This window comes from Chryseobacterium sediminis (genome assembly GCF_008386505.1).
GTDB lineage: Bacteria > Bacteroidota > Bacteroidia > Flavobacteriales > Weeksellaceae > Chryseobacterium > Chryseobacterium sediminis.
Genome location: NZ_VUNZ01000003.1, coordinates 1 through 461,373, shown reverse-complemented (window position 1 = coordinate 461,373; position 461,373 = coordinate 1). Strand labels below are relative to the sequence as shown.

Annotated in this window: 396 protein-coding genes, 3 tRNA genes and 1 riboswitch (1 of these 400 only partly in view); of the genes, 180 read left to right on the top strand and 219 right to left on the bottom strand. The window is 36.3% G+C overall.

Annotated elements, in window-relative coordinates:
• Nucleotides 1-2,672 carry the 5' portion of a protein translocase subunit SecD gene (gene secD / locus FW780_RS17355; RefSeq protein WP_149834924.1) on the bottom strand. It extends 238 nt beyond the left edge of the window, so only the first 2,672 of its 2,910 coding nucleotides appear in the window; its start codon is at nt 2,670-2,672; its stop codon lies beyond the left edge, outside the window.
• Between the two features lie 217 nt (nt 2,673-2,889).
• On the opposite strand from secD, the gene FW780_RS17350 reads away from it, so the two are divergent.
• Nucleotides 2,890-4,254 (top strand): PQQ-dependent sugar dehydrogenase, encoded by a 1,365-nt coding sequence (locus FW780_RS17350; RefSeq protein WP_149834923.1) that lies wholly within the window; start codon nt 2,890-2,892, stop codon nt 4,252-4,254.
• 219 nt (nt 4,255-4,473) lie between these two features.
• Here the strand turns inward: FW780_RS17350 and hemN are convergent, their stop codons facing one another.
• The 3 genes from hemN to FW780_RS17335 form a co-directional block, all read right to left on the bottom strand.
• Nucleotides 4,474-5,832, bottom strand: coding sequence for an oxygen-independent coproporphyrinogen III oxidase (hemN, locus tag FW780_RS17345; protein ID WP_149834922.1), 1,359 nt, complete (start codon nt 5,830-5,832; stop codon nt 4,474-4,476).
• 178 nt (nt 5,833-6,010) lie between these two features.
• Nucleotides 6,011-7,042 (bottom strand): WD40/YVTN/BNR-like repeat-containing protein, encoded by a 1,032-nt coding sequence (locus FW780_RS17340; RefSeq protein WP_149834921.1) that lies wholly within the window; start codon nt 7,040-7,042, stop codon nt 6,011-6,013.
• A gap of 48 nt (nt 7,043-7,090) precedes the next feature.
• Nucleotides 7,091-8,608 (bottom strand): amino acid permease, encoded by a 1,518-nt coding sequence (locus FW780_RS17335; RefSeq protein WP_149834920.1) that lies wholly within the window; start codon nt 8,606-8,608, stop codon nt 7,091-7,093.
• A gap of 164 nt (nt 8,609-8,772) precedes the next feature.
• On the opposite strand from FW780_RS17335, the gene pnuC reads away from it, so the two are divergent.
• The 6 genes from pnuC to FW780_RS17305 all read left to right on the top strand — a co-directional run bounded on the left by pnuC (nt 8,773) and on the right by FW780_RS17305 (nt 15,959).
• A complete protein-coding gene (gene pnuC, locus FW780_RS17330) occupies nt 8,773-9,444 on the top strand; it encodes a nicotinamide riboside transporter PnuC (protein WP_149834919.1) in 672 nt (223 codons plus the stop codon).
• Between the two features lie 4 nt (nt 9,445-9,448).
• Nucleotides 9,449-10,123: a hypothetical protein gene (locus FW780_RS17325; protein ID WP_149834918.1), complete on the top strand. Its 675-nt coding sequence runs from the start codon at nt 9,449-9,451 to the stop codon at nt 10,121-10,123.
• A 92-nt stretch (nt 10,124-10,215) separates the two neighbouring features.
• On the top strand, nt 10,216-10,983 hold the full coding sequence (gene dapF / locus FW780_RS17320; protein WP_149834917.1) for a diaminopimelate epimerase: 768 nt from the start codon (nt 10,216-10,218) through the stop codon (nt 10,981-10,983).
• A 31-nt stretch (nt 10,984-11,014) separates the two neighbouring features.
• A complete protein-coding gene (gene mltG, locus FW780_RS17315; RefSeq protein WP_149834916.1) occupies nt 11,015-12,040 on the top strand; it encodes an endolytic transglycosylase MltG in 1,026 nt (341 codons plus the stop codon).
• Nucleotides 12,041-12,170: 130 nt separating this feature from the next.
• Complete coding sequence (locus FW780_RS17310; protein ID WP_149834915.1) at nt 12,171-14,780, top strand: TonB-dependent receptor domain-containing protein; 2,610 nt, start codon at nt 12,171-12,173, stop codon at nt 14,778-14,780.
• Between the two features lie 186 nt (nt 14,781-14,966).
• Entirely contained in the window at nt 14,967-15,959 is a 993-nt protein-coding gene (locus FW780_RS17305) for an acyl-CoA thioester hydrolase/BAAT C-terminal domain-containing protein (protein WP_149834914.1), read from the top strand.
• Between the two features lie 135 nt (nt 15,960-16,094).
• Here the strand turns inward: FW780_RS17305 and FW780_RS17300 are convergent, their stop codons facing one another.
• The 3 genes from FW780_RS17300 to FW780_RS17285 all read right to left on the bottom strand — a co-directional run bounded on the left by FW780_RS17300 (nt 16,095) and on the right by FW780_RS17285 (nt 19,308).
• The gene (locus tag FW780_RS17300) at nt 16,095-16,547 is read right to left on the bottom strand and encodes an adenylyltransferase/cytidyltransferase family protein (protein WP_047376790.1); all 453 of its coding nucleotides are present in this window, start codon (nt 16,545-16,547) and stop codon (nt 16,095-16,097) included.
• A gap of 150 nt (nt 16,548-16,697) precedes the next feature.
• Nucleotides 16,698-17,720 (bottom strand): UDP-glucose 4-epimerase GalE, encoded by a 1,023-nt coding sequence (galE, locus tag FW780_RS17295; RefSeq protein ID WP_149834913.1) that lies wholly within the window; start codon nt 17,718-17,720, stop codon nt 16,698-16,700.
• Between the two features lie 463 nt (nt 17,721-18,183).
• Nucleotides 18,184-19,308: a DegT/DnrJ/EryC1/StrS family aminotransferase gene (locus tag FW780_RS17285; protein WP_149834911.1), complete on the bottom strand. Its 1,125-nt coding sequence runs from the start codon at nt 19,306-19,308 to the stop codon at nt 18,184-18,186.
• Nucleotides 19,309-19,396: 88 nt separating this feature from the next.
• Between FW780_RS17285 and FW780_RS17280 the strand changes: the two genes are divergently transcribed.
• The gene (locus tag FW780_RS17280) at nt 19,397-20,998 is read left to right on the top strand and encodes a S8/S53 family peptidase (protein WP_149834910.1); all 1,602 of its coding nucleotides are present in this window, start codon (nt 19,397-19,399) and stop codon (nt 20,996-20,998) included.
• Nucleotides 20,999-21,182: 184 nt separating this feature from the next.
• Here FW780_RS17280 and FW780_RS17275 read toward each other — a convergent pair whose 3' ends face one another.
• Nucleotides 21,183-23,717 carry a phosphoenolpyruvate carboxylase gene (locus tag FW780_RS17275; RefSeq protein ID WP_149834909.1) on the bottom strand — a complete coding sequence of 845 codons (2,535 nt, stop codon included), beginning with the start codon at nt 23,715-23,717 and terminating at the stop codon, nt 21,183-21,185.
• 110 nt (nt 23,718-23,827) lie between these two features.
• Between FW780_RS17275 and FW780_RS17270 the strand changes: the two genes are divergently transcribed.
• The 6 genes from FW780_RS17270 to FW780_RS17245 all read left to right on the top strand — a co-directional run bounded on the left by FW780_RS17270 (nt 23,828) and on the right by FW780_RS17245 (nt 28,883).
• Nucleotides 23,828-24,232 (top strand): hypothetical protein, encoded by a 405-nt coding sequence (locus FW780_RS17270; RefSeq protein WP_149834908.1) that lies wholly within the window; start codon nt 23,828-23,830, stop codon nt 24,230-24,232.
• A gap of 34 nt (nt 24,233-24,266) precedes the next feature.
• A complete protein-coding gene (locus FW780_RS17265) occupies nt 24,267-24,866 on the top strand; it encodes a hypothetical protein (RefSeq protein WP_241676931.1) in 600 nt (199 codons plus the stop codon).
• 384 nt (nt 24,867-25,250) lie between these two features.
• Nucleotides 25,251-26,414, top strand: coding sequence for an iron-containing alcohol dehydrogenase (locus tag FW780_RS17260; protein WP_149834907.1), 1,164 nt, complete (start codon nt 25,251-25,253; stop codon nt 26,412-26,414).
• A 299-nt stretch (nt 26,415-26,713) separates the two neighbouring features.
• Nucleotides 26,714-27,184, top strand: a complete 471-nt coding sequence (locus FW780_RS17255) for a lipocalin-like domain-containing protein (RefSeq protein WP_149834906.1) — start codon at nt 26,714-26,716, stop codon at nt 27,182-27,184.
• Between the two features lie 66 nt (nt 27,185-27,250).
• A complete protein-coding gene (locus FW780_RS17250; RefSeq protein ID WP_149834905.1) occupies nt 27,251-27,907 on the top strand; it encodes a GDSL-type esterase/lipase family protein in 657 nt (218 codons plus the stop codon).
• 10 nt (nt 27,908-27,917) lie between these two features.
• A complete protein-coding gene (locus FW780_RS17245) occupies nt 27,918-28,883 on the top strand; it encodes a tetratricopeptide repeat protein (protein WP_149834904.1) in 966 nt (321 codons plus the stop codon).
• 40 nt (nt 28,884-28,923) lie between these two features.
• Here the strand turns inward: FW780_RS17245 and FW780_RS17240 are convergent, their stop codons facing one another.
• The 3 genes from FW780_RS17240 to FW780_RS17230 form a co-directional block, all read right to left on the bottom strand.
• A complete protein-coding gene (locus FW780_RS17240; RefSeq protein WP_149834903.1) occupies nt 28,924-30,276 on the bottom strand; it encodes a DEAD/DEAH box helicase in 1,353 nt (450 codons plus the stop codon).
• 169 nt (nt 30,277-30,445) lie between these two features.
• Complete coding sequence (locus FW780_RS17235) at nt 30,446-30,955, bottom strand: hypothetical protein (RefSeq protein WP_241676930.1); 510 nt, start codon at nt 30,953-30,955, stop codon at nt 30,446-30,448.
• Nucleotides 30,956-31,039: 84 nt separating this feature from the next.
• On the bottom strand, nt 31,040-32,686 hold the full coding sequence (locus FW780_RS17230) for an ABC1 kinase family protein (protein WP_149834902.1): 1,647 nt from the start codon (nt 32,684-32,686) through the stop codon (nt 31,040-31,042).
• A gap of 210 nt (nt 32,687-32,896) precedes the next feature.
• On the opposite strand from FW780_RS17230, the gene FW780_RS22485 reads away from it, so the two are divergent.
• Nucleotides 32,897-33,061, top strand: a complete 165-nt coding sequence (locus FW780_RS22485) for a hypothetical protein (RefSeq protein WP_167510741.1) — start codon at nt 32,897-32,899, stop codon at nt 33,059-33,061.
• 62 nt (nt 33,062-33,123) lie between these two features.
• Here FW780_RS22485 and FW780_RS17225 read toward each other — a convergent pair whose 3' ends face one another.
• Nucleotides 33,124-34,632, bottom strand: a complete 1,509-nt coding sequence (locus FW780_RS17225; RefSeq protein WP_149834901.1) for a carbon-nitrogen hydrolase family protein — start codon at nt 34,630-34,632, stop codon at nt 33,124-33,126.
• A gap of 78 nt (nt 34,633-34,710) precedes the next feature.
• On the opposite strand from FW780_RS17225, the gene FW780_RS17220 reads away from it, so the two are divergent.
• Entirely contained in the window at nt 34,711-35,178 is a 468-nt protein-coding gene (locus tag FW780_RS17220; protein WP_149834900.1) for a hypothetical protein, read from the top strand.
• Between the two features lie 271 nt (nt 35,179-35,449).
• On the opposite strand, the gene guaA is transcribed toward FW780_RS17220, so the two are convergent.
• The 8 genes from guaA to FW780_RS17180 form a co-directional block, all read right to left on the bottom strand.
• Nucleotides 35,450-36,979 carry a glutamine-hydrolyzing GMP synthase gene (gene guaA / locus FW780_RS17215; RefSeq protein ID WP_149834899.1) on the bottom strand — a complete coding sequence of 510 codons (1,530 nt, stop codon included), beginning with the start codon at nt 36,977-36,979 and terminating at the stop codon, nt 35,450-35,452.
• 172 nt (nt 36,980-37,151) lie between these two features.
• Nucleotides 37,152-38,390 carry a phosphoribosylamine--glycine ligase gene (purD, locus tag FW780_RS17210; RefSeq protein WP_149834898.1) on the bottom strand — a complete coding sequence of 413 codons (1,239 nt, stop codon included), beginning with the start codon at nt 38,388-38,390 and terminating at the stop codon, nt 37,152-37,154.
• Nucleotides 38,391-38,478: 88 nt separating this feature from the next.
• Nucleotides 38,479-39,996 carry a bifunctional phosphoribosylaminoimidazolecarboxamide formyltransferase/IMP cyclohydrolase gene (gene purH, locus FW780_RS17205; protein WP_149834897.1) on the bottom strand — a complete coding sequence of 506 codons (1,518 nt, stop codon included), beginning with the start codon at nt 39,994-39,996 and terminating at the stop codon, nt 38,479-38,481.
• A 142-nt stretch (nt 39,997-40,138) separates the two neighbouring features.
• Nucleotides 40,139-40,702 (bottom strand): phosphoribosylglycinamide formyltransferase, encoded by a 564-nt coding sequence (gene purN / locus FW780_RS17200; protein WP_149834896.1) that lies wholly within the window; start codon nt 40,700-40,702, stop codon nt 40,139-40,141.
• 75 nt (nt 40,703-40,777) lie between these two features.
• Nucleotides 40,778-41,770 carry a phosphoribosylformylglycinamidine cyclo-ligase gene (gene purM / locus FW780_RS17195; RefSeq protein WP_149834895.1) on the bottom strand — a complete coding sequence of 331 codons (993 nt, stop codon included), beginning with the start codon at nt 41,768-41,770 and terminating at the stop codon, nt 40,778-40,780.
• 282 nt (nt 41,771-42,052) lie between these two features.
• The gene (locus FW780_RS17190) at nt 42,053-42,604 is read right to left on the bottom strand and encodes an NADPH-dependent FMN reductase (RefSeq protein WP_149834894.1); all 552 of its coding nucleotides are present in this window, start codon (nt 42,602-42,604) and stop codon (nt 42,053-42,055) included.
• Nucleotides 42,605-42,642: 38 nt separating this feature from the next.
• The gene (locus FW780_RS17185) at nt 42,643-43,371 is read right to left on the bottom strand and encodes a pirin family protein (protein ID WP_149834893.1); all 729 of its coding nucleotides are present in this window, start codon (nt 43,369-43,371) and stop codon (nt 42,643-42,645) included.
• Nucleotides 43,372-43,556: 185 nt separating this feature from the next.
• Nucleotides 43,557-43,910 (bottom strand): winged helix-turn-helix transcriptional regulator, encoded by a 354-nt coding sequence (locus FW780_RS17180; protein WP_149834892.1) that lies wholly within the window; start codon nt 43,908-43,910, stop codon nt 43,557-43,559.
• An 87-nt stretch (nt 43,911-43,997) separates the two neighbouring features.
• On the opposite strand from FW780_RS17180, the gene FW780_RS17175 reads away from it, so the two are divergent.
• Nucleotides 43,998-44,603 (top strand): FMN-dependent NADH-azoreductase, encoded by a 606-nt coding sequence (locus FW780_RS17175; RefSeq protein ID WP_167510740.1) that lies wholly within the window; start codon nt 43,998-44,000, stop codon nt 44,601-44,603.
• 95 nt (nt 44,604-44,698) lie between these two features.
• Here FW780_RS17175 and FW780_RS17170 read toward each other — a convergent pair whose 3' ends face one another.
• From FW780_RS17170 to FW780_RS17160, 3 genes are read right to left on the bottom strand one after another with little or no spacing between them, the layout of a single operon-like run.
• Nucleotides 44,699-46,117: an MFS transporter gene (locus FW780_RS17170; RefSeq protein ID WP_149834890.1), complete on the bottom strand. Its 1,419-nt coding sequence runs from the start codon at nt 46,115-46,117 to the stop codon at nt 44,699-44,701.
• The gene (locus FW780_RS17165) at nt 46,117-46,635 is read right to left on the bottom strand and encodes a nuclear transport factor 2 family protein (RefSeq protein ID WP_149834889.1); all 519 of its coding nucleotides are present in this window, start codon (nt 46,633-46,635) and stop codon (nt 46,117-46,119) included. Before FW780_RS17165 ends, FW780_RS17170 begins: the two co-directional genes overlap by 1 nt.
• A gap of 9 nt (nt 46,636-46,644) precedes the next feature.
• A complete protein-coding gene (locus tag FW780_RS17160) occupies nt 46,645-48,504 on the bottom strand; it encodes a glycoside hydrolase family 13 protein (protein WP_149834888.1) in 1,860 nt (619 codons plus the stop codon).
• Between the two features lie 202 nt (nt 48,505-48,706).
• On the opposite strand from FW780_RS17160, the gene FW780_RS17155 reads away from it, so the two are divergent.
• Entirely contained in the window at nt 48,707-49,705 is a 999-nt protein-coding gene (locus FW780_RS17155; protein ID WP_149834887.1) for a sterol desaturase family protein, read from the top strand.
• 64 nt (nt 49,706-49,769) lie between these two features.
• On the opposite strand, the gene FW780_RS17150 is transcribed toward FW780_RS17155, so the two are convergent.
• From FW780_RS17150 to FW780_RS17135, 4 genes are all read right to left on the bottom strand, one after another.
• The gene (locus tag FW780_RS17150) at nt 49,770-51,926 is read right to left on the bottom strand and encodes a glycoside hydrolase family 97 protein (protein WP_149834886.1); all 2,157 of its coding nucleotides are present in this window, start codon (nt 51,924-51,926) and stop codon (nt 49,770-49,772) included.
• A gap of 73 nt (nt 51,927-51,999) precedes the next feature.
• Nucleotides 52,000-53,115 (bottom strand): SusE domain-containing protein, encoded by a 1,116-nt coding sequence (locus tag FW780_RS17145; protein ID WP_149834885.1) that lies wholly within the window; start codon nt 53,113-53,115, stop codon nt 52,000-52,002.
• A gap of 18 nt (nt 53,116-53,133) precedes the next feature.
• Complete coding sequence (locus tag FW780_RS17140; RefSeq protein ID WP_149834884.1) at nt 53,134-54,714, bottom strand: RagB/SusD family nutrient uptake outer membrane protein; 1,581 nt, start codon at nt 54,712-54,714, stop codon at nt 53,134-53,136.
• A gap of 5 nt (nt 54,715-54,719) precedes the next feature.
• A complete protein-coding gene (locus tag FW780_RS17135; protein ID WP_149834883.1) occupies nt 54,720-57,488 on the bottom strand; it encodes a SusC/RagA family TonB-linked outer membrane protein in 2,769 nt (922 codons plus the stop codon).
• A gap of 336 nt (nt 57,489-57,824) precedes the next feature.
• Between FW780_RS17135 and metG the strand changes: the two genes are divergently transcribed.
• Nucleotides 57,825-59,861 carry a methionine--tRNA ligase gene (metG, locus tag FW780_RS17130; RefSeq protein ID WP_149834882.1) on the top strand — a complete coding sequence of 679 codons (2,037 nt, stop codon included), beginning with the start codon at nt 57,825-57,827 and terminating at the stop codon, nt 59,859-59,861.
• Nucleotides 59,862-60,106: 245 nt separating this feature from the next.
• Here the strand turns inward: metG and FW780_RS17125 are convergent, their stop codons facing one another.
• The 5 genes from FW780_RS17125 to FW780_RS17105 all read right to left on the bottom strand — a co-directional run bounded on the left by FW780_RS17125 (nt 60,107) and on the right by FW780_RS17105 (nt 66,085).
• Nucleotides 60,107-60,811, bottom strand: coding sequence for a class I SAM-dependent methyltransferase (locus FW780_RS17125; RefSeq protein ID WP_149834881.1), 705 nt, complete (start codon nt 60,809-60,811; stop codon nt 60,107-60,109).
• A 190-nt stretch (nt 60,812-61,001) separates the two neighbouring features.
• The gene (locus tag FW780_RS17120) at nt 61,002-62,594 is read right to left on the bottom strand and encodes an MFS transporter (RefSeq protein WP_149834880.1); all 1,593 of its coding nucleotides are present in this window, start codon (nt 62,592-62,594) and stop codon (nt 61,002-61,004) included.
• A 102-nt stretch (nt 62,595-62,696) separates the two neighbouring features.
• Entirely contained in the window at nt 62,697-63,815 is a 1,119-nt protein-coding gene (locus tag FW780_RS17115; protein ID WP_149834879.1) for an HlyD family secretion protein, read from the bottom strand.
• A 24-nt stretch (nt 63,816-63,839) separates the two neighbouring features.
• On the bottom strand, nt 63,840-65,150 hold the full coding sequence (locus FW780_RS17110; RefSeq protein ID WP_149834878.1) for a TolC family protein: 1,311 nt from the start codon (nt 65,148-65,150) through the stop codon (nt 63,840-63,842).
• Between the two features lie 89 nt (nt 65,151-65,239).
• Nucleotides 65,240-66,085: a helix-turn-helix domain-containing protein gene (locus tag FW780_RS17105; RefSeq protein ID WP_149834877.1), complete on the bottom strand. Its 846-nt coding sequence runs from the start codon at nt 66,083-66,085 to the stop codon at nt 65,240-65,242.
• 74 nt (nt 66,086-66,159) lie between these two features.
• On the opposite strand from FW780_RS17105, the gene FW780_RS17100 reads away from it, so the two are divergent.
• Nucleotides 66,160-66,633: an Mpo1 family 2-hydroxy fatty acid dioxygenase gene (locus FW780_RS17100; RefSeq protein WP_149834876.1), complete on the top strand. Its 474-nt coding sequence runs from the start codon at nt 66,160-66,162 to the stop codon at nt 66,631-66,633.
• Here FW780_RS17100 and FW780_RS17095 read toward each other — a convergent pair.
• Nucleotides 66,630-67,697, bottom strand: coding sequence for a DUF2891 domain-containing protein (locus tag FW780_RS17095; protein WP_149834875.1), 1,068 nt, complete (start codon nt 67,695-67,697; stop codon nt 66,630-66,632). The genes FW780_RS17100 and FW780_RS17095 overlap by 4 nt on opposite strands.
• A 170-nt stretch (nt 67,698-67,867) precedes the next feature.
• Between FW780_RS17095 and FW780_RS17090 the strand changes: the two genes are divergently transcribed.
• Entirely contained in the window at nt 67,868-68,749 is an 882-nt protein-coding gene (locus tag FW780_RS17090) for a DUF4349 domain-containing protein (protein WP_149834874.1), read from the top strand.
• Between the two features lie 189 nt (nt 68,750-68,938).
• On the opposite strand, the gene FW780_RS17085 is transcribed toward FW780_RS17090, so the two are convergent.
• From FW780_RS17085 to dnaA, 5 genes are all read right to left on the bottom strand, one after another.
• Nucleotides 68,939-70,741, bottom strand: coding sequence for a lytic polysaccharide monooxygenase (locus FW780_RS17085; protein WP_149834873.1), 1,803 nt, complete (start codon nt 70,739-70,741; stop codon nt 68,939-68,941).
• 487 nt (nt 70,742-71,228) lie between these two features.
• Nucleotides 71,229-71,927, bottom strand: a complete 699-nt coding sequence (locus tag FW780_RS17080; protein ID WP_149834872.1) for an SAM-dependent methyltransferase — start codon at nt 71,925-71,927, stop codon at nt 71,229-71,231.
• A gap of 4 nt (nt 71,928-71,931) precedes the next feature.
• Complete coding sequence (locus FW780_RS17075; protein WP_149834871.1) at nt 71,932-72,432, bottom strand: nuclear transport factor 2 family protein; 501 nt, start codon at nt 72,430-72,432, stop codon at nt 71,932-71,934.
• A 2-nt stretch (nt 72,433-72,434) separates the two neighbouring features.
• Nucleotides 72,435-72,887: a low molecular weight protein-tyrosine-phosphatase gene (locus FW780_RS17070; RefSeq protein WP_149834870.1), complete on the bottom strand. Its 453-nt coding sequence runs from the start codon at nt 72,885-72,887 to the stop codon at nt 72,435-72,437.
• A gap of 100 nt (nt 72,888-72,987) precedes the next feature.
• A complete protein-coding gene (gene dnaA, locus FW780_RS17065; RefSeq protein WP_047376841.1) occupies nt 72,988-74,442 on the bottom strand; it encodes a chromosomal replication initiator protein DnaA in 1,455 nt (484 codons plus the stop codon).
• Nucleotides 74,443-74,577: 135 nt separating this feature from the next.
• On the opposite strand from dnaA, the gene FW780_RS17060 reads away from it, so the two are divergent.
• The 5 genes from FW780_RS17060 to FW780_RS17040 all read left to right on the top strand — a co-directional run bounded on the left by FW780_RS17060 (nt 74,578) and on the right by FW780_RS17040 (nt 80,049).
• The gene (locus FW780_RS17060; RefSeq protein WP_149834869.1) at nt 74,578-75,000 is read left to right on the top strand and encodes an acyl-CoA thioesterase; all 423 of its coding nucleotides are present in this window, start codon (nt 74,578-74,580) and stop codon (nt 74,998-75,000) included.
• Between the two features lie 234 nt (nt 75,001-75,234).
• Complete coding sequence (pheA, locus tag FW780_RS17055; protein ID WP_149834868.1) at nt 75,235-76,083, top strand: prephenate dehydratase; 849 nt, start codon at nt 75,235-75,237, stop codon at nt 76,081-76,083.
• A 362-nt stretch (nt 76,084-76,445) separates the two neighbouring features.
• The gene (locus tag FW780_RS17050; RefSeq protein WP_149834867.1) at nt 76,446-77,153 is read left to right on the top strand and encodes a hypothetical protein; all 708 of its coding nucleotides are present in this window, start codon (nt 76,446-76,448) and stop codon (nt 77,151-77,153) included.
• A 111-nt stretch (nt 77,154-77,264) separates the two neighbouring features.
• Complete coding sequence (locus FW780_RS17045) at nt 77,265-79,496, top strand: DUF2339 domain-containing protein (protein ID WP_149834866.1); 2,232 nt, start codon at nt 77,265-77,267, stop codon at nt 79,494-79,496.
• A 115-nt stretch (nt 79,497-79,611) separates the two neighbouring features.
• Entirely contained in the window at nt 79,612-80,049 is a 438-nt protein-coding gene (locus tag FW780_RS17040) for a hypothetical protein (protein ID WP_149834865.1), read from the top strand.
• Nucleotides 80,050-80,090: 41 nt separating this feature from the next.
• On the opposite strand, the gene FW780_RS17035 is transcribed toward FW780_RS17040, so the two are convergent.
• A complete protein-coding gene (locus FW780_RS17035) occupies nt 80,091-81,368 on the bottom strand; it encodes a replication-associated recombination protein A (RefSeq protein WP_149834864.1) in 1,278 nt (425 codons plus the stop codon).
• Nucleotides 81,369-81,471: 103 nt separating this feature from the next.
• On the opposite strand from FW780_RS17035, the gene yidD reads away from it, so the two are divergent.
• Nucleotides 81,472-81,723 carry a membrane protein insertion efficiency factor YidD gene (gene yidD, locus FW780_RS17030; protein WP_047423501.1) on the top strand — a complete coding sequence of 84 codons (252 nt, stop codon included), beginning with the start codon at nt 81,472-81,474 and terminating at the stop codon, nt 81,721-81,723.
• 443 nt (nt 81,724-82,166) lie between these two features.
• Nucleotides 82,167-83,030 carry a prolipoprotein diacylglyceryl transferase gene (gene lgt, locus FW780_RS22660; protein WP_149835053.1) on the top strand — a complete coding sequence of 288 codons (864 nt, stop codon included), beginning with the start codon at nt 82,167-82,169 and terminating at the stop codon, nt 83,028-83,030.
• A gap of 120 nt (nt 83,031-83,150) precedes the next feature.
• On the opposite strand, the gene FW780_RS17020 is transcribed toward lgt (FW780_RS22660), so the two are convergent.
• Nucleotides 83,151-84,668, bottom strand: a complete 1,518-nt coding sequence (locus tag FW780_RS17020; protein ID WP_149834863.1) for an NAD(P)H-hydrate dehydratase — start codon at nt 84,666-84,668, stop codon at nt 83,151-83,153.
• Nucleotides 84,669-84,919: 251 nt separating this feature from the next.
• Here FW780_RS17020 and mscL point away from each other — a divergent pair, with 251 nt between their 5' ends.
• Nucleotides 84,920-85,297, top strand: coding sequence for a large conductance mechanosensitive channel protein MscL (mscL, locus tag FW780_RS17015; RefSeq protein WP_149834862.1), 378 nt, complete (start codon nt 84,920-84,922; stop codon nt 85,295-85,297).
• Between the two features lie 70 nt (nt 85,298-85,367).
• On the opposite strand, the gene FW780_RS17010 is transcribed toward mscL, so the two are convergent.
• Together FW780_RS17010 and FW780_RS17005 are read right to left on the bottom strand one after the other, a co-directional pair.
• Entirely contained in the window at nt 85,368-86,327 is a 960-nt protein-coding gene (locus FW780_RS17010) for a D-2-hydroxyacid dehydrogenase (RefSeq protein ID WP_149834861.1), read from the bottom strand.
• Nucleotides 86,328-86,414: 87 nt separating this feature from the next.
• Nucleotides 86,415-86,825: an LNS2 domain-containing protein gene (locus FW780_RS17005; protein ID WP_047376850.1), complete on the bottom strand. Its 411-nt coding sequence runs from the start codon at nt 86,823-86,825 to the stop codon at nt 86,415-86,417.
• Nucleotides 86,826-87,136: 311 nt separating this feature from the next.
• Between FW780_RS17005 and idi the strand changes: the two genes are divergently transcribed.
• From idi to gcvT, 3 genes are read left to right on the top strand one after another with little or no spacing between them, the layout of a single operon-like run.
• Nucleotides 87,137-87,646 carry an isopentenyl-diphosphate Delta-isomerase gene (gene idi, locus FW780_RS17000; RefSeq protein WP_149834860.1) on the top strand — a complete coding sequence of 170 codons (510 nt, stop codon included), beginning with the start codon at nt 87,137-87,139 and terminating at the stop codon, nt 87,644-87,646.
• Nucleotides 87,646-88,119: a hypothetical protein gene (locus tag FW780_RS16995; protein WP_149834859.1), complete on the top strand. Its 474-nt coding sequence runs from the start codon at nt 87,646-87,648 to the stop codon at nt 88,117-88,119. Before idi ends, FW780_RS16995 begins: the two co-directional genes overlap by 1 nt.
• 9 nt (nt 88,120-88,128) lie before the next feature.
• On the top strand, nt 88,129-89,205 hold the full coding sequence (gcvT, locus tag FW780_RS16990; protein WP_149834858.1) for a glycine cleavage system aminomethyltransferase GcvT: 1,077 nt from the start codon (nt 88,129-88,131) through the stop codon (nt 89,203-89,205).
• 58 nt (nt 89,206-89,263) lie between these two features.
• Here the strand turns inward: gcvT and FW780_RS16985 are convergent, their stop codons facing one another.
• Nucleotides 89,264-89,452 (bottom strand): hypothetical protein, encoded by a 189-nt coding sequence (locus FW780_RS16985; protein WP_149834857.1) that lies wholly within the window; start codon nt 89,450-89,452, stop codon nt 89,264-89,266.
• A gap of 141 nt (nt 89,453-89,593) precedes the next feature.
• Entirely contained in the window at nt 89,594-89,950 is a 357-nt protein-coding gene (locus FW780_RS16980; protein WP_149834856.1) for an arsenate reductase family protein, read from the bottom strand.
• 121 nt (nt 89,951-90,071) lie between these two features.
• Between FW780_RS16980 and FW780_RS16975 the strand changes: the two genes are divergently transcribed.
• The 5 genes from FW780_RS16975 (at nt 90,072) to FW780_RS16955 (ending at nt 95,131) form a co-directional block, all read left to right on the top strand.
• On the top strand, nt 90,072-90,539 hold the full coding sequence (locus FW780_RS16975) for an acyl-CoA thioesterase (protein WP_047423514.1): 468 nt from the start codon (nt 90,072-90,074) through the stop codon (nt 90,537-90,539).
• A 75-nt stretch (nt 90,540-90,614) separates the two neighbouring features.
• Complete coding sequence (locus FW780_RS16970; RefSeq protein ID WP_149834855.1) at nt 90,615-91,451, top strand: GLPGLI family protein; 837 nt, start codon at nt 90,615-90,617, stop codon at nt 91,449-91,451.
• Nucleotides 91,452-91,561: 110 nt separating this feature from the next.
• Nucleotides 91,562-91,629: riboswitch (Fluoride riboswitch) on the top strand.
• A 31-nt stretch (nt 91,630-91,660) separates the two neighbouring features.
• Nucleotides 91,661-92,968, top strand: a complete 1,308-nt coding sequence (locus FW780_RS16965) for a voltage-gated chloride channel family protein (protein WP_174774469.1) — start codon at nt 91,661-91,663, stop codon at nt 92,966-92,968.
• 174 nt (nt 92,969-93,142) lie between these two features.
• Nucleotides 93,143-94,018, top strand: a complete 876-nt coding sequence (locus FW780_RS16960) for a LysR family transcriptional regulator (RefSeq protein ID WP_149834854.1) — start codon at nt 93,143-93,145, stop codon at nt 94,016-94,018.
• A gap of 177 nt (nt 94,019-94,195) precedes the next feature.
• On the top strand, nt 94,196-95,131 hold the full coding sequence (locus FW780_RS16955; RefSeq protein WP_149834853.1) for a YeiH family protein: 936 nt from the start codon (nt 94,196-94,198) through the stop codon (nt 95,129-95,131).
• A gap of 438 nt (nt 95,132-95,569) precedes the next feature.
• Here FW780_RS16955 and FW780_RS16945 read toward each other — a convergent pair whose 3' ends face one another.
• From FW780_RS16945 to FW780_RS16915, 7 genes are all read right to left on the bottom strand, one after another.
• A complete protein-coding gene (locus tag FW780_RS16945) occupies nt 95,570-96,811 on the bottom strand; it encodes an MFS transporter (RefSeq protein WP_149834851.1) in 1,242 nt (413 codons plus the stop codon).
• A 73-nt stretch (nt 96,812-96,884) separates the two neighbouring features.
• Nucleotides 96,885-98,453, bottom strand: a complete 1,569-nt coding sequence (gene rny, locus FW780_RS16940) for a ribonuclease Y (RefSeq protein ID WP_149834850.1) — start codon at nt 98,451-98,453, stop codon at nt 96,885-96,887.
• A gap of 228 nt (nt 98,454-98,681) precedes the next feature.
• The gene (locus FW780_RS16935) at nt 98,682-98,969 is read right to left on the bottom strand and encodes a cell division protein ZapA (RefSeq protein WP_149834849.1); all 288 of its coding nucleotides are present in this window, start codon (nt 98,967-98,969) and stop codon (nt 98,682-98,684) included.
• Nucleotides 98,969-99,271, bottom strand: a complete 303-nt coding sequence (locus FW780_RS16930; RefSeq protein ID WP_047423523.1) for a hypothetical protein — start codon at nt 99,269-99,271, stop codon at nt 98,969-98,971. Before FW780_RS16930 ends, FW780_RS16935 begins: the two co-directional genes overlap by 1 nt.
• A gap of 139 nt (nt 99,272-99,410) precedes the next feature.
• Nucleotides 99,411-100,193 carry a type IX secretion/gliding motility protein PorT/SprT gene (porT, locus tag FW780_RS16925; protein ID WP_149834848.1) on the bottom strand — a complete coding sequence of 261 codons (783 nt, stop codon included), beginning with the start codon at nt 100,191-100,193 and terminating at the stop codon, nt 99,411-99,413.
• Nucleotides 100,194-100,196: 3 nt separating this feature from the next.
• Nucleotides 100,197-100,928 (bottom strand): bifunctional demethylmenaquinone methyltransferase/2-methoxy-6-polyprenyl-1,4-benzoquinol methylase UbiE, encoded by a 732-nt coding sequence (ubiE, locus tag FW780_RS16920; protein WP_149834847.1) that lies wholly within the window; start codon nt 100,926-100,928, stop codon nt 100,197-100,199.
• Nucleotides 100,929-100,931: 3 nt separating this feature from the next.
• A complete protein-coding gene (locus FW780_RS16915) occupies nt 100,932-101,501 on the bottom strand; it encodes a hypothetical protein (protein WP_149834846.1) in 570 nt (189 codons plus the stop codon).
• A gap of 101 nt (nt 101,502-101,602) precedes the next feature.
• Between FW780_RS16915 and FW780_RS16910 the strand changes: the two genes are divergently transcribed.
• Both FW780_RS16910 and FW780_RS16905 read left to right on the top strand, forming a co-directional pair.
• Nucleotides 101,603-102,670 (top strand): 3-oxoacyl-ACP synthase III family protein, encoded by a 1,068-nt coding sequence (locus FW780_RS16910; protein WP_149834845.1) that lies wholly within the window; start codon nt 101,603-101,605, stop codon nt 102,668-102,670.
• A 67-nt stretch (nt 102,671-102,737) separates the two neighbouring features.
• On the top strand, nt 102,738-103,943 hold the full coding sequence (locus FW780_RS16905) for a metallophosphoesterase (RefSeq protein WP_149834844.1): 1,206 nt from the start codon (nt 102,738-102,740) through the stop codon (nt 103,941-103,943).
• Between the two features lie 156 nt (nt 103,944-104,099).
• Here FW780_RS16905 and FW780_RS16900 read toward each other — a convergent pair whose 3' ends face one another.
• The 3 genes from FW780_RS16900 to FW780_RS16890 all read right to left on the bottom strand — a co-directional run bounded on the left by FW780_RS16900 (nt 104,100) and on the right by FW780_RS16890 (nt 108,857).
• A complete protein-coding gene (locus FW780_RS16900; RefSeq protein WP_149834843.1) occupies nt 104,100-104,852 on the bottom strand; it encodes a polysaccharide deacetylase family protein in 753 nt (250 codons plus the stop codon).
• A gap of 84 nt (nt 104,853-104,936) precedes the next feature.
• Nucleotides 104,937-105,902, bottom strand: a complete 966-nt coding sequence (locus tag FW780_RS16895) for an NAD-dependent epimerase/dehydratase family protein (protein ID WP_149834842.1) — start codon at nt 105,900-105,902, stop codon at nt 104,937-104,939.
• A gap of 99 nt (nt 105,903-106,001) precedes the next feature.
• Nucleotides 106,002-108,857, bottom strand: a complete 2,856-nt coding sequence (locus FW780_RS16890) for a TonB-dependent receptor plug domain-containing protein (RefSeq protein WP_149834841.1) — start codon at nt 108,855-108,857, stop codon at nt 106,002-106,004.
• Between the two features lie 241 nt (nt 108,858-109,098).
• Between FW780_RS16890 and ggt the strand changes: the two genes are divergently transcribed.
• Both ggt and FW780_RS16880 read left to right on the top strand, forming a co-directional pair.
• Nucleotides 109,099-110,787: a gamma-glutamyltransferase gene (gene ggt / locus FW780_RS16885; protein ID WP_149834840.1), complete on the top strand. Its 1,689-nt coding sequence runs from the start codon at nt 109,099-109,101 to the stop codon at nt 110,785-110,787.
• A gap of 182 nt (nt 110,788-110,969) precedes the next feature.
• Nucleotides 110,970-112,250 carry a dicarboxylate/amino acid:cation symporter gene (locus FW780_RS16880; protein WP_149834839.1) on the top strand — a complete coding sequence of 427 codons (1,281 nt, stop codon included), beginning with the start codon at nt 110,970-110,972 and terminating at the stop codon, nt 112,248-112,250.
• A 150-nt stretch (nt 112,251-112,400) separates the two neighbouring features.
• On the opposite strand, the gene FW780_RS16875 is transcribed toward FW780_RS16880, so the two are convergent.
• The 6 genes from FW780_RS16875 to gyrB all read right to left on the bottom strand — a co-directional run bounded on the left by FW780_RS16875 (nt 112,401) and on the right by gyrB (nt 120,870).
• A complete protein-coding gene (locus FW780_RS16875; protein WP_394353397.1) occupies nt 112,401-113,291 on the bottom strand; it encodes a diacylglycerol/lipid kinase family protein in 891 nt (296 codons plus the stop codon).
• Between the two features lie 4 nt (nt 113,292-113,295).
• On the bottom strand, nt 113,296-114,120 hold the full coding sequence (locus FW780_RS16870) for an RsiV family protein (protein WP_149834838.1): 825 nt from the start codon (nt 114,118-114,120) through the stop codon (nt 113,296-113,298).
• 101 nt (nt 114,121-114,221) lie between these two features.
• The gene (locus tag FW780_RS16865; protein ID WP_149834837.1) at nt 114,222-116,156 is read right to left on the bottom strand and encodes a DUF3857 domain-containing protein; all 1,935 of its coding nucleotides are present in this window, start codon (nt 116,154-116,156) and stop codon (nt 114,222-114,224) included.
• A gap of 2 nt (nt 116,157-116,158) precedes the next feature.
• Nucleotides 116,159-118,051: a DUF3857 domain-containing protein gene (locus FW780_RS16860; RefSeq protein ID WP_149834836.1), complete on the bottom strand. Its 1,893-nt coding sequence runs from the start codon at nt 118,049-118,051 to the stop codon at nt 116,159-116,161.
• A 379-nt stretch (nt 118,052-118,430) separates the two neighbouring features.
• Nucleotides 118,431-118,853, bottom strand: coding sequence for a DUF5684 domain-containing protein (locus FW780_RS16855; protein WP_149834835.1), 423 nt, complete (start codon nt 118,851-118,853; stop codon nt 118,431-118,433).
• Between the two features lie 82 nt (nt 118,854-118,935).
• Nucleotides 118,936-120,870 (bottom strand): DNA topoisomerase (ATP-hydrolyzing) subunit B, encoded by a 1,935-nt coding sequence (gyrB, locus tag FW780_RS16850; RefSeq protein WP_149834834.1) that lies wholly within the window; start codon nt 120,868-120,870, stop codon nt 118,936-118,938.
• 233 nt (nt 120,871-121,103) lie between these two features.
• On the opposite strand from gyrB, the gene FW780_RS16845 reads away from it, so the two are divergent.
• Genes FW780_RS16845 through FW780_RS16835 form a run of 3 tightly spaced genes read left to right on the top strand, consistent with a single transcriptional unit; the run spans nt 121,104 to nt 123,971 of the window.
• A complete protein-coding gene (locus FW780_RS16845) occupies nt 121,104-122,447 on the top strand; it encodes a cytochrome ubiquinol oxidase subunit I (RefSeq protein WP_149388010.1) in 1,344 nt (447 codons plus the stop codon).
• Nucleotides 122,444-123,448 carry a cytochrome d ubiquinol oxidase subunit II gene (locus FW780_RS16840; protein ID WP_149834833.1) on the top strand — a complete coding sequence of 335 codons (1,005 nt, stop codon included), beginning with the start codon at nt 122,444-122,446 and terminating at the stop codon, nt 123,446-123,448. Before FW780_RS16845 ends, FW780_RS16840 begins: the two co-directional genes overlap by 4 nt.
• Before the next feature lie 7 nt (nt 123,449-123,455).
• The gene (locus FW780_RS16835; protein WP_149834832.1) at nt 123,456-123,971 is read left to right on the top strand and encodes a ClbS/DfsB family four-helix bundle protein; all 516 of its coding nucleotides are present in this window, start codon (nt 123,456-123,458) and stop codon (nt 123,969-123,971) included.
• A gap of 36 nt (nt 123,972-124,007) precedes the next feature.
• On the opposite strand, the gene lysS is transcribed toward FW780_RS16835, so the two are convergent.
• The 4 genes from lysS to FW780_RS16815 all read right to left on the bottom strand — a co-directional run bounded on the left by lysS (nt 124,008) and on the right by FW780_RS16815 (nt 127,507).
• Nucleotides 124,008-125,705 (bottom strand): lysine--tRNA ligase, encoded by a 1,698-nt coding sequence (gene lysS / locus FW780_RS16830; RefSeq protein ID WP_047376881.1) that lies wholly within the window; start codon nt 125,703-125,705, stop codon nt 124,008-124,010.
• Nucleotides 125,706-125,981: 276 nt separating this feature from the next.
• A complete protein-coding gene (gene rlmF / locus FW780_RS16825) occupies nt 125,982-126,911 on the bottom strand; it encodes a 23S rRNA (adenine(1618)-N(6))-methyltransferase RlmF (protein WP_149834831.1) in 930 nt (309 codons plus the stop codon).
• 3 nt (nt 126,912-126,914) lie between these two features.
• Nucleotides 126,915-127,289 (bottom strand): c-type cytochrome, encoded by a 375-nt coding sequence (locus FW780_RS16820; protein WP_149834830.1) that lies wholly within the window; start codon nt 127,287-127,289, stop codon nt 126,915-126,917.
• The gene (locus FW780_RS16815) at nt 127,289-127,507 is read right to left on the bottom strand and encodes a hypothetical protein (RefSeq protein ID WP_149834829.1); all 219 of its coding nucleotides are present in this window, start codon (nt 127,505-127,507) and stop codon (nt 127,289-127,291) included. The genes FW780_RS16820 and FW780_RS16815 overlap by 1 nt, the downstream gene beginning before the upstream one ends.
• Nucleotides 127,508-127,698: 191 nt before the next feature.
• Between FW780_RS16815 and FW780_RS16810 the strand changes: the two genes are divergently transcribed.
• The 14 genes from FW780_RS16810 (at nt 127,699) to FW780_RS16745 (ending at nt 139,438) form a co-directional block, all read left to right on the top strand.
• On the top strand, nt 127,699-128,160 hold the full coding sequence (locus tag FW780_RS16810) for a cupin domain-containing protein (RefSeq protein WP_149834828.1): 462 nt from the start codon (nt 127,699-127,701) through the stop codon (nt 128,158-128,160).
• A gap of 188 nt (nt 128,161-128,348) precedes the next feature.
• Nucleotides 128,349-128,990 carry a hypothetical protein gene (locus FW780_RS16805; RefSeq protein ID WP_149834827.1) on the top strand — a complete coding sequence of 214 codons (642 nt, stop codon included), beginning with the start codon at nt 128,349-128,351 and terminating at the stop codon, nt 128,988-128,990.
• 245 nt (nt 128,991-129,235) lie between these two features.
• On the top strand, nt 129,236-130,660 hold the full coding sequence (locus tag FW780_RS16800; RefSeq protein ID WP_149834826.1) for an anthranilate synthase component I family protein: 1,425 nt from the start codon (nt 129,236-129,238) through the stop codon (nt 130,658-130,660).
• 47 nt (nt 130,661-130,707) lie between these two features.
• Nucleotides 130,708-131,310, top strand: coding sequence for an anthranilate synthase component II (locus FW780_RS16795; protein WP_149834825.1), 603 nt, complete (start codon nt 130,708-130,710; stop codon nt 131,308-131,310).
• A gap of 41 nt (nt 131,311-131,351) precedes the next feature.
• A complete protein-coding gene (gene trpD, locus FW780_RS16790; protein WP_149834824.1) occupies nt 131,352-132,338 on the top strand; it encodes an anthranilate phosphoribosyltransferase in 987 nt (328 codons plus the stop codon).
• Between the two features lie 57 nt (nt 132,339-132,395).
• Nucleotides 132,396-133,169, top strand: coding sequence for an indole-3-glycerol phosphate synthase TrpC (trpC, locus tag FW780_RS16785; protein ID WP_149834823.1), 774 nt, complete (start codon nt 132,396-132,398; stop codon nt 133,167-133,169).
• A 20-nt stretch (nt 133,170-133,189) separates the two neighbouring features.
• Entirely contained in the window at nt 133,190-133,870 is a 681-nt protein-coding gene (locus FW780_RS16780) for a phosphoribosylanthranilate isomerase (protein ID WP_149834822.1), read from the top strand.
• A gap of 25 nt (nt 133,871-133,895) precedes the next feature.
• Nucleotides 133,896-134,408: a hypothetical protein gene (locus FW780_RS16775; protein ID WP_149834821.1), complete on the top strand. Its 513-nt coding sequence runs from the start codon at nt 133,896-133,898 to the stop codon at nt 134,406-134,408.
• Nucleotides 134,405-134,950 (top strand): GNAT family N-acetyltransferase, encoded by a 546-nt coding sequence (locus FW780_RS16770; protein WP_149834820.1) that lies wholly within the window; start codon nt 134,405-134,407, stop codon nt 134,948-134,950. Before FW780_RS16775 ends, FW780_RS16770 begins: the two co-directional genes overlap by 4 nt.
• A gap of 4 nt (nt 134,951-134,954) precedes the next feature.
• Nucleotides 134,955-136,133: a tryptophan synthase subunit beta gene (gene trpB, locus FW780_RS16765; RefSeq protein ID WP_149834819.1), complete on the top strand. Its 1,179-nt coding sequence runs from the start codon at nt 134,955-134,957 to the stop codon at nt 136,131-136,133.
• 93 nt (nt 136,134-136,226) lie between these two features.
• Nucleotides 136,227-136,961, top strand: a complete 735-nt coding sequence (trpA, locus tag FW780_RS16760; protein WP_206669037.1) for a tryptophan synthase subunit alpha — start codon at nt 136,227-136,229, stop codon at nt 136,959-136,961.
• A gap of 31 nt (nt 136,962-136,992) precedes the next feature.
• Nucleotides 136,993-137,721: a lipoyl(octanoyl) transferase LipB gene (gene lipB / locus FW780_RS16755; protein ID WP_149834817.1), complete on the top strand. Its 729-nt coding sequence runs from the start codon at nt 136,993-136,995 to the stop codon at nt 137,719-137,721.
• 377 nt (nt 137,722-138,098) lie between these two features.
• Entirely contained in the window at nt 138,099-139,058 is a 960-nt protein-coding gene (locus FW780_RS16750) for a protein-glutamine glutaminase (protein ID WP_149834816.1), read from the top strand.
• A gap of 68 nt (nt 139,059-139,126) precedes the next feature.
• The gene (locus FW780_RS16745; RefSeq protein WP_149834815.1) at nt 139,127-139,438 is read left to right on the top strand and encodes a hypothetical protein; all 312 of its coding nucleotides are present in this window, start codon (nt 139,127-139,129) and stop codon (nt 139,436-139,438) included.
• Between the two features lie 28 nt (nt 139,439-139,466).
• Here the strand turns inward: FW780_RS16745 and FW780_RS16740 are convergent, their stop codons facing one another.
• On the bottom strand, nt 139,467-140,219 hold the full coding sequence (locus FW780_RS16740) for an SDR family oxidoreductase (protein ID WP_149834814.1): 753 nt from the start codon (nt 140,217-140,219) through the stop codon (nt 139,467-139,469).
• Between the two features lie 256 nt (nt 140,220-140,475).
• On the opposite strand from FW780_RS16740, the gene FW780_RS16735 reads away from it, so the two are divergent.
• From FW780_RS16735 to FW780_RS16720, 4 genes are all read left to right on the top strand, one after another.
• Nucleotides 140,476-141,108, top strand: a complete 633-nt coding sequence (locus FW780_RS16735; protein WP_047376899.1) for an NAD(P)H-dependent oxidoreductase — start codon at nt 140,476-140,478, stop codon at nt 141,106-141,108.
• A gap of 31 nt (nt 141,109-141,139) precedes the next feature.
• Nucleotides 141,140-141,574 carry a MarR family winged helix-turn-helix transcriptional regulator gene (locus FW780_RS16730; protein WP_149834813.1) on the top strand — a complete coding sequence of 145 codons (435 nt, stop codon included), beginning with the start codon at nt 141,140-141,142 and terminating at the stop codon, nt 141,572-141,574.
• Complete coding sequence (locus FW780_RS16725; protein ID WP_149834812.1) at nt 141,575-142,000, top strand: organic hydroperoxide resistance protein; 426 nt, start codon at nt 141,575-141,577, stop codon at nt 141,998-142,000.
• Nucleotides 142,001-142,168: 168 nt separating this feature from the next.
• On the top strand, nt 142,169-142,603 hold the full coding sequence (locus FW780_RS16720) for a hypothetical protein (protein ID WP_149834811.1): 435 nt from the start codon (nt 142,169-142,171) through the stop codon (nt 142,601-142,603).
• 38 nt (nt 142,604-142,641) lie between these two features.
• Here the strand turns inward: FW780_RS16720 and FW780_RS16715 are convergent, their stop codons facing one another.
• The 9 genes from FW780_RS16715 to FW780_RS16675 all read right to left on the bottom strand — a co-directional run bounded on the left by FW780_RS16715 (nt 142,642) and on the right by FW780_RS16675 (nt 152,094).
• Nucleotides 142,642-143,277 (bottom strand): peptide deformylase, encoded by a 636-nt coding sequence (locus FW780_RS16715; RefSeq protein WP_149834810.1) that lies wholly within the window; start codon nt 143,275-143,277, stop codon nt 142,642-142,644.
• Between the two features lie 141 nt (nt 143,278-143,418).
• Nucleotides 143,419-144,291: a ChaN family lipoprotein gene (locus tag FW780_RS16710; RefSeq protein ID WP_149834809.1), complete on the bottom strand. Its 873-nt coding sequence runs from the start codon at nt 144,289-144,291 to the stop codon at nt 143,419-143,421.
• 182 nt (nt 144,292-144,473) lie between these two features.
• Nucleotides 144,474-145,502, bottom strand: a complete 1,029-nt coding sequence (locus FW780_RS16705) for a hemin-degrading factor (protein WP_149834808.1) — start codon at nt 145,500-145,502, stop codon at nt 144,474-144,476.
• Nucleotides 145,503-145,506: 4 nt separating this feature from the next.
• Nucleotides 145,507-146,157 (bottom strand): class I SAM-dependent methyltransferase, encoded by a 651-nt coding sequence (locus tag FW780_RS16700; RefSeq protein ID WP_149834807.1) that lies wholly within the window; start codon nt 146,155-146,157, stop codon nt 145,507-145,509.
• 2 nt (nt 146,158-146,159) lie between these two features.
• On the bottom strand, nt 146,160-146,933 hold the full coding sequence (locus tag FW780_RS16695) for a heme ABC transporter ATP-binding protein (RefSeq protein WP_149834806.1): 774 nt from the start codon (nt 146,931-146,933) through the stop codon (nt 146,160-146,162).
• Entirely contained in the window at nt 146,933-147,973 is a 1,041-nt protein-coding gene (locus tag FW780_RS16690; RefSeq protein WP_149834805.1) for a FecCD family ABC transporter permease, read from the bottom strand. The genes FW780_RS16695 and FW780_RS16690 overlap by 1 nt, the downstream gene beginning before the upstream one ends.
• Nucleotides 147,957-148,835 carry a heme/hemin ABC transporter substrate-binding protein gene (locus FW780_RS16685; protein WP_149834804.1) on the bottom strand — a complete coding sequence of 293 codons (879 nt, stop codon included), beginning with the start codon at nt 148,833-148,835 and terminating at the stop codon, nt 147,957-147,959. Before FW780_RS16685 ends, FW780_RS16690 begins: the two co-directional genes overlap by 17 nt.
• Before the next feature lie 21 nt (nt 148,836-148,856).
• A complete protein-coding gene (locus FW780_RS16680) occupies nt 148,857-149,972 on the bottom strand; it encodes an HmuY family protein (RefSeq protein ID WP_149834803.1) in 1,116 nt (371 codons plus the stop codon).
• A gap of 16 nt (nt 149,973-149,988) precedes the next feature.
• A complete protein-coding gene (locus FW780_RS16675) occupies nt 149,989-152,094 on the bottom strand; it encodes a TonB-dependent receptor plug domain-containing protein (protein ID WP_149834802.1) in 2,106 nt (701 codons plus the stop codon).
• 95 nt (nt 152,095-152,189) lie between these two features.
• Here FW780_RS16675 and FW780_RS16670 point away from each other — a divergent pair, with 95 nt between their 5' ends.
• The gene (locus FW780_RS16670) at nt 152,190-152,996 is read left to right on the top strand and encodes a T9SS-dependent choice-of-anchor J family protein (protein ID WP_149834801.1); all 807 of its coding nucleotides are present in this window, start codon (nt 152,190-152,192) and stop codon (nt 152,994-152,996) included.
• 195 nt (nt 152,997-153,191) lie between these two features.
• Nucleotides 153,192-154,484, top strand: coding sequence for a T9SS type A sorting domain-containing protein (locus FW780_RS16665; protein WP_149834800.1), 1,293 nt, complete (start codon nt 153,192-153,194; stop codon nt 154,482-154,484).
• Between the two features lie 135 nt (nt 154,485-154,619).
• On the opposite strand, the gene FW780_RS16660 is transcribed toward FW780_RS16665, so the two are convergent.
• From FW780_RS16660 to FW780_RS16650, 4 genes are all read right to left on the bottom strand, one after another.
• Nucleotides 154,620-154,910, bottom strand: a complete 291-nt coding sequence (locus FW780_RS16660; RefSeq protein WP_047376912.1) for a putative quinol monooxygenase — start codon at nt 154,908-154,910, stop codon at nt 154,620-154,622.
• 88 nt (nt 154,911-154,998) lie between these two features.
• On the bottom strand, nt 154,999-155,886 hold the full coding sequence (locus FW780_RS16655; RefSeq protein WP_149834799.1) for a sulfite exporter TauE/SafE family protein: 888 nt from the start codon (nt 155,884-155,886) through the stop codon (nt 154,999-155,001).
• 1 nt (nt 155,887) lies between these two features.
• Nucleotides 155,888-156,079 (bottom strand): hypothetical protein, encoded by a 192-nt coding sequence (locus tag FW780_RS22480; protein WP_167510738.1) that lies wholly within the window; start codon nt 156,077-156,079, stop codon nt 155,888-155,890.
• 88 nt (nt 156,080-156,167) lie between these two features.
• Nucleotides 156,168-156,575: an RrF2 family transcriptional regulator gene (locus FW780_RS16650; RefSeq protein WP_047376986.1), complete on the bottom strand. Its 408-nt coding sequence runs from the start codon at nt 156,573-156,575 to the stop codon at nt 156,168-156,170.
• Between the two features lie 173 nt (nt 156,576-156,748).
• Here FW780_RS16650 and FW780_RS16645 point away from each other — a divergent pair, with 173 nt between their 5' ends.
• Both FW780_RS16645 and FW780_RS16640 read left to right on the top strand, forming a co-directional pair.
• Nucleotides 156,749-157,177, top strand: coding sequence for a DUF4268 domain-containing protein (locus FW780_RS16645; protein ID WP_149834798.1), 429 nt, complete (start codon nt 156,749-156,751; stop codon nt 157,175-157,177).
• A gap of 110 nt (nt 157,178-157,287) precedes the next feature.
• Nucleotides 157,288-157,926, top strand: a complete 639-nt coding sequence (locus tag FW780_RS16640) for a hypothetical protein (RefSeq protein ID WP_167510737.1) — start codon at nt 157,288-157,290, stop codon at nt 157,924-157,926.
• 246 nt (nt 157,927-158,172) lie between these two features.
• Here FW780_RS16640 and gldG read toward each other — a convergent pair whose 3' ends face one another.
• The 5 genes from gldG to kbl all read right to left on the bottom strand — a co-directional run bounded on the left by gldG (nt 158,173) and on the right by kbl (nt 163,300).
• The gene (gldG, locus tag FW780_RS16635) at nt 158,173-159,843 is read right to left on the bottom strand and encodes a gliding motility-associated ABC transporter substrate-binding protein GldG (protein WP_149834796.1); all 1,671 of its coding nucleotides are present in this window, start codon (nt 159,841-159,843) and stop codon (nt 158,173-158,175) included.
• Nucleotides 159,844-159,847: 4 nt separating this feature from the next.
• Nucleotides 159,848-160,576, bottom strand: a complete 729-nt coding sequence (locus FW780_RS16630; protein WP_149834795.1) for an ABC transporter permease — start codon at nt 160,574-160,576, stop codon at nt 159,848-159,850.
• Nucleotides 160,577-160,635: 59 nt separating this feature from the next.
• Complete coding sequence (locus FW780_RS16625) at nt 160,636-161,187, bottom strand: CopD family protein (protein ID WP_149834794.1); 552 nt, start codon at nt 161,185-161,187, stop codon at nt 160,636-160,638.
• Between the two features lie 93 nt (nt 161,188-161,280).
• Nucleotides 161,281-161,796: a hypothetical protein gene (locus FW780_RS16620; RefSeq protein ID WP_149834793.1), complete on the bottom strand. Its 516-nt coding sequence runs from the start codon at nt 161,794-161,796 to the stop codon at nt 161,281-161,283.
• A gap of 307 nt (nt 161,797-162,103) precedes the next feature.
• Nucleotides 162,104-163,300: a glycine C-acetyltransferase gene (kbl, locus tag FW780_RS16615; RefSeq protein ID WP_149834792.1), complete on the bottom strand. Its 1,197-nt coding sequence runs from the start codon at nt 163,298-163,300 to the stop codon at nt 162,104-162,106.
• A gap of 158 nt (nt 163,301-163,458) precedes the next feature.
• Here kbl and FW780_RS16610 point away from each other — a divergent pair, with 158 nt between their 5' ends.
• Entirely contained in the window at nt 163,459-164,337 is an 879-nt protein-coding gene (locus FW780_RS16610) for a cupin-like domain-containing protein (protein ID WP_149834791.1), read from the top strand.
• A gap of 64 nt (nt 164,338-164,401) precedes the next feature.
• On the opposite strand, the gene FW780_RS16605 is transcribed toward FW780_RS16610, so the two are convergent.
• The 8 genes from FW780_RS16605 to FW780_RS16570 all read right to left on the bottom strand — a co-directional run bounded on the left by FW780_RS16605 (nt 164,402) and on the right by FW780_RS16570 (nt 176,802).
• Nucleotides 164,402-166,330 (bottom strand): M1 family aminopeptidase, encoded by a 1,929-nt coding sequence (locus FW780_RS16605; RefSeq protein ID WP_149834790.1) that lies wholly within the window; start codon nt 166,328-166,330, stop codon nt 164,402-164,404.
• Between the two features lie 83 nt (nt 166,331-166,413).
• Nucleotides 166,414-167,883, bottom strand: coding sequence for a D-alanyl-D-alanine carboxypeptidase/D-alanyl-D-alanine endopeptidase (gene dacB, locus FW780_RS16600; protein ID WP_149834789.1), 1,470 nt, complete (start codon nt 167,881-167,883; stop codon nt 166,414-166,416).
• 161 nt (nt 167,884-168,044) lie between these two features.
• A complete protein-coding gene (priA, locus tag FW780_RS16595; RefSeq protein WP_149834788.1) occupies nt 168,045-170,492 on the bottom strand; it encodes a replication restart helicase PriA in 2,448 nt (815 codons plus the stop codon).
• Between the two features lie 272 nt (nt 170,493-170,764).
• Entirely contained in the window at nt 170,765-171,673 is a 909-nt protein-coding gene (locus tag FW780_RS16590; RefSeq protein ID WP_149834787.1) for an AEC family transporter, read from the bottom strand.
• A gap of 133 nt (nt 171,674-171,806) precedes the next feature.
• Entirely contained in the window at nt 171,807-174,272 is a 2,466-nt protein-coding gene (locus FW780_RS16585; protein WP_149834786.1) for a beta-mannosidase, read from the bottom strand.
• A 126-nt stretch (nt 174,273-174,398) separates the two neighbouring features.
• Complete coding sequence (locus FW780_RS16580) at nt 174,399-175,061, bottom strand: copper homeostasis protein CutC (RefSeq protein WP_149834785.1); 663 nt, start codon at nt 175,059-175,061, stop codon at nt 174,399-174,401.
• 18 nt (nt 175,062-175,079) lie between these two features.
• On the bottom strand, nt 175,080-175,634 hold the full coding sequence (locus FW780_RS16575; RefSeq protein WP_241676929.1) for a hypothetical protein: 555 nt from the start codon (nt 175,632-175,634) through the stop codon (nt 175,080-175,082).
• A 169-nt stretch (nt 175,635-175,803) separates the two neighbouring features.
• A complete protein-coding gene (locus FW780_RS16570; protein ID WP_149834783.1) occupies nt 175,804-176,802 on the bottom strand; it encodes an isoaspartyl peptidase/L-asparaginase family protein in 999 nt (332 codons plus the stop codon).
• A gap of 109 nt (nt 176,803-176,911) precedes the next feature.
• Here FW780_RS16570 and FW780_RS16565 point away from each other — a divergent pair, with 109 nt between their 5' ends.
• The 4 genes from FW780_RS16565 (at nt 176,912) to FW780_RS16550 (ending at nt 180,670) form a co-directional block, all read left to right on the top strand.
• Nucleotides 176,912-177,517: a Crp/Fnr family transcriptional regulator gene (locus tag FW780_RS16565; RefSeq protein ID WP_241676928.1), complete on the top strand. Its 606-nt coding sequence runs from the start codon at nt 176,912-176,914 to the stop codon at nt 177,515-177,517.
• Between the two features lie 221 nt (nt 177,518-177,738).
• Nucleotides 177,739-178,104: a DUF3302 domain-containing protein gene (locus FW780_RS16560; RefSeq protein ID WP_149834782.1), complete on the top strand. Its 366-nt coding sequence runs from the start codon at nt 177,739-177,741 to the stop codon at nt 178,102-178,104.
• A 6-nt stretch (nt 178,105-178,110) separates the two neighbouring features.
• On the top strand, nt 178,111-179,268 hold the full coding sequence (locus tag FW780_RS16555; RefSeq protein ID WP_149834781.1) for an HlyD family secretion protein: 1,158 nt from the start codon (nt 178,111-178,113) through the stop codon (nt 179,266-179,268).
• 1 nt (nt 179,269) lies between these two features.
• On the top strand, nt 179,270-180,670 hold the full coding sequence (locus tag FW780_RS16550) for a TolC family protein (protein ID WP_149834780.1): 1,401 nt from the start codon (nt 179,270-179,272) through the stop codon (nt 180,668-180,670).
• A gap of 50 nt (nt 180,671-180,720) precedes the next feature.
• Here FW780_RS16550 and FW780_RS16545 read toward each other — a convergent pair whose 3' ends face one another.
• The 6 genes from FW780_RS16545 to FW780_RS16520 form a co-directional block, all read right to left on the bottom strand.
• Nucleotides 180,721-181,209, bottom strand: coding sequence for a DUF6691 family protein (locus FW780_RS16545; RefSeq protein ID WP_149834779.1), 489 nt, complete (start codon nt 181,207-181,209; stop codon nt 180,721-180,723).
• Between the two features lie 27 nt (nt 181,210-181,236).
• On the bottom strand, nt 181,237-181,800 hold the full coding sequence (locus tag FW780_RS16540; RefSeq protein ID WP_149834778.1) for a YeeE/YedE family protein: 564 nt from the start codon (nt 181,798-181,800) through the stop codon (nt 181,237-181,239).
• A gap of 15 nt (nt 181,801-181,815) precedes the next feature.
• A complete protein-coding gene (locus FW780_RS16535; RefSeq protein ID WP_149834777.1) occupies nt 181,816-183,231 on the bottom strand; it encodes an MBL fold metallo-hydrolase in 1,416 nt (471 codons plus the stop codon).
• 84 nt (nt 183,232-183,315) lie between these two features.
• Entirely contained in the window at nt 183,316-184,110 is a 795-nt protein-coding gene (locus tag FW780_RS16530; RefSeq protein ID WP_149834776.1) for a sulfite exporter TauE/SafE family protein, read from the bottom strand.
• Between the two features lie 221 nt (nt 184,111-184,331).
• Nucleotides 184,332-184,973: a Crp/Fnr family transcriptional regulator gene (locus FW780_RS16525; RefSeq protein ID WP_149834775.1), complete on the bottom strand. Its 642-nt coding sequence runs from the start codon at nt 184,971-184,973 to the stop codon at nt 184,332-184,334.
• A gap of 18 nt (nt 184,974-184,991) precedes the next feature.
• The gene (locus tag FW780_RS16520) at nt 184,992-187,256 is read right to left on the bottom strand and encodes a glycoside hydrolase family 20 protein (RefSeq protein ID WP_149834774.1); all 2,265 of its coding nucleotides are present in this window, start codon (nt 187,254-187,256) and stop codon (nt 184,992-184,994) included.
• Nucleotides 187,257-187,475: 219 nt separating this feature from the next.
• On the opposite strand from FW780_RS16520, the gene FW780_RS16515 reads away from it, so the two are divergent.
• Nucleotides 187,476-188,288 carry a DUF4197 domain-containing protein gene (locus tag FW780_RS16515; RefSeq protein ID WP_149834773.1) on the top strand — a complete coding sequence of 271 codons (813 nt, stop codon included), beginning with the start codon at nt 187,476-187,478 and terminating at the stop codon, nt 188,286-188,288.
• A 644-nt stretch (nt 188,289-188,932) separates the two neighbouring features.
• Here FW780_RS16515 and FW780_RS16510 read toward each other — a convergent pair.
• Nucleotides 188,933-189,586, bottom strand: coding sequence for a CoA transferase subunit B (locus FW780_RS16510; protein ID WP_149834772.1), 654 nt, complete (start codon nt 189,584-189,586; stop codon nt 188,933-188,935).
• A gap of 122 nt (nt 189,587-189,708) precedes the next feature.
• Here FW780_RS16510 and FW780_RS16505 point away from each other — a divergent pair, with 122 nt between their 5' ends.
• Complete coding sequence (locus tag FW780_RS16505; RefSeq protein ID WP_149834771.1) at nt 189,709-191,511, top strand: ABC transporter ATP-binding protein; 1,803 nt, start codon at nt 189,709-189,711, stop codon at nt 191,509-191,511.
• A 51-nt stretch (nt 191,512-191,562) separates the two neighbouring features.
• Here the strand turns inward: FW780_RS16505 and FW780_RS16500 are convergent, their stop codons facing one another.
• Nucleotides 191,563-192,264, bottom strand: coding sequence for a CoA transferase subunit A (locus FW780_RS16500; protein WP_149834770.1), 702 nt, complete (start codon nt 192,262-192,264; stop codon nt 191,563-191,565).
• Nucleotides 192,265-192,647: 383 nt separating this feature from the next.
• On the opposite strand from FW780_RS16500, the gene FW780_RS16495 reads away from it, so the two are divergent.
• Entirely contained in the window at nt 192,648-194,177 is a 1,530-nt protein-coding gene (locus FW780_RS16495; RefSeq protein WP_149834769.1) for a toxin-antitoxin system YwqK family antitoxin, read from the top strand.
• A 183-nt stretch (nt 194,178-194,360) separates the two neighbouring features.
• Here the strand turns inward: FW780_RS16495 and FW780_RS16490 are convergent, their stop codons facing one another.
• The gene (locus FW780_RS16490) at nt 194,361-197,099 is read right to left on the bottom strand and encodes a fibronectin type III domain-containing protein (RefSeq protein WP_149834768.1); all 2,739 of its coding nucleotides are present in this window, start codon (nt 197,097-197,099) and stop codon (nt 194,361-194,363) included.
• Between the two features lie 295 nt (nt 197,100-197,394).
• Between FW780_RS16490 and rplS the strand changes: the two genes are divergently transcribed.
• Nucleotides 197,395-197,751: a 50S ribosomal protein L19 gene (rplS, locus tag FW780_RS16485; protein ID WP_047376947.1), complete on the top strand. Its 357-nt coding sequence runs from the start codon at nt 197,395-197,397 to the stop codon at nt 197,749-197,751.
• A gap of 72 nt (nt 197,752-197,823) precedes the next feature.
• On the opposite strand, the gene FW780_RS16480 is transcribed toward rplS, so the two are convergent.
• A complete protein-coding gene (locus FW780_RS16480) occupies nt 197,824-198,267 on the bottom strand; it encodes an SRPBCC family protein (protein ID WP_149834767.1) in 444 nt (147 codons plus the stop codon).
• A 164-nt stretch (nt 198,268-198,431) separates the two neighbouring features.
• On the bottom strand, nt 198,432-199,214 hold the full coding sequence (locus FW780_RS16475) for an AraC family transcriptional regulator (protein WP_149834766.1): 783 nt from the start codon (nt 199,212-199,214) through the stop codon (nt 198,432-198,434).
• 75 nt (nt 199,215-199,289) lie between these two features.
• Between FW780_RS16475 and FW780_RS16470 the strand changes: the two genes are divergently transcribed.
• On the top strand, nt 199,290-200,432 hold the full coding sequence (locus tag FW780_RS16470; RefSeq protein ID WP_149834765.1) for an MFS transporter: 1,143 nt from the start codon (nt 199,290-199,292) through the stop codon (nt 200,430-200,432).
• A gap of 71 nt (nt 200,433-200,503) precedes the next feature.
• Here FW780_RS16470 and FW780_RS16465 read toward each other — a convergent pair whose 3' ends face one another.
• The 4 genes from FW780_RS16465 to rpsA form a co-directional block, all read right to left on the bottom strand.
• Entirely contained in the window at nt 200,504-201,496 is a 993-nt protein-coding gene (locus FW780_RS16465) for an alpha/beta fold hydrolase (protein WP_149834764.1), read from the bottom strand.
• An 81-nt stretch (nt 201,497-201,577) separates the two neighbouring features.
• Nucleotides 201,578-202,564 carry an EamA family transporter gene (locus FW780_RS16460; RefSeq protein WP_149834763.1) on the bottom strand — a complete coding sequence of 329 codons (987 nt, stop codon included), beginning with the start codon at nt 202,562-202,564 and terminating at the stop codon, nt 201,578-201,580.
• Nucleotides 202,565-202,688: 124 nt separating this feature from the next.
• The gene (locus tag FW780_RS16455; protein WP_241676927.1) at nt 202,689-205,316 is read right to left on the bottom strand and encodes a T9SS-dependent M36 family metallopeptidase; all 2,628 of its coding nucleotides are present in this window, start codon (nt 205,314-205,316) and stop codon (nt 202,689-202,691) included.
• A gap of 376 nt (nt 205,317-205,692) precedes the next feature.
• Nucleotides 205,693-207,483 carry a 30S ribosomal protein S1 gene (gene rpsA, locus FW780_RS16450; protein ID WP_149834761.1) on the bottom strand — a complete coding sequence of 597 codons (1,791 nt, stop codon included), beginning with the start codon at nt 207,481-207,483 and terminating at the stop codon, nt 205,693-205,695.
• Nucleotides 207,484-207,830: 347 nt separating this feature from the next.
• On the opposite strand from rpsA, the gene FW780_RS16445 reads away from it, so the two are divergent.
• Nucleotides 207,831-209,138 carry a DEAD/DEAH box helicase gene (locus FW780_RS16445; RefSeq protein ID WP_149834760.1) on the top strand — a complete coding sequence of 436 codons (1,308 nt, stop codon included), beginning with the start codon at nt 207,831-207,833 and terminating at the stop codon, nt 209,136-209,138.
• A 106-nt stretch (nt 209,139-209,244) separates the two neighbouring features.
• Here FW780_RS16445 and FW780_RS16440 read toward each other — a convergent pair whose 3' ends face one another.
• Nucleotides 209,245-210,138, bottom strand: coding sequence for an SMP-30/gluconolactonase/LRE family protein (locus tag FW780_RS16440; protein ID WP_149834759.1), 894 nt, complete (start codon nt 210,136-210,138; stop codon nt 209,245-209,247).
• Between the two features lie 255 nt (nt 210,139-210,393).
• Between FW780_RS16440 and ccoG the strand changes: the two genes are divergently transcribed.
• Nucleotides 210,394-211,836: a cytochrome c oxidase accessory protein CcoG gene (gene ccoG / locus FW780_RS16435; RefSeq protein WP_149834758.1), complete on the top strand. Its 1,443-nt coding sequence runs from the start codon at nt 210,394-210,396 to the stop codon at nt 211,834-211,836.
• Nucleotides 211,837-212,050: 214 nt separating this feature from the next.
• On the opposite strand, the gene FW780_RS16430 is transcribed toward ccoG, so the two are convergent.
• On the bottom strand, nt 212,051-212,935 hold the full coding sequence (locus tag FW780_RS16430; RefSeq protein ID WP_241676926.1) for an AraC family transcriptional regulator: 885 nt from the start codon (nt 212,933-212,935) through the stop codon (nt 212,051-212,053).
• Between the two features lie 202 nt (nt 212,936-213,137).
• Here FW780_RS16430 and FW780_RS16425 point away from each other — a divergent pair, with 202 nt between their 5' ends.
• Together FW780_RS16425 and FW780_RS16420 are read left to right on the top strand one after the other, a co-directional pair.
• Entirely contained in the window at nt 213,138-213,482 is a 345-nt protein-coding gene (locus FW780_RS16425; RefSeq protein ID WP_149834757.1) for a MerR family transcriptional regulator, read from the top strand.
• 259 nt (nt 213,483-213,741) lie between these two features.
• A complete protein-coding gene (locus FW780_RS16420) occupies nt 213,742-215,004 on the top strand; it encodes a helix-hairpin-helix domain-containing protein (RefSeq protein WP_149834756.1) in 1,263 nt (420 codons plus the stop codon).
• An 83-nt stretch (nt 215,005-215,087) separates the two neighbouring features.
• On the opposite strand, the gene FW780_RS16415 is transcribed toward FW780_RS16420, so the two are convergent.
• The 7 genes from FW780_RS16415 to FW780_RS16385 form a co-directional block, all read right to left on the bottom strand.
• Nucleotides 215,088-216,308, bottom strand: coding sequence for a YncE family protein (locus FW780_RS16415; protein ID WP_149834755.1), 1,221 nt, complete (start codon nt 216,306-216,308; stop codon nt 215,088-215,090).
• Between the two features lie 170 nt (nt 216,309-216,478).
• Nucleotides 216,479-217,201 carry a 23S rRNA pseudouridine(2604) synthase RluF gene (gene rluF, locus FW780_RS16410; protein ID WP_149834754.1) on the bottom strand — a complete coding sequence of 241 codons (723 nt, stop codon included), beginning with the start codon at nt 217,199-217,201 and terminating at the stop codon, nt 216,479-216,481.
• Nucleotides 217,201-217,779, bottom strand: coding sequence for a hypothetical protein (locus FW780_RS16405; protein WP_149834753.1), 579 nt, complete (start codon nt 217,777-217,779; stop codon nt 217,201-217,203). Before FW780_RS16405 ends, rluF begins: the two co-directional genes overlap by 1 nt.
• Nucleotides 217,776-218,474 (bottom strand): tRNA pseudouridine(55) synthase TruB, encoded by a 699-nt coding sequence (truB, locus tag FW780_RS16400; protein WP_149834752.1) that lies wholly within the window; start codon nt 218,472-218,474, stop codon nt 217,776-217,778. Before truB ends, FW780_RS16405 begins: the two co-directional genes overlap by 4 nt.
• A gap of 24 nt (nt 218,475-218,498) precedes the next feature.
• Nucleotides 218,499-219,317: an undecaprenyl-diphosphate phosphatase gene (locus FW780_RS16395; protein ID WP_149834751.1), complete on the bottom strand. Its 819-nt coding sequence runs from the start codon at nt 219,315-219,317 to the stop codon at nt 218,499-218,501.
• A 96-nt stretch (nt 219,318-219,413) separates the two neighbouring features.
• Nucleotides 219,414-219,710: a DUF3098 domain-containing protein gene (locus FW780_RS16390; protein ID WP_047381407.1), complete on the bottom strand. Its 297-nt coding sequence runs from the start codon at nt 219,708-219,710 to the stop codon at nt 219,414-219,416.
• Between the two features lie 2 nt (nt 219,711-219,712).
• A complete protein-coding gene (locus FW780_RS16385; protein ID WP_047423638.1) occupies nt 219,713-220,612 on the bottom strand; it encodes a cell division protein FtsX in 900 nt (299 codons plus the stop codon).
• 91 nt (nt 220,613-220,703) lie between these two features.
• Here FW780_RS16385 and rsmA point away from each other — a divergent pair, with 91 nt between their 5' ends.
• Nucleotides 220,704-221,474, top strand: a complete 771-nt coding sequence (gene rsmA, locus FW780_RS16380) for a 16S rRNA (adenine(1518)-N(6)/adenine(1519)-N(6))-dimethyltransferase RsmA (protein WP_149834750.1) — start codon at nt 220,704-220,706, stop codon at nt 221,472-221,474.
• A gap of 131 nt (nt 221,475-221,605) precedes the next feature.
• Here rsmA and FW780_RS16375 read toward each other — a convergent pair whose 3' ends face one another.
• From FW780_RS16375 to FW780_RS16335, 9 genes are all read right to left on the bottom strand, one after another.
• A complete protein-coding gene (locus FW780_RS16375) occupies nt 221,606-223,963 on the bottom strand; it encodes a choice-of-anchor L domain-containing protein (RefSeq protein WP_149834749.1) in 2,358 nt (785 codons plus the stop codon).
• A 288-nt stretch (nt 223,964-224,251) separates the two neighbouring features.
• On the bottom strand, nt 224,252-227,836 hold the full coding sequence (locus FW780_RS16370) for a choice-of-anchor L domain-containing protein (RefSeq protein WP_149834748.1): 3,585 nt from the start codon (nt 227,834-227,836) through the stop codon (nt 224,252-224,254).
• 168 nt (nt 227,837-228,004) lie between these two features.
• The gene (locus FW780_RS16365) at nt 228,005-230,365 is read right to left on the bottom strand and encodes a choice-of-anchor L domain-containing protein (protein WP_149834747.1); all 2,361 of its coding nucleotides are present in this window, start codon (nt 230,363-230,365) and stop codon (nt 228,005-228,007) included.
• Between the two features lie 205 nt (nt 230,366-230,570).
• Nucleotides 230,571-231,125 carry a DUF1003 domain-containing protein gene (locus FW780_RS16360; protein WP_047423643.1) on the bottom strand — a complete coding sequence of 185 codons (555 nt, stop codon included), beginning with the start codon at nt 231,123-231,125 and terminating at the stop codon, nt 230,571-230,573.
• Between the two features lie 11 nt (nt 231,126-231,136).
• Nucleotides 231,137-231,907 (bottom strand): TIGR02757 family protein, encoded by a 771-nt coding sequence (locus tag FW780_RS16355; RefSeq protein WP_407643680.1) that lies wholly within the window; start codon nt 231,905-231,907, stop codon nt 231,137-231,139.
• A gap of 7 nt (nt 231,908-231,914) precedes the next feature.
• A complete protein-coding gene (locus FW780_RS16350; RefSeq protein ID WP_149834746.1) occupies nt 231,915-232,829 on the bottom strand; it encodes a ribonuclease Z in 915 nt (304 codons plus the stop codon).
• Nucleotides 232,830-232,897: 68 nt separating this feature from the next.
• Nucleotides 232,898-233,473, bottom strand: coding sequence for an RdgB/HAM1 family non-canonical purine NTP pyrophosphatase (rdgB, locus tag FW780_RS16345; RefSeq protein WP_228460024.1), 576 nt, complete (start codon nt 233,471-233,473; stop codon nt 232,898-232,900).
• A gap of 40 nt (nt 233,474-233,513) precedes the next feature.
• Nucleotides 233,514-234,344, bottom strand: a complete 831-nt coding sequence (locus FW780_RS16340) for a CPBP family intramembrane glutamic endopeptidase (protein ID WP_149834745.1) — start codon at nt 234,342-234,344, stop codon at nt 233,514-233,516.
• Nucleotides 234,345-234,584: 240 nt separating this feature from the next.
• Nucleotides 234,585-235,103 carry a hypothetical protein gene (locus tag FW780_RS16335; protein WP_149834744.1) on the bottom strand — a complete coding sequence of 173 codons (519 nt, stop codon included), beginning with the start codon at nt 235,101-235,103 and terminating at the stop codon, nt 234,585-234,587.
• A gap of 321 nt (nt 235,104-235,424) precedes the next feature.
• Between FW780_RS16335 and FW780_RS16330 the strand changes: the two genes are divergently transcribed.
• Nucleotides 235,425-237,020 (top strand): peptide chain release factor 3, encoded by a 1,596-nt coding sequence (locus tag FW780_RS16330; RefSeq protein WP_142719373.1) that lies wholly within the window; start codon nt 235,425-235,427, stop codon nt 237,018-237,020.
• Nucleotides 237,021-237,421: 401 nt separating this feature from the next.
• Entirely contained in the window at nt 237,422-238,366 is a 945-nt protein-coding gene (locus tag FW780_RS16325) for a DUF4349 domain-containing protein (protein ID WP_149834742.1), read from the top strand.
• A 263-nt stretch (nt 238,367-238,629) separates the two neighbouring features.
• Here the strand turns inward: FW780_RS16325 and FW780_RS16320 are convergent, their stop codons facing one another.
• Both FW780_RS16320 and FW780_RS16315 read right to left on the bottom strand, forming a co-directional pair.
• On the bottom strand, nt 238,630-238,995 hold the full coding sequence (locus tag FW780_RS16320) for a hypothetical protein (RefSeq protein ID WP_047377007.1): 366 nt from the start codon (nt 238,993-238,995) through the stop codon (nt 238,630-238,632).
• 22 nt (nt 238,996-239,017) lie between these two features.
• The gene (locus tag FW780_RS16315; RefSeq protein WP_047377008.1) at nt 239,018-240,157 is read right to left on the bottom strand and encodes an acyl-CoA dehydrogenase family protein; all 1,140 of its coding nucleotides are present in this window, start codon (nt 240,155-240,157) and stop codon (nt 239,018-239,020) included.
• A gap of 368 nt (nt 240,158-240,525) precedes the next feature.
• On the opposite strand from FW780_RS16315, the gene FW780_RS16310 reads away from it, so the two are divergent.
• Nucleotides 240,526-242,304: an AMP-dependent synthetase/ligase gene (locus tag FW780_RS16310; protein WP_149834739.1), complete on the top strand. Its 1,779-nt coding sequence runs from the start codon at nt 240,526-240,528 to the stop codon at nt 242,302-242,304.
• Between the two features lie 305 nt (nt 242,305-242,609).
• On the opposite strand, the gene FW780_RS16305 is transcribed toward FW780_RS16310, so the two are convergent.
• The 3 genes from FW780_RS16305 to FW780_RS16295 form a co-directional block, all read right to left on the bottom strand.
• The gene (locus tag FW780_RS16305; RefSeq protein WP_149834737.1) at nt 242,610-243,386 is read right to left on the bottom strand and encodes a zinc ribbon domain-containing protein; all 777 of its coding nucleotides are present in this window, start codon (nt 243,384-243,386) and stop codon (nt 242,610-242,612) included.
• Between the two features lie 2 nt (nt 243,387-243,388).
• On the bottom strand, nt 243,389-244,486 hold the full coding sequence (locus tag FW780_RS16300) for a Nif3-like dinuclear metal center hexameric protein (RefSeq protein ID WP_149834734.1): 1,098 nt from the start codon (nt 244,484-244,486) through the stop codon (nt 243,389-243,391).
• A gap of 128 nt (nt 244,487-244,614) precedes the next feature.
• A complete protein-coding gene (locus tag FW780_RS16295; RefSeq protein ID WP_241676925.1) occupies nt 244,615-245,463 on the bottom strand; it encodes a hypothetical protein in 849 nt (282 codons plus the stop codon).
• A gap of 249 nt (nt 245,464-245,712) precedes the next feature.
• Between FW780_RS16295 and FW780_RS16290 the strand changes: the two genes are divergently transcribed.
• Nucleotides 245,713-246,540, top strand: coding sequence for an ion transporter (locus tag FW780_RS16290; RefSeq protein ID WP_149834728.1), 828 nt, complete (start codon nt 245,713-245,715; stop codon nt 246,538-246,540).
• A gap of 43 nt (nt 246,541-246,583) precedes the next feature.
• Nucleotides 246,584-246,742 (top strand): hypothetical protein, encoded by a 159-nt coding sequence (locus FW780_RS22475; protein WP_156121462.1) that lies wholly within the window; start codon nt 246,584-246,586, stop codon nt 246,740-246,742.
• Between the two features lie 168 nt (nt 246,743-246,910).
• On the opposite strand, the gene FW780_RS16285 is transcribed toward FW780_RS22475, so the two are convergent.
• The 4 genes from FW780_RS16285 to dnaE all read right to left on the bottom strand — a co-directional run bounded on the left by FW780_RS16285 (nt 246,911) and on the right by dnaE (nt 260,863).
• Complete coding sequence (locus FW780_RS16285) at nt 246,911-249,235, bottom strand: GEVED domain-containing protein (RefSeq protein WP_149834725.1); 2,325 nt, start codon at nt 249,233-249,235, stop codon at nt 246,911-246,913.
• A 174-nt stretch (nt 249,236-249,409) separates the two neighbouring features.
• Nucleotides 249,410-252,187: a T9SS type A sorting domain-containing protein gene (locus FW780_RS16280; protein ID WP_149834722.1), complete on the bottom strand. Its 2,778-nt coding sequence runs from the start codon at nt 252,185-252,187 to the stop codon at nt 249,410-249,412.
• Between the two features lie 127 nt (nt 252,188-252,314).
• Complete coding sequence (locus FW780_RS16275; protein WP_149834719.1) at nt 252,315-255,860, bottom strand: T9SS type A sorting domain-containing protein; 3,546 nt, start codon at nt 255,858-255,860, stop codon at nt 252,315-252,317.
• A gap of 335 nt (nt 255,861-256,195) precedes the next feature.
• Nucleotides 256,196-260,863 carry a DNA polymerase III subunit alpha gene (gene dnaE, locus FW780_RS16270; RefSeq protein WP_149834716.1) on the bottom strand — a complete coding sequence of 1,556 codons (4,668 nt, stop codon included), beginning with the start codon at nt 260,861-260,863 and terminating at the stop codon, nt 256,196-256,198.
• A 253-nt stretch (nt 260,864-261,116) separates the two neighbouring features.
• Between dnaE and FW780_RS16265 the strand changes: the two genes are divergently transcribed.
• The 4 genes from FW780_RS16265 (at nt 261,117) to FW780_RS16250 (ending at nt 267,940) form a co-directional block, all read left to right on the top strand.
• Entirely contained in the window at nt 261,117-263,258 is a 2,142-nt protein-coding gene (locus FW780_RS16265) for a S8 family peptidase (protein ID WP_149834713.1), read from the top strand.
• 74 nt (nt 263,259-263,332) lie between these two features.
• Nucleotides 263,333-265,405: an alpha-ketoacid dehydrogenase subunit alpha/beta gene (locus FW780_RS16260; protein ID WP_149834710.1), complete on the top strand. Its 2,073-nt coding sequence runs from the start codon at nt 263,333-263,335 to the stop codon at nt 265,403-265,405.
• Nucleotides 265,406-265,610: 205 nt separating this feature from the next.
• On the top strand, nt 265,611-266,639 hold the full coding sequence (locus FW780_RS16255; protein ID WP_149834707.1) for a bestrophin family protein: 1,029 nt from the start codon (nt 265,611-265,613) through the stop codon (nt 266,637-266,639).
• Nucleotides 266,640-266,848: 209 nt separating this feature from the next.
• On the top strand, nt 266,849-267,940 hold the full coding sequence (locus FW780_RS16250) for a serine hydrolase domain-containing protein (protein WP_149834705.1): 1,092 nt from the start codon (nt 266,849-266,851) through the stop codon (nt 267,938-267,940).
• Between the two features lie 20 nt (nt 267,941-267,960).
• On the opposite strand, the gene FW780_RS16245 is transcribed toward FW780_RS16250, so the two are convergent.
• Nucleotides 267,961-268,419: an Lrp/AsnC family transcriptional regulator gene (locus tag FW780_RS16245; RefSeq protein ID WP_149834703.1), complete on the bottom strand. Its 459-nt coding sequence runs from the start codon at nt 268,417-268,419 to the stop codon at nt 267,961-267,963.
• Nucleotides 268,420-268,576: 157 nt separating this feature from the next.
• Between FW780_RS16245 and FW780_RS16240 the strand changes: the two genes are divergently transcribed.
• Nucleotides 268,577-269,806 (top strand): aminotransferase class I/II-fold pyridoxal phosphate-dependent enzyme, encoded by a 1,230-nt coding sequence (locus FW780_RS16240; RefSeq protein WP_149834701.1) that lies wholly within the window; start codon nt 268,577-268,579, stop codon nt 269,804-269,806.
• A 574-nt stretch (nt 269,807-270,380) separates the two neighbouring features.
• Here FW780_RS16240 and FW780_RS16235 read toward each other — a convergent pair.
• Nucleotides 270,381-271,385, bottom strand: coding sequence for a glycosyltransferase (locus FW780_RS16235; protein ID WP_149834699.1), 1,005 nt, complete (start codon nt 271,383-271,385; stop codon nt 270,381-270,383).
• 208 nt (nt 271,386-271,593) lie between these two features.
• Here FW780_RS16235 and FW780_RS16230 point away from each other — a divergent pair, with 208 nt between their 5' ends.
• A complete protein-coding gene (locus FW780_RS16230) occupies nt 271,594-272,607 on the top strand; it encodes an SDR family NAD(P)-dependent oxidoreductase (RefSeq protein WP_149834695.1) in 1,014 nt (337 codons plus the stop codon).
• 39 nt (nt 272,608-272,646) lie between these two features.
• A complete protein-coding gene (locus FW780_RS16225; RefSeq protein ID WP_149834693.1) occupies nt 272,647-273,453 on the top strand; it encodes a helix-turn-helix domain-containing protein in 807 nt (268 codons plus the stop codon).
• A gap of 388 nt (nt 273,454-273,841) precedes the next feature.
• Here the strand turns inward: FW780_RS16225 and FW780_RS16220 are convergent, their stop codons facing one another.
• Both FW780_RS16220 and FW780_RS16215 read right to left on the bottom strand, forming a co-directional pair.
• The gene (locus FW780_RS16220; RefSeq protein ID WP_149834690.1) at nt 273,842-274,264 is read right to left on the bottom strand and encodes a branched-chain amino acid ABC transporter substrate-binding protein; all 423 of its coding nucleotides are present in this window, start codon (nt 274,262-274,264) and stop codon (nt 273,842-273,844) included.
• Nucleotides 274,265-274,293: 29 nt separating this feature from the next.
• The gene (locus FW780_RS16215; RefSeq protein ID WP_149834686.1) at nt 274,294-275,460 is read right to left on the bottom strand and encodes a THUMP domain-containing class I SAM-dependent RNA methyltransferase; all 1,167 of its coding nucleotides are present in this window, start codon (nt 275,458-275,460) and stop codon (nt 274,294-274,296) included.
• A gap of 137 nt (nt 275,461-275,597) precedes the next feature.
• On the opposite strand from FW780_RS16215, the gene FW780_RS16210 reads away from it, so the two are divergent.
• Nucleotides 275,598-276,323, top strand: coding sequence for a class I SAM-dependent DNA methyltransferase (locus FW780_RS16210; RefSeq protein WP_149834683.1), 726 nt, complete (start codon nt 275,598-275,600; stop codon nt 276,321-276,323).
• 2 nt (nt 276,324-276,325) lie between these two features.
• Nucleotides 276,326-277,051: a ZIP family metal transporter gene (locus FW780_RS16205; RefSeq protein ID WP_149835047.1), complete on the top strand. Its 726-nt coding sequence runs from the start codon at nt 276,326-276,328 to the stop codon at nt 277,049-277,051.
• Nucleotides 277,052-277,109: 58 nt separating this feature from the next.
• Here the strand turns inward: FW780_RS16205 and FW780_RS16200 are convergent, their stop codons facing one another.
• Nucleotides 277,110-278,495, bottom strand: coding sequence for an OmpP1/FadL family transporter (locus FW780_RS16200; RefSeq protein WP_241676924.1), 1,386 nt, complete (start codon nt 278,493-278,495; stop codon nt 277,110-277,112).
• Nucleotides 278,496-278,548: 53 nt separating this feature from the next.
• Nucleotides 278,549-279,664: a prolyl-tRNA synthetase gene (locus FW780_RS16195; protein WP_149834677.1), complete on the bottom strand. Its 1,116-nt coding sequence runs from the start codon at nt 279,662-279,664 to the stop codon at nt 278,549-278,551.
• Between the two features lie 145 nt (nt 279,665-279,809).
• Between FW780_RS16195 and proS the strand changes: the two genes are divergently transcribed.
• The 5 genes from proS to dnaJ all read left to right on the top strand — a co-directional run bounded on the left by proS (nt 279,810) and on the right by dnaJ (nt 286,481).
• Nucleotides 279,810-281,285 carry a proline--tRNA ligase gene (gene proS / locus FW780_RS16190; RefSeq protein ID WP_149834674.1) on the top strand — a complete coding sequence of 492 codons (1,476 nt, stop codon included), beginning with the start codon at nt 279,810-279,812 and terminating at the stop codon, nt 281,283-281,285.
• 119 nt (nt 281,286-281,404) lie between these two features.
• A complete protein-coding gene (locus FW780_RS16185; RefSeq protein ID WP_149834671.1) occupies nt 281,405-282,733 on the top strand; it encodes an OmpA family protein in 1,329 nt (442 codons plus the stop codon).
• Between the two features lie 113 nt (nt 282,734-282,846).
• On the top strand, nt 282,847-284,181 hold the full coding sequence (locus FW780_RS16180; protein WP_149834668.1) for an Nramp family divalent metal transporter: 1,335 nt from the start codon (nt 282,847-282,849) through the stop codon (nt 284,179-284,181).
• 541 nt (nt 284,182-284,722) lie between these two features.
• Complete coding sequence (locus FW780_RS16175) at nt 284,723-285,262, top strand: nucleotide exchange factor GrpE (RefSeq protein ID WP_407643679.1); 540 nt, start codon at nt 284,723-284,725, stop codon at nt 285,260-285,262.
• Nucleotides 285,263-285,362: 100 nt separating this feature from the next.
• Nucleotides 285,363-286,481 (top strand): molecular chaperone DnaJ, encoded by a 1,119-nt coding sequence (gene dnaJ / locus FW780_RS16170; protein WP_149834663.1) that lies wholly within the window; start codon nt 285,363-285,365, stop codon nt 286,479-286,481.
• 147 nt (nt 286,482-286,628) lie between these two features.
• On the opposite strand, the gene FW780_RS16165 is transcribed toward dnaJ, so the two are convergent.
• The gene (locus FW780_RS16165; protein ID WP_149834660.1) at nt 286,629-287,513 is read right to left on the bottom strand and encodes a DUF808 family protein; all 885 of its coding nucleotides are present in this window, start codon (nt 287,511-287,513) and stop codon (nt 286,629-286,631) included.
• A gap of 155 nt (nt 287,514-287,668) precedes the next feature.
• Between FW780_RS16165 and FW780_RS16160 the strand changes: the two genes are divergently transcribed.
• The 3 genes from FW780_RS16160 to FW780_RS16150 are packed head-to-tail and all read left to right on the top strand — an operon-like array spanning nt 287,669 to nt 290,493.
• Nucleotides 287,669-288,145, top strand: coding sequence for a tetratricopeptide repeat protein (locus tag FW780_RS16160; protein ID WP_241676923.1), 477 nt, complete (start codon nt 287,669-287,671; stop codon nt 288,143-288,145).
• 27 nt (nt 288,146-288,172) lie between these two features.
• Nucleotides 288,173-289,570: a serine hydrolase gene (locus FW780_RS16155; protein ID WP_149834653.1), complete on the top strand. Its 1,398-nt coding sequence runs from the start codon at nt 288,173-288,175 to the stop codon at nt 289,568-289,570.
• 53 nt (nt 289,571-289,623) lie between these two features.
• Entirely contained in the window at nt 289,624-290,493 is an 870-nt protein-coding gene (locus FW780_RS16150) for an alpha/beta hydrolase (protein WP_149834650.1), read from the top strand.
• A 333-nt stretch (nt 290,494-290,826) separates the two neighbouring features.
• On the opposite strand, the gene FW780_RS16145 is transcribed toward FW780_RS16150, so the two are convergent.
• From FW780_RS16145 to FW780_RS16125, 5 genes are all read right to left on the bottom strand, one after another.
• A complete protein-coding gene (locus FW780_RS16145) occupies nt 290,827-291,525 on the bottom strand; it encodes a DedA family protein (RefSeq protein WP_149388142.1) in 699 nt (232 codons plus the stop codon).
• An 86-nt stretch (nt 291,526-291,611) separates the two neighbouring features.
• Nucleotides 291,612-292,724: a peptide chain release factor 2 gene (gene prfB, locus FW780_RS16140; protein WP_047423685.1), complete on the bottom strand. Its 1,113-nt coding sequence runs from the start codon at nt 292,722-292,724 to the stop codon at nt 291,612-291,614.
• Nucleotides 292,725-292,849: 125 nt separating this feature from the next.
• Entirely contained in the window at nt 292,850-293,155 is a 306-nt protein-coding gene (locus tag FW780_RS16135; protein WP_149834647.1) for a hypothetical protein, read from the bottom strand.
• Nucleotides 293,156-293,218: 63 nt separating this feature from the next.
• Nucleotides 293,219-294,325 (bottom strand): NAD(P)/FAD-dependent oxidoreductase, encoded by a 1,107-nt coding sequence (locus FW780_RS16130; protein WP_149834643.1) that lies wholly within the window; start codon nt 294,323-294,325, stop codon nt 293,219-293,221.
• Nucleotides 294,326-294,457: 132 nt separating this feature from the next.
• Nucleotides 294,458-295,813: an AAA family ATPase gene (locus FW780_RS16125; protein WP_149834641.1), complete on the bottom strand. Its 1,356-nt coding sequence runs from the start codon at nt 295,811-295,813 to the stop codon at nt 294,458-294,460.
• A gap of 116 nt (nt 295,814-295,929) precedes the next feature.
• Between FW780_RS16125 and FW780_RS16120 the strand changes: the two genes are divergently transcribed.
• Nucleotides 295,930-296,832, top strand: a complete 903-nt coding sequence (locus FW780_RS16120; protein ID WP_149834638.1) for an ABC transporter ATP-binding protein — start codon at nt 295,930-295,932, stop codon at nt 296,830-296,832.
• 2 nt (nt 296,833-296,834) lie between these two features.
• Nucleotides 296,835-297,680 (top strand): ABC transporter permease, encoded by an 846-nt coding sequence (locus tag FW780_RS16115; RefSeq protein ID WP_149834635.1) that lies wholly within the window; start codon nt 296,835-296,837, stop codon nt 297,678-297,680.
• 62 nt (nt 297,681-297,742) lie between these two features.
• Here FW780_RS16115 and msrB read toward each other — a convergent pair whose 3' ends face one another.
• The 5 genes from msrB to FW780_RS16090 form a co-directional block, all read right to left on the bottom strand.
• Complete coding sequence (gene msrB, locus FW780_RS16110; RefSeq protein WP_149834632.1) at nt 297,743-298,840, bottom strand: peptide-methionine (R)-S-oxide reductase MsrB; 1,098 nt, start codon at nt 298,838-298,840, stop codon at nt 297,743-297,745.
• A 17-nt stretch (nt 298,841-298,857) separates the two neighbouring features.
• Nucleotides 298,858-299,301: a DUF417 family protein gene (locus tag FW780_RS16105; protein ID WP_149834629.1), complete on the bottom strand. Its 444-nt coding sequence runs from the start codon at nt 299,299-299,301 to the stop codon at nt 298,858-298,860.
• Between the two features lie 80 nt (nt 299,302-299,381).
• A complete protein-coding gene (locus tag FW780_RS16100) occupies nt 299,382-299,651 on the bottom strand; it encodes a hypothetical protein (protein ID WP_149834626.1) in 270 nt (89 codons plus the stop codon).
• 3 nt (nt 299,652-299,654) lie between these two features.
• Nucleotides 299,655-300,209 (bottom strand): sigma-70 family RNA polymerase sigma factor, encoded by a 555-nt coding sequence (locus FW780_RS16095; RefSeq protein ID WP_149834623.1) that lies wholly within the window; start codon nt 300,207-300,209, stop codon nt 299,655-299,657.
• A 103-nt stretch (nt 300,210-300,312) separates the two neighbouring features.
• A complete protein-coding gene (locus tag FW780_RS16090; protein ID WP_149834620.1) occupies nt 300,313-301,227 on the bottom strand; it encodes a gliding motility protein GldB-related protein in 915 nt (304 codons plus the stop codon).
• Nucleotides 301,228-301,473: 246 nt separating this feature from the next.
• Between FW780_RS16090 and alaS the strand changes: the two genes are divergently transcribed.
• From alaS to FW780_RS16060, 6 genes are all read left to right on the top strand, one after another.
• Nucleotides 301,474-304,077, top strand: coding sequence for an alanine--tRNA ligase (gene alaS, locus FW780_RS16085; protein ID WP_149834617.1), 2,604 nt, complete (start codon nt 301,474-301,476; stop codon nt 304,075-304,077).
• 421 nt (nt 304,078-304,498) lie between these two features.
• Nucleotides 304,499-305,977: an alkaline phosphatase PhoX gene (locus FW780_RS16080; protein ID WP_149834615.1), complete on the top strand. Its 1,479-nt coding sequence runs from the start codon at nt 304,499-304,501 to the stop codon at nt 305,975-305,977.
• Nucleotides 305,978-306,043: 66 nt separating this feature from the next.
• A complete protein-coding gene (locus FW780_RS16075) occupies nt 306,044-307,858 on the top strand; it encodes a cytochrome-c peroxidase (protein WP_149834613.1) in 1,815 nt (604 codons plus the stop codon).
• Nucleotides 307,859-308,154: 296 nt separating this feature from the next.
• On the top strand, nt 308,155-310,482 hold the full coding sequence (locus tag FW780_RS16070; RefSeq protein ID WP_241676922.1) for a hypothetical protein: 2,328 nt from the start codon (nt 308,155-308,157) through the stop codon (nt 310,480-310,482).
• 75 nt (nt 310,483-310,557) lie between these two features.
• Nucleotides 310,558-310,794 (top strand): hypothetical protein, encoded by a 237-nt coding sequence (locus FW780_RS16065; protein ID WP_149834608.1) that lies wholly within the window; start codon nt 310,558-310,560, stop codon nt 310,792-310,794.
• A gap of 8 nt (nt 310,795-310,802) precedes the next feature.
• Nucleotides 310,803-312,272 carry a M20/M25/M40 family metallo-hydrolase gene (locus FW780_RS16060; RefSeq protein WP_149834605.1) on the top strand — a complete coding sequence of 490 codons (1,470 nt, stop codon included), beginning with the start codon at nt 310,803-310,805 and terminating at the stop codon, nt 312,270-312,272.
• A 347-nt stretch (nt 312,273-312,619) separates the two neighbouring features.
• Here FW780_RS16060 and ilvA read toward each other — a convergent pair whose 3' ends face one another.
• From ilvA to folP, 7 genes are all read right to left on the bottom strand, one after another.
• Nucleotides 312,620-313,882: a threonine ammonia-lyase gene (gene ilvA / locus FW780_RS16055; RefSeq protein ID WP_149834602.1), complete on the bottom strand. Its 1,263-nt coding sequence runs from the start codon at nt 313,880-313,882 to the stop codon at nt 312,620-312,622.
• Between the two features lie 11 nt (nt 313,883-313,893).
• Nucleotides 313,894-314,940, bottom strand: a complete 1,047-nt coding sequence (gene ilvC / locus FW780_RS16050) for a ketol-acid reductoisomerase (RefSeq protein WP_149834599.1) — start codon at nt 314,938-314,940, stop codon at nt 313,894-313,896.
• 47 nt (nt 314,941-314,987) lie between these two features.
• On the bottom strand, nt 314,988-315,269 hold the full coding sequence (locus FW780_RS16045; RefSeq protein ID WP_149834596.1) for an ACT domain-containing protein: 282 nt from the start codon (nt 315,267-315,269) through the stop codon (nt 314,988-314,990).
• A 10-nt stretch (nt 315,270-315,279) separates the two neighbouring features.
• Nucleotides 315,280-317,004: a biosynthetic-type acetolactate synthase large subunit gene (ilvB, locus tag FW780_RS16040; RefSeq protein WP_149834593.1), complete on the bottom strand. Its 1,725-nt coding sequence runs from the start codon at nt 317,002-317,004 to the stop codon at nt 315,280-315,282.
• Nucleotides 317,005-317,010: 6 nt separating this feature from the next.
• A complete protein-coding gene (gene ilvD / locus FW780_RS16035) occupies nt 317,011-318,693 on the bottom strand; it encodes a dihydroxy-acid dehydratase (protein WP_149834590.1) in 1,683 nt (560 codons plus the stop codon).
• A gap of 179 nt (nt 318,694-318,872) precedes the next feature.
• Entirely contained in the window at nt 318,873-319,745 is an 873-nt protein-coding gene (gene ilvE / locus FW780_RS16030; RefSeq protein ID WP_149834587.1) for a branched-chain-amino-acid transaminase, read from the bottom strand.
• A gap of 374 nt (nt 319,746-320,119) precedes the next feature.
• On the bottom strand, nt 320,120-320,986 hold the full coding sequence (folP, locus tag FW780_RS16025) for a dihydropteroate synthase (protein ID WP_149834584.1): 867 nt from the start codon (nt 320,984-320,986) through the stop codon (nt 320,120-320,122).
• Between the two features lie 272 nt (nt 320,987-321,258).
• Here folP and FW780_RS16020 point away from each other — a divergent pair, with 272 nt between their 5' ends.
• The 4 genes from FW780_RS16020 (at nt 321,259) to tpiA (ending at nt 324,227) form a co-directional block, all read left to right on the top strand.
• Nucleotides 321,259-321,825, top strand: a complete 567-nt coding sequence (locus tag FW780_RS16020; RefSeq protein WP_047377066.1) for a DUF1599 domain-containing protein — start codon at nt 321,259-321,261, stop codon at nt 321,823-321,825.
• Between the two features lies 1 nt (nt 321,826).
• The gene (locus FW780_RS16015) at nt 321,827-322,936 is read left to right on the top strand and encodes a BT_3928 family protein (RefSeq protein WP_149834581.1); all 1,110 of its coding nucleotides are present in this window, start codon (nt 321,827-321,829) and stop codon (nt 322,934-322,936) included.
• Nucleotides 322,937-323,080: 144 nt separating this feature from the next.
• Complete coding sequence (locus FW780_RS16010; RefSeq protein ID WP_142719433.1) at nt 323,081-323,428, top strand: TerB family tellurite resistance protein; 348 nt, start codon at nt 323,081-323,083, stop codon at nt 323,426-323,428.
• 40 nt (nt 323,429-323,468) lie between these two features.
• Complete coding sequence (gene tpiA, locus FW780_RS16005; protein ID WP_149834579.1) at nt 323,469-324,227, top strand: triose-phosphate isomerase; 759 nt, start codon at nt 323,469-323,471, stop codon at nt 324,225-324,227.
• 370 nt (nt 324,228-324,597) lie between these two features.
• On the opposite strand, the gene FW780_RS16000 is transcribed toward tpiA, so the two are convergent.
• The 4 genes from FW780_RS16000 to dnaG form a co-directional block, all read right to left on the bottom strand.
• Nucleotides 324,598-325,866 (bottom strand): esterase-like activity of phytase family protein, encoded by a 1,269-nt coding sequence (locus FW780_RS16000; protein ID WP_149834576.1) that lies wholly within the window; start codon nt 325,864-325,866, stop codon nt 324,598-324,600.
• 234 nt (nt 325,867-326,100) lie between these two features.
• The gene (locus FW780_RS15995; protein ID WP_149834573.1) at nt 326,101-326,484 is read right to left on the bottom strand and encodes a YciI family protein; all 384 of its coding nucleotides are present in this window, start codon (nt 326,482-326,484) and stop codon (nt 326,101-326,103) included.
• A gap of 80 nt (nt 326,485-326,564) precedes the next feature.
• Nucleotides 326,565-327,251 carry an ATP-dependent Clp endopeptidase proteolytic subunit ClpP gene (clpP, locus tag FW780_RS15990; RefSeq protein ID WP_034726592.1) on the bottom strand — a complete coding sequence of 229 codons (687 nt, stop codon included), beginning with the start codon at nt 327,249-327,251 and terminating at the stop codon, nt 326,565-326,567.
• Nucleotides 327,252-327,363: 112 nt separating this feature from the next.
• Nucleotides 327,364-329,349: a DNA primase gene (gene dnaG / locus FW780_RS15985; RefSeq protein ID WP_149834570.1), complete on the bottom strand. Its 1,986-nt coding sequence runs from the start codon at nt 329,347-329,349 to the stop codon at nt 327,364-327,366.
• Between the two features lie 149 nt (nt 329,350-329,498).
• Between dnaG and FW780_RS15980 the strand changes: the two genes are divergently transcribed.
• The 10 genes from FW780_RS15980 to FW780_RS22655 all read left to right on the top strand — a co-directional run bounded on the left by FW780_RS15980 (nt 329,499) and on the right by FW780_RS22655 (nt 337,659).
• Nucleotides 329,499-330,104: a transglycosylase domain-containing protein gene (locus FW780_RS15980; RefSeq protein WP_149834567.1), complete on the top strand. Its 606-nt coding sequence runs from the start codon at nt 329,499-329,501 to the stop codon at nt 330,102-330,104.
• 2 nt (nt 330,105-330,106) lie between these two features.
• On the top strand, nt 330,107-330,514 hold the full coding sequence (tsaE, locus tag FW780_RS15975) for a tRNA (adenosine(37)-N6)-threonylcarbamoyltransferase complex ATPase subunit type 1 TsaE (RefSeq protein WP_149834564.1): 408 nt from the start codon (nt 330,107-330,109) through the stop codon (nt 330,512-330,514).
• A gap of 68 nt (nt 330,515-330,582) precedes the next feature.
• Complete coding sequence (locus FW780_RS15970) at nt 330,583-331,773, top strand: alanine dehydrogenase (RefSeq protein ID WP_047381225.1); 1,191 nt, start codon at nt 330,583-330,585, stop codon at nt 331,771-331,773.
• The gene (locus tag FW780_RS15965; RefSeq protein ID WP_149834561.1) at nt 331,773-332,144 is read left to right on the top strand and encodes a DUF4258 domain-containing protein; all 372 of its coding nucleotides are present in this window, start codon (nt 331,773-331,775) and stop codon (nt 332,142-332,144) included. Before FW780_RS15970 ends, FW780_RS15965 begins: the two co-directional genes overlap by 1 nt.
• Before the next feature lie 14 nt (nt 332,145-332,158).
• A complete protein-coding gene (locus FW780_RS15960) occupies nt 332,159-332,932 on the top strand; it encodes a histidine kinase (RefSeq protein ID WP_149834558.1) in 774 nt (257 codons plus the stop codon).
• Nucleotides 332,907-333,617: a LytR/AlgR family response regulator transcription factor gene (locus FW780_RS15955; protein ID WP_149834554.1), complete on the top strand. Its 711-nt coding sequence runs from the start codon at nt 332,907-332,909 to the stop codon at nt 333,615-333,617. The genes FW780_RS15960 and FW780_RS15955 overlap by 26 nt, the downstream gene beginning before the upstream one ends.
• Before the next feature lie 110 nt (nt 333,618-333,727).
• Nucleotides 333,728-334,117, top strand: coding sequence for a hypothetical protein (locus tag FW780_RS15950; RefSeq protein WP_149834551.1), 390 nt, complete (start codon nt 333,728-333,730; stop codon nt 334,115-334,117).
• A 96-nt stretch (nt 334,118-334,213) separates the two neighbouring features.
• Nucleotides 334,214-336,502 carry a cation:proton antiporter gene (locus tag FW780_RS15945; protein ID WP_241676921.1) on the top strand — a complete coding sequence of 763 codons (2,289 nt, stop codon included), beginning with the start codon at nt 334,214-334,216 and terminating at the stop codon, nt 336,500-336,502.
• A gap of 102 nt (nt 336,503-336,604) precedes the next feature.
• Complete coding sequence (locus FW780_RS15940; protein ID WP_149834547.1) at nt 336,605-337,090, top strand: hypothetical protein; 486 nt, start codon at nt 336,605-336,607, stop codon at nt 337,088-337,090.
• A gap of 47 nt (nt 337,091-337,137) precedes the next feature.
• A complete protein-coding gene (locus FW780_RS22655) occupies nt 337,138-337,659 on the top strand; it encodes a hypothetical protein (protein ID WP_317131565.1) in 522 nt (173 codons plus the stop codon).
• 10 nt (nt 337,660-337,669) lie between these two features.
• Here FW780_RS22655 and FW780_RS15930 read toward each other — a convergent pair whose 3' ends face one another.
• Nucleotides 337,670-338,317 carry a hypothetical protein gene (locus FW780_RS15930; RefSeq protein WP_149834543.1) on the bottom strand — a complete coding sequence of 216 codons (648 nt, stop codon included), beginning with the start codon at nt 338,315-338,317 and terminating at the stop codon, nt 337,670-337,672.
• Between the two features lie 445 nt (nt 338,318-338,762).
• Here FW780_RS15930 and FW780_RS15925 point away from each other — a divergent pair, with 445 nt between their 5' ends.
• The 6 genes from FW780_RS15925 (at nt 338,763) to FW780_RS15900 (ending at nt 346,151) form a co-directional block, all read left to right on the top strand.
• Nucleotides 338,763-339,785: a LysM peptidoglycan-binding domain-containing protein gene (locus tag FW780_RS15925; protein WP_149834538.1), complete on the top strand. Its 1,023-nt coding sequence runs from the start codon at nt 338,763-338,765 to the stop codon at nt 339,783-339,785.
• Nucleotide 339,786: 1 nt separating this feature from the next.
• A complete protein-coding gene (locus tag FW780_RS22590) occupies nt 339,787-340,638 on the top strand; it encodes a DUF4280 and LysM peptidoglycan-binding domain-containing protein (RefSeq protein ID WP_174774468.1) in 852 nt (283 codons plus the stop codon).
• Nucleotides 340,639-340,641: 3 nt separating this feature from the next.
• Nucleotides 340,642-343,449, top strand: coding sequence for a lysozyme family protein (locus FW780_RS15915; RefSeq protein WP_149834535.1), 2,808 nt, complete (start codon nt 340,642-340,644; stop codon nt 343,447-343,449).
• 7 nt (nt 343,450-343,456) lie between these two features.
• Entirely contained in the window at nt 343,457-344,110 is a 654-nt protein-coding gene (locus FW780_RS15910) for a hypothetical protein (protein WP_149834532.1), read from the top strand.
• 21 nt (nt 344,111-344,131) lie between these two features.
• Entirely contained in the window at nt 344,132-344,884 is a 753-nt protein-coding gene (locus FW780_RS15905; protein ID WP_149834530.1) for a hypothetical protein, read from the top strand.
• Nucleotides 344,885-345,308: 424 nt separating this feature from the next.
• A complete protein-coding gene (locus FW780_RS15900) occupies nt 345,309-346,151 on the top strand; it encodes a prephenate dehydrogenase (protein WP_149834527.1) in 843 nt (280 codons plus the stop codon).
• 109 nt (nt 346,152-346,260) lie between these two features.
• Here the strand turns inward: FW780_RS15900 and FW780_RS15895 are convergent, their stop codons facing one another.
• The 7 genes from FW780_RS15895 to FW780_RS15865 form a co-directional block, all read right to left on the bottom strand.
• Entirely contained in the window at nt 346,261-347,679 is a 1,419-nt protein-coding gene (locus FW780_RS15895) for an L-serine ammonia-lyase (RefSeq protein WP_149834525.1), read from the bottom strand.
• Nucleotides 347,680-347,779: 100 nt separating this feature from the next.
• Entirely contained in the window at nt 347,780-349,123 is a 1,344-nt protein-coding gene (locus FW780_RS15890; protein WP_149834522.1) for an ammonium transporter, read from the bottom strand.
• 107 nt (nt 349,124-349,230) lie between these two features.
• Nucleotides 349,231-349,872, bottom strand: coding sequence for an alpha/beta hydrolase (locus FW780_RS15885; protein WP_149834519.1), 642 nt, complete (start codon nt 349,870-349,872; stop codon nt 349,231-349,233).
• Between the two features lie 123 nt (nt 349,873-349,995).
• Nucleotides 349,996-350,622: a YceI family protein gene (locus tag FW780_RS15880; protein WP_149834517.1), complete on the bottom strand. Its 627-nt coding sequence runs from the start codon at nt 350,620-350,622 to the stop codon at nt 349,996-349,998.
• A 78-nt stretch (nt 350,623-350,700) separates the two neighbouring features.
• Nucleotides 350,701-351,267: a YceI family protein gene (locus FW780_RS15875; protein ID WP_149834514.1), complete on the bottom strand. Its 567-nt coding sequence runs from the start codon at nt 351,265-351,267 to the stop codon at nt 350,701-350,703.
• A 143-nt stretch (nt 351,268-351,410) separates the two neighbouring features.
• Nucleotides 351,411-352,460: a glucokinase gene (locus FW780_RS15870; RefSeq protein ID WP_149834511.1), complete on the bottom strand. Its 1,050-nt coding sequence runs from the start codon at nt 352,458-352,460 to the stop codon at nt 351,411-351,413.
• A 116-nt stretch (nt 352,461-352,576) separates the two neighbouring features.
• On the bottom strand, nt 352,577-353,140 hold the full coding sequence (locus tag FW780_RS15865; protein ID WP_047377098.1) for a membrane protein: 564 nt from the start codon (nt 353,138-353,140) through the stop codon (nt 352,577-352,579).
• A gap of 308 nt (nt 353,141-353,448) precedes the next feature.
• Between FW780_RS15865 and FW780_RS15860 the strand changes: the two genes are divergently transcribed.
• Together FW780_RS15860 and FW780_RS15855 are read left to right on the top strand one after the other, a co-directional pair.
• Entirely contained in the window at nt 353,449-354,831 is a 1,383-nt protein-coding gene (locus tag FW780_RS15860) for a DUF1800 domain-containing protein (RefSeq protein WP_149834508.1), read from the top strand.
• Between the two features lie 209 nt (nt 354,832-355,040).
• On the top strand, nt 355,041-356,225 hold the full coding sequence (locus tag FW780_RS15855) for a DUF1501 domain-containing protein (protein ID WP_149834505.1): 1,185 nt from the start codon (nt 355,041-355,043) through the stop codon (nt 356,223-356,225).
• 383 nt (nt 356,226-356,608) lie between these two features.
• Here FW780_RS15855 and FW780_RS22470 read toward each other — a convergent pair whose 3' ends face one another.
• The 3 genes from FW780_RS22470 to FW780_RS15845 form a co-directional block, all read right to left on the bottom strand.
• The gene (locus FW780_RS22470) at nt 356,609-356,746 is read right to left on the bottom strand and encodes a hypothetical protein (RefSeq protein WP_164723343.1); all 138 of its coding nucleotides are present in this window, start codon (nt 356,744-356,746) and stop codon (nt 356,609-356,611) included.
• 69 nt (nt 356,747-356,815) lie between these two features.
• Entirely contained in the window at nt 356,816-357,829 is a 1,014-nt protein-coding gene (locus tag FW780_RS15850; RefSeq protein WP_149834502.1) for a helix-turn-helix transcriptional regulator, read from the bottom strand.
• A 69-nt stretch (nt 357,830-357,898) separates the two neighbouring features.
• Nucleotides 357,899-358,234: a HopJ type III effector protein gene (locus tag FW780_RS15845; protein ID WP_149834501.1), complete on the bottom strand. Its 336-nt coding sequence runs from the start codon at nt 358,232-358,234 to the stop codon at nt 357,899-357,901.
• 168 nt (nt 358,235-358,402) lie between these two features.
• Here FW780_RS15845 and FW780_RS15840 point away from each other — a divergent pair, with 168 nt between their 5' ends.
• The 3 genes from FW780_RS15840 to FW780_RS15830 all read left to right on the top strand — a co-directional run bounded on the left by FW780_RS15840 (nt 358,403) and on the right by FW780_RS15830 (nt 361,992).
• Nucleotides 358,403-359,785 carry an RtcB family protein gene (locus FW780_RS15840; protein WP_149834498.1) on the top strand — a complete coding sequence of 461 codons (1,383 nt, stop codon included), beginning with the start codon at nt 358,403-358,405 and terminating at the stop codon, nt 359,783-359,785.
• Between the two features lie 98 nt (nt 359,786-359,883).
• Nucleotides 359,884-359,994 (top strand) — tRNA-OTHER (locus FW780_RS15835).
• A 243-nt stretch (nt 359,995-360,237) separates the two neighbouring features.
• Nucleotides 360,238-361,992, top strand: coding sequence for a hypothetical protein (locus FW780_RS15830; protein WP_149834495.1), 1,755 nt, complete (start codon nt 360,238-360,240; stop codon nt 361,990-361,992).
• A 233-nt stretch (nt 361,993-362,225) separates the two neighbouring features.
• On the opposite strand, the gene FW780_RS15825 is transcribed toward FW780_RS15830, so the two are convergent.
• Genes FW780_RS15825 through cobT form a run of 3 tightly spaced genes read right to left on the bottom strand, consistent with a single transcriptional unit; the run spans nt 362,226 to nt 364,552 of the window.
• A complete protein-coding gene (locus FW780_RS15825; protein ID WP_149834492.1) occupies nt 362,226-362,780 on the bottom strand; it encodes a histidine phosphatase family protein in 555 nt (184 codons plus the stop codon).
• Nucleotides 362,765-363,547 (bottom strand): adenosylcobinamide-GDP ribazoletransferase, encoded by a 783-nt coding sequence (locus FW780_RS15820; protein WP_149834490.1) that lies wholly within the window; start codon nt 363,545-363,547, stop codon nt 362,765-362,767. Before FW780_RS15820 ends, FW780_RS15825 begins: the two co-directional genes overlap by 16 nt.
• Nucleotides 363,548-364,552: a nicotinate-nucleotide--dimethylbenzimidazole phosphoribosyltransferase gene (cobT, locus tag FW780_RS15815; protein WP_149834488.1), complete on the bottom strand. Its 1,005-nt coding sequence runs from the start codon at nt 364,550-364,552 to the stop codon at nt 363,548-363,550.
• A 233-nt stretch (nt 364,553-364,785) separates the two neighbouring features.
• Here cobT and FW780_RS15810 point away from each other — a divergent pair, with 233 nt between their 5' ends.
• The 5 genes from FW780_RS15810 (at nt 364,786) to FW780_RS15790 (ending at nt 368,894) form a co-directional block, all read left to right on the top strand.
• Complete coding sequence (locus tag FW780_RS15810) at nt 364,786-365,535, top strand: nucleotidyltransferase domain-containing protein (protein ID WP_149834486.1); 750 nt, start codon at nt 364,786-364,788, stop codon at nt 365,533-365,535.
• An 11-nt stretch (nt 365,536-365,546) separates the two neighbouring features.
• On the top strand, nt 365,547-366,191 hold the full coding sequence (locus FW780_RS15805) for a hypothetical protein (RefSeq protein WP_149834484.1): 645 nt from the start codon (nt 365,547-365,549) through the stop codon (nt 366,189-366,191).
• Entirely contained in the window at nt 366,188-366,919 is a 732-nt protein-coding gene (locus tag FW780_RS15800; protein WP_149834481.1) for an ATP-grasp domain-containing protein, read from the top strand. Before FW780_RS15805 ends, FW780_RS15800 begins: the two co-directional genes overlap by 4 nt.
• Before the next feature lie 92 nt (nt 366,920-367,011).
• Entirely contained in the window at nt 367,012-367,722 is a 711-nt protein-coding gene (locus FW780_RS15795) for a tunnelling fold family protein (RefSeq protein WP_149834479.1), read from the top strand.
• 65 nt (nt 367,723-367,787) lie between these two features.
• Nucleotides 367,788-368,894 carry a nucleotidyltransferase domain-containing protein gene (locus tag FW780_RS15790; protein WP_149834476.1) on the top strand — a complete coding sequence of 369 codons (1,107 nt, stop codon included), beginning with the start codon at nt 367,788-367,790 and terminating at the stop codon, nt 368,892-368,894.
• A 90-nt stretch (nt 368,895-368,984) separates the two neighbouring features.
• On the opposite strand, the gene FW780_RS15785 is transcribed toward FW780_RS15790, so the two are convergent.
• On the bottom strand, nt 368,985-369,326 hold the full coding sequence (locus FW780_RS15785) for a TfoX/Sxy family protein (RefSeq protein WP_149834473.1): 342 nt from the start codon (nt 369,324-369,326) through the stop codon (nt 368,985-368,987).
• Nucleotides 369,327-369,494: 168 nt separating this feature from the next.
• Here FW780_RS15785 and FW780_RS15780 point away from each other — a divergent pair, with 168 nt between their 5' ends.
• The 6 genes from FW780_RS15780 to FW780_RS15755 all read left to right on the top strand — a co-directional run bounded on the left by FW780_RS15780 (nt 369,495) and on the right by FW780_RS15755 (nt 377,465).
• Nucleotides 369,495-370,010, top strand: a complete 516-nt coding sequence (locus FW780_RS15780) for a DUF2975 domain-containing protein (protein WP_149834470.1) — start codon at nt 369,495-369,497, stop codon at nt 370,008-370,010.
• A gap of 1 nt (nt 370,011) precedes the next feature.
• A complete protein-coding gene (locus tag FW780_RS15775) occupies nt 370,012-370,215 on the top strand; it encodes a helix-turn-helix domain-containing protein (protein ID WP_002980904.1) in 204 nt (67 codons plus the stop codon).
• Between the two features lie 165 nt (nt 370,216-370,380).
• A complete protein-coding gene (locus FW780_RS15770) occupies nt 370,381-371,253 on the top strand; it encodes an ABC transporter ATP-binding protein (protein WP_149834467.1) in 873 nt (290 codons plus the stop codon).
• A 2-nt stretch (nt 371,254-371,255) separates the two neighbouring features.
• Nucleotides 371,256-374,480 carry a M1 family aminopeptidase gene (locus tag FW780_RS15765; RefSeq protein WP_149834465.1) on the top strand — a complete coding sequence of 1,075 codons (3,225 nt, stop codon included), beginning with the start codon at nt 371,256-371,258 and terminating at the stop codon, nt 374,478-374,480.
• Between the two features lie 119 nt (nt 374,481-374,599).
• The gene (locus tag FW780_RS15760; RefSeq protein WP_149834462.1) at nt 374,600-375,040 is read left to right on the top strand and encodes a MarR family winged helix-turn-helix transcriptional regulator; all 441 of its coding nucleotides are present in this window, start codon (nt 374,600-374,602) and stop codon (nt 375,038-375,040) included.
• Between the two features lie 7 nt (nt 375,041-375,047).
• Nucleotides 375,048-377,465, top strand: coding sequence for an outer membrane beta-barrel family protein (locus tag FW780_RS15755; protein WP_149834459.1), 2,418 nt, complete (start codon nt 375,048-375,050; stop codon nt 377,463-377,465).
• Between the two features lie 147 nt (nt 377,466-377,612).
• On the opposite strand, the gene FW780_RS15750 is transcribed toward FW780_RS15755, so the two are convergent.
• The gene (locus FW780_RS15750; protein WP_149834457.1) at nt 377,613-379,886 is read right to left on the bottom strand and encodes a polyribonucleotide nucleotidyltransferase; all 2,274 of its coding nucleotides are present in this window, start codon (nt 379,884-379,886) and stop codon (nt 377,613-377,615) included.
• A gap of 441 nt (nt 379,887-380,327) precedes the next feature.
• Between FW780_RS15750 and FW780_RS15745 the strand changes: the two genes are divergently transcribed.
• Complete coding sequence (locus tag FW780_RS15745; RefSeq protein ID WP_149834455.1) at nt 380,328-381,749, top strand: sugar MFS transporter; 1,422 nt, start codon at nt 380,328-380,330, stop codon at nt 381,747-381,749.
• A 119-nt stretch (nt 381,750-381,868) separates the two neighbouring features.
• A complete protein-coding gene (locus FW780_RS15740) occupies nt 381,869-382,228 on the top strand; it encodes a DUF4260 domain-containing protein (protein WP_149834451.1) in 360 nt (119 codons plus the stop codon).
• 85 nt (nt 382,229-382,313) lie between these two features.
• Here FW780_RS15740 and FW780_RS15735 read toward each other — a convergent pair whose 3' ends face one another.
• Together FW780_RS15735 and rpsO are read right to left on the bottom strand one after the other, a co-directional pair.
• Nucleotides 382,314-383,477, bottom strand: coding sequence for an acyloxyacyl hydrolase (locus FW780_RS15735; RefSeq protein WP_149834443.1), 1,164 nt, complete (start codon nt 383,475-383,477; stop codon nt 382,314-382,316).
• Nucleotides 383,478-383,828: 351 nt separating this feature from the next.
• Nucleotides 383,829-384,098, bottom strand: a complete 270-nt coding sequence (rpsO, locus tag FW780_RS15730) for a 30S ribosomal protein S15 (RefSeq protein ID WP_045494446.1) — start codon at nt 384,096-384,098, stop codon at nt 383,829-383,831.
• 173 nt (nt 384,099-384,271) lie between these two features.
• Between rpsO and FW780_RS15725 the strand changes: the two genes are divergently transcribed.
• From FW780_RS15725 to FW780_RS15710, 8 genes are all read left to right on the top strand, one after another.
• Nucleotides 384,272-384,820: a pyruvate decarboxylase gene (locus tag FW780_RS15725; protein ID WP_149834442.1), complete on the top strand. Its 549-nt coding sequence runs from the start codon at nt 384,272-384,274 to the stop codon at nt 384,818-384,820.
• Nucleotides 384,821-385,053: 233 nt separating this feature from the next.
• Nucleotides 385,054-385,209, top strand: coding sequence for a hypothetical protein (locus FW780_RS22465; RefSeq protein WP_167510734.1), 156 nt, complete (start codon nt 385,054-385,056; stop codon nt 385,207-385,209).
• Between the two features lie 161 nt (nt 385,210-385,370).
• Complete coding sequence (locus FW780_RS22460; RefSeq protein ID WP_167510733.1) at nt 385,371-385,511, top strand: bacteriocin-like protein; 141 nt, start codon at nt 385,371-385,373, stop codon at nt 385,509-385,511.
• A gap of 42 nt (nt 385,512-385,553) precedes the next feature.
• Entirely contained in the window at nt 385,554-385,700 is a 147-nt protein-coding gene (locus tag FW780_RS22455; RefSeq protein ID WP_167510732.1) for a bacteriocin-like protein, read from the top strand.
• Nucleotides 385,701-385,848: 148 nt separating this feature from the next.
• Nucleotides 385,849-385,998: a bacteriocin-like protein gene (locus tag FW780_RS22450; protein ID WP_167510731.1), complete on the top strand. Its 150-nt coding sequence runs from the start codon at nt 385,849-385,851 to the stop codon at nt 385,996-385,998.
• A 345-nt stretch (nt 385,999-386,343) separates the two neighbouring features.
• Nucleotides 386,344-387,666: a magnesium transporter gene (mgtE, locus tag FW780_RS15720; protein ID WP_149388215.1), complete on the top strand. Its 1,323-nt coding sequence runs from the start codon at nt 386,344-386,346 to the stop codon at nt 387,664-387,666.
• 26 nt (nt 387,667-387,692) lie between these two features.
• Nucleotides 387,693-388,433, top strand: a complete 741-nt coding sequence (locus tag FW780_RS15715) for an ABC transporter substrate-binding protein (RefSeq protein WP_149834441.1) — start codon at nt 387,693-387,695, stop codon at nt 388,431-388,433.
• 44 nt (nt 388,434-388,477) lie between these two features.
• Entirely contained in the window at nt 388,478-388,945 is a 468-nt protein-coding gene (locus tag FW780_RS15710; RefSeq protein WP_149834440.1) for a cupin domain-containing protein, read from the top strand.
• Nucleotides 388,946-388,994: 49 nt separating this feature from the next.
• On the opposite strand, the gene FW780_RS15705 is transcribed toward FW780_RS15710, so the two are convergent.
• On the bottom strand, nt 388,995-389,444 hold the full coding sequence (locus FW780_RS15705; protein WP_149834439.1) for a GAF domain-containing protein: 450 nt from the start codon (nt 389,442-389,444) through the stop codon (nt 388,995-388,997).
• A gap of 13 nt (nt 389,445-389,457) precedes the next feature.
• Nucleotides 389,458-390,885, bottom strand: coding sequence for a hypothetical protein (locus FW780_RS15700; protein ID WP_047377120.1), 1,428 nt, complete (start codon nt 390,883-390,885; stop codon nt 389,458-389,460).
• 54 nt (nt 390,886-390,939) lie between these two features.
• Between FW780_RS15700 and FW780_RS15695 the strand changes: the two genes are divergently transcribed.
• Nucleotides 390,940-391,707, top strand: coding sequence for an MBL fold metallo-hydrolase (locus tag FW780_RS15695; protein WP_149834438.1), 768 nt, complete (start codon nt 390,940-390,942; stop codon nt 391,705-391,707).
• 93 nt (nt 391,708-391,800) lie between these two features.
• Nucleotides 391,801-391,880: transfer RNA gene (locus tag FW780_RS15690), tRNA-Leu, on the top strand.
• A 77-nt stretch (nt 391,881-391,957) separates the two neighbouring features.
• Here the strand turns inward: FW780_RS15690 and FW780_RS15685 are convergent.
• Nucleotides 391,958-392,653 carry a VIT1/CCC1 transporter family protein gene (locus tag FW780_RS15685; protein WP_149834437.1) on the bottom strand — a complete coding sequence of 232 codons (696 nt, stop codon included), beginning with the start codon at nt 392,651-392,653 and terminating at the stop codon, nt 391,958-391,960.
• Nucleotides 392,654-392,871: 218 nt separating this feature from the next.
• On the opposite strand from FW780_RS15685, the gene lgt (FW780_RS15680) reads away from it, so the two are divergent.
• Nucleotides 392,872-393,708, top strand: coding sequence for a prolipoprotein diacylglyceryl transferase (gene lgt, locus FW780_RS15680; protein ID WP_149834436.1), 837 nt, complete (start codon nt 392,872-392,874; stop codon nt 393,706-393,708).
• Nucleotides 393,709-393,787: 79 nt separating this feature from the next.
• Here lgt (FW780_RS15680) and FW780_RS15675 read toward each other — a convergent pair whose 3' ends face one another.
• A complete protein-coding gene (locus FW780_RS15675; protein ID WP_149834435.1) occupies nt 393,788-394,543 on the bottom strand; it encodes an SDR family oxidoreductase in 756 nt (251 codons plus the stop codon).
• A 737-nt stretch (nt 394,544-395,280) separates the two neighbouring features.
• Between FW780_RS15675 and FW780_RS15670 the strand changes: the two genes are divergently transcribed.
• On the top strand, nt 395,281-395,703 hold the full coding sequence (locus FW780_RS15670) for a cold shock domain-containing protein (protein WP_149834434.1): 423 nt from the start codon (nt 395,281-395,283) through the stop codon (nt 395,701-395,703).
• A gap of 243 nt (nt 395,704-395,946) precedes the next feature.
• Here the strand turns inward: FW780_RS15670 and FW780_RS15665 are convergent, their stop codons facing one another.
• The 8 genes from FW780_RS15665 to queG form a co-directional block, all read right to left on the bottom strand.
• Entirely contained in the window at nt 395,947-397,398 is a 1,452-nt protein-coding gene (locus FW780_RS15665; RefSeq protein ID WP_149834433.1) for an efflux transporter outer membrane subunit, read from the bottom strand.
• Nucleotides 397,379-400,501, bottom strand: a complete 3,123-nt coding sequence (locus FW780_RS15660; RefSeq protein WP_149834432.1) for an efflux RND transporter permease subunit — start codon at nt 400,499-400,501, stop codon at nt 397,379-397,381. The genes FW780_RS15665 and FW780_RS15660 overlap by 20 nt, the downstream gene beginning before the upstream one ends.
• Before the next feature lie 28 nt (nt 400,502-400,529).
• A complete protein-coding gene (locus FW780_RS15655) occupies nt 400,530-401,618 on the bottom strand; it encodes an efflux RND transporter periplasmic adaptor subunit (RefSeq protein WP_149834431.1) in 1,089 nt (362 codons plus the stop codon).
• A 60-nt stretch (nt 401,619-401,678) separates the two neighbouring features.
• Entirely contained in the window at nt 401,679-402,011 is a 333-nt protein-coding gene (locus tag FW780_RS15650) for a hypothetical protein (protein ID WP_167510730.1), read from the bottom strand.
• A gap of 247 nt (nt 402,012-402,258) precedes the next feature.
• Entirely contained in the window at nt 402,259-402,711 is a 453-nt protein-coding gene (locus FW780_RS15645; RefSeq protein WP_149834429.1) for an SRPBCC family protein, read from the bottom strand.
• Between the two features lie 51 nt (nt 402,712-402,762).
• Nucleotides 402,763-403,410 (bottom strand): murein L,D-transpeptidase catalytic domain-containing protein, encoded by a 648-nt coding sequence (locus FW780_RS15640; protein WP_149834428.1) that lies wholly within the window; start codon nt 403,408-403,410, stop codon nt 402,763-402,765.
• A gap of 3 nt (nt 403,411-403,413) precedes the next feature.
• Nucleotides 403,414-404,097, bottom strand: a complete 684-nt coding sequence (locus FW780_RS15635) for a TIGR02117 family protein (protein ID WP_149834427.1) — start codon at nt 404,095-404,097, stop codon at nt 403,414-403,416.
• A gap of 358 nt (nt 404,098-404,455) precedes the next feature.
• On the bottom strand, nt 404,456-405,394 hold the full coding sequence (gene queG / locus FW780_RS15630; RefSeq protein WP_149835044.1) for a tRNA epoxyqueuosine(34) reductase QueG: 939 nt from the start codon (nt 405,392-405,394) through the stop codon (nt 404,456-404,458).
• Nucleotides 405,395-405,569: 175 nt separating this feature from the next.
• Between queG and FW780_RS15625 the strand changes: the two genes are divergently transcribed.
• Entirely contained in the window at nt 405,570-405,869 is a 300-nt protein-coding gene (locus FW780_RS15625) for a rhodanese-like domain-containing protein (protein WP_142724617.1), read from the top strand.
• 27 nt (nt 405,870-405,896) lie between these two features.
• Complete coding sequence (locus tag FW780_RS15620; protein WP_149834426.1) at nt 405,897-406,514, top strand: HD domain-containing protein; 618 nt, start codon at nt 405,897-405,899, stop codon at nt 406,512-406,514.
• A 97-nt stretch (nt 406,515-406,611) separates the two neighbouring features.
• On the opposite strand, the gene FW780_RS15615 is transcribed toward FW780_RS15620, so the two are convergent.
• The 9 genes from FW780_RS15615 to FW780_RS15575 all read right to left on the bottom strand — a co-directional run bounded on the left by FW780_RS15615 (nt 406,612) and on the right by FW780_RS15575 (nt 415,042).
• Nucleotides 406,612-407,382, bottom strand: a complete 771-nt coding sequence (locus FW780_RS15615) for an alpha/beta fold hydrolase (protein WP_149834425.1) — start codon at nt 407,380-407,382, stop codon at nt 406,612-406,614.
• Between the two features lie 15 nt (nt 407,383-407,397).
• Nucleotides 407,398-408,387, bottom strand: a complete 990-nt coding sequence (locus tag FW780_RS15610) for an NAD(P)H-dependent flavin oxidoreductase (protein ID WP_241676920.1) — start codon at nt 408,385-408,387, stop codon at nt 407,398-407,400.
• Between the two features lie 168 nt (nt 408,388-408,555).
• Entirely contained in the window at nt 408,556-409,923 is a 1,368-nt protein-coding gene (locus FW780_RS15605; RefSeq protein WP_149834424.1) for a peptidylprolyl isomerase, read from the bottom strand.
• A gap of 86 nt (nt 409,924-410,009) precedes the next feature.
• A complete protein-coding gene (locus tag FW780_RS15600) occupies nt 410,010-410,933 on the bottom strand; it encodes a PfkB family carbohydrate kinase (RefSeq protein WP_142718965.1) in 924 nt (307 codons plus the stop codon).
• 27 nt (nt 410,934-410,960) lie between these two features.
• The gene (gene gldD / locus FW780_RS15595) at nt 410,961-411,518 is read right to left on the bottom strand and encodes a gliding motility lipoprotein GldD (protein WP_149834423.1); all 558 of its coding nucleotides are present in this window, start codon (nt 411,516-411,518) and stop codon (nt 410,961-410,963) included.
• A 44-nt stretch (nt 411,519-411,562) separates the two neighbouring features.
• A complete protein-coding gene (gene mutY / locus FW780_RS15590; RefSeq protein WP_149834422.1) occupies nt 411,563-412,597 on the bottom strand; it encodes an A/G-specific adenine glycosylase in 1,035 nt (344 codons plus the stop codon).
• A gap of 76 nt (nt 412,598-412,673) precedes the next feature.
• The gene (locus FW780_RS15585; protein ID WP_228460014.1) at nt 412,674-413,135 is read right to left on the bottom strand and encodes a hypothetical protein; all 462 of its coding nucleotides are present in this window, start codon (nt 413,133-413,135) and stop codon (nt 412,674-412,676) included.
• A 78-nt stretch (nt 413,136-413,213) separates the two neighbouring features.
• Entirely contained in the window at nt 413,214-414,575 is a 1,362-nt protein-coding gene (locus FW780_RS15580; protein ID WP_121487008.1) for a DUF5458 family protein, read from the bottom strand.
• A 20-nt stretch (nt 414,576-414,595) separates the two neighbouring features.
• Complete coding sequence (locus FW780_RS15575; RefSeq protein ID WP_223600537.1) at nt 414,596-415,042, bottom strand: type VI secretion system contractile sheath small subunit; 447 nt, start codon at nt 415,040-415,042, stop codon at nt 414,596-414,598.
• 411 nt (nt 415,043-415,453) lie between these two features.
• On the opposite strand from FW780_RS15575, the gene FW780_RS15570 reads away from it, so the two are divergent.
• On the top strand, nt 415,454-416,500 hold the full coding sequence (locus tag FW780_RS15570; RefSeq protein ID WP_149834419.1) for a hypothetical protein: 1,047 nt from the start codon (nt 415,454-415,456) through the stop codon (nt 416,498-416,500).
• A 67-nt stretch (nt 416,501-416,567) separates the two neighbouring features.
• Here the strand turns inward: FW780_RS15570 and FW780_RS15565 are convergent, their stop codons facing one another.
• The 4 genes from FW780_RS15565 to FW780_RS15550 all read right to left on the bottom strand — a co-directional run bounded on the left by FW780_RS15565 (nt 416,568) and on the right by FW780_RS15550 (nt 425,969).
• Entirely contained in the window at nt 416,568-418,664 is a 2,097-nt protein-coding gene (locus FW780_RS15565) for a M13 family metallopeptidase (protein WP_149834418.1), read from the bottom strand.
• Between the two features lie 327 nt (nt 418,665-418,991).
• Complete coding sequence (locus tag FW780_RS15560) at nt 418,992-421,049, bottom strand: M13 family metallopeptidase (RefSeq protein ID WP_149834417.1); 2,058 nt, start codon at nt 421,047-421,049, stop codon at nt 418,992-418,994.
• A gap of 183 nt (nt 421,050-421,232) precedes the next feature.
• Nucleotides 421,233-424,631 carry a polysaccharide deacetylase family protein gene (locus FW780_RS15555; protein ID WP_149834416.1) on the bottom strand — a complete coding sequence of 1,133 codons (3,399 nt, stop codon included), beginning with the start codon at nt 424,629-424,631 and terminating at the stop codon, nt 421,233-421,235.
• An 87-nt stretch (nt 424,632-424,718) separates the two neighbouring features.
• A complete protein-coding gene (locus FW780_RS15550; RefSeq protein WP_149834415.1) occupies nt 424,719-425,969 on the bottom strand; it encodes a CinA family nicotinamide mononucleotide deamidase-related protein in 1,251 nt (416 codons plus the stop codon).
• 115 nt (nt 425,970-426,084) lie between these two features.
• Here FW780_RS15550 and FW780_RS15545 point away from each other — a divergent pair, with 115 nt between their 5' ends.
• A complete protein-coding gene (locus FW780_RS15545; RefSeq protein WP_149834414.1) occupies nt 426,085-426,558 on the top strand; it encodes a DUF7832 domain-containing protein in 474 nt (157 codons plus the stop codon).
• Between the two features lie 44 nt (nt 426,559-426,602).
• Here FW780_RS15545 and FW780_RS15540 read toward each other — a convergent pair whose 3' ends face one another.
• The 5 genes from FW780_RS15540 to FW780_RS15520 form a co-directional block, all read right to left on the bottom strand.
• Nucleotides 426,603-427,145, bottom strand: coding sequence for a lipocalin family protein (locus FW780_RS15540; protein WP_149834413.1), 543 nt, complete (start codon nt 427,143-427,145; stop codon nt 426,603-426,605).
• A gap of 75 nt (nt 427,146-427,220) precedes the next feature.
• Nucleotides 427,221-427,955: a LytR/AlgR family response regulator transcription factor gene (locus FW780_RS15535; protein WP_149834412.1), complete on the bottom strand. Its 735-nt coding sequence runs from the start codon at nt 427,953-427,955 to the stop codon at nt 427,221-427,223.
• A gap of 81 nt (nt 427,956-428,036) precedes the next feature.
• Nucleotides 428,037-428,453, bottom strand: coding sequence for a DUF6326 family protein (locus FW780_RS15530; RefSeq protein WP_149834411.1), 417 nt, complete (start codon nt 428,451-428,453; stop codon nt 428,037-428,039).
• A 21-nt stretch (nt 428,454-428,474) separates the two neighbouring features.
• A complete protein-coding gene (locus FW780_RS15525) occupies nt 428,475-429,161 on the bottom strand; it encodes a DUF4386 domain-containing protein (RefSeq protein WP_149834410.1) in 687 nt (228 codons plus the stop codon).
• 171 nt (nt 429,162-429,332) lie between these two features.
• On the bottom strand, nt 429,333-431,126 hold the full coding sequence (locus FW780_RS15520) for a tetratricopeptide repeat-containing sensor histidine kinase (protein WP_149834409.1): 1,794 nt from the start codon (nt 431,124-431,126) through the stop codon (nt 429,333-429,335).
• 307 nt (nt 431,127-431,433) lie between these two features.
• Here FW780_RS15520 and FW780_RS15515 point away from each other — a divergent pair, with 307 nt between their 5' ends.
• On the top strand, nt 431,434-432,114 hold the full coding sequence (locus tag FW780_RS15515) for an SIMPL domain-containing protein (protein WP_149834408.1): 681 nt from the start codon (nt 431,434-431,436) through the stop codon (nt 432,112-432,114).
• A 198-nt stretch (nt 432,115-432,312) separates the two neighbouring features.
• The gene (locus tag FW780_RS15510; protein WP_149834407.1) at nt 432,313-433,503 is read left to right on the top strand and encodes a vWA domain-containing protein; all 1,191 of its coding nucleotides are present in this window, start codon (nt 432,313-432,315) and stop codon (nt 433,501-433,503) included.
• 232 nt (nt 433,504-433,735) lie between these two features.
• On the opposite strand, the gene FW780_RS15505 is transcribed toward FW780_RS15510, so the two are convergent.
• Nucleotides 433,736-434,941 carry an NAD(P)/FAD-dependent oxidoreductase gene (locus FW780_RS15505; protein WP_149834406.1) on the bottom strand — a complete coding sequence of 402 codons (1,206 nt, stop codon included), beginning with the start codon at nt 434,939-434,941 and terminating at the stop codon, nt 433,736-433,738.
• 115 nt (nt 434,942-435,056) lie between these two features.
• Here FW780_RS15505 and FW780_RS15500 point away from each other — a divergent pair, with 115 nt between their 5' ends.
• Entirely contained in the window at nt 435,057-435,437 is a 381-nt protein-coding gene (locus tag FW780_RS15500) for a SpoIIAA family protein (protein WP_047377160.1), read from the top strand.
• 90 nt (nt 435,438-435,527) lie between these two features.
• Here FW780_RS15500 and FW780_RS15495 read toward each other — a convergent pair whose 3' ends face one another.
• The gene (locus tag FW780_RS15495) at nt 435,528-436,730 is read right to left on the bottom strand and encodes an MFS transporter (RefSeq protein WP_149834405.1); all 1,203 of its coding nucleotides are present in this window, start codon (nt 436,728-436,730) and stop codon (nt 435,528-435,530) included.
• A gap of 183 nt (nt 436,731-436,913) precedes the next feature.
• Between FW780_RS15495 and FW780_RS15490 the strand changes: the two genes are divergently transcribed.
• A complete protein-coding gene (locus FW780_RS15490; protein ID WP_149834404.1) occupies nt 436,914-437,813 on the top strand; it encodes an AraC family transcriptional regulator in 900 nt (299 codons plus the stop codon).
• Between the two features lie 200 nt (nt 437,814-438,013).
• Here FW780_RS15490 and lipA read toward each other — a convergent pair whose 3' ends face one another.
• On the bottom strand, nt 438,014-438,880 hold the full coding sequence (gene lipA, locus FW780_RS15485; RefSeq protein WP_002981042.1) for a lipoyl synthase: 867 nt from the start codon (nt 438,878-438,880) through the stop codon (nt 438,014-438,016).
• A gap of 116 nt (nt 438,881-438,996) precedes the next feature.
• Between lipA and FW780_RS15480 the strand changes: the two genes are divergently transcribed.
• A complete protein-coding gene (locus FW780_RS15480) occupies nt 438,997-439,629 on the top strand; it encodes a hypothetical protein (protein WP_149834403.1) in 633 nt (210 codons plus the stop codon).
• Between the two features lie 172 nt (nt 439,630-439,801).
• Here FW780_RS15480 and FW780_RS15475 read toward each other — a convergent pair whose 3' ends face one another.
• Nucleotides 439,802-440,362, bottom strand: a complete 561-nt coding sequence (locus FW780_RS15475; RefSeq protein WP_047420407.1) for an RNA polymerase sigma factor — start codon at nt 440,360-440,362, stop codon at nt 439,802-439,804.
• A gap of 186 nt (nt 440,363-440,548) precedes the next feature.
• Here FW780_RS15475 and tyrS point away from each other — a divergent pair, with 186 nt between their 5' ends.
• Nucleotides 440,549-441,844, top strand: coding sequence for a tyrosine--tRNA ligase (tyrS, locus tag FW780_RS15470; RefSeq protein ID WP_149834402.1), 1,296 nt, complete (start codon nt 440,549-440,551; stop codon nt 441,842-441,844).
• Nucleotides 441,845-441,919: 75 nt separating this feature from the next.
• On the opposite strand, the gene FW780_RS15465 is transcribed toward tyrS, so the two are convergent.
• Nucleotides 441,920-442,336 (bottom strand): hypothetical protein, encoded by a 417-nt coding sequence (locus FW780_RS15465; protein WP_149834401.1) that lies wholly within the window; start codon nt 442,334-442,336, stop codon nt 441,920-441,922.
• 200 nt (nt 442,337-442,536) lie between these two features.
• On the opposite strand from FW780_RS15465, the gene FW780_RS15460 reads away from it, so the two are divergent.
• A complete protein-coding gene (locus FW780_RS15460; protein WP_149834400.1) occupies nt 442,537-444,510 on the top strand; it encodes a tetratricopeptide repeat-containing sensor histidine kinase in 1,974 nt (657 codons plus the stop codon).
• Complete coding sequence (locus FW780_RS15455; RefSeq protein WP_149834399.1) at nt 444,500-445,138, top strand: response regulator; 639 nt, start codon at nt 444,500-444,502, stop codon at nt 445,136-445,138. Before FW780_RS15460 ends, FW780_RS15455 begins: the two co-directional genes overlap by 11 nt.
• Nucleotides 445,139-445,183: 45 nt before the next feature.
• On the opposite strand, the gene FW780_RS15450 is transcribed toward FW780_RS15455, so the two are convergent.
• Nucleotides 445,184-445,615, bottom strand: coding sequence for a hypothetical protein (locus tag FW780_RS15450; RefSeq protein ID WP_228460013.1), 432 nt, complete (start codon nt 445,613-445,615; stop codon nt 445,184-445,186).
• A 246-nt stretch (nt 445,616-445,861) separates the two neighbouring features.
• Here FW780_RS15450 and FW780_RS15445 point away from each other — a divergent pair, with 246 nt between their 5' ends.
• From FW780_RS15445 to FW780_RS15435, 3 genes are all read left to right on the top strand, one after another.
• Entirely contained in the window at nt 445,862-446,500 is a 639-nt protein-coding gene (locus tag FW780_RS15445) for an alpha/beta hydrolase (protein ID WP_149834397.1), read from the top strand.
• Between the two features lie 122 nt (nt 446,501-446,622).
• The gene (locus tag FW780_RS15440; protein ID WP_149834396.1) at nt 446,623-447,942 is read left to right on the top strand and encodes a PDZ domain-containing protein; all 1,320 of its coding nucleotides are present in this window, start codon (nt 446,623-446,625) and stop codon (nt 447,940-447,942) included.
• Between the two features lie 4 nt (nt 447,943-447,946).
• Nucleotides 447,947-448,474, top strand: coding sequence for a hypothetical protein (locus FW780_RS15435; RefSeq protein WP_149834395.1), 528 nt, complete (start codon nt 447,947-447,949; stop codon nt 448,472-448,474).
• Here the strand turns inward: FW780_RS15435 and FW780_RS15430 are convergent.
• The gene (locus FW780_RS15430; RefSeq protein WP_174774467.1) at nt 448,467-449,510 is read right to left on the bottom strand and encodes a L,D-transpeptidase; all 1,044 of its coding nucleotides are present in this window, start codon (nt 449,508-449,510) and stop codon (nt 448,467-448,469) included. The two genes, FW780_RS15435 and FW780_RS15430, sit on opposite strands and share 8 nt — an antisense overlap.
• Before the next feature lie 242 nt (nt 449,511-449,752).
• Nucleotides 449,753-450,040 (bottom strand): hypothetical protein, encoded by a 288-nt coding sequence (locus FW780_RS15425; protein ID WP_149834394.1) that lies wholly within the window; start codon nt 450,038-450,040, stop codon nt 449,753-449,755.
• Between the two features lie 237 nt (nt 450,041-450,277).
• Here FW780_RS15425 and FW780_RS15420 point away from each other — a divergent pair, with 237 nt between their 5' ends.
• From FW780_RS15420 to FW780_RS15410, 3 genes are all read left to right on the top strand, one after another.
• Nucleotides 450,278-451,327 (top strand): AraC family transcriptional regulator, encoded by a 1,050-nt coding sequence (locus FW780_RS15420; RefSeq protein ID WP_149834393.1) that lies wholly within the window; start codon nt 450,278-450,280, stop codon nt 451,325-451,327.
• A gap of 135 nt (nt 451,328-451,462) precedes the next feature.
• Entirely contained in the window at nt 451,463-454,309 is a 2,847-nt protein-coding gene (locus FW780_RS15415; protein ID WP_149834392.1) for a TonB-dependent receptor, read from the top strand.
• A gap of 19 nt (nt 454,310-454,328) precedes the next feature.
• On the top strand, nt 454,329-455,510 hold the full coding sequence (locus tag FW780_RS15410) for a phosphatidylinositol-specific phospholipase C domain-containing protein (protein WP_149834391.1): 1,182 nt from the start codon (nt 454,329-454,331) through the stop codon (nt 455,508-455,510).
• A gap of 78 nt (nt 455,511-455,588) precedes the next feature.
• Here the strand turns inward: FW780_RS15410 and FW780_RS15405 are convergent, their stop codons facing one another.
• Nucleotides 455,589-455,915 carry a winged helix-turn-helix transcriptional regulator gene (locus FW780_RS15405; RefSeq protein WP_149834390.1) on the bottom strand — a complete coding sequence of 109 codons (327 nt, stop codon included), beginning with the start codon at nt 455,913-455,915 and terminating at the stop codon, nt 455,589-455,591.
• Nucleotides 455,916-456,515: 600 nt separating this feature from the next.
• Here FW780_RS15405 and FW780_RS15400 point away from each other — a divergent pair.
• A complete protein-coding gene (locus FW780_RS15400; protein ID WP_167510729.1) occupies nt 456,516-461,138 on the top strand; it encodes a T9SS type A sorting domain-containing protein in 4,623 nt (1,540 codons plus the stop codon).
• 161 nt (nt 461,139-461,299) lie between these two features.
• Here FW780_RS15400 and FW780_RS15395 read toward each other — a convergent pair.
• Nucleotides 461,300-461,373, bottom strand: a tRNA-Asp gene (locus FW780_RS15395).

The window sequence follows — 461,373 nt, the reverse complement described above, 5'->3', positions numbered from 1 at the left end:
GTACTTGAAATAGAGTCATCAAACAGACCCGCTAATGTTAAAGATTTTTTCTCTCTCAGGTATTCTCTAATTCTGTCGAAGATAATTACCGTATCATTGATTGAGTAACCCAATACAGTAAGGATTGCCGCAACGAAATCCTGATTGATCTCCATGTTGAACGGCATAAACTTATGAAGTAATGAATACGCTCCCAAAATGATAACAGCATCGTGGAATAACGCTGCAACAGCACCAAGAGAGAACTGCCATTTTCTAAATCTTACCAAGATATAGATGAAAATACCGGCTAATGCTGCAACTACAGCAAGAATACCGTGAGTCTTGATATCATCTGCTACAGTAGGTCCTACTTTCTCAGAAGAAATAATTCCTGAATGATCTTTATCTGCAGATTTGAAATCTTTTAATGTCATGTTTGCAGGTAAGCTGGATTTTAATCCTTCGTATAGTTTCTGCTCAACAGTCTGGTCAGCTTTCAAAGATTCATCTTCAATAAGGTAATCTGTAGAGATTTTCAACTGCTTGTCATTACCGAAAGTTTTAGCTTCTACTGAAGAGTTCTTACCATCCTCTGTCTGGAACATTTTCACTAAGTTGGCTTCAACATCTTCAGCATTTACTGCCTTATCAAATCTTACCACATAGTTTCTACCTCCTGTAAAGTCGATACCATATTTGAATCCATGGATTGCAATAGATGCGATACAAACGATAGTTAAAATACCTGAAATGATATACGCATATTTTCTTTTTCCGATAAAATCGATCCAAGTATTTCTGAAAAGATTTTTTGTAGCACCTGTCCAAACAGAAAGGTGTTTTCCTTTATTCAATCTAGAGAAGATCATTACTCTTGAAATCAATACCGAAGTAAAGAATGTCATCAGGATACCGATTCCTAATGTTAATGCAAAACCTTTAATTGGCCCTGTTCCGAAAAGGAATAGTACACCTGCTGTAAGTAATGTCGTTAAGTGACCATCAACAATTGCACTCAATGCGTGTTTGAAACCGTCTTTGTATGCTTCAAGAATACTTTTTCCTGCGAAAAGTTCTTCTTTAGTTCTTTCATAGATAATTACGTTTGTATCTACCGCCATGGCCATTGTAAGTACAATACCTGCGATACCAGGAAGCGTAAGGGTAGCATCTACGGAATCCATAATTCCGAAAATGTAGAATAGGTTGATTATCATTGCAATTACTGCATAAACACCAGCTCCACCATAGTAGAAAATGATATAAGCAATAATTAATAAGAACGCGATAGCGAATGACATCACACCAGCATCAATAGATTCTTGTCCTAATGAAGGCCCTACAACCGTAGCCTGAACTACTTTTGCACCTGCCGGTAATTTACCTGCTCCTAAAACGTCTACCAATTCTTTAGCTTCTTCCTGAGAGAAGTTACCAGAGATCTGAGTTCTACCGTTCGGGATTGCATTTACAACGTTTGGTGCAGTATAAACTCTACCGTCAAGCGTTACAGCAACCGGCTTACCAACGTTTTTCTCTGTTAATGTTTTCCAGTCTTTTGCTCCTTTGGAATCCATCTGCATATCTACTACTACTCTGCTCAGCTCATCATAGCTGATGTTTGCAGTTTCAACAGCACCGTCTACCGGAGCTTTTTGGTTGATGTTACCTCTGATGGCATATAATACTAAACTTTCAGTATCTGTAGCTTCAGGCTTGTAACCCCACATGAACTGTGTATATTTAATGTTAGCCGGACGTAGAGATTGTCCTACTTTACTGTTTAAAATTTTATTTACAACAGCTGTATCGGATAATTTTACGTTAGCAACACCATTTGTTCTTAATTTGTCAAGCTGTAAAAGGCTCATGAAGTTCACATTCTTTGCCACTCCCATAGAATCTCCTTTTGCAGCAACCATAGTTGTCAAAGTCTGGAAATAAGGCGCAATTTCAGGAACCTGCTGTACTTCCCAGAACTGAAGTTTTGCAGAAGTCTGAAGCATTTTCTTCACTTTATCGATGTCCTTCATACCAGGCATTTCCACAGAAATTCTAGCTGTTCCAGGTACTCTCTGAACGTTTGGCTGCACAGCACCCATTTTATCAATTCTCGTTCTGATTACCTCGAAAGCAGTCCCTACAGATGCATCAATTTTTCTTTTAACAATGCTTTTCACCTGCTCATCAGGAGTGTTGTACTTCACCTCAGTAAGTGTAGTATTTCCGAAAATTTCCGGATCTGCCAACTTAAGGTTTGTTCCTTTAGCTTTGTTAACTAGATCGAATTGCTCGAAAAAGTTATCGATGTAAGCTTTTGTAGAATTCTTCTGTGCTTCATCAGTTTTGTTTAAAGCCTCAATAAGAACAGGATTTGTAGAATAATTTGTTAAATCATTCACAAGGTCTCTCTGGTTGATCTCCAAAAGAACGTTGATCCCTCCTTTCAAGTCAAGACCAAGTTTCATTTCCTTGTCTTTGGCTTTAGTGTAATAAAGTTTTGTGAATCCTAGATTCAAAGTATCCTTAGAAAGTCTAGCAATTTCTTTCTGATACTTCTCCGGATTGTCTCCTGCAATAGCAGTTGCCTGCTTTTCAATTTTGCTGGCGTACCATGTTGGTAATAGCTCGTTTAAGCAAATCAACCCTAGTACAATAGCGACAATTGTAATAAGTCCTTTTCCTTGCATTTTGTTATAACTACGTTAAATTAAGTCGGCAAATATAATGATTTTCTTGTATTTTATGAATTTTTAACAACAGAAATGGTTTATTTTCAGATATATTGGTATTCTGAGTTCTATTTAAGATTTAACAATTTTTTCATAGTATCATAATGAAGTCTTCAAAATTCGATTGGTACAAAATTTTCATTCAATTTATCAACGCACTAACTATCAAAATATTATGAAAAAATTACTTTTTACCCTTAGTATTTTTTCTTCCTTAATTGCTAATTCTCAAAGCATTAATTTGGAAGAATTTGCCACGGGACTTACCAGCCCGGTAGAGATTACAAACGCCAATGACAGTCGGCTTTTTGTTGTTCAGCAGAACGGAATTATTAAAATTATTCAACCCAACGGGACTATTAATCCCACCAATTTTCTGAATATAGGTTCAAAAATTATTTTTGGCGGTGAAAGAGGTCTTCTGGGACTTGCATTTCATCCACAGTACCCTACTAACGGGTATTTTTTTGTGTATTATAACAATCCGGCAGGGAATATCATCGTCGCAAGATATAGTGTCAGTTCAACTGATCCTAACGTAGCTGATTCTGCTTCTGAAAAAATCCTGCTCAACATTCCCAAACCATTCGACAATCACAATGGAGGAAGTATCCATTTTGCTCCAGACGGAAAATTATGGATCATCACCGGAGACGGGGGAAGCGGCGGAGATCCGAATAATAATGCCCAAAATAAAAATGTACTGCTTGGAAAAATGCTGAGAATAGATGTGGATGCAACCGGGCCTTATAATATCCCACCGGATAATCCTTTCGCAGGAACGGTAACTGGAGCTGATGAAATATGGGCTTATGGCCTCAGAAATGCATGGAAGTTTTCCTTTGACCTGACTACAGGAAATGCGATGATTGCAGATGTAGGTCAGGGAGCAATAGAAGAAATCAACAAAATGCCAATTACCCAGGCTGGCTTAAACTATGGCTGGCGCTGTTATGAAGGCAATACCGCCTATAATACGGCAGGATGTGCAGCTCAGTCTACAATGACCTTTCCTATTGCCGTTTATGATCATTCAGGCGGAAAATGTTCTATCACGGGTGGTTATGTTTACAGAGGAACTCAATATCCGTCGCTTCAGGGGAAATATTTTTTTGCAGACTACTGCTCTACCCAGATCGGAATTCTGGATAGTAATAATGCCATCACTTGGACGAGTCCTTATTCCGGAAATAATTTTTCTACTTTTGGAGAGGATTACCAGAAAGGACTGTACGTAGCTGCGGTGAACAGTGGGAAAGTTTTTAAAATATCCACAGGGACTTTAAGTACTCAGGAAAATACGTTAGGAACCATAAAGGTTTATCCTAATCCTGCTTCAAAAGAAATTTTCATTGATGGCGTTACAGATAAAAAGACAACATTGGAAATTATCAGTGCAGAAGGTAGAAAAGTATTGGAAGCAGATAAAATCTCTAATGGAAAAGGAATTAATATTTCAGGAATACCCGCCGGCGTTTATTACATTAACCTGAAATCCGGAGAATTGAAGTCTTATAGCCAGAAATTGATTATCAAATAATACTATTCTGTTATAAATGCAGACGAAACGCTAAGATTTTTAAATTCTAAGAAAAAGGTCGCAAAGGCGTTTCACTAAGTAGAAGAAGCTTGCTAAACGCAGTGGCCTTGCGAACAAAAAAGATCAATCAGTATTATAAAATCTTTGTGAACATAACTCTTAATGATAAAATCAATTTTAAAGCAATAAAAAAGCGGTTCAGATCTGAACCGCTTTTCTTTATATTGTCATTGAGAAAATCCTTGTTTCAGGCTTATTTCTCATCATTCTCAGGTCAAAAACCATCGCTACGTTTCTTGTGAAGGCTCTTCCGGCTTCTGTAATTTTCACTTCAGTTCCATTAATTTCTACCAGTCCGTCATTTTCCATTTCTTTCAACATTTCCAAGGCATTTTCAAGCTCTGGGAAAGAATTATTGATATCAAAAGTTGTTTCAAGCTGACACATCAAATTTAAGATATGTCTTCTTAAAATCAGATCTTCTTCACTCAGAACGTGTCCTTTTACAACAGGAATTTCACCTTCTTCAACCATTTTCTGATATTCTTCAACCGTTTTTACATTCTGGGCAAAAGCATACCATGAATCTGAAATAGCAGACATTCCAAGTCCTACCATCAGCTGGGTTTTGCTTGAAGTATATCCCATGAAATTTCTGTGAAGTTTTTTATGAATCAAAGACTGATACAGATCATCATGTTCCAGAGAGAAATGATCCATCCCTACTTCAATATATCCTAAATCCTGAAGCAGTCTTTTACCATCTTCGTACAAACGGCGTTTTTCTTCTCCACTTGGCAGGTCATTTTCATCAAAACCTCTTTGCCCAACTCCTTTTACCCACGGAACGTGTGCATAAGAATAGAAGGCAAGCCTGTCCGGTTTCAGCTCCATTGTTTTTCTGATCGTGTGTTCCATCGCTTCCCAGTTCTGATGTGGCAGTCCGAACACAAGGTCATGGCTGATTCCTCTGTACCCAATTTCCTTTGCCCATTCTGTAACATTTTTTACGTTTTCAAAAGGCTGGATTCTATTAATTGCTTTCTGAACCTTAGGATCATAATCCTGAACTCCAAAGCTTACTCTTCTGAAACCAAGGTCATATAAAGTCTGAAGATGCTCTTTTGTTGTATTGTTAGGATGTCCTTCAAAAGAGAATTCCGGATGTTCCGCAATGTCTACAGTTGAAAAAATCCCTTCCAACAATGTTTTTAAATTCTCAGGAGAAAAAAACGTGGGAGTTCCGCCTCCTAGGTGTAATTCTTTTAATTTAGGTTTTTCGTTGAAAAGGTCAAGATAAAGTTTCCACTCTTTCAAAACACTTTCCAGGTAAGGTACTTCAACACTGTGTTGTTTGGTAATACGTTTATGACATGCACAGAACGTACACAAAGCCTCACAGAAAGGTAAATGGATATAAATAGAAATCCCCTCCTCTGCATTACTTTCATGAAAAGACCTGATTACCGTTTCCTTCCATTTTTCCGGTGAAAATGTTGATTCATCCCAATATGGAACGGTAGGATAAGAAGTGTAACGCGGTCCGGGAATATTATACTTATCTATTAAAGAGTTCATTTTGAAATTTAAAATTTTATAAGGGTATGAAATTTAACATCGTTAAAATTCCATCTTACAAAATTAACCATTAGTTATGAATTTTAACCTATGAATTATATTAGGTTCTATTTTATAATGAGTCTAAATACGTATGATCAGGCTTTTGGCAAATAGTGATAAATTCTATACCTTATATTTAAAATTTTAATTTCATCACTGCAATTCTGTTATTTCCTGCAAGAACAACATTATCACCATTGATCCATTGACAGACGAAGAAACCTTTCTCATCAGAAATTTTCTTCCATGTTTTTCCAAAATCTGAAGAATAGCTAATATGCTTGTCTCCAACGGCAATAATTTCTTTTCCTTTTGATCCGGGTTTGATTTTCACACAGGTTGTATATCCTGCATTCTGGCCCGAAGCCTGAATCTGCCAGGTCTCACCAGCATCAATAGTGGTTGCAATATTATTGACATTGGCATCCTGCTTTGTATAATCTCCACCCGCAGCAATCCCGAAACGGTCTTCAAAAAAATCGATGGAATATATTCCCTGTGAAGACTCTCCCTGAATGAAAGGGGTTTCAATAATCTTCCAGTCCAATCCCTTCTGTTTAAAGATTCTGGAAGCTTTTCCACCAGTTGCAATCCAGAGGATGTCCTTATAGGAAGCAATGTTGGTATTGCTGGCAGCAAATGCGGCTTCACCTTCCTTTAGCTTTACTTTCTCGTGATTACCCATTGGAGGGGTCCAGATCTCGTACATTTTCTTGTGAGGGAATAATAATGCAAGCTTCATCAAAAGATTTTTATCAGGATCACTGAATGTTATCCCGTATCCATCTTTTACAAAATGTAAAGCATCATAAAAAGCAGTTTTAACAGTGTCTTTAAAGACAATCTGTGATTTCAGATCTTTTTTATCAATTTTAAAGAAGTAAGCAGGACTTTCAATGTTGATGGCATAGAATGAGGCTTTATCCTGTGCCAGTGTCCTGAACTGAAGCTTATCTTCGGAGAGCTTTATCTGCTTCTGATTTTTATAATCTTTCAGATCTACAAACCCAAATTTGGAATCTGTACCGCTATACCAGACTTTGTTATCATATAGTTCCAGCGCTCTGATGCTGATTTTATCATTAAGAATAGTTTCAAAGCTTTCCACTTGCTGGGAAAACGCTGTAAGTCCTACGGACAGAAATAAAAGGGAAAAAATCTTTTTCATATAATCGTATTGGGACAAAAAAAACCGCCGAAGCGGTTTATATTATTATTAATCTTGGTTCTGATATTTTTCAGGATTATTCAATTTACTGTTTGATTTTCCATAAAGGAAATATACCAAACCTCCTAAGAACAACCACACAGCAGAAAGTTCCAATGCATGGGCACTTAAGTTAAATATCAAATAAATATTGATAAATACGCCCAATGCTACCACTATTTTGTAAGCAGGAACTTTGAACGGTCTGATCAAATTAGGTTCTTTTTTTCTCATTACCCAAACCGCAATACAAACCAGTGTAAATGCAAACAGGGTTCCGAAACTTGTCATATCTGCCAATGTTGAAATTGGAGTAAATGCTGCAATCAATGCCACTACAATTCCTAACAAAATGATTCCTTTGTAAGGTGTTTTTGTTTTTGGGTGAAGTTCTCCGAAAAACTTAGGAATTAATCCGTCTTTTGCCATCCCGATGAAGATTCTTGACTGTCCCATCATCATTACCATTACTACAGAAATTAATCCTACTGTTGCAGCGATAGTTACTACGTTACTTGCCCAGTGTTTTCCTGCAATTTCAAAAGCATACGCTACAGGAGCTTTAATAGCATCAGGATATTTCCCTTCAGGGTTAAAGTCTGTATAATGCATCATCCCTGTTAATACAAGAGATACACAGATATATAAAGCTGTACAGATCAACAGTGAAGCAATAATGGCGAAAGGCACATCTTTTTTAGGATTAATAGCTTCTCCCGCCTGTGTAGAAACGGCATCAAAACCAATATAAGCAAAGAAAATAGCGGCTGCTCCGGAAATAATCCCTTTAATACCATAGGCGGAAACGAGATCTCCTTCAGAATTCTTGATCTGTACCTGATCCGGAATAAAAGGCTTCCAGTTTTTAACACCATCTACAGCGTTGTAAAGATCAGTATTGGAAAAAATAATATATACTCCTGCGATAATTACAAAGATAACGGCAGAAGTTTTCATCAAAACAATCAGGTTATTAGCTCCTGCTGCTTCTTTAGTTCCTTTTACCAATAGTGCGGTAATCAAAAGAACAAGAATGAATGCCGGCAGGTTCATGGAAAAACCATCTCCTGTATAACTTGCAGGATCTGATGTAAGATAGGCCGGTAAATGAATATTAAAGATTTTCAAAAATTTGTTAAAATATCCGGACCAACTCACGGAAACGGCCATACTCGCCATGGCATATTCGAGGATGAGACACCATCCCATGGCCCATGCAAAAATTTCTCCAACTGTTCCATATGCATAAGCATAAGCTGAACCCTCTACAGGAATAATGGATGCAAATTCTGCATAGCATAATGCAGCAAAAACGCAGGCAATACCTGCTATGATAAAGGAAATGGCAAGTGCTGGTCCTGCGTGATAATAGGCTCCTGTTCCGGTAAGAACAAAGATTCCACCTCCGATGATAGCACCCACTCCAATTGCTGTTAAACTCCATTTTCCAAGGACTTTTTTCAGCTCACTTTTCTTCATATCTGCCTCATAGGCACTTAGTGGCTTTTTAACCCAAATTTTCGACATGTTTTTTTATTTATTAAGGATTTACGAAAATATAAAAAATTTAGGAACTCCCACGTTTATCGTTAAACTTTCCTCATTTATTTTACATTAAGTCTTTAAAAACCTGAACAACACATTATATAATCCATTTTAAAAAGTCCATATTTTTGCTTATTTTTGATTGCATGAATTTATATGATCTTTTTGTAAAGCCTTATGAAAGCTATGATTCTTTACAGATTACGCTTGAAGCATCTGGTGCTATTTTCGGAATACTGAGCGTATTTTTTTCCATTAAGAAAAATATATGGGTATACCCTACCGGCATTATTTCAACACTGATCTATGTATATCTTCTTTTCAATGCAGGACTGTTAGGAGACTGCATAATCAATGTCTACTATTCTGTTATGAGTATTTATGGCTGGGTCCTATGGGCAAGAAATTCTGAAGATCATGTTCACGTAGAAGTTACATGGGCTACCCGAAAAGAATGGATTTATGCTACCCTGCTTTTCCTACTGAGTCTGACATTGGTTACTCTTATTTATTATTACAAACCTTATATTGATAATCAGTTTTCTATGGAGGGAACCAGTTTAGGATTGTATCATCTGGACTGGGCAAATTGGATGGATGTTTTTACCACTTCAATATTTTTAGTAGGAATGTGGTTTATGGCCAAACAGCGCATTGAGAACTGGATTTTCTGGATTATCGGAGATATTATTTGCATCCCTATGATGATTTTTAAGGGACTTGGAATAACTTCGGTTCAATATTTGGTATTTACTATAATGGCTATCTTAGGATACGTCAATTGGAAAAAAAGTTTTAAAGAAAAAAAAGTACAATAAAGTCATGAAAAATTTATTTAAAATAGCAGTCAGTATTTTTGCTATTGCCAGTTTAACCTCTTGTTTAGCATATACCGACGGATACGGAAGTAATGGAAATTATGGTTATGGTGATCCCTATTATAATAACGGATATTACTATGCTCCTTCCGGATATTACGGTAGCGGCGGATATTATGGTAATGACGGCTATTATTACAGAAACAACGTTAATTACTACTATGATAATGGAATTCCTTATTACTATGACAGTTATAATAACTCCAGAAGAAAAGTCTATGTAGAAAGAAGATCTTCTTCTTCATCAAGACCTCAAAATGGATTCCAGAACACGCGTACAACGAATAGCAACGGTTCATATAATAATAACGGAGGATTCAATAATAATAGAAACTCCAATAGCAATAGCGGGTTCAGAAACCAGAATAATGGTAATCAGAACAATCAGGGAAACCAAAACAACAGCGGATTCCGAAATTCTAATGGCGGGTTCAGAAACCAAAACAGCGGTAATCAGAACAGCCAGGGAACTCAGAATAACAGCGGATTCAGAAACCAGAACAGTGGCAGCCAAAACAGCGGCAGATCAGAATCTTCCGGCGGTGGATTCAGAAACAGCTCCAGCGGCCAAAGCAGTGGTTCAAACAGACAACAGAGCGGCGGAGGCGGCTTTAGATAAAACGATTATAAATAAGAAAACGAACAGCTAACACTGTTCGTTTTTCATTTTAAATATATTAATTTTGCTTCTTCAATTTAGACAAAAAAAATATGGAATTTTATAAATATCAGGGAACAGGAAATGATTTTGTAATGGTAGACAACCGTGATCTGCAGTTTACTAAAGATAAAAACAGTATTGAAAAATTATGTGACAGACGTTTTGGGATAGGTGCTGACGGTCTTATTCTATTGGAAAACGATCCTAACTATGATTTCAAAATGGTCTACTACAATTCTGACGGAGGAGAAAGTACGATGTGCGGAAACGGAGGAAGATGTCTTGTCGCTTTTGCTTTTTTCCTTGACATTTTTGAAGATAAATGCAAATTCATTGCAACGGACGGCGAGCATGAAGCTGAAATTCATAACGGAATCATTAAATTGAAAATGATCAATGTGGACACTATTTCACAAGATGGAAATGACTTTGTTCTAAATACCGGATCTCCCCATTACGTAAAATATGTAGACAATCTGAAAGATTATCATGTTTATGACGAAGGATATGGAATCAGAAATTCTGAAAATTATAAGGAAAAAGGAATCAATGTGAACTTTGTAGAAAAAATTTCAGATAATGAAATTTTTGTAAGAACCTATGAACGAGGCGTTGAGGACGAAACTTACAGTTGTGGAACAGGAGTTACCGCATCTGCTTTAACTTTTCTTCAAAAACATAATCTAACCTCTGTAAAAGTTAAAACTTTAGGCGGAAACCTTAAGGTATATGCTGAAAAAAGTGGTGATGCATTCCAGAATATTTGGCTGGAAGGTCCTGCAAAGCAAGTTTTTAGAGGTAAAACAGATCTTCTTTAAAAACAAAAACTTTTAATCAACATTTATAAGAATGAAAAAAGCTATTCTCATTATCATTCTGCTGGTTTTTGTAGCCGCAGGATTTTTTGGTTTGAGATTTTATAATAAATATTTAGGAAATAACGTAGAAAAAGACGGTTATGTTCTGATTCCTCACAGAGCAGGTTTTAAACAGATCCTCGATTCTATTTCTCCTTATATTAAAGACAGGGAATCTTTTGAAGCGGTGGCTAAAGAAAAAGGTCTTGATACCAATTTTAAAGCGGGACGTTATCATATCCAGAGCGGAACAGGTAACAAAAACCTTGTCAATATGATCAAAGCTGGAAACCAGACAGCCAATTCTTACAGAATCGGGGATTTTGGAGATATGTATCAGATGATTGGTAAGGTGACAAAAAAAACGGAAATTGATTCGTTACATTTTATAAATGATCTGGATGCTGTGGCACAGGAGAAGGGCTATAAAAATGTTGAAGATTTAAAAAAATATTTCTTCATTGATACCTATAATTTCTTCTGGACTGTAAGCCCAAGAGAATTTTTTGCAAAGTTTGAAAATCAGTACAATGATTTCTGGACGAGTGAAAGAAAAAACAAAGAACAGCAGTCTGGCCTTACAAGAGATCAGATCTATGCATTGGCTTCAATTGTTTATAAGGAATCCGGAGGAAAAAAAGATGAAATGAAAACGATTGCCGGATTGTATTTAAACCGTTACAGAAAAGGGATGAAACTTCAGTCTGACCCTACGGTGATCTACGCAATTAATAAGCAGACTAATTTTAAAGAATCTATTAAAAGAGTATTATATAAGCATTTGTCTACACCATCACCTTACAACACTTATGCAAATGCAGGTATTCCTCCGGGACCAATCTGTGTAGTGGATAAGAATTCGATTGATGCTGTGTTAAATGCTGAAAACAACAATTATATATTTATGTGTGCTGATCCGGCAAGGTTTGGATACCATAAGTTTACGGCAAGTGCTGAAGAACATGCTGTGAATGCAAAGGCTTATCAGGACTGGCTCAACTCAAAAAATATAAAATAAGTTTAGAAAGCACCTAGAAATTTACAGTTAGAAAAATAATAAAAGTCATAATATTTTGAAGATCAAATTGATATGGATATTCAAAATAATATGGGTTATCCTTTCACGATTTTATACAAAAAAATAACCTATGAAGAATAAGACAGAAATTGTCAATATTTTCACCAGAAAAACTTTAGGACTTACGTTAGTACTTTCAGCGGCGGCGATGGCTTTTGCACAGGAGAAGGCTGGAGTTTCAGGGACTATTGTCAACAAAAAAAACCAACCGGTTCCTTATGCCTCTGTAACTTTCAGCAATAAAGTGAACAAAACATTAAGTGATGCTGTACTGACAGATGAAAAGGGACAGTATAAACTTGAGCTTGTACCGGGAGATTATGATATCACAGTAGAAGCTATTGATTACAAAAAAAATGTAGTCAGTAAAAATATTGCAATTGCAGGAAATATCGGAGCATTATCTTTAGAGCCTGAAGCTGCTACAACCATTGATGGAAAAACAAAGGAAATCCAGGGAGTTGTGATCACCGCTTCAGCAGCAAAACCTTATAAAGTAGAACTTGATAAGAAAACATATGATCCTTCACAGGATATCGTGAGCAAAGGAGGTAGTCTTCAGGATGTATTGACCAATGTTCCTTCAGTTTCTGTAGATACGGATGGAACGGTTTCTATGAGAGGAAGTACCAATGTAAAGTTTCTGATCAACGGAAAGCCTTCTGCCCTTCTGGGAATAGATGACGGTGCCAATGCTTTACAAAGTATCCCGGCTGATCAGATTGAAAGAATTGAGGTCATTACCAACCCTTCTTCTAAGTTTGAAGCAAGCGGAACTTCCGGTATTTTGAATATCATCCTTAAGAAGAACAAAAAAATCGGATTTAACGGCAGTGTTGTAGGGTCTTTAGGATATTTCCCAAGAACCTCTCTTAATACGAATCTGAGCTGGAGAAAAAATAACTGGACATGGTTTGTAAACGGCGGCGGCGGCTATACGGAAAACAAAACTAAAAATAATTCGGAAACTACATATCACAATCTTACTTTTCCTAAGATCCTTCCTAATACGCAGCCTAATGATGTTCTTGCACACCAGCTGCAAAACTCCACCAGTAAAACATATAACAAAAATTATAATGTAAGTGCGGGTTTTGTGTATGATCTGTCTGACAAAACATCAATCAATGTAACAGGATTGGTAAGAACTTTTGAAGGAGACGGAAATGAGCTTCTGCAGACTTATGACAGTTTTCACAGGTTTTTCAAAGATCCGTCAGATCCAAACGGAACTGCCGGAACATGGCAATTACTAAACCCTTACGGACAGAGAGAATCTAAAACGATATTTAATAATCTTGCATTCCAGGGAGATATAGGTGTAGATCACAAATTTGATGATAACGGTCAGAATTTATCAGTATCATTAAGTTTACAAAGAAACAGAAGCAATAATAATGCAGATATTCTTGAGACCAATGACCTTCTACCGGATGTACAGGACATTACCAGAAGACATTCTGTAAGCAAAACGGTTATTGGGAAGGCTGACTACGAATTACCAATAGGAGAACAGTCTAAGATTGAAGCAGGATACAGATTGGATGTGAATGACAATACTTACAATAATTTCGTAAGCAGTACTTCCAATAATCCTTTTATCCCAAATTATAATAACGATACGGATTACAGAGAGATTTTCAATGCATTTTATTTACAGTTTAAAAGTAAAATCGGAGAAAAATTTGCTTATCAGCTTGGTTTAAGAGATGAACTTTCCAATGTAAGGATCAATTACATCAATCAGAATCCTAATGATCCGGCGATCAATAAAACCAAGAACTACAATAATTTATTTCCGAGTGTATTCTTAAGCTATGATGTATCTAAAAACAATCAGATTTTAGTTAATTATTCCCGTAGAATAGACAGACCAAGATCTTTCTTCATGGTTCCCTTCCCGAATTACAGCAACAGCCAGAATATTTTTGAAGGAAACATAGATCTTAACCCATCGTATGTAGATTCATTTGAAGTAGGATATAATATTACAAGAAAAAAGTTCACAATTAATCCTACCTTATATTACAGACATGCTACTGATGATACTAAAATGCTAGTCTACAGACCTGACGAAAATCTAGGAGTATTCTATACAAAGCCTATCAACCTGGGAAGTGACGACCGTTATGGTTTGGATCTTAACTTTACTTACGATCCTTTTGCTTGGTTAAAAATAATGGGTAGCTTAGACATGTTCGGATATAAAACGACAGGAATTGCTTATTATGATGCTATCGATAAGAATAAGCAGCAGCAAACCCGTAACATGGACTTTACCGGAGATGGTTTCTCTACCAGAGCGCGTCTTAATACAACGTTCAAACTGGATAAAACATTAAGTGTACAGTTACAGGGATTCTATAGAGGAGCGCAGAAATCTGCCAACCAAAATACTCAGGATATGTATGCGCTGAACCTTGGGGCTTCCAAAACGATCTGGAAAGGAGACGGAACAATTTCTTTCAATATTCAGGATATCTTCAATACAAGAAGCAGAGAAGTTTTCAGCTTCAATGATGATTATACCCGAAGAAATTATATGCAGTGGCAGCCAAGACAATTTTCTATTTCTTTAACCTATAGATTTAAACAGGGTGAAAAAGTAGATCAGCCTAAAAAGAAAAAGGACATCAATTCCAATGCAGCCGGAGACGACCAACAAGGTGGCCCGATGTAATAAAAAAAATAAAATCCCGAAAATTACTTTTCGGGATTTTTTATTAAAAAATCATTAATGAATTGGAAAAAGAAAAATAGGTATATTATCTAACTAAAAGTAATAATCTTTCTAATATTGAGACTGTGTTTTTTTAGTGTAAATTCACAAAGTATAAAATCATATCTTCTAAACTAAAAATAACCTATGGAACTATTTCAAAGAGCCCTATTAATACTATTCTTTTCTCCCATCTTCACATTAGCGCAGACTCCCGAAAAACAAAAGTTAAAAGAGTACATTATTCCTGATAAAGGAGATACTATACGTTTCTATATTCACACAACTGATAATTTAACAAAAGAAAAAGTTTTTCTCTACCTGCAAGGCAGTGGTGATTTACCTATGGTAAATGGTAATGATACTGAACCCTGTTGTTTTAATAACTATCCCAAAAAATTAATGGCAGAGTTCCCAAAAGATTATGCATTCGTTTATATACAGAAAATTGGATTACCCTATTACTCAAAAACATTAAATAATTATACGCCTTCTCCAACATTTACTCGGAGGAATAATGTGTTAGACAGAGCTGAATCTGCCAATAAAGTTATTAATTTCATAAAAAAAAGAATCTATCCCAATGCAAAAATAATTGCTGTACTGGGGCACTCTGAAGGAAGTGATGTGGTCGCAAAATTAGCTACTCTTAATAAAAATATCACCCATATTTGTTTTTCAGCTGGGAATGCAACGCCTCAAATATTTAATGACATACTTTTTACCAGAAAACAAATGCAGGAAGGAAAATTAAGTGCTGGCAAGGCTCAGGATAAAATTAATGAATTGATGAAAGGGTATAATCAGATTTATCAAGATCCTGACTCTGTAAAAGATTATTTTAATGGTGACACCTACAAATGGAATGTTGCTATAAACGAACCTCCTATAGAAAATCTTCTGAAATTAAAAATTCCCATCTTCGTCACCATTGGAAGTCATGATGATAAAGTTCCTATAGAAACCAGTGATTTAATTACCGCTGAATTTATCCGTCATAGAAAAACGAATTTGAAAAGCAAAGTTTATCTGAACTGCAATCATAATTTTGAAGAAATAAAAGAAGACGGAACCCAAATAAGCCATTGGAAAGAAATGTTTTTTGACTTCCTGAATCTTATTGATAAAGATTTTGAATAGAAAATATAGTTTTAAAAAAAATCATATTCTTAAAAAGTAATTTCCCGCCGTTTCCGGTAAAATAAAAAACAGCTGTAAAGCTCTTGTTTACAACTGTTTTTTATTTATAATCTTTGATATTTTTTTACTGAAAATTTATTTTACAGGCTCAGCTTTGGAGTCTTTTTCTTTTTCAGCTTCATAGATTCTTCTTCTCAGATCACTGGTGGAAAACCTATGGTCTCTTTTGTTGTAAAAGATTTCAATTCCTTTTTCTTCACAGTATTGTTTCCCTGTAAAATCTCTGTCCATATAATCATCCCCAATGATTCTTACATCTATTACAAATGATTTTAGAATATCCAGTAGATCTTCTTCTGTATAATAAGGAATGATCTCATCCACAGCATTTACTGCTTTCAGCTGAATATACCTTTCAACGATAGTCTGGCTTGGCTTATTTTTGTTGGGACGATCGTGGGAAGGGTCGATCTGAAGTCCAACGATTAAATAGTCACATACAGTTTTAGCTTCTTCAAGCATTTTGATGTGCCCGGCGTGTAATAAGTCAAATGAGGAAAATGTAATCCCTATTCTCTGTGTCTTCATATTAATTTTGAATTAAAACTTCACTGAAATACATGTTCTTTTAAAAGGATAAAAGGCCGAAGGTTCAGGGAAGACGTTTTGTAATTTGTTTATATAATTCGTTTTAAATTGTTCTTTCATATGGTGAGGAAAATTTCACAACCATTGAAACTATACATTCCTTGTGTTCAAATATTTCTGCCATTCCCAGACTGTTCTTAAGGACTCTTCCAGAGACGTTTCAGACTTCCAGTTGAGTTCTTTCTCAGCCTTTTCAGCGTTGGCATATGCAATAGTGATATCACCTTCTCTTCTTGCGCAGATCTGATAAGGCACTTCTACATTATTGGCCTTTTCAAATGCTTTCACCACTTCCAGCACAGATGAACCTTTTCCTGTTCCAAGGTTGTAGGTGTCAATCACAGCTTCAGGGGAAGAGTCTTCCATCAGTTTTTTTAATGCGGCAACGTGTGCTTTCGCCAGGTCAACAACATAAATATAATCACGAACGGCTGTTCCGTCCTCTGTAGCATAATCATCACCCCAAACGCTCAGTTTTTCACGAACTCCTGAAGCCGTCTGCATCACATAAGGTACCAGATTATTAGGAATTCCTATCGGCAGTTCTCCAAGTTTTGCAGAAGGATGGGCTCCAATCGGGTTGAAATATCTTAATAACGAAATTTTACGGTTATAGGCTTTTGCAAAATCAATCAGGATCTGTTCTCCAATTTGTTTTGTTTTCCCATACACACTTTCAGGTACTTTTAACGGAGTATTTTCATCAATCGGCATTAAATCTGCCTGGCCGTATACTGTACAGGACGAGCTGAAAATAAAGTTGGATATTTCTCTTTCTTTAAATTCCTGAAGAATATTAATCAGTGAGAACAGATTATTTTCATAATAGTCCACAGGTTTTATCTGGCTCTCTCCCACTGCTTTGGAAGCTGCAAAATTGATACAGCCATCAATCTTATAGGCATCAAAAACCTGAGTAAGAAGTTCCTTTCTTTTTAGATCAAAAGGATAAAAAGCCGGCTTTTTACCTGTAATTTCTTCTATATTTTTTAAAATAAACCTTTCCGTATTGGATAAATCGTCTACAATAACTACTTCAAAGCCGCTATTGATAAGTTCTACCACCGTGTGAGAACCAATATATCCAAGTCCTCCCGTAACAAGTATTGCCATTTATTCTTTATTCTTTGTGTTTTCCTATATTTTCTATTTCGTTTTCTGTAGGAATGTGTTTAAAATAATTTATCAATACCACAGGACCTACAACAAGTAAGATATTTAAAAGTATAAAAGAAAATACATATCCTGTACTAGGGTTTTGTATTTTTTGATATTTCCCATTAAAAATTACGACATGAAAAATAAGCATAAAAAACAAAGAAAGATTTAGGTAAAAAAACATCTTTTTTGATTCTTTAAAAATACTAACAAATGTAACAGTTAATAATGGGAGTATTAAAAAGTATAATACATAAATAATTATCTTGAATGTATTATACTCTTCTTTTAATCCATAGCCTCTTAAAAAAATATTAACCATATTGTATGCAAAAAATATCATCCAGCAAAGGACAAAAATAATTGTAAAAAAATAAGCGAACTTATGTTTTAATATTCTTTCGTCGTGAAGCATAAATTATTTCATAAACTCAAGAACCGCATCCGTGATATACTTCAGTTGTTCTTCGTCTAATTCTGTATGCATTGGTAAAGAAATTACCTGATCCAACAGCTTATCTGTATTCACAAAGTCTGCATCATTGCTTTCCTGGAAGTAGGCTTTCTGTTTTCTCAGTGCTACCGGATAATAGATCATGGCAGGGATTTCTTTTTCCGTTAAAAACTTCTGAAGCTCGTTACGTTTTCCGTTCAGGATTCTTAAAGTATACTGGTGGAATACATGAGTAGAATTTTCAGCTCTTTTTGGAGTAAGAATATTTGGGTTTGCTTCAAATGCTTCATCATAAAAATCTGCCGCTCTTTTTCTTGCTTCGTTGTAAGAATCAAGGTGAGGAAGTTTTTTTCTTAAAACCGCAGCCTGAATACTGTCCAGACGGGAGTTTACCCCTACCTCATCATGATAATATCTTTCGTACATTCCGTGGTTTACAATTCCTCTTAAACGGTGCGCTAATTCATCATTGTTGGTAAAAATAGCTCCGCCATCTCCATAGCATCCAAGGTTTTTTGAAGGGAAGAAAGAGGTAGTTCCTACTGTAGACATTGTTCCTGCCTGCTTTACAGTTCCGTCAGAGAATGTATATTCTGAACCAATTGCCTGAGCGTTGTCTTCAATAACATATAGATTATGCTCTTCAGCAATTTTCAAAATTTCTTCCATATTGGCACACTGTCCGAAAATATGTACCGGAATAATTGCTTTTGTTCTTGGTGTAATGGCTTTTTTAATCTGTTCCGTAGAAATTGTGAATGTATCATAATCTACGTCTACCAATACAGATTTTAGCTTAAGCAGGTGAATTACTTCTACCGTTGCAGCAAAAGTAAAATCAGCGGTGATGATCTCGTCTCCTTCTTTAAGATCCAGGGCCATTAGGGCAATCTGCAATGCATCTGTACCATTGGCACACGGAATGACATGTTTTACTTCTAAATAAGACTCCAATTCATTCTGGAAAGACTTTACTTCAGGTCCGTTAATAAACGCTGCAGAGTCCATTACATTCAAAACTGCATTGTCTACATCATTCTTTATTTTGTAATACTGACTTTGCAAGTCAACCATCTGAATTTTTTTCATATAATAAATATTTCTGTAAAAATAAGGAATTTAATATCCTATCAAAAATTTTATTGATTTTGTTTTTATCTTTATACAAAATAATCTTATGAAAAAACTTTTACTCTTTTGTCTCCTAACGGGTTATCTTAATGTATCTGCCCAAACAGAACTTGTTTTTGTTTTCTTTACTGATAAGCCCAATAAAGCTGCATTTTATGCAAATCCGCTTTGTGAACTCAGTCAGAAATCGCTCAACAGACGTACAACGCTGGGAATTCCTCTCAATGATCAGGATGCTCCTATTGAACAGTCTTACCTTCAGAATCTTCAAAATTTGGGATTTACCGTTACAGATTATTCAAAATGGCTTAACGGAGCGGCAGTTAATGCTACTCCAGCCCAAAAAACGTTGCTGCAGGCTCAATCTTTTGTTTTATCTGTGGAAAGTTTTGCCAGAAACAGTTCAACCACCGTAAAAACAGTACCTGTAAAATGGAAAGATGATATAAGTCTCAATAAAATACTTACCAACTTCAATTATGGTTCCGGTGCCGGCCAGATTGATCAGGTCAATATACGCCCCCTTCACCTGGCAGGTTATACGGGAACAGGGATTTCTATAGCAGTCATTGATGCCGGATTTCCAACAGTAAATACAGGAACTGCTTTTTCAAGATTATGGAACGGTAATCATATAAAAGCGTCCTATGATTTTGTTACCAAAACCGGAGATATTTACAATACAGCACTCAGTCCTCATGGTTCTGTTGTTTTAGGAGCTATTGGCGGGTATCTGGAAAATATATTTGTGGGTGCTGCTCCTGATGCTGATTTTTATCTCTACCGAAGTGAAAATGCCAATGTAGAAGTTCCTGAAGAAGAGCTATACTGGATTGAAGCTGCCGAGGAAGCAGACAGAAAAGGGGTAGAAATCATCACCTCATCGTTGGGATACAATGTTTTTGATGAGAGCCGTTATAATTATACTTATGCCAATATGAACGGAAGCACTTCTTTCATTGCCCGGGGAGCAGGTATTGCTGCTGAAAAAGGAATTTTTGTACTTGCTGCTGCGGGAAATTCGGGATTGCAGCCATGGCATTACCTGATGACACCATCTGACAATGCTAACGTATTCTCCATCGGGTCTGTAGATTCGGCCGGAAATGCATCAGGGTTTTCTTCTTTCGGACCTAATTCTCTTGGAGTGGTAAAACCTGACGGAAGTACTCAGGGAACCGCTACCACCACAGTATATGACAATGCGACTACGATTGTAAACGGAACGTCTATTGCTACGCCTATTGCTGCAGGAGGTGTGGCATGTCTTATCCAGGCATTTCCAACGATGAACAGGGAGCAGATGAGAACAAAGCTAAGACAAACAGCTTCGCTTTATCCTGCCCATTCAGATCAGACAGGATTTGGTATTCTTAATTTTGGAAGCTTATACAACCTCGTTCTGAATACTTCTGAAATAGTAAAAAAAGAAAAATTTTCTATATTCCCAAATCCTGCTAAAAACATTCTTAACATTGCTTCAGAACAGGAAGTTCAGTCTCTGGAAATTTACGATAATCTGGGAAGACTGATCCGAAAAAGCAACCATCAGAAATCTATAAAAGTGGAGGATTTTGCAAAAGGGACTTATTATCTGAAAGTTCAGATGATGGATAAAGTTTACTATGAGAAATTCTTAAAGGAATAAAAACCTTTGTCTCTCGCGGATTAAACAGATTGAACAGATTTTGATATTTGTTGAATCTGCGAGGGATATTCTTCTAAGCTGTATACACTATACTTTAGCTAAAGCCGATGGATTGGTTAATAAAAAAAAGAATGGGCTAAAGCCCATTCCTATTGATATATAAAAAACGTTTGTTTAAAATAATTTAAGCAGAGTTTCTGCTTGCGTTAATATTTCCGAACAGTGATCTTGTCACCAGTTTTTCATAAGCTTCTTTATTGCCCTCTCCTTTCTGTATTTTCATCAAAGCATATTGTTGAATACTCAATAATGGTAGTACAATCTTTTCACGGATCTTCACGGATTTTCTGGACAAAGGATCTTCTTCCTGAAGCATTTTGAAGCCAGTCAGTTCCAACATAATTTCTCTTGAAAGCTCGTATTCATCAAAGAGAACATTCCAGAATGCACCGAACTTCGGATTGCTTTTAATATAATAAGTCAGAGGAAAATAGGATTTGTTCATACTCATCATCGAGTTCAACACTAAAGTTTTAAAGAAATCCGAACCTTTGTAAAGTTCTCTGACCTCTTCAAATCTTCCTTGTTCCTTCATCTTTTGCATGGCATATCCAAAACCAAAGAACCCCGGAACATTCTGCTTCAGCTGTGACCATGAACCCACAAATGGAATAGCTCTCAGATCCTCAAATTTCAGTTCACTTCCGTTTCCTCTTTTTGAAGGACGGCTTCCGATATTTGTTTTCCCGTAATATTCAAGCGTACTCATTTCCTGAAGGTATGGAACAAACATAGGATGAGCCTTTAAATCTGAGTATTTTCCATAGCTGATATCCGCCAATTCGATGATCAAAGCTCTTTCTTTTTCTGTAAGCTCTTTTTTTGCATTTTTAAATACATCATTTTCCACACCTGCGGTAAGAAGTTGTTCAAAATTATATTTTGCCTGCTCTTTATTCCCAAAAATGCTTGTTATGGTCTGGCCCTGAATCGTAAGTTCAATCTTATTATTGGCAATAGTTTTTCCCTGAGAAGCATAAAAATCGTGGGTTTTTCCTCCTCCTCTGGCTGGCGGTCCTCCTCTGCCATCGAAGAATACAACTTTGATATTATTCTGCTCGGAAAGTTTAGTTAAGACTTCTTTTGCTTTATAAATTTCCCAATTGGCTTTTAAATACCCACCATCTTTGGTTCCATCAGAAAATCCGAGCATAATGGTCTGCTGGTTTCCTCTTTTTTCCAGATGCTTTTTGTAAACAGGATTATGATACAGCTCATTCATCACATTTTCAGCGTTGGCAAGACCTTCCATCGTTTCAAAAAGCGGGACAATATCCATATTGATGTCTTCATCTTTATATCCGCAAATCTTGAAGAAAGCATAGACATTCATTACGTCTTTCACCGCATCGGAATTGGAAATAATATAACGGTTCATTCCTCTTAATCCGTTCAGATTCTGGATGTCTGCAACCTGTGAAACTGTTAACAATGTATCTTTCACAATATCTTCAAAATCTTCTGCGTTTACTGTTTCTGAAGCCTGAATCAGTGTATTGAATTTCTGTTCGTAATCAGCATCTTCATTTCCGGATACTTTTGCATACACCTCATCAATCACTTTCTGATGAATCCTGCTGTCCTGGCGGATATCCAACGTCGCAAAGTGAGTTCCGAAGATCATTACACGATCTCTGAAGTTGACCAAAAGATCTAAAAACAGAGAATTATGTTCGTTAACTAATATTTTTTCCGCTTCTGCCGCTTTCTTTAAAATATCTTCAGCTGTGATGTTTTTTCCATCAAAAATGGCAGCATACAACTCTTCGCTTAATTGGGTTAAAACTTCAGAAACCCCTCTGAAACTCAATCTTCTTCTGATGAATTTCAAATGACTGTAATAGGACTTCAGAATTGCCGACCGAAGTTCTTCTGCTACCCTTTTCGTTACATCTGCTGTTACAAACGGATTTCCGTCCCTGTCTCCTCCGGGCCAGAACCCAAGCTGGATGATATCTTCATGAAGGTGAAAATGCCCGTTTCCGAAAGTCTTTTTGATCTTCGTAAACAATTCTCCAATGGTATCATAATACACATATCTCAGGTATGAAATGATACTCAAAGCTTCATCTATAGGAGTAGGTTTTTCTTTGTTGACAAAAGGAGTCTTCCCCAATTGCTGCAGTAACATATCAATCTGAGTAACCGAATCACTGGTAATAGCCCCTCGTAAATCCTGAATGATCCTTTGCACTGAACTTGGATAAAACTGAGTAGGGTGTGCCGTAAACACGACCTTTACACTAAAATCTTTTAATTTTTCGCGCACTTTTTCAATTTTATGATCCTGAAAAGAGCGTTCAAAGAGATTGGTTACGGTACCGTTGTCACTTTCAGAATGAAGATTGGGGAATGCCGCATCTTCAATACTGTCAAACAAAACTACCTGTCTTTCTATATACTGAATGATCTTGAAAAGCAGTTCGAGTTTCTGCTCCTCGGTTTGAAGATCGGTATGGTTTTTAAAAAATTCTTCGACGATGTTTTCGGGAGTTTTTTCTGCTTCATAGCCGGTTCTGCTTTCCTCATAAAGAAACGGAAGCAACATCCCAATATTCGTCATTTTATCATAAGGCAGGCTCATAAATAATGAATTGTAGATCTGGAACTTATTTTCCACAATCTGCCTGAATTTTTCTGCGCGTTGGTCGTGTATCATAGTAACAAATGTAAGTGATTTTGGAATGAATTGGATTGACAAATGACAAAAATTAAGACCAAAATGCAAAAAAATAATAGTAATTTTACTTTTCACACTATCCATAATCTATGAAAAAAATATTTACATTCTTACTCATAACATTTCTGCTTATCTCCTGTGAAAAAGATTGTTATAATGCACCACTGCCTATTGTTTTTGAGTTCGTAAATTCCAATAATGAAAATCTTATTGCCAATGGGACATTAACTACCTATTCAATTCTGGATGAAAACAATGTTAGTGTACAATTAACCAAAACATCTGACAACAAAGTTATTGTAGAAAATGTAGGTGCTTACAATGGAACAAAAAATTATAAATTTTATTCTAATATTAAAAACCTTGATTTATCAATTCAGTCATCAGAATTTAAAGGAGCTTGTGATGGTTATCAAATCAATAAACTGACTTTTACAGGTATCGATATTGAGGTAACTGATGAAAAAGGGTATTATAAAATTGTATTGGAATAATTCTCTTTACATTTGCACTGAAAAAACGTTCTCTATGAAAATCATCATCGCTTTTCCCCTGATCTTTTCCCATCTGCTTTTTGGCCAGATCAAGGTTTCTGATGATTATAAAAAAATTCCTGATATTCTTGATACAGTAGATTACCTCTACCCTTTCATTGTTCCTGATAAAGGTTATGCTTACTGGCGCGTACTCAGCAATGACACTGATTATGAAAAATCAGTAATCTATGAAAGCCAGGCTCCCGATTTTATGACCATCAATGAGCCTGTTCCCGAAAAGGGATTTTTCCAGAAATGCTTCGGCAACAACTGCTTTTCATACATCCTTGCGTGCAAAAATGAAAGATCTGTTTATTTTTCCAATGAACAACAGTTAAGAGATTTTATCGGAACGGTAGACAATCTTCCGGAAGCCATTTTAATTGCGAACACATATGGCTATACTGTTGACACTACCAACAAACTGAGCAGCTCCTATAAAATCGAAGATAAACATATTTCTATGTACCTTTCCAAAGTAAAAGGAAATCCGAACACGAAAGAATCATTCGTGGTAAAAATTAATAGAAAAACCGGAAAATTAGAAAGCAAAAGCAACGGTGTATATTATAAAAATGAATCCGGTTTATAAAGTATACTTTAGAATTTTACACAAAGTTTGTCATCCTTAGGAATCTCAAAAATGATTTTTATTAATACAAGTATAAATTCCACGCTACACTTCGTTTCGCTCTGAATGACAATATGCCGTTCTATTTTATTATTTTATCAAACACTCATTGTCATTCCTTAGGAATTTAACTTTTTACCGTAGAGATTCCTGCGGAAAGACAAACTAGATGCTTTATTAGAGTTAAGGTTATTAAGAATGATATGTATTAAACGACAATCAGTATATTTGATCATTAGCAAAATTTTAATTGTTTTATTAAAATTGATTCATAGTAATTTTAAAACTTCTTTAACTTAAATTTCCTTCCGCTTTCACTACATTTGATCTACAAAATTTAGAATAATGCTTAATTTCGAGTTTAAGAATCCAACAAAAATACTTTTCGGGAAAGGTGAAATCGCTAAAATTTCCAAAGAAATCCCTAAAGACGCAAGAATATTAATGATTTACGGAGGCGGAAGCATCAAAAACAATGGTGTTTACGATCAGGTAAAAGAGGCTTTGAAAGATCATGAAGTATATGAATTTGGCGGAGTTCCTGCCAATCCTGAATATGAAGTCTTAATCAATGCTTTAAGCTTTATTAAAGAAAAAAATATCACTTACCTTCTTGCTGTTGGCGGCGGATCTGTGATTGACGGAACGAAATTTATCTCTGCTGCAGCTAATTATGCTGGTGAGCCATGGGATATTCTGAGAAAGTCAGTAAGAACTTTTAAAGGGGAAGGAATGCCGTTCGGAAGTATTTTAACACTGCCTGCAACCGGTTCAGAAATGAATTCAGGATATGTGATTTCAAGAAGAGAAACTAATGAAAAATTGTCTTCAGGAGGACCTGGACTTTTCCCACAGTTTTCAGTTTTAGATCCGGAAGTAATCAGATCAATTCCTAAAAACCAAATTGTGAACGGAATTACAGATGCCTACACTCACGTGCTGGAACAATACATGACTGCTCCTTCTTCTGCTGACCTTCAGGAAAGAATTGCAGAAAGCATTCTGATCAGTCTTCAGGAAACCGCTCCTAAAGTATTGGCTGATGATTTCAACTATGATGCTGCCGGAAACTTTATGTGGTGCTGTACAATGGCTCTGAACGGACTGATCCAGAAAGGAGTAATTACAGACTGGGCAGTACATGCTATGGGTCACGAGCTGACTGCTTATTTCGGTATTGATCATGCAAGAACACTGGCAATTATTGCCCCATCCCACTATCGTTATAATTTTGATGATAAAAAAGGAAAACTGGCACAATATGCAGAAAGAGTATGGGGAATAAAGGACGGAAGTGTAGAAGAAAAAGCAGAATTGGGAATCAAAAAAATGGAGGAATTCTTCCACAGCCTTCATATCAAAACCAAACTTTCTGAATATACGGAAGACTTTAAAGGAACAGCTGAAAAGGTTGAAAAAGCCTTTACAGACAGAAACTGGCTAGGTCTTGGAGAGTATAAAAAATTAACTCCGCAAGATGCTTATAAAATTGTAGAGATGAGCTACTAGAAGTTCAAGGTTTAAGGTTTAAAATTATGCCGGACCTTTTAAATTTTGACTGCAAGAGTAGCAATTAATTTATATTGAAGCGGGTTTTAGCCCGCTTCTTTTGATTTTAGATAATATTAGTATGTTCTGTTTAGGCTCTTTTAATTAATTTCTTATTCTTTTAACAGCTTTATACGCTTGAAAATACTGATTTCCCCCTCAAAATTATTCAATTTACAAACATTCGTTTAAAAAATCATTATTTCATTACAGATATTTCAAATTTATTTATATTTTAGCATATTCTTAAATTTGTGAAAATGAAAAAACAGCTACTTTTATTTGCCTTTTCTGCCCTGGCACTTACTTCTTGTAAAGATGACAATCTTGAAGCTTACGATATGGAGATCATGAAGGGAGATTGGAAGGAAGTTAAAAGGGAAGTAATTTCCGGAAAAGATAATAAAACAGTGCTTTATACCGAGACACTAACTGGATGTGCAACCAAAAATACTCTTTTCTTAAGAACAGACTATTATGTAAGCTATACAGCCTATACAGGAACAGGTGCTGACTGTACTCCATCTCCAAAAACAGAAGGAAGATATACTTATGATGCAGATTCAAAAGTTATAGGAATTAAGTTTGGTGAGGGTGAGGAAGAATCACCTATCACCTACAGAGTTGATATGTTGACCGGTAAAGATTTTAGACTTGCTCAGAAATCCGGACTTTTTGATATGGATGGAGATAAAATTCCTGATATCCCTTACGTTACTTACAAAAGATAAATTATAGAACTCCCGCTAAATCGGGAGTTTTTTATTACTTTTATATCTAATTTAAAACTGAATATAATGAAGAAGATTCTATCAGCATTTCTATTGCTGTACTTTGCTATTGCCTTTTCACAGGAGAAAAAGCCAATGTTCTGGCAGGACATCCAGGAATTCAAAAAACAGGATCAGCAAAACCCGCCGCCAAAGGATGCTATTCTGTTTCTGGGAAGCTCATCATTCACCAAATGGACTGATATAGCAGATTATTTTCCTGATAAGAAAATCATCAACAGAGGATTCGGAGGATCCAGACTTACGGATCTTAATGATTTTGCGAGTGATCTTTTAGCTCCCTATCAGCCTAAACAGATCATTATTTACTGTGGTGAAAATGATTTTGCAGACAACCATCAGCTAAAAGCAAAAGTAGTGGTTGACAGATACAAAACTTTTTACAAGAAAATACGTGAAAGATTTCCTAATATTGAAGTTGATTATATCTCTATCAAATACTCACCAAGCAGAGAAGTGATCTGGCCGCAAATGAGAATTGCCAACAAAAAGATTGCTGCATTTATGAAGAAAGAACCCAATGCTGAATTCATTGATGTGACTAAAGCAATGGAAGATGCTAATGGAAATGTAAGAAAAGATATTTTTGTAGAAGATATGCTTCATTTTAAACCGGAGGGATATAAAATCTGGACTAAAGTGATCACTCCTTACCTGAAATAAACTATAACTCATGATAAAAAAACCAATAACCATTTTATTTTTCGTTTTATTTTATTCTCTTTCATTTTCTCAGGAGAAACCTAATGAAAAAACAATTCTTCAGGAGCTTTCAGATAATGCCTGTAAGTGCGCTGATTCTATTTCTCTGTCAAACAGGAAGAAAGAAGATATTATAAAAGATGTTCATGAATGTATTGACAAATACACCGGAGCGCTTCAAATATCTACTCTTTTGAAAGGAGCAGAAAAACAATCGGAAAATGCACCTAAAGTAAATGGAAAAAAGCAGATTAACCTGACTTTTAATACCAATAAAAATTCAGCGCAGTACAAAGACAGCTATAATGAACTTGAACGCTATCTGATGCAAAACTGCAAGAGCGTGCAAAGAGCTACCCAAGCTACCGAAACCAGTTATGACAAGTTCTCAAAGAATGATGCGGCAGTTGATTTCTATGAAAAAGGTGTCGATGCAGGAAAAGCAGAAAACTGGAAAGAAGCTATTCAAAATTATGAACAAGCGGTAAATATTGATCCGAAATTCATTTACGCATGGGATAATCTGGGAATTTCTTATAGAAGAATCGGGGAATATGATAAAGCTCTTAATGCTTATAAACAGTCATTGGCTGCTGATCCAACAGGTAAAATGCCTTTACAGAATATAGCAATAACGTATGTTTATAAGAAGGAATACCAGAAAGCTATTGATGCCTATAACGATTTTGATAAAGTATATCCCGGTGATCCGGAAGTGTATTATGGAATGGGACAGGTCTACTTTACTCATCTGAAAAATAACGAGAAAGGTCTTGACAACATTTGTAAAGCCTACAGGATTTATTCTGAACAAAAATCGCCTTACCGATCAGATGCTGAAAAAATGATTGGATATATTTACAAGATTATGAAAGAGGAAGGTAAAACAGATAAGTTTAAAGAAATTTTAAAAAATAACAACATTCAATTCGATTAAAAATAAAAAACGATTCCTGATAAGGGAATCGTTTTTTATTTTATTTCTTTCTTTTCGATTTTGATATGGCTTTCTGCTGGGCTCTGTTCGCTCCAAACTTCTTAGGTGCTTTTCTTTTGGAAGGTCCACCCCAGTTTTCTTTTGTATTTTTAGCTTTCTTCTCGTGGAATGCTCCTCCTCCTTCATTCAGTTTTACCTGTGCAGGGTTTTTCATAACAATCTGATCTTCTTCATCAGCGATCTTTTTAGGATTGATTTTAACTTCTTCAGGGAATTCATTAAATTTCAATTCTTTATCCATCAATAGCTCAATATCAAGAATCAAAGGTTCTTCTTTTTTAGTTACAAAAGTAACCGCCTTTCCTTCTTTATCTGCTCTACCTGTTCTACCGATTCTGTGGATGTACTGCTCAGGAATATCCGGTGTTTCAAAGTTGATAACATGCGTAACATTGGAAATATCAAGACCTCTTGCCATTACGTCTGTAGTAATCAAACCTCTTACTTCTTCGTTCTCAAAGCTTTTCATCGCCTTAAGTCTGTAGTTCTGAGATTTGTTGGAGTGAATCACATCAAACTGTCCAGGGAAAAGCTCATCAATTTTAGTGAAGAGCAGATCGGCATGTCTTTTATTATTATTAAAAATCAAGACCTTAGACATATCTGTCTCATTCTTCAGCAAATGTTCAAGTAAGTTGATCTTAGTATTGAAGTTTTCTACTTTATAAGCTGTCTGTTCAATTTTCTCAAGTGGTGTTCCGGATTTTGCCAATGAAATTTCAATCGGGTTTGCAAAGTATACATCCAGCATTTCATCTACTGCTTCCGTCATTGTTGCAGAGAAAAGAATGTTTTGTCTCTTCGGCTTCATCATTTCAAAAATATGAGTAAGCTGTGGTCTGAAACCTAAGTTAAGCATCTCATCAAATTCATCAATGACTAATTTCTGAACTTCTTTAAGCGAAATAGCATTGTCTATGGAAAGGTCCATCACTCTTCCCGGTGTTCCTACCAAAATATCACAACCATCATTGAACAATAGTTTTTGAGTATTGATATTTTTCCCTCCGTATATTCCGATTACTCTTGCAGTAATATTTTCTGTCAGTTTCTCAAGGATTTCAGTTACCTGTACCACCAATTCTCTAGTAGGAACAAGCACCAAAACAGTTGGATTTCCGGTTTTGCTGTATTTCCATGTTTTCAGAACGGGTAAAAGGTAAGCTAATGTTTTTCCGGTTCCGGTCTGTGCAATTCCCATTACATCTCTACCTGAAAGAATAGGTTTTAAGCTCTTCTCCTGAATAGGTGTAGGTTCAAATAATTCCAAATCCGCTAAAACATCAAGAATTTTAACCGGCAGGTCAAAATCTGCAAAAGTGAGTTTTTCCATTTTGCAAAGATAGGTATTTAATTACAAGTTAAAAATTAGAGGCAAGGAATTGGTCAATAGTGAATTTTGCTTCGCAAGTGAATTGTCAATTTTCTTCAAGATAAAAAACAAAAAACTTTAGTGATCCGAAAACAACTAATTAACTAACAACCAGCAACAAATCAACTCCTTAATTTACTTTTACGCTATTGACCTTGATTTTAATGTCATCATCTTCCCATTTGCTCGAGGTAACAATAACATAGCCTTTCTTTTTCGGATCTTTTTTGATGGGAAACTTATCTTCTTCCCACTGATTACAATGCGTTGAAATAGATGGTAGTAATGGTTTCCAGCCTGTTTTACTTAAAGTATATACATAGAACGGATGCCAGCAGCTGGTACACCAATTCGGATAAAACCCTATCTCCTCTTTTCCGTCACCATTAAGGTCTCCAAGATTATACAGACTTCCCTGATTGGCTGGTGAAATTGTTATAGGTTTTATTTTTTTATCACTGAAATAAATCGTTGTTTCGCACTTTCCTTCACATTCGTCACCACAGTCACTGACTTTTGTATAGGCATATTCTTTGGTTCCGTTTCCGTCAAAATCTCCATGGATATTTTCTCCATTGGCTTCCTGAGCCATACAACATGAGCTGAATACGGTGATTGCTGTTACAATAAGTGTTTTCATTTTGGTTTTTGGGTTTTTAGATGCGGGTTGCGCGTTTTCGGGATACGGGATACATAATTCGGGATATAATGGAGATTTATCGTTTTACTTTCTTGTCACTCTCAGTAAAAGTATTAACACTAAAATAATTGAAAAAACAAAACCCAAGACTGCCACTAAAGACAACTCTCCTATTCTCGGACCGGATTCTGAACTAAAAACGATGGCTGTTGCAATGATATTTGCCCCTAAGATCATGGCCAGAATCAGATTGACCACACTGGATTTGATCAGCTGGTTGGTTTTGTCTATATTTTTGATTTCACTGGAAACCGTAAATTTGTTTTCATCTAGTTTTTGAAGAACAGAACGAAGTTCTTTCGGGATTTCATCTACATTATCTGTAAAATTCATCATTCTGTCCATCCCTGTTTTTAAAAGATTTTTAGGATTTATTTTTTTGGTGAAAATCTTTTTCGTGTAAGGATGGAGACTTTTAACAATATCCAGATCAGGATTAATACTTCTTCCCACGCCTTCTATTAAGCTGATCCCTTTGAATAAAAGATAGAAATAATCCGGCATATAGAGTCTGTTGTCCTTTAAAATATCCTTCATCTTGTTGATGATTACCTGCACATTAATATCCTGCAGTGATGAGCTGTGAACAAAATTCAAAATATCTTCTACGTCATTTTCAAACCGTCTTTCATCCGGGATTTCATAGCTTATGGCCATTTTTTTGAGTGACCGGACTATTTTATGGGAGTTTTTGGCTACAAAACTTACGATAAGGTTTTCAAGAATTTCTTTATCATTAGGCTGAATTTTTCCTACCGCCCCAAAGTCTATGAAGACTATTTTACCGTCTTTTTTAACTAAAATATTACCGGCGTGAGGATCAGCATGGAAGAAACCATAGTCTAGGATTTGTGATACAAACAGTCTTAATCCTGCTTCGGAAACTTTTACAGGGTCAATACCATTTGCCAGAAGCACTGATTTGTCCGTAACCTTTATCCCGTCGATGAATTCCATACAAAGAATATTGTTGTTGGAAAATTCTTCATAGACTTTAGGAACATATGTTTCTTTATTATTCTTAAAGTTCAGACGGAACTGCAGTATATTATTTCTTTCATTAGTCAAAGAAACCTCTTCAAGCAATGATCTTTCAAAGGTAGAAATGGCTTGTTTCAGATTGAGTTTTTCTCCTATTTCGGAATAGGCAGAGATCAGCTTTTCAATGTCTTTGATCAGAAGTAAATCATCCTCAATAACTGACTGTACATCAGGTTTTCTCAATTTTAAAATCACCGGACTGCCATCAAGCAAAACTGCTTTATACACCTGAGCAATGGAAGCTGTAGCCAGAGGCTGTTTCTGAATTTCACGGAAATAGTCTTTCACGGAAATATTGAATTCACTTTCCAGCGCTTCCTCTACGTCCATATCTACTGTTTCCACTTTGTCCTGAAGTTTCTGCAGCTCCTGAATCAATTCCGGGGGTAATAGATCTTCTCTGTTACTGAATGTCTGACCCAATTTTACAAAAGTAGGGCCTAGCTCTTCAAGAGCCAGTCTTATTCTTTCATAAACGGTTCCTTTTGATATAATTTCATCTGAACTGGTAGTTTCTTCCTGCTTATTTCCTCCATTCATCCTTGCCAGCATATCTTTGAATCCATATTTACTCAATACGGAAATCAATCTTGCGGATCTTTTCAGTTTTCTTTGCTGCTTGTCAAACATAGTGTTTCAATAGTAAGTGCAATTTACTCCAAAAATTGTTCCTTTATGAAAAGAATTATTACAACTACACCAGCGCATAAAGTTAAAAACAGAAACACATAATCAATGTTTTAAAGAATTAAATACATCAATAATTACAAAATACATCATATATCATAAAAATTGATATATTTACAGCGTACAAATAAAACAAACCAAAAGTATTACAACATGAAAAATTTACGTAACAACAAACTTTCAAGAGAGCAATTAAAAGGGATTGCAGGAAGCGGAATCATTATCGGAAACTGCTCAAACCAATGCTGTCCTACAGACGGAAGACCAAGATGTCCAAAACTGATCTGCCCTGCTGTAGTATGTCCTCAGTACATGTAATCAGTTCACTCAAAGAAAATTTTAGGTAAAATAAAAACAGAATGCTAATGCATTCTGTTTTGTTATTTAAGATAGGTTTCATACAAATCTTTCCTGCGGTCTTTCATCACCTGAACAGAGCCGTTATGATGAAGATCTTTCAATAAGTTCAGGTCTACATCAACAATCAGAGTCATTTCCGTATTAGGGGTGGCTTCTCCTTTTACCGCATTGGATGGAAAAGCAAAGTCTGAAGGGGTAAAAACGGCAGCCTGCCCAAACTGGATATCCATATTATTTACCTTCGGAAGGTTACCTACACAGCCGGCAATTGCTACATAACATTCATTTTCTATAGCTCTGGCCGCAGCGCAATGACGTACTCTCATGTAGGCATTCTGGGTATCTGTCAAATAAGGGACAAACAGGATTTTCATTCCCTGATCTGCTAAAATCCTTGGTAATTCCGGGAATTCTACGTCATAGCAGATGACAAGACCTATTTTCCCGCAGTCGGTATCAAAAACTTTGATTTCATTTCCTCCTTTCATTCCATAGTATCTCTTTTCATTCGGGGTGATGTGAATCTTTCTGTATTCATCCATACGCCCATCACGGTGAAGAAGATAACTTACGTTATATAAATCATTATTGTCATTATCAAAAACAGGCATACTTCCTGAAATGATATTCACGTTGTAGCTGATTGCCAGCTCTGAAATTTTATTCTTGATCTGTTCGGTAAGCTTAGCCAGCTCTATCATACTGTCTCTTTCGGAAAGGCTATTGAAAGGAGCCAGCAAAGGTGTGTTGAACAGTTCCGGGAACAGCACAAAATCTGATTTGTAATCTCCCATCACATTCACAAAGAATTCTACCTGCTCATAAAAGGCTTCAATGTCTTTGAAGGTCCTCATCTGCCATTGAACCAATCCGAGACGGATAATGCTGTCCTGCATCGTATTCGGTTTTCTGCTGTAATAGATGTTATTCCATTGTAAAAGAACTGCATTTTCTCTGGAAGCTTCATCTTCGGGCAGATATTTCTTCAGGATTTTTATCGGAAGAAAGTTATTGGAAAGCTGGAAAGACAGTACAGGATCATAGATCTCTTTATCTCTTACTTTTCGGATATAATTTCTTGCGGAAAGCTCGTGGCTGTATTTATGATAATTCGGGATTCTTCCGCCAAGGATAATAGATTTTAAGTTTAATAATTCGCAAAGTTCTTTTCGGGCATCATACAATCTTCTTCCCAAACGTAGTTCACGAAATTCAGGATCTACAAAAACTTCAATTCCGTACAGAACATTTCCAGTAGAAGTATGGGTATTGAACGTGTAATTTCCGGTAATATCACTATAAGTATGATCATCTCCGAATTCATCATAATTGACAATGATCGAAAGTGCTACAGCAGCCAGTTTTCCATCTACTGTAATACAAATCTGCCCGTTAGGGAACATTTTTGTAAGCTTATCAATACTTTTTTTGGACCAAATGGATTCCGACATTTGCGGGTAGGCCCTTTTCATCGTTTCCGCCAGTTCATCATAATCCTGAAGAGTCAGGTTTCTTGTTTCTATTTGCATTTGATGTAATTTTACTTAAATTTAGGAAAATTAATTTCAATAATTCACAGTAGTAAAAATATTTATCACAGATAATCTATGTTTGAAAACCTTTCTGATCAGAAAAAAATAAATTTATTCTTAATATTTTCTGCTGTATTTCTCATTGTTTTTATTTATCAGATTACAAAACCTGATGATGGTAGTGGTGGCGATAAATTCACCATTGCTGACATTAAAGCATCCTTTGACGGAACAATTATTAAAAAAGTTGATCTAAAGAAAAATGTTTTTTCCTTTGTCAAAATATTAAGGAAAAATAAATTTGACACATTGGTGAATCTAGGTGAATATGTCGATAGTATAAATATTGGTGACAGAATTATTAAGCAAAAAAATTCACCTTTCTTTTATGCAGTAGACAAGGAAAAAAATTCCAGAAAATATATTTTCACATTAATCCCTGAACGCATTTTTAATAATGATAAGTTTCTTCAAGCCTGGAAAGACAGCTGTAAAGGAAATTGGAAAGATGTAGTAATCCATGAAAAGAATTTCAATAATTAATTTAATGATATCATTGATTTATTTGATATTATCAATGTATTTCCAATCAGATTTTTTCCTTGAATTTACTCCGGTTATTCTGCTTATTTTAATTATTAATTTTTATATCATTCATCAGCATAACAAAAAAATAATCTTGTATCTTATGAATGGACTAATCTTCTTAATATTAATATACTTTTTAAGTATAGGAATCATTCTAAGACAGGATTGGTAACAAAAAATCCCACCCAAAAAGGGCAGGATTTATATTTCAAATTCAAGTCAAGGATTATTCCCACTCAATGGTTGCAGGTGGTTTGCTTGAAATATCGTAAGCTACTCTGTTGATTCCTCTTACTTCGTTGATGATTCTGCTGGAAACAGTATCTAAGAACTCATAAGGAAGTCTGCTCCACGTTGCTGTCATAAAGTCGATGGTATTGGCAGAACGAACTACAGCAGTGTATTCATAAGTTCTTTCGTCACCCATTACTCCTACAGATTTTACCGGAAGAAGCACTACGAATGCCTGAGATACTTTTTCGTAAAGGTCATTCTTGTATAATTCTTCAATGAAGATATCATCAGCTTCCTGAAGGATTCTTACTTTCTCAGCATCTACAGCACCCAATACTCTGATTCCTAATCCAGGTCCTGGGAAAGGGTGTCTGTAAACCAGGTGGTGAGGAATTCCTAATTCTTCTCCTACTCTTCTTACTTCGTCTTTGAAAAGTTCTCTTAACGGCTCTAACAATTCAAATTCCATATCTTCAGGAAGTCCTCCTACGTTATGGTGAGACTTAATTACTGCAGATGGTCCGTTTACAGACTGGCTTTCAATAACGTCAGGGTAAATAGTACCTTGAGCAAGGAATTTAGCCCCTTCAATTTTATGAGATTCTTCGTCAAATACATGGATAAATTCGTTTCCGATGATTTTTCTTTTTGCTTCAGGATCATCAACACCAGCTAGTTTTGAAAGGAATCTATCCTGAGCATCCACCATTTTAATGTTCATATGGAAATGCTCTCCATACTGATCCATTACTTTCTTACCTTCATCCTTTCTCAATAATCCAGTATCTACGAAGATACAAGTCAACTGATCACCAATTGCCTTATGGATCAAAACAGCGGCTACAGAAGAGTCAACACCACCTGAAAGTCCAAGGATCACTTTGTTGTCTCCTACTTTCTCACGGATTTCCTCAACTGTTTTTTCGATATAGTTAGTCAGTTTCCAGTTTTTCTCTGAGTTACAGATTCCGAAAACAAAATTTTCAATCATTTTCCCTCCTTCTTCTGTATGAGAAACTTCCGGGTGAAACTGAACACAGTAGATTTTACTTTCTTCGTTAGAGATAGAAGCAATTACTCCTGATTTTGCATTCAATTCAAACCCAGCAGGCAATTCTCCTACTTCGTCAAAGTGACTCATCCAAACTACAGAGTTCTGAGTAACTCCTTTTAGTAAAGAACTTTCTTTAACGATCTCTAAGTTTGCTTTACCGTATTCTCCTTTTTCTCCTTTATTTACTTTTCCTCCTAAAAGGTGAGCCGTCATCTGCATTCCGTAGCAGATTCCCAACACAGGAACTCCCTGTTCGTATAATTCTTTTTCAACCAGGTGAGCATTTTCTGCATTCACAGAGCTTGGTCCACCGGAAAGGATAATTCCTTTTGGCTGTTTTGCTAAAATATCTTGTAATGGTGTATTGTAAGGTAAGATTTCAGAGTATACACCCATCTCACGGATTCTTCTTCCGATAAGCTGGTTGTACTGGGATCCGAAATCTAAAATAATAATACCGTTGTTCATTGTTGATAATTGATAAATGATGATTAATTATAAGCTTTAAGCAATAGGCTTCAGGCTATAAGCTTTTTACATTGCAATAAGCATACTGCCTGTAGCTTAAAGCTTATTGCTTATTTAACTGTTTTACAAAAAAAGACTTGGAATAGCTCCAAATCTTTTTTCGTGATTTTTATTAAAACTTTCCGATGTCTTCTCTGTAGAAGCCGTAATCGAAATGTACATGACCTGCATCTTCGTACACTTTTTTGCGGGCATCTTCGTAAGTAGCTCCTGTAGCCACAATGTTCAGTACTCTACCGCCATTGGAAACTACTTTGTCACCTTTCTTAACAGCGCCTGCATATAATAGTTTGCTGTGCTTTAATTTGTCTTCTCCTACGATTTCAAAACCAGTTTCGATGTTTCTTGGATAACCACCTGAACACATTACCAGACAAACAGCTTTTTCGTCTTTAAATTTAAGCTCAATGTCTTTTCCATCCATACAATCCTGGATTACATCCAAAAGATTATTTTCCATAAGAGCCAACAATACCTGAGTTTCAGGATCTCCGAATCTCATGTTGTATTCAAGAAGGTAAGCTCCGTTTTTCGTAACCATTAATCCGAAGAAAATGATTCCTTTAAATCCGAAACCTTCAGCTTTAAGTCCTTTAACAGTAGGTTCTAAAATATTTTTCTCGAAGTCAGCATAATGCTCCTGAGTGAATTCCGGGCTTGGTGCCACAGAACCCATTCCTCCTGTATTCGGTCCTGTATCTCCGTTTCCTGCTTTTTTATAGTCTTTTGCAGCGATACATGGGAAAAGCTTGTCACCATTAGAGAAAGCAATGATGGACGCTTCAAAACCTTGTAAATATTCTTCAATAACTAAACGAATACCCGCATCTCCATAGATTCTTCTGATCATGAAGTCGTGGATGGTAGCTTCAGCTTCTTCAAGGTTGTCACAAATAACCACCCCTTTACCGCCTGCTAAACCACTTGCCTTGATCACTAAAGGATACTGCTGAGTCTGAATATATTCTTTAGCATCATTGTATGAATCAAATACTACCGCCTTAGCTGTTTTGATATCATAGGTCTGCATAAATTTCTTAGAGAAAGCTTTACTTCCCTCCAGGCTTGCTACCTTTTGAGTAGGACCGAAAACTTTAAGATCGTGCTTTTTAAATTCGTCCTTGATACCCGCTACAAGAGGAGCTTCCGGACCTACAATCGTAAGATCAATCTTTTCTTTAATAGCGAAATCTCTAAGTTCTTTGATTTCTGATAAATGAACATTTTTCCCTATTACATCGGTAGTAGCATTCCCGTTAGCAAAAAACATTTTAGAAATTCTTGAGTCATTCTGAAGCTTTGCCGCTAAAGCAGATTCTCTACCGCCTTCACCTATGATTAATATTCTCATACTTTTTTATTATCTAGTCTTATTTTACAAATATATAATTTTGAATGCTAAAAATACAATCCCTAATTATTTTTTAATTCTATTTTAATTAGTGGAAAAAGTGTCTAACACCTGTAAACATCATTGGAATACCGTGTTCATTTGCAGCCTCTACACTGTCCTGATCTTTTACACTTCCACCTGGCTGAATAATCGCCTTGATACCTTCCTGAGCGCAGAAATCTACCACATCACGGAAAGGGAAAAACGCATCTGAAGCCAATACCAAATCTCCGGAGAATTTTTCTTTTGCTCTTTCGATCGCCTGCTGTGTTGCCCAGATTCTGTTTACCTGTCCGCCACCGATACCGAATGCCTGAATTCCGTTAGAAACTACAATGGCGTTTGATTTCACATATTTTACCACTCTCTGAGAGAAAAGTAATGCTTTTTTCTGCTCTTCTGTAGGTTGTACCTCAGTAACCACTTTGATATCGTCAGAGAAATAAGTATCGTTATCCTGAACCAGAATACCTCCGTCTACTTTCACCCAAGTCTGTTTGTCAGAAACCGGATTTACGATTTTGATAATTCTAAGGTTTTTCTTTTTTCTTAAAACTTCAAGAGCTTCTTCATCGAATTCAGGAGCCATTACAATCTCAAGGAATGTTTTGTTCAATTCTTCTGCTGTTGCTGCATCAATTTTATAGTTCATTGCAACAATTCCGCCAAAGATAGAAACCGGGTCACATTCAAATGTTTTCTGGTAAGTTTCCAATGCTGAAGTTCCGATAGCAACTCCACAAGGGGTAGAGTGTTTTACGGCACAACAAGCCATTTCTTCTTTGAACTCAGTAACTACTTTCCAGCAAAGGTCCATATCACGAAGGTTGTTGAAAGAAAGTTCTTTACCACCAAGCTGTTCAAAGTCTTTCATTGCTCCATTCTCGAAAGTAGAAACATAGTAAGCAGCTGTCTGGTGAGGGTTTTCTCCGTATCTTAAATCAGCAACTTTTTTATAAGAAGCATTTAAATACGTAGGATATTCTTCATCTAAAAGCATTCTTGAAATAGCTGCATCATATGCAGAGGTAAGGTTGAATACTTTTCCTGCCAATTTTTTACGGGTCTCGATGTACGTATCTCCGTTTTGCTCCATTTCAATTTTCACTGCTGCATAATCTTCTACATCAGTGATTACCGTTACAGAGTCAAAGTTTTTCGCTGCAGAACGAAGCATTGAAGGACCTCCGATATCAATAAATTCTACCTTTTCATGTAAAGAAATGTCTTTGTTTACATTTTCAAAGAAAGGGTAAAGGTTTACGATCACCATGTCAATCAGACCAATTCCGTGTTCCTGAACGGTTTTCATATGCTCTTCGTTGTTACGGACAGCCAGCAATCCACCGTGAACTTTCGGGTGTAAAGTTTTCACTCTTCCATCCAACATTTCAGGGAAATTGGTTACCTCATCAATCTGAATAGGATTTAAACCAGCGTCTTTCAAATGTTTGAACGTTCCTCCTGTAGAGATCAACTCATAATTCTGAGCCTCCAAAAACTGCGCGAATTCTATTAATCCACTTTTGTCAGAAACACTGATTAAAACTCTCTTTTTACTCATTTTACTTTCAATTTTTTACTTTTTACAGCTATTTCAAACTGTATCCGGGTCTTTCACCTCCGAATTTACTTTTATTTACTTAGATTTCTTTAATTATCCCGTCAAAAATTCTTAATTCTTGACACCCTTCCAGGGAAGAGAATTAGTTTCCAAGAACCTTATTGATCGCTATTGGAAATATTTCATATTCAATCTGGTGAACTTTCTGAGCCAATGTTTCCGGAGTATCATCAGCGGTTACTTCAAAAGATTTCTGAAGTATGGCTTCTCCTTCATCAATGCCCGGCGTTACAAAATGTACAGTAGCCCCACTCTCTACTTCTTTAGCTTCTATTACTGCATTATGAACGTTCATTCCCCACATTCCTTTTCCTCCGAATTTCGGAAGCAAAGCAGGATGAATATTGATTATTTTACCATTCCAGTTTTCACAGAATTCAGATTTTAAAATGGATAAAAATCCTGCCAATACGATAAGATCTGTATTTTCAGGGATTACTTTAGCCAATTCACTACTGAAATTCTTTCCTCTTGGAATGAGTATGCTTTCTATATTGTGATTCTTTGCTCTTTCCAATCCGAAACATTCTCTGTCGGCAATCACTAAAGATACTTTTGCATTCTGGATTTCTCCAGCTTCAATGGTATCAATGATTCTCTGCAGATTAGTTCCTGAACCGGATACAAGCACAACGATGTTCTTCATTATTCAGATGTTAGATGTCAGATTTAAGATTACAGACTTACAGCCTGATGTCTAGAGTCTGAAATCTGATGTCATTTAAAATTTCAAATTGATTTTTTCTGCTCCTTCTGTGATTTCTCCAATTTCATAAGCATCATCTAAAAGGTGCAATACTTTTTCAGCATGTTCAGCATCCACTACGATTACCATCCCAACACCCATATTGAATGTTCCGTACATTTCCTCACGTGCTACTCCTCCTCTCTTTTCCAATTCAAGCATTACGCTAGGAATTCTGATTTTCGATTCGTCAATAGAAGCACAAAGTCCTTCAGGAATAATTCTTGGAACGTTTTCGTAAAGACCGCCTCCTGTAATGTGAGCAATTCCGCTTACTTTTACTTCTTCCAATACTTTATGAATGTCTTTATAGTATAATCTTGTAGGAACAAGAAGTGTCTCATATAAAGGTTTTCCTTCAAATTCTTCTTCAAAGTTCGGGAATACTTTTCTTACTAAAGAGAAACCGTTTGAGTGGAATCCTGAACTTGGCAATGCAATAATTTTGTTACCTGCTTTGATGGTAGAACCGTCAATGATTTGATCTTTTTCTACGATTCCTACACAGAATCCGGCAACATCATAATCTCCAGGCTGGTACATTCCCGGCATTTCAGCAGTTTCTCCACCAATCAATGCACAGTTATTATCTTTACAGGCTGCCACCATTCCTAAAACAATTTCTGCTGCGATTTCTGAATCAAGCTTTCCGCAAGCCAGATAATCAAGGAAAAATAAAGGTTTTGCACCGTGGCAAAGAATATCATTGGCACACATTGCGAAGCAATCTACACCAATAGAATCATATTTTTTAGTATCTAAAGCTACTTTCAGCTTTGTTCCTACTCCATCTGTTCCTGATACAAGAACCGGATTTTTGTATCCACCGATTTCATAGAAAGCTCCAAAACTTCCCAAATGATTCAGTACATTGGAATTATGGGTTTCACCGACCGCTTTTTTGATCTTGTCAACCGTTTTGTATCCTTCTTCTTTGTCTACTCCTGCTGATTTGTAAGTGTTGCTCATGTCTGCTTAGATTTTTAGATATCGGATTCAGATTTCAGATGATTAATTGTCTTGCATCTGACGTCTTGTGTCTTCTTATCTTTTAATATTTCAATTACTTTTATACTCGATTTTAGAAAACAAAAAAGCCGACAATCTTTTCAGATTATCGGCCGTTATTTTATCTCAGAATTTCAGAGCCCACAATTTTCCCTTTATGAGAAAAACATTGTTTATAGGAGGTCTGAATTTTCATCTCTTTTCTTTTTGCAAAAATAGTAATTTTAAATGAATATTCAAATTCTATTTTTCAAGGATAGTTTCTATAGCCGCAATCTTCTTAATTTTTTCTTTCAACTCATTGATTTTCTCTTCATTAGAAATCTTCTGAGTTCCTTTATCAAAGTTATCATTAAAGAAAGGCAATGAAAAAGTTTCCACCACATTTCCTCCGTGGAAAGGGAAACGCTTTGATGCAGCCTCTAAAACTCCTGCACCACCTCTACCTCCGGGAGATGTAGACATCAATAACATTGGCACTTCATTCCAAACCGTTCTGTCTTTGATTCTTGACACCCAGTCGAACACATTTTTGAATGCTGTAGAATAAGTTCCGTTGTGTTCTGCCAAAGCTACCAATAGTACATTGGCACCGTCTATTTTGGCAGCAAAGTCATGAGCTTCCTGAGGAACGCCACCAGCCAATTCTCTTTCATGCTTATAGATTGACATTTCAAAAGGATTCAGATCGACTACTTCTACTTCTGCATTTTCAAATAATGTTGATGCGTATGCTACCAACTGTTTGTTCATTGAAACGTCTGAGTTACTTCCTGCTATTGCTAAAATTTTCATAGGTGAGGTTTATTTTTTAAGATTACAAATTTAGTTTTTTATTTAAGATAAGACGGCAGTTCCATTGGAACTTCCATTAATAATACTTCAGTGTCTTCCACAGCCTCGATATTAAAGCTCTGAGTATCCCAGATTCCTAATCCGTCTCTTTCATTCAGAACACGGTCTCCAATTTTTGCACTTCCTTTTAAAACAAATGCATAGACTCCGTTTCCTTTTTTGTTGAGCATATAATTTTTGCCGTTTCCTTTTGTAAAGTTAGCCAGATTGAACCATGCATCCTGATGAATCCAGACTCCTTCATCATTTTTATTAGGGGATAAAATCTGTTGGAATCCGTTAATCTTTTCTCCTTCTTTAATACTTTTCTGATCATATCTTGGTTCAACGTCCAATTCTCTCGGGAAAACCCAGATCTGTAGAAACTTTACCTCTTCATCTTTATTTTTGTTATATTCACTGTGCTTAACACCTGTTCCCGCACTCATCACCTGGATCTCTCCTTTTTTGATCACGGCTGTAGTTCCCATTGAATCTTTGTGTTCCAAATCTCCTTCCAGAGGAATGGATATAATTTCCATATCTCTGTGTGGATGTGTTCCGAAACCCATTCCCTGAGAGACGGTATCATCATTTAATACTCTCAGAACCCCAAAGTTTGTTCTGTCTCTGTTTTGATAGTTGGCAAAACTGAATGTATGGTAAGAATTTAACCATCCGTGGTTAGCATGGCCTCTTGAATCTGCTTTATGATATACTGTTTTCATTTCTGTGATTATTTATGGTACAAATGTACGGGATGTGGGTGTTTTAAAAGTTGATGTAGGGTAAGAAAGGAAATTTATGGGTCAAAAGAGTTGAAGATGCAGATAGGTTGGAAACGCTAAGATGCAAAGGTTTTTACATTCTATATGTTTTTAGAGCGCAAGGGTTTATCTCTCTTCGTTCTCCACTACCGAAGGACTTCCAAAATGTGTTTTCGGTGATTTTCACCCCAGTCTTTTAAAGATTCCACCACTGATGTTAATGTTTCTGCGTGAGCCGTAGGATAATATTCGATGCATACCGGATAGGTGTCTTTTACAATTCTTTCCAGTAAGCCATTTTGCTCAAGTTCTTTTAATTCTTTTGCTAATACTTTTGATGTGAGTTTTGGAATACTTCTTTCAATTTCAGTAAAACGTTTGTTTCCTGCATTTAATGAAATAATAATGAGTAATTTCCATTTTCCGCTAATCACATCAAGGGTATCTCTTACAGGTTTCAAAATCTGCAAGCATGTTTTATGATTGTCTTGTTTTTCCATTTTCACTTTCCTTTAGGTAACTGCTATACTTTGGAAAGTGAATTTACAATAATTTTGTCATCAGTAAAAACAAAAAATTTAAAAAAAATGACTACTATTTTAAATATCAAAACAAGCATCAATGGAGAGAATTCAGCAAGTAACAAGCTTTCCGAAGCTCTCATCAGCCAATTATTAAAGAACAATCCTGAAAGTAAAGTTTTGGTTCGTGACCTGGCATCAGATCCTATTCCTCATATGGAAACCAAACATTTTTTATCTTTTGAAATCCCTCATGAGGAAAGAAGTAATGAACAGAAAGAAGCTTCAAAATATTCTGATCAGGCTTTAAAAGAAATTGAAGAAGCGGATATTCTTGTTATTGGACTTCCTTTTTACAATTTCAGCTTTCCTTCCACTTTAAAATCCTGGATTGATCATATTTCTATTCCCGGAAAAACCTTCTCTTATGCAGATAGCACTCCAAAAGGACTTTTGAAAAACAAAAAAGTATACCTGAATATTGCCATTGGCGGGATATATGAAGATAAGACCATTATTAATCAGATGGAAGATTATTTAAGAACTTTATTTGCTTTTATAGGGATTACAGATATTCAAGTCTTCAGAAGTGAAGGAACTGTGTTTCCGGAAGTGAGAGATGAGAATTTATCACAAACCATTACTGACATTGAATCTGTTTTGGCTTCGTAAATGGTTTCCGCTAAAGCCAGCGGGATGTTTATTAATAGAGAAAGCGGGCTTTAGCCCGCTCCTATTGATATTTTGAATTTAAACGTATTCAATTTTCAGAAATGCACCTGTTTGATTTCTTCTTCAATTTCCTTAGGGGCTTCATCTTCAGATTTAACAAAAATCATGGTAACTACAGCTCCTATCAGCATACAAACACCTCCTACCACAACATAATCCATCGCTTGTTTTCCAAAAACACCACTTACAACCGGACCTCCAAATAACCCATTGATAATTTGCGGAATCACAATAAAGAAATTGAATATTCCCATATAAACTCCCATTTTTCTTTGTGGAATTACTTCAATAAGCATCGCATAAGGCATTGCCAGAATACTTGCCCAGGCGAAACCTAAGCCGATCATGGATATCCATAAATTATTGACATCTTTAATGAAATACATTGAAACAAGCCCCAAACCTCCGCACAGCAAAGCTAAAGCATGAGTCTGTTTTTTACCAATCAGTTTCGCTATTGGGGTCAATAGAAATGCAAACGGGATTGCCCAGAGATTGTACATTCCGAAAAGCTTCCCTGTTAAATCCCCTGCATCATTAAATGCCTTGGAATGGGTATCTTCCGGAGAAAGCCCAAAATGATGGGTTGCCAGCGCACTGGTAGTAAATACCCACATGGTAAATAATGCAAACCAGGAAAAGAACTGAACGATTCCCAGTTTTTTCATCTGTGGAGGAATGGCTGCAAAGTCTTTAAAAATATCCGAAAGCTTAGACTTGTGTTGTTCTACTTCTTTTCCGTCTTCAAAATCAGCGAATTCCTGCGGAGAATATTCTCTGGTTGTCAAGATGGTATACAGAATTGAGATAATGAGCAATCCTGCTCCTATATAAAAGGAGTAAATCACATTATCAGCCACAAATCCTGCCGGGGCTTCGTTGGAAATCCCCATTTTTGTTAACCAATCCGGTAGATAAGAGCCCAATACGGCTCCGATTCCAATCAGAATTGTCTGCACTGAAAACCCTATTGTTCCTTGATGTTTCGGGAGCATATCTCCTACCAAAGCTCTGAAAGGCTCCATCGCAATATTTACGGAAGCATCCATCATAGCAAGGAATATGACCGCTAATAAAAGAGCATTGGCAGCAAACATCTGAGTAACGGATGCTGCATTTGGAAGAAGTACCAGCCCTATAGCGCATAAAACGGCTCCAATTAAGAAGTAAGGTTTTCTCCTTCCCAACGGACTCCAGGTATTATCTCCCATATGCCCAATGATAGGCTGAACAATCAGTCCTGTAACAGGAGCCACCAGCCAGAACCATGATAATTCGTGAACATCAGCTCCTAAATTACCCAGAATACGGCTTGCATTTCCATTTTGTAGTCCGAACGCCATTTGAATTCCAAGGAATCCCATACTCATGTTAATAATCTGGAGCATGGATAAGTTTGGCTTTTTTCTTCTGCCAAATGGCCCCGAATTATATTTCCCCACCATTTCTGCCATTATGACTTCAGCTTTTGGATTAATGCATCTTCGATAGGGGCTTTTTCTACCACTACTTTATCTACCACCTCATTAGGAACGGTCACAGAAAGAACATATTGTTTTACCTTCCAGCTACCGTTGATTTTTTCTACTACTCCTGAACCTCTGCATATTTTCATTTGGGTATCCAATAGTTCATCAAACCACGCCAGTTTTCCATCTTTACTGAAGTAAATATTTCTTTTAAGAGCTTTAAAATTCCAGGTTTTCTTTTTGTCGAAATAAGGTTTTGCCCATACCATGAATTCGTTTTTGTTCCATATTTCGGTAGCATCTGTTCCAATGAAAGTGGATTCATCCGCAAAAAGGTTAAAATAGGCATTATAATCTGCTTTTGCAGCCGTTGCATTGAAAGTATCCAGCATAGTACTGATTTCAGATTTTTCTTTTTCAAATCTGGTTTTCGACTGAGCATTCAATAAAGAAAACCCCAGAATAAAAAGGATTAATGTATAAGCAGTCGTTAGTTTTTTCATATGTATTAATTATTTTTCAAGTTCAATGATGAATGGAGTTTTTGCAGGAATATTTATGCTGTTTTGTAATGAAATCTCTTTTCCCGAAATAACCTCTTTCCCTTTTGTAAATCCGTTAAGTGATTCAGCAAATCGTTTCAAGTCTAACGTCTGATCTTTTTCATTATTGTTGATGATGACCATTACACTTTCTTTTTCATTGTATCGGAAATATACAAAAACACCATCCTGAGGAACGAAGTTTTTAGTTTTTCCATTATGAATCAAATCTTTGCCTTTTCTCCAGTTTAATAATTTTTGAGTAAACCGGAAAAATTCTTGCTGTTCCTGAGTCTGAGCAGACGGGTTAAAGGCATTCTGAGCATCAGACTTCCAGCCTCCCGGAAAATCTCTTCGGATATCTGCATCACCTCCCTTTGTTTTATCTCCTCTCATTCCTATTTCTGATCCGTAATAGATCTGTGGAATTCCTCTTACCGTTGAGATCAGAGTAAGTCCTATTTTGTAAGCGGCAGGATTTGCGTTAAAAATCTCATTCCATCTTTCAGTATCATGATTTTCAAAGAAAACCAAAAGATTGTTGATATCCGGATAAAGGAAATCACTGGTGAAGGAGTCATAGATACGGATCATTCCTTTATCCCAGCCTTCTTTTTCTTTAAGAGCTTTGGGCATATTTTCAAACAACATAAAATCCATCACCGATGGTAAATTTGAATTGTACCCTTCTATAGCACCTATTTTTGAGTTTTTCTGCCATGCTGCGATTTGTGCTGTTGTATAAAGCCAGGTTTCTCCAACAATATTGAATTTCGGATATTCATCTGTAATGGCTTTGGCCCATTTTGCCATAGCTTCTTTATCGTTATAAGGATAAGTATCTACCCGAAATCCACCCAATTCTGCATACTCTATCCACCAGATTGCATTTTGAGTTAAATACTTCAGAACAAGTGGATTTTTCTGGTTAATGTCCGGCATAGTAGTATCAAACCATCCGTCCAGCGCATATTTTCTATCAATGTCAGAGGCATTGGTATCAAATTGTGTTGTCGTTTTATAATTGGAACGCTTAAATCCTTTTTCTCCCTCATCAAACCAATGTATCCAGTCTTTTGAAGGAAGATCTTTGATCATCCAGTGTGAACCTCCCCAATGATTGGTCACATAATCCATCACCAGCATCATATTTCGTTTATTCAGCTCTTTGGATAAAGTTTTATAATCCTCGTTTGTTCCGTAACGGCCATCAATTTTATACAGGTCTGTCTGGGCATATCCGTGATAAGAATACACTTTTTCATTGTCTTCATTTACCGGAGTGAGCCAGACTGCTGTAGCTCCCAGATTCTGAATATAGTCAAGGTGATTGATGATACCGGTGAGGTCTCCGCCATGTCTTCCGTTAGGCAGGGTGCGATCTATTTTTTCTGTAAGCTCCGGCCTTGAATCATTCTTTTCACTGCCATTGGCAAAGCGGTCCGGCATGATCAGATACATAACGTCTTTTGAAGTAAAAGATTCACGGTTGGCAGATCCTGGATTTCTTTGCTTCAGTTCATATGTATAGGAACTCAGGTTTTTATTACCTTTTTTAATAGTAATCGTAAACTTCGGAACGTTTATTTCATTCGTGTTCACGGTAATAAAAACGTAATTCGGATTATCAACTTTCCGGATGTCTTTGATCTGTATTCCGTCTGAAAGTGCAATCTCGTTGTAGGCAACGTCTTTTCCGTACACAAGAATCTGAAGTTCAGGGTTTTTCATTCCTTTCCACCAGAAAGCCGGCTCTATTCTTTCCAACACTTTTTGGGAAAAGGCGGCAGAAGCTATTGAAAGGGCTAATGCGGCAAATATTGTCTTCATATTAGTGTTCAATTTAGCATTTAATTTTTATATAGACATTCAAAATATAGTAGAATGTCTCTTTTTTTTCATCATGATTATGTAATTTTTCAAAATTTGGTACTCACTTTTTAACTTTTATAAAAAAAACTTAAAATTTTCATAAAAAATTCATCCTAAAAGTTAATTTATCCCCCTTTTTATCTTTAGTTTTACAGAAAAAATGTTTGATTTCAGTAGTATGTTTAAAGCTGAGGGGCCAGATGTTGTTTACACATGGACCATTCCTGTATTTGCTGTAATTATTTTTGCAGAAATGGCCTACAGCCACTTCAATAAAGAGAAAATTTATGAGACTAAAGATGTAGCAACCAATGTTCTTTTTGCTCTGCTCAACTACGGGTTAGACATCATAATGAAAGGGTTCTCTTTGTTTGTCATGATGTTTTTTTATCATCACCGTATCTTCGACTGGCAAGAGGGAATCTGGTATTGGATTGCTGTATTCCTTGCTCAGGATTTCGCTTATTATGTTCATCATTATGTAGATCATCACTCACGTGTCTTCTGGGCCGTACATATTACCCATCACAATTCTGATTATTTCAACATCAGCACAGGGTTCAGAAGTCCTGTATTTCAACCCCTTTACAGGTATTTGTTTTTTTCTCCGTTAGCTTTTATGGGATTTCATCCATGGCATATTCTGGTAGCGTATTCTGCAATACAGATTTATGGCACTTTTGTTCATACGCAATCTATTAAAAGCATGGGATTTTTAGAATATATTCTGGTTACTCCTTCTCATCACAGGGTACATCATGCCTGCAATATTAAATATCTGGACCGTAATATGGGAATGGGACTGATTATCTGGGATAAAATTTTTGGAACTTTTGAAAAAGAAGATCCTGAAGTTCCTGTGAAATATGGTGTATATCCAAAAATAAAGTCCAAAGATCCAGCAACGATGCTTTTCTATGAATGGAGAAGAATAGGAAAAGATATCAGACAGCCGGGGATTTCTTTCAAAGACCGCATAAAGTATCTTTTTTATTCACCGGGATGGAGACACGATGGTACCGGAAAAACGGTAAAGCAATACCAAAGGGAATACAAGCACAAGGAAAAGATAAAAAATGAAAGCTCATCTCTAAAGGAGCAATCACCCAACGCTGAATATCAATATTCACAACTGAACCAGCAGGCAGGGGACAAATAATTATAAAAAAAATACCCCGGACATCGAAAAGCCGATGAACGGGGTACCTTAGTGTTTCTTCAAATTATTTTACAGGTTTAATAGAAACTGCGAAACCACCGCTTCTTACCATTTTAAAATTAATTTTTGACTTAGCTGTAATCTCTTTCTTATAGATATTATAGCTTTGAGGATTATCAATATAATCAGCATCTTTTCCATCTTCATAGATCGTTGCTTCATATTTTTTTCCTTTATCAAGGAATGAAAAGTCTACTGTATACTCACGTTTGTTCTCATCGGTAATACCTCCTACAAACCAGTTTTCAGTACCTTTTGCTTTTCTTGCTGTAATCACATAATCTCCCGGTTCTGCAGATAAGATCTTTGTATCATCCCAATCTGCTGCTACATCCTTGATAAACTGGAATGCATCCATATGCTTTTTGTAGTTCTCAGGAAGATCTGCTGCCATCTGAAGCGGCATATACATTGTTACATAAAGAGCTAATTGTTTTACCAGAGTAGTTTTTACGAAACGGTTATCTCCAGGGAAATAATAGTCTAACTTAGTCTGGAAAATTCCAGGTGTGTAGTCCATAGAACCTCCCATCCATCTTGTAAACGGAAGAACCGTCTGGTGGTCAGGCTTATTTCCTCCGAATGCTTCATATTCCGTTCCACGTGCTGCTTCTGCAGAAATGTAGTTCGGGTAAGTGCGGCTCTCTCCTGTAGGACGTACAGATTCGTGAGAGTTAACCATGATTTTATAATCGTTTGCTTTTTCAGCAATTCTATAGAAGTGGTTAATCGTCCATTGAGAGTAATGGTGTTCTCCTCTAGGAATAATATCTCCTACATATCCGGTTTTCACAGCATCATAGCCATATTTGTTCATCGTTTGGAAAGCTTTATCAGCCCATCTTTCGTAGTTCGTTGCAGAACCAGAAGTTTCGTGGTGCATGATCAGTTTAATTCCTTTTGAATGTGCATATTCATTCAACATTTTGATATCAAAATCCGGGTAAGGGGTAATGAAATCAAAAACGAATTCTTTAGAGTGTCCGAACCAGTCTTCCCAACCGATGTTCCAACCTTCAATTAATAACCCCTGGAAACCGTTTTCCGCCGCAAAGTCAATATATTCTTTAACTTTGGTATTGTTTGCAGCATGTTTTCCGTTTGGAGTTAATTTGGCAAAATCAGTTTTACCTAAGTGTACATTTTCAGCTGTAGAATAGGCCCATTGTGATTTCCCGATGATCATTTCCCACCAGACTCCCATGTATTTTGTAGGGTGAATGTAAGAGGTATCGGTATATTTTGTAGGCTCATTAAGGTTAAAGATCATTTTAGAATCCATTACCTGCTCTGCTTTCGGAGCTACGATAATTGTTCTCCATGGGGTTACTGAAGGAGTCTGAATGTATCCTTTCGCTCCTTGCCTGTCAGCTGTTAAGTGCGTTTTGAACTTATAATTCTGCGCATCTACTTCCAGATGTGAAGCCGGATAATCTAATACAGCAGCTTCAGCAACGTTGATATACAATGGCTCTTTTCCTTCTCTTTTAAGCATTAAAGGAGACTGAACTGCATTTTTCACCAATGACTGTGATGCATTCGCATCAAATGCTTTATCCCATTTTGCCGGAATTTCAGAAACTTTGGTCTCCTGATACTGGTATTCCTGAGAGTCATAATCTGCAACCATCCACCATGCCTTCATATCGGTAGGGAAATCAATTTCAGAGTCTTCTTCTCTTATAACGAAATAATTCAGATTTTTTTGCTGAGGGAATTCATATCGGAATCCTAATCCATCATTAAACAATCTGAATTTTACCACAATACTTCTGTCCGTAGAAGCCTGATTCAGGGTAACTGCCAGTTCGTTGTAATGATTGATATAATTTTTCTTTTCTCCTAAAACCGGCTGCCAGGTTTCATTTTTGGAGTCTCTTTTTTCATCTGTTTTTGCAAAACCGTTGTTTAGATCGTATTTTGCATCTTCTGATTTGGCTATTTCAGAAGCAAATTTTATGGCTGTGTCTTTAAATAATCGCAATCCCAATTTAGAATCTTCTACTACTACTGCACCATTGAACTTCAGGTTATAGTAAGGTACTCCTTCTTTCAGCTGAAAGTTCATTTCAAACTTCCCGTCCGGAGATTTTAAAGATTGGGCTTTCACACCTGTAAACATCATTGAGAGCAAAAGCGCTCCAACTGTAATTTTCTTCATAATGACTATTTATTAACTTAAAAAATAGATAAAGTGCTGCTATAAACAGCACTTTGTTTTATTCTAGTTTGATTTACAATTTAGTAATGGTTAACTTGTAATATGCTGAATTGTGTAAATCCAGTTCAATTTTGTAGTTCCCTGCCTGTGAAACTTTATATGCAGGGTCTCCTGTTACCGTATTCTCTGCACTAAAATAAGATTGAACAGCAGTTCCGGAAACCAAAGTCTGATCTGCATCTTTTGGCTGGAATTTCATTGCCCAATCATCATTGGCTCTGAATTTAAATACTCCGGTATTAGACAATGCAATTGAATTGATGACATAAGTTTTAGTTGCAGGATTATACACGAAATCTGTATCTGAATTCCATCCTGTAGGAGTTGCATCTCCGATAATACCAAAGTTTGCTAACACCGCAGAATAAGTGTTTGCAGCCCAGTCCACTTTCATATAAAAAGTTCCGGCTGCTGATGGTACTATATCTGATCCATCGGCTTTTAGTTTTCCTGTATTGGTTCCATCATCTCCTTTATTTCCCGGCCAATCCTGATTGATTGCAAATTTGTATTTCCCGTTATCACCTGAAGCATCTTTGATGAAAATAAATCCTCTGTATTTATCATTTTTCTCAGGAGAAAACAAATTCGGTGAATTGGCAGGAGTCCAGTTTGCGTAGCCTGCTGCTCCTGCATATGCTCCCGGCACATTGATTTTAGGATATACCAAATCAGGGTTTGGAGTATATGGAGTTACCTTAATTGCAATTACATTAGAGTAAAAAGTTGCCGGTCCTACAGAAGTTTTCAATCTTACCTCAATGTCATTTACAACATCCGGTACAGCTCCAATAGAAAACATTGCTGCATTCATTGCTGCATGAGTAATTGCTCCCGAGGTCATATCATTGGAAAAGTCGATAGCAGCACTTTTTTTGAAACCATCCCCTTTAATTCCAAATTCTACTTTCTGATTAGGAACTACAGCAATATTAAATGTCGGCTTTGTCCATGTAAAAGTGATTACAGCATCATTGGCATTAAGCTCATTAAGAACTATTGCACTTTTATCAGCAGAAATTTTACCTGCAGATGTTTCATTAACAACTGCCTGATCCTCGTCTTTTTCACAGGAAAAAACTAAAAGTCCTGTAAAAACCAAGGCTAGTATTTTGAATAAATTTTTCATTTTAAACAGGATTTTAAATTAATATCCAGGATTTTGAACCAAATTTGAGTTAGCAATAATATCTTTTGCAGGGATAGGATAAAGATTTCTGTAGTCTTCTACACTTTTTCCGTCTTTAACACCTCCTTTCCATGGCCACAAATATGCTCCAGTAGTAAATTTACCATAACGGATAAGATCTGTTCTTCTGGTCATTTCCCAGCCCAGTTCTCTTCCTCTCTCGTCTAATATATAGTCAGTATTAATTGACGCTACTGTTCCGGCACCAGCACGCGTTCTCAAGGCATTTACATAGCCTAGCGCTGTTGCAGCATTTCCGCCACTTCCACCTCTTAAAGTAGCCTCAGCATACATCAGATAAATATCTGCTAACCTAAAGATTGGAATATCTGTATCGCAGAAGTTTCCTGATGCATCAGATCCTGGCTTTCCATCACTTGTTAAGTTTTTATATTTAACAAATGCATAACCGTCTGTAAAGACTCCCAAATCATTAATTTCAAGATTTTGGCCATCTGTATAAAAACTCCTTCTTTGGTCAGATGTTGATCCTGAAAATAAATTTACATAAGCTTTTGTAGTTCTTAAACCACCCCAGCCACCACTGATACCAAAACTAGAACCAGGCATACTTCCTCCTACTCCGGCATGGATAAGATAGGTTGTACCTCCTGATGTTTGGATATGAACTCCGTCGAATGCAACAGGAAGTATGACCTCAGGGTTATTTTTGTCATTATCTGCAAGGAATAAGTCTGCATATTTTGTTTTCAGAGAGTATCCTGCCTGTATTACTTTGTTACAATATGTAATACAATCTGTATAATGGTTAGATCCGTTATATATCTGTGAATTAAGATAAAGACGGGCCAATAAAGACCAAGCCGCAGCTTTATCTACTCTTCCATAGGCATTCGCTTTTGGATCTTTAAGATCTCCTGCCACTGCCATCAATTCACTTTCAAGAAAATTAAAAAGTTCTGTACGGCTGATCCTTTTAGGTGGATTTACTGAACCTGGCAAATAGCTTTCATCCACGAATGGTACATTCCCAAATAAATCCAAAGCGTAATAATAAGATAAGGCACGCAGATATCTTACTTCCGCTCTCATATATTTAGCTTCAGTTAAATTAGTTCCGGTAATATTGTTTGATGCTAACTTTTCATCAGTTACATTTCTTAAAAATTCGTTACTGGTAGCAATTTGCGTGAAAATTCTGTAATATGCACCTTCAACAAATTCATTGGAAGAATCCCAGGTCATTTTATGGATTGTCTGCAAATTACCATCATTCCAAGCGATTACAGCTTCATCTGTAGGCAATGTTTGTAATGTATAGAGTACTCTTGTATATTGTGAAAAGTTTCCATCAATTCCGTTGATATCAGAGTTTCCTCCATTCGCACTTTGCCCTCCGTTTGCAAAACCTCCGTATATTTTTGCTAAAGCCATAGGATAATTTGCAAAGTCATTAAAAACACTCGCTGATGTTACATCTGTAATAGGCTGTTGTTCTAAATCATTCACACAAGATGTTGCAGTAAGAATACTTAATAAAGCCGCAACAGCAATTATATTTGTTTTAATATTTTTCATTTCTCTTAAAATTGAAAGTTAAACCCTAAAGAATATACTTTTGGCATTTGATAATATCCATTGTCAATGTTTCCAAAAACTTCAGGATCTATCCCCGAATATTTGGTAATCACAAACACATTTTGCAGCATTGCATATACTCTAACATTACTACCTTTATAGAAAACATCTTTAAAATTATATCCGGCATTGATATTATCTAATCTAAAGAATGAAGCATTTTCTACAAAAAGGTCAGAGAAATACTGAGGGCTTGAAAATCTATAATCTGCTGCTGTAGAATATGTATTCTGCAGATAATTATTGGTGGTTAATGATTGAATAGAACTATTGGAAGCAGCATTATTATACACATAATTTCCTAATACAGCTCTTGCACTTAAACCAATATCCCAATTATTATGTGAAAACTTGGTATTAAATCCTATAATAGCATCAGGCTGTGTAGACTTATAATAATATCTGTCATTAACATCAATTTTACCATCTCCGTTTCTATCTAAATATACCCCATCCAAAGGTTTTCCATTAGCATCATAAACCTGTTGGAATACATAGAATGCATTAGGCTGACGACCTACGGTGTGAGCCTGAATTGTGTTATTAACACCTCCTTCAATACCACCTACCAAAATTCTATAAGTATCGTCCGCTCCGTTAATCAGTTTGGTAATTTTTGATTTGTAGTGTGTAGCATTAAAGGATACTTCCCATGTAGTGTTCTCTCTTTTTATCGGAATAAATGTAATAGCAGCTTCAATACCCTTTGTCTGCATATTCCCTACATTCAATAAGTTATGATTACTTAAATCTCCTGCTGCAATGGGTGAATCTACTATCAGATCTTTTGTATCTTTCTGGTACACGTCAATGGAACCTGTGATTCTATTTTTTGCAAAGCCAAAATCGATACCAGCGTTTTTCGTTGTTGTAATTTCCCAGCCCAGATTAGGGTTGTAGATCTCCGGTCTCATCATAAAGAAGAACTGATCTCCAAACTGATATTCAGCTCCGCTGGAACTTAAATTATAAGCAGCATAAGATGGGTAGTTTCTCGGTTTATTGGTATCCAGTGCAGGAAGTTCCTGTTGTCCTGTTTTCCCCCAGCCAGCTCTTAATTTTAAAGTATTAATACCAGTATCTTTCAGGAAGTTTTCTTCATTAATTTTCCAGGCAACGGATACTCCAGGGAAATTCCCCCAAACATTACTTTTTGTACCATTATAAAATCTTGAAGATCCATCTCTTCTGATTGAAGCAGAAAGGATATACTTATTAGCTATTGTAAAGATTCCTCTTCCATAGAATGACAGAAGTACATTTTTGGTTTCAAAGTCATTGGTAAAGGTATTCTGTCCTCTTCCCTTAAGAGTAGTAGAACCAGGAATAATTGTATGAAAATCCTGATATGCATAACCTGCTGTAAGATCAACTGTAGTAGAAATAGAAGTAATTGTTTTTAAATAATTTAAATATGTTTCCAACAATTTATTCTTTTTCTCCATCGTATATTGGTTATAGGTTCCCAAATCAACGATACCAGCTCTATAAATAGGACTTACAGTTTTTGCTCCGTTACTCTTAGAATAATCATATCCTGCGTTAACATTTACATGCAGATCAGGCAGGAAGTGTAGTTTATAATCCAATTGAATGTTTCCTAAACCTCTCCAAACAGAAGACACGTCATGCACCCCATTCAAAAGACCTAATGGATTGGATGTACCATTTACATTAAGCCCGGTAACATTATTATTAGGATCTGTCCATTCATAAAATCCTCCATAATTTGGATTTCCTGAATATACAGGCTGAGTCGGATCAAAATAAGTAGCAGCCTTAATTACTCCTCCATCAACAAATCTATTGTCTGTAAAAGTACCTTTTGCATTAACATTTACGGTAAGGTGATTATCAAAAAACTTAGGATTTAAATTTAGCCCCACCGATGTTCTTCTGAATGAGTTTGTTTTTACAATACCATTCTGATCATTATATCCAAGTGATAAACGGTATGGTAACCATTTAACTCCTCCTGAGAAGGCAAGGTTATTATCTGTTCCCCATGCTTTCTGATAAATCTGATCCTGCCAATTGGTATTAGCATTGCCCAGTCTTGATGCATTGGTTGCAACAGCAGCATTTGTTTTTGCCAAATCATTCACAAATGATCTATACTGGTCAGCATTCAGAACGTCTACATTATCCATTTTTGTTGAAACAGAGGTAAGTGTTGAAAAATTCACTTTAAATTTACCTGCAGTTCCTTTCTTTGTAGTAATTAAAATTACCCCGTTTGAAGCTCTGTTACCATAAATAGCTGTAGCTGAAGCATCTTTTAGAATATCAAAACTCTCTATATCATTTGGATTAATAAGTGATAGAGGGTCTGATGCTCCATTTACTCCGGAAAAATCCTGTGGTACACCATCAATAACTATTAATGGTGAGTTTTCACCGTTTAAGGAAGATGTTCCTCTAATTCTTATTTTAGTTCCGGAGCCAGGTGCTCCACTACTATTTGTAATCTGAACTCCTGGAGTTTTCCCTTGGATTAGTTGCCCGGCAGAAGTTGCTCCTCCGTTGAAGTCTTTGGCCGTGACCGAAGTTATAGAACCGGTAAGATCAGATTTCTTCTGCTTTCCATACCCGATTAATACAACTTCCTCAATTTTCTTCTCCTGAGGAACAGAGTCTTTTTTCTGCGCGTGCATTATTGTACTGGCCAATAAAAAAGCAGGTGCAATTTTCAATACTGTTGTAAAATTATTCACAATCATATTTTTTTATAGTTTCGTTTTTTAAGTCTCGTTTTGGCCTTAAGCCAGACTCGCAATTTAAAAAAAAATTAGAATTATTGTAATTTTAATATAATTTAAGTTAAAATTATGTATATTACGAAACGCATTTTAGTTAGTTTTTTAGATTTCAATAATTTGCACCGTCTTATGCATTGCATAACATTTATATTAAATTGATATTTAGTTAAACAACCGTTTAACTTAAATTCATATTCAACCTTTAAAAAAAGCATTCTTCGGCATAATAATACCTTCAATAGCGGTATTCAACAGATATTCCTTATCTTTGTAGTCAAAACTTTACTATAAATGTCAAACAGAAAGATGATTACGGCAGCTTTGCCTTATGCAAACGGGCCGGTTCATATAGGACATTTGGCAGGTGTTTATATTCCTGCGGATGTTTACGCAAGATTTCAGAGAAGATTAGGAAAAGATGTAGCGTTTATCTGTGGTTCGGATGAACACGGAATTCCTATTACCATAAGAGCTAAAAAAGAAGGAGTTACTCCTCAGGATATTGTTGACAAATATCACGGGATCATTAAAAAATCTTTTGCTGATCTGGGAATTTCATTTGATGAATATTCAAGAACAACGTCTAAAAACCATTATGAAACCAGTCAGGATTTCTTTAAGGTTTTATACGAAAAAGGAAAATTCACAGAAGAAGTTTCTGAGCAGTATTTTGATGAGCAGGCAGGAGAATTCCTTGCTGACCGTTACATTGTAGGAACATGTCCTAATTGTGGTAACGAAAATGCTTACGGTGACCAATGTGAGAAATGTGGCTCTACCCTTTCTCCTTCTGAGCTGATCAACCCGAAATCAATGCTTAGCGGAAATGTTCCTATTCTTAAAGAAACTAAAAACTGGTATCTGCCATTAAACGAATATGAAGACTTCTTAAATGAGTGGATCATTGAAGGCCATAAAGATGATTGGAAGCCTAATGTATACGGACAGGTGAAATCATGGCTGAATGACGGCCTTAAGCCTCGTGCCATGACCAGAGACCTGAACTGGGGTGTTCCGGTTCCGCTTCCGAATGCAGAAGGAAAAGTATTATATGTATGGTTTGATGCTCCAATCGGTTATATTTCTTTCACCAAAGAATGGGCTGAGAAGAACGGAAAAGACTGGAAAGATTACTGGCAAAGTGAAAGCAGTGACTTGGTACACTTTATCGGAAAGGATAATATTGTATTCCACTGTATTATTTTCCCTGCGATGATGAAGGCTCACGGAGATTATATTATGCCTAAAAATGTTCCTGCTTTTGAATTCCTGAACCTGGAGAACGATAAGATCTCCACTTCAAGAAACTGGGCGGTATGGGCTCATGAATATGTAGAAGACTTCCCGGGACAACAGGATGTATTAAGATATGCTCTTCTATCATCTGCTCCGGAAACAAAAGATAATAACTTTACATGGAAGGATTTCCAGACTAAGAATAATTCTGAATTGGTAGGTATCTTCGGAAACTTCATCAACAGAGTTGCCGTTCTTATTCATAAGTATTATGATGGTGTTGTTCCACAAGGAGATGCCAACAGTCCTGAACTACAAGAAATAAATAAGTCAGCAAAAGAAATCTCAGGGTTCCTTGAAAATTACGAATTCAGAAATTCATTAACTGCATTGATGAACCTAGCTCGTTTTGGAAATCAATACCTTCAGACAGAAGAACCTTGGAAAACCATTAAGGACAATCCAGAAAAAGCTGCACAATCTTTATTTGTTGGGGCACAAATAGCCGTTGCTTTAGCTCAATTATGTGAACCTTTCATGCCTTTCAGCTCTGAAAAGCTGTTGAACATGTTCAACGTTGAAAAGAAAGACTGGAATACGATTGAAAATCATGCCGTTTTAATTGAAACAGGGCATAAAATCAACGAATCATCTCTTCTTTTCTCAAAAATCGAAGACGATGTCATTGAAGCTCAAATCCAAAAGCTGGAAAACACTAAACAAAACAATAAAAAAACAAACCCTAACGCAAACCCTATGAAAGAAGAGATCACGTTTGATGACTTTACTAAAATAGACCTTAGAACAGCAACCATTACAGAAGCTGAAAAAGTAGAAAAAGCAGATAAATTATTAAAACTTACTGTAGATACAGGAGTAGATGTAAGGACTGTTGTTTCCGGGATTGCAGAGAGCTTCACTCCTGAGGAAGTAATCGGTAAGCAGGTAATGATCCTGTTGAACCTTGCTCCAAGAAAAATCAGAGGAATTGAATCTCAGGGAATGTTATTATTAACAACAAAACCAGACGGAAAACTATCTTTCGTAACACCGGACGACAGTAATGTTGAAAACGGTATTGAGATCGGATAATTAAAATCCTTATAAAGATCACAGGCTGTTTCATTAGAGACAGCCTTTCTTTTATATATAGCTTATGGATTAATAAAAATGTTTTAAGAAAGTTTTCCAATCAGGAATTAGAGGGATATTTAAAAGAAGGCGACCGCTTTGTTCCGGAGGCTGTATAAAAAACAAAAATTGCCATCCTGTTCACAGAATGACAATGTATTATTTGTTGAGATTGCTTCGCTTTCAGCTCGCAATGACATTGTAAATTACTTCTTAATGAGCTTTGCCAGGTAAGAATCTTCGTCCTTCAATACTCTTTCTATTTTAAAGCCGTTATTTTCAGCAGCATTTTTCAAGGTATTAAAGTCAAGATACAGCCAGGTAATTGGTTCTTCAGATTCACCTTTATAATGAACTACATAATCCAGTTCTCCATAATATCCTCCTGCAGGAATATATATTCCACCATCCTTATCACGGTCAAACATATAAAGGATATCTGTACTGTCGATCAGTATCTGTCCTTTATCATCTAACAAGGTGTAGAGTTTCTGAAGATAAGTATCAATTTTCGCAAGACTTTCAAAAACACCGGTACCGTTCATTAGTAATAAAATGGTATCAAAAGTCTCACCTGAAAAGTCAAGCATATTTTTGCAAACTGCTTTTTTAATTCCTCTCAGCTGACAGACTTCAATAGATTTTGGTGAAATATCCAATGCTGTTACATCAAGATTTCTTTCATTCTGAAGATATAAAGCATGAGAACCTGCCCCAGCTCCGATGTCCAGAACTTTTCCTTCAGATAATTCCAGTGCTTTCTGCTCAATATCATTCATGTCTTCAAAATCTCTGAATAAATATTCTACCGGAAGTTCATCCAGCTCAGAAATTGATGTTTCAGTCTGCAGATCCTCCGGATTTTCATTGTGGTAATAATCCCAGATCGCTCTGCCCATTAAATCTTTCATGAGGCAAAGATAAGGCTTCGGGGGGCAAAGTTCAAAGTTTTGAACTTAATGTTACTGATTGCTCATTTTTTTGACATGACTGCCTGTTCATGGTTGAGCCACTTTCGCTATCGTCTGAATACCTCTAAAAAGCGTAGAATCCCGGTCTTTACAGATCCGGGATTCTACTGGTGAAAAACAAGGTTATCTTTTATACTGCAGGCCCTGCAGCATCTTTTATTTCTTCTAATAATTTTTTTCTTTCACGAAGTCTTCTTCTTGCAATGACAGATTTACCGCCAAGAACTCTAATAAATCTTAAATACTGGAAACGTTCTCTTCCAAAATGATGAGTAAGAACATACACCAAGACACCAAGACCAGCCAAAATAATATATCCAAACAATTTTTTACCTGCTATGATAATAGCATTCAGCTGAATTGCTTTCATATTGGAGGCTACATTCTGAGGAGTAATCGTCATCCCGTCCATATAGACCGCAAGATCTCCTATGGCAATTACCTGGAAATGGTACTGAAACCATGAAAAAACTGCTGAAAAAAGACCTACTGCAAGGAAAGTTCTCCAAACAAGGACAAGCCCTATTGCAGCCAGCATATCATCCATTTCAAGTTTATCCAAAGTATAAAACCATACCGAGATAAATAATGCACACATTCCGTAGCCTTTCAGAAACATTGGCAGATACCAGTTTTCATAATTGAATTCCAATACCATAGAAAAGTACATGATAATCGCATATCCCATCATCGCTGCAAATCCTGAAAAAATGAACATTCTCAACGGTTTCTCTTTTTTAAACCAAAATACGGCAATCCCTCCTGCCAGAATGATCCCGGGAATCATCAGCATACTCAGTCTCGCATTGGTCACCGAATCATATCCCAGAACTCCTACCGCAAATGTATTCTGAATAGATGCAGTTCCTAAAAACATTCCCAGCCAGATTAACATAAACAGACCATGTTGTACATTATTCTTTGCAAATATTTTAAATGAAAGGTAAGGTCTCTTCAACGTCAGCTGGCGAATGGTAAGCAATGCAAAACTTGTGAAAGCAGCAATGCTCGCATTGACGATATTCTGGGAATTCAGCCAGTCCTGCTGCTTCCCGAAAGAAAGTACATAGGCAGAAAACATGAAGGTGGAGATAAAAAGCAGAATACTCAGCCAGTCAATATAATGTAATGGTACTTTCAGGGCAAAATATTTATTATGCATAAAAATCCAATGAATAAGTGCCAATATCAAACATAAAACCGATGTCAGAATATAAAACTGCTGCCAGTTGTAAGAAACAGCCACTTCAGCAGCATAATAAGTCGCGACCTGATTCATCACCAGTACAAATGTGTAGAACAGGCCATAAAACATTCCTCGGTTTCCGATCATCATCATCAGCGGAAGAAACAGCTCTATCGTGATCATCATTTTCATAAACCCGATCAACAAGGAAGTAAATACAAAAACCATGGGTTGCAGAGTCGTTGCATTCACAAAGTTTAGAAATGCGAGAATAACGAGTAAGGCCACCATTTTATCTCTTACTTTGAATCTCATTTTCATTCTGAGAACAATGGGCATACAGGCGCCCATTCCTATTGTTGTAGCATAGTTAGCCCACATGAAGTATTCTGTCATGGCACCGGTACCTCCTGTCAGATAGCTGATATTCCCTGTATAAACCCCACCAATAGGCATTACCACAGCAAGCAGCAATACAATCAGCAGGAGCTGTACGGGTTTTGGTACCCAATCGCTATATAATCCTTTGTTGTACATGATTTTTTAGGTAGTAGATTTCAGATATCAGATGGCAGACCTTCAACATAACCTTAGCTTTTCCACAAACATAATGTCTGGAATCTGATATCTTCGATCTTTTTAGTCTTTATTAATATTCACATTCATGTTCATTCCTGCGCTCAGTTTATCCAAATCTTCTTTTGTGTTGGACGCTGTAAACTCTATTCTTACGGGAATTCTTTGCTGTACTTTAATGAAATTTCCGGTAGAATTATCTGTCGGCACACTTGAATATCTTGATCCGGTAGCCGCTGAAACAGCTGTCACTACTCCTTCAAATTTTTTACCGCCTAAAGCATCAGCTGTCATAGATATTTTCTCACCAATTTTAATATTTGGCATCTGACTTTCTAAAAAGTTGGCTGTAACCCATTTCTGACCATTCAGCACAATGGTTGCCACCTGCTGTCCCGGCTGAATCAATTGACCTTCAGAAAGGGTTCTTCTTCCCATTATTCCATCATAAGGTGCGGTAATAACTGTATATGAAAGATTGATCTTAGCCATTTCCAATGCAGATTTCGTTCTTTTGATTTCAGCATCATTGATTCCCAGTTTGCTTTTCACTTCGGTAGTAGAAAGGTTTGCTGATTGTTTTTGGTTTACTAAAGTTTCATAAGCAGCCTTTTGCGCATCATATTCAGTCTTTACCTGATCGTATTGTTGTCTTGTAACTGCTTCAGCTGCTAAAAGATTTCTGTATCTGTTTAAGTTCTGTTCTGCATTCCATAATCTGGCTTTTGCTCCTGCAATATTAGACTGCATGACGTTGATATTGTTGGAAACTGTGTTCACGGAAGAACTTGTTGCTGTTCTTTGTGCCATCGCATTCTGGTAAGCGGCTTCAGCCTGTCCCAGCTGAGTAAGAATTTCACGGTCATCCAAAATAACCAGTGTATCTCCTTTTTTTACATGCTGATGTTCAATGAATTTAATTTCTTTGATATAAGCTGAAACCCTTGTGTTAATAGGATTGATAAATTCCTCTACCTGAGCCGCTTCTGTATAGGTTTTACTTCCAATATGGAAATAATTGCGTACTAACCAGAATAATCCAAAGCCAATGACCAGAAATACAATAATATTGGAAATAATAGCTCTGATTTTATTGGTCTTATTTTTCTTTTTCTTATTTTCTACAGCAGATGCTGTTTGAGTTGATGTAGTATCTTGAGTAGTTTGTCCCTTGTTTTCCATTGTGTTGATTTTCAGTTTTAAAAATTAAAGTGTTCCTGTAGATTTCAAAAGATTGTAATACTGATACAAAACATTGATTTCAGCATTAGCATAATCTAGCTCCGACTGCAGTTTCTGGTTCTGAGCATCTATCATTTCTGCCTGTACTGCCAGTTGATTCAGATATTTGGCTTCCGTAATCTTGTAGTTTTCTTCTGCCAGTCTTTTAGAATCATTCAGAATATCCGCCTGCTGAATTGCCTCCTGATATTTTGTATAGGCAGCATTCACTCCCATATCTACATTCTGCTGTACCAGAGTCATTGCGTCATTCGCCTGGTTCTTTTGCAGTTCACCTAATTTTACTTTTTCTTTTGTTTTATACAGTGTATCTATGTTATAACTCAAAGAAACTCCGGTCTGCCATCCTCCTGAATACATATCCAAAACAGGGTTTCTAGTCGTGATCGGTCTCTGCAGGGTATATCCCCCAAATCCAGCTAGTGTAGGTGCATTATCAGTTTTTATAATCTCAATATTTTTATCTGCAACAGCAATGTTTTTTTGAGCAGATTTAAGCAGCGGATTTTTCTCATGAGCAAGATCCGTATAGTAATCCATACTTATCCCCGATTCTTTATTTTCTAAGTTTTCTGTAGGAACAATTTCTGTATCCGAGGATAAACCTAAAGCAATATTTAAATTATAATTAAGAATTTTTTTGTTGTTAGAAAGAGTAAGAATCCCTTGATCAAGATTTTTGATGGCCAATTCTCCACGAATCACTTCGTTTCTGGTTACCATCCCCTGCTGATAGAACTTTTGGATATTTTTAAGACGTTCCTGAGCCAGTTTTTTGTTATTCTGAAATACCTCTTCCTGGTTCATCGTTTTATAGACATCCAGATAATTGGAAATCACTAAAAACTTCACATCCTGCTTATTTTTCTCTAAATCCAGTTCAGAAAGTTGCTCACGAAGTCCCGCCATTTCAACAGATTTATTCACCAGTCCTCCTTTGAAGATCAGCTGTGTAGCCTGTACAGCATATGAACTTCCGTAATGTGGCATCGGAACATTTGTAGAATTTGAAAAATCTTTGTCAATGGCTACTGCATCCCCTAAATAGAACTGGCTTGTAGAAGCTGTAATAGTGGGCAGTTTTTGAAGTTTAACAACATTCGTGTTTTGCTTTGCAATACCGATGTTCTGTGCAGACACTTTGAGCTGCTGATGGTTCTGAACAGCAAGTTCCGCCACCTCACCTGCAGTCATCTGCTTAATCTGTTGTGAAAAAAACAGCGCAGGAAAAGCTGCTATCAGTACAGATAGTGCTGTTTTTATTTTCTTTGTCATTTTACCTTGTTTTACAGATGCAAAGTTAGGACAACAACAAAATCAATCAAATGTTTGATTTTTGGAAAAAGATGTTCAAATGTAAGATTTTAATTCTCGAACAAATGCCTGTACTGTGTAGGACTTACCTCCAGATGCTTCTTAAAAAAGTGAGAAAATGAGTATTGATCACTGAATCCGAGAATAGAAGAAACCTCTGAAACCGGTTTATTGGAAGAGTTTAAGAGTACTTTTGCTTCATTAATAACTATTAAAGCGATGATCTGACTCGCTGATTTGCCCGTGATGGTCTTCACTACGGAAGATAGATGTCTGGTTGTAATCGACTGTCGTTCGGCATAAAACTCAACGGTTCTTTCTGTAAGGTGATGCTCCGAAAGGTCAGTAAGAAATACAAAAACAATCTCTTCCTGTCTGGACATCTGATTCATAGAACTGTTATCTTCCTTGGAAATAATCCCTGCCATCTGGTAGCAGAAAACAGAAAAAAGATGTTCTACCATTTCTTTCTTGTAAAGCATTTCTGTTTCAGAATCCAGGATATACTTCAGAAAATTAACGCTTTTCCAGACTACTTCCATTTCATCTTCAGGAAAAGGTACTCCCTTATTCATCTGCTGTCTGAAATAACGATAAGTAATCAAACGGTTAAATTTCAATGATAGAGCTGCAATAAATTCTCTTTTATAAGAAACCATTCGGGACTGAAAATCATCGGTTACAGAAACCACTTCATAAATGGTTTGCGGATCCGTTACCATAAACATATTGGCAGAAACTTCCAGATCACTGAAATGCTGCCGAAGTTTTATAGTCCCTGATTTAATAAAAATAAAAGCAGGATTATCAGGACGGAACGGCTTATCGACAGCTATTCTCTCGAAAATATTACGTTCCGTAAAAATATCAACTCCGAATTTTTCTAGGGCAGACATAAGACAAATGTAAGCAATCTTACCAGTGATTACAAAATTTTATTATTTTAGCATCAATCCAATTTCCTATCAGTATGAGAAAGGTTGATCTCTTATTTGCAGAATACAGTAAAAGCCATAGAAATGCTACTAACAAGTTCATTCACTGGATTTGTGTACCTTTAATCTTTTGGACAATTCTGGGGTTTGCATCCCTTATTCCTTCTCCCCATTTCTGCGCTTCCTATTTCGGATGTGTCAGTATCATTAGCCTTATTGTGATTGTTCTGATTACTTTATTCTATATAAGGCTTTCTCTTTTAATAGCTGTCATGATGGCTGTTATTATGCTGATTATGGAGCATTTCATTTATCTGACCAATATCAGTTTCGGTAAACAATCATGGATCGTTTACCTTTCTGTATTCGTTATTACCTGGATTTTTCAGTTGATAGGTCATAAAATAGAAGGTCAAAAGCCATCTTTTCTCAAAGATCTTCAGTTTCTTCTGATAGGACCAATCTGGTTGTTAGGTTTTATTCTTAAAAAAACAGGAATCAGATATTAATCTTCCAGAGCATATACTGCAAAACTTGCCAGCCAGTGATCTCCTCCGTAATTTCCCTGAAAAAGCAGTGGTAAACCATTGGCAAGAAATACATCTGCCGTTTTTTTGAAATCTTTTTTCAGTGGATGACCGGCAGGAAGCGCATTGGAAATTCCTTTCATACACCATGCTTTTGAAAAAGATAATCCCACAAGATGAACGGTCTGATAGTCACTAAGATCACTTACCACGGGAATTTTTTCAACATTTTCTAGACTTCTCTTTTCGTAGAAAGCACCCAGCCATTGTACAAATTCTTTTTGAGGAAGAACTCTACGCATCAGATCTGCAATTTCAAGACTTGGCGAAAAAAAATCTGACCCATCAGGTTCAAGGTAAGCAGGTGTTTTCTGTTCTTTTAAGAAGAAATATTTAGCCTTTTCCATCAGCTGGTTTTCAAACTCTTTATCTTTATTAGCTCTTGCCCAGTCTATAGCAAAAGCCATGGCAAATGCAGTATTGGGATGAACTCCGGTTCTGTTAGGGTAGGTTTGCTTTGGAAGATAGGTTTTCCAGGATTTCAGAATCTGATCGGTTAGCGGTTTCAGATTTTCGTGCCATATTTTAGCTTTCGGAAGATCCCAGTTGGTAAGCTCTTCGTCCAGTTTTAAGATCCATGCCCAGCCGTAAGTTCTCTCGAAAGTTCCTGTAAGCTGATATTTTGTAAAATAGTCTGCCTCTGTCTTCAGTTTATCTTTCTGAAAAGATTCATCTAAAATCTTTTCAATCTCTTTAGCATTAGACAGATTGGGTTTTGTTTTCAAAAGTCTTGCCAGCATCCAGTGTCCATGCACAGAGCTATGCCAGTCGAAGCAGCCATAAAAACTAGGGTGAAGATCTTTGGGTGTCAAAGGAACTTCGCCTGCATTATTAATGATATGCGCTGTTTTATTCGGGTATTCCTGATTGATACAGTGAAGGGGTTTATCAGACAATTTCATGGCCATTTCATCCGTAAGTTTCGGAGCTTCCTGGGCATACATCAGAAATGGATAAAACACAAATGCTAAAAGACTTTTTTTCATGATTTAAAAATAGAAATAATTTACTGTTTCAACAATTTTCCGGACTGGTTTTGAAATTACTATTTGATTTTCTATGCTCTTTTTAATCTTTCATTAAAAAAAATCCAATAAATCCGAAACAAGATCACTTTTAAGCACACTTTTTGATCATATCCATAAAAACAATACCCATGAAAAACATTATTCTCCTTTTATCAGGACTTATTCTTATTAACTGTAATAAATCAGGAGTTGCCAAACAGGAAGTAAAAGCGGATCTTATGGAAGTTATTACTGAAGATAAATCGTATGCTCCAGCCTCTCCACCCAATTCTATATCTGAAAAACTGGCTTCCGATGAAAACGGATCCAACAAAGAACCTTCTACCGCTAAGAAAACGGACACTATTTCCAGGAAAATCATCAAAAACGGTGATATGAAGATCCAGGTGGGTGATATTAAAAAAGCTCAGGGTCAGGTAAATGATATCTTAAAGAAAAACAATGCTTATATTCAGAAAGAAGATTTTCAAAATACAGATATGGATGATAATCTTAACCTCATTATCAGAGTTCCCCATAAAAATTTTGATGCTCTTATCAGTTCGTTTTCAGACGGAGTAGGCTCTGTTTTATCCAAAAATATTTCATCAAATGATGTCACGGAGGAATATACCGATGTATCTATAAAGCTGGCCAACAAAAAAATCTATCTCGAAAAGTATCGTGATATGCTTAAAAGTGCTGCTACGACTAAAGATATGCTAGAAATTCAGGAAAAGATCCGTGAGCTTGAAGATGAAATTGATGTGGCAGAAGGAAGACTACGTTTTATTGATGATCGTGTGAATTACAGTACTTTAAGTTTAAATTTATATAAAGAGAAAGTGAGAAGTTCGGCAACCTCAAAAATAGGTTTTGGAAGCCGTTTTGTAGATTCGGTAACGGAAGGCTGGAACAGTTTTGTCAGCTTTATGCTCGGAATAGTTTCTCTTTGGCCCTTCTTTTTAATTATTCCGTTTATTATTTTCTTTTGGAGGAAATGGAAATCCGGTAAAAAAAATAAAAATTAATATATAAAAACCCGGGCATCTTTGATGCCCGGGTTTTCACTGCATTATCAACATTTATACTGTTTCCAGTGTAATCTTTAAAAACAAGAATAATGCTATAGCCTTGTTAAGAGCCGTTAAATATTTTTATAATTTATAACAAAAAAGCCGCCTTATTATAAGACGGCACTATTAATTTTCTGTACTTTTCTACTTCCTGATGGTTTTAGTAATACTGCTCCCATCCTTATTAAGAATTTTCACAAAATAGATTCCGGATTGAAGTCTACTGATATTCATACTGTTTTTCTCAGGATTCATAAAAGTCATGATCTGAAGTCCGTGAGGAGTAATGACATCTACTCTGCTTATTGTATCAAAGTAGCTTTCCGGTGCAAAATTCATCAGATGTTCGGATACGATCACTGAAAGATCATTTTCCTTGTGAGTAAAACTAGATATTTTACAACTCTGCCTTTCATTGCAATCACTTACAACTTTCCAAACTGCATTACTTCCTGGTACCTCTCCCGGATTTGCATACCATTTGTTTTCCCAGATCTTGCATGCATGGAATACTTTTGTTCCTGCTGTTGGATAAGTTTTTGTTTGGCTATATTCCTGTGCGCCGCAGTAAGTAATCGGACCACTTGATTCACAACCAGGCCCTTCAGTACATGCACTTACTTCTTCCCATACCATATTGGTTCCCGGCATTTCTCCCGGATTTGCATACCATTTATTTTTCCATATTCTGCATGAGTAGAAAACTTTCACTCCGGCTGTAGGATATGCATTAACAGCATTATATTGTTCTGCTCCGCAATAGGATTGTCCATTGCCTGATGTAACTTTCTTGGTTCTGACTTTTAATTCATTGCTGGCATCAGAGAACTGATCGTTCATAGCAACAGATTTAACCGTATAACGATATTCTGTGTCCTGTGTTAAACCTGTTCGTAAAAAGCTTGTTTGAACAGTCTCTCCTACCTTGATTCCATTTTCAAAGACATGATAATTTTTAATTCCCTGCGAGTGGGTAGAAGCCATCCACATGAGTGAAACTGAGTTTTCAGTAATCGCCATTGAATGAAGGTTGGATGGTTCCGTAGGTTTTTCAAGTGTCCCCTCACTGTTTGTTTTTACATTGAGTGGCGTGCTTTTCCCTGAAGTAAGCCCTGAAGAACCTTTCGCCTGCACTTCATATGTATAAACTGTGTTAGCAGTTAAGCCCGTATCCTGAAAAGTAGGTGTACTTACCTGCTGAATATTTTGCCCATTACGAAAAATGTTATAGGATACTGCATCTGATTGCGGATTCCAGCTTATTTTAGCAGAAGAACTTGTTACTCCTACTTGCGTTAATCCTGTAGGAGTGGCAGGTGCAGAAACTCCTGTTCCGGAGGTTACATTAACGTCAATTACATTATAAAATGCATTAGTGGTATCTGCTACATCCCAAACGGCTAAAATAATATGATACCCTGTACGGTTAGAAGGAACAGTAATCTGATGAGAAACATTATCCTGCGGTGGTGTCCCGTTATGTGTAACTGTACCAATAAGCTCAAGATCCTGGCGGGAAAGAGGTTGATTAGGATTCCAGCCTTGCTTTGTCATGTAATAATGCCATTTTGCGGTTGCATGATACGCCGAGTATTTCCAGATAAAGGCATTCACACCCGTAGAAATATTTGTTTTCTTCCACCTGTCAGCAGTCTGGAGATCCAGTGTAGTGTCTCCCCCTATGCTTCCATTAGCGGAGGCAATCTTTCCGTCTGCGGGACCTGTTGCAGGAAACCCTTTTGGCGCTTCCAGAGAACCTGGTTCATTAATTACAGTACCATATTTTCCAAATGCCACAGAATAGCCAAGTGCAGCCTTATCCAGACTTCCCTGATATCCTCGTGATGCCGGGCTCATTACATATCCGTGTGCAGACAGATGAATTAAAGAAGGTACCAGCATAGCTAACATCAGCAATACCGGAAAAAAAATTTTACTTGTCTTCATATTTAAATATTTTGGTGTTGATTTTATCGGATCTATTTTCTATAAAGCTAATTTTTCAAACCGTTGCCTTCTAAATCATTAAAGAAACGCAAAAGGTATAGCTTAAATTCAGTAAAAAATTTAATTGTAAAATTTTCAATAAAAATTAAATTAAACAAAATAAATTAGTTAATATCTCAAATTAAAACACAAAATAACAATTCATAACATATTATTATTAACACATCATCATGTAATATTAAAACATAAAAGTACGAAAAATCCACTAAATTAATCACACATTATTGAAATAAAATTTATTTGAATTAGTATTAAATAAGACAAAGAGAGAAAATAAAGAGGTAAAGTATTGTTATTAATATGACTGCTAATGGATTACCGAAAATTCTTTTAAATCAAAAAAAGAAAGGCTGAGAGAATATTTAATTCTTTCAGCCTGTAAATTGTAAAGTTTCTTAAGATTACGTTGAATCAAAAAGAATAAAGCTTATTTCCCAAGGACAAACACTGCGGGAATTTTATGAAGTTCCGGCTTCTGTTTCTGCCAGTCTTTTATAGATTTTGTCTTGATGAATTCATGTTCAGGATCGTTGATATTGGCCGCAATACACAGCTTGGTATTGGGTGATAAAAACTTACACAAATCTTCAAAAAGCTGATTGTTTCTATATGGTGTTTCCATGAAAATCTGTGAATATCCTGTTTTCTGAACAAGGCTTTCAAGATTCATGATATGCTTCTTTTTCTCTCCTTTATCAATAGGAAGATAACCATGAAAAGTAAATTCCTGTCCGTTGAATCCACTGGAAATCAAGGCTAGAATAATGGATGAAGGCCCTGAAATAGGGATCACTCTGATGTTTTTCTCATGACACCATTTAACGATCAGGTTTCCAGGATCAGCAATACAAGGCAATCCTGCTTCTGACAACAAGCCGAAGTCCTGCCCTTTCAGCATCAGATCCTGAGCTTCCTTGATATCTGCATTTTCTGTGTATTTGTCTAATAAAAACAATTTCAGATCAGCCTGCTTTTTTTCCGGAGCAAAAAATTTAACAACCTTTCTTGCTGTTTTTTCATTTTCCACGAAGAAATAGTCTGTCTGCATGATATAATCCTTCAGAACAGGTGAAAAGTGGTTGATAGAAGTATTTTCTGATAAGTAAGCAGGGAGTAAAAAAAGCATTGTATTATTTTTTAGTTCTTTCGTTTAATGAAGGTTGTGTAAAGTATTTTGTAAGATCCATGGAAAAGGTAACGGAAGTGATCTTCCAGGTTCCGTTGATCTTCATCAGTGTCCAGATTTCCTTTCCCCAGTTTTCCATTTTACTGTCATACCAAAAGCTGTAATCGAAATTGGCAGAAGCTATAGCTCCATCTTCCACGATCTTAATATTATCAAATTTCTCTTCAGATTTATCATCTTTAAAACTTTTTATAAAAGCCTTATAGTCATCTGCAAAGTAGTAGTCTGCCTTAGGATTTTTCTCAAGGCGTTTAGCCTGCGTCCTGTCTTTGTAAATCCCGGTCCAAAGTACAGGTTCCTGAAATAAAGAGAGATATTTGGCTTCATCTCTGGTTTTAATACATCCCATAAAGTCATCCATTACTTTACGGATCTCTATTTCATCTTTGGTTTGGGCAAAAGATAAATTAAAGCTTACAAGGAGCAGTAACAGTAGTTTTTTCATGATTATGATTTAGATATTTGGTTCTTTATAGCATCACATCCCCTATCCAAAAGCTGAAAGACTTTTTCAAAATCGCTCATATCTCCCCAATAAGGGTCTGGAACCTCAGCATTTTTATGATCCCCTAATACTTCTAAAAACAAAGATACTTTCTGTCGTTCTTCTTCGTTTCTTGTTTTGGAAACCACATCTTCAAAGACATCAATATCCATGCAGTAGATCTTATCAAAGTTTTCAAAATCTTTTCCGGTAATGGGTCTTGATCTCTGTTTTGATATATCAATATTATGGTTGGCGGCAGTTTTAATGGCTCTTTTGTCGGGATGTTCTCCTTCATGCATTGAAATGGTTCCGGCTGAGTCTACCACAAAGTTTCCCGGCACCTTTGTTTTCATGATCCCTTCTGCGAGAGGACTTCTGCATATATTTCCCAGACAAACCATTAATATTTTCATATTCTATTTATTTAAAAAGAGTCTTTTTATCCCAACAAAACTAAATAAAAAATGAAGAATAAAACTATCCTTCATTTCAATTTATTTCTGTTCAACAATGTTATTGTTTGATTCTTTCTGTAAGGTCTTTTACGTACTTCTTGATTTCTTTATCAATTTTTGATACATCTTTGATCGTATCACAAGCATACATTACCGTAGAGTGGTCTTTACCTCCCATTTCTTCACCGATTTTAGTAAATGTAGAATTGGTAAATTCTTTAGAGAAGTACATCGCAAGTTGTCTTGGTAATGCAATCTCTCTTTTTCTTGTTTTCGACAGCAATTGTTCTTTCTTGATTCCAAAATAATCGCATACCACTTCCTGAATATAAGGAATGTTGATAATCTTTTTCTGGTTGGCAGCAATTCTGTTAATCGTTTCCTTTAACAATTCAAGGCTCAGATCTCTCTTATATACCGTAGAGTAAGCGATCACAGAGTTGATCACTCCGATAAGTTCTCTTACATTGGTTTTTGTTTCCACAGCAAGGAAATCAAGCATATCCCCAGGAAGAACGATTCCGTCTCTGCTTAGTTTATCTTCAATGATTTGTCTTCTTGTAGACAGATCCGGAGATTTGATTTCTGCAGAAAGTCCCCATTTGAAACGGGAAACAATTCTGTCCTGAATATCCATAATATCAGCAGGAGCTTTATCTGAAGTAAGGATAATCTGTTTTCCGTTCTGATGTAAATGATCAAAAATATGGAAGAAACTATCCTGAGTTGCTGATTTTCCTGATAAGAACTGAATATCATCAATAATCAGTACATCTACCATTTGATAGAAATTCGCAAATTCCGTCTGCTTGTGCGCTTTGGCAGCAGAAATAAACTGCTGGATAAATTTTTCAGAAGACAGATAAAGGACTACTTTATCAGGGAACTGATTTTTTACTTCAAGTCCTACAGCTTGTCCTAAATGGGTTTTTCCAACTCCGTAACCTCCATATAAGAATAACGGGTTGAAGGCAGTTGCTCCAGGTCTTTTTGCAATGGATCTGGCTACAGTGGCTGCAAACTTATTGCTTTCACCTTCTACATAACTATCAAAAGAATAGTCAGGTTTAAGGTTAGAATCTATATTTACTTTTCTTATTCCGGGAACTACAAAAGGATTTACAATATTAGCAGAGAATCCTTGAGGCATTGTTTCCTGTGTTTTTGGAGTAGGAACGCTTTGTCCCTTGATGTTCATGGTAACTGGTTTTTCTTCACCTTTTGGTCTGTTTTCCATCACAGAATACCATAATTTCACTCCTTTTCCAATATTTTTCTTCAGGGCAGCTGAAAGCAAGGACAGGTAATTGTCCTCTATATATTCCTTGTAAAAATCGCTCGGTACGATAAGCGTAAGGTTGTTAGCTACTAATGAAAGCGGCTGAACCTTATCGAATAACATATCGAAAGATTTTTCAAGTTTTTTCAGGTCAGAATTGTCTTCAGCTGCGTTCAGGTTATCACGCATAAACTGAAGGCATTTCTGCCATATCATCATTAAATTGTCATCCATTTTTATGCCCCGATTATTCTTTGTTTGTACTGTGTTTAGAAGGAAGACAAAGGTCCAATTTTTTCTTTTCAAAAAAAAATATTGCAGGTATTGATTATTTAAAAATATATTTGTATGTATAATTTAACACCTAAAATGATACACACAACACACTCAATACGAGTACGTTACGCAGAAACAGATCCAATGAAATATGTATACTATGGTAACTATGCAACATACTTTGAAGTAGCGAGAGTGGAGCTATTCAGAAGCATAGGAATTTCATACAATGAAATTGAAAACCAAGGAATTTGGCTCCCTGTTTCGGACTATAAAATTAAGTATATTCGCCCAGCTTTGTATGATCAAAAATTAGAAATTCATACTTATGTTAAAAAAATTCCGGGAGTAAGAATTGAATTTGAATATGAAATTTACAATGAAGAGCATATTAAAATAACAGAAGCATCGACTACTTTATTTTTTCTGGATGCAAAAACCAACAAAGTCATCAAATGCCCCGATTTTCTGATGGAAATGATTGAGAAGAACTGGAAGGCGGACGATAGGGATTAAGTTACAGAAAGCAGGAATTTTTGTAGAGCAGTTATAAAGGAAAGGTCAATAGTGAATTTTGCTTTGCAAGTGAATGGTGAATTTTTAGTAAAATAACGAAAATAACTGTTCAACCAAGAACTAAGGAACAAAAAAACGAGCAACCAGCAACATTAAACCCAAAACCTTGAACTTTGAAATCTATTTATGAATACCTTTGTACCTTTATTTTAATCATCCCTTATATATTATATTATGAAGATTGCATTTTTGGGACCTCATGCCAGTTTCACCCAGCTTGCCGCGGCGCAGCTTTTTCCTGATGAAGAGTTATTACCACAAGCCAGTATTCTGGATTGTTTTAATGCTGTTGAAAACGGAGAAGCAGTAAAGGCAGTTGTACCTTTGGAAAACTCTATTGAGGGCACAGTTTCTATGACGCTGGATTATTTATATAAGACCCCGTCTATTAAGATTGAAGCAGAAGCGGTAATGCCTATTGCGCATCACCTGATGATGCACCCTGAAAACTCTATTGAGAATATTGAAAGAATATATTCTCACCCACAGGCTCTGGCACAGAGTTTCCATTTTCTGGACACCCATTATAAGGAAATTCCAAAACAGGACTTTTCTTCTACAGCTGCTGCTGCAAAATTTGTTTCAGAAAACAAGGAGACTCCTATTGCTGCAGTTGCAAACCAGTTTGCTGCCAATTTGTATGGACTGAAAATTATCAACCGTAATATTCAGGATTTTGAACAGAATCATACCCGGTTTATTATTATCTCTAAACAACAGAACACTTATCAAAATAACAATCTGGAAACTTTAGGAGAAAAAGCAGGCATGCTAATCACCCTTCCGGAAGATCATCCCGGTGGATTGCATCAGGTTTTATCGGTTTTTGCATGGCGAAAGATGAACCTCAGCAAAATTGAGTCCAGAACATTAAAGACCGGGCTGGGCAATTATTTCTTCTTTATCAATGTGGAAGGACCTTGGGAAGATGTCTTACATGGAAACGCCCTCAAAGAACTTGAATCTATTAATGCTAATGTTGATTTTCTTGGAAACTATAAAGAATTCCTCTTAGAAAGCTAGAAAAAAGCAAATAAATACATTAAAAACACTGCCATTAGAGCAGTGTTTTTGCTTTTAAACCTAATAAAAACCTCAAAAAAAATAATTTTTATAAAAAAATATCCGATGCTCTACACGTCACCTTTACCACAAAAATAACCCACACTATGGAGAGAAATACATTTCCTTAAACACCTTATAAACAGACAATTAATTAGAAGATAAATATAATAACTCGTAATTAAATTATGAGGCAATATTACACAAAATATAAACATATGTTTAAAAATATTACATCATATTAATATTAAAATTACAAATTTCACAATGAAGGGTTTAATTTTTGTTGTATATTTGCTAAGCAACTAATTAAAATCTTGATCATGAAAACTAAACTTTACAGCTTAATGTTAGCATGCGCAGCTCTACCATTATTTTCACAAGTTGGTATCAATACAGCTACTCCATCTGCAACTTTAGATGTTAATGGAACACTGAAAGTTAGAGATACACCCGCAGCTACTGCATTACCTGGTTATCAGGTTTTAGCAATTAACCAGGGAAGTACTCAGGTTTACACCGTAGACCCAGCATTATTAATCGCAGCATCTGATACAAACACCACTGTTTATGCCGCAAAGAAGACAGCAGGAATCAGCCTTTTGAGCCTTGGACTTTTCCCTTCAGGATTCAGAGCTGTTAACTTCTTAGCAGCAGAAAGAACTTTAGGATCTGGAAGCTTATTCAGCGACACAGATAATACCTATACAATTCCATCCACAGGTGTTTATGCAATAGGCTTTGCATTTCGTTATGGATCCGGATTACAAGCATCAATATTGGCCAATAGCCCAGGAGTTGGTATTGTAAGAACAAGAGCTGGCGTAGCAACTACTATAGATAGCCGTCCGTTCAGTGGTGCTAACCTAATTTTATTAAGCCTGACGATTGCCGAAACTTCTATTAATTCAATCTATTCCTTCCAGGCAGGAGACAAAATTTCATTTGGTCTTGTAGGATCAACAGCATTGGACGTAGGCTTATTAGGATCCAGTATTGCTTCGTTCTCCATTTACAAAATATCAAACTAGTAAAACATATTGTTAGTTATCTATACCATTTAACCCATCACAGTATAAGTGATGGGTTAATTTTTTAATTAGCTTCTCAAACATTTCTTTATATTTGATAAAACTAATGAAATGAATGAACTTGTTGCGGCCATCATCCTTATAGTAATCTTCATCATTTTCAACAATCTGAATACTAAAATCAGAAGACTTGAAAAGGAAATTTCGGACCTTAATCATAAAATCAATAAGGTCCCGGATCAGTCTGAAGTGATTCATCAAAAAACTTCAACAGAAGAAACTATCGTACCTCAGCAAGTACAATCTCATCAAACTGTTCCTGAAGCAATAAAAAATGGAGGAGAAAATGAAGAAATCCCAACACCGGTTCAAAAAGACTGGCTGACTCCCGTTTTTGATTTTTTAAAACAAAATGCACTCACCATCATTGGTATTTTTACTCTCGTTCTCGGAATTGGTTATTTTGTAAAGTATGCTATTGATAAAAACTGGATCGGAGAAACTGCACGAGCAGGTATTGGTTTTTGCACCGGCGCCGGAATCATCATTACAGGACATTTCCTGAGAAGAAACTATACAGCATTTGCTTCCATTATAACCGGAGGCGGAATTGCAGTATTATATTTCACCACTACTATTGCTTTCCGGGAATATCATCTTTTTACACAGAATATAGCTTTTTTTATCACTGCACTCATTACAGCAGCATCTATTCTCTTATCCTATTATTATAAAAGTGAAGTCTTAATTATTTTCTCGTTAATAGGAGGATTTAGTGCTCCCATGATGATCAGTACCGGGCAAAGCAACTACCCTTTCCTGTTTATTTATCTTATTCTTTTAAATATCGGAATGCTAGTAGCCTCTTTTCTTCAACACTGGAAAAGCGTGGGATGGACTGCCTATATTTTTACAACTGCTTATCTCTTTTATTGGACGAACGAGAGTCCGGAGCTTTTAAGCATTACTTTTTACATGATCAGTTATGTGATTTTCTACCTTTTTGCCCTGCATGATTACATTAGGAAGAGTATACTTTCAACATCTGATATTTTAATACTTGCTTTTGCTAATTTTTCGAGTGTGCTGGGACTACTCTACGTTTTTGATACTTTAGCGTATGAACCTCCGATTATTTTCCCACTTATTTTCGCAGCAGTTAATGCTATTCTGTTCTTTAGAGAATATGGGCGGAAAAACTTCGGAATTGCTTATTCTGTATTTGCAGGACTCGTTACCAGCCTTATCACCATTGCTATAGCGATTCAGTTTAAAACCCATCTTATCACCAGTATCTGGGCAATAGAAACCACCCTGCTGCTTTTCATCTGGAAAAAAACAGGTCATAAAATTTTCAAGATTTTCTTTTACATTCTTTTCCCATTGGTCATGATCGCTCAGATTGTAACCTGGACAGAGTATCTTGGGACAACAAATTTTAATATTATATTCAATCCTCCATTTATTACAAGCTCGTTTACCATCATTTCAATAATGATCAATTTATATTTATTAAGGAATACAGGAAAAGAGCCACAGGAGAAAGTCAACACCTTTTTTGAAGACCTCATTACGGTGTTGAGCTATGGAGTTATTTATTTAAGTCTTCTTTTTGAGCTTACATACCACGTTTCCGAGATGCCCTGGTCAGCAATTGTCAGTATAGGATTGCTATTCAGTATTTATTATCTATTTATATTATTACTTTTCAGAAAACAGCTGAATATCAGAAGTGATGTTCAGACCGTTATGATTTATCTGTTTTTCTTTCTGATAATCTTTAATACATCAGCTTCTACACTACCGGTTGTCACTGCTGTTTTAACAAAAAAGCTCCATTTGAGTTTCTATTTACTGCACCTGCTTCAGTGGATTCCTTTTATATATGTATGTTCCCGGATTATTCCGTCATCTGAATTTCATAAAACCTGGATTTCTTACTGGATTCTGTCTTTAGCACTTATCATATCCGTTAGCTTTGAGCTTCATCATTCCTATGTTTTAATGGTTTCCAGTGATATTCCTCATTCTTATGAAGCAAGCGCACACTTCAATATTCTTTATCTTCCTATTGTATGGACTCTTCTTGCCAGCATTTTTATTTATATGGGCTTGAAAAAGGATATTCAGGAATACAACAAAGTTGGTTTTGCATTGATAGGACTTATGGTTTTAAAACTCTATGGTTATGATGTATGGCAAATGGATAACATTTCAAGAATCAGTGCCTTTATTGCACTCGGAATTATCTTATTATTAAGTTCTTTCGCCTTTCAGCGCCTGAAAAATATCATCAGAAACATGGTTGATAAAAAAGATAAAAGTGAGGAAACCACAGACTGATACTCAAGATAAAAGTTTTTATTATAAATAAAATGTAAAACAATCTAAGATTTCATTCACATTTTATAAAAAATAACTATATTTATCACGTTTTTAACAGTTACATATTCTGATTATGAAAAAATTACTCTACTCTTTTTTAATACTCTCTTCTGCTACTTTATTTGCACAGCAAAAAAATCCTGCCGTGAAGTTTGCAGTTGCTGACAACGCTATCGGAACCGTTGAATTGTTCAATGCGAAAAAGAACGTATTGCAGGTTTCTAAAGTATACAATACCCAGGCAAGTCTTCCCCAAAGTTTAAAAAAATACAGTTCTGTTTTTACAAAAGGGGTGACTGAATACAAATTCAAAAACGGAGAAAATATATTTGACAGAATGTCATTATCTAACCTCAACGCACAATATAATATCCCGGCAGACAATCCGGTATTTATTGAAGGCTATGAATTTACAGATACAAGCACAATGATCTATCCTGAGATCAAGAAAAGAGCAGAAACAAAAGATCACAACGGTAAGAAAACATTGTTTATCTATACTACCGAATAAATTGAATAATAAAGGATGCCGTTTTCAGCATCCTTTTTATTTTAATATTTATTGTTCCACTTTTTCTTAAGCTCCTCATAAATCTTCTTTTCCGTAGAATTATTACCGGGCTCATATAATTTTACATTCCTGATTTCCTCAGGGAGAAAGTCCTGTTCTACAAAATTTCCTTCATAGGAATGGGCATATTTATATTCTTTTCCGTAGTCCAGATCTTTCATCAGTTTTGTAGGAGCATTTCTCAAATGAAGCGGTACCGGCAGATTTCCGGTCTGTTTCACCAAAGCCAGCGCTTCATTAATAGCCATATAAGCAGAATTACTTTTGGGAGAAACCGCAAGATATACCGCTGTTTCACTTAATATAATCCTTGCTTCAGGATTACCAATTACATTGATCGCCTGAAAACAATTGTTGGCTACCACCAGTGCATTAGGATTAGCCAATCCTACATCTTCAGCAGCCAGAATAAGCATTCTACGGGCAATAAACTTAATATCTTCACCTCCGGCAATCATCCTTGCCAGCCAGTAAACAGCTCCGTTAGGATCACCGCCACGCATAGATTTGATAAAGGCTGAAATAATATCATAATGCTGCTCTCCGTTTTTATCATACAGCGCCATTGTTTCCTGAAGGACTTCAAGAACATCAGTATTAATAATTTCTGTTGTACCTGAATTTTTATATTGATTCAAAACCAGCTCTACAGAATTGATTAATTTTCTGGCATCACCACCCGAGTACTGAATAAAAGCTTCTTTTTCAAGGATTTTAAAATCAGTCCCCTCATCTTTATTATATCTTTCGGAAGCAATATCAATCAATTCTTCAAGTTTTTCATAACTCAAAGCTTTTAAAATATAGACCTGGCTTCTTGAAAGCAATGCTGAAACTACTTCAAAGCTTGGATTTTCCGTAGTCGCTCCTATCAGAACAATCCAGCCTTTTTCTACTGCATGCAGCAGCGAATCCTGTTGGGATTTATTGAAACGGTGAATCTCATCAATAAATAAGATGGGTGATTTCCCTGAAAACAGATTCTGTTTTTTGGCATCCTCAATCACATCACGAACATCTTTCACACCTGAAGAAACTGCAGAAAGTTTATAGAACTTCCTTCCTGACTGCTCCGAGATAATTTCAGCCAGCGTTGTCTTCCCTGTTCCTGGCGGTCCCCAAAGAATCAGCGAATTCAGCGTGTTATTTTCAATCATTTTTCTGATCGTTCCTTTATCGCCGGTAAGGTGTTCCTGCCCCAATACATCGTTCAGGGTTTTGGGTCTTAATTTTTCAGCTAATGGAATATTTTGATTCAAAGTAATTCTATTTTTTTAAGATCAATGTTTCGGATTTTTGATCACCGAAACTTATAACAAAATTAAACTAATTTTCATTTTTTTACCCTATTTTTGCATTGTTTTGAAACTTACATTCAATAAAATCATTACATTTCCGCTGGTAATTTTGATAAAATTTTACCAATGGTTCATCTCGCCCTTACTTCCCAAAAACTGCCGTTACGAACCTACCTGTTCTCATTATATGATTGAGTCTCTTCGGGTTCATGGGATCTTTAAAGGTTTCTGGCTGGGATTTAAAAGAATTTTAAGATGCCACCCGTGGGGAGGCAGCGGTTATGATCCCGTTCCACCCAAACATAAATGTCAATAATCAAACTATTAAATCAATAGAAAATGAATACTATTTTTTTCAGAATTTATCTTGTGCTGTTTGCGTTCACAACGCAGCTTCTTTTTGCACAGGAATACCCTGGAGGTTTATCTGACGGAACTTTAGATATCAACGGAAGCAACGTTCCGGTAAAAATCTATTCTACCACAGAAATGGGAGACCTGACTGCTTTTCCGGACAGAGCCATTAATAATAATGTTGTGGTTATTCTTAATGGATCCAGCCTTGAGCCTTCTTATTATAATTATGCAGCTTCAGCATTGGCAAGATTCAAAGATTCCCACTATCAGTTTTTTGATAAAAACTTTAAGCTGATCAATACCGCTGCTAACCAGGAAAATGTTACAACGTTTAAATATGCGATAAAAACTGCAAAACCTATCACAGATTCTGATAAAGTAGAACTTGAAACTCCGTTTAAAATATGGGATCCATCGAAAGGAATTCATATAGGATCATTTACCCTTCACTTTTATAGTTTGATGTTTGTATTTGCCTTTGGTTTCGGATATGTTTTAATGACCAGAATCTTTAAGATTGACAATATTAACCAAAGATACCTGGAGCCTCTTTTCACATGGACTTTGATTGGAACAATCCTTGGGGCAAGATTAGGACATGTTATTTTTTATCAGCCGGAATTATTCAAAGAAGATTTCTGGAGTGTATTTTTACCTATAAGCACAAAAAATGGTCTTAAATTCACAGGATTTTCAGGACTGGCAAGTCATGGCGCTACTATCGCTTTGATTTTTACGACACTTTATTATTCATTTAAAATCATAAAGAAAAATCCATTCTGGGTATATGACAGATTGGGTATTGTAGTTGCTTTAGGAGGAGCATTTGTAAGAATGGGGAACTTTTTCAATTCTGAAATCGTTGGTAAACCTGCTGATCCCAACTCTCCTTTTGCATTGCTTTTCCCACAGCAAAGCAGCGAATATGGTCTTACCGTACCTCGTTATCCGAGCCAGCTATTTGAAGCTGTAGGGTATGTTCTTCTTTTCATTTTATTATGGATTCTTTACAGAAAAACAGATAAAAAATATCAGCAGGGATGGTTATTTGGTTTATTCTTTATTATTCTTTGGGCCATCAGATTCTTTGTTGAGTTCCTTAAAGAACCGCAAGGTGACGAATTCATCCAGATTGGAGGTCTTAATACAGGTCAGGTACTTTCTATTCCGTTTATGATCGCAGGAGTTGTTATCATGATCGTTTCTAAGAAATTTAAGATCACTCCGGAAGAAAATGAAAAACCTGAATACATTGAGAAAGCGTAAGCAAACACTGGAACTTGAACAAGTCCGGTTTTAAGATAAAAAAGGCAAATTTGTGTTAGTACAGATTTGCCTTTTTATTTTTAAGTCTATTTCAAAAAGCCACTCAGCTCATTTTCTCTATTACAAACTTCTCGTTGCTTTTCTGTTCAACTCTTCAAAAACACTTCCAAATTCACCAATAACATCCGTGGGAAGCATAGATTCTTTTGAATACCTCTCTGAAGCAAGATCAGCCGATCTCCCATGAAGCCACACTCCTAAAATACAGGTTTCTTCTTCGGAATATCCCTGTGCCAAAAGTGAGGTCAGAATTCCGGTAAGGATATCTCCACTGCCTCCTTTCGCAAGACCTGCATTTCCGGTTATATTGTAAAACACCTTTCCTTCCGGAGTAACAACCTGTGTATGATGATCTTTCAATACGATATAAATGCCATGTTCTTTTGCTTTTTCTCTGGCCAGTTCTAGTCTTTTAAAAGAATTCTCTGTACTTCCGAAAAGCCTTTCAAACTCTTTCGGATGAGGAGTAATGATTGATTTTTTGGGGATTAATTTTATATTTCCTGATTTTTTAGAAATAATATTCAATGCATCGGCATCCAGAATCAATGGGTTGGTATAGTTTTTCAGAAAGCTTAAAAAACTTTTTTCAGTATCTGAATGAGTTCCCAGTCCGGGGCCTATGCCATAGGTAAAGTCTTTGTCTACCTCAAAGTTTGTCACAAAGTGCTTCCCTCCTGCTATAAACATAGCTTCGGGACATGTAGTCTGCAGTATCTCATATCCACATTCCGGTGCCAGAGTGAACGTAAGACCAGCTCCGGTCCTTAATGCGGATTGTGTCGCCAGAACAGCAGCTCCTATTTTACCATAACTTCCTCCTATGATTGCAGCCTTACCATAAGTTCCTTTATGGGAAAATTCCTGCCTGGGTTTGAATATATATTCTATCAGCTGATCATCAATGACAAAATATTCTGCAGTATTCGTATCAGCATAGGCTTCACTTAAATCAATATCAAGCACTTCTACTTTTCCGGTATATTTTCCGGTTTCGGGATGAAGGAATGTTCTTTTCCAGCACTGAAAAGTCAGTGTATAATCAGACTTCAGAATAACGGGATTATTATCAAAAACCTCATCAGCAGACAGCCCCGAAGGAATATCAATGGATATCTTAATATTCTTTTTGGAGTTCAGCTGCTCAACAAGTACTTTGTACCCACCTTCCAGCGGTCTGGATAAACCTGTTCCGAAAAGGGCATCAATAATGATTGTTTTATCATCAAAATTATAGTGTTCACTATGATCAAATTTCCTCACTGAAATTCCTGACAAATCGCGGAGCCTTTTCAGATTAACCGAAGCATCTTCTGAAAATTTCCGTTTAGAATCACCTACAAATACATCAACATCAAAGCCTTTCAAATACAGTATTCTTGCCACCGCCAATCCATCTCCTCCATTATTTCCGTTGCCACAAAATACGGCCAGTTTTTTATGATTTTTACAATGCTCCGAAATCCAATGGGCTGCAGCCATTGAAGCTCTTTCCATCAATTGGATGGATGAAACCTGCTCATGGGAAATGGTAAACTGATCCCAGCTGCGAATCTGTTCTGCGGTGAAAATCTTCATAGGTGAAACAAACAAACTTTTAAGCAAATTACAAAAGATTTTTCATTATGATATCACCTCAATAATAAAAATAAGGAGACCTAATGAATGAAATAAAGTATCCGTATAAAGCTAAAATATTCATCAAACTCAATTCTATGAATTCATCATAAAATTCAATGTTTTGGGAATAAAAAACTATAAAAAGTAGTGTTTTTTACATTTTTAAATTATATTTTTGTGTATATACTAATTAAAAAAAAATATAAATTATGGGATTTGTAAAAGAATTTAAAGAATTTGCCTTTAAGGGGAACGTTCTCGATCTTGCTGTCGGTGTGATCATTGGTGCAGCATTTGGTAAAATTGTTTCGTCTTTAGTGGAAGATGTAATCACTCCTCTGATACTGAATCCGGCATTGAAAGCAGCCGGTGCAGAAAACATTGCAAAACTTTCTTGGAATGGTGTTGCTTATGGGAATTTTATTTCAGCCGTAATCAGTTTCCTTTGTATTGCTATGGTTCTTTTCTGGATCATTAAATTCGCCAATAGAGTCAACAAAAAAGAAGTTCCGGCTCCTGCAGGACCTACAGACGATCAAAAATTACTGGCAGAGATCAGAGATTTATTGAAAAGCAAAAATATCTAATCTGATAACAATCATTCAAAATAAAAAAGCACCTCAACTTGAGGTGCTTTTGTTGTATAATATCATTCAATTATTGAATCTGTAAAATACTTGAAATCTGCTCAGCCAGTGAAAGCCCAATTCTGTCTTGTGCTTCAAGAGTAGAAGCTCCCGTGTGAGGGGTAAGAGAGATTTTAGAGTGATTAAGAATTTCCTTAGATGGAGTTGGTTCGTTAATGAAAACATCCAATCCGGCAAATCTTACTTTTCCGGAATCCAAAGCCTCAATTAAAGCAGCTTCATCAATAACTCCTCCTCTGGAACAGTTCACAACAGCCACTCCGTCTTTCATTATTTCAAATTCATTCTTGCCAATCATATAACCGTCTTTCTGAGCCGGAACATGCAGTGTAATAAAGTCTGAATGCTTTAAAACTTCCTGCAATGGCTCTGTTTCTATATCAACATTGATAAACTGGTTGTTATAAAATTTTACTTTGATACTGGCTTTTCCTACATTATTATCAGCAGCAACCACTCTCATCCCAAGTCCTAAAGCGATTCTTGCTACTTCCTGCCCGATTCTTCCCATCCCAACAATACCAATTGTCTTTCCTCTCAGTTCAATACCGGCAGCATATGCTTTTTTAAGCCCTGAAAATTCAGTATCGCCTACCAAAGGCATTTTCCTGTTAGAATCCTGAAGAAATCTTGCTCCGGAAAATAAATGGGCAAAAACAAGTTCAGCCACCGATTCTGAAGAAGCTGAAGGCGTATTGATCACATGAATCCCTTTTTCTCTTGCATAATCTACATCAATATTATCCATACCTACTCCACCTCTGCCAATAATGTCAATAGATGGGCATCCGTCAATAATATCTTTTCTTACCTGTGTAGCACTCCTCACCAATAATGTGCGGATTTTGTGCTCGTTAATATAATCTACCAAAAACTCCTGTGGAACTTTTGTAGTAATCACCTCAAAGCCTTTTTCTGTCAATGCATCTATTCCAGATTGATCCAGGCCGTCGTTTGCTAAAACTTTCATAAAATATCGAGTATATTAAAAAATGAAAGATTTAAAAATTAAAGGAACCGGGTTCACATTTAATCTTTAAATCTTTGAATTATATTTTTATTCGCCGTCTTCTTTGAATACTTCAATGGTCACTTGCTTTTCAACCAAATCCGTAAATCTTCCTTTGTATCTTGTAGCTCTTACCAGGTGATTGTCTATCCAGTGATAATTTCCTCCTCTTGGTTTTCCGCAAAGTACGCTGTGGTATTTGAAACCATGTTTATCCAGCCAGTCTATGGTGATTTGTTTCAGATTTTCGGTTCTTGAAGTAAAAAAGCAGATCTGATGCCCTTCATCATACCATCTGTTGACAGTTTCCAATGCATCAGGATAAGGTTCGCAGGTAACCATTCTCTCCGGTTCTTCGTTTGGAACGTCATCTGTAATGGTTCCGTCGATATCTATTAAGTAATTTTTTACGCCATCCTTTAGAATAGGACTAATGTGTTCAATGTATTCTAATTCCATTACTAAATATTAAGTAACAAAGTTAGCGTTTTTACAACTATCAGGCACGTTAATCTTAGTTTATGTTAAAAATATACTATAAAAACTATTATTTAAAGAATAATATCAATATTTTATCAACCATTTCATTGCAAATAGTTAAAATTTTTCGTTTTGAAATTCCTTTTTATGAGTAAATATATAAGAGCAGATAAAAAAGGGAAAAAGAGATTTACCTGAAAGTATTCTCTGCCTTCTGAACATTTTTACAAAAAGCATGATGTTTATCTAAAAATTTCCAAAATACATTTATTACTCTTACATTTGTAGGAATGGAAGAATTTGTCGTTTTAGTAAATCCTGAAGATGAAGTTTTAGGACTGATGGAAAAACAGCAGGCTCACATCAATGGCCTGTTACACCGTGCTTTTTCTGTATTTCTGTTCAACAGTAAAGGAGAAATGCTTCTTCAGAAAAGGGCTTCAGGAAAATACCATTCTCCCAATCAATGGACCAATGCCGTATGTTCACACCCAAGAGATGGGGAAACTTATAAGGAAGGAGCAATACGCAGACTAAAGGAAGAACTCGGAATTGAGGCAGAACTTTCGGAAAAATTCAATTTTATTTATAAAGCAGATGTAGGTGGTGGCCTTTGGGAACACGAGCTGGATCATGTATTTGTGGGAAAGCATGAATCTGATTTCAATTTGAATAAAGATGAAGTGGAAGAAGTACGATTCATCTCGCCGGAAAATCTGGATAAAGAAATTTCTGAACATCCTGAAAACTTTACAGAATGGTTCAAAATCATCCTTGAAGAATATAAACACCATTTTTAATGATGAAAAAAATATTGTTTTTTTCTGCAATTGTAACGGGAAGTCTGTTTTTTGCCCAAAAAGCAAAAGTATACGAAAGCCCTAACTACTCTATTAATATTCCTGACGGCTGGAAATCTACAAATGACAGTGAGATCATCAATATTTTTCCTACGAGCCAGATAGGGGCCATTACAATTTCAGAATATCATGATTTGGCACTTCCGAAAGAAGAAGTAAAAAAATTCATCCTGGCACTTTATCAATCACAAGATCAAGAGAATAAAGTAAAAGATAAAAAAAGCCAAAAAGGATATACAGAATATCTGTATGAACACTTTGATGATAAGGAGAAGCTGTTCTGGATAACTAAAGTTTTTCAAAAAGACAAAAACTTATATTTAGTTTCCATCAACTGTGGCCAGAAATTCTGGAACGGAAACTACATGACCCAATTTAATGAGACTTTTAACAGTTTTAAAATAAAGAAATAAAAATTAAATATGAAGAAAACAGCCTTGTACGACAAACATGTTTCTTTGGGAGCTAAGATCGTACCTTTCGCAGGTTTTGAAATGCCTGTTCAATATTCAGGGGTTACAGAAGAACATTTTGCAGTAAGAGAAAAAGCGGGATTATTTGATGTTTCCCACATGGGACAGTTTTTCATCGAAGGGCCGGGTTCAAAAGACCTTTTACAGTTTGTAACGACTAATAATGTAGATGCTCTGGAAAATGGAAAAGCTCAGTATTCTTGCCTTCCAAACGAAAACGGCGGGATTGTAGATGACCTTATCGTTTACAAAATGGAAGATGACAAATATTTCGTGGTTGTAAATGCATCTAATATTGACAAAGACTGGAATCATATTTCAAAATACAATACTTTCGGGGCTAAAATGACCAATGCATCTGATGAGATGTCATTATTGGCAGTTCAGGGGCCTAAAGCGACTGAAATCCTTCAAAAGCTTACAGAGGTAAATCTTTCAGAAATCCCTTATTACCACTTCACTGTAGGAAGTGTTGCTGGAGAAAATAATGTGATTATTTCAAACACAGGATACACAGGAAGTGGAGGTTTTGAGATTTATTTCAATAACGAAAGTGCAGAAAAACTTTGGGATGCAGTAATGGAAGCCGGTAAAGAAGAAGGAATTATTCCTTGTGGATTAGCTTCCAGAGATACTTTAAGACTAGAAAAAGGATTCTGCCTATACGGAAATGACATTGATGATACTACTTCTCCAATTGAAGCTGGTTTAGGATGGATCACTAAGTTTGATAAAGATTTTGTTTCTAAAGATACTTTCGCAAAACAGAAAGAAGAAGGAATTACAAGAAAATTAGTTGGTTTTGAGCTTACAGACAAAGGAGTTCCAAGACATGATTATCCTGTAGTAGATGCTGAAGGAAATGTAATCGGAAAAGTAACTTCAGGAACGCAGTCTCCAATGAAGAAAATTGGTTTAGGTCTTGCGTATGTAGACAAGCCTCATTTCAAATTAGGTTCTGAGATCTTTATTCAGGTAAGAAATAAGAACATTCCTGCAAAAGTGGTAAAAGCTCCTTTTGTATAATTGGACAAAAATATTAAAAAGAGAAGAGGCTGTGATTTGCTCACAGCCTCTTTTTTGTTTAAAGACAGATACAGCAGATTTTTCTATCAGGAGAGCAGACATCACCTACTCCGGGAGTATTGGAAATCACTCCTCCTGCAGGCCCACATAATGTATTACAGTTAACCGGAAGGGTTTTACCTCCACCATTAATTTCCTTTAAAGCTGATCTGTTCAGTTTCTTTGTTTTTGAAAAGTTTGTTTTCATATTGTAAATTTTGGTGATTATAAATATAAACATAAATAGCAAAAACAACGCTACAAATCAAACACTTACAACTTAAAAAAATATCCGGCTCAATAACTAATTCATTATTAAACCGGACAGATCAACTATTTAAAGTTTTATTTATTCAGTTACGCCAAAGAACTTCTGTAATTCTTCAACGTTTTTTTTATCATTTCCTACAAAGATTTCTTTGTCTGTAATAAAAACAGGTCTTTTCAAAAAGGTATAATGATCCAGCAGTAATTCTTTAAAATCTTTTTCAGTCAGTGATTTTACATCCAGACCTCTTAATTTGATCTGAGTAGATTTTTTACTGAATAACGCTTCGTATGATTTTGTTTTTTTATGCATTTCAGCCAGCTCTTCTTTAGTGATTGGCTCTTTTTTGATTTCGCGAAGATCCCAGTCTGTAAGGTCAAATTGGGCTAAAATTTTTCTGCAGGTATCACATGTGTTGAGATAAAATACTTTCTTCATTACGGTTTCTAAATCTGTTATTTGTTAAAATTCTCTTTCATTGAAAGTTTCGTCTTTCAAAAGTAGGATTTAATCTAAAACTTTGGAAATTATTAAATAACTTTATTCAAATTTTATAAAGATGCAGAACAAGCCTATTACTTTTCAGTTTATTTCGGAGCCTTCAGATGTTAATTACGGAGGAAATGTACATGGAGGAAGTGTTATGAAATGGATTGACCAGGCCGGTTATGCATGTGCAACAACCTGGAGTGGTAATTATTCCGTGACAGTATATGTAGGGGGAATCCGTTTTTATGATCCTATCAAAATTGGTGAAGTGGTAAAAGTAGACGCTCAGGTGATCTACACCGGAACTTCGAGTATGCATATCGCCATCAATGTCTTTTCAAGAAACCTGAAACAACCGAATTTTGAGAAAAAGACCCATTGTATTATTGTTTTTGTTGCCGTAGATGAAAACGGTAAAAAGCTGCCCGTACCCAAGTGGACACCGGAAACTGAGGAAGAAAAACAGCAGGAAATATATGCAAAACGCCTGATGGAATTAAGAACACAGATTGAGGATGAGATGAAACCGTTTTTGTAAGTGCGGGTTTCGAGATGCTGGATTACGAGGTTTAAAGTTTTGAGCAACCAGTAACAAAAAACGACCAATCACCTTATGAGAAGTATTTTCACCTTAATAGCTTTGCTTGTTATGGCTTTGTGTCAGGCTCAGACCCATCGGTTTATTTATGAACTGCAATATAAGATGGATTCTACAGAGACCACTTATGAAAAATTGAATATGATATTGGACATTACCCCAAAAGAGGTAAAATTCTATGGTAGAAATCTAATAACAACAGATTCTTTAAACAAAAAATTCGGAATGAATACCAGTCATACCGATATGTCCGGGCAAGTAGTAAAAAGAAAAGTCAACTCTTTTGATAATGAAAATTTCATCAATATTAAAAATGGATATTATTCCTTTAAAACCACTGATAAAATAAACTGGATTATTTCTAATGAAACCAAAAAAGTAGAAAATTATACATTACAAAAAGCCACTACCCGATTCGGAGGAAGAGATTGGGCTGCCTGGTTCTGTAAAGATATTCCCTTTAATGAAGGTCCGTTTAAACTCCGCGGATTACCTGGTTTAATCTTTGAGCTGTCTGATACAAAGAATAATTTCATTTATCACCTTATCAAAAGTCAGGAACTCACACAAATCTATCCAACAAATGACTTTCTTGAATCTAATTTTGGGAATAAAGCTGTTCCCATTAATGAAAAGCAGAAGTATAAACTGATCATGGAATTTTACTACGATCCTTTTGCTTTTGAACGAAACAATTTCAGTAAATCTAATAACGATCTTAAAATTAATATCAATGGAAAAGAAATCCGGAATGTGGATGAGCTGAATACTCAAACTAAAAGCATGCAGGAAGTCATAAGAAAATACAACAATCCGCTTGAGATTAATAAAGCTGTTCATTATAAAGAATGAAATTTGAACACAAAAGCCACAAATATTTTCACAAATAGCACAAAACAATCTAAAATTCAATATAAGATTTGTATTTATTTTTTTGAAAAACAAATTCTTTTTATATTTGCACTATCAAAGGAAATGGTGTTCTTCCTTACCCAACCGCTTTACAAAAGCTGATGACGCCTGATTAAAAGATTATTAACAAATAACTAATCAGGATTATTATGTCAAAAAACCAAAGAACATTAGGTAAAAAAGCTGTTTTTCATACTCATTTTTTCTTCAGAAAATTTCCGGCTCTGCCTTATATTTTAAAGTGGCTTTGCATTAGTATAATTATTGGAGCTTTAGTAGGAACAGCTTCTGCTGGATTTCTGCAATCTTTAGAATGGGCAACGAATTTCAGAGAAAGTCATCTTTGGCTGATTGCTTTGCTTCCTGTAGCTGGATTTCTGATAGGACTTCTCTATTATTACTTTGGAAAAGATGTTGAGGCCGGAAATAACCTGCTGATTGATACCATTCATGAACCTAAAGGAATTATTCCCTTTAAAATGGCACCTTTTGTGTATCTCGGAACGATGGCAACCCATTTCTTCGGAGGGTCTGCAGGCCGTGAAGGAACAGCTCTTCAAATGGCAGGCGCTATTGCTGATCAACTTACCAAACCCTTTAAACTTGACAGAAATGAAAGAAAAATATTGATTATTTCTGCCATTGCTGCCGGATTTGGTTCTGTTTTCGGGACTCCACTGGCGGGTGCAGTGTTTGGTCTTGAGGTTTTTCTGATCGGAAGAATTCGTTATAATGCCATTTTTCCAGCATTCGCTTCTGCAATTTTGGCAGATTGGGCTACCAATCTCTGGAATGTAAAACATACTCATTATCATATTGATTTCATCCCGAAACTTGAGCTTTTACCAATTCTCTACAGTATTCTGGCAGGAATAGCCTTCGGAATCTGTGCTGCCGCTTTCAGTAAGATTATTCATTGGGCAGGATCTGTTTTCAAATCAAAAATTAAATATCCTCCCCTTCGTCCTGTAGCAGGCGGAATTATTATCGCCCTGGCTGTTTTTGCGATGGGTACTACCCGATATATCGGATTAGGAGTTCCTGTAATTGTAGAATCTTTTGAGAAACAGCTTCCTTTGTATGATTTTGCATTAAAAATGATTTTTACCATTGTAACACTTTCAGCAGGATTTAAAGGTGGTGAAGTTACTCCTTTGTTCTTCATCGGAGCTACTTTAGGCAGTGCTTTGTCACTATTTATTCCTTTGCCGTTCGGATTATTGGCAGGCATGGGATTTGTGGCAGTATTTGCCGGAGCAACCAATACTCCTTTAGCCTGTATGCTGATGGGAATTGAATTATTTGGGGCAGAAAGTGGTGTCTACGTGGCAATTGCCTGCGTTGTATCTTATCTTCTTTCAGGGCACAACAGTATTTATACCCAACAGAAAATCGGAGAAGCGAAAAACAAAAGATTTGAAAATCAGCAGGATAAGTCTGTTTCGGATTTTTTATAAGTTGTTTTGAGTTGCTTTTTGTTTCTAGTTGCTTGTTTCTAGTTGTTTTTGTTGATAGTTACTGGCTGCCTAACCTACTACTTTAACCTCTCGAATCCCGAAACCCGCATCCCGAAATACAAACTCACCAACTCCTCCTTCGCCGTTTCCAACTATAATTCGTAATTTTACCCCATGTTCGATTACAGATTAAAAGTTTTCCATACGGTGGCTTCCCGATTAAGTTTTACTAAAGCTTCGGAAGAACTTCACATTTCACAACCCGCTGTTACTAAACACATTAAAGAAATTGAAACTCAGATAGGCGCCAAGCTGTTTGATCGTAAAGGAACTTCTATCCAACTTACTCAAAGTGGAAAGATTCTGTATGAACATGCAGAAAAGATTAGAAATATCTACCGCGACATGGAATTTGAGATCAGCCAGATCAATCAGCAGCATAAAGGAAAACTGATTATCGGAGCCAGTACAACCGTTGCGCAGTATATTTTACCTGAAATTTTAGCGAAATTCAATACCTATTATAAAGATATTAAGATTGAGCTTCTCACGGGAAATACAGAGACTATTTCTGTTCTGTTAAAGGAAGAAAAGATTGATTTGGGAATTATTGAAGGAGAATCCCAGTCTTCTTATTTTGAATATAAGACTTTTAAACCTGATGAAATTGTTTTAGCAGCAAAATCAGATCACCCGCTGGCTCATAAAACGTTAAATCTAAAAGACCTCTATCATCTGGATCTCATCTTCAGAGAGCAGGGTTCCGGAACTCTTGAGTTTATACAAAACAGACTTAAAGAAAGAGAAATCAATATCCATGAATTGAATACCGTGATGCAGCTGGGAAGTAGTGAAAGTATCAAAAACTATCTTCTTCACTCGGATTGTATGGCATTTCTATCGATCAGTACCATCCTGAATGAACTGAAAAATAACGTTCTGACTGTTATTGATATTAAAAACTTCAGCATTGAAAGAGATTTCCATTTTATTTTGCCTAAAGGAGAGCAATCTGAACTCATTAAGCTTTTTCTGAGATTTGCAGAATAGGATATTTGATGTACAAAGTATTAATGTAAAAAGTATTAATGATTGACTGCTGCGGTTGATTATCCGAAATACATTTTACATTTAATTATAACTTTTAGTTATCCAATATAACAAAATACGATTTACTTTGTAATACTAAATTCCGGAATTTTGATGCAGATTTTAAAAGTTCGCATTATGAAAGATTTCATTCAAAATGAAATGACACGGAAAGTATTTTTTATTGTATTGGCAATTCTATGTCTTACCCCGCTTGTATCTTCACCAATAGCCCTTATTTTGGGGTTTGCCCTGGCTGTTTTTATTGGAAATCCTTTTGAGAAGCATCTTCATCATTATATTCATTTACTCCTGCAGATTTCAATTGTAGGTCTGGGATTCGGGATGAAACTGGACGAAGCTCTACATGCCGGAAAAACAGGTCTGATGTTAACCGTTGTGAGTATTGCTACAGTAATGGCATTAGGATATTTTCTTGGAAAAATATTTAAACTGGAAAGACCTTTATCATATCTTATTTCTGCAGGAACAGCCATTTGTGGAGGGAGTGCAATTGCCGCAGTATCTCCTATTATTAAACCAAGCACGAAACAAATTTCACTTGCATTGGCTATTGTTTTTACATTAAATTCTATTGCATTGTTTGTTTATCCTGCCATAGGACATCTGCTTAATCTTTCACAGGAACAGTTTGGGCTTTGGTGTGCAGTGGGAATTCATGACACAAGTTCTGTTGTGGGTGCAGCAAGTAAATATGGAGATGAGGCATTGAAAATAGCAACGACTGTAAAATTAGCCCGTGCCCTGTGGATCATACCGATTTCATTGATTACTATGTTCATTTTTAAAAGTAAAGATTCAAAAATAAAAATTCCGTGGTTCATCGGTTATTTTATTGTAGCTATCCTTTTGAACACGTACTTCCCGTTTCTTGACCGCTTCAGTACCTCTATAACTGTTCTAGCAAAATCCGGACTGAATCTGACCTTGTTTTTCATTGGTTCTACTCTTTCTCTTCAAACCCTGAAGTCGATTGGATTAAAACCTTTAGTTACAGCTATTCTCTTGTGGGTAACCATAAGTATTGGCAGCCTTCTTTATATTATCCATTAAAATGAGCAGAACCCTTTTGATATCAAAAGGGTTCTGCATATTAAATGTGGAAATGTTTATTTCGTATTGAAATAATTTCTTTTAGATTGCGGCATCACCACAAGTATAAACCTGTGGACAACCGATATACTGTACGCAATACCATGGTCCTGTTACTGATCCTGAGCAACTGCACCCACAAAGAGATAAATCAGGGTTACCACTTATTCCTCCTGCGATGTTTTTTAGATCTTGCTTTCTTAATTTTTTAGCGTTTTTCATAATGTTCATGAGATTTAGTTTGATTAAACAATATAGTTTTTAGTTACCTTCCAAAGTTAAACAAATATTAATTACACGCAACAAAAATCAGTATAAAATTAATAATTTATTGATTTTTAAGTGATTATTATATTCAAAATAAGGAATAGTACAGGATTATTATTTAAACAGTTTGAATTATTCTGTAAACTCTAAGTCTTTATCATGTGTTTCAGAAATGGTAAGTGAAGAATAAAATGCAAGTCCAAATACTACCACTCCTACTATAGCAGCACTTTCCACAACAGGAAAATGTTCTTTAAGGGAATCAAAAGCAAAAATCATAACCGGTACCAACCCTCTTACCATATTAGGAACCGTTGTTGTTGCCGTATTTCTGATATTGGTCCCGAACTGTTCTGCTGCCAGCGTCACAAACATAGCCCAATACCCTGTTCCGAAGCCAAGCCATACACAAAACAGATAATATTTTGTTTCTGTATTGGTATTACCAAACAACATGATGACGACCCCAATCAGGGTAAAAATCAGCATATAAAAAATGGCCATTTTACGGGATTTTAAAGCATGGGAAATAAAACCGCTCAATAGATCACCGACAGAAATCCCCACATAAGCCCACATAATCGCTTTTCCTGGGTTAATTTCCTTTATTCCTAATTCAGGAGCAAACTGATTGGCTAAAACAGCGAGAATTCCTATGCAATACCATGTAGGCAATCCTACGGCAATACATTTTAAATACCTTGTTAATCTGTCTTTATTGGTAAAAAAGGATAAAAAGTTACCTTTTGAAACATTTTTATGTTCAATATTCTTATAAATTCCGGATTCGGATACACTTATTCTCAGTACCAATAACATAATTCCCATGATCCCACCAATAATATAAGAGATATTCCATCCCCCGGCCAGTTCCACTGTAAGCTGAGCTACCACAGCTCCCATTAATCCAAAACCGGCTACAACTGAGGTTCCGATTGCCCTCAAACTCTTCGGCAGGCTTTCAGAAACCAGCGTAATTCCTGCTCCAAGCTCTCCGGCAAGGCCAATACCCGCAATAAACCTTAAACCGGCATATTGGTACAATAAATGTTCTTTTGGGAAATAAGGAAGAAAACCGCAGGCAATATTAGCCAAGGAATATACTAAAATAGACCCGAAGAGTACAGAAAGCCTGCCTTTTTTATCTCCGAAAATACCCCAGAAGACACCCCCGATAAGAAGTCCCACCATCTGACAGTTCAGAATAAAGGTTCCATCAGCATCCGGATTAAGCCCCAGTGCTTTTAAACTTGGTATTCTAACGATCCCAAATAAAAGGAGGTCATAAATATCTACAAAATAGCCTAAGGCGGAAATAATAACGGGAATAGAGAAAATATACTTCAGTTTTGAAGACATGGACAGTTCTTGCATTTTTAAGTTTTGATAAAAATAAAAAACCTTTCAATTTCTTGAAAGGTTTTTATCAAATATCTTTTTCTGATTATTATCTGGCTATATTCACAGCTCTTGTTTCTCTGATTACTGTTACTTTTACCTGTCCCGGATAAGTCAGTTCATTCTGAATTTTCTCTGAGATATCGTAAGAAAGCTGAGAAGCTACTTCGTCATTTACTTTTCCACTCTCTACCATTACTCTCAGTTCTCTACCCGCCTGGATTGCATAAGCACTCGATACTCCATCGAAACTTAATGCTGCTGATTCAAGGTCTTTCAATCTCTGGATATAAGATTCCAACACCTGTCTTCTTGCTCCCGGTCTTGCTCCTGAAATTGCATCGGCAACCTGAATGATCGGAGATAATAATGATTTCATTTCAATTTCGTCATGGTGCGCTCCAATAGCGTTTACTACCTCAGGGTTTTCACCATATTTCTCAGCCCACTGCATTCCTAACAAAGCGTGTGGTAATTCTGATTCCTGCTCAGGAACTTTACCGATATCGTGTAAAAGACCTGCTCTTTTTGCTAATTTTACGTTTAATCCTAATTCAGCAGCCATAGTTGCAGCGATGTTTGCAACTTCTCTTGAGTGCTGTAATAAGTTTTGTCCGTAAGAAGAACGGTATTTCATTCTACCTACGATTTTGATTAACTCAGGGTGTAATCCGTGGATTCCTAAATCAATGATGGTTCTCTTACCTACTTCAATGATTTCCTCCTCAATTTGCTTTCTGGTTTTTTCAACTACTTCTTCGATTCTTGCCGGGTGAATTCTACCATCGGTAACCAATCTGTGAAGGGATAGTCTTGCGATTTCTCTTCTTACCGGATCAAAACATGAAAGAAGGATCGCTTCCGGGGTATCATCAACGATGATTTCAACTCCTGTCACGGCTTCCAAAGCACGGATATTTCTACCCTCTCTACCGATAATTCTACCTTTTACTTCATCAGACTCAATGTTGAAAACAGATACTGAATTTTCAATAGCCTGTTCAGTTCCGATTCTCTGAATAGTCTGGATAACGATTTTTCTCGCTTCATTTTTGGCATTCATCTGAGCTTCTTCCATAATGCTCTGAACGTGTGCCTGTGCCCTTGTTTTAGCTTCAGCTCTCATGGTTTCTACCAATTCTGCTTTAGCTTCATCAGCGGTATAGTTAGATATTTTTTCAAGTATTTCTACTTTTTTAGCGGTAGCTGTATCTAATTCCTGCTGTTTTCTCTCAAGAATCTCGTTCTTCTTAGCGTAGTCTGCAATCTGCTTGTCTAAATCTTTTTCAAGTTTTCCGGTCTTGCTAAGTTCATCATTCAGCTTATGCTCCTTGTCTTTCGTTCTCTTTTCAACTTCCTGCATTTTCTTTTCACGGGACTGAATGTCTGCGTCATGCTGAGATTTCAGTTCCAGGAATTTTTCTTTTGCCTGAAGGTTTTTTTCTTTCTTTATGGATTCGGCTTGTACGTTAGCTTTTTCTATAAGGTTTTCGGCATTTTTTGTTGCATCATCTATGATAAATTTTGCCTTAGTATTCAATGAGCTTTTAGAGAAAAACATCCCTATGATTGCCCCAATAACTAAGCAAATAACGCCGGCTATAATGGCTGTTGTCATAATATATATTGAGTTTTAATTGTCTTCATATCCAAATAAAAAAGCCTACAATAATCCAGAGATTGAGAGTAAACTCCTAATCAACACGATTTGAACTGATTTCCATTGTCTGTAATCCGGAAATCCGGCACGCCATTCGATGGACATTTGTTCGGTAATTGTTTAGCGTTGAGTTTACCTTTAATGTGTTAGAATTATTGTAGGTAGTAATTTTTCAGGAAAAAAAATCTATTTCCCGACTTCATTCAACGACTGATTAATCTGAGCTAATCTCTCGTTGGTTGAATTAATATTTTTTTCGTAGTTAAGAGAAACTACTTCTGCATTGGTTCCCAGTTTAAGGGCACACATTGCCAAAGCATCCTGTTTATCTCTTACATCGAAGTTCTGTTCAAAATCTTTAATCATATTCTCGATCTGCTTCCCTACTTTACGCAAAGTTTCTTCCTCTGCTGCCGGTACGTTCAGCGGATACACTCTTCCTGCAATGTTGACGGTTATTCTCCTTATCTCCATTATAATCCACTGTTTTGAAGCTGAGCAATACAGAAATCAATTTCTTTCACCAATCTGTTGATATGGTTTTTCATTAATCTATTGTGTTCAGGATTTCCTGATATTGCTGAATAAAGTTTTATATTTTTTTGTTCTTCTGCTAATACCTGATTCTTTCTTCTTTCCTCATCATACTTCTTCTTCAACTCTTCATGCTCAATATTTAACTCTCTTAGATTTTCAGTAAGATTTTTATAGTTCTTTTGAAGAGTCAAAATTTTTCTCTCTAATTCTGAAAAATTGTTTTCTAAATCTTGAAGCATTTCAGGTTTGTATATTCTAACTAAAAGCAAAAATAAAAAAATAATAACACTAACAAAAATAAAACGCTCTATATTTTGATATACCCACAAAAAAGGAGGCGCTAATGCACCTCCTGTGTATTTTCAATGGAATATTTTTTTATTCAAATTTCAGAACAAACATTACGGCTCTTGTCTGTAATGTTGAAATTGCAGAAGCCCAGTAAGGAGGTGTAGTAGCGTTATCTGCCACTTTCTCGTTGTTCATGAAGAATGTTCCTCTAACGGCAGGAGTCAGTTTAAATTTGTTGAAATAAAACTGGATTCCCATTTCTGCAGACCATGCAAAGTTGTGTGTAGTTGATCTGTAGATCCCCTGCATGTTATCATCCGTAGAAGTTGCGTTAGACTGAAGGTTTACAACATAGTTCACCCCTGCTGCAACGTAAGGTCTTGAATTGTACCATCTTTGTCCGTGAAGCTCCAACATTACAGGAATGTCAATTAGCGTAGATTTAATTTCTCTTACTTTATCCTTTTCCTGTAACGGGAATGGCATAAAAGGAGGATTGGTCAAAGAACCACCTGCATAAATGTCATTGGATTGAGTATTAAAAGTCAACTGTCTTTGTGCAAACTGTAAACCTGGTTCTATCCTTACATCAAGATAATCATTCAGTCTCCATTTTGCAATAAGCCCGGCACCGAAGCTATAGCTTTCCTTAGATGTAACAAGGTTTTCATTATCATTCATCCCGTATTTCGGATGCAAAACAATGCGGTAATCCAGTCTGTTCCCGTTCAAATAAAACCCCCAACTGAATTTCTGCTCGTCGAAATCTTCCAACTTATCCATTCTGTTTCGGGTTCTGAATTGCGCGTTTGCAAAAACGGCAACATTTACTGAGGTTAAAACCAGTGCTTTTAATAGAAATTTATTCATAGGTTACTTTGTTGCTTTATAAATTGTGGCTATACCTAAACTTAATTTTTTATATTCTACTTTCTTAAATCCCGTATCTAAAAGAATTTGCTTCATCTTCTCCCCGAAAGGAAAAGCATTTACAGAATCCGGAAGGTATGTATACGCCCTATTATCCTTAGAAACCAATCTGCCAATGGCAGGCAATATATTTTTGAAATAAAACATATACAATGGCCCCATGAAACCCTCAACCTTTGAAAACTCCAGTATATAAACACTTTTGTTATCTTTAACTACTCTTCTTAATTCTGCTAAACCTTTGGTAAGGTTCTCAAAATTCCTTACTCCAAATGCAACGGAAACAGCATCAAATCTATTGTCCTCGAAAGGTAAATTTTCTGCATCTCCTTTTTGCATGGAAATTTTGCCGTCTAATTTAAGTTTTTTTATTTTAATAACGCCAACATTCAGCATTTGTTGTGATAAATCTAATCCAACTACTTTAGAACCGGTTCCTTTTTCAATGGTAATTGCCAGATCTCCCGTTCCTGTAGCCACATCCAGCACTTCCTGCGGATTATCATTTTTCATCCATTTTACCAGTTTATTTCTCCACAAAATATCAATTTTCATGGATAAAACACGGTTCAGAAGGTCATACTTCGGCGCAATATTGTCGAACATATCCTCTACCTGGCTTTTTTTTGTAGCCTCTGAATTGTAGGGAGTAACTTTGGTGATATCTTTTGTCAAAATTTAAAACTTGTAATATTCTTTATAATAATTTAGGTAATCCTGCTTTCTGAAGATTTTAGATCGGGATTCCACTTTCTGGATATTTTTGATCACTTTGTCATAGTCTTCATCTACATTGTAATAAAAATCTTCTGTGTAAAGCTTATTGAAGCGTCTTGCTCCTCCATAATAATCCTTTCCGTCAATGACTGTTTTATCAAGGTTTGCCAGTAACGAATCTTTTTTAAGATTATATCCGTAATACTGGTCATTTACGTAGTAATCCTGGTGTGTAATATTAATCAGACCACGAAGTTTATTTACTTCAAATGCAGAATCGTAAAGCATTTTTTTGTTCTGATCAAAAACCTGAATAGAGTTTTTCCCTTTATTCAAATCCACATGTACAAACTGCCCCGCTGAAATAATACCTTCAGATCCGTTATTGATCTTAAAGTAATACGTATTCGGGGTAGGATTATCTACCACATAATAATTCTTCTTGGCTAAAAAAAGGAAGTAGATCCCAAAGGCAACGATAAACGCCACAGCTGCAATAAGTAAGCCTTTTAAGGACGAGTTGTTTTTCATAGATTGTAAAGTACAATTTTTGCAAATTTAATAATATTTTTAATTCTCCGTTATTAATATTAATTATTAACTTTGCATCTTTAAAAAAATCATATAAACGAATGCCGAATACGATCATTATTGGCTCTGGATCTTATATTCCGAACAGAGTTATTGGTAGAGATTACTTCATGAATTCCGAGTTCTACACTGAAGACGGAGTAAAGATTGAAAAGCCTGTGGAAGAGACCATTGCGAAATTTGTAGAGATTACAGAAATCGAAAACAGGAGATTCATTGAGGATGATCTTTCCAACTCACAAATCGGTTATGAAGCTGCAAAAATTGCCCTTGAGGATGCAAAAGTAGACGGTGAAGAATTGGATTATATCATCTATGCAAGCAATTTCGGGGAAGTTACTGAAAACGGCTATGCTGATTTTATGCCTACAATGGCAGCAAGAGTAAAGAATAAACTGGGGATCAAAAACAGAAAATGCGTAACGTATGATATGATTTTCGGATGTCCTGGATGGGTAGAAGCTATGATTTTGTCTGATAATTTAATTAAAGCTAAAGTTGCTAAAACAATTCTTGTTATCGGGGCTGAAACTTTAAGCAGAGTAACAGATCCATATGACAGAAACAGAATGATCTTTGCTGATGGTGCCGGAGCAGTAGTTGTAAAAGCAACAGACGAAGAGAATGTAGGAATTATTGCCCACAACACGATCTGTGACAACGGACCGGAATTAAACTACCTTGAAAACCAACCTTCTATCAACAAAGAGGCAGATCAGAAGCGCCTTTATGTAAGAATGCTGGGAAGAAAGATTTACGAATACGCTCTTAAAAATGTACCGGATGCTATCAAGGACACCATTACAGATGCAGGTCTTTCTATTGAAGATATAGATAAAATCTTAATTCACCAGGCAAATGCTAAAATGGATTACGCTATGATTGAGAGACTTCACAGACTTTATGACATCAAAGAATATGACCACGCGATCTCTCCTATGACGATTCAGGATCTTGGAAATACCTCTGTAGCAACAATTCCTACGATGTATGATTTAATAATTAAAGGAAAAATGGAAGGTCAATCGTTTAAAGAAAAAGGGAACGTTGTGATGACTTCGGTAGGTGCCGGAATGAACATCAATGCAATCGTTTACAGATTTCCTTAAAATATTTAATAAACAAAAAATATAAAAGCACAGGGAAGTTATTCTTTGTGCTTTTTTTGATCAGAACATGCAAAAGAATTTTTTAATCATCGCTGGAATCTTCCTGTTTTTGGAAGTTTATATTTATCAGGCTATCAGAACACTTACTGATAATTCATGGGTAAAAATCGGATATTGGGTACTCTCTTTAGCCGTGTATGGAATTTTCGCTTATGAAGTCACCCACTTCCAAAGATCAGACAGAAGTACAGTAAGGGCTCAGATCATGATCTCTTTATTTTTAATATTCATCCTTCCTAAAATATTTGTCGTTCTGTTTTTATTAATAGATGATATCATCAGAACCGGCGGATATCTGATAGGTTTTGCCCAATCTTCGGAAAATTTCTTCCCGGAAAGAAGGAAATTCCTGAGCATTGTTGGCCTTGGAATGGGAGGTGTTCTTTCCGCTCTTTTCATAGATGGAATTACTTTTGGTAAATACCGTCACACTGTAAGAAGAGTAAGGGTAAAATTCAACAATCTTCCAAAAAGCTTTAAAGGATATAAAATCATCCAGATTTCTGACGTTCATAGTGGAAGCTTCTCTGATCCCAGCAAATTACAGCACGCCATTGATCTGATTAATGAACAAAAACCGGACCTTGTATTATTCACTGGAGACATGGTGAATAACGTTGCGGATGAGTTCAAACCTTTTATTCCCCTATTTTCAAAAATCGAGGCTAAAGACGGCAAATTTGCAGTATTAGGAAACCACGATTATGGGGATTATGTATCCTGGGAGTCACCTGCAGCTAAAAAAGAAAACCTTGACACTTTGATTGGTTATGAAAAACAGGCAGGTTTTGACATGCTGAGAAACGAACATAGGATCATTGAAAAAAATGGAGAAAAAATATACATTCTGGGTGTTGAAAACTGGGGGTTAAAACCTTTCCCGCAATTCGGAAGAATAGATGATGCTTTAAAAAACGTACCGGAATCGGCTACTAAAATCCTAATGAGTCATGACCCTACCCACTTTGATTATGTGGTAAAAAAACATCCTTCAAACATCCATCTGACACTTTCAGGACATACGCATGGGATGCAGTTTGGGCTAGATCTTAAAAATGTAAAATGGTCACCGGTACAATATAAATATCCAAAATGGGCTGATTTATATGAAAGCGAGGGAAAACTATTGTATGTAAACAGAGGATTCGGAGTATTGGGATATCCGGGAAGAGTGGGTGTATTACCGGAAATTACTCTTTTTGAACTGAGTTAGAGTTGCGAGATTCGGGATGCGAGTTATTAGTTGCTGGTTGTTTTGGTTACGAGTTGCGGGTTTCTTTTGTTTCAAGTTTACTAGCTGCTGGTTACACACAACCTTAAACTTTGAACCTTGAATTTTCCCTAACCCCTGCCACCTATCACCTGCAACCTAAAAAATATAATCTTTCATACGGGAAGTAGCCATTTCCCTGTCATTGAGAAAAGTAAGGAGGGCATCTAATTTGTCCTCCATTTTTTTGCCCGAAAATAAGCTCCGGTAAAAAGGAATATCAAAATGGTATTTTTTGAAATCTGTAAACTGCCATGTATTCAGATAAATCAGTACAAATTCTTCATTCTGCAATGTTTCCAGAACCATATTCTGGTAATACTTCATGGGCAGGATCTGAAATACAAAATCATTATACGGAAGCTGACTGTAAGGAGAGATACTTTCAGGGACAATACTTAGCCCATCCTCTTCTGTAATCTCTGTATCTCTTTTGAGTCTTTTGAAAGGGAAAAGAATATTAGCATTGTCGATATTGGAAACGTAATTAAATTCCATCAGCTTTAAAATTTCCTGTGAAACTTTTACATCTTTTTGACGAATTCCCCTGATCTGTTTTTCCAGAAGATCCTGAATATTCTTTTTAGCATTTTCAATTTCTTCAGGAGTTGAGTCTTTATTATAAAAAGCAATTTCATGCCCTTTGGATGAAATTGCTTTTATTAAATTTTGAAGTTTTCCGATAAGAGAAACCTCTACGAAAAAACTTGATTTGATATCATGAATATCTAAAATTCTAAGAATTGCTCTGGTATTATTTTCTATAATTTTCAATCGCTCATCATCAGTAATCTGGGAGCCGTTTTTTACTTCAGCTTCAATACATGTGATGTTAAAAGTCAATAATACCATTTAAATTAAAATTTATATAAATTCTATAAAATATTAAAAATCAGATGTTAAAACAATTATTAATTAAAGTGTTACTTTACATTATTAATCTTTGCTTAATTTTACTTTCAGATTCTTGATCATATCTTTTGTCATTTCAGAAATTCCGAAATCATACGTCAGACCCCAGTCTTTTTTCGCTACTGAATCATCAATAGATGCCGGCCATGAATCTGCAATTGCCTGTCTGAAATCCGGGTTATAATCGATAGCAAAATCTGGAATTTCTTTCTTGATTTCTGCAGCCAGTTCTTTTGGAGTAAATGACATTCCTCCTAAGTTATAAGAAGAGCGAACGGATAAACTTTCTTTTGGAGCGTCCATTAATTTCAAGGTTGCATTGATAGCATCGTCCATATACAACATTGGCATTCCTGTATCTTCGGAAATGAAACTTGTATATTTTCCATCTTCAATTGCCTTATAGAAAATCTCAACAGCGTAGTCTGTGGTTCCACCCCCTGCCGGAGTTTTCCATGAGATCAATCCAGGATACCTTATACTTCTTACATCTACACCATATTTATCAAAATAGTATTCACACCACTTCTCCCCTGCCATTTTGGAGATTCCATAAACCGTTGTTGGGTTCAACACTACATCCTGTCCTACTTCATGCTTTGGAATTCCTTTTCCAAATACAGCGATAGAACTTGGCCAGAAGATCTTTTTAAGAAGCCCTTCTTTCGCCATTTCGCAAAAATGAAGCAATGGCTCAAGGTTCAGCTTCCAGGCGAAAATAGGCTGCTTTTCCGAAGTCCCGGATAAAAGCGAAGCTAAATGATACACTGTAGTAATTTCATAATCATGAATCACCTGTCTTACCAATTGTGTATTGGTAACATCCATTCTTTCATAGTGTCCGGCAGAAGTAATTCCTTCCTGCCATCTGTCCAATCCTGAGGCAACAACGTTCTCCGCTCCGTGGATTTCAACAAGTCTGTTCGTCAATTCGGTACCAATTTGTCCCAAGGCACCTGTAATCAGTATTCTTTCCGTATAGGATTCCATTTTCAGATTTTTTTTAGAATTGTACAAAAGTAAAAAAATCATATCAATAAAAAAGGCATGTAAAAACATACCTTTTTTATAAGCTCTAAAAAGAAATTATTAAAAGCTTAAATTAACCCTCACAAAAAGAAATCTGCCGTTCATCCCGAACTGGGAAGTGTTTCTGGAATAAATAAACTGATTTTGATTGGTAAGGTCTATAGGAGCAGCATTAGCAACATACACCAGATTACCAGAACTATCGAGAGCGGGCGTTTTTACAACAGCAGGCCCATAATTTTTATCCGGATAAATATCAAATAAGTTATTCGCTCCAATTGTCATTCTGAAACTGTTACTGAATTTGTAACCTACTGATAAATCTGTAATGACTTTTCCGCCCCAAACAGGATGCTCTGTTGCAACGGCCTGTCCATTAATAATCTCACCGCTTACAATACCATCTCTATTGGCATCCATAACGTTCGGATCTGTAACTTTCCCGAAATATACATTCCTCAAAAGAACATTAAACCTACCGATATCCAAAGCATTATTAAGAGAAGCCTTAAATCTCGGCACAGCTTCCTCAAGATAGATTCTACTTGATTCCGAGTAATAACGGTTAATTTGCCCTGCTTTAATCAAAGCATCAGAACCATGAATTTCTCCTACTCTGTTGGTCTTGGATACTGTTACTGCCAGATCAGAATTCAATGAAACTTTTTCAGAAAATTTACCTCTGTGAGAAATCACCCCTTCTACTCCTTTAGTCTGAGTATCAATAGCATTAGCAAAGAATGTAGCTGCATTTGCATTAGCCTGATCAAAAAGATTCTGTAGATTTTTTTCAGGACTTCCAACAGGATAACTTCCAGACGGTCTTGAGAACTGATCGGTAAGAACCACTCTGTTTTTGATTTTAATATAATAACCATCAACAGTAAAAGTAAGGTTAGCCTGTGGAATTTTCGCTGTAAAGCCTGCAGAATAACTTGTGGATTCTTCTTGTTTTAACTGCGGAATACCCAATAACCGGGCTGCCTCAGAATCATTTGAAAATGTCCCAACCTCAAATGCCGTACCTCCTACAAACTGAGTTGCCGTGGCATTGAAATAAATCTGCTGTAAGGATGGAGCCCTGAATCCGGTCGAATGGGCTGCTCTTAAATTAATCTGATCGGTAAGCTTATATCGGGTTGCTATTTTATAATTGAATGTAGATCCAAAATCTGAATAGTTTTCATAGCGCAGGGCCGCGCTTAAAAGCCATCTGTCTGTAACATCCAATTCTGTATCCACATAAGCGGCTACAGAACTCCTTCCTTTATTTAAAGCATTTTCAGGTCTAAAACCAGGGAACACCTGTGAGCCGCCCGGCCTGGTATTTCCAAAAAAATCAGTAGGTTTCAAAGAAGCTGCAGTTGATGGAGTCTGGATCATTCCGTTGATATCATACAATGCCCATGACGCTTCTTCCCCACTTTGTATTTTGTACCGTTCAAACCTCGCCTCACCTCCAAAAGCTATATTAAAACCTTTCAGCCAGTCGATTTTTGTATCAAAATCTGCATTTATGGTATTTTGCATAAAGCTTAACCCTCCTGCATCAAATTCCGTTTTACCAGGATAAGGCATAGATGCATTGGCAGTATTTTTAATGGTATAATCAAAAGTATTCTGTCCGAAAGTATTACTGATATCATAGCTAATATTCCCCAATTTTCCTTTGAATCCAGCAGCAAAAGAAAGATCAATAACATCAGAAGCTATTTCCGGTAAGAAACCGTTCGGATATAGGGCGGTAGAGGTTCTGTTCTGATTGGGTCTTCTGAAAAAACCTGCAGCATTACCATCTCTGTAGGAAATTCCTCCAAAAGCATATCCTTTCACAGATGATGAAAGATCAAATTCAGAATTGATAAAAAACTGCCCAGACGTCAATTTTGACTGCCCAACCCGCATGTTAAAATCATCCCTGGATAATTTTCTATAAGCCAGTTCATTCTCAGTAACATCAACTTTCAATAAATTCTGAAGCTGCGGAATGGTGCTGGCAGCCTGAATATCTGTTTGCTGCTGTGCCGTAAAATAACCAACTTGTGGTGTAAATTGATGAATATAATTTATAATCTGTTGTGTATTCGACGTATTACCAATGTTTCCAAAAAGTGAAGATATATTCACCCCTTGTTGCAAAGCCCTCTGCTCAATTGCGTTATATGCATTAAAAATATCACCTGTCGCCGCCTGCGCTCTCCTTGTATCATCTCTACTCAATAAACTTGCTGTAAAATTAATAAAGCCATTTGTCCCTAATTTGGTACCATAATTAAGATCTAACTGGTATTTTCCACCATCCCATCCTCCATGATGATCATTCGCTCCTTTTGAATTAAAAGCTCCTGCAGTAATGGCAGAAGTAAGAGCATTGGTATTTTTTTTCATAATGACATTGATAACTCCCGCAATAGCATCGGAACCATATTGTGCAGAAGCTCCATCTCTCAGCACTTCAAGTCTTTCAATAGCAAATGCAGGAATAGCATTAAGATCAGTTCCTACAGAACCTCTGCCTGGAGAACCGTTGATATTAACTAAAGAAGAGGTGTGTCTTCTTTTTCCATTAAGAAGAACCAAGACCTGATCAGGCCCAAGGCCTCTTAATTGGGCAGGATCCACATGATCTGTCCCATCTGCTACCGTAGTTGAATTGGAGGTGAAGGAAGGCGCCGCATAATTCAAAATCTGATTAAGATCCATCTGGGGGCTTAGCACTGACTGAGAACCAATGTTAATAACATCTACCGGCACCGGAGTATCAGTAGCTACCCTTGCTTTATTTCTTGATCCGATGGTTATCTTCACCTCATCTACCTGATTGGTCTTTATTGAATCTTTGGTTTGAGCATTGACATTGGCAGACATGAAAAACAAGACCCCAAGCAAGGCAATTTTTTGATAATTTTTGTTCATATGTTTTTTTTTTAAAGTGGCAATTCGGTTTATAAAAAAAATACATTTAAAATAATTAAACAATAATTAATTTGTAAATAAGAAAAATATTAATCACATTCATTAAATATTTATCATTACAAAGTATTTTTTTCATACGAAATAATCAATTTGATCATTTTTTTCACTTATCAATAATAAACTGCTGTTTAAGGCGCTTAGTTTCTATTAAATTATCTACTTTTGCCTTAAACATAATCATATGAAAAGAGTATTTCTGGTTGCCATACTTATGGCATTTAATTTTTCACCTGCACAGTTTACAGGTTTCAATATCATCAAGGAAGTACAGGTAAAGAAGAAAGGTGTTGTAGTGTCTGCACATCCATTAGCCAGTGAAGCTGGAGCCAAAATCTTAAAGATGGGCGGAAATGCCTATGATGCTGTTACAGCAACACAATATGCTCTTGCTGTAGTATATCCTCAGGCAGGAAATATTGGTGGTGGCGGATTTTTAGTAGGAGTAAAAAATAATGGGGAAAAATTCACATTAGATTATAGAGAAACTGCTCCGAAAAAGGCGTCCAGAGACATGTATATTGATAAAAAAGGAAAAGCAGATACGGATCTTTCCCAAAACGGAAGACTGGCAGTGGGAATTCCCGGAAGTGTGGCAGGTTTTTTTGCTACCCTGAAATACTGCAAACTGCCAATGGAAAAAATTATTCAGCCCGCCATTGATCTTGCAGAAAAGGGATTTGCTATTACGGATAAGGAAGCAGAAATGCTGAATAACCAAAGAGAAAAATTTCAGAAACATAATAAATCTTCTATCATTTTTGTAAAAGATGCTCCATGGAAAGCCGGAGATTTACTGATCCAGAAAGACCTGGCCGAAACCTTGAAATTGATCCAAAAATTAGGGGCAAAAGGTTTTTATGAAGGAAAAACAGCTGATCTTTTGGTTGCTGAAATGAAAAGAGGCAACGGAATCATTACCCTGGAAGATCTTAAGAATTATAAGGTTGCTGAGAGAAAAGCTCTTGAATTTGAATACAAAGGAAGTAATGTGGTAACCATGCCTTTGCCTTCAAGTGGCGGAGTTCTTCTGGCTCAGATGCTGAGAATGGCAAGTTTTGAAAACCTTGAAAAATATCAGCAAAACTCTACAAAAGCTGTTCAGATCATGACTGAAGCAGAAAGAAGAGCCTTTGCAGACCGAGCAGAGTATATGGGAGATCCGGATTTTATTCAGGATAAAACTTCTTACCTTATCTCTGACGACTATCTGAAAGGAAGATGGAAAAGTTTCAGCTTTGATAAAGCTACTCCAAGTGCGGAGGTTGGCAAAATCATAGAACAGCCAAAAGAGTCTATGCAGACCACTCATATTTCCGTATTGGATAAGGATGGAAATGCAGCTTCCGTAACCACAACTCTTAACGGCTACTATGGAAGTAAAGTTTTAGTTTCAGGAGCCGGATTCTTCTTAAATAATGAAATGGATGATTTCTCTATCAAACCAGGTGTACCAAACATGTTCGGGGCAGTGGGCGGAGAAGCCAATTCTATCCAGCCTAACAAGAGAATGCTTTCTTCCATGACACCAACTATTCTCCTTAAGAACGGAAAACCTTATATGGTTGTGGGAACACCAGGAGGAACAACAATTCCAACTTCGGTATATCAGTCTATTGTGAATGTTGTGGATTTTAAACTGAACGCCAATATGTCAGTGAATGCACCGAAATTCCATCACCAGTGGCTTCCTGAAACTATTACGGTAGAAAATAATTTTCCTGAAAGCACAATTTCTGAGCTGAAAAGTAAGAACTACATTATTGAAAAGACAAAATACATCGGAAAAACAGAAATGATTGTTCTTGATGAAAATGGAAGCATCCATGCAGTGGCAGATGGCCGCGGAGATGACTCTGTCGCAGTGGAATAATATCATCTGTCAACATTATAATATAGCTCCGGCTTCATTCGTAGAAAGGCAAAAGTCTTTTAGAATGAAGCCGGAGTTTTTTGTTGATCAGTCTGTTGCTACAGATCTTTTCAATGACTTTTGTCATGTTTTTAGATTAATTTTCTTAATTTTCGGCCTTAAAAAAACAAAACGACTGTTCTTTGAAAGCAAAAAAAATATACAATCAGCTTTATTTCCAGGTGATTATAGCTATAGTTGCCGGTATTCTTCTTGGAAAATTTTATCCTGAACTGGGAGAAAAGATGAAACCTCTTGGAGACGGGTTTATCAAATTGGTCAAAATGATTATCGCTCCGGTAATCTTTATTACCCTTACGCTGGGAATTGCCCACATGACTGATTTGAAAAAAGTAGGCAGGATCGCGATCAAGGCAATGATCTATTTTTTTACATTTTCAACTCTTGCGCTTATCATCGGATTATTGGTAGGAAATATCTTACAGCCCGGTCATGGTTTAAATATTGATCCTTCTACCCTTTCAGGCGATGTTTCACAATATCAGGCAAAAGCTCATGAATCTACGCTTACAGGATTCATTATGAATATTATTCCGGAGACATTATTCAGTCCTTTGGTGGGTGATAATATTCTTCAAGTTCTGTTGGTTGCTATTTTAATGGGAGTGGCTTTGGTTTTAACAAAAGAAAAAAGCCAGAAAGTAACCGATTTTTTACAGGATCTATCAACTCCGGTATTTAAAATCGTCCACATGCTTATGAAACTGGCACCTATCGGGGCATTTGGCGCTATGGCATTCACTATTGGAAAGTACGGACTTCACTCGGTCATAAATCTTATTTTTTTGGTCGGTACATTTTACATCACATCTGCTCTTTTTGTGATTTTGGTGTTAGGAGCTGTAGCCTGGTATAACGGATTTAACATTTTTAAGCTTATTTTTTATCTAAAAGAAGAGCTTCTTCTTGTTTTAGGAACCAGTTCTTCAGAGTCTGCTCTTCCGGGAATCATGGAAAAACTTGAAAAAGCTGGTTGCTCCAGAGCCATTGTAGGTCTTGTAGTGCCTACAGGATATTCCTTCAATCTTGACGGAACGAATATTTATATGACACTTGCTTCTCTGTTTATCGCACAGGCATTAAACATCCATCTTCCTATTGAAAAACAGCTGATGCTTCTTTTGGTAGCCATGTTAAGTTCAAAAGGTGCAGCTGGTGTTACCGGTGCCGGATTTGTAACCTTGGCAGCAACTCTGGCAGTAGTTCCAGAAATTCCAATTGCCGGAATGACACTAATCCTTGGAATAGATAAATTCATGAGTGAATGCAGAGCGCTGACAAATGTAATAGGAAATTCTGTAGCTACTGTAGTGGTGGCCAACTGGGAAAAACAGCTTGATAAAAAACAACTTCAATATTGTCTGGACCATCCAGTCGAAGTTGAGAAAAAGCTGGAAGTGTAGAATGGTTGCAGATAGCAGACTTTAGGTTGCAGGAATTGGGTGATGTCAATAGCCAATTTTGCTTTGCAAATGAATGGTGATTTTTTATGTGAAATCATAAATTAAGATTTATCATATCAAATAACTAGCAACAAAAATCAACCTGCAACTTTAAACCAAAATACTCAAACTCGCCGGCTGTACTTTAACATGAACAGGTGACTTAATCTTGTTGAATTCACCATCCAGATGCCAGTTTTTGGTATTGACTTTAAATGATATTTCGGAGACTGGAAGATAGGTAACATATTCATCATCTTTCAGTCTTTTGGTAAACATTCTGAAAGCAAAAAGTGCAGAATAGGTCAGAGGAAACTTTTTCACCAACACCATATCCACCAAACCATCACTTTTACTTGCTTTTGGAGCAATATAAGCATTGTTTCCAAACTGGCGGGTATTGGCAATATTCATCATCAGATACCTTCCGTTGTACTGCTGATATTCTTCGTCAAAAAACTTCACCTTGATAGGTTTGTAGTTGAAAAAGGTTTTCAATGAAACTTTGATATAGTTTTTGAATCCACGGCTTGTTTTCTCAAATTCCTTGACTACTTTACCGTCAAATCCTGTTCCTGAAACATTAATAGAAAGCCTGTCGTTCACTGTAAAAGTATCAATCTTTCTGGAGTTTTTTATTTTTATTTTTTCTAAAAGTTCATCCAGATTTTTACTGAATTGGGTTTCATTGGAAAATCCGTTTCCTGAGCCAGCAGGGAAAATAGCCAAGATTTTTTCTGTATTAATCAGGTTTTTGGCTACGGTAGAAATTGTTCCATCCCCTCCTATGGCTACAAAAATATCCACTTCTTCAAAATGAGACTGGATAAACTCATCTGTTCCCGGAATAGATTCTGATACGTAATACAAGGGGTTGTTAACCTTTGCTTTAAGTTCGTTCAAAAACGGCTGATAGTTTTTTTTGGCCGAGAAAGGGTTGATAATAAATGCTACTTTTTCCATTACCGCAAAATTAAAAAATGCTTCCTGATCTGGAAGCATTAATTTACTTAATTTTCATTCTTTCTTTAAATTCTGCATTTAACGTCCCTTTCAGGTCTTCCCATGAAACAGGAATTGTGATATCTCCCGCTGCAAAAGCGGCAATTTCGTAAGGACTGTAATGGAAATACAGGTTTTTATCGTCAAAATAAAAGTTATCGGATGCAGGAATTTTCTCAACTAACAGCATTTCTGAGTTTTTTACTTCTCCGTCACCATCCATCGTCCCACTGTTAATTTTATCTATATTTTTCATCAGAATTGCTTCAATTTTATTTTTAGGCATTGAAGTAATATCTTTCAGTTCTAATTTCTTACTGTTTTTAAGATCAAAAACTCTTTCTGAAAAACCATAATTGTCATGGGCTCCTCCTTCGTATCCGCTTCCTACGTACTGAATATGCATATAACCGTTTGTATTGGACATCAAATTCATATGTGAGCTTGAATACCAATTCTGGGCATAGGTAACATCTGAAACCCAATCTTTATTATCATTTTTTACAGAACTGAAATAGCCATTCTTTTCTTTATCAAGGTAAGCCTGAAGACCTGCTTTAGAAAAGTCTTTGATTTTTTCATTCTGAAAATAGATACTGTCTAATAGCTTTTTATCTTTTAATGAAGGAAAAACCAACAACTTTGAAGTGTAGCTCACTTTTAAAGAGTCTGTAATTTTTGTAGAATCATTCACTTTCACAGAGTCTACTACAAATTCTTCAGTGGTTTTATTTTCAATTTTTTCTGCCGGCCCTGCCTTTTCATTTTTTTTACAGGCAGTCACTGCTAAGAAAGAAGATAATGCTATAACAGCAATCGTATTTTTCATAATTCTGATTTTTGATATTAAATACAAAAACCATTCAAAAGATGAATGGTTTTTGAAAAAACTTTATTTTTTTTAAAATTTTGCTTGCGCTTTCTTAAATATTACTTTTTAACAAGGCTTATTACCTGATTTTCAAACTTAGATGCTACTCCCCAGATTTGTTTAAATGCAGGATAATATTCTTTCGGATAATCTGAACTGCTAATTTTTGTTGTGGCAGTTACTTCAAGCTTATTCCCTTTTTGTTCTACAGAATAGGTATAGGCTATTTCTTTATCTTCTGTAACGATTCTTTTTTCTTTAGGCATTTCCTCGATAACATATCCTTCTGGGATTTCAAGAGTAATCTTTTTTACTTTGGTGATAGGCGATCCAAAATCGATAGGATACTGTCTTACTTCCGTCTGATCAAACTCATTGGAACTTTTGTTTAAAAACAGCATTGGATTGATGATCATTTTCTTTCCTACTCTATCAATAAGGTTCATTGAAGAGAATTTCATACTGCTTTCAAAATCTCCGTTTTCCAAAACTTTTGAATCAATATCTGTAAAGTCCATAGAAAAGTTTTCCTTATACTGCTTTTTATATTTTTCCGCATTATCATCATAGCTGTCTTTCACATACATGGCATAAGCGCCCGTATCTCTGTCTGAGTAGGTTCCGGAAATACTTCCGTCATCATTGATCTTACCATTGACTGTAAGGAAAGTATTACTTGATTTTATATTGGACATTTGAATCTGAAGAGTCTTTTCTTTAGTTACCAAAATCCCAAATTGATTCCAGTTTTTAAGAGGTATCTCATCCAGAGAAGATTGCTTTGAGGTAGCGTCGTAAATATGCAGCTGTTTATCAATATTAATAGCGGCCAAAACAAAATTCATATTGGAGATATTGGGAGACACCAGGTTAATCAATCCATTTTCTACGGTAGAAATTACCAACGGATCAGCTTTAAGACCAGCTTCGCGAAGCATCATCACTAAAAAAAGATTAATTTCTGCTGCATTTCCAACTTTAGTTTCCAACAACTTTTTGATACCATCTTCAGTATAAACTCCTTTATCTTTATTCCAGGTAAAAGTCTTCTGAACATATGAAAAAATAGCATTTGCCTTTTCAAAATCGCTTTTCATTTCTGAAACTCCTGCCGGCATGTTTTCTTTGGCAAGTTTAGTTCGTTTCAGTTCTCCTCCGAAATCGTCACTTTCATAAAGTCTTTTCCCAATCTGATCCCATGATGATGAATATAATTTAAGCTCACCAAAGTTCGTAGAGTTCAACTCTGCACTGATTTTCGTTCTGAAGTTTCTGTCGTTTCTTACAAATTTTTCAGTTTTAAAGCCTTTTAAATTTTCATAAGCAAATCTAAAGGTTTTGTATTGAGATCCGTACAGGTTTCTTTCCTCTACTTCCTTGTATTTAGGTGAAATCCCTCCGGTATAGTTTACATTGTATGCCATATTGATAGGGGTATCCAAAACATATTCTGTGTTCAGAGAAGGAGTATCAGATTCTATCAATACCTCTGGAATCATAAATCGGAACGGAGATACAATTTCATACTGATATTCTAAGATTGATCCATTTTTCACACTTGGAAAAGCAAATTTTGTAAGTGTAACATATTTATTCTCCTTACTTTTATATTGTGAGCTTTTTTCCACTTTCAAAGGAACTGTGTTTCCGTTTTCAAGATTGTATGTAAAAGCCTTGAACTTACCCAATGATTCTCTGTTGGTTCCAACATTATAAATAGGGATTTCAAGATTCAGCCAGTCTTCAGCTTTATCTTTATCATAAATCTTAACTCTATAATAATATCTTTTGTGCAGATTCCCTGTGCTTGCATCCACCATAAAGTAAGCAGATTTATACAAAATTTCAGCAGGAGCATTTTCATCCAATAAAGATTTTGTTTTAGACAAATCTGCATCGTTGAATTTCGGAGGGCTCAGAAATTCGTATTTCTTCTGTGCATTAATCATTATTGCATTGGCAGAGCAAAGAACCAATACTATTAGTTTTTTCATGGTTAGATTTTTGTAATTAAAATTTTTGAATTATCCATGTTCAGAATTTTTTTTCTGAAACTTATGTAGTCATTGTATTTTTCTTTTGGGTACAGACCTTTATTGATCTGCATTTTTCTTGTCACTTTTATCTGATTATCATTTTTAACAAAGCTTAGCTTATATGATCCAAATTCAGAAGTGATGGTTGAATTATCCGGAGTTTCATCAATTTTATAGCCCATAGGAAGAATAAAAGCAATTTCATATTCATCTTCAAAGGACATATTGACTTCAAAAGGGAGTTCACGATTCTCATCTGTCTTATAAACAACATCAGAAAAAATAGGTACAGATCTGAATAAAAGGCTGTTTCCTGCTTTTTTAGAGAAATTATTGGTTTTAAAATCAAGGTCATACGTAATAACAGCATTGTCTCTGTCATTGGTAAAATTCTTCATTTCCACTTTTTCAAAGTTTAAAATGTCAAAATTTGCCTTTACCGCATCATTTTTCTCTTTTGGATTTAGATTTACAAACCTTAAATTATAATCATATTGATTTCCGGTATAGGAAAAGCTTCCTGTTCCTGCGATACTGTTATCCTCGTTAAGGTTGATTCTCAACACCTGTTTTTCTTTATTCTGCTCGGCTTTATAGACCGGTGTATTGATAAGCTCAATTCCCTTTGGGGTCACTGCCAGTACATTTCTATCAGTTGTACTGTAACTCAAGTGATTAAAAGCCATCTGTTGAGAGGTGTTTTCAAGCCAGATATTTCCCTTTTCAGTCGGAACCATCAGGATAACGTGATTTCCTCCCATAGAAGGAAATTCAGGATCAAAAGAAACCTGCGAACGGCCGGAAGTAATGATACAATAATTGGAAGGAATTCCTGCCTCAGTCAAAAGAACTTTCATATAATTTGTAAGTCCTTTACAGTCCCCATAACCTTTTTTCTGAACCTCATCCGGCATCATAGGCTGCCAACCTCCTATTCCTAATGCCACAGCAATATATCGGCTTTTGTTCTGCATGTACTGATAAATTTTCTTCACCTTATCTTCTACAGATCCCTGCAGCTGTAAAGAGGCCACTTCAGCCTTGATAGCAGGAGTAGAAGCTGAAACGGGTATCAGAAGATCATTATAAATCCATGTTCCGAAATCTGTCCAGTTATTTAAAGTTCCCTGCTTTCCTGCCAAACTGAATTTTGCCAGCGCAAAGTTTACTGCAGGCAAGATTTTAACAGGCTGCGGTATCATAAAAGCGTCATCAATTGCGGGTACGTTTTTGTATGAATAGGTTTTGTCATTTGCACTGCCACTTTCTATAACGGAGGTATAATTGTATTTTGACGGGTATATCTTAGAACGAAGTTCAATTCCTGAAGTATTAATGATTTTAAACTGTGCTTCTTCCAGTGATGTTTTAATAGTGGTAAATGGCACAAAATCAGGAATGAAAACGGTATTTTCATCATCCGTTTCATAAGAAAAGTCAACGGTATAAGGATACTGAGCCGGTGTATAAGAATATACCAAAACTCTGTTATCAGAATAAAAGATCCCCTGAGGATTGTTTGCTATATCCTGAAAATCAGACTTTGAAACACTTTTAATCTTTTTTCCGGCTTCATCGTAAATGGTTACTTTTACGTTTGAAATACGTCTTGCTTTATCATAAGGAATATAGGCTACGGCCTGATCATTACCGTCTTTGTTCAAAACTGTAGTAACCGTGTTATATTGATATTTTATCTGATCAACTTTATTGATCTGAGCCGTTGTAAAGTCTTTTCGTATAACAACATTAGCATTTTTCTTTAAGTTTTCAGGAATTGCTGAAGCAGGATAGCTTTGAGCAAAATATAATGAGGCAACAGAAAAAGCCCCAAGAACTAATATTTTCATCATAGTTATTAAAATTAAGCAAAAATAAGAAAATCTTAATAACTGTTAAAAAAAATATAAAAGGCTTCAACATTGTGAAGCCTTAACCTAATACTTAAAAAGTACTTTTGTAGATGTACTTATAAGGATATGAACACATTATCAACTTTTCATTATTATATTCTGAAAAGTTAAAACAGAATATTTATACTCATTCTAGATATTTATTCTGTGCATGAAGCGATAAACTTCATATTGTCTGCGTTTCAAATTTAAAATAAATTATGATTCATATAATTCAAATGCTGTAGAATTAATAATAAACAGAAGTACAATTAATTCTACAATTAAAAAAAAGACCTCATTTCTGAAGTCTTTAAATTTTTTCAATTTTCATTTCATTTTAATCATTTGGAACCAGTTTACTATCAAATTGATCGCTTCCAAGTCCCAGTACTGGAATAAAGATAAATCCAAAAAGGAGAATCAGAATGGTGTACAGAGGAGTTTCTTTGGCAAAACCTTTAGCCAGTCTGTCATATACAACCCAGCATGCGTAGATATTTACCAGAGGAATAAAGAAAAGAATGATCCACCATATTGGTTTTTTCACAATTTCCAGCAATACTATTGAATTATAGATCGGGATAAAAGCGGCCCAGGCATCTTGTCTTCCTGCTTTCTGAAAGATTTTGTACATGCAGTATCCGTAGAAAAGATAGCATAGTAAGCCGAAGAACATTGTTCCGATCCCTAATCCTGCAGCGGCTGCACCAGACACTGCATCTGCCCCGTTGTAAGGGTCTGTTTGTAAAAGAGTTAACATATTATTGTTTTTTTGGTTTATCCAAATATAAAAAAAGCTTCTAAATAATTAGAAGCTTTTTTTATTATATTTTTAAAAACGTTTATGCATCAATTTTTGCATATTTCGCATTTTTCTCGATAAACTCTCTTCTCGGCGGAACTTCATCTCCCATTAGCATTGAGAAAACACTGTCTGCTTCCACTGCATTATCAATGGTTACCTGTTTCAGGATTCTGTGATCAGGATTCAGGGTTGTTTCCCAAAGCTGTTCAGGGTTCATTTCCCCAAGACCTTTGTAACGTTGTACTTCTACTCCTTTTCCATCCGGAGACATCTCTAAGGTAAACTCTTCACGTTCTTTTTCATTGTACGCATAGACTTTTTTGTTACCTCTCTTTAATAGGTATAAAGGTGGCTGAGCAATATAAATATATCCGTTCTCAATAAGTTCTTTCATATATCTGAAGAAGAAAGTAAGAATCAGGGTAGAGATGTGAGAACCATCGATATCAGCATCGGTCATAATCACAATTTTATGATATCTAAGCTTCGCCATATTCAAAGCTTTGCTATCTTCTTCAGTCCCTACAGATACTCCAAGAGCGGTATAGATATTTCTGATTTCCTCGTTGTCATATACTTTATGAAGCATAGATTTCTCTACGTTCAAAATTTTACCTCTTAAAGGAAGAATAGCCTGGAAGTGTCTGTCTCTTCCCTGTTTAGCCGTTCCACCTGCGGAATCTCCCTCTACAAGGAAAAGTTCAGATTCAGCCGGGTCTTTAGAAGAACAGTCAGAAAGTTTTCCGGGAAGACCAGAACCTCCCATTGGAGATTTTCTCTGAACCATTTCACGGGCTTTTTTCGCAGCTTGTCTGGCTTTAGCAGCTAATACAACTTTTTGAACAATTACCTTCGCTTCATTAGGATTCTCTTCCAGGAAATTGGTAAGCATTTCCCCTACAATCTTATCTACAGCACCTGAAACTTCAGAGTTTCCTAATTTTGTTTTGGTCTGTCCTTCAAACTGAGGTTCCATTACTTTTACAGAAATTACAGCTGTTAATCCTTCACGGAAGTCATCACCGGTAATTTCTACTTTTTCTTTTGCAGGAAGTCCCAATTCGTCTGCATATTTCTTTAAAGTTCTTGTTAAAGCTCTTCTGAAACCTGCAAGGTGCGTACCTCCTTCATGGGTATTAATATTGTTAACATAAGAGTGAAGGTTTTCGTTGAATGACGTATTATAACGCATTGCCACCTCTACAGGAATATCATCTCTTTCACCTTCCATGAAAATCACGTGTTCCATGATAGATTCACGATTACCATCGATATAAGCAACGAATTCTTTCAATCCTCCTTCAGAATGAAAAACTTCTGAACGGAAAGAACCGTCTTCCAATTTTTCTCTTTCATCGGTAAGTGTAATTGTAATTCCTTTATTAAGGTAAGAAAGTTCTCTTAAACGGCTTGCTAATGTATCATAGTTGTAAATCAGTTCCGTAAAAATGGTATCATCCGGCTGGAAAAACTGCTTTGTTCCTCTTTTCTCACTATGCCCGATCTCTTCAACCTGAGTCTGTGCTTTTCCTTTAGAATAAATCTGTTGATAAACATTCCCGTCTCTGTAAACAGTAGTTACCATTTCATTGGAAAGTGCATTCACACATGATACCCCAACTCCGTGAAGACCTCCTGAAACTTTGTAAGAGTCTTTATCAAACTTCCCTCCGGCTCCAATTTTTGTCATTACAACTTCAAGGGCTGATTTCTGCTCTTTTTCGTGGAAATCAACCGGGATACCTCTACCGTTATCACTTACTTCAATTCCGTTTCCTTCCTTGATGCTAACGAAGATCGTGTCGCAGTATCCTGCCAATGCCTCGTCAATAGAGTTATCTACTACTTCATAAACCAAATGGTGAAGACCTCTTGTTCCTACATCACCAATGTACATTGAAGGACGCATACGAACGTGTTCCATTCCTTCCAATGCCTGAATACTACTAGCTGTATATTGTTTTTGACTCATATTAAATATTAAAAATCTTGCTCTATGCAAAGACTTACAAATATCGTGATTTTTTTCGAGGTATGAAAGTTAAAAAGTGTCAAAAAAATGTAGAGTTTTCTTATTGAAAACATAAGGAACAACAATTCATAAAAGAATCAAAATTAAATGGTATTCCTGAAATATCAACTGTTTTAAATCATACTCAACATCAATAATTTATGCTTAAATTTATTAACTGAAAAGTTGATATTATGGATGATTTTATTGCTGCCCGTGCCCAAATGGCACTTTCTCTGGGCTTTCATATCATATTCTCCTGTGTGGGTATGGTGATGCCTTTTCTCATGGCTTTTGCCCATTGGAAATACCTAAAAACCAATAATGAAGTATATAAAGGGCTTACAAAAGCATGGAGCAAAGGAGTAGCTATTCTTTTTGCCACCGGAGCTGTTTCAGGAACAATGCTTTCTTTTGAACTGGGACTTTTATGGCCTGGTTTTATGAAGCATGCCGGTCCTATTTTCGGAATGCCTTTTTCACTTGAGGGAACAGCCTTTTTCATTGAGGCTATTGCCATCGGATTCTTTTTATATGGATGGGAAAGATTCAACAAATGGTTTCACTGGTTCTGTGGATTTCTTGTAGGAGTAAGCGGACTTGCTTCCGGAATTCTGGTAGTAGCAGCCAACTCATGGATGAATTCTCCAACAGGTTTTGATTATATTAACGGACAGTATCTTAATATAGATCCAATTAAAGCGATGTTCAACGACGCATGGTTTCCGCAGGCTCTTCACATGACTGTTGCTGCATTTTGTGCGACAGGATTTGCGGTAGCCGGAGTTCATGCCTTTATGATCATGCGAAAGAGAAATATTGAATTTCATACCAAAGCGTTTAGAATTGCAGTAGGTTTTGCTCTTATCGGAGCATTCGGAGCGCCTTTGAGTGGTGACGTTGCCGCAAAATCTGTAGCGGAAAGACAACCGATAAAACTGGCTGCTATGGAAGCGCATTTTGAGACTGAAAAAGGAGCTTCTTTTATCATTGGAGGAATTCCTGATGAGGAAAAAGAAGAAGTGAAATATGCTGTAAAAATTCCAAAGGTTCTAAGTTTCCTGGTGAGTAATGATTTTAACGCAGAAGTAAAAGGTCTTAAAGATTTCCCGAGAGATGAATGGCCTCCGATTGCGGTTGTTCATTATGCTTTTCAGATTATGATCTTTTTCGGAGTGGTTATGATTGGCATTGGAGTGATTTATTTATATTCTTTTTTCTTCAGAAAAGAATGGCTGAGTAAAAACTGGCTGTTAAAGACCTTCTTAATAGCAACACCTTTTGGATATATTGCTCTGGAAGCAGGATGGACAGTAACAGAAGTAGGCAGACAGCCGTGGATTATCTACGGAATCATGAGAACAGTAGACGCTGTTACCCCGATGCCCGGAATACAGTATTCATTCTACTTCTTTACTGCAATTTTCATATCATTATCGATGATTCTTATCTTCCTTTTAAGAAGACAGATTCAAATGGTACCGAAACTTTATGATCCTACCGACCCTCAGTTTAACGATAAAAACAAAAAATCATGATCTACGTTGTTATAGGTTTTCTCTGGCTGTCCATCTGTCTTTATATTATTCTGGGAGGGGCCGATTTCGGAGCTGGTATTGTAGAGCTTTTCACCAATAAAAAAGCCAGACATAAGACCCAGGAGATTATGTATGAGTCTATTGCTCCTGTATGGGAAGCCAATCATATGTGGCTGATCATCGCGATTGTAATTCTGTTTGTAGGGTTTCCCGAAATCTATACCACGATGTCTACGTATCTTCATATTCCTTTGGTATTGATGCTCGTAGGTATTATCGCAAGAGGAACTGCATTCACCTTCAGACATTATGATGCCGTGAAAGATAACTGGCAGGTTTTGTATACCCAGATTTTCTATTATGCGAGTCTTTTAACGCCTTTCTTTTTAGGGTTAATTGCTGCTGCAACGGTTTCCCACTCTATCAATCCTGATGCTGTAACTTTTGTTGATTTATATATTTTCAGCTGGCTCAACTGGTTTGGGGTTTCTGTAGGTTTATTCACTGTTGCATTATGTGCTTATTTAGCTTCTATCTTTTCATTAAGAGAAACCCGTGATAAAGCAGATCTTTTACTGATGATAAGAAAGTCCAAGCAAACGATGATCTTTGTAGTGATTACAGGAATATTGGTGTTTGTTACCGCGTATATTTCAGATATTCCTCTTTTAATGTGGGTGTTTTCCAAGCCTTTGGGTATTATGTCTATTGCTTTTGCTACGATTGCCTTATTGCTTATTCTAAGAGCGATGAACCAACAAAAACTGCTTCCGGTACGTGCTTTGGCAGGATTTCAGATGGTGATGATTTTAGTAGCTGCAACGTATCAGCATAATCCGAATATTATTTTATTAGGAAACGGACAGCATCTTTCATTACTGGAACATATGGCTCCCGAAAAGACTATCGCTGCATTGGGATGGGCTTTGATGCTGGGCTCCTTATTTATTCTTCCATTTTTATTTTATCTGATGGCTTCTTTCAGTAAGCTGAGAAAATAGTTGAAATATGCAGACTTATAAAGATAAAGCAGAACTCATTGAAGAAATTAAGAAAAGATTTCTGCTTTATGATCAGGAATTTAATGGTATCAAAGAGAGTGAAAAGGATCTTTTACAGCCTGGGGTTGACAAAACTCCTTCACAAAACATTTCCTATCAGTTAGGCTGGACTCACCTGCTTTTGCAATGGGAAACTGATGAACAAAAAGGATTAGAAGTAAAAACTCCCACCCCTGAGTACAAATGGAATAATTTAGGAGGTTTATATCAATCTTTTTATGATCAATATGGTTCTCTTACTTTACAACAACAAAGAGAAATATTACAAAATCAAGTTAATGAAATTATTACATGGATAGAAAGCCTTGATGATGATATTTTATTCATTCCGGATAAAAGAAAATGGGCAACTACTCCTGCTCAATGGTCGGTCTGGAAATGGATTCATATCAATACTGTAGCTCCGTTTAAAAACTTTAGGACACCGCTTCGGAAATGGAAAAAAGAAAAAGGTACAGAATAGCTCTGTACCTTTTATATTTATATTTCCTGAGAAATCTTAAGCCAATTTCATCAAAAGATTTTCATCAATCTTCTCTACCTTCACAATATTGTTCTTTGTCAAAGTTTTGGAAGCTTTATCCCATTTTTTACCAGATAATTGGCTTCTTTCTTTTACTTCAGCTAAAGACATTGCTTCTTCCTGAGAATTAAGGATTTCAAGGATTACTTTTTCATCTTCTCCCAGTTCAATCTGTGGAACCGCTTTTTCAGGTCTCATCTGAGGGAAGAATAATACTTCCTGAATTGATGCATTATTCGTTAAGAACATAATTAATCTGTCCATACCGATTCCTAACCCTGAAGTTGGAGGCATACCATATTCCAATGCTCTTAAGAAGTCCTGATCGATGAACATTGCTTCATCATCTCCTCTTTCAGATAAAGTCATCTGTGCTTCAAAACGCTCTCTCTGATCAATAGGATCATTAAGCTCTGAATACGCATTGGCAATTTCTTTACCACATACCATCAATTCAAAACGTTCTGTTAATCCTTCTTTGCTTCTGTGTTTCTTCGTCAGCGGAGACATTTCGATCGGATAATCTGTAATGAATGTCGGCTGAATGAAGTTCCCTTCACATTTCTCACCGAAGATCTCATCAATTAATTTTCCTTTCCCCATCGTCTCATTCACCTCAATACCGATAGACTTGGCAAAATCATATAGTTCCTTCTCAGTTTTTCCTGTAATGTCAAATCCTGTATATTTCAGGATAGCTTCTGTCATGGAAACTCTTGGATAAGGTGCTTTCCAGTTGATTGTATGTTCACCAAAAGTAGATTCTGAATTTCCATTAACCTGAGTAGCACAGAATTCCAATAATTTCTCAGTGAAATCCATCATCCAGTTGTAGTCTTTGTAAGCTACATAAATCTCCATAGCAGTAAACTCAGGGTTATGCGTTCTGTCCATCCCTTCATTTCTGAAGTTTTTAGAGAACTCATATACACCGTCAAAACCACCTACGATCAATCTTTTCAGATATAATTCGTTGGCAATTCTTAAATATAATGGAATATCTAATGCATTATGGTGCGTAATAAACGGTTTAGCTGCAGCTCCACCAGGGATCGACTGTAGAATAGGTGTTTCCACTTCAAAGTATCCTGCATCATTAAAGAACGTTCTCATGGCGTTGAACAATTTTGTTCTCTTCACGAAAATTTCTTTAACTTGTGGATTTACCGTTAAATCTACATAACGTTGTCTGTATCTCAATTCCGGATCTGTAAAACCGTCATGTACAACACCGTTTTCGTCAGTTTTAGCCTGAGGAAGAGGACGCAAAGCCTTTGTAAGAAGGGTAAAGTTCTTTACTAAAACCGTCATCTCTCCTACCTGCGTAGTAAACAACTCTCCTTCGATACCGATGATATCACCGATATCCAAAAGGTGTTTGTATACTTCATTATATAGTTCTTTATCTTCACCCGGGCAGATCTCGTCTCTGTTGAAGTAAACCTGGATTTTTCCTTTAGAATCCTGCAATTCTGCGAAAGAAGCCTTCCCCTGAATTCTGCGGGACATCAATCTACCAGCGATCTTTACCTGTTTACTTTCAGAAAAGTCCTGTTTTATAGATTCTGTAGTATCTGTAATGGTATACTCATCCGCAGGGAACGCATTAATCCCCATTTCAGTAAGCTTATTCAGCTTTTCTCTTCTAATGATTTCTTGTTCTGATAATTGCATTTCTTATTTTTCTAAAAGCGTACAAATTTAGGCATTTTTGACATGACCATCAATGGCTTTTTTAAGAAATTTTAAAATGTGTTGAGGAATGATGTTGAGATACGAGATTCGGGATAATGGGATATAAGATTCGGGATGCTGTCAATAGTGAATTTTGCTTTGCAAGTGAATGGTGAGTTTTGATGGAAAATCAAGATAATGATAACCTAATAAAAACAGCAACAAAAAAAACTAACAACCAGAAACCTTAAACCTTGAATTTTGAACCTTGAACTTTTAAACAAACCAGGTTTTCCCATCTTTCTGAGGAATAAACGTCCAGGCCAGTATTCTGCTTACTTTTTGTCCCTGAGCCATATCAATGATTTTTACCTCTACAGCATTTACTTTCTTTAAAAGAGTGGTGAGTTTATTAAGATTCTCTTTTTTGGAAACCAGACAGGTGAACCAAAGAACCTGTGATGAAAATAATACACTTTCATGAATCATCTTAGTGATAAAAGCAAGCTCGCCACCTTCACACCAAAGTTCAGACTGCTGGCCGCTAAAATTAAGAAGAGGTTTTGATTTCTTTGATTTATTAAGATTCTTTGTTTTCCTGATATTCCCTTTCATTGCAGATTCTTCAGAATCATGAAAAGGAGGATTACACATGGAAAAAGTAAACCTGTCATGAGGACCAATGATATTTGTAAAGATATGATCAGCATCAGGCTGGCTTTTCAATTGAATTACGGATGAAAGATCCGGATTTTGATCCAAAATAGACTGAGCATTTGTCAAAGAATCCTGATTAATATCCGTTCCCAGCATCGTCCAGCCATAAGATTTGTGACTTATTAAAGGATACACAAGATTAGCTCCTGTTCCTATGTCCAATCCTTTGATAGCATCTCCTGTCGGAATTTCATTCAGCTGTTCAGCTAAAAGATCTGCAATATAATGTACATAATCTGCTCTTCCGGGAATGGGAGGACAAAGATTGGTGTCGGGAATATCCCAGCCTTTAATATGGTAAAAATGTAAGAGTAAGGCTTTGTTGAGCAGTTTTACCGCTTTTGGAATGCTGAAATTAATGGTTACCGTCTGATAAGCATTAACGAAAACAAAGTGTTTCAGTTCCGGCACACAAGAAATAAGCGCATCAAAATCATAGGGATTACGATGCAGATTTCTTGTGTGCAGACTGGATTTTTCAGCGGACATTTTTTATTTCTTCTGACTTAAAATATATTCCACCATTTTTTTGGCATCTTCTTTAGATACCTGTGGATGGGCAGCCATAGGCACGCTTCCCCATACTCCACTTCCGCCTTCTATAATTTTGGAAGCCAGCAATTCTGTATCCTTTTCAGAGTACTTTCCTGCAATTTCCTTATAAGAAGGTCCTATCATTCTCTCATTCACAGAGTGACATCCTGAACAATCCAAAGTTTCCATGATCTGATCACCGGAAAGATTGGCTGATACTGGTTCTGAAACAGCTGCTGTCTCAGAAGAAGGTGCCACTTCTGCTGTATTTTCTTTTTTAGAACAGGAAATGATCAGAAGACCCAATGTTCCTGCCAAAAGTATTTTTTTCATTATTTCTTCGCTGTAGAATCTGTTTTAGCAGCTTCTGGAGCAGTTGTAGCCGGAGTTGCAGCAGCTGGAGCAGCAGTTTTAGCAGTAGAATCTACAACAGTAGTTGCTTCTGGCTCTTCCATCATTGTGTTGCTATCCTGTAAAGAGTGATCTGGCTTTTTTTTGCAGCTTGCTAATAATAAACCTCCGATAAATGCGATTGCTAATACTTTTTTCATTTTTTTCTAATTTGGAAGCAAAAATATAAAAAATAAAGTTTTAAACTTATGACAAATGTTTTCTTTGATAAATATTTTTAAAGGACTGAGTTGCGCTCAGATTGATAAAAATAATTCAAATAGTAGGGAAATTTAAATTAGGTTGTTATTTTTGTATACCAAATTATCCAAACCAAAATCAATCTATTCATATGAAACTTACAACTAAAAAAAGTTTATTAAGCACAGCATTCGTTGCTATACTTTCTTCCCTGCTTCTTTCCTGTGATAATTCATCGAACGAACCACAATCAGAATATACTGATAAAATTGAATCAGTAACGCTTTTAAAAACAACAAAGTCGTGGGACGGAACGGCGTATCCGGCTTACCCCACAACACAGCCTGAAATATCGGTCCTGAAAATTGCTGTACCTCCCAATAAAGCTCTGGACTGGCATAAACACCCTGTCATTAATGCTGCTTATGTAGAAAAAGGTGAAATCCAGATCGAGAGAAAAGAAGACGGTAAAACCCAGTGGGTAAGAAAAGGTCAGGTTCTTCCCGAAATGGTTAATGTAGCCCACAGAGGAAAAACCGGAGATAAAGGGGCTACTCTGATTGTTTTCTACAGTGGAACACCTGATATTCCTTTGTCTGAACCAGTAAAATAGTTGTTTTAAACGCCGGGTTCGCAAAGTAATTATGATAATTTTTTTTTGTTCGCAAGGGCACTTCGTTTAGCTAATGACAGTGGACTTTGCTAAGTGAAACGCCTTTGCGACCGTTTTTTACATTCATATTAATAACATCTTCGCGATCTCAGCGTTTAAACAAAAGATTATAATAGTATATTTAAGGTATGGTTTTAATTTCAAAAATTCTGTTTTTCATCAGTCATCATGGTTTTTATACTGTGATTCTGCTGTTTGCGTTCTTCGGACTTCTTTCCTATCTGACGAAAAAAGCATGGTTTCTGATCCCGATTATTCCTTTGGCTATCTTAAATGGTTTTGGAGGACAATTTTTAAATGCATGGTTTTTAAATAAATACGGAGTTGAAAGCACAGCTATTATCACGTCTGATGTAGAAACCAATTCCACTCTGAACGACATGTACATTCATGATTATGAAGCTATTGTCAAGAAACAGGACGGAAAATATACCACTACTTTTTTCTCCACGACTACTGCAGCAATTTATCCTATCAGAAATTCAATCAGAATACCTGGTGATAAGGATATTCCTGTAAAATACATTCCCGGATATGAAAAAAATATAGTCATTCTTTATGATCAGTCCAGAGAAGGAAAAATTTTGTTACAATACGAAAAGCTAGCTCCCGTCAATTCTGCAAAAACCAAATATGAGGCAGACAAAACAAATAAGGAATTTGTTGAAGAATATATCTCGGCATTGGAAGAGTACGTAAAAGACTATGATGATGAAACTTACAAAGAAAGAATCAAAGAATTGCAACTTGAACTTAAGCAGCTTAAATAGGAGATTCTTATATTAAGTTTTTTTAATTTTTAATATTTTTTAGTTTTGTATTAAAAAAATTTCTACATTTGTCCCATGTTTAAAATGAGCAACAATATTTGGTGGTGGCTTTCAAACTCTTCGTCGGGTCTGAAGGTATTGTCATGTTGCTAACCATACAACAGAAATAATCAAAAAACAATATATAGGCTTTGACGGATACCGTTGAAGCCTTTTTTTATTCTTTAATCTTACAAAAAAACAAAATGCATACTAACACAATTAAAATAAAAACTGTTTCGAAAAAAACACTGGGAGATCTTCATACTCCTATGAATATTTACCTTAAGATCAGGGATAAATTCCGTGATACAATTCTTCTGGAAAGTTCGGATTCAAAAAGTATTGATAATAACTTTTCCTTCATTGCCGTGAATGCCATTGCCGGAATTGAAGTGAAAAATCTCAACGAATATGAAATCAAACTTCCCGCTTCTGCTCCTGTAAAGCAATTTATGATGGAACGCAATATCACAGATATATTTGAAGAATTCAGGAAAATTTTTAAATGTGAAGAAACCAACGACCCTATAGAACAAACAGCTCAGAGTCTTTTTGGATATACAAGTTTTGAAGCAGTACAGTTTTTTGAAAAGATTAATCTTAAAGCACAAAGTAAGGAAGTTGAAATTCCTGTTTTGAGATACAGATTATACCAATATGTGATTGCGATCAACCATTTCAATGATGAAATGTATATTATTGAAAATTCTATTGACGGGGTAAAATCTGAGTTTCATCTGTTGGAAAACCTTATTAAAAATCAGAATACGCCGGTTTATCCTTTTGAAAAAACAGATGAAGAAACTTCTAATATTACAAATGAAGATTATATTGAACTGGTAAAAACAGCCCAAAAGCACTGCATGCGCGGGGATGTCTTCCAATTGGTTCTAAGCAGAAGATTTGAACAGAAATTCAAGGGAGATGAATTCAATGTATATAGAGCTTTAAGAAATATCAACCCTTCTCCTTACCTCTTTTATTTTGATTACGGAAATTACAAATTGTTCGGATCAAGTCCTGAAAGCCAATTAATTATAAAAGACAATAAAGCAATCATTCACCCTATTGCCGGAACATCCAAGAGAACAGGAAACTTTGAAACTGATCTTCAGGCCATTGAAGAGTTAAAAGCTGATCCTAAAGAAAATGCAGAACATACCATGCTGGTTGATCTGGCAAGAAATGATCTTGGAAAGCTTGGAAAAAATGTAACCGTTACTAAACTTAAAGAAATTCAGCTGTTCTCACACGTTATTCATATGGTAAGTGAAGTAACAGCCGATGTTTCCAATACCATCAATCCTCTTGAAATGGTCTCTGCAACCTTCCCACAGGGTACACTCAGCGGCGCACCGAAACATAAAGCTCTTCAACTCATTAATCAGTACGAAAAAGATTCCCGCGGATATTATGGCGGCTGTATAGGAATTATCGGATTGAATGGAACCTGCAACCAGGCTATTATGATCAGAACTTTCCTAAGTAAAAACAATACACTCTTTTACCAGGCCGGTGCCGGTATTGTGGCAAAGTCTGTCCCTGAAAATGAACTGCAGGAAGTGAATAACAAACTGAACGCATTGAAAAAAGCAGTTGAAAAAGCAGAAAAAATAGTTGAAAAATAAACAATCCCAACCAGCAACTAGCAAAAAAACAACCTAACAAAAAAGAAATGAACAACAATATAAACACTCAGCAACCACCTTTAAAAGTTCTCGTTTTCGACAATTACGACAGTTTTACTTATAACCTGGTACAGATTATCGAAAGAATTCTGAATCAAAGAGTGGATGTGGTAAGAAATGATGAAATTACTCTGGAAGAAATTGGAAAGTATGACAAAATTATTCTCTCTCCAGGACCTGGAATTCCTGAAGAAGCAGGTATTTTGTTAGACCTTATTAAGGAATATGCCCCTACGAAAAGCATTCTGGGAGTATGTCTCGGACAGCAGGCTATTGCTGAAGCTTTCGGAGGAAATCTTATCAACCTGACCGAAATCTTCCACGGAGTAGCAACGACTACTGAGCTGGTAAAAGAAAATACAAAACTTTTCAAAGACTTAAATTCAGGACTGGAAGTGGGCAGATACCACAGCTGGGCAGTAAATCCTGAAGGTTTCCCCGAAGAACTGGAGATCACCGCCATAGACAAAGACGGAATGATCATGGCTTTACAACACAGAACCTATGATGTACACGGAGTACAGTTTCACCCTGAGAGTATTTTAACCCCCGAAGGTGAAGTAATCATTAAAAACTTTCTTTTATCGTGAAAACATCAGAAATCCCATCAACAACAATAAAAACGCCACAAATGAAAGAAATACTGCAATATCTGTTTAACCATAATACACTTTCAAAATCGGAAGCTAAGGCTACCATGATTGAGATTGCACAGAATAAGTTTAATGCTGCAGAAGTTACCGCTTTTATCAGTGTTTTCCTGATGAGAAATATTACCCTGAAGGAAGTGGAAGGATTCAGAGAGGCTCTGCTTCAGATGGCTGTTCCTGTAAATATAGATGCAAGTGATGCTATTGACATTGTGGGAACCGGAGGTGATGGAAAAGATACCATCAATATATCAACATTGGCCAGCTTTGTAGTGGCCGGAGCCGGACAGAAGGTAACCAAACATGGAAATTATGGTGCTTCTACAACCACAGGTTCATCCAACGTACTGGAAGAGTTGGGATATGAATTCAAAAACAGTTCGGAGCAATTGAATGAGGACCTTGAAAGAGCTAACATATGCTTTTTACATGCCCCTTATTTTCATCCTGCTCTGCAATCCGTTGGGTTATTGAGAAAATCTTTGGGATTAAGAACATTTTTTAATCTTTTAGGGCCATTAGTTAATCCTGCAAAACCAAAATATTCAATGATTGGAGTGTACAACCTGGAAATTGCAAGAATTTACCAATATCTCCTTCAAAAAGAAGATCGTGAATTTATCCTTGTACATGGCCTTGACGGATATGATGAAATAAGTCTTACAGACGACAGTAAAATCATTACAAAAAACGGGGAAGAAATTTATTCTGCAGAAGATTTGGGCTTCAATCCGGTAATGCTGGAAGATATTAAGGCGGGAAGCTCCGTTCAGGAAACAGCAAAAATATTTATGAATATTCTGGAAGGAAAAGGTACGGAACAACAAAATTCTGTGATTCTTGCCAATGCTTCAGTAGCGCTGTACAACACTCATAAATTCGGAACATATGATGATTGTCTTCTTTTAGCTCAGGAAAGTCTGCAAAGCGGAAAAGCATTGAACAGTTTTAATCTCTTGATTAATTAAAATTTATCAATTATTAGCAAAGCAAAATTCACCATTGACTAAATTCTAAACACAAAAATGACTATACTGGATAAAATTATTGAACAAAAAAAACTGGAGATTGCCGGAGCAAAATCACGTATATCTCTTGACCAATTAAAAAACACAGATTTTTTTGGAAGAAAAACCTATTCTCTGAAAGAATCTATCAAAAATAAAAACGGGATTATCGCTGAATTTAAAAGACAATCCCCTTCAAAAGGAATTATCAACAATAGTGTGGAGCCTTTAGAAGTGGTTTCAGCTTACGAAAGTTTTGGAGCCAGCGGAATTTCTATGCTGACCGATCATGATTTTTTTGGAGGAAATTTGAATGATATTTTAAGTGTAAGAAATGATATTAAAATCCCGATTCTGCGAAAAGATTTCATGATTGATGAATATCAGTTTTATGAAGCTAAAAGTATTGGAGCTGATGTTATTTTACTGATCGCGTCCTGCCTTTCACCTGCTCAGGTAGAGGAATTCACGGCACTTGCCCATGAACTGGAAATGGAAGTTTTACTGGAAATTCATACCGAAGATGAACTGAAACATTTTAATTCAAAGATTGATCTTGTGGGGATCAACAACAGAAACCTTAAGGATTTCAAAGTGGATCTTCAACATTCTGTCCAGCTGAAAAACCTGCTTCCAAAAGACCTTTTATCTGTAGCGGAAAGTGGCATTTACAACATTAAAGATTTTCAATTTTTAAAAGAAAAAGGATTTGATGGCTTCCTGATGGGAGAATATTTTATGAAAAATACAAATCCGGCTCAGGCATTTAAAGATTTTTCAGTACAAATTTAATATACAAACCATCCCTGATCATGAACCAGCAGCCTTCCAACACTCCTAAACTCAAAGTATGTGGTTTAACGCAATTAAACCAGATGCAAGAGCTGATGGCGATGAATGTAGATTTCCTTGGCTTTATCTTCTATGAAAAATCACCAAGATATGTTTTGAATCATTTGAGCCTGGAAGAGATCTCTTCTATCAATCATCATGGGAAAACAGGTGTTTTTGTGAATGAAGAAGCAGACGATATTCTACAGATTGTTCAAAAAGCAGGATTGAATTTTGTTCAGCTTCACGGTGATGAAAGTGATCGTTTCATTGCTGAATTAAGGCAAGAACTGGATCCCGAAGTGAAAATCATTAAAGTGATAAGAGTAGGAAGCAATGATTCGGAAACCAAAAATAAAATACAACAGACTTTCAGCCAGCAACCTGGAACCTGCAATCTGTCACCTATCGCCTATTACTTGTTTGATACCGATGGGAAAGCATTTGGCGGAACGGGAAAACAGTTTGACTGGAATATTTTGAATGATTTTACTATCCCTCTACCCTATTTTTTAAGTGGTGGAATTTCAGAAGAAAACATTGGAAATATTGAAACATTGAAACAGAAACCTTTTGCTTTAGATATCAATTCAAAATTTGAAACGGAACCCGGAAATAAAGATATTGAACGCATAAAAAAGTTTAAAAACCTGTATCTGTAAAAGATATAACCACTAAAAAAACACAATGATGAACATACATTTGCTAAAAAAAACATTTTATAAAACCTTATTTCCTCCTAAATTCGGGAACGAAAAGATACAGGCACTGTACCATTTTGTAGCCCAGAATGACAGCAATATTGAACATTGGGAAGTTGGTGGATTATTATCTGAGTTCATTGAAATTATTAAAGATTTTCAGGAAACCGATATCCAGTATTTTTTTGAAAGAATCAGCTTGTGGAACAGCTATTATCTGGTTATTATTTCTGATAAGTTTTTGGAAAATCATGTAAAATCATTCATAAAATATGACTTAGGATTGATTTACGCTAAAATATTTCTACTGTATGAAGATGCTGATTCTTATTATCTGATTGACAATCTGGAAATTGCCATTACCATGTACCAATCCAAAATAGATAAAGCAACTTTAATTGATTTAATGCATAAAATAGAATTATTATATTATAAAAAACTGATTACCAAACAACAACACGATCATCACCTTACATTTATTAATAGTTTGAACCCATGAAATATCAGATAAAAGAAACTAAGGATTTAACGGAAAACGAGATAGAACATATCTTGCTACTTTGGGATATTTCCGCCTGGAACACTATGAAATCTTCCTATTTCAGGAATTTTTTCAAAGATTCGGAATTTCATTTCCTGGTGGATACTGATCAAAATATACTGGCGGTCATTCGGGTAAATTTTGATTTCACCTTAAAAATAGCAGATGTAAATTACCCCTTTGCAGAAGCTGTAGGTCTTGTTTCTGCCCACAAAAAGAAAGGGTATGGAGCAGCTTTAGTTCGACATTACAAGGAAAATGTCATTCAGAGAAATTTGGATACTATTGGTTTCTGCCACTCGGATCTCCGTCCTTTTTATGAAAAATGTTCAATTGAAATTCTTCATGACAAAGCCAAAATGATCAAAGAAAGTGTCGGATCGGAATGGATTAACTCTGAAGATGATGATATTTTGATTTTTAATACGTCAAACGAAAGAAAAGAACTGCTCAATCAGCTTAGCTCAAAAAATAATGCTTATTTAATTACTAAAGAATAAAAAAATGAATTATAAAAACCCCGATGAAAACGGATATTACGGAGAGTTTGGAGGAGCTTTTATCCCCGAAATGCTCTATCCTAATGTAGAAGAATTACAAAAAAGCTATCTTGAAATTATAGAATCTGAAGATTTTCAGGCTGAATATCAGGATTTGCTTAAAAACTATGTTGGAAGGGCTACTCCATTATATTTTGCTAAAAACCTAAGTCAGAAATACCAGACTCAGATTTATTTAAAACGGGAAGACCTCAACCATACCGGAGCGCATAAGATCAATAATGCTCTGGGGCAGGTTTTATTGGCAAAACGCCTTGGAAAAACAAGAATTATTGCTGAAACCGGAGCCGGACAACATGGTGTTGCCACTGCTACAGCCTGTGCTTTGCTTGGTCTGAAATGCATCGTTTATATGGGTGAAATTGACATCCAGAGACAAGCCCCGAATGTGGCAAGAATGAAAATGTTGGGTGCTGAAGTTGTGCCAGCCACTTCAGGATCAAAAACCCTTAAAGATGCAGTGAATGAAGCATTAAGAGACTGGATCAACAATCCTCAGACAACTCATTATGTGATTGGAAGCGTGGTAGGCCCTCACCCTTTCCCTGATCTTGTAGCGAGGTTTCAGAGTATTATTTCAAAAGAAATCAAAGAACAGCTTAAGAAAAAAATCGGTAGAGAAAATCCAGATTATGTGATTGCCTGTGTAGGTGGCGGAAGTAATGCGGCAGGAACTTTCTATCATTTTGTTGAAGAAAAGGAGGTAAAAATCATCGCTGCAGAAGCCGGTGGATTGGGAGTAAGTTCCGGAAAATCTGCCGCTACAACATTTTTAGGAACGCTTGGAGTTCTTCACGGAAGTAAAAGCCTTGTGATGCAAACAGAGGACGGACAGGTCATAGAACCTCATTCTATCTCTGCAGGACTGGATTATCCGGGAATCGGGCCTTTTCATGCTCATTTATTTAAAGAAAAAAGAGCAGAGTTTTTCAGTATTAATGATGATGAAGCTTTAAAATGCGCTTTTGAACTAACCAGACTGGAAGGAATTATTCCCGCATTGGAAAGTTCTCATGCTCTGGCAGTTTTGGACAAAAAGAAATTTAATGCAAATGATGTTGTCGTTATTTGTCTGAGCGGCCGTGGAGATAAGGATATGGAAACGTATTTGAAAAATCTGTAAAATGTAAAAAGTTTTCATTTAAAATGATTTTAACAGACAAAACCTGATCATAAATACATTTTATATGAATACATCAATACAAAAAAGAAAGAAATGAAAAAACTAAATATATACTTCACAGCAGGAATTCCACAATTGGAAGATACCGCTGATATTATAAAACTGATTCAGGATTCCGGAGCAGATATGATTGAAATCGGAATGCCTTATTCTGATCCTGTGGCAGACGGACCGGTGATTCAGAAGGCTCATGAGCTGGCTTTACAAAACGGAATGACGATTGAAAAACTGTTGTCTCAATTAAAAGCAATCAAAAACGAAATCAAAATTCCGATTATTCTGATGGGATACATCAATCCGGTATTAAGTTTCGGATTTGAAAAGTTTTGTGCAGCATGCTCCGAAAGTGGTGTTTCAGGGTTGATTCTTCCTGACCTTCCTCCTATTGAGTTTGAGAAAAATTATCAGTCTGTTTTAAAACAGTACAATCTTAATTTTACCTTTCTGGTCACTCCGGAAACGTCTGATGAAAGGATGATGTATCTTGATTCTTTAAGTTCAGGTTTTCTGTATGCAGTAAGTTCTTCCTCCACCACCGGAAATGAAAATGCTGTTTTAAAAAATGAGTACTACCTTTCCAGGGTAGCTTCCCTCCCGCTTAAAAATCCCGTCATGATCGGATTCGGGATTAAATCGAAAGAGGATTTTGAAAATGTAACGGAAAAAGCGGATGGTGGTATCATAGGAACAGCCTTTGTGAATATTTTGCTTCAGGATAAAGACTGGAAGAAAAGTGCTATAGATTTTATCCATTCCATCAAAGACTAAAATTCACTAAATTTGTATATCAAAAATTGAAATGAATACAAATCAAAATAAATCAGTAGAATTTGAAGATTTAGGGGTCAAAGAATATCAGCCAGCCTGGGATTATCAGGAACTGCTGATGAAAAACATCATTGATACCAAGATAAAAAACAGAGATCTTCCTGCAGAACAGCATATTACTACTCCCAACCACCTTCTTTTTGTAGAGCATCCTCATGTATATACTTTGGGAAAAAGCGGACATGAAGAAAATATGCTTGCCGGCATTGATAAACTGAAAGAGATTGATGCTACTTTCGTAAAGGTAAACCGTGGCGGAGATATTACGTATCATGGTTACGGGCAGGTGGTAGGTTATCCTATTCTGGATCTTGAGAACTTTTTTACAGACATTCATTTATATATGAGAAATCTGGAAGAAGTAATCATCAGAACCATTGCCGAATATGGCATTAAAGGAGAACGTTCTCCGGGAGAAACGGGAGTATGGCTGGATGTAGGAAAACCTTACGCAAGAAAGATGTGTGCTATGGGAGTGAAAGCTTCCCGTTGGGTAACTCTTCATGGTTTTGCATTGAATGTAAATACAGATATGCGTTATTTTGAATACATTATTCCTTGTGGGATCAAAGATAAGCAGGTAACTTCTCTGAAAAGAGAACTTGAAAGAGAACTTGCACCGGAAGAAATGGAAGAACTGAAAGCAAAGATCAGAAAGCATTTTGCAGACGTTTTTCAGGCAGAATTGCTCTATAAATAGTCAAGACAGCTTAAGATATAATGATAAACCCAGTTTCAACAGTTGAAACTGGGTTTTTAGTTCAAGTAATATCATAACCATCAGAACATTTAGATTCCTACGGAATGACACAATTGGAATCGAGGTTTTTATCCACAGTTTATCATTCCGCAGGAATCAAGACTTAATCAAAAAAAACTATTTTTCTCACTTACCACCATAATCATTAGTTTTTCGCCTTTTTCACTATCATAAAATCAATAAATCGAAAGAATAATTTATTTTTTTGAAAAAAAACCTTGCATATATTTCAAATTTTATTACTTTTAATATCACAAAATAGTGAACTATTATACATTAAAGTTCATTAAAATTCAAACCACCAAAATATAAAAACTATGAAAAAATTTCTGTTATCCATGATGGTATTCGTGACGATGCTGTCATTCAATTCCTGTTCAGATGCCAATGCCAATCAGGACCCAAATCTTGTTGCCAAAGAGTCAAACGAAATTGCCATGAAAGATTTCGGTAAAACTGTTCCGGTAGGGATTGATAAAGAAGATGGGAAATTTAAAATCTCATTTATGGTTACTGCCCAACCCTACTACATTAAGGACAGTAAAGAAAATGCAGGTTATATTTCCATGATCAAACAGGCTGTTGAGAACGAAACTCCTGTTCATGTTTTTCTTAAAACCAATACCAGTGAAATCGCAAAGGTAGACAAAGTAACAGATGAGGACATCCGTTATTTTAAATCTGTATTTAACAAGGAAGAAAGAGGAGACAGTAAAAAAGCAGTGAGTGTTATTCCTAACCTTGCAACGCTGAACAGCTTATTTACTCAGATTAAAAATCAGGCTTGTGGAACTTCTACAGCTTCTTCTCCGTGTATCACATTCAGATACCCTGTTGACGGATGCTATGCAAGAGCCCACAAAATGAGACAAATTTTATTGAATGCAGGATACGATTGCGAAAAACAATTCGTGTACGGTAACCTGAGAGCTTCTACAGGGACATGCTGTGTATCATGGGTATACCACGTAGCGATATTGGTAAGCTTCAAAAATGCTTCCGGAATTGTTGAGAAAAGAATCATTGATCCATCATTATTCTCCAGCGGACCAGTAACTGATGCTGCATGGAGAGCTGCATGTACCAACACAAGCTGCGGATCTGCTTCCGTATCTTCTTTTGCCAATACCGCAGGAAATGTATACTACAGAAGTCCGTCTGGATCTTTACTGTATGATAACAACTATGTAAATACCAATTGTGTATTGAATATCTTCTCATCCCTTTCAGGATGTTCTCCTTCCCCTGCACCAAGTGTTGCAAGTTGCGGATTTTAACTAATTTATATAAAGCTCCTGCATTTATTTTAATACATTGCAGGAGCTTTTTACCTAATATTTTTGCTATGAAAGCCTGGTCCTATTTACTATTACTTTTTATTATGATTACATCCTGTTCCGGAAATTCCAGTTCACAGAATTTAACCTGGTATAATAATTCCACTATTACAGATATCACCGAAGATCCGGATAAACCGAATGAAGTGGTACGCGTTGCCATCGGAATCAGTGCGCAGGTTTTTTATATTTCAAAAAAATCACCGGAATACAAAACTCTTATTGAAAAGGCAACACAAAGCTTTAAGAAAAATAAGACCTATAATATTGGTATTGAAAATAAGACGAATATCATCAAAGAAATTAAAGAGGTCAAATAATCCTTTTAATCTCTGACATAGTCTTCCGTTATCTGATCACAGAAATCCCGGCATCCACTTTTATCTCAGCGCCATGGATATATGAAGCTTCCTCTGAAGCAAGAAACAGAACTACGCTGGCTATTTCTGACGGTTCCCCCTGTCTTTTAAAAGGTATCGTAGGAATAATATCCTCAATGGCACTTTCAATCTGTTCTCCGGTTAAGCCTGTATTATTAAAAATATTAGTTTTAATATGCCCGGGACTCACTCCGTTGACTCGGATACCTTTTTCTGTAAGCTCTACCGCAAATGTTTTGATGAAAGACTGCACTGCTGATTTGGCCGCAGAGTACACGGAAAAATTATGCATCGCAATATCCGTTGCCACTGAAGTATTGAAAATAACAGAACTTCCGCTATTCATCAATGGCAATATTTGCTGTACTGTGAAAAATGGTCCTTTTACCAATAGATTAAAAAGTTCGTCAAACTGATTTTCATCCACATATTCTACGGGAGCAAATCTTCCGTATCCGGCATTGGCAAAGACCAGATCAATATGTTCTGTATATTTTCTGACTTCCTGCTGAAGGTTCATCAGATCTTTCATATTTCCGGCATTGGATACGATTCCAAAGGCCTTTTCTCCAAGTTTTTCTAAAGCCGTATTCACTGTATCTTCACTTCTTCCTGTGATAATGACTGAACCTCCTTCTTCAATAAATTTCTGAGCGGTAGCCAGACCCATCCCATTGGTTCCCCCCGTAATTAAAGCGGTTTTATTTTTAAATCTCTGCATTGTTTTTAGTTTAAAATTCTTTTGCAAAGATTGAAATACAAAGGCTTTGAAAAAATCCGAATCTTGCGGAAAATAGTGTAAAAATAAATAGCCTATTTCTGTTTATTTCAATTTATCAATAATCGTTATCAATAAAATCTTTTAAAATTAAATTGCGCACAATTTAATTGCTTGTATATTTGCAGTGTTGTTTTACTTCAATATAAAAAAAGGAAGTTCAATAACCGCAAGTAATTTAATTTAAAACAAAAGAAAAATGTCATTAATAGAAAACCTAAACTGGAGACATGCTGTAAAAGCTTATGACCCGAACAAAAAAATTTCACAGGAAGATCTTAATACTATTTTAGAATCAGCAAGGCTAGCTCCTACTTCATCCGGATTACAACCCTTCCGAATTATTGTCGTAGAAAACCAGGAGTTGAAAGAGAAAATGGTAGCCGGAGCTTTAAACCCTGAAGTGATGAGAGATTCTTCTCACGTTTTGGTCTTTGCAGCATGGGACAGCTATTCTAATGAAAAAATTGACAAAGTTTACGATTATCATACGGATGTAAGAGACCTCCCAAGAGGCCGTTTCGGAAGCTATACAGATAAAATCAAAGAAATGTATGGCGCACAGACTCCGGAGGAACATTTTGCACACACTGCACGCCAGACTTATATTGCCTTAGGAATTGCCCTGGCACAGGCTGCAGAACTTAAAATCGACAGTACTCCGGCAGAAGGATTCAGCAATGCTGTAGTAGATGAGGTACTGGGATTAAAAGAATTAGGATTAAAAAGTGTAAGCCTTTTATATCTTGGATACCGTGATGAAGCTAATGACTGGCTGTCTTCTATGAAAAAAGTCAGAATTCCAATGGATGAATTTATCATAAAAAAGTAATACCTTCATCGAATCTTTCGTACTCAATATTATGGAAAATCCGAAAACACCCAAACTAGAAAACCAGATTTGCTTCCCGCTGTACGTCATTGCCAAAGAGATTACAGGACTGTACCGTCCTTTTCTTGATGAGCTGGACATTACGTATCCGCAGTATCTTGTCATGATGATATTATGGGAAGGTGACGGGCTTACGGTAACACATATCGGGGAAAAACTCTATCTGGACAGTGGTACTTTAACACCTCTTCTTAAAAGACTCGAGTCTAAAGGATTGATCAGCAGAAAAAGAAAAAAAGAGGACGAAAGAGTGGTTGAAGTATTTTTAGACGAAGCTGGAAAACAGCTTCAGCAAAAGGCTTGTGAAATTCCGGGAAAAATTCAGGAAAAACTGGGAATACAACCGGAAGAGCTGCTGCACCTTAAAGACACAGTACTAAAAATATTAAACAAAATAGAAAAATAAATGAAAACATTATATACAACCCAGGTAACCGCTAAAGGAGGCCGAAACGGACATGTGAAAAGTGAAAACGGAGTGTTGGATGTTGAAGTAAGAATGCCAAAAAATCTGGGAGGAGCCAATGATGATTTTGCCAATCCTGAAATGCTTTTTGCAGCCGGATATTCTGCATGTTTCGACAGCGCTTTGAACAGAGTAATCAGTTTATCTAAATTGAAAACCGGAGAAACAACGGTAACAGCTCAGGTGAGCATAGGACAAATTGAAAATGGAGGATTCGGGCTGGCAGCAGAACTTGATGTCAATATCCCTGGAGTTTCTATTGAGGAAGCTCAGGCTCTTACAGAAAAAGCACACCAGATCTGTCCTTATTCTAATGCGACCAGAAATAATATGGAGGTGAAACTTTCAGTCACCAACAACGATTAATCCAATTTTTTTAAGCATAGTTATAACGAAAGGAGCTGTTTTCACGGAAACAGCTCCTTTTTTATTTTATTTTAAACGAAGGCTTCGCAGATGAACACAGATGATTGCGTATATTTTAAAAGACTGATTCTGCTATTTATTCTCTTAAAAATTGAGTAATTTTGTTTAATGGACATCATTATTGATATTGTTTGTCAGGTGTATGCAGGACAAAAATCAAGAAAGACAATCAATTTGGTATTGAATACATTTCTTCCCGGCTACGAAAAGTTAAATCTTGATTATACTTATCCAAGACACGACAGGAATTATATTTTTAAAACGGAAGATGAAATGATTGGTTACTTCATTGAAATGCCTTCCATCACCCAGACTTTTTACTGGAATAAATATCATGATAATCCCAACAAAATCATGGTAGGTGCAGATATTACTGATGACGACAAACTTATTATGAGCCTGACCTTAAATGGCACCAAGGAAACTGAAAAAATGTATTTCGACCAGCTCAAAAGTATTTTACAATCTGATATTGGGGTGATTTCACACGTTGATCCCGCAAATTATGAAGATGGAGAAGATTTTATTTTGAGATATAGATAAACAAATTATAGCACACTGACATAATTTATAACTCATCCTTATCTTCTGTCTTTCATTACATCACTTTTCTGATAAGCTTCAACCTTTTTATAAGAATCATTTTTTTCTTTTTCTTTTTTATCAGAGATCAGAATTCCGAAGAGATGGTCAATCTCATGCTGAAAAATAACTGCTGTGAAACCTTCTACTATTTCTGAATATTTCTGTCCTTTCAAATCCACATATTCCAGCTGAATCACTTTACTTCTATAGAATTGGTCTCTGAAATCAGGAATCGATAAATCGCCTTCAGGCCCAAGATTCTGCAGATCGGAATGCCAGACAATCACCGGATTGATAAAATATTCCAGTGGCGTTCCTTCTTTATCAAAACGTTGTACCCAGATAATTTTTCTGTTGATTCCTACCTGAGGGGCAGCAATTCCTACTCCACCATCTGTAGAAAGAAGAGATTCTTTCATTCTTTTTACGAGAACAGCTATGTTCGGGTCAAGAGGATCTGCTTCTGAAGAAATACTCAGCAATGTTTTATGCTGACTGGCATCCGTAGTCTGATAGATTGGTAACGCCGCATTTATATCTCCCTGATTAATGATTGAAATCTCATTGGAAGTGAGTTTCTGGGCGTTCAAGAGTCCTATAAAAAAGATCAGCAGAATGGGTAATTTCTTCATGTTTTCTGAATGTCTTACAAAGGTAAATATTGTAGAATAAAAATAATTATTTATCCCTGAATTTTAAGTTTTGGATAAAGCCATTGAAGTTTTGTTATAAAAAAACAAACGGGCCAAAGCCCGTTTCTGTTGAATATTTTTTTAAAAAGTCTTAGTCATATCTGCCGGAATAATCAGATTGAAATCTGTCGGGATATAGTCTTTAGCAGGAACTTTCAATTCAGGATCTTCTGATTCAAAAACAGAGATCACGGCCATTTTCAGATTTGGATTTTTCTGTTTGATGTACCAATAGATTCCTCCGAATTCTTTGCTGTGATAATTTCCGTTGTAATGGATAAAGGTTTTTCCGGCCTGGAAGTTTTTCAGAATAGATTCCGCCATTGTAGCATCTTTTGTTGCCTGAGCTGAAATAAAATTCATCACTTTTGTTCCTTCGGCATGATCTCCCATCATTGCTTTCATTTCGGGATATCCCGGAGTGTCTAATGTAACTTCTATAGGTAACTGAGCAATGTATGTTTTCTCTTTTTCGCTTAATTTATTCAGGGATTCAAGGCCTTCCTTAGCGGTTTGAGAAGCATATTTTCTTGGAATATTGGTGGCAATAAAATTCAGCTTTTTATTTTTAGCAAAATCTACCAAAGGCTTGTAATCTGTTGCATAATTATTCCATAAACGTGCAGAGTCTTTGAATGTTTTAGCATCAAATTTCCCATTCAGATATTGGTTTAACTGTGGCTGATTGTCTCTTTCAAACATTTCTGCTCCTAAAATGAGCTGTCCGTTCTTTTTTGCAAACAACGCTTCTGTAATTTTAAGCTGAAGCCAATGATTGATAGAACTGTTATGATTTTCTCCAAAAAAGACCACATCATAATCTGCCAGTTCTTTCACCAGTTTTTCCATTTTTACCTCCTTCCCTTTTTTATCATAAAACTGATATGCCTTAACATCCTGTGCCTTCAATGAACAGAAACCGGCAAGCAATATCGCTATGAAAATATTTTTCATTTTATTTTATATTTAACCACAAATTACACAAATATTTTGGCACTTTCCACACTACAACAGTGAATTTACTACCTGTAAATCTCTCGTTAAAGCCTTTTTGATTATTCTTAGCCAAAATCCGAAATAAAAAAGACCGCTTTGAATTTTACAAACAAAACGGTCTCATTCAAATCATCTAATTATTACTTTTCTAATGCTGCTACAAGGTCCTTCCACTCCTGAAGCTCAGGAATTCCTGGTTTCCTTTTTCCAAAGAACTGAACAATAAAGTCTCCTTCTTTGTTGAATACTTCAATAGCCGTTACTTCTCCGTCCTCAGTTGGTTTTTTAACGATCCATGCTTCAGCAATTTTCGTTACATCAAGGTGTAAGTTGAAATCCGGATCCATTATGTTGAACCACTGCTGGTGCCAAAGTGTTTTCTTTACATTTCCGGTGTGGATCTGAATAATTCCTCTGTTTCCAACGAAAACCATAATCGGAGTGTTTTTTTCAGAAGCATCTTCAAGGATGTTTACTACTTTAGCATTATCGATTTTCTTAGCAAATCCTTCCGGAGCCAATCTTAATGCCTGCGTTCTGCTTACTCCATATTTTCTTGTCATCATGAAGAAGTCATGGGTATCTTTCAGTTCTGTCCATGCTTTTTTGAAGCCTTCCACATCAATTTCTGAATCTGCTTTTTCAGCCTGTTTTGGAGCTACTGCTTCAAAAACCAATACCTGATTCTGATCTTCTGCTTTAAACTTTTCTACAATCACATCGAAAGCTCCTTCGTTACTGTCTTTAGTCAGATAAATTTTATGAAGTGCCAAACCGTCTTTCCCAAAAAACTGAAGACTTTTCTTCTCTCCTTCTAATACTGCAAAAGCAAATTTCCAGTGATTAAGGAAAATTCTAAGGTCGATATCTTCCCCAACAAAAAGCTGTGCATGGGGACTGCTAAAGTCTCCGTTCAGATATGTTCCTTTTCTTTCATGAACACACTCATCATTACGGGTAAGAGCCATTACTTTTCCTAATTGCTCAGCTTCTGTAAGGATTCCCTGAAAATCCGGGTTCAGTACAGTAACTCCTTCTCCAATGCTTGTTGCCAGTAATTCGGCTTCACTTACTTCTAACTGTGCTGCTGCATTTCTTATTCTGATATGTGGATTTTCTGCTTTCAGAGCTTCCCATTTTTCCTTTAAATCATTAACTAATGTGCTCATTACTTTACTTTTTTATGGTTAAAATTGTATAAATTCTTTGTATTGTTTCGTTTCCTGTTTTACTTTTAATTTCTTCTTCTTTTTCGGAAGTTTTCATTCTTTTAAAATGACTTTTGGAGATCAGTTCTTCCATTTCATTGTTGTTGTACAATGTAAAATCATATTCTGTAAACGGCAGTTTTTCCATGAAATCTCTCTGTCCGAAAGTAAGGACGAATGTTCCGTCATCTTTTAAAACCCTGTAGATTTCATTTAAAAATTCCACCGGATTTTCCCAGAAATACACGGTATTGACTGTAAATATTTTATCGAAAGTCCTGTCCTGAAAAGGAAGCTTTTTACCTTCATACAAAACAAATTCGGCCTGACCTTCAAATTCTTTATTGAGCCTTTTGGCTTCATTGTGCATGGTTTCAGAAATATCAATCCCTGTATATCTGAGGTTTTTGGCAAGGCTCATGATACTTTTCAGGTGGCCGGCATTTCCGTGTCCTATTTCAAGGATTTGCTGATGGTCATCTATCACAAGAGTTTTGATACTTTCTAACGTCATACTGATGTTAGTGGCATTCATCATTTCACCAATCTCGATTCCTTTTTCTCCCTGAGGATTGGCAAGATTCTGTGCGAGGATTTTAAGTTCTTCTTTTTCCATGGTTATCCAAAAATGATCATTGGGTTATTTGTAATAGGGTGTCCGCAGATGGTACAGGGAAAATTATAGGCTTCACTGATGTTTTCTGCCGTAAAAACTTCCTGCGGAGTTCCAAAAGCGGAAACTTTTCCTGATTTCATCAATAAAATCTTGTCTGCAAATTGTGCTGCAAGGTTCAGATCATGTAAAACAACAATGGCACTGTTGGCTTTTTTTGTAAAGTTTTTGATAATTTCCAATGCCTTATATTGATGTTTTATATCCAGATTGTTTAAAGGTTCATCCAGAAAAACCAGTTTATGGGTAATTTCGTTCTGTAACTGTGCCATTACTCTTGACAGATGTACCCGTTGCTTCTCTCCTCCTGACAGGGTATTGTAATCTCTGTCTTTCAGATGAAAAATATCTGTTTCATACATCATATTATTCATGGCTTCAAGATCTTCTTTTCCGGGTTGGGCATCAAAATAAGGATACCTTCCCATCATAACGACATCTTTTACTTCAAGCGGAATATCATTGCTGTTGTGCTGTGAAAATTTTGCTTTATGTCTGGAAAGCTCTTTCACGTTCCACTCCTGAATAAGTTTATTCTTAAATAATACTTTTTGTCTTCCTGCTTTTACTTCATCTGCCAAAACACTCAGAAGGCTTGATTTTCCTGCTCCGTTCGGACCTACAATGGCTAAAAATTCACCATATTCAAGAGAGACATCTACCCCATCCAGAATACGAAATTCTTTATGTTTATAATTAATCTGATGTGCCTTAATCATTACAGTGATTTTTTAAATTTAACCAAGATAGCAATAAAAATAGGACCTCCCATCAGGGCTGTCAGAATTCCGATCGGAAGTTCAGACGGGGCCACAATACTTCTGCTGAATGTATCTGCCGTCAGCAGCAAAATACTTCCACACATCGCTGATAAAGGCAGGATAAAGGTATTATTGGATTTGAATAAAAGTCTTAAAATATAAGGTACAATAAGACCTACAAAACCAATTGTTCCTGCGAATGCTACACAGGTTCCCACCATTAAAGCAACTGTGATAATGATCTGCTTTTTAAGCCTTTCCACATTGATTCCCAAATGCTGGGCATCTTTTTCTCCCAACATCATCGCATTCAGTGCTTTTCCTTTAGGCAATAAAATAATATAGGCAATGATCATAACAATGGCCAAAATGATATTCTTCGTCCATGTAGCAGCTGCTAAACTTCCTAAATTCCAAAAAGTAAGATCTCTAAGCTGCTCATCTTTTGAGATGTATATTAAAAATCCGGTAATTGAAAAACCGATTGCGGTAATAGCTACTCCGGTAAGAAGCATCATTACTACATTTGTTTTCCCTCCACTTGTTGAAATCCTGTATACCAGCATCATGGATAAAAAGGATCCTAAAAAAGCAGCGATTCCCACCAGTGAAAATTGTACAGCTTCAGGAAGATATTCTTTGAAATGTCCTCCTAAAACAATCGCAATTGCCGCCAGCAGGGTTGCCCCCGAGGTAAGACCTATCAAATCACCTGTTGCCAGCGGATTCTTAAAAAGCCCCTGAAGACTTGTTCCCGAAACGGAAAGCATTCCTCCAATTAAAATTGCCATTACGATCCTGGCAGCTCTTACATCCCAAATCACATATTTATCACTTAAAGACAGAGCCGGATCACCTTTTACAAATTGCCAGAGTACCATGAACGGAGATTTTTCTCCGAAATCATAAACTCCTGTATTAAGTGACAGTACCGCTATAATAGCAAGCAGTACTGCACTCATAATAAGATAAAAGTATAGTTTACTTTGTGTTTTCAATTAAAAGTTTGTTTAATCCTACTGCTGCTTCTCCTAGTCTCGGTCCAAAACCTGATACTAAACCTCCATCCATAGCGATGATCTTCTTATTCTTCCCTGCATTGGTTTGGGAAACGCCTGGCATTTTAAGAGCGCCATCATTTCCTCCTGCTCCCTGTAAACCTGTTTCAAAGAAGAACAGTACATCAGGATTAGCTTTTACAACTGCTTCGGGGGTCAATGGTTTGAAATCTTCAAAATCAGTTACGGCGTTTTCTCCGCCTGCAAGAGTGATCAATGAAGCCATTGGTGTATTTTTACCACTCACCATCAGCATATTTCCTCTGGCATAGATGAACAGTACTTTTGGTTTTTTAGCAATGGGCTGTACCTGTTTAAGATCAGCATCAATCTTATCATTCAGTTTTTGATAATCTGTATTTCCGATAGCTTTTGCTACAGATTCGATTAATTTTTTAGTTCCTTCTACCGTATATTCCTGTTTGAATACTTCAGTTTTAATTCCTGAAGATTTGATTTTCCCCATTAATTCCGGGTTGATATCTTTATCAGAAGCTAAAATTAATGTCGGAGAAACCGCCATGATTGGTTCAATGGTCATTGATCTCATGTGTCCTAAATCTTTAGCTGTAGCTTTTAAAGATGCAGGATATGTACTGGTAACATCTGTTCCTACGATTTCTTTTTCGTGGCCCAAAGCAGATACGATTTCCGTTATCCCTCCGCTTAACGTTACTATTTTATTGTTTGTTTTTGGTGCTTCAGAAGTGGCTTCTGTTGTATTTTCTTTTGCTGATGCTTCTGCCTTTTTGCAAGAATATACTGCTACAAGTACAGAAGCTGCAAGGATGAATTTTTTCATGATATACTATTATTTGATTATTTATAAAGGTTCAAATTCAAAATTGGTGTATCCACGGTTTCCGTTTTCGTCTTTCATTTTGTTGAATCTCAGTTTAAAGTAGAAACCTTCAGCATCTTTCAACACAAAGAAACGGTCTGAATACACAAAAGGAACCGGATTGGATGCTGTCCCTGTTGTTGTTCTCCACTTATCACCAATAGCTCTGTGATCATTAAAAACAAATTTGGCCGGTTCAACGTCTTTCAGTTTAAATGCAGTATAAGCCTGGTCCAGACTTCCTGTAACCGTTACCTGATAAGCACCTACCCCATTCAAAGTATTGGTCGTTACAAAATCTGCATAGAAGTAGCTTCCCGCACTGGTTGTAGGTCCCATGAATACCTCATTGGTAAATGTTGTGAATGCTAAATCCCATCTTTTTTTCTTAGGCTGAACTTTTACCGGTGTACCCGTTTTTAGGTTAAAGAATGAGAAATTGTACTCAGTATCTTTTGTAATGATATATTCTTTAATATCTGTTCCTGTTGCGTTCACATCGGCATAACGGATTTTGTATCCATTCTGAGCTCTGAGGATCTGAATCTTTTTCCATCCTCTCGGATCACCGGATAAGGAAACGGAACCTGCCCCGATATTGGCTGCAGAAGGTATTTCTCTTCCCAGATTGATCAGATAAACAGGATTATCAGCATCATTTTCTTTGATAGCATCAATTCCGGAAGTCTGATTTAGAAAGTCTCCATTCGGATTGTCAATATATTGCATGTTCGCAGCATCAAACGTTCCCACCTGAGCAATTTCTTTCAAATTTGCAACATCAGCATCTTTTACTTTACTGATATCTGTAGCAGCGGGTATTTTAATAACCGTCATGGCAAGAGATCCGTTCATAATTACACGAAATTCATCGCCTGTATAAAAACCAAGATCCCAGTCTGTTCTGCTGTTGACAGCCGGATTGGTATAATCACTCAGATCAATCCAAACCTGATTAGGTTCTGTAGGACCACCGACTTTCACATTAACTTCTGATCCAGTCATAGGAGGAACCGGAACCGGATCTTCATCTGCAGAGAGACAAGACTGAGTGGCCACCATGATGGAAAGAATAGAAAATATTTTTAAATACTTCATAACAGTAACTTATTATTTAAAATTGAAACATTAATCGGGCAAAATAGCTTCTGCCGTAGTATAAATTAACAAACCCGTTCGCTGCTGTATGTGCTGAACCTGCAACTGCAGTGGAGTTTAACCTCGTTACATCAAATATATTTTTCACCCCCGCAGAAATTTCAAAATGCTTATTCCAGAAAGGCTGGCTTACGATGAAATCCATCATATGGAAGCTGTCTACTTTTCCAAGGCGGAAGCCGCTTGCTCCGTCAGACACATAAATTCTGTCCGGACCTGTGAATTTGTAGTAAAGAGCAAAATTTGTATCGGTATTTTTCAGTTTGTAAGTTGCTGAAGCTCCTGCCTGTATCAAATACTGGAAATCTGTAGGAGAAGAAGATGTTAATTCATTCATTGATACCGAAGTTCCGTTTACAGACCCTCTTAAAGACAGGGCAAACTGATCTTTTCTAAAATCTACATTGGCTGAGAATAATAGATTTTTATAGGTATTAAGATTCATGTATTTGTACGTAGAAGGTTGTTTTATCACTACCATTTCAATTCTGTCACGTACATCCAGATATAATGCATCTACCCCGTAAGCGATTTTCCAGCCATTATCTACCGAAAAGTTCTGATTCCAGAAAAGTCCTGCTGAGAATCCTTTTTCAGGATTTAAATCCGGATTACCCTGTACATCATGATTAAGATTTACAAAATAGGTATATAGCTCATCGTATTTAGGGAAACGGTTTGCAGATCCTATGATTGCTCTAAGATTTGAGTTCTCAGAAGTTTTATATCTTGCTGATAAAGAGTAGTTGTACTGATCGTTAAAGTTCTCACTAAGGGAAAGTCTTACCCCTGGTCTTAAAGATAATTTGTCTGATACATTCCATTCCGCAGAAAGGAAGTTGGAATAGGTAAATATCTTTCTTTTTACCGCTTCACCAAAGAAATCTCCTGCAATCAATGCGGCATAACCATTGGTATAGTCCAATTCATATCCTAACTGAAAATCAAACACTTTGCTATCAAGGAAATTGCTAAACATACCTCTTGAGTAGATAACATCTGTCTTATAATAAGATTTTTCGTCCTGACGGCTCTTTATCGTTCTGTTCGGAATATCGTAGTTGTAGTCGTAATATTTTCTGTCCTGATTCTGATACGAGAAGTCTCCCATGTATCGGATGTGTCCCAGATTGGTTTGAATATTAAACTGGTGTACCCAGCGGTCTGTATTGTATTTTCTGTCTCTACTCTCATAAGAAACTCCACCCACACCGTCATTTAGCGGATTTCGGCTTACTTCCGGATTGTAGAAATTGAAATTCTCATTGAGATAGGACAGTTTATAGAAGAATGTTGTTTTGTTTTTTGTATATCTTAGCAAAGCAGATGCATCATACTGATCTTTCGGATTCCATTCATATCCTCTCTGATTGTCCTGGCCGAAATATTTATAACCTTTGCTTTCTCCTTCATATCCCATAAACTGGTTATGGTTGAAATTGATGCTTGCAAACCATTCATTGCTGATATTGTAATCTATATTCAGGTTCTGAATATGTCTTCCGTTCCCTTTTTTCTTAAGATCGTAATTGTCTCTTACCGTTTCTTCCTGTACTGAACCTCTTACATTTATTTTTTTTGTACTGGTTTTCTTTGTAATAATGTTGATGACTCCGGCAACAGCACCATTTCCATATTCAACCCCCATACTTCCTTTTACAATTTCAATTCTTTCGATATTGCTTAAGGCAATTTTGGTAAGGTCAATATTACTTCCCAGCCCTGTATCCCCTACTACCGGAATATTGTCTATAAGGATTTTTACATAATCACCATTAAGTCCCATAATATTGGCGGTAGAATTTCCTGAACGGGTATCCGGAGTGATCTGTATGTTAAGACTTTGATTTAAAACCTCGGCAACATTAGTCGCTGCCATATTTTTAATCTGTTCTGCATCAATAACCTCAACCTTATATATTGATTTGTTAATGGACTGCTGCATATACTGTCCTGTAATAACAACTTCATCAATTTTCTTTTGATTAAGAGAATCCTTTTCTTGTGCATTCATCCATAAGGCTACAGATAATGATAGAACGGAAAGCACTTTCTTCTTCATAAGGGTACAAATTTTCGACAAATATAAAACTTTATTTAGACTCATTAAAAATAAATATATATTTTTGTGGAATAATTCTAAATAAAAATAATCTCATGAAATTAAAATTACTTTTAGGAACTCTGATGTTTACAGCCTTAACAGCGAATGCTCAGGTATCTAACATCAATGAAAATTTCAATAGTTTCACTGCCGGGAATACAACCTTCCCTCAGTTTGGATGGTCTGCCATTGTTGCTCCAATAACCGGAGAATTTCCTCCTGTACCTCCAAGAATGATTGTAGCAGGCGACTCTAACAGGTTTGTTCAGTCGTATGCAGGAAATAATGCGACAGGTTCTTCATATCTGATTTCGCCACAAATTGAAACGCCAACCGGAAATAAAACATTGACTTTTGATACTACTCTAGTTTCTCCATCTCCTGGTCCGGGAAGTATTCAGATAGGAGTAGCTTCCAATCCTGCGGACATGTCAACATTTGTTCCTGTTGGAGGCCCTGTTAATGTATCGGTTATTGGTACAGTTCAGAATATCAGCGTAAATATTCCGGCATCTACAGGGTCATACATTGTATTTAAATTCACTCCTACAGCTACACACGTTGCGATCCAGGTTGACAATGTAGTTTATAATACGACAGCTTCTTTAGGGGTAAATGACAGTAATAAAGCAACGGAAAATTTCAGATTTGCATTAAACTCTGATCAGACTGCATTGGAATTTAAATCAAAAAAAGATCTTAAAAACATCAGCATTTACTCTGCTGCAGGACAGAAAGCAATAGAAGGAAAACCAAACGGACAAATTTTTGATATCAGTACTCTTCAAACAGGAGTTTACTATATGAATGTTGAAACTTCCGAAGGAAAAACGATTCAAACAAAATTCATCAAGAAATAAGGTTTATTAGACTATTATCTACCTTTTTAAAGCCGGCGGGATCATTCCTTCCGGCTTTTCTATGCTCTTATTTTTTCTTAGTCAAAGTATAATTAAAATAAAAACACGATAAAAATCATGTTTTTATTTAGACTCATTAAAAATAATTATATACTTTTGTGGAATCATTCTAAATAAGGATTTAAAAAATAAGTTATGAAAACAAAACTATTATTGGCTTCAGTATTGGCAATGTCTGTTCAGCAGACTGTTTTGGCACAAACTGATGCAATGGGATACTCACAGGTAAATATGACAATGGGAAGCGGATACCAAAACAGAGTTTTTGTAGACCTTGCAGATGGCAACATGGTTTCTCAGCCTGCCAATACCTGGGATGTTGCTTTTTATAGAAATTCAAACTATGCATTTGGATCAAGAATAAATGATGCAAAAGATATTGAAGTATTCACCGCTTCAACCAATTTAGCAGACTGGGATAATATCAGCATCAGTAATGAAGCTTCATGGGGAGACCCTCTTTATAACCCGGATCAGACCACAGACTGGAGCCAGGGGGCTTTTGAACAAGGTCCGGTAACCTCTCCAAACCCTAATATTCCTTCAACAGGATGGGGAGTTTACAATCCGGTGAACCACCACATTCAGGGGAAAGCTATTTTTGTTTTAAAATACCCTTCAGGAACATACATCAAATTTGCCATTGAAGATGCCTTTGCAGGATATACTTTTAAATATTCAAAATGGAATGGCACTTCATGGGGAGCTACAGAAACGAGAACCCTCGCTAACGGAACAGATGATTCTTATTTCAACTATTTCTCATTTGATACCGGAGCAAAAGTTCCGAGTCTGGAACCATCAAGAACTGCATGGGACTTCGTATTCACAAAATATTATACATTCTACATGGGGGTACAGATGTATCCGCTTTCCGGAGCCATCCAAAGCCCAAACATCAAAGTGGCAATGGTACAGCCGGAAACACAGGCAACAACAGCTTACACAATCCCTGCCAATGCAAGTTTCTCATCAGCTATTACTACTGTAGGACACTCATGGAAAGGCATCGGAACGGTAAAAAGTGATGTGGTATACTACGTCAAAAAAGGAAATGATTACTATAGAATGTACTTCACTACAAACGGTGGAGCAAGTACAGGAAATATGTATTTCAAATACAAGAAGATTACTGAAACATTAGGCATTACTGAAGTTGGGAAAAAGGCATCTTTCGGTATCTACCCTAACCCGGCAACGGCTGATAAAAAAGTAACGGTTCTTTTTGATGTTAAAGAAAAAGCAAGCAACAAAGGAAATGTAGAAGTCTATGATCTTACCGGTAAAAAGGTATATTCTGCTGAACTTACGAATCAAGCAGGATTCTACAAACAGGATCTGAATCTTTCTACCCTTACCTCAGGAAATTACCTTGTAAAAATTACTTACGGCGGGCATTCTGAAACGAAAAAGCTTATCGTGAAATAAACAATTTTATTTTAATACTTTCTATTTTTTCTAATAAAAAGGCGGTTTCAAACTATTGAAACCGCCTTTTATTCTTTTAAGAAAATCAAGAAAATTTTTAAGCCTAAAATCTCTTAATCTCTTAATTCTTTAAAATTAATATATCTTAAATCCTTTATAAACTTCTGCTGAACTCTCCATGATTTTGGAAGCATCTTTACGGAAATCCAAAAGGTGGTCCTGACCATTATGTCTGTTGTGATGTTCTACGCTTTCCCAAAGCTCAATCAGGAAGAAAGTTCCTTTATTATCTTTATCTTCAATAAGGTCATACTGCAGACAGCCTTCTTCTTTTCTTGTTTCTTTCACAAGGTTCTGAAACAGCTCTACGGCATCCATCAGATAATTTTCATTAAACTTAAAAAGTGCAATGATATGTAAATTCATGTTCTAATATTTAGTGATGTAAAAGTAAAATATTTTCAAAACCGAATATCCTTTTAAGCCCTTTATTTTTTAATATAAAGCATAATTTTTAATTAAAAACTGATTTATAAATAGTTATAGAACTCATCACAATCACCAATGTTCCGATAATCACAAACATTTTCTTCACTGGAAGCTTTGCAGTAAGCATCGCTGAAAAAGGTGCAGTAATAATTCCGCCAATCAAAAGGCCAAGAATGATATTCCAGTGCTGGATTCCGAGGGTAAAGAAAAAAGTAACAGCGGCCGTTATGGTAAGGATAAATTTGGCTACGGTAGAGCTTCCTACGGCAAATCTTGGGGTAAAGGCATTCTTAATCAAAGTTCCGGTTACCAGAGGCCCCCATCCTCCTCCTGCAAAAGAGTCTATAAAACCTCCTATCACTCCCAGTCTGGTAAGATTGGTTTTTCTTTTCAATGCTTTACTTTGTTTTTCTTTAAAAGCATTCGATAAAATCTGAATCCCGAGATATAAAGTATAAAAAGCGATCAGTGTTTTGGTAATTTTCGCATAATATTCTCCAAGGTAAGTAAGACTTACTGCACCAATTACAGCCCCGATAACCGCCGGAACTGCAAGTTTCTTCACCAAGCTTTTACTTACATTTTTCAATCTGATATGGCTGAGGCTTCCCGCAGCCGTTGTAAAACTTTCCGCGGAATGGATACTTGCACTTACAATATGGGGCGGAATATTTAAAAGCATAAGTGTAGTAGTACAAATTACTCCATACCCCATTCCCATTGATCCTGCTACAATTTCTGCAAAAACCCCTACCAAAAGCATCCAGTAAAAAATGTAATTATCTTTTGCCAGAATAGTCTGCAATTCTTCCAGGTAACCCAGTTCATACATTGAAAAAACAGCAATAGATATAATAACAGCCGTCACAAAAAGGACATTAAGCCTTACCTGAATTTTTCTTGAAATTACCATATTAAAAAACCGTTTTAGTCTGTACTTCTTGATTATCTGTCACATCGAAAATAAAGACACTTAACGATCGTATGTTTTCTGCACTTCTGTACAAGGAAATATTATCAGATATACTATATGCAGCATCCGAATGCACTGCAGTCATGGAGAGTGTAAGCTTTTGTAATTGGTTTGCCTCTTCTTTTGAAATCATAGTTTATTCATTTGAAGTACTGCAAATATCTGATAAAATATTTATCCTACAAAAAAAGTAGACTATTAATTCAAAAAAAAGGACCAGGTCAGTCGACCAGATCCATTAAAGTTTTTTTCTCGAGAATATTCAGTGAAGCATCCCGAACCTCTATCAGTACATCATGAAGGCCGCAGTGATCTTCATTGCAGTCGTCACATTTTTCATAAAAATTCAGACTTACACAAGGAAGCATTGCAATAGGTCCGTTTACAAGACGAATGATTTTGGCCAGTTTCACATTTTCAGGCTTTTCCTTCAGAAAATATCCTCCACCCTTTCCTTTTTTACTGTCAAGAATTTCAGCTTTTTTGAGTTCAAGCAGGATATTTTCTAAAAACTTTAAAGGAATCTTTTTGTGTTCCGCGATTTCAGAAATAAGAATTGGGCCTTCATTTCTTTTTTCTACAAGATATGAAAGCGCCTTAAACGCATATTGAGATTTTTTTGAAAGCATTACAGCAAAAATAAGAAAATTGTTTAACATTTGAAAAAGGGCAGACAGGTGAACAGATAAATTTGAAATCTGAGTCTTTATTTATGTATTTTTACTCATCCGGCTTATCCGTAATTTTACGGTTTCAGTACCACATTTTTGCCTTTCTCCTATTAAATCATTATGTTTGCCGTATGTTCAGTAAACAAGAGGCACAGCAATTAAAAAAGGAATTTTGGACAGCTTTTGGAAGATCATTTCCCAGAAAATGGATTCTTTATGATACCAAAATCAAGGACATGGCATTTAAATTTTCTGCCGACAATAAAAAAGCAGAAGTTTCTCTGGATATCGAAATGAAAGATGAAATCTTCAGAAATGCTTACTACGAAAAGATCTGGTCTTTGGAAGATATTTTAAAGGATTTCATTGGAGATTTTTACAAAGAAGAATATTTCACTCTTGATAATGGCAAGATTATCAGCAGAATATGGGTTGAAAAACATAATGTTTCCATTTTTAACAAAAATACATGGCAAGAAATTTTTGAATTTTTCGTGGACAAAATGGACGGTTTTGAACGATTTTACTATGAATATGAGGATTTTATAAAGGACATATAAAATACTTACGAAATAAATACTATTTTACACCTCAGGCTTAGATAAAAAAGAAAACTTATCTTTGCGATACCACTTAAACTAATAGATGAAACTAAATAACGTGATTAAAAATGAGAAAAGTGTACAAAAACATTTTTGGAGAAATTATCTCTAAAAGTAAAGCTGTGAAGCTAAACGAATATCATCTGTATTATTATGAGGAAGGTTCCGATTTCCTGAAAGAAATTGAATTCATCAACGAAGACAGTGTTTACAACATCAATTATTTTCTAAGTGACGAAGAAGACGAAACACAGGTAGTAAATTACCTGAAGGAAAAATCTGATTTTTTTGATATTGAAAAAAAAGAAACTGCCGACGGATTTATTATTTCTACCAATAAACTGTATTCCTTATCTGTAGATGATCTCCCTCTGATTTCTAAAACTGTTTTCAAAACGGACGATCCTGAAAACTTTATCTGTTCTCAAGTCATCGATAATGAAACGCATGAGCCGCAGCTTGAAAGGACAATAAAATGTTGGTATACCAATGATGGAAACGGTGAAAAATATGCCGCAATAGAGTGCAGCTATCAGGAAGACGGAAAACTGGAACTGGCTGTAGACAAAACACCGGATCCCGACAATGAAGAAAACTGGGTTCATTATGATTATGACACTTTCCAGGACCTTCAGGCACAGATAGCCACCGACATCGGTTATTACAGAACAGCAGCCCTACTTCCCAAAGAAGCCTATCAGCAATAACTTATATTCTTCTTTTACATCAGAATTATTAAATGAAATAGAGTTCATTTTTTTTTAACCCAAAGGTACAAATACCAATCTGCTCGATGTGTCTAATCCCTAGATATTCTGATACATGATTGATTATACTGAAATATTTCATTAAGTAATTTCAGTGAAAGCTTTTCATCACTCCAATAAGTGGTTACATCTTACAGCTATAATAGAAAATAAAAAAGAGAAACCTTACGATTTCTCTTTTTTATTTTATCCAAATTTCTTTTTCCTCAGCCAGAAGAACAATCCTCCTATAAGGCCGATAATTGCCAGTGGAAGCAATAAGTTCAGCCACTGCCATGTAGTTTTCTCTTCAGTAATTCTTTGTCTGTCAAGAAGTCTTTCTTCGATATTTCTGTTTCTCAGTTCCATCAGATTGCTGTCATCTAACAGATAATCCAGCGCATTTCTAAGGAATTGTTCGTTTCCAAACTGTTCATTCGTCAACAGATCAACTCCTAGCGGAAGTGGTTTTCCTTTGATCACTTTGTTTCGTCCCACATCTCCGTCTGCGATAACGATCATTTTATTTTCCGGACTGGATGCTTTGAATCCAGGGTAAGATTTTCTTTCAATTCTAGACGCGTAAGCAGAATTAAATTTCCCTTCCAATGCTACTGCGAAGATCTTCGGTGTACTTGGTTTTTCCATTTGCCCAAGACTGTCTACGCTTGCAATTTCTTTCAGATCTACATAGTTCGGAACCTGTTTCAGCAATGTTCTTTCACTGGATTCAAAAAGAACTTTTGTTTTGATATTCTTTCGTCCTCCTAAAGTATCAATAGAAGTTGGGAATTCAAATTTTACTGGGTTAATATTTTTTGTAACCGGATTATTATTTTCAGCAATTCCAAGCGGATAATAAGGCCAAGGCAAGCTTGTGTATTGAGGATTTCCACTTACTTCACCTGTTACAAGCCTTAATAGGGCAAACTTTTTAACGTCTTTTACCAAAGCAGGATTAATTCTCAACCCGTAATTAAAAAAGAAGTCCGTCATATTGATGTCTACAGGGAAAGGCATTACTTTTTTGGATCTTGTTAAGGTATCCATCTCAGCATTTACCGCATCAATCATCCAAAGTGTCTTTCCTCCATTCATGATGTACTGGTCAAGAATTACTTTTTCATTATCTGTAAAAGCTTTTCTTGGTTTTGCAATTACCAAAGCGCTCATCTGCTTCAATAAAGGAATATCTTCCAATGAAAGTTCAGTCTGATTTTTAGGAATAATAGGTCCCGCATCATAGTTTTCCATAGCCAGCTGTACAAATCCCTGGAACTCATCAGGATTCAATTCATCATGGTTGACCAGAATCCCGATTTTCTTTCTCTTTGCTGCTGCAATATTTTTAATATTAGAAACAAGATTATATTCCAGTCCTTCGATAGATCTTGTCAGCTGCTGATCGGCATCAATTCCTGCCTGTTGTACTACCAATGGTATAGAAACACCGTCATTTCCATGTTTGATTACAGCGTAAGGGAAAAGGGTGATCTGTGAAATCTTTCCGTCTTTTACATCAGGAAGAATAGACGGCTGCATTCCCATTGCCATCAGGGTGTCCTGAGACATTTTTGTTTTAATCGGATCGATGAATTTAAAATCGATCTTCGGATTAATTTTTCTGAATTCCTCCAGCATGAATTTCGTTTCGCTCTGAAGCTGTTTGAAACTTGCCGGAAAATCTCCTTCCAGATACACTTCAACAGTCAGAGGCTTTTTAACAGACTCCAGTACTTTGATGGTGTTATCAGAAAGTGTGTATCTTTTTTCTTTTGTTAAGTCTAATCTGATTCCCGAATACGTCAGGATAATTACCAATGGAACAATGGCAAATAAGAAAATTCCCAGTGGAGATTTAGCATTGATCTTCTTCATAATTCTACTTCTTTTTGTTTATAAAATGATTAGACAATACTAATGAAGCACCGATGACAAGAACAAAATATGCTACATCCTTAAAATCAATAAGCCCTCTTGTAAAGCCTAAGAAATGCTGATAGAAGCCTATATTCTGAAGGATAAAATCTGCTCCTCCCAATAGTTTATAGCTTGCCAGCTGTTCGATTCCGAAATACATGATAAAGCACATGAAAACGCCCAACAGATAAGCCATAATCTGATTTTGTGACAGCGAAGAAGCCAAAATTCCCACCGCAGCAAAGGCCGCAATTAAAATAATGAGCCCAAAGTAACTCCCAAAGGTCATTCCAAGGTCAATATTTCCTGCAGGAACTCCCAGCACATATACTGTATAAAGGTAAATGAGTGAAGGAATAAGGCATAAAACCCCAACAATCCATACAGAAAGGAATTTTCCGGTTACAAGTTCCGAAACTTTTAACGGCTGTGAAAAAAGCCAGTTTAATGTTCCCGTTTGCTGTTCTTCCGCAAAAGTTTTCATAGAAAGGGCCGGAATGATAAACATCAGCAGCCATGGAACCAATACGAAATAGCTCTGAAGCGAGGCCATTCCGATCTCAAAAATATTAGAATCGTTGTCGAAAAAGAACAGGAAAAGAGTTGCTATCAAACTGAAAGCGGCAATAATCACCCATGCGCTCCAGTTTCCAAAGTAACTCCAAAGTTCTTTCTTTAAAATTGCAATCATAGTTTTTTTGTAAGATGTAAAAAGGATGAATGTTCTCAAACATGCGCCCTACTCAACAATTATTTGTTTTTTTTATTTTTATTAACCAGTTTCACTGTCATCATGATCAGAAATACAAGAACGAAAAATCCTGCGATTAATTGCCACCAGTATTCAATTACCATCGATTTTAAAATAACGGTAAATACCACCAGAAACAGAATGAATGTAGCAATTTCATTGGCCTGTCTCAGCTTGATATTAGCAGTTGGCAGTGTATTTCCATGTAATGCTTTCAAATGAAGTACTTTTTTCCAGCACCAGTAATGGTAAACAGCAAGTCCGATAAGAAAGGTCAGTTTTAAATGAAACCATCCCATTTTCATCAGCCCCGGATTTAAAAAGATCATCACCAGTCCGCATACAGCCATAATTACCCCCGCAGGAACGGTGATAATATTCCACAGTCTTCTGGCCATAAAGGTGTATTGCTCTCTCAGAATTCTTTTTTTATCGTCTGCAAATTCGTCGGTATCCTTATAATAAACAAAAATCCTCACGAGATAAAAAATTCCCGCAAAGTAGCTTACCATGAAGATAATATGTAAAGCTTTGATGATGGTATACAGCATCCTAAAAATTTGTTTGCAAAGATAGTTTATTTCGGAAAAAAAGAGAATTTAATCTAAAATCTTTAGCTTAAAATAATAAAGATTAAATATTTTTTAGAATTTGAAAATGAATTTCATATCAACATTAAAATTGAGACGCAGATTGGAACCCTGCCGATTTGAATGATAGTCAAAGGGAAGACCATCTACAGGAGCATAGTCTTCTTCCTTTCCTGCCATATTAGTATAAGAAATATTTTTTTGTCTGATACCAAAGCCAATTTTAGGCATAAAGCCAAACCATGAAGACTCTTTATGAATCAAAATACTGTAGTTAATATTTAAGCCATATTTGATTCTTTTATAATCTGCTGAGCTAAAAGAATAATAAACATCATTTTCGTCATAATATTTTCCTGAAATATTTTTTCCTATCTGATTTAAATAGAAAGCTTCTACTGATACAAAATGTTTTAATCTTGATTGAGGCGCCAGGCTGTAAAACACTTCCGGTTTTATCTCAAAAATTCTGTTTTCCCCCTCAAAATTGGCAATATTTACGGGAGTTATTTTGTCGGTTCCATATGCCAATTCGCTTCCCACCCACCATCTTTCATTTATTTTCCGCATATAACCTATATTATAGCGTTGATCACGAAAAGGGGCAAAAGCACTTACAGTAAGTATTGATTTGTAGTCATTAGATTGAGCATAAATTGTTTTGAAAAAGCTAAAAAAAACAAAAAGAAGTAAATATTTTTTCACAAAATGGTTATTAGAATTAGTGTTTCAAATATATTGTATTATCATCTATTCAACAATAGTATTCATTTAATTACAAAAAAAAACAAAGTACTGAATGTTTATTTCATAAAAAAACAGGATTTCTCTAAATAAGAAATCCTGTTTTCATTCTACAAACGTAGAACTTTTTATCTTAAGAAATAACTCCTAATTCTTTTCCAACTTTTTCAAAAGCAGCAATCGCTTTATCTAAGTGTTCTCTGGTATGAGCCGCGGATAATTGAACTCTGATTCTCGCCTTCCCTTTCGGTACTACTGGATAGAAGAATCCGATAACGTAAATCCCTTCATCCATAAGCTTTTCAGCCATTTTTTGAGAAAGAGGCGCATCATAAAGCATTACCGGAACAATCGCAGCATCTCCTTCAGGAATATCAAAACCTTTAGCTTTCATTTCCGTTCTGAAGTATTCTGCATTCTCCATTACTTTATCACGAAGAGATGTATCATCAGAAATCATATCCAACACTCTCAATGCAGCTCCTACAATCCCAGGTGCCAGAGAGTTAGAGAACAAATAAGGTCTTGAACGCTGTCTCAGCATATCAATGATCTCTTTTTTACCGGAAGTAAATCCTCCTAAAGCACCCCCTAAAGCTTTTCCTAATGTAGAAGTAATGATATCTACTCTTCCCATTACCTCATTCGCTTCATGAGTTCCACGACCGGTTTTTCCGATGAAACCTGTTGCATGAGAATCATCTACCATGACCAAAGCATCATATTTATCAGCAAGGTCACACACTCCTTTCAGGTCTGCAACAATACCGTCCATTGAAAATACTCCGTCTGTTACGATGATCTTAAAACGGTGGTTCTTTTCAGAAGCTGCAATCAACTGAGCTTCCAGATCCTCCATATTATTATTTTTATATCTGTATCTCGCTGCTTTACAAAGACGAACACCGTCAATGATTGAAGCATGATTCAATTCATCTGAAATAATAGCATCCTCTTCTGTAAACAATGGTTCAAAAACGCCACCGTTTGCATCAAATGCTGCCGCATAAAGGATAGTATCTTCAAGACCTAAAAAGTCTGCGATTTTTTTCTCCAAATCCTTGTGAATATCCTGTGTTCCGCAGATGAAACGTACCGATGACATCCCATATCCATGAGATTGAATCATTTCCTGAGACGCTTTCATTACTTCCGGATTGTTGGATAATCCCAGATAATTATTCGCACAGAAGTTCAAAAGCTTTTTTCCGTTAGCTTCTATTTCTGCACTTTGCTGAGAAGTGATGATTCTTTCTCTTTTGTAAAGTCCGTCATTCTCAATATTCTGAAGTTCGTTCTGTAAATGTTGAAGGTATTTTTCAGAGATCATTTTTAGTAATTTTTTAGATGTGCTAATTTACTAAAAAGGCAGTAAAATAAAACCTTTTATATGTTTAATTCTAAAAAATCAATTCTGCTTTCAGTTTTAACATTATTAGTCTATTAATTTAGTAGGATAATAATTATATTTGTTTAAAATTTGAGAGCATGAGATTAAAGCCGGTACAAAAAATAAAGACAATCAATCCAGAAACCTTTATTAATAACCATATGAAGCCGAGAATTCCAATTATTATCGAAGATTTTATAGATCCGGAAAGCCCTGCCTTCAAAAAATGGAATTATGACTATTTCAAAGAAATTGCAGGAGATCATAAGGTGAATATTTACGGCAGTGAACTTGATTCTCTCGACAGAGTGGCAAGTGATCCAATAGCCCAAAGCACATTTTCAGAATACCTTGATCTGATTCAGTCTGCTCCTACCGAACACCGTCTTTTTTTATTTAATTTATTGAAAATAAAACCAGAACTTAAGAATGACATTATCTACAATGATGTTACAAATGGCAAAATACTAAAATGGCTGCCTTTTATGTTTTTTGGAGGTGAAGGCTCTGTCACCAGAAATCATATTGACATTGATATGTCCCATGTTTTCATTACCCAGTTTCAGGGAATCAAAAGAATCTGGCTTTTTCCCTGGGAACAGTCTGACATCATGTATAAACTGCCTTATAATTTCCACAGTCTTGCCCAAATAAGAAACCCAGACTACAGAAAATATCCTGCACTACTCTATTTAAACGGCTATGAAGCTGTGATTCATACTGGTGAAACGCTTTATATTCCTTCCGGATGGTGGCATTATATTCAATATGATACGGAAGGATATTCCATATCAGTAAGGGCACTTCCATCAAGTCCTCTTGAAAAATGGAGAGGTTTTAAAAACCTGGTCATCACCAGACATTTTGATAATCTCATGCGTAAACTATTCAAAGAAAAATGGTTTGAATACAAAGTAAAGATAGCCCGAAAGAGAGGCGCCAAAGCAGCGAGAAAACAAAGAAGCTTTCAAATCTGAAAGCTTCTTTGTTTTATTGTCATTGATAAGTAAAGAACTTATTGATATTTTACAGTTCTTACTTTTAATGCTTGATGAATTTGATACTCTTTTCATCAATCGTAATGAAGTAAGTTCCCGGAACCAATTCTGAGATCCCAATCGCTTTACCTGGCTGATATGTTCCTTTTCCTACCAGCTTTCCATCTATAGCATGAATCGTAAAATCCGCAGCTCTGTTTATTCCTTTCAGATTAATTTCATTTTTAGCAGGATTTGGATAGAGTCCAAAACCTTCCTTCTCAACAGAAGAAACACTTAAAGTATTATCCTGAGTAACGGTAGAGTTTTTCTCCAGAATCTGGTATTCATAGTTAAACTGAACACTTGCAATAGGGAATGTTACAGATTCTAAAAAGCTTTGATTATTTGAAGTATTGTTAAGGACCAGATAAGCAGTCTGCCCTGAAGTTCCGGTTACTTTTATAGGTAAAGGCATTTCAAAAAAGCTTACGTTAGAACTGCTTTGTGTCTGAGAAACTTTAAATAAAGCCTGATTACCACCCTGCATCCATTTTATAGTATAGGTAGGATATCCTTCTCCATACACCCAGTCATTAAAAAATTCCGTAAAATCTTTACCCGTAGACTGAAGCAAAGAAGCATTAAAATCTGCAGTACGCGCATAACTATAAGCTAAGTTTGGTCTTGCGTGATAGTCTTTAAGTGCCTGATAAAAAATGGCATCCCCTAAAATCCATTTCAGCATTCTCAATACATATCCCCCTTTGGAATATGATAGTCTGCTGTCGAATATTCTATTGATGCTGGAAAGCCCGCTATCCGGCACATATACTGTTCCTGTTGTACTGGCAGTAATATAATTGGACTGGCCTTGCAGATAATTCATAAACTCTGTATTGGTCATCAATAGTTTTTCATTAGCAAGATGCTCCCCGAAAGTAGCAAAACCTTCATTCAGCCAGATATCATTCCATGCACCACAAGTTACCTTATCTCCAAACCATTGGTGAGTAAGCTCATGAGCAATAAGCTGCTTGCTCCAGCCTCCCATAGAAGACATTGTCTGATGCTCCATTCCTCCTCCATACATAAATTCCATGTGTCCGTATTTTTCGTTTCGGAAGGGATATAAACCAAAATACGTTTCAAAAGTATTCATCACCTGTTTTGTCCATTCAATATTATTCAGACTGGTCTGGTTTGAATTGGTGGATGGGTAAATATAGTTGACAAAAGGAAACGGAGGATTCCCGATGGTGTCCGTAAGTTTTACAAAATTAGTAATGGAAAGTGCAATCAGATAAGCCGGTGTAGGATACATCGTTCTCCAGAAAGTAAGCTTCGTTGATCCTGTAGGGAAAGTTTCGGACATTAATTTTCCGTTGGCAGCAACGCTGTAATTGGATGGTGTTGTAATTTTGAAATCAAATCTTTCAATTTTATCATTCAAACTTTGTTTTGTCGGAAACCAGTCCTGTGCGCCATACGGCTCATTCAAAGTAGAAAGCACCGGAACTCCGCCCTGAGTAGCTGTTGTAAAGGCTCCATTGGCACTAGGTGGCATTCCTGAATAATGAATAGTCAGAGAATCCAGTGTATTGGCAGTAATCGGGGTCTGAAAATCAATTTTCACTTCGTTGGAAGGAAGCTGCTGAAAAACAAGGTTGTTGCCATGATATTTAACCTGAGAAACCGTTAAAGCAGTTGTCAGATCAAAGTAAATGCTTCCCATATTCTGGGTAGGCTTAAAATGAGAAGTTACCGATCCGGAAATATTATTGGAAGCCGGGTTGAGCGTAACATCCATTCTTTGATACTGTAAATCGTAATTCAGAGTATTGGGATTAGTATTCCCGATATTCATTTTTTGTGTAAAGGATTTTTTCTCTTTTTCGATCAATCCTTTCATATCGATGTTTTGTTCATGCTTCTGGCCATAGAACGGCTGAGAAAGTAAAAATCCCAACACCAAAAGGTACAATTTTGTCATGTTTAGAAAAATTTAACCAAATATAAAAAAAACCTTTTAATCAATGATTAAAAGGCTGTTATAATATATAAAATAAAAAATATTTAAAGATCCAGTGCAGGTTCAAGAATTTTTTCCATTCTCTTTTTCACCATATCTACAGATCCGGAATAGTTATTTACCATTAAGGAGAACACCAATGTTTTCCCGGAATTTGTCTTCAGATATCCTGCTAATGTTTTTACTTTATTCAGTGTTCCTGTTTTTGCAAAAACCTGTCCGTTACCTTCTCCTATGAACATTCTTTTTAAAGTTCCGGATTGTCCGCCAATCGGTAAAGAGGTCAGGTAAGATCTATAGTATTTCTGATCCATCAAAGAAGTAAGAAACTTCACCTGCGAAATTGGGGTTACATTATTGCTTCTTGAAAGCCCGCTTCCATCCATATAATTAAGACCAATCATATCAAAACCGGCATCTTTCAGGTGGCCTGTTACCACAATTCTTCCTGATTCTGAAGTCTGGTCGCCCATTTTCTGATAACCAACTGTTCTCAATAAAGCTTCCGCCAATGAATTATCACTGTGCTGATTGGTATAATAAATAATATCACCTAAAGTTGGAGATTTATAAGCTGAAAGCATTTTTCTTCCTTCTGGAGCTGCATCAGTCATTTTCGGACTTACTTTTCCGGTAACAGGAATTCCGCTTTTTACTAATGTTGTTCTGAAAGAGTTGGCAAGGTATGCCGGAGCATCAGGAAGTTTGGTTGTTAAACCCCCATTTCCTTCGTATTTATCAGCATATACCATCTGATGATTGTAAGGAGAAACATAGAAAAACTTCTTATCTGTAGAGAAACTTCCTTTTTTAACAATCAGCTTTTCGTTAGCCGGGTTGATATCTCGGGTACTTCCTGCCGGCAGATAGTAATTATTGTTTTCCAACCATACAACATTTTCCGGAAGCACTGAAATATTGCCTTTGAAAAGCGCTGTCTGAATGATAATATCACCATTTACCTTTTTGATTCCCTCTCTTGAAACGCCGCCTATGAAATCTGAAATGATATCTCTATAAGATGATGCACCTGCTTTGTTTGTTCCCAAAGAAGGGTCACCGCTTCCTATTACATAAAGATTTCCATTTAAAACTCCATTTTCATCTATCGTTCCTGAATACTCAAGCTGAGTCATCCAACGATAGTTTTCACCCAGCAGGTTTAACGCTGTTTCCGTTGTAAGAAGCTTTGTAGTAGATGCAGGTACTAAAGGAGTATTTTCATTGTACGAAGAAATTACTTTCTTCGTTTTCGGATCGTACACTACGAATCCCCAGCTTGCATTTTTCAGCACAGGATCCGCCATCATTGTGTTTACATTAATATCTACCAGTTCTTTTGCTGACAAAACAGTTTTCTCCACCATCGTACTTACGGGTGAAGGCAGGTTTAAACTGCTTTTCTGACTGTCATAATTCTGAGAATAAAGAACGGTAGAAACGGTAGATTGAGCCAGGAAAAGACCAGAAGCCAACACCGCCGCACTTGAAATATATTTTCTGAAATTTACCATCTATCTTCTTTTTGTTCTATAGTTTTGACTCTATAAAAAATGACAGGTTAAATCATTCAATAAAAGAGCCAAACACTTAATCAACGTCCAAAAGTAGAAATTATTGTCATATAACGGACCACTGACCCATTATAAAAGAGTGTAAAGTTTGTTAAAAATTGTTAAAAATCAACAAAAACATCTTTTTTAATGCTTTGATATGCAGTGATTTCATCAAATTCTTTTAAACTTATCAAAACCAAACTTTTGAATTTCTCATAGTTTTTCCCTCGGGGAAGTTTAAGCATAATCTGGAACTGATATAGATTATTCAATCTTGCAATCTGGGCTCTTTCAGGGCCCAAAACACAATCTTCAGGAAGATATTTTCTGAGGATAGAACCCAGAAACTGAGAAGCACGGTCTACTTTATCCTCCTTTCTGTGCTTCATTTCAATCATAATCAGCTTCGTAAACGGCGGATAATGGAATTTTTGGCGTTCAGTAAGGATATATTTATAGATCTTCGATGGATTGTTCATCTTGATAAGCTGGAATACAGAATGATCAGGATTAAAGGTCTGAATGAGGATTTTCCCTTTTCCGGAAACCCTTCCTGCTCTTCCTGACACCTGAGTAATCAGCTGATAGGCTCTTTCTTCTGCTCTGAAATCCTGTACATATAATAAGGAATCTGCTTTTGGAATTGTAACGAGTTCAATATGATCAAAATCCAGCCCTTTGGAAATCATCTGTGTTCCTACAATGATGTCTGTTTCTCCACCTTCAATCTTTTCATACAGTTTTTCGTAGGCAAATTTCTTACGCATAGAATCTACATCCATCCTGTCCACTTCATTTTCAGGGAACAGTTTGGAAACTTCTTCGTGAATCTGCTCTACACCTACACCTCTTTCATTTAGTTTTTCGGAATTGCATTTCGGGCAGGTTCTTGGTTTTGAAGCTCTCTGTCCGCAATAATGGCATTTCATTTCATTGGCTGCCTTGTGGTAAGTCATCACCACATCACAATTGGAGCAGTAATTGACATAGCCACAGCTCTCACATTCTATTACATTGGAATAGCCACGGCGGTTGTGCAGGACAATGGCCTGTTTTTTTTCATCCACGGTCTTCTTAATCTCCTCAACAAGCTTCAGAGAGAAATTTCCGGAAACTTTTTTAGATTCCAGCGCTTCTTTGAAATTGATCAGTTCATATTCCGGCAGATTCACATTCCCGAATCTTTCATTCAGGAAAATATATTTCATTTTATCTTTTCTGGCTCTGTAATAGCTTTCAACGGAAGGAGTTGCAGATCCAAGGATCACTCCCGCATTGTAAAATCCACCCAAAACCAATGAGGCATCTTTAGCATTGAAATAAGGGGTCACTTCTCTTGGTCTGTAAGCAGAATCATGCTCTTCATCTACCACAATAAGCCCCAGGTTCTGATAAGGTAAAAACAATGCGTTACGCGTTCCTATCAGAATACGGATATCATTCTGTTTGATTCTTTTCCAAACTTCCACTCTTTCAAAATCAGTCAGTTTCTGGTGATAAAATCCTAATTGCCGGCCATATTTTTTTTCTAATCTCTGTGTTATTTGTTTGGTCAGGGAAATTTCAGGGAGTAAAAACAGAACATTTTTTCCTTCTTTGATGCATTCTTCAATTTTTTCTAAATAGATATGCGTTTTCCCTGATGAAGTTACCCCATGAAGCAGGACATTTTTCCCTTCTTCAAACGCTTCATCAATCTCAGATTTGGCAATTTTCTGCTGTTCTGAAAGCTCTTCAAGTTCTTCAATCTCTCCTTCATAGCTTTCAATTCTGTCTTTCTGCATGTAGTATTCCTCCACCAGACCTTTATCTGCTAAAGGTTTGAAGTGAGAACTTCCGAAATAACCGTCTTCAAACAGCTCAGATTTTTTAATATGAGCATCTGGATTTTCTGTCTGTTTTTCTAAAATAAGAAGGAACAGGTCTTTCTGCTTTTGGGCTCTGTTTAGTTTTAAAAGAATATCCGTAAGGTTCTGATTGGCCAAAACCTCATCTTTAATTCTTACATAGGCTACTTCTTTAGCTTTATATTTTTCAGCAATTTTCTCATCAATTTCAATATACTGAAGATCAATCAATGAATTGATGGTCCTGATAATATCCTTTTTAGGAATAAAAGCTTCAATATCCGTCAGATTGATCAGCTGTCGTACTTCAAGTGCCTGAATCAGGTACATTTCATTGACATCCAGATTTTCAAAATCAACCACCACCCCTGGTTTCAATTTTAAATAGGTTTCGCTTTCCAGTTTCAAAGAAGAAGGGAATGAAAACCTATAAATTTCTCCAAGACTACACAGATAATACTCCGAAAGCCAGTTCCAGAAACGGATCTGTTCTTCGGGAAGAATCGGCTTATCATCCAGCATGCTGATGACTTCCTTAGCTGCAAAGTTTTCCGGTGCATTGTCGTGAAGCTCAAATACAAGTCCCGTATAGATTTTCTTTCCGCCAAACGGTACCAAAACACGCATTCCGGGTTGAATTTCGGACATCATTTCTTCGGGAACTTTATAGGTAAAAGATCCTTTGAGGTTCAGTGGTAAAACAATTTGAGCGTATTGCAAGGGAAATATTTAAAGTGTAAAATTAGATTTTTCTTTAGAGAACTGCAACTTTGTGGAAATTCTTTGATGTTCTTTAACCAACCTTAGAAATCTTACTTAAAAATTACTGGGTTTATTCCCACCTTTCATTTTATCATTCCGCAGGAATCTCAACATTTCAGTATTCAAAATCGTCTTGATATCAAATATAGCAGATTGGATTCCTGCGGAATGACAAAGAATGCGCATAAAACTATATCAATTGACAGTATTGAGAAAACGTTGATTTATCGTTAAAAAAAGTATTCGGTCATCTCATACCAAAATGCAGAAGTAAAAAATCCTACAATAATACTGACTCCAATGATAAGATTGGTCAATTTTGTATTGAGTCTGAACTGTTCTGCGATAATACTGGAGGTAACCAGAGTAGGCATTGCCGCTTCAAATACAGTAATTTTAGCCACATCTCCTTTTATTCCCAATAATAAAGCCATTCCAAGAACGATTGCCGGTGCCAGAATAAGCTTATAAAGCATTGACATCGACATCTGGGGAATAAGTTTCCTCCATCCGTTGAATTTCAACTGCAGACCAACAGAAAACAGAGCTAACGGACTTACTGTAGCCGCCAGCTTATCAAAGAAAGGTTCTGCAACGGTAAAATCTATGAACTGCGACAATACCAAAGCGGAGATACAGCCAATTAATGGGGGGAACGTAATGAGTCTTTTTAAAATAAATATTGCGCTTACTTTTCCTGCTCTGCTTCCTCCTTTCACTGCTGCAATAATTCCGAGGGTTGAAAGTGCAAAGAACATCGTTTGGTCACAAATAATGGCAATGCTCAGAAGCCCTTCTCCATAAAAGGCACTGATTAAGGGAAATCCTATGAATGAAGTGTTACTATAACCGCTTGCCAGCTCTAAAGTACTTCTGGAACGCCTGGAATATCCTCTGCTCTTACTGTAAAACATCATAAAGAAGAAGCAAAACACAGAAATTAAAAATGTGGCTGCAATCGGGAACAACATCTCTGTTGTCCATTTTACTTTGGGCAGATATTTAAACGAAACTGCCGGAAGAGCAAGATAAAGAATCCAGGTATTGATACCCTTATGAGCATCTGGGTGGATAGATTTTGTTGCTTTGAATATCATTCCTGCAATAATGCACACTGCAATCAGAACAAAATTTACCATAACTGTAAAGAAATATGATGCAAATTTACGGCTGATTTTTGAGTTGGAAGGGTAAAATTTATATTTTTTTAGGTATCAACCATGTCAAGATTTAGAACCTTGACATGGTTGATACATCAGGATTTAAAAAAGTTTAATCCTTCATTACATCCCAAAGACTCATCACTTCAATCTTCTCTAAAGGTTTTGAAATGGTAATTCTTTTTGAGGTTCCTGGTAATAAATCAAAGAAATTATCACTGAAATGAGCGTCTCCGATCAGATAAACATCTTTCGCCAGAATATCCGTTGATATTTCAATTTCAGTGGATGATACTTTTCTGATTTTAATCTCAGGTTTTGGGAGTTTTATATCTTTAGGTTTATTAAAAAAGAATAGCTTTTGAAATGGTGTATCCTTTTCAGAGCTGATCTTTAAAACGGTTTCAGAGAGATTAAACTGAGCCAATTCTGATTTACTGATGCTTCTAATCTTCTTACTTACATCGGCATTTACAATATCTGACTGACTGGCTTTCCAAAGTGTTTTTCCTTTGAAATCAATGAGTTCAAACTTTATATCTGTTTTTAGTTCTTTCAACAGATCGCTTATCAGATAAACGTCATAATTTTTATCTGTCTCGTTTACTGATACCAACACAGGTTCAAAGCTTCTTTTTGCCTGATAATGGAAGGCTTTCCAGTTTCCAAGATAATCTATAGACGACCATGAAACTACCGGCCAGCAGTCGTTGAGCTGCCAATACAGAGTTCCCATATTGTAAGGTTTTGCACGGCGGTGGGCTTCGATCGCGATCTGCATTCCTCTTGCCTGCAAAAGCTGTGAAACATAATTGTACTGAACAAAATCTGAAGGAATTTTATAATCACGCTTCAGGTATTCATTAATAATATCCCAGCCACGCGCGTGCTTTTCATGCGCTTTGATGGTTGAGTTTTGCAGATTTAAATCAGGAATCCCTGAAAACATTGATTTTGTAGCTTCAAGGCTGGGAGTCCCCTGAAAACCATATTCAGACATGAACCGCCCTACTTTTTCATTGTAAATTTCAAATGGCTGCTCACCCCACCAAACTCCCCAATAGTGGGAATCTCCTTCTGTCAGGCTTTCTTTATGTCCCCAGCCAATGGACGGAGAACTGGGCCAATATATATTTTTATCTGATTTCAGGTTTTCTGCCAATGCTTTGGGAATGACATCATGGAACAGCTTTTTATAGTCTTTCCAAACCTGCAGCGAATCACTTTTTGAATATTTGAACTGTTTCTGATATCCCCAGTTAACAATGGCTTCATCTATTTCATTATTCCCGCACCACAAAGCAATTGATGGATGGTTCTGAAGTCTGTTCACCTGATCTTTTACTTCTTCTTTTACATTGTTTAAGAACGCTTCGTCTGCGGGATAAAAGCTTCCTGCAAACATAAAATCCTGCCAAACCAAGATTCCGTTTTCATCGCAGGCTCTGTAAAACTCATCGTCTTCATAAATACCGCCGCCCCAGATACGGATCATATTCATATTGGCATCTTTGGTATCTTTGATCAGCTTATGGTATTTTTCTTTAGCCATTCTGGGTGAAAAACTGTCTCCCGGAATCCAGTTGGTTCCTTTAATATATAAAGGATGTCCGTTCACTTTAAAATAGAATGATTTTCCTTTTCCGTCTTTTTCCTGAACTAATTCTACGGTTCTTAATCCTATTCTTATGTTTTTATCATCAATATTTTTAAGATCTTTTGAAAGTTTTATTTCAAAATCATAAAGATTAGCTTCACCACGTCCGTTAGGCTGCCAAAGCTTCATCCCTTTTGTTTCGTAGGGAACAGAAATTATATTAGTCCCTTTTTTCAAAGCTATCTTTTTATGGCTGGAATTAAGATCCAATGCGTAATCTCCTGCATTTTGAGCATAAATTTCTACCTCAAAACGTAAATCAGAAGCTTTTCCGGAGTTATTCTGTAAATCTTTAACGGTAATAATTTTTGCATTATTCCAGAATTCCAATTGAATATCTTTCCATATTCCTGCGGTAACCAATCTTGGTCCCCAATCCCACCCAAATTGATATTGTGCTTTTCTTACGAAACTTCTGGGTGATTCCGGCATGGTAAACGGAACTTTTTTTGCTAACTCTTTTCCGGTATTTACCGCAGATGCAAACTTAATCTGCAGTGTATTATTACCCAATTTCAGATATTGTTTTGCAGGAATACTCCATTTCCTGAACATATTATCCGTTTTCTTTAAAAGCTTACCATTAAGATAAATTTCAGAAAATGTATCTAAGCCATTAAAGACCAAATCAATATTATCATTTTTCAATTCCTGAGATGAAACCGTAAATTGGGTCTGATAATCCCAGTCTTCATTTTCTACCCATTGTACTTTCTTTTCATTTTCATCTTTAAAAGGATCCGGAATAATCTTGTTATCCATCAGATCCAAATGAACAGTTCCCGGAACTTTTGCCGGAAGCCATTGTTGATCTTTTGAATTTTTAAACTGCCAGTTCTCCGAAGACAAATTTCTTTGGGAAAACTGTGCAAAAACGATATTCTGTGTGAAAAGGAAAGCAAAAAGGATCGTTCTATTCATCAATAATTTTGTTTTGTATCGTTACAATACCAGTGATTTTGTCATTCCGAGGTACGAAGGAATCTCTACTCTAAAAATTTAGATTCCCGCTACGTTTGGAATGACAAATTGAGTGTGTATAATATATTATTTACTCTTCAATGCAGCCACCTCATCCGGGTTGGCAAAAGCACCACCATCAGTAATTGCTGAAGAATGGAAATACCCCGCATTGGTAACAGCTCTTATTTCTTCAATATTGGATGAACGCAGTCCGCCTCCAACCAGAATTTCTATTCTTCCGTTGGAAAGTTCAACCAGCTTTTTCAGATTTTCTTTTCCATCCGATACATTGGGTTTCTGGCCGGAAGTAAGAATGGTTGTAAAGCCACATTCAATTACTTTTTCTAACGATTTTTCCAGGCTTGCAGCACGGTCAAAAGCACGATGAAAAGTACACGGAAGCGGTGCTGCCAATTCTACTAAAGTTTTATTCTGTTCAACATTAACCTCATCATTTCCATCCAGAATACCGAATACAAAGCCGTCTGCCTGTAAAGATTTCAAATGAACCAGATCATTTTTCATCTGTTCAAATTCTGAATCGGAATAGGTAAAATCTCCTCCTCTGGGACGGATCATCACAAAAATCGGGATATCAATTTTTTCACGAAGCTTTTTCATCGTTTCAAAGTCCGGAGTGGTTCCTCCTTCACTGAGACCGTCACATAACTCTATCCTGTCAGCTCCATTTTCAAAAGCAATCATTGCTGATTCAGGATTAAAACACGCTATTTCTATTTTTGACATTGTATTATCTGTTTAATTTTATTTCGGTTCATCCTGCAATACATCTGCAATGAGAAAGGAACCGTTTTCTTTTACGACTTTTATTACTGACGGATATTTAGCTTTAAAACCATCATCAGCCAACACCACATTAAAGATATATTCATCTTTTGAAGAGGATTTTAAATCACAGCTTGAGACTTTAATCTTATTCCAATCCTGTGCTGTAATGAGGAAACCAACTCCCACTCCGGCATTATTGGTATTAAATTTCGATTTCCACTTATCCTTAAATTCTTTTTCAGTAAGGCTTCCATCTACATCCATATCTACGTTTGTCGCATCAGTTTTATAATCGAAATAATCTTTGGTTGTAATCTTCCGCATATTCTTTTCTTCACTTCCGATATCAGCTTTAAAATAATCGACAATACTCTTTTCCAACCATTTTTTTGCATCTTCTGATTCATTGGATTCATTATTTAAAACTACTTTCTCTTCTGTCTGCTGTGGTTCAGCATCTGTTTTAATCTCCTTCTTCTCTTCTTTACATGCGATAATCAGAAATAAGGAAGCGATAATCGTTCTTTTCATATTTTGTTTTATATTTTGGCTAAATAGGTTTCTATTGATTTACTTAATTTTTTGTCGGAGTATCGCAAAGGCACAAAGATTTTCCTTGCAATCTGTTTCAAGACGCAAGGATTTTATCTCCGATAAAACATGTTGAATCTCCACAAGTCATATCTTTCCGGAACCAAAATTATTTCAAAGCAAATTCAGGTTTCTCAAGACGGTTTCCTTTCTGGTCATATACCGCAAAGTTGAATCCGTCCTGAATACAGTAAGAACCATATTCTCCCTGTTTATTGATGGCAATAAAGCCTACCTGAATATCTTTTAGATTTTTGTTTCTTCGCTGTGCAATTTTTACAATTCTGTCTACTGCTTCTTTGCAGGCTTCCTGTGGATTTCTGCCTTGTCTCATCAGTTCAACCACAAGGTGGGTTCCTACGGTTCTTATCACTTCTTCTCCATGACCTGTTGCTGTAGCTGCTCCTACTTCATTATCTACAAACAGACCTGCTCCAATAATCGGGGAATCTCCTACTCTGCCGTGCATTTTAAAAGCCATTCCACTGGTAGTACATGCACCGGAAAGGTTTCCCTGGACATCCAGCGCGATCATTCCTATAGTATCGTGGTTTTCAATATTGGCAATGGGTTTATACTGGCTGGTTTTTAACCATTCTTTCCATTCTTTTTCAGATTCCGGAGTAAGAAGATTTTCTTTTTTAAATCCTTGTGAAAGGGCAAACTGTAATGCTCCGTCGCCTACCAGCATCACGTGAGGTGTTTTTTCCATTACGGCTCTGGCAACGGAAATTGGGTTTTTAACATGTTCAAGACATGCAACAGAACCGATATTATAATTTTCATCCATGATACAGGCATCCAGCGTTACTCTTCCATCTCTGTCCGGACGGCCACCATACCCAACACTTCTTTCTTTCGGATCTAATTCTACAAGACGAACTCCTTTTTCTACAGCATCCAAAGCCTTTCCTCCTTTTCCAAGAATCGTCCATGCTTCTTCATTGGCTTTTAATCCGAAATTCCAGGTAGAAAGGACAATTGGTTTGTTTACAGCTGTTATTTTAGGTTCAGGTAATTCGGCAGCCATTAAATCCAACGGGTTTACGGCAAGTGCGGCTGTTGCAATTCCCAGTTTTTTAATAAAACTTCTTCGGTTATTGTTCATGGTATCTCAAATTGTATAATACCCACAAATCTAAAAAAAACTTCCATGAAATCCGCATGGCGGCTCAATGAATATCCGTGTATTATTTTTATTTATCTTTACTGCTGTAATGGATTCATTTAAAACTTTCAGAAATATCTCTTTTTTTCAGGAACTCTCTGATGAAGAAATTACTATTTTGGTTAATATCAGTACTCCAAAACTGCTCCAAAGAAAAGAAAAGCTTACAGAACCGGGTAAGTCTTTCAATCAATTGTTTATTCTTTCCCATGGATTATTAAGGTTTTTCTTTGATGATGAAAACGGTGTGGAAAGTAATCTTTTTCTTCCCTCTGAAAAGGAAGCTGCCATTATGGAAAGCCCAGAATCCTATTCTGAGGAAAATGAGGGAAAATATACTATAGAAGCTGTAATAGAAAGCCAGATCTTCTTGTTTAACAAAAGTGAATTTGAGGAAATCGCATTTCAGCACAGAGGTATTTACAATGTCTATCTCAAATCTTTAAAGCTAATCATCAACATAGCCAAAATACGTATAGAACAGTTTTGTTCTACCTCTCCCCATTCCCGATATGAAGAGTTTCTGGAAACCCGTCCTTTTACTTCTCAAAATGCCAACAGAAAGTACATTGCCAATTTTCTGGGCATTACTCCTAACTCTCTTTCAAGGATGACAGCCCGTATCCATAAAAAAAGGAACGAAAGAAAAAAATAACTTAGGAATACTTTTTCTCACTTTATTCATTCTATTTTTGCTTACTCAAAATACTATTACACAAACATTAAAAGCAAAATGAGAAAAATATCATCTAAAAAAACATCTTATTATTGAATGATCTTTAATCTTTTTTAAGATTCATAGTAACCAGGCAAATCAGGACTGACAGCCGGTTATTACCTTGTTTACATTTCATTATTACCTCATACAATTATTTTATGCAAAGAATATCATTACTTCTTTGCCTGTTATTATCATGCAATTTTGTTCAGGCATCAACAGGCAGTTTAGAAGATACTATAGCAAATTCTGCTTCTTGGTTCATTTTACTTGTTTTACCTATAGCAGGAATTTATCTTTTCTGGAAAGTTCACATTTATCCGGAAAAGGTAGCTGAGAAAAAGAACCATCCTCAGCTGAACGCCATAAAAAGTATGTGCCTCCTTTCCCTTGTTTTTGGAGGCCTTTTATGGCCGGTTGCTTTAATCTGGGCCAACTATGATTACGGAAACCAAGAAACACAAAAAAAAGACACAGATAACACAGATTTTACAGAAGAAGAATTTAAATCAATCGAAAATTAACAAAACATGCTGGAATTACTAGTCGCAATATATGCCGGAATATGCTGGCTTCTTATTAAAAAATTAAAGCTGATCCCGTGGACCTTTACCACACAGGTAGTAGTATATTCATTACCTATCTTCGGATCTATTGCTTTGATATTAAGTTTAAATTATTACTGTCCTATTACTTCTGACGTAAAAGTGGGAAACAGGAGTGTGGATATTACCACACAAGTTTTGGGAAAAGTGAAAAAAGTATATGTTACCACCAATCAGGAAGTAAAAAAAGGAGATACTCTATTTGTACTGGACAGAGAGCCTTATATACAGGAAATAAAATCTCTGGAAGCTAAGCTGAGCAATATGAAAGCTACTGTAAGCTCTTATAATACGGATATCTCAGCTTCCAGAAAAAACATAGCCGGTTTGCAGTCACAGCTGGATCTGGCTAATAAAAGAGTGGCTCAATACAAAGAATTGGTGGAAGCTGGCGCGGCAAATAAATTTGATCTGGAACAAGCTGTCACGAATGTACGTGATCTTCAATCAAGAATCAGTGCAGCACAATCACAACAACAGTCTTTGGAAACGAAATCCAATGCTTCCTATGGTGGAGAAAATTCATCGGTGTCTGAAATTCAGGCAAAGCTGGATCAGGCAAAATGGAATCTTTCTCAAACAGTAGTTCTGGCTCCTACTGATGGAGTAATTCCCAATGTTCAGTTGAATGAAGGAGCAATCATGGCGCCCTTTAAATCTGCTTTCGTATTAATTCAGAAGCAACAGTCAGTGATTGGATTTTTTGCTCAAAATGAGCTTGAATCGGTAAAAAACGGTGATGAAGTAGAGCTAGCTCTTAAAACAGAACCGGGGAAAGTAGTAAAAGCCAGACTTGAATACGTAATTGATGCTACGAGCCAGGGAATTATGAATAATGCCGGAGGAATGCTTGGAGGAAACGGTTCTACAGCGGGACTTCCTGACACAGCCAGACAATTGCCGGAAACTGATGGGAAACTTATTGCCAAATTTGTGTTGGAAGACAGCCAGAAACAGCTTACCGTTGGAGCAAGAGGAACAGCTGTCATTTATTCTGACCATATCAAACCGCTTCATCTTATCAGAAAAGTAATGGTGCGTATAAGCAGTAAAATCAACTATGTGATTCCTAAACTTCATTAACATGTACAAGAAATTAGTTTTACTGAGTATACTTTCCATAAGTTTAAGTTCATGCATCGGTTATAAAGAACCAACGAAGGAAAGTATGAATCAGCTTAAAGAAAAAAGTGAAATTGCTTCTCATATAGAAATCCCGGATGAATGGATCTTCGACAGAAAAGCGAACTCAAGATCAATTTCCTATGACTGGATCAATGATCTTAAGACTCCTCAACTGGAATCCCTGATCAATGAAGGAATGTTGTATAATGCAGATCTGATTATTGCAAAGGAAAAGCTTAATCAGGTTGAATTATCAATGGAAATTGCCGGAAGTGACCTATATCCTAGTGTAAGTGCTGTAGCCAATACTTCTAATAATTTGGTAAGTGATACCCAAATCCGACGTCTGGCATTAAAAGCCAATTGGGAAATTGATCTTTGGGGGAAAAATAAATCTTCACAGATGGCAAGCACCAGCAATTATTTTTCTGCAAAATATCAGAATACTCTGCTGCATCAATCTATTGCAGGGATGATTGCCAAAGCTTATTTTCTGAATATTGCAGGAAATATTCAGGAAGATAAGATTGAAACTTACATTCAGAAATCTAAAGATCTGGAAAAGCTATATGTCATTCAAAAGAAAATAGGAACAGCCAATGCTTTGGATATCTCCAATATAACAGCAGAAATTATTTCCCTGCAAGGCTATCTGGAAAAGGTGAAAAATGCGAATGCACAGTCCAGAAGATCACTGGAACTGCTCACCGGAAAATATCCGGAAGGGAAATTGGCCACTCAGAATTTTTTTAATGCTGTAACCAATAGTATTCCTGAGTCTTTCCCACTTCAGCTTTTGGAGAACAGATCAGATATCCAGGCTAGTCATTTCCAGATTGAAAAGGCTTTTTATGAAGTACAGCAGGCAAAAGCGGCAAGACTTCCTTCGTTGAATATCAGTGCCTCTCTTGGATCTGCCGGAAGTAATGTGGAATCTATCAATTCTTTATTTTCAAATCCGTTATTAAAAGTAGGCGGCGGATTGGTTTCTCCGTTATTCAACAGCGGAAAATTAAAAAAGAATGTGGAAATAAAAACTTCCCAGCAGAAACAGGTTGTTGAAGAATATTCAAAAGCGGTTCTGAATGCTTTGAACGAAGTGGAATCTTCTTTAGCTAATCTCCGTTCTATTGAAAAACAGATCACTTATACAACTAAAGCTGTCAATGAACTGAAAAATAATATTACTCTCACCGAGAAACAAATAAAGGTAGGTACAAACAACAGTTTTGTACTGATCCGTAAGCAAAGGGATCTCCTGAAAAATGAAATGAACCTCATCAGTCTGGAACTTCAGTACAGAATAGAGCGTATTAATCTTTATATGGCTTTAGGTGCAGAGAACTTCATTTATTCATAATTTTATACTTAAAAAGACTGCAGATTTTCTACAGTCTTTTTTTAAGGATATTAATGAGGTAATTTGTCTCTGAAATACCCATATACCCATGTTCCGGCAACGGCACTCAACAGGGTAACAGATACTGCCAAAGCTCCTGTTCCGATCTGAGCAAAAAGAGGTCCGGGGCATGCTCCGGTAATGGCCCAGCCAAACCCAAATATCAATCCTCCGTAAATCTGGCCTTTATTGAATTTTTTAGGAGCCAGTATAATGGGTTCTCCGTATATTGTTCTTATCTTGAATTTTTTAATCAGCATTACTGAAATCATTCCTACCAAAACAGCACTTCCGATAATTCCGTACATATGGAAAGACTGCAGGCGAAACATTTCCTGTATTCTGAACCAGCTGATAACTTCTGCTTTCACAAATATAATCCCGAATATAATCCCTGCGGCAAGGTATTTCAGGTTGTGGTGCCATCGGTGAGTAAGTGTACTTTCGTTTACACAGACAGTATCCTGATGACGTATATCCTGTTCTTTTTCTTTTATCATTATTTCAAAATTCTCTTTACATTAAACTTATAGGGAAAGGATGACGGGCAGAATAAGATTGGCCATTAAAAAGCCTCCTATCATAAAACAGATCGTTGCTACCAAAGAAGGCCACTGCAAGTTGGAAAGTCCCATGATAGCATGCCCACTGGTACATCCTCCGGCGTATCTTGTTCCGAATCCTACTAAAAATCCGCCAACAACCATTGTAATAAATCCTCTCAAGGTCAACAGACTTTCAAAGCTCATTAGCTGTACAGGAACCAGATTGCTGTAATCTGTAATTCCGTAGCCTGCCAGTTCGGTTTTCAGATCTGGATTAACTGTAATTTCTGCTGGATTAAGCAAAAAATTGGCAGCAATCATTCCTCCGAAGAAGATTCCCAGTACAAAAAATAAATTCCAGGCTTCTTTTTTCCAATCATATTTAAAAAAATTCACATTTGCCGGTAAACAGGCAGCACAAATATGCCTCAGTGAGGAACTTATTCCAAAGGATTTATTACCCATTATCAATAAGGCAGGTACTGTAAGACCAATCAACGGACCTGCAATATACCATGGCCACGGCTCTTTTATAATCTCCAACATTTCTTCTTTTTTAATCTATTTGTTTAAAATTTTTGTCTGGCATACATAATCACTTTTAGGAATACTTGTGGATGTAATCGCTTTGAAACCTCCTTCAATTTCTGTAAAATTTCTATATCCTCTTGCCTGAAGAATGCTTGCGGCTATTGTGCTTCTGTATCCGCTTCCACAATGCATATAAAAATGTTCCTCCGTTTGTAAACCGGCAATCCATTCGTTGATATACGCTAAAGGTTTGCTATAAGCTTCATGAATATGTTCTGCATTATATTCACTTTCTCTTCTTATATCAATGATTTTTGCTTCTTTTTCTTTTATTTTGGTTTCAAACTGTTCTGCAGAAATTCGATTGACAAAATCCGTTTCTTTCCCACTCTTTTTCCAGGTTTCAAAGCCACCTTCCAAAAAACCTAAAATATGATCGAATCCTACTCTGCTTAATCTTGTTACAGCCTCTTCTTCAGTACCATTTTCCGTTACCAGCAGGATTGGTTGATTTACATCAGCAATCAAAGCGCCTACCCAAGGGGCAAAATCACCATCTAACCCTATATTTACCGACTGTGGTATAAAACCTTTAGCAAATTCACCATTAGTTCTTACATCTAAAATCAAGGCCCCTGAAGCTTCAGCAATTTTCTCAAACTGTTCCGGAGCGAAAGCCTGCAGACCTCGTGAAAGGACTTCATCAAAACGGCTGTATCCTTTTTTATTCATCATGACATTCATTCCGAAATAGGCCGGCGGAGGTAAAAGTCCATCGGTAACTTCTTTTATAAAGCTCTGTTTGTCTTTCTGATTCAGGGCATAATTGGTTCTCTTCTGATTCCCCAAAGTATCTACCGTTTCTTTCTGCATATTTTTACCACAGGCAGAACCGGATCCGTGGGCTGGATATACCGTGATATCATCATTTAAAGGTAAAATTTTATGGTACAAACTGTCATATAAAAGTCCTGCCAGTTCTTCCTGGGTCATATTCGCTGCTTTTTGAGCCAGATCCGGACGTCCTACATCTCCAAGGAATAAAGTATCACCGCTGAAAAGTACTTTTTCAACTCCATTTTCATCAATCAAAAGATAGCATGAACTCTCAAGAGTATGTCCCGGTGTATGAAGAACTTTGATTTTAACATTTCCTATTTCAAATATCTGATGATCTTCTGCAATGATGGCTTCAAATTCAGGAGTTGCCGTGGGCCCATACACAACCGGAGCGCCTGTTTTATGGCTTAAATCAAGATGTCCGCTGACAAAATCAGCATGAAAATGGGTTTCAAAGATATATTTCAATTGTACTCCATCGTCTTGCAGTCTATTGATGTAAGGCAGTGTTTCTCTTAGCGGATCAATGATCGCTGCCTCTCCAGCCGAAGTAATATAATATGCTCCCTGTGCCAGGCATCCTGTATAAATCTGTTCTATTTTCATTGTATTTATTTTTTGATTTTGTTATCTGACACAAATTTCCCGCTTTCCTTTTTCCTCTACAGCTACTTTTGTTACATAAGGGATTTAAAGAAATATTTCTTTGATAACAATATAAATACCCATGATCAGAATAAACCATCCGAATGCCGGTTTTAGCTTTTTACCGTCTATTTTTTTTGACAACTGTGAGCCTATTACAATTCCTGCAACAGCAATAGCTGTAATAGAAATCAGTAGTTGCCATTCTATTTTCACATGGTTTTCAGAAGACATAAAACCTATCAAAGAGTTGAAAGAAATAATAACTAAGGAAGTTCCTATCGCAACTTTCATTGGAATTTTCAAAAGATTAACCAATGCAGGAATGATCATAAAACCTCCTCCAGCACCCACTAAGCCGGTTAAAACACCAACTATTGAACCCTGCCCTGCTGCCTGCAAAACATGTTTCTTATTCGTGGTGCTTTCTAAAAGTTCTTCAGGGATTTTTCCTCTTATCATTTTATAGGAAGCCAGAATCATTAAACCTGCAAAAATTAATAACAAAAAAATATTTTTGGTCATCGTAAAGTTCTCTATTCTGAGTACTTCCTGAGGAATTAAGGGAAGAAGGTATATTCTGGTCAGAAAAATAGACATAACGGAAGGAATTCCGAATATGAGTGCCATCTTAAAATTGACCAATCCTTTTTTAAAATATGAAACCGATCCAACAAGACTACTTACCCCCACTATAAAAAGAGAATATTCCGTTGCCAGAAAGGCATCAATACCAAAGAGATAAACCAGTACGGGAACGGTGAGAATACTTCCTCCACCTCCGATCAGGCCAAGAGAAACCCCTATTAAAATTGCTGCTGTATACCCTATAATTTCCATTTCATTATTCAAATAATTCTGATGCAAAAATGGGAATGTAAAGGGAAGGCTACAGCTACTTTTGTTACATAAGGAAGGTTTAACCCTAATGATCTCTAATATGCTCACAAAGGACATAAGGAAATTATCCGAGATTCCTTCTCCTTTGGTTTGCAATGACGGTTTGACCACCCCTCCAAAGGAAGGGAATGTGAGTGTCCTTCATTAAAATGAGGTATCGTCTATGAATTGAGGGTTTTCAGGAGGGTAATTTTGTTTCTGCCCAACTTCAGTCTTCCTTCTTCTTCAAGCTGTTTTAGAAGTCTGGAAACTACTACTCTTGCGGTCCCCAGCTCATTCGCAAGCTGTTCATGAGTTGTGTTGATGGTTTCAGAATGAGTAAGTTCAGATTTTTTCTGCAGCAGGTTCAGAAGTCTTTCATCTACTTTTTTGAAAGCAATGGCATTGATGATATCCAATAGTTCTTCAAATCTTTTATGATACAATCTGAAGATATAATCTAACCATTCGGGGTGTTCTTTGATGAATAAAGATACTTTGTCTACAGGTAAGAAAAGTATTTCAGCATCTTCTTCAATCTCGGCTTTTACAATGCTTTTTTCGTTATGCATCCCTCCGAGAAAGGACATGATACAGCTTTCTCCTGCTTTGATGTAGTAGAGTAAAATTTCCCGTCCATCCTCTTCAGTCCGGATGACCTTCAACATTCCTTTCATCACAATAGGAATGGAGCGGATGGAAGCATTTTCATCTAATATAATATCTCCTTCGTGGTAGTTTTTGGTTGTACCATATTGATACAGCTTTTCTACCAGATCCGGTGATGATGAAAATTCGGAAGAAAGTATGGTATTGTCCTGCATTTTTTAATTCTAATAAGGCTAATTTACACCAATTTCATCTACAAACAACCATGCTTTTGAATCTGCTCCAGGATTTCCAGCCGGAATAATACCTGCATTTTCTATATTTACTTTCAGGTATTTTGCGTTCTGCGTTCCTACATTCAATCTGATTTTTCCTTTGGCATTTTGAATCTCCGCAGTTGCAATTTCTTTGATCATTCTAAAATTTTTACCGTCATCAGAAACGAAAATTTTTGCAGATTTGGCAAGGTGAATCCAACTTCCTTTATTTTCCAGAGTATTGAAATAAACTTCTGAAAATGCTGTTTTCTGACCAAAATCTATTGTCGCTACGACATCTTTCCCCTGAAAACCAAGCCATGTTTTACCCAACTGTTTTATATTTCCGATAATCCCATCTACCAAAGTAAAAGCACCTCCAAAAGAATAGTTTTCACTTGGCTGCTGCTCAAGGCTTATGGCTTTTCCCGTAGTTTTTGAAATGGTAAATTGTTGTGAAGAAACAGCACTCTTTAGCTGGCCATCTTCAAAATAAGCAGATTTTATCGTTAAAGAATTAGGAATCTGTACAGCACTCTGATAGGTTTTAGAATTTACGGAAGGATCTGTTCCGTCCAACGTATACCTGATCCCGTTTGAGTTCTGTGAAGTTGACAGCTCATACGCAATTCCGTTATTGGAAGGAATCACTTTTCCTGTGATATTATAAATACTCTTTGCATAGTTCACCTTCATCTTATCCAGAACTTTGAACTGATTGATTACCCTGTTTTCAAACTCTTTATAATTTTTAGGATCTGATGTTCCCCAACCTACCTCAGAAAGTGCCATTAATCTTGGAAAGATCATATATTGCACTTGTTTAAAGTCTAAAATATATTCTGTCCACAAGTTAGCCTGAACTCCCATGATATATTTTGTCTGTTCTGCATTCAGCTCAGAAGGAATAGGATTGTAAGAATATACTTTGTCTAAAGGAGTAAAACCTCCAAAAGCATTAGGCTCCGACTGCGGATCTCCTTGATAATGATCGAAATAGCAATATGCTCCGGGAGTCATTACAGCAAAATGTTTTGATTTTGCGGCTTCAATACCTCCGTTTACACCCGTCCAGCTCATCACGGCAGCATTCGGAGCCAATCCCCCTTCTAAAATTTCGTCCCAGCCGATAATTTTTCGGCCTTTGCTGTTGACATATTTTTCAATTCTATGAATAAAATAGCTTTGTAAGCCATGTTCATCTTTTAAATTATTTTTCTTAATCAGCTCCTGACAGTGCGCACATTCTTTCCATCGTGTTTTTGGGCACTCGTCACCGCCGATGTGAATGTATTTGGATGGGAATAGCTTCATCACTTCGTCCAAAACGTTTTCCAGGAAGGTAAATGTTTCATCTTTCGGGCAGAAAACATCATCAAAAACGCCCCATTTTGTAGCGGCTTCAAAAGGCCCTTTCGTACACGCCAGTTCAGGATATGCAGATAACGCAGCCAAAGCATGCCCCGGCATTTCGATTTCCGGAACTACTGTGATATGTCTGTCCTGAGCATATTTTACCACCTCTTTTATTTGTTCCTGAGTATAAAAATAAGGTCCGTAAGGCTTTCCGTCAAATGTATTATCTACATAAGCCCCGATCATGGATTCTTTACGTTTTGATCCAATCTGAGTAAGTTTTGGATATTTTTTAATTTCAATTCTCCATCCCTGATCATCTGTTAAATGCCAGTGGAAAGTGTTCAGCTTATACATCGCCAGATAGTCTATATACTGCTTCACCTCTCCCACCGTGAAAAAATGACGGCATACATCCAGATGCATCCCTCTCCATGCAAACTTCGGCTGGTCCTCAATCTTCATTGCCGGGATCTTTTTTGCTTCTTTAAACTGCTCAATAATCTGAGTTAAAGTTTGAAGAGCCAGAAAATAACCTTGTTTGGTATAGGATTTTACATGAATTTGGTCTGGAAAAATTTCTATTGAGTAATATTCTTTTTTCTGTTCAGCATCTGCCGGAGAAAGCGGAGGAATCATAGAATTTGTTAAATGAATACCACCACTCTTCTGAGCATATTGAAATTTTAACTGAGATCCTATCCGTTTTTTGAAATATTCTGTTTCCTCTTTTGGCAGATTACCATTTAATACGAATGTTTCAGGAATGATAAATTCTCCTTGTAAAGATTCAACTTTTTGAGGGTAAGGAATTAAATTCAATTTATTTTGGGCTAAAATCACGTTTGAAATCAATACAAAAAATGCTAAAAAAGTCCGTATCATTAGAAGTGGTTAAGGTTTGAGCTAAGATAATTATTTTTCAAAACTCTTTGAGGCTTTTTAAAGACAAAATTTAGGCATCTTCAATTGTTTGATGAACATTTTTCCGTTTCAACCATTTCTTAGATATTCTTCTATTATATTCTATGCATTATGGTTTGCTTTTTGATCAACTTACACGACTTAAAAAAATTAAAAGATTTAAATTTGTAAAAAAATAAGATGAAAAAAAATATTTTTCTGGCAGTCGGATTATTATTCTCAATGTCTACACAGGCACAAATCTTCGATATCATAAAATCTGCTGTTAAAGATAAAACAGGCGTAGATCTGAATACTCCGGTAAAAAACAACGGTACTAAAACCACTACCACAACTACAACTTCCAGTCAGACCAATAATTCATCCGCCAACCTTGGAAACCTTACCTCTACTCAGATTTCATCAGGGTTAAAAGAGGCTTTAAGCATAGGAGTAACAGACGGAGTCAAAAAACTGGCGATTACAGATGGTTTTTTCAAAAATGAAGCTGTAAAAATTTTAATGCCTGAAAAATTAAGAAAAATCGACACTACTTTACGTTCTATCGGTATGGGAAGTCTTGCTGATGAAGGCGTAAAATTATTAAACAGAGCTGCCGAAGATGCCGTAACAGAAGCTGCTCCTATTTTCACCAACGCCATTACTTCTATGACGATTACGGATGCTAAAAATATTTTATTGGGCAGTAATAACGCAGCAACAAGTTATCTTCAGGGAAAAACCCAGAGCCAGCTGTTCACTGCTTTTCAGCCTAAAGTAAAAGCATCATTAGGAAAAGTAGGTGCTGACACGCTTTGGAAAAACCTGATTTCAAAATACAACACTTTTACAGGACAATCTGTAACAACAGATCTTAATGAATATGTTACTACTGAAACCATCAACGGTGTATTCAAAATGGTTGCCGATAAAGAAAGCGGAATCAGAAATACTCCGGCAATGAGGACGACAAGCATATTGCAGAAGGTTTTTGGGGCGCAGGATGGGAAATAATTTAGATAGAGGTTAGATTGATATGCTAACTGTAGAGATATAAAAGCTGTTTCATTAATGAAGCAGCTTTTTTGTTGGCTTTAATTTCTTTTGTCTTGAAACAAAAGAAACAAAAATTCAAGACTGGGATCTCTTCGCTAAAAATAAATCCTGTTCTCTAAAAATTCTAAACTTGCACGAATTCATTATTGTTGAATCGGTTCTAAGTCTGTCTCGCGCTTCGGACAGGAGAATTTTCTTAACGTTCTCAGAATTTATTTTCTTAACGCTACGATTTCCTATGTCATTTTAAAATCAACATTAGAAATATTTGTCAAATTTTAAATGATAAAAACTGTTTTATATTGAAGCAGCTTTTTTGTTGACCTTAATTTCTTTTGTCTTGAAACAAAAGAAACAAAAATTCAAGACTGGGAACTCTCCGCTAAAAATAATTTCTGTTCTCTAAAAATTCTAAACTTGCGCGAAATCATTATTGTTGAATCGGTTCTGCATTTGTCTCGCGCTTCGGACAGGAGAATTTTCTTAACGTTCTCAGAATTTATTTTCTTAACGCTACGATTTCCTATGTCGATTTTATCTTCTCTGTCTTATAAAAGTTTCGGCCTCACAAAGTGAGGCCGAAACTTTTATATTGTATCAAATTAGAATTGCATTTCAGGAATTTCACCGTCAATGATCAGATCTGCTTCAGTAGCTTTGATAATGTCTTCTACAGAAACTCCCGGCGCTCTTTCTACCAGTTTAAAACCTGCCGGAGTTACATCCAGCACCGCTAGTTCAGTAACCACTTTTTTCACACAGTTGACTCCTGTTAAAGGAAGTGTACATTTCTTAAGGATTTTACTTTCTCCTGCTTTGTTCACGTGCATCATTGCAACAATAATATTTTCAGCAGAAGCTACAAGGTCCATCGCACCTCCCATACCTTTTACCATTTTTCCGGGAATTTTCCAGTTGGCAATATCTCCATTCTCTGAAACCTCCATAGCACCAAGGATGGTAAGGTCTACTTTCTGACCACGAATCATCCCGAAACTGAATGCAGAATCGAAGAATGAACCTCCTTCTAAAATAGTAATCGTTTGTTTTCCGGCATTGATGATATCAGCATCTTCTTCTCCGGCGAAAGGGAAAGGTCCCATTCCCAAAACTCCGTTTTCACTCTGGAATTCTACGGAAATACCTTCCGGAACATAGTTGGCAACCAAAGTAGGAATCCCAATTCCCAGGTTTACATAATAACGATCTTTCAGTTCTTTTGAAATTCTTTTGGCAATTTGTTCTTTTGTAAGCATAATAAAAACTTAGACTGCAATTTAATTATTTTCACTTGAATACAAAAGAGCTTTGTTGTGTTCAATAATTAACACTGTTAGTTAAAATAATATCTGTAATTTTGCTTCATTATTTTAACAGAATGAAAATACTTTTTAAATATCTTAAACCTTATCAGTGGCTGATTCTCATTTCTTTATTTTTGGCTACTATCAATCAGGTTTTTTCTTTATTTGCACCGGCTATTACAGGAAATATTCTGGATCAGCTGGTCACCCATCCCAACTTTTTTGATAAAGAAAAGTTATTGCCCAGAAATCTGAATGAATATTTATACGGAAGTTCCGCATATCATGGTGCTTTTTACTTTTTAGGATTACTTATCGGAACGGCCATGGTGAGTAGAATTGCCAAAGCTTTTCAGGATTACGTGGTAAGTGTTATTACCCAAAAATTTGGAGCGAAAATATTCACAGACGGCTTAAAGCACTCCATGGCGCTACCTTTTCAAGAGTTTGAAGATCAGAGAAGTGGTGAAACACTGTCTATTTTAACCAAGGTAAGAGAAGATACCGTAAAATTCATCACTAATTTCATTAATATTTTCTTCGGAATTCTGGTGAGTATTATCTTTGTTTCGGTGTATGCAATCCGTTTACACTGGTCTATTATGCCGGTTTATATTTGTGGAATTTTCTTTATTGCTATTGTTACCAATTTACTGAGTAAGAGAATAAAAGTAATTCAGAAAAACATTGTTACCGAAACTACAGCTTTAGCCGGAAGTACTACAGAAAGTTTAAGAAATATTGAGATTGTTAAAAGTTTAGGATTAACCAATCAGGAAGTAATCCGTTTAAATAACAATACCTATAAAATCCTTGGCCTTGAACTGAGAAAGGTGAAAAGCATCCGTTCCTTAAGTTTTATTCAGGGAACGATGGTGAATTTTCTGCAACAGATGATTACCCTGACTTTATTGTATCTGATTTTTAAAAACATTGTGACTCCGGGGCAGTATTTATCTCTGATGTTTTATGGTTTCTTTATTTTCGGACCGATGCAGGAAATCGGGAACATTATTATTTCTTACCGTGAAGCAGAAGCTTCTCTTCAGAATTTTGACCGTTTAATGAAAAAAGAAGTGGAAGAAAAACCTCTTCATCCCAAACAAATTGGCGCTATTGAAGAACTGGAATTCAAACATGTTTCTTTCAAACATCAGTCTGCTCAGTATAAAGCCTTGAATAATATCTCTTTTGATCTTAAAAACGGAGAAACCATTGCTTTTGTAGGGCCTAGTGGTTCCGGAAAAAGTACATTGGTAAAACTGCTTGTGGGATTGTACAGACCTCAGGAAGGGAATATTTTTTACAATGGAATTAATGGAAAAGAGTTTGATTTTGATGAACTGAGAAATCAGATTGGTTTTGTAACGCAAGATACTCAGCTATTTGCAGGAACTATTAAAGAAAACCTTCTTTTCGTTAATCCTTCAGCTACTGAAGAGGAACTGGCTGTTGCTTTGCAGAAATCGAGCTGTACCGCATTGCTGGAAAGGGCTGAAAAAGGAATTGAAACCGTTATTGGTGAAGGAGGTCTGAAGCTGAGTGGTGGTGAAAAGCAAAGAATAGCAATCGCAAGGGCTCTTTTAAGAAAACCTCATCTGTTGATTTTTGACGAAGCTACTTCTGCACTGGACAGCATTACTGAAGAAGAAATTACTACAACTATCAAGGATATTTCAAAAGAAAGAGAACAGATCACAGTACTCATAGCCCACCGTTTAAGTACAATTATGCATGCTGATAAAATCTATGTTCTTGAACGCGGACAGGTAGTAGAAACAGGTTCCCACAGCAATCTGATTGCTGAAAAAGGCCTTTACTATGCCATGTGGAGACAACAAATCGGAGAAAGAAAAACACTTACTCCTCAGGCATAAAAAAAGCGCTGAAAATATTTTCAGCGCTTTTTTGTTTTTTATGATTCGAGCTTATTCTTTAGTTCTCACTGTTCTCTGCTCAATTCTTTTTTCAAATTTTTCTCCCTGGAAAATTCTCTGAATCATGATTCCCGGAATATGAATTTCGTTGGGATCCAATTGTCCTGGTTCTACCAATTCTTCTACTTCAGCAATGGTAATTTTCGCAGCTCCCGCCATAGGATGGTTGAAGTTTCTTGCAGATCCTTTGAAGATAAGGTTTCCGGCGTGGTCTCCTTTCCATGCTTTTACGATAGAATAATCAGCTTCGTAAGCATGCTCCAGAATGTGAGGTTTTCCTTTGAACTCTTTTACTTCTTTCCCTTCTGCTACTTCTGTTCCATAACCTGCAGGGGTATAAAAAGCAGGGATTCCTGCCTGGGCAGCTCTGCATTTTTCAGCAAGAGTTCCTTGTGGAGTAAGTTCTACATCCAGTTCACCTGAAAGCATCTGTCTTTCAAATTCAGCATTTTCTCCTACATAAGAAGAGATCATTTTCCTGATCTGTCTTTTGTGAAGCAGTAATCCTAATCCGAAATCATCCACTCCTGCATTGTTTGAAATACAGGTAAGGTCTTTCACATCACTTTCTACCAAAGCATTGATTGAGTTTTCAGGGATACCGCAAAGTCCGAATCCGCCAAGCATCAGTGTCATTCCATCCTGAATTCCTTCGATGGCCTCCTTTGCATTTTTTACTCTTTTATCTATCATGAAATATTAGATTTTTCTGTTGGCTAAATTTAATAAATTTTCTGGTATATCCCATGTCCGGAAACGATCCTGAACTGTATACTTTTTTTGAATCCTTTTTTTCAATATTTAAATCTATAAAAATCAAACTTTTATCAATAAAAATGAACAAGTCTGTTCGTTTTTTGTGGTATTTCTCATCAATTTGATTTATATTTGGGGCTTCAAATCCGGAAACACAATCTATTTTGTTTCGGATAGCATTGATTTTAAACACAATATTAATATAAAATTATTTTACGGCAGAACATTATTGCCTTTTTACTTCTTCTGATCTCTTCAGAGAATATTTCAATATATACCATCACATTAATCATATACAAAATCAAACTTTAAATAAAAACATGAAAAAATTATTTACCTCAGCATTACTTGCCCTGGTACTTAGCATCAATGTGTATGCACAGGAAAAAACTTATTTCGATGAAAACTGGGAAAAGACTACTCAGGATAAAATGGAATTTTACCGTGAAACGACTCCTAAAGGCAAACTCATCCTCATCAAAGATTTCTATAAGGACGGAAAACTACAGATGGAAGGTCTTGCTTCTGATACTACTCCAAGCAATGAAGTTTTTGACGGAAAAGTAACCTGGTACACTCCTGAGGGAAAGATCATGAGTACGGTAACTTATTCTAACGGAAAGCAGGTTGGAGCTTCTCAGTCTTATGATGATAAAGGCCGGATTACAGAGGATATGGTCTATAAAGCTGACGGTAACTTCACTGGAAAAATGGTGGTATACAAGGATCCTGAAAATGAATCTTTTTATAACTCGATAACCACTTATGAGAATTCTCTGCCCGTAAAGACTATTATTTATGATGAAGATATTAAAGGAATCAGATACGAAACCACTTCTGATAAAGACGGCAACTATGAGACTAAATATTACGGTGAAAAAGGGAAACTTATTGGGACATCTCCTTCCGGTTCGGGTGAAGGGCTGCAGGTAGATTATTATCCGAATCCAATGAGGATCTCAAAGATAGAAAAAACCAAAAGTGACGGCAGTATAAAGGAAAGTATTATCTATGCTAAAAACGGACAGCTGCTGCAGGAACAGAAGAGAAACAAAAAAGACGGTTATAAAACCACTTATGATGAATCCGGAAAAAAAATAGGCCATCTTATTTATCAGTATGATAAAGAGAATGATATTTACCAGCCGACAGAAGGTGAAGATTATGAGCTTAATTATGATTATGCACTGATTTCTTCTATTGATGTATATAAAAACGGTTCCATCATAACAAGCAAATATTTTGATGAAGAAGGAAAGTTATCATCTGAGAAAATTTTAAAAGAGAATGTTACTCAGGAGATTAAATATTATTCCCCAGATGGAAAACTGAAATCTACCCTGACCTATAAAGATGAAATGCCTTATAATGGTACAGCCTATGAAGGACTTAGCGAAAGCCAATATAAGGAAGGTGTTTTAGTAAATACTAAAATGTATACTGAAGAGAAAAAGCTGAAATCTGAGAAGAAATTAAATTCTAAACAAACAGCTTATGATACCACTATTTATGATAATAAAGGTACTCTTTTATACACTTACAGCCAGCCTTTGAGTGAAGACGGAGATCATGATTATTTCTTCACAGCACAAATTGTACAGTATGTAAAAGGAAAACCTGCCAATAAATCTTCTGTAAAAGCAGGTATTTTACAAAACGGAAAAATAAAGCTCACTACCCTAAGCGGAGTTAAAGAATTAGAACGCAATGGAAAATGGGTACTTATAAAACTGTATAGTCCGGACGGAAAGCTTCTTCAGGAAACCAAAACACTGGCTGATCTACCTGAGGAATATGCTTCTACAGAAAATCCGGCGGCATTCAGCGAAGATGATCTATATGTTGATTAATCATTGCATCAATATATCAAAAGCAGTTTCAATTTTTGGAACTGCTTTTTTATTTAACACAGATTTTTAGGGTAAATATTTCTGCCAAATTATTCAGATTGAGCAGGCATTATGTTTAAACAATAAAAAAGAGACCGCTATTTCCAGCAGTCTCTAAAATTATAATTGTGTTTCGTTTACTTATTACTGAATAATCAGCTTTAAAGTAAATAGTTTTCTTCCGTGTACTTTTACAAAATAAACGCCTGCCGGAAGGTTTTCATTCACCAAAGAGAAACGTTGGTTATTGATATTTTTTGATACATACAGTAATTCTCCTGAAGCTGAGACCAATTCGATTTTCTCAATCGGGTAATCACTCTTAATGAAAGTAGGCTGTCCAGGTTTTGTTGGGTTAGGATACAACACTACATTTTTCTCCGTACTTCTTGTTTCTTCAGTTCCTAATGTTGGTGAAGTTACCTGGAACTGTACTCTGTTTGAAACTTCTGTATAAGAATCATTGGTAAACATAACCATATAATAATTTCCTGGTGTAGCAGGTACAGCTGTTCCCTGAATTGTTTTTGTTCCCTGCGTCACTCCGTCAAAATAAGTATAAGAAACGAAATTATCATCCGGTGTCTGAACACTTTGCGGATAAATTCCTAACCAGTCTTTGATGATTCCCGGAGAATCTGTCCATGAAGCTGTAATATTTTCTCCTAAAGTATATACCGGTTTATTGATCCACAAATCAGTCACGATATCACCTACTTTAAAGAATACCTTCTCCCCGATTCCGTTATATCCGTCTTCCAGTAGATATTGAGCGTAATAATATCCTTTCGGAAGTCCTGTGAAATTAAGTGTTCCTGATGCAGTTGTTACATAGCTCCATTTAATAGAAGCTGTAGTTCCCGGAGTCTGCCCCATCTTATAAATTCCGATCCAGTCTTTCTGCAAGTTGGGCCCGTCTGTAAAATTAAGAACCACTGTTCCTCCTACCGGATACGTATCAGAAGTAGTCTGCAGCTGAACTTTCGGTCCTACATAAAACTCTTTTTTTGGAGTGATTTCGGTATATCCTCCGTTTGCAAAAAATCCTGCAAAATACTGACCTTTATTAGCCATACCATTATTAAAAGTAACTGTTCCTGCTACCTGTCCGTTAGTATAACTGTACACTTGTGAAGTAGTACTCGCCGGTGTCTGTCCTTTTTTATAAATTCCTACCCAGTCCTGCTGATTTCCAGGACCTCCGGTGAAAGTAGCGGTAATAGCTTCATTTTGAGCATATTCCGTTTTATTTAAAGTAAATGTAGGATTTGAAACTACACTTCCTGTGATTTCAAACTGCTTCACATCACTCCAGTCACTCCACTCCAGGTTTCTGTCTCTGTAACGGGTTTTCACATAATAAATTCCGTTTGGAATAGAGTTCGCTGCCAATGTTGCTTTTGTAATGTCTACTCCATCATTCAGGTTTTTGGTTTTATCCGGAGTTCCGTTTCCGTCTTTTCCGAACCAGTTTTCAAAATCACGGTAAAACTCTTTTTCAATCACAGAAAAGGTGGATGTCTTACTGATCAGAAACTGTGTCGTGTTCAGCAATTCATTATTTGAAGATGAAAATGCACTTCCATTCAATGTCAAAGGCAGAGTAATAGCCCCTGAGAAATTGTTTGTAATAGATGGTTTTGCCGGTTTAGGCTGATTTTTATATCTATGGAAAGAATCTACCAGTACGTTATTTTTTTTGTTGTAAACACCACCAATAGAATAACATTCAACATCCACTTTTCCCGTCGGAATATCTACTTCCACGATCTGATACGTCCAGTCTGTCAAAGTCTTCTGAACATCATCAAAATCCTTTTCATTAGACATTCCCCAATACTGATCCCAAGCCGTTCCTCCTGAAATAATCTGATAGTTCGGTGTATTTTTAAGCTGTCCTCTGTGATATAAATGATGATGGGCCCCCACGTGCATTAAATATTTATCCGAAGTTACCAGAAGCGGTACAGCATTTTCTCTTACCCATGTAGAAATATCTCCTACATACTGCTCAGCCTGATAAGGTCTGTGGCTTAAGGAAATAATCCAGTCTACGGTAGAATCACTGTTTGCCGCTGTTAAAATCTGCTGAAGCCAGTTCTGTTGTGCAGATCCCGTATGTTCTGAGCTCAAACTTACGAATAATACATTACCCGCCTGCTGAGCATAATAATTTTCATTTCCTGAGCTTATTCCTTTATAACTGATTTCATCAATATAAAAATGGGCGTAGTAAGAATTCATTCCCATTGTTCCATAGGTTTCATGATTTCCTACTGTTGTCTGAATAGGCAGGTAAGGTGATAATTTGATGTTCTTTTTGAAGTGAACATTCTCATAATGATCCAATGTTCCTACATCCACCTGATCTCCTACCATAAAAGTAAGGGCAATATTGTCTGACGGGTCTGAAGTAGCTCCGAATTTTTCCTTTAATTTTTTATAGGCATTCAAAGTAAGCGTGTCATATCTCGGTTCTGCTTTGATTTGGTTGTCACCCATAATAAGGAAACGGATTTTTCCATTGGCCGTTACGGCCTGTCCCGGCAAAGGAAGAGTTCTGAAATTGTAAACAGCAGACTCACTGGTTCCTGTTTTTATCTTGTAATAATATTTAGTATTCGGCTGAAGATTGGTAACCTTTGCCGTATGGTAATAATAATTGTTGTTATACCCCGTATCTGAGAAGATATTGGTAGTTCCTGTTACCGTCACGTTCAAATTCGTTGGAGAATCTCCGTAGATCACTGTTGTTTCATTGTTGGAAGCTGTTTTCCAATTGACGATCATAGAATTCGGGGTTGGATTTTGTAAATATGGATACAAAACCTGCCCGAAAGCCATCTGGACCGCGAAACAAAAAAAGAAGAAATAATGTTTCATAATAGCTTTAGTTTTAAAATAACATATATAGTTTTAAGTTGTGAATCAGGAATTTAAAAATCAGTGTTAAGATTTTTTATTTCGGGCAAAAGTAGAATTCCCATATAAACTCTGTCTGATGGTATTTTAAAGAAACCGTTAATTTTTTAGCAAAACCAGAATGAAAAAATTATAGTTTTTAGTACATTAATTATTTGGCGTATTCAAAAACTATTTTGTACATTTGCAACCTGTTATTCAACCTCTGACGAAGAACGTGTAAGTTGCTTAGCTTTAACATTTTATTTTATTAATAATGGATTTATTAAAGTACGTACAAGACAAGTACATTGCGAAAAAAGAATTCCCTGAATTCAAAGCAGGTGATACAATTACTGTGTATTACGAAATTAAAGAAGGACAAAAGACAAGAACTCAGTTCTTCAAGGGAACAGTTATCCAATTAAGAGGTACTGGTTCTACAAAAACTTTCACTATCAGAAAAATGAGTGGTGATGTAGGTGTAGAAAGAGTATTCCCTATTAACCTACCTGCACTTCAAAAAATTGAGCTTGATAGAAAAGGTAGAGTTAGAAGAGCTAGAATTTACTACTTCAGAGACCTTAGAGGTAAAAAAGCAAGAATCAAAGACGCTGCTTACAAGAAGAAATAATTCAGACAACAATACATACAAAAAGAGGCTGTTTATACATAAACAGTCTCTTTTTTTTGTTGAAAATATTTTTTACTTTCTGTATGGAGTACCGTTTCCTGTTTCAAGGAAAAGCTTCAGACTCCCTATAAACTGATTCCAGCCACCAGAACAAATAGCATAACACTCTACAGACGGATGCAATCCCACATGAGTAAGTTGCAGTAAACTACTGTTTTCCTTTTGTTCCATTTTCCAAACGATAGTCGTACCAATCCATTCTGTCTGATTTTTTAATTCAGGAATAGCAATCAGTGAATCTTCAACAGTCCAGATCACTCTTGAATTGGGTATTGTTTCTTTTATACGTATTGTCTTGTGAATATGGTCTCCAAATCTTACTGTAAACGTATCACCTACCTGTGCTGAGGCGCCGGTAAACCACTCAGACCACCAAAGATGAATCTGATGAGCAAGCGCTTCATAGATCTTCTCTGCCGTAGCTTTTAGTTCAATTGTAGTACTATAATTATCCATGTGAACTCATTTTGTTTTTCATAATTATTTTCTATTTGATTATACAATTTTATGCAAATTATTGAGCAATAGACTTTGCATAAGGCAAGAAATATTTAAGATTTCCAGATTAGAAGATGTCTTGAATTTCTTTTACTATCACAAATTATTAACTGTAAAAAGGCTTATTCATTTTTTATAAGATACTGCAAAGGGGTAGCTCCTGTCTGCTTTTTGAAGAAATCTATAAAAGCGCTGTCTGATGAAAAGTCTAAAATATGAGACACCTCTCCTATTGAATTACGTTCCACCAAAAGTTCAATCGATCGCTGCAGTCGCCACTGCTGTCTCCAGTCCTGATAAGACAATCCTGTTTCTTTTTTAAAAATACGGCTGATTGTTTTTTCCACTGCTCCGGTTTTTTTCGCAAGGTCTTTCAACATAGGCGGTATAGCATTACGTAGAGTCCACTCTTCTGAAATTTTCCTGAAACGTCTGTCTTGCGGTATTTTAAGTTCCAGTTTTTCCTCCGGAGCGCTGTTTATTTCATCCCAGAATACATTCAGCAGACTAATCTGATTATTTCTTAGATCTGACCATTCCCAAAAGCAAATTCTTTCGATAATTTCTTTCAATAATGGATTTACATGCAGCACTCTAAGGCTGGAACTCATATATTTTTCCGCATAATTTTCATCAAAATAAATTGATCTGTAAGCTACAATATTTCTGAAATTCACCCTGTGAATCTCATTGGAAGGAATCCAAAGCATTCTGAATGGAGGCAGAACAAACTGTCTGTCCGAAGTAGTAACCGTCATACAACCAGAGGGAGCATACAATAACTGAGCTTTCGTTTTATGAAAATGAAAACCGGAATCATGCATCACCATATCAGAAGCTATTCCAATTACTCTTTCCGGAATAGAGTCTGCATCAAACTCTTCATTTTGTTTCAAAACAGCCATGTCCTATTTTTGATGTTTTTTGTTTTTATACCATTATAAATATACCTTGAAATTTTGGAAACTTTGCAGAAAAAAATGAAAAAGACAAATCCCATATGGCTGCTGACCGTACTTGTAATGCTTCCTCAGTTTGTAGAAACCATTTACAGCCCGGTTTTACCAATGGTTCAGAAGCAGTTTGGAGTGAAAGAAGAATATGTTGCTCTGACGATCAGCTTATATTTTATAGCTTTTGCTCTGGGAGTGGCATTTTGGGGAGTACAATGTGACAGAATCGGAAGAAAAAAATCTCTTGAATACGGTCTTATCACTTATGGAATTGGAACACTGACAGCTGTTTTTGCCCCCAATTTCATAATTTTCCTGAGTGCCAGAATTATTTCTGCATTTGGAATCTCTGTGGGCTCTATTGTAACACAAACAATTCTAAGAGATACTTATGATCAAAATAATATCAGCAAAGTATTTTCCTGGATCGGAATTGGTTTATCCATAAGCCCCGTAATAGGAATGATTACCGGATCTGTATTGACTTCTTCTGTTGGACATCAGGGCATTTTCATAACATTATGTTTGCTTGCAGGATTATTTCTCATTCTTTCCCGTAAGAAAATTTCAGAAACTCAACATTCAGTAAAAGAGATCAACATGGGTATTTTAACAGATTTATTAAAGAGAATGCTTTGTGACCAGGCAATTATAAAGTGCTGTTTATTGATTATGAGTTTTAATGTTCTCTTGTTTTCTTATTATTCACTGGCTCCGTTCATCTTTAAAGAATATCATTATTCCTCTTATATTTTCGGATACAGCAGTGTTATATTGGCTGGCGGAACATTTGCAGGGGCAAAACTTAACAGATTTCTGTCATTGAGAGACATACAACCTAAATATTTAGTTAAAGCAGGTACATTTACTGCATTTACCGCTTCCATTTTTGTATGGATTCTGGCAGGTAAAGGGATATGCTTTTTAATTCCTTATTTTTTCATTGTGATGGCATTCAGCATTGCAATCCCGAATATTCTGAGTACCGCACTGATCAATTATAAAGACGAAACCGGAAGTGCCGGAGCTTTACTGGGACTGATTTATTATATCCTGATAGGTTTAGGACTTGTAAGCATTGGTTTTATACAGAATTTGGGGATTTCCTGTGTCTTGTTTTCGGGAATTGGAGTTTGTACTTTACTACTCATTGATCGCAAGAAGCAATAAATTTGAAACATTAAGTTTTAATCACTTATCCAACTTAATGTTTCAAATATCTGATAGTTTTTAAATTTATTCTATTCTATAAAATTACACAGGGCTTCAAAAAACTTAGGATATACTTCTATATGAGGAAGATGTCCTACGTTTTCAATCTCTACAAGCTTTGAGCCTACAATTTCACGCTGAGTTTTCTTTCCTAACTCCTGATACTGTCCCATTTTCGGCTGAAGTTCTTTGGGAGCCCTGTCTTTCCCTATTGCAGTTCTGTCTCTTGTTCCGATAATAAGCAGCGTAGGAACTTTTATATTTTTAAATTCATAGCATACCGGCTGGTTATAGATCATATCCGAGGTGAGAGCAGCATCCCAGGCTACCTGAGGGTAATCTTTATGAAGCGTCCATCCTGAAATCAGATCAAGCCATGGCTGATATTCTTCTTTCCATTTGTTATCATAGTAGAATTTCAGCTGATAGTTCTTATAGGTTTCGGATGTATTTTTAAGTTCAGACTGATAGGCCTGATCTATGGTCTGGTAAGCTGCAAAAGTTTTATAATCTTCAAGCCCGATTGGGTTTTCAAGAATCAGTTTCTGTACTTTCTCCGGATACAGCAATGTAAATCTAGTCGCTATCATTCCTCCCATTGAATGCCCAAGTATTATTGCTTTATCAATCTTTAATTCATCCAGAACTGCTTTTGTATTTGCAGCCAGTTGTGAAAAAGAAAACTGGTATGCATGGGGTTTTGATGATTTTCCAAACCCGATCTGATCCGGAATCACCACTCTGAATCCTTTAGCAGAAAGATCTTTCGCTGTTTTCCCCCAATATGCTCCGTTGAAATTCTTTCCATGGAGAAGCATTATTGTTTTCCCATTGGACTTTTGTGGCTGTACATCCATATAGACCATTTTCAAATCTTCGCCCTGAGATTTAAGATTAAGAAAATGAACTTCATAAGGATATTGATAATCAGAAAGCATTGCATCCAGAGGTTTTACCTGTGAAAATATAAAACCGGAAACCGTCAAAGCCAAAACAGTCGTTATATTTCTGAAATATTTCATGAAACTTTTATTTTAAAGATTAAAATTAAAAAAACCGCTCCAAAAGGAACGGTTTCAACTATTATTTTTATTTAAATATTTTTAAGACAATTCTGCCATCGAAACTTCTTTTTCTTTTTTTGAGGGTAAATTCATCAAGACAATAGCAAAAAGGATCAGAGCAATTCCTATCCATTGGATCAGAAATACTTTCTCCCCCAGTAAAACAAAGGCCATCGTTACGGAAACCGGAAGCTCCAGAGAGGAAACAATACTTCCCAGCCCCAATCCTGCATTCGGAAATCCTATATTGAATAAAATTGGCGGAATAATGGTTCCAAAAAGAGCCAGTACAAAGCCATACGTCAGGAATATTGAATAATTGAATGAATGAATATGTTCTGTATTTTCTGTAAAATTTAAGTATAATGATTTTAAGCCATCAAAATACATAGGTCCTATCTGAGCAAAGAATAAAAATGCAAAAACCACTACAGAACCACCTGCCAACATGATAATACTTTTTCTGAAAACCGGAAGATGGGTAGCCAGCGTATTGGAAGTAAACATCGTTAAGGTATAAGAAGCCGCTGCCATCAGCCCCCAAAAGACTCCATGCCAATCCAGCTCTATTTCCATATTAATAAGATTTGTTGCCAAAACTGTTCCCAGTAATACGATCACGACAGAAACCACTTTTCTTGCATTGGGAAGTTTTCTGGTAAGGATACTTTCCACCACAACACTGAACCAAACAGACTGCATCAATAGTACAATAGCAATTGAAACATTGATATACTGTACCGCTATATAATAGAACAAACTCGTTCCTCCCAAAGAAGTTCCTGCAAGCAGCAGCATTCTTACTTCTTTAGAACTTGGCCGCGATAATTTCTGTTTTGAGGTCAGAGTCTGAATAAGATTGAGGATCAAAAGTCCCGTTAAACCTAATACAAACTGGGAAGTAGTTACCTCCGAAGTAGTGAAACCATCATGGTAAGCCATTTTCACAAAAGTGGCCAACATACCGTATATACTAGCTCCAATCCCTACAAATAAAACACCTTTTAGTATATTTTTCTTCTTCATAATTTTTTTAACAGCCTGCAAAGGTACGACATATAAATTAAACCTATCTGAAGTGTTATCATGATAGATAAACAAAATCGCCACAAGCAAGCTTGTGGCGACTCTTAAATTAATTATAAGTAAATTATTTTTTAACCATTACTTTTGAAGCAGCTTCAAAACCAAGTCCTTTGATTTTAACCATATAAGTTCCGTTTACCAAATTGCTTGTAGAAATTGCTTTTTTAGCATCCGGTGAAATTTTATCTTCAGAAGAAACCAATTTACCTGACATGTCATAAAGTTCTACACTTACTTTTCCAAGGGTATTGCTTGGGAAGTTGATATAAAACTCATCTTTAGCAGGGTTTGGATAGATAGAAATATTTTTATTCTTATCGCCCTTCACTTCATTGGTAGCCAATAAACATTCTTCTGGTACATTAAAGTCCTGAACCTGATCATTAATATTATTTTTCACTCCTGCTGACGCATTCACTCCCAGACCTCTTCTTGCAAAAACGCCCCAGATCATACATTTGTCAACACCTGCAGTTGTTGCTAACTCTGCAGCTAATATTGCATTTCTTCCTTCAATAAAGCTCGGATTACATGCCTGAAGTTTCAGAGCATCTGTTACCAGTTGTAATACTTTTGTACTTCCGTTAGGTGTTGTAGATAATACATCTGAAGAATAACCATATTTTTCAACATATTTCCAGTGAAGATCCCATAGCATAGTAGCCCAAACAAAACCAATAGAGTGAACATCCGGAACAATTGCTGATCCGTTATTGTATTCCATTCCGTTTGTATCTCCGTATGTAAATCCGTTAACAGTAAGACTTGTTGAATATTTTGCAGGTCTGATACCAGCACCTGTGATCGCCTGACCTAATGCGTAAGTACCTGTACCTCTTGCTACAGTAGCATTATCACCGGCTTTATTCGTTAACATCAAAGCGAAGAAATCAGACCATCCTTCTCCCATTTGTTCTTTACTCACTCCTGAATTCAGACAGTTGTATCCGGTACCAGTCATTCTGTTGGATATTCCGTGGCCATATTCGTGAGTTACGATTCCGTTATCAAAGCTTCCGTCAGGAGTCATATTTCCTTTTAGGGTAACATTTACTGTAGTACTTGCTGCAAGCTGAGTTTTGATATATTCTCCTTCTGCATTGTTAATAAGTACTGAAGAAATTGTAATTGTCGGATCACTACCCGCCATATTTCCTATAGTAGCCCCATTCGCTGCGTTATTATAGATAATAGCTGCTTTAGCTCCAGCATCCTGAAGGTTTTTCACTTTAATAGCAAAAGAACATGTTCCTCTCTCAACCAGTCCTATTTTGTTAGTCAATGAACTTGCAGGCAAAGCTGTACAACCATCCAAAACTGATGAAAGTGCTACATCTCCTGTTATTCCGTTCATAGGTAATGGAGGACCAAACTGAGCAGTTCCTGCTCCTGGTGTACGGGGAACAGCTGCACTAGGTGCATTGTAGTAAAACACTCTTCCAACCGGAGACCAAAGATACATTTGCATTTTACCATTATAACCATCCTGCCCTGAAGAGAAATTCGCATTATTTAATCCGCTGCCATCCTGCGCCTCTGCATATACAGAATCATCATCTCCTCCTACAGGTCCATTACCAAAATTGTTCTGCTGGAAGTTTCTGGCAGATTCTGTAAATCCGAATTTGTAGAAAACATCATGAATTCTGTTATTTAGATAAAATAAATTCGTAATAGCAGCATTCCTGTTATTTAATGGAGTTTCGTTGATATTAAAAGGGAAATCAAAATTTCTTGTAGCCCCACCATCTGCCGGAGCCCCTGTAAGATAATCAGGAGCTGTTAAAGCTGTTCCTGCAGCATCTTCATAGGCAAAAACGTTATTTCCTCTGGTAACCGTATAATGATTAGTTCCATCAGAATGCCATCCTTCAGGAGAAGCACTTAATATCCAAGGATTATTAATGATTGATCTTGAACCAAAGGTAGGTGCTTCAATAGGCAATGGAAATACATTATATGATGCATTATCCGGTAAAAGTAATGGAATATTGTTTTGTACCATACTATTTTGAGGTCCTACTAATGTATTCTCAAAATGATCAGCATGGCTATAATCAGCATCTGAGCTGTAAGCATCATGATTGAAATTACAAGATAAAGTCAGGTTATTTTTTAACAGGATATTTCCATTGTTGGCATCTACTAAAATATTCCAGTAATTCGGAGATTTTGGCTCCGTTAAAGTATATTCGTAAGCCAGACGTAAGTTTCCGCTCTCGTCATTGGTATACACAAGTCTTTGATTGGCTGATGTTGCTTTTTTTTGAGTCTTCTCAAGATATCCGAGAATCGCGAAATTTGCAATATCAGGGTTTTTCAAGTCTTCAGCGATCTTTTGAAGAGCCGTACTTTTACTGATAGCAGCCGTACCTGATGTAGATGCAGTATAATCTTTTACAAAATTATCCGTGTAGTAAACAATTTTATTGTCCTTAATCAATGCTGTTCCTACGGAGCTGTATATTGGTAAACCATTATAAGTCTGTAAAAATTTAACAACATTACCATTCAATGATTTTGACAGATCTACATTATCAACAATGATATTATTAAGATCAGATTTTTTATATTCTCTTATTTTATTTTGAGAAATATAATCTTTAATCAGTTTTTCATTATCCTGTCCAAACAATACTGTTGGAAATGCAGAAAATACTGCAAACAAAAGAGGTAAAGCTTTATTTTTCATATCCATTATTAAAGTCGCTAATCTACAAATAATTCACAAACCTTCAATGTTTTTTTTACTTAAAATTTAAAAATAAATAAATACACACAAAACCATCAGATTAATATTGTTTTACATATTTCTCAATTAAGAGAATGTCATCATAAATTTATGCCTACCACATTATATTTAACCTATTTTTAAATATTTCTAATTTAATTATTTCATTAAATAAATCACATATTAATGTGATATTTTCAATGAATATTTATTTTATACTTTACATTATTTTTTAGAAAAAGCTATTTTTTTCCAGTATCAAATTCCATATTTTTTCATATTTAGATAAAAAAAGCCGCTCAAATGAGCGGCTCCTTATATATCAATGGTTCAAAGATTATTTACCTTCTTCCATTTTTCTTTTCAACTCTGCTAATGCATCGATGTCTCCAAGAGTAGATCTTTCTTCGTTGTTTGAAGAAGAAGATACGTTTCTAGAAGAAGATTCTTTAACGTTTTTCTTTTCTTCGTCTCTGAAGATACCTGTGTGAGATACTACTACTCTCTTGAATTCTTTGTTGAATTCGATTACTTTGAATTGAGCATCTTCACCTTTTTTGATTTTAGATCCATCTTCTTTCTCTAATAATCTTGAAGGGCAGAAAGCTTCAACCTCAGCATCCTCGAATTGAACAGAAGCTCCTTTATCGTGAACTTCTACAGCTTTACCAGCGTGGATAGTTCCTTCAGCATATTTAGTTTCAAATTTATCCCATGGGTTTTCAGTCAATTGCTTGTGACCTAGAGATAATCTTCTTGCCTGAATATCTAATTCAAGAACTACAACGTCTAATTTATCACCTACTGCGCAGAACTCAGATGGGTGCTTGATTTTCTTAGTCCAAGAAAGATCAGAGATGTAGATTAATCCGTCGATACCTTCTTCTAACTCTACGAATACACCAAAGTTAGTGAAGTTTCTTACAGTTCCTACATGCTGAGATCCTACCGGATACTTAGCTTCGATGTTTTCCCATGGATCTTTAGACAATTGCTTGATACCAAGAGAAATTTTTCTTTCTTCTCTATCTAAAGTTAATACTTCAGCTTCTACTTCATCACCTACTTTTACGAAATCTCCAGCAGATCTTAAGTGAGTAGACCAAGACATTTCAGAAACGTGGATTAATCCTTCTACACCTGGAGCGATTTCTACGAATGCACCATAGTCAGCAAGAACTACTACTTTTCCTTTTACTTTGTCACCTACTTTCAAGTCAGCAGAAAGAGCATCCCAAGGATGAGCTTCTAATTGCTTCATACCTAATTGGATTCTTGTTTTCTCATCATCGAAATCAAGGATTACAACTTTTACAGTCTGTCCGTCCTCTAGGATTTCAGATGGGTGGTTCACTCTAGACCAAGAAAGGTCTGTAATGTGGATCAATCCATCAACACCTCCTAAGTCAATGAATACACCGTAAGAAGTAATATTCTTAACAGTACCTTCAAGAACCTGACCTTTTTCAAGCTGAGCGATGATTTCTTTTTTCTGACCTTCGATATCTGCTTCGATCAATGCTTTGTGAGATACAACTACGTTTTTGAACTCAGGGTTGATTTTCACAACTTTGAACTCCATAGTTTTTCCTACGAACTGATCGTAATCTTTAATTGGCTTAACGTCAATTTGAGAACCAGGTAAGAATGCTTCGATTCCGTGAACATCAACGATCATACCACCTTTAGTTCTTGATTTAACAAAACCGTTAACGATTTCTCCAGTTTCGTGAAGTTCGTTTACTTTATCCCAAGCTTTAAGCGTTCTAGCTTTTCTGTGAGATAACTGTAATTGTCCAGTTTTGTCTTCTCTCTTGTCAACCATTACTTCTACCTCGTCACCTACTTTTAGGCCTTGGTTGTAACGGAATTCGTTTAGAGAGATAACACCTTCAGATTTGAAGTTGATGTCTACGATAGCTTCTTTATCAGTTAATCTTACAACTTTACCAACTAAAACGTCGTTATCGTCTAGGTTGTTTAAAGATCCGTTGTAGATTTCTTCTAAATCGCTTTTTTCTTTTCTCGCATCTGCATCAAGACCTGATTCGAAAGAATCCCAATCAAATTGTTCTGGTGCTACGTTTTGGTTTAATAAAACCTCTGCTGAATTTGTCTCTTTTGACATTTTCTAATAAAAATTTGTATTCCTTCTTTTTTAACGGTTTGAATAAATGCGGATTAAAAAATACGGAAGTAATTAATTTTAAGTAATTTACCCATCAAACCTTTTCGCCACAAAAGTGGGTGCAAAGATAGAGATTTTATTTGAGATAAACAATAGTTTTACTTTCAGACACTCAATATGTATACAATTGATTATCAAACTATAAACAATCCATTTACGAATAGTGAATTTTACTTTGCAAGTAAATAGTGAATGAAAACGGTTTGAAAAATTGGCAAGCGAAGCGAATTGACTATTCACCATAGACTGTTTGTAAAATCTACTGCCTATTTCACTACCTTTGCACCATGGAACTACAATCAATCTACCAGAAGCTGCAGATTCAGGATATGAATCAGATGCAGAAATCTACTTATAATGCGTCTGAAAACAATACAGACATTGTTTTACTCTCTCCTACAGGATCTGGAAAGACTCTTGCTTTTTTATTCCCGGTTCTTCGGAATCTGAAAAAAAATGTCCAGGGGGTTCAGGCATTGATATTGGTTCCGGCCAGAGAACTGGCTTTACAGATTGAACAGGTTTTTAAAGCAATGGGAACAGATTTTAAAGTCTCTGTTTGTTATGGCGGACATGATAAGAAAATCGAGGTTAACAATTTAATTGAAGCTCCTGCGGTTTTAATAGGAACTCCGGGGAGGGTTGCTTATCATGTAAGAAATAATAATTTTGATCCGAAAACGATTAAAACACTTGTCCTTGATGAATTCGATAAAGCTTTAGAGCTGGGCTTCCATGAAGATATGGAGTTTATTGCAGGCTTATTAAAAGGCCTTTCGCAAAGAATTTTAACTTCGGCCACAGCAATGGATGAGATCCCATCATTTACAGGTCTGAAAAATGAAAAAACCATTGACTTTTTAAAACTCAGTGAAGTAAAACCAGATATCCAATTGCGAAAAGTAATGACAATTTCTGAGGAAAAACTGGATACTTTGTTTAATTTAATTTGTAAAATAGGAAATAAAAGAACTCTTATTTTCTGTAACCACCGTGAGGCTGTTGACAGAATTTCTGAGCTTCTTCATCAGATGGGAATCGACAGGGAAACCTTCCATGGCGGTATGGAGCAGGATGAAAGAGAGCGCGCATTGCTGAAATTCAGGAATGATTCTGCAAGAATTCTTATTACTACGGATCTTGCGGCCCGCGGACTTGATGTTCCGGAAGTAGAATCTATTGTACATTATCAGCTTCCTCCAAAAGAAGATGCTTTTATTCATAGAAACGGACGTACTGCAAGGATGAATGCCAAAGGGTTTGTATATCTGATTATGACAGAGGAAGAAAATTTCCCATTCATTAAAAATAATACTCCTGAAGAGAGTGTTGCCGGATTTACTAAAGTTCCGGAAAAGACACCTTTCCAGACTATTTATATCAGCGCCGGAAAAAAAGATAAGGTGAATAAAGTGGATGTTGTGGGCTATCTTATCAAAAAAGGAGAACTTCAGAAAGAAGATATAGGTTTGATTGAAGTAAAAGATACAACGTCTTATGTTGCCGTTTCCAGAAGTAAAGTAAATGCTGTTTTAAAAAAGCTGCAAAACGAAAAACTGAAAGGGAAGAAAGTAAAAATGGAGGTCGCTTACTAACCCCCTCCACTCAATACTCTATTGTCATTGCGAACGAAGTGAAGCAATCTCATATTTAATGAAAAGAGATTGCTTCGTCGCTATGCTTCTCGCAATGACATTCATATTATTTTATTCCTCTTACTTTGGTAGGAAAAGTATACACAGATTTTGAAGCGGTAATGAAGAGTATATTATTATTTTCTCCGCCAAAAGTTACATTGGAAGTCCACTTTTCAGGGATAGAAATATGATAAATTTTCTTTCCGGAACGGTTAAAAACATGTACTCCATCTCCTGTAAGATAAAGGTTTCCGTGCTTATCCAGTTCCATTCCGTCTGATCCCATTTCGCAAAACAGTTTTTTCTCAGACAATTTCCCCTCACCTAGTATATCATACACATAAGTTTTCCCTGCATCAATATCGGAAAGGTATAATTTTTTCAGTTTTTCACTGCCTACAATTCCATTCGGCTGGGTAAACGTATCCAGCTTGGTTACTTTCCCTGATTTGTCTCTATAGTAAAGGCTTTTGTGTGGTAATTCCTGTTTAAAACCGATCCAGTAATCTCTTTCATACAATGGATCTGTAAAGTACATCCCTCCGGCTTCATCATTCCATACATCATTGGGACCGTTCAATCTTTTTCCTTCAAAACCTTTAAGCAGAACTTCTACTTTTTTGTCCTTGGAAATTTTCCAGATTTCTCCCTGATCATCCGAGCAGGTAATCAAATATCCGTCTTTGTCAAAGTGCGTTCCGTTTGCCCTTCCCGTCTTGTCTAAGAATTCTATTACTTTATTGCTTTTCCAGTCCCAATAATAGATTTTATCATTGGGTTGATCGGTAAAGTAAACATTCCCTTCTTGATCTGCTGATGGCCCTTCTGTGAAACTGAACGTATCTGAAACCATTTCCGGTTTTACTCCTTCATAAAACATTTTACTAGAATTTACTGATTGGCAGTTTACCAATGCGAAAACCAAACCAATCATGCCTATTTTAAAGATATTCTTCATTCTTCATTTTTAGACCTGCAATTTACAATATGACTTACAGGTTTCAAAATATTTTCCCGTTTTGATACAATAAAAAACACCAGCACTAAATGTCCTAATTGTCCTATTTTTGAAGTAGATCATATTAGTAATAAAAAGATATAATCCGGAGCTTTGCAGTAACAGAATCCATCACTTTTTTCAATGAAAAATTAATTCAAAAAAGAGTGTGATTCTGCTGAAGATAGTACCAAAATAGTTTTATAGCATACAACAATGAGTGCAGAGTCCAACAATATCAAGTCTTTGGAAATTGAAAATGAAGATTTCAGAAATTCAGTGGGAACAATGGATGAAACCGGAAAAAGGAAGTGGATATTCCCCAGAAAACCGAAAGGAAAATACACCAATTACAGGAATTATACCAGTTATTTTCTTCTTGCCTTATTTTTCGGACTGCCTTTTGTAAAGATCAACAATAATCCCTTTCTGCTCATTAATGTCATCGACAGGAAATTCTTTATTCTTGGGCAGCCTTTCTACCTGCAGGACTTTTTTATCCTCGCATTAGGTGCGGTGACTTCTGTTATTTTTGTAATGTTATTTACAGTAGTTTTCGGAAGGATATTCTGTGGCTGGCTTTGTCCTCAAACCCTTTTTATGGAAATGGTTTTCCGTAAAATAGAATATTGGATTGAAGGAGACCGAAATAAGCAGATGAAACTCGACAGACAGGAATGGGATGCTGAAAAAATCCGAAAAAGAGTGACGAAATGGTCCGTATTTATTTTGATTTCCCTACTCTGCTCTACTTTCATGTTTATGTATATCGTAGGCTATGAACAGGTTTTCCAGATCATGCAAGAAGGTCCATCAGAACATCCATTAAAGTTCATTACGATGATCTTTTTCACGATGACTTTTTATTTTGTTTTTGCATGGCTTCGTGAGCAGGTATGTACTCTGGTTTGCCCTTACGGAAGACTTCAGGGAGTTCTAATTGATAAACAGACAATCAACGTATATTACGATTTTAAAAGAGGGGAAGGCCGTTCAAAATGGAGAAATAATGAAGACAGAAAAGCGGCTGGTAAGGGAGATTGTATTGATTGTAACCAATGCGTTGTTGTCTGTCCTACGGGAATTGACATCAGAAACGGACAGCAATTGGAGTGTGTGAATTGTACAGCCTGTATTGATGCCTGTGATGAAGTAATGGAAAAGGTAGGTTTACCTAAAGGACTGGTGCGTTATGCTACAGAATCCGAAATTGAAAACCGTGAAAAGTTCAAATTTACTCCTAGAATGAAAGCGACAACCGTTATTCTGGCATTGCTGATTGGATTTCTTGGGTTCTTAATGTATGATCGCGGTTCTATGGAAGCGAAATTCATCAAACCGGCAGGTTCTACATTTTTCGTCAAAAACGGTAAAATCACCAATACCTTTATTTACACTCTTCTGAACAAATCTAATGAGAAAAAAATCCTGAAGATTAAAGTCATCACACCGTCTCATGCTGAAATCACTTATTTCGGTTCTGAAACAATCATCTTAAAAGGAGACCAGATCCTGAAAGGAAACATCAACATTTCCTTTCCTGAAGAAGAAATTAAGTTCTCAAAACAAAATATGGTCATCGGAGTTTTTGATGAGGAAGGGAAACTAGTAGATTCGTTTGAAACGACTTTTGAAGGACCGTTTAAGTTAGCTCTTTAGGTTGCAAATGACAGATGGCAGGTGATAGATGTTAGGTGGCAGGGATTAGGGATACTACTCAACAAATATCAATGGTGAATTTTGCTTCGCAAGTGAATAGTGAATTTGGGAGTCAGACGACAAAAAGAAAATAATTGTTCATCTAAACAGATCCAGTAACCGACAACAAAAATAATCAGCAATATTAAACTTTAAACCATGAACTTTGAACTCATTAAGCCTTATATTTCCTCATAAACTGAGTAGGAGTCATTCCGGAGCTTTTCCGGAATACTCTTACAAAGTAGGAATATTCTTCATATCCTAATCTGAAAGCAATTTCAACCAGGGTTTCGTCAAGATACATCAACATTCTTTTGGCTTCCAGTACTACTCTTTCTGTAATAACATCTGTGGCTGTTTTTTGAACAACAGTCTGCACAATTCTGTTCAGATGTTTGGAAGAAATACCTAATAAAGAGGCATAAAAAGTAATCGATTTATGTTCTGCAAAATGCTGTTCAAGCAAATTTTCAAAATCCTGATAATGTTTAAAATAGGAAAGTCCGGCAGCTGAAGCCTGTGTATCAAAATCTCTTGAAAATAATCTGGCGGAATTAATAAAAATCTGGGACATCAATGACAAAATAAGTCCTTCTTTCATTATATTTTTAGCCTGATGTTCTTCTCCGAGTTCCTGAAATAAAGTTATATTTTTCTGAAGTTCCAAAGCATCCAGCTGAAGCTTTCTGGGAAAAGATACAGATCCGAAAAAAGGGAAATTCCTCAGTTTCTGATTCACATAATGCATTTCATAAAACTCCTGAGAGCAAAAGAAAATATACCCTTCTATATCTTCTGAAAGTTCCCAACTGTGAATCTGCCCGGGTGAAAGAAAGAAAAGGCTTCCCTCAGAAACGTCATATTTCTGAAAATCGATTTCATGCATCCCTACTCCTTTAGTAAAAAGAACAGCAGCGTAGAAATCATGTCTGTGAGGTTTTTCTATATGACGATGTCCTACTACCAAATGATTCTTCATTGTATTAAAATAAAAATCTGAAGTATTTTTACCTGCCTGGAAAAGATCGATATGAAGAACAGAGATAGGATTCATCATTTATATTTATATGCCTTGTAAAGATTCACAAATTTAGATAAAAAAAGGACCGGTAATACCAATTCTTCTCATCTGATAGAAACTCATCTATGCTATTTTATAATAAATTTACCAGTGTAAATGAAAGTCAGGACGTACTTTTTCCAATATATTTGGATACAACTTTAAAAAATTTTTATCTTTGAAGTTTAGGAGTCGTAAAATGAAAATAAATTTAGCTGATAAACTGTATTATTCTATAGGAGAAGTGGCAAAAGCATTCGATGTAAACACTTCATTAATACGTTACTGGGAACAGGAATTCCCAATTATCAAGCCTAAAAAAAACAGAAAGGGAAACCGATATTTCACTCCTGAAGATATCAAAAACCTTCAGATGATCTACCATCTGGTAAAAGAAAAAGGATATACTCTGGATGGAGCCCGTATCGCTCTGACTACAAACAGTAAAATCTCCGAAACCATCACCCTAATTGACCGACTGGAGTTTGTAAAAGCTGAGCTTATCAAACTGAAAGAGTCTTTGGGAGAAAGAGATAGTGAATAAATTTTATACAATATAGTAAAATCCGCTGCAGTCTAGATGCAGCGGATTTTTTTATACCATATATTTTCAAAATTTTGATCAATAATAGAATTGAAGATAAACCTTAATCAAAACATTCACCCTCAATCACGAAATTATATCATATAAAAACATCAAATACCCATTTGCTTTTTAAGTATTAAACACAATCTGTATATCATCTTTAATCATTTCATTATCAACCATTGATGCACTTTATTTTTATTGATATTTTTACCGTATGATGAGAAAAAACTATTACCGAAAATTGGCATTTATGGTCACTTTGCTGACTATTTTATTGGCTTACCAAAAGTACACCAGCCGGGAAAAAGAGCCTTTTCCTGATGTAAAGTTCATTACAGGTTCTGCTAATTCTACAGATTTATCAGATTTTGATCCCAATGCACTGGACAAAGAGCAATGGCAGAAACTTGGTTTTTCAGAGAAGCAGACTGCTACAATTCTCAAGTATAAAGATATTGTAGGAGGAAAATTTATGTCAAAAGAACAGTTGAAAAAATGTTATGCTATTTCTGAAGAGAAATTTAGTGAATTGAAATCATATATTTTACTTCCTGAAACAGCAGAAAAAGGAAATTCAAAAGAATTCAATTCGTATGGAAAGAAAGAAATTGTTATCTCAGGAAAATTCAATCCTGATAAATTTTCTGCCAATGATTGGTCCAAAATGGGTTTCAGCGAAAGGCAGGCAGAAGCTATTTTAAAATATAGGAATTATCTGGGAGGAAGTTTTATCAGCAAGGAGAAGTTTAAAGAATGTTTTATCATCTCTCCGGAAAACTACAGCAAACTTGAACCGTATTTGATACTGCCAGCAAAGACTCCCGAAACTTTCAAAAGTTTAGCAAAGAATAATTCAGTCAAGGCAAAGATTCAATATCATCCTTTTGATCCTAATCAACTGGATTTCGAGGGCTGGAAAGCCTTTGGATTTTCAGAAAAACAAGCAACTACCATCATTAATTACAGGAATAGAAATTTACGGGGAAGTTTTAAGAATATTGAAGATTTGGAGAAGTGTTTTGTGATTTCTGCTGAGAAATTTCAGGAAATGAAACCTTATATCAGACTTCAGGAAAAACAACAGGAAAAAACAGATTTTTCAAAAACAGATCTTAATATTATTACTTTCAGACAACTTATTGAGTTTGGTCTGGATGAAAGAAGTGCCGGTTCAATTATTGGCTTCAGAAAAAAGCTAGGAGGCTTTATGAATAAGCAACAGATTTTAAGTACTTACAATATTGATCAGGATCTTGTTCAAAAACTAATTTCAATAGCTCCATTGAATACTTCAGATGTACCCAGATATTCATTAGTAGATGCTCCCGAAGAGTGGCTTAAAAATCATCCTTATTTCAAATATTCTGTAGACAAAATCATTTTCTATAGGGTCAGTAATCCTGATGACAGAAAAATATGGAAACTTTTAAAACTGAAACCTGAGTATGAAGAAAGAATGAGATTATATATAAAATAACTTAAGACCAAATAAAAAATAGCTTCAACTGTTCCAAAATAATATTTCGGAATAGTTGAAGCTATGAAACAATATTCTTAATTCTAATGATGCATATAATTGCTCGGGCCATTGGTTCCTTCAATTGATTCCGGCAGTATTCCATAGCGGTTACGCAAATCGACTGTACCTAAGGTTTTACCTGTGTTGATATCAATTACACTAATGGTTCCGGAGTTTAAATTAGGGAGATCCAATAAATTATTTTGTATTGCTACAACTTCTTTTCCTGACTTAGTTTTAAAGAAGGCCATATGATGTGCCCCTTTATCAGCATCAAAAGTCTTCAGAAGTTTGAGTTGGGGAAGATTACTTAAATCAAAGACAAGAACCTTTCCAGGATCTGCAAAGCTCACATACAGTTTATTTGAATCATCAATATACATTTCGAGAGCCCATCCTAACCCTTGTGTGCTTCCGTCAAAAAGCTTAGTAAAAGCATCATATTTTTTGGTAGTAGCATTGTATGGTGCAATCCAGATATCCCCCCCGATCATTGTTGTAGCAAGTGCATACTGCGGAAATTTCCCACGCAGCAGTAAAACTTCAACAGGAGCGGACATATCTGCTGGTGAATCTGCTACACGATACGTCTCTTTTATTTCATAAGTATTGAGATCTAATAAAGTACAGGTATTTCCCAATCCGGTCGTAAGATCCGGATGAATGGTTGAGGTCACCATCATTAATCCTTTTTCTTCATTAACTGAAATACCATGCGGATACATTATAAATTGGTTAGGATTGGCCTGAATGGGTGCTTTAATTGTTTTAATAAGCTGATTATTGTTCGCATTAAAAACACCTATACTGCCATCTTTCGGACCTCCTGCTCCTCCCATAAATGTCATAAAATACCTTCCGTCATTCGTGAAAAACAAATTTTCTCCTACTGTATTCTCACCCGTATCAATAGGAGTTGCATCAATTAATTTTGGCATCCCATTTTGATCTTCACCCGTTTTTATCTCATAAAGATAACTCCCCCCCAAAGCAGTGGTAAACATCTTTTTTGCATCCAGGTTGTAATAAATATGATGAGGTAATACACCGACACCCAGTTCGAGCCTGCTGCTGATATTTCCAAAATTCGGAGCTTCAGGATCAAGCTCTATAACGGCAATTCCGTCTGAGAGTCCTTTCAAGCTTCTATAATCAATGTAAAAGGAAGAATCATGTGAATGATCCGGATCGTGTTCATTGAGACAACTAGTAAATATTACCAAAGTCACAAACAAAAGAACTAAGTTTAATTTTAATTTCATGATTTTCATATTATAGTTGTTATTATTATAAATATAAAATATTTTCAGTGAAAAATAAAATATATTACACTAATAAGTGAAAAATCATGAATTAGTAATAATTCAATACCATTTCCCGCAGTTGATACAGGAAAATATAGATTGGAAACCGTTAAAATATAGTATAAGTCTTAGTCGAATGTTTTACTGGAATCTGTAAGCATAGAGTTCAATGCATTCAGCTCATCTTCTGTAAGGTCTCTCCATTTTCCAATGGGGAGGTCTAGTTTGATATTCATGATACGGATTCGCTTCAGTTTTTTTACTTCATACCCCAGATATTCACACATTCTTCGGATTTGCCTGTTGAGTCCCTGAGTAAGAACAATTCTGAAATTCATATCATCTATCTTTTCTACCTCACATTTTTTGGTCACAGTATCAAGAATAGGAACTCCATTTCGCATTTTTTCCAAAAATCTCGGATTGATCGGCTTATCTACACGAACTATATATTCTTTCTCGTGATTATTGCGGGCTCTCAGAATTTTATTGACGATATCACCGTCACTTGTCAGTAAGATCAGCCCCTCACTTGGTTTATCTAATCTTCCGATAGGAAAAATTCTTTTCGGATGGTTGATATAATCTACAATATTATTTTTTTCACGTTTTGTATCCGTAGTACATACAATTCCTACCGGTTTATTAAAAACGATATATACCGGCTTTTCCTGAGGCTCTCTGATAGGTTTTCCATCCACCTCCACAAGATCTTCATCGGAAACTTTTGTTCCCATCTCAGGAACTTTTCCGTTTATTTTGATCCTGCCCTCTTCCAGAAGTTTATCTGCTGCTCTTCTTGAGCAGTATCCTACTTCTGATAAATATTTATTGATACGTGTTTTTTCCATTAGTCTTTTCCGTAGCCGGTATAATTTTTATTGCTGAAAAGGGTAATTCCATAGCTTAGACCTATGAAAAAACCGTCAGCTCCATCTTTCAGTTTATGTGATTCAAAAACAATTCCTCCTTCCTGACTCAATCTTTTTGAATAGGAAACCTGCATTCCCAGTCTCCCGCCCCAGAATTCAGTATCTGAAACAGCAGAGTGATTAAGCTGTTTTCCATAATTAATATCAATATAAAAAGGTCTTTCTCCCGGAGAAAAAATAATCTTTGGCTGGATAACCCAATATATAAGATGATAATTGTCCTGTATAAAGCTATATTTAAATCCTGTTCCTAATGCAAAGTTAGGAAGAAAATTATATCCACCGATAGCAGTAATCCCATAAGTCAGATTTCCTAATGAGGATCTGTTTTCAATATATTGCGAATTGTTGGCCTGGTTTTTCTTATTAATATTAAAACCTACATTAAGAGAAGGGTTGAAATAAAAGTTCATTTTTACCTTTCCAGATTCCATATCCTGAGAAAATGTCTTTAAAAATGCAAATACAAATAAGAAAAGGAATAATTTTATTTTCATAGACCTTCAAATCTGTACTCGTTATTCAAGAACTGATCTGTAGCATTTTCAATAGTATAGTCACCGATTTTGGTACGTCTCAATTGAGTCAGATAAGCTCCCACTCCCAGTTCCTGCCCGATATCATGTGCAAGACTTCTGATGTAAGTTCCTTTTGAACAGCCTACCAAGAAGCTTACCAAAGGAAAATCTATCTTAACATCTTTAATGTAATGAATGGTTGTTTTTCTGGCCTTCATTTCCACTTCTTCCCCAGCCCTTGCGAGATTGTAAGCTCTTTCACCATCAATTTTAATGGCTGAATAGATAGGTGGTTTTTGTTCAATCTCTCCAACAAATTTTCCAAGAACTTCATGTACTTGTTCTTCTGAAATGTGAGCAATGTCCTGATGAAGGATTTCAGGCTTTTCGGTATCATAGGATTCTGTCTGTACTCCAATTTTAATCTCCGTCCAGTATTCTTTGGGAGCATCCTGAATTTCCGGAATTTTCTTGGTGAATTTTCCACAGCAGACAATAAGAAGTCCTGTTGCTCTGGGATCTAAAGTCCCCGCATGTCCGATTTTAAATTTTTTAGGAAGATCAAATTCCCTTTTTAGTTTATATTTCATTTTATTGACAGCCTGGAAAGAAGTCCAGTCCAAAGGCTTATCCAATAAAAAAATGTATCCTGATTTCAGTTCTTCAGCAGTCATGAATGGGTATAAATGAGTGATTTCTTATTTAAAGAAATAAAAATATATCAACAGGGCAATTCCAACAAAAATACGGTACCAGCCCCAAGGTTTAAATCCGTATTTATTAAGCACTCCGATGAAAGCCTTGATAGCAATAAGTGCCACGATAAAAGCTACAATATTTCCTATCACAAAAATCATAATGTGATCCTGCGAAGCCATAATCATTTCATATCCTTTCTGTGGGTTTGCCGTTTCTTTTCCCCACGTTTTAACAAAAACTGAATACACAGTTACTGCCAGCATCGTAGGTACAGCAAGAAAGAAAGAGAATTCTGCAGCCGCTTTTCTGGTAAGCCCCTGCGCCATACCTCCAATGATAGAAGCCGCACTACGGCTCGTACCCGGCATCATCGCAAGACACTGCCAGAAACCAATGGTTACTGCATTTCTTATCGTAATTCCTTTTTCATCATCAATCTTAGGATTTTTAAACCATTTGTCAGCAAACAGTAAAACAACGCCTCCTAAAACCAAGACTGAAGAAATGGCGATCTGATTTCCAAGTACAGCTTCAATTTTATCATCGAATAAATATCCTAAAACCAAAGCAGGAACTACAGCGAAGGCAAGTTTAAAATAAAACTGAATATTATTTAAGTCAAAAAACTTTTTCCAGTATGCCACTACAACTGATAAAATAGCTCCAAACTGAATGGATACCTGAAACATTTTTAAAAATTCTGTTTCTTCAAGCCCCATAAGGTTGGCCGTAAATCCCATGTGTGCGGTAGAAGAAATCGGAAGATATTCTGTCAACCCTTCTACAATGGCAATAATAATTGCTTTGATTAAATCCATATTCTTTAAAAAAATTAAAAGATTAAGAGATCCGGAAATTCAGAATACATCACTCTCAATTTCTTAATCTCTTAATCTCAAAATATAAAAATTTATTTATTTTCTTTTTAAGATAGCGTAAACTTCTATCACAAATCCTATAACAACAAACAGAGGTGCTATCCTGATTCTTCTGATAGAAAAGATATCATCATTCCATGAGTTCGGATCAAATTTACCATCTACCGTATTGGCATCCGGGCCCATCATCAGTAGAAATCCTACGACAATAAATGCCAGCCCTATCAGCATCCACTTGAAATTCTGCGGTCCGAAATAGAAAGCGTTTTCCTGTGGTACTTCAGCTTCATGTCCAAAGTCTGAAGCGGAAAATTTATTTGTTTTTTTGCTCATTGTTAAGAGTAATATAAATCGTCAACGTTTGATTTTAAGAATCTCCATGTAGCGAAAATTGTACTTAAGACAGAGATAAAAACCCCTACTCCCAGTACTAAAATCACTAACCAGAAGTACTGATTGTTGTCCTGTACGAAAGCAGAACCAATCTGGCTTGTGAAATAATACCAAACCCCACCTAAAGCAATAAGACCAATTACAGAACCAATAGCTCCTAAAATGATTGCTTCTATGATGAAAGGCTTAAGGATAAATCTTCTTTTCGCTCCTACCAACTGCATTGTTTTAATAATAAATCTCTTAGAGAATATTTTCAGACGGATAGAGTTGTTGATCAATACAACCGCCAATACCAAAAACAGAATAGAAAATCCAAAGATCCACTTTAAGATTCTGCTCAGGTTATTGTAAACATCTACCATCAAGGTACTGTCATTTTTAACATCAATAATCCCAGGAACTGATTTGATCTCTTTGATAGCTTCATCAATCTTCGCCGGATCTACGAATTCTGGTTTTAAAGCAACTTCAATAGAAGATGGGAAGATATTTTCTTCAAACAATGCATCACTGTCAATTCCCATACTTTTCTTGGCTTCTTTTGCAGCCATGTCTCTGGAAATATAAGTTGCTTTTTTTACTGGAGCTAATGTCTGTACCTTTTTAAAAGTTTCTTCCTCCAGTTTTGCAATTTTTACAGAATCTTTAGCATCATAATTTTCATCAAAGTAGGCGTTCACCACCAACTGTTCTTTGATATAGTCAGAATACTTCTGGGCATTAATTAAAATAAGCCCCATTAATCCTAACAAAAATAACACTAAGGCAATACTTATCACTACTGTAATATTGCTGGACCGAAGCCTTTTCTTATTAAATTCATCTACAGATTTAGCCATTAATATTAAAATTTTTGGCTAAAATAGAAAAAAACTTCCGAAATTTGGGACGAAATAAAGAAAATCATTGTTAATAAAATCATAAAAAACCTTGAGTGTAAAAGCAAAAAAACATCTTGGACAGCACTTCCTGACAGATGAAAACATCGCAAGAAAAATCGTAGAAGGTCTTAGTTTTGAGAACTATAATAACATCATGGAAGTAGGTCCCGGAATGGGAGTCCTTACCAAATATCTTCTTGAAAAGGATCAGAACATTTACCTTGCCGAAATCGATACAGAGTCTATCGATTACCTGAAAAAAAATTATACAAAGGTTACTGAAGAGACTTTTGTAGGAGATTTTCTGAAACAGGACTTCAGTTTTATCAAAGATGATCAGATTGCTATCATTGGTAATTTCCCATATAATATCTCATCACAGATCTTGTTTCAGATTGTAGATCATTATCAACTGATCCCGGAAATGGTAGGAATGTTCCAGAAAGAAGTGGCTGAGAGAACGGCTGCCGTTCCGAGAACTAAGGATTACGGTATTCTTTCTGTCCTGATACAGGCTTATTATGATGTCTCCTATATGTTTACGGTACATGAGAACGTCTTCAATCCACCACCAAAAGTAAAATCCGGAGTGATACGCCTTACAAGAAATCCAAAGGAAGGGCTTGCAGGCAACGAAATTCTCTTTAAACAGATTGTAAAAACAGGATTCAACCAGAGAAGAAAAAAATTGTCTAATGCATTAAAATCCTTAAATATTCCTGAAGCTTTGAAAGGCCATGAATTTTTGGATAAAAGAGGGGAAGAGCTTAGTGTAGCAGATTTTATACACTTCGCCAATCTCTGGAAAGAAAATCAATAAAACTTCAATAATAAAAGCTCCTTTATCAGGAGCTTTTTTCTTGTGCTAAAGATAACAACCTTTACCCCTAAAAAGCAGAAAGCCTTTCAAAATAAATTTGAAAGGCTTTCTTTTATATTACATTATCAATTCTAGTTTCTGTTTTTCAGCATGATCCATCCTGACCAGTTCATCTGAGCTTTTGATTTTGGATACTCAAAATTGAACTTATACCAGTATGTTGCTGTAGGAAGTCTCTTCCCTCCAACTGTTCCGTTCCAGGTAGGATTTTCTTTTGAGAATCTGAACATTTCTACTCCATATCTGTCATACACAGAACCTGTAAAGTTTTTAAAGTCTCCAAGAGCTTTAAGATCCAGTACATCATTAATTCCGTCTTCGTTTGGAGTAATAATATTATTAATCTGCAATGTAAAGAATTCAAGAGATCCTACGCAGTGTGTACCTACTCTTCTTACCAAAACTGTATAATTTGTATTGTCTAAAAGACCGGTAAACACGTTAGAATCCTGCCAGCTGATTCCGTTGTCAATAGAATATTCCAAAGTACTTGGCATATTGTTCATCGGAGGGTTTTCAGCTGTGATCGTTACTGTTTTCTTGATGCTTTCATAGCTTAATGCAGTCACAAAAGGAGTAGCTGCTCCCATTACTTTAGCTTCAAAAACTTTCTTACAAATTCCGTTATCAATTTCTACGGAATAGATACCCCATTGGTCTACATCAATTTTCTGTGTTGTAGCGCCTGTACTCCAAAGGTATTTAAAGCCATCTCCTGCACCTGCATCAAGAGTCACTTTATCACCAACGCACATTTCAACATCTTTTAATGGTGAGGTGATTTCCGGAGTAACTTCAATTCTTATTGTTGCCGGATTAAGAGATTTACAACCTTTTGTTCCAATTGCATAGACTGTAAATGTTGTCGTTTGATATAAAGTAACAGTCTGCATATTTCCTGTTCCCATAAAGTTGCTCCATTGGTAAGTATCTCCTCCTTCCGCAGTAAGGGTTACAGATTCTCCCGGACAGATTTTTATTCTGGAAGCTTTTACTTTAGCCGTTGGGGTTACTTCTTTGTGCAATGTCAATTCAACCATTTTACTACAGAAACCGCCATTGGAAACTACAACATAAAGAATCTGACCATCGTTACCGTTATAGTTTAATGGAGTCTGAATATAATTGCTGTTCTGTGCAATTGCATCAGCCTGATTTACGTAAAACTTAAAAATAGCTCCCGGTGTAGGGCTTATAGTAGATGTAATTGTACTTAAATCAAAAGTAGTAATATCCGGTGTGGTACACAGTAATAATGTAGCATCCTGAGCTAGTGGAGTTGTTCCTCCGTGAATCTGAATAGTAGCTTTACCCGGACACGGATTCCCTGGAACACTTACTTCGATAGTATAAGTACCTGGCTGTATAGCTGTAATTGTATTGGTAGTAGCATTAGGTACCGGCGCACCATTATAATACCACTGATATACAAGGTTAGGATCATTTACGGAAGCGGTGATTACCTGAGGTACATTATCACAAACGTTTATATCGGAAGGTAATTTTGTTCCTGCAGGGTCTAAAAGGTCTACTCCAATGTTGAAAGATCCTCCTTCCAGAAATACTGCAGAGTCATAACTGTGGTCACTATAATCGGCAATTACCATTTTGAAGTGGTATTGCTGTCCTGCTACTACGGTTGCTGTAGCTGTCAATGGAATTGTTCTTCCATTAAAGTTGGTTTCTACGTTACCGGTGTTATATCCGGCAAAATATTGTTCGTTTACTGCACCACAGCTGCCTGGTACTGCAGGGTGAATATTCGTGATACTTACCGGTCCTGCTCCTCCCGGAAGTACAGCCATATTTACATAAGGTCCTCCTGAAGTAGGTCTCAATAAGATTGCAAAAGCATCTGCAAAAGTACAAGGGAAAGAACCTGTGTATTCTTCGGATGCAATCAAGTAGTTAAATTTAATCTGGCTGGTTGTAGGAACGAAGTCAAATTCCAAAAGAACAGCATCATTCAATCTGCTTTCCACTACGCCAATCACCTGTGCAAGATCAGCATCTGATCCTCCTCCATTCACATCACTAAGGCCACCTTCAAAGGTATTACCTGCTCTTCTTGCATATCCTGTAGAAAGAACAAGCCCGTCTTTAAAAGGGAAATTGGTTGTTGCCTTATGAAAATATCCCCATGCTCTGTCTGCATCACTTGCAGCATGATTAGGAGTAATCTTCACATTGGTTACATTGGGAGTAAGACAGGTATTGGTCCCGGATGAGATCAATACATCTTTAACCATTTTTTCAATAGTGTAAGCGGTTTCAGGATACTGCGGAGCATTCACGTCAATAAAAACACCTGCTCTTCTGGAGGCTGCTGTAGGAATTTCCTTTACATGTTTCCTGGGTGGCAGATCTTGTGAAAATAAAAAAGTCGAGATGACTAAAAAAAATAAACAAAGCGGTAGATATCTTCTCATAATATTTTTGTTTCAACAAATTTAATTTTTTTTTAAACATCTCACATACATATTTATATTTTTTACCACAAAAAAACAAAATAAGAACCTCTTAAAGTAAATTTTCGTTAATCAATCCCTATTCATGCAAATCATAAATAATGAGGTAGCATCGTGTTACAAATTGTTTTAACATATTTATCCCCTATTTAAAATAATTCACAAAACCCGATAATGTTTGTTCTACAAAACAACAAAATCTTTCATTACTGAAAGATTTTGTTGTTTATTTTTTAATTAATTAAATATCTAGTTTCTATTTTTTAAGAGGATCCAGCCTGAGCGTTGTTCCATTTTCTTACTGGCCGGGTTTTCCCACTGTACTCGATACCAATAGGTCCCTGTAGGAAGGTTAATTCCTTTTAAAGATCCTGTCCAAATAACATCACCTTTCGCAGCTTTGAATACCTCTGCTCCGTATCTGTCAAAGATGGAAGCCGCAAAATCTTTGTATCCGCTAATTCCTGTGAAATCTATAGTATCATTTACCCCGTCCATATTAGGAGTAATGGCATTGCTGATAACAAAAGTGAAATAATCCAGTGAAGTACCACATTTAGCACCTTTTACTCTCACCATCAGAGAATACATTGTATTGTTCAGGATACCGGTAAATATGTTTGACGACTGCCATGTCAATCCTCCGTCTATTGAATACTCTAAAGTACCTCCTGTCGGATTACTTGCAGTAAGGGTAAGAATATGATTATCATACACAACATTGGTAAATTGTGGCAGATCAGGATTTATCAGCTGAGCAGAGAATGTTTTAGAACAAACTCCATTACTGATGGTTACAGAATAAGCTCCGGCAACATTGGTAGTTATCGTCTGAGTAGTTGCGCCCGTATTCCATAAGTAAGTATAATTTGGTCCAGGACCTGCATCAAGAGTTCCTTTATCTCCGGCACAAACAAATACATCCTTCAATGTAGAAACAATGGCCGGAACTACTTCGATAGTAACCTTAGCCGGATTCACAGAGCTACATCCGTTTCCTCCCAATGCAAATACCGAATATTCTGTTGTTGTGGTAGGAGTAACGACCTGTGTATTTCCATTTCCGGTAAGTCCTATCCAGTTATAAGTAATTCCTCCTGTAGCTGTCAACGTCACAGATTCACCTTCACAAATTTTTAATTTGGATGCTGTAAGCCCTGCTATAGGTGGACCTACCTGAACAGTGACTGATGCCGGCGTTGCAGAAATACATCCGTTAGCCCCAACAGCAAAAACAGTATATACCGTAGTTGTAGTAGGCGAAACAACCTGAGTACTTCCGTTTCCTGTAATACCATTACCCCAGTTATAGGTTACCCCACCTGAAGCTGTCAATGTTACAGATTCTCCAATACAAATACGTGGCTGTGATGAAACTACAGCAGCTATTGGTTTTACTTTATCTTCCTGTACAGTTACTGTTGAAGTAAAGGTACAGCTCAAGTTTCCTGGTTGTGACACGTTAGTAACCGTTAAAGTATACGTTCCGCCAGCGCTTACAACAGGGGTAAGTGTATTCCCTCCGGATACGATAGTTCCTCCGGTTGTAGTCCATGTAATAGTAGATCCTGCAGGTACAACTGATGTTGAAGCATTAATTGTAATCTGAGGAGTTGTACAGGTAATTATTTGTGGTGCTGCAATGGTAAGGGTAGTTTGAGCTGTGCTTAATAATTGCAGAGATACTACATAACTACAACCTCCGTTACTTACCAATACATAAATAGTCTGACTTCCTCCCGGTGGTGTATATGCTGTAGGGGTTACAATAAAGTTTCCGTTAGCAGCGTTGGCATCAGCCTGATTTACATAATAAGTAAAAGTAACTCCTGCAGCAGTAGTGATCTGAGGCTGTGCTTCTGTAAGGTTATAAGTTAATCCCGGTTGATAACATTTATGTAGTGTTGCGTTCTGTGCTGTAAATGGTTCTGATACTTCAATTGTTATAGTGGCAGGGTTTTGAGACACACAACCATTCGCACCTACTGCCGTTACAGTATAAGTAGTTGTAACAGTAGGAGAAACAACCTGTGTACTTCCGTTTCCGGTAAGGCCGTTCCCCCAGTTATAGGTAGCGCCTCCTGATGCGGTAAGTGTTGCAGATTCTCCTTTACAGATTTTTATTTTGCTTGCCGTAAGTCCCGTAACCGGTGGCGCACTGTTTCCCGTTACAGTCACATTGCCCACTGCTGTACAGGTAACATTTCCGGGCTGATATATTTTTGTGATGGTTAAAGTATAGGTTCCCGCAGCATTGATAACGGGATTTAAGGTAGTTCCTCCCGAAACAATATTTCCTCCTGTAGTTGTCCAGTTGAATGTAGCACCTGCCGGATAAACGGAAGCCGATGCATCCAGCGTAGTCTGAGAATTGGCACAGGTTAATACTATCGGAGGAGCAATGGTAGGTATCATTTGCGGTGCTTTCACCAATTGAAGCTGCGCTACTTTAGCACAAAAGCCATTTGCTACTCTTACATATACAGTTCCTCCTGCACTCTGATAAGCAGTGGGAACTGGAATTGTATTCGCATTTCCTGCATTAGCGTCTGCCAAAGTAGTATAATATGAAAACACAGCTCCCGGAGTGGTGCTTATTGAAGCCTGTGCTGATGTTAAATTAAATGTAGCATTTCCGGCAGCATAACAGGCCGTTAACGTAGCATTCTGTACTGTAGGAGATGTCCCTCCTACTACTGTAATCGTAGCCTCTCCCGGACAGGTATTCCCTTGGATAAAAACCTTAACAGTATAAACCCCTGGTGCTGTCGCCGTATAACTTGCATTGGTAGCTCCGGCAATTGGATTGGTTCCCAAATACCACTGATAAGTTATATTAGGTCCCTGAACAGAAGCTGTAAAAGTTTGTGGTGTATTATCACACATATTTACAGATCCAGGCAGCTGTACTCCGGCCGGATCCAGAATTTTCACTCCAATATCGAAAGATCCTGCTTCTAAAAATACGGCAGAATCAAAGTTGGGATCCTGGTAGTCAGCAAGAACAATTTTAAAATGATATGTTTCTCCCGGGATTACAGTTGCTTTTGCTGTAAGAGGAATGGTACGTCCGTTGAAATTGGTTTCGATCTGTGCGGTGTTGGTACCTCCGTAATAGGCTTCATTTTTAGGCCCACAGTTTTGATATTGCGGGTGAATATTGGTAACACTCACAGCTCCTGCTCCTCCCGGAAGCACTGCAAGGTTGGTATAATTAGGATCAGAAGCTTTTTTTAATAATAGGGCGAAACCATCTGTAATGGTACATGGAAAGTTTTGCTGATATTCTTTTGAAGCAAATAAATATCTGAAAGTAATTTCAGTAGAAGCAGCTACAAAGTCAAACTCTATAGAGGTAGCATTAGTAAGGTTAGAGTTGGCAATTCCTAATGCATTTGCCAGATCTACATCTCCTCCGGTTCCAAGATCATCACTTAAAGTTCCCTGAAGAGTATTCCCTGCTTTATTGGCATATCCTGTAGAAAGTATAATTCCTTTATTAAACGGAAAATTGGTATTTGATTTATTAAAGTATCCCCAGCTTCGGTTCTGATTGGTAGCGGGTAAGTTTGGAGACACCGTTACATTACTTACACTTGAGTTAGTACAGGTAGTACCTCCTGATATAAGAACATCATTGATCAGCTGGGTTATAGGATAGCCTGATTCCGGATAACTTGGTGCATTCACATCTATAAAAGCACCTGCTCTCAAAGAAGCAGCACTGGGTTTTCTCGCAATTTCTACCCTTCCTCTATTTTGAGCCAAAATAAAGTTCCCTAGGAAAACTAAAAATAACGCTAAAAATAAATTTCCTCTCCTCCTATTTAACATTTTATATTATTTTAAACAAAAATACTATTTTTTTTGATTGAAATTCAAGTTAACACAATTTACATTATTACTAACGCAAATTTATTTATGTTAGAATATCAACTCTATTTATTTCAATATAATAAAAAAAGACTGACAAAATAGTCAGTCTTTCGATTATCGTTTTAATTATTCTATATTTTTAAGTAATATCCACCCTGTTTTCACCGTAAGTTCTTTACTCGCAGGATCTTCAAAGGTTACCTGATACCAGTATGTGGAAGTAGGCAGTTTTTTACCCTGGAAATATCCATCCCAATACGGCCTTACCTTTTCAGCTTTGAAGACTTCTCTTCCGTATCGGTCAAAAACCTGTCCGCTGAAATTTTTATAATTAATGACTCCACTGAAATCAATAGTATCATTAAGGTTGTCACCATTTGGAGTGATCACATTTTTCATAACGAATGTAAAGAATTCAAGGAATCCTACACAGCTTGTAAATTTAACCCTAACTCTGATTGAAATAATTTTATTTTTAGGAACATTAGTAAATACATTTGAAGACTGCCAGGTAACTCCGTTATCAACTGAATATTCCAGGATACCGTTACTTGGATTGCTTGCTGTAAGAATCATTGTTCCATTTTCATTATAATCCACTTTTATCACCTGAGGAATCACAGCTTTAATAACCTGTGTCTTAAATTCTTTTGAACATACCCCATTGCTTATCATTACTGTATATTCTCCCGGAGTTGAAACAGTAATACTCTGACCTGTTTCTCCATTACTCCACTGATAGGTATATCCAGGTCCTGAACCTGCATCAAGAATAATTTTATCTCCCTGACAGATATGGCCTCCTTTTAAGTTTGAAACAATAGCCGGTACTACTTCTATTGTAATACGTGCGGGCTGAAGAGATTTACATCCCTGCGCTCCGATAGCATATACCGTATATGTAGTAGTTTGGGTAGGGCTTACAGTTCTTATTCCGCCAGTGGTAGCTGCTGAGTCACTCCATTGATATGTTACTCCACCTGAAGCTGTTAATAATACAGATTCACCGGCGCAGATTTTTAATCGGGGAGCTGTAAGTAATGCTGTTGGAGTTTCTTCTTTTCTTAAAGTTAAAGTTGCAATTTTACTACAGAAAGCTCCATTGGAAACCAATACATATAATATCTGTCCATCTGTTCCGTTGTAAGTGGTCAGATTGGTGATATTACTATTATTTTGTGCCTGTGCATCAGCCTGATTAGCATAAAAACGGAATACCGCTCCCTGCGTTGTACTGATCAAAGGTTGTGCTGTTTCTAAATTAAAGGTACTGAGTGCAGGCGTTGTACAAAGTTTAAGCACAGCATTCTGTACCGTAGGACTCGTTCCTCCGACAATTGTAATAGTAGCTTCACCAGGACACTGATTGCCCGGAACCATTACTTTTACAGTATATACTCCTGGCGCTGTAGCAATATAAATAGCGCTGGTTGCTCCCGGAATGGCAACTCCGTCTTTATACCATTGATAAGTCATTCCCGGAATGGCTGCTACCTGTGCTTTTAATTGCTTTGGTGTATTGTCACACATATTGATGCTGCCTGGTAAAACCGCTCCTGCTTCATCTACAATTTTAATTCCGACATCAAAAGATCCACCTTCCAAGAAAACAGCTGAGTCATGGGAAGGGTCTTTTGCATCTGCCAATACCATTTTAAAGTGATAAGTCTGTCCCGGAATTACATCTGCTACAGCTGTTAAAGGAGTTGTTCTCCCAAAATAATTAATAACCAGATGCGGATTCGCCAAAGCTCCGAAATAAGTTGCATTAATAGGACCACAACTGAATCCGTTTCCTGCAGGAACAATATTGGTTGCACTTACAGGTCCGGCTCCTCCAGGAAGCACAGCTAGATTAGTATAAGTAGGATCTCCAACTTTCTTTAACAATAATGCAAAGGCATCAGAATATCCGGTACAAGGATAGTTGGAAGTATATTCATCAGAAACGAATATATAATTAAATTTTACCTGATTGGAATTAGGTACAAAATCAAATTCAAGTGCTACAGCGTCCGTTAAGCTGACGTTGGCTCCGGTAGCCGCCACAAGATCAGCATCACTTCCTGTTCCTACTGATTGTCCAACAGCTGATACATAGTTATTACCTGCTTCCGAAGCGTATCCTGTAGTCAGGACAATACCATCAGTGAAAGGAAAACTTGTTGTTCCTTTATGAAAATATCCCCAAAATCTGTTGCTGTTAGTCACTTCATGATTAGGAGATACTGTTACATTGGTAACATTGGCTGTTGTACAATTGGTACCACCATTGATCAAAATATTCTTCACCAATTGCTCGGGAGTGTAGTTTGAAGGGGTATAAGGAGGTACGTTCACATCTATGAATGCTCCAGCCCTAAGACTGGCAGCAGAAGGCTTTATCTTTTCTGATTTTCTGACTGGTCTCGTTTGAGAAAATGCAGAAACAGAAATCAATAAAAAAGAAAAAAGGAAAAAATAGTTTTTTAGTCTATAGATTAACATTTTGTTTTCATTTGTTCAAATGTAGCAAAAATAATAATAACAAATCAGCCTTTAATGTTACTATTTTTCAATTAAACACCTAGATTCATAAGATTTTTTTCTTATCATTACGTTTTTCGCAAATTATTTCAGAACAAAAATTCACAAAAAAAACAGATCAGTTGATTGATCTGTTTATATTTTCATTATCAGTATTCAGTTGCTATTATTCTTCTTTTTTCAATTGCTCAATTTCATTTTGCAGCTGAGAGATAATATCTTTTAACGCCTTTATTTCGTTTTTATTGGAGTTGACATTACTCCTCAATATTACATTTTTTGCTCTTTCATTGTGATCTTCTTCTTCCTCTTCTTCATTGATCTCTTCAATATCTTCCTGGATATCTTCGATATCTTCATTGATCTCTTCGATATCTTCGCTGATCTCTTCAATATCCTCACTGATTTCTTCAATATCTTCCTGAATGTCTTCAATATCTTCACTGATCTCTTCAATATCCTCCTGGATATCTTCAATTTTTTCGTGACTTTTATTCACAGACATCTGGATAAAAATAGCCAGATAAATAGCTTCCAGAGAAAGCACTGTAGTAAGAATCAGAAGCATCTTATCAAAATCTACAATATGCAGCATCGGAAGCAGAAACGAAGTAAGAAACAGCAGAGTATGTACTATCAAAGACTGAATAGATCCTATCCATGATGTAATACTATCCGCTATTTTTTCAAGGACTTCTGTTTTTTCGTTATATTTTTTCATCCTTTATATTTTTACAACAGTTCTTTGGTAACCCCTAATCCAAACAAGGCAAAATCATATTTTGCAGGATCTGTTTCATCAAATTTTCTAATGGTAGCATCCAGTTCTTCTACTGTTTTCCAGTCGTTTTGTGTTCTGGAAACCAGTCCCAGTTTTCTGGAGATATTTCCGGTATGCACATCTAAAGGAATGGAAAGGTTTTTCTGATCTATATTTTCCCAAATTCCAAAATCTACTCCTCTTTTATCTTTACGCACCATCCATCTTAAAAACATAATAATCCTTTTAGCAGAAGAGTTTTTATAAGGAGAGCTGATATGTTTGTGGCTTCTGTGTTTTTCTGTTTCCAGAAACCCATTCCTGAATCGTTCTATGGCGTGGAGAAAATTATTCTCAGGTTCTTTTACTTCAAACAGACTTTCCAGGCTTTCATTTTGTTTATAAATCCTGTTGAACTGTTTAATGAAATAGGAAAAATCCTGCCCATTAAAAGTTCTGTGAATGCTTTTATCCTGAATATCTTTCAAATCCTTTTCTGAATAATTCATCACAAAATCATAGGGAGAATTTCCCATAATATCAAGCATTTTATCCGCAGAACTGATGATTGACTTTCTGTTTCCCCAGGAAATTGTAGCCGCCAGAAATCCTGCAATTTCAATGTCCTGTTTTAAAGAAAAACGATGAGGAATCTGTATAGGATCATTTTCTATAAAATCGGGAGCATTGTACTGATCTGCCTTTTCGTTGAGAAAATCTCTGAGTTCTTCAAATTTCAGCATATTCATTCTAAATCTTTACACTTTCCAATGCTTTTGGTAAAAATGTATTAGGGAAAATTTCTCTGGCTTCATCGGTAAATACAGTCAGGTCTCCATATCTGTTGGAAAAATGCCCTAAAATCAGTTTTTCAACCTGAGCTTTCTGAGCAATCGTTGCCGCCTCCAATGCTGTAGTATGCCCTGTATAATCAGCCATTTCCTTCAGATCATGTAAAAATGTGGATTCGTGATAAAGAACGGTAACATTTTTAATAATCGGAATCACACTTTCCAGATAACGGGTATCGCTGCAAAATGCGTAGGATACCGGCGGAGCAGGTTCAAGAGTCAGAATTTCATTTTTGAGAACATAACCATCACTCAATACAAAGTCTTTTCCTGCTTTTATATTATGGTAGTCACAGGTTTCAATCTCACTGTACTTGGCAATTTCTTTCATATTGAGATGCCTGTCTTTGGGCTTTTCCTTAAAAAGGTAACCGTTACAGTAAATTCTGTGATCCAACGGAATGGTATACACTTCTACTCTATTGTCCTCATATATTTTTTCTGAATAGTCCTTATCCAGTTCATGATATACTACTTCAAAACCACGGTGTGTTTCCGTAATCTGGAAAATGGTCTCCAGCATCTTCTTAATACCTTTCGGGCCGTAAACATGCAACGGAGTATCTCTTCCTAAAAGACGGAAAGAGGCAATAAGCCCCGGAAGCCCGAAACAGTGATCCCCATGAAGATGGGAGATAAAAATATGATTGATCTTTGAAAATCTTGCTTTTGCTTTTCTCAGCTGTACCTGTGTACCTTCTCCACAATCAATCAGGAAAAGTCTTTCTTCCATTTCCAACAGCTGAGCTGTGGGTGATGTATTGATGGTTGGAATCGCTGAATTGAAGCCTAATATTGTTAAATAAGTACTCAAATCAATAATTTATTATAACAAATGTACGACAGAAAATCTAAATGGGTAATTCACCCTGATATTTAAACTTAATCAGTCACTTTTAAAAAATCCATAAATAAATCTAGGGCCTGCTTACGGTGGCTGATTTTGTTTTTATCTTCCGGATCCATCTCTGCAAAGGTTCTGTCATGCCCAGTCGGAACAAAAATAGGATCATATCCGAATCCTTTAAAGCCTTTATTTTCTGTCAGTAAATTTCCATGTACTCGGCCTTCAAAATATTGTGCCCCTTTTTCATCATAGTAGCATAGAACGGTAACAAAATAAGCTTTCCTGTTTTCGATTCCCTGCATTTCTTCCAACACCTTTTCAATATTTTTCGCAAAATCGTGATCTCCGGCATAGCGGGCAGAGAAAATACCAGGTCTTCCATCTAAAGATTCCACTACCAGACCGCTGTCATCTCCTAAACTTGGAACACCTGTTTTCTCAAAACAGTATTTTGCCTTAATTAGGGCATTGGCATGAAAAGAATCTCCATCTTCCACAATTTCTTCGTGAATATTATAATCGGTAAGACTTTTCACAACGCAGTCACTTCCCAGGATCTGCTGGATTTCTTCTTTTTTATGTTCGTTGTGTGTAGCTACTAATAATTCCATTTCTATATTCATTTTCAATTTTACTTTTTTAGCTTGTTAATTACATTTCAGCATAATGCACTTTATACTTTTTCATAAAAAGATAGTAGAATAAAGAGAAAAGTACAATTCCTACGGCCAGTACAAGCCATTCTGAAATATTAAGAACTTTTGCAAAACTTTCATCTTTACCATAAAGTACCAATAATGAAAGCGTTAAATTATTAAACGCATGCAGCAATATCGGCATCAGTAAAGATTTTGTTTTATGATATACCAATCCCAGCACACAGCCCAGCATCACTGCGCTGATAAACTGCCATGGATTTCCGTGAACCACTCCAAAAATAATGGAAGCGTACAAAATGGCTTTCCATGGCTCTACTCCTTTATTAATCAATCCTTTCTGGATAATTCCTCTGAATATAATTTCTTCAAAAATAGGAGCCATAATTACCGTCATGATAATCATTACAACAGGATTATCGGTCAGCTGGCTCATCAATTGTGTAAAATATTCATAAAAATCACCAAAAAAAGGTCCTGTAGTAGGGATCTGAGCGGCTATAAATTCTGAAATAAACATCATCCCCGCCATCATTGGAAAAATAAGAAGATAGGTAGAGAAATTAACGGATGATAAATTGAAGTTAAGCTTCTTTTGGGTAGTCCGTCTTACAATGAAAAAATCAAAAAAGGCAATAGCAGTAAGGAATCCTACAGAATTAGCAACCATAAGGAACCAGTCTTTAAGCTCAAGATTTTCTTTGAAAACAACTTTCCAAAAAGTGCTGAATAAAGAAACAGCCATTGTTCCCACGAATAATCCAACCACCAAAGCAACACCGCCAATCCATGTGAAGGTAAACTTCGGATATTTGCTATTTCCCATCCTTATTTCTGTAAAAGTTTATTAGAAACAAAGATAATTTTTTTGAGTGCTACAAGCAACTAAAAAAGGATTTTCTTAAATCTTCCATTTTATCCCTGCGCATCACAAAATGAACGTAGAATATCTATTTTAGAGAATTTTAGATCTTGAATTTAAAATCATATTCAATTGCAACCTACTTTAGAGTTTTAAATTTCCAAAGGATAAATTAAAATATTAGATCATTTGCCCTTATGAAAATCACATATACAAGTTTTTAAACTGTTCATTTGTTGTATCAGGATTTTTAATAAAATACTCTAGCGACCAGTGTATAAATTCAAGATTTTCTAATTGTTTTTCAGGAGTTGAGTTATCCTTTGTTTTACTACACTCTGCTAAAAAATTGAGTTTATCTGTAAGAAATAATTTAGCATCATCAGAAAAATTATGATCTATAAGATATCCTCTTGCAGCGTAAAAAATATTATTATAGCTTCCCAATAAGGAATTCTTGGGACCTAAAGACTTAAAGAAGTCAACTGTTTTTATGGTTAAGCTCATATCATTATAACAAACCATATCTCCTGCCGGACAAAACTCATACAGGTGATCTACACTTGAGGTAATAAAATGATTGTATGGTGAAGGTTGAACTGTTTCATTTTGTTTTTTAGAACTTGGAAAAGTGTTGTCTTCATGATTGCATGAAAATACTAACAAGATGGAGAAGAAAAGGCATATTTTTCCTCCCAGATTATAGACATCATTTTTATTCATCAGTTGAAATCGTATTGTGTTTTAATTGTGCAATTATAAAGCAATTCCAACAATCTATAATGCCGGTTTTTAAAATAATCCCCAGTCATTATGTAATACCTTTTTTATGATGAAAAAAAACCTATAAACGGGTATTAAAATCATAAATAATAAAGTTTTATTCCGCAATTTCTTCAAATCTCATTTTCCTTATTTAAATCCGATCTCTAACATCTTTCAAACCTTTCCTTAATACAAACTCTCTAACTGAATGAGCATTGTTGTAATTAAAATTTGAAAACCTCGTAAAAAATCACGATTTTTGCAACTTCAAAATACGATATGTCAGACTTAATCAAAGAAATACAAAAAAGAAAGACCTTCGGGATCATTTCCCACCCGGATGCCGGAAAAACAACTCTTACGGAAAAGCTACTTCTTTTCGGGGGTGCTATCCAGGAAGCGGGTGCGGTAAAATCCAACAAAATAAAAAAAGGAGCTACCTCCGACTTTATGGAAATCGAAAGACAGAGAGGGATCTCTGTAGCGACTTCCGTATTGGCATTTGAATATAGAGACCACAAAATCAACATCCTTGATACTCCGGGTCACAAAGACTTTGCTGAAGATACTTACAGAACATTAACTGCTGTAGATTCCGTAATTGTTGTAATTGACGTCGCAAAAGGGGTTGAGGAACAAACTGAAAAACTGGTTAAGGTTTGCAGAATGAGAAACATTCCTATGTTGGTTTTCATCAATAAACTTGACCGTGAGGGTAAAGATGCTTTTGACCTTTTGGACGAAGTAGAACAGAAATTAGGATTAACAGTCTGCCCGCTTTCTTTACCAATTGGTATGGGAAGTGACTTTCAGGGAATTTATAATATCTGGGAAAACAACATTCAGTTATTCCTGGAAGAGAAAAAACAGAAAGTTGGAGATTCTATCAAGTTTGATGACATTAATGATACTTCTATTGATGAAGTGATTGGTGAAAAAGCGGCAAAAACTTTAAGAGAAGAACTTGATCTTATTCAATCTGTTTATCCTGAATTTAATCGTGAAGATTATATGAAAGGTGATCTTCAGCCTGTATTCTTTGGTTCAGCTTTAAATAATTTTGGGGTACGCGAATTACTGGACGCTTTCATTGATATTGCTCCAATGCCACAGCCAAAAGAAAGTGATACCCGTCTTGTAAAACCTGAAGAAAGTGCTTTTACAGGATTTGTTTTCAAAATCCATGCGAATATGGATCCTAAACACAGAGACAGACTTGCTTTCGTAAAGATTGTTTCAGGAACTTTCAAAAGAAATGAAAATTATTTATTGGTAAGAGAAGGTAAAAAAATGAAATTCTCCTCTCCTAACGCATTCTTTGCAGATAAAAAAGAAGTAGTGGAAGAGAGTTTCCCGGGTGATATTGTAGGTTTACATGATACCGGAAGTTTCAGAATCGGAGATACATTGACTGGTGGAGAAAAATTAAGCTTCAAAGGTATTCCTAGCTTCTCTCCTGAACATTTCCGTTATATCAACAACAATGATCCGTTAAAAGCTAAGCAGCTGGCAAAAGGTATCGATCAGTTGATGGATGAAGGAGTTGCACAGTTATTTACTCTTGAAATGAACGGAAGAAAGATTATCGGAACGGTAGGAGCCCTTCAGTATGAGGTTATCCAATACCGTCTGGAACATGAATATGGTGCAAAATGTACTTACGAACCTCTATCCATGCACAAAGCATGCTGGGTGGAAGCAGATGAAAAGTCTGAAGAGTTCAAAGAATTTGCAAGATTAAAGCAGAGATTCCTGGCAAGAGATAAATATAATCAACTGGTATTCCTTGCAGACTCATCGTTCACAATTCATATGACACAGGAGAAATTCCCGAATGTGAAATTACATTTCATTAGTGAATTCCAGGAACATTAATTAAAAGACAATATTGTTCAAAAATATAGATCCGTAGAAAATTTCTACGGATTTTTTTTCTTAGCTATATGATCATTTTTATAAAGGCATGGGGTTTATTATTTTAATACATCCAGATTCCTACGGAATGACAAACAGAGTGCTAAATTTATCCATACACTTTGTCATTCCGTAGGAATCCAACTCATAAGTAATAAAGTTGTATTATTAAATACTTCTTTAGAGAGTATATCTCCAGTTCTTATACCCTTAAAACTCAGAAACGTTTTGTAAATCTTTTGTAAAACAAATACAAAACACTGAAAATACAACAGTTAGTATTTTACCAGCACAATACAGTCTATTTACAATCTTTACAAGAACTTCACTCCTAATTTTACTTCATCAAAAAAATTAATGTTATGAAAAAGTTCATATTACTCGTTGCTATATCCAGCACTTTCATTATGTGTAAAAAGGGAGAAACTGCTCAAGACAGCCTTCACGAAGCAATTCATTCAGCAGACAGCGCAGCTACAGTAGCTACAGAAACCATTGACAATGCAAGTAAAACTGCCAATCAGGTAATGGATTCTGCCAATATTAAAATAAAAGATTTTGAAAATACTAAAAATGACATCCAGCAAAAAATAGAGAACACCTCAAAAATGGTAGATTCTTTATCTGAGAAAATTGCCGCTACAAAACTAGAATCCAAAATAGAGAAAAAAGATTCTGCAGAAAAAAAATCTGAAAAAATTGCAGTAAAAACTCCGGCTCCAAAGGTTATTAAAGAAACTAAAATCATTTATAAGGAAAAGCCTAAAAATGACAGCTATGAACTGAATATGCCGAAAGATAAAATGGTAAAATCAGGATATCTTACTATAAAAGCAGATAATGCTGAAACAGTAAAGGAAATCATTAGAGAAGAAGCCCATAAAAATAACGGCTACATTAAAAGTGAAAATCTTTCTTATGAGGAATCTGCCAGCCCTTATGGAGAAAATCAGAAAATATACAGCCTTGATATCAAAGTTCCGATCCAGCATTTTGATGGTTTAATGGATGCTATCAACAGTAATGTTGGAGATATTGATACTAAAGACATTCAGGTTTCAGGGAGTAATTACGCAGACAATACCATCTGTACGATCAATGTAAGTATCAGCGATAAGGCTCAAACAGAAAAAGAACCTAAAACTTTTGGTGGAAAATCACTGGCAGCCATTGAATCAGGCTGGGAGGTGATCACTTCTATTTTCCTGTTTATTCTTCCGTTGTGGCCTTTATTCCTTATTGCAGGCATTGGATATTACTTTTATAAAAAGAAGAATAAAAACGTTCCTAATAACGATTCTCATTAAATTTTAAATCCATCTTTGTGGTGGATTTTTTAATGTTTTTTTAATGAGGTTTAGAGGGTAAGATTAATTCTTATGCTTAATTTTATAACATTAATAAAAACAGCTTGTTTATTAGGAAAATTCCTCTTAACTTTAAGTGTAGATAAAATAATGAATCTTTGTATTGTACAGGATTCACCACAAAACCGGAAATTTTTATTTCATATATTAATATTTTGTGATTTGGTGTAAAATAAGGCCCTCAATTGAGAGCCTTATTTGTTTTATTTCATATTCACTACTTTGTCTACGACAAACTTTGTATTTCCTCTCCACGGAAGAGCGCCGTTGTATTCTTTGTAATGCAGATCAAAGGTTTTACCGCTGTTGGTTTCCAATTGTTTGAAAATCTCAGGATCATCTACAGAAAACTCAAACTCATAGCTTGTAATTGTTCCTGTTTTTCCTCTCCCGAAACCTTCCTGAATCAGTTTACCTTCATAGGTTTTGAAGATATAACCTTTTTTCATGGCATAGTTCAGGTATCCGGATTTTACTCCTTCTCCGAAAACAAAATAGTACTTATACCAGACAAATACGCCCAGTAACAGCAGTACAACACCGAGGATGATCCACAAAGATTTTTTCATAAGTAGTGTGTTTGATAAAATATTATTTTGCGATGCTTCTTGAGATCACGATTTTCTGAATTTCAGAAGTTCCTTCGTAGATCTGAGTGATTTTCGCATCTCTCATTAATCTTTCTACGTGGTATTCTTTCACATATCCATATCCACCGTGGATCTGTACTGCTTCAATAGTAGTATCCATTGCTACCTGAGAAGAGTATAATTTTGCCATAGCTCCACTTTCAGAGATATCTTTTCCTGCATCTTTTTCACATGCTGCTTTGAAACACAGCATTCTTGCTGCTGTGATCTGAGTAGCCATATCAGCTAATTTGAATGCAATTGCCTGGTGGTTGATGATTTCAGTTTTGAAAGCTTTTCTTGTTTTAGCATATTTCAAAGCCAGCTCGTAAGCTCCTGAAGCAATACCTAAAGCCTGAGAAGCAATACCAATTCTTCCTCCGTTCAACACAGCCATAGCAAAGTTGAACCCGAATCCGTCAGCACCAATTCTGTTTTCTTTTGGAACTTTTACATTGTTAAAGATCAAAGAGTGAGTATCACTTCCTCTGATTCCCAATTTGTCTTCTTTTAGCCCGATTTCAAAACCTTCCCATCCTCTTTCTACGATGAAAGCATTGATCCCTTTGTGTTTTTTCTCAGGATCTGTCTGTGCAATGACGATATAATAAGTAGCTGTCCCACCATTGGTGATCCAGTTTTTGATCCCGTTTAAAAGATAATAATCTCCTTTGTCTTCAGCAGTTGTTTTCTGAGAAGTTGCATCAGAACCCGCTTCAGGCTCAGATAATGCAAAAGCTCCGATTACCTGCCCGCTAGCCAGTGGAGTAAGATATTTTACTTTCTGTTCTTCCGAAGCAAATTTTTCAAGACCGGCACAAACTAATGAGTTGTTTACAGACATCACAACAGCTGCAGACGCATCCACTTTTGCAATCTCCTCCATTGCCAGCACGTAAGAAACGCTGTCCATACCTGCTCCTCCGTATTGTGGATCTACCATCATTCCTAAAAGGCCCATTTCTCCCATTTTTTTCACCTGTTCTGCAGGGAATTTCTGGTCACGGTCTCTTTCAATCACTCCAGGTAATAGTTCGTTTTGTGCAAAATCTCTTGCTGCCTGCTGAATCATCAGCTGTTCTTCCGATAAATTAAAGTCCATAAAAAAAATAATTAGATAGCCGTAAATTTACACTTTTTAAGCAAATCTGAAAAAATAAATTAAAAGCAGGAAAAACGCATAAAAAAAGGGAGTTGAAAGAGGTTATAAGATTCAAAATGCAGATAAATGACATCCCGGTTTCCCAATTGGGAATAGCGTACGATTCAGGAAGAAAAATAAAAAGAAGAAGCTAAGGTATACAAGATCTGTAGTAAGCTACTGTAATCACCCTTTAAAGGCTTCCTGCCCCCCTTTTAATTCAATATATTATGGCAAGCATTTAACTAATTCCTAATTATTACATTCATACGTTTTCAATTAAAAAAAATGCTTATATTTAAATTTCTTTATAATTTATTTAAAAAATCATGACGATCAAGAGATTATTCGATATTCCGCACTACGCTTTAGAAAAATATCCTAAAACGGATATGTTTGTAACGAAGTATCAGGGTGAGTGGAAAAAAACTTCTACTCAGGAGTTTATTAATGAGGGAAATAAGATATCCAGAGGGTTACTGAAGCTGGGCATAAAACCGGGTGATAAGATCGCTTTGATTACTACCAATTCCCGTACTGAATGGGCTATTATGGACTTTGGACTTTCTCAGATCGGAGTAGTTTCTGTACCTGTTTATCCAAGTATTTCCCCCGAAGATTACGAATTTATCTTCAACAATGCCGAAATTCAGTACTGTTTTGTTTCTGATAAAGAGCTGTTGACTAAGGTAATGAAGGTAAAACATAATATTCCAAGTCTACAGGGAATATTCACTTTTGATAACATCAGCGGTGCTGCCAACTGGAGAGAAATCCTTGATCTGGGTAAAGATGAGTCTACACAAATTGAAGTAGATGATCTTTCCAATGCGATCAATACAGAGGATCTGGCGACTATTATTTATACTTCCGGAACTACCGGGAGACCTAAAGGAGTAATGCTTACGCACAACAATATTGTTTCAAACGTATTGGGTGCTATTCCAAGGATTCCAAAGAGAAAGAGCTTAGACTATAAGGAAACAAGGGCATTAAGCTTCCTGCCTATCTGCCATATCTTTGAAAGAATGCTGTTCTATCTTTATCAATATAACGGTTTTTCTCTTTATTTTGCTGAAAGCATCGAGAAAATGGGTGAAAACGTAAAAGAAGTGAAGCCTCATTATATGACTGTAGTACCAAGACTGGTAGAAAAAGTATATGATAAGATTTACAATACGGGATCTTCTGCCGGAGGATTGAAATCAAAAATATTCTTCTGGGCTTTGAATCTGATCAGTAAAAAGAAAGTGATCTCAAAACCATCCGGACTTCAGGAAATTATTGCTGATAAACTTGTATTTTCTAAATGGAGAGAAGGTTTAGGTGGTGAAATCGTGACATTGGTTTCAGGATCTGCAGCTTTGTCTACAAGACTTAACTTAATGTTCCAGAATGCGGGAATTCCTATTTTGGAAGGTTATGGTTTAACAGAGACTTCTCCGGTAATTTCTGTAAACAGTTTTGAGAAAATGAAAGTGGGAACGGTAGGTATTCCGTTGGATAATTTAAAAGTAAAGATCCAGGAAGATGGCGAAATTACCGTAAAAGGACCATCAGTTTTCAAAGGGTATTTCCAAAATGAAGAAATGACTAAAGAAGCTTTTACAGAAGATGGTTTTTTCAAGACGGGAGATATCGGGCATATTGACAGTGACGGTTTTTTACAGATTACTGACCGTAAGAAAGAAATGTTCAAAACATCCGGCGGAAAATATATTGCCCCTCAGACTATTGAAAATTTAGCAAAAGCTTCTAAATTCATAGAGCAGATCATGGTGGTAGGTGATGGTGAAAAAATGCCATGTGCTTTGGTGCAGCCTGATTTTGAATTTGCAAAAAGCTGGGCTATGAGAAACAATCTGAATGTAGGCTCTACCCCGGAAGAGATTGCAAAAAGTCCTGAGCTGAAGCAAAGAATTGAAAAGGAAATTGAAGGAATCAACGAACACCTTGGAAACTGGGAGAAAATCAAAAAGATTGAACTTACTCCTGAAATATGGAGTATTGAAAGTGGATTGCTTACTCCAACTTTAAAACTGAAAAGAAAAGCGGTAAAAGAGAAGTTTATAGCTTTGTATAATAAGATGTATGATCATCAGGATTAAAATAATATCAGCCGCTTCATTTTGAGGCGGTTTTTTTTATGTTTTGACTAAAGCCAATAAGGAAGGTTTGTTTTTGATTAAACAGGCTAAAGCCCATTCTATTGATTGTCCGTCATTGAGTTTTTTAATCGAATTACAGCACAACCTTTGTCATTCCGTAGGAATCTCTACACATTCTTTTAACATCATATAGATTCCTACGGAATAACAAAGACGCCGCAACTAAACGGGCTTTATGAAAATAAACACACAAAAAAGCTGTTTCATTTCTGAAACAGCTTTTGTATAATTTAAAAATCAAATAATTAGAATTTAATTACAGATTTCATTCTTTCGTTTTCTTCCATTACCAATTCGTCATCAACAAGGATTTTCCCTGAATGCTCATCAATAATAATTTTCTTTCTCTGAGCAATTTCCATTTGCTTTTGAGGCGGGATTGTAAAGAAAGATCCTTTTGGAGCCCCTCTTTCTAATCCTACTACTGCAAGACCATTGATAGAGTTTGTTCTGATTCTGTTGTAAGAAGCTAATAATCTCTCATCAATTTTACCTGCAAATTCTTTAGATTGCTCTAAAAGATACTCTTCTTCTTTCTGAGTTTCAGAGATAAGACCTTCTAATTCTTCTTTCTTGAATTTCAAGTGGCTTTTCAAATCGTCGATCTTCGTATTCAGTTCACTTAAAGTTTCGTTTTTATGAGCAATTTTAGCTCCGAATTCTTTAATTCTTTTTTCAGCAAGCTGAATTTCCAGATCCTGGAATTCCATTTCTTTTCCTAATGCTTCAAACTCTTTATTGTTTCTTACATTATCCTGCTGAGATTTGTACTTCTCAATTAAAGTTTTAGCATGGTTAATAACTTCATGCTTTGTTTTGATCTGATCGTCCTGATCTTTGATATCAGCATGAAATTTTTCAGCTCTTTTTTCAAGACCTTCAATCTCGATTTCAAGATCTTCAACTTCAATTGGCAATTCTCCTCTAGTATTTCGGATTTCATCCAATCTTGAATCAATGATCTGTAAATCGTATAAAGCTCTTAATTTTTCTTCAACTGAAATATCGTTGGTTTTTGCCATATTTAAATGAAATAATTTACTGGGTTTGTTTTTTCAATAGATTTTGAAATTGCAAATGTACTAAATTTTTGTGAAAAAATTTCAAATAATTGTTGAGTAACAAATTGTTCTGATTCATAATGCCCAATATCACAAATCAGCATTTTAGACTCTGCTAAGAAATAGTCGTGATATTTAAGATCTCCGGTAAGATAAGCATCACATTTTCTGGAAGCTGCAGATCTTATCCCACTTGCTCCGGAACCACCCAGAACCCCTACTCTTTTGATTTTTTTATTGTTGAAAGAAGAATGTTTTATCACTTCAAGACCAAACTTTTCTTTTACAAACTTCAGGAAATCTTTTTCATCCATTTCCTCTTCCAGGTCACCGTACATTCCCAGTCCGGTATGTTGGTTTTTATTATCAAGGCTGTATATCTGATGAGCCACTTCTTCGTAAGGATGTGCGGCTTTCATTGCTCCCACAATCTGACCTTGTTTAAAGCCTTCAAAAATCACAGAGATCATATCTTCATCTGCGTTTTCACGAACATTCTGCTGTCCTGAGAACGGATTTGAACCTTCCACCGGTCTGAATGTTCCGTTACCATTCACCGTAAAACTGCATTCGTCATAGAAACCGATATTTCCCGCTCCCGCTGAAAACATGGCTTCTTTTACTTTTTCGGAATACTCTTTCGGAACAAAAACCGTCAGTTGTTTTAAATTATTCTCTTTCGGCTGAAGGATTTTCATATTCTTTAATCCCAACTGTCTGCAAATTCCATAATTAACTCCAAAGAAATCATTATCAAATGCTGTATGAATGGCATAGATTGCTACTTTATTTTCAATAGCCTTTAAGACTGCTCTTTCTACATAGTTTTTCCCCGTTAGAGATTTGAGTCCGGAAAATATAATCGGATGGAAGCATACAATCAAATTGCAGTTTCTTTCAACAGCTTCATCTACAACATTTTCCAGAGCATCATGACAAACCAGAATCCCAGATACATCACGATCATAAACACCACACAACAGGCCTACATTATCAAAATCTTCTGCCTGTCTGATACTTATTTCCTCTTCAATCTTTGCAATTACAGTTTTTAGCTTCATTAATTTATATTTTACGGTTACAGCGAAGATATTAATTTTACTAAAGATCCAAAGAATATTTCTGCTACAATAAAAAAACCGGCTTTCATCGGCCGGTTTGAATTTGATATAAAAAAATAAATAGACTGTTAATCTTTGAAAAGCGATACTCTTGTAAAGGACTCCACTACCACACTACAGTTTATATCGGCTTCCATAAAGAGCTGATAACCTTTTCCCGGATCAAGACTCGCAGGATCGGCAATAGTATAGAAATAGAAGGTAAGAATGTTACCTGTTCCGCTTGAACCGCTTGGTAATAACTGGATCGAGTTAATTTCAAAACCGGAGTCAGGATTTTTAAAAGTAGCCTTTACAGATCCTGAAGAGTTAGATCCGGGAGTAATAGTAGCGATAGCTCTCCAGACATGGACTTGTCCGTTAATTTCATTTTCTCTCCATTTACCAGTAGCTGAAATATAGATGTTTGAGGTAACTCCCGGAAATGGAACAGTGGTTTCCGGCCAGCTTGTAGTAGGACTTGCTGCAAAGATCAACGGTGTGGCATAAAGCACTTGTTGCCTTGCCCCATACCCGCTTCCTGCTGCACTTAAACTGAATGAAGGTTTTACATTTGCGTTTCCAGAATTGATTTTAACGACTCCGTCGTTACCAGCCTGAGAAGATGTGGGAACAAAAAGCTGTCTCCAGAGGGTACCATCCCAATACTGGAAGTTATTCGTTGTCGTATTAAAAATAAGTGTTCCTGCAGTAAGGTTAGCATTCACAACCCCTGCAGGAGGTACTGTGGAAGCGTCATTATCAGCCAGGTTTGTGTCCCGGTCAGTATCTGTAAGACGAGGAATGAGAATCCCTTTCTGGTTGGAGACTATATCCAGTACTGCAGCACCATTGGGTGTTGAAGTATTAATCCCAACCTGAGCATGTACAAAACTGCTTATGAAAGACAGAATAAACAAGGTTAAAATTTTTCTCATGATATAAAGCTTTTGTTGAATAAAATTACAAACTTGAATTAATATTATGTTAAAAAATAAATTTTTATATGTCATTTTTTATTCGTATTTTGTTTATTATAATGTGTTGAAAATCATTAAATTAACTGTTAATAATTCACTTTTTGATGATGAAAATAATTTTAACATTTGCAGGATTCTTTTAACAATCATATCTTTACTCTATACTCTTTAGAAATTATTAACTTCGCTGTGAAATAACCTATATAAATGGAAAGAGAACATAATCTTGTTCCTGAAGACAATCTTTGGAAAAGATTCCTTTACCGGATAATTTATCGTTCCGATACCAGACTCGGAAAACTGTTCGATATCATCTTATTATCTTTAATTCTTGCAAGTACTGCCATTATTATGATGGAAAGTGTACCTAAGCTTGATAAAAGGTTTCATTATACCTTCCTGATTCTGGAGTGGGTGATTTCGATTTTCTTCACTCTTGAATATTCTATGCGTATTGCTGTCGTAAAGAATAAGCGAAGCTATATTTTCAGTTTTTTCGGAGTAATAGATTTTCTCGCGCTGGTTCCTTTTTTCCTCAGCTTTTTCTTTCCTATCACTAAATATTTTCTGATTTTCAGAATGCTGAGAATGTTGAGAATCTTCAGGATTTTCAATTTGCTGGATTTTATGAATGACGGCTATCTTATTGTACGGGCTTTGAAAAACAGCTCTAGAAAGATTTACATTTTCCTTCTGTTCCTGATTATATTTTCCGTTATTGTAGGATCACTGATGTTTATGGTGGAAGGTGGACGACAGGGATTTGAAACCATACCGCAATCTATCTACTGGGCCGTTGTTACTGTAACTACTGTAGGATATGGTGATGTATCTCCTATTACACCTTTAGGAAAGTTTTTTGCGGTTGTTCTGATGCTGGCCGGTTATTCCATTATTGCTGTTCCTACCGGTATTGTAACGGCAGAAATGAGAAACAAGAGACAAAACCTGGAACTGATCTGTGAACGTTGCGGCAATGAAGATATTGATGATGATGCTAGGTATTGCAAGAAATGTGGCAAGAAATTAGCTTGATATTTGGTATAAGTAAAATTTATTCACTAAATACCACAAAATCATGGAACCGAAAAAGAAAAACAGACCCAATAGCCTAGTGATTATTCTTTTTGCACTGATTGTGCTGATGATCATCATTTATTTTATATTAGTAATGTTCTTCCCTACTGTTTTTGACCTTATGAATAAGGGAGAAATACAGCCGGTACCCAATAAATAATGAGTAATGGGTAATAATTTATAATCAAGAATAAGAATAGGATAAAATAAAAGATGAACGAAATATTTCGTTCATCTTTTTTCATAAATGTTTTTCACATCAATCTTTAATCTCAATAAAAAGACGGATCAAATATGACCCGTCTCTTCTTTTTATTTAAATGATAAATTACTTTTTAATGGCTTTGATGGTTTGTTTAGATCCGTCTTTCATTTCTAAAGTTACCAAGTAAACACCCTGCATTAAATCTCTTAAGTGTATCGTAGATTCAGGGTTTGTAATAGTTTTCACTAATCTTCCCGTAACGTCTGTTACTGATACATTTTTCACGTTTTTCACATCAGAAATGTTCAATACATCCGTAAATGGATTAGGATATACTTTGATACTGTTTTTCGCGGCAGAAACTTCAGAGGTTGCCAGATTTGCATTATTAATGCTTATATCATCTACATACAGGTTAAACTGGTCTGCATCTGAATAGGCATTAAATCCAAAGTAATACACTCCTGTTGTTGGAACCGTAAACGTTATAGACTCTGTATGAGCCATTTCATCATTGATTGATGAATAATCTGCTATAGCGCCCGTCATTGCAGATTCAACTGGTGAAGTTCCAAAAGCTACTTTTAGTTTTTCAACATAAGTAGATGAATTATTTCCATATTTATAGCTAATTGTATACTGTACTCCTGCTGTAAGGCTCAATCCCTGGGTAAAGAACCATGCATTAGCAGTATTGGAAGAATTGTAATGATATCTTAACACATTGGTAGTAAATCCTTGGCTATCAGAAGGCGGATCTGCAGTTTCCCAATTATTACCAGCACCCGTGTTAACGTTCATTGTACAGCCCGGAAGCTCTGGAACGGTAATATTTTCAAAATCTACAGTATAAGGAAGGTTCGCACTTGAACACAACGTCGTAAATGTAGCTGGATCACTCCATATACTTTTACTTGTAGCACTGCACGCAGATCTTACCCATACATGATAAGCAGTGGAAGCAGCTAAACTTGGAATATTATAAGTAGTTGCTGTAACTCCTGTAAAATTAGGGGTAGTTGTCGCTGTAGGTGCCGTATTGGTTGTGCTGTAATAAATATCATATCCGTTTGCCGGCACAGGAGTAGCTGCTGTCCATGAAACTGTAGCTCCTGCGGCAGTAATATTTGACATAACTAATGCGTTAGGCTCACTACAAGCTGGCGCTACATCAATATTAATATCATCCACATATAACTGGTTCATATTAGCATCAGAGTAGGCCTGAAATCCAAAATAATAAACTCCTGTAGTAGTTGGTGTAAAATTCACAAAAGTACTTGTTGCTGTACTGGTAACAATATTCGAGTGATCAGCTAATGTGTTGGTCATTCCTGCTCCCGTAGCTGAAGTTCCGTAGGCAACTTTTAATTTTTCAGCATATACAGTTCCTTCTGCATTTGCATATTTATATTTTATTCTGTAGGTAACTCCTGCTGTAAGATTAATTCCGTTGGTGAAAAACCAGGTATCAGCGCTATTGGCATAATCATAAGAATACTGAAGAACATTTCCTGTAAATCCTTGAGCATCCAGATCTCCTGTCTCCCACATATTTCCTGAACCATCGTTCACCACAGAGGTACAATTCGGAAGATCAGGCGGAGTTATACTTTCAAAATCCAATGCATACGGCACTCCCACAGAAACACACGATGTCATAAATGTTGCCATCTGAGACCATGCACTTTTATTTGAAGTACTGCATACGGAACGTGCCCATACATGATAAGTAGTAGCTGGTGTAAGTAATGACAGGCTAGCAGTTAATCCACTTCCTGCTCCTGAAACCACGGTAGCAGCCGTAGGATATGTACTTGAGGTTGAATAATAATATTCATATCCGCTTCCCGGAGCAGAAGCCGGAGCAGTCCATGCAACCTGAGCTGAATTTGCTGTAACTGCAGATACCGTTAAAGCAGACGGTGCAAAACAAGTTGGAACCGCACCAATTACCACTGTATAATCATGGGCTTCTCCATACCCATCTGTATTACAAGGAATAGGATCGCTGGAGAATCGGTCTCCTATTCTCATTCTGTAAGTACCCGGAGTAACGGTAGAAGGAATTACGATAAGTCCTGAGGTAATATTATTTGCTCCTACAAGAGTACTGCTAGCAGAAGCTACAAGCTCAGGAGCTGTGTCATCAAAAGTTCCGTCATTATTAAAATCTATCCAAATACGTACATTCTGATCACTGTAATCATGTTTAACACTAAAGTCATAACTCAAACCTGCACTAAGGTTAATTGTCATAGCAGTATAATCCCCATATGCATCAGTAGAACAACCTGTATTAGGATGATCAAATCCGGCACCCGGAATTGCAAAGGAGTCTATCACATCTCCTCCACTACACCCACTAGCAAACGCTGGCGTACAGTAAGTCTGTGCGGAGGATAAAAAGCCGGCCATTAAGAAACCAACAAGTAAAAAATTTCTCATATAAAAAACAGTATTAGTTAATCAAATCTAGTGAAAATCAACAATAAAAAAAATATTTTTTTAATTATATCACAATGAATTAAAGTTTTCCTTTTATAAAAGATAATTCCACTTATAAAAAGAGAGGCCACTCAAATTGAGGAGCCTCTTTTTCCTATTTCTTTAAGAGATTATTTATCTTTTAATTGCCTTAATTGTTTGTCTAGATCCGTCTTTCATATTTAAGACTACTAAATACGTTCCTTCTTTAAGATCTCGCAAATGAAGTTCAGAAGAAGGTTTTTCAATGGTTTTAATCAACCTTCCTGAAGAATGCAGAATGGAAACTGATTTCACTTTATCTGCTTTTGAAATATGCAGAACGTCTGTAAATGGATTTGGATATGCTTCAATAGTTTCTCTGCCTTTTGAAACCTCAGATAACCCCAAAGTCCCTCTGGAAATAGTAATTGTAAAAGGAGTTTCTAGAGCATCAATAGTAGCATTTCCATCCCCAACATTTACATAATATACAGTTCCCGGAACAGTATCAAAAGATATTGGTGCTGAATACCCACCCTTAGTAACACAAATTAAACTTCCACATCCTCCTTTATAAACTCCTACCCAAGGATTTCCACTTCCTATAGGTGATACTAAAATTTTATGAGTAGAACCATCACCTGTAAATGTAAACCACGTACCATCATTCATTGCCGGACTGCAAGCTGTAATAAATCCATTATTATTAGTTGCTGCTAATGCATCTGTTTGCGAATAGCTATAAGGAAATACAGATGCAACCAAAGCTCCTGAACAACTATCATTTACCGGAACTGGTGGCAATGTCCCAATACATATATTAAATCCAACCACTTCACTTGGGTATCTGATATTAAATACTCTTATATAATAAGTTTGACCTATTGTAAGTCCGGAAACCCCACCCATAAGATGTGAACATTTAATACTTGTAAGATTACCACAATCACCACTAAAAACCTGAAAATAGGTCTCAGTACCAGATTGTACCCCAAGAGAAACCAAATCTTTCAAACTAATCAAGTGACCTGTCGCAGTAGCTGTAAATTTGAACCATACATCTCTTGGATTTGTAACATCCCCACATATTGGAGCTGATACGTTCGATACTGTTGCTCCCACAGTACTTCCAGCAGTTACGACAGAACAATTCAAATCAGGGTTTACAGGCAAAGTAATTGCGTTTATACATTCATCATTTGGTGGAGGCGGCGTTATATCTGTTCCTACACATATATCAAAATTCATAGCACTGGTTTGTTGTGCCAAGCTACTGTAGACTCTTATATAATAAGTATCTCCTGCTGTAAGATTATCTACAGCCAAAGCATTAAGATAAGAGCAAGAAAGACTAACTAAATTGTTACAATCCCCCTTATAAACCTGAAAACGTAAAGTAGGGGCAAAAAATACCGGAACTTTATAGACAATATTGCTTAATTTAATAACATGTTTATTGCCTGTTGCTGTAAATTTAAACCAGACATCATAATTAGGACTATTATAACAAGTAATAGGTGATAAACTTGAATCTGTCGCAGATACAGTGGTTCCCTGAGTAACACTTACACAGTTCAAATCAGGATTTACAGGTAAATCTATTGCATTTGCACATTCGTCATTGGCTGGTGGTGGCGGAAATGTTACTACACATATATCAAAATTTTGAGCAAAACCATAATTAGTACGAGTAAACACTTTTATATAATAAGTTTCGCCTGGAGTAAGATTATTTACTATTGAATAATATTGAGCTTCATCACTACATGCAATAGTTGTTAAGTTACCACAGTTCCCCTTAAAAACAGAAAAATATGGAGACCCATTATTTACTGCTCCTACAGAGGTTATGTTACTTAATTTAATCATATGTTTAGAAGCTATAGCCGTAAATTTATACCATACATCATTATGACTATAAGAAGTAATACATGAATTTTGACCCTGATTAGATACAGACGCCATCAAAGTTGTACCGGAAGTAAAACTTACACAATCTATATTCGGATTAACTGTTAAATTTATAGCATTTGTACATTCATCATTAGATGGTGGCAATACTCCTGTCGTAAATTTGATGTTAACACAACCTGAAGATTCACCTGTTACTCCAACAGCTTTTACATTAAGATAATAAGTGGTATAAACTGATAACGGAGATGATGGAGTAAAACTCGTTGTAGCTACCGATTGTTGATTAACCACATCCGTTCCTCCCGGAGTAGTTCCTATAGAAACCTTATAACCTGTTGCTCCTGGTGATACACCCCAGGTAATAGCCGGGGAAACAGGGACAAGTATTGCATTATTAAGAGGATAAGAAACCGCAGGACATACAGGTAATACACTTGGCACTAATCCTTTAAGACTCACCACAGACTTATAAGATAAAACTGTTCCATTTGGACTCGTTGAAGGATCACCTGAATAAACTGGAGAATCAGTAAAAACGCCACCCCCTTCTGTAGTATTATAGACAAAAAACTGATTAGGAGGAATATCATTAAACATCTTTTGATGAACTCCAATTACTAAGTTCTGAGCATTGTCATACGGGAACGGAGTTGTAAAAGTGATATCTATCACACCATTTGTATTAGTAACTGTACCTGAATAAACCTTTATCATCAGCCCAGTTGGAAGCCAGTTATCATTTGCCACAAAAGTAGCTTTCGTTGTATGTCCAAGATAGATATCCCACTGTGCGACATACCCCATGTTAGCAGAAGGTGTTACATAAAATTTAAGTCCGGTAATATTACCTGCCGCATCAGCATTGATCTCTTGTTTTGTATAAATCTGCTGAGAATAGGAGCTAAAAGCATTACTGACCGGAGTACTCCCGGTAGCCGTACTACCTCCACCCAGTTTGATTTGAGCACTTAATACGATGCTTATCATCAGTAAGCATACAAATAAGATTTTCTTCATGTATAAGTTTTTGGTTATTAATACATCCACGAATTTACAATAATTTGAAATACCCTTTTTTAAAGTTTAAAAATAAAAAAACGACAGCTGTTTTAGCTGTCGTTTCATATTATATGATTAATAAATTTTATCTTTTAATTGCTTTAATCGTTTGTTTAGATCCGTCTTTCATATTCAAGACTACTAAATACATTCCTTGTTTCAGCTCACCTAAATGAAGCGTAGAAGAAGGATTGTCTATAGTTTTTACAATTCTTCCCGCGACATCAACTACAGAAGCTGATTTCACTTTAGAAGCATCTGAAATATTCAGATCGTCTACAAATGGATTAGGGTAAGCTTTAATTTCATTGTTTTTCTTTTCAATTTCAGCTGTTGCAAGCCCTGAACATCCTTGTGTAACAGAAATGCTATAATTACCAATTCTGGTTGAAGCATATCCTGTAAGCAATACATAATAAGTAGTCCCGGCAACTCCTGTAAATGTTACTGTTGGAGCATTATAAAGAGTGTTTGTACAACCAGCATCAGCATATCCTACACCTGAACTGTTGCTGAAACAAGTAAGCGAACCACAAGCCCCCGTATATACTCTTAAATAAGCGTCATATTGTGTACCACATGCATCAATGGTAATAGGACCATTTTCAGTAGCTGTTACGGTATACCAAACACCTTTATAAGATGCTGTACTTCCGGAACTTCCACAAGTTGAAGAAGGAAGTGTTTCATCCCCAGCAAGAGCATTAACACCCTGAGCCGTACCATTACAAGCCAGAGCAATAGCCGTATCACAAGTATCATTAGTTACAGGTGAAGGAGTGGTTACAGCAATCTGGAAATTAGATGTTGTAGTGGCAGTACTTGTAGAAGAGTACACTCTCACATAATATGTTTGCCCTACTACAAGGTTTTGTAATAATACACTTGAATTTCCGTAAGCACCATCGAAACAAGTCATAGCTGTTAAAGCTCCACATGTTCCGGAATAGATCTGTGTACTTGTTGCATTATCAGTATATAAAACATGTACAAGGTGTGTAGCACCTGTTGCAGTAAATGAATACCAAACATCATCATTAATACCGGATGCACTACATGTAGGTGCTGTAACTCCTGAACTCTGAGTAGCACTCACTGTAGAACCGTTCACAGGGTTCAGAAAAGCATCTGTACCGCTCACAGAAAGAGATGCAGCATTTGCACAATCGTCATTTGCAGGTGGCGGCGGAGGTGTACCAATACAAATATTGAAGTTATTAGCATATAGTGTACTACCATTCGTATTAGAATTGTAAACTCTTACATAATAAGTCTGACCTGGAGTAAGACCGGTAAGTGGTGTATTGACTGCAGTACCACATTTAATACTTGTCAAAGTACCACAAGCTCCACTGAAAACCTGAGTATATACACTTGTAGACGTGGAAGTTCCAGAGGCAGTAACGTTTGAAAGCAATACTACATGATCAGTACCTGTAGCTGTAAATTTATACCAAACATCATCATCAGCTGTTCCTGTACATGGACTTACTGCCAATCCTGAATTAGTTGCACTTAAAGTTGTTCCGGATACCGGTGTAGCGCATGTCAATGTTGGACTCACAGATAAAGAAACAGCAGCCGAACACTCATCATTAGCAGGAGCTGCAGGAAGTGTTCCCATACAGATATCAAAGGAGTTAGCATAAAAACTTGCCCCTGAATTAGCATCATAAGTATATACTCTTACATAATAAGTCTGACCTGCTGTAAGACCTGTTAAGTTTGTAAAGTTTGTATTTGAGCTGATACATGTAGTACTTACCAAAGCGCCACAAGCACCACTAAATACCTGAGCATATAAAGACGTTGTAGAAGCGTTTCCTACAGAAACTATATTTTTAAGTTGGAAAGTATGACCTGTTGAGGTTGCAGTAAATTTATACCAAACGTCATCATCAGCTGTTCCTGAGCAAGATCCAAGAGCAACTCCTGAACTTGTTCCTCCCAATGTTGTTCCTGCTGTAATACTAGCACAACTCATATCAGGGTTTATAGTAATAGCAACCGCGTTCGCACAGTCATCATTAGCTGGCGGTGGCGGTGGTGTACTTACACAGATATTGAAACTTGCATTGGCAGTAACAGTAGATGAGTAAGTATATACTCTGATATAATAAGTCTGACCCGGAGTAAGACCGGTAACGATATTCGTATCAGGATCAGAACACAGCATACTTGTCATAGTACCACAGCTTCCTGACAATACCTGGAAATACATATCCGTAATACCTGTTGTAGTTCCTGTAGAAGTTACATTAGAAAGCGCTACAACATGACTTGCTGCTGTTGCAGTAAATTTATACCAAACATCATCATTTGGAGTTCCGCTACAAGTGCCTGCAGCCATAGATTCTGTAGCTCCCAATGTATTACCTGGAGTTGTAGCAGTACAAGTCAAAGAAGGATTTACTGTTAAATTTACAGCACCTGAACAATTATCATTTGCAGGTGGCACCACAGTCGTAGTGAAATTTCTTTCAGTACAGCCTGTTGACACAACACCGCCATTATAAGCTGTAATTGTATAATAATACTGCGTTGTAGGATTCAACTGCTGTGCTGAAGTAAGGGTATAAGCAGTAACGTTCCCCATATCAAAATTACTCAGAACATTGGATGAACCGGCAGATGTTCCGATGCTTAATCTATATCCCAGCGCTCCGCTTACTGCAGGCCATGAGAAAGTAGTTAACACAGGTAAACCAACCTGAGCAGCTGTAGGCGCACTCACAGACGGACATCCCAATGTAGCCATTGTAGTGAAAGATCTTTCTGTACATGCAGGAGAAACTCCTGTAGAATTGGCAGCATATACTGTGTAATAATACTGAGTGTCAAAACTCAAAGAACTCGTTAGTGTATAAGAAGTCACATTTCCTACATCCTGCATGTTCATCACATTGGTAGCTCCCGGCGTTGTTCCGATGCTGATCTTATATGATGAAGCAGAACTTGCAACAGCCCAGCTGATGGTAGGCAATACAGAAACACCTGTTGCTGCAGCCGCAGGCGCAGAAACAACAGGACAAGCGGGAATTCCCGGAGTAAGTCCTAGCAGACTTGCAACAGATTTTGTTGCTGTTCTTGTTCCTGTAGGTGGTGAAGTTGGATCAGGGTTTGTTGTATCACTTCTATAATACAAAGTTGAATTGGAAGCCCCCGTAAAAGTGTAGAATCTATTTGACGTTGCTGTGTAGTCTGTAGTATTCTCATCCACAGCAACAACAAGGTTATCCGTATTATTATAAGCAAAAGGTGTGGTAAAGTTTACAGTCACTTCACTTCCGGAAGCACTTACTGTCCCGGAAAACACCTGAGACAAACCAGATACAGGAATCCAGTCTGTAGTACTGGAAAAAGAAGTTTTAGTAGTATGACCTACATATACAACCCAATCTACTGATTTTGTAATATCAGCATTATTGGGTAAATAAAATTTCATTCCGGTAATATTACCCGCAGCGTTGGCGTTAATTTCACTTTTGGTAAAAATCTGCTGCGTGTAGTTGTATCCGTAGTTGACATCAATAGGAACATACCCCCCCTGGGTTGTCCCGCTTCCCAGCATTATCTGGGCATTCGTAATGGAAGCTATTAAAAATAGACTTAATAGTAATAATTTCTTCATAAATAGTAATAATAAAAGTTAGGGCGATAAATGTATAACTATTATTTTAAATATTAAAAATTATCATAAAATTTTAATAATAAATAGCTAATAACATTAAAAAAATCAAATAAAATTAAACGTTTATTTAATTTAAATATTTATTTCGCAATTTGTTGAAAAAAGCTTAAAACACTATTAATCAGACTATTAAAATACTATATCATTAAAATAGACTGTAGAAAATTTTTCTATTTAACATAAAAAACTATTTAAAAATTTTCATCATAATCCCCAATACACAAACAAAAAAAAGAGTGACTTTTGGTCACTCTCTATACTATTGTATATTTTTTTTAGTTCAGATAGAACTCATACTTATTAAGAAGCTGGATTTCTTTAATCAAATCTCCATTCAAATCTACCGAATGTTTCATAGACTGTACTTCAATATGAGAGTCATCTTCAAGATTTTTGATAAAAAACTTAAGCTTCTGATTTCCCTTATTTCTATCAAGCACCGTTCTGAAAAAATCCAGATCTTCAGCTCTTACATCCATAACATCCATAACCAAAGATATACTCTTCGCAAACCGCTCGAATGCTTCCTGAAGTTCTATTACATCATTTACATTAACGAAGACCCTTCCATCCTTCACCTGAGCAAATTTTATTTTAAAAATAACAAACCTCTGAACTTCCAGTTTTTCCTTCAGTTTCATATAATCCCTGTCCCCCAGCCTAAATGAATATGATCCCGAATAATCCTCCAGCGTCACAAAAGCTACTTTTTCACCGCTTCTGAAACCGTCTTTTACTACATATTCAGTAATCAGACCCGCAACAGTGTATTCTTTTCCACCACCACCGTTTTCTCTTTCCTTTTGCAAGGTTTTCCAGTCTTTTTTCTTTTCTTCAAAAAGTTCCTCCTGCTTATTCGCAAAAGCCTGCTCTTTATAAGCGTCCACTTCATCAAGATTCAAGAAATGAAAAACTCCTTTCGGTTCAGCTTTTTTTGTAACTTCTTCTATAATTTCTTCCTCTTCACCGGCAACGATGTCATCAGAGACAATTTCTACAAGGTCTGCCACCTCATCAATAGAATCTTTTTCCAGAATAGGAGCTTCATCTATAACCACTTTTTCTTCATCTTTCTCCAATACCGACTTTTTAGAAAGCTGTCCCTGCATAAACTGATATTGGTATTTAAATTCATCCAAAGGATGCGCAGAAAGATAGAATCCGATCGTTTCTTTTTCTTTATTAAGTTTATGCATGTTTGGCCATTCCGGGCAGGGTGCCAATTTCGGCTGCTCAATCTGAACTTCTTCAGCAAAATCAGCAAAAAGAGAATGTTCCATCTCATTTTTACTTTCCTGGAAGCTTTGTCCGTATCTGATCAGTCTTTCCAGATTGGTTCTTCCAGCCATATCAATATCAAAATACTGGCCTCTATGGAACGAATCCAATTCATCGAAAGCTCCTGCAAGCACCAAACTTTCCGCTACTCTTTTATTCATTTGCGAAGGCAGAATTCTTTCAAAGAAATCATAAATATTTTTGAATCTTCCATTCGCTCTTTCTCGTGTAATTCCTTCACTCGGACCTTCACCAATCCCTTTAATTGCTCCCAGACCGAAACGGATCTGTCCTTTTTCGTTTACAGAGAACTTATATTGGGATTCATTCACATCCGGTCCTAATACATCCACTCCCATACTTTTGCAATCCTCCATGAACATGGTAATTGAGTCCGTATTGTTAATGTTATTACTCATTACACTCGCCATATATTCTGCCGGATAATTGGCCTTCAGATAAGCTGTCTGGTAAGCAATAAATGCATAGCAGGTGGAGTGAGATTTGTTGAAGGCATATTCCGCAAAGGCTTTCCAGTCATTCCAGATTTTCTCCAGTCTTTCTTCATTCAGGTTGTTTTTTCTACCACCTTCAATGAATTTCGGGTACATTTTATTAAGAACATCAATCTGCTTTTTACCCATCGCTTTTCTCAAAGTATCGGCTTCACCTTTGGTAAAATTGGCCAATTTCTGGGACAAAAGCATTACCTGCTCCTGATAAACGGTAATCCCGTATGTTTCTTTTAAATATTCTTCTGTTTCCGGTAAGTCATAAACGATCTCTTCAATTCCGTGCTTTCTGTTAATGAAGTTTGGAATATATTTGATCGGCCCCGGACGATACAAAGCATTCATGGCAATAAGGTCAGCAAAAACCGTTGGCTTAAGCTCCCTCATGTATTTTTGCATTCCGGGACTTTCATACTGGAAAATCCCTACTGTTCTTCCTTCTTTAAATAATTGGTAAGTCTTCGCATCATCAAGCGGAATAAGATCCGGATCAATATCTATGTCATATCTTGCCTTTACAAGCTTTAATGCATCTTTAATGATCGTCAAAGTTCTAAGCCCCAGAAAGTCCATCTTCAGAAGACCTGCACTTTCCGCCACCGAGTTATCAAACTGCGAAACCAGAATATCCGCATCTTTCGCAGCAATAGTCACCGGTACAAGGTTACTTACATCTTCCGGAGTAATAATCACCCCACAGGCATGAATACCGGTATTTCTGATACATCCTTCCATTTTTTTCGCACTCGCAAGTACATCATGGCGGGCATCATCGGGACTATTCAGAACATATCTCATTTCATCAACAAGCATTTGTTCTTCCGGTTTAAGCTTATCATATTTAGATAAAGCTTTTGCAATATTCATCCCCGGGCTTGGCGGAATCAATTTTGCAATATTATTCGTATCAGGAATCGGAACATCCAAAACCCTTCCCGCATCTTTAATTGCAGATTTCCCACCCAAAACAGAGTATGTAATAATCTGTGCTACCTGATTTTTCCCGTATTTTTCAACTACCCATTTGATGATTTTATCACGTCCCTCATCATCGAAGTCAATATCAATATCCGGCATGGAAACCCTTTCCGGATTCAAGAATCTCTCAAAAAGGAGATCATATTTAATAGGATCCACATTGGTAATTCCGGTACAGTAAGCCACAGCAGAACCTGCAGCAGAACCACGGCCAGGACCAACCCAAACTCCCATTTTTCTTGCTTCATTACAAAAATCCTGTACAATCAGGAAATAACCAGGATACCCCGTATTGGCCACTACTTCCAGTTCAAAATCCAAACGTTCTTTAATTTCGTCCGTGATTCCGGTATCTACATATCTTTTTTTCGCTCCCTCATAAGTTAAATGTGTCAAATACGCCATTTCACCCCGTTTTCCTCCATCAATATCATCTTCAGCATGAATAAATTCTTCAGGAATATCAAATTTTGGAAGTAAAACGTCCCTTTTTAAGGTATAAGGTTTAAATTTTGCAGTGAACTCTTCATACGCATCAAAAGCATCAGGATACGCTAAAAAAGCTTCTTTTATTTCGTCAGAATTTTTGATATAATATTCTCCCGTAGCCAATCCCCTTCTTTTTCCGAAGCCTTTTCCGACAGGAGTTGTCAGTTTTTCTCCGTCTTTGATACAGCTTACAATATCCTGAATATTAGAATCGTCTTTATTGGTATAAAAAGTTTCGTTCTGGGCTAAAATTTTAACATTATATTTATCTGCAAAATGTAGTAAAACATCATTTAAATGCTCTTCTTCAGGCAGTTTATGATTTTGAATCTGAACATAAAAATCATCTTCAAAAGTATCTTTCCACCATTTGAAAAGTTCTTCCCCTTTTTGTTCACCGGTATTTAAAATTGCATCGGGAATATCTCCCAGAATTCCAGAAGTAAGAGCAATCAGACCTTCTTTATATTCAGCAATCAATTCACGGCTGATCCTTGGAACTCCAAAATAAAATCCTTTTAAGAATCCAATACTTGAAAGTTTTGCTAAGTTTTTATATCCTTCAAAATCTTTCGCCAACAAAACCACCTGCGTTCTTCTGTCGGGATCATCTTTGGTAAACTGTTTCTGTTCGTAACGGTCTGAAATATAAAATTCACAGCCCACAACAGGAATTAAGGGTTCTGAAACGGGCTCAGCCTCATTAAATTCTTCTCCATTCTCCTCTGCTTCCTGTTTTTTTGCTAAATATTCTTTATGTTTTTTTGCACGATCACCGTTTGCTCCTTCAATTGCTGAAACAAATTTGAAGGCCCCCATCATATTCCCCAAATCCACCATTCCAACGGCAGGGAAATTATCATCCGTAGCTTTTTTAATTAAATCATTAATGCTTGAGGTCGCCATTAATGTTGAGAAAACACTGTGATTGTCAAAATTGAAATATTTACCCAGATCAATTTCATCAACACTTCCGAAATCCTGCTGTTTTTTCTTATTGTGAAAATCTGCAACCTGCCTTCTGATAACAATATTGAAGGGTTTTATCGGATCCGGATAAAGGCTCTTGAAATAAGCCAGCTGATCTTCAGAAATCTTTAATGTTTCTGCGGGAACAACTCCAATTCTTATCATTTCAAAGAAAGCTCTGGCCGTTGCATTTACGTCGGCAGCAGCATTATGGGCTTCATCAAACTTGTTTCCGTAAAGTTTTTCATAAAGTTCTTCAAGTTTCGGAGATTTGTATTTTCCTCCCCTTCCTCCACCTAACTGGCAGAAGTCGGTTCCCAAAATCATGGTATCCGCTTTGGGTTTTTCCTGTAGATTATCTTTAAGATTCTTTCTGTAAAATTCTGCTCCTACAATATTGTAATCGAATTCTACATTGTGTCCGGAAACTACTCTTACTCTATCTAAAGCTTCAGCAAATTCTTTTAAAATTTCTTCAAGGTCACGGCCTTCTTCATGGGCTATTTTCGTTGTAATTCCGTGAATACGGGCAGCGTTGAAGGGAATATCATACCCTTCAGGTTTTATTATATAATCCTGGTTTTCAATCAATTTTCCGTCATCATCATGTATCTGCCATGCAATCTGAACCATTCTTGGCCAGTTATCCGAGTCTGAAAGCGGAGCGTTGAAATTTTTTGGTAAACCTGTTGTTTCTGTGTCAAAAATTAAATACATATAATTTTCTAACTTTTTTATAAAAAAGAGAATGTAAAGTTACTTCATTTTTTTCTAATTATTGCCTTATAACATTCATACAAACAATCAATAATATTAAAAAAATAATACTTTTTCAAAAAAACTATTTTAACAATTAAAGTGAAAAATTAAAATTAGCTTAAAAAATTAGACTTATTCATCCAAACTCACTAATTATTAAAATATTAGCATAAATTTGATTTACGATAATTTTAACAATCTGTTACCTAAAATGAAGAAACAATTACTATTAATCAGTTTTTTGTTCGTTTCACTGATGAATGCTCAAAATAATGAAGAGCTAAACAGAAAATTTGAACAACAAAGAACAGAGAACAATGAAAAGTTTGATGTTTACGTATCTAAACGATATGGCACTAACAGAACTCCTGAAGTTTTGAAAGAGATTGAACTGCAAAGGACTAATCTTGCAGGCTTTTTACCTGATAACAGACCCTATTTTTTCCAGGCTCATGATATGGATCAGATTAAAAATTCCAATTCTGATTTTTTACAGGGAGGAAATATTACTGGTTTAACGGGATCTTTTAATGGAGAAGGTATTAAGTATACTATTTTTGACGGAAGCACCTCATCTGGGGTAGCAAGGGTATTTGCCGGTCACGTTTTTTTCAACAATTTACCTAATAGAATAACCAACAAAGAAAGCAGTACCGTTAACTATGGTGATCACGCAACAGCTGTTTCCAGCTTTATAGGAGCAAAAGATTACCCATACACGGTTACGTTTACGAATGGTACAACTAGACAGGTTAATTTCAAAGGAATTGCACCTAATTCTACGATAGAAGCATACGCTTTTGGAACGTCTATACTGGACGGAGAAACTACCCAAAAAACAGTTTTTCAAAAAATCACGACGGCTCAACCTAACATTTCCAATCACTCCTATGGAACTAATCAGGGATGGGCGGATCCTCAACTGATTAATAATGAACCTTCATGGGTATGGAACGGGGCTTTTGCAAGTCCAAACACATCTTTTGACGCTCAGGGAACCTATCATACAAATGACCGTGATTATGATCAGATTGTATACAACAACCCTTCTTATATCATTGTAAAATCTGCCGGAAACTCATTTGGAGAAGGGCCTAGTGCCGATACAAGTACTTATAAAAAGTACTATAAAGATAATAATGGTAATTTGGTAGAATTCGCACTTACCGATACGCTTCCTCCCAATAACTGTGCGCAGGGATATGACTGTATTGGGATTGGTTCTCTTGGAAAAAACATCATCGTTGTAGCGGCTGCAGACAGAATTACAACTAATGACGGAAGATACACTAATTCTTCAGACGTTATCCATTCCGTTTACAGTAGTGCGGGACCAAGAGATGACGGAGGTATTAAACCGGATATTACCGCTGTAGGAACAAGTGTTGCCAGTGCATGGACAGACAATAATGCCACAGGAGGCAGTAAAATAGATATAGGAGATGGTACTTCTTATTCTGCTCCTGTAGTAACAGGTATAGTTGGACTTTGGACACAGATTAACAAACAACTGTTTTCCGGAAACTTACTCAATGCGGCATCAGCAAAAACATTAATGGTACACTCAGCAAAAGAAGCAGGCAACATAGGCCCTGATCCACAATTTGGCTGGGGATTTATTGATGCAAAAAAAGGAGCTGAACTTCTCGTAGGGAAATCCAATAACAGCATTATATTTAATGACGAAACATTAAACAGCGGAGTTGCCAAGGTAAAAACAGTAAAAGCATCAGGTTCAGAACCATTAAAAGTTACCATATCCTGGGTAGATCCTGAGTTTACCAACTTTACTAATCAGTGGAATAATATTTACAATAACAGAAGTTCCAAACTGATTAATGATCTGGATCTAAAAATTACAGACACTACTACCAATACGGTTTATTATCCTTGGAAACTGGATGCCAACAATCCTATGACGCCTGCTACCAAAGGAGACAATACTGTAGATAATGTGGAGCAGGTAGTAATTGATGCTCCGGTTGCAGGAAGAACTTACAAAATAGAAATTACCAATAAAGGCATACTGAAAAATAATTCAGGAGGGAATGCTCCTCAAAACTATTCTGTTATAGTAACCGGATTTACAGAATTATTAGGAACTAAGGATGCGGCAAATCCTCTTAACAATCTTGCCATTGCCCCTACAATTACGAAAGATTTCACAAACATTCTAAAAGCACCTAAAAAATCCACTTTCAATGTATATGACCTTACTGGTAAAAAATTACAAAGCGGTACTATTAATGATGAGAAAGAAACCGTGAATTTATCTTCTTATACAAAAGGAATTTACATCATTGAAGTAAAAACAGACAAAGATGTTATTTCTAAAAAAGTGATCAAGGAATAACCTATATAGACAAAGATTTTTCACAAAATACTAACAGTTGTTAGTATTTTGTTTTTTATGTATATTTGCTTCCTATGGAAAATGCACTTCACGAAAAAGTTTCTCAGGATATATTACTCAAAGCGTATAATCATATGATGCTGGCCAAAGCAATGGCTGATATTTATGAAGAAAACAGAAACGTATGTAAATACGTTCACAGTACTTCAAGAGGTCACGAAGCCATTCAGCTTGCGACAGCTTATCAGCTGAAGAAAGAAGACTGGGTTTCTCCTTATTACAGAGACGAAAGTATTCTTTTAGGAATTGGTTTTGAACCTTATCAGTTAATGCTTCAATTGCTGGCTAAAGCTGATGATCCTTTTTCCGGAGGAAGATCTTATTACTCCCACCCTTCTAGCAGAGATGAAAACAAACCTAAGATTGTTCACCAGAGTTCTGCAACCGGTATGCAAACCATCCCTACTACAGGAGTAGCTCAGGGAATCAAATACATTCAGGACTTCAATCTGCAGGAGTTTGAAAACAATCCTGTTGTTGTCTGCAGTCTTGGAGACAATTCCGTTACAGAAGGTGAAGTGAGTGAGGCTTTACAGTTTGCCGCTTTACATCAGCTTCCTATCATCTTCCTTGTACAGGATAATGAATGGGGAATTTCCGTAACGAAAGACGAAGCGAGAACGTGTGATGCCTATGATTTTGTTGCAGGATTCACAGGGTTAAGCAGAATGAGAGTAGACGGAACAGATTTCGTAGAAAGTTTTGAAGCGATGAAGAAAGCCGTAGATTTTGTAAGAACGGAAAGAAAACCTTTAGTCGTTTGTGCAAAAACTGTTTTAATTGGGCACCATACTTCAGGAGTAAGAAGAGAATTCTATAGAGACGAAGAAGATTTAACGAAACACAGAGCGAAAGATCCGGGAGAAATCCTTAGAAAATATTTACTGGAAACAGGCGTAGACGAAGATCTTTTAAAGCAAATCACTAAAAAGGCACGTCTTGAAGCAGAAGAAGCTTTTGAAAAAGCTAAAAATGCAGAAGACCCCAAACCTGAAACTGTAATGCAGCACGTTTTTGCTCCTACTCCTATTACTGAGGAGGCTGGAACACGTGAACCAGCCAACGGAGAAAAAATTGTGATGGTAGATGCTGCTATCCATGCTATTCAGGAATTGATGTGGAAACACCCTGAAGCTCTTCTTTACGGACAGGATGTAGGAGAAAGAATTGGCGGAGTTTTTCGTGAAACAGTTACTTTAGGAAAAAAATTCGGAAGCAAAAGAGTCTTCAATACAGCCATTCAGGAAGCTTATATCATTGGATCTACAGCCGGAATGAGTGCTGTGGGCTTAAAACCAATTGTTGAAGTTCAGTTTGCAGACTATATTTATCCGGGAATCAACCAGTTGATTACAGAGATTTCAAAATCGAGCTATTTAAGTGGCGGGAAATTCCCTGTAAGCAACATTATCCGTGTTCCAATCGGAGCATATGGCGGTGGCGGTCCTTACCACAGCGGAAGCGTTGAAAGTATTTTAGCCAATATTAAAGGAATCAAAATAGCATATCCAAGTAATGCAGCTGATTTTAAAGGCTTATTAAAAGCTGCCTATTACGATCCAAACCCGGTAGTAATGCTGGAACATAAAGGGTTATACTGGAGTAAAGTTCCGGGAACTGAGGATGCCAAAACAATAGAACCTGCTGAAGATTATGTTCTTCCGTTCGGAAAAGGTAAAGTAATTATCGAGGCTGATAAAAACGAAACAGAAAAAGGCGGAACTTTATTAGTCGTTACTTACGGAATGGGAGTTTACTGGGCTAAAGAAGCAGCCAAAAATTTCAACGGAAGAGTTGAAGTGATTGATTTAAGAACTTTAATTCCTCTTGATGAAGAACTTGTTTTTGAAAGAGTAAAAGCCCACGGAAAATGCATCGTTCTTACCGAAGAACAGCTTAACAACTCTTTTGCAGAAGCTTTTGCCCACCGTATTTCTAAAAACTGCTTCAAATATCTTGATGCACCGGTAGAAACGATAGGTTCATTGGATGTACCTGCCGTACCAATCAATCTGATATTGGAAAAAGAAATGCTTCCGAATGCTGAAAAGCTCAGCAATAAGATCGAAGAAATGCTGAAATATTAAGTTTATATAAAATTAAAACCTCTAAAAATTTTTAGAGGTTTTTTTATGCAATTTTTTCACTACTTTTATTAAGATTATCAACCTCAATCCCAAGTTATTATAAACCAAGAAAACCCGATTATCTATTACCTGACAGGCATTACAAAACAAAAACATCACAGTTTGGTATTTATTTTGTCTCTACACGCAAAACACATCTATCTTTATGATCACAACCAAATACGTCAATTATAAACAGGTTCTCAATCTGGCCGGTGTACACCTTATTTTTATATCAATCTGGTGTACATTAATTGCTGTTTTCTTTTATTTCTTCAACTGGCACTGGATGACGATTCCCTGGGTTCCTGTTGCCCTGATTGGTACAGCAGAAGCATTCCTTGTGGGTTTCAAAAACAACCAGGCTTATGACAGACTTTGGGAAGCCAGAAAAATCTGGGGCGGCATTGTGAATTCAAGCCGTTCATTTGCTTCTATGGTTTACGCTTTTGATACTAAAAATGAAGAAATTGGCGTTTTTGATCTCGAAGACCGTAAAAAAAGAATCGTTTATCGTCATATTGCATGGTTATACACTTTCCGTGAACAACTTTTGGTTCCTACGGAATGGGAACATATCAGTACAGAAAAGAAATTCGGGAATATCAACCTGAGAAGAAACAGACTGATTAAAGCCGGGTTTCCTGATTACGGGAGAGCCCCTATTTTCCTACACAAATATCTTTCCGAAGAAGAATATGAGCTTAAAAATGATTATAAAAACTTTGCCACTTACCTAGTCTCTCAACAGGCAAAAGACATCAATGAGCTTAAAAATATGGGGGCAATTACAGAATTCAATCAAACTCAACTTCAGAACGCTCTGAATGAATTCTATAATTTTCAGGGACAGGCCGAAAGAATCAAAAAATTCCCTTCTCCAAGACAGTTTGCCAGTACAGCCTTCGTTTTCAATATTCTTTTCATTATGCTTCTTCCACTTGGATTGGTAAATGAATTTGCAAAGCTTGGTGATTGGGGAATCTGGACTTCTATTCCGTTCTGTATCATTATCGGATGGATCTACATTATTATGGAACTGGTAGGAGATTATTCCGAAAACCCTTTTGCAGGATTAATGTTTGACGTCCCTATGCTTTCTATCTGCAGAACGATTGAAATTGACCTTCTTCAGATGAGCGGAGAAACAGACCTTCCGGATCCTATTTCTTCTAAAAACGGAGTGTTGGTTTAATTTCTTTCGATATATCATGCCCTGAAAATCATTCAAAAAAAATTAAAAATATTCTTTAAAACATATTTAAAAAATCATTGTTTTTCATAATTTAGAGGAATTGAAAACATCTGCTAAAATCTGTCCAAAATTGAATCACGGTTCTGTTTCGGACAGATTTTAACTTATACTTTTCACCAGCTAATAATTTATCCCTTCTTTTTTAAACAATGAGATCCAAGCAAGTATTGCAGGTTCTGACAATTTTATGTCTTACCCTATTCTGTTCTAAAGTAAAATCACAGGCAGCTTTTAACAAAGAATTACCAAAAGAATTTACAGACCAATTCACCAAAGAAATTAATGACAGTATTCCTTCTTTGGGATCTTTTATTGTTTCTCAAAACGACAGATTTCTGTATCAGCAGTATTTCCATGGAGCTAATAAAGAAACTGTCTTCAGTATAAAATCTGTTACCAAAAGCATCGTCTCTGTTCTGGCAGGAATAGCAAAGGATAAAAATCTGCTTCCCAATCTCAATACTCTGGTTTTAAAAATTCTTCCGGAATACAATGTTTCAAGAAGTAGTTTTAAAAACATTTCCAATATTGAAGGGAAAGTTCTTAATGACTCCATCAGAAATACATTAACGCTAAAACATCTCCTGACCATGCAAGGAGGCTTCGACTGGATTGAAAATTCAAAAATATCAACAGCCATGTCGTTTTCCGGTGATCCTGTAAAATTTGTTCTGGATTTACCTTTTGAAGAATATCCGGGTACTGTATTCAACTATAACAGTGGTGAATCTCATCTTTTTGGTGCTGCACTGGCAAAAATTGTAAAGACCAACCTGAAACAATTCGCAACTGAAAATCTTTTCAGACCTTTAAAAATGAATGTTCCCCGATGGGACACAGATTCAATGAACAGAAATTTGGCAGGCTCAGAGATGTTTATGAAACCTGAAGATATGCTGAAATTTGGGTCTATGATTCTTAACAACGGAAAATTAGGCAGCAAACAGATTGTCTCATCAAAATGGATTCAGGAATCCACTTCGGAACAGGTAAAGCTGGATTCATGGGATGTAATGCCCCATGCCAACGGGTATGGCTATTACTGGTGGCGAAGAAAAACCAATGGACATCAGGCTTATGTAGCAACCGGCTATGGCGGCCAACTTATCTGCGTTATTCCTGATTTAAAAATGGTCATCGTAACCACTTGTTTTTTGAATGATAAAAACAAAGGCAGATCTGATATTAAAAGACTTCATTATTTCATTGATAAAATAACAAAAGAAGATCAAATCAAATAGTTTTCCTAAGGTTTAAGAATCTACAGTATAATTGCCGTTGTATTTTTAACCTCAGAAATCATAAATGAGCTGTGTGTGCTTGCGATGTGCTGAAGCGTTGTAAGCTTTGTCAGCATAAAATTACGATAGTCTTCAATATCTTTCACTCCTATTTTAAGAATGTAATCATAATCTCCACTCACATGGAAGCATTCGGTAACTTCCTGCAAATCCATCACTTCCTTTTCAAACTGCAGTACAAATTCTTTTTTGTGCTGGCTTAATTTTACATGACACAGAACGATAAAATTTTTCTTAACTTTACTCTTGTCCAGCAAAGCTACATACTTTGAAATAACCCCCGCATTTTCAAGCTTTTTTACACGCTCATAAACTGCAGTAACAGACAATCCAAGTTTACCGGATAGCTCTTTGGTGGTTTGCTTACAGTCATCTTGTAAAAAAAGTAAAAGTTTCTTATCAGTTTCGTCAAGTTCCATAGATAATTTTTTGGTGAAAATTTAACAATCCCGAAGATACTAAATAATTTTTCTAAATAAACAATATTTTACAGTTTTATTTTCTATATATTCAAATTTATGTTGTAATAATTAGGAAATAAATGCAAATTGGAGCGATAAAATAAAAACAATATTTATGGAAAACTTTAACGCAGCCAATGAGATCCAGGATCTTCAGTATTTTGGTGAATTCGGGGGAGTGAATCCTTCTATCTCTGACAGCTCTACTTATACATTTCTTTCTGCAAAGACCATGTTTGATACTTTTGAAGGAAATGCGGAAGGATGCTATCTGTATTCCAGACATTCATCTCCCATGAACCTTTATCTGGCTCAGGCTCTTGCCAAGATGGAAAATACGGAATCTGCCAACGTTACAGCATCCGGAATGGGAGCTATTACTTCCGTTTTGATGCAGGTGTGCAAAAGTGGTGACCATATTATTTCAAGCAGAACTATCTACGGAGGAACTTATGCTTTTCTTAAAAACTTCATGCCTCAGTTTAATGTGGCAACAAGTTTTGTTGATATCAACAATTTTGAGTCTATAGAAAATGCAATTACTCCCAATACCAAAGTCATCTACTGTGAAAGTGTAAGCAATCCGCTCCTTGAAGTGGCAGACCTTAGAAAACTTTCGGAGATCTGTAAAAAACACAATCTGAAACTGATTGTAGACAATACCTTCTCTCCTCTTTCTATCTCTCCCACAGTATTCGGGGCAGATGTTGTGATCCACAGTTTAACGAAGTTCATCAATGGAAGCAGTGATACTGTAGGAGGTGTATATTGTGCAACACAGGCATTTATTGATGACACTAAAAATGTAAATTCAGGAGCGTGTATGCTTCTGGGACCAACGATGGACAGCTTAAGATCTTCAAGTATCTTAAAGAACCTGAGAACATTACATATCAGAATAAAACAACATAGCCACAATGCCATGTATCTTGCTGAAAGATTCGAGAAAGATGGTCTAAAGATATCTTATCCCGGATTACCATCCCATAAAAACCATGAATTAATGAAAAGCATGATTCATGAAGAATACGGGTACGGAGGATTACTGACTCTGGATGCCGGCACAACAGAAAAAGCCAATGAGCTGATGGAGCTGATGCAGGCGGAAAACCTTGGCTATCTTGCAGTAAGTTTAGGGTTCTATAAAACCTTATTCTCTTGCTCAGGAAAATCTACTTCATCTGAAATTCCAGAGGAAGAACGCGCATCTATAGGGATTTCTGACGGATTGATCAGATTCTCCATCGGTCTGGACCACGACATCAAAAGAACTTACCATAAAATGAAGGAGTGTATGCTGAAAGTAGGGGTTCTTAACCACCATGAAAACATTTCCATATCCTAATTATTGTAAAAAGGCTGTTTCAATTGAAACAGCCTTTTTTTCTCATTCAAATCACTACATCTGATTTTAGATTCCTACGGAATTGCAATAGGAGTAAAAAATGCTACTCTAAGTGTTTATTATTACAACATCCCTGAATACCTTCTGGAAAACCACCTATTTTTTACCCAGTGAAGAGTTTTTAACAGCATTCACCAGCTCATTCGAGAGCGTTATAAAAAGTCGTTTGGTTACAAACAGACTTAAAACAAACCTTCCGAGATGTCGGGAGGTTTCCCACAACTTGCAGGACACTTCCTGAGATCTCGGGAAGTCACAAACATACTTGTTTTTAACAATCCGAGGACTCGGGAGGTTTATTTCACTATTGTTTTAGACTTCCCGAGGTGTCGGGTGGTTACAAACGGGGTTGTTAGAGAAATTATAATGGCTTTTAACCTCTGTTGAGCCCCTACGGAATGACAAATATAATAATTGTGAGTAAAAAAATTCAATAGGAACAGGCTTCAGCCCATTTATCAAAGAAATAAACCTTTCAACGGCTTTAGCCAAAACCTGTATAAGATGCTCCCTGTTATTTCTTATAATAATGATGTGGAAAGGCTTCCTCCGGTTTCATTCTTACAACATTCAGTAAAATCCAGGATTTTAAAAATCCGTATCCGTAAGAAAACATCTGAATATAGGTGGAAATAACCGCCATACCGGCAATGCTGATATTTTTGGTCAGTAATAAAGCATGAAACAATACCAAAAAAGTGTATAATCCATAAAAAGAAAGGATTACCCCTCTATGCATTATAAAATACTCCAGAAAGCCCATCACATATCCTAACATAAATAAGGTAGGAAATGCAAAAGAAATCTTTACATAATTCGGATGTCTCTGGTTAAGAATTGGTCTTGCACAGCCAAACTGATAGACTTGTTTGGAGAATTTTCCAAAATCAACTCTACGTTTATGATATACCGCAATATTGTCAAAAAAAGCAGTGGTAAATCCGTTCTCCCAAAGCGTCATAGACAGATCCGGATCCTCTCCTATTCTCATTTCAGAAAATCCACCTACTTTTTCAAAAACAGCTTTCTTCACTCCCATATTAAAACTTCTGGGCTGAAATTTAGAAACTGCCTTTTTACTTCCTCTGATTCCTCCGGTGGTAAAAACAGAAGTCATGGAATAGGAAATCGCTTTTTGCATCAGGTTAAACCCTTTATGTGCCTTATCTGCTCCTCCAAACGCATCACAAGGAATAGTTAGGATATCATTTTTAATATGTTCAATATAGTCCTTCTCAACGATGACATCACTGTCCACAAATACCAGCCATTCATTCGCTGCTCTTGCCGCCCCGTAATTTCTTGTCAGCCCTGGTCCTGAATTATCTTTTCTGAAATATTTAATATCCAAACCCTGTTCAAAGTTTTTAATGGTAGGCTTCAGATCGATCAGAGAACCATCATCTACAATAATGATCTCAAACTCCTTATCCGTCTGCTGGGTAAGGGAGGTCAGCAACTCAAAAAGTTCATCTTTTCGGTTGTAAATGGCAACGACAATGGAAATAGTAGGCTTCAAATTGAAAATTTTTCAAAATTACTTATTCGTAGAACAACCTACAAACAGTTTAACAGCTTATTCAGAGAAATTAACGAAGTGAAGTTTTATCTTTCTCTTTTCATGATTTTTACAAATGAAATTCTGAGCCAACAAATTTGACATTTTAAACAAAATAAAGACAGTGAATCCATTCTAATTTTGCTATAGAAATTTAAAACAATAAAAAATGGAATCAACTATCAATGCATTGCAACAGCCTGTTCAATCAGGGTTCAATGCGTATTCAACAGCTCAGGAAGTTATTAAAGGAATTAATCTTACCGGAAAAACAGTGATTATTACCGGCGGTTATGCAGGAATCGGCCTCGAAACTACAAAAGTCCTTACTACAGCCGGAGCCCATGTCATTATTCCCGCTAGAGATATTGAAAAGGCACGAAAAAATCTTTCAGGAATTGAAAATTATGAACTTGAAGAAATGGACCTGATGAACCCGGCGTCCATTGATGCCTTTGCAGAACGATTTACAGCATCAGGAAGAAGTCTGGACCTGCTTATTAACAATGCAGGGATCATGTGGGTTCCTCTCCGCAGAGACAGCAGAGGTTTTGAATCTCAACTGGCAACCAATTATCTTGGACAGTTTCACCTTACCGCAAAATTATGGCCAGCTCTGAAAAAAGCAAACGGAGCAAGGGTTATCAGTGTTTCTTCTTATGGTCATCAGATGGCTCCTTTTGATTTTGAAGATCCTAATTTTGAGAAAAGAGACTATGATACTCTATCCGGATACGGACAATCTAAAACTGCCTGTAATTTATTTGCCGTAGAACTTGATGAAAGAGGAAAAGAGTTTAATATCAGAGCCTATTCTCTTCATCCCGGTTCTGTATATGGAACTGATCTTGGCAGAGAAGAACCTATTGAGCTTTTTAAGCAGCTTGGAACGCATGATGAAAATGGAAATATCAAACCGGAAGTTGAAGCACGTTTAAAAACTGTTCCACAAGGTGCTGCTACTACAATTTGGTGCGCTGTAAGTCCACAGCTTAACGAAATCGGCGGGGTTTATTGTGAAAATTGCGACATTGCAGAGATCGACAGAGGACAGATTGAACACAGATTTGATGAACCTGCTACTATTCGTGGGGTACAACCTTATTCTATTGATAAAAACAATGCTGAGCGTTTATGGAAATTAAGTGAAGAGATGCTGGGATTCCGTTTTGACACCAAATAATTGTTTTTTAAATACATTTGTAATGAAAAACTTCTGACAATGGATTTCCAGATACAATACCTCACACCGGATATCAAGCTTTCCAGTTATGATGATAAACTGTTCAAAACGGAAACGGTCTTTGAATATCATATGCTGGTCTGGTTTATATCAGGAGAAACGAAAATTATTCAGGCAGATAAAACCTATGTTTTCAAAGCAGGAGATATTTTTCTGATCCCAAGGAATCATCTTGCCACGATCATTAATTATCCAAAAGACGGACTTCCTCATAAAGCCGTAGTAATGCACCTTACCACAGAACGACTGAAAGCATTTTACAGCTCTGTTGATTATCACAAGAAAACCGGGCATCGTGAATCAAGTATTTACAGTTTCAGGAATCATCCGCTTCTGAACAGCTGTCTTGCATCCCTCATTCCTTATTTTGAGATTGAGGGGCCGTTTCCTGAAAATATTGCTCATTTAAAGATCACTGAAGCCATCAGTATTGTAAGGGAGATTGATCCGGATATAGATCATGTACTTGCTGATTTTGATGAACCGGGAAAAGTAGATCTGATTAACTTCATGGAGAAAAATTATATGTTTAATATGCCTTTGGAACGATATGGATATCTTACGGGAAGGAGTTTATCTACTTTCAACAGAGATTTCAGAAAGATATTTCAAACGACACCACAGCGGTGGCTTATGCAAAAACGTCTCGAACTGGCCTATTATCATTTATCCGAAAAGAATAAAAAACCTTCCGATGTTTTTCTGGAAGTAGGTTTTGAAGACCTGTCGCATTTTTCACATGCTTTTAAAAAGCAGTACGGATTTGCTCCTTCACTGGCACGATAAGATAAAAGAGGCTGTTTCAAAAATGTCATTCTGAACGGAAAGAAATGTAGTGAAGAATCTCTTACATTTGTTTATCAATAAGATTCTTCCTTCGTCAGAATGACAAAAGTCAAATTATTTGACTTTTGAAACAGCCTCATTTTATTATTTTAATTAAACTGTGAAATCTATCCCAGTTATTTTTTCTGTAAAGTATCCGGATCTTTCAGCTCTTTCTTTTGAGATATTACATTGTGATTTAAAGCCTTTCTTTTAGGTTTTGAACTTGATGATTTTGATCTGGAACTAAACAATCCAAACGCATCCAAAACTATATCAAATATTTCAAAAAAATTCCAGGACATTTTAATCTCAAAGTTTATTAATTTTTAGTTTATAAACCGTTTTGCTATATAAACCAGCCAGATCTGAAATAGATATACATGACTACAGAAATAAAGAAAGTAATTACCGAACAGCTAAACAAAAGCAGTTTAAAGATATTCTTAAAATAATAAAGTTCCATCACATGCAGGATAAAAAATATTACAAATGAAATCACAACACCTATTAAGGAAATTACAACCAAAGTTTGCGTATAATTTTCTGCAGGCAGCGGATCTTTAAAAACAATAAAAAAAGAAAATGCAGCCAATACAATAATTACTGCACTTACTTTCTCTGTGAAATATTTGGATTTCTTTGACTCCTTATTTTGAGGTTTCTCATCATAATTCAGGCTTTTTCTATCAGAACCTGGGCGTGAACCAGAACCCAATAGTTCCAATACATCAACAATTATATCAAGTCCATCAAGAAAATTCCAAGCCATCAATTTATTATTTTAAACGATACAAACCATTACTTATTATCTTCCAGCTTATGTACTTTCTTTGTTCCTTCATACATTTCGTACTGTAAAAATCTCGTTTCCAGCTTTCCGTTGAAAAGTTTGATCTTTCTTGAAGGACGCAGACCAATTTTCTTCACCGCTTCAAGATCAGAAGAGATCAGCCATGCTAACGTATTTGGATAATGGGTTTTGAAGGTATCTCCGATTTTCTTGTAGAAATCATCATCATTAATGGAAATTCTTTCGTCGTATGGAGGGTTAAACACCATCAATAAAGGGAAAAGTTCTTTTTTAGAATCAAAGAAGTTTTGTTTTTTAATCTCGATAACATCTTCCATTTCGGCTGCTTCCACGTTCATTCTCGCAGCATTCAGCATTCTTGCATCAATGTCATATCCTACAATTTTTCCATCAAACTGTCTGACTCTGTTAATTCTGAATTCTTTGATTTTCGAGAACAATTCTGCATCATAATTATTCCAGTTCTGGAATCCGAATCTCTTTCTGAAGATCTGAGCAGGAAGATCCATAGCAATCATTGCCGCTTCAATCAATAATGTTCCGGAACCACACATCGGATCAAGGAAATTACCTTTTCCGTCCCAACCTGCAAGCTGAAGCATTCCGCTCGCAAGAACCTCATTAATAGGTGCTTCTCCCTGTTCTCTTCGGTACCCTCTTTTAAACAAAGGATCTCCCGAAGAATCCATTGAGATCATCACCAACTCTCTGTCAATATGAAGATGGAATTTAATGTCCGGATTTCTCGTTTCTACATTCGGACGTCTTTTGAATTTTTCCTGAAAATAATCCACAATCGCATCCTTCATTTTTAAAGTCACAAATTGGGAATGTTTGAACGTTTCAGAGTTTACCGTTGCATCAATAGAGAAAGACTGGTCTACATCCATGAAGTTTTCCCATTCAAACTTAAATAGTCTGTCATAAAACTGATGCTGGTTAAAAGCCTTGAACTCATGAATCGGCACTAAAATTTTCAATGCTGTTCTTGCAGAGTAATTGATCTTGTAAAGAAAACCAAGATCTCCTTCACAATTTACCGCTCTGTTTTTAATTTCAACATTTCTTCCGCCCAGTTTTTTGATTTCTTCTGCCAGAATCTGCTCCAATCCGAAGAATGTTTTTATCTGTATTTTTATATTTTCAGTATCCATAAGTATGAAATAAAAGATTTAAAGTTTTAATAATTAAAAGATTAGCTATCCAACTTCTTGTCCAATTGAATTTTTCAATCTCTTAATGTTGTAAAATACTTTGCTTTTAACCGCACAAATTTAGTTATTTTTGCATTATGGAATGGTTTGAATCTTGGTTTGATACCCCTTATTATCATTTGCTTTATAGCAACAGAGACTATACTGAAGCTGAAAACTTCATCACAAAGCTTACTGCGGACCTTCAGCTTCCGCCTCAGTCGAAAATCATAGATCTTGCCTGCGGAAAGGGAAGACACTCTGTTTTCCTAAACAAATTAGGTTACGATGTTTTGGGTCTTGATCTTTCAAGACAAAGTATTGAGTCTGATAAACAATATGAAAATCAAACCCTGCTTTTTGAAGTTCATGACATGAGAAACCCAATTGATGCAGACCCGATGGATGCTGTATTCAATTTATTTACTAGTTTTGGGTATTTTGACAATGAAAATGATGATAAAAAAGTATTCCAATCAGTTTACAACGCATTAAAGCCAGGAGGATACTTTGTACTGGATTATCTGAATGAAGAATTTGTAAGAAGTACTTTAGTGCCCGAAACAACAATCACTCGCGGTGATATTGAATTTAGAATACTGAAGAAAATAGAGGGCAGACATATCATCAAAGATATTCGTTTTGAAGCTGACGGTAAGCCGTTTCATTTTTTTGAAAAGGTAAAGCTTCACACATTGGAAGCAATTCACAATTATGCTTCAGAATGTGGTTTTGAAAGAATTAAAATCTGGGGAGACTATCAGCTAAATGAATTTAAAAAAGAAAATTCCCCGCGTTGCATCAATTTATTTAAGAAAAAATAATGATAACAGTACTTTTACTGATTTTAAGTGTAATAACAGGAGTATTTCTGGGAAAACACTTTGGTAAAAAAGAAAAACTGGCTAAAAATCTATTGATATTAAGTGCCGGTTTTTTGATTACAATCTGTCTCAATGAAGTTTTTCCGCAGGTTTACACCTCTGCAGAAAGCAGTAATCTTGGGATATTTGTAATTGCAGGAGTTCTTCTACAGATGATTCTGGAGGCTCTTACCAAAGGGTTTGAACACGGGCACTTCCATCATCATAATGAACACAACATTCTTCCTGCTGCTTTGATGGTGGGATTGTTCATCCATGCTTTTATTGAAGGGATCCCTCTTGCCAATGAAGAGCATGAAATGTCTCCTTATCTTTGGGGAATTGTGTTTCACAATCTTCCTATTTCATTTATTCTGGGAGCATTTTTATTCAACAGAAAAGGAGAATCAAAGAGTTCTTCATCTTATCCCTCTATTCTCATTGTAGCCTTATTTGCCCTAGCTTCTCCAATGGGAATGCTGTTAGGAAACTATTTTAACCCTGATCTTCAGCCTTATTTTCTGGCTATCGTAGGTGGAATTTTCCTTCACATTTCTTCGGTGATCATTTTTGAAAGCAATAAAAATCACAATATTGACTGGGTAAAAATAGGACTGGTTGTTTTAGGAGTTTCACTTGCATTAATGATGCACCTCTTCCATCAGCATCCTGCTGCTCATTCTCATTAAAAAATAAAAAAAGCTCCGAAATCCGGAGCTTTTTATTTGTATATAGCTTATGTAAAGCTTAGAATTTCCATCCTAACGTAAGGAAGAAATTGTTTCTGTTATTTTTAACCTCACTTGCTGCATATGCATCGCTTTCAAAGATGTTATTAGCAGAATAATAAGATGAATCAGAATTTCCGTCCATATATCCTCTCATAAAAGGATTAGTATACTTAGATGAGATATTCTGATAAGATGCATCTACATAAAATGATTTGAAATCATACCCGATACCGAAAGAAAGTGTATTTCTATCACTTAGCATCATGTTGCTGTATGATTGATCACCTACACTGCCAGCATCATTAAATCTACTGATTGTAAGTGCATCAAAAGGACTTGACTGGTAAGCATAACCACCTCTCAGTCTGAACTGCTGTACTCTGTACTCAGCTCCTACTCTTACTTCAGAAAGGTTTTTGTAATTTTCCTTGAAGAAGTCATTCAACACTCTTTCTGCACCGCCATATACTTTATAATCAGGCTTTGTAAGTCCAAGGGTATAATCTACGTTCAAAGAGAAGTTTTTACTTGCTACAAATGCAGCACTCACTGTTGCTTTAAGCGGTGAAGTAAATTTTCTGTTTTCAGCACCTATATCGTCCCCGTAAACAGCATCGTTATAGAAATAATAATTTCTGTCTATCGACCAGAACGTAGGCGTTTCAAGAGATGCTCCTACTCTGAAATTAGGGCTTAGCTTTCCGATAACCCCTAATGAAGCAGAAAATCCTGAAGATCTTTCTGTATAGGGAGTATCCTGCTTACTGAATGCTTCTGTAGAACCATTAGCAATGTTTCGGTAAAATAAAGTATCATATTGATCAACTGAAGCGTTGAAAAAATTGAAACCTGCCCCTAAATATAAATTATGGTTATAATTTGCTCCTACCCCAAAACTCATCTTTGACAAATTACCATATCTTTCATACATATGTCCTGCCAATGCAGCATCCTTGGTAATATCATTTTTATCAAAGGCGTAAACAATATTGTTATTACCCGGTGACTGGATTACGTTATCAAGAGACTGGTTGGAGAAATTAATACCAATATTAATAAACTTCCAAGCTGTTTCTGTCATCAGTGGAAAAGCAATAACTCCTCCCGCATTTCCAAGGTCTCCTCTGGTTTTGCTATAGTCTATGGTAGATCCAGCTAAAGAGCTGCTGTTTTTATTGCCTAAAATAGATAAAGTTCCTGAAACCTCTCCTGAAATAGCTACCCCTAAACCTGCCGGGTTGGTAAGCAAAGAGTTTGCATCACCTCCCAACGCACCATTAGCTCCAGCCATTGCATTAAACTTAGCCGATCCCACCATAGGAGTACTTGAGTAAACATCCACGGTATTTCTTATCACAGAAACATCCTGAGCCTGCGCATAAAATGCTGCAGAAATACTCATTAATACTAAAGATTTTTTTAACATTATTTTTTAATAGTTTATTCGTTTGAAAATTATCTGAATCCACCTCTTCCTCCGCCGCCGGATCTCATTCCGCCACCGCCGCCAGAAGAACCACCTCTGAAGCCGCCTCCACCGGAGTTGAAGCCGCCGCTAGATCTGAAACCTCCTGAATCATTAGATCTGAAGCCTCCACTATTGTTGTTTCTAGGCTGTGATTGCTGATAATTATAATTAGGTCTTGTCTGTGGTGCCGTATTACGGAATCCTCCATTTGACTGCGAATTTCTGAAACCTCCTGAGTTACCGTTTCTGAATCCACCATTATCTGTGTTTCTAAATCCGCCATTGCTATTTCTGAAACCACCATTTGAATTAGAATCTCTGAAACCTCCGTTATTTCCGTTTCTGAAACCTCCGTTGGTATTTCTGAAGCCTGAATTGGCTGTATTGGTTCTGTATACTGCGTTGGCTACACCTGTATTCTGGAATCCTCCTCCACTGGTGCCGCTTCTTCTGTAAACCGGTCTGTTATAGTAGCCGCCACCCCAGTAACCGCCTCCGTATCCCCAATAAGGATTTCCGTAGTATCCGCCCCAGAATGGATCATAATATCCACCATAGCCGTATCCCCAGTATGGACTTCCCCATCCGTAAGAGCCTCCCCAGCCCCAGCCGAATGATCCGCCCCAACCCCAGGACATACTTGCACCCCAGCCCCAGCCACGGTTCATACCCCAGCCCCAATATGGGCTATAACCACCATACCATCCCCAAGGAGATCCCCATCCCCATGAGTTGTCATAGTAGTTTGTCTGAGAACCTGCATAAAGTCCCCAGTCTGAATCTGTAGCATTGGAGTTCCAATTCGGATTGGTATTGCTCCAGTCATTATATCTGTTTTGCTGTTCTCTGGAATTCGTCTGTGCATTTTGAATCACATTGGAATCCTGATAATAGTCATAATATTCTCCTACTCTGTTTCCGCTATCATTAATGATAACTCCTTCAGGTAGCGTATCCTTATTGGGGTCGTAATACACCCCGTCTGTCTCGCTATACCCTCCCATCTGAGCACCACAAGACACAAGTAATAATCCGCCTGATATCGCCAACACCCCTTTGGATCTTAGCAGACCAAGCAAATTTTTATGTATATTTCTTTTCATGATAACGTAAAAATTTTTAATTTAAATTATATTTGCAATCTGTACCAAAAATGTACCAAAATACTGGTAAAAAAATCTATCAAAAATAGATTTTTATTTTTAGATAACAATAACGGACAAAAGTTAAAAAAATTAAAAAAAAATAATGGCAAAATTAACCTCAAGAAGCGAAGATTACAGCAAATGGTATAATGAGCTGGTTGTAAAAGCTGATTTAGCTGAAAACTCAGGTGTGCGTGGATGTATGGTGATCAAACCGTATGGCTATGCGATCTGGGAAAAAATGCGTGATGAAATGGATAAAAAGTTCAAAGAAACAGGTCACGTTAACGCATACTTCCCGCTTTTTGTGCCCAAAAGCTTGTTTGAGGCAGAGGAAAAGAATGCAGAAGGTTTTGCAAAAGAATGCGCTGTTGTTACCCACTACAGATTAAAAACCGATCCGGACAATCCATCCAAACTAATTGTGGACCCGGATGCGAAACTGGAAGAAGAACTTATCGTTCGTCCTACTTCAGAAGCTATTATCTGGAATACATACAAAAACTGGATTCAGTCTTACAGAGACCTACCTATATTGATCAACCAATGGGCGAATGTTGTTCGTTGGGAAATGAGAACACGTCTTTTCTTAAGAACCGCAGAATTCTTATGGCAGGAAGGGCACACTGCTCACGCTACAAAAGATGAAGCAGTAGAAGAAGCAGAAAAAATGAATAAGGTATATGCAGATTTTGCAGAAAACTTTATGGCAATTCCTGTTATTCAAGGTTTAAAAACTCCATCTGAAAGATTTGCGGGAGCTGATGAAACTTATTGTATTGAAGCATTAATGCAGGATGGAAAAGCTTTACAGGCGGGAACATCTCACTTCTTAGGACAAAACTTCGCAAAAGCATTTGACGTAAAATTCACCAACAAAGAAGGAAAAATAGAACATGCATGGGCTACGTCATGGGGAACATCAACTCGTTTGATGGGAGCTTTGATTATGACTCACTCTGATGATTTTGGATTGGTGCTGCCTCCTACTCTGGCACCTATTCAGGTGGTGATTGTTCCGATCTTTAAAGGAGAAGAACAGTTGGAACAAATTAGCGAAGTAGCGTTGGATATCCAGGCTAAACTAAGAGCAAAAGGTATTTCTGTGAAGTTTGATAATGATACTCAGAACAAACCGGGATGGAAATTTGCAGAATATGAATTAAAAGGTGTTCCTGTAAGAATCGCAATGGGACCAAGAGACCTGGAAAATAAATCTGTGGAAATTGCGAGAAGAGATAATCTGACAAAAGAAGTTCGTTCTATCGAAGGTCTGGACACTTATATCGAAGATCTATTGAAAACAATTCAGCAGGACATTTATAACAAAGCATTTGAATTCAGAAAAAATAATATCACAAAAGTGGATAATTACGAAGAATTCAAAAAAGTTCTGGAAGAGAAAGGTGGTTTCATCTATGCACACTGGGATGGCACAGCTGAAGAAGAAGAACAGATTAAGGATGAAACGAAGGCTACTATCAGATGTATTCCTTTAGATGATGATGTGGAAGAAGGGGTTTCACTGGTTTCTGGAAAACCTTCTAAGAGACGTGTATTATTCGCAAAAGCTTATTAAAAAAAATTAATGATTTTAAAAAAAATCGTTGATTTTTAAAGAAATATTCAAAAAAAAGTGACATTTGGACGGATTTTTGTTTAAATTTATCTCAACATTAATCAAAAAAATTTATTATTATGTCTTTAAATGTCATTGATTTAATTAAAGGACAATTAGGTCCCGCTTTGGTTTCACAGGCTGCATCGCAGTTTGGAGAAAGTGAATCCGGTATTTCTAAAGCAATTGGCGGATTATTACCTGCGGTAGTAGGTGGATTGGCCAATAGTGCAGATAAGCCTGGCGTTGTGGATGCTATTACACAAGCCTCTTCAAGCGGAATTTTAGGAAATTTATTAGGCGGTTCGTCTAGCAATCCTATTATTTCTAACTTGTTGTCTTCAATTTTTGGAGATAAAGTAAGTGGATTAGTCAATTCCATTGCAAGTTTTTCAGGAGTAAGCAATACCTCTGCAGGTTCTTTGTTAAACCTGGTGACTGGAGCTACAGTAGGTACAGTTGGAAAATATGCAGCAGACAATAATTTGGGTGCTTCAGGGATTTCCAGCTTACTGAATGATCAGAAAGGCATTATTTCTTCTTTACTGCCTGCAGGTCTTTCTTTGGCTTCCTTTGGATTAGGAGCTGAAAATTGGTTTGGTCAGGCTAAAGAAACAGTTTCTTCGGTAACGTCTACTGCTAAAGATAACATCGCAGAAGGTGTAGCTACAGCAAGAGAAAATGTTTCGGAAGGAGCAAGAGAAGTAAGAGAAAGATTTGAAAATAATAACAATAATAATCAAGGCGGAGGTTCAATCTGGAAATGGTTGCTTCCGCTTTTACTATTATTGGCAGCCGGCTATTTCTTATGGAAACAGTGCGAGAAAAAACAGACCACTACTACAACTACAAGTACGTCTGACTCAGCAACAACCAGTTCTACTGCAGATACTGCAACAACAGGAACTGCAACACCTGTTCCGGCTACTGCCAAAACCGATGAGAACATTGATCTTAACGGAGTAATGTTAAAAGGTTATAAAGGCGGTATGGAGGATCAGATGATTTCATTCCTGAAATCCGGAGCTTACAAGAATGCAGCTGATGATTCTGCATTAAAAGATAAATGGTACGATTTCGACCATGTTAATTTCAAAATGGGAAGTTCTACTGAGCTGGAAGCAGGTTCACAAGGACAATTGGATAACTTAGTGGCTATCCTTAAGGCTTTCCCTGATGCAAAAATCAAAATCGGTGGTTATACTGATAAAACAGGAAATGAAGCTTCTAATGTAAAATTATCAAAAGCCAGAGCTGAGTATATCAAAGCTGCTCTAGCAAAAGCTGGAGTTGGCGCTCAGGTTTTAGAAGCAGAAGGTTATGGAAGTAAATTTGCTAAAGTAGATGCAAAAGCTTCTGATGCTGAAAGAGCTGCAGACAGAAAAATGGCTGTAAGATTTGCAAAATAATCTTTAAATTCAATAAAAATTAGATCCCGGAAGATAATTTCCGGGATTTTTTTATGCCATGATTTTTCTGTTTACATTTATTTAATTAAATTTGTTAGTCATTTCTAACATTTATGAATTTCAATATAAAGAACGCCTGGCGAAAAGATAAAACATCACATTCCTTATCAGAGGTTTATTCATCTATCAAAGTCCCTAAAAATGCAAATTTCTGGAGGAAGTATCTTGCCTTTGCCGGACCGGGACTGATGATTGCCGTGGGGTATATGGATCCGGGAAACTGGGCTACGGATATTGCCGGAGGGGCTCAGTTTGGGTATACCCTGCTATCCGTAATTCTTATTTCCAATATTTTCGCAATGGTTTTGCAGCATCTCTCTGTGAAACTCGGAGTTGTTGCAGAAAGAGATCTTGCACAGGCCTGCAGAGATCACTTTAACCCTACTACCAATTTTATTCTCTGGGTATTCTGTGAAATAGCCATTGCCGCCTGTGATCTCGCCGAGGTCATTGGTTCAGCCATTGCATTAAACTTATTATTCCATATTCCTCTGACCTGGGGAATTGTCATAACTACAGTAGATGTTTTAATCATCCTCTTACTTCAGGCCAAAGGTTTCCGATGGATTGAAAGTATTGTAGGTGGACTTATATTCATTATTCTGGCCTGTTTTGTATATGAAATCATTATTTCCAAGCCCGCTTTCAATGAAATTCTGGGAGGGCTGGTTCCTCAGAAGGAAATCATTCAGAATCCGGCTATGCTTTATATTGCCATCGGGATTTTAGGAGCTACCGTAATGCCCCACAATCTGTATTTGCACAGCAGTATTGTACAGACTAGAGATTATACCCGTGACACTCAAGGAAAAAAAGAAGCGATAAAATTTGCCACCATAGACAGCACAGTTTCATTAATGCTTGCTTTCTTCATCAATGCAGCAATACTTATTCTGGCAGCAGCCACATTCCATACTACAGGAAACGAACATGTTGCTGATATTCATGACGCCTATAAAATGCTAACCCCTATTCTGGGAGCTTCCATGGCAAGTATTGCGTTTGCTATTGCTTTATTAGCATCCGGACAAAACTCAACATTAACCGGTACACTTGCAGGTCAGATCGTAATGGAAGGCTTCCTGAACATCAGATTAAAACCATGGTTAAGAAGGCTTATCACAAGACTTATTGCTGTAATTCCCGCTCTTATTGTTGCTATTCTTTACGGCGAACAGGGAACAACCGAATTATTGGTTTTAAGCCAGGTAATTCTATCCATGCAGCTGAGTTTTGCTGTTGTTCCATTGGTTATGTTTACCAATGATAAAGCCAAGATGGGAGAATTCGTCAACAAACCGTTCCTTAAAATCTGCGTGTGGGCCATTTCCATTATTATTATTGTTTTAAATCTGTATCTGTTGTATCAGACATTTACGGGAGAATAAAAAATATAAACTATAGTTTTAAAATTGACTATTGGACATTTTTAAAGTGAATGGTCAATAGTCAATTTTTGCTTCGCAAAGTCAATTATTAAAGTTATACGCATTTACAAATTCACAAGCGTAGCGGATTGACATATTCACCATTGATCATTTTTAAAGTGAATAGTCAATAGTCAATTTTTGCTTCGCAAAGTCAATTTTTAAAACTACGCGCTTATAAATTCACAAACGAAGTGGATTGACATCTTCACAATTGATAGTGAATGGTCAGTTTTTACTTAGCAAAGTCAATTTTTAAAACTACATATTTATAATTCACAAGCGTAGCGAATTAACATATTCACCATTGATCATTTTTAAAGTGAATGGTCAATAGTCAGTTTTTGCTTCGCAAAGTCAATTTTTGAAACTACATACTTATAAATTCACGAGCGAAGCGAATTGATTTATTCACTTTTCACCGTTAGACATTTTTCTGCCTTAATGTCCAGATTTTGGATTTGGCAGGCTCTTTGTCAAACAATCAGTAAATAAATATTGAATTATGGAAAACCAGGATATTAACGAAGAAAGCATCAATAATCAGGAAGAAAACAACGTTCAGAATGACACAGCATCTCAGGACAATGTGACAGCTGCACCTTCGCCAGAAGAACTTTTGGCAGAAGAAAAAGACCGTTACATCAGATTGTACGCTGAATTCGAAAACTATAAAAAAAGAACAAGCAAGGAGAAGATGGAATTCTTCCAGTATGCTAACCAGGACATGATGGTTTCAATGTTAGGGGTTTTAGATGATTTTGAAAGAGCATTAAAGGAAATCGCTAAAAACGGAAATCCGGCTGACCTTCAAGGAGTGGAACTGATCTATCAGAAATTCAAAAATAAACTTACCGAAAAAGGCTTACAAACAATGGAAGTAAGAGCTGGTGACAGCTTTAATGTTGATTTCCATGAAGCGATTACTCAGATCCCTGCTCCATCGGAAGATTTGAAAGGAAAAATCGTAGACGTTATTGAAACTGGATATACTTTGAATGATAAAGTAATCCGTTTTGCAAAAGTAGTAACAGGAAATTAAAATTAATAATGATAAATGATGAGTGGTAATTGATGAATATTTCACTTATTAGCTTTAACATATCTTTTATCATTTATCAACAATCAATTATAAAATTGTCATGTCAAAAAGAGATTATTACGAGGTTCTTGAGATCAGCAAATCTGCATCAGCCGACGAAATAAAAAAAGCATACCGTAAAATGGCCATCAAATTTCACCCGGATAAAAATCCTGGTGATAAAGAGGCTGAAGAAAAGTTTAAAGAAGCAGCTGAAGCTTATGAAGTTCTAAGCGACGATCAGAAACGTGCAAGATACGACCAGTTCGGTCATGCCGGAGTAGGTGGAAACGGTGGTTTCGGAGGCGGAGGCTTCGGAGGCGGAATGAACATGGAAGATATTTTCAGTCAGTTTGGAGATATTTTCGGTGGTGGTTTCGGAGGATTCGGCGGTGGCGGTGGAGGCCGCCAGCAGGTAAAAGGTTCTAATTTAAGAATCAGAATCAAGCTGAACCTTGAGGAAATGGTAAACGGAACTCAGAAAACCATTAAAGTTAAAAAAATGAAGATGGCAGAAGGTGCCACTTCAAAAACATGTCCTACCTGTAACGGTTCTGGTGTTCAACTTAAAGTAATGAATACCATGTTTGGTCAAATGCAGACTCAGACAACGTGTAGTACTTGCCAGGGAATTGGAAAAGTTGCTGACAAGATTCCTGCAGGAGCCAATGCGCAAGGTCTTATCAAAGATGAAGAGGAAATTACAATCAACATCCCTGCAGGGGCAAGAGACGGTATTCAGCTTAATGTAAGAGGAAAAGGAAATGATGCTCCATTTGGAGGAATTCCGGGAGATTTATTGGTGATCATTGAAGAGGAAGTAGATCAGATCATTAAGAGAGAAGGCGATAATCTTCATCAGGAACTATATGTTTCATTTGCTGAAGCTGCGTTAGGAACTAAAAAAGAAATTCCTACCGTAGGCGGAAAAGTAAAAATTACCGTTGATCCTGGAACTCAATCCGGAAAGATCTTAAGATTGGCAGGCAAAGGACTTCCAAGTATCGACAGCTATGGAAAAGGTGACATGTTTATCCATATCAATGTATGGACACCTCAAAAGCTTACTAAGGATCAGAAAGATTTCTTTGAAAAGCAGATGTCCAGCGGAGAAATGGTTGCAGAACCATCCGGAAAGGAAAAAACTTTTTTTGATAAAGTAAAAGATTTATTCAATTAATATATAAAAAGAGACTTGTAAAAAGTCTCTTTTTTTGTTTAAAGTTCAAAGTTTTAAATTCAAAGTTTAAATATTGAACCTGATCATAAAAAATCCTGTACTCTCACGAATACAGGATTTTTTTGGTTATTTAATTCTAATTCTGTTTTATTTTTTTATCGCTAAAGAATAGATTCCTTTTCCTAAAGTGAAGACAGCAACCGCTGCCAATCCGCCAACAACTCCAAGCATAAGCTTTTTCAAAACTTCCGGCCAAGTTGGAAGTAATCCATGAAAAAATTCTATTCTATGCAGAAAAATTTCACCAGCAACCATTATTAAGGCAATTGTTCCGACCACTCCTAATATTTTAATAACAATAGGTAAAGCCTTCACTAATAGATGCCCAAGCCCCCCGAAAAACCCTTTATCATTACTTTTTTTTATTAATTTAAACCCTGCATCATCCATTCTTACGATCAAAGCTACAATTCCATAAACTCCAACCGTTGCAATAAATGCAACCAAACTCGTTACTAATATCTGCGTAATGAAAGGATGACTTTCTTCCAATACGGTTCCTAAAGCAATAATAACAATCTCGATTGATAAAATAAAATCCGTTGTAATTGCCGATTTTACTTTCTCTTTTTCTATTTCTTCAGAACTTTTTTCGTCTTCTACCATTTCCTCTATAACTTCATGACCTTTTTTGTCACGATGAAAAAGAAATTCTATTATTTTTTCAACGCCTTCAAAGGCCAGGTAGAATCCTCCAAGAATCAATACATAATTAATAGCCGGAGCATACAACCAATTGAGTAAAAAAACGACAGGCAAAATGATCAGTTTGTTGATAAAAGAACCTTTCGTAATTGCCCATAGAACAGGAATTTCTCTGGAGGAAAGAAAGCCAGTGGCTTTTTCTGCATTTACAGCAAGGTCATCTCCTAAAATCCCTGCTGTCTTTTGGGTAGCAACCTTACTGGTAACTGCTACATCATCCATCAATGCTGCAATATCATCTAAAATTGCAAAAAAGCCTGATGCCATATTTTAATAATTTTTTAATCTTTGTTAAGTTCAGCAAAAATAAATATTTAATTCCGTTTTTGGATTCATAATCTGACAATAATTTTGAAAATTATAAGAATGATTAAGCAATGCTCAGCTTTCAATATTTTATATCTTTGTTTAAAATCTATCCGATGGATGAAAACTGGGAAACCCAATTACAAAGTATATGGCTAAAACTCGGAACAATAACCAATGAAGAGTTTATTAATCAAATTAAAAATCATGTAGAATTATTAACGGATTCTCAGGCTATTGCCGATTTTGAAAAAGCCTGTGCTTTTGATTCCACCGGACATGAAAAGGAAGCGGAGCCTTTGTACAGATCTACATTAGATAAGGGACTAACCGGTTTACGGAGAAGAAGAGCTAGAATCCAGCTGGCAAGTACCTTAAGAAATAATGGAAAACTGGAAGAAAGTATTCATATTTTAAGGGAAGAAAAAGCGGGTTATTCTGATGAACTAAATGATGCAGTAGATTCTTTTTTAGCGCTGTCTCTTTCTTCAGCAGGAGAACACAAAGAAGCACTGGCTATAGCATTGAAAGCAATTTCAAAACATTTGCCCAGATATAATAATTCTCTTTTTCGCTATGCTGAAAACCTATAACTTTTAACCGTTTTAAAATCTAATACTATGCGACGTCAATCCGCTATTTTAGTCTTATTATGTTCTATTTTTGTGTCCGGTATATTCTGTTCACCTTTAAAAGCCCAGACTGAAACGAATATCAGCACAATTGATCAGGAAAAGAAAAAGCAGGAAATAGACAGTATTATAAGAACATACGCAGCTGTTAATAAGTTTAATGGAACTGCTTTGGTCCGTTATCAAAATAAAATCATTTTTGAAAAGTCTTACGGCTGGCAAAATGCAGAAAAAAAGATACCCAATCGAAACGAAAGTGTCTATCAGATTGCCTCTTTAACCAAATCTTTCACCGCATTAATGATTATAAAACTAGGTGAAGAGGGAAAACTTTCTGTACATGATCCTGTCTCCAAGTTTATTCCCGATTATCCGAGAGGAAATGAAATCACTATTGAACATCTCCTTACCCATACCTCGGGAATTTACGAGGCTTTGAGAAATAAAGAATATTTCCGTCTTCTTCACACCGGTGAAATCATTACCAAAAATAAAGAACTTTCTTTTTTTAAAAATGAACCGCTGGATTTTGAGCCCGGTACTCAATTTTCTTATACCAATTCGGGGTATATTCTATTGGGAATCATTATTGAGAAAGTAACGGGACTTTCTTATGAAGATGCAGTAAGAAAAATCATCTTAAATCCTTTAAAGATGACTCATACAGGCTTTAATTACCTAGCTCTGAAAAGTCCGTACAAAACGGTTCCCTATTCTTATATTTCAAAAACAAAACAGGAAAAAACAGAGATATGGAATTCTACATTAACTGGCCCTGCAGGACAAATCTACAGTACTGCTGAAGACCTTTACAGTTATTATAAAGGATTAAGAGACTATAAAATTGTATCCAAAGAAACATTTAAAAAAGCGGCAACACCTTATTTGAGCGGCTATGGCTATGGCTACGGTTGGTTTATTGATGATCTTTATGGGAAAAAACTCATCAATCATGGTGGAAATATAGAAGGTTCTACAAGCTATTTTGCCATGCTTCCTGAAGAGGATCTCAGCATTATTCTTCTCAATAATATCACGAGTAAAAAGCTGGAAAAAGCAGGGAACACTATTTTAGCAGCTCTTTTAGAACAACCTTACACTCTTCCACAACCTAAGAAAGAAGTAACTTTAAATACTGATTTACTTAAAAAATATGCAGGTAATTATAAACTTGCGGATGACAGTATTATTCATATTCTGTACGAAAACGGTCAGCTTTTTATACAAAACAATAAAGATCCTAAAGTAAGAATACTGGCTGAAAAAGAGAATGAATTTTTCCTGCAGGATGATGATACTGAAATTTCTTTCATTTTCAAAAAGGGAGAAAAAGATGTTGTGATGATCAAAAAAGGTCTTTCATCAAAAACAGCTGAAAAACTTTAAGTCTTCTGATATCTGTCATTGATAACACATCAATTTTTTTGTAAATTTAATTAATGAAAAAGCTCATTCTCAGGTACCATTTTTTTGTGATGGGATGCTTCGGTTTTCTGTTGCAGTCCTGCAATACAAAGTTCAGAGTTTGGGTAGGTCCGGGTGGCCAGCAGAAAATCTACAATTTAAAATATGGCGAGCATAAAAGACAGAAAATGGATGTCTTTCTTCCCAAAGACTATCCTGAAGATTCTCCCGTAGTTCTTATCGTTCATGGCGGAGCCTGGACTTTAGGTAAGAAAGAGCATATGATACAGGTTCAGAAAATGCTTTTTGAAAACAGAATTCCAAGTATCAGCATGAATTACAGATTGGTTTCTGCAAAGAAAAAGATCACTTATAAACAGCAGCTTGAGGATATTGGCCTTGTGATTGAAAAATTCAATTCTTTAACGGAAAAGGCAGAACTCCAGCCTAATAATTATATTCTTTTGGGAGAAAGTGCAGGCGGACATCTGGCACTGCTCTACGGATATCAGCATTCTGATCAGATCAAAAAGATTATTTCTCTAAGTGGACCTACAGATTTTTACAGCTCTGGGTATCTTAAATCTTTTTATTCCAAGTATACTTCTCCAACTTTTCAAAAGGTGGTAGGCAGTAAGTTTGACCGGAAAAATGTTTCTGAAGCCTTCAAAGAAGCCAGTCCTATTGCCAATATTACCAATGTTCCTACCCTGCTTTTTCAGGGTAATAACGATTTTCTTGTCAATCAGCATCAGGGAATTGCCATGGATTCAGCGCTTACCCAAATGAATATCCCACACAAGTTTATCTTTATGAAAGGTGCAGGCCATGCTCCAAGGTTCTTCAGCAAAAGAAAAAGAGACAGTATTATCTACCCGAATATCCTGGAATGGATTAAAAAATAGTTATTTATTTAAAATAATTAAACAACTATTCTAACCAATTCGTTCATAAGAATCTTTTAAATATTCAGTATAAAAAACAATTTTTGCATGGTAGATGTATTTAAAAACGCTATGCCCGCAAAAGAATTTTAATACTTATATATATCAGTCATAAAGACACTTCGTTCAGCCAGGCAGGTGACTCAGCTAAGTGAAACACCTCTGCGAACGAAAAAATAACAGATCATAATAATAACCTTGTTAGCTTTGCGGGGTAAAAAAACATTTCTTATGCATAAAAAAGCCATCTCATTGCTGAGACGGCTCTGTATATTTTGATTGAATTATTATTTATTATTCAAAGTCCTGATCTTCGTATTTTTTAGAAAGGTCTTCTTTTTTTCCGAAAACAAACTTGAAGATCACCGGAAGTGTTGTTACCAGTACAATAACGATGATAATATATTCCAGTTTTTCTTTCAGATTGATACCAAACTGCTCCATAAACAGTTTATCAAGATAATGTCCGGCAAAAATCAAAATAAATGACCACAGCACAGCACCAATAATATTATCTCTTAAAAACTCCTTTTTATCCATTTTCACAATTCCTGCTACAATTGGAGTAAAAGTTCTCACAACCGGTAAGAATCTAGCCATAATAATCGCTAATGCTCCATGTTTTTCAAAGAAATCGTGAGCCTGATAAAGGTATTTTTTCTTGAAAAGCATTGAATCCGGTCTCTTATATAAAGCTGGTCCAGCCTTTCTTCCAAAATAATATCCTACTTCATTTCCAATAATAGCGGCAAGAGCTACTCCCGAAGCTAATAATGTGGTATCTAAGAAATCGCTCCCTGTAGAGCCAAAAGTCTCTTTGATGATTTCAACGGCATAAATTCCCGAAACGAATAAAAGTGAATCTCCTGGCAGGAAAAACCCTACAAAAAGACCTGTTTCAGCAAATACAATAAATAAAATAAGCCAAAACCCTCCCATTTTAATATAAAATTCCGGGTTTAATAAATCCTTCCAGCTATTGAAATCTTCCATAAATATCGATGAACAACAAAAATAAGTCTAAAATGTCTGAAACAAAAATTAATTATAAGATTTTAACTAAAATTCAAACATGATTTTTATAAGTCGAGATCATCATCTGAAACTGCCGTTCCATCGGCCATTAGAAATGCTTTTAAGAATGGGGTAAGATTTCCATTCATTACGGCATCTACATCTGAAGTTTCATGACCTGAGCGTACATCTTTTACGAGCTTGTAAGGGTGCATTACGTAATTTCGGATCTGGCTTCCCCACTCGATCTTCATTTTGTTGGCCTCTATCTCATTTCTTGCCTTCATACGCTCTTCCAGTTCCATTTCGTAAAGCCTCGAACGAAGGAGTTGCATGGCTTTTTCTTTATTCTGAAGCTGGGAACGGGATTCTGAGTTTTCAATGATAATTCCGGTTGGTGCGTGACGAAGACGTACAGCAGTTTCTACCTTGTTTACGTTCTGTCCTCCTGCTCCGGAAGACCTCATTGTTTCAAAAGAGATATCGGCAGGGTTAATATTAATTTCGATCGTATCATCTACTAAAGGATAAACATATACGGAGACGAAACTGGTATGACGCTTCGCATTACTGTCGAAAGGCGAAATTCTTACTAAACGGTGTACTCCATTTTCACCTCTTAAATATCCAAAAGCAAATTCTCCTTCTATTTCCAGGGTAACAGTCTTCACACCGGCTACATCACCTTCCTGAAAGTTAAGCTCACGGATTTTATATCCTTGTTTTTCTGCCCACATTGTATACATTCTCATCAGCATAGCAGCCCAATCACAACTTTCTGTACCTCCGGCTCCTGCTGTGATCTGAAGTACTGCAGAAAGCTCATCTCCTTCATTGGAAAGCATATTTTTGAATTCCAGATCTTCAATTTTTTCAACCAATTGCGGAAATGTCTCATCCAGTTCCTTTTCAGAATCCGGATCTTCCTTGGCAAAATCTACTAAAACCTGTATATCTTCAAACTGTGTCTGAATTTCATCATAGCTTTCCACCCATTTTTTCTTGGAACGAAGCTGTTTTAAGAATGCTTCAGCAGTTTTCGGGTTGTCCCAAAATTCAGGTGCTGCTGTTTTTTCATCATCATTGGCAATTTCTATTTTCTTTTTTTCAATCTGAAGGTATCTGTGTAAGTCTTCAATCCTGGATTGAACTTCTTTTATCTGGTCGTTGTTAATCACGAATTTTTCTTTTTGCAAAAATAAGGAATTCTTTTAGAGTGGAACGTTTTGAGTTCCGAGTTTTCGGGGGATCAGGTTACGAGTTACAAGATTTGGGTTGCGGATTCTAACTAGTGGGAGGATGATTAACTAAAAAAGTAGTCTCTTTTCAACATAAAAACAGTACACATACCTATAATATGTATTACAATAATAACAGGAAGGACTTTTTTTGTTCCAAATTTATCCATTAAAAAGCCATAGGCAGGCAATTGTATTATTCCTATAAGTAGAGGTATTTCTTCATTAAAAAAAGTTCCAAGTAAACTAAACGGAAAGATAGCCAATAAAGGAAAATACGTCCCGTGGCCTCCACCTGCTGCAAAAATTGCAAGAAAACCAAGAGGAATTGTTAATATAAAAAACCATACTGTATATTTATAACTACTCATACTGTTTATTCCAGTTTATTCGTAAAATCTTAGATTAGGATTTCAATTTAGTTTTATCATTTATCAAATCATTTCTGCTACCATTTCCCCTATCTTTGGAGCCAGAGCAACTCCCATTCCTGAAAGTCTTACGGCACAAAACTGTCTTTCTGAAATCTGTTTTACAATAGGCGTTTTTTCATCACCCATAGCCATAATTCCTGACCAGCGAAGCGCTATTTTAAAATCTGTATAAGGAAGTACAACTTCTTTTAAAAAGTTTTCCAAATGATTTTGCAAAAATGCTGTCGTTTCAAAAGCTGTTGTTTCTTCTGTCTTAAAATCCTGATTTCTTCCGCCACCTAACAATACCTGATTTCCTACATTTCTGAAATAATAGTAGCCTTCGTCATAATGAAACGTTCCTTTCAGCTTCAATCCTTCTATAGGTTCTGTCAGAAGAATTTGTCCGCGGGCAGGAACGATATTTTCTTTTTTCAGGAACGAGGACGTGAACGCATTGGTGCAATAGATAAGTTGATCAGCTTTTACAGAAAGATCATCGGAAAGATAAACCTCAACTTCATTAGCTGTTTCTTCAATATTTCCAACTTCTGTTCCGAATAAAAATTCTACCTTCAGCTCATGACACTTTTCCAATAATTTCTGCAACAGCTTTCCCGAGTGCAGGCTTCCTTCACAAGGGTTTTCAATCAAAAATTCAGATTTTTCTAATCTGAATTCATGTATTTTGTTCTGTTTCAGTGTATATGTTTGATCCAGTCCTGTTATTGCTTTCAGCTTTTCATTAACGGAATCAAGATGAAATAAAGGTTCTTCATTATTTAAAATCTCATAGCCTCCATTAAGATCAAAATCTATTTCATCATTTTTAAAATACTTTCTGATTTTTTGAAGTCCTTCAAATCTCATTTTAACAAGCTCCAGCGTTTTTTCCCAGCCCATTTTCTGTGAATCAGCAATGACTTCGGTAAGGCTTCCGAAACAGGCAAACCCGGCATTCCTCGTTGAAGCACCCAATGGAATGGTATTGCGTTCAATGATGAGAACAGATTTTTCAGGATATTTTTCTTTAATGGATATAGCTGTCCAAAGCCCGGAAAATCCGGAACCAATAATAATGATATCCCTTTTTCTGTAAAATGTATCCAGTTCCCAGATGCTGTTCATGAGTGATTTTTATAAAATGTATTTATGTAAAAAAGTAAAATGTATTCATGACAAATTCATATCTGGTAAAAGATAGATCATAAAGCCAAAAACCTCAAACTTTAAACTTTAAACCTTGAATTTTAAACTGTTTTACCCCTTGTCTTTCTCCTCCTCATTATGTTGAAATCCGATAGCTCTTTGCGGCTCTTCAACAACTCTATAAGTTTCCAGTTCGCTCTTCAATGCCTGAATTCTAAACTTAAAATCATCAAAATTATTGATAATAGCATCTGCTAAGAACCGGGCCACCTGATCAAGATATTCTTCGGTAAGCTTGGAACCGGCATCCCTTAAAGCTCCACTCAAAAGATTCTGATCAATTTTCAGTTTCTCATTTCTGGTTCTTTGATAAAGATTTTTAATTCTTTTCTTTAAACTCTGGGTAAAATCAATCAGCATTGTGTTGCTGAAGGCTTTCATCTTTGAAGAGATTTCATGCCAGAAAGGGATTTTATCTGCTTTGTTATTTTTAAGTATTTTATACAATAAAGAATCTTCCTCCAATCCTCTGGTCATGGCATATAAAATGATTTCTGATCGCTCTGAAGCATTGGGTGGAAAGATAGGAATCATCACATCAAATCTTCCGGGAGCAAGAATTTCTTCATCAATTTCTGAAACAGAATTGGCAGATCCTACCATCAGAACTCCTTCTTTTTCAAATTTTCCTATATAATGAAGGATAAGTTCCTGCGCTTCCAGATTGCATGATGCAATATCGTTTTCAGCTCTTCTCTGCATCATAATTTCATCAAAATCATCCATAAAGAGAAGCATTTTGTTTTCCTTCATCATGCTCAGTAAAAAATCACTGAAATTGATTTCATTTCCATCAATCAACGAAGTTCCCAAATAATGTTTCTTGACTTCTTTAAACTGATAGCCAATGATTTCGGCAATTTTATTAGCCCAGAATATTTTACCGCTTCCCGGAGGACCATACAGAATAATTCCCGCAGGTTTGTTGATTCCCCAGTCTTTAATCTGCTGTGGATTCAGAAATGGCTCCAGAACAGTGGATGTATAAAAGAACAGATCTCTGTATCCTATGAAATCTCGTTGCTGAAGGCTGGTTTTGTGCCCGAAATAATCATACACAAACTGATAATTCCCTCCCAGCTTGTTATCAATTCCATAACTTGATATGGAAGATTTGAAAAAACCGTTATCAAAAATATTAAGGTTGTTATCTTTAATCACTTTTTCAACCTTTTCTTTAGGTTGATTAATGACTTCGGCAATCTGCTCAAGGGTTTTATTTTTATCCAGATCTTTCTCGTATAGCCTTAAAAAATCTAAATTTTCGCGGGCAAATTTTTCAAAATCTTCTTTTACTTCAAAATTGGTACTGATGCATTCTACCAATTCAAGATCGAAATCCTGTATAAATTGTTTTATGGCTTCTGCAGAAACATTAAGTTCTTCTGCCAGTTCAATTAGCTTCATAAGTCTTGATTAATTCTATCAAATTTAATGTATTTACATCTAAACTTATATTGATTTATGATAATTCTGTAACATTATCTAATTTAGATAGACTACTACTATGTAAAACAAATTACATGGAAAAGATTTTATCAGTAAAAAATTTGACAAAAAAATTCAAAAGAGTTGTGGTCAACAATATTTCTTTTGATGTTGAAAAAGGAAATGTTTATGGCCTTCTGGGTCCCAATGGAAGCGGAAAGTCCACTACTTTCGGGATGTTGCTTTCTACCATCAATCCTACCAGTGGAGATTGGTTCTGGTTTGGAAAAAAGGGAACAGATCCGGAAACCTTAAAGAAGATTGGAGCTATTATTGAACAGCCTAACTTTTACCCTTATTTAAGTGCGGAAACCAATCTTAAAATTGTAGCAGAAATTAAAAATACTCCCTATTCAAGGATTGACGAAGTTTTGAAAACCGTTAATCTGTATGAAAGGAGAAAAGATACTTTCAAAACTTTTTCCCTGGGAATGAAGCAACGTCTGGCTATTGCTTCTGCTATGCTGAACAATCCTGAGGTAATGATATTGGACGAACCGACTAACGGACTGGATCCTGAAGGAATTATTCAGATCAGAGAAATCATCAGCGATATTGCCAAGCAGGGAATCACGATCATTATTGCCAGCCATCTTTTGGATGAAATTGAAAAAATATGCAGCCATGTGATTGTATTGAAAGAAGGAAATTCTATTTACTGCGGAAGAGTGGACGAAATGACTTCCAACAACGGGTATTTTGAATTAAAAGCAGATAACACTACTTTACTTTTAAATGCTTTGAATGAACTTCAATGGTTCTCTTCCATCAATCAGGAAGGTGATCTTATTAAAGCACAAATCCGTGATGATGCTTCAATTTCAGCATCGGCTATGAATCAGAAACTGGCAGAGAAGGGAATTTATCTTTCTCATTTGACCAAGAAAAAATTATCTCTTGAATCTCAATTCCTTGAACTTGTAAAAAACACCAATTAGTCATGATAAAATTATTAAAACTGGAATACTACAAAAACCTGAACTACCAACCGTTTAAAGTTTTTACGATATTATATTTTGCTATTCTTATTGCATTGCTTTTCGTCGGATTGGTTGATTTTGATATTTTCGGAGGAACAATTAACTTAAAAGAACAGGGGATTTATAATTTCCCGGAAATCTGGAACTTTACCACATGGATTGTGGCTTTGTTGAAAATTTTCCTTGGATTGATCATTGTTTTTTCTATTTCTCAGGAATTCAGCAACCGGATGTTCAAGCAGAATACGATTGATGGATTAAGCAGAAAGGAGTTCATCACTTCAAAACTGCTGACAATAAGTATTTTCACCATTGTTTCTACGGTGATTGTATTTGGTATTACGATATTCCTTGGCTATCAATATTCAAATACAAAAGAATCTGCAAAGGTTTTTGCTGAGATTTTCTTCATTGGAAATTATTTTGTAAAACTGTTTACTTTCTTTTGTTTCTTAATGTTCCTTTCTATTTTACTGAGAAAATCGGTGTTTGTATTTCTGGCCCTTTTTGTTTTCTGGATTGGTGAGGGAATTTTAACGACTGTTGAAGTCTTCACGAAAGTAAAAGGACTACAGGGACCACAAAGGAATGAGATTCTTCAGAATGATTTTTTCATCACGCATCTTTTACCATTGGAAAGTATGTCCAGCCTTATTCCTAATCCTATGATGAGATTAAATATGGCCAAAATGATGGGGGTAAAATATGAATTCCACTATCCTACAGAAAGTCTTATCGCTTGTTTGGTGTGGTCTGCCATATTCATATTTGGATCTTACTGGATTTTGAAAAAAAGGGATTGGTAAAATTCAATTGCAACATTAATTCAAAAAATAAAAGGCTGCCAGATGGCAGCCTTCCTTTCACATTACTTTTTATCTAACAACGGAAGATATTTTCCGTATCCTTTTGTTTCCATTTCAGCTTTTGGAATAAATTTCAGAGAAGCACTGTTGATACAGTACCGAAGTCCTCCTTTATCTTCCGGTCCGTCTGTGAAAACGTGTCCTAAATGGGCATCACCGGTTTTACTTCTTACTTCCACTCTGGTCATTCCGTGGGTACGGTCCATTTTTTCATCAATCAGAGCTTTGGTGATTGGTTTTGAAAAACTTGGCCATCCGCAGCCGGATTCAAATTTATCTGTAGAAATAAACAACGGTTCTCCTGTGGTAATATCCACATAAATTCCTTCGCGGGTTTCATTCCAGTATTCATTCTGAAAAGGTCTTTCTGTACCGTTTTCCTGCGTAACATTATATTGTTCGGCAGTCAGTTTTTCTTTTAAAACTTTTTTATCCTGTTTTTGATAGGCTGGTTTTGGAAGCGGATTTGCTTTTTTCGCCATTTCAAAAAGTCCCGGTTCAATGTGACAGTAACCGCCTGGATTTTTATCCAGATAATCCTGATGATAATCTTCTGCTCTGTAGAAATTTTTCAATGGAATAGTTTCCACGAGTAAGGGTTTGCTATAGTTTTTTGCCAGTTTCTGAACTTCATCTTTTACAATAGCTTCATCTGTTTTGTTGGTGAAATAGATTCCTGTTCTGTACTGATTTCCTCTGTCATTTCCCTGCTGATCTTTACTGGTAGGGTCAATGGTTTTAAAATAAAGGTCAATTAACAGTTTCAGATCTACCTGCTCGGGATCATACTTCACTTTCACTGTTTCAGCAAAACCTGTTGTATGGCTTACTACTTCTTCATAAGTAGGATTTTGGGTATTTCCGTTGGCATAGCCTACATCTGTTCCTACAACTCCACGAATCTGTTGAAAAAAATGTTCTGTTCCCCAGAAACATCCCCCTGCAAAATAGATTTCTTTAACGTTTTTATTATCCATAATTTTCTCATTTTCTTTTTTTACTTCCACTTCATTATGCTTCGCTTTTTTAAAAAGCCCGGATCCTGCAGCAAAAACTGCTATACCCAGAATGATTCCGAGTACAATTAATATATTTTTCATTTTTACCTTTTTATTCATTACTTATTATTTTGAACGATCATCAATCCAAATCCTAAAAGCATAAGATCTTTTAAAATAAAGAAATCCGTCACAGGCACTCCATCCACTATTTTCCACATTCCCGGCGTTGTAAATAAATAGCTTAATGTTACCAGAAAAGTGACAATCATTCCCATTCCGGCATACTTCTTCAGTACAGCAAATTTCGCACTAAATATCAGGAGTAATGCAATGATAATTTCTATCGCTCCGATAAGATTTGACACTGCCTGAACGCTCATAATCTTATATACGAAAAAAGTTAAGAAATGGTTTTCCACCAAAGGTTTTATTGCAGCAGCTTCTGTAGGGGTAAATTTGAAAATACCTATCCACAGCAAAATAAGAGCTGCTCCGAAGAGTGAGACGTTATATCCGATTCGGGATAATTGATTTTTAGATTCCTGTACTGTTCCGACCATGTTTTTAAGATTTTAATTGAATACTTAATTGTTTTCAATAGTATAGTCGGAGCCTTTTTACAATCCTGACAGATTTTTTCTTAGAAATTTAATTTATCTATCATTTTATTTTTAAAATCCTGAATTTCAGCATCATTAATTTCAGTTTCCTTTTCAGAAAAAGTCTTTTTAAAAACTTTATCCAGGACCGCCAGTTTTTCTTTGTACATTCTGCACCATTTGCAGATCATCAGGTGCATGCTTAGCATCCGGTTTTCTTTGGCAGAAATGGATTGGGCGTTTCTTTTTTCCATCAGTAAAGTAGCTTCACTGCATGGTAAAAATAATATATGTAGTATTTTTCTTATCATTACTTATGATCTTGAAAACCAGTTAAACTCCAGACATTCTCTTAACTGCATCCGGCTTCTTTGAAGGATCTTCCAAAGATTAGTCGTAGAAACATTCAATTCCTGACTTACTTCCGGTGCTTTTTTTTCTTCGATATAATACATTTTCAGCAGGATCTTCCATCTGGAGGGCAATTCTTCAATACATTCTTCCAGTGTTTTATTAAACTCTGAACTGTCCAAAAGTTCATCTCCGTCACCTGATACATTCCAGTCATTCAAAACATCATTTTGTTTCCATGACCCTGTTTCATCAAAAAAATGATCAAGCCTGATATTGGGTTCAGATTTGTATTTTTTCCGGTAAAAGTCTGCAACTTTCCTATTCAGAATAGCCATAAGCCAGGTAAGAGGATTACTTTTCCCTTCAAAAGAATCATGAGCTGAATACGCAGCAAGAAAAACTTCCTGAACAACATCCTGCGCGTCTTCCTTATTAGAAAGTACATACAGTGCGCGTTTCAAAAGCGGTCCGGAATAGTGTTCTATCCAGCTTTTTAACTCTTCATCTTTTGTCATTGGAAGGATTTTTGTCATATCTCAGATCACAGCGAAGGTAATAAGTTAAGCGGAAAATTGCAAAATTTTCATATTTTCTTCATTGATAAACTTATTTAGTATATTATTTCATATACCCTGCCTTTTTAAAAAATGTGTGATGCTCTTTTTTAGAATAATTGATATTGATTATTTCCTTTAATGCTGTTTTTTTATCTGCAGCCTTGTCATAATAGCTCTTACAGATTGTGTAGCCAATAAAATAGGCAAGATCAGCGGGTTTATCCTTGGAAGAACTTCCATTGTACATCCACTGATCTGTATCATATCGATACATATCCTTTTTAAATTCTAACCAAAGCTGTTCTTCATGCTGTCTGCCATAATCCATGTATTCAATATGAGGAAGTTTCCCCAAAAGTTTTTCGGCAATAAAATCACAGGAACCTTCCATCAAAGCCCAGCCTAATAAATCGAGATCATGATATTCTTCTTCATTATTCACTCCGTTGATGTAATCCTGCTGTACGTGAACCAGCTCATGGGCAATATTATATTCAGTAGACAGTTTGAGTTCCGAATCAGAAAGTGAGGTAAGTGCCACAACTTCTGTTCCTATTAAAATAAATTCACGGGTAGTGGTACCTCCTCTGTTAAAAGTACCTATTACAAAGCTAATCTGAGGGCTATGAAATAATGGATATATCTTTTTAAAAGACGTATACAGCTTTTCTATATCATAATCCTGCTGTGCTATTTTCAACGTTTGTTCGCGTATTTTATTCCAACGCTTTGGCATTTTATTAATACTTCTGACATAATCTGAAACCTTCATTGTATCCATTTTTATCAGTGCTTTGAGTGCCGGACTTGCTTTCTCCAGATATTCAGTATTGATGATTTCCATCTGTTTCAGCGAGTCATTAGATTTCTGTACCAGATCATAGGCTTTCCAGAAGTTGCTGACATCTGTATTTGAAACTCTTTTTTGAGCATAAACAAATGTTGTTAAGAATAAAAATATAACACTGTATTTCATGGAAAATTATTTACTCCAAAATAAAACATTTAAATTGATTTCCAAGAAGATATCCTATAATAAACTTTTCTCTTAGCTATACAAATCTTACAGGTTTACTCAGGGTCTGCAATAAAAGAAACAAATATCCGGGAAACTCAACCGGGCACCATTCAAAACATAGCATAAAATTATTACAAATCGCTTAAAAATCTTAAATTTGCATCTTATCAAAAATTTGATATTAAAAAAAGCAAAAGCAATACTATGACATCACAAGAGATACGTCAAAAATTTTTAGATTATTTTAAAAGTAAGGGGCACTTAATTGTTCCTTCAGCTCCTATTGTGCTGAAAGACGACCCTACCCTTATGTTTTCCAACTCCGGAATGACGCAGTTCAAGGATTTTTTCCTTGGCTACAAAACACCTACCGCCCCTAGAATTGCCGATACCCAAAAGTGTCTGAGAGTTTCTGGGAAGCACAATGACCTGGATGATGTAGGTAGAGACACTTACCACCACACCATGTTTGAGATGTTAGGAAACTGGTCTTTCGGGGATTACTTCAAAAAAGAGGCTATTGCTTTTGCCTGGGAATTACTGACTGAAGTATACGGAATTCCAAAAGAGAATTTATATGTAACGATTTTTGAGGGTGATGCTTCTGAAAATCTGGACAGAGACCAGGATGCTTATGATTTCTGGAAATCTCACATTTCAGAGGATAGAATCATCAACGGAAATAAAAAAGATAACTTTTGGGAAATGGGTGAAAGCGGACCGTGCGGGCCGTGTTCAGAAATCCATGTTGACCTGAGAACACCGGAAGAAAAAGCTAAGGTTTCAGGACTTGAGCTGGTAAATAATGACCACCCACAAGTTGTAGAAGTATGGAACCTGGTTTTCATGGAGTTCAACAGAAAGGCAGATAAATCTTTAGAGAAGCTTCCTGCTCAGCATGTAGATACAGGAATGGGCTTTGAACGTCTTTGTATGGCGCTTCAAGGGAAGTCTTCCAACTATGATACAGATGTTTTCACGCCGCTTATTGCTAAAGTTGAAGAACTTTCAGGCAAGAAATACACAGGAATTTTAGAAGACGAAAAAGATATTGCCATCCGTGTTGTGGTAGACCACATCAGAGCGGTTTCTTTTGCTATTGCAGACGGACAGTTACCTTCAAACGGTGGTGCCGGTTATGTAATCAGAAGAATTTTAAGAAGAGGAATTTCTTATTCTTACCGATTCTTAGGCATGAAAGAACCTTTCCTTTACAAATTGGTAGCTGTTCTTCAGGAGCAGATGGGTCCTTTCTTCCCTGAACTTGAAAAACAAGGAAAACTGGTTGCTGAAGTAATCAAAAGTGAAGAAGATTCATTCTTAAAAACAATTGAAAACGGGTTGATCAGAGTAGAAAAACTGATCCAGCAGACTATTGCAAATAATCAGAAAGTATTACCAAGCGAAGAGGTTTTTGAATTGTACGATACTTATGGTTTCCCAGATGATTTGACAAGAATTATTGCTGAAGAAAAAGGGTTGACTATTGACGAAGAAGGTTTCAAAACTGAAATGGAAAAACAAAAACTTCGTTCAAAAGCTGATTCTGCTCAGAAAGTATATGACTGGGTAAATCTTGAATCAAAACCTGAAACCTTTGTAGGATATGACCAAACTGAATCTGAAACCTATATTACAAGATACAGAAAGGTAGAAAACAAAGACGGAGAATTTTACCAGGTGGTATTAAGCAGCTCTCCTTTCTACCCTGAAGGAGGTGGACAGGTTGGAGATAAAGGTATTCTTGAAAATGCTGTTGAAAGCTTTGAAGTGTTGGAAACCAAAAAAGAAAACGGATTGATTATTTCGTTGATCAGTGGACTTCCAAAGGATGCAGGTGCTGTTTTCTATGCTAAAGTAAATGCTTCTGACAGAAAAAATTCTCAGGCAAATCACTCTGTGACTCACCTTCTGCACGAGGCTTTAAGAGATGTTTTAGGAACTCACGTAGAACAAAAAGGTTCTTATGTAGGTCCTGATTATCTTCGTTTCGACTTCTCTCATTTCAACAAAATGACTGAGGAAGAACTGGCATTAATTGAAGAAAAAGTAAACAAAAAGATCAAAGACAGTATTGCTTTACAGGAATTCAGAAACATTCCGATTCAGGAAGCTTTGGAGAAAGGAGCAATGGCTTTATTTGGTGAAAAATATGGTGACAGTGTGAGAATGATCCAGTTCGGAAGTTCAAAAGAACTTTGTGGAGGAACTCACGTGAAAAACACCAGCGAAATCGGTCATTTCAAAATTACTTCTGAAGGTTCTGCTGCTGCGGGAATCAGAAGGATTGAGGCTATTTCGGGAGATAAATCTGAGGAATATTTCAACAATCTTGAAAAACAGATCACTGAGCTTTCTCAACTGCTAAAGTCTAAAGATGTGGTAAGGTCTATCGAAAAGCTAATCGAAGAAAACACATCATTGAAAGCTGAAGTAGATGCTCTTAAAAAGGAAAAAGCAAAAGGAGAAATCGGAGAATGGAAGAACGCTTATGAGCAGAAAGGCAACAAGCAGCTTTTAGTGAAGAAAACTTCTTTAGATGCAGGTTCTGTAAAAGACATCGTATTCCAGTTGAAGAGAGAAATCCCTACTTCGGTAACGATCATTCTTTCTGACGCAGACGGAAAACCAATGATTACGGTTGGTGTTTCTGATGATCTTGCTGCAGATTACCAAGCAGGAGCTATCGTAAAAGATCTTGCGAAAGAGATCCAAGGTGGCGGTGGTGGAAACCCAGGTTTTGCAACAGCAGGTGGTAAAAACCTTGAAGGACTGGAAAACGCTTACCAAAAAGCTTTGAATATCTAAGGATAGAATAACTATTATAAATTTTAGAACAGGCTGTTTCATTTTTGAGACAGCCTGTTTCTGTTTTAATCATTATTTTTTTAACATTAAGGATCGCAAAAAAGACTCATGCTATCATCAGTATTTACGTTCGCAAAGGCGTTACACTCAACTATGAAATGATTTCGTTTTTTGCTAAATGGAATGCCTTTGCGAACGAAAAAAGTAGATGGATAGAAACCTTAGTGTCTCTGCGTTATAAAATCCCATTCTTCATTACTCAGATTTTCATCAAAGCCTCTTTTTATTTATATCCGTTCTAATTATTGACCTTATCTTAACAAATCATCATCTAATCTTAAACTATTTGTTTTGTCTTCTTAAAACTTAGTTAACACCAGACCTTTAGTTTTGCCATAATCGAAATTCAAAAAATGTAATTATGAAAATTAACAAAACTATCGGAGCCTTATTCTTTGCTTCCCTTATATTTCAAGGCTGCAACGATGATAATAACGGGGACGGAAACACTCCTGTAAATGACAAAATCAAGATTGAAAATTTTTCTAAAGAGCCAGCTTTCGTTTTTGGAATGCCTGGTTTTGAAAATTTAAATATTACCACCCTTATTTCCAGTTCTGATGTTCTTCCAGGTTCTCCTGATTTCGTTTTCGGAGGCCAGCCGGACGGAATGGGAATTATGAAAGATCCTAACTCTGATGGATACCTGATGATCACCAATCATGAGATCAAGCAGTCTGTATCAAGAGTATATTTAGACAAAACTTTTAAGCCTGTAAAAGGAGAATATATTTTAAACGGAACCGGAGGAATGACAAGGTTATGCTCAGCTACATTGGCGACTCCTGAAATTCATGGTTTCAGTGCCTTTCTTACTGCCGGCGAATCTGGTGAAGAAAGTATGGTTCATGCTTTAAATCCATTGGCTCCGGTATCTCAGGCAACAGATAAGACCAGAGTGAAACCAGCTTTAGGAAAAGCCTCAATGGAAAATGCAGTTCCACTTCCTAAAGATATTTCTAACGGAAAATCTTATATCGTAATCGGGGAAGACCAATCTTATTCATCTTCTCATCAGTCTGCAGGACAGTTAATCATGTATGTAGCCGATACACAGGGAGATTTAGATAATGGAAAGTTGTATTCTTTAAAAAGAACAAACAACAACTATACGGAAACGGATATGACAAAAGGAAGCAGCTATGATGTAGAATTTGTTGAAATTCCAAACGCTAAAAACCTTACAGGAGCCCAGATCAATCAGAAAAATATTGATAATAATGCTATCCGTTTTTCAAGAGTTGAAGATGTAGATTACAGAAAAGGAGCAGGAAAAGGAAGAGAAATTTACTTTACTGCTACTGGAGAATCTTCTGACGGTGTAAATCCGAAAGCGGGATTAACCATGTGGGGAAGAGTTTACAAACTTGTTTTGAACTCCAACAATATGCTGACAGGAAAGCTGGAAGTGGTTGCAGAAGGAGATTCAAATCCAGGAAATAACCTGATTAATCCTGATAACTTATGTGTTACTGAAAACTTTGTATACATTCAGGAGGACGGAGATTCTTATTACAAAAACGCCAACCACGATTCTTATATCTGGCAGCTGAATATTGCTACAAAGCAGTATAAACCATGGCTGAACATGAAGCATAACAGAAGTGATTCTGCATGGCAGACTGCTTACAATCAGTCCGGAGATCTGCAGAAATTCGGTTCATGGGAATTCGGAGCAATGGTTGACATTTCGGATATCATCGGAATTCCGAATACATTCTCTGTGAATATCCACTCTCATACATGGCAGCTGGATAAATTCAAAAATCCCGACGGTTCCGGAATCAACACCAATAAAGAAGGTGGACAGATCGTAATTATCAGAAACGTAGAAAAATAGTTTTAATTCCTTCATATCAAATTAAAGTATCAATAGAAAATCTCTGTTGATACTTTTTCATACCTAATGAATAAACTTTCAAAATACCCGATTCTCCTTTTCTTATACTGCGCAGCAGCACTCTTTACGCTCTACTACTGTAAGAATGATAAGCAGCAGCCTGTATCTGAGGACCTCGGTTCCGTAAAAACCAGGATTATCAAAACCAATACTGATTTTGAAAAACAGATCAATGAACTGAAAACCCTTGTTTCTGCAAATTCTGATGAAAAACTTCTTCAAGAAAAATTTCAGGACATCAGAAAAACATACAAAAGAATGGAATGGGCTGTAGAATACTTCCTTCCCCACTCTGCAAGGTTTATCAATGGCCCTGCCCTTCCGGAAATAGAAATGGATGAGCATACGGAAATAGAACCCGAAGGACTGCAGGTTTTGGAAGAGATGTTCTATCCGTATGATAAAGGGAATAAGGATGAAGTGATCAGAATGCTCAATAAACTTATCAATAAAAGCAATACGATAGCAACCAACTTTCAGGTAATTACCATCAGTAAAGACCAGGTTTTTGATGCATTAAGACAGGAAGCTTTCAGAATTTCAAGTTTGGGAATTGCAGGTTTTGATACTCCTGTTTCCGGAATATTTTTACAGGAAATGCCTTCTTCGCTGGAAGGTATCAAGGAAACATTGGAACAAATCTCTACCAAACGCTCGAAAGACAAAGCATTGAAAAGCATCATTGCAGAAATCAATTCAGCCATTAAAGTTCTGAAAAAGAATACAGATAAAAACACGTTTGATTATGCCGGTTTTATCCCTGATCATCTGAATAAGATTACCACTCTGATGCTTGATTTTAAAAATCAGGAAAAAATTCCTGATGTTGAAGTAACCACTGCTTTGAATAAAAATGCCGCTACTTTTTTTGTTAAAAATGCTTTTAATCCTAATGCTTTCACTCCGGGAAAAGAATATGCATTCTCTGAAGAAAAAGCCGCTCTGGGGCATCAGCTTTTTAATGATAAAATCCTTTCCAACAACAATAACCGAAGCTGTGCCACCTGTCATATTCCCGAGAAAGCTTTTACTGACGGACTTGCCAGGTCTATATCTCTGGAAAATTCGGAGCTTGCAAGAAATGCTCCTTCTCTCAACTATGCGGGATATCAGCATGGGCAGTTTTGGGATATGAGAAAGGATGATCTGGAAGGACAGAGTTCGGATGTAATCTCCAATAAAGAAGAAATGCATGGTGATCTGAATGTTATCCTTGCAAAAATAAATCAGGATAAAAACTATCAGGCAGCATTTAAAAAGATTTATCATTCACCAAAAACAGAGGTATGGCAGCTTCAGAACGTACTGGCGAGTTATATTCGGTCTTTGTCAAAATTCAATTCTGCTTTTGATGAGTATATGAGAGGAAATAAGTCAGCAATGACGGAAAGCCAAAAACGAGGTTTCAATCTTTTTGTTGGAAAAGCGCAGTGTGCAATATGCCATTTTGTTCCTTTATTCAATGGTACAGTTCCTCCTAATTTCAAAAAAACCGAACAGGAGGTTTTAGGAGTAGCGGTCAATGGAGAAAATAAAGCATTTGACAATGATTTGGGAAGAGGAAAGTTTCATGAGACAGTACCTTCATTACAGCATTCCTTCAAAACTCCAACTCTCAGAAACATCAATAAAACAGCTCCTTATATGCACAACGGAGGATACAAAACCCTGAAAGAAGTGATGACTTTTTATAACAAAGGTGGTGGAAAAGCTTTTGGATTTAAAGTAGAAAATCAGACACTTTCTGATGCTCCGTTACAGCTTACCGATAAGGAAATAAATGATATCATTGATTTTTTGAAGGCTTTGGATGATCAATAGAGCCATTCAACACAAATAAAAAATTAAAACTTCTGAGAATTATCTGTTCAGAAGTTTTTTTATTGGAAATTCTGAAAAAAGACAGAAAGACTATCTAAGTGTATTTTTTATTCCATTTTATAAAATACAAAGTCCATAAAAACATTAGATTAAATCAATGTTATAGTCTGTTAAAAACTTTTCTACAATCATAAATATCATTAATTTTGACGTAGTATTTTTACATGAAAAGGGGTTTACTGTTATTATTTTTTATAATCAGCTTTTTGGGGTATTCACAATCAAAAATTAAGATTGTGGATGACGCCAGTCAAAAACCTGTTTTTAATGCAAAAGTATCATGTGATAACACAGTCATTGGGTACACCAATGAACAGGGCGTTTTGGAATTTAAAACGGGATGCAAAAACATTGATATTGATGCTGATTCTTACCAGAGAGAAACGATATCCGTTGAAAGCAGTATGGAAATTTCCCTGCTTAAAAAATCTTCAAAAACCACCAGTATTGAAGCTGTAGTTATTGAAGATAAAAGTGATCCCAGGGCTTTGGAAATTTTGAAAAAAGTAAATAAGCTTTTTAATGAAAACTCTCCAAAAAGTTTAGGTTCCTATTCCTATAAATCCTACGAAAAAATATCTCTGGATATTGATGAGGACAGTCTTACACAGTTTAATCAATATTTCAATGATTTAAACATTTTCAAGAAAAAAAGAGAAAAAGACTCGTTAAATAATATTTCCGCAAGAAAAGTATTTTCCAAAAGTAAACTCTTTCTCTGGGAAAGGGCGCAGGAATTTTTATATTCCAAAAAATACGGCGAAAAGATCAATATTCTGGACAACAGAATTTCTGGTCTCAAGCAGCCTATCTATGAGATGATTGCGCTTCAGCAAAGTAACAGAGATATTGTTCCTGAGCAGGTGAAGCCCGAGAACAGAGGACTGTACAGGTTCTTTCTTTCGGATACCGTTACCCTTGACGGGAGAAAAAACTTTGTGATCCGTTTCCGTGAAGTCAATTACAAAAAACCGGACAGAAAACGAAAGTATAACGGTGCCATTTATGTAGATACGGAAACCTACGGAATCAAAAAAATTGAAAATTTCAGTAAAAATAAAAACGACGGAATTATCACCAGCACATGGGTATTCTATAATAACAAATGGTTTCTTGCCCACGAAAAAACCAAGCTTAAAATGGGTAAGATGGCAATGGATGATAAAGAACATACTGACGATAAGAAAGATAAAAAAAGCTTTGGAACTTATGCTTTCCTCACCTCAAAATATTTTGATTTTGAAGCTCCCATCGAAGAGAATCCCAAAGATTTCAAAGGCTATACTTTCTCTGTAAAAAATATTGACGGCCATTCTCTGGATCGTTACAGAACAGAACCTCTTACCGAAAGAGAACAAAATACCTACAAAACCATCGACAGCTTAGGTAAAAAATATAAAATCGACAGCAAAGCCCAAATCTTATCCGGATTACTGAACGGGCAGATCAGAGTAGGCTCTGTAGATTTCGCTGTGGATGAAATTGTCAATTATAACTCTTATGAAGGCTTCAGACTAGGTTTAAAGGCCAAACTGAATGAAAATTTCAACCCTTATTTTTCACCGGACTATTATTTTGCATATGGTGTAAAAGACAGAAGATGGAAATATGGAATGGGGCTTGATATGAAAACCTCGCTGGAAAAAAATTCAATTTTCAGATTTGAGGTGTATGATGACGTAACGGCATCAGGAGAATTCAACAGAAAACTCTGGAACTTCAAAATGAGAACGATGAATTTCGGGAATAACCTGAATAATGATAAATATTTTCACTTCAAAGGAGCCTCTTTATCCTATATGAATGACGTGACCAACGGTCTTACCCTAGCCCTTGCTGTACGACGAAATACAGAAGAGGCAGAATTTGATTATCAGTTCAGAGATAGGGGTACCTCATACAGAAATTTTAATACCCTTTTTACCTTAAAATATTCTCCGAATTCTACCAACATTATGACTCCGCAGGGAAAATCTCTGATTGACCAGAAATATCCTGAATTGTATTTTAATTATGAGCAGAGCTACAAATTATTGCAAGGAAACTTTAATTATTCCCGTTTTGATGCCCTTTTTGTTCATAATTTTAAGACTCCCATCGGAACTACAGGTTTCAGGTTGTACGGAGGTGTTGTCTTAGGCGATGCTCCAATCTGGAAAAACTTTACCATGAACGGGCTTGCTTCTCCGGGTAAAGATTTCAATTTTAACCTTACCTCTTACCTTGGATTTGCTACACTTGAAGGAGGAAAATATTATAACGATAAGTTCATAGCCTATTACTTCACCCACAAACTGCCTTGGTATTTCAAGAGCTTTGGGCACAATGTTTCCAGTTTTGATTTTGTTCTGAGAGGAACAATCGGAGATATGAAACATCAGGAATATCATCAGTTTAAGTTCAGAAAACTGGATCACCTGTATCAGGAAGTAGGTTTGGAATGGAATAATTTCCTTTCCAGTTATTTTAACTTAGGTTTATTCTACAGAGTGGGTTATTATGCAACACCACATTTCAAGGAGAACTTTGCCATTCAGTTTAAGCTGAAGTTTCTCGAGTTTTAATACTCCATAAAATACAAAATCTTTATTTTTGAATCAAAATTCAGGAATATTCACCGATAATATATAAAAAAGAACATGCAGAAAATCGAAATCAAAGCAGAACAGTTTTTTGAATTATTAAAATTAAAAGACACTCCAATGTGGGAAATCTTCTCACAGATGATCGATGGAAATGAAAAGGAAATTATCTTTTTAGACAATGAAGACAAGATCCTATTTAACTATATTTTACCTTCTACAAAGGAAAAACTGGAGGAAGACAGAAAGGAATTTTCAAAACAGTTTTCAGAGAAATTAGCTAACTTTAATTAAAAGTTTCTATGAATAAAAATTATGTTTTTTCTCTGTTAAGTCTTTTCCTGTTTACGATTGGAAATGCTCAGAATTATAAAAAGCCTTTGGTTTCTGCCATCAAAGAATCTGATCTTCGTACCGATATGTATCAGCTTGCCGCAGATCAGTTCTGGGGTCGTGAGGCTGGAACTCTGGATGAATTGAAAGTTTCTATGTGGTTTGCTGATAAAGCAAAAGAAGCCGGAATGAAACCTGCAGGTGATAACGGAACTTTTTTCCAGTTCTTTGATATGTACAGACATCAGGTTATCCCTCAAAGCAGCCTGAAAATTGGAGACAACAGTTTGAAATTATGGAAAGATTTTCTAGTTGCTGAGCCTGTAAATGCTTCCGTAGATGCTGAAATTGTATATGCAGGAAACACTGAACCTGAAGATCTGGCAAAATTAAATATCAAAGGAAAGGTACTTGCAGTAAATGCTTCAGACAAAAATATTTCTAAGGATATGACTCTTTTCGTGAGAAGATATCCGGGATTTGTAAGGAATAAATACTACAATAAAGCTTCTGAACTGGGAGCAAAAGCAATTATCTTCATTACCGATGATATCTCTGAGCAAAGCTGGGTAGAGGTACTGCCTCAAATGACAAGAGGAAGCTATGGTGTAGAAGGATTGAGAGAAAAGATTACCAATAATATTCCTGTTTTGTGGATTAAAAGAGAAAATGCAGGCTGGGTAAAAAACAATCCGAAAGCCTCTCTGAACCTGATCACTGAAACCTACAAATATCCATCAGTGAATATTATTGGAAAAATAGAAGGTACAGATCCTGTTCTTAAAAATGAATATGTTTTGCTAAGCGGACATCAGGATCATGACGGAATCCGACACCCCGTAAAGAATGACACTATTTACAATGGCGCTGATGATAATGCAAGTACTTGTGTTGCAATGCTGGCTATGGCAAGAGCTTACAAAAAACAGCCGGGAAAAAGAAGTATTCTGTTTGTTTTCCATGGCGCTGAAGAAAGAGGATTACTGGGATCAAGGTGGCACGCAGCCCACCCTGTTGTTCCCAAAGAGAAAATTGTAGCCGTACTAAATGGTGACATGATTGGAAGGAATGATAATAATGAAGCAGCACTGTTAGGAGGAAATGCTCCTCATAAAAACTCTGAAGAGCTTGTAAAAATGGCTGAAGAAGCTAATAATGAGAGTACAAAATTCAAATACCTGAAAGACTGGGATTCTCCGAGCCACGCTGAATATTTTTATTTCAGAAGTGATCATCTTCCTTATGCTAAAATTGGGATTCCTACCATATTTTTTACCAGTGTACTGCACGACCAGTATCATACACCACAGGATGAATCTGAGAATATCAATTACAAAAAGCTTTATAAAATGACAGAATGGATGTACAGAACATCCTGGAAAGTAGCGAATGAAGCTGAACGTCCGAAAGTAATTTCTAATTTTTCGCTGGAAAGATAAATAACAAAAAAGCTTCACGAATTGTGAAGCTTTTTCTTTTCATCATTGTGTTTTTAGAATCTGATTGTACGAAATAATTTAATATCAAATATTTATTATTGTTCTTTTGCCTTGAAACAAAAGAACCAAAAATTCAAGACTTAGAAACTTCCGCTAAAAATGAAATCTAATCTCTAAAAACTCTAAACTCGTGCGGTGGCAATGTATGTTTAGAATCATATTTTGTCCCGCACTCAGACAGTAGAGTTTTTTTAACGTTCACAGAGTTCATTTTCTTCACGCTTCAGTTTCTTATGTCATTCATATGGTCATTAAAAGAAAAATTTCTGTTTTAATAAATATTCCTTTTAAATAAGTAAATTCATCAGCGATGGATCATTGTTCAGATAGTTGACAAAAAAGTCGTGTTGTTTCATCTTATCAATCAATGGAGTGAAGTCTTTGTTTTGTTTTAAAGCAATTCCTACGACTGCAATTCCTTTTTCTTTTGAATTTTTCTGGGTGTACTCGAAATAAGTAATATCGTCATCAGGTCCCAATACATCCATTACAAAAGTTTTCAATGCACCCGGACGTTGTGGAAATCTGACCAGGAAATAGTGTTTTAATCCTGCATAAAGCAACGCTTTTTCTTTGATTTCTTCCATACGGGTGATATCATTATTGCTTCCGCTGATGATACATACTACATTTTTACCTTTTATTTCCTCTCTGTATTTTTCCAATGCAGCCACCGAAAGGGCTCCCGCAGGTTCTACCACGATAGCATCTTTATTATACAATGACAAAATGGTCTCGCAGACTACGCCTTCCTCTACTGTAGCCATATCGTGCAGGATATTTTTACAGCGATCAAAAGTAATATCTCCCACTTGCTGTACTGCAGCTCCATCTACAAAACGGCTTATCTTTTCAAGAAGTACCGGCTTTCCTTTCTCCAGTGCTTTTTTCATACTTGCAGCGGCAGAAGGCTCTACCCCAATAATCTTTGTTTGAGGAGACAAATGTTGAAATACTGTACAGATTCCTGCCGCCAGTCCGCCACCGCCTATCGGAACAAAAAGATAATCGACAATACCTTCAGCCTGCTCCAGAATTTCGAGTGCTGTTGTAGCCTGTCCTTCAATAATTGCCGGATCGTCAAAAGGGTGAATAAATGCACTGTGATTGTCTTTGCTAAACCTCAGCGCAGCATCTTTGGCTGCATCAAACGTATCTCCGAACAAAATAACATCAATATATTCTCCTCCAAACATTTTCACCTGCTCTAATTTTTGTCCAGGTGTAGGTAAAGGCATAAAAATAGTCCCTTTCACTTTCATTGCATGGCAGGCAAAAGCAACTCCCTGTGCATGATTTCCGGCACTGGCACAAACCACTCCTTTTGAAAGTTCGCTCTCAGACATGGTTGCCATTTTGTTGTAGGCTCCTCTGATTTTATAGGATCTTACTCTTTGAAGGTCTTCTCTTTTGAAACGGATATTCGCTTCATAAATGGCGGACAAATTATTGTTGACCGCCAAAGGTGTTTTTACCACTACATTTTTTAATCGCTCCTCCGCTTTATAGACATTCTCCAAAACGGAGGAACTTATTCCCTCTTTCATCATCTGTTTAAGTATTAATTATTTTCAGGTCGCAGACTACGTACTGTTTTACCTGCTTTCCACATTTCGCTTTCTCTCAGCTCGGTAAGTTCAGCTTCTAATTTTTCACGATAATCCGGTTTGCTGTTGCTATCAATGGATCGTTGTGCTTCGTTTCCTTTGGCTACATTGTCATACAACTCTTCAAACAAAGGTGAAGTAGCATCTCTGAAACGCTTCCACCAGTCCAATGCCCCTCTTTGAGCGGTGGTACTGCAGTTGGCGTACATCCAGTCCATCCCGTTTTCTGCAACTAAAGGCATTAATGACTGAGTTAATTCTTCTACGGTTTCGTTAAAGGCTTCCGAAGGGCTGTGTCCGTTTTTTCTCAATACATCATACTGAGCGGCAAATATTCCCTGTACAGCTCCCATCAATGTTCCTCTTTCTCCGGCAAGGTCGCTGTATACTTCTTTTTTAAAGTCTGTTTCAAACAGATATCCGCTTCCTATTGCAATTCCCAACGCGGTTACTCTTTCTCTTGCTTTTCCTGTTGCATCCTGATAAACGGCAAAACTGCTGTTCAAACCTCTGTCTTGGAGAAACATTCTTCTCAATGAGGTTCCTGAACCTTTTGGTGCTACCAGAAATACATCCACATCAGCTGGAGGAACAATTCCTGTGCGTTCGCTGAAGGTGATTCCGAAACCATGAGAGAAATACAAAGCTTTTCCTGGGGTAAGATGCTGTTTTACTTTTGGCCAGTATTCGATTTGTGCTGCATCACTCAGAAGGTAGCAGATAATGGTTCCTTTTTCTAGTGCTTCTTCGATTTCAAATAAAGTTTCTCCCGGTACAAATCCGTCTGCTAATGCCTTATCCCATGATTTGGAGTTCTTTCTTTGTCCTACGATGACGTTAATTCCGTTATCTTTCTGGTTCAAAGCCTGTCCGGGTCCCTGTACGCCATATCCAATTACTGCTACAACTTCATTTTTTAATACTTCCTGAGCTTTTTCCAACGGAAATTCTTCTCTCGTTACTACGTTCTCTTCTACTCCTCCAAAATTCAATTTTGCCATTTTTTTTTGATTTTATAATTATTGATTATGATGTTTAATTTTTATGTTTAACTGGCATATTCTACTGCCGTCAGGTATGGATTTCTGTGATAATGTACTTCCAAAACATCTACCTGTTTTTCCATTTGTCTGCTGATCTTCTGAACGGAATCCTCTGTTTCCCTGATCACAATAACAAACTTCTTTACTTTTTCCATTTCCGAAGGACCTACATTGAAGGTCACCATAGAAATTCTTCTTCTTGAAAAAATAGCATTGATCCGTCCTATCAATCCTAAATAATCTTCTGTATACGCCGTAATGGTATATTCTTTATGATCTGTTTTCATCTTTTTATTTTTAACCTTTATTATTTAATACAATTTCAGAAACACTTTTCCCCTGAGGAATCATTGGGAATACGTTGTGTTCTTTTCCTGTCATCACTTCAAGAAGAAAAGATCCTTTGTGATCAAGCATTTCCCGAAGTGCCCATTTCAATTCTTCTCTTTCAGTAACCCTGCTGCCCGGAATATTATATCCTTTTGCCACCTGAACAAAGTCAGGACTCTGAATATCCACTGAGGAATATCTTTCCTGATGAAACAATTCCTGCCACTGTCTTACCATTCCCAGATAGCAGTTATTAAGGATTAAAATTTTGACCTCCGGATGATACTGCATAATAGTTCCCAATTCCTGAATATTCATTTGAGCCCCTCCATCTCCCATGACAGCAATTACAGGACGGCCAGTTTCTGCATAGGATGCTCCTATTGCTGCAGGAAGACAAAATCCCATGGTTCCCAATCCGCCACTTGTTACATTGGTACGGGAATTCTTAAATTTAGAATAACGGCATGTTGCCATCTGATGCTGTCCCACATCTGTTACAATTACCGCCTCCCCTGCTGTCATCTCATTCAGATAACGGATAACTTCTCCCATTGTAATTTCTCCTTCTTCGGGATACAACTCACTATTGATGAGGTTGATACTTTCAATTTCATGACAGTTTTTAAATTTTTCATGCCATTCCGGATATTCTCTTTTTGTAATCCATTTTGTAAGGAATGGAAGTGTATGTTTACAGTTTCCAAGAACCGGAACATCCACTATTACATTTTTATTAATCTCTGCCTTATCTATATCCAGATGAATGATTTTCGCCTGTTTCGCATACTGATCCAACCTGCCTGTCACACGGTCATCGAAGCGCATTCCGACAGCAATCAAAACATCACATTCGTTGGTTAATATATTGGGTCCATAGTTTCCGTGCATCCCCACCATCCCCACGGCTTGTGAATGATCGGTAGGAATAGCGCTCATTCCTAAAACCGTCCATGCCACCGGAATTCCTGATTTTTCGGCAAACTCTAAAAATTCTTTTTCAGCTTTTCCCAACATAATCCCCTGTCCGGCAATAATAAATGGTCTTTCTGCCTCATTAATCAGTAGTGCTGCTTTTTCAATACTTTCAAAACATGGATCAGGATTTGGTTTATAACTTCTCAATGAATGACATGGAGAATATCCTTTATAATCAACAGACTGCAACTGGGCATTTTTAGTAACATCAATCAATACAGGACCCGGACGGCCTGATTTTGCAATGTAGAATGCTTTTGCCAGTACTTCGGGAAGCTCATTGGCATCGGTAACCTGATAATTCCATTTGGTAACAGGGCTTGTAACATTCATTACATCTATTTCCTGAAAGGCATCGGTTCCCAGAAGATGTTCAAAAACCTGTCCTGTAATGCAAACCAAAGGCGTATTGTCTAACAGAGCATCTGCTAATCCTGTAACAAGATTGGTTGCTCCGGGACCGCTGGTTGCCAGTACAACACCGACATCTCCTGATACTCTTGCCAAACCTTGTGCTGCATGTACTGCTGCCTGCTCATGACGTACCAAAATATGTTTCAGTGTCTCCCGATAGTCATAAAGGGCATCATAAATAGGAATAATAGCCCCACCAGGATATCCGAAAACTGTTTTCACACCTTCCTGAAGAAAAGCTTCAAGAATGATGCGGCTACCGCTAAGTTGTATTTCTGTAGATAAATTCGGGTTTTCCATATACTTTTATTGAGTGATTTCGTCCGTTACACAGCCTTCAGCAGCCGATGATACTGTTAATGCATATTTATAAAGCAGTCCTTTCTGTACTTTAAGAGCTGGTTTTTGCCAGTCTTTTTTTCTTCTTTCAATTTCTTCATCTGAAACTTTGAGCTGTATGGTATTGTTTACCGCGTCTATTTCAATCAGGTCATTATCGTTTACAAAGGCTATCAGACCTCCTTCGTGAGCTTCCGGAGTAATATGTCCCACTACAAAACCATGGGTTCCTCCGCTAAATCTGCCGTCCGTAATTAAAGCAACACTGTTTCCCAGACCTGCTCCAATCAGCGCACTTGTAGGTTTCAGCATTTCCGGCATTCCAGGGGCTCCTTTCGGGCCTTCATTTCGGATGACAATGACATCACCATGTTGTACGGTTCCATCCTGAATTCCTCTGATCAAATTTTTTTCACCATCAAATACACGGGCTTTCCCTACGAAACGTTCGCCTTCTTTTCCTGTGATTTTCGCCACGCTTCCTTTTTCAGCAAGGTTTCCGTACAGTATTCTCAGATGTCCGGTAGCTTTTACAGGTTCTGAAAGAGGTTTTATGATTTTCTGTGTATTAAAATCCAGATCGGGAACATTTTCTAAATTTTCGGCTAATGTTTTTCCGGTTACCGTTAAGCAGTCTCCATGTAATAATCCCTCTTTTAAAAGATATTTCATTACTGATGGTATTCCTCCGTGTTCATACAGGTCCTGCATCAGATACTTTCCGCTTGGTTTAAGGTCTGCCAGTACAGGAGTGCAATCACTCATCTTTTGAAAATCATCCTGATCCAGAGGTACTCCTACACTTTTTGCCATAGCTATGAAATGCAGAACCGCATTGGTACTTCCTCCCAGAATAACAATCATACGAAGGGCATTTTCAAACGCTTTCCGGGTCATGATATCTGAAGGTTTGATGTCTTTTTCCAGTAATATTTTCAGATATCTTCCTGCTTCATGGCATTCTTCCTGTTTTTCTTTGCTTAAAGCAGGATTTGAGGAGGAATACGGAAGACTCATTCCTAGTGCTTCTATGGCGGAAGCCATGGTATTGGCAGTATACATTCCTCCACATGCTCCGGCTCCCGGACAGGAATTTTTCACCACTCCATCAAAATCTTCCTCTGTGATTTCTCCAGCAATCTTTTTTCCCAACGCTTCAAATGCAGAAACGATATTAAGCTGTTCTCCTTTGTAGCAGCCGGGAGCAATAGTTCCTCCATACACCATGATAGATGGCCTGTCTAGTCTTCCCATTGCGATAATAGTTCCTGGCATATTTTTGTCGCAGCCTGGCAATGCGATTAATCCGTCGTAGTATTGGGCTCCACAGATGGCTTCAATACTGTCTGCAATTACATCACGGCTCACCAGTGAATAGCGCATTCCGTCTGTTCCGTTGCTCATTCCGTCACTTACGCCAATTGTGTTAAAAATTAATCCGGCTAACCCATGATTCCATGTTCCCTTTTTTACAACCTGAGCCAGATCATTCAAATGCATATTGCAGGTATTTCCATCATAACCCATACTAGCAATCCCAATCTGAGCTTTTTGCATATCTTCTTCCGTAAAACCTATCCCGTACAACATTGCTTTGGCTGCAGGCTGTTCATTGTTTTGTGTGAAAGTTTTTGAATATTTATTTAACATACTTTTCCGCATTTTCTATTATTTTCCTTTCTTAAAAAAGGAGTTCTTTACTAAATTCCGATCCAAAACTACATCTTGTAAGATTCTTTTCATTTTCATTTTTTATAAAAACTACAATATTCAATTGTTTGAAAAACAGATGTATTTAACTGATAATTAATTATTTAAATTCTAAAAATCTACAATGACAGAACTCTTACCAATTTCAAATATGCCTGCTGTACTCTTCCACTTGCAGTGTTTTCCCAGTTTTTGGTGAAAGGGACATCATCAAGGGAATCCAAGGCAACTATTTCCGCTGCTGTACCACAGAAAAAACCAGCATCTGCACCGCGCATTTCTTCAGGTTTGAAAAAGGATTCTTTAACCGGAATATCAAGCTCCTCACAGATTTCAAAAACCGTTTGCCTTGTGATTCCCGGAAGAATACTTCCTTTGCCCGGAGTAAATAAAGTTCCGTCTTTTTCGTAGAAAACATTGGCTCCGGAACTCTCGGCAACGTTTCCGTTTTCATCCAAAACCAACGCTTCATCATACCCTTTGTCTTTGGCATCCTGACAGGCCAATATTGAGTTTACATAATGCCCTCCTACTTTGGCTTCCACTTTAAATGCCTTAGGATTTGGACGTTGAAAAGGGGACGTCATGATTTTCATTTTATCTGCCAGATAGCCGTTATTCCATTCCCAGGCAAGAAGAGATAAGTAAGATTTTTGACCTTTTGAAAGTGACATATTGGGTGAACACGTTACCAACGGACGGATATAAGCATCAGTAAAGCCATTACGATCCAGAAGTTCATAAGTAAGTTCTGTAAGCTGGTTCACGGAATAATCGAAGGGAATGTGCATCAATTCAGCTGATCTTTTTAGTCTTTCGTAATGTTCTTTTGCTTTGAAAATCTGGGTTCCGTGATCTGTGCTGTAGGATTTAATTCCTTCAAAAACAGAGTAACCATAGTGAAGTGATTGTCCATAGAGATCTGTTCCGGCATCTTTCGCTTTCATAAATTTTCCGTCAAAATAGATGGTCGTGTCGTCGTTGTAATACATGTTATAGAGGTTTATAAAAATTAACAAAAGGGAATAAAAAAAGCCCTCTCACGCTGTGAGAGGGCTCAATATATGTACAGTCATACATCTTCCTTCTCACAGACGCAAGGGAATAATAATGACGATAATAATTACTGATACTGATAATAACTGATACATATTTTTACTATAAAAATTAAAACAAAAAAAACCGTTTCATAATTTGAAACGGTTCTATATATAATTTAAATTAAAATCTATTTAAAATGCCGCTTCCTTCCTGCTGTTAATGACAGCAGCAATAATAGAAATGACAATAATATTTTTCTGATTCGTAAAATTCATACTGCAAATGTATAAACTTTTTAATTACTCACAAGTTTTTTTCGCACTTTTTATTTTTTTCGTAAAAAATCAATAAGCGTTTCCTTTGCCTGAGCCACATCATGAACCCTTAAAATCTTTGCTCCCTGTTCCAAAACTTTCCTATGCAGTTTCTGTGTTTCTTCATTGATATCCAAAGGTGATTTCCCCAGCGGTTTGTAAATAAACGACTTCCTGGAAATACCGATTAACAAAGGAAACCTTCCAAATCCGAGATAGTCAACCTCATGAATCATTTTCATCTGATCTTCTACTGTTTTCCCGAATCCAAAACCGGGATCAAGGATAATATCATTTACTCCTTTTTCTAAAAGTTCTTTTGTTTTTTGGGAAAAATATCTGTTAACTTCTACTGTTATATCTTCAAATCTGATCTTATCATGCATGGTATCATAAGAAGGATTCACATGCATCAAAATGTAAGGAAGTTTCGTTTCAGCTGCTGCATCAAACATTTCTGCATCATATTGACCACCTGAAATATCATTAATCAGATCAATTCCTTCATTGAAACCAAACTTTACTGTTGCTGCATAAAAGGTATCAAGGGAAATCAAGGCTTCCGGAAATTCTTTTTTAATCAGAGAAATAATATTTCCGATTCTGCTTATCTCTTCCTCGGCACTTAGAAACTCAGCGTTAGGACGTGTAGACTGAGGTCCGATATCCAGTATTTCCGCACCTTCTTTCAATAGTTTTTCGGCATGCTCCAGAGCTGCTTTTTCGGTATTGAATTTCCCGCCGTCAGAGAAAGAATCCGGTGTCAGATTGAGGATTCCCATGATCTTTGGCGTATCAAGCTGTACTAAACGGCCGTTACAATTGATTGAGTAAGTTGGAACCTTGGAGGGTTTGTGGGTTGGAGAGTTAGAGAGCATGGAAATTTATAATTGATGAATGATAAGTGATAAATTATTTTGTATTCTGCAAAATTAGTCATTTGTGAGTGTTTAATGAGAAGTTAGAAGCTAGAAATTATAAATGATGAATGATGAGTTAGACTCCTGCTACATTCTCACATCTTCCAATCCTAACCCAGCAACACGAATCCCGAACCCCGAAACTCTCAAACTCTCCCACTCACAAACTCATCTTCTCAAATTCAAAAATCTAAAACCGAATTCGTATATTTGGAAGATTAAGAAAATTTATGCTAAAAACATCAGTACAGTTCGAGAAAGTTATCAGTCAGTGTCGTGATCTTTTCGGTAAAAAATTACAGGATTACGGGGCTGCATGGAGAGTGCTAAGACCGAGTTCTATTACGGACCAGATTTACATCAAAGTCAACAGGATTCGCACGCTTCAGATGACTGATAAAAAAATGGTGGATGAGAGTGAGGAAGATGAATTTATCGCCATTGTGAACTACTCTATCATTGGGCTTATTCAGCTTGAGAAAGGTCTTTCCAATGATTTTAATGAAAATAAAGAAGAAATTTTAGGTCTGTATGACAAATATTCCAACGAAGCGAAGGCTTTAATGGAAAGAAAAAATCATGATTATGGGGAGGCATGGAGAGATATGAGAATCTCTTCAATCACGGATCTTATTTATCAGAAAGTATTAAGAACCAAACAGATTGAGGACAATCAGGGGAAAACAATCGTTTCGGAAGGGCTGGATGCCAACTATTTTGATATGCTGAACTATGCGGTCTTCTGCCTGATTAAGTTCTCGGAAAAAGAAAATCAATTTGAACCCAAAAATATTTAATATGCTCAAAGGTTTATTACGCTTTATTATTGCTGTTATTTTTATCCTTTCAGGCTTTGTGAAAGCCGTGGATCTGGTAGGTTTTTCTTTCAAAATGGAAGAATATTTTGCTCCTCCTGTTTTCAACATGCCGTTTTTAGAAAAGTTTGCCCTACTATTTTCTATTATTGTAGTGGTAATGGAGCTTTTCTTAGGATTTATGTTACTGCTTAAACTAAAGCTTAAATTTACCTTGTCCATATTAATTGCCCTTTGTATTTTCTTTGGGTTCCTTACTTTTTATTCGGCCTATTTCAATGTGGTAACAGATTGTGGGTGCTTTGGTGATGCCATCAAATTTACGCCTTGGCAGAGCTTCCTTAAAGATGTTATACTTCTTGCAGGATTAATTATTCTTTTCGTTCTATACAGAAAAGAATTCCGTAAAAAAGATGAGTATGGAATTACCCAAAAAGAGTCTTCCAATACATTTAAATATATTCTTTTAGCTGTTTTTTCTCTGGGAATGGTTTATGTTATGGCACAGGGAATTATGCATGAGCCGATCATTGATTTCCGTGATTATAAAATAGGAACGGACATTAAAGGTGAAAAGGTAAAAATTGAAAAAAATCCTTCTGAATACAAGACTTTTTATTCTCTGAAAAACCAGAAAACAGGAGCCGTTATCAAGGTAAATCAGGATGATTATATCAAAAAAACGGAATACTGGGCGGAAGGTTCTCCATGGAAAATTGAGGAAGGAAAAAATGAATCTGTGCTGATCAAAGAAGGCTACAAATCTGAGATTGTGAAATTTAAGATTGAAGATCCTACAGGAATGGAGGTTACGAACGAGATCATTAACGCTCCAAAAGCTGTTTTGGTGTTCTCATATCATCCAAAAGATGTTCCTGCTGATCTGCTTCAGAAAGTGGAAGCTAAGGTAAATACACAGAAAGGCGCTCTTATCTACGGTATTTCGACCTATCCGAATACTTTTAAAACCATTAAAAATGCAATGATGGACGGAACTGCCATCAAAACCATAGCGAGAAGCAACCCGTTTGTACTGATTCTTGAAAATGGAAAAATTGTAGACAAACAGCCTGCAAAGGACTACGTTAATTAATTATAAATGATGAATGATGAATTATAAATGATAGAAAGGAGGTTTTTACGAGAAATAATCGTACCTCAATTATCAATTATCAATTATCAATTATCAATTATCAATTATCAAATTTAAACACTAAACTTAAACATACAACAGTAAATGCAAAAATCAAATAAATCAATCGCCGGTTATCACTTATTAATGATCCTTTCTTCTGTAGACGGAGAGTTTGCTCCTGAGGAAGGAATGCTGGTACAGCAATACCTGGCGGATGAATTTCCGTTCAGAATGAACCTTGACAATGAATTAGATACATTAGCTCTTTTACAGCCTGAAGAATGGAAAGATCACTTTGAATTCCATGCAAGATGTTTTCATGATGATTCTACAGAAGATGAGCGTGTAAAGTTTGTTCAGTTTGCAAAATCACTGATCAAAGCAGATAATAAAGTAACTGAAGAGGAACATACGTTCTATGTTCTTCTGAAAAATCTATGGGGATTGTAATACACCACGAAAAAAGTAAATAAATCAATATATAAATCTTATGAGAAGAAAAATAGTTGCAGGCAACTGGAAAATGAACAAAAATGTAATTGATGCACAACAATTGATGATTCAGTTACTAAGCTATAAAAACAACAATGCTACCAACTGTGAGGTTTGGATCGCTCCACCTTCATTATATTTGATGATGGCAAAAGACATCTTTGAAAAGGACGAAATCGGTGTATTTTCTCAGGATATGAGCGAGCATGAAAGTGGTGCTTACACTGGAGAAATTTCTGCTGATATGCTGGAATCTATTGATGCTACCGGTTCATTAATCGGGCATTCTGAAAGAAGACAATATCATGGAGAAACAGACTCTCACTGTAACAAAAAGATCAAATTAGCGCTTGATAAAGGTCTTATTCCTGTTTACTGTAACGGAGAAACTCTTGAGCAGAGAAAAGCAGGACAACACCTGGAAGTAGTAAAAAATCAGACTGAAGTAGCTCTTTTTACACTTTCTGCTGAAGAGATCAAAAAAGTAGTGATTGCTTACGAACCGGTTTGGGCTATCGGAACAGGAGAAACGGCAAGTCCGGAGCAGGCGCAGGAAATTCATGCACACATCAGAAGTATCATTGCTGCAAAATACGGACAGGAAGTTGCTGACGAAATTTCAATCCTTTACGGAGGATCTGTAAAACCAGACAATGCAAAAGAAATCTTCTCTCAACCGGATATCGACGGAGGTCTGATTGGAGGAGCTGCTTTGAAATTAGAGGATTTCTCTAAGATTATTGAAGGTTTTAACTAAAATAAAGGAACTTTTAGAACAGACATGAAAAATTTCATTTTAATATTCTTCGGACTTCTTTTATTTGATCTTATTTATGTCTTTGTTTATGATCAGTTTTTAATTGGCATAAGACCTGACTTTTTGAGTTATCTATTGGCACTGATTAAAGTTCTGGTAAATTCTCCAGCCGTTTTATTTAATAAATTATTGCCTTTTTATGCTGATATTCCAACATATCAGGCAGTACTTTTATTGATAGGAAACGTTCTGATTCAAACATTCTTAGTTTATAGAGTTTTCTTTAAAAAGAGAAGAACTAGCTAAGAAATACTATACAATAAAAACGGCGGCATCAAAGATGCCGCCGTTTTCCGTTAAAAAAATCTAATTATTGAATATCGACTACGTACATAGTTCCTTTGTCTACCTTCCCTGTTTTAGGAAGAATTTTAGCTTTAGGGTTTCCATTTCCATCATCTACTACTCCAAAGTCATCATCATTGAAAACAGCCAGTTTATTATTTCCTAAATAAACGATTCCCTCAAACTTATCATGCTCATAACCCAGTTTTGCAACCAGATCTACAGCTAATGTTTTGGAAACAGCTTTTATCCCTGCACTGGTGATTTCGTCCCATGAGCATTGTTCCAAAGCTTTTCCATTAATTTTCATCCCGTCTACCGCATTAATATCAGTTCCGTTCACATCGGAAGCATTGCTTAGATTGATTCTGTAAACTTTTTTAATTCCTCCCTGAGATCCGAAATATCCATCTCTTTCAATCACCAGGAATTCATTGTTACTTATTGCAGTAATATCACAAACCGAATCAGAAGCGCCTCCATCCTGCTTGTATAAAAACTGTTTGGTCTGCCCTGTAATAATATCAAATGTGACAATTCTCGTTAAAGTGGTATTGGTTGCCAATGCTTTGCTGGGTACAAGCATCATAGACTGTATGGTTCCTACCAAGGTTCTTCCGTCCGGAGTAATACATAGACCTTCCATACCTCTGTTAGCTCTTCTTTTGGCCAAAACAGCAGGTAATTTTCTTGGTCCGGTATTTACACCAATCGGACTTATTCTTTCCATCTCCATCCCGTCAGCACTATAATGCACGATGTGTGGACCATATTCATCAGAAACCCAGAATGTGCCGTCTGCAGCTGCAACAATACTTTCACTGTCCAGACCGTAATTATCTGTACCTAAAACATTTCCGGAAGCATCATAGGCTATTTCTCCGGTACTTCCCATTCCTATAGGGTTTGGTAATCCTGTAATAGGCTGTCCGGATGGATTTTTAAGTTTAATATATTTAATCACCTCTACATTTCCGTCAGCATTGATTTTAAAATGCATAATCGTAGGAGTAAAGTTGGGAGCAAGGAATTTTTTCCCATTTTGGAAATCAGTATTAGGTCCTCTATCTGTAATGACGTAGAATTCGCCTTTTCTTGTTGGATGAGCAGCTGCTCCGGAACCAAATCCTCCATTGATGACATCTACTCCGTTTATCGTAGCCAGTTTTGTAAATGGAAATTCCTGAGGTAGTTTGGAATAATTAATATCCTGATTAATTATTGTGGTATCATTATCACTGTTACATGAAGACAATACTGCCAGCACTACACCAGACAATAGTAATTTTTTCATATTCACTTTTATGGCTGCGAAAATAGAGATTGATTATAAACTGATCTTGAATATAATGATAATTGTATTTTAACATTGAAACCCACAGAATGAATTAAATACAAACAGAAAATCACCGGATATAGACAAAACAACAGACAAAACATTAAACAACAAAAATAAAGAAAGCACCATCAGGCGCTTTTCTAAGAGATAATGTGTGAAAAATCATCGAAATGAAATTCTTAATTCATTTTAATCATTTGAAGGATAAATAAAATTAGTTTCCTCTTCTTTTATTTTAATGGGTCGGATTTCAATAGTTGCAGAGGGCACATACTCAAATTCGGGATTCTCTTTTGCAATTTCAACAGCCTCATCAATACTGCTGGCACGAATATGATAATATCCTACCTGAACCTCCTTATTGGGATCTATCGGAATCATTGCCCAGTCCTCTTTATTTTTAGATAGTATCAGCCCCTCACGGATTATTGGCTGTGCTGCGATAAGCTGGTTTTTGCTTTTAAGTTTCTTAATATAGACTTCGCATTTTTTTATAAATGCTAAATGTTCATCGGCAGAAAGAGCAATCTTTGCATCACCTTCATTGCGGATATAAAACATAAATTCTTTCATATTGTATTTTTTAATTTTCAAAAATAAAAAAAGAACATATCATAAGATATGTTCTTTTTTAAAATATTCTTAAAAAATAATTATTTTTTCTCAGTAGATCTTTGCAGAACCTCATCTACCATTCCGTAGCCTTTCGCTTCTTCAGAAGTCATCCAGTAATCTCTGTCAGAAGATTTTTCTACCCACTCGTAAGTTTGTCCTGAGTGATGACCAATGATTTCATAAAGCTCCTGCTTCAATTTCAGCATCTCTCTCAGGTTGATCTCCATATCAGAAGCAACTCCCTGAGCCCCTCCTGAAGGTTGGTGAATCATAACTCTTGAGTGCTTAAGCGCAGAACGTTTTCCTTTTTCTCCGGCAACCAATAATACAGCTCCCATTGAAGCAGCCATACCTGTACAGATGGTAGCTACATCCGGCTTAATGATCTGCATTGTGTCATAAATACCTAAACCAGCATAAACACTACCACCAGGAGAGTTGATATAGATCTGAATATCTTTTGACGGGTCAGCACTTTCTAAGAATAAAAGCTGTGCCGTAACGATATTTGCTACCTGATCATCAATCCCTGTTCCCAGGAAGATAATTCTGTCCATCATCAGACGAGAGAAAACGTCCATCTGAGCAACGTTTAATCTTCTTTCTTCCATGATGTACGGAGTAAGATTCGTTGGGCCATACATTCCCATATACTGATCGGTAACCAAACCGTTGTTTCCTAAATGCTTTACAGAGAAATCTCTGAAATCTTTTTTAATGTCCATATTTCTATTATGTATTATTTTTATACTATTCTCGAAGTTTAAATTACAATATTTATTCCTAAAATTTTATAGGACTTTTTGTCACAGAATATCAAAAAAACTGACTTAAAAACTATCTTCTTCTATCTCCATAAATTCCCTTGATAGGCGAATATTCGATGATATTACTCAATCGCATTGAAGCCTGTTTCAATAAGGTAATCTTTTTGATCAGCTCATAATATTTTACTTCGTCAGTATCCCTGTACAGATCCAGTTCTTTATCTGTTTCTGTGATTAAATAGTCAATATACCTGTACTTATGCAATAAAACATCTCCCTGTATCTGATCTGCCACTTTATCTCCATAATTGGGAGGATAAATATTTCTGGAAGCCCAGTTTTCCAGATCATCCAAAGGAATCAAAGCATCTACAACCTTTGTGGTAATCTCTTCATCCATAAAAGATACAAAAAAGTTTCCACTTCTCAGCTCATCTTTCTGAATTCCTTCTCTTACCTCAGTGATAATAATTTCATTGCCTTTGACTAAAAATGCATACTGCTCTTCTTCAAAATGATGAAGAATTTCCTCAATTACTGTAATCTGGTATTCTTCACCTTGCTCATTTCTGCGTTTCAGAATAATATCCCCAAATGCCAGCATGTGTTCTACAAGTTTATTTTCCATGAACAGAACATCAAACAGGAAAGGATCTTCTTTTTCCTTTTCCAGAGGAACAATCTCCATCTTCGGAGCAGCTTTTTCCTTCTGTTGCTGCTGAACATGATGAGTCTGATTCTGTGTGATCTGCTTCTGAACATCAAGCTCATTGAAAAGACTCTGCTCAGAAAGACCGAATTTATTGGAAACTTCTTTAAGGTAAACCTCTCTTTTCAGTGCATTCTGTACAAAAGAAACAGATTTTACGATATCCCTTATCGCTTCTGCTTTTTTAATAGGGTCGTTACCAACATCCCTCAACAGAATTTCCGCTTTGAAGTCGATGAAATCCATCGCTTCATTTTCGATGTACTTTTCAACGTATTCCTGCGGATGCTTTCTGGCGAATGAATCCGGATCATCTCCATCAGGGAAAAGCAATACACGGATATTCATTCCTTCCGTAAGCAGCATATCTATACTTCGGAAACTGGCTTTAATACCGGCATTATCACCATCAAAAAGAATAGTTACATTCTCCGTAAGCCTTTTGATCAGTTTGATCTGCTCTGTCGTCAGAGACGTTCCGGAACTGGCCACCACATTTTCAATTCCGGACATATGAAGTGAAATTACATCCATATATCCTTCCACCAAAAGACAGCCATTTTTTCTTGAAATTGCCTGCTTACTTTGGTTTAATCCATAAAGGACATTGGATTTATGATAAATCTCTGTTTCCGGCGAATTGAGATATTTTGCAGTCTTAACATTATTTTTAAGAATCCTTGCCCCAAAACCAAGTACTCTTCCTGAAAAACTGTGAATAGGGAAAATCACCCTTTCCCTAAAACGATCTACCCCTGCAGGTGTATTTTCAGGGAAAATAGAAAGTCCGGACTTCTCAAGAATTTCTTTGGTGTATCCTTTTTCCAGCGCATAAGCAGTAAAAGCATTCTTCTTTTCGGGAGAATATCCTAGCTGGAATTTTCTGATAATATCGTCCTTTAGCTCTCTTTCTTTAAAATAAGCCAATCCGATACTTCTCCCTTCCTGGTCATCCCAAAGAATCTCCTGAAAATAGGTATTGGCAACCTCGTGGATTTTATACAGCAGATCTTTTTCAGTCTGAGCATTTTTTGCTTCTTCGGAAATTTCACGCAGATCCTCTTCAATTTCAATTCCGTACTTTTTGGCAGCGTGGCGAAGGGCTTCGGGATAAGTAAAGTTCTCAATTTCCATAAGGAAAGAGATGGCTGTTCCTCCCTTCCCGGTTGAGAAATCTTTCCAGATCTGTTTGCTTGGTGAAACAACAAAACTCGGAGATTTTTCTTCATGAAAAGGACTGAGTCCTTTAAAGTTAGACCCTGCTCTTTTCAACTGCACGTACTCACCCACAATCTCTTCAACGCGGATCGTGGAGAATATTTTATCAATGGTCTGTTTGGAAATCATGCTGTAAAATTAAGTATTTTATAGAGAAGTTGGAAGCGTTTTTAGTAAGAGAGTCGGAGGGTTTGAGAGTATAAGGAATAAGAAATATTACTATAATTATAGAATTTGTAATTGATTATCTATTTTTGAATAACCATGAAATTACTTTTATGAAATATTTGAAAAGACTTTTAATTGTTGCATGCATTTTTTTTATCCTGGTCTTCCTTTACTTAGAATTTGGTGGCAGATTCGTTTTAAATACTGATAATAAAAGGGAAATCACCTGGAATATGCGCATAGATAAAAAGTTACCAGACAACTTCATTAACTTTTATAATACGGTGTATCCAAATTCTATGTCTCAAAACTCATGGGATTTCTACATAAAAGCCTTTACCCAATCTAATCCCAATGTAAATGAATGCCCTTGTCGTGAAACGGGTAATAGAATTATGCCCACTCTAAATATTCAGAATAAATCACCCTTAGATTACTTTCTTCTCATAAGATACATTGAGCAAAATTACACTCAGAAAGATTGTTTGAATTTTAATTTCAGTAATTTTGACTTCTTAAATAATAATAAAGGTATTGAACAGGTTTCACGATCTGTGTTTAATAAACCGGCTAAAGAACTGCATCCTCTTGAAATGGGAGAAATACTTGCCCTGTACAATAACCCCCGTAAAAGTAATCGCTATAGAAATCCTGAATATGCAAAGGAAAGAGCAACCTATTTTTATAATTTGTATTTAAATAATTTGAAAAAATAAAGATGAATTATTCCATCAATAAAATCGAAGACTGGCAGGAAGTTGTTGACAGCATCATTCCGGAATTAAAGCATAATATCCTTTTATTAAAAGGAAATCTGGGTGCTGGAAAAACTACTTTCACCCAATTTCTGCTTAAAAATATGGGCAGCAAAGATGAAGTAAACTCTCCTACCTACTCTATTGTGAATGAATACAATACAGAAAAAGGAAAAGTATATCATTTTGATCTTTACCGCTTAAAAAACATTGAAGAAGTCTATGATATCGGAATTGAAGAATATCTGGACAACTCTTTTTTATGTATCATCGAGTGGCCGGAAGTGTATGAAGAGGAGCTTTATGGTCTCAACTATCACACAATGAGTATTGTGAACACGGGTGAAAACAGAGAAGTTTCATTCGATTAAATATTATGTATCTTTGCTCATAAATTGAGTGTAAATAACAATCTGTAAGACATAATTTAATTTAAAGGATGAGTACAAATATTTTTACTCCTTTCACAGAAGAAGAATTGATGCCGAAAGAGGAAAAATTGGAGGTTATTAAAAAGGGAAAACAGTTTAGTATTGGAATTCCTAAAGAAACCTGTCTCAACGAAAGGAGAACCTGCATTACTCCTGACGCCGTACAGGTGTTGGTAGAACACGGCCATGAAATTATTATAGAATCCGGGTCCGGGGAAGGTTCATTTTTTACAGATTTACAATATTCCGAATCAGGAGCGAAAATCACGAATGACCCTAAAGAAGCTTTCGGACAGGATCTTATTCTGAAAGTAAATCCTCCTACCGAAGACGAAATTGAATACATGAAACCTAATACTTATCTGGTTTCTGCTCTTCAGATCAACCTCAGAGACAAGGAGTATTTCTTAAAGCTTGCAGAGAAAAAAATAAACGCCATTGCTTTTGAATTTATCGTTGATGAATACAAACAGCTGGCACTGGTAAGATTAATTGGGGAAATTGCAGGAACTGTTTCTATTTTATATGCTTCAGAATTACTGGCCTTATCCAATGGCTTAATGTTAGGAGGTATTACAGGTGTAAGACCTGCAGAAGTAGTGATTCTCGGAGCCGGAATTGTAGGTGAATTTGCTACAAAAGCTGCAATAGGTTTAGGTGCCAGCGTAAAGGTTTTCGATAACTCTTTATCAAAGCTGAGAAGACTTCATACCATTGTTGACAGCCGTGTACCGACTTCCATTATTGATCCTAAAGAACTCAGCAAAAGTTTAAGACGTGCCGATGTTGTGATAGGGGCTCTTCCACGATTAAATATGACTCCTATTGTCACTGAAGATATGGTGATGAAAATGAAAAAAGGAAGTGTTATTATAGATATCACCATAGACAACGGTAAAGTTATCGAAACATCAGAACTGACTACTATGGAAGATCCGTATGTCATCAAACACGGTGTCATCCACTGCGGACTTCCGAACCTTACCTCAAGAATGCCGAGAACCACCACTAAGGCCATCTCGAATTTCTTCCTTTCCTATATTTTAAATTATGATGAAGAGGGCGGCTTTGAAAACATGCTGATCCGCAAAAATGAAATGAAGCAGAGCTTATATATGTATAAAGGAAGACATACCAAAAAGATCATCTGCGACCGTTTCGGACTTACGTACCACGATATCAATCTTTTAATTTTCTAATGAAAAAACTGAAATTTTATGCAATAGGCTTCGTTCCGGGGCTTTTGATTGTATTTTTTATTTTAAACAAAAAAGGGGCAAGCTGTAGCGGCTATTTACCAAACAGCCGTGTTATTGCTGAAAGTCTTTCCAAAGAATTCAAATATTCTGACGAGGCCAAAAATGCAATGGCAGTCTACAAGATTGATGAAAAATTTATAAAAGACAGCATTATTACCAACGGAAAAGTAGATTTTGACCGCAGCCATGCACAAAAGAAACCTTGCCCGAGCTATCTTTTGACCTATCCTGAAAAAAATCCGTCTTACGAAATCACGTATGAGAAATGCGAAGAAACAGTGATGGTAAACAGTCTTAAAAAGCTTAAATAGTTTAATACCATATAATGGACGGCAATTACTACATGATTCATGATTATCTGATATTCATCGGAGTTTTTGCCATTTTCCTGTTTCTTACGACCAGTATTTACCTTTTCAGCCAGAATCAGAAACTGAACCGGAGAAATACCAAATTATCGGAAACCAACAAACTTATTGAACAGCGTTTGAATGAAGTCCGTCTGGAACATATCGGTACAAAGCTGAATCCGCATTTGTTTAAAAATATTCTTAATTCGGTTCAGTCTCATGCTTATCAGACGTATATGTCGCTGGATAAACTGGCCAATGTACTGGATTATATTTTATACGAAAGCAATAATAAATATGTAAGCCCGAAAGAGGAACTCAATTTTGCTTTAAGCCTTATTGAAATTAATAAAATTAAGATCAACCCTCTTTTCGATTTCAGAATCAAATCAAGGATCAACAAGTCTGATTCTTTGTATGAGGAAAAAGTATTTGCTCCGCTAATCACTGTAGATCTTATTGAAAATGCCTTTAAACATACGGATTTTCTGGCTCAGGATTCTTTTATTTCCATTTATATGGAGCTTGAAAATGGTATTTTCACGATGAAAGTAAGCAATAAAGCTTCACTAAAGAATATACTGGAAAAGGAAAAAAGCGGTTTTGGAAGCCAGTCTTTTGATCAAAGGCTTAAAATGATCTACAGCACGTACTACCACCTGGAAAGGAGTACAAAAAACGGAGTCTTTACTGCAGAATTAAAAATCAATTTAGGAGAATTCTATGATAAAATGCGTTATTCTGGATGATGAATTACTGGCGATTAGCTATTTAAAACTTCTATGTGAACAGATCGACAATGTAGAGGTGGTAAAAGCATTCAATGATCCTAAAATTTTTCTAAACGAAATAGATAACATCGACTGTAATCTGTGTATTCTGGACATTGAAATGCCCGGAATGACGGGTCTTCAGGTAGCTGAGATTATTTCAGGTTCCAAAAAAATCATCTTTACAACGGCTTATAAAGAATATGCAGCCGAAGCTTTTGACCTGAATGTAGTAGATTACGTAAGAAAGCCTATCAAAAAAGAAAGACTGATCCAAGCCTTTGAAAAAGCTAAAGAGCTGGTGGAAGACACTCCTAAAAAAAGCTTCATCGAATGGAATACCAATATCGGAAAAACCATCATCTTTACAGAGCAGATTTCTTATATAAAAACCTCTGAAATTGACAGTAGGGATAAAGATATCATCCTCAGCGACGGAACCACCATCGTATTAAAAAACCTGAATTTCAAAAACCTTCTGGAAATGCTTCCGGCCAAAGATTTTGCCCAGGTCAACAAAAAAGAAATTATTGCACTTTCTTCTATTAAAGTATTTTCAACCAACGAAATTATTACAACAATTGCCACTGAAGACCATACTTTTCTGAAACTTCAGATCGGCGATGCTTACAAAAGTTCCCTGATGGAGCTATTCGGGAAATAGTCCTTTTTCAAATGTTTCCGGTTTCATTACAGAATTCCTATCCTTTATTACAACTCCCCTTTTTCAGTATACAATCCATTTATTTTTGCATAGAATTAATTGATTTTATAATGAAAAACTTTTTCTATGCTGCAGGAATTCTCATATCCGGCTTGTGCTTTTCTCAGGAAACGCCTTCAAAAGTAAAGGTCTCCTTTTTTGACGGAATAGCAGCAGCCGGATATGTAGATCATGGTGCTTTTATTAACTTTACCGGACCCAATGTAAGTCTTACCCACAAAAACGTAAAATTTATTTTAGGAATGCTTCCTTCATTAAGGATTAAAGAAGATCATTCATCCGGAACAAAAAACAGTCCCATTATGCCCACTCTGGGAGCAGGTTTAACGGTAGTTTATAAAAAGATTGCCTTTCAGATTCCCGCTTATTATAACACCAAAACAGCAGATCAGAATGGCAGCTGGAAAATAGGCTTCGGGCTCGGCTATTCATTCAAATAGATTTTATTACATTTTTTAGAACATTCATTACATTTAAAAAAAAAGAATATTTATCATAACTATATTCTTATCAAATTTGCATAAAATATTGGAATCATGAATTTGGGGAAATACAAAAATATTATTTTTTACATCAGTACCATTGCTTTCTTTTCTTGCCTTATGTACTGGTTTTTTATCCAGGGGAAGACACTGGAAATCGGGGAAAATATCACTCCGAGTAAAGCTACAGGGACTACAATGTGGGAAAATTTCGCAGATTCTTTTCTGACAAACCTTCATCATCCCTTAGCACTTCTTCTTGCCCAAATCGTGACTATTATTCTGGTCGCCAAACTTTTTGGTTGGATTTGTGTAAAGCTGAAACAGCCTTCCGTAATTGGTGAAATGATTGCAGGTATTGTTTTAGGGCCGTCACTTTTCGGATTGTATTTCCCGGAACTTTCTGCCTTTATCTTTCCTAAGGAATCACTTCCTAATCTACAGTTTTTAAGCCAGATCGGCCTTATTCTCTTCATGTATATTGTGGGAATGGAACTTGACCTGAGTGTTCTTAGAAAAAAAGCCCATGATGCCGTGGTAATTAGCCATGCAAGTATTATTTTCCCTTTTGCATTAGGGGTTGGCCTATCTTATTTTATTTATAAAGAATTTGCACCGGAAGGAATTCAGTTCAGTTCCTTTGCCTTATTTATAGCAATTGCAATGAGTATTACTGCGTTTCCAGTTTTGGCAAGAATCGTACAGGAAAGAAATCTACACAAAACAAAAATAGGAACCGTTGTCATTACCTGTGCTGCAGCAGATGATATTACAGCATGGTGTATTCTGGCAGCAGTAATTGCTGTGGTAAAAGCAGGATCTTTCTCAGGATCAGTATTTGTTATCTTAATGGCTATTCTGTATGTTTTCATTATGATAAAAGCGGTAAGACCTTTCCTGAACAGAATTGCTGAATCACAAAAGGGAAAAGGTTTCATCAGCAAATCACTTGTTGCTGTATTTTTCCTAATCCTTATTATCTCTTCTTATGCCACGGAAGTCATTGGTATCCACGCTCTTTTTGGAGCATTTATGGCGGGTGCTATCATGCCGGAAAATATTAAATTCAGAAATCTTTTCATAGAAAAAGTAGAAGATGTTGCGTTGGTTTTACTACTCCCTCTTTTCTTCGTATTTACAGGGTTAAGAACTCAAATCGGTTTATTGAATGATCCTCACCTTTGGAAAATCGGCGGACTGATTATTTTAACAGCTGTTACCGGGAAATTCGTTGGAAGTGCCCTCACCGCAAGGTTTTTGAGAATAAGCTGGAAAGACAGTCTCACCATAGGAGCTCTGATGAATACCCGTGGGCTTACAGAGCTTATCGTTCTTAATATCGGTTATGATTTAGGAGTATTAGGCCCTGAACTTTTTGCAATGCTGGTTATTATGGCTTTATTTACAACATTTATGACAGGTCCTTGTCTGGATTTCATCAATTACCTTTTTAAAGGAAAAAAATCAATGATAGAAGAAGATGAGCATGACGATAATGACACGAAATACAGAGTTCTTTTATCTTTTGAAACCGCAAAAGCAGGAAGCAAACTGTTGAAACTGGCAGATAACTTTACGCATAAAATGAACGGGAACAAAAGCGTAACTGCTATGAATATTGCTCCTGTAGATGAACTTCATGCCTTCGATATAGAAAATTTTGAAAAAGAACAGTTTAAAAATGTCATTGAAACCTCTCATGAGCTTCAACTTGAAGTTACTACCCTTTTCAAAGCTTCTACAGATGTTGAAAGTGACCTGACGAATATTACCAATAAAGGAAATTATGATCTTCTCCTTATCATGCTTGGAAAATCAATGTATGAGGGAAGTCTACTGGGAAGATTATTAGGATTTACCACCAAAATTATTAATCCCGAAAAATTACTGAACACGGTAAAAGGAAAAGGAAATATTTTCAACAACTCTCCTTTTGATGATCTTACACTTCAGGTTTTAGATAAAGCAACTATCCCAGTCGGGATCCTTGTTGACAAAGATTTTAAAACGGCAGACAAGATATTTGTCCCAATTTTTAATCTGAGTGATTTTTACCTTCTTGAATATGCTAAAAGGCTTATCAATAATAACAATTCACAGGTTATCATTCTGGATGCTGCAGGACAGATCCGAAACAATATTGAAGTGAAAGAGCTTATCAGAAGTATTGAACAGGTAGCCCCTAATCATATTACGCTGTATAATGAAAAAAAGATCGAGAAAGAGTTTCTGAACTCCCAAGATCTGATGCTTATCAGCAGTAAGAGTTGGAAAAACCTGATAGACACAAAAAGTCTTTGGCTTTCTGATATCCCATCTACACTGATAATTTCAAATCCATAGTCCCAAATAACACACCGATATTTCTATTTCTAGAAGCTGTAAATATTATTCGTTGTCTGTAAAGAAAAAACGGGTATATTTATAGCTTCAATTTTTTTGGACATGCTGATTAACAGTGAAAATGGAGTTATAGAGCTGGAAACCTTCAAGACACGGCTTTATCGAGGAATGAGTCTTGATCAGCTGAAGCAGACTGATTTTTATAAAGAAAAGTATCATAATTGTTGGGATGTAAAAACCGGATATTTTTGGTATTATTTTCAGCGTATAGAAATAAAAGGATATCAGGTATCTTTCAGTCTGTGTTTTTTCGGAGACCAGCTGGACATCATCCATATGAACACATGGGAAAATGGTGATGCCAAAGACTGGAATGAATGGACAGAGGAAAAAGAAATGAACGTTTTTCACAGAAACAACACCTTTCTCACTCAGATCCTGGATAGGTCTCCAACCCAAAAAAAGAAAAAACCTTACCCAAGCTGTACCTTCAAATTTCCCTGGGGAAATATATGGTCGGTCTACGATCCGAGAAGTGCCAGCAGCCTGATGGGAATCAATTTTAATGAAGAGGAAAAAAACAAATAAAATAACTTATAACCAAAGAACAAGACTTTAATATGTGCCGATACTCCATGATGGTTTACAAAGGACATTATGCCTGTTTCAACTGCCAGAAAACATTCAAACGCCGTCATTTAAAAGATGTGGACCGGGATACTCAGACTTCTGTAGAAGCCAAGTGCCCCGAATGTGGAAATTTGATGGCCAACATGGGACTTGATTTTAAATCCCCTCCAAAAAATGATGACAAACAATGGGCTCATATCCGGGATTTGTATACGGTAGGAATCACTTTTCATTCATGTGGATGCTCTGGTCCCGGATATATCCCTCAGGACAGAAAGGCTATTATTGCCTATCTGGAGAAAATCCGTTCAGAATATATGCATTCTCTAGTGTTCTGGAGATACCGGATTGAACCTGAGAATAAAAAGGAACGAGAACTGGATTATCAAAAAAATGGCAGTCATTTATGGGCTGTAAACCGGAATGCTTTTAAAGAAACCGTAACCAATCAGGAAGGAATTAATTATTGGCTCAAAAGAATTAATGAAGTGGAAGAAAGACTGAATATCATCAAAGCAGATCAATAATAGCAACCATTTAATCAGCTAATTTCAGAAGTCTTTTAAAATCCTCTGCAATACTCTTTTCCTGTTCAGCCGGATAATCCGCGCAGAAATTATATCCGTGTCCCGTAGTAGCATTGATTAAAATAATATTGCCGTTTTCAAAATAATTTCGGGTCATTGTAATTTCTGATTTTTTCAAATCAAATGCTTCCGTATCATTATTTTCTTTCATTGCTTTAGCATCATAGAAAAGCGGACGGTTATACCAGTATTCTTTCTCAAAAACAAATGAGAGCTGCCCGTTTAGAAGATAATATTCTATCAGCTTCTGCCACATGTCGCCATAATGCCTGGCAATAACTTTTTCCAAATGTTTATCCCTGTAATAAAATGTTGCTTCTCCTCCTTCTGCCGATTCTCCTTCAATATTTTTATTTTGGACAGAAGTCCATTTGGTGATTGAATTAATCCTTTTAAAATTGGCCTGAATTGGTTTTAGCCGGTTTTGTAAGCTCTTACTGTTTGTAGTATCCTTTTCGTTGAATGTTTCCTTAATTCTTACTGTATCCTTTGCTTTAGTGGCGAAAAAAACAGAAGACGACTTACTAAAGTCCTGAGCATTTCCAAAACTCAAACCAGTCAATACAATGAAAATTCCGTATAAAAATCTATTCTTCATGGCTGTTTTTTTATAGCTTTAAAATTAGTAATAACTTTTGGTTGTCATGTCTATAATGAAACCACAAGAGTCACAAAAGTTTTTTGTTGACTTATTTTAAGTTACTACGAACTATTTTAAAAGTTCACAATCTTGAAAATCCTTATTACAGCAGCTTAAATTTTTAGGAAATGGCACAATTGGAATGATAATCTTACCCCACAGTTTGTTATTCCATAGGAATCCAGCCTGCATCGTATTAAAAGTATCGGAAAGTCACAATTCTGGCAAACATCTCAACTGAAAACTCAATATTCCCCTCTCATGGAGGGGTGGCGAAAATTCAAAGAATTTTTGACGGGGTGGTTTTCACATGTCGTAATTCTACTACAATTTTTAAAATTTAACCCTAAAAATTAATTTCAAATAGAGTTTTTTAATAGCTTTATCCTATAATTCACATTGGATGGAAATTGATTTCTTACAATATCAGGTACGAAATGGAGACACGCTGACCTCTATCGCTTCCCGGCTGGGCATGACCGGCGAGGAGCTAAAGCTGTTTCACAATTCCCATTGCAAAAAGATGGATAAGGTTTGGTTTGAAAATCTTAATGAGGTTAAAAACGTCTTTGTTCCTACCCATTTTAAAACAGAGACACAAAAAGAACAGGAAAGAAAAAACAGTTTTCCTTCAAAATTTTCCGAGTCTTTTCTTGCTAAAACATATTCCGTGAATGAGACCTTTGAAAGCCCGTTTGAACCTTCGATTAGCATTGATTATACCATTGACTTAAATCTCCGTAAAGACAAAAACAAGGGACATTATATTCTGAGTTATAACCAAAAAGATTTTAAATCCGACGGAAATACACCTGATGATAAAGTAAGCAGCCTTTCTATTGCTTGCATGAAAAGTATTATGCCTCTAGAATTTATCATGAATGACAAGGGCCAAATTACCGGCTTTGAAAATCACAAGAAAATCACAGATACTTTTACCCATCAGCGCAAAGAGCTTGAGGAGTTTTATATAGGGGAAGTTTCTCAAAAATACATGGATTCGTTTGAAAGGAATATCAGCGATGAAACATTTTTATTACAGCAATTTCAGAGTATTCTCCTGTTTCAGACTTTATTTCCGAAAATAGATTGGTTTCAAAGAAAAAAGAATTGGACAGAACCTTTTTATTTTTTAAAGAATTCGTTTCCGGTATCCTGTGAACTCAATATTGAACAGGAAAATGATGATGACCATTCTGTTTTAACCATTTTAAACGGTAAAATCACCGAACTATGTACTCCACAGGAAATCTTACGGGGCATTAAACTTAAAGAATCTGCTTCTGAACCTGCACAAGGAAATATAGTATTAGAATACACCACCCACACTAAAAATAAGAATATTCTTCAGGCTAAAGCTTCAGTTTTACTCAGCTATGAAGATGAATTTATTCACCAACATCACATTAATATAACACAAGGATAATATGAAAAATTATGTTACACAAAAAGGCGATACATTCAGTTCGCTGGCCCGGCAGTTTAAGCTGAAAAATGAAGGCGTTTTAAAAACCTATCATAACCTCCACTGCCCGCCGGAAGATGTCATGCAGGAACCTGTTCCCGGAAAAACCATTATTATTCCGGAAGATCCACAGCTTATGGCCGATGAAACAGAACCTCAAAATGTCTCAACACTCTCTCAGGAAGAATCTGCAGAAAACGGGATTTCTAATGACGAAAACTCAACAGAAGAACCTACACCAAACGAAGAGCAGCCATCTGGAAAAACAGAACAGCAATCCAATAAAGAGGAAAAGCAAGATAAAAAAGAAGACAGCAGTTCAAGCCCTCATGAAGGAAAGTATTTCATTGTGCAGAAAGGAACAGTACAATGCAATCAGGGATTTAAATTTCCAAAATTTAAAGTAACCAGCCATCAGAAGCATTACTGGAATGATGAAGAAGGACAGGCAGATTATCTGGCAGTAACGGAGGATGATCTTCAGCTTGATCCTGTGGCACAGCCCTTTGGACAATGCAAACTTAAGCCAACTTCCGGAGGCTATCTTCCATGTGCTTATGCTCCTGCCGGAAAGTGGCAGAAAACCTATGAAAAAGTAAAAGTAATGGGAAAAAGTTGCCTTACGGAAATCTCAGAACTGATGTGCAGTACAGGAGGAAAAATAACCATTCTCAAACACGGCCAGCAAAGTGAAACAAGCAAAAGCCAGGTTGGGAAAGCTAATACGCAGGAACAGCAGGTTTACAATCCCGTTGTGGATTTTGATGAATTTAAGGAAGATACAAAAGGTACAGACGAACTTTATTACAGCTAAGCCATGACAGGAAATATTATCGGGAATCAGAATCCTCTGGTAGGAACAACGTATACCTACGAAATAAAACCTTCGGGACTGTTATTCGGACTGAAAGGTGACTATGAATGGTATCTTTATAAGAAACAGAAAAACGGCATCTGGAAAGACATTACCAGCAAGCCTAAAAAAGGTGAAAAGGTAACGTATAGATTTGGAGAAATAGGTCTGGGTATAGAATTTCAAATGAAAGTCTATGAGATTAAAAAAGGCATTTTACCTGGCATGTCTGCAACCAAAGAACTGGCTGGCAGCTGTACATTAATTCCTACCAGTGATAAAGTTTCAAAAATAGATAAAGTAGTTCTTTTCAACAGAGGAGCAAAAGACGTCAATAAAGCCAATTACCGTGATACTCTTATTGCGCAGGCTCACTGCATTGCAATGTTCAATAAGGAAATAGAATTTCATCTTTGGGAAGATGATGCACCGGGAAAAGGCCACGATTCTAATATTAATAAAAACAACCGTCATACCCGAAGTTATAAAGCTTTGGTCAATGAAAAAGGGATTGCGGAAGTACCCATTCCCCTGATGTCTGATGAAAAAATTCTTCGTCAGATGGCCAATCAGTTTTTGATGAAAGGAGATAAAAATGAAGGAGCAAATCATGAGTACTATGTTACGGCAACTTACTCCGGAAAAATTCAGGGAGCCAGTCAGGTAAATGTAGATGTAGCCAATCCTGATTATAAAGGAGGATCTCAAAATCAACCCAAGCCACAACCCAAACCCAAACCACAGCCTCAGAAAGACACTCCAAAATTTCCTGCCGGACAGGGAGGCGCCCATAAGCAACCAGATCCTAAAGGGAATATTATAGAAGCTGTTTTCATTGATGACACAGGAAAAGAGCTTTCCAAAGTAGCTGTAGGAGATAAAGTGAGAATAAGAATCCACTCCAAAAACATGGTAGAAAAACATATCCAGTATGTAGTTTGGGAATATGACACCGCTTCCAATGATGAAGTCTTTAGAAGTGGAAATATTAAAATTACAGCTGATGTTCATGACACCTCCGGATTTATCATTACAAAAGCTATTTTTGAAAAAGGAATAGACTCTCCTATCGGCGATCCGGACTCCGATAAACAAAATTATTTTATAGAAATTATCTCCAAAGATCTTTCTGCAGAATCTCAAAAATTTGGGGTAAATTCGGAAGGTTTGATGCAGGTGGAGAAGGTGAAGAGTGCGGCGGGAGTGCAAAAGCAAAACAAAAACCAGACTGGAGAAAAATGTTTTTGTAATAGAGATTTTGAAGAAAAAGATGTGAAGCAACTTGTTAAATTATTAAAGGGCACTGAAACAATTTGGGAAGGGCAAGCATTAAAAGGAGGTAAAAGAGCCCCTTGTAATATAAGTGATAAATCTTTTGCTACACTTACCAAAGCATTAAATTCAGCATTCAAAAAATACAATATAAATACCTGCATTCAGAAGACACATTTTCTTGCACAAACTTGTGAAGAGACTGGTACCTTTGCCCTATCAGAAGAAACAAAAAGTGATTACTTATCAAGTCAAAGTATTTATAAAGGTCGCGGATTACTACAACTAACTGGTGTTAGAACAGATGAGAAAGATTTAACAACTTTATTTAATAAACCTGGGCCTTATAAAGATTATGCTGATTATAAAAATGATCAAAATATTGTAAAAAATCCTAGTATTGTTGCCAATAATGTAGATTATTGTATTGATAGTGGGGCTTGGATTTGGAGTGTTAATAAAAAAATGCCCAAAGCTCCTTCTCCCGCCGTAGATCGTTGGGGCATAGAAACATCAGAAAAATCACTCAATCAATTAGCTTTATTTGGTGATAAATATTTAGAATTGATATCTGTTCTTTTAAATGGAAGAAATGAAAAGACAAAAATGCCTAACGGATGGGAAAAAAGGAAAACCAATTATAATATCTTGAAAACTGGTTTTTTCATGTATGACAGGTTTCACAATGATAATAACAAACCCGCCAACGCAAAGGATATTGTTACTTATCATATTTATGCTGACGGAACAGTTGAACGCCATATTCCTAAAAAAATTAAATCTGGATATGAAAAAAAATACAAATATGTATATCATGATAAAAATAAAAAAGAACACGAAATCTGTATAGCTGATTGGATTGAAATAGATAAGGTGGAGCGTCAAAAACCTAACCCTACTTCAGTTCCAAAAGGATATATCTCTCACGATTCCTTTAATATTTCTGGGGTTAATCAAAAAGATGTTTATAAATATAGTGATGGTTCTATAGTTGCTTCTGGTAAGCCAGGAGAAGGGAATGGAACTATTTTGAGAAAATATGTTAAATCAGGAGGAAAAACAATTATTGTAAAAATACCAGATCCTTTGAATTATAACTCTGACAATGCTAAAATTAATCTTGCTTTTAAAGATACAATTAGAAAGTATATGGGAAGGGATCATTTTGCCTGCTTAATTGGAGCATTAGCTGAAGCTGGTTTTTCGAAAGTAACTTCAGGAGGAGCTGCAATGCAAGATGGAACTTGTTTCCCAAGCGTATCGCATACAAATGGTAGTAGTATAGACGTAGCATATTTTACACATACTAACACACAAAAATTTATTAATTCAATGATTAAATTTGGATTTAATTATTTTTTAGCGGGGACGGGAATGAGTTTTTCAAAACCTAAAGGTTTTAATGGAACTCTTGAAGGAGGACATTCTGATCATAATGGTCATTTACACGGAGGTGCTCCAAAATCATTAAGTATAAGTATAAAAGAAATAAAAGAATAAATTTAAAATGAGAAACTTAGTTTTTTTATTAGTATGTATAATCGTAGGAAATATTTCATGCAAAAAAAATAGTATTGAGCATAATTTTGAAAAACATTCCCAAGATACTATTGAATCACAATATGAAACATTATATTTTGATGCTGATAATATTAAAGATAAAGCTGCAATTAAAGCAAAACAAAATGCGGAGCGATCTAGTTTTATACTATCAATCTACTTATCTTCATTGAACAAAACGGCTGAAATTCCCATATTAAACAATAGTATTCTATATAACAATGCTGAATCAGATTATTATTTAAGTGATCCTATTATTAAAAATAAAATAATTACTATTCGAGTAGATTATGCAGATCTAGTTACAAAACCAAATATTTCTGGAGAAAGAAAAAATCTAATTGAAAAAATAAAATTTAGGTTTGATACTAAAAACAAAAAAATACAAGTTATTGGATATGATTTAAGTTATACAAAAGCTAAAAAAAATTATTCAAAATCATTTAATTTTATTACAGGCAAATTTTATTCTACATCATCTTTTAATAGCAAAAAAGAAGAAGCATCTGGTTGGGCTTCAGAGCTTCAAAACATATACATAGAAAATTTGAACCGTGATTTTTTCAATAAACTTTTATTACACGGAAATGAAATTGAATAAAACTTTATAAACTAATGCACAATGATGAAACCATTTTTAATTTCATTACCTCTCATATTTTGTTCATGTTTATATAAGGAAAAGAGTGTAAATAAAGAAACATCAGTATCTGAAGTTTCAAGCAAGACGGATAATACTAAAAACTTAATTCCATTAAGTAAAATCAGCTGTAATCAAGAAAGTACAGAAACAACAAATTATAGTTTAAACTGTAAAAACTTCACTATATCAAATACACTTATTGATGGAAGTGATCAAAACAGGTATGAGCTTATAACTTTTGTTTTTGATGACATAGAAAAGGCAATAATTAGGAAAATTAATAATGAAGATTTGGAAACTTCTTCACCTATTGTATATTTTTCAAAGACTTCTAAAAATTATATAATCTTTTTCCCTGTAAATGGTGAAAATCATTTTGGATGGAAACTATATCTATATAAAAATAAAATCTTGTATCCGCTAGGACAAAGAGTAATGTATTGGAAACCCGATTATGAAGAATCTAATATTAATTACTCTGATATATTAACCGTTTTTGAAACTGAAGATAAAGTTTTAGTTGAAATACCGAATAAATACATTATTAAAAGTGATAATGACTATAAAAATTATCCAAATTATTTAGATGGAAAATATTACGAAGAGAAAGACAAATCATATTATGAATTTCCTACATCAAAAATAGAATATTTCAAAAAGTATAAAAATGGACTTTTTGAAGGAGATTATAATAAAATGATTAATAATAAAATAATTGATCTTATAAAATAAATCAGTTATAACCTATTTAAGTCTACTATTACTTTTCTTAGAGAGTCAAAAGTATCTGAAAAAGAATATAAATCAAACTTTGCAAAAGGTTAATTTCAACTTGAAATCAAAACAAAAATAAGTTTGAATAAAACTTAATAGATTTTTTCAAAAAGCCCATTTTAAAATTAAAAAAAAAGACACCTATTTTATTCAGGGCGTTGGAGGTGAAGCAACATTCAATGAAATTAATCCCATCTATATATAATTTGGAAAAGAAATTTCGTTTCATTTAAAAAATATTTATACCTTTGTCTTGTGATTTTTAACAACGGAACATATTATTATAGAATTTTTACCTCAGCTCTGGGATAGGGATTCTTATGAATATAATTTAAAACCTCGTCCTAGGGACGAGGTTTTTTTATTTTAAAAAAGTAAAAAGATGAAAATAAGTATTATTGGAGTAGGATTGATTGGAGGTTCCATGGCTTTGAAATTAAGAGAGAAAAACCTTGCCAGCTTCATCTACGGAATCGATAACAATACACAGCATATCAGTGACGCATTAGACCTGAAAATAATTGATGCCGGAGTAGATCTTGAGCATGGAATTAAAAATTCGGATTTGATAATTCTTGCCATTCCTGTAGATGCTGCCAGAAAACTTTTACCTTCTGTTCTGGACCTTGTGACTGATCAGCAAACCGTAATGGATGCTGGTTCCACAAAAGCAGGAATTGTAAATGCTGTGAAAGACCACCCGAAACGCTCAAGATTTGTAGCATTTCACCCGATGTGGGGAACAGAAAACAACGGTCCAAAATCCGCTATTGCAGAAAGTTTCTCCGGAAAAGCAGGAGTGATATGCAACAAAGAAGAATCAGCAGAGGATGCCCTGACTACCGTAGAAAAAGTAGTCACCGCTCTTGACATGCACATGATTTACATGGATGCAGAAGATCATGATGTCCACACCGCTTACATCTCTCATATCTCTCATATTACATCTTACGCCCTTGCCAATACCGTATTAGAAAAAGAACGTGAGGAGGAAACTATTTTTCAGCTTGCCAGTTCCGGTTTTTCAAGTACTGTCCGTCTTGCCAAGTCACACCCGGAAATGTGGGTTCCTATCTTTAAACAAAACAAAGAGAATGTGCTAGACGTTCTGAACGAACATATCACCCAGCTCAGAAAATTCAAAGCTGCTCTGGAAAAAGAAAACTATGAATATCTTGAAGAGCTCATTTCCAACGCCAACAGAATCAGAGGAATTTTAAGATAAATTCCCTTATACAATACTAAAAGCCCAACGGTTTTTACTTTTATTTTATTAAGAAACCCTTAGACATTACTGACTAAGGGTTTTATATTTTAAAACAGTGCTACTTCTATTAACATTCAGGAACGTTTACTGCAATTGCCAGCCCACCCTCAGAAGTTTCTTTAAAACGATCACTCATTGATTGAGCAGTTTCCCACATCGTAAGAATCACCTCATCTAATGTTACTTTTGCTTTGGTAGGATCACTTTCCAATGCAATATTTGCCGCGGTAATCGCTTTCATAGCTCCCATTGTATTTCTTTCAATACATGGAATCTGCACAAGTCCTTTAATTGGGTCACATGTTAGTCCAAGATGATGTTCCATGGCAATTTCCGCCGCCATCAATACCTGTCCGACACTTCCACCCAGAATTTCAGTAAGTCCGGCAGCTGCCATTGCTGAAGATACTCCGATTTCTGCCTGACATCCTCCCATCGCTGCAGAAATAGTTGCATTTTTCTTAAATAATGTCCCGATTTCTCCAGCTACAAGCAAGAATCTTACAATATCATCCTCACTGGTAAATGGTGTAAAGGCCTGAGCATACATCAGTACTGCAGGAATTACTCCACTCGCCCCGTTGGTAGGTGCGGTAATGATCCTTCCGAAACTTGCATTCTCTTCATTTACTGCCAGTGCAAAACAAGCAATCCATTTGTTGATATTGGTAAAGTTTTCTTCAGCATCTACCACCTGCTGGAACCATTCGTCTTTGTTTTTATAAATTTTGTCTCCTAACAGTTTCCTGTTGATTCCTGCCGCTCTTCGGGAAACATTAAGTCCGCCCGGAAGAATTCCTTCTTTATTTACGCCTTTATAAATACATTCTTTAATCTGTTGCCAGATGTAAAGCGCCTCCTGTCTTGTTTCTTCCTGTGTTCTCCAGCTTTCTTCATTCATGAAAATTAAATCTGAAATTTTATCAAATCCCAGTTTTTCACAGTATTTTGCAATATCAGAAGCTTTATGACAAGGATACAGCGTGCGTACACACTGCTTTTGAATAGAGTTTTTTTCCTGGCTGGCAATGAAACCTCCTCCCACAGAATAAAAATCCTGCACAAGTTCAGTTCCGTCTTCAAAAACAGCTCTGAAGATCATTCCGTTCGGGTGAAAATCAAGGCTTTTTTTCATATTTAGAATCAAATGATGTCCGTAAACAAATGGAATCACCTTCTCCCCTCCCAGATTAATGGTTTGAGTACTTTTGATATAATCTATTTTCTCATCAATTTTTGAAGTATTGATCGTCTTAAAATCTTCTCCATTTAAACCAAGCATTCCAGCAATATCAGTTCCGTGCCCGATTCCCGTTTTTGCGAGTGAGCCAAAGAATTCAAGAAAAACCTCTTTAACTTCCTCGATAGATCTTTCTCTTTTTATAATCCTAATAAATGCAGCTGCTGCATTCCAAGGTCCCATCGTGTGTGAACTGGACGGGCCTATTCCTACTTTAATAATTTCAAAAACCGATATTGATTCCATAAATGATTCGTCATTTTCCTCAAAAACAAAGATACATGATAAATCCCAAAATATATATCCAAATCTTTAGGGAAATCAATATATCATTACAATATAAAAGCTATTGCAGGCATTCCTCATGCTGCGAAAGATCAAGCCCTTTATTTTCAGACTCTTCAGAAACCCTTAAAGTGATCATTGAATCTGTAAGTTTATATAAAATTAATGAACCAAAAAAAGTAAAAACAGAAACTAAAATCAATGCTGCCATATGATGAAGAAAGACCTCAACCCCTCCATGAAGAAGACTTGCTTTTTCACCGTGAGCAAAAACAGCGGTAAGAATCATTCCCATAATCCCCCCTACTCCATGGCAGGCAAAAACATCCAGAGTATCATCTATTTTCTTTAAAACCTTCCAGTTGACCATCACATTTGAAACCACTGCGGTAATAAATCCGATAAAAAGACTTTCATGAATACTCACAAAACCACATCCGGGAGTAATTGCCACCAGCCCTACTACAGCTCCGATACAGGCTCCCAAAGCGGAAACACTTCTCCCATTGATTCTATCAAAAAAGATCCAGGTCATCATTGCGGAAGCAGAAGCTATTGTAGTCGTTCCAAAAGCTGTAGCCGCAGAAGCAGAAGCACTCAGTGCAGACCCTGCATTAAATCCAAACCATCCGAACCACAACATTCCCGTTCCTAAAAGTACATACGGGATATTGGAAGGTTCATGATGCGGATTCTTCCGGTTTCCTACTACCAAAGCTCCGGCAAGTGCTGCAAAACCGGCACTCATATGTACAACTGTTCCGCCTGCAAAGTCTTTTACCCCAAAATATTTGTTTAAAAGACCATCAGGATGCCATACCATATGACAAAGCGGTGTATAAATAAAAATGCTGAAAAGGACAATGAATAATAAATAAGAAATAAAACGAACCCTTTCCGCAAACGATCCCGTAATAATCGCAGGGGTAATAACTGCAAATTTCATTTGAAATAAAGCAAAAAGGATAAAAGGAATAGTAGGAGCCATCATTTTATGAGGCAGATTTCCAACTCCGCTAAAAAAGGGGTAACTGAATGGGTTTCCAATGATTCCGTAATGTTTTCCTGCAATAGTAATCCCTAAAGATTCACCGAAAGACAAAGAAAAACCTACTACGACCCAGACCATAGAAATAACTCCTAAAGCGATAAAACTCTGCAGCATGGTAGAAATCACGTTTTTTCTGCCTACCATTCCTCCATAAAAGAAAGAAAGTCCGGGTGTCATCAACAGGACAAGCCCAGCTGCAGCCAGAATCCAGGCAACATCAGCGCCTACAACTTTATCTTCACTTAAAAATTCTCCGGTATCAGAAATATTTGCAGCCGGACTCCAGAACAAACCTCCAATTGCAACGAGCGCGATAATTGAGAATGAAACGATCCATTTTAATCCTATTTTCATAAAATTTACATTTAACCCTATCAAATTTAAATATAAATTCTATAAAAATTACATTTTTAAAACAAACACCCCTAAAAAAAATATTTAATCAATAATATTTTTATTTTTTACAAAAATACTTCATTCAAAATTTTTGAAACTTCTTTGGATTTTGTCGCCGGAAAAAGATGAGTTCCTCCTTTTATTACATAATCCGGATTGGAGTAACGGATTGGAAAAACAATGTCTTTATCTCCTAAAATCTGAATCACATTAGGATTTTCTTCAAACTTCCACTCGGAAACTTTTTCTACAGACCATTTCAGGTAATAGGGATCTCTTACTTTAAAATATTGCAGAAGCTTAGGGTTTTTAGGGTCAAAAAGCTTTCGTATAACTGCATATACATTTGCAGCCTTATCATTGAACAGACCTACAGGTAATATCCTGGGAATTTTGGTCATCTCACCTGTCTTGATGAATTTAGATTTTTCTTTATCTGATTTTATGCTTCCCAAAATGACTACTTTCTCTGCGGGTTTTAGTTGGTTAATCTCCTGCACAATAATTCCTCCAAAAGAATATCCTAACAGGCAAAAAGGCTCAGAATCATCTATTTTATCCGCCATTCTTTTAACATAGACATCAAAAGGTTCATTTTTTTCGGGAATGAGCCAATCTATAAAAATCAATTCATAGTGTTTGGGAAACTCTATTCTTTCAAGGACTTTAAAGTCTGCTCCCAGACCACTGACAATGTAAATTTTCATACTACGAATTTATAAAAAATACAGGGAACAGTAAATGAATAAGTGAATCTTTGATGTAACAAAGACATAAAAAATGAGCAACTCTGATGAACTGCTCATTTTTATATTTGATTGTATATTATCTTATTTTTTCTTCTTCGGAATTCTATTCTCGTTATCCAGCATTTCTGTAGTAACCTTGAATTGGATATCCATTTCATTCTTGATGAAATAATCTTTCAGAGAAGACTGGTAGAATACTTTAAAGTCTCTTCTGTTCAGAGAGAACTTCGCAGATTCAATAGATGTTGTAAACTGAGTAACATATACATTCGCTGGGAAAGAAATTGTTTTTCTTACTCCCTTAAGAGTAAGATCTCCGTATACTGTAGAATTGTATTCGCTGTTTGCTAAAGGAATAATTTTAGTCAAATGGAATTTTGCAATAGGGAATTTTTTAACTTCAAAGAAGTTTGTGCTTTTCAGATCATTGGTAAGCTTGATTTGATCTTCGTCAGAAACATCTCCTGCCATCATACTTCTCATATCTATTACAAACTCTCCATCTACCAGAACCGTATGGTCAAAGTTGAATTTTCCGCTTTTTAACTTTACTGTTCCTGAATGGGAAGTTTCTTCGGTTTTCACCACCTTATACCCCCACCATCTGATCTCTGATGAAGTCACTTTTGCAACCTTATCAAATTTCTTTTGGGCAGAAACAAATGATATACTTGCGCACACCATAGCAAACAATAGTAATCTTTTCATTCTTTTTTATTTACAATTCAACAAAAATAAAAAAAAGTGTAGAACTTCTACACTTTTAACAATCTTTTTTTGATTAATTTATTGAGCAGTTACTTTTACAAGCATTTCAATATCATCTTTCACAAAAACATCCTGCATGGTAGACTTGTAAGCTACATCAAATTTCTGTCTGTCGAAAGAGAATTTGTTAGATACCAAGCTTACAACTCCTTTACTGTAAGAAATCTTAGCAGGGAAAGTAATTGGGCTTGTTTTTCCTTTTACAGTAAGGTTTCCTGTTACAAGAGAGTTATAAACTTTATCGTTGTTTTTCTTTACTCCTGTAATTTTGAAGCTTGCAGTTGGGAATTTTTCAACTTCAAAGAAATCACCATTCTTAAGGTGTCCGTTTAATTTTTGCTGATATTCTCCTGTAAGGTCAGTAGAGCTGATTGAAGTCATATCCAATACGAAGCTTCCGCCTACCAATTGGTTTCCTTTCATTACCATGTCTCCAGATTTTACTTTTACAGTACCATCGTGAGAGCTTGCTTCAGATTTTGCTACTTTGTATCCCCACCAGTGTACATCAGACGCTACTACTTTTTTTGACTGTCCGAAAGCTAAACCACCAGCTAAAACTGCTAATAAAAATATTTTTTTCATTGAATAGAGTTATTTACTTATTTACTGAGACAAAGGTAGGTATCTTATTCAATAGATTTCATTGATGTACATCAATAAAATTTATTATTTTCATGAATAATATCATCTCATAAAAAAACTCCGAATTTCTTCGGAGTTTTATTTTATACCTGATAGTAAGCTGTATAAAGTGCTATACCATTTAATGCCGTATGATTTTGCTTGACCAGATAGATCGGAATATTTTTAAGCATTCCTTCCATTTTATCACTGATCTTGAATTTTTCATAGAATTTTGCTTTGTCTATATATTCTCTGACCATCTGAGGAATATCTCCGGCAATCAGTAATCCTCCGGTAGCTTTCACTTTTAATGTCAGGTTGTTGGCTTCTCTTGCCAGAAACTCAAGGAAGGTATCCAAAGCAATTCTACAGATCAATACATTCTCCTCGATTGCCGCTTTATAAAGTTCTTCCACAAAATTCCCCTGTGCAAGACGCTCTCCCAACCATTCCGGTTCAGGATGTCTTTTCACATCTCTTAAAAATCTATAGATATTGAATAACCCTGACTTTGAAAGTACATTTTCCCAGCTTACAATACCGTAGATATTATTAAGGAACTGGTAAAATTCAACCTCTACATTGGTTCTTGGTGAAAATTCCGAATGTCCTCCTTCTGTAGCGAAAGGTCTCAGGTATTTTCCGTCAAAGAAATATCCGGCTTCACCCAATCCGTTTCCGGGAGCAAGAACCGCTACATTTCCTTTTTCAAGATGTCCGCTTGTATAAATAGCTTCAAGGTCGTTATCTTCAAGAAGAGCCATTCCATAGGCAGAAGCCTCAAGGTCATTCAGCATGTCTACTTTTTCAAACCCAAAATCACGGGCATATTCTTCAACATCTAAATTCCAGCCCAATCTTGCAGGACTGCTCTTTCCGTCAAGCACAGGACCTGGCACTGCCATTCCCAGACGTTTTATATTTTGCAACTGGTTATCCTGAATAAACTTCTTCAAAATATCTGAAAAAGAAGCGTATTCTTTGGTTGCATATTTATTTTGTACTTTTATCTCAAGACCTCCGTTCCCGGAAACGAAATAGCCTAAGATCGTTACATCTTCACGGAGACTTGCCCCGATGATAGAAACATTATCATTATTACTGTTCTCTACTCCTGGTAAATAAAGTGGAAATTTCGGATTCAGAATCATAACCTCAAATTTTACCAAATATAATAATTGTTTTTGTAAATCCTGCACAGAACAAAAAAACCTTTCCACTTTCGTGAAAAGGTTTTGGTTAATAATTGTTTATATATTAAATCTAACTACTTTCCTAATGGAATATTGTAACCGAATCCTACACCGATATTCCCCACATTATAGTCCTGGCCCGGTAAATCTCCTTTTGTTCCTACAAAAACCTTTTGGTATTGTACGAAGAAATTCCAGTCTCTGTTGTGGTAACCGATCTCCGGTTTAAGGTAGAAACCTCCGCTTGCTCTTTCAACATTAGTGTTGGATGCTACTGTTTTATCTCCTACTAAGAAACCATACCCTAAGTCTGTTCCGAAATAGAATCCTGTTTGTTTTGGATAAATTCTGATTAAAGCAGCTACAGGAACTACTCCTACATCATTATTTTTATATCCGTTGTTTTCTTTTCCAAAGTAGTGAGTATATCCTGATGCGATACCTAATCCAAATCCTGGTGTAATCAGGTTCTGGTAAGCTACATCCACTCCTACAGCAGCGGAAAGATTATCTGCGGGAACTGCTAAACCAACATTTGCACCTACTTTGATCATATTATTCATCTGTGAACTTTGGGCGCTTGCTATACCTGCTGTTAAAATACCAGCCAGTACTATTGCTTGTTTAAACATTTTCATAACTCTAATTTTTTAATTTTACTAAACAAGAGGATGTAAAAATCATGCCAAGCAAGGGTTTTTCTTTGATTTTAACATCATTAAAAACCATAAAACAATGAATATCAACATATTATTTTTAACAAAATTTAAATATTTGTTTAACAAAAATTATCAAAAAAAATGCCCTCAAAAAGTGAATTAAAGAAGAAAAAGAAAGGATATTACTTCCAGCCTCCTGATTCCAGCCATCCAACAATATTAACAAACCTTAACCCGTTATTATTTTAACCTTTTTCTTCAAAGCATATCAAAAAAATAAATTCCTCATGACAGCTGATTCATTAGTAAAAAACAAGCATCTTCTCTGGCGGGCAGGTTTTGGTATTGGCATTCATCAAATTGATGATTTGAAAAATAAAAGTACTAAAACCTTAATGGCTGAATTATTGAACGAGGACAGCTTCAGTGAGATCACCTATGACACACCCGATCTTGATTCGGCAGCAGATTACATGAACAGTACAGCCCCCGCAGAAAAGAAAAAGGAAATGCAGCGGCTCAACAGGGAGCAAAATAATGAACTGAATCTCAATTTTCTGAATACAATCGTAAACAGTAAGGAACAGATGAGGGAAAAGATGGCTTTTTTCTGGCATGGACATTTCGCCTCAAGAGTAGTCAATCCAAGGTTTAACAAACAGCTTTTAAATACTATCCGAAAGAATGCACTGGGAAATTTTAAAGATCTGCTTTTTGAAGTAAGCCAGTCTCCGGCTATGCTTAACTTTCTGAATAATCAGCAGAATAAAAAGGATCATCCTAATGAGAATTTCGCCCGTGAAGTCATGGAACTGTTTACCATGGGAAGAGGTAATTATACTGAAAAAGATGTAAAAGAAGGAGCCAGAGCCTTTACAGGATGGAGTTATGATAAAGAAGGCAATTTCAGAGAAAGGAAAAACCTTCATGATGAAGGCACAAAGACCTTTTTAGGAAAAACAGGGACCCTTGACGGAAGTGATGTTTTAAATATCATCTTGGAACAAAAAGTGACCGCAGAGTTCATTACAACGAAGATTTATAAATTTTTCGTTAATGAAAAAGTAGATCAGGATATTGTCAGTAAACTGAGTACAAATTTCTACAATTCAGGATATGATATTAAAAAACTGATGACTGAAATATTTTCAAGCACCTGGTTTTATGATCAGAAGAATATTGGTAACCGGATAAAATCGCCTGTAGAACTAATGGCGGGTATGATGAGAATACTTCCTATGCATATTCAGAACCCTGAAAACCTCATCGTCTATCAGAAATTACTGGGACAGATGTTGCTTTATCCGCCTAATGTAGCGGGATGGCCGAATGGAAAAGCATGGATCGACAGTTCTACCTTAATGGTGAGACTTCAGATTCCACAGATATGGTCCGGACTACGGCCTTTGGAATACAGCCCGCGACAGGATGATGATATCGATATGGGAATGAAATCCCGGGAAACAGCTTTAAACAAGAGCTTTAAAAACCCCAATATTACTATCGATTGGGAACGTATTGAAAAAATTTTCGTCAATAAAAATTGTGAAGATTATCTCCTTCAGAATTCAAAAAGCCTCGATATGAACTCTGTAAAGAATTTTTCTGACAGGAGTATAAAAATGAATGTCATCAACCTGATGTCTACGCCTGAATACCAGTTAAGCTAGGTAGGAGGTTTTAGGTTGCAGGTAATAGGTAATAGGTAATAGGTAATAGGTAATAGGTAATAGTCGTAGTTTAGATTTACAGCCTTTTATTTACTATTTAATTCTATAAAAGTTTTGTAAAAACAAATATTAGTAAAATATAGCACAGTCCTGCAACCTGAAACCTATCATCTGCCACCTATTGCCTCTTTTACTCTAAAAACAAAATTATGCTAATCAAAAGAAGAGAATTCCTCAAAATAAGTTCCCTGGCAACGGCTTCTATGCTGATGCCCAATTTCTTAAAGGCCATGACATTGGATCAAGCTCTGAATCCCAATCAGAACATTCTGATAGTCCTTCAGTTTACAGGGGGAAATGATGGTTTGAATACGATTATTCCGGCTAAAAATGATATTTATTTCAGAGAAAGGAAAACGTTGGCAATTCAGGACTCCATACCGCTGACTGATGAAGCAGGAATCAATCCGTCCCTATCCTATTTTAAAGAGCTTTTTGATAATGGAGAACTTTCTGTAATGAATAATGTAGGATATCCAAATCCCGACAAATCCCATTTCAGAAGCATGGATATCTGGCAGTCGGCAAGCAGAAGTGATCAGTTTCTGGAAACAGGCTGGCTGGGACGTTTTCTGGATGAAGAATGCTACCGCTGCGACCATCCTACTCAGGCACTGGAAGTGGATGATATGCTAAGTCTTGCCTTAAAAGGAGAAAACAATAAAGCGTTTGCCTTTAAAGATCCTAAAAGACTCTACCAAACCAGTCAGGAAAAGTATTTCAAATCTCTCTACGACCATCATCACGATGATGAAACCGTTTCTTATCTTTATCAGACTCTGGGTTCTACGATTAATAATGCTGATTATATCTTTGAAAAAAGTAAAGCAAAAAAAACAGAACAGATATATCCTAATTCTCAACTGGGAAAAGACTTTAAGACCGTAGCCTCTTTAATAAAATCTGATATCAATACACAAGTTTATTATCTTTCGATCGGAAGTTTTGATACGCATGTGAATCAAAATGACAGACAAAAGAAGTTATTCAATGACATCAATGAAGCTGTAAAATCATTTGTTGCTGACATGAAAAGCAATGGACTTTTCAATAATATTCTGCTGATGACATTTTCGGAATTTGGTCGACGTGTGGCTCAGAATGCCAGCAACGGAACGGACCACGGAACAGCCAACCAGATGTTTTTTATCAGCGGAAACCTTAAAAAGAAAGGTATATTAAATGCTCTTCCTGATCTACAGAATCTGAATGACGGAGACCTGATCTATAAAGAAGATTTCAGAAAAGTATATGCTACAATCCTGAAAAACTGGCTTAAAGCGGATTCTTCTAAAGTATTGGGATGGAAGGATGGGATTTATGATTTTGTGTGATCTGTGAAACCACAAAAGTCACAAAAGTGTTTGAACATTTAAGTTATTTAAGTTACTACTACATAGTGAAGAAGTATACTTAAGTTTTTAAATAAAACGGTTTAGATTCCTCCGGAATGACAATTACAACGCTTAGTTTATCCATACACTTTGTCATTCCGGAGGAATCCAGTCTTCTTTTTTCCAACATTACAACCCTCACCAATATCAAGCTGAAGGCACAAAAATTCCCCTCTTCCGGAGGGTTGGCGAAAATTCAAAGAATTTTTGACGGGGTGGTTTTCAGCGTTCAACAAAAAATATCCACTAACAACAAAAAAAGAGACTGTACCTATTTATGACAGTCTCTTTTCAATAATTTTAAATTATAACTACTTGTACGTTTAAGCTGTAATCTGCTTTGGTTCTTTTTCTTTCTGATCTTCCTTTTTATCAAGTTTCTCAGATATTTTTTTAACAATATATTCTATCGCTATGGGTGCCAGTATCGCAATTAATGCTTTAAATATTCTTGATTTCATAAACTTAATTTTTTGTATATAAATAATGCAATATCCAAGCCAAGATAAAAATGAACAGGAAATTTAATTTTAATCAGGAACAATCAGACTTTGGTAGTTTTTGCTTCCGGCTCTGAATTTTTCTTCCATTTTCAATCTTAATTTCCGGGGTTTATGAACAATCAGACTATCACCAAATCCCAGCAGTAATCTTTCCAGCTCAAAATTGATCTGAACACAAATTTTAAATAGGGTTCCGTCCTGATTTTCCCTGATAATCTCCTGGCTTTTGTGCAGTGGTTTGGTCTTCACATAAGGAGCATTTCCTGAATCTACCCAGAAAACTACGTTTCTCGGGTCCATTGATTCTGCAACTGTAACTCCTACAATATCTTTGAAGTATTCATCCCCATCCAGATCTTTATCAATATACGGAAGACTTTCATCTGCTTCAATAGTTTCCATCCTGTCCAGAGCCAGATTGTACATTTTCTGCTTATAAAGACAGATCAGAAACCATCGGTTGTTGAATTCCTTCAACAGCTGCGGGTGTACCGTAAAGATATTAGATTCTCTTGCCGTAAAGCTTTTATAAAGAATCTTCAGCACTTTTTTATTCGCGATACTTTCATAAAGAATATCAATATGCTCCAGCCCTTTCAATTGTTCATTTTTATCCAGATGAATAATTGATTTTTGATTGGTTGCATGAATTGAGTCTTCCAGCTTCTGAATAACACCATTCATCTCTTTGAACATAGAAAAGTCCTTAAACTGTTTTAAAATCTGAACTGCATTATTCATGGCCTTCAGGTCGCTTTCATTCACAGAGATATTATGAATACTATATTCCGGATCACTGTAGCGGTAGTATTTTCTTTCGTAAACTTCAATGGGAGCCTCATACCCGAATTTCTCACTCCGCATATTCTGAAGATCAAGCTGAACTGTCCGCTTACTTACATAAGATTCTTTTCCTTCAAATTCAAATAATGCTTCTGAACATTCATCAATGAGATCTTCCAGCGTATATTTCCTGTATTTGTTTTTAAGACATTTGTCTAGTGTCTTGTACCGGATAAGAGCGTTTTTATTGGATGACATACCTTAGTGTTTAGTGATTGGTGTTTTTAAATAAGCTATTCGCCTATTTATTTTGCTCTTTTCTAAAAGTTATTTTTCTTTTAAGGCATTTTCGTCAAAAGTAACCCCTTCCCAGCCAAACTTCATAAAGTTTCGGATATTCTGATGATCAGTTCCTTCAGGGTTTTTCAATACATCTTCCCTGTAAAATTCACCAAAAAGCCAAAGTGTTTCTTCTTTTGTTAAATCCTGAATGCTTGCGAAGCTGAAGACTTTACATGAACCATTGTTTTGTCCTGCCTGATTCGTTGTATCTCCGTTTTGAAAAGCTGTAGGAGTAAACTCATAATGATCATCAATATACGCGATAACATCACCAAACTGAATCGTTTCCGGGAAATGTTTTAATTGTTCTAATAGTACCATAACTGCAGATTTAATTTTGTTTTATATTGTTTCAGGCTTATTTACTAATTCATATGATCAGCTTTTTACCTTTTTTATAACTTTTTGTAAAAATAATTAAAATTTCTTTATCTACGCAAAACTATTGCGCAATAATGATATTACTTTGCATCATCAAAATGAAACAAAATGGAATTTAATGGAAATCATTTAATCGAATTAGGATATAGACCAGCAAAATGGTTTAAAGATGCCATTAGCTATATCAATGAGAATAATCTGGATGAACATCAGATTGCAGAATATCTGGTACAGTTCAAGCAGCCGGATCTTATTCCGCTTCATGAAACAGCTAAAGATTTTATGATCAACATCCGTGCAGAACACGAAAGTGAAAATGATAATGTGGAAAAAGTAATCAGAACCATGAAAGTACTGATGAAAACTCCTACACTAATTGGCGGAGCTATCATGCCTGATGCCTGCCCTACAGGTCCTGAAGGTCAGATTCCGGTAGGTGGTGTCGTAATTGCCAAAAATGCCATTCACCCGGGATTTCATAGTGCTGATATCTGTTGTTCAGTAATGCTGACAGATTTTGGAAAAACCAATCCTAAAGATGTTTTGGACGCAGCTCATTCTATAACGCACTTCGGATACGGAGGAAGACCAAGAGGTGAGCAGATGCCGATGTCTCAGGAACTGATGGATGCTTTCAGAGAAAATGAATTCTTAAATGATGAAAAGCTGATCAGTATTGCCCGTTCTCATATGGGAACTCAGGGAGACGGAAACCACTTCCTTTTTGTAGGAACTTCCAAAAATACCGGAAATACAATGATGGTAACCCATCACGGATCCAGAGCGCCAGGAGCAGCCTTATATGATAAAGGAATGAAGACCGCCAACCGTTTCAGACAGGACATCTCTCCTGAAACATTGAGAGAGAACGCCTGGATTCCTTATGAAACTGAAGAAGGTAAATCTTATTGGGAAGCACTTCAACTGATCAGACAATGGACAAAAGAAAACCATACGTCTCTTCATGATGCCGTGCTGAACAAGCTGGAAATAGAAAAGGAAAACAGATATTGGAACGAACATAACTTCGTTTTCAAAGATGGAGACCTGTTCTACCATGCAAAAGGAGCTACTCCTCTGGATGATAAATTCATGCCTGATATCACAGGACCAAGACTGATTCCGTTGAATATGGCAGAACCAGTACTTATCGTGCAGGGAAAAACAAATGAAAGAAACATAGGTTTTGCACCGCATGGAGCAGGAAGAAATTTCAGCAGAAGCCAGCATAAAAGATCTTTATCTCATAAAACAACTGAGGAAATCTTCAATGAGGAAACAGAAGGATTGGATATCCGTTTCTACTCTAATGAAGTTGATATTTCTGAGCTTCCAAGCGCTTATAAAAGTGCTAAGAATGTAAGAGCGCAGATTGAGGAATACGGACTTTGTGAAGTACTGGATGAAGTGCTGCCTTACGGATGTATCATGGCCGGAGATGTTGAAAAGAATGCACCATGGAAGAGAAAGAAGAAATTCAGAAAAGCATAATTTTAATTTAAATACAAACCTTAAAGGTTTTAAAAAACTAATAACCAAACCTTACGGATATAAAGCCTTAAGGTAAATGAAAACTTTTTATAACGGCAGGGGTAGTAGCTCAGATGGTAGAGCAACAAAATTACTTTTCGCTGCAGGCAACTAAAGTTCCTATAAATCGCCAAGATTGTGGGTCACAGGTTCGAGTCCTGTCTGCTCCTCAATGTAATGAAAATGCTTATATTAACTTATTCATTTTTCATTAGTTAAAAAAAATTAAGGCAAAGAAAGTTCCTATAATTCAGATTTACTTTCCGCCTTTTTACAAATTATAAGGCAAAGGGGGTTCCTATATTTTTTGGATAAATTACTCCCCGCTTTTTATAAACTATAGGTAAAAGGAGTTCCTATACCCTTCACTTTTAATGAATCTACTCCTCACTTATTTTTTTAAAATTAAAACAATGAAAACACTACAATTATTCAATGCTGTATTGGCTAGAGAATCGAATGCAGAGCCATTTATTTCTAATGACGGTTTTATTATTGAACCTAATGCAGTTTGGGCAAAAAATGAAATCATCTCTTATTATGCTAAGGAAAAACTGAATGGAAATGATTTGAATAAAACTTTCCATAAATCCTGGGAAAAAATAAAGAACACTTGCAGAATTGAATTGTTTTTTGAACAGATCCGTCATTATATTTCCACCTATGGAAGTAATTTTCAGAGTGAAATTTACATTCCTAAAGAAATTTTGACTGTTCCTGACACAAAGTTGATTTTTAAAGTAATCAAAGCTTATACAGTAGAAGAAATGCAGGAAAAATGCCTTTCTCTCCTAAAGTCAGGGATTGCTTTGAAAGAAGAAACCATTGATGATTTGCTGTATATTCTGCATACGGAGCTTGAATATGATTTCACAGGAAAAGAAAATATCAGAAATAAGGAAGCCATTATAAAAATAGCTGATCTATATGATATTTATCCTGAGAATCCTGTTGAATTTTTCCGTTATGTCATTTATAAAACGACCAATACAACGCTTTTAATCAAAAACGATGAATTGATCGATTTAATTAAGCAAAGTAATTTTAACCCAACCTATCTGTTTGAAAGTTTTGGAATGGAAAAAATGGCAGAAATTTTTAATAGATTTAAACCTTTATTCCTTGCTTATAAAAATAGAGCTCCGAAAGCCATTAATAAAATTTCAAAGCTCTCTAAAGTATACCACAAGCCACTGATTTCAAACCCATTGAATGATGCTACGAATACATTACTGGAAAACAGTGATTGGCATTGGCTGGAAAATGCAACACCATTTGCATTGTTTAAAGCACTGTCAGCATGTTACTCAAGAATGTATGGTCAGGATACGTTTGTCTATAGAGTCAGAAACGGAAAATCATGGACTAAAAAGGGTAAGGAAACTTACGTGAATCAGTTCAACTATGAATTTATTTTAGATTTTCTGAGACTGAAGTTTGAAAACATTTCCGGAAAGAAGTTTTACTTCCCTGAGAATGTAGAATTTGCGTTGCCAACTTCTGAAAAAATGTTTGTAGGAAATATTCCTACCGGAACCCGTTTTTATGGTGAAAGACTTGCTGTAGGTATTTATTGGGAAGATCAATGGGGAGCCAATGATCTTGACCTTTCAGGATTGAATATTGCTGGAAAAATAGGTTGGAATGCTGCTTATAATCATGGTGACGGACAATTGATGTACTCCGGAGATATGACATCTGCGCCTAACGGTGCCGTTGAATATCTTTACGCCAACAAAGGCCAATGTGCCCCAACACTTGTCATGAATAACGTTTTCAGCGGAGAGGCAAATTGTGGATATAAAATCGTGATCGGAAAAGGAGATAACATTTCTTACGATTATATGATGAATCCGAACAATCTCCTTGCTGAAGCGAAATGTAATTCTGTGCAAAAACAAATGATTCTGGGAATGCTGGTGACAAAAAACGAAAAGCAATGTTTTGTATTATTGAATTTCGGAGCCGGACATTCTCATGTTTCAGGAAATAGTCAGGTTTCCATGATGGCAACAAGTGCATTATATCAGCAATGGTATGACGCTATGCCTTTCAATGAGCTTGTAAAAGAGCTTGGAGCTGAGATTACGACAGAAAAGTCTGAGGCTGACTTTGATTTTTCACTGGAAAGCCTGGAAAAAGATAGTTTTATCAGAATTTTTAAATAAATTCTTTCACGTCATCTGATAGTATCGGATGGCGTTTTTTTGTGGGATTTTACTTAGTAAACGCTGAAAACCACCCCGTCAAAAATTCTTTGAATTTTACCACCCTCCGAGGGAGTGGAATTGTCACGTCTTCAGATGGGATATTGGTCAGAATTGTAATTTCGCAATTCATTTTCATAATAAACACGGAGTGGATTCCTACGGAATGACAAAGTAAAGAACTTTTACTGCGATTATACATTCATCTTTTTAACAGAAAACATTCCTTCATCTACATTAATAATCACTTTCTTTCCATAATCAATCTGAAGATTAAACATATTCTCCAACGGAAACTGAAGCACCTCCTGAAGGATCAGACGAATGACTCCGGCATGGGTGATGATGAGAATTTTATTGGTATCTTTTTGCTGAATCAATTCATTCCAAAAGCTTAGAGCACGGTTCTGCATTTCAAGGAGATTTTCACCTCCTGAAGCTTTAATATTGATAAAATCTTTGTACCAGGGATTTATTTCTTCTTCCGGAATATCGGTCCATTTTTTCATTTCCCAGTTTCCGAAATTCATTTCGCGAAGCCTTTCGTCCGTTTGATAATCAAAATTAAAATAATCAGCCAAAAGACGACAACGCTCAGAAGGACTGGAGATTATAATATCATAATTCTTATCTATCTCCAGCGTTTTAAAATCTTCAGGATAATCTTTTCTTAAAGGTATTTCAGCAAAACCATAACATAGGTTCTCCGGATTTTCTACGGCGGTATGACGGATTAAATGAATTTCCATGCGATCATTGTTCCTAAGTAAAATAAAACTTCACAAACCTGCTGTACAGATCCCAGACAATCTCCGGTATATCCGCCAATGTGCTTTTTAAAATACCATCCCATATATATTTTACCTGAATAAGCCAGTGCAAAAGCGAAAATCAACCGCCAGTCAGGAATCAGGGCAAAAGCAATTACAACACTGATAAATCCTACCAGCAGAGCCATTCCATCTAATGGTTTATTGGCTAAAGGTTTTGATTTGCTGACATCAATATCAGTAACATATTGGTGAGTATAAATCATCGTTCCCGAAATAAACCGGCTTGCCGTATGCGCTAAAATAATAATACCTAAGACTCTCAATGGAGCAACAGCTCCCAAAGCGTGAATGCTATAAAATTTCAAAGCAAAAAGAAGAATAATTCCAATGGTTCCATACGCTCCTACCCGACTGTCTTTCATAATAGTCAGGATTTTTTCCTTTCCATATCCACCCCCAAAACTGTCGCACATATCTGTAAAACCGTCTTCATGGAACGCTCCGGTAAGTAAAACACTGGAAATCATCATTAAAACAATTCCTATTTCCAGATTAAAAAGCATCGTAGAAAGATAAAGAACCAATGCATTGATGAGTCCTATTACCAACCCGACCCAGGCAAAATATTTTTGAGATCTGTTCATAATCTCACTGGAATAGGGAATGGTAAAAGGAACCGGGATTCTTGTGAAAAACATCAATGCTGTTGCAAAGTAGATCAGTTCATTTTTTATGGATTTCATTTACTCTTTATTTGATACATTTGCCCCTTCAAAGCTTGACATTTCGTTCAGGAAATTAACGGCACTTTGAATAATGGGATAAGCCAATGCGCAGCCTGTTCCTTCTCCAAGGCGCAGATTGAGGTTTAAAATAGCTTTCTCTCTCATCAGTCCTAAAAGCTGAGGGTGGGCATTTTCATTGCTTACATGGCAGAAGATGCAATTGTTCAATATTTCAGGATTCTTTTTCCAAACCGTGGCTACTGCTACCGTCGCAATAAACCCATCCACCATGATCAGCATATTATGGTGATACGCTTCTTCTATTGCACCGATCATTTGTGCAATTTCCAATCCGCCAAAGCTTTGAGCAATCTCATCTTCATTCATTTCAGATGGATATTTTTCAATAGCTTCGGTTAAAATACTGATTTTATTCTGTAATTGATGGTCATTTAGTCCCGTTCCACGTCCGATACAATTGGTAATAGGAATATCAAATAGTTTACTCATCATCAATGAAGAAGCTGAAGTATTCCCGATTCCCATTTCACCGAAACCAATAATGTTACAGTCTTTTCCGGCAATTTCATTAACTACAGCCTTTCCATTTTTAAGTGCCTGTTGATATTCTTCAGGAGTCATGGCAGGTTCTTCCAGGATATTACGACTGGATTTTCTCACTTTTTTATTCACCAGATCCAATCCTTCTGGAAAATCAAAATTGACACCTGCATCTACAATTTTAATCTTAATACCATTTTGCCTGCAAAAAACATTGATGGCTGCACCTCCACCCAGAAAATTCATAACCATCTGATAGGTAACTTCCTGTGGATAGGCACTTACTCCTGCTGTGGCAATTCCATGGTCCGCCGCAAAAACTACCATATGAGGATTCGATAACTTTGGGGAAGTGGTTTTCTGAACCATTCCGATTTTGTGGGCAATATGTTCCAGATGCCCTAATGCACCCAGTGGTTTTGTTTTAAAATCAATTTTATGCTGTAATTCTGATGATAACATGGGTATTAAATGTAGTTATGTTAAATTGAGAAAGTGCAATATTAGTGAAATGAGGAGGATTTTGTATGGTGTACGATGTAAAAAGTAAAATGTATTAATGATATAAAGGCTGGAAGTTAGATACACACCCTCAAACCCTCTCACTCTATTACCCTCTGACTCTCCCACACAAAAAACTCTACGTAAGAACATTGCGCACACCATTCTTTACTTTGTATCATAAATCAAAAACAATGACACCAAAAATACTTGAAAAAATAAAAGAAGTTGAGGCAAGCAGAGGCGTAGAAGTCCTTCTTGCGGTAGAATCAGGAAGCAGAGCCTGGGGTTTTGCCTCTCCCGACAGTGATTATGATATACGTTTTATATACCGTCATGAAAAAGACTGGTATCTTTCTCCCTGGGATAAGGATGAAACGATAGAATTTATGACTGAAGATGATCTTGACGGTTCCGGTTGGGATCTGCGGAAGACTTTTCACCTCTTGCTAAAATCGAATGCTGCTTTACTAAGCTGGTTTTATTCACCAATAGTATATAAAGCAGATGAAAAGTTTGTAGAACTGTTCAGACCTCTGGCAGATGTCTGTTTTTCTCCGGTAGCAGTTTCTTACCACTATTTAAGCATGAGCAAGAAATATCTGGAAGCCTGCAGAAGTGATGAAGTAAAATTAAAAAGTTACTTTTATTGCTTACGAACCACATTAACAGGAAAATGGATCATAGAAACAGGGACTGTTCCTCCTGTATTATTCAGTGATCTGCTTGTTTTAACAGATGATGAAACCAGACGGAAAATAGAAGATCTTGTCACCTTAAAAGCAACCAAAGAAGAATCTTATTACCATCCGAACGATTGGGCACTGTTTGAATTTCTGGAGAAAACAATCGCTGAGAATGAAGAAAAATCAAAGAGCCTTTCAGGTGGAAAGGCGGATAAAGTAGAGATGGAGAAGGTTTTCAGGGAGATATTAGCACTATAAATCAGACCAATATGAAGCAATTATCTGAAAGAGCATTATGTTTTGTTGAAAAAATCGGAAGGAACAAGGAATATGAAATTGATTTAGGGATTTTAGAAAATCATCTCAGATTTTATCATCTTCAAAATTCTTCTGAAATTATAAGCTTTCAGGAAAAATTTTCTGGATTAAATATTTATGATACTGTACTTCATATTTTTACACCTAAACAAATAAAAAAAAATAAAGGAGTAAATACCTACCAGTGGAAAGGGCAAACTTTATTTTCGATTAATGATAGCTTATATATTGCTGAAAATGGTGAAGTTTTCATAAGAGATTGCGGTTGTGAATCTTGGAATTTTTTTTCTTATTTTGAAAGATTTGAAACATTTATTGAACAACAGGCTTTTTTTGAAGAATACAGATACTATATGAAACTTCCAGGGCTTGGAAATAATTGGGTTGATTCTATTGATTTGCTTTCAGATTATTTCTCAGATTATGAATTTATTGCTGAATGTTCTGACAAGTACCATCGTATTTGGAAAAACGAAATAAATATAATTCACGCAAGATTATACCCTGAGGGATGGAGTCTTTTTATTGATGGTATATCTGAAGATGAACGGCATGCATTAATACAAAAATTAAAAACAGAAAAAAAAATTACATGAAAAATATAATCGCACTCTCTCCCATGTATACGGAGGACAGTAATAACCTGAAGAAAGCATCACTCAATACTTCCTATGAGCTAAACCGTTTCAATGCAAAATGGAACGTTCCTGAAGAATTTCGTAAGGACGTGATTGCGGTATATGGTGAGGATATTTATGCAGAAATTGTTGCGGAACAATGTAATCTAACATTAACAAAACCTAATGATAACTGGCTTTCAAAAATTTCAGAAGAATTTACAAAGCGTAAAATTGTTTACGGAAAGCTGAAAGATTTCGTACATGAAGAAAATATATTCATTAAATGTTCAGACTTTAAAAGCTTTAAAGCAGGTGTTTTCGATAAAGTAACGAATATCAAAGGTTTTGAAACACTGGATCCGGAAAGCATGGTTTTCACCTCTGAAGTTGTAGAATGGGAACTTGAGGTAAGATGTTTTGTTTTAAATAATGAAATTAAAACATATTCTTCTTATTGGCGAAACAATACTTTCGATACCAATATACTGTCGGAAAAAGAACAGAAAGATATACTTGCTTTCTTTGAATTATTTATTCAAAAATACGCCTCTACACTCCCTTCTGCAATTGTGCTGGATTTTGGAATTATAAAAGGAAAAGGTTGGGCTTTGATTGAAGCAAATCCGGCCTGGTGTTCCGGATTGTATGCATGTGATGCTGAAAAAGCATTGGAGGTAATTGTAAACAGCTGTATTAAAAATTAGAATTATTATTCTGTAGTTCTAGTTTTTAATTTCCATATTACAAACTAGAAAAAAGTTTCTTGATAATTTTTAAATTACTAAAGAAAACATCTATGCATTATAAAATCATATATAATGAAGAAAAATTAAAGGAATTTATCAATTGGCTTCCTGATCTTCAATCCAATGAACAGTATTACGTACAACTTCTGGCAAGGAAAAAATACAATCCCGAAACAGGATTGAAATCTGATAAATCTCAGTTGAAGCGTTTTACATCTTCAAAAGAAAGGTTATTTCATAAGATCAGTCAGCTTGAACTTCCTATTGGAAGATATGAATCCGGAGGGGAAAATATTTCTCAGGATAATCTGGCGTTGTACATTACCCCAAATCCACGTGATCTGCATAAAGCATCATTGCTAATGATGAGAGAGATTTCTGATAAACTGATCCAAAATGATAATGCTATTAATCCTCATGCATTAGCTTTAAATATTATTCAAACCACGACATCAAGAAAAATCTTCTTTGACCTTGATATTGATTTTAAAATCGGAAATCATCAAGTTGCAATTAATCAATTCAAAAAAGATATAGAAAACTGTATTAATCCTGATAGTCTCACATTTATCAAAACTAATGGCGGACTGCATTGTCTTATAAAACTGGGAGATATCAAAAAAGAATACCAGAAAAACTGGCATCAAAAGGTATCACAGCTAACATGTGATGAATATGAAGTAACTATGAATGCTGATAATGTTCTTCCAGTTCCTGGAGCCATTCAGGGAATTGACTTTTCACCTTATTTTTTAATTTAAACTACAATATCTATACTTAGTAACAAGATAAAGTTTTAATTTTTTACAATTAAAAAACAATTAAAATGACTATTTCAGATCTAAAAACCCGCAACCTCCTCCTCTTTGAAGCCATTTCCGGAAGCCGGGCTTTTGGGCTGGCAACGGAGAATTCTGATACAGATATCCGCGGGGTATATTATCTGCCGAAGGAAGATTTCTTTGGACTGAACTATATTCCGCAGATTTCCAATGAGACCAATGATCTTACGTATTATGAAATCGGGAGATTTGTAGAATTGTTGCAGAAAAACAATCCTAATATTCTGGAAATTCTGGCAAGTCCGGAAGATTGTATTCAATATAAACATCCACTGATGGATCTATTGAAAACGAAAGATTTTTTGTCAAATTTATGTAAAGATACCTTTGCTGGCTATGCCGTTTCACAGATTAAAAAAGCAAAAGGTCTCAATAAAAAGATTTTAAATCCGATCGACAAAAAAAGAAAATCTATCCTGGATTTCTGTTTTATCCTTGAAGGACACGGTTCTGTACCCTTGAAAAAATGGCTGCATGAATTCCCCTCCTGTGGAGGGGTGTCCGAAGGACGGGGTGGTTTATCACAAGAGAAATGCGGATTAATAAACATTGATCATACAAAAGGAATGTATTCGTTATTTTATGATGAATCGGGAACGCTGGGCTATAAAGGAATCATTCAGAATGAAGAAGCGAACCAGGTTTCCGTATCATCCATTCCTAAAGATGAGAAACCGGTTGCTTATCTATTTTGCAACCTTGATGCCTACTCTGTTTATTGTAAAGACTACAGGGAATATTGGAAATGGGTAGCTGAGCGCAATGAAGACCGTTACAATGTCAATCAGACCCACGGACAGAATTACGACAGCAAGAACATGATGCACACCATCCGATTACTGCAGTCCTGTGAACAGATTTTTAAAACCAATTCACTCACGATCCGTGTAGAAAACCGTAACGAACTCTTAGACATCAAAGCAGGAAATCAATCTTATGAAAGTGTAATGCAAAAGGCAGAAAGCCTTATAGAATCAATAGAAAAACATTATTCTACATCCAATCTTCCTGAGTACCCGGATCTGGAAAAAACAACAAAAATACTTATTGAAATAAGAAAAAAACTGTACGGAGATAATGATAAATTATAAATGATGAATTATGAATGTGGGATTGTTTAACTCCAACACTCCCACTCTCTCACTCTCAAACCCTACAACCCTACAACCCAACATCACCACTCACTTCTTTGAAGCCTTTGCCATCGGATTATAATCCAGACAGATTTTGATCCAATATTCAAAATCATCTGCTTTTTGAAAGCCAGTGGGTTCTACATAACAATATCCATTTAACTGCTTTCCTTTCATAATCATTGGCAGGAAGCCTTTCCTTTCCGAAACTTCATCTTCCATCTCAGGATCGTAACGGCACATCAGATTATCGTGGCTGATGTTGATACACATCTTCCCATTCACCAGAAAAGACAGTCCGCTGAACATTTTCTTCTCTTCAATCTCAACATTTTCTACCATTGAAAGCCGTTCACGAACCCGGTCGGCAAGTGCAGTACTGTAAGCCATAATTTCAATTTTTTTGTTATTTAAAATTAATTAAAAACAATGATTATCACACTATTCTATTGAATCTTTTAATAAACCTCAAATTCAAAAAAATAAAATTTTATTTAAATTAATTATTGTTTTACGATAATTAATTATACATTTGCAATAGTAATTAATGTTCGTACCATGAACCAGACCAAAATTATTTCAAGGATTTTATTTTATATCTGCTCTGTATTGTCAGCCGGATATTTAATCACTTTTGTATACTCCCTATTCTGTCTTATCACCGGATTTGCGGTTACCCCTTACAAAGAGGAAAAATTCCTCCACATCAATTATCCGTTTACAGAACAGCCCTTTCTGAATATAGAAAACAATTATCCCTATATGATATTTTCTTTTATAGCAGTCCTTGTCACTTATGGAATCTTTTTCTGGTTATCAGCCAGGGTTTTCAAAGTGTTTTTCCAAGATAAACTGTTTACTCAGGAGAATATCATTCAGCTTAAGAAATTTTACCTGTACAATATTTTTATCCCGCTTCCACTGGTGATTATCGCGAGTTTCTTTGTGGAAGTAGAAAGTATGATATGGGGACTGGTGTTTATTCACTTTATGCTTGGAATTTTCTGTCTGTTTCTTGCGAATATCTTTAAGCAAGGACTACATTTGCAAAACGAACAAGACCTATTTATTTAAAATGCCAATTATAGTCAACTTAGATGTGATGCTTGCCAAACGAAAAATGCAGAGTAAAGAATTGGCAGAAAAACTGGGTATCACCCCCGTCAACCTCTCTATCCTTAAAACCGGAAAAGCCAAAGGTGTCCGCTTTGATACGCTTGAAGCCATCTGTAAAATTCTGGAATGCCAGCCGGGAGATATTCTTGAATTTAAAGAGTAAACTTGCTGGGTTTGAGAGTTTGAGGGTAAGAGTGTTTGAGACGGTGAGAGTTTAAGTGTAAAAATTCCACATCTAACTTCCAGCTACCCTCCAAACCCTAAACTTTAAACCTCTAAAATTGCTACCGAAAGGTGGCCTGTCCTTCTATTCCCCAAACACAACGCTATGAATACATTATCCATCAACAATCTTAGTCTAACCTACAAAAATGGTTTTCAAGCCATTAAGAACATTTCTCTTGACATCAAAAACGGAATGTTCGGGCTGCTTGGTCCTAACGGAGCCGGAAAATCTTCTCTGATGAAAACCATTGTCGGACTTCAGAAACCAACATCGGGAACGCTGCTTTTCAATGAAGTAGATATTATTAAAAATCCCGATTACATCAAGCAAAATCTTGGATTTCTTCCTCAGGATTTTGGAGTTTATCCGAAAGTATCCGCCTATGATCTCTTAGAACATATTGCCGTATTGAAAGGTATTACCGATAAAAACCAACGTAAAAATCAAATTCTGGGTCTGCTAGAAAAAGTCAACCTTTCTGATTTTGCTAAAAAAGAAGTACACACCTTTTCAGGAGGGATGAAACAGCGTTTTGGTGTAGCTCAGGCACTGTTGGGTGACCCGAAAATTATCATTGTGGATGAACCTACTGCCGGATTAGACCCTGAAGAACGCAACCGTTTTAATACATTACTCAATGATATCAGTCAGGATGTTATCGTTATTCTGTCGACCCATCTCGTTGAGGATGTCAGAAACCTTTGCTCAGAAATGGCGGTGATGAACCACGGACAGATTCTCAGAAAAGGAAATCCCGCAAAATTAATCGCTGAACTGGACAACAAAATCTGGTCAAAACCTATTGATAAAACCGAACTGGAAACCTATGGTTCCAGCTATGAAATCATCAGCAGACAGCTTCTTGAAAGAGAACTTCACATTACCGTATTTTCTGAAGAATCACCTCAGGATTTCAGTTCTGTAACCCCTTTATTGGAACACGTTTATTTCCATACACTCACCCAAAAACCTTAATCATGAACACTATATTTTTATTTGAGGCCGGACGCACTACCAAGCACTGGCTTACCTATCTTGTGGCCTTACTTTTGGTGGCTCTTGGCATTTTTTGCGGCAATCAGTTCAATCTTTCAGTAGGAGAAGGAATTTATTTAAACTCACCTTATACCATTGGTTTTATGACCGGCATGCTGAGCCTTGCTGTTATTTTTTTTGCCACCGTGTATGCCTTACAACTACTATTTAAAGATCAGGATTCAAAATTTGACCACATCCTGTTTTCATTTCCATTTTCAAAATCTACTTATCTGAAAGGGAAATTCACTGCTTATTTTCTTCAGACATTTATAAGCTTTTCTTTCTTAATGACAGGGTTTCTCATCGGTCAAATTATGCGTATCGGAAGTGAAATGCAGGAGAGTTTTAATATCATACATTACATTTACCCATTATTGATCTTTGGTCTTATCAACAGTTTATTTGTCTGCAGTTTTCTGTTTCTCATTTCATTTATTGTCAGGAAAAAACTGCTGGTTGTAGTGGGCGGACTGCTTCTGTATGTATTTTATATGATTATTTTACTTTTTTCCAACTCTCCTTTTATGGCTGGAAGTTTGCCTCAGTCTTTAGAAACACAACAGTTTTCAGCTTTGATTGATCCTTTTGGTCTGTCTGCTTATTTCATGCAGGCCCGTGATCTTAGTGCGCACCAGAAAAACATTCAGATAGTTCCTTTTACAGGCTATCTGTTGTTCAACAGACTCTTATTTATCCTTATATCCGTTGGATTTCTTCTTCTTTCACTCAGATTATTTTCGTTTTCTAATTTATCGGGAAAGAAAGTAAAAACATCGGGAATTAGTCAATCATTATCTGAAACGAATGGATCAGACTATTCCACTGTTTCAGCTAACTTTGGCGGACTTGCTTCTTTTAGGTCTGTATTTTCCTTTGTGAAAACTGATCTTACTTATCTGTTCAAAAGTATTGCTGTTCCTGCTGTTTCTATCCTCCTGTTATTTTCTGTCGGCATGGAAATGTATGCCGAAATTGAAAAAGGAATCCGTCTTCCGCAGAAATATGCCGGTTCGGGGCTTATGGCGACAACAATTTCCGAAAACTTTCATCTGCTTGGTCTTCTTATTTCAGTCTATTTTCTGAACGATATCTTCTGGAGAAGTCGATCTTCCGGATTTTTCCTGATTGAAAACAGTACATATTTTTCAAAAAACAGAATAGCCGGACATTTTATCTCCATCAGCTTTTTACTGTTTTTCTTTACAGTAATTTTAATTGCTCAGGGAATTATTTTTCAGGCTGCTTATCAGTATTTCCATATCGACTGGAGTGCTTATCTTGGAGTTTTTCTTTTCAATACTTTCCCTCTGATTTTATTTTCAGGATTTATTTTGTTGATCAATGACAGAATTCCTAATAAATTTATTGCACTCGGAGTTTCTATTCTCGCAGTTTTTATATTGTCCGGTCCTGTTGCAGGGAAAATCATTTCCTACCCTCTTTTTAGAATATTTTCAGATTTCAAAGGGACTTATAGTGATTTTAACGGCTACGGCATTTATGAAAAGGCATTTGCTCAAAGACTTCTGTTCGGAGCGGGTGTTATCTGTATTTTATGGATATTCAATCGCTTAATCAAGATTAAAAAAATCTCTGTCATTCCTTCTGTCCTCAGTATTCTTCTGCTGGTTTCAGGAATCTTTGCCGGAATATTTTTTATGAAAGGGTATATTCCTAAAAATGAAGACGAGGCCATCTTAAGTTCAGTAGCCTATGAAAAAAACTTCCGGAAATATGAAAATCTTCCACAGCCTGATATTACTGATATTACCACAGACATCAAGTTGTATCCTTCAGAAAATGCTTATCAGATCGTAGGAAAATATACCCTTGTAAATCAAACCAGCCAGCCCATCAATAAAATTCTCGTCAATTTTAATGAGGATCTAAAGCTTGAGTCTGCTGCATTGACATCAGGTCCTGAAACAATGAAAATTGATAAAAACACTACAGAAGTTGTATTAAAACAGGCTATTCAGCCGGGCGAAACAGCTTCCCTGAATTTCACTTTGTCATACCAATGGTTTGCTGTCAATGGCCATCAATCCTTTAATGCTATTATTGAAAACGGTTCTTTTATGAGGATCAGCAGATATTATCCCACCATTGGCTATCAAAAGGATTATGAAATTCAGGATGAAAAACAACGCAGCCAGTTCAAATTGGGAAAACTTACAGAACTGAAGAAACCGGAAGCTCCTGAAGTGGTAAAAAAGGACTTTATCAACCTCAATATGACTGTTTCTACTGAAGGCAACCAAACAGCAATAGGCACCGGAGACCTTATCAAAAAATGGACAAAATCCGGACGTCAGTATTTCCAGTATAAAGCAGATCAGATTCCATTCCGTTTTGCTGTTTCTTCAGCTGAATATGAAATAAAAAGTGAGCGCTATAAAGGAATCACCATCAATATCTTTTATCATCAAAAACATTTTGAAAATGTGAATCATCTTCTGGAAAATGCAAAGCTTACTTTAGATTACTGCCAGCAGAATTTCGGGAAATATCCTTTCGCAACCATCAATTTTGCAGAGATTTCTTCTTTTACCAGAGGTTTTGCGGCAACAGCCTATCCTTCTGCGGCCTTTATGCCTGAAGATATGGTTTTCCATGCCAATATTCAGGCAGATAAAAAACAGGATGTCATCAATGAATTAGCCGGACATGAGCTTTCACATCTTTGGTGGGGAAACAGCCAGATTAATCCTGACGACAGAGAAGGTTCTGTAATGCCTACCGAAACACTGGCGATGTATACGGAAATGATGCTTTACAAAAAAATGCATGGCAGAGAAAAAATGATGGAAAGAATCAAAGTTCATGAGCAGATCTATGACAATGAAAAGGGATTGTCTGAAAATGTTCCCATCTATAGAGCTACAGGAGATGCTCCTCATATTTCTTATTCCAAAGGTGCTGCTGCCATGGTAGAATTGAGTAATTTAATGGGTGAGGAGAATGTAAATAAGGCATTAAAAAGCTTTCTCAACAACAATCAATATCCTAAGAAACCCACTTCACTGGATCTGATTAATGAGTTTTATAGAGTAACACAAGATCCTTCAGCCAGAAAACAGATTGACAGATTATTCAAAACCACAGATAATATAACTTTTACTTCAGAGCTGGAAAGCGCCTCCACAAAGACAAAACAGAAATAACTTACAGAACGTTTTTACTTTTTTTTGAAAATATTTTTCAGGAATTGTAACAAAATAAAAAGGGATTCTACCAATTAGTTGATATATCAATAATTGATACATCATTTTAAATTTGAAATATGGAAAAGTTAAATTCAATTATATTCTATAACATAGACAAAGCAATAAGAGCCTACAGAAACTATGCTCAGCGGCAGCTGAAAGCGCATGGTTATACAATCACGATTGATCAGTGGCTTATCATTAAAGCGATTCTGGAAAACCCGGGAATTACCCAGAATGAAATTGGTGATCTTGTTTTTAAAGACAATGCTTCTGTCACAAGAATTATTGATTTAATGGTAAAATCCGAATACATTACAAGACATGTTCATCCTGAAGACCGCCGAAAAACCAATCTGGAAGTAACAGATTCCGGAATAAAAGTAATCAGAGAGGTTCAGAATATCGTAGAGAAGAACCGTAAAACTGCTTTAAAGGGTATTAAAAATGAGGAACTGGAAGTCATGTATTCAGCTTTACTGAAAATTTCAGAAAACTGTCTTAACCCTAAAAAGTAAAAACGCTATGACCAGAATATTATCATTTATTTTTATCTGTATACTGATCTCAATCAGCAGCAGATATTCTGCCCAGCAGGCTGCACAGAGTTTGTCTTTATCCGGAAATATACAATCTGCCAAAGCCGAGCAGATGGAGATTAATCTGTTTGACGCAGACCAGAAATTAATCAAAACAGAAATTGCTGATAGTGATGGTAAGTTTAATTTTAATGATTTAAAAGAAGGAATTTATCAGGTAAAGATCAATAAAAACGGTACTGAAGTTTATCATTCGGAGAATATTTCATTGGCTGAAAATACAACGCTCCCTTCCATAGACCTGAATGTAAAATCTATTGAAGGCGTAACGATCACCAAAGCGAAACCTCTTATTGAAAGACAGGACGGAAAGATGATTATGAATGTTGAAAACAGCATTGCCAGCACCGGAAATTCGGCTTTTGAAGTATTGGAAAAAGCTCCGGGAGTGAGTATTGACAATAATGATAATATCAGCCTCCGCGGAAAAGGAAATCTCCTGGTTCAGATTGATGGCAAAAATACCCCGATGACCGGAAGTGACCTTGCCAATTACCTTAAAGGAATACCCTCCTCTACCATTGAAAAGATAGAATTCATTACCAACCCATCTTCCAAATATGATGCTGCAGGATCTGCAATCATTAATATTAAGCTTAAAAAGGAACAGAGAAAAGGAACGAACGGAACTGTTTCCACGTCTTTAGGAACGGGTAAATATGTAAAGAATAATAACAGTTTCAGCATTAATCACCGAAATAAGAAGATCAATATTTTCGGCAATTACAGTTTTGCCTACAGGGAAGCTTACAACGGTCTGGTACTGGACAGAAGTTTCTATGAAGCCAACAATTTCAAAAAAGCATATGTACAGGATAATTATCTGAAATTCAAGTTCAACAGTCATGTTGCCAAAGCAGGAATGGATTATTATCTGAATGATAAAAATGTTCTTGGATTTTCTGTAGGGCTGGTTTCAAACAAATTCAATGTGAACGGAGATAATTCCAATGTGACACTGGGAAGCAATCATCTTCCTGAAAGCTCATTCACCACCGTCAACAGATCAAATGACCGCTGGACCAATCTTTCATTCAACCTTAATCATAAATATACGATCGATTCTTTAGGTTCTGAAATTTCTACTGATTTCGATTATATTAATTATGCCAATTCTTCTCTGCAAAGTTTTGATACCCAAACACATGAAATCGCTACCGGAACGGATAATCTGGATATCATAAAAGGTGATATGGATGGAAAACTGAATATCTATTCTTTAAAATCTGATCTTACCAAGAATTTCAACAATGAATGGAAGCTGGAAACAGGAATTAAAACCAGCTTTGTAAAAACAGACAATGATCTGAAGTTTTTCAATGCAAGTTCCGGAATTCTGATCCCCGATCTTTCCAAAACCAATCATTTTATTTACGAAGAAAATATTAATGCAGTGTATGGAAACGTCTCTAAAAAATGGGAAAAGTTTAAAGCAACGGCAGGATTAAGAATGGAAAATACCAATGTAAAAGGAACTCAGCTTACCACCAATCAAGTTAATAAAAGAAATTACACGCAGCTGTTTCCAAGTGCTGTTTTTTCTTATGATCTGACAGATAAAAGCAACCTTGAAGTTAATTTCAGCAGAAGAATCACCAGACCAAGCTACAACCAGCTGAACCCGTTTAAATTCTATCTTGACCCTACCACTCTTAAGGCAGGAAATCCTGATCTGAATGCACAGACTACGATGAATTATGAGTTGACTTACAGTCTGAGCAACAAATATTTTGCCACATTAAGCTATAGCAAGACTTCTAATAATATCACAGATATTCTTAAACCTGTGGTAGAAAATGGGCAGGTAGTTACCGTACAGACGATCGAAAACCTGAGTTCCGTATCTTATTTCGGGCTAAATCTTATTGCTCCTGTAAAGGTGACCAAATGGTGGGATATGAACAACAGTGCTAATTTTTACTATGGATCATACACCGGAAATGTTTCAGGAACACAGATCAATAACAAAGGAAATTTCACGTTTAGCATCAACAGTATTAATTCCTTTAAATTAGGTAATGGTTTCACTGCCGAGCTTACCGGAAATTACAAAGCAAGAGAAATTTACGCCTATTTGAATGTAAGTCCTAACTGGTATCTGAATATCGGGGCTCAAAAGAAATTCAAAAACAATAGTACCCTAAAGCTGGCCTTTACCGATATGTTCTTCACCAGCAATATAAAAGGACAAACCGTTTATAATGATTATCTCGAAAACTTTGCCGTAAAAAGAGATACCCGTGTGGTGACACTTTCTTATACTTATAATTTTGGTTCTTCTAAAAACGGACAGCCCAGAAAAACAGGAGGCGCTGAGGATCTGAAACAGAGAGTTGGAACGTAATAACGTCATTGCGAACCGAAGATGGAGCAATCTCCCTTTTGAAAATTTAAATAATGAGATTGCTTCAATGCTCTGCATTTCGCAATGACATACAAAGCAAAACTCCCTCAAAATTGAGGGAGTTTTTATATTTAAGAATGAATCTTATTAAGCTTCGTTAGAAGGAGTTTGGTTTTCCACTGGCTTTTCGCTTTGTGGCTTTTCACCTTGTGGCTTCTGTCCTTCAGGTCTTCTTTGTCCCTCTGGTCTTCTCTGCCCTTCCGGTCTCCCCTGTCCTTCTGGTCTACCTTGTCCTTCTGGTCTTGGAGGTCTTGGTAAAAGAACTTTTCTCGAAAGTTTCATTTTCTTACGGTCATCATAACCCATGAACTTCACTTCTACTTCATCACCTTCAGCATAAGGAACTTTGTCAAGACGAGCCCATTCAATTTCAGAAATGTGAAGAAGTCCTTCTGTTCCTTTAGCAATTGCTACGAAAGCACCAAAGTCCATTACTTTTACTACTTTACCTTTATAAACTTCACCTACAACCGGTACGAAAGTAATTTCATTGATCTTAGCAACGGCAGCATTGATTTTCTCTCTGTCTGTTCCTGCAATCTCGATACGTCCGATTTCTCCGATTTCTTCGATAGCGATAACAGTATCAGTATCTTTCTGCATCTGCTGAATGATTTTTCCTCCAGGCCCGATTACAGCCCCGATGAAGTCTTTAGCAATCTCCATTACAACCATTTTCGGAGCGTGAGGCTTCACGTCTGCTCTTGGTTCAGAAATTGTTTCAGTGATTTTATTTAAGATGTGTAATCTTCCGTCTCTAGCCTGCATCAAAGCTTTTTCCATGATATCCATAGAAAGTCCCTGGATTTTAATATCCATCTGACAAGCAGTGATTCCGTCTGCAGTACCTGTTACTTTGAAGTCCATATCTCCAAGGTGATCTTCATCTCCTAAGATATCAGAAAGTACAGTGAATTTACCAGATTTTGCATCTGTGATCAATCCCATTGCAATACCGGAAACAGGTTTTGTAATTTGTACACCTGCATCCATTAGTGCTAATGTTCCTGCACAAACTGTTGCCATTGAAGATGAACCGTTTGATTCAAGGATATCAGAAACAATTCTGATTGTATATGGATTTTCTTCAGGGATTACAGCCTGTAATGCTCTCTGAGCAAGGTTTCCGTGTCCTACTTCTCTTCTTGAAGTTCCTCTTAGAGGTCTTGCTTCACCTGTAGAGAACGGCGGGAAGTTATAATGTAAGAAGAATTTTTCGTCGTGCTGGGTGATTACACTGTCTACCATGTTGGCATCTTTCACAGAACCTAAAGTTACTGCTGTTAAAGACTGAGTTTCCCCTCTTGTAAACACTGCAGAACCGTGAGCCCCCGGAAGGTAATCAATTTCTGACCAGATTGGACGGATCGTTTGAGGATCACGACCATCAAGACGGATATTGTCTTCAAGAATCATCTGACGCATAGCTTCTTTCTCTACATCATGATAATATACTTTTACGAAAGGTGTTACTCTTTCTAATTCTTCTTCATTATCAGCATATTGAGCAAGGAATTCTTCACGAACTGCTTTGAATTTCTCACCTCTCTCCTCTTTTCCGGATGGAGTTCTTGCTACTTCATATACTTTATCATAAGTTTCTTTCCATACTTTTTCACGAATTTCTTCGTCATGAGTTTCGTGAGAATATTCTCTCTTAGGGAAAGCTTTTCCTACTTTTTCTGCTAATCTCTCCTGAGCTTCAATTTGCTTTTTAATTTCAGCATGACCAAAATTAATAGCTTCTAACATTTCCTGCTCAGAAATTTCTTTCATTTCACCTTCTACCATTACGATAGAGTCTTTAGTAGCTCCAACCATGATGTCTAACTCAGAATTTTTCAATTCTTCATAACTTGGGTTGATAGAAAGTACTCCGTCAAATCTTACCACTCTTACTTCAGACATTGGTCCGTTGAAAGGGATATCTGTAATAGCGATAGCTGCAGAAGCTGCCAAACCTGCTAAATCATCTGGAATTGTTTTTCCGTCATAAGAAATTAATGAAATCATCACCTGAACTTCAGCGTGGAAATCTTCAGGGAAAAGCGGACGTAATACTCTGTCCACCAAACGCATTGTTAAAATCTCCTGATCAGAAGGTCTTGCTTCTCTACGGAAGAAATTTCCAGGAATTCTTCCACCTGCGTAGAATTTTTCTCTGTAATCAACTGTTAATGGTAAAAAATCTACACCAGGATTGGCTTCTTTATTGGCTACAACAGTTGCTAAAAGCATTGTTCCGCCCATTTTTACTACCACAGATCCGTCAGCCTGCTTGGCCAGTTTCCCTGTTTCGATAGTGATTTCTCTGCCGTCAGCAAGAGTAATCATTTCTGTAAACGCTTGAGGTATACTCATAAATTTGTCTTCTTAATACTCCGTATTGAGTATGAATTAATATTTAAACTCTTTAAATTTCGTGTGCAAAGGTACTATATAATAATGAAATATTAAATTTTTCACTTGCATAAATAGGTCGTCAAAATACAAAAAATTGGCTATCAGTTGATGAAAGATTCAAAAATTTATAGCTGTAATCTCAACTTTTATATTATTTGTGAATACAGAAATGCGTTTTTGTGAAGATAATGCATTGAAAAATGCTGTTGTTTTTGTATTATTGTCTCAAAAAATGAAAATAATATTCTGAATCGAAAAAAAGTATACATTTCATTATAAAAACCATTAAAATTATTGCAAAAACATAGGTTGATCCCTATATTTGCCTTACTTCACAAAATGCAATGCTGTAGGCAAAAAAAGTAAAGGACTTATCCTTATACAGATAAATAAATGTTTATGATTAATAAAGAAGTACAATCGCAAAGCAGGAATTATACGGTTCCGTTGATTACCATCACCCTGCTGTTTTTTATGTGGGGATTCATTACCTGTATGAATGACATCCTGATCCCCTATCTGAAGCAACTTTTCAATCTCACCTTTTTTGAATCCATGCTGGTACAGTTCTGTTTTTTCGGGGCTTACTTTATTGGATCATTGATTTATTTTCTCATCTCTATCACAAAGGGAGATCCTATCAATAAATTAGGATATAAAAAAGGAATTCTGTTCGGAATTTTTCTGGCAGCTTTCGGCTGTGTCCTGTTTTATCCGGCGGCTACTTTCTCGTATTATCCGCTGTTTTTAGGAGCTTTGTTTATTTTAGGATTAGGCTTTACGGTACTGCAGATTACTGCCAATGCATATGTTTCGTTATTGGGAAGTGAAGAATCTGCTTCCAGCCGACTGAATATGACACAGGCATTCAATGCATTCGGAACTACGATTGCTCCTGTGCTTGGAGGCCACCTTATTTTTGAATTTTTCTCGTCTCCGGATGGATCATTCAGTGCGGTAGCAACAAGAATTCCGTATCTTATTTTCGCGGGTATTCTCTTGCTGGTAGCCTTATTGATTTCCAGAGTTAAACTTCCGTCATTCCAGATGGGTGAAGAGGAAATTGTAAAAGGCTGGGGAGCGCTTGAATTCAGCCACCTAAAATTCGGTGTATTTGCGATGTTCTGCTATGTAGGCGGAGAGGTTGCTGTAGGAAGTTTTATCATCAGTTTCCTTGAGCAGCCGCAGATTATGGGTTTTAATGAAATCATCAGTAAAAATTACCTTTCCCTGTATTGGGGCGGAGCGATGATTGGCCGTTTTTTAGGGGCAATCTCTTTAAATCAGTCTTTAAGCCAAAGTAAAAAGGCTGTTTATATGCTGGGGGCAGCAGGAGCTGTTTTCCTTGTCATCTTCAGCATTGTGAATCTTACCTTCTCACAGATCAGCTTTTTCCTTGTATTTATCGTTCTGAATTTCATTGCCTTTTTCATCGGTAAAGCAGCTCCGGCAAGAACATTATCCATCTTCGCAGCAATCAATGTTGCATTATTGATTTCAGCCATGGTCAATCATGGTGAAATGGCAATGTACAGTATTTTAGGAATCGGGATTTTCAACTCTATTATGTTCTCTAATATTTATACGCTGGCAATTTCAGGATTGGGCAAATATACCAGCCAGGGATCTTCTCTGGTTGTAATGGCAATTTTAGGAGGAGCTATTGTTCCTATTTTCCAGGGATATCTTGCAGATCAGTTTGGAGTACAGCACTCGTTTATCATCCCTGTATTCTGCTATCTGGTAATTCTTATATTTGGAGCTTATTGTACCAAATATTTGGGCCATGTAGAAAGCACTGACGCTAAATCAGGGCATTAAAATCAATCATATCAAAATGTATAAGCGGAATATCTCAAAGGTGTTCCGCTTTCTTTTTTGATCTTAAAAATGTAACTTTTCATCGTAAAAAGGAACTTATCTAATAGATTACAATTATTATGAAAATACAATTAAAGCTTGAATATGCAGCATTTCTGTTGTTAGGAATCTATGCTTTTTCCCAAACAGGATATTCATGGTGGTGGTTTGCAGGCCTATTCCTTGCACCAGACATTTCCATGCTGGGATACACTGTTAATAATAAAGTTGGGGCTTTCTTTTACAATCTTTTCCATCATTTTGGAGTAGCTATTCTTGTTTATTTTGCCGGAACAGCTCTTTCTCTACCCTATTTGCAAGTGGCCGGAGCTATTTTATTTTCACATTCGGCTTTTGACAGAATTCTTGGCTATGGACTGAAGTATCCGGATAGTTTTCAGAATACACATTTGGGGAAGATTGGAAAGAATCAATCTTAAACAGTAGTAACGTTTTTAAATAGTAAAAGTCAAAAACTATTTAAATATCATATTCAAGCTTATGATGAGCATCATTTATTTTTTACTATTTTATTTTCTTCCTGATAAAGATATAACCAAGTTTCCACTCAAGATAATTGGCCACATGCATATTGTAGGCATTAATTCCGAATGAAGCAAACAGCCTGTCCGTAATCTGGTACTGCAAAGCTATTCGCTGGAAAAAAATAGAATTATCATATTTTCTCTGTTTTTTGGCAAGATAATATCCTGCTCCCAAATTCACATTTAATCTTCCCATCATCAAACGGTAAGAAGGCATAATACTCAACAAAGGCTGATCTGCTGAAAACCGTTTTTTTTGATAGAGCGTACTATCTGATACATACATCTCATGATTATAATGATCATCCATCGTAATTCCTACCCCAATTCCATATGCCGATTTCCGGGAATACTGGCGCATGTACAATACTTCTGTTCCATATACCGAATAATTAAATCCTGAATAGTAATTCTTCAGTTCTCCAGCCCTCTCTCCTCTGTAAAAAGCATTCTTACGGCCTCCAAAGACAGAAACTTCAAGAGAGGCATATTTTTTATCATCAACAGCAGCAGTATCTGATTTTCCAGATACCACCCGTTCAGGATAATAGGTAAGGCTAAGCTGTGGGGCAATCGTATTCAGACCTTTATTAGGGATTTTTAAGCCTCCGTTGGAAAGATGATTGAATTTGAAATTCAGTCCGATGTCAAAATGCTTTCCCAGTTCATAATACATTCCGGTTCCCATACTGATAAACATATTGGTTCTGGATCCCAATGAAATATTATAATATTTTTCATCTTCATTAAAAGGTCTGGCATTGAATGAAATTCCAAAATTCACTGTATGAAACCATTTAAGCTTTCCCCATTGTTTTATTTTGGCATTATAAATTCCATATATCGCAAAAGGACTGCTCATTTCTCGGTTTTTTATAAAATCAAAAGCAAAAAAGCCTATACCATATTGTGGATAGCTAAAGTCTTTTTCCCAATCATTCTTTCCTGTTGACTGCTTCATTAATTGAAAGGAATACCCATTATAATTCCTGTTCTCATAATCCTGCAATGCAATATTAGTGGGCAGAACCGTTCCATATTCAACTCCTGCAGAATAGATAAGAGTTCTTTGGGGCAGCGAGTCATTCTTTTGAGCTTTACAGAAAAATACCGCTACAAGGAAAAATAAATAAAAGTGCTTCAAAACAGTACATTAATTAAAAAGCTGCAAATATAGAAATCCATCAAATAATAATCAAAGAAATACCACAAAAACAACGATTATACTTGTTTTAAAACAGCATTATTATGTATAAATTCAAAATAATCTTTATTTTTTTAAAAAATAATTAAAAAACAACTACTATAATAAACGGCTTCCATCAATACAAAAACATCAATGTATGTATTCCTGTAAGTATACACTCATTAAACTGGCTTTCATGATTTTCCACTTTTACAAGAAGAGAGTTTGGCGATATCCGGCCTTATACAACCCCCACAAAAAAAAGCAACCTCTTACGAAGTTGCTTTTTATTTTGAAAATCTTTATAGATTATTTTCTTAAACCTAATGCAGCAATAATAGCTCTATATCTTGCGATATCTTTCTTTTTAAGGTAATCTAGTAAACTTTTTCTCTTACCTACCAATTTCACTAGAGATCTCTCTGTGTTGAAATCATGACGGTTAGCCTTTAAGTGCTGAGATAAGTGGTTGATTCTGAAAGTGAAAAGAGCAATTTGTCCTTCTGCGCTTCCTGTGTCTTGTGCAGATTTTCCATGTTGTGCGAAAATTTCCTGCTTTTTGTCTGTTGTTAAGTACATTCCAATATTGTTTAATGATTATTATGTAACGGGTGCAAAATTACGACTATTTTTTGATTCTGCAAACATTATTGATTTCATAAATCAAATTTGATAGAAAAAAATGTTAAAAATTTCTTAATAAATTGTATGCAATCCAACGAAAAGGCAGTAATTTTGCATACGAATTACAAATGAAAAAAATTATATTCTTTACAGCGGTTACTACTTTTTTATTCATCGGCATTACTTCGGTAAAAGCTCAGAAAGCTGCTGATGACAAAATAAAAAAAGTTCTCTACTTCAATCCTGAAGTAGAGCCTGATGTTGATGAGATAAAAGATCCTACCAACAATGCATTCTTTGACGCTGTTTCCGATAATTTCAGCAGCAAAAGAAATAAAATGCTCCGGGCAGAAGTTCAGGTTCCCTTTGACAGTATAGATAAACAGACTATCGTGGATTACTGTCTCAATAACGATGCTGATTTTGCAATTGTTTCCAAAGTACGGTACTTCAAAGTAGGTCTGGGAAAATATGTTTTCTCTAATCAGGTAGTTGTCAGCATGAAGCTTTTTGGTTCTGACGGCAATCTTGTCACGGAAACAGATCATGATACTTACCGAAAGAATATGCGCCTGCTGGGTTCAACAGTGAATTCTGTTAAAATAGGAACCGAAGGAGCTATAAAAGGAATCATTAAAAAACTGAGAAAGCTAAAGCCAACGGAAGCTGAGCTTTGAGTTCAAGGTTTAAAGTTGGAATATAAGACCTTTGATAATCAATGGTCAATTTTGCTTCGTAAGTCAATCGTGAATCTTTACTGTTCAGATCAATTAGCCGTATCAGAAAAATTCATAATTCATAATTCATAATTCATAATTCTTTCATAGCCTCTATCCTGCAGAATATCTACATGTAGGTCAACACTTTGAATGCTTTGATTAGTTTAGCTTTATATTAAATCTAAATGATCATGAAAAATTCAAATTTAAAAAGACTGAGCAGAAACAGTCAGAAAGAAATCTCAGGAAGTATTGTACGTCTTCAGAAATGCCAATATCATTTTGAATGTCCGGGCGGGTCATGCTGCCATAGAGTATGTGTAGTGTATGCATGCCCTGAATTATAAATATTTTCATGTTAAATAAAGCACTTGTTCACACTTATGAAACAGGTGTTTTTCGTTTAAAAAACACTATAAATAACTGATTAACAATTAAATATTTTCACCAAACAATGAATTATTAAATATTTTTTACTATTTTAGTTCAATCTTAAAATCTAAACCACATGAAAAATCTAAAGAAACTCAGTCGAGAAAAAGCAAAGCAAATCAATGGAGGTTCCACTGAAAGATGCAGTGACAGTAATCCATGTGCTGTAGGATATTGCTGCTATGGCATTTGTTCACCGTTTATCTGTCTTGAATAAAGTACAAAGACTTATAACTAACTCACATTAAAATTAAATCTCATGAAAAATCTAAAAAAACTCAGCAGACAAGTACAAAAGGAAATCAAAGGAAGCGGGCCTTTCAAAAGATGTACAGAACATTACGAATGTCCGGGCGGATCATGTTGCCATAACATCTGCGTTGTGGATCCATGTCCTCTGGAATAATATATGATCATTACAGGCACCTGCAATTGTAGGTGTTTTTTTATTTAAAAATTAAATAAAATATTGATTTATAGCAAAATATTTTCACCACCAAATGAATAATATGAAAATATTTATTATTTTAGTTTAACATTAAATCTAAAACTATATGAAAAACTTAAAGAAACTCAGCAGACAAGCTGCTAAAGAGATCAACGGTGGCATCGGCCCTTTCAGATGCAGTGAAACAAGACCTTGTTCAGTAGGATATTGCTGCAACGGAGAATGTTGGGATCATGACTGTCCGATAGAGCCTTAATCTTATTATATTTGATTACCATGAAAAATTCAAATCTTAAGAAGCTGAACAGGCTGGAGCAAAAAAATATTAAAGGAAGCGGAATAAAAAAGTGTGGTGACAATTCAGATTGCGGACCATACCAATGCTGTACAAATGCTGTTTGTACATACATCCCTACCTCAGAATGTGAACCAATTTAAAGAATATTGGAATTTAAAATTTAATTTTTGAACATCCGTCTTGGCGGGTGTTTTTTTGTCCTTATACTGAAGGAATAAACTTTAATTAATCCTTAATTTTCCCACTTTATTGCTCAGTCTTAAAAATTTGAATTATTTTTGCATATCCAAAAAATTTCACGTTTTGAATTCTAGAGACGAACTTATCTTCAACCCTGCCGATATTGCCGAAACTCTCAGCGAACTTCCTGCTGATGAGAGGCTGCTCGCGTTCCTGAAGGTTCCGAAAGAATACAAAGCAGAAGTTTTTTCACATCTTGATCCTGATTTCCAGGAAGATACTATCAGAAGTATTGGAAGCGACGAGGTTTCTGAAATTCTGAATGCTATGACTCCGGATGACAGGACTGCTCTTTTCGAGGATTTCCCGGATGAGCTTATCAAATATTCTATCAATCATCTTAACCCTCAGGAAAGAAGGATTGCATTGAAGCTTCTTGGGTACAATTCAGACTCTATTGCCCGTCTGATGACTCCTTATTATATTCAGATCCGTAAAGAATGGACAGTAAAGCGATGTCTTCAGCAGATCAAAAAGGTAGGTAAAAGAGTGGAAACCATGAACTACCTGTATGTGGTAGATGAAAGAAACCGCCTGATTGATGACCTTGCTATCGGAACTTTACTGTTGGAAGAGGAAGATACACTGGTTTCTGATATCACAGACAATCATTTTGTAGCGATTACCACCACTACTTCCAAAGAGGATGCGGTAACTTATTTTGAAAAGTACGACCGTGGCGCTCTTCCCATTATTACGGAAGCCGGTGTTCTGGTAGGAATTGTAACAATTGACGACATTCTGGATCAGATTGAGCAACAGAATACGGAAGATATTCAGAAATTTGGGGGATTGGAAGCATTGGATCTTCCATACATCCAAACCTCGTGGACTGAAATGATCAAAAAAAGAGCAACCTGGCTGATCATTTTATTCGTTTCGGAAATGTTGACTGCTTCAGCAATGGGATATTTTGATAAAGAAATTGAGAAAGCTGTTGTGCTGGCACTCTTTGTTCCGTTGATTATCTCCAGTGGAGGAAATTCCGGATCACAGGCTGCAACGTTGATTATCCGTGCAATGGCGCTTCAGGAGATCAGTCTGAAAGACTGGTGGTATGTGATGAAAAAAGAGATTATCTCCGGATTATGTCTTGGGGCAATTTTGGGAGTTATTGGATTTATAAGAATCATGCTTTGGCAGCAGATTGGCCTTTTTGATTATGGCCAGTATTGGGTTTACGTTGGATTAAGCGTTTCTGTTTCCCTGATTGCCATTGTGTTATGGGGAACACTATCAGGTTCTATGATCCCATTTGTCTTAAAGAAATTAAATCTTGACCCTGCCACTTCTTCTGCTCCGTTTGTAGCAACATTGGTAGATGTTACAGGACTTATTATTTATTTTAGCGTTGCCGGAGCTTTCTTAACCGGAAAACTTTTGTAATTTTAGGCATCATCTAACATGCCAATATGAAAATCGTTTCGCTTGTACCCTCTATTACCGAGGCTTTATTTGACCTTGGACTTACTGAAAATGAAGTTATCGGGAGAACAAAATTCTGCATTCATCCTCAGGATAAAATAAAAAATGTTTCTGTAATTGGTGGGACTAAGAATATCAATATTGAGAAAATAAAAGCATTACAACCGGATCTTATTCTTGCCAATAAGGAAGAGAATGTAAAAGACCAGGTAGAAGCTTTAATGAGTGATTTTAAAGTAACCGTTACTAATGTTGAAACGATTGAAGATAATTATTATCTGCTTAAAAATCTCGGAAAACTTTTGGGAAAGGAAGAAAGAGCGCAGCTTTTCAATCTTAAAATATATGAAATCCTGAATCAGGCAAAGCTTGAAACTCCTGTGAAAGCAGCTTATCTTATCTGGAAGAATCCTTATATGACCATTGGTTCAGATACGTTTATCCATAGGATTTTATCAGAAATTGGATTTGAGAATATTTTCAAAGATAAAACCCGTTATCCTCAGATTACTACTGAAGATCTTGCGGATGCTGAAGTGATCATGCTGTCCTCTGAACCGTTTCCTTTTAAAGAAAAACATATTGAGGAACTGCAGGCTTTCTATCCTGATAAAAAGATTATGATTGTGGATGGTGAAGCATTTTCCTGGTATGGAACTCATATTGCAAAATGTGAGAATTATTTTAAAGAACTGCTGGCTGAAATTCATCTAATGCAGCAAAGCTGATTTTTTAACAACTTTAAACTCTAAACATTAAACCTTAAACTTGTATGTCTGATACAGTTATATTATCCGAAGGAGTAGAATTCTGTCACGTTATTGAGGAAGTTTCAAAATACATCAATCTTTATGTAATGGCCTTTGAAAAAGAAGAACGAACCATTACGCGGATAGATAAACGCGAAAATATGTATGGTGGAAAAGGAACTGTATATATGCTGCAGATGTTTGATCCGAAAGAATTAGCCAATAATCGTCTGGCCGCCTATATGGTTTTATTGAATAAGGGTGATGAATCTGGGTTTCATACGCACAATCAAAGAAATGAACAGGAACTTTACGTGGTCGTGCATGGAACCGGAGAATATCGTGAAAGAACCGGAATTGAAGGACCCACACGAAAAAAAATTCTTCAGAAAGGAGATATTACAGCGATCAGTTCCATAGGGTATCATTCTATCGAAAATACGGGAGACGAACCTTTAATCATGTTTGTTATTACCACTTATACTCCATAAAAAATCCGGCTAATTCAGCCGGATTTTTTTATTTATTGTAAGCTTCCAATTACAAGACCTTAGAAACTTCGTTACAAAGCCATTCTAATAATTCGCGGTCTTCACTAGTGAAAGGGTCTATCGTATGGGAATCTATATCAATCTGTCCGATATTCTTTCCATCTTTAAAGATAGGAACTACAATTTCTGCTTTTGTATCAATTGAGCAGCTCAAATAATTACTTTCTTCGTGTACGTCAGGAACTACAAATGTTTCGTTAGAAACGGCAACCTGTCCGCAAATCCCTTTACCGTAAGGAATAATAGTATGATCTGTTGGCGCTCCTACATAAGGGCCTAAAATCAATTCTTCCTTATCTCCGTTTTTGAAATAAAAACCTGTCCAGTTGAAATAAGAAATTTCTTGATCCAACAAGTGGCAAACTTTTTCAAGCTTTTCTTCTGTATTATGTTTAGGACTTTCAAGAATTGAGGAAAGTCTTTTCTTTAATTCTGACATTGTATATATTTTTTTAAGAGAATTGTTTTAGGGAAAGTTCTTCTTTATATCCGAACATTCCACGCTCTTTAATCATTTCTGCTACGCCTTCCGGAACCTGAGTTTCCCAGCCTTTCACACAACATGCAATTTTTCTCAAAATTTCTCTGGAATAAATTTCCAAAAATTCCGGATTATAATTCGTAATATCTACAATACGATTATTGTGTTTGAAATATTTATATAGTTCTTTCAGGTTTTCTTCTACTTTCAGGTTTGAAGAATCCAGTAACTGGTGAGTCTCAGGATCTTTATAAGGATACAGATATACTCTCATCCCGTTTCTGAAAAATTTCCCGAATGCTTCAAGAATTCCACCTGACATATTTTTATAATATTTCTCGTCAAATACCATCAACAGGTTGTTTACACCCATTGCTACTCCAATATCCCCACTTGTATAAGATGCGAAATAATCTATCAGTCTGTAATATTCAGAGAAGTTGGAAATAATAACAGTATACCCCAACTTAGCCAGAATATCAACCCTGTCCAGGAAATCTCTTTCGTCAATATCTCCGTCTGCTCTCAGATTGGAAATAGTAATTTCAATAAGGACTTCCGTTTCTTCATGGGTACAGATAGCATCTTTGAAAAACATGTCCATCCCATTTTTAAGCATATCAATGTTTACTTTCGTTACCGGTCTGAAACTTCCTCTTACCGCGAAAATATTTTTCTTGTATAATACATCTGCCGGAAGCATATTGCTGCCCTGAGAATTGAAAATTACCGCATCAGTCATTCCGTTTTTAACCAGCTGAAGTGACATCAGTCTGTTGTCAACATACGCAAAAGCAGGTCCGCTGAAATCAATCATATCAATTTCCAGATTGTCTTTTGCAATATCGTCATATAAAGATTCTACTAAAGTTCTAGGGTTGTCAAAGTAATTGAAAGCCCCGAAAATAAGATTTACTCCAAGGTTCCCTAAGGTTTCCTGCTGAAGGGTAGCATCATTTTCTTTGAATTTTACGTGAATCACGATTTCATTGTAATCTTCATTTTCTTTAGTCTGAAAACGAATTCCTACCCAGCCGTGGCCTTTTACAGTTTTGTCAAAATTGATGGTTGTTACCGTATTGGCATAAGAAAAGAATTTTCTGTCGGGATTATTATCTCTTGAAATTCTCTCCTCAATCAAAGCTACTTCATATCGAAGCATTTTGCGAAGCCTGTTTTGGGTAACATACCTGTTTTTTACTTCCTTTCCGTAGATGGCATCACTAAAATCTTTGTCATAAGCAGACATTGCCTTAGCAATCGTACCGGAAGCTCCCCCTGCTCTAAAAAAGTGGCGAACAGTCTCCTGCCCTGCTCCAATTTCTGCGAAAGTACCATAAATAGTAGGATCTAGATTAATTGTTAATGCTTTTTGTTTAGGAGTTAGTTTCTGATACATTAGGACATGAAATTTTTTGTAAATTTACCAAAATTAAACCAACCTCAAAACAAAATGAAGTTGAAATTTTTAGGAACTGGTACTTCTCAAGGTGTACCCGTTATAGGCTGTACATGTGAAGTGTGTACTTCTGAAAATCCCAAAGACAATCGTTTACGTTCTTCCGTGATGGTGACCACGGAGGAAAATAAAAAAATACTGATCGACTGCGGTCCGGATTTCAGGCAGCAAATGCTTACCAACCACGAACATACCGTAGATATTGCGTTGATTACTCATGAGCATAATGATCACGTAATTGGGCTTGATGATATGCGGCCACTGATTTTTAAAAGTGGAAAAGATGTTCCTCTTTATTGCTATTCAAGAGTGGCTCATGAAATAAAAAACAGATTTCCTTATGCCTTTGCTGATGTAAGATATCCCGGAGCGCCCGCTTTTGAGCTTCATGAAATTGAAAATAAACCTTTTCAGGTATTGGATACAGAAATCACTCCCGTAGAAGTGATTCACTATAAAATTACCGTCTTCGGGTACAAATTTAAAAACCTTGCCTACATTACTGATGCCGGGTTTATTTCTGAAACAGAAAAAGAGAAACTGAAGAATCTGGACGTTCTGATATTAAACTGTATCAGAAAATTTGATCCCCATCCTGCCCATTTTATTCTTCCGGATGTTATTAAATTGTTTGATGAACTGAAACCAAAAAAATTATTTTTAACACATATCAGTCATCATTTAGGACTGCATGATATTGAAGATAAGCAGCTTCCGCCCGGAATACATCTTGCCTACGATCGTTTGGAGCTTAATTTTTAAAAAAAATCTTCAAAAAAGCTTTTGAACATTGAAAAAAGTTCCTATATTTGCACACCAATTTGAAACAAACATCACGTTTGAATTCAACATCAAGCCCAGGTGGCGGAATTGGTAGACGCGCTGGTCTCAAACACCAGTTCTTAGGAGTACCGGTTCGATCCCGGTCCTGGGTACAAAAAACCTCTGAAATCATTTGATTATCAGAGGTTTTTATTTTTTAGGGGATCAAAAAGGGGTGGCTATATTTATTTTATGCTACATTGACTCCGAAAATGTGTCCCACCAGCGCAGTAATTCCCATTGCAACGGTTCCCCAGAAACAGATTCTCAACACTGCTATTTTTATACTGGAACCTCCCGCTCTGGCAGAAACAGCTCCCAAAAGCATTAAAAATATGATTGAAAATCCGTACTGAAAATACACCATTTGTTTAAGCGGTGCCAAAAGAGAAACACTAAACGGCAATAAAGCACCCACGGCAAATGAACCGAAAGAAGCCATCGCTGCCTGCAAAGGTTTTGCCTGCGTTATTTCATTAATTCCCAACTCATCACGAGCATGCGCACCAAGAGCATCATGTTCTGTAAGCTCCATCGCCACCTGCATCGCTGTTTCTTTGGTACAGCCTCTTTTTTCATATACTTTGGCAAGTTCTCTAAGTTCTATTTCCGGCATTTCTTCAAGTTCACGTTTCTCACGAAGCAAATCCGCTTTCTCAGTATCCTCCTGTGAACTTACAGAAACATACTCTCCCGCTGCCATAGACATAGCTCCCGCGATCATACCTGCCAATGCTGCAAGAATAATAATATTCCGGTCGGGTTCTGCTGCTGCAACGCCTATGACAATACTTGTGGTGGATAACAACCCGTCATTCGCTCCCAATACAGCTGCCCGAAGCCAGCCTACCCTGTTTACATAATGTTTCTCCAACTGATGATGCATATCTTTTTGTTTTGGCGATACCCTAAAGTTAGCAAATCTTTCATCAAGAATCATTTTAAATTATCTTCATTCTCACCCATATAAAGACCTCTTATATTAAGATACAGCGTTCTATACTGATATACAAAATCAATCCATAGTACTCTGGTAATCAAATTGAAAAATACTGAAACACTTCCATTCGGTTCAGAAATTCCTATTTTCTTATCTTTGCAGGAATGAATTTATTATATATCAACTGGGATGTGAATCCCGAAATCGTCAATATCTTAGGATTTCCTTTAAAATATTACGGACTGCTATTTCTTGCGGGACTGGTTTTATGTTTAACTATTTTAAAGCGTATTTATAAAAAAGAAGGCCTTAGTTCGCAGGCTCATGAAGCGCTATTTTCTTATGCGTTGATAGGGATTTTAGTGGGTGCCAGACTGGGACACTGCTTTTTTTATGATTTTGATTATTACTCCCAGCATCCGCTTGAAATATTGCTCCCAATTCAGAAAGGAGTGGACGGGACCTATCATTTTACAGGCTTTGCAGGACTTGCCAGTCATGGTGGTGGTATCGGATTGGTGATTATGCTTCTTATCTATGCGAGAAAATTTTCTATCCCGTTTATGACGGTTTTAGATGCTATAGCGATTGTACTTCCGTTGGGTGGTACTTTTATAAGGCTTGCCAATCTTATGAATTCTGAAATCATAGGAGTTCCTACAGATGTTCCATGGGCTTTTATTTTCCGTCAGGTAGATGATCTGCCAAGACACCCTGCCCAACTTTATGAATCCATCTCTTATTTTATTATTTTCCTTTCGGTGTATTTTATTTACAAGAAAAACATATTTAAAATCGGAAAAGGATTTTATTTCGGAATCAGTATTTTATTGATCTTCATTATGAGAATTCTGATTGAGTTCATCAAGGTAGATCAGGTAGAATTTGAACATGGAATGAGTCTGAATATGGGACAGCTATTAAGTATTCCTTTTGTTCTTCTCGGTTTATTCTTTATCATTAAAAGTATAATGGAAAAAGGAAAGGTGAAAACCACTTAACTCCCTGATTTCTTCTAAAATAAAAACTCACTGAAAGTTGTTTTCAGTGAGTTCCTTTTTTATGGATATTTCCAATAAGTTATCTTGTTGTATATCCTCCGTTAGCAAAAATGGTCTGTCCGGTAATCCACCAGCCTTCTGTTACCAGAAATTCTACTAGCGGAGCGATATCTTTAATATCTGTAAGACCTCCCAATGCTGATGCTGATTTATGATAAGCAACCGCATCATCTGTTTCCTGTCCATAGAAGAAAGGGGTATCCATTGGGCCGGGTGCTACGGCAGTTACAGAAATTCCTCTTCCCCCGAATTCTTTAGAAGCTGCTCTTGTAAAATGCTCTACCGGTGCTTTTGCTCCCGCATAAGTAGAATACAGTCCCGTGTAAGCGGCTAGCAGTGAAGTAACAATGGTACAGATTTTCCCATGATCGTTCAGTTTTTTACCAGCTTCCTGCAAAAAGAAGTAAGCAGATTTTGAATTGACATTGAACATGGTATCATATTCTGCTTCTGTAGTCTCTGAAAATGGCTTTTTCAGTACCATTCCTACGGTATTGATCGCAATATCAATTCCTCCGAAACGGGAAATTGCTTCATCAAAGAATCTTGTAATATTGTCTACTTTGGTAAGGTCTCCCTGAAATAAAAATGCTTCTGCTCCTAGTGCCTGTACCTCAGCAAGTGTTTTTTCACTATCTGCTCTTGAGCTTTCACTGTTGTAATGTATTGCCAGTTTTGCGCCTTTCGCAGCAAAATCTCTACTTAAAAGTCCTCCCAGGTTTTTACCTCCTCCGGCAATTAAAACAACTTTTCCTTTTACATTTTGTGTTGACATTGATTTTATTTTTAAATGTTAATGAGGCAAAGATGGATAATAAAAACGGCCTCAACATGGTGAAGTTTTCGGGAATTTTATTTAAACCTAAATGATTATCAACTGCTATTCTGGTTTTAATTTTAAACTAAGTCAAAAAACGTTTTATATTTTTTTATATAAACAATATTTTTTAATAGAATGCTATTTACCAGCTATATATGACATGTAACAACCCTTTCATATTAAACAAAGCTATATAATTCACTATTACGCATTAATTTTAGGCATAACATTTGATGCTTCACAGCCGTATTATACACCACTTCATTTTTATAATATATTTTTTTATAATCCTCAGTGTTCTGAGGATTTTTTTATGCACTTATTCTAACTCTCATTATCGTCTTACACTCAGACTATAAAGGTATACCGGCAGATCTGCTGTAAAACCATTTCTGATAATCAATCATTTAAAACCTGATAATTCATTTTATTGTTGTATATTTGTACATTAAATAACCAAGTCAATACTTTGTTTTCTGTAACGACCCGAATATTTTTTATTCAGTCTTTGCTTTTTGAGCAGCCATATTTTAAACTTTTATTCTTCTACTAAGAACAATACTTGTCGGAATTTTAAAGCTCTGTATGATTGGGATGATCCAAAACAGAAAACATAGCCAGGCTTTATAGGGGTCCAAAACAGACCAGATTGAACCAATTAATTTATAGAAACTAAATACTAAAAATAATTTATGGCAGATTCTTTTTCTAAAAAGGAAAATTTCAAGAAAAAAATTCAAAAGCAAAAAGAAAAGGCGCTAAGACGCGAAGAACGTAAAACAAACAACAACAAAGGAGCGGAGGATGTCTTCATGTATGTAGACGAATTCGGAAGATTAACTTCTACTCCACCTGAACAAAGACAGGAAGTAAACCTTGAGGATATTCAACTTGGGGCAGCTCCTATTATTGAAGAAGATCCAAGAAAAACAGGAATTGTTACTTTCCTGAGTGAAAAAGGATATGGTTTCATCACTGAAGATAACTCTAAAGAAAACATCTTCTTCCACAACAACAACTGTGCAGAGCCGGTAAAAAAAGGAAACAAAGTATCTTTTGAAAAAGAGAAGTCTCCTAAAGGATTCTCCGCTGTTGAAATTCAGCTTGTTAAATAATACTTACGCATAAAATAAGCTGCTGTACAGCAGTTATATTTTAAACAATACACAAAGAGACTGCCTTATTAGGACAGTCTCTTTTTTGGGACATATAAAAAAAAGTTAACTCAACTTATAAAAAGTTAGATTCTAGCGCAATATCCTGGAATTATTTTAATTACCATTACGGGAATCCGTAGAATACAGTTAAAAAAGAAGCTACCTAAAAGACAGCTTCCTTCGTCGTAAAAAAAGTAAAAATTAATCCAGTTTCCCTCCCAGTGCTTTAAACAGCAGGACGTTATTTCTGGTATTCTGATGCTGGAATTGTAATAAATCCAATTCAGCGGTCAGTTTGCTCTTCTGAGAGTTGATCAGTTCAAAATAATTGGCATATCCTGTCAGATAAAGGTCGTTGGAAACCTCTACTCCACGGTCAAGAAAGCCTACTTCTTCTGATTTCAGCTTCAGCACACGTTCATAAATTCTAGTCTGTTTCAGGATCGACTGAAGCTCGTTAAAAGCAGTCGTAATACTTTTCTGATAGTTTAAAAAGGCAATTTCCTGCTCCTTACTCGCTACTTTAAACTCATATTTCAACTGCCCTTTATTGAATACGGGAACCATTAATCCACCCAACAATTGCCCCGCCAGAGAACTTGGTTTAAAGAATGTCTCTACAGAAAAAGAATTCAGTCCGAAACCGGCTCCCAAATCAATCTTAGGATAAAAAGCAGCTCTTGCAGCCTTTGCATCAGCCTGAGAAGCCTCTAAAACATAATAATTCGCTGCTACATCAGGTCTGGAATGGATAACTCCTTCTACATTAATGGTTTTGTTTAAGACTTCCATATTGGTAGGCATCAATATTTTTCCACGTTTTACCTCTCCGCCGTAGCTTCCTGTTAATGTAGTAATAGCTTGTTCTACTGTAACAATTTCTACTCTGATGTGTTCAATCTCTGCCAGCCAGTTGTTGTTCTGCGCTTTGAACTGCTGTACCGCCAATTCGGTCGCTTTTCCCACTTCACGCTGTGCCAAAACAATCTCAAATGCTCTTTGCTGAAGGTTGTAATTTTTTTGGTAAATCGCAAGACGGTTGTCTAAGGTCACCAACTGGTAATAGAGATTAGCAATATCTGTAAAAAGCTCTACCTGCAACAGCCTCAGCCCTTCTGTGGAAGCCAGATATTTCTTTTGGGCAGCAATCTTTTTATTTTTCAGCTTGCCCCAGGCGTCAATTTCCCAGCTGCTTCTTGCTCCCAGCCAGTAATTAGGCGTAAAATCTCTGTTGATTTTCTGATTTTCCGTAATATTGGGAGATAGATTTGTATCATAATTCCCCACTCCTTCCATTGTATATTTTCCGTATCGGTCGCCGGAAGCCTGTACTCCAACTTCAAGAGAAGGCAGTAAATCCATTTTTGATCTTTGAAGAAAACTATTGGCAATTTCCACTCTTTGCTGGGCAATCTGGAAATCCGGATTTGCCTGAACTACTTTCTCAAAAAGTTCCAGCAGCTGCGGATCTGTAAAGTAAGCCTTCAGGTTAATCTGCTGAAATTCATCCGGATTTTTATTTTTATCGTTTCTGATGATTTCATTTGGCAATTCCTGAGCTTTTTTGAGCTCCGTTACTTTGGGAACAGCGCATGAAACAAGGCTTAGTGAGGCTATTCCGTATATTATATTTCTATGATTTAATCTTTTCATCTTTCTTCTTATTTTCAAGTTTTGCAAAGAATATATAGAGTCCCGGAATGACTACTAATCCGAAGATGGTTCCAATCAACATTCCTCCTGCAGCCGCTGTGCCAATAGAACGGTTTCCTATTGCACCTGCTCCGGATGCAATACATAATGGAATAAGTCCTGCTACAAATGCAAAAGAAGTCATCAGAATAGGTCTCAGACGCTGTCTGGCTCCTTCAATTGCCGCCGGAACGATATCATATCCCTGCTTATTTCTTGCCACGGCAAATTCCACGATTAGAATGGCATTTTTAGCTAAAAGCCCAATCAGCATAACCAATGCCACCTGTGCATAAATATTGTTATCCAATCCCGCCAATACCAATGCGATATAGGAACCAAAGATTCCCGTAGGAAGGCTTAGTAATACCGGCATAGGAAGAAGGAAACTTTCGTATTGTGCCGCCAGTAAAAGATAAACGAATAAAAGACAGATCGCGAAAATATAAACGGTCTGGTTTCCTGATAAGATCTCTTCTCTTGTCATCCCGGACCACTCAACATCAAATCCTCTTGGCAGTGTCTCCTTGGCAACACGTTCTAAAGCAGCAATGGCATCTCCTGAGCTGTACCCATCTGCGGGTTCTCCGTTGATCATTGCAGACATATACATATTGTACCTCGTCAGTACTTCGGGTCCATACACTTTTTCAATGGTGATGAAGGTAGAAAACGGAACCATTTCGCCTTTATCATTTTTTAAATATAAATTCAAAATGCTTTCAGGGGTATCTCTGTGTTCCGGACTTGCCTGTACCATCACTTTATACATCTGACTGAAACGGATAAAATTCGTGGCATAATAGGATCCCAGCATAGTCTGTAATGTAGACATCGCGTTGTCTACCGAAACTCCTTTCTTCGCTGCCATATCATAATCCACATTGATCATATATTGCGGGAAAGTGGCATCAAAACTGGTAAAGCTGTTCTGCAATTCAGGAGCTTCGTTTAATTTTTTAACAAAATCCTTGGTGATTTTATCTGTATTTTCAATGGTTCCTCCGGTTCTGTCTAATAAACGTAATTCAAAGCCGCTGGTATTACCGAAACCAGGAACTGTTGGCGGAGCAAAGATCTCAATCTGGGCATCTGCTATACTTTTTGTTTTGTCAGAAAGCTCAGTAATCAGATCATTCACTGAAATATTTCTTTCTTTCCAGTCTTTAAGATTGATCATCGCCATTCCGTAGGATGAACCTGCGATTTCCGTTACAATACTATAGCCTGCAAGAGTGGTTACGTTTTCCACACCATTAATTTTTTTGGCAATAACAGTCACTTCATCCAGTACTTTTTCTGTCCTTTCTACTGTTGCTCCCTGTGGAGTAGTCACACTCACATATACCATCCCCTGATCTTCCATTGGAATAAACCCGGTTGGAAGGAACTTGCTGGTCACAAAAGTTAATCCAACGAATAAAAATAACAGTCCAAAAGTAACCGTAGTTCTTGTCGCAAATTTTGATAAAATGCCTACATAACCATTGGTAAGTCTTTCAAAACCTGTATTGAAACTCTGGAAAGCCCTGTCGATGATGGTTTTCTTCTTATCGTGATTGTGAGGTTTTAAAATAATCGCACAAAGCGCTGGTGTAAGTGTCAATGCATTTACTCCGGAAATCACAATACTGATGGCCAGTGTCAATGAAAACTGGCGGTAAAACACACCTACCGGACCGTCCAGGAATGCCACAGGAATAAATACTGCAGACATCACAATGGTAATTGCCACTACCGCTCCGGCAATTTCTTTAGTAGCACTAATGGTTGCATCCATTGCATTCATTCCTTCTTCCATTTTCACATGGACGGCTTCAACGACGACAATGGCATTGTCCACCACAATTCCGATGGCAAGAACCAATGCGAATAGTGTTAAAAGGTTAACAGAGAAATCCAGCATATTCATGAAGGCAAATGTTCCGACTAATGCTACCGGAACTGCCAGCACAGGAATCAATGTGGAACGCCAGTCCTGAAGGAAGATAAATACTACAATTCCTACCAGAATAAAGGCCTCGATAAGAGTTGTCAGTACCGCACTGATGGAAGCATCCAGAAATCGGGAAACATCATACGCCATATTATACTCCATTCCGGGTGGGAAGGATGTGACTTTTAATTCTTCCATTTTTGCCTTTACGCTTTCAATAACCTCGGAAGCATTGGAACCGGGACGTTGTTTCATCATAATGGATGCAGATGGCCTTCCGTCTGTTTTGGAAACCATTCCGTAATTCATCGCTCCGAATTCAACTTTAGCAATATCTTTAAGCTTTAAAATTGTTCCATCAACATCAGATCTGATGGGAATTTCTTCATATTGTTTGGGTTCAAAAAATTTCCCTTTATATTTGATCACATATTGAAGCTGACTGGAAGTTTTCCCTGACGTTTCTCCCACTTTTCCGGGTGCTGCTGAAATATTCTGTTTTTGAAGAGAAGTGATCACTTCATCTGCTGAAATATTATAGGCAGCCATTTTCTGTGGATCCAGCCAGACTCTCATTGAGTATTCTTTCTGCCCCATGATCTCTGCACGGCCTACTCCATCAATACGTTTCAATTCCTGAAGGACATTAATATCCGTAAAGTTATAGATGAACTGCTCATCCTGACTTGGATCTGTACTCGTGATATTGAGGTACATCAGCATACTGTTCACCTCTTTTTCAGTGGTAACACCGGCTCTGATTACCTCTTCAGGAAGTTCATCAAGAATGGTTGTCACCCTGTTCTGAACGTTTACCGCTGCTACATCGGGATCTGTTCCCACTTCAAAGAATACTTGAATAAGGGTAAGACCGTCATTGGAAGTGACTGTAGACATATAAGTCATTCCCGGCACTCCATTGATCGCTCTTTCCAGAGGAAGTGCTACCGCATTGGCAGATACTTCGGCATTAGCACCTGTATATTTTGCCGTAACAGTTACTGAAGGCGGTACAATGTCCGGAAACTGGGTAATAGGCATCTTTAACAAAGCCATAATTCCCAGCAGTACAAATAATATGGAAATAACCAACGAAAGAACCTTTCGTCTTATAAACATTTCTACCATAGTAAATAGATTTAAAGATTATGAAAGGTTAATACTTCTTTTTGATTTTGATAATATCACCATCTTTCAAAGACTGAGTCCCTTCATAAATGATTAAATCTCCTTTTTTAAGACCGCTTTCTACCATATAAGAATCTCTTAATGTAGTTCCGATTTTAATGCTGGTCATTTTCACTTTATTCTGTTTATCCACTACAAAAACATAGGTTTTATCCTGGATGGAGAAGGTAGATTTTTGTGGGATAAGAACAGCATTATTCTGTTGTTCAGAAATAATAAGCTTTCCGGAAGTTCCGTGTTTAATCAGACGGTCCGGATTCGGGAAGAGTACTTTATAACGAATAGAACCTGTGGCTCTGTCTATTTCCCCTTCAGCGGTTTTCAAAGCTCCGTTGAATTGATAATTAACCCCGTTAGGCAGAGTCAGTTCTATCTTTTGATGGCTTCCGATCTTATCGTTGGCCAAAAGCTCAAAATAAAGATTTTCAGGGATTGAGAAATATGCGTATACTTCATTCAATTGAGACAGCGTAGTCAGCAATGTGCCATTTTCTACCAAACTCCCGTCTTTATGAGGAATTACGTCAATTACCCCATCAAAAGGTGCGGTAATTCTAGTAAAGCTTATTTTCTGAAGAACTGTCCTCTTTTCCGCATCAGCGAAAGCATGTTTTGCTTTAGCGGAAGACAGCTTTGCCTTCACCATTTCCAGCTCATTATTGGCTACAAATTTTTTAGCATGAAGACTCTGAATCTGTTTCAGTTCCACTTCTGCAATACGAACATCTGCTTCAGTCTGCTTTAATGTTGCATTAGCTTTCAGAAGTTCCATCTGCAGCTCTGCATCATTGATTTTAAATAAAGCCTGTCCCTGATGTACAAATTGTCCCTCGTTTACATAAATATGCTGTATAATACCTCCGATTCGGGAGCGCATTTCAACATTCTTTTTAGCCTGGATATCCGTTACAAACTGGTTGCTCACCAATGTATCTTTTTCTTTGATTTCCAGTACGGGAACTTCTTTGTCTTTTTTATTATTTTTCTCCTTGTTTTTACTGCATGACGCAGCGAATAATGTTGCCATAAGGCAAATTATTACAGTTTTAAAATACATTTTTAAATGTTTAAGTTATAAAATTTCCGTTAAAATGATTTGGCATTCAGAAACTTAAACCTAGTACAACTGGAGGAGATGGAGAAAGGATTTAACTCCACAAATGGTAGATACAGCAATCTCCGGAAGGGTGATTTTCGGAATAACTTTTAAAATTCCTGAAAAATCTGCAATTGCAGGATCATTTTTTTTGACGGAATGTTTTACAATTTTGGCAGCAGCAGGCAATGCATGCGTGTTCATATCTGCCTCTTCGTAAACATCCAGAACATGAATGTTAGTAACAGGAGGAACATGAGGAATATTCCGCAATGATTTTTCTGCCCAATTCGAATTGAAAAGGGTAAAAACCAGCATGATATAAAATAAGAAAAATGACCTCAGACCTGCCATGTCAACCAGAACACATTAGTTTTTTAGTAAAAACGATATGCTGCAAAAATAGGGATTTCTACTGGGAAATCCAGTCATTGAACTGTTAAAAAAACTTAAACAATAGATTAATAATTCCAATTATTGGAATTTAGATTATTACAAAATGACAAATAGAACGTTATATTTATCCATAGCCTTTGTCATTCTGAAGGAATCTTACTAAAATCGTTAAAAATTTCAGCTAAAGACCGTTCTTATTGAAAGATTAAAACAATTTACTGAGTACTCTGAAACGATAATCAAAGATATGTTCCAGTTTCTTTCTGACGAAAAAACGATGTGCAATTTCGCCTAAAATACCCATTGGAAGTTCATAATCTATGGTATCTTTCATCAGAACACCTTCTTCGTTGGGAATAAATTCATGATGATGGTTCCATAATTTATATGGTCCTTTTTTCTGGAAATCAATAAAGCTTTTTTGAAAATCGACGTGGGTAATCTCTGTCTGCCATTTCATTTTAATGCCAAACAATGGGGAAACATAATAATCAATGAGCATTCCTTCATAAATTTCATCATCTTCCATTTCCGTCAATACAATAAAGCCCATGTCTTTCGGGGTAATTTCTGAAAGGTTGTTGGCTGAAGAAAAAAATTTCCAGGCGGTTTCTGTATCACAATTGAGCTGTTGTTCACGGAAAAGCGTATGTTTCATAAGATGGAATCAATTTACATGATTGTTATGAAACAAATGTATAACAAAGATTTAATTATAGATCCAAATCAGAACAGGTTTCTTTGAATATTGAATCATCGGATCAATTTCTTTCATCGCATTGTTGGAAACGGTAGGACAGCCCCATCCTTCGGGAGATCCTTTTGGAAAGACTTCATGATCACTCATCATGTCCCAGGAATGAAAGACAATAAATCTTTTTAAAGCGTTACTGTTTGTTTCTTCAAGGCCGTGCATCAGGTATTTGATATTGATTCCCCAATCGCTGTAGCCTCTTCCTTCAAGCTTATATTTTCCTAAGGAAGAAAGATGGCTTCCATCTTCATTACTGAATCCCGGATTTGCTTTAGAATCGTCTTTACTCCACGAATTGGAACCACAGCCATGGCCTACAAGATATTTTTTTGAGATCTTATTATTTTTAAAATCCCAGACAAAAAAACGGTTGACTCCTGAATGGAGGCTCATATCAATAAGGATACAGAAATCATTATTAAGGTTCTTTGAAGCACAGAACTTTAAGGCTTCTTGTGCTTTTATTTTAAGTTTAGAAAGGTCTGCTTCAGGTTTCTTTTCAGCAACAGCAGGTATTTCAGAAGTATGTATGATGCTGTTTTTTTTCTCCTGAGAACATGAACATAACCAAAGCGCAATGAAAAACAGATAAAACCTCTTCATGAATTATTTATAGTGCTGAAAAATTCCAAAATCTGAGGGAGTCCAAAGTGCAGCTTTCTGTCCTGCAGCTTTTAAAGCATTATTTGACCATGTGTTGCAGGTATAAAGAAAGCTGTAGGTACCTTTTGCATCATAAAAGGCATCATTATCACCGTACACTGCATTTGTAGGGATCAGCATGAAATTACCATTCTGATCTCTGTCAAATTTATCTTCTACAAACTTTACCAGGCTCTCATACTGGCTTCTGCTGATCATAATCATTTTGCAATCGTCTCCTTCTTTCATTGTATTATAGTAAGTACAGTGCATGGCAGAGTCACTTAGCCAGAATGCAGCTTTTACAGCGGTTGAAAACTTCAGGTCAGCCCACGTAGGCGTATCAAGATAGAATCCTTTATCACCCCACCCTATTCCGATATACTGATAATCTGTTTTTTTTGATTTTGTATTGGAGAAAGGAATTTTCAGGCTCCAGTCCTGAACATCGTTTTTCACAGGCATTACTATATCTGTATGCACTCCGTTGGTATAAATATAAATCGGAATCTCCTTTTTCTGTCCATCATCTTTAGCAGAAACCGGAATATAAGGAATCAGCAACCCGAGGATTACATAAATCACTACAATTCCTAGAATAATTCCTACCACTTTCAGGAGATACATTAATATAGTTTTCACAGTCATGTTTTAATAAAATTTAATCTTTAATTTTTAGTAAAAGTATTTGTTTTAATCGAAAAAATGGTTATATTTAGTTACGAAATATTCACAAATATGCGTAAAAATACTAAATCCCAAAAAAGGTTTAAAGTAAGAGTAAAAACTGCTCCTAAAAGAATACAAAAAAAACGTTGATTTTCGGTGAGATTCTGATCTCCTGAAAATCAATTTTTCTTTATAGGAAAGGTTTTTCAAGCAACTTATTGGTATAAATCTTTACCTCCTTAAAGCTAAAAATTTAAGGAATGGTCGATTATCAGCTCTGGTTTGGAACTACAAAAAATTCCAAAGGAGGGATTGTCACCGAAAGTTCAGGGAAAAATCAGTCAGAGGACTTCTGCAAAAACTCAATATTTCTCTTCAAACCTGCAAATTTGGTTCTTTTCACGGGAGACTTTCTGAAGATTTCGGAGAAAATTTCCTGAGTAATTTCTTTCCATTCTCCTTTTTTGAAGTTTTTCAGGGCTTCATTGGGTTTGAAACGGCTCTGTTTGTTGGGTGCTGAGAAACGGTTCCATGGGCAGACATCCTGACAGATATCACAGCCAAACATCCAGTCTTCCATTTTATCTTTAAAGTAATCCGGAATTTCATTTTTGAGTTCTATGGTTGCATAAGAAATACAACGGCTTCCGTCAATAATTTTCTCAGACACAATAGCATCTGTAGGACAGGCATCAATGCATTTTCTGCAGCTTCCACAATGGTCTGTAGTAGCATGATCGGCAATCAGTTCCAAATCACAGATAATTTCAGCCAAAAAGTAAAAAGATCCGTTCTGTTTGGTAATGAGGTTTGCATTTTTTCCAACCCAGCCAATTCCCGATTTTCTGGCCCAGCTTCTTTCCATAATGGGTGCAGAATCTACAAAAACACGAAATCCGAATTCTCCTATTTCCTCCTGCAGCTCTGCCACCATCTCACGAAGAATTTCTTTGATTACTTCATGATAATCTTCTGCATAAGCATATTTTGAGATCTTGTAATTTTCTAATATTGAAATTTTTTCCTCGGGAAAGTAATTGTATGAAAGTGAAATGACAGATTTGGAACCTTCAACTAACAACCTTGGATCAAGTCTTTTGTCGAAATGATTTTCCATGTACTTCATTTCGCCGTTATAATTGTTCTTAAGCCATTTTTCTAAACGGGGAGCATCTTCTTCCAGAAAATCAGCTTTAGAAATGCCACAACTCTGGAATCCAAAACTTTTTGCCTTGGACTTTATCAGTTGGGAGTATTTTTCAGCGCCTGCATTCATAATTTCACAGTGCAAAATTAAGATTATTTTATCAATCTTCTGATTTCTGTGGAGGTTCACCTGAACATCTGTTTCTATCCTGCTTCTTTTCTGAAAAATTATGTTTTAATTAGGATTTTTTTCAAAAAAAAATTACGTAATTTCGTTTCTAATTTAATGTTTAAAACAAACAACTATGTCTTTAATAGAAGTAATACAATCCGGAAACTATGAATTAATTGACGTTCGTGAGCCAATGGAGCTTGAAATGGACGGTAATATAGATGGTGCTAAGAATATTCCTTTAGGTGAAGTAGAAGATAGACAGGATGAGATTCTATCTATTGAAAAGCCGGTAATCTTGTTCTGCAGAAGTGGAAACAGAAGCGGAAAAGCATTAGATTATCTTAATACTCAAGGATTAAAGGACGGTTATAACGGCGGAGGCTGGGCTGAGCTGAAGGCTGTTCTGGAAGCAAATCAGGGAACTTTTTAAAAGTTCCTTTTTTTATCCCCTATTTCTATGAATCTGAAAAATCAATTTGAACAGCTTTGTTCTTCGTTTACAAACGATCACCAGTTGACTAACAGTCTTTGGAAGGAGATTGAAACGAAATACTCTGAAAAAGGAAGACATTATCATAATCTTCTTCATCTTGAAAATATGTTCAGTGAACTTGGAGCGGTGAAAAGTAATATCTCAGATTTTACGGCTATTTCTTTTTCCGTGTTTTACCATGACATTATTTATGATGCCACTTCCAAAATTAACGAAGAGAAAAGTGCTGCCAAAGCAGAAAAAAGACTTGCCGAACTTCATTTAGATAAGAATAAAATTTCAATGATTTCAGAGCATATTCTTGCCACAAAATCACATCAGAAATCTTATCAAGAAGATACCAATTATCTTTTGGATGCTGATCTTTCCGTGTTAGGTAAAGATTTTAAAACCTATTTAGAATATACTCAGAGTATCAGAAAAGAATACTCCATTTATCCTGATTTCCTTTATAAACCTGGACGAAAAAAAGTACTCAAACATTTTCTGGAACTTGAAAGCATTTTTAAAACCGATTATTTTAAGGAAAAATATGAAGCTCAGGCAAAGGAAAACATTGCGGAGGAACTTCGATTGCTGTAATTAAAAAAACAATCATTCTTTTTATTTATCAATCTTTTACAAAAACAAAGACACCTTTACAAGGTGCCTTATTTATATTGTGCAGAAATATTCCTGATTAAGAATTTTCTCTGATAAACGCTGTTGCTTTTTCCAACACAAGTTCGGGAACTTCTTTATGCGGTGTATGCCCGATATGGGGAATAATATATTTCTCCGCACTTCCACTCACCTGAGTAATTGTTTTTTCAACCTGATCCAATGTTCCATATTCATCAGCTTCTCCCTGAATAAATAGTAATGGAGCAGTAATGTCTTTCAGGAGATATTCAATATTCCAGGTTCTGTAATCATCCCGTGTCCATGTTTCCGTCCAAGCTTTGAAAAGTATTTCTACTTTATCCCCGTGGTATTTTTGTAAGCGTTCCGGAAGGTTAGTCGTTTTGTAAGCTTCCCAGGCATCATACACACCTTTTAAAGTAACGTCTTCCACAAAGATATGTCCTGCTTCACAGATAACAGCTTTTACTCTTTCAGGATATTTTGCAGCAGTAATCAAAGCAATTGTTCCACCATCACTGTGCCCGAAAAGAATTGCATTATCAATATTCATTTCAGTCAATAAGTCATTCAATAGATCTGCTTCCAGCTCCATATAATTTACCGGCCTTTCATGAGTAAGCATCGGATATGATTTTCCATAGCCTAAACGGTCATAAACAAAAGTATTACATTGCGCAGCCTCAGATAATTTAGCCGGAAAATCTCTCCAAAGCTGTACTGAACCTAATGAATCATGCAAAAAAACAATGGCAGGTCTGCCTTCAAACGGATTATTGTGTTCTATATATAATTTTTTACCCTTTACATCAATTATTCTTCCTTCCATTAGATCAATTATATTTTAAAAAACAGGCATTTTCGTTTCTTCAAATTCTTTTAATAAGTGACTGAAAACAGTTTCCACCGGGAGAACTTCATCAATCAGGGCAGAAACCTGGCCAATTTCCAGCTCGCCATCTTCCATATCACCTTCAAACATTCCACGTTTTGCTCTGGCTCTTCCCAATGAGGCAATTAATGCATCTTTATCTCTTCCGATCTGATAGATGTCTTCCAGTTCACTGAAAAATTTATTTTTAACCATTCTTACCGGTGCCAGTTCCTTCAAAGTAAGATGGGTATCTCCTTCCTGCAGTTCTGTGATTTTCTTTTTCCAGTTTTCATGGGCACTGGCTTCTGTAGTGGCCGCAAAACGAGAACCGATCTGTACACCATCCGCCCCAAGAATCATTGCTGCTTTCATCTGTGAACCTAAAGCAATTCCTCCTGCAGCAATTAACGGTTTAGAAATATGTTTCTTCACATTTGGGATGAGACAGAATGTTGTTGTTTCATCTCTTCCGTTATGACCGCCTGCTTCAAAACCTTCTGCAACGATAGCATCTACTCCGGCATCTTCACATTTTACAGCAAATTTAGTAGAGGAAACTACGTGAGCTACTTTTATTCCTTCTTTCTGTAGGGTTTCTGTATAAGTTTTCGGATTACCTGCTGATGTAAATACAATCTTCACTCCTTCTTCAAGAATGATCTGAATGATCTCCTCAATGTTGGGGTATAGCATCGGAACGTTTACTCCAAAAGGTTTATCTGTAGCCTGTTTGCATTTCTGTATATTTTCTCTCAGGATATCAGGATACATACTTCCTGCTCCAATTAAGCCCAATCCACCACAATTGGAAACCGCAGAAGCAAGTCTCCATCCGGAGTGCCAGATCATTCCTGCCTGGATAATGGGATATTTAATATTAAAAAGGTGTGAAATTCTATTTTGAGTAGTCTCCATATCATGAAGTTTTTTTGCAGCGTTGAAATCTATAAAATTGCTCATGTGTAAAAATACTAAAAACAACGGTTTTCCGGGAAATATATGTGAATATTTTCAACCAAAGAGCTTAGATTTTTTGCCGTTTCTTTTGGGATACAAACCAAAGTTTTAACGGATATTTCTAATTAATTGGTATAAAAAAAACCTTCAGAAATTCTGAAGGTTTTTATTTTATTTTGCTATGGATTGTTTCTTCCAGTTAGACTTAAAGTTACAGCTGTCGTAACGTCCGTCAATAGAGATAAAAGTTGTCGGTAACTTAGAGTTGACAAACTTTTCAATCATTTCACTTTTCTTTTTATTCAGTGCCATCTGCTTGATTCTGCTGAAGTCTGTTTCCAGTGTAATCTGGTGAGAAGGAATCACATCTTCAATTTTAATGATTTTGATCTCCTTTCTCTTATTTTCTTCATCTTCAAAAGCAGTAGTAACATCTCCTTTGTTCAATCCTGCTAATTCGTAGCTGATTGTTCCCGGAATACTTTCTCTTTCAATTTTATCAGAACCATCTGCTCCAGGAATTATCCCTGCGTTGAATTTTGTTCTTTTATCATCTGAGAATTTAAAAGCAGCATCTTTAAATGTCATTTTACCATCCACGATAAGACCTCTGATACTGTCTAATTTTGCTTTTGCAGTTTTAAGCTCCTCATCAGTAGGTACTCCTTTTAACAGGATATGTCTTGCATCATACACTTTACCTGATCTTTTCAGCAGCTGGATAATGTGGAATCCGAATTCTGATTCAATAGGATCTGAAATTTCATTTTCCTGAAGGTTCAAAGCAGCAGCCTCGAACGGCTTCACCATCTGTCCTTTATTGATATTTTTATATAGTCCTCCGTTAGCAGCTGACCCTTCATCTTCAGAATAAATTCTTGCCTGGCTCTCAAAAGTTTCCCCTCCAAGAATATCCTGCTTGATCTTTTTCAATCTGTTGATAAGGTCTTGTTTGTGTGCTTCCGTTAACTCAGGATAGATCATAATCTGAGCTAAAGTAACTTCATCTTTTACCTGTGGCAGCTGTGATTTATACATATTATAAAAGTCAGTTACCTCATTTGGAGTTACGTCAGCTTTCTCAGTAATTCTCTGGTATTTTGCCTGTCCGTAATACTGGTCAGTATCTATTTTTTCAATAGCATTTTTCAACTCATAAGCATTTCTGAATTTGTAGGCTGCAAGCATTGTTTTTTCATCCGGAAATTGAGAAAGCATCTGACGATATTTTGCATTAGCCTGTTCCTTGATAGCTGCAGAGCGGTTTTCAATTAAGGTATCTTTTTTTGCTTCATATACAAGAAGCTTGTTGCTGATAAGGTTTTCCAGGAACTCACACTTGTCTGTGTTGGCAGCTCCCTGCTGTTTCCCATAATTCATTTGCTCAAGTACATCAGATTCCAACACAATCTCATCTCCGATAACAGCTGAAATACCATCCACCAAATCTCCTTGTTTTAGCTGGGCGTTCATCATATTTGAAGAAAATATCATGATGAAAATCCCAAGAAGAAAAGTGATTTTTAGTTTATTTGTCATTTTACTATTTTAACAAGTTGCAAATTTAGAATTCTTAACGAATTTCACTCAATTTTTTATTATAAATATTTCTTAAAAAGACTTATTTACTGCAGTTCAACATCAAAAGTCGTTAATTCTTTGAATTGTCTCAATCTGCTGAACATGTCTGCTTCGCTTACCTCCTCTATTCTTTCTGTTCCGAACTTCTCTACAGTGAATGAAGCCATAGCAGATCCTACGATAAGAGCCGATTTCATTGTATCAAAATCTATTTTCTCTTTTTTAGCAAGATAAGCGGCAAAACCTCCTGCGAAAGTATCTCCAGCTCCTGTTGGATCGAAAACATCTTCTAATGGAAGCGCCGGGATAGCAAATACTTTATTGTCATGGAAAAGTAAAGCTCCGTGTTCTCCTTTTTTAATGATCACATATTCAGGTCCCATTGTATGAATCTTTTTAGCTGCTTTTACTAAAGAATATTCTCCTGAAAGCTGTCTTGCTTCTTCATCATTGATGGTAATTACGTCTGTTTTCGCAATCATATCCATTAAGATATCCCATGCAGAATCCATCCAGAAGTTCATGGTATCAAGGATAACCAATTTTGGACGGTTGTTCATTTTTTCAAGTACTGATAACTGAACTCCAGGGTGTAGGTTTCCAAGTAACAAAATTTCGGCATCCTGCATTGAATCCGGGATTTTCGGATCAAAATTCTCCAGCACATTTACTTCTGTAGCCAAAGTATCTCTTGTGTTCAGATCATTGTGGTATTTTCCAGACCAGAAGAATGTTTTCCCTTCTTTTACGATTTCAATTCCTTCGATATTTACATCTCTGTCTGTGAACATATCAAGATGTTCTTGTGGAAAGTCTCCTCCTACTACAGAAACAATTCCGGATTTAACGCCTAAAATTGATGAAGTGATTCCGATATAAGTGGCTGCACCTCCTAAAATTTTATCCGTTTTACCAAATGGTGTTTCAATTGCATCAAATGCAACACTTCCTACAACTAAAAGTTTCATATATTTTTCAATGTATATTAAAAGTAATTATTTTTTCCATTCAAAAGAGTCCAGCATGTGTTTCATATCATTTTTGATATAGTTCACTGCAGGAGCGAGAGAATCCGGTTTCGGTCTCGTATTAAAGTATAAGTAAGCAGTAACGAAGTGTTTCGTACTGTCTGTAATGTAAAACTGAAGGTTAGATGCACTCTGTCCTTTTAGTTCATAGAAGTTCCCGTATACTTTCTTTTCAGGGTATTCAAAGGATTTTGTGTCTATAGAACTGGCTTTGATGGTATGCTCATATACCATTTTTTCAGCTTCTTTGATATGGTCTGCGAAGTCGTTTTGTATTGGATAATAGGTAACGAAAAGCTTTGCCTTCATTTTAGGATAATTCACATAGAACCAGCAAGGTTTTTTAGCGGGTGCAATAGTAGCAAAGTCCGAGTACTCAAAGGTATAGGCACAATCGTTTTCAAACTTTTGGTATTTCGGTGCTGGATATTCAAGACGCAGTTCTCCATAAGGTTTTGGTGAAGGGTCTTTTCCACATGAAATTAAAAGCAGTGATACAAAAATAAAAATGACTTTTTTAATCATTTTGCAAAAGTACAAATTAGATTTCAGATTTCAGAAGACAAATTTCAGTCTTTCAGAGAGTTTTGAATGTAATTTTCCAGAGGCTTTGGAAACGATTTTTCTTGAGAGCCTTCCACATCTGTAATCTGGTATTGATTTTCAGCGATAAAATCATTCCATATTTTTTCTGAAGTAACCTCAACATTCAATATTTCAATGCTTAAATTCTTATGAGTAAGTTTATGAGCAATCGTTTTTGAACCTGTAATGAATGGCTCCATATCCGAAGAAATGGCTGTCGGAAATTCAAATAATTTCTTCCAAATGAAATCATCTGTTCTCTGGCGGATCAGAAATTGGCCGTTTCTGTGAACAAAATAATAGGTTAAAGAAAGATCTTCTGCTTTTACTTTTTTCGTTTTTACAGGATAGTCTGAAATTTTCTGCATAGAAAATGCCAGGCAGTTATCATTAACAGGACATTCTCCACAAAGTGGATTTTTAGGTTTACAGATTTCTGAACCTATATCCATCATCGCCTGATTAAAATCACCTACATTTTCCGGCATCACCAAAGTGGCCAGCTCAGAAAAATAAGTAAAAGCTCTTGAATTTGAAATATCAAAATTGTCAGCAAAAAGACGGCTTAGGACACGGTAAAAATTCCCGTCCACAGCAGGCATTCTGCCGCCAAAACATATGCTCGAAACCGCTGCTGCAGTATATTTCCCTACTCCTTTTAATGTTAAAATTTCTTCGTATTGATGAGGAAAGACACCTTCATAATCATTCATAATCTGTTGAGCAGCTTTATGGATATTGATCGCTCTGGAATAATATCCCAAACCTTTCCAATATAATAAAACTTCATTTTCTTCAGCTTCTGCCAACGTTTTTACGTCTGGAAACCTTTTAATGAAATTATTATAATGATTCAATCCCTGATTGATCCTGGTCTGTTGAAATACAATTTCACAGATCCAGATTTTATAGGGATCTTTTGTCTGTCTGAAAGGCAAATCTCTTGCATTATTGCTATACCATCCCAGAATTTTGCTGCCAATGTGTAGAAAATCTGAATTTCTGCTATCCTTCTCCAAAAAATTTTGTTTTGCTTTTTATAAGATACCTCATGAACTTAGATTACGAAGTATTTTCAATTGGCAAAGATAAAATTTATTTATCAGCTTTCACAGAATATACGGGAGCCGCTTTTAACCACTGATAATTAAGGTTTCTGTCTTTCTTTAAAAAACGGTATCCTTCCAGTTTTTTAAGGTAAACATACATAGAATCCGTATTTTTTATCTTTAATTTATATTGGGATAAAAACAGCATGGGCATTTCTACGGTGGAATCTCTTACCGTTTTTAATACTTTTCCTGATCTTACTTTGTAAAGGAAGAATGACTTTCCGCGGCCTTTTGAACTATCTGCCAGTTTTACATCTGAACTTGCAATTACCAGTTCACTGCCGTCAAAACATTCATCTTTATTCATGATGTATGCTTTTCCTTCCTGGTGTTCGTCTGCAAAAAGGTCATTTTCGTACTGTCCGGGGCTTTGGTATTTTTTCTCACAGCTTATCAAAAGTACCATTAATACAGCGGGTAAACCAATGATAAGTTTCTTATTCATATTAAATTTCATAGATGTTGGTTGAAAAAAAACCGATGTAAAATTGCATCGGTTTTTGTTATATAAAGTACGTTGATGTTACTCCTGAGTATATTCTGCATCCCATTCGTTACCATCATCTCCTTTGTGTCCGTCAAGTTTAATAACGAAGCTTTTTGTAGGGAAATAAGGGGTCATACGGATGTCAAGCCACACTCTGTCTTTGTTTACTCTATCCTGCTCAAAACGAACAATTTTGAATTTCTCGATCAATTTGTCTGGTCCTTTGATGTTATCAAGGAAGGTCACGATCTGCCTTCTCAAATCATCTTCGTTTTTAGCATTCCAGTTTTCAAAAGCTCTTCTGTTCAGGAAGTCTAGCAATACTTTGGTCACGTAATCGAATACACGAACTACGGAATACGTCTGAAGACCGATATTGTCTCCTGTAAATAATGTCTTCGCAGAGAAGGCCATAATTTTCCCGTATTCGTTTACCATTGGTACAAGACCCATTTTTTCCAACTGAGAAATTTCACTTTTCTTCAATTCAAATTTTACAGCGTCTACTTCGTTGATGTTACCATGTTTTTTACCTGCTGCTACCTGAGACATCAGAGTTTTATGGATTTTTCCTGCTAATGAAGTGGAAGGTGGAAGTTCTACATTTTCTTCTTCCCCTACTTCTTCAGCTTTACCACGTCCTACCAGCCAGTTACACGTCATAATAACATTACTTCTGTGAAGTTCTCCTCCTGTAAGGTTGGCAGAGTGGAATAAGTCTACCACGTCATCCGGTTTATCAAGGTTGGCGAAGTCTGTAACCATCATTACTTTGTTTTCGTTACAGATTTTAGCCCATTTCTCGATAACCTTATTAGATCCTAAATATCCTGGTATTGCAAGGATTGAGTAGTTATCTCTAAGATCAAGACGGTCATAATAATTTTTGAATTCTTCTGAGATTGCATCAATGAATAGAGGATTATCCAGATCGGAAACCTGCTCAAGGCTTGCGTTTACGATACTTACGTTATCCACTTTATCCAATTCTGTATTTTTGTAGAATTGCGCTACTGTTCTGTAATTGGTTTCCAACAGACGAACAGCATCCAGTGTATTTTTTAAGTTTGTTTTTAAGTTTTGGTCGGCCTGTTGTGCTTTAGTTTTGCAAGTATCGGCCATTTTATCTGCAGATTCGCTACCTTCTAAAAGGTTTACCCAAAGATTGATCTTCTGAAGAAGTTCTTTTCTTTCATCTGCTTTATTACTGTCATTCAGGAAGATTTCTTTTCTTGCCTTTCTTGTTGGGTTCATATTGGCAATACCGTCTACAACGGATTCAACAAAGCCAAATCCTCCCATTTTATTGAGCTCTGCAAGCGGGTTGCCTTTCGGTTGTCCCGAGTGCTGCTGCTGACCCTGCTGCTGGCTTTCTTGTGCCTGTAATTTGCTATCCATGATTTAATGTAAGTCTTTAATTATTTTTCAAGTTCTTGTGCCACTTCTTTCAATACCTCTACGAACGCCGCTCTTGTCTGATCGTTCTCCAACATATTGCGTAGAATTTTGTTTGTTTTCAACTGACGTACTATTTTATTGTACTGCTCCTGCTCCATACTTAGCTGCTGCAGATAATCTGACTTCTGAGTAAGGCTTTTAGGGGTAAAGTCTCCAAGGTTTTGAAAACGGAATTCTTCTTCTACCATTCCTCCGTCTTCTGTTTCGTGCTGTACCGATATTGAAGGCTGAAAATGTTTGAAAACGTCTTCCACTGTTTTTAATCCTGTTACGATTTCAGGAGTATAAGACTCTTCTGTTGTAAGTTGGCTTACTATCAGTGATTTATTTTCTTGTATTTCCTGAATAGCTTCATTAGCGTCTACTTTTACTTCGTTTCCGCCAACACCATAATTAAACATTGCCATATTATTATTATTTTGAGATTTCTTATTTTGGTTTGGATCTGTCTTTGAGTAATTTACGGATGAATCAAATAAATTACCAATCCAGTGTTTAAATTTAAAAAAAAACTGTAACATAAAAAATTTTACTAGGATTTTTCTTGAATCATCTAAATCTATTTACATTTATTTAACATACAATCACCGTATTACGATATCACTAAGCTATGAAAAAATAAATAAACTTAAGCTAACCAAATTTAGAAATTAATAATATCCGACAGAAGTGCTGAAGAAGGAGGCTGGAAGTGATATATGTCAAGATTTAAAACCCTGCCATGTATAGAATAAAAGTATCCGATGAATGGTAAAACAAGAATTCTTCATACGTTACAAAAAAAATATTCTTTATATTTAAACAAAGTGAACCGTGTCATGAAAGATGTAAAAATAGCGTTTAGAAAACCCATATTTCCGGTTTCAGAAGCATTACAGCAATATTTGGAAAAATATAACAGAACGACCGAGATCAGGTTTCTGTATGAAGACCTCTTAAGGTTTAGCGACAGCGTGAGCATTCTGGACAAGGAAGGCAAAGATACTTTGTGGCTTGGGGTATTGTATCCTGAAAACGAGTTTAAAGAAATTGAGGCTAATTTAAATAAGATTTACACTCTTCTTCATTCAGATGGAGATACCGCTACTCTGCCTTATCTGAAAGTGGATACAATTGACTTTTGTACTTTCGGAAATTCTAAGCCTTTTCGGGTGCGGGTGAGAAATATCCTTAATGACAATTATACAAATTTTTATATTAAACAGGCCGATGCTTCCCGAATATTCGGGCTGGAACTTGAAGATCTGCTTTCTCCCAACCGCATCAACTTTCTGGTGTACAAAAATACTCTGATTGAAGAGCATATTTTAGGAATTCCGGGCGATGTTTTTATTAAGAAACATCTGTTCAACTGTACGGAACTGGAAAAGGCACAGATTTCCAAGGAATTTGTAAAGTTCAATGAACGTTGTCTTATTGGGCTTCTTGGTGACATGCGATCTTATAATTATGTAGTGATTCCAATACATGATTTTGACCAGGTTATTTACAGAATTCGCCCTATTGATTTTGATCAGCAGACTTATGAAGGAAATCTGAAAGTCTATCTTCCGCAGTATTTCAAAGAAAATAGTCAAATGGTCAATATGGTACTGGAAAAACTGAAGCCAAGTTCTATAGAGCAATACCGTAAGGAAGTCCGTTCACAAATCGTAAAAAGGGTGACCAGCAGCAAAAACAGATTTGATGAACTCATTTCTATTATGAAAAAAGACAATATTGCTCCGGAAGCCAATGTTACAGAACTAAAGACTGCTTTACAAAAACTTACTTACGATGTCAATTTTAAGTATTGTAAAAGTATGGGAGACATTATAGACACCGGAATAAAATTTGTTATACGGAATTATAAGAAAGAATATTAAAAAGAAGAATCCGCCTCAAACCAATGTGAGGCGGATTCTTTCTTTTCTAACAATTTCTAAGGTAAAATTACCAGATTTTTATTCTGTCCTGAGGAGCTTTATACAATTTGTCTCCCTGTTTGATATCAAATGCCTTGATGAATGAATCCTGATTTACCAACGGACCAAAAGCTCTGAACATTCCCGGAGAGTGTGGGTCTGTTTTCACCTGATTGATCATATACTGATCTGTAGCTTTTGTTCTCCAAACGGTTGCCCAGCTCATAAAGAATCTCTGGTCCTGAGTAAACCCGCTGATTTTCCCTGGGTTTCCTTTATCTTTTAAATACATCTGAAGGGCATCGTAAGCCACAGCTACTCCACCTAAGTCACCAATATTTTCTCCACTTGTAAATTTACCATTCACAAAGCTTCCTTTTACAGGTTCATAAGCACTGTACTGAGCTGCCAGCTGACCTACTTTTGCATCAAAGTTTTTACGGTCTGCATCCGTCCACCAGTTGTTAAGGTTACCATCACCATCGAAACGTGAACCGCTGTCGTCAAATCCGTGAGAAATTTCGTGACCAATAACGGCACCAATACCTCCGAAATTCACTGCTGCATCGGCTTTAGGATTGTAGAAAGGCGGCTGAAGAATAGCTGCAGGGAATACAATTTCATTGTTGGATCCGCTGTAGTATGCATTTACCGTTTGTGGAGACATTCCCCACTCCGTTTTGTCAACAGGTTTTCCTACTTTATCTAAACTTCTCTGATACTGCCATGCTGCCACATTCTGAAGGTTAGAATATAAAGTTGCTCCCTCTTTTGGTGATTCTACTTTTAGCTGTGTATAATCTTTCCATTTATCAGGATAAGCAATTTTTACAGTAAACTTGGATAGTTTTTCCTGAGCTTTTACTTTGGTTTCAGGTGACATCCAGTCTATGTTTGCGATGTGGGATTTGAATGATTTTAAAAGGTAATCAATATAGGTTTCCATCTGCTTTTTGGCTTCAGGAGTGAAGTATTTGTCTACGTACAGTTTTCCGAAGGCTTCTCCAAGAACACCATTTACAAGAGTAAGTCCTCTTTTGTTCATTGGGCGCTGTTCTTTTTGCCCTTGTAAGTATTTAGCATAGAAATCGAATCTGATCTGCTCCAGACTATCATTCAGGTTGCTTGCATTTCCATTGATGATATGGTATTTCAGATAGTCTTTCAGTAAAGGAAGGTTTTTCTGTGTTACAAACTGATCCATATTCTGATAGTACTTCAGTTCACCAATGATCACTCTGTCAGTATTTACCCCGGCATCCTTAAGATATTTTGCAAGATCTACATTTTTAACAAGACCTGATAATTCTGATACATTTTTAGGATTGTATCTTAAATTAGCATCTCTGTTCTGCTCAAGTGTCAGTAGATAATTAGCAAGCTGTTTTTCAAAGTCTACTACATTTTGTGCAGCCTGAGTATTATTTTTATATCCTAAAACCCCGAATAGCTTTCCAACATAAGTCTGATATTCTGCAAGTGTTTTAGTGTTTGCGTCGTTTACTTTCTGATAATAATCTCTTCCCAACCCAAGATCCGGACCGCCAAGATATACGGCATTCATGTTGGAGTTCTTCATATCAGCACCTACTCTCCATCCATAGAAAGAGTTGTCACCTAATTTTGTAGCATCCAAAAGGTATTTCTGAAGATCATTAAGGCTTTTAATGGCATCTACTTTAGCAAGATCAGCTTTTATAGGTGCCAGACCTTCTGCATTTCTCTTATTGGTATCCATAAAAGAGGCATACAGATTCTGGATTTTCTGCCCTTCTGATCCGGCCGGATATGATTCTGTAAGGATTTTGTTTAATATATCTAATGAAGCATCATCTACGTTTTCTCTCAAAGCATTGAAAGAACCCCAGTTTGCTTTATCAGAAGGAATCTGAGTAGTCTTCACCCAATTTCCGTTTACATAGCTAAAAAAGTCATCCTGCGGACGGACACTGGTATCCATATACGATAAATTGATTCCCTCTTCTTTTGCTTCTTCCTTTACCGGTTCAGCCACTTTTGCTGTAGCTTCTGTTTTATTCTCTGTCCCAGCAGTCTTTGCTGCACCACACGAATTAAGAAATACAATACCTGAAAGGGCAAGTATTCCAATATTTAGCTTTTTCATTAAAGATAATTTTTGATTTTACACAAACTTATCAAATATACAAACTTTAATGATATGTGATGAATGATATTTATATATGAGTGGAAAATGAGATTATTGTATACCACCCCGTCAAAAATTCTTTGAATTTTCGCCACCCCTCCAGAGGATGGGAATGATGGAAGCCATTATTGTAAAAATTGTCCTCTCGATTGCTTATCACAGCCCCTATTACTTATTACCTATTTTCCCTAATCCCTAAAACCTATTCCCTGCAACCTATCATCTGCAACCTACCACCTGTCACCTAAAAAAACAAAACCGCCCATTGCTGAGCGGTTGTTATTTTTACCAGATTTTGATTCTTTCCTCTGGAGTTTTGTATAATTTGTCTCCTTTTTTCACATCGAATGCTTTGTAGAAAGCGTCAACGTTGATTAACGGACCGAAACTTCTGAAGTATCCCGGAGAGTGCGGGTCAGTTTTCACCTGATTTACCATATATTTCTCACTAGATAATGTTCTCCAAACAGTTGCCCAGCTTAGGAAGAATCTCTGATCCTGAGAGAATCCGCTGATTTTTCCTGGGTTTCCTTTGTCTTTTAAGTACATTTGAAGAGCGTCGTAAGCGATGTTTACACCTCCTAAGTCAGCGATATTTTCACCGTTTGTGAAAGTACCGTTTACAAAAGTTCCTTTTACAGGCTCGTATTTATCATACTGAGAAGCAAGAGCTTTTGTTGCTTTTTCAAAATTCGCTTTATCTTCCGGAGTCCACCAGTCTACCAAGTTACCATCAGCATCAAACTGTGCCCCTGAATCATCAAATCCATGGCTCATTTCGTGACCGATAACAGCCCCAATACCTCCGAAGTTTACAGCAGCATCAGCTTTAGGGTTAAAGAATGGCGGCTGAAGGATAGCAGCAGGGAATACAATCTCGTTGTTTACCGGGTTGTAATATGCATTTACAGTCTGTGGAGTCATTCCCCATTCTGTTTTATCCACTGGCTTACCAATTTTAGCTAAATCTTTATTGTATTGCCATTCACCAATGTTCTGAAGGTTTTTATACAGGTTTCCACCTTTTGCTTCAGAAACGATATTTAATTTTGAATAGTCTTTCCATTTGTCCGGATAAGCAACTTTTACTGTGAACTTATTCAGTTTCTGCATTGCTTTTTCCTTAGTCGTTGAAGACATCCAAGCTAAGTTATTGATATGAACCGCGAAGCTCTTCTTTAAATAGTCGATCAATTCTACCATCTGAGCTTTAGCTTCTGCAGGGAAATATTTTTCAACATATAATTTTCCGAAAGCTTCTCCCAAAGAACCGTTGATCAGCTCAAAACCTCTCTTGTTAAGGGCTCTTTGCTCCTGTTGTCCTCTAAGGTATTTTCCATAGAAAGCAAACTTCATGTTTCCTAAGTTTTCACTTAAATAAGAAGCACTTCCGTGAATCATATGGAATTTCAGATAATCTTTGATCACAGGTAGATTCTGAGCATTCACTAATTTATCGAAGTTTTTATAGAATCCTAATTCACTGATAATTACTTTGTCAGAATTTACTCCAACTTTTTTAAGATATCCTGGAAGATCAACATTTTTTACCAAAGCAGAAAGTTCAGCCATCGTCTTAGGATTGTACTGAAGCGTGTTATCACGGCTCTGCTCGTTTGTCAGATAAGTTTGTGCGATGCTTTTTTCATAATTTACGATACCTTTTGCTGCTTCATCAGCATTTTTGTACCCTAATTCTTTTAGCATTGAAGCCACATATTTCTGATATTCAGCAATTGCTTCCGTATTTTTTTCGTTTACTTTCTGATAGTAATCTCTTCCTAAACCTAAAGAAGCATTTCCTAAGTAAACAGCATTCATTTTAGAATCCTTAAGGTCTGCATCTACTCCCCATCCGTAAAAAACATTTTCTCCTTCTTTAGTTACAGAAGTAAGGTAGTTCTGAAGATCAGCCATATTTTTAATAGCATCAATCTTATTCAGATTTTCCTGGATAGGTTTAATTCCGTCTGCATTTCTCTTCTCCATGTTCATGTAAGTAGCATACAGATCCTGAATTTTTTTACCTTCGCTTCCGTCAGCAAATTTATCTTTCAGAAGAGAGTTCAGGATTGTCATGGAATTGTTATCCGTGTCCTCAGCCAGTTTGTTGAAACTTCCCCAAGTTGGTTTATCAGATGGAATTTTGGCAGTTTTCATCCAAGTTCCACTCACATAGTTGTAAAAATCATCCTGAGGACGCACCGAAGTGTCCATCAAGCTAAGGTCTAAACCTTTGTCTGTATTATTCACTGCTACTTTAGTAGCTTTTGCTTGTGCGCTCATCGTAGTCTGAGTGCAGATCCCTGCTATTAAAAACAAAGAAAGCGTTATTTTTTTCATTATGATAACAATTTTTAGAATATGTATGATTTATTTCGTATTTGTTACTTTTTATGAAAACAAATTTAAACAAATAACGCCACAGCATAATAAAAATTTATAAAGGAAACTGGAAGAAGGAGGTTGGAAGTTATGAAAATCATATAATAACACCCAGCTTCCTACTCCCGGCTTCCCTACTTCTTAAGAAGTTGCTATCTCTTTTACATTTCCGGTTCTTTTCAGGAACCCCCAGGACTGCATTTCGCCTTTCAATGCCTTTCTTAAACTTTTAAACAAAACAATATACATCAGCCATCTATACCCGAATCTCTGTGGAATAATATACAGCAGATTGATTAATTTTTCCCGCTGCATGATGAATGCCACTAAAGCTAAGGAAGCGTCTACCAAAAGGAAGATCAGATAATAGGTAAATATTTTATCTCCGTTTCCGGACAAAATTCCAAAGAACATAATCACATCTGCCAGTGGTGAGAAAAATGGAATAATATACTGGAACAATAAAATATTCGGCATTGCCCAAAGTCCCAATCCTTTATATTTGGGGTTAAGGAAAGTCTGTCTCTGTTTCCAGAACATCTGCATGATTCCATAGGTCCAGCGGAAACGTTGTTTTAAGAACTGGCTTGCAGTTTCCGGAGCTTCAGTTACTGCAATTGCTCTGTTTTCATTGGCGATGGTATACCCTGCTTTTAAAATTTTAACGGTAATATCGCAATCTTCTGCTAAAGTATCAGAAGAATAACCTCCTGCTTCAATGATCACAGCTCTTTTGAATGCACCAATAGCACCCGGAATTACGGTAATCGCATTGATATTCGCATACGCCAGCCTGTCAAAATTCTGACTCGTTGTATATTCTATAGCCTGCCATCTGGTAAGCCAGTTGACTCTGTTCCCCACTTTCACATTTCCTGCCACAGCTGCAATTTTCTCTTCCGGATTTGAATTTAAAAATCTTGCAACCAGATATTTCACCGCATCCTGCTGTAGTTTGGTATCTGCATCAATGCACACTACATATTCTGCATCCGTTTGTGAGATCCCGAAGTTCAAGGCCGTTGCTTTTCCGCCGTTTCCTTTGGTAAAAATTTTCAGGTTGGGATGATTCGGAAATGCTTCTATTGCTTTTTCATACGTAGAATCCTTGCTTCCGTCATCTACCATAATAATGTTGAAATTCGGATAGGTCTGTTTCAACAGATTCTGAAGGGAAGAAACAATATTCACTTCTTCGTTATAGGCAGGTACAATAATGGAAACCTTCGGATAGGATTCAAGAATTGGAAATCCACCAAGTTTTTTCTCTTTTTTTCTTTCTTTAAAAGCCCAGTATGCCATCAGCAATAGTCTGACTAATCCTAATACGATAAAAATAGTAAATAATGCCACCAGAAAATGGCTTACTCCATAAATTACAGTGGCCAATACAAGATTGAGCTGCATAATGTAATAAGACTTTGTCTTCGGAACTTCAGGCATCAGTTCACTTCTGGTTTTATGCAGAATACTGGTTAGGTTTGTAAAATGATAGCCTTGTTTCTGAAGTGTCGGGATCAGGATTTTTAAAGCTTTCACCGTTTCTTCTCTGGTATCTCCGCCTGCATCATGAAGAAGAATGATATTTCCTCTTTCCTGTTTGATTCCGGCCATTACACGTCTTACAATTTCATCTGATTTTATTCCCGGCTGCCAGTCTTCAGGGTCAATATTTTCCCCGATATCAAGATAGTTCTGCTGTCTTGCCAAAGCTACGGGAATAATCTCTTCTGAAGTCGTAGGCTCAGAATCTGCATTATATGGAGCCCTGAACAGAATTGTACTGTGCCCCGTCACGCATTCTATCAGTAACCTTGTCAGTTTCAGTTCAAGTAATGCCCTTTCCGGACTTACTTTCGCTACATTTTCATGGGTGAAGGTGTGGTTTCCGATCTCGTGCCCTTCACGGTAAATCCGTTTGACAAGCGGAAGGTTCTTTTCTGCATTTAATCCTACCAAAAAGAATGCTGCTGGAACATGATATTTGGACAGTACATCCAATATCTGCGGGGTATAAGTTTCGTCCGGCCCGTCATCAAAAGTAAGCACCAGTTCTTTTTGGGGAGCGCCTCCATATTTTTTTACTTCGTAAGAACTTGGATAGGTGACGTAGTTTTCGTCTGTGATTATTTTCTCTTTCGGATCAATTTCGAGTGCTATTTTTCCGTCATGGGGAGTATTCAGGACATCCAGTACTTCTCCGTCCCCGATGTAATCCACCATGGTCTGCCCTTTTACATTTTCCAAAGTTTTTAAATTCAGTTTGGAAAGACCGGCAAACGTAAGATCTTTATCATAGAAATTCCAGACTCTGCTGTCTTCACTTCCCAGTCTCCAAAGTGCTGTTCCTGCCAATGGATATTCTGAAGAGAAACGCATCGTATTGAAAATAGAAGCCGCATCATTGAAAAACACTGTATGAGTGAGGTTTTTAGAATCAGTATAGGAATAATTTAAATTAAACGTATTGTCATTAAAATCAATTACCGCTTTACTTGCACTGGCTTTTGTAATAGCCTGCATGTAGGTAACGGAGGTATTGTCATCTTTATTGGAACTCCAGTCATAACCATAAGCTCCCAAGCCCAGAATAATTTTTTGCGGGGAAGTTTGTTTTACGATTTTCCCTGTCTGTTCTTCGATCCATTTTTGGGAAGAAACCGGTCCTGCATCACTTCCTGCAGAATATTCATCGTAAGCCATCAATACAAAGTAATCTACATAAGGATTCAATCTTGGGATATTGTAATCATCATTATCCGTCATGATATCCATCGTTACCAGCAGCTGGTTCTTTTTGAACGTTTCTGAAAGCTCTTTCATAAAGGCAATCAGGTTTTCATCAGAATCCAGGTTCATATCTTCAAAGTCAATATTAATTCCTTTGAAATGGTATTTTTTACACTGTTGGGTAATTTTTTGGATCAGATGTGTTCTTTTTTGCGGATCATTAAGAACTTTTACCAGTCCTTCTGAATGGAATTCCTGATTGGAATTGTTGCTCAACATCGGCATTGCGGCAACTCCCGTTCTTTTAATCACTTTGTAGCCTTCCGGATCTACATTGGTTTTCAGATCACCTGTTTTGGGATCAAGGAAAAACCATTCTGGGAAAACCAGATTAACATGTCTGATATTTCGTTTCAGAGACATCAGTGACTGAGGGTCCCATGCTACATAGAATGCAGACCGGATTCCACCTGGAAACTGAGCCCAGTTTCTGTTCTGATTTTTATATCTTTCCGCTCTCGCCTTCTGAATTTTGTCGAGGTTGGTATGGATTGTTTTTTCCGAGATAAAGCTTCTGAATCCTTTATATTCTTTGGAAATTTTATTCTCCTGAAGATAGGGTTTATTGGCAGTAATTACGGCTTTATAATCTTCTTTGAAAGGAATTTTAGGACTTCTGTCCAGGGTCATCATCAGCCCCAAAGCAAGTAAAAGCAGTATTCCTACAAAAATAAAAATACGGCTCCCCCACTGTACACTTTTCCAGCGTTTCTTGCTGTTGGTCTGAAAAATCTGTTTGGAATTTTCCACGATTTTGAAATTTATTGAATGGCTTTCAAAAAGTGTGAAAAACTCTATTAAAATTAATTAAAAAAAAATTAAAAAACAGAAATGTATCTAACTGTTTATAAGTAAACTTACAAGATCCTGAATTACCTTTTGCGAAACGAAATTCATAAAGTCCACTCTTTCCAGATGAGGCATATATAATTTAAATGTTTCTGCTTTGTCATTAATCCTTATCGTGTAATAAACCGTTCCTATCTCTTTACCGTCTTCTCCCTTTCCTGGACCGGCCACCCCTGTTGTGGAAAGAGAAATATTCGTTTCAAACAATTGTTGACAGCCTTTTGCCATTTCCTGAGCTACCTCTTCACTTACCACAGTAAACTGATCTACGGTTTCTTTAGAAACATTTAAAATTTTAATCTTCCTTTCTGTGGCATAGGGTACTATTCCGCCAAGGAAATATTTTGAACTGCCGGAAACTGACGTGATCATTTTGGCCAGTTCACCTCCGGTACAGCTTTCTGCTGTGGAAATTGTCAGATTTCTTTCGTTAAGCATTTCTGCCAGAATATTTTCTATTTTATCCTCAGATACAGCAATTACGTGGCCTTCTACTAAAGGAAGTAATTTCTGAATTTCTTCTTCTGTAATTTGCTTCAGCTGCTCTTCATTATCGCCGGAAGCTGTCAGACGAAGTTTCACACGGGTTCCTACCGGAAGGTAAGAGAGTGCCATATTTTCCGGAAGCGCCAGTTCCCAGTCTTCAATAGTGTCTGCAAGGATACTCTCAGGAATTCCCACTACGGAAACAATTCTGGTATGGATATAATGAAGACTGAATCTTTCCTGTAAATAAGGAATAATCTGATCTTTGATAAGCGGTTTTACCTCGTAAGGAACACCCGGAAGGCTGTAAGATAGTTTACCATTAAGCTCCATCATCATGCATGGAGCAGTTCCGTAATGATTTTGAAAAACAATGGATTTGGTTGGGACAAAAGCCTGTTCCTTGTTTCTTTCGAGAATATCTGCCCTTCCTCTTCTCTCCATATACCCTTTAAGGTGATTGAATGTCACCTCATCCAAAGCAATTTCATCATTGAAATACTCTGCCAGTGCTTTTTTGGTCTTGTCATCTCTGGTAGGCCCGAGACCTCCTGTTGTAATGACCAAGTCACCTGCTTCAAAAGCAATGCTTAATGCCTCTTTAATAGTTTCAATTTCGTCTGAGATGGTAAGAATCTGCGTAACTTTTATTCCTATGTTTTTAAGTTCAGCAGCAATAAAATTAGAATTGGTATCTACCGTATTTCCAGAAAGGATTTCGTCACCAATGGTGATCAGAACAGCTTTTTCCATATGTTTTTTTGTTGAAAAAAATTCTCTGCAAATGACGGAAAATTCTGTGGCAGCGGCAATATAAATTGATTTTTTCTATTTTTGACAAAATTTATTTAAAACTACAATAAGAATTATGTCTAAATATGATGATGCTTCATGGCATTATGGTGGTGATTTTCCTGAAGGGCTTCCACAGAAAAACGGAGCAACGCATACAGGAATGTTTCTGAACTGGTGCATTCAGAATGATCTGATTTCTGATGAACTGAAAGAAGATGGAGAAGAGGAAATTGAAAAATTAAAACGCAGAGAAATTACTGGTGCAGAATTCATTATGGATTCCTGCGACGGAAAATTTTCTGAATATGACCTGAATGAGCTGGGAAATCTTTTTGCAAAGGATTACTATGCTGATGATACTGATTTCGGAAACAGACACAGCTCATTTGCCGATGATTACGTCAATATTTTTGATGCAAAAGCAGAGGAAAATGATTATGAATACGAAACCTTCTATCACATTGAAGATACCTACGAAAACTATGATCTGATGAAACAGGTTATTGATCACCGTTTTGAGGAATGGAAAGAATATATTAAAAACTAAAAAGGGAAAGGGCAAATTTGTACATCATTTTGCCCTTTATTTTTTTACTGATTATGCTTTACCCAGATCAGTTCTTCGGTATTATAACCTATTTTTTTTGCTTTCTGAAGAAAACGCTGACGGATGCTTTCCGGAATATGAGTTGTACGGGAAAGAATCCATAAATATTTTAAACTGCTTCCTGCCATCAAAGCATATTGATAGTCTTCATCAATATCTATAACATTATAACCGGCCCAGATGGGTTTAAAAAATGAAACTTTCAGACGGGCTTCTTTCGGATCTTTTACAAATTTTGCTTCCCCGATCGATTCATTCCATACTTTTTTAACGTAATCATAGCCTTTATTTCTGACCTGAACAGTTCCATCCGGATTTTCTGTATATTCTGCAGTGACATTATCCATATTTTTTTCAAACCTGTAATCAAAACGGGCAATTTCGTACCATCTGCCAAGGTATTTTTTAAGATCAAAATTCTTTACAGCAGAAGCTCCTCTTGGAATTCTTACAGAATATGAGTTGAAAATAATAAGCCCTAATGCTCCCAACGAAACGGGAAGTATAATTTTATGAATGGTTTTCATGACGGGAATATTTTTGTGTGGTTCTTATAAAAACGTCAAAAATAATGCCTTAAAGCTGTTAAGGAACAATAAATTCTATGAAAAGACTTTCAGGAAATTATCTTTAAAGCTTCCTGAAACCTCAATTTCAGTATCGTCAGACAGCATTACCGTTCCACTTTTATGATAAGATTTCACAAAACCGGTATTGATAATATGGGAACGGTGAACCCTTACAAACGGGCTTTCCAGCAGGTCATCGAAATGTTTTAAAAAGCGGCACACCATCTTCTTTGAGCCATCTGTAAGGTAAACCTGCGTAAAGTTTCCATCAGCCTGAAGCCTTACAATATCTTCAGTCTTTACTACATCAAATCCCTGCAGGGTTGGAAGAATCAACTGCTGTTTTTCAGGTTTTAATTTCAGATTTTCAAGCAGGATTTTATTCCTGTTGAGTTCTTCTTTTTTCTCAAGACTTTCTACTACTTTATTCACCGCAAGAATCAGCTCCTGAATGTCAATAGGTTTTAAGATATAATAACTTGCCGACTTATTTAAAGCCTGTAATGAATATTGTGAAAATGCTGTAATGAAAATAGTTTCATAGGAAAATTCCTTGGTAGCTTCCAATACGTCAAAGGCATTTCCAAAAGGCATTTCTACATCAAGAAAAACCAGCTGTGGCTGCTTTTCAGCAATCAATGGCACTGCTTCTTTAATATTTTCAGCTTCGCCAAGAATTTCCACCTGCGGACAGTACTTGGTAAGATAGCTTCGTAAAACTTCTCTTGCTATAAGTTCATCATCTACAATTACGGCTTTTATTTTCATTGGATCAGATATTAGGTGGCAGGTAATAGGTTGCAGGTGCAAATTAGGAATATTTAATCAACCTTACAATCTGTCCTCATGCTATTCTTTTTTCCAACTCCATGCATATTTAATAATCAATATTGTTATCACGCACTCCACCATAGCAAGAAAAACGTAGGATAAATACCAATCCGAGAAGGAGGTAATACCAATAAAGAGCATCACCAGAGTGAAAAATACACCAAAGATGAGGTTAAGCGTTCTGTTGACTGCCGGTTTTAATATCAGAGAAAGAAATACCATCACAGCAGGAATCGCCAGTACAACGGATGCAAGAAGTAATTTCGGTGGAGAATCTAATAAATTGGTTCCTTCCACAAGACCTCGTGCCTTTCCCGGAGTGTACAACTCAAAATAGTCACCGTAGAGATAACACAAAGTAACCGAAGTCCAAAGGCCTGCCAATATGATTTTCACATTGATCTTCACATCTTCAAATTTTGTAGAATTGTTCATGGTTTATATTTTAATTTTGATTTATTTTTTATTTTGTACACCAACTAACAACAGCCACAAACATGTTCCTATCTCTCCTATCGTTGCCGGTAATGTGATATAATTTAATATTGTAAAGTCTGAAAAATGAGGAAATGTGGTTCTTCCCAAAACGTTTATCAGATATCCAAAACATCCCAGCATTAAGAAGATTCCTGAAATTTTAGGTAAAAATCCGGACTTATAGACCAAATACCCAAAAGGGAAAAGCCATAATCCCCAAAAGACCTGTGCTATTAAAAGTCCTTTGTTATAATTGCTCAGCAGGAGCATCATCTGGGCTTGCAGTTGCTTTATATCAAATACTTTCAGATAATCAGCACCTTCAATTAAGGTAAGCACTGAAAACTTATTTTGGAGATTGATAAATGAAATGGGTACACTGATAAGGGCAAGAATAACCATCAGTTTTGCGTAAGTTCCATCTACTTCTTTCAACAGTTGATACAGCACTAAAGGAAGTAAAGTAAAAGCGATATAACAGATTATACTGCCGGCAATACTTAGTCTGAACAATTGTACTGAAGAAGAAATATTTTGAAAAGTTAATGCAGGATTCTCCCAAACGATAAGTTTTGACGGAACATACATTAAACTGAAAAGTCCGGTTATGATAACAATGAGATAAAAAAATCCTGCGAGTCTGGCTGTTTTACGGTTAGCTTCCATTTTGGGTTAAGTTTTTATCTGTTAAGACAATAACTTTCTTAAAATGGTTACAGGTTTTTTCAGGCAGCGGGTAGCAGATAAAAAGGAAAAAGGGGTTATAAATGTAAAATTTCTTTTTGTTTATCGTATTTTAGAAGGACTTTATTCACGATTAATTTAAGAAAAAAACAATTACTTCAGATTGATCTGGATTGTCACCAAAACTCCACTGCTGTTTTCCTTATCCTTTACAGAGCATGTAATATTTTTGTTGTACAGGTCATTCAGAAGCTGGATTCTTTCCAAAGTATTCTTCATTCCTCTGCCTTCTCTTGTTTTTTGATGCTGAGTTTTCTGCTTTTTACTTTCTTCGATGCCTATTCCGTTATCTTCAATAAGGATTTTAAGATGTGATTCACTTTTCTCAAAACTCAATTTTAAAAATCCTTTTTCTGTTCTGTAGCGGAGTCCATGCCAAACAGCATTTTCCAGAAACGGCTGGATCAGCATTCCCGGAACTTGGAGATTTTGCATATTCAGGCTTTCATCTACCTCAATTTCATAATCGAATTTATCTGCAAAACGTGTTTTTTCTAAAGCAAGATAATTTTGGAGAAGATCAAGCTCCTGTTGGAAAGGAATAAAGTCTTCTGTAGAATTTTCCATCACACCGCGCATCAGCTTGGAGAATTTTGTAAGATACTGATTGGCTTCCAATTCGTTATTAGTGGCAATAAAATGATTGACACTGTTTAAACTGTTAAAAATAAAATGCGGGTTCATCTCCCTTCGCAAAGACTGAAGAGCAATTTTTTTATTCTTAGTCTGAACCTTTTTCAACGTTCTGAAAATAAAAATAATCAATCCGGTCAACAGAATTAAAGCTCCGATCAGACTATAATTGAATACATTTTTCTTTCGGATAAGCTCGTCTTTCAATTCTCTTTCTTTTTCCAGCTGAGAAATCCGCTGTTCCGTATCTTCCAGAATTTTATTGTCTACCAGACTTCGGTCTTTGGAAACGAGGTTGGGAAGTTTTCCCAAAAAGTCTCTGTACAATTGAACGGAAGCATCAATGTTCCCTGAAATAGCATACAAACTATCCAGCTTTTTAACACTTTTCTGAGCTTCTAATGTATGACCTTTGTCCAAAGCAATTCCGTAGGCATTTTTCAAGAGATCCACCGCTTCTTTCGGGTCATTTTTTTTAATATAAATATCTGCAAGCTCCTGAATCTGATTAACTTTCTCCTGCGAATTTTCTTTTACAAAATCTTCTTTCAATACCTTCTTTTTAGCTTCAATAGCTTTCTCAAAGTTTTTGTTTTCAACGTAAAGATCTGCGAGCTTCTGATTGATAGCCAACGCTTGTTGAGGTGCTTCTTTTTTAGAGATTTTATACGCTGTATTCAGATTTTCTTCAGCACTGGAAACATCTTTCTGCTTTAGATTGACATCAGCCAGCTGACTGTAGCTTTCGGCAAGATCACCCTGTTCATTTTCTTTTTTACTGAGGCTGATATTATTCTGAATAGCTTCTGCCCTAAGCTCTGGTGTAGAAGAAGAAAGTCTTGTAACGTCATTAGAATTGACGGCCTTACTTCTTTCACTATAATTCATTTGTGCCGCTCTGCCATAGTTACTTATCGCGGGTGTTATTTTATTCTGCTTTTCCTGTGACTGGGCCAATCTGCGGGTTGCTTTTTCAATATTGGGTTTGTCGTTGAGTTTTTCATACAGATTTTTCGCTTTGGTGTAATACTCCTCACTCTTTGGAAAATTCCCGTTATTAAAAAATGTTTCTCCAATATTATAATAAGAATCTGCCTGGGCGGGCTCATTTTTTGTATCCATTGCTTTTTTCAGCTTCTTGGTTTCCACCTGTACATCTTCTACAGCAGCACTGCTGGTATTCGTAGTTTGGGAAGATATTGTATTTCCCCAAAACATCAGTAAAAAGGTTGTAAGAAGTGTAAGCATTTTCATAAAACAAAGATATACATATATATAGTGTACTCAAAAACTATTCACCAAGTGAAGTTTCCCTTTCACCAAGTTTAGTCTTTGATAATGTGAACGTAAGGCTGAATTTATAGCATTATTAAAATGAAAGCTCATCGTCATATTAATAGTGTAACGAACCTTAATGGTTCAAAATATATCTTTTCTAAAACAATTCTTTCTTTGGCAAAGTCTCACCAAGTGAAAGCTCCATTTCACCAAGTCTCCCCAATTTCGGTTTCTGATCGGCGTAATTTTACATCAGTAATTAAAAATTTAAAAACAGGAAATTATGAAATTGAAACATTTTTTATTAATCGGAATTGTAACTCTTGGAAGCTTTGTACATGCTCAGACACAAGAAGTAAAAAAAAATGCAATTGAAGTAACAGGTGTTGCTGAAATGGAAGTAGAACCGGATGAAATTATTTTCAACATCGGAATAAAAGCAGATAACAAGAATGATCTGGCAGATAATGAAAAGAAGTTATTTGAAACCTTAAAAAATGCGGGAGTAAAGAACGAAGACATTAAGTTCAAATCTATGTACCAGAATATTTATTCTAAAACGGCCAAGTTTACTAAAAGTTATCAGTTTAAAGCCGGCACAAAATCAAGTCTGAGTAAAATTTTTGAAGACCTGAACCAAAAATGGGTAAGCAGCCTGAACATCGCAGAGGTAAAGAGTACTAAAATTGCAGATTTCAGAAAAGCAGTAAAGATCAATGCTTTGAAAGCCGCCAAAGAAAAAGCTGATTATTTACTGGAAAGCATGGGTAAAAAAACCGGAAATGCTCTTGAAATTGTAGAAATAGAAGACTACACCAGCGATATGATCATGCCTGCTGCTTACAAAGGAAGAGCAAGCAATATTCAGTTGGAAATGGCTGATGCTCCGGTAGATTATTCTTTTGATAATATTGAAAACATCAAGCTGAAATACAGCATTAAAACACGATACGAAATCCTTTAACCAACAGATTTAAAAAGACAGTTCCTTTGGGAGCTGTTTTTATTTTCATAAGCCACAACTTCACCAAGTCAAACCTCTGCTTCACCAAGTCTTCAGATTTTCAGCCTTAAATAGGAATAATTTTACTTCAGGAAATCAAAGTAATAAATGATATCCAGATTCAATAATACAACAGATAACCCATAAAAAAATAAAAATATGACAACTTTAAAAATCTTAGCCCTTGCAGCGGGTACCGCTTTTTTAAGCTCCGGTAATATTTCGGATAACCGCTCTATACATAATAACACTGACAATAATTTACCCGAACAAAAAATATCATTGATTCCGGTAAGCTCAGAATTAAAAGACAATAAAATTCAGGTTGCTCTTTTACTGGATACTTCCAATAGTATGGACGGTTTGATTGATCAGGCAAAATCCAGACTCTGGAATATTGTGAATACTTTGACCACTTTAAAGTATAACGGAAAAGCTCCCCAGATTGAAATTGCCCTGTATGAATATGGCAACGACGGAATTCGTGATGAAAATTACATCCGCCAGGTAGCTCCTCTTACTCAGGATCTTGATCTTATTTCTGAAAAGCTATTCGCCCTAAGAACCAATGGCGGCAGTGAATATTGTGGTGCTGTGATCCGTGATGCTTCTGCCAACCTGAACTGGGACAGTAATGATAAAAGTATGAAACTGATTTATATTGCAGGAAATGAAGCATTCAATCAGGGGAAAATAAATTATAAGGATGTTGTTTCAAAAGCAAAGGATAAAAATATTTATACCAACACTATTTTCTGCGGAAGCCGGGAAGAAGGAATCCAGACATTCTGGCAAAACGGGGCGTCTTTGGGGGGAGGAAAATATTTCAATATCGACAGTGACAGAAAAGTACTCTATATTGAAACACCTTACGACATCAAAATTTCTGAATGCAATGCAAAACTTAATGATACTTATATTTATTACGGAAATCACGGTTCTGAATACAGACTAAAGCAGATCACGCAGGATAAAAATGCTGAATCACAGTCAGCATCCAACTTAGTGGAAAGGGCTGTTGCCAAATCTAAAAAGAATGCTTACAAAAATGATCACTGGGATCTGGTGGATAAAGCTGAAAAAGATGCCGGATTTATTGCCAATGTAAAAGAAAGTGAACTTCCCGCCGAGCTAAAAGGAAAAAGCAAAGAAGAAATTCAAAAGACGATCACGGCAAAATCTGCCGCCCGCGATAAAATTCAGAAAGAAATTGAAGAGCTTTCCAAAAAGCGCCAAACCTATATTGACGGAGAAATGAAGAAGCGAGGCACTGATGATGCTGACGATCTGGGAAAAGCCATTGAAAGTTCTATTGTTGAACTGGCTAAAAAGAATGGGTATAGTTTGTAGTTGTAAAGCGGGGTAAAGCCCGCTTTTTTATATTATCCGACAACTTTTATGGTAAAGAACCTCTTTTTATCATACAAATAATTTCACTTAGATTCCTACGGAATGACAAACTGCATGGATAAACAGCTATTCCAATTATGTCATTCCGTAGGAATCTAAGGTTTCCAAAAACTTAATAACTTAAATAATGGTTGAGAAACTTTTGTGACTTTTGCGGTTAAAAAATCCAATATCATCTCCCAAATTTAAAATACCTTGACAACGGATGCTTTTTATTCTTCATAAACAAAGAAACCATTTCCATCCCTGTTACTGAAAAGGTAATTCCGTTTCCTCCAAAACCTAATACGAAATAGGAGTTTCTCAATTTTTTATGTTCCCCTATATAAGGCAGCCCGTCTTTAGTTTCACCAAAAGTTCCAGCCCACACAAAATCTGGGTAAAAATGGTAATCCGGCTTTATTTTCTTCAGATTCTTAATGATTTCTTTTTCTTTTTTATTGAGGAGAGCATCCCGTTTTTCAGCATTATAAAAGTCTTCGTCTCCCCCTCCGATAAGAATTCGTCCGTCATCGGTAGTCCGCATGTAGAGGTAAGGATCATCGGTATTCCAAACCAAGGTACTGCTTATATTTTTAAATTTATCTTTATCTATTTCAGAAACAACAGCATAGGTACTTTTCAGATTCACAAAGTTTTCTTTTAACAGATTTTTGCTTTCATAACCAATGCAATAAATGATTTTTTTAGCTTTGATCTGATATCCGCTATTGACGGTAATCAGATTAAAACCTTTATGTTCTTCCACTTTTACCATTTCGGTTTTATCAAATATCTTCAATCCTTTTTTAACATTGTGGGCAAAAAGTTCATGAGCAAACTCAAAGGCATCAATACTTGCTCCTTGTTTTGATAATATTCCACCATAGGTATTTTCAAATTCAAATTTTTCCAGAATCTGTTTTGGTTCCAGCCATTGCACTTCAAATCCGTTTTCTTTTCTCACTTCATATTCTTTCTTCAGCCATTCTGCATCTTTCTTTTTTGAAGCAAAATACAGGGATTTTTTTCGTTTAAAACCTGCATTGGATTTAGTTATTTTTGAAAGTTTTTCTAGTGTATCAATGGCATCACTGCAGGCTTTATAACTTAGAACAGCTCCTTTTTTGCCTATTTTTTCTACCAATTCATAAAGAGGAACATCTATTTCGTACTGTAGCATTGAAGTCGTAGCAGAAGTGCTTCCATTGCAAAGTTCTCTTTTATCAATAAGAATTGTATCATACCCATCTTCTATCATCTGATGGGCAATCAGACTTCCCGTAATACCACCTCCCACAATGAGAACATCACATTTTTCATTTGATTTTAAAGAAGGATAAGAAGCTAACAGTCCGTTTTTTAAAAGCCAAAAAGGTTCATTTGATTTGAGATCCATATTGATATTTTACATTAAAAGTAACAATATTTATACCTTTTTTAACAATTTTTCATCAAATTATGGTGTAATTATTGTTGTTCTTTTAAACTCAAACCACCATAAAATATTTATTATGATAACAATTATTCCAGAAGCCCCGGAAAATGTTGCAGCATTCAATGCAACGGGAGAAGTAACGAAAGAGGATTTTGAAAGACTGGTAATTCCGCGCGTAAAAGAGAAGGTAGAGCAATTCGGTGAGCTGAATTACTTATTGTATTTGGATACCGATCTGGATAATTTTACCATGGGAGCATGGCTTGAAGATTTGCTGTTAGGATTGAAAAATCTTACCAACTGGAATCGGTCAGCTATTGTTACGGATAAGGAAGGTATACGTGATTTTACCAGTATTTTCAGTGTTCTGATGCCGGGAGAGTTTAAATCTTTCCCCAAAGAAAATTTATACAATGCCCTCTACTGGTGCAAAAATGGAGATGAAGTAGAGGCATAAAATTTATTTTTATACAGAAGAGCCTGTTTCAATCAGAAACAGGCTCTTTTTTTATTTCATATGTGAGTTGAGTCTCACAAAGGAAGAATCTTACTTATCACAAGATACACATTCTGCAGATACTTCCTCTTCATTTTGAGTCCCCGAACCGTACAGGTACATATATCTTATACTTATAACCACTCCTATAAAAGTCATTCCTACTCCTACCAGCGACGGATAGTTGAATGAATAACCGTATTCCAGAGGAATTCCTCCAAGGAAAGCCCCCATTGCATTAGCAATATTAAAACCAGCCTGCATGAAAGCAGCTGCCATCATTTCGCTTTTTGGAGCAGCTTTCATCATCATAATATTGATAGGCGATGCAATAGACATAGATAAAGCGCCACACATAAAGGTCAGTATAAGAGCGATATTCTGATGTTCCGCAAGCAGGAAAACTCCTCCCAAAGAGATCATCATCAGGAAGATGAGAAGGGCACAGGTTTTTTCAGGTCCTAATTTATCTGAAACAATCCCTCCTACCAGGTTTCCAACCACCATTCCGGCTCCGGCAAGAACCATGACATAGGCCATTTGGCTGCTTTTGATTCCGGCCACAACAGTCATCAAAGGTGTAATATAACTTAACCATGTAAAAAGCCCTCCAAATCCAATCGCTGTAATGGCAAGTACCAGCCACGATTGCTTATTTTTAAGGAATTTCAGCTCTTCCATGAAGTGGGTATTTTGGTTGGATTCCATTGCAGGAAGCCATAGTTTCAAAAATAATATGGCAAAAAGACCAATAACCGCCACAATAGCAAAGTACAGTCTCCAATGGAATGTATGCCCGATGTAGGTAACCAGAGGCACCATGGCCAGATTGGCGACCGTAAGCCCCGTAAACATCATGGATATATAAAAGGCTTCTTTCCCTTTTCCTGCCATTCTTGAAGCAACTACTGTTCCTACTCCGAAGAATGCTCCATGAGGAAGTCCGGATAGAAAACGGATAACCAACATACTGTTGTATCCGGGAGCAATTGCAGAAAGACCATTAAATAAGGTAAAAAGGATCATAAAAGCTATCAAAACTTTCTTAGGGGGAAATTTCACTGAGTACCCTATCAGAATTGGCGCTCCGATAACCACTCCCATAGCATAAGCAGAAATTAAATGTCCGGCCTGCGGGATCGTAATCTGTAATGTTTTCGCAATATCCGGCAACAGTCCCATTACGGTAAATTCCGTAGTTCCTATTCCTAAACCACCGATGGCCAGTGGTATTATTCTTTTATCAATCTTCATTGTATCTAAATCTTTTTTCTGAATTAATTTCCTTCAAAATCAAAAATACCTGAGCATCTTTAATTTGAAAGTGCAAAAATCGAAAGAAAGTTTGAATTTCACACCTCTTTGAATGATAAAAATTTGCTCCATATTAACCTTTTTGTTTAATTTTAAATTCAGAAACAATCAAATGAGAACAAGATGAAAATCCAGAAAGAAATTATTGAATTTGAAAAAGGGAAATCATTCAAACTATTTGCCCCTTCCCTGAAAAATTGTTTTTTCTGGCATTATCATCCGGAAATTGAACTGGTCTATGTAGAAGCGGTGAACGGAATCCGACACGTAGGAAAAGATATTTCGGGTTTTACAGACAGTGATCTTTTACTGATTGGATCTAATGTACCCCACCTTAATTTTGATTACGGTATTCAAACCGAGTGCAAACAGCTGGTACTTCAAATGCGGGAAAGTTTTCTTCAGGATATCATTCTTCCCGTACCCGAGTTTGAGAATATCAAAATTCTTTTGGAACGATCCTATCTTGGATTATCATTCTCAGGAGAAACAAAAAATACAGTGGTTGAGAAACTACAGATCATTAAAGATAAAAACTCCTTTGAATCTCTGGTAGGATTAATTGAAATTCTACAGATTCTGGCGGATTCTACTGAAGTAAAAGAACTCAACAGGGAAGACACCAGAATTAAATGGTTTTTGAATGATAAAATCAGAATGGGAACTATCTACGATTATATCCACGAAAATTACGACAAGAAGCCCAATGTCAATGAAATTGCCAAAATTGTAAGTCTAAGCACCCCTGCTTTCTGCCGTTATTTTAAAAAACAGACCAATATGACCTTTACCGATTTTGTTAATAATTACAGAATCAATCAGGCTAAAATATTTCTGTTGAAGGATTATTCTGTGACTGAAGTTTGTTTCCAGGTAGGTTTTGAAAGTCTTTCTTATTTTAATAAGCTATTCAAACAACATACGGGAGAAACCCCTTCCGAATTTAAGAAGAAACATTTTAAACCGATTGAAATCAATGGGCGGATTGGGGTGATTACAAAGGAAACGGCTTGTAATAAATAGGAAGTAAAGGATATAGTTTATGGGTGAATAGGATAAACCACCCCGTCAAAAATTCTTTGAATTTTTGCCACCCCTCCAAAGGAAGGGAATGATGGAATTCGTTATTACAAATGGAAGCTTTTCCCTAATCCCTGCAACCTAACATCTACTACCTGCAACCTAAAAAAACAAAAACCGCTCATTGCTGAACGGTTTGTATTTTAGTGAATATGTTTTTCTGCGTGGTAAGAACTTCTTACAAGAGGAGAACTTTCAACGTGTCTGAAACCTAAGCTTCTTGCAAAATCTCCGAACTCATCAAATTCTTCAGGAGTGATGAATTTTTTTACAGGAAGATGTTTTTTAGTCGGCTGCAGATATTGTCCAAGAGTAATAACGTCTACATTCGCATTTCTGATATCTTCAATCGTCTGGAAAACCTCATCTTTAGTTTCACCTAATCCAAGCATTACACCTGTTTTGGTTCTTCTTTGTCCGGCTTCTTTCAGATATCTTAATACTTCAAGGCTTCTTTCATATTTTGCCTGAATTCTCACTTCTCTGGTCAGACGTTTTACAGTTTCCATATTGTGAGAGATTACTTCAGGAGCTACTTCTACAAGTCTGTCAAGATGTTTTGTGATACCTTGAAAATCCGGAATCAGAGTTTCCATCGTAGTTCCCGGAGAGATTCTTCTTACAGCATTCACTGTTTCTCCCCAAAGAATAGATCCCATATCTTTCAGATCATCACGGTCTACAGAAGTAAGAACGGCATGTTTGATCTTCATTAATTTGATTGATCTTGCTACTTTTTCAGGCTCATCCCAGTTTACATCCAGCGGTTTTCCTGTTTTTACACCACAGAATCCACAGCTTCTTGTACAGATATTTCCTAAAATCATGAAAGTAGCCGTACCTTCACCCCAACATTCTCCCATGTTCGGGCAGCTTCCGCTTTGGCAAATGGTGTTTAGTTTATATTTATCAACCAAAGTTCTCAGCTCTCTGTAATTCTTTCCGGTAGGAAGTTTTACGCGGATCCATTTTGGTTTTTGAACGGTAGTGTCTTGAACTGAATTTTCCATTTCTAAAATTGAAGTTCAAAGTTAAGGATTTTTTAATGGAAACCATCAACCGGAGATATTGATGAAACTGATAATTCAAAATTTCATTTGTATATTTATCTCTTCAAAATATTTGTATGAAAAAAACATTCTTCCTTTTATTCGCGATATGCGGGACATTTTGTCTTGCCCAAAAACAATTTCAGCCCGCAGGTTCCACAGTCATTGAATCTGTAGACGGAGATCTTGATGGTGATAAAATTCCTGAAAAAGTAATTATTTACAATACAAAGGATACAACTGACATGGGAAACATCCGCGAAATTCAGATTCTGAAAAAAGTAAGTGGAAATTGGACAATCCTTGAAAAATCCAGAAACGCAGTTATGGAAAGCAATGCCGGAGGTATGATGGGTGATCCTTACAGAGAAACTAAAATAGAAAAAGGAATTCTGATTATTTCCCAAAACGGAGGGAGCAGCTGGAAATGGGATGTTACAGACAAATACAGATTTCAGAACGGACATTTTGAGCTGATTGGAACCTCCTCTACTTCTGGAAGACCCGGTGATTATTGGAAGGATATTGATTTCAATCTTTCAACAGGACAGCTGAACTATTCAAAAGAAGTGGAAAACACGGCTGAATATGGTAAATCTTTGAAGGAAACTTATATTAAAAAAGGGCTCAAGATCAATCTTCAGAACAGAAATCAGGAAAAACAGCAAAAAATAATTCTTCCGAAAACAAAAGAAGAAGTTTATTTCTAAATAAATAGGATAAGATTTAAGTTTTGGCTAAAGTCAATTTTGAATCTTGTCATTCTGACGAAGGAAGAATCTTATTGATGAAAAATATGAGATTCTTCATTTCTGAACTACCTTCGCAAACCTTTTAGTCTTTAAAACATTCCCGTTTTTTTTTGAATAGAATTCATTGAATTTAATTATCATCAAACTCATTATTTTTCAACAATTCGGCTAAGACTTTTTTAGCACGCATCACCCGTACTTTGGTATTGGCAACGGAAATTCCCAATTCTTCAGCAATTTCTTTGATGCTTTTTTCTTCAAAAAACCTCAACTTAATAATATCCTGATAGTTGGCGTCCAGAGATTCTATGGTTTTAATGATTTTCTTCTGTTCTTCTTCAGAAATTAAAAGTTCTTCCGGAGATTTAGCGTATTGATTTTTGACTTCATCAAGATTTTCAACAGCATCCTCGTTCTCACGGTTCTTCTTTCTCCAGAAATCAATAACCGTATTCTGAGCAATGGTAAGAATCCAGGTTTTAAACTGAAAATGAGGATCGAACATATCCAGTTTCGACAATACTTTTGAAAAAACATTTACAGTAATTTCATCGGCATCGTTTTCATCTCTTACCTTTTTCATGACAAAAGAGAAAACATCCACCCAAAAAACATTGATGAGTTTAGTCTGGGCCTTCTGATCTTTATCCTTGGCCTTCTGTATGAGCAGGAATAGCTGTTCGTCGTTCATTAATAACAAATATAGCGTATTTGGGGCATAATTGCAAAAGGGAAAACAGTGAATCTGCCTGTGCCTGCAAAGTTACCACCAAAGCATTTTCAGGTTTTTATGAATTTGTTTATTTGCTGTTTCTCCTTTTTCTCTTCCTTCTGAATTTACTATCTTTGCATCTTAAAATTTTAAAGTTAACAATCAATGAATTCCTTTATAGAAGAACTGAAATGGCGTGGTCTGTTTGCCGATATGATGCCAGGAACCGATGAACAACTGAATAAAGAGGTAACTACTGCATATATTGGTTTTGATCCTACTGCCGATTCTTTACATATCGGAAGTCTTATCCAGATAAAAATTTTAGCTCACTTCCAACAGCATGGCCACAAACCTATTGCTTTGGTAGGAGGTGCTACAGGTATGATTGGTGACCCTTCCGGGAAATCGACTGAAAGAAATCTTCTGGATGAGGAAACTCTTTTACACTATGTTGATTGTTTAAAAAATCAACTTTCAAAATTTTTAAATTTTGATGGAAACGAGCCCAATAAGGCTGAATTGGTGAACAACTATGACTGGATGAAAAATATTTCTTTCCTTGATTTTGCTAAAAATGTCGGGAAGAATATCACAGTCAATTATATGATGGCTAAAGATTCTGTAAAGAAAAGACTTTCCGGAGACGCAGGTGTTGACGGAATGAGTTTTACAGAATTCACGTATCAGTTAATTCAAGGATATGATTTCCTTCACTTATACCAAAATAACAATGTAAAGCTACAGATGGGAGGTTCTGACCAGTGGGGAAATATCACTACAGGAACAGAACTGATCCGTAGAAAAGCTCAGGGTGAAGCGTTTGCATTAACGGTTCCTTTGATTACAAAAGCTGACGGCTCTAAATTCGGGAAGTCTGAAAGCGGAGAAAATTACTGGCTGGATAAAAAGAAAACATCTCCTTATAAATTTTATCAGTTCTGGCTGAATGCTACTGATGATGATGCTGAAAGATTTATCAAGTTCTATACATTCCTTGGAAAAGAAGAAATTGAAGCATTGATTGAGGAGCATAAAACAGCGCCACACGAAAGAAAACTACAAAAGAAACTTGCTGAGGAGGTAACGGTTTGGGTACACGGAAGAGAAGAATATGAAAAGGCACTTAAGGCTTCTGAAATTCTTTTCGGACGTTCTACTGCTGAAGATCTGGTAAGCCTTGATGAGGAAATATTCCTTGAAGTTTTTGATGGAGTTCCTCAGAAAGAAATTGCTAAAGCTGATGTTTTAGGAGTGAATATTGTAGATCTTCTTTCTGAAAAATCAGGATTCTTAAAATCTAAAAGTGAAGCACAAAGAGAGATCAAAGGAAACGCAATCTCTGTCAACAAACAAAAAGTAAATGATATTTTTACAGCCAATGAAACTGATCTTATTGACGGTAAATTCTTATTACTGCAAAAAGGTAAGAAAAGCTACTTTATTGTTAAGGTAGGTTAATCTTAAATACCATATAAAAAAATCGGCGCTGAGATAAATCTCAGCGCCGATTTTATGTCCTAAAATAATTTAATATTAAAATGTATAGCTTGTAGAAGCTGATAAATACTGTCCACTGGAAGTCCCTTCTTTTTTCAGTTCTCCGTCTACCCAGATCTGAACCTTCAGAGTAGCAGAAGCATCTGCCCCGATAGCGTTTACAGCAACATTGGCACTGTATGCTCCCGGCTCTGATGTCACTTCAGGACTGCTCCACGTTGATCCGCTAAGACTTGATGCTGTAGTAGGGTTACCATCAATTCCGTACACCGCCACATCAATATTACTTCCTGAAGATGCGATCGCTTTAAAAACCACTTTATGGCTTTTCCCTGCTCCATTTACGTTGTCGTCATCATCATTACTGCATGAAGCTGTAAATCCTATAAGCAATGCTGCTATTACTGCAACGAATGCACCTCTTAACAGCTGATTCATTCTCATTTTTTTCATAATCTTTTTGTTTAAATTTTAGTTACTATATTGAATATTCTATGATTAATGATTTGATGTTTGCAAAGCTATGAGCATCATCCACGTCTATCAATCCTGAAAAATCGGTAATTTTTTCTACCTAAATTCAGGTATTTTTTATGCTGAAATTTTTAATTAAATTGAACGTTTAAAAAAATATTTTACAGAATTGATCCATAATGAAGAGATTACTTGCCCTGCTAAGCCTGTTCCTGTTTTTTAAGTTACAATCCCAACAAATCATTCCGCTGAATGAGAAATCTTATATAGACAGCTTACAAAACATTACAAAGGGAAATTTTCCCGATACTTCAAAAGCAACGGCCTCTTTCCTGTTATCAAATTATTACAGAAACAGTGATTCTGTTCTGAGTAAGAAATATCTTGCAAGTGGAAAAATACTGGCTCGAAGTAATTCTTTTACCTCTGCAAAATATTATTATTACGAAGGACAATATAATCTTGACAGGAACAAAAAGAAAGCAGCAGTTTCCTATCAGGAGGCGATCCGGACCTTATCGAAGTTTAAAAATGAAGAATCTGATTTTCTTCAGGCGCTTGCCTGGTATAGCTACGGAGTTTGTCAAAAGGATAAAGAAGGATATATCCCATTGGTCAAGATAATGCTTGAAAAAAGTATTCCTTTAGTTGAAAAATATGAAAACAGCAGAAATTTAGGTTTCTTATACACTCAGCTTGCAGTAATTCTTACTTACAATGCCCAGTTTAAAAAAGCTGAAGATTATAATAACAAAGCACTAAAAATCCTTGAAAAACAATATCCGAATTCTGCTGAATTATTTTTTACCTACCTCAATTCTGCCAACAATTTCTGTTATCAGGCCAATGGAGATGAAGCTGAAAAGTTTTTAAATAAAGCAGAAAAGCTCATCCGTCCTTATCCGGAGTCTTCATCCAATGCATTTTATTATTACGGTAAAACACTTTTCTATATTACCCGTCAAAAAAATGAAGAAGCACTCCCGGTTATAGAAAAAGGGATTTTTTATGCAAAAAAATACAATCAGAATCTTCTGGCTCAGATGTTTTATTTCAACAAGTATGATATTTTAAAAAAACTTAAAAGGTATAAGGAGGCAAAGTCTACCTTGGAAAATGTTTTAACAGAAAAGTCTTTAGCTATTGATCTTAACAATAGAAAAACTTTTTATAAGCAGCTTTCTTTACTCAATGAGGAAACAGGAAATACCAAAGAGGCACTTCTATGGGAGCAGAAATACTCCAAACTTAACGACAGCCTGAACACTGAAAATGTGAAACTTGAAATCAACAAACTTGAATCTAAGTTCAATACCGCTGAAAAGGAAAGAAAAATAGCGACTTTAAATGCTGAAAAAAATCAAAAGGATCTGGAAGTAAACAAGAAAAACTCTTATTTATGGGGAATGGGACTTGTTTTATTGTTAGCTTTAAGTCTTCTCATCTTTCTGTTTATCATTTTCAGAAAAAATAAAAAAATAAGTGAACAGAGACTCAATGATATTAAGCAAAAGGAAGAATTATCTCTTACCAAAGCTATTCTTGATGGTGAAGAAAGAGAAAGAGAGCGTATTGCAAGAGACCTTCATGATGGTCTTGGCGGAATGCTTGCGGGTGTTAAAATCAATTTTTCTACATGGTCTTCCCATCATTTAAATCCTGAAAAAGATCAGGAGTTTTATAAAATTTTAGGCCAGCTTGACAATTCTGTGAGTGAACTGCGGCATGTAGCCAGAAATCTAATGCCTGAATCATTACTTAATTTTGGTTTGGAAACTGCCATACATGACTTGTGCGAATTCTACAGCAGAAAAAATCTCAATATTGATTTTCAGGCCATTGATATCAGTAAGACATTACCTTTAAATATTCAGCTTAATATTTACAGAATTGTACAGGAATTATTGGCCAATGCCATAAAACATGCAGAAGCCAGCAGCATCCTGCTTCAATGTTCGCAATCCGGTGAAAATTTCCTGATCACGATTGAAGACAATGGAAAAGGTTTTGATAAAAATATAGAAAATACCACCAAAAGTATGGGACTTCGTAACCTGAAAAACAGGGTCAACTACCTGAAAGGAACAATGGAAATACATTCCGATGATCAGGGGACAGCCATTAATATAGAACTCAACATCCATGGAGAATGAAAAAATAAATATCATCATTGTAGATGATCATCCAATTGTCATTGAAGGAATTAGAATGATGCTGAACAGCCAGCCTTTTTTTAATATATCGGGAAGCTTTACTTCCGGTGCGGAAACGATCAATTTTATCCAATCGGAAATCGTAGATATTATCCTCCTTGATATTACCCTACCTGATGCCAATGGGACAGAACTCTGCAGAGAAATCAAAAAAATATCTCCAAATACCTCAGTGATTATGTTCAGTAACCGCTCTGAGCGGAGCATCATCATGCAGTCTATACAAAACGGAGCAAGTGGTTATCTTCTCAAGAATACTTCTATTGATGAACTCGTCATATGCATCAAAGGCGCTCTTTCCGGAGATATTGTTTTCTGCAATGAGACAAAACAGATCATCAGCAGCCCTTCCCAGCATGATCTTCCAATGCCACGACTTACCAAAAGAGAAAAACAGATCCTGCAAATGGTAGCACAAGGGAAAACAAGTAATATCATTGCCGAAGAGCTGTTCTTAAGCCCTCTTACCGTAGATACCCACCGTAAGAATTTGCTTCAGAAGTTTCAGGCGAAGAACTCAACAGAACTTATTAATCTTGCGGTGCAGCAGCAATTAATCGAAAAATAAAAAACCGCTCTAAGAGCGGTTTTTGTATATAAATATTGTATTATTTTATGGTTCTAAGAAACTGTAATCGATAGAAGCAACTAATACTCCTTTTCCTTTTTTCTTAACAGTTCTTGCAACTTCTCCATCTATATAAAGATTGATCGTTAACTCAGAATTATCATCCGGCATTGATGCGTTAGCATCAAGATTCAACTGTGCCTGGCTGGAGTTCACAAAGAATTCCCCACTTGTCCACGGTGAAGTTACTGGTGACTGCGGAGTGTTGTATATGGTGTTCTGAGTAGTACCCACCTGTGTTACAACACTTATAATGTTTCCTCCTGTAGTAGTTTTCACTTCAAATTGAACCACATGATCCTTAAATTCTTCATCGTCATCTTTTTTACAAGAATTAACAACGGTAATTACAGAAAATAATAAAACGAATAAAAAAGAAAGTCTAAGTAAACTTTTTGAATTGTAAAATTGCTTCATTTCTCCAAATAGATTTTTTAATGTTTCAAATATAAGTTTTTTATTAATATAAAAATAACTTTTATGAAAATTTTCCAATAAAGATTTCTAAATAATATCAAATCAGCAAAAATAAAAACCCACATCTAAAGTCCAAAAATACACTTCAAGGAACCAATCCTTAAACATAAAACATCATGTGCCCAAAGTTCATTATATGAATAATAAAATTTAAGATTCTGCATGTAATTTATTTATCTTTGCTGTATGAATTTAGATTATCTAGTAAGAGAGCCGGAAAATATTACTTCCAACACTCCTATTCTTTTTATGCTTCATGGCTACGGCAGTAACGAGCAGGATCTTTTCAGCTTCAGGGAAACACTTCCGAATGACTGGATCATTGTAAGTTTCAGAGCCCCTCGTGATACTCAGTTTGAAGGATATTCCTGGTATGATATTAATTTCAATGATCCCGAAAACTTTATTGATGTTCCCCAGGCAAAGGAATCTTTAAATGCCATATTGGAAAGTATGCTTAAGATCATCAACCATTATGGGCTTACAGAAAGCAAGGCTCATCTGTGCGGTTTCAGCCAGGGAGGAATCTTGTGCTATGCTTTGGCTTTAAAACATCCTGAACTGTTCAATTATGTTGCCTGTCTAAGCAGTTATCCTGAAGATAAAATTCTGGACGGTATTGTAAAAGATAAAAAGAAACTGGAAGGGCTTCGTTTCTTCATTTCGCATGGTTCTGATGATGCTGTGATTCCACTTGAATGGGGAAGAAAAGCGGCGGACCTTCTGTATGATCTCAGCTGTTATTTCACTTTCAGAGAATATATGAGCGGGCATGGTGTCAATCAGAAGAATTATATGGATCTGATGGAGTTCTTTTCCAAATAAACCAAGACCCAATTTTGAAATAAATTCAACAAAAAACCTTACTTCATTGTAATTTACATAAACATTCCTGCTTTTGGAATGTTTTTTTATTATCATATAGATAATTTCAGTAAATTCAGTAAATGAAATTCAAATTGCTTTTACTGGGATTATTTCTAAGCATTTTTATAAATGCCCAGAACTCTTTTGAGTTGATTAATACGAAAAAAGCGGTGATTCCTTTTCAGTTTATCAACAATCTTATCTTTATTCCTATCAATGTCAATGGTGCGGAACTTACCTTCCTGCTGGATACAGGGGTTTCGGAGACTATTCTTTTCAGCCTGGAAAATAAGGAACTGAAACTGAGTAATGTTGAAAAAGTAAAATTTTCAGGTCTTGGAGGGAATATCAGTATTGATGGTTTAAAATCCGAGCGTAACATAGGTAAAATAGGTGATGCCATTATCAATACTTCTATGTCTCTTTATATCATTATTGATGAAGAATTCAATATTTCACCTCACGTAGGAATTCCTGTAAATGGAGTTATCGGATATCATTTTTTTAAAGATCATCCTATTTACATTGATTATGCTTCAAAGAAAATAACAGTTTATGAAAATGCTGATCTTTTGAAAAAGAAAACCAAAAGATTTGAAGAGTTCCCAATCACGATTGAAAAAGACAAGCCTTATCTGTATGCCGGTGTGGAAATGACCAATGAAAAGAAGGATTCAAAACTTTTGATTGATCTTGGAAATAGTGATGCTATCTGGCTCTTCCCTGCTCTTATTAAGAATTTTGTCTACAACAGACCTAATATTGATGATTTTCTGGGCCGTGGTTTCAATGGAGATATTTATGGCAAAAGAAGCCGTATCCATAATTTCTACCTTGGGGATTTTAGATTTGAAAAACCTCTTACCGCTATGCCTGATGAATTTTCTATTCAGCACGTTAATCTGGTTGAAAACAGAAAAGGTTCTGTGGGAAGCGAAATTATGCGAAGGTTTACGGTAGTTTTTGATTATCCCAACCAAAAGCTGTATTTGAGAAAAAACAGATATTTTGATGATCCTTTTCATTTTAATATGAGTGGTCTGGACTTCAAACAGGACGGTCTGGAATGGCAGCAGGACAGAATAAATATTGAAACTCAAAAATCAGCTACAGTAGTCAATGAAGTCTATAAAGACGCTTTTCAGTATAAATTTAGTTTGAAACCTATATTTTCCATTGCAGGAGTAAGAAAAGATTCTCCCGCTTATAAAGCAGGTCTACAAAAAGATGACAAAATTCTGAGTATTAACGGAGACCGAACTTCAGACATGACGCTGGAAAAGATTATGGAGCTTATGAAATCTAATGAAGGAAGGAATATTACCATGATTATTCAGAGGAAAAATAAAGAACTGACATTGCGCTTCATGCTTGAAGATCCCATTCCATATCAAGAATAAAAATATGAATACTGAAGAAAGCACCTTAGATAGGATAAGAACCCGGCCAAGATTTAAAATGTATACTCATCTCACTAAAGAAGAGTACGCCGAAAATCTGAAAAAATATATGGAAGAGCATAAAGATGAGTTTTCAGGCAATATCAATAAAGAAGTTGCTACCATCTGGATAAAAACAGAATATGACAGCTACTGGAAACCCTGCCTTGCCTTACGGGTAGAAATGGAAGATGAGCATACGGCAATACGCGGAGTATTTGGTCCCAGTTCTGCGGTATGGACATTCTTCATGTTCCTGTATTTTTCCTTTTCTATTCTCTGGATGACTTTCTTCACTATGTATTACGTAGAGAAGCAAATAAAAAGCGCTGAATACCCTTGGGCACTGAGCGCTTCTTTTATCATGTTATTTTTTATTCTTCTTACTTATATTGCTGCAAGATTCGGGCAGCATAAGGGTAAAGATGAGATGCTTAAGCTGAGAAGGTTCGCTGAAGAATCTACTCTGCAGTTTGAAAAGAAAATTAGTTAGATTGAGGTTCTATTGGCTTTTCATTCTGAATAGGTGTAGCCGCTGCTCTAGCCGCTTTGATGGAATCTGCTACTTTTTCTCTGTTGCTTTGTTCTTTCAGCATTTTTGGAACCTCAGGTTCAAGAAGCTTAGTTAATTCTTCAACAGAAATATTATTAGCATTAGGATCATCCAGAAGTTTTCTCCACGGTTTTCTTCCGCCCCATTTATAATCCCCAAACACCATTACCGCTGTACCTCTGGCTTTTGTAGTAGCACCTCCGGGATTCAGTATCCAGGTATCTGCATAAGAATACAGCCATTTCGCATCTTTTCTCAGCAATCGCAGACAAGAATGTGAAGCAGGATATCCGGGAAGCGTATATTCATGCCATCCGATACCTCCTAGATTATGAATATTAAAGTTATAAGGAAGCTTCCATTCGCTGCTCACAGTAGAAATAGCCAGCTCTTTTTTCCAGTTGGCAAAAGTAAGTCCTCTGGTAGTCTGAGCTGCCTTTTTACCCATACTTGTAGGTCCCCATTTCACAAGGCTTCCATTGGAATATACTGCAAAAGCCTGTATTGGGTATGAGAAGATGACAAACTTTTTCACTCCGCTCAGCACATCCAGCTGCATAGGAAATGGTGAATATGCCATCAATGTTGTATCTATTTTCGCCGGAACTACAAGTGTATCAGCATTCCATTTGCTTTTAGAATCCAGTCTGTTTAAAGCTAAAATAGCAGTACGCTCTTCTACACTGTATTTCTTGCTGTATTCAGCATAGATAGAATCACGCATCTTTTTATCCTTTGGAAGGACAAAAGCATTATAAAAACCATTTTCCTGTATTACAGGCGGAACAGATTCTTTCTTTACCACGGGAACAGAATCTTTCTTTACAGAATCTTTTTCTACTTCCGGGGTTTCCGAAGCAGACACTGTATCTTTAAAAGTATCGCTTATTTTATCTATTTCTTTTTTACAGGAAACAAGAAAAACCGTGCATAAACAAGCATAAAGAAAGGATTTTTTCACAGATATGTTTTTCATAAATAAATTGGCCATTTAGTTTGGCTACCCAGTACAAATATCAGACCTAAAATCGAATCATAAAAGACATTATTAAAAATACCGTAAAAAAACGGAGGCTTTATCACTGTAAATGATGAGTTATAGCTGATAAATTTCTCAAATTCACGGATTTTAAAGGAATTTTCACGGATTTCAAAGAAGATTATTCTTCTGTTTTTTCTTTCACTATAACCTAATATAAATAACTTGAACAGAGCAATTTACATAATCAGATTCACCACAAATCTTACAAGCCATAAAAGTACTATCAACAACAGGATAGAAAACTGAACTTTATTGACGTTTTTATTTCCGAATTTCCAAACTAGAATTCTGTCTATAATAATCACCAGCAATATGGGAATCAGGCTGAACAGAATATACATCCCGAATAATCCATCAGGAGCCGAAGAGCCATTCATTAGAATCATAGAACTAATCAATCCCGCAATTATCGCGATGATTCCTACAATAAAAAAGAGAGTCCAGTTTTGAAATTGTTTTTTCATGAATAATATAATATCAGTGATTGGTTTATAGTGAAACGGATATTAAATCTGTAAAATAAATATCCAAGGACATCCTTATTAGCTAAAATAGCAATATCCATTCAATATACAAAACCGAAAAAATGCCTGTCAGTATTTACATCTTAATTATTGTCTGTTTTTCTCAATTGATATTTAATAATTTGTTAAAGATACCATGCTCATATTATCTATAATTTTGGCAAAATATCAGTTATCATGTTATATATCATTATGGTAGTTGTACTACAGGCACTTATCACCCTTACTCTGCTGATGTCCCTCATCAAAAACAGGGAATCTGTACTGAATATGCTGCTATTGTATATCGGAGTGGTCACACTGGATATGGGATATGAATATTTTATCATCCAAAAATTCGGTTATGAATCTGTTCTGTATGAAATTCCGGGAAGTCTCCGTGTTTTTAAAGGACTTATTTTTCTTTATATTACTACTCATTTAATTCATGCAAAATGGAGAGATAAGCTTAAATACCTGATTTTTCCGCTGACATTGGTTGTTATTCATCATGCAATTGCAACTTCTGCAAAGATGCTTAACCTTTCCTGGGCAGATCTGGCGATCAGTTCTTATAAATCCTACTTCGTTTACTACAGTTATTATTGGATTGCCTGCCTTGTTTTATGTATTTATTTACTGACAAGATACCATAAAAACATTACTCATCCTGTAGCCGGTAATTTCCGTTATCTGGTTGGTTATGTACTATTGGGAGTATTGATTTTCTGGGCGGTCTACCAATTGGGTTGGGACACTCTGATCTATCAGAAGATCTACAGCCTTCTGTTTCTCTTTCAATTCGGATGGATTTTGTACGTTTATATTTTAACGTACCAGCACAAACTGCAGGAACAGCAAAATATATTACATTCTTCTGCACCTAAAGAAACCTATCAGTATAAAGATCTTTCAAAAATTGATTTTGATTCTGTTCAAAGCGCCATTATTTCGTTCTATCAGGAGAGCCATGTATATCTGGATGAGGAATTTACCTTAGACCAGCTTTCCAGCCATCTGAAAATAAGCAAGTCAGACTTAAGTATTACTTTTAATAAACACCTTCATTCCAATTTTCACGAATATACCAACAGAAACCGTATACAGCACTTCAAACAGATCTTATCAGAAGATCCTTCAGCCAGTGTTACAGATCTTGCATTTCAATGTGGTTTTAAATCCAAATCTACTTTTTATAAATATTTTAAAAAGGAATTCGATTGTCTTCCTTCCCAGCTTGTTCATTAGTTACAATTATTTAATATTAGCAACTTATTGATTTACAATACATTCCACCTCGAACTCAACGGAAGGAGTTGCATAAAATTTAAATGAACCAAAACTTTTGAGGGAGCTGACATCTTTGCACCAAACTTTATAAGGATGTCACGAGAAAGACTTTTTTTAACAAAAGCAGCATTTTTTCTTCTTGGGCCTTTGGCCTTTGCACAAACCACCGTTCACGGAACTGTAGTAGACAATCAGGGAAACCTTCCCAATGCTCTGGTTTATCTTGAAAATAGCGGACAGAAGGTAACTTCCGATACCGATGGTTCTTTTGTTCTTAATAATGTTTATGACGGCAGTTATAAGCTTGTTGTAGAATATAAAGGATATGATAATGTTTATATTCCTTTCACCATTACGGATAAAAAGGAAGTAGACCTTGGCCTGATTAAATTCGGGGCTAAGTTTAAAGAAAATAACCTTCAGGAGGTAGTAGTTACCAGTGTCTATAAAGCATCACAGGCCAGGGCAATTACCATGAAGAAAAACTCTAACACGATTACGGAAGTACTTTCTGCCGACGCCATCGGAAAACTGCCGGATCGTAATGCCGCAGATGCCGTACAGCGTATGCAGGGAGTATCTATTGAAAGGGATATGGGTGAAGGACGTTTTGTAGCGGTAAGGGGAACGCCTATACAATGGACTGCTTCCACCCTGAATGGCAACAGAATGCCAAGTGCCAGCGGTGACAATGCCAACCGTGGAATTCAGATGGATATCTTCCCTTCTGAACTTATTCAGAATGTACGTTTATCTAAGGCTTTAACTCCGGATCTTGATGGGGATGCCATTGGTGGAAATGTGGATTTTATTACGAAAACTTCACCCAATAAAGAGACTTTGGCTATAAGTATGGCTACCGGCTATGTCAATATGTCCAAATCCCCTACTTACAATACTTCCATCGTCTATGGAAATAAAATTACCAATAAGCTGAAATTCATTACCTCAGCAGTGATCTGGGAGCGTTCTACAGCTATTGATCAGATGAGAAATATTTACAACTATGGCCTGAAAGATAAAACCGCCTCTTATTCCATCAATCAGCTTCAGCTTCGTGATTATCTGGCGAACCGAAGAACTTTGGGATTCAATTTAGGATTGGATTATGAAATAGACAACAGGAATAAATTATATGCAAAAGCATTATACAGCCAGTATAAAGATGGTCAGTCTGTAAGGGAAACCTATTTTAATTTTGACAGTAAAAATGTACTTCTGCAGGCTCGTCATGCGGATTATCTTACGGATCTGTATTCTATGCAGCTGGGCGGTAATCATCAGGTGGGACAGCGTATGCAAGTGGATTGGTCCTTATCTAAAGCGCGTTCTGAGTTTAAGTTTGATTCGCCGGATAATCTTGAAAAAGATCAAAGAGGCTATCCCATCATTAATTTCTCACAAGCTATGACCTATGGAAATCTGTCTGCTGACGGAAGAAAATATATGGCAATGGATGCTCCGGACGGCATTGGTGATACCGGAGGATATACCCTTCCTTATAATCAGCAGGCAATAGCTGCAGATAAACTCAAACTGAATCAGATTATCCTAAGCCAGAATCATAACAGTGAAACGGATCTTAGAGGACAGGTTGATATCAAATATAAAGCAGCGGATAATTTTGAGATTAAATTCGGAACAAAATACAACAACAAGAATAAAATAGTTGACAGCTCCGTATTGGTTTGGATGCCCAAATCATCATTGGGAATCCCCGGATCTCCGGTCACCTATCTGAATCAGCTTGAGCGCGAAGCTTTTCAGTACAAAGGAGGATTTATGAATCCATTGGGGAATCCTTACAATGCAGTGATCATTGACCAGATTACCAACGCACAAATCGATCAGATGTACAATCCCGCTACTCAAAACAGTTTAGGACTGATGCAGGTGAGCGGTAAAGATAGTAATTCTAATATTACAAGTTCCTACAGAGGTACTGAAAATGTATGGGCGGCTTACCTGATGGGAACCTGGAAAATTTCAGATCAGCTTCAGATATTGGGAGGTTTCAGAAATGAATATAATGATGTTACCTTCTGGGGCAAAAAGGTTGTAGCTGATAAAAACAATAAAACAGAAGACATTAAGGATAATAAAACGTACAATGTAGTGCTACCAATGGTCAATATGAAATGGAATATCAGCAATGACCGCATCCTGAGACTGGCCTATACCCGCTCTTTTGCAAGGCCGGATTTTAATGATCTGAATCCCGGAACTATTGTTAATGATATTACCAACACAATCACTCAGGGAAATACAAAGCTGGATCCTACGTTTTCAAATAATTTTGATCTTATGTTTGAGAATTACTTTGGAAAACTGGACCTGATAACAGCCGGAGTGTTCTATAAAGATATCACCAATCTTATCTACAAAGATCAGTCCGTGGTAGATCTCGCAGGAAGAGCTTATACTTTTACAGCCCCAAAAAATCTGGAAGGAGCCAAACTGTTCGGTTTTGAATTCGGTATCTCTAAACGTTTTGAAAGTCTTCCCGGCTTTTTGAAAAATATTGGTTTTGAAGGAAACTATACCTATATCTCTTCCAAAATGAATATGCCGGTGTACGAAAACGGGAAACAGACGGGAACCATGTCTACCACGATTCCCAATCAGGCAAAGCATATTTTCAACACCATCCTGTTCTATGAAACCAGTAAGCTGATGATCCGCCTGGCAGGAAATTATAAAGGAAATTACGTAAGTGAAATCAGAGCGGCTGCAGGAGCAGATCATTATCAGTATTTTGATAAAAACTTTACAGTAGACCTTTCCACTTCTTACAGTCTTACAAAAAAAGTCCGCCTGTTTGTAGAACTCAACAATATTTTTAATGAGCCTAACCGCTATTATATGGGAACAAAGGACCGCGTAGAAAACATTTCTTATTCCGGAATACGCGGACAACTTGGATTCAATTTCAATTTTTAATCAAAAATTTTTTATTCATATGAAAAAGTATATATATGGAGCTGCATTTTGTATGACAGCACTGCTGCACGCACAGGATAAATGCCAGAATATCAGAATCAATCAACTGCAGATTGTAGGAACCCACAATTCCTATGCGAAGCCGGCAGATCCTAAAGTGCTGGATCTTGTCACCCCGATTATCAACGGAATGATGCAGAAATACAGCAGTATAATGTCTGAAGAGCAAAAAGCTAAATTTAAAGAGTATCATCCTTATGGAATGGACCTGAAAGAAGGATTGAATTATAATCATCCTGACTTCACAGAACAGCTTAACACCAATCTGAGAGGGCTGGAAATAGATGTCTATTATGATCCGGATGGCAACAGATTCAGCCATCCTGCCACGTATGAAATATTAAAGGCAAAGGGAGTCACCGATCTGGCTTCTTTCAATACAAAAGGTCTGGATCAACCCGGTTTCAAAGTACTGCATATGGCAGATATAGATTTCAGGACTCATTACCCGACTTTGAAAGATGCACTTACCGCTCTTAAAACATGGTCTGATCAACATCCCGGTCACACTCCGGTTTTCATGATGATTGAAGCAAAAGATTCCGGTTTTCCGATTCTTGAAAACAGTACAAAAGTCCTTCCTTTTGATACAAAAGCTTACGATGAACTGGATGAAGAAATTGTAAAATACCTTGGAAAAGACAAGATCATTACTCCAAAAGAAGTGCAGGGTAAATATCCTACGCTCAGAGATGCTGTAACCCACAATAATTGGCCTAAACTGAGCGACAGCAGAGGAAAATTCATTTTTATGCTTCTTCCCGGAAGTGCCGGAACTTTATCTTCAAAAAACAATCCTTATCTCATAAACGGTTCATTAAAGGAAAGAGTCATGTTCCTGAACAGTGAGCCTGATGATTCTTTCGCAGGGTTTATCCTACGGGATAATGCCATCGTAAGACAGAAAGAGATACAGGATCTGGTAAAGCAGGGTTTTATAATCAGAACCAGGTCAGATATTGAAACCTACGAAGCAAAAACCAATGATTTTACTCGATCTAAGGCAGCTTTCAGCAGTGGTGCCCAGATAATTTCCACCGATTTTTTCCGCCCCGGAAATACTTATGGAACACCTTATTTTGTGCAGCCTCCTCAGGGGAAAGATTATCTCAACAACCCTTTAAATTCTTCATGCAAATAAATAGCAGGCCGGTTCTTAATAGGACCGGTTTTTTAATTTACAATCTTCTTTACCTGAAGGTAAAATAATTTTTCACTTTTATATCAGGCCTTCCAATTGTTGAAAGACGGGAATCAATGCTTTTCCTTTTTTAGTAAGGTTATATTCTACGTGTAAAGGTTTCTGCCTGATGACTACCCTCTCCAATAAATTCATTTCTTCCAGCTCTCTCAATGCAATAGATAATGATTGTTTATTTGATCCTTCTATATCACGGAGCAAACTGCTGAAACGTAAAGTTGATTGGGATGCAAGAATGAATATTTCCAGTTTTAACTTACCTGAAAGTGCTTTTAAAAACTTCTGTACAGGGCATATTTCTTCCCCATCAGCAGAGCTGTTATTAGTCAGATTTTTTTGACTCATTGTGTGTTTTTTTTAATATCGTAACTTTGCAAACATAATAGTTATTAATAAATTAATATAATCTTATTCAAACATTTAACAAAAAATAGTATAGAAAACACAAAAAGCTTTTTAGAAATTTCTCATTAAAAAACATCTGTTTCTGAAATGTTTCTTCCTGATTTATTCTGATTGTAAGTTTGGATAATTGTATAATTGATTATTAATTATTTTTAATAAAAACTAAAAACCTGAAACACAAATATGAAAAATGACATCTTTATTCTCCATTCGGGCTATACCATACTCTATGGTACCAGCCTATTTTTATTCACAAAACAACACGAGCCTAAAAACCTGTAATAATTATATCGGAAATCTGCAACACACGCACGATTTGGATTCTTTTATCGAGGTTATATAACAGGAAGTAACAATTGTTATAAACAGTCGGCTTTACAAACCTGTTTCCACCAATAATATCTGACTTGTGCCTCATTGTTATTTTACAATAAGATATCCGTTTTGTTACATTTTCTTCCTGTTATATTGACTAAAGTAAAATTGAATAATCATTATTCATCTGAAATAGAATCAAATAATTTAAAAAAAAACATGCTTATGAGAAAAAAATCAATGCTATCAGTCTGGGCAGTATTCTGCTCAGTTGCATCCGTCTATGCTTCTTCACGAGGCAGTACAGACCGGCACTCCTCTAATGAATATATGATATTGGAAAGCCGTCTTCCCGTCACTACTTACAATTATGATCTGGGACCTGTAATGGTCATTTCACAAAATGTAAATGAAAAAGGAGCCGTTGTCATGAGTGGACAGCTCAATAAACCGATTACCACCAGTGATGTTTTGATTTCTGTAAAATACCAGAATGCACTGGGAGAATGGATCAGTGCATGGTGTAAGACATTGTATGCCAACAATCAGTATAATGAAAATCTTAATGCTACTTTTGAATTACCGGCTTCTGCAAGCAGTGGTACATATAATTTAAAAGTTGAGCTAAGCTCGGAAACGAATAATTTTACTGATATCACCTGGAATAAAGCAGTAAGCCATTACAAATTCGGAGATTATACTGCGACAGCTTGTGAACTGGATGAAAATGAATACACAATACTTTTCACCCCAAAAAAAAGCGGTACAGTATTGTTTAATCCTAACGGAACTGTTTCCGGTGTAAAAGACAGAGTAAAATCACAACATCTGACAAAAAAACTTGATGATATTGTTTTATCAGTCAATGCAAACGGGACACTAGATAACACGAATGCCAATGCCCCTGTCATCAACATTGAAAATCCTAATAATCTGGGTACAATTGTCAGCTCACAGAAATATATCTATCAGGGCAGTGACACAAGCCCTTTTGAATTTTCTTATCATGACCCTGTTTATGTATTTGCCGGTAAGTTTTCAAGTTCAGGCTTCTTTATTAACTTCAGTAACTGGTTTTTGCCTCCTGAAGAGGGCGGAGAACCCTGGGGCAGAGGATATTTGGATTTTACCAACCCTAATGCTTTAGTTAACAGGTATTACAACCTTTATAATTACATCAACGAGAAACTGACCGATATTATCGCAGATCAGGAGCCTGTAGTTATTGTTGTAAGCAAAATAACAGGTTTCAGGGTATATAAATCTACCGGGCAGTATATCACTGTCAATGCATTAAGCAATTATAATACAGTGAATGATTTCGGTTACCCGCCTTTATATGACAAACAGAGGGGACCCGGATCTGAAAATTTCTTCTTAAGTAATACTCCGAGAGCTTCATTATTTGGTATCGGAGCTATCAGAAACAGAAAAGTACGCCCTGACTGGAACGGACCGATGAGACCACTTCCGGAAGTAGAAGCTGAAATCAAGAAATTCATAAAGTACGTAGGGATTTTTGGAAATACAACAGCGTATGATTCTCCAGACTGCTCCAGCAACTGTTTTGTTATAAATACAGGTGCGCAGCCGGATAATACGATAGCAGACTGGACAAAAGCTCCTAACAGCTACATTTTCACAGGTAAGGATGATGATGGCAATAATGTAGATGGGCTTTATATCCCTGTAAAAAAAGCCTACGAAATGTGGCGAAGCGGGAATTATATGAAAGGTATCGACATCCCTTCCGGGCCTATAACTGCTGATGTTCTGTGGGAAGATACTATGGGACTGATAAAATCTAAAGAAAATTACACTTTGGATATTATAGGATCAGATGAAAATGCAAAAATAAAAGTACCTGTAAACAAAGTAAAAAAAGGAAATGCAGTGGTTGCTTATAAGGTAAATGGAGAAGTATTCTGGTCATGGCACATCTGGGTAACAGATGAACCCAGAAGTGGTTCTACCTATAAAAGCTATGATGATGTAAAAAGACAATTGAATGATGGCACTATAGAAACAATCCCTAACTCCGAATGGGGATGGATGGACAGAAACCTTGGTGCAATAGGGAATTCTCTTAATGGAAACGGATGGCATAAAAACGGAGGCCTTCTATACCAATGGGGAAGAAAAGATCCGTTCCCTTCTTTAACTTATACTGATGCCAGCTTTTATCAGGTAACAGGAAGCTTAGGGAAAATTGCTTATGATGATGCAATGCCAAGATTAAAATTTGCCAACAGTCCTTTTAATGACTATAAAAATTTTAATGATCTGAGGTTATTTGTAAATAAATCAGCGGCAAACATAACGGACAATATCAGAGCATCGGTTAAAAACCCTTTAAGCCTGATGTACGTTAATGATGATAACACAACAACTCCTTCCATTTATGGAACGATTAACAATATTCCTTACTATTATAACTGGTTTGGACAGGTGCCTGGATTACAGACTAATGAGCTGAGTAAAGTTAACTTATGGTCAGATAACTCTCAGGGACTACAGGCAACGGATATCTCGGTGCCACAACCTTATAGAAATAAATCCTCTTATGATCCTTGTCCTAACGGATGGAGACTGCCTTCAGTTTTAGTTGCCTCGTCAACCAAAAATGTAAGAATGGATTTTACCCCTTTTGGAGCTAAAGTAAACAGTCCGTTATCTGCCTTGAATGGAGTTCAGTCAAATATCCCTCCAGGATTATCTAATTTAAAAGGATATCTTGCCGGTATAAAAGTATATCCTCAGTATGGTTTCGATATGACGAATGTAGCCGGAAACAATATCGGAATATTCCCGGGAACCGGATGGATTGGAAGAGGTGCGGCTTCAGATGCCAGGTATCATACTAAAGCAACATTTACAGATCAGCTTGAAACTTACTTATGGACATCTACAATGACTACTTTTGGTGATTATTCATCATTAGCAAGTGCATTAAGATTAATTCCTGCCGCTGACCAAATCGCCAATAATTATCGACCTGATGCTGCCAATTATCCTAATGTGTATGGTTTGTATAGCTATAGACCTTCCGATGATTACTCAACCAATAATGCACATGCGTGCAGATGTATTAAAGATCCGTTATTTATAAAAAACAATTATAAATTCGATACTACTTTCTTTACTGAAACTGAAACCTATAAAACAGGATTAGATAATCCTAATACGTATATGGTTACAAAATCTACTGCAGATCAGATTGTTTCGGTACCGGTAAGTAAAGCATTTTCCGTACAGAGTAATTATTTAGGAAATACTCAAATCTTAAATACGACAAGTTTTAATGACTTAAAAGCGAATATACTCTGGACAGACAATCCTGGTCTAATAACACAATTAACCCTTGACAATACCTCTTCCAAAGAGGCAAATATCAATGTAAAAGTAAATGCTAATCAGTCAGGAAATGCTGTAGTTACCTTACATAATGGTTCAATAAGCAATCCTGTTTACTGGAGCTGGCATATCTGGGTAACCAATACATCCGTAAATTCCTTTACCCATGTAAATGACACCCCTATCACCACTGATAATTATGTAAATTATACCCAATACGGAACGATCCTGAAAACAACTATCATGGATAGAAATATAGGTGCTATTGAGGCAATGCCAAGCCCTTATAACCCAACTGTTGCTGCTCAGGTAAATCAGCTCAACGGTTCACAAGGGTTACATTATCAATGGGGAAGAAAAGATCCGCTGCCTATTTTCAATAATATTAGTGGTACTAAATACAATATATTCTTAGGTACTACCAATAACAGCGGTGCTGTAAGCTATTCAACTTTTACAGAAGCAAACTATAATTCAAGTAATATTGTAAACTATAATACTTACAAGAGCAGCATTACTGCAACAGATAAAATAGATGTGAGAATAGAAAAAATTCTTGGCTATTCTGTTGCCAATCCATTAAAATTGATGATGCCGGTGACTGCATATCCGTATCGTGGAGATAGCACGCCTCATTATACTCTTGCTTCAGACTGGTTATTTGATACCCAATATCAGGGATTATATGATGAAAGATGGGGAATAGGTGGTAAAAAGTCTGTATTTGACCCTTGTCCGAATGGATGGAGAATTCCAGAAGTTTTGGGTAAAGGTTCAAACAAAACTTCTCCCTGGAGTCTTAAAAGCAATCCTGAGGCACTCAGAACTATTGACGGTACAGAAGCAGGTTATTATGGAGCGCCTATCTATAGCGTAACAGCACCAAGTTTCTGGGGTAAAACGGTAGGATATTCATTTACCAACAGTTTGTATAATATAGGAAATTATCCAAAGGCTGTTAGCAGAGGAAGCAGAAGTGTGATGTATGCAGGTGCATTAAGTACAGCTGTGGGTGCATCAGGAGGAATTTGGTATGCTAATTTAAATGGTGAAATGACGGGAAGATCTACTTATATGTATTTTGATATTTATAGCAGAAACAATGTGAAAAATACTGACATAGATCCTTTTGCATCTTTGAGCTGCAGATGTGTGAAACAGGAAGATGCCGGTACACCAAGAGGTCCGCTGCCTGGTATTCCTGTTACTCCAAACACAGGTCTTCAGGCCAGAACTGCTTTCAGTAAAACGGTTATCGAGGAAAAGGTAAAAGATGATAAGCTGGTTCTATATCCTAATCCTGTAAAAGATATCCTGTATATTGAAGCAAAAGACGAGAAGGATTATTATTATCAGATTTATAATATGTCCGGACAGCTGATAAAAGAAGGTAAATTTATAAATAAACAAACAGATGTTACTTCATTACTGACCGGAGCTTATCTGGTAAGAATTAACAATTCTGAAACTATTGTAAAAATTATTAAAAAGTAAATTATTAAATAGTACTTTAAAGCAATGATGGCCGGAATTTCTTCCGGCCATTTTTATTGATGTTTAATAAGAGCAGATGGTGCTTTTTCCTTTTCGAGGATCTCAACTTCTATCAAAAAGGGACAAATAAAAAAAGTCTTCTATTTCTAGAAGACTTCTTGCGATCCGGACGGGACTCGAACCCGCGACCTCCGCCGTGACAGGGCGGCATTCTAACCAGCTGAACTACCGGATC

Coding starts and splice junctions, on each gene's coding strand:
- FW780_RS17350 (WP_149834923.1), top strand. CDS start 2,890: ATGAAAAAATTACTTTTTACCCTTAGTATTTTTTCTTCCTTAATTGCT.
- hemN (WP_149834922.1), bottom strand. CDS start 5,832: ATGAACTCTTTAATAGATAAGTATAATATTCCCGGACCGCGTTACACT.
- FW780_RS17340 (WP_149834921.1), bottom strand. CDS start 7,042: ATGAAAAAGATTTTTTCCCTTTTATTTCTGTCCGTAGGACTTACAGCG.
- FW780_RS17335 (WP_149834920.1), bottom strand. CDS start 8,608: ATGTCGAAAATTTGGGTTAAAAAGCCACTAAGTGCCTATGAGGCAGAT.
- pnuC (WP_149834919.1), top strand. CDS start 8,773: ATGAATTTATATGATCTTTTTGTAAAGCCTTATGAAAGCTATGATTCT.
- FW780_RS17325 (WP_149834918.1), top strand. CDS start 9,449: ATGAAAAATTTATTTAAAATAGCAGTCAGTATTTTTGCTATTGCCAGT.
- dapF (WP_149834917.1), top strand. CDS start 10,216: ATGGAATTTTATAAATATCAGGGAACAGGAAATGATTTTGTAATGGTA.
- mltG (WP_149834916.1), top strand. CDS start 11,015: ATGAAAAAAGCTATTCTCATTATCATTCTGCTGGTTTTTGTAGCCGCA.
- FW780_RS17310 (WP_149834915.1), top strand. CDS start 12,171: ATGAAGAATAAGACAGAAATTGTCAATATTTTCACCAGAAAAACTTTA.
- FW780_RS17305 (WP_149834914.1), top strand. CDS start 14,967: ATGGAACTATTTCAAAGAGCCCTATTAATACTATTCTTTTCTCCCATC.
- FW780_RS17300 (WP_047376790.1), bottom strand. CDS start 16,547: ATGAAGACACAGAGAATAGGGATTACATTTTCCTCATTTGACTTATTA.
- galE (WP_149834913.1), bottom strand. CDS start 17,720: ATGGCAATACTTGTTACGGGAGGACTTGGATATATTGGTTCTCACACG.
- FW780_RS17285 (WP_149834911.1), bottom strand. CDS start 19,308: ATGAAAAAAATTCAGATGGTTGACTTGCAAAGTCAGTATTACAAAATA.
- FW780_RS17280 (WP_149834910.1), top strand. CDS start 19,397: ATGAAAAAACTTTTACTCTTTTGTCTCCTAACGGGTTATCTTAATGTA.
- FW780_RS17275 (WP_149834909.1), bottom strand. CDS start 23,717: ATGATACACGACCAACGCGCAGAAAAATTCAGGCAGATTGTGGAAAAT.
- FW780_RS17270 (WP_149834908.1), top strand. CDS start 23,828: ATGAAAAAAATATTTACATTCTTACTCATAACATTTCTGCTTATCTCC.
- FW780_RS17265 (WP_241676931.1), top strand. CDS start 24,267: ATGAAAATCATCATCGCTTTTCCCCTGATCTTTTCCCATCTGCTTTTT.
- FW780_RS17260 (WP_149834907.1), top strand. CDS start 25,251: ATGCTTAATTTCGAGTTTAAGAATCCAACAAAAATACTTTTCGGGAAA.
- FW780_RS17255 (WP_149834906.1), top strand. CDS start 26,714: ATGAAAAAACAGCTACTTTTATTTGCCTTTTCTGCCCTGGCACTTACT.
- FW780_RS17250 (WP_149834905.1), top strand. CDS start 27,251: ATGAAGAAGATTCTATCAGCATTTCTATTGCTGTACTTTGCTATTGCC.
- FW780_RS17245 (WP_149834904.1), top strand. CDS start 27,918: ATGATAAAAAAACCAATAACCATTTTATTTTTCGTTTTATTTTATTCT.
- FW780_RS17240 (WP_149834903.1), bottom strand. CDS start 30,276: ATGGAAAAACTCACTTTTGCAGATTTTGACCTGCCGGTTAAAATTCTT.
- FW780_RS17235 (WP_241676930.1), bottom strand. CDS start 30,955: ATGAAAACACTTATTGTAACAGCAATCACCGTATTCAGCTCATGTTGT.
- FW780_RS17230 (WP_149834902.1), bottom strand. CDS start 32,686: ATGTTTGACAAGCAGCAAAGAAAACTGAAAAGATCCGCAAGATTGATT.
- FW780_RS22485 (WP_167510741.1), top strand. CDS start 32,897: ATGAAAAATTTACGTAACAACAAACTTTCAAGAGAGCAATTAAAAGGG.
- FW780_RS17225 (WP_149834901.1), bottom strand. CDS start 34,632: ATGCAAATAGAAACAAGAAACCTGACTCTTCAGGATTATGATGAACTG.
- FW780_RS17220 (WP_149834900.1), top strand. CDS start 34,711: ATGTTTGAAAACCTTTCTGATCAGAAAAAAATAAATTTATTCTTAATA.
- guaA (WP_149834899.1), bottom strand. CDS start 36,979: ATGAACAACGGTATTATTATTTTAGATTTCGGATCCCAGTACAACCAG.
- purD (WP_149834898.1), bottom strand. CDS start 38,390: ATGAGAATATTAATCATAGGTGAAGGCGGTAGAGAATCTGCTTTAGCG.
- purH (WP_149834897.1), bottom strand. CDS start 39,996: ATGAGTAAAAAGAGAGTTTTAATCAGTGTTTCTGACAAAAGTGGATTA.
- purN (WP_149834896.1), bottom strand. CDS start 40,702: ATGAAGAACATCGTTGTGCTTGTATCCGGTTCAGGAACTAATCTGCAG.
- purM (WP_149834895.1), bottom strand. CDS start 41,770: ATGAGCAACACTTACAAATCAGCAGGAGTAGACAAAGAAGAAGGATAC.
- FW780_RS17190 (WP_149834894.1), bottom strand. CDS start 42,604: ATGAAAATTTTAGCAATAGCAGGAAGTAACTCAGACGTTTCAATGAAC.
- FW780_RS17185 (WP_149834893.1), bottom strand. CDS start 43,371: ATGAAAACAGTATATCATAAAGCAGATTCAAGAGGCCATGCTAACCAC.
- FW780_RS17180 (WP_149834892.1), bottom strand. CDS start 43,910: ATGGAAAAACAAGACAATCATAAAACATGCTTGCAGATTTTGAAACCT.
- FW780_RS17175 (WP_167510740.1), top strand. CDS start 43,998: ATGACTACTATTTTAAATATCAAAACAAGCATCAATGGAGAGAATTCA.
- FW780_RS17170 (WP_149834890.1), bottom strand. CDS start 46,117: ATGGCAGAAATGGTGGGGAAATATAATTCGGGGCCATTTGGCAGAAGA.
- FW780_RS17165 (WP_149834889.1), bottom strand. CDS start 46,635: ATGAAAAAACTAACGACTGCTTATACATTAATCCTTTTTATTCTGGGG.
- FW780_RS17160 (WP_149834888.1), bottom strand. CDS start 48,504: ATGAAGACAATATTTGCCGCATTAGCCCTTTCAATAGCTTCTGCCGCC.
- FW780_RS17155 (WP_149834887.1), top strand. CDS start 48,707: ATGTTTGATTTCAGTAGTATGTTTAAAGCTGAGGGGCCAGATGTTGTT.
- FW780_RS17150 (WP_149834886.1), bottom strand. CDS start 51,926: ATGAAGAAAATTACAGTTGGAGCGCTTTTGCTCTCAATGATGTTTACA.
- FW780_RS17145 (WP_149834885.1), bottom strand. CDS start 53,115: ATGAAAAATTTATTCAAAATACTAGCCTTGGTTTTTACAGGACTTTTA.
- FW780_RS17140 (WP_149834884.1), bottom strand. CDS start 54,714: ATGAAAAATATTAAAACAAATATAATTGCTGTTGCGGCTTTATTAAGT.
- metG (WP_149834882.1), top strand. CDS start 57,825: ATGTCAAACAGAAAGATGATTACGGCAGCTTTGCCTTATGCAAACGGG.
- FW780_RS17125 (WP_149834881.1), bottom strand. CDS start 60,811: ATGAAAGATTTAATGGGCAGAGCGATCTGGGATTATTACCACAATGAA.
- FW780_RS17120 (WP_149834880.1), bottom strand. CDS start 62,594: ATGTACAACAAAGGATTATATAGCGATTGGGTACCAAAACCCGTACAG.
- FW780_RS17115 (WP_149834879.1), bottom strand. CDS start 63,815: ATGGAAAACAAGGGACAAACTACTCAAGATACTACATCAACTCAAACA.
- FW780_RS17110 (WP_149834878.1), bottom strand. CDS start 65,150: ATGACAAAGAAAATAAAAACAGCACTATCTGTACTGATAGCAGCTTTT.
- FW780_RS17105 (WP_149834877.1), bottom strand. CDS start 66,085: ATGTCTGCCCTAGAAAAATTCGGAGTTGATATTTTTACGGAACGTAAT.
- FW780_RS17100 (WP_149834876.1), top strand. CDS start 66,160: ATGAGAAAGGTTGATCTCTTATTTGCAGAATACAGTAAAAGCCATAGA.
- FW780_RS17095 (WP_149834875.1), bottom strand. CDS start 67,697: ATGAAAAAAAGTCTTTTAGCATTTGTGTTTTATCCATTTCTGATGTAT.
- FW780_RS17090 (WP_149834874.1), top strand. CDS start 67,868: ATGAAAAACATTATTCTCCTTTTATCAGGACTTATTCTTATTAACTGT.
- FW780_RS17085 (WP_149834873.1), bottom strand. CDS start 70,741: ATGAAGACAAGTAAAATTTTTTTTCCGGTATTGCTGATGTTAGCTATG.
- FW780_RS17080 (WP_149834872.1), bottom strand. CDS start 71,927: ATGCTTTTTTTACTCCCTGCTTACTTATCAGAAAATACTTCTATCAAC.
- FW780_RS17075 (WP_149834871.1), bottom strand. CDS start 72,432: ATGAAAAAACTACTGTTACTGCTCCTTGTAAGCTTTAATTTATCTTTT.
- FW780_RS17070 (WP_149834870.1), bottom strand. CDS start 72,887: ATGAAAATATTAATGGTTTGTCTGGGAAATATATGCAGAAGTCCTCTC.
- dnaA (WP_047376841.1), bottom strand. CDS start 74,442: ATGGATGACAATTTAATGATGATATGGCAGAAATGCCTTCAGTTTATG.
- FW780_RS17060 (WP_149834869.1), top strand. CDS start 74,578: ATGATACACACAACACACTCAATACGAGTACGTTACGCAGAAACAGAT.
- pheA (WP_149834868.1), top strand. CDS start 75,235: ATGAAGATTGCATTTTTGGGACCTCATGCCAGTTTCACCCAGCTTGCC.
- FW780_RS17050 (WP_149834867.1), top strand. CDS start 76,446: ATGAAAACTAAACTTTACAGCTTAATGTTAGCATGCGCAGCTCTACCA.
- FW780_RS17045 (WP_149834866.1), top strand. CDS start 77,265: ATGAATGAACTTGTTGCGGCCATCATCCTTATAGTAATCTTCATCATT.
- FW780_RS17040 (WP_149834865.1), top strand. CDS start 79,612: ATGAAAAAATTACTCTACTCTTTTTTAATACTCTCTTCTGCTACTTTA.
- FW780_RS17020 (WP_149834863.1), bottom strand. CDS start 84,668: ATGAAGATTTTCACCGCAGAACAGATTCGCAGCTGGGATCAGTTTACC.
- mscL (WP_149834862.1), top strand. CDS start 84,920: ATGGGATTTGTAAAAGAATTTAAAGAATTTGCCTTTAAGGGGAACGTT.
- FW780_RS17010 (WP_149834861.1), bottom strand. CDS start 86,327: ATGAAAGTTTTAGCAAACGACGGCCTGGATCAATCTGGAATAGATGCA.
- FW780_RS17005 (WP_047376850.1), bottom strand. CDS start 86,825: ATGGAATTAGAATACATTGAACACATTAGTCCTATTCTAAAGGATGGC.
- idi (WP_149834860.1), top strand. CDS start 87,137: ATGGAAGAATTTGTCGTTTTAGTAAATCCTGAAGATGAAGTTTTAGGA.
- FW780_RS16995 (WP_149834859.1), top strand. CDS start 87,646: ATGATGAAAAAAATATTGTTTTTTTCTGCAATTGTAACGGGAAGTCTG.
- gcvT (WP_149834858.1), top strand. CDS start 88,129: ATGAAGAAAACAGCCTTGTACGACAAACATGTTTCTTTGGGAGCTAAG.
- FW780_RS16985 (WP_149834857.1), bottom strand. CDS start 89,452: ATGAAAACAAACTTTTCAAAAACAAAGAAACTGAACAGATCAGCTTTA.
- FW780_RS16980 (WP_149834856.1), bottom strand. CDS start 89,950: ATGAAGAAAGTATTTTATCTCAACACATGTGATACCTGCAGAAAAATT.
- FW780_RS16975 (WP_047423514.1), top strand. CDS start 90,072: ATGCAGAACAAGCCTATTACTTTTCAGTTTATTTCGGAGCCTTCAGAT.
- FW780_RS16970 (WP_149834855.1), top strand. CDS start 90,615: ATGAGAAGTATTTTCACCTTAATAGCTTTGCTTGTTATGGCTTTGTGT.
- FW780_RS16965 (WP_174774469.1), top strand. CDS start 91,661: ATGTCAAAAAACCAAAGAACATTAGGTAAAAAAGCTGTTTTTCATACT.
- FW780_RS16960 (WP_149834854.1), top strand. CDS start 93,143: ATGTTCGATTACAGATTAAAAGTTTTCCATACGGTGGCTTCCCGATTA.
- FW780_RS16955 (WP_149834853.1), top strand. CDS start 94,196: ATGAAAGATTTCATTCAAAATGAAATGACACGGAAAGTATTTTTTATT.
- FW780_RS16945 (WP_149834851.1), bottom strand. CDS start 96,811: ATGCAAGAACTGTCCATGTCTTCAAAACTGAAGTATATTTTCTCTATT.
- rny (WP_149834850.1), bottom strand. CDS start 98,453: ATGACAACAGCCATTATAGCCGGCGTTATTTGCTTAGTTATTGGGGCA.
- FW780_RS16935 (WP_149834849.1), bottom strand. CDS start 98,969: ATGGAGATAAGGAGAATAACCGTCAACATTGCAGGAAGAGTGTATCCG.
- FW780_RS16930 (WP_047423523.1), bottom strand. CDS start 99,271: ATGCTTCAAGATTTAGAAAACAATTTTTCAGAATTAGAGAGAAAAATT.
- porT (WP_149834848.1), bottom strand. CDS start 100,193: ATGAATAAATTTCTATTAAAAGCACTGGTTTTAACCTCAGTAAATGTT.
- FW780_RS16915 (WP_149834846.1), bottom strand. CDS start 101,501: ATGAAAAACAACTCGTCCTTAAAAGGCTTACTTATTGCAGCTGTGGCG.
- FW780_RS16910 (WP_149834845.1), top strand. CDS start 101,603: ATGCCGAATACGATCATTATTGGCTCTGGATCTTATATTCCGAACAGA.
- FW780_RS16905 (WP_149834844.1), top strand. CDS start 102,738: ATGCAAAAGAATTTTTTAATCATCGCTGGAATCTTCCTGTTTTTGGAA.
- FW780_RS16900 (WP_149834843.1), bottom strand. CDS start 104,852: ATGGTATTATTGACTTTTAACATCACATGTATTGAAGCTGAAGTAAAA.
- FW780_RS16895 (WP_149834842.1), bottom strand. CDS start 105,902: ATGGAATCCTATACGGAAAGAATACTGATTACAGGTGCCTTGGGACAA.
- FW780_RS16890 (WP_149834841.1), bottom strand. CDS start 108,857: ATGAACAAAAATTATCAAAAAATTGCCTTGCTTGGGGTCTTGTTTTTC.
- ggt (WP_149834840.1), top strand. CDS start 109,099: ATGAAAAGAGTATTTCTGGTTGCCATACTTATGGCATTTAATTTTTCA.
- FW780_RS16875 (WP_394353397.1), bottom strand. CDS start 113,291: ATGCTTCCAGATCAGGAAGCATTTTTTAATTTTGCGGTAATGGAAAAA.
- FW780_RS16870 (WP_149834838.1), bottom strand. CDS start 114,120: ATGAAAAATACGATTGCTGTTATAGCATTATCTTCTTTCTTAGCAGTG.
- FW780_RS16865 (WP_149834837.1), bottom strand. CDS start 116,156: ATGAAAAAACTAATAGTATTGGTTCTTTGCTCTGCCAATGCAATAATG.
- FW780_RS16860 (WP_149834836.1), bottom strand. CDS start 118,051: ATGATGAAAATATTAGTTCTTGGGGCTTTTTCTGTTGCCTCATTATAT.
- FW780_RS16855 (WP_149834835.1), bottom strand. CDS start 118,853: ATGTTAACTCTTTTACAAACAGACCCTTACAACGGGGCAGATGCAGTG.
- gyrB (WP_149834834.1), bottom strand. CDS start 120,870: ATGAGTCAAAAACAATATACAGCTAGTAGTATTCAGGCATTGGAAGGA.
- FW780_RS16845 (WP_149388010.1), top strand. CDS start 121,104: ATGGATGATTTTATTGCTGCCCGTGCCCAAATGGCACTTTCTCTGGGC.
- FW780_RS16840 (WP_149834833.1), top strand. CDS start 122,444: ATGATCTACGTTGTTATAGGTTTTCTCTGGCTGTCCATCTGTCTTTAT.
- FW780_RS16835 (WP_149834832.1), top strand. CDS start 123,456: ATGCAGACTTATAAAGATAAAGCAGAACTCATTGAAGAAATTAAGAAA.
- lysS (WP_047376881.1), bottom strand. CDS start 125,705: ATGCAATTATCAGAACAAGAAATCATTAGAAGAGAAAAGCTGAATAAG.
- rlmF (WP_149834831.1), bottom strand. CDS start 126,911: ATGTCCGCTGAAAAATCCAGTCTGCACACAAGAAATCTGCATCGTAAT.
- FW780_RS16820 (WP_149834830.1), bottom strand. CDS start 127,289: ATGAAAAAAATACTTTTGGCAGGAACATTGGGTCTTCTGATCATTTCC.
- FW780_RS16815 (WP_149834829.1), bottom strand. CDS start 127,507: ATGAAAAAAGTATTAGCAATCGCATTTATCGGAGGTTTATTATTAGCA.
- FW780_RS16810 (WP_149834828.1), top strand. CDS start 127,699: ATGAAACTTACAACTAAAAAAAGTTTATTAAGCACAGCATTCGTTGCT.
- FW780_RS16805 (WP_149834827.1), top strand. CDS start 128,349: ATGGTTTTAATTTCAAAAATTCTGTTTTTCATCAGTCATCATGGTTTT.
- FW780_RS16800 (WP_149834826.1), top strand. CDS start 129,236: ATGCATACTAACACAATTAAAATAAAAACTGTTTCGAAAAAAACACTG.
- FW780_RS16795 (WP_149834825.1), top strand. CDS start 130,708: ATGAACAACAATATAAACACTCAGCAACCACCTTTAAAAGTTCTCGTT.
- trpD (WP_149834824.1), top strand. CDS start 131,352: ATGAAAGAAATACTGCAATATCTGTTTAACCATAATACACTTTCAAAA.
- trpC (WP_149834823.1), top strand. CDS start 132,396: ATGACTATACTGGATAAAATTATTGAACAAAAAAAACTGGAGATTGCC.
- FW780_RS16780 (WP_149834822.1), top strand. CDS start 133,190: ATGAACCAGCAGCCTTCCAACACTCCTAAACTCAAAGTATGTGGTTTA.
- FW780_RS16775 (WP_149834821.1), top strand. CDS start 133,896: ATGATGAACATACATTTGCTAAAAAAAACATTTTATAAAACCTTATTT.
- FW780_RS16770 (WP_149834820.1), top strand. CDS start 134,405: ATGAAATATCAGATAAAAGAAACTAAGGATTTAACGGAAAACGAGATA.
- trpB (WP_149834819.1), top strand. CDS start 134,955: ATGAATTATAAAAACCCCGATGAAAACGGATATTACGGAGAGTTTGGA.
- trpA (WP_206669037.1), top strand. CDS start 136,227: ATGAAAAAACTAAATATATACTTCACAGCAGGAATTCCACAATTGGAA.
- lipB (WP_149834817.1), top strand. CDS start 136,993: ATGAATACAAATCAAAATAAATCAGTAGAATTTGAAGATTTAGGGGTC.
- FW780_RS16750 (WP_149834816.1), top strand. CDS start 138,099: ATGAAAAAATTTCTGTTATCCATGATGGTATTCGTGACGATGCTGTCA.
- FW780_RS16745 (WP_149834815.1), top strand. CDS start 139,127: ATGAAAGCCTGGTCCTATTTACTATTACTTTTTATTATGATTACATCC.
- FW780_RS16740 (WP_149834814.1), bottom strand. CDS start 140,219: ATGCAGAGATTTAAAAATAAAACCGCTTTAATTACGGGGGGAACCAAT.
- FW780_RS16735 (WP_047376899.1), top strand. CDS start 140,476: ATGTCATTAATAGAAAACCTAAACTGGAGACATGCTGTAAAAGCTTAT.
- FW780_RS16730 (WP_149834813.1), top strand. CDS start 141,140: ATGGAAAATCCGAAAACACCCAAACTAGAAAACCAGATTTGCTTCCCG.
- FW780_RS16725 (WP_149834812.1), top strand. CDS start 141,575: ATGAAAACATTATATACAACCCAGGTAACCGCTAAAGGAGGCCGAAAC.
- FW780_RS16720 (WP_149834811.1), top strand. CDS start 142,169: ATGGACATCATTATTGATATTGTTTGTCAGGTGTATGCAGGACAAAAA.
- FW780_RS16715 (WP_149834810.1), bottom strand. CDS start 143,277: ATGAAGAAATTACCCATTCTGCTGATCTTTTTTATAGGACTCTTGAAC.
- FW780_RS16710 (WP_149834809.1), bottom strand. CDS start 144,291: ATGAAAAATATTTTCATAGCGATATTGCTTGCCGGTTTCTGTTCATTG.
- FW780_RS16705 (WP_149834808.1), bottom strand. CDS start 145,502: ATGAGCACATTAGTTAATGATTTAAAGGAAAAATGGGAAGCTCTGAAA.
- FW780_RS16700 (WP_149834807.1), bottom strand. CDS start 146,157: ATGGAAAAAGAAGAACTTAAAATCCTCGCACAGAATCTTGCCAATCCT.
- FW780_RS16695 (WP_149834806.1), bottom strand. CDS start 146,933: ATGATTAAGGCACATCAGATTAATTATAAACATAAAGAATTTCGTATT.
- FW780_RS16685 (WP_149834804.1), bottom strand. CDS start 148,835: ATGAAAAAATTCATCCTTGCAGCTTCTGTACTTGTAGCAGTATATTCT.
- FW780_RS16680 (WP_149834803.1), bottom strand. CDS start 149,972: ATGAAGTATTTAAAAATATTTTCTATTCTTTCCATCATGGTGGCCACT.
- FW780_RS16675 (WP_149834802.1), bottom strand. CDS start 152,094: ATGAAGAAGAAAGTGCTTTCCGTTCTATCATTATCTGTAGCCTTATGG.
- FW780_RS16670 (WP_149834801.1), top strand. CDS start 152,190: ATGAAATTAAAATTACTTTTAGGAACTCTGATGTTTACAGCCTTAACA.
- FW780_RS16665 (WP_149834800.1), top strand. CDS start 153,192: ATGAAAACAAAACTATTATTGGCTTCAGTATTGGCAATGTCTGTTCAG.
- FW780_RS16660 (WP_047376912.1), bottom strand. CDS start 154,910: ATGAATTTACATATCATTGCACTTTTTAAGTTTAATGAAAATTATCTG.
- FW780_RS16655 (WP_149834799.1), bottom strand. CDS start 155,886: ATGGTAATTTCAAGAAAAATTCAGGTAAGGCTTAATGTCCTTTTTGTG.
- FW780_RS22480 (WP_167510738.1), bottom strand. CDS start 156,079: ATGATTTCAAAAGAAGAGGCAAACCAATTACAAAAGCTTACACTCTCC.
- FW780_RS16650 (WP_047376986.1), bottom strand. CDS start 156,575: ATGCTTTCAAAAAAATCTCAATATGCGTTTAAGGCGCTTTCATATCTT.
- FW780_RS16645 (WP_149834798.1), top strand. CDS start 156,749: ATGTTCAGTAAACAAGAGGCACAGCAATTAAAAAAGGAATTTTGGACA.
- FW780_RS16640 (WP_167510737.1), top strand. CDS start 157,288: ATGAGAAAAGTGTACAAAAACATTTTTGGAGAAATTATCTCTAAAAGT.
- gldG (WP_149834796.1), bottom strand. CDS start 159,843: ATGAAGAAGATCAATGCTAAATCTCCACTGGGAATTTTCTTATTTGCC.
- FW780_RS16630 (WP_149834795.1), bottom strand. CDS start 160,576: ATGATTGCAATTTTAAAGAAAGAACTTTGGAGTTACTTTGGAAACTGG.
- FW780_RS16625 (WP_149834794.1), bottom strand. CDS start 161,187: ATGCTGTATACCATCATCAAAGCTTTACATATTATCTTCATGGTAAGC.
- FW780_RS16620 (WP_149834793.1), bottom strand. CDS start 161,796: ATGCGGAAAATAAATGAAAGATGGTGGGTGGGAAGCGAATTGGCATAT.
- kbl (WP_149834792.1), bottom strand. CDS start 163,300: ATGATCTCTGAAAAATACCTTCAACATTTACAGAACGAACTTCAGAAT.
- FW780_RS16610 (WP_149834791.1), top strand. CDS start 163,459: ATGAGATTAAAGCCGGTACAAAAAATAAAGACAATCAATCCAGAAACC.
- FW780_RS16605 (WP_149834790.1), bottom strand. CDS start 166,330: ATGACAAAATTGTACCTTTTGGTGTTGGGATTTTTACTTTCTCAGCCG.
- dacB (WP_149834789.1), bottom strand. CDS start 167,883: ATGGTAAATTTCAGAAAATATATTTCAAGTGCGGCGGTGTTGGCTTCT.
- FW780_RS16590 (WP_149834787.1), bottom strand. CDS start 171,673: ATGGTAAATTTTGTTCTGATTGCAGTGTGCATTATTGCAGGAATGATA.
- FW780_RS16585 (WP_149834786.1), bottom strand. CDS start 174,272: ATGAATAGAACGATCCTTTTTGCTTTCCTTTTCACACAGAATATCGTT.
- FW780_RS16580 (WP_149834785.1), bottom strand. CDS start 175,061: ATGTCAAAAATAGAAATAGCGTGTTTTAATCCTGAATCAGCAATGATT.
- FW780_RS16575 (WP_241676929.1), bottom strand. CDS start 175,634: ATGAAAAGAACGATTATCGCTTCCTTATTTCTGATTATCGCATGTAAA.
- FW780_RS16570 (WP_149834783.1), bottom strand. CDS start 176,802: ATGAACAATAACCGAAGAAGTTTTATTAAAAAACTGGGAATTGCAACA.
- FW780_RS16565 (WP_241676928.1), top strand. CDS start 176,912: ATGGATTCATTTAAAACTTTCAGAAATATCTCTTTTTTTCAGGAACTC.
- FW780_RS16560 (WP_149834782.1), top strand. CDS start 177,739: ATGCAAAGAATATCATTACTTCTTTGCCTGTTATTATCATGCAATTTT.
- FW780_RS16555 (WP_149834781.1), top strand. CDS start 178,111: ATGCTGGAATTACTAGTCGCAATATATGCCGGAATATGCTGGCTTCTT.
- FW780_RS16550 (WP_149834780.1), top strand. CDS start 179,270: ATGTACAAGAAATTAGTTTTACTGAGTATACTTTCCATAAGTTTAAGT.
- FW780_RS16545 (WP_149834779.1), bottom strand. CDS start 181,209: ATGATAAAAGAAAAAGAACAGGATATACGTCATCAGGATACTGTCTGT.
- FW780_RS16540 (WP_149834778.1), bottom strand. CDS start 181,800: ATGTTGGAGATTATAAAAGAGCCGTGGCCATGGTATATTGCAGGTCCG.
- FW780_RS16535 (WP_149834777.1), bottom strand. CDS start 183,231: ATGAAAATAGAACAGATTTATACAGGATGCCTGGCACAGGGAGCATAT.
- FW780_RS16530 (WP_149834776.1), bottom strand. CDS start 184,110: ATGGAAATTATAGGGTATACAGCAGCAATTTTAATAGGGGTTTCTCTT.
- FW780_RS16525 (WP_149834775.1), bottom strand. CDS start 184,973: ATGCAGGACAATACCATACTTTCTTCCGAATTTTCATCATCACCGGAT.
- FW780_RS16520 (WP_149834774.1), bottom strand. CDS start 187,256: ATGATACGGACTTTTTTAGCATTTTTTGTATTGATTTCAAACGTGATT.
- FW780_RS16515 (WP_149834773.1), top strand. CDS start 187,476: ATGAAAAAAAATATTTTTCTGGCAGTCGGATTATTATTCTCAATGTCT.
- FW780_RS16510 (WP_149834772.1), bottom strand. CDS start 189,586: ATGCTTACAAAAGAACAAATTGCCAAAAGAATTTCAAAAGAACTGAAA.
- FW780_RS16505 (WP_149834771.1), top strand. CDS start 189,709: ATGAAAATACTTTTTAAATATCTTAAACCTTATCAGTGGCTGATTCTC.
- FW780_RS16500 (WP_149834770.1), bottom strand. CDS start 192,264: ATGATAGATAAAAGAGTAAAAAATGCAAAGGAGGCCATCGAAGGAATT.
- FW780_RS16495 (WP_149834769.1), top strand. CDS start 192,648: ATGAAAAAATTATTTACCTCAGCATTACTTGCCCTGGTACTTAGCATC.
- FW780_RS16490 (WP_149834768.1), bottom strand. CDS start 197,099: ATGAAACATTATTTCTTCTTTTTTTGTTTCGCGGTCCAGATGGCTTTC.
- rplS (WP_047376947.1), top strand. CDS start 197,395: ATGGATTTATTAAAGTACGTACAAGACAAGTACATTGCGAAAAAAGAA.
- FW780_RS16480 (WP_149834767.1), bottom strand. CDS start 198,267: ATGGATAATTATAGTACTACAATTGAACTAAAAGCTACGGCAGAGAAG.
- FW780_RS16475 (WP_149834766.1), bottom strand. CDS start 199,214: ATGGCTGTTTTGAAACAAAATGAAGAGTTTGATGCAGACTCTATTCCG.
- FW780_RS16470 (WP_149834765.1), top strand. CDS start 199,290: ATGAAAAAGACAAATCCCATATGGCTGCTGACCGTACTTGTAATGCTT.
- FW780_RS16465 (WP_149834764.1), bottom strand. CDS start 201,496: ATGAAATATTTCAGAAATATAACGACTGTTTTGGCTTTGACGGTTTCC.
- FW780_RS16460 (WP_149834763.1), bottom strand. CDS start 202,564: ATGAAGAAGAAAAATATACTAAAAGGTGTTTTATTTGTAGGGATTGGA.
- FW780_RS16455 (WP_241676927.1), bottom strand. CDS start 205,316: ATGAAAAATAAAGCTTTACCTCTTTTGTTTGCAGTATTTTCTGCATTT.
- rpsA (WP_149834761.1), bottom strand. CDS start 207,483: ATGTCAAAAGAGACAAATTCAGCAGAGGTTTTATTAAACCAAAACGTA.
- FW780_RS16445 (WP_149834760.1), top strand. CDS start 207,831: ATGGAACTACAATCAATCTACCAGAAGCTGCAGATTCAGGATATGAAT.
- FW780_RS16440 (WP_149834759.1), bottom strand. CDS start 210,138: ATGAAGAATATCTTTAAAATAGGCATGATTGGTTTGGTTTTCGCATTG.
- ccoG (WP_149834758.1), top strand. CDS start 210,394: ATGAGTGCAGAGTCCAACAATATCAAGTCTTTGGAAATTGAAAATGAA.
- FW780_RS16430 (WP_241676926.1), bottom strand. CDS start 212,935: ATGATGAATCCTATCTCTGTTCTTCATATCGATCTTTTCCAGGCAGGT.
- FW780_RS16425 (WP_149834757.1), top strand. CDS start 213,138: ATGAAAATAAATTTAGCTGATAAACTGTATTATTCTATAGGAGAAGTG.
- FW780_RS16420 (WP_149834756.1), top strand. CDS start 213,742: ATGATGAGAAAAAACTATTACCGAAAATTGGCATTTATGGTCACTTTG.
- FW780_RS16415 (WP_149834755.1), bottom strand. CDS start 216,308: ATGAAATTAAAATTAAACTTAGTTCTTTTGTTTGTGACTTTGGTAATA.
- rluF (WP_149834754.1), bottom strand. CDS start 217,201: ATGGAAAAAACACGTATCAATAAATATTTATCAGAAGTAGGATACTGC.
- FW780_RS16405 (WP_149834753.1), bottom strand. CDS start 217,779: ATGAAAATAAAATTATTCCTTTTCTTATTTGTATTTGCATTTTTAAAG.
- truB (WP_149834752.1), bottom strand. CDS start 218,474: ATGACTGCTGAAGAACTGAAATCAGGATACATTTTTTTATTGGATAAG.
- FW780_RS16395 (WP_149834751.1), bottom strand. CDS start 219,317: ATGGATTTAATCAAAGCAATTATTATTGCCATTGTAGAAGGGTTGACA.
- FW780_RS16390 (WP_047381407.1), bottom strand. CDS start 219,710: ATGAGCAAAAAAACAAATAAATTTTCCGCTTCAGACTTTGGACATGAA.
- FW780_RS16385 (WP_047423638.1), bottom strand. CDS start 220,612: ATGGCTAAATCTGTAGATGAATTTAATAAGAAAAGGCTTCGGTCCAGC.
- FW780_RS16375 (WP_149834749.1), bottom strand. CDS start 223,963: ATGAGAAGATATCTACCGCTTTGTTTATTTTTTTTAGTCATCTCGACT.
- FW780_RS16370 (WP_149834748.1), bottom strand. CDS start 227,836: ATGTTAAATAGGAGGAGAGGAAATTTATTTTTAGCGTTATTTTTAGTT.
- FW780_RS16365 (WP_149834747.1), bottom strand. CDS start 230,365: ATGTTAATCTATAGACTAAAAAACTATTTTTTCCTTTTTTCTTTTTTA.
- FW780_RS16360 (WP_047423643.1), bottom strand. CDS start 231,125: ATGAAAAAATATAACGAAAAAACAGAAGTCCTTGAAAAAATAGCGGAT.
- FW780_RS16355 (WP_407643680.1), bottom strand. CDS start 231,907: ATGCTGAAATTTGAAGAACTCAGAGATTTTCTCAACGAAAAGGCAGAT.
- rdgB (WP_228460024.1), bottom strand. CDS start 233,473: ATGGAATTATTAGTAGCTACACACAACGAACATAAAAAAGAAGAAATC.
- FW780_RS16340 (WP_149834745.1), bottom strand. CDS start 234,344: ATGGGAAATAGCAAATATCCGAAGTTTACCTTCACATGGATTGGCGGT.
- FW780_RS16335 (WP_149834744.1), bottom strand. CDS start 235,103: ATGAATAAAAATGATGTCTATAATCTGGGAGGAAAAATATGCCTTTTC.
- FW780_RS16330 (WP_142719373.1), top strand. CDS start 235,425: ATGTCAGACTTAATCAAAGAAATACAAAAAAGAAAGACCTTCGGGATC.
- FW780_RS16325 (WP_149834742.1), top strand. CDS start 237,422: ATGAAAAAGTTCATATTACTCGTTGCTATATCCAGCACTTTCATTATG.
- FW780_RS16320 (WP_047377007.1), bottom strand. CDS start 238,995: ATGAAAAAATCTTTGTGGATCATCCTCGGTGTTGTACTGCTGTTACTG.
- FW780_RS16315 (WP_047377008.1), bottom strand. CDS start 240,157: ATGGACTTTAATTTATCGGAAGAACAGCTGATGATTCAGCAGGCAGCA.
- FW780_RS16310 (WP_149834739.1), top strand. CDS start 240,526: ATGACGATCAAGAGATTATTCGATATTCCGCACTACGCTTTAGAAAAA.
- FW780_RS16305 (WP_149834737.1), bottom strand. CDS start 243,386: ATGGCAAAAACCAACGATATTTCAGTTGAAGAAAAATTAAGAGCTTTA.
- FW780_RS16300 (WP_149834734.1), bottom strand. CDS start 244,486: ATGAAGCTAAAAACTGTAATTGCAAAGATTGAAGAGGAAATAAGTATC.
- FW780_RS16295 (WP_241676925.1), bottom strand. CDS start 245,463: ATGAGAAAAATTTTAACCTTGTTTATTCTGTCTTTCATAAGCAGTTTT.
- FW780_RS16290 (WP_149834728.1), top strand. CDS start 245,713: ATGGAAAGAGAACATAATCTTGTTCCTGAAGACAATCTTTGGAAAAGA.
- FW780_RS22475 (WP_156121462.1), top strand. CDS start 246,584: ATGGAACCGAAAAAGAAAAACAGACCCAATAGCCTAGTGATTATTCTT.
- FW780_RS16285 (WP_149834725.1), bottom strand. CDS start 249,235: ATGAGAAATTTTTTACTTGTTGGTTTCTTAATGGCCGGCTTTTTATCC.
- FW780_RS16280 (WP_149834722.1), bottom strand. CDS start 252,187: ATGAAGAAAATCTTATTTGTATGCTTACTGATGATAAGCATCGTATTA.
- FW780_RS16275 (WP_149834719.1), bottom strand. CDS start 255,860: ATGAAGAAATTATTACTATTAAGTCTATTTTTAATAGCTTCCATTACG.
- dnaE (WP_149834716.1), bottom strand. CDS start 260,863: ATGTATTTAATTTTTGACACAGAAACAACAGGTTTACCAAAAAATTTC.
- FW780_RS16265 (WP_149834713.1), top strand. CDS start 261,117: ATGAAGAAACAATTACTATTAATCAGTTTTTTGTTCGTTTCACTGATG.
- FW780_RS16260 (WP_149834710.1), top strand. CDS start 263,333: ATGGAAAATGCACTTCACGAAAAAGTTTCTCAGGATATATTACTCAAA.
- FW780_RS16255 (WP_149834707.1), top strand. CDS start 265,611: ATGATCACAACCAAATACGTCAATTATAAACAGGTTCTCAATCTGGCC.
- FW780_RS16250 (WP_149834705.1), top strand. CDS start 266,849: ATGAGATCCAAGCAAGTATTGCAGGTTCTGACAATTTTATGTCTTACC.
- FW780_RS16245 (WP_149834703.1), bottom strand. CDS start 268,419: ATGGAACTTGACGAAACTGATAAGAAACTTTTACTTTTTTTACAAGAT.
- FW780_RS16240 (WP_149834701.1), top strand. CDS start 268,577: ATGGAAAACTTTAACGCAGCCAATGAGATCCAGGATCTTCAGTATTTT.
- FW780_RS16230 (WP_149834695.1), top strand. CDS start 271,594: ATGGAATCAACTATCAATGCATTGCAACAGCCTGTTCAATCAGGGTTC.
- FW780_RS16225 (WP_149834693.1), top strand. CDS start 272,647: ATGGATTTCCAGATACAATACCTCACACCGGATATCAAGCTTTCCAGT.
- FW780_RS16220 (WP_149834690.1), bottom strand. CDS start 274,264: ATGGCTTGGAATTTTCTTGATGGACTTGATATAATTGTTGATGTATTG.
- FW780_RS16215 (WP_149834686.1), bottom strand. CDS start 275,460: ATGGATACTGAAAATATAAAAATACAGATAAAAACATTCTTCGGATTG.
- FW780_RS16210 (WP_149834683.1), top strand. CDS start 275,598: ATGGAATGGTTTGAATCTTGGTTTGATACCCCTTATTATCATTTGCTT.
- FW780_RS16200 (WP_241676924.1), bottom strand. CDS start 278,495: ATGAGTATTTCTGCAGCATTTTATGCGCAGGCTCAGGATGTTTCTGTG.
- FW780_RS16195 (WP_149834677.1), bottom strand. CDS start 279,664: ATGAAAAGAAATATACATAAAAATTTGCTTGGTCTGCTAAGATCCAAA.
- proS (WP_149834674.1), top strand. CDS start 279,810: ATGGCAAAATTAACCTCAAGAAGCGAAGATTACAGCAAATGGTATAAT.
- FW780_RS16185 (WP_149834671.1), top strand. CDS start 281,405: ATGTCTTTAAATGTCATTGATTTAATTAAAGGACAATTAGGTCCCGCT.
- FW780_RS16180 (WP_149834668.1), top strand. CDS start 282,847: ATGAATTTCAATATAAAGAACGCCTGGCGAAAAGATAAAACATCACAT.
- dnaJ (WP_149834663.1), top strand. CDS start 285,363: ATGTCAAAAAGAGATTATTACGAGGTTCTTGAGATCAGCAAATCTGCA.
- FW780_RS16165 (WP_149834660.1), bottom strand. CDS start 287,513: ATGGCATCAGGCTTTTTTGCAATTTTAGATGATATTGCAGCATTGATG.
- FW780_RS16160 (WP_241676923.1), top strand. CDS start 287,669: ATGGATGAAAACTGGGAAACCCAATTACAAAGTATATGGCTAAAACTC.
- FW780_RS16155 (WP_149834653.1), top strand. CDS start 288,173: ATGCGACGTCAATCCGCTATTTTAGTCTTATTATGTTCTATTTTTGTG.
- FW780_RS16150 (WP_149834650.1), top strand. CDS start 289,624: ATGAAAAAGCTCATTCTCAGGTACCATTTTTTTGTGATGGGATGCTTC.
- FW780_RS16145 (WP_149388142.1), bottom strand. CDS start 291,525: ATGGAAGATTTCAATAGCTGGAAGGATTTATTAAACCCGGAATTTTAT.
- FW780_RS16135 (WP_149834647.1), bottom strand. CDS start 293,155: ATGAGTAGTTATAAATATACAGTATGGTTTTTTATATTAACAATTCCT.
- FW780_RS16130 (WP_149834643.1), bottom strand. CDS start 294,325: ATGAACAGCATCTGGGAACTGGATACATTTTACAGAAAAAGGGATATC.
- FW780_RS16125 (WP_149834641.1), bottom strand. CDS start 295,813: ATGAAGCTAATTGAACTGGCAGAAGAACTTAATGTTTCTGCAGAAGCC.
- FW780_RS16120 (WP_149834638.1), top strand. CDS start 295,930: ATGGAAAAGATTTTATCAGTAAAAAATTTGACAAAAAAATTCAAAAGA.
- FW780_RS16115 (WP_149834635.1), top strand. CDS start 296,835: ATGATAAAATTATTAAAACTGGAATACTACAAAAACCTGAACTACCAA.
- msrB (WP_149834632.1), bottom strand. CDS start 298,840: ATGAAAAATATATTAATTGTACTCGGAATCATTCTGGGTATAGCAGTT.
- FW780_RS16105 (WP_149834629.1), bottom strand. CDS start 299,301: ATGGTCGGAACAGTACAGGAATCTAAAAATCAATTATCCCGAATCGGA.
- FW780_RS16100 (WP_149834626.1), bottom strand. CDS start 299,651: ATGATAAGAAAAATACTACATATATTATTTTTACCATGCAGTGAAGCT.
- FW780_RS16095 (WP_149834623.1), bottom strand. CDS start 300,209: ATGACAAAAGATGAAGAGTTAAAAAGCTGGATAGAACACTATTCCGGA.
- FW780_RS16090 (WP_149834620.1), bottom strand. CDS start 301,227: ATGAAATACAGTGTTATATTTTTATTCTTAACAACATTTGTTTATGCT.
- alaS (WP_149834617.1), top strand. CDS start 301,474: ATGACATCACAAGAGATACGTCAAAAATTTTTAGATTATTTTAAAAGT.
- FW780_RS16080 (WP_149834615.1), top strand. CDS start 304,499: ATGAAAATTAACAAAACTATCGGAGCCTTATTCTTTGCTTCCCTTATA.
- FW780_RS16075 (WP_149834613.1), top strand. CDS start 306,044: ATGAATAAACTTTCAAAATACCCGATTCTCCTTTTCTTATACTGCGCA.
- FW780_RS16065 (WP_149834608.1), top strand. CDS start 310,558: ATGCAGAAAATCGAAATCAAAGCAGAACAGTTTTTTGAATTATTAAAA.
- FW780_RS16060 (WP_149834605.1), top strand. CDS start 310,803: ATGAATAAAAATTATGTTTTTTCTCTGTTAAGTCTTTTCCTGTTTACG.
- ilvA (WP_149834602.1), bottom strand. CDS start 313,882: ATGATGAAAGAGGGAATAAGTTCCTCCGTTTTGGAGAATGTCTATAAA.
- ilvC (WP_149834599.1), bottom strand. CDS start 314,940: ATGGCAAAATTGAATTTTGGAGGAGTAGAAGAGAACGTAGTAACGAGA.
- FW780_RS16045 (WP_149834596.1), bottom strand. CDS start 315,269: ATGAAAACAGATCATAAAGAATATACCATTACGGCGTATACAGAAGAT.
- ilvB (WP_149834593.1), bottom strand. CDS start 317,004: ATGGAAAACCCGAATTTATCTACAGAAATACAACTTAGCGGTAGCCGC.
- ilvD (WP_149834590.1), bottom strand. CDS start 318,693: ATGTTAAATAAATATTCAAAAACTTTCACACAAAACAATGAACAGCCT.
- ilvE (WP_149834587.1), bottom strand. CDS start 319,745: ATGTATTACAACGACGACACGACCATCTATTTTGACGGAAAATTTATG.
- folP (WP_149834584.1), bottom strand. CDS start 320,986: ATGCTCTCTAACTCTCCAACCCACAAACCCTCCAAGGTTCCAACTTAC.
- FW780_RS16020 (WP_047377066.1), top strand. CDS start 321,259: ATGCTAAAAACATCAGTACAGTTCGAGAAAGTTATCAGTCAGTGTCGT.
- FW780_RS16015 (WP_149834581.1), top strand. CDS start 321,827: ATGCTCAAAGGTTTATTACGCTTTATTATTGCTGTTATTTTTATCCTT.
- FW780_RS16010 (WP_142719433.1), top strand. CDS start 323,081: ATGCAAAAATCAAATAAATCAATCGCCGGTTATCACTTATTAATGATC.
- tpiA (WP_149834579.1), top strand. CDS start 323,469: ATGAGAAGAAAAATAGTTGCAGGCAACTGGAAAATGAACAAAAATGTA.
- FW780_RS16000 (WP_149834576.1), bottom strand. CDS start 325,866: ATGAAAAAATTACTATTGTCTGGTGTAGTGCTGGCAGTATTGTCTTCA.
- FW780_RS15995 (WP_149834573.1), bottom strand. CDS start 326,484: ATGAAAGAATTTATGTTTTATATCCGCAATGAAGGTGATGCAAAGATT.
- clpP (WP_034726592.1), bottom strand. CDS start 327,251: ATGGACATTAAAAAAGATTTCAGAGATTTCTCTGTAAAGCATTTAGGA.
- dnaG (WP_149834570.1), bottom strand. CDS start 329,349: ATGATTTCCAAACAGACCATTGATAAAATATTCTCCACGATCCGCGTT.
- FW780_RS15980 (WP_149834567.1), top strand. CDS start 329,499: ATGAAATATTTGAAAAGACTTTTAATTGTTGCATGCATTTTTTTTATC.
- tsaE (WP_149834564.1), top strand. CDS start 330,107: ATGAATTATTCCATCAATAAAATCGAAGACTGGCAGGAAGTTGTTGAC.
- FW780_RS15970 (WP_047381225.1), top strand. CDS start 330,583: ATGAGTACAAATATTTTTACTCCTTTCACAGAAGAAGAATTGATGCCG.
- FW780_RS15965 (WP_149834561.1), top strand. CDS start 331,773: ATGAAAAAACTGAAATTTTATGCAATAGGCTTCGTTCCGGGGCTTTTG.
- FW780_RS15960 (WP_149834558.1), top strand. CDS start 332,159: ATGGACGGCAATTACTACATGATTCATGATTATCTGATATTCATCGGA.
- FW780_RS15955 (WP_149834554.1), top strand. CDS start 332,907: ATGATAAAATGCGTTATTCTGGATGATGAATTACTGGCGATTAGCTAT.
- FW780_RS15950 (WP_149834551.1), top strand. CDS start 333,728: ATGAAAAACTTTTTCTATGCTGCAGGAATTCTCATATCCGGCTTGTGC.
- FW780_RS15945 (WP_241676921.1), top strand. CDS start 334,214: ATGAATTTGGGGAAATACAAAAATATTATTTTTTACATCAGTACCATT.
- FW780_RS15940 (WP_149834547.1), top strand. CDS start 336,605: ATGCTGATTAACAGTGAAAATGGAGTTATAGAGCTGGAAACCTTCAAG.
- FW780_RS22655 (WP_317131565.1), top strand. CDS start 337,138: ATGATGGTTTACAAAGGACATTATGCCTGTTTCAACTGCCAGAAAACA.
- FW780_RS15930 (WP_149834543.1), bottom strand. CDS start 338,317: ATGAAGAATAGATTTTTATACGGAATTTTCATTGTATTGACTGGTTTG.
- FW780_RS15925 (WP_149834538.1), top strand. CDS start 338,763: ATGGAAATTGATTTCTTACAATATCAGGTACGAAATGGAGACACGCTG.
- FW780_RS22590 (WP_174774468.1), top strand. CDS start 339,787: ATGAAAAATTATGTTACACAAAAAGGCGATACATTCAGTTCGCTGGCC.
- FW780_RS15915 (WP_149834535.1), top strand. CDS start 340,642: ATGACAGGAAATATTATCGGGAATCAGAATCCTCTGGTAGGAACAACG.
- FW780_RS15910 (WP_149834532.1), top strand. CDS start 343,457: ATGAGAAACTTAGTTTTTTTATTAGTATGTATAATCGTAGGAAATATT.
- FW780_RS15905 (WP_149834530.1), top strand. CDS start 344,132: ATGATGAAACCATTTTTAATTTCATTACCTCTCATATTTTGTTCATGT.
- FW780_RS15900 (WP_149834527.1), top strand. CDS start 345,309: ATGAAAATAAGTATTATTGGAGTAGGATTGATTGGAGGTTCCATGGCT.
- FW780_RS15895 (WP_149834525.1), bottom strand. CDS start 347,679: ATGGAATCAATATCGGTTTTTGAAATTATTAAAGTAGGAATAGGCCCG.
- FW780_RS15890 (WP_149834522.1), bottom strand. CDS start 349,123: ATGAAAATAGGATTAAAATGGATCGTTTCATTCTCAATTATCGCGCTC.
- FW780_RS15885 (WP_149834519.1), bottom strand. CDS start 349,872: ATGAAAATTTACATTGTCAGTGGTCTGGGAGCAGACTTTAAAGTCCTT.
- FW780_RS15880 (WP_149834517.1), bottom strand. CDS start 350,622: ATGAAAAGATTACTATTGTTTGCTATGGTGTGCGCAAGTATATCATTT.
- FW780_RS15875 (WP_149834514.1), bottom strand. CDS start 351,267: ATGAAAAAAATATTTTTATTAGCAGTTTTAGCTGGTGGTTTAGCTTTC.
- FW780_RS15870 (WP_149834511.1), bottom strand. CDS start 352,460: ATGATTCTGAATCCGAAATTTCCACTTTATTTACCAGGAGTAGAGAAC.
- FW780_RS15865 (WP_047377098.1), bottom strand. CDS start 353,140: ATGAAAATGTTTAAACAAGCAATAGTACTGGCTGGTATTTTAACAGCA.
- FW780_RS15860 (WP_149834508.1), top strand. CDS start 353,449: ATGACAGCTGATTCATTAGTAAAAAACAAGCATCTTCTCTGGCGGGCA.
- FW780_RS15855 (WP_149834505.1), top strand. CDS start 355,041: ATGCTAATCAAAAGAAGAGAATTCCTCAAAATAAGTTCCCTGGCAACG.
- FW780_RS22470 (WP_164723343.1), bottom strand. CDS start 356,746: ATGAAATCAAGAATATTTAAAGCATTAATTGCGATACTGGCACCCATA.
- FW780_RS15850 (WP_149834502.1), bottom strand. CDS start 357,829: ATGTCATCCAATAAAAACGCTCTTATCCGGTACAAGACACTAGACAAA.
- FW780_RS15845 (WP_149834501.1), bottom strand. CDS start 358,234: ATGGTACTATTAGAACAATTAAAACATTTCCCGGAAACGATTCAGTTT.
- FW780_RS15840 (WP_149834498.1), top strand. CDS start 358,403: ATGGAATTTAATGGAAATCATTTAATCGAATTAGGATATAGACCAGCA.
- FW780_RS15830 (WP_149834495.1), top strand. CDS start 360,238: ATGAAAACACTACAATTATTCAATGCTGTATTGGCTAGAGAATCGAAT.
- FW780_RS15825 (WP_149834492.1), bottom strand. CDS start 362,780: ATGGAAATTCATTTAATCCGTCATACCGCCGTAGAAAATCCGGAGAAC.
- FW780_RS15820 (WP_149834490.1), bottom strand. CDS start 363,547: ATGAAATCCATAAAAAATGAACTGATCTACTTTGCAACAGCATTGATG.
- cobT (WP_149834488.1), bottom strand. CDS start 364,552: ATGTTATCATCAGAATTACAGCATAAAATTGATTTTAAAACAAAACCA.
- FW780_RS15810 (WP_149834486.1), top strand. CDS start 364,786: ATGACACCAAAAATACTTGAAAAAATAAAAGAAGTTGAGGCAAGCAGA.
- FW780_RS15805 (WP_149834484.1), top strand. CDS start 365,547: ATGAAGCAATTATCTGAAAGAGCATTATGTTTTGTTGAAAAAATCGGA.
- FW780_RS15800 (WP_149834481.1), top strand. CDS start 366,188: ATGAAAAATATAATCGCACTCTCTCCCATGTATACGGAGGACAGTAAT.
- FW780_RS15795 (WP_149834479.1), top strand. CDS start 367,012: ATGCATTATAAAATCATATATAATGAAGAAAAATTAAAGGAATTTATC.
- FW780_RS15790 (WP_149834476.1), top strand. CDS start 367,788: ATGACTATTTCAGATCTAAAAACCCGCAACCTCCTCCTCTTTGAAGCC.
- FW780_RS15785 (WP_149834473.1), bottom strand. CDS start 369,326: ATGGCTTACAGTACTGCACTTGCCGACCGGGTTCGTGAACGGCTTTCA.
- FW780_RS15780 (WP_149834470.1), top strand. CDS start 369,495: ATGAACCAGACCAAAATTATTTCAAGGATTTTATTTTATATCTGCTCT.
- FW780_RS15775 (WP_002980904.1), top strand. CDS start 370,012: ATGCCAATTATAGTCAACTTAGATGTGATGCTTGCCAAACGAAAAATG.
- FW780_RS15770 (WP_149834467.1), top strand. CDS start 370,381: ATGAATACATTATCCATCAACAATCTTAGTCTAACCTACAAAAATGGT.
- FW780_RS15765 (WP_149834465.1), top strand. CDS start 371,256: ATGAACACTATATTTTTATTTGAGGCCGGACGCACTACCAAGCACTGG.
- FW780_RS15760 (WP_149834462.1), top strand. CDS start 374,600: ATGGAAAAGTTAAATTCAATTATATTCTATAACATAGACAAAGCAATA.
- FW780_RS15755 (WP_149834459.1), top strand. CDS start 375,048: ATGACCAGAATATTATCATTTATTTTTATCTGTATACTGATCTCAATC.
- FW780_RS15750 (WP_149834457.1), bottom strand. CDS start 379,886: ATGAGTATACCTCAAGCGTTTACAGAAATGATTACTCTTGCTGACGGC.
- FW780_RS15745 (WP_149834455.1), top strand. CDS start 380,328: ATGATTAATAAAGAAGTACAATCGCAAAGCAGGAATTATACGGTTCCG.
- FW780_RS15740 (WP_149834451.1), top strand. CDS start 381,869: ATGAAAATACAATTAAAGCTTGAATATGCAGCATTTCTGTTGTTAGGA.
- rpsO (WP_045494446.1), bottom strand. CDS start 384,098: ATGTACTTAACAACAGACAAAAAGCAGGAAATTTTCGCACAACATGGA.
- FW780_RS15725 (WP_149834442.1), top strand. CDS start 384,272: ATGAAAAAAATTATATTCTTTACAGCGGTTACTACTTTTTTATTCATC.
- FW780_RS22465 (WP_167510734.1), top strand. CDS start 385,054: ATGAAAAATTCAAATTTAAAAAGACTGAGCAGAAACAGTCAGAAAGAA.
- FW780_RS22460 (WP_167510733.1), top strand. CDS start 385,371: ATGAAAAATCTAAAGAAACTCAGTCGAGAAAAAGCAAAGCAAATCAAT.
- FW780_RS22455 (WP_167510732.1), top strand. CDS start 385,554: ATGAAAAATCTAAAAAAACTCAGCAGACAAGTACAAAAGGAAATCAAA.
- FW780_RS22450 (WP_167510731.1), top strand. CDS start 385,849: ATGAAAAACTTAAAGAAACTCAGCAGACAAGCTGCTAAAGAGATCAAC.
- FW780_RS15715 (WP_149834441.1), top strand. CDS start 387,693: ATGAAAATCGTTTCGCTTGTACCCTCTATTACCGAGGCTTTATTTGAC.
- FW780_RS15710 (WP_149834440.1), top strand. CDS start 388,478: ATGTCTGATACAGTTATATTATCCGAAGGAGTAGAATTCTGTCACGTT.
- FW780_RS15705 (WP_149834439.1), bottom strand. CDS start 389,444: ATGTCAGAATTAAAGAAAAGACTTTCCTCAATTCTTGAAAGTCCTAAA.
- FW780_RS15700 (WP_047377120.1), bottom strand. CDS start 390,885: ATGTATCAGAAACTAACTCCTAAACAAAAAGCATTAACAATTAATCTA.
- FW780_RS15695 (WP_149834438.1), top strand. CDS start 390,940: ATGAAGTTGAAATTTTTAGGAACTGGTACTTCTCAAGGTGTACCCGTT.
- FW780_RS15685 (WP_149834437.1), bottom strand. CDS start 392,653: ATGCATCATCAGTTGGAGAAACATTATGTAAACAGGGTAGGCTGGCTT.
- lgt (WP_149834436.1), top strand. CDS start 392,872: ATGAATTTATTATATATCAACTGGGATGTGAATCCCGAAATCGTCAAT.
- FW780_RS15675 (WP_149834435.1), bottom strand. CDS start 394,543: ATGTCAACACAAAATGTAAAAGGAAAAGTTGTTTTAATTGCCGGAGGA.
- FW780_RS15670 (WP_149834434.1), top strand. CDS start 395,281: ATGGCAGATTCTTTTTCTAAAAAGGAAAATTTCAAGAAAAAAATTCAA.
- FW780_RS15665 (WP_149834433.1), bottom strand. CDS start 397,398: ATGAAAAGATTAAATCATAGAAATATAATATACGGAATAGCCTCACTA.
- FW780_RS15660 (WP_149834432.1), bottom strand. CDS start 400,501: ATGGTAGAAATGTTTATAAGACGAAAGGTTCTTTCGTTGGTTATTTCC.
- FW780_RS15655 (WP_149834431.1), bottom strand. CDS start 401,618: ATGTATTTTAAAACTGTAATAATTTGCCTTATGGCAACATTATTCGCT.
- FW780_RS15650 (WP_167510730.1), bottom strand. CDS start 402,011: ATGGCAGGTCTGAGGTCATTTTTCTTATTTTATATCATGCTGGTTTTT.
- FW780_RS15645 (WP_149834429.1), bottom strand. CDS start 402,711: ATGAAACATACGCTTTTCCGTGAACAACAGCTCAATTGTGATACAGAA.
- FW780_RS15640 (WP_149834428.1), bottom strand. CDS start 403,410: ATGAAGAGGTTTTATCTGTTTTTCATTGCGCTTTGGTTATGTTCATGT.
- FW780_RS15635 (WP_149834427.1), bottom strand. CDS start 404,097: ATGACTGTGAAAACTATATTAATGTATCTCCTGAAAGTGGTAGGAATT.
- queG (WP_149835044.1), bottom strand. CDS start 405,394: ATGAATGCAGGCGCTGAAAAATACTCCCAACTGATAAAGTCCAAGGCA.
- FW780_RS15625 (WP_142724617.1), top strand. CDS start 405,570: ATGTCTTTAATAGAAGTAATACAATCCGGAAACTATGAATTAATTGAC.
- FW780_RS15620 (WP_149834426.1), top strand. CDS start 405,897: ATGAATCTGAAAAATCAATTTGAACAGCTTTGTTCTTCGTTTACAAAC.
- FW780_RS15615 (WP_149834425.1), bottom strand. CDS start 407,382: ATGGAAGGAAGAATAATTGATGTAAAGGGTAAAAAATTATATATAGAA.
- FW780_RS15610 (WP_241676920.1), bottom strand. CDS start 408,387: ATGAGCAATTTTATAGATTTCAACGCTGCAAAAAAACTTCATGATATG.
- FW780_RS15605 (WP_149834424.1), bottom strand. CDS start 409,923: ATGACAAATAAACTAAAAATCACTTTTCTTCTTGGGATTTTCATCATG.
- FW780_RS15600 (WP_142718965.1), bottom strand. CDS start 410,933: ATGAAACTTTTAGTTGTAGGAAGTGTTGCATTTGATGCAATTGAAACA.
- gldD (WP_149834423.1), bottom strand. CDS start 411,518: ATGATTAAAAAAGTCATTTTTATTTTTGTATCACTGCTTTTAATTTCA.
- FW780_RS15585 (WP_228460014.1), bottom strand. CDS start 413,135: ATGAATAAGAAACTTATCATTGGTTTACCCGCTGTATTAATGGTACTT.
- FW780_RS15580 (WP_121487008.1), bottom strand. CDS start 414,575: ATGGATAGCAAATTACAGGCACAAGAAAGCCAGCAGCAGGGTCAGCAG.
- FW780_RS15575 (WP_223600537.1), bottom strand. CDS start 415,042: ATGGCAATGTTTAATTATGGTGTTGGCGGAAACGAAGTAAAAGTAGAC.
- FW780_RS15570 (WP_149834419.1), top strand. CDS start 415,454: ATGAAAGATGTAAAAATAGCGTTTAGAAAACCCATATTTCCGGTTTCA.
- FW780_RS15565 (WP_149834418.1), bottom strand. CDS start 418,664: ATGAAAAAGCTAAATATTGGAATACTTGCCCTTTCAGGTATTGTATTT.
- FW780_RS15560 (WP_149834417.1), bottom strand. CDS start 421,049: ATGAAAAAAATAACGCTTTCTTTGTTTTTAATAGCAGGGATCTGCACT.
- FW780_RS15550 (WP_149834415.1), bottom strand. CDS start 425,969: ATGGAAAAAGCTGTTCTGATCACCATTGGTGACGAAATCCTTTCTGGA.
- FW780_RS15545 (WP_149834414.1), top strand. CDS start 426,085: ATGTCTAAATATGATGATGCTTCATGGCATTATGGTGGTGATTTTCCT.
- FW780_RS15540 (WP_149834413.1), bottom strand. CDS start 427,145: ATGAAAACCATTCATAAAATTATACTTCCCGTTTCGTTGGGAGCATTA.
- FW780_RS15535 (WP_149834412.1), bottom strand. CDS start 427,955: ATGAAAATAAAAGCCGTAATTGTAGATGATGAACTTATAGCAAGAGAA.
- FW780_RS15530 (WP_149834411.1), bottom strand. CDS start 428,453: ATGAACAATTCTACAAAATTTGAAGATGTGAAGATCAATGTGAAAATC.
- FW780_RS15525 (WP_149834410.1), bottom strand. CDS start 429,161: ATGGAAGCTAACCGTAAAACAGCCAGACTCGCAGGATTTTTTTATCTC.
- FW780_RS15520 (WP_149834409.1), bottom strand. CDS start 431,126: ATGAAAATGCTTACACTTCTTACAACCTTTTTACTGATGTTTTGGGGA.
- FW780_RS15515 (WP_149834408.1), top strand. CDS start 431,434: ATGAAATTGAAACATTTTTTATTAATCGGAATTGTAACTCTTGGAAGC.
- FW780_RS15510 (WP_149834407.1), top strand. CDS start 432,313: ATGACAACTTTAAAAATCTTAGCCCTTGCAGCGGGTACCGCTTTTTTA.
- FW780_RS15505 (WP_149834406.1), bottom strand. CDS start 434,941: ATGGATCTCAAATCAAATGAACCTTTTTGGCTTTTAAAAAACGGACTG.
- FW780_RS15500 (WP_047377160.1), top strand. CDS start 435,057: ATGATAACAATTATTCCAGAAGCCCCGGAAAATGTTGCAGCATTCAAT.
- FW780_RS15495 (WP_149834405.1), bottom strand. CDS start 436,730: ATGAAGATTGATAAAAGAATAATACCACTGGCCATCGGTGGTTTAGGA.
- FW780_RS15490 (WP_149834404.1), top strand. CDS start 436,914: ATGAAAATCCAGAAAGAAATTATTGAATTTGAAAAAGGGAAATCATTC.
- lipA (WP_002981042.1), bottom strand. CDS start 438,880: ATGGAAAATTCAGTTCAAGACACTACCGTTCAAAAACCAAAATGGATC.
- FW780_RS15480 (WP_149834403.1), top strand. CDS start 438,997: ATGAAAAAAACATTCTTCCTTTTATTCGCGATATGCGGGACATTTTGT.
- FW780_RS15475 (WP_047420407.1), bottom strand. CDS start 440,362: ATGAACGACGAACAGCTATTCCTGCTCATACAGAAGGCCAAGGATAAA.
- tyrS (WP_149834402.1), top strand. CDS start 440,549: ATGAATTCCTTTATAGAAGAACTGAAATGGCGTGGTCTGTTTGCCGAT.
- FW780_RS15465 (WP_149834401.1), bottom strand. CDS start 442,336: ATGAAAAAAATGAGAATGAATCAGCTGTTAAGAGGTGCATTCGTTGCA.
- FW780_RS15460 (WP_149834400.1), top strand. CDS start 442,537: ATGAAGAGATTACTTGCCCTGCTAAGCCTGTTCCTGTTTTTTAAGTTA.
- FW780_RS15455 (WP_149834399.1), top strand. CDS start 444,500: ATGGAGAATGAAAAAATAAATATCATCATTGTAGATGATCATCCAATT.
- FW780_RS15450 (WP_228460013.1), bottom strand. CDS start 445,615: ATGAAGCAATTTTACAATTCAAAAAGTTTACTTAGACTTTCTTTTTTA.
- FW780_RS15445 (WP_149834397.1), top strand. CDS start 445,862: ATGAATTTAGATTATCTAGTAAGAGAGCCGGAAAATATTACTTCCAAC.
- FW780_RS15440 (WP_149834396.1), top strand. CDS start 446,623: ATGAAATTCAAATTGCTTTTACTGGGATTATTTCTAAGCATTTTTATA.
- FW780_RS15435 (WP_149834395.1), top strand. CDS start 447,947: ATGAATACTGAAGAAAGCACCTTAGATAGGATAAGAACCCGGCCAAGA.
- FW780_RS15430 (WP_174774467.1), bottom strand. CDS start 449,510: ATGAAAAACATATCTGTGAAAAAATCCTTTCTTTATGCTTGTTTATGC.
- FW780_RS15425 (WP_149834394.1), bottom strand. CDS start 450,040: ATGAAAAAACAATTTCAAAACTGGACTCTCTTTTTTATTGTAGGAATC.
- FW780_RS15420 (WP_149834393.1), top strand. CDS start 450,278: ATGTTATATATCATTATGGTAGTTGTACTACAGGCACTTATCACCCTT.
- FW780_RS15415 (WP_149834392.1), top strand. CDS start 451,463: ATGTCACGAGAAAGACTTTTTTTAACAAAAGCAGCATTTTTTCTTCTT.
- FW780_RS15410 (WP_149834391.1), top strand. CDS start 454,329: ATGAAAAAGTATATATATGGAGCTGCATTTTGTATGACAGCACTGCTG.
- FW780_RS15405 (WP_149834390.1), bottom strand. CDS start 455,915: ATGAGTCAAAAAAATCTGACTAATAACAGCTCTGCTGATGGGGAAGAA.
- FW780_RS15400 (WP_167510729.1), top strand. CDS start 456,516: ATGAGAAAAAAATCAATGCTATCAGTCTGGGCAGTATTCTGCTCAGTT.